Raw genomic sequence first — 461,373 nt, forward strand, 5'->3', positions numbered from 1 at the left:
TTGGCCACAACGACAGTGGCAACGGCGTTGCCGATCAGGTTGGTCAGGGCACGGGCTTCGGACATGAAGCGATCGATGCCGAGGATCAGCGCCAGGCCGGCAACCGGCAAGTGGCCCACGGCAGACAGGGTGGCAGCCAGTACAATGAAACCGCTACCGGTTACGCCCGCAGCGCCCTTGGACGACAGCAGCAACACCACCAGCAGGGTGATCTGGTGCGTGATGTCCATGTGCGTATCGGTTGCCTGGGCAATGAACACCGCGGCCATGGTCAGGTAGATGGCGGTACCGTCAAGGTTGAACGAGTAGCCAGTCGGGATCACCAGACCCACGACAGATTTTTGCGCGCCCAGACGCTCCATCTTGATCAGCATGCGTGGCAGTACCGACTCCGAAGAAGAAGTACCCAGCACGATCAGCAGTTCCTCACGGATGTAGCGGATCATTTTCAGCACGCTGAAGCCATGCAAGCGGGCGATGGAGCCCAGCACGATCAGGATGAACAGCAGGCACGTGATGTAGAAGCACGCCATCAACTGACCCAGTTGCACCAGCGAGCCGACACCGTAGGCACCGATGGTGAAGGCCATCGCACCGAAGGCACCGATTGGCGCGAGCTTCATGATCATGTTGATGATGTTGAACATCACGTGGGCGAAGCGATCGATGAAGTCCAGCAGCGGCTTGCCGTAGGCACCCAGGCGATGCAGGGCGAAACCGAAGATCACCGAGAACATCAGCACTTGCAGGATGTCACCGGTGGCGAAGGCGCCGACGATAGTGGCCGGTATCACGTTCAGCAGGAAGCCGACGACGCTTTGGTCAGCACCGGCTGCAACATAAGTGGCAATCTTGGAGGCATCGAGGGTGGCAACGTCGATGTGCATGCCATTGCCCGGCTGCACGATGTTGACCACGACCAGACCGACCAGCAGGGCGATGGTCGAAACGATCTCGAAGTACAGCAGCGCGTAACCACCGGTCTTGCCGACCGATTTCATGTCCTGCATACCAGCGATACCGCTGACAACGGTACAGAAGATGATCGGGGCGATGATCATTTTGATCAGCTTGATGAACCCGTCACCCAGTGGCTTCACGGCCACACCGAGCTGAGGGTAGAAGTGACCGAGCGCGATACCGATGACAATTGCAACGATCACCTGGAAATACAGGGATTTGTACAGTGGCTGACGAGTCGTCATTGCAAAGTTCCTCAAGGGTGCCAGGTGACAACATCCATCTGTTGCCCGCAACACCGCAATTGCGAACCCTCCTGCACTGGAGGGATTTGTTTTTTCGAGCTGCGCAACGGCAGGCATCTGCACGATGTATCGCAAGGCCCGTGCCACCTTCCGCAAAATCCCTGCAAGCCTTTTGATCTGCGGGGTTGCAGCGAATTCCCTGACACCGGACGGTTACAAGCATGTGGCGGATTTCCGCCCTTCCATTAAAAGTCGTCCTGCTATTTGGCGGATATCCGCCCTGTTCACGCCCGCGGTGCACAGCTACCATCCGTCGATCAACGGTCAGATCTGCTGCCATGCGCGAACGCACCATCGCCAGTCATTTCGCCCGCGCCGCCCTTGGGGGGGCGCGTCGGCACGGCTACGACTATTCAAGCCTGCTACAGCAACTGGGAATCAGCCCCGAGTTGCTGGACGAGCCCCGGGCACGCATCGCTCCGGAGCAATTCACCCAACTGATCCAGGCCTTATGGCTGGCGCTGGACGACGAGTACCTGGGGTTCGGGCAAGCCCCAAGCAGGCCGGGCAGCTTCGCGATGATGTGCCATGCCGTGATTCACTGCCGCAACCTGGATAAGGCACTCCATCGCGGCTTATTGTTTTATAGCCTATTCCCCGGGGCTCCGCGTTTGACCTTGAGCCGTGAAGATGAATGGGTGCGCCTGAGCCTGGACGACTCGCAACTCTGGGACCCGGATCATTTCCTCAGCGAAAGCCTGCTGGTGATCTGGCACCGTTTCGGCAGCTGGCTGATCGGCCAGCGCATTCGCCTGGAACAGGCCACGTTCAGCTACCCCCGCCCCGAACATGGCGCCGAATACGACCTGTTGTTTTCCTGTCCGCTTGAGTTTTCCAGGCCCCAGAGCAGCCTGTTGTTTCACAGCCGCTACCTGGCCATGCCGCTGTTGCAGGACGAACGCACCCTCAAGCATTTCCTTGAGCGCTCCCCCGCCGACCTGCTCTCGCGCCCCGACGATGGCGACAGCTTGAGCAGCCGCCTGCGGCGCTTGCTCAGTCGCGACAGTTCACACTGGCCCGACCTGGAAGCCGTAGCCGCCCATCTGCACATCAGCCCACAGACCTTGCGCCGGCATTTGCGGGAAGAGGGTTCGAGCTTTCAGGAATTGAAGGACCAGTTGCGCCGGGACATCGCGATTTATCATCTGAGCCGCGCGGACCTGTCGTTGCAACAGATCGCCGAGCAGTTGGGGTTTTCCGAGCCGTCGGCGTTTCACCGGGCGTTCAAGAAGTGGACGGGGCTGACGCCGGGGGCTTATCGGGCGCAGGAGAGCTAAGTTTCAGCACCCGCGTTGCGCAGTGATCACTAGCGTCCTCCCAAGCGCACTCGGAAATACCCCGTCCAGGTTTTGCGGACGCTTACTCCTGAGGCGGGATGATCAGCGACAAGCCAGGGTAAATTTTATCCGGATGCTCCAGCACCGACCTGTTCGCATTGAAGATCAGTGGGTACTTGGCAGCATCACCATAAAACTCTCTGGCAATTTTGGACAATGTATCGCCCTTTACAACCACATACATATTCAACTGACTGACCGGTGGAATCGCCAGTGTGGCCGGTGATTCGAAGTCCACATCGCCTAGCTGGTTTACCTGTTCGATGAACCGGCCAAGATTGTTGGCCGTGGTCGCGTGTATGTCATGCATCAGCACAATGGAGTTCTTTCTTTTCCTTATTTGCTCAACACCATGGGATACCCAGCCTCCCGGTTGGTAGTTGCTGTTCCAGTCCAGGGTATCCACGCTCCACAGAACCTGCCGGTACCCCAACTCGGCGACAGTGCGATCGACCATCGCATCGTGAGCGCCATAAGGCGGCCTCATGATCAGGTCCGGCTGCTGGTAGGGAGCCAGTGCCTGCTCCGTCATTTTGATTTGATCGATGATGGTGTCTTTGTCCTGGCCAACCAGCCTTAGATGATCGTAAGTGTGATTACCGATCCGGTGTCCTTCGCAGAGGATGCGCTTGATACGCTCGCCATGCCTGGCAACCAGATTGCCAACAACAAAAAACGTTGCCTTGATATCAAACTGCGCCAGAGTTTCGAGCACGGTGTCGGTCTGGATTTGCCGAGGACCGTCGTCAAACGTCAGCCAAACTTTCTTCCTTTCCATTTTTATCTCCTTTGATGGCATGGAACGCTTCAGCCCATATCCACTCATGCACCAACACAGGCTTTGCGTGTGCATGTTGTCAATGAGGCGAAGCCTATTACCTGCCACCAAGCGGCTGAACGCCAACAAAACTTTGTTGCCGGTCGTTTAACGATTGATGCCTTTAGCGGCCGTAAAAGACCGCTATCAAATACCCGTTCAAACTGCCGGAAAGTGAATCCTGAACACCGCCCCGCCCATCGGTGAATCCCCCAGGGTCAGCTTGGCGCTGTAGCTCTCGATGATGTCCTTGACCACCGCCAGGCCGATGCCCTGCCCCGGGTGCTGGCGGTCCAGGCGCTCTCCGCGCTCGAGAATCCGTGCGCGCTGATCCTGTGGTACGCCAGGGCCGTCGTCCTCGACACACAACTCGGTACCACTGAGGGTTTCACGCACGCTGATGCGTATTTCGCACAGGCACAGGCGATAGGCGTTTTCCAGCAGGTTGCCCATCATCTCCAGCAGAGCGCCCTGCTCGATCGGCACATAGCACGGATCGGGCAAGTCGAACGCGACATGCACGCGCTTGTCGCGATAGACCTTGTCCAGCGTGTCGCACAGGCTTTTCAGTACCGGTCGCAAGTGCACCTGATGGCGTACCAGGCCGCTTTTTCGCAGGCTGGCGCGCTGCAACTGGTAGCTGATCTGCTGGCTCATGCGTTCGATCTGGGCTTGCAGCACCCAGGCCTGATCGCGATCCTCGGGACGCTGGGCCATGTCTTCACTGACGCCTTGCAACACCGCCAGCGGCGTTTTCAGGCTATGGGCCAGGTCGTCGAGGGAATCGCGGTAGCGACTGCGCTGCTCACGTTCGCTGTGCAGCAAACGGTTGAGGGAACCGGTCAAGCGCAGCAATTCCCGGGGATGTTCCTCACTGAGGCTTTCGCGGGTGCCACCTTCGATCTGGTCCAGTTCCTGGCTCAAGCGCCGCAATGCCTGCAAGCCCCAGGTCAGACCAATCCACAGCAACGCCAGCAGCACCAGCAGTGCCGCGCCAAACCCCAGATAGAGATTTTCCCGCAGGCCTTCGAGGGTCAGTTCGTACTCGCGAACCGGCTGCAACGCCACGATGCTGAAGGCTGCACTTTTGCCCCCGAGCAACTTGACCTCGACGTCGTAGACGAAGAACTCCTGGCCATTGGCTTCGCGGATCCGCGCAAACTCGCTGCCACGTCCGTCGTAGCGTGGCTTGTAGTTGATGCGTTCTTCCTGGGTCGCCTTCGAACGCCAGACCAGATGCCCTTCACGGTCATAGATGTAGCCGAGCAATCGACTGTCGGTGAGGTTGAAGCGCTCGTCGGGCAGTTGCGCCGGCATCTGCAGGCTGTTGTTCTCCACCCGGGCGGCCGAGATCAGCGTGGTCACGTCGGATGCCAGGCGCTGCTCGATGGAGTCCTGCAGCGCCAGGCTGAAGGCGCCTTGCATCGCCGGCAGCAACGCCAGCATGAACAACACCGCCAACAGCGTGGCGGCGAGCATCAAGCGTATGCGCAGCGAACGGATCAAGTGCAACGCTCGTTGAACAGATAACCCAGGCCACGCACGGTGTCGATCGGCTTGAACCCGCCCGGCCCCTCCAGTTTGCGGCGCAGACGGCCGACCAGCACCTCGATCACATTCGGATCACGCTCGTCGTCGTCCGGATAGAGCTGCTCCATCAAGCGATCCTTGGGCACCACTTGCTGATGATGGCGCATCAGGTATTCGAGAATGCGGTACTCATACGCGGTCAATGCCAATGGCTGATCGTCGAGGGAAGCTTGCTTGCGGTTCAGGTCCAGCAGTAAGGGGCCAGCGACGATGGTCGACTGGGTGAAACCGCTGGAGCGCCGCAGCAAGGCATTCAGGCGGGCCTCCAGTTCTTCGAACTGAAACGGCTTGACCAGGTAATCATCGGCGCCGGCGGCCAGGCCTTCGACCTTGTCCTGCCAGTTGCCGCGCGCGGTGAGGATCAGGATCGGGAAGCTCTTGCCACTTGAGCGCAACTGGCGGATAAGGTCGAGCCCGCTCATGCCCGGCAGACCGAGGTCGATCACCGCCAGGTCAAAGTTGAACTGCGCGGTCTGGTACAGCGCTTCCTCGGCGTTGGCCACGGACTCGACCACATGGCCGCTCTCCGTCAGGCGGGTTTGCAGGTGATGACGCAGCAGCGCTTCATCTTCGACGACCAGCAATTTCATATTGCTCTCCCGGGCAAATCAACATCTCCAGAGGCGCAACGTCGCACCTCAATAGCTAACATGGCAACGCCGGATCAGTCATTCGGACTGATCCGGCGCAGGCCGTTCATGGAACGCTTGTCAGAAAGCGTAGTTGGCGGACAGGTAAGTCTGGGCGCTGCTGGTCAGGTCCAGCGAACCCTGTTTGCTGCCGCCGCGCTCACTCATCTCGGTACTCGCGTTGCTGCGCAGGTAACGGTAACCCAGTTCAACCGAGGTGTTCTGCGAAACCTGTTGCAGCACACCCACCTGGCCACCGATTGCGTAGCCGATATCGCTGTCGCGGCTGAAGCCTGGAGACTCCTGAGTCATTTTTGTCAGGCCGGCCGTGGCGCCACCGAACAGCCTGGTGGTGCCGCTTACCGGGTAGAACAGATCGTAGCTGCCCAGAAGGTTTTCCTGACGCAGCTTAATGCCGTTGTGGGTGCCCGACACATTGTCGTAAGTGGCGTAGTAGCGGCCCTTGGTATTTTGCTGGCCCAGACGAACACCCCAGGTGGTGTCCTTGCCGATTACGCCATCGGCGTTCGGGTGATTGAGGTTGTCGTTCAGGGCGTGGGATTTTTTGACCTTGTCGCTGGTCTGTCCAAGAGTAAGGCTGGCGAAGTTGTCGTCGGATGCGAAAGCTGCGGTGCTTGCGCCCAGAACCGTGAATGCCAGAAGCAGTTTTTTGAATCCAGTCATTGGGGAGTTTCCTCATGTGCCGTTTGTTTTTTGGGTACGGGGCAAGGTTACGCACCGCGCCCTGAACTCCCCCTGAACGCACTCTGAACCTGGGCTGAACCGCCCTCATCCGAATGTTTCGACACGTTTCAACAGGAGATCCGACCCTGCAAAGGACAAGTCCGGCGCCGACTACCAATTCGTCAGAAGCTTTGCACTACCCAGCCTCAAGCCAACCCGGCAAAATGCCTGATATGAATCCAACCCCCGCCCTGCCCACCTGCTGCACACCCCTCGATGACCATTGGCCGCTGCCGTTTGTGCTGCCCGATACGGTCCTGCTGAGTACTCACTTCGATAGCGCCCGACTGGCCAGCGATGACTTTCAGCGCAGCGCTGTAGAAGTGCCGGCGAGCATCCAGCGCTCGGTGGCCAAACGGCAGGCGGAGTTTCTCGCCGGGCGAGTGTGCGCCCGGGCCGCGCTACAGCGACTGGAAGGCTTGAGTTTCATTCCGGCCATCGGCGAAGACCGGGCACCGGTCTGGCCTGGTCATATCACGGGCTCGATCACCCACAGCACTGGCCGGGCCGCGGCGATCGTGGCGAACAAAAGCCATTGGCGCGGCCTGGGCATGGACCTGGAAAACCTGCTCAATGCCGAACGGGCCGAACGCCTGGCCGGGGAAATCCTCAATCCGCCGGAGCTACAGCGCATGACGGCGGGCGATCACGATCAACGGGCGTTGCTGGTCACCCTGACGTTCTCGGTCAAGGAAAGCCTGTTCAAGGCGCTGTATCCGATCGTTCAGCAACGCTTTTATTTCGAACACGCCGAAGTGCTGGAGTGGCGTGAATCGGGCGAGGTGCGGTTGCGATTGCTCACGGACTTGTCCAGCGAATGGCGCAATGGCACCGAACTGGATGCGCAGTTCGGGGTCAAGGATGGGCAGCTGTTGAGTCTGGTCAGCATCAGGGCCTGAGGTTTATTGGCGCCTGTTCGGGCCCCATCGCGAGCAAGCTCGCTCCCACACTGGATCTATGTCACGCCACAAATCCTTGTGGGAGCGAGCTTGCTCGCGATGGGGCAGCAACAGACAACACAAGGCTCAACGCTTCTCCTGATTACGCGGCCAGCTCAGGCTGAAGCACGCCCCGCCCAGGCTCTTGCTCTTGCCGATCAACGCGCGACCGTCATGCCAATGGATGATCCGTCGCACAATGGACAGGCCTAACCCATGGCCTCCAGACGCGCGGGTGCGGCTGTCGTCGAGACGCAGGAACGGCGTAAAGATCTTCTCCCACGCCGACTCCGGCACGCCCGGCCCGTCATCCTCGATATCTACCCGGCATCGCTGCTGCCCCACCTGATAGCTGATGGTCACCCGTGATTGCGCGTGGCGCATGGCATTAGTCACCAGGTTCTGGATCGCCCGATGCAAGTAGCGCGGCTCAGCCTCGACCCAGGCGTCGTCGTTGTCGGCGGCCGACAGGCATAACCCGCGTTGCACCGTGACGTCCGCGCGCAACGGCGCCAGTTCTTCGATCACCTGGTCGACCAAGGCATCCAGATCGATCCGCTGAAAGTTCAGCGCCGGCGAGCCCTGTTCCAACCGCGCGTAGGTCAGCATCTCGTCCACCAGCCGGTCGAGGTCCTCGATGTCGTGGTCCATGCCCTGGCAGTATTTTTCCAGGGCTTGCGGCGTGCTGGCCGAGCCGATCATTTCCAGGCCAAAGCGCAGGCGTGCCACCGGCGTACGCAATTCGTGGGACACCGCGCGCACCAGTTCACGCTGGATCGCCAGCAACTGCTGCAGGTGTTCGGCCATGCCGTTAAACGCCGAGGCCAGCCGCCCCACCGAATCCGCACCGCGAGCAGGTACGCGGGTTTCCAGGCTGCCCTTGGCAATGCGCGTGGCGGCGGCCTCCAGGCCACGCAAGCGTCGCTCGAGCTGGCGCACAAGCAGATAGACGATCAAACCGATCAACGTCAGGCCCAGCGCAGCGATCAGCACCAGCCACTCCGGCGGATAAGGATTCATCTGATACAGCGGGCCGATTTCCAGGACCCACGGCGTGCCGACCATGCCGGCAAACACCCGGATCGAATCGCCCCCCTTGCCCAGCGCCATCACCGTGTCACCCTCGGATACCCGGCGGCTCTGGTCTTCGTCCATGTCCGCCTGGTCAACCGTGACCAGGCGCAAGTCGAAGCCGAAGCCCTTGCTTTCCTTCAATTGCGCCAGGCGCAAGGGCTGGTCGGCGACCGGGGTGCGCACCAGCTCATCGGTCAACAGGTAGATGGTCGCCCGGGCCAGTTGCTCGCTGATCTGCTGCACCTCCCCGGTGAGCATCAACTGTTCCTTGTCGCTGACCAGCTTGTAGACCTTCGCCGCGTGCGGCCCGGTCTGCTCCACCAATGCCTGGCCGCGCAACACACGGGTGCGCTGGGTCAGGTCGAGGTCGGTCTCGGCAAAGGTTTTCAGCGCCAGCGGAATCCCCAGCAGCCGCTCCCACACCAGCAAGGCCCGGTGGCGCTCAGTCTGGTTCATCGGTTGCAGGTTGTCGGCCATCAGCGAGAACGTGCCGTGGGCCAGGCGCTCGCGGTATTGCTCGCTGCGCACCTCATTGAGCAGGTGCAACGCCAGCACACCGAGCACCGCCACCAGAATCAGCGCGGCGCACATGCCGCCATAGATACGCAGGAAGATCGAGTTCACAGGGACGGATCTACGCAAGCCTCGGGAACGAACAGATAGCCCTTGCTGCGCACGGTCTTTATCAGCCGTGGATGCTCCGGGTCATCGCCGATCTTCGGGCGGATGCGCGAGATGCGCACATCAATGGAGCGGTCCTGACCGTCATAGCCGATGCCCCGCAGCGCGGTGAAGATCTCTTCCCTTGAGAGAATGCGCCCGGCATTGGCCACCAATAGCCAGAGCAGGTCGAATTCGGCGCTGGTCAACTCGATGCCGTTGCCCTGCAACCAGGCTTCGCGCAAGGCGTTGTCGACGATCAGCGGACCGAACTGTAGACGCCGCTGTTTTTCCGGGGCGACCTCGGGCGCTTCACTACGGCGCAGCAGCGCCTGGATGCGCGCCAGCAACAGGCGCGGGCGTACCGGTTTGCAGACGTAGTCGTCAGCCCCCAGGTCCAGGCCGAGAATCTGGTCGGTATCATCAGTGCGGGCGGTGAGCATCAGGATCGGGCCGTCATAGCAGGCGCGGACCTTGCGGCAAATGCTCAGACCATCTTCACCGGGGAGCATCAGGTCGAGGATCACCAGGTCCGGTTGTTCCTTGATGATGCGATTCGCCGCGAGCGCACCATTGCCTTCGATCAATACACGCAGGCCATTGGCTTCCAGGTAATCGCGGGTCAGTTCGGCCAGTCGCTGGTCGTCCTCCACAATCAATACCTGCCAGGCTTCTTGCTCCACGGGTGACCTCTGCTTGCCAAAAACACTAATAAGGAAGGATCCGCCCGTCTTTTTGTAATGATTCGGGGGGATAAATATGTATACACGCTGGGCCGATTGTATAAACGCCACCCGTCGAGAACACAAGCGGGTAAATGCGTTCGGACAACAGGGTTTTTTGTGGTAGGGTTCGCGCCCTTAAAAATCTGACCTGGCGTTTTCACCCGTTGAAATTCGCTGAAAAAAGCTTCGATCCAGCAAGGTCGCGGCCTACACGCCGATTCCCTCTTTCACACACAATTTACGCACAGGTTTATCCACAAGCAGTATGTTGCACCCCCCCATAAAACGCATTATCTTGTACCCCGGCGCAAAAAAACCCTACATGTAGGGTTTTGACTAAAAAGCCCAACCACATTTCAGACCAGAAACTCAAGCGCTTTATTGCCTGTTTATGGTTGAACCAAGCGTGAACTTACAAGCCCAAACCGCACTGGCGGATGGCACCGTTTTTTCAGGCCAGAGCGGCCAAAACGGTACGGGTGTTGCAGTCATGACTGACACCCCCGAAAGGAATCCGGTTTCGAGCCCAGGCTCGTAGCCAAAGACTTCGGCAAGGACGGCCTCATTAGCCTTTTTCCTACTGTCCCGAAGTTGTTATGCCCGGCTCTCGCCGGTTGTAGTGCTTCAGGACGGAACGGTGGGCACCGTGATGGTGCCCAAACAAACATAGAGAATGTGGAGACACCCCCCCATGCAAACCGACACAACTCGCGAGAACCCGCAGGGCACCTTGCCGCAGGCCGCCGATTCGAATTCGGATCTGTCCGCCACCGCGCCAGGTCAGCTGCGTGTGATCAAGCGTAACGGCACTGTCGTTCCCTACACCGATGACAAGATCACCGTCGCCATCACCAAAGCGTTCCTCGCAGTTGAAGGCGGCACCGCTGCTGCCTCGTCGCGAATCCACGACACCGTTGCCCGCCTGACCGAACAGGTCACCGCGACCTTCAAGCGTCGCATGCCATCGGGCGGCACTATCCACATCGAAGAAATCCAGGACCAGGTCGAACTGGCCCTGATGCGTGCCGGCGAACAGAAAGTGGCTCGCGACTACGTGATCTACCGTGACGGTCGTTCGAAAGAACGCGCTGCCCACGCACCGGCCGAAGAAGCGGTCAACGCTCACCCGTCGATCCGCATCACCCGTGCCGACGGCAGCCTGGCGCCGCTGGACATGGGTCGCCTGAACACCATCGTCACCGAAGCGTGCGAAGGCCTGGAAGAAGTCGACGGCGACCTGATCCAGCGCGAAACCCTGAAGAACCTGTACGACGGCGTGGCCCTGAACGACGTCAACACCGCCCTGGTAATGACTGCCCGTACCCTGGTTGAACGCGAGCCGAACTACTCGTTCGTGACCGCGCGCCTGCTGATGGACACCTTGCGCGGCGAAGGCCTGGGCTTCCTCGGTGTGGCCGAGAGCGCCACTCACCACGAGATGGCCGACCTGTACGCCAAAGCGCTGCCGGCCTACATCTCCAAAGGTATCGAGTTCGAACTGCTGAACCCTGTGCTGGCCTCCTTCGACCTGGAAAAACTGGGCAAGGCGATCAACCACGAGCGCGACCAGCAATTCACCTACCTGGGCCTGCAAACCCTGTACGACCGTTACTTCATCCACAAGGATGGCGTGCGTTTCGAACTGCCGCAGATCTTCTTCATGCGCGTGGCCATGGGCCTGGCGATCGAAGAGAAGCAAAAAGAAGACCGCGCGATCGAGTTCTACAACCTGCTGTCGTCATTCGACTACATGGCTTCGACCCCGACCCTGTTCAACGCCGGTACCCTGCGTCCACAGCTGTCGAGCTGCTACCTGACCACCGTGCCGGATGACCTGTCGGGCATCTACCATGCGATCCACGACAACGCCATGCTGTCGAAATTCGCTGGCGGCCTGGGCAACGACTGGACACCGGTTCGTGCGCTGGGTTCGTACATCAAGGGCACCAACGGCAAGTCCCAGGGCGTCGTGCCGTTCCTGAAAGTCGTCAACGACACCGCCGTTGCCGTTAACCAGGGTGGCAAGCGCAAAGGCGCTGTGTGTGCCTACCTGGAAACCTGGCACATGGACATCGAAGAGTTCATCGAACTGCGCAAGAACACCGGTGATGACCGTCGTCGTACCCACGACATGAACACCGCCAACTGGATCCCTGACCTGTTCATGAAGCGTGTCTTCGACGACGGCAAGTGGACCCTGTTCTCGCCATCCGAAGTACCGGACCTGCACGACCTGACCGGTAAAGCCTTCGAAGAGCGCTACGAGTACTACGAAGCCCTCACCGAGTACCCAGGCAAGGTCAAGCTGTTCAAGACCATCCAGGCCAAAGACCTGTGGCGCAAGATGCTGTCCATGCTGTTCGAAACCGGCCACCCATGGCTGACCTTCAAGGACCCGTGCAACCTGCGCAGCCCGCAGCAGCACGTGGGCGTGGTCCACAGCTCGAACCTGTGCACCGAGATCACCTTGAACACCAACAAGGACGAGATCGCCGTTTGCAACCTGGGCTCGATCAACCTGCCAAACCACATCGTCGACGGCAAGCTGGACACCGCCAAGCTGCAACGCACCGTGAACACCGCCGTGCGCATGCTCGATAACGTGATCGACATCAACTACTACTCGGTGCCGCAAGCGAAGAACTCCAACTTCAAGCACCGTCCGGTCGGCCTGGGCATCATGGGCTTCCAGGACGCTTTGTACCTGCAGCACATCCCTTACGGTTCCGACGCTGCCGTCGAGTTCGCCGACAAGTCGATGGAAGCGGTCAGCTACTACGCGATCCAGGCTTCCTGCGACCTGGCTGACGAGCGCGGCGCCTACGAGACGTTCCAGGGTTCGCTGTGGTCCAAAGGCATCCTGCCGCTGGATTCGCAACAGATCCTGATCGAGGCCCGTGGCCAGAAGTACATCGATGTCGACCTGAACGAATCCCTGGACTGGGCACCGGTTCGCGCCCGTGTACAGAAAGGCATTCGTAACTCCAACATCATGGCCATCGCACCGACCGCGACCATCGCCAACATCACCGGCGTCTCGCAGTCGATCGAACCGACCTACCAGAACCTGTATGTGAAATCGAACCTGTCGGGCGAATTCACCGTGATCAACCCGTACCTGGTTCGCGACCTGAAAGCTCGCGGCCTGTGGGACTCGGTCATGATCAACGACCTGAAGTACTACGACGGTTCGGTGCAGCAGATCGAGCGCATCCCGCAAGAACTCAAAGAGCTCTACGCGACTGCCTTCGAAGTGGACACCAAGTGGATCGTCGACGCCGCCAGCCGTCGTCAGAAGTGGATCGACCAGGCTCAGTCGCTGAACCTGTACATCGCCGGCGCATCGGGCAAGAAGCTGGACGTGACCTACCGCATGGCTTGGTACCGTGGCCTGAAAACCACTTACTACCTCCGTGCCCTGGCCGCGACCAGCACCGAGAAGTCGACCATCAACACCGGCAAGCTGAACGCTGTTTCCAGCGGCGGCAACCACGGTGACGACTCGGTTCTGGCGGCTCCTGCAGGTCCCGCTCCAGTGCCAAAGGCTTGCGCCATCGACGAGCCGGATTGCGAAGCTTGCCAATAAGCTGAGCCCGTGAGCGCCGCAAGGCGCTTACTCGAAACCCCCGATCAGCCTCTGGCGGGTCGGGGGTTTTCTTTTGCCTCGAGGAAATGGGTGACTGATCTGACGCTTTCGTCGGAACGCCGCCCGGAGCAAGCCCGCTCCCACAGGGGACCGAGTCTTTCCAGATAAACACGATCAACTGTGGGAGCGGGCTTGCCCGCGAAGAGGCCATCACATCCAGCATAAAACCTCAGGCCACAAAAAAGCCCCTCTTTCGAGGGGCTCCTTGCACAGCTCAATCCAGCATCAAGTCATCTGAATGATGGTCTGCATGATGGTGCTCTGGGTGGAGATGGTCTTGGCGTTCGCCTGGTAGTTGCTCTGTGCCTTGATCAGGTCGACCAGTTCGTTGGTCAGGTTGACGTTGGACTCTTCCAGGGAGTTGGAAACGATCGAACCCAGGGTACCGGTCTCCGGCGCATCGTAGCCCGGAATGCCCGACGCGTAGGTTTCTTTCCAGCTGGTGCCGCCTACCGGCTGCAGGCCTTGCTCGTTGGTGAAGCTGGCCAGGGAAATCTGGCCGATCGGCTTGGTCTGGTTGTTGCTGAAGTTGGCCAGCAGCACACCACTGCCATCAATGGTCAAGTTGGTGATCTGGCCCGTGGCGTAACCGTTCTGCGCCGGAATCGAACGCGCGGTGTCGGCGTTGAACTGGGTGGTGTTGGCCATGGCGATAGTCAGACCTGCAGGATCGGCTGCGGCACCGTTGGCTGTCCAGACGCCATTGGTGACACTGCCCGGGGTCCAGTTGGTGATTTTCAGGTCACTGCTGATCACCGAAGTCGGTGGCGTGGTTGGCGGCGTCACTGGCGTGCTCACCGAGGTCAGTTTACCGGTGGAGTCGAACGACATGGTCGAAGCGATCGGATCAGTGACGGTTGGATCACTGCCATCGGGATTGCGGCCATCGATCAGGGTGTAGGTGTCCCAGGTGTTCGCGCCAGTCTTGACCATGTATTGATCCATGGTGTGCTGGTTACCCTGCGTATCGTAGATCGGAGTACTGAACGACTTGGTAAAGGTCTCGGTCTTGGACGGGTCGAACTTGTTCGCCGCAACCGTCTGGTCGATCACCGCCGAGGTGGAGTTCAGGTTGATCGTCGACGACACGGTGCTGGTGGACTTCGGCGCCAGGTTGGAGGTGTCGATCCGCAGGTCGGTCAGCACGCCATTGACGATCTTGCCGTTGGAGTCCACGCCGTAACCTTGCAGACGGGCAGTGCCGTCGCTGTTGGTGACGTAGCCTTCCTTATCGGTCTTGAACGTACCGGCACGGCTGTAGGTCAACGAACCGTTGTTGCTCAGTACGAAGAAACCGTTGCCCTGGATACCCATGTCGAGCACGTTGCCGGTGTTGCTCACGTCGCCCTGGCCGAACTGCTGGGAAACGTTAGCCAGGCGCACGCCGTTGCCGACGGTCTTGCTGCCGGTGCCCAGGCGGGTCGCCGAGTACACGTCTTCGAATTCTGCACGGGACGATTTGAAACCGGTGGTCGCGACGTTGGCGATGTTGTTGCCGGTCACGTCCAGTTGTTTGTTGGCTGCATAGAGACCGCTAAGGCCGATATTAAAAGACATCATCCACTCCTTTATGCCGTGTTAGTCGGCTCTACATACCAATGGTTTGTACTTTGGACAGGGCAATGCTGCCCAGCCCGGCCAGATTGAGCATCAACTCACCACCGGTCTGGCTGATGGTCACACTGTTGACGGTCGCCGGCAGATTAGTGATCAACGCGACGGACTTGCCATCGATGGTGGTCGTGGCACCGAAGGTGTAGGTGCCAGCGGCTACCGTCTCACCCGCATCGTTCTTGCCATCCCAGATGAAGCTGGCGTTGCCGGCTTTCTGCGAACCGAGGTCGATGGTGCGCACGGTCTTGCCGGCCGAGTCGGTGATCTTCAGGGTGGCGGACGCCACTGAAGACGGCACGACTACCGTGCCGCTGAGGCTCTTGGTGGTATCGACTACGGCCTTGTCGCCCGGAGCGATGACCGAACGGCCCACCAGCGACGACGCCTGCAGGGCCTGGGACGAGTTGTAGTTGCTGGCCAGGCCGGTCACCGTATCGTTGAGCGTGGTGATGCCTTCCAGGCTGCTGAATTGCGCCAACTGAGCGACAAACTCGCCGTTGTCCTGGGGTTCCAGCGGGTTCTGGTTTTTCAACTGCGTAACCAGCAACTGCAGGAACGCATCCTTGCCCAGGGCCTTGCTGCCCGTGGCGCTGCCGGTGGCCGACGCGAGGCCGTCAGTCGTGGTGGTGGTCTTGATCGAAGAGTTGGCCAGGATGTCGTTGAGGCTCAAACCACTGGTGGAATCGGTAACACTCATCTGAGTCGCCCCTTATCACTGACCGAGGGTCAGGACCTTCTGCATCATGGTTTTGGCGGTGTTCATCATTTCGGCGTTGGTCTGGAACGAACGGCTCGCGGAAATCATGTCGGCCATTTCCTCCACCACGTTGACGTTCGGGTAGTAGACGTAACCCTTGGCATCGGCCGCCGGATGATTCGGCTCGTAGCGCGCCTCGAGGTTGCTCTGGTCTTCAACTACACCCAGCACCTGAACACCCTGACCGGCGGCGTCCTGGCTCTGGAACAACGAATCGCTGCCGCCGCTCTGCCCGCCCTGGAACATGGTGGCGAATACCGGGTGACGCGCACGGTAGGTCTGGTCGATGCTCGACGAGACGGTCTCGGCGTTGGCAATGTTCGAAGCGACGGTGTTCAAACGCGTGGTCTGCGCACTCATGCCGCTACCGGCAATGTTGAAAACACTGGATAGAGACATGGCTTACTCTCCGCGCAGGGCTGACACCAGCCCTTTGAATTTGCTGTTGAGCAGGGTGAAGCTGGCCTGGAAACCGATCGCGTTTTCCGCGTACGCTGATTGTTCAAGCTGGGCGTCCACGGTGTTCTGGTCGATCGACGGTTGCATCGGCGTGCGATACAGCAACGACTCGTCGCCATTGCCCAGGCCCTCAGCTTCGATATGACGGTTGTTGGTCATGTTCAAGGCGAAGGTGCCGCCTTTGGTTTTCTCGTTCTGCTCGGCGAGCACTTTCGAGAAGTCCAGATCCCGAGCCTTGTAGTTCGGGGTATCGGCGTTGGTGATGTTGTTGGCCAGGACTTCGGCACGCTGGGCGCGGAAGCCCAGGGCTTGTTCGTGGATACCGAGCGCTTTATCGAAGCTGATGCTCATGTCGGGAAACCTTCGGGTGACCTGATTTTTCGTAGGATCAACTTAGCAAGCCCCATGCCAATTCAAAAAAACCCGGAAACCGGGGCTTTGCCGGCCATGGCAACGCGGCAATGCCAGAAAAGCGGCAACGGTTTTCCGCCGGATGCCGCTTTTCTGCCGCTTGTCCTACGCACACTCCCCCCTGTAGGAGCTGCCGAAGGCTGCGATCTTTTGATTTTGCTTTTCAAGATCAAGATCAAAAGATCGCAGCCTGCGACAGCTCCTACGTGATGCAAAAGCGCCGCGCATAAAAAAGGAGTCCCGGAGGACTCCCATTTTTATGCGCGGCGCTTTTGCATCACTTCGCCTGGTAAATGATCCCCGGGCTGCACTGGACCATCTGGTAATGATCCGGCAAACCGTTCAGCGCTTCGGAAGCACCGAGGAACAGGTAACCGCCCGGCTTCAACGTGCTGTGGATGCGCAACAGGATGTCCTTCTTCACCTCGGCGGAAAAGTAGATCAGTACGTTGCGGCAGAACACGATGTCGAACTTGCCGAGGCTCGCGTAGCTGTCCAGCAGGTTGAATGAACGGAACTCCACACGGCTTTTGATAGGCGCCTTGATCGCCCAGCGCCCCGGCCCTTTCGGGTCAAAATAACGCTGCAGGCGCTCGGGCGAAAGACCGCGGCCGATGGCCAGGCTATCGTACTCGCCGGTCTTGCAGTTGTTCAGCATGGTACCGGACAGGTCGGTGGCAACAATCTGCACGCCCATCCGCAACTGGCCCATGTTGACCCGCTCGAATTCGTCGATGGACATCGACAGCGAATACGGCTCCTGGCCCGACGAGCACGCCGCCGACCAGATGCGCAGGCGCTGGCCGGGACTGGCCTTGATCGCTTCGGGCAGTACCTTGTTCTTCAAGACTTCAAACGGGTAGGTGTCACGAAACCACAGGGTTTCGTTGGTGGTCATGGCGTCCACCACCTGCTCGCGCAAACCGCTGCGCGGCTGGGTCTGCATGCGCTGAACCAGTTCGCCCAAAGACTTGATGCCTTGCTGTTCCATCAGTTTGTTGAGACGGCTGGAGACCAGGTACTGCTTGTTTTCACCGAGCAAAATGCCACAGGCTTTTTCCAGGAATACCCGGAACTGTTCGAAATCCAAATTACCCGTAGACAATGATGCCGCCTCTTAAATCGTGTTGACTGCCAGGGGCACGGGCCTCTAGCTGATATCTGCTGCCTTGATCCGGTCGACTACCCGGGATGCCAGGTCATCAGGACGGAATTTGGCCAGGAAGTCATCGGCACCGACCTTCTTGACCATCGCCTGATTGAATACCCCCGACAACGAAGTATGCAGGATGATATGAAGCTTTTGCATGCGCGGGTCGTTGCGGATTTCCGCCGTCAGCGTGTACCCGTCCATCTCCGGCATCTCGATGTCGGAGATCATCATCAGGAACTCTTCTTCCGGCTTCTTGCCCTCGTCGACCAGTTTGCGCAGGTAGTCCAGCGCTTGCCGACCGTCGTTCAACGCCACCACTTCGACGCCGACCGTTTGCAGGCAACGCGTGACCTGCTTGCGCGCCACCGACGAGTCGTCGACCGTCAGCACGCGCAACGAAAGCGCCTTGTGCTGGGTTTCGACATCCACCACACCAACGGAAATCGCTTCCGGCGTCGGAGCCACTTCCGCCAGCACCTTTTCGACGTCGATGATTTCGACCAACTGATTGTCGACCCGCGTCACCGCCGTCAGGTAGTGATCGCGCCCGGTGCCCTTGGGCGGCGGATGGATCTCCTCCCAGTTCATGTTGACGATGCGCTCCACCGAACGGACCAGGAACCCCTGGGTCTTGGTGTTGTACTCCGTGATGATCACGAAGGGGTTGTTCTTGTCCTTCAACGCGCCGGAGCCGGTCGCCATCGCCAGATCAAGGATCGGAATGGTCGCCCCCCGGATGTTCGCCACGCCGCACACGACAGGACTGGATTTGGGCATCAGCGTCAGTTTGGGGCATTGCAGCACCTCCCTAACCTTGAACACGTTGATCCCGTACAGTTGCTGGCCGTCGAGACGGAACAACAACAGCTCAAGGCGATTCTGCCCCACCAGTTGCGTGCGCTGGTTTACCGAATCCATTACACCAGCCATGCCCAGACTCCTACACCAACGCCAAGTGTTGTTGCGACGCGCCTTCATCACTAAACGGCACGGCGCTTGCTTTTTTAATCGTTATGAACACAGAACCGACATTTTTTCGACGCCTGACCACACCCTACCGCAAATTGCCCGGCGTGCTGGCGGCTGTTTGCCTGTTCAACGCTGGCAGCCCTGCCCTTGCTGACGCGGTTACCTTGCCTGACATGCTTATCGGCGTCACTCAGGGCTTTCTTGAATTCACCGTAGAAGACTATCTGGCTACCAGTCAAACGGAAGGTCGCTACGAGATCCAGGTCAACCCGCTCGATCCGCGCATGCACATGCCCATGTGCGACAAGGAATTGACAGCAACGCTCGAGAGTCCCAAGCCGCTGGGACGGGTCACGGTCAAGGTTCGCTGCGAGGGTACTTCCCCCTGGACAGTGTTCGTACCCGCTCAAGTCCGCCTGTTTCGCGAGGTCGTGACCAGCGCCCGGCCACTGCGCCGCGCCGCCATTGTCGAACCTGGAGACGTGATCCTGCGCGAGCGCGATATCAGCCTCATCAGCCAGGGCTACCTGACCTCCCTCGATCAGGCGATCGGCCAGCGACTGACCCGACCAATGGTCGCCGACCAGGTAATTACCCTGGTGAACATCGAGCAGGCCGAAGTCATTCGCAAGGGCGATCAAGTGGTGATAACCGCCCGCAGCGGCACCCTCAGCGTGCGCATGCCGGGCGAAGCGCTGTCAAACGGCAGCCTGAGCGAGCAAATCCGGGTGAAAAACCTCAACTCCCAACGAGTCATCAAGGCGCAGGTCATGGCACCGGGGCAGGTGGAAGTGTCCATGTAAGGCGCTCTGTTCATCTGAATGTGGCGCTTGCCGCGGCTGTTCCCTAGACTGTGCTCCATGCAGGGCAAGCGCTGACGCGCGCAAGGTTCATTGATAAATGAGCCTAAAGTTTTCCAGGGAATGGCCGAAACCATGGCAAGCGTCCAAATTCCCAGAGGTTTTTTATCATGGTCATCGATTTCAGCCGTTTGAACAGCTCCTCGTCCCTGACGGGCAGTACACGTACCAGCGCCAGCAAGGAAAGCGCCGAAGCCGGCAAATCCGCGCCGCTGGAGTCCGCGGCCGAACAGGCCGGCACCGTCAAAAGCGGGGAATCGGTACATCTCAGCAATGAGGCTCAACAGTTGCAGAAGGTCACTGACAAGCTGCGCGATCAGCCTGCCGTCGACAACGCCCGCGTGGCCGAGTTGAAAGCAGCGATTGCCGATGGCAGCTATAAAGTCGACAGCAACCGTGTAGCCAGCAAACTGCTCAACTTCGAAGCCCAGCGCTAGGCCACCGCCGGCGCCAGGCTTTTGGACGCTTAAAACCCAAGGCCAGCCATGCACGACACTCATCTACTGCAACTGATCACCGACGACTTTGCCCCAGCGCAACACCTGCTGGAGTTACTGCAGACCGAATCCCTCGCATTGCATGGCCGCGACATGCCATTGCTCGAGAACATCCTGGCGCAGAAACAGGCGTTGATCGTTTTGCTCGAACAGCATGGCCGCAAGCGCAGTGAAATCCTCGCCAGCCTCAACCTGCCGACCAACCGCAGCGGCCTTGAGCAATTGGCCGGCCAGTCGAGCATTGGCGAGCAGTTGCTGGCGCAAAGTGACGTGCTGACCGATCTCCTGGCCCAGTGCCAGGCCATCAACGCCAACAACGGCCAGTCGATCCTCACTCAGCAGGCCGCTACAGCCACCCAGCTGAAAATCCTCACCGGCGGTGAAACCCCGGCGCTTTACGATGCCAGCGGAACATTCTCCAAGCTTGCCAAGCCACGCCCGCTCAGTCAGGCATGAAGCGGTCAACGCCCTCGCTCTATCAAGACGCGCAACATACTGGCAAACTGCTAGTCTGCCGTAGTCAAATTTTGTCTGGAGATTGATTAACCGTGTCCAATGCCTTATCCGTGGATGATGCTCCGCAGCCACCCAAGGTGCTCTCCACGCCCTTGGAAATCTCCAGCAACCTGCGCCAGCTGCTCGAAAGCCATGACCCGCTGATCATCACGTTCCATGAGCGCAGCCAGCGCTTCCAGAGCTACCTGGTGGACCTGGACCGTGACAGCAACATGATTGCCCTGGACGAAATGATTCCCCGTGATGGCGAGCGTTACCTGCTGGCGGGCGAGCCGTTCAGGGTCGAAGGCTTCCACGAAGGCGTACGCATTGCCTGGGAAAGCAACGGCCAGTTGAAAATCGACGAATCCGGTGGCAGCCGCTGCTACCGCGGCCCCCTGCCCCATGAAGTGGTGTACCACCAGCGCCGCAATGCGTTCCGCGCCGCGCTGAAGCTGGCACAGCTGGTCAACGTCAACCTGGACGGCGAAAAGCTCAAGGCGCCGATCAGCGGCAAGCTGCTGGATATTTCCGCTACCGGCTGCAAACTGCGCTTCGACGGCGACATCACCGGCAGCCTGCAACTGGGTCAGGTCTACGACCGTTTCAACGCCGACCTGCCCTTCGGCAAGATGACCGCACCGGTCGAGTTGCGTTATCTGCACTTCGAAGAAAGGATTTCCACCACCTTCGCCGGCGTTCGCTTTCACAACATGAGCGGGCTGGTGCAGCGTCAGGTCGAACGCTTTGTCTACCAGTTGCAACGCGAAGCACGCCGCTTCGACAAAGACGACATGTGATAGAGCGCCAACAAGAAAACGGGCAGTCCCTTGCGGTGACTGCCCGTTTTTTTGTGCCCCGGTATTAAGGCCTGGCTTCGGTAAAGCTTTGCTCGCGGCCGGAGTCAGGGTCTTCTGGCGGCTGATCGGATTCAGGTCCTGATTCGGCTGGCGGTTCCGGATTCACCGGATTGCACATCTGGTCCTGCACCACCTGTTCATCGACCCGCGGATCCAGCGCAGCCACCAGCGGCGAACTGGACATACTGTCCGGCATTGCCACGTGGTGCAACGGTGCATCGTCCACCTGATGCAGGTTGGTCACGGCTTTCGGCCGGATCCGCCAGACCAGCACCAACGCAAAGAACGTGAAGAATGCATACAGGCTCTGGCTGCCGAACAGCTTCATCAGCACCCCGGCTGCCAGCGGCCCGATACTGGCACCGACACCGTAGGTCACCAGCAGCATCGCCGTCAGCGACACCCGGCGATCCCCCTCGACATGGTCATTGGAGAACGCCACCGCCAGCGGGTACAGGCAGAACTGCACCAGCGAGCACAGGAAGCCGACGGCGAACAACACCTCCAGCGGCACCTTGGGCAAGATCGCCAGCGGTAACGCCGCGACCGCCAGGAACATGGCAAAACAGCGGATCAGCAAGGCCCGGTCATAACGGTCGGATAACCAGCCCAGCGGCCACTGCACCAACAGCCCGGCAAAAATGCAGCTACCCATGAACAGACCGACCTGCTCGGTGGTCAGCCCCTGTTGAGAGGCATACAACGGCGCAAGACCATAGAACGAACCGATGATCAGCCCTGCGCCCAATACCGTACTCAAGGACTGTGGCACACGCTTGATAAAGAAGCGCGGCTCCATCGGTGCCGGGTGCAAAGGTGCCGGGTGAATGCGCCGGGTCAGGGCCACGGGTACCAGGCACAGCGCGAAGCACAGGGCGACCAACATCAGCAATTCAAGCCCCAGCCCTGGGTGCATGACCAGAATCAACTGCCCCAGCACCAACCCCAGGTACGAAGCGATCATGTATCCGCTGAAGACCATGCCGCGCTGATTGGCATCGGCCTGTTCATTGAGCCAGCTCTCGATCACCATGTACTGGCACATCATGCCGAGGCCGACGATCACCCGCAAAAACAGCCAGGCCGGCAACCAGTCCACCAGGCCATGGCCGAGCACCGCCGCGCCAACGATCCCGGCACACGCCGAATAGGCCCGGATATGCCCGACCCGGGCAATCAACCGGTGACCGATCTTGCCTCCCAGCACCAGGCCGAAATAGTTGGCAGCCATCAGCGCACCGACCCACAGACTGTCGACATGGTCGGCAGCCAGGCGCAACGCCAGGTAAGTACTCAACAGGCCCGAGCCGATCAACATCATCAGCGAGGCGAAATACAGCGCTCGAAAGGATTTCCAGATTTGGCGCATCGGCGTTCCGAGCGGCTCCTTGCAGTGAGAATCGGCTATCGCTAAACGATAGCCGGATGTCGACGGGACGTCAGGCCTGGGTTGCTAAAACACGCCTTTCCCAGGGAGTAATTTCATCATGGAAACTGGTCAGTTCCAGGGTCTTCGAAGCGATGTAGCCTTCGATGAATTCCGTGCCGAACAGTTCCTTGGCCAACTGGCTACGTTTCAGACGCTCAAGCGCCGCATGCAAGGTACACGGCAACGAAAGATTATCCGGCACGTCGAACTCACCCTGGATCGGCGCGCTCGGCTCCAATGCCTTCTCGATGCCATGCAACCCCGCCGCCAGGCTTGCGGCAATCGCCAGGTACGGGTTGGCATCGGCCCCCGGCAAGCGGTTCTCGACCCGACGGGCCACCGGCAAACTGGCCGGAATGCGCAAGCCCGCCGCCCGGTTGTCGTGGGACCAGCAGGCATTATTCGGTGAGGCGTAAGGGTGGCACAAGCGCTGATAGGAGTTCACGTTCGGCGCAAACAACGCGGTGAAATCGGCCATGCACGTTTGCTGACCGGCAATGAAGTGGCGGAAAGTGGCCGTCTCCTGGCCCGCCTCGTCGCTGAACACATTACGTCCCGAATCGATCTCGACCACGCTCTGGTGGATATGCATCGAACTGCCCGGCGTATGCGCCAACGGCTTGGCCATGCACACCACGCTCAGGCCGTGCTTGAGGGCCACTTCCTTGAGCAGGTGCTTGAACAGGAACGTCTGGTCGGCCAGCAACAGCGGATCACCGTGCAGCAGATTGATCTCGAACTGGCTGACGCCCATTTCGTGCATGAAGGTATCGCGGGGCAACCCCAGGGCCGCCATGCACTCGTAGACTTCATTGAAGAACGGCCGCAAGCCGTTGTTGGAACTGACGCTGAACGCCGACTGACCGTCTTCGCGGCGACCGTCCAGCCCCAGTGGCGGTTGAAAAGCCAGGGTCGGATCGGTGTTGGGGGCGAAGACAAAAAACTCGAGCTCGGTCGCCACCACAGGTGCCAGGCCGCGAGCCGCGTAACGGGCAATCACCGCCTTGAGCTGGCCACGGGTCGACAGATTGGAGCTGGTGGTGGTGCCCAGTTCATCCGCATCGCAAATGGCCAAGGCCCGCGGTGGATGGCTCCAGGGCAAGCGGTGGATTTGTGCAGGGTCCGGGATCAACGCGAGGTCGCCATCGTCGCTGCCGTAAAACCGCGCCGGCGGATATCCGCCCATGATGCATTGCAGCAGCACACCCCGCGCCATCTGCAAACGTCGACCGTCGAGAAAACCCTCGGCGGTCATCACTTTGCCCCGTGGAACGCCATTCAAATCCGGCGTGACACATTCAACTTGATCAATGCCCGTCAATCGCTGCGCGAGTGAACTCAGGCCAACGGTCGTCATGACGCTATCCTTGTTATTGTGCGGGCCGCGAACGGCGACCGTACAAAATAGGCTCCACGTGTTCGGAATTTCAAGCAGCGTCGAAAAATATGCTGCCGGTCAGGGCAGGTAAAGGCGAAACACTCCACCGCCCAACGGCCCGCCATTGCTGATTTCTGTACGCCCACCCACGCCGTTGCGTTGATGCAGCGCGGCAATTCGCCCGGCAAAGTACAGGCCCAGCCCGGTGCTGCCGGTGCTTTGATTGATCCCCTGCACGTAATCGGCCTGACGCTCGATCATCTGCGCCGGATACCCCTCGCCATCGTCATTGATGGTCAACACCAGTTGCCCGGCATCGTCGCTGACGCTGATCAGAACGGCATGCCGTGCAAAGCGAATGGCGTTGTTGATGCAGTTGGCCAATACCGACGCGATCAACTCACGATCGAAGAAACCCAGAGGGCTCAGCGGGTCCACTTCATAGGTGGCCATGATGCCGCGGCTGGCGAACACCTCCTGATGACAGGCCAGTTGAGCTTCGATGAAGTCGTCCAGTTCATGGTAGGCCGGTTGCAATGGCATCTGGTTGACGCCGAGCTTGTACAGCCCCAACAACTGCACCAGCATGCCGTTGAGGTGGGCGAATTCGAAGTCCATCACGCCCTGCTCCGGCGCTTGCCGCGCCGACTCCGGCAATTGCCCCAGCCACTGGCTGTGAGCCTGCATCAGCATGGCCAGCGAGTTCTTCATGTCGTGCACGGTAGAGGCGATCACCGTGGAGAAATCCAGTGCCTGCTCGTTGTCATTCATTGGCCAAGCGCCTTGCTTTTCAGCTTCTGGTAACGCGGATAACGCGCGTCGGTGTCGGGCATCAGGCCGACCATTTTCAGACAGGTCCGACACTCCTCCAGCTCCGCCGAAGGAACGCTGGTATCGGTGCCATGCAGCAATGACTGCGCCATGTTCAGGGCGATACTGATGTTCTTCGGTTGCATCGCCAGGGCCTTGCGGAATACCTGCCGGGCCTCCACCAGATTGCCGGTCTTGTACACGCGCACGCCCTGACGGTTGAGTTCCGCGGCGGCGTTGCCGGAATTGAGGATGCTCGGGTCGTCGGTCTGCTTGGCGATGTCCTTCATGACCACCGGATCGTCGCCGTAGATTTCCACGCAGTTTTTCAGCATCGCGGTGCCGGCTTCGGTCTGCCCGAGCAGTTTCAGCTGCTTGGCCACCAGCAAGGCCGCTTCGGCGCTCATGAATTGCTCCATGCCGTCCAGACGCAACAAGGCTTGTTCGGTGAGCTTGTCGGCCGTCTCTGCATCGTTGAGCAACAGGCTAGTGGCCTTCATCAGGCGCGCCCGGATTTGCAGGCCCGGATCGGAGGGGTTCTCCTTGGCCACGGCACTCAATGTGGTGTTGATTTCCAGGCGGGTCCGCGTGTCCAGGCCCCGTTCGCTGCCCTTGCTGATCAACGCATGGGCCAGGCCGAGGTTGCTTTCAGCATCCTTGAACCGTGACTGCGCGCCCTGGCTCACTGCCTGGCGATAGGCCTTGGCCGCCGTGTCGAAGTCCTCGTTGGTCATCGCCAGCTTGCCGAGCAATGCCTGGCGACGCACCGCCAGCGGCGACAGGCGAATCGCCTCTTCCAGGACGCGCTGCGCACCCTTGGTATCCCCTTCGGCGACCAGTACATCCGCCATGCCGTCATACAGCGACGGCATCATCGGGAAGACTTTCAGGGCTTTTTCATAAATGCCCTTGGCCTGCCCGACCTGGCCACGCTTGAACAACAACTTGCCCAACCCGGCAAACGCCCATGGCAACGGGCGGTCGGCGATGATGCTGTCGTAGAGACGCTCCAGCGCTTCGTTCTGATTCAGGTCGCGCAGGGCATCGGCGCGAAAGCGCAGGCACAGTGGCGAATAGCGGATGTCTTGTTTGCACAGGGCGATACAGGCGTTGAGCACCTCCATCGGCTTACCGCGGTCGAGGGCCTGAAGGATCGGCTTGAGCAGGGTCTTGCGTTGCTCCAGGCGCTCCAGGCGCTGGGCCAGGCTGGAACGGTTGAACGGCTTGGTCAGGTAGGCATCGGGCTCATGCTCCAGCGCACTGAGCACCATGGCCTGGCTGGTTTCGGCGGTGACCATGACGAACACCGATTCATGGCTGATCAGCTTTTCTTCCATCAGGTCTTCGAGCACCTGCTGGCCGTTCTTCTTGCCGTCACCCAGGTGAAAGTCCTGCAAGATGAAATCGTAGGCTTTCTGCGAGCACATTTTCAGCGCCTGCTCGCCGGTATCGGCAGTGTCCACTTCCTTGACGCCCAGTTCACGCAGCATCGACCTGACCGAACTGCGGAAGTCCGAGAAATCATCGACGATCAGAAAACGCTTTTGGTGATACGACAGCATCGAAGATTTCCAGGCAATTTAAGAAGAAGAACCCAAAGGCAAATACACGGACGGACTCAGCTTCGCAGCCCCTGTTTTGGCGCGCAGATGATAGCTGGTAGCCCTTAGCCATCAACACACTTTCTCATCGCCAATCAGCATATGCATCGACCGAAAGAGACGAAGAGGCTCTTGACTGCCCATGTTATCGGCCAGCCATGGCATTCCCTTGAGAGCCTTCCCCAACGCTCAATCTGAATATGCGAAGGCGTTACTGAAAACGAGACCTCGTGCACAAAAAAAGGTGGCTAACCAGCCAGATATCGCCGACAAATTGACTAAGTCGATATTAGCGCTCCCAAGTTAACGCCACTCGTCGATTAATTGACGATCATGATGTGGATCCGACCTTGGCCACTGGCCATCTATGGCAGGCCTAATACCTTGATTTTCGAGGGTTACTCCCCGTCTCGAGAACATCGGTCAGGCCTGTCCGCACCGGGACTGGATCGAGCACTGACGGATGGGTAGGTTGGAAGCGCTCCGAGCTGACCTAGAATCAGTTGAGAGGCGGGAGGGAGCACATCATCATGTGTAAACCACTGATAATTATTCGTATTGATCTTCTCTCCCGGGCTTTGACTGCCTTCTGGAAACGTTCGCCCCACGTGCCAGTGCTGTTGATGGAAATGGTCCCGGGGTCGATGGTTGCCAATGCCTGGGAGGGCTTCATTACGGCCTCCCTGCGTTCAATTCCGTCCTTCAATCGCACCGCCCAAGTGGGCAAGTTTCTGCCTCGCAAAGTCCTGCGGGGGGAGGCCTTCACTGGTTTTTCAAGAGGGTCAGGAAGATCATGACTGACCAAAGAGAGTCAATTGGCGTGATGTTGATCGATTGTCGTCCCCTCGTACTCATGGGCCTTCACGATTTGATCAATGCCAGAAAACCCCGGATGGAAGTGACAGCGCAAGCCACCACTTATACCCAGGCGCTGGATCTTGCCGATCAGCTGCGGCCCGATGTGATTTTTTTCAGTTTCTTTCCGGATGCGCTGAATCCTCTGGATGTCGTCGCGGGACTCACCCGTAGCGCCGAAATGAAAGTGCTGCTGCTCAAGGGCCTGTATGAAGTTGTCCCCGCTGCCCAGGCGATAGAGGCTGGCGCTCGCGGCATCGTGCTGGCGGAAGACCCGACGGAATCAATTATCCAGGCCATCCTCAAGGTCCACCATAGCGACTTCGCAATGGATAGAGCTTGGGCTGGCGGCCTTTCCGGTTATGCCGCGACCGGGCAAATACCCATAAAATGCAATCTGGAGCGGGCAAAACAGGCGCGGTTGACGCTGCGCGAGAGAGAACTGATTCGCGCCATCGTGGGCGAACCGTCCGCCAAATACGTGAGCATCGCCGGGCGCCTGGGGATCAGCGAGCACACCGTGCACAACCACCTCAGCAACATCTATCAAAAGCTTAATCTCATCAACCGCATCGACTTGCTGATGTATGCGCTGAAACACGGGCTCACCAACGAAGCACCGACCGAGTCCGCCTGGGTGGAACTGGAATGAGTTTCAAGTCGATACAAAACGGTCTGCCCCCCACTTTCAGGGAGTAGACCGTCACCGTTTTGCCGTCCTTGTCGGTATCCCGGGACAGAGTGCCCCGCAATACTGATGTCGTTTTCGTAAAATCTGCCACGTCCACCCGTACCTACCCGCCGCGCTTTTCAAGCCTTGTGCTGCTCGCCAGTTCACAGCGTAGCGATCATGGGGATCTCGTATCGGAACCGCAAAAAGAATGCGAGGGTGGTTTCCTGGGCCACCCTCGCATCCGTTCACACGCGCAAAGCCTCAGGCGCTGCCAAAAAAGATGTCGGTATTCTCAACATGGGCCCCGACCACGGTGATGGTCGTTGTTTGTCCGCCAGTCTCGGCAACCGTCACGACGCTATCTGCGCCGGCGTTGTTGATCGATTGGACAACGGCGTTCGGGTCGCCGTTGAGCACCAGCTTGTCTTGCACGCCTGAACCCGTATCGAAGCCGGTGACCTGGTACAGGTTGTCATTGACTGACAGGTCGATGTTGAACGCATCCTGCTTACCGATCGTGCCCGCCAGCGAGAAGTCGAAGGATGCGTTGGTCGGGTCGTTGGCGAACAAATTGGCGGCAAACGCACTGGTCGCCGAGTCCCCATCCTTGTCCGTCAGCGTTGCGCTGAACGCCAACTGGACATCGCTGGCCAGACTCTCGCTCTGCTGAATGAACTGGATCACCGGGATCTTGACATCGCCCCGGCCCATCGTCAGCTGAACAGCGTCGATCAGTGACGTACCCTCCTTCTGGATGAGGAAGGACACCTGCCCGCCAGCCTCTGGCGTCAGGGTGTTCACCTCGACCTGGTTCGAAAACGTGCCATCGGCGTAGTAGATCCTGTAGTACAGATCTTCGGTCGCCGTGTTGTAACCCGCCACGGAGTTGTCGATGAAGACCTTCATGCCCGTCAGCAGGGTCTCTGGATTGATCACGAAACTTTCATCGGCGGCGCTGATGGCCGCCAGGTTATCGCCCTGGAAGACGTTGTTGCCGACGCCGATGCCGGACGTGCTGACGTTCATGGATGCAGGGTCGATGTACGACGGCAGGGGGTTGGTCTGTAGCGCGGCTTCGGTGGGGTCGGGGGCTCCGAGCCCGATGCCGCTCAGGATGTCCGCGGTCGAGGCCAGTGCCTTCGCGGAAAAGAACACGATCTCCTCGGATGTCGAAGGAATAGCCGGGTCATTCGTCTGAGGAATCAACAAGGTGCGCACCGAATCCGGGCCGCCGGCAGCGAGCGAGCCGTCGGCACTGCTGAGCACGATCGTCGAACTGAAGCCCTGTACCAGATCCAGTGCATAGTGGCCATCGGCATAAGCAGTCAGCGTGTAGTCGACGGTGGTATTCGCCGTTGCAGCGTTGTTGTCGAAATCACCGGTCAAGGTTCCCGCGAACTGGTACGCGCCATTGGCGTCCGGTGATGGCGTCTGCTCGGTGAGCGTGCCGGTCCCGGTCGTGGTCGTGTTGTCGGGCCTGACGAGGGTGAACTGATCATTGACCAACGAGATGTCCAGACCGGCCGCACCCAGCCCGTCGGCTCCCGTCGCCATATTCCAGAATCCGGATTGCGCCAGGACGCTACCGGTCCCGATCAGGTTGCCGAAACTGAGTGCCGGGCCGTCATCCTTGAACACCAGGTTCTGCCCGATGTTCAGGGTTGCCAGGGCGCTGTCGCCGTCTGCGTCGGTCTTGATCGCGGTCAGCGTCACCAGGTTGTCCGAGGTCAAACTCCTCGAATCATCGGGATTGCTTGGGTCGGCATGCACCACGGCGCGGGCCTGGTCGAGCGTGACGTTGCCATTGGCGGCCACGCTGACCGTGAACACCAGCAGGTTACTGAGGGCTGTACGCCCTTCGACCACGGTGCCGTTGAGCGACAGGTTCACCGCTTGGCCCGAGGCCGTGTCGATCAGCCCGGAAGCCCCGGCCACCACGCCCAGCGCGTAGGTCAGGGTGCCGGCCCCATCGGCGCCAAACGCCGAATTGAAGTTGGCGGCGAAGCTCTGGGTATCGTTGGTCGCCAGTACCGTCTCGTCCACCGTCAGCGTCGGTTCCACGCCGGTGGTGGTGATGCTCGGGCCGTCGTCCTTGAACACCAGGTTCTGCCCGATGTTCAGCGTCGCCAGGGCACTGTCGCCCTCCTTGTCGGTGATGGTCGCGGTCAGCGTTACCAGGTTGTCCGAGGTCAACGTCGTCGAATCATCCGGATTGCTTGTGTTGGCGTGCACCACGGCGCGGCTCTGGTCGAGCGTGACGCTGCCGTTGGCGGCGACGCTGACCGTGAACACCAGCAGGTTACTGAGGGCCGTACGCCCTTCGACCACCGCGCCGTTGAGCGACAGGTTCACCGCCTGGCCCGAGGCCGTGTCGATCAGCCCGGAGGCCCCGGCCACCACGCCCAGCGCGTAGGTCAGGGTACCGGCCCCGTCGGCGCCAAACGCCGAGTTGAAGTTGGCGGCGAAGCTCTGGGTATCGTTGGTCGCCAGTACCGTTTCATCCACCGTCAGCGTCGGTTCCACGCCGGTGGTGGTGATGCTCGGTCCGTCATCCTTGAACACCAGGTTCTGCCCGATGTTCAGCGTCGCCAGGGCGCTGTCGCCGTCCCCGTCGGTCTTGGTCGCGGTCAGCGTTACCAGGTTGTCCGAGGTCAGGCTCGTCGAATCATCAGGATTGCTTGTGTTGGCATGCACCACGGCGCGGCTCTGGTCGAGCGTGACGCTGCCATTGGCGGCCACGCTGACGGTGAACACCAGCAGGTTACTGAGGGCCGTACGCCCTTCGACCACCGCGCCGTTGAGCGACAGGTTCACCGCCTCGCCCGAGGCCGTGTCGATCAGCCCGGAAGCCCCGGCCACCACGCCCAGCGCATAGGTCAGGGTACCGGCCCCGTCGGCGCCAAACGCCGAGTTGAAGTTGGCGGCGAAGCTCTGGGTGGCGTCGGTCGTCAGTATCGTTTCGTCCACTGTCAGCGTCGGCTCCACACCGGTGGTGGTGATGCTCGGTCCGTCGTCCTTGAACACCAGGTTCTGCCCGATGTTCAGGGTTGCCAGGGCGCTGTCGCCGTCCCCATCGGTCTTGGTCGCCGTCAGCGTTACCAGGTTGTCCGAGGTCAAACTCCTCGAATCATCGGGATTGCTTGGGTCGGCATGCACCACGGCGCGGGCCTGGTCGAGCGTGACGTTGCCATTGGCGGCCACGCTGACCGTGAACACCAGCAGGTTACTGAGGGCTGTACGCCCTTCGACCACGGTGCCGTTGAGCGACAGGTTCACCGCCTGGCCCGAGGCCGTGTCGATCAGCCCGGAAGCCCCGGCCACCACGCCCAGCGCATAGGTCAGGGTACCGGCCCCGTCGGCGCCAAACGCCGAGTTGAAGTTGGCGGCGAAGCTCTGGGTATCGTTGGTCGCCAGTACCGTTTCGTCCACCGTCAGCGTCGGTTCCACGCCGGTGGTGGTGATGCTCGGTCCGTCGTCCTTGAACACCAGGTTCTGCCCGATGTTCAGGGTTGCCAGGGCGCTGTCGCCGTCCCCGTCGGTCTTGGTCGCGGTCAGCGTTACCAGGTTGTCCGAGGTCAAACTCCTCGAATCATCGGGATTGCTTGGGTCGGCATGCACCACGGCGCGGGCCTGGTCGAGCGTGACGTTGCCATTGGCGGCCACGCTGACCGTGAACACCAGCAGGTTACTGAGGGCTGTACGCCCTTCGACCACCGCGCCGTTGAGCGACAGGTTCACCGCCTGGCCCGAGGCCGTGTCGATCAGCCCGGAAGCCCCGGCCACCACGCCCAGCGCATAGGTCAGGGTACCGGCCCCGTCGGCGCCAAACGCCGAGTTGAAGTTGGCGGCGAAGCTCTGGGTATCGTTGGTCGCCAGTACCGTTTCGTCCACCGTCAGCGTCGGTTCCACGCCGGTGGTGGTGATGCTCGGTCCGTCATCCTTGAACACCAGGTTCTGCCCGATGTTCAGCGTCGCCAGGGCGCTGTCGCCGTCCCCGTCGGTCTTGGTCGCGGTCAGCGTTACCAGGTTGTCCGAGGTCAGGCTCGTCGAATCATCAGGATTGCTTGTGTTGGCATGCACCACGGCGCGGCTCTGGTCGAGCGTGACGCTGCCATTGGCGGCCACGCTGACGGTGAACACCAGCAGGTTACTGAGGGCCGTACGCCCTTCGACCACCGCGCCGTTGAGCGACAGGTTCACCGCCTCGCCCGAGGCCGTGTCGATCAGCCCGGAAGCCCCGGCCACCACGCCCAGCGCATAGGTCAGGGTACCGGCCCCGTCGGCGCCAAACGCCGAGTTGAAGTTGGCGGCGAAGCTCTGGGTGGCGTCGGTCGTCAGTATCGTTTCGTCCACTGTCAGCGTCGGCTCCACACCGGTGGTGGTGATGCTCGGTCCGTCGTCCTTGAACACCAGGTTCTGCCCGATGTTCAGGGTTGCCAGGGCGCTGTCGCCGTCCCCATCGGTCTTGGTCGCCGTCAGCGTTACCAGGTTGTCCGAGGTCAAACTCCTCGAATCATCGGGATTGCTTGGGTCGGCATGCACCACGGCGCGGGCCTGGTCGAGCGTGACGTTGCCATTGGCGGCCACGCTGACCGTGAACACCAGCAGGTTACTGAGGGCTGTACGCCCTTCGACCACCGCGCCGTTGAGCGACAGGTTCACCGCCTGGCCCGAGGCCGTGTCGATCAGCCCGGAAGCCCCGGCCACCACGCCCAGCGCATAGGTCAGGGTACCGGCCCCGTCGGCGCCAAACGCCGAGTTGAAGTTGGCGGCGAAGCTCTGGGTATCGTTGGTCGCCAGTACCGTTTCGTCCACCGTCAGCGTCGGCTCCACACCGGTGGTACTGATGCTCGGCCCGTCGTCGTCGAAGATGATCCTGGAGCCGATTTCGGCTGTCGAAACAGAGGCCTGGACCAGCGTGAAACCACCGATATCAAAATCGGCGTGCTCATTGCCCTTGGCATTGACGGCGGCCCCGTTCTCCACGAGTACGCGATTGTGATCCCCCGTAGTGGTGTATTCAATCTGGTAGCCGGCTTTAACGCCGGTGATGGTCGCGACCCCTGCATTAAAGCTGATGACAATGCCCGGATCATTCACCGAGCCGTTTGAGTTCTCGATCACCTGCCCGGTGCTGTTGAAGACGCGAACATTGGTGATGGACACAGACGCATCATTGCCATACCCATTGATGAAATTCACACCAGGCTCAGCAGCGGTGCTGAATGCGCTGACCCTTACCACGGCACTCTTGCCGCTTTGCAGTTGCACGACGTCGAAACTGGCCGATTTCGCATTGAAGACACCGGTAAAGTCGACGTTGGCTTCAAGATCGGCTTCGTTCTGGTCCAGGTTGGGAATGGTCACATTCTGCCTGGCACCCGTGACGAACGAGAAGCGGATGCCCTCTTGCTCCACAATCATCTGATTGTTGGTGCCGAAGGTGGTCGGCCCCCCCGCCTGGCTGGTATTGATCGTGTCACCAGTCGTTATATTGACGCCACTTGACTGGTCTGCGGGGTCCTTGCCGGTGGCGATGATGGTGGGATCGGTGATCCGCAACACACCACCGACATCGACAACGTTCGGGTTCGCCTTCGTGAACATCAGGAACAGGTTCTGACCGGAGGGCGCATTGGCCAGGCTGAACTCCAGGTCCTGGCTGGCGCCGATGAAAAGCTTATCCGCCAGATTGAGCGAGTCATCGGCATTCGTCATAACGGGATGCTTGAGCGGTTGGTATTCCACGGTCCAGATCTTGCCACCCGTGACCGGTGTTCCGGTTTCTTCAATATAGGCAGCGAACACGATCGCGCCGGTGGCGCTCCCGGCTCGGCCCACGACGATGTTGTTGTTCGTATCCGTATAGAGAAGGATGCTGGTGCCATCGAGGGTATCGAGTCCGCTGTCCTCGCCATTGAGCGGCGCGCCGGTGGTGCCGACGAAGCTGATATCGGTAATGCTTGCGCCGGGGTCAGCGGTGATGGTGAATGCATTACTGCCGGTGTTGCCAATGGCACCGGTATAGCCACTCAAGGCCGCGCCCGTGGCGGTACCGGCCCCCAGTGCGGCTAAACGGGTAGTGAAGGTCGAAGGCAGGGACGCCACCAGAATATCGTTGTCGTCAGCGTCCCCCGCGGGGGCTGGAGTGGCAGTGGCGTTCTGCAACCCCGCCGTTTCGTCCAACGTGACGTCCTCGCCGGTCGCCAGGACGCCCAAAACGCTGTCCGTAAACGAGGTTGACGCCACCGCGTCGTCACCGGTGCCGACCACGCCATCGGCGCCCGCAGCGGCGGCTGTGAGCAGAAACGTTGCGCCTGCCGAATCGTCGGGATTCACGTACCAGGACGTGGTGACGCTGCCGTTGACCTGGCCATCTAGATCGCCAGCACCGCCGTCGGTCACGGACCAGGGCTCGTGACCCGCGCCGGTGTTGGTATCGAGCACATCGTCGGATGTCCCCCACACACCATCCGCGCCGGCACCGATGGCGTGGTCCACTTCGAGCGTCACTGTGCTGCCGGCGGCGAAACCACTGGCCGTGATGATGGCCGTGCTGCCGGGTGCGTAGTCATTAAGGTTGGTGGTGACGGTCGGAATGTAGGTAAAAGTCCAGTCGTGGCTGACGGGCGAAAGATGGTCACCGGCGTTACTGGTCAGGTCATTCGTTGGCGATGAGGTTTTTTTGCGCATAGTCATGACTTTCTCCTGAGCGGGGTCCAGTCATCGAGGTCGACCTTGGACCATTTTCTGATCTATTGGTCACAACTATGAACATGCGCCGCAGGCGGCACATCGGCGGATACTCCCAGACGGGATGGGAGATTCAGACTACGTGGAAGAGGAAACGGAAAGTCGCCAAGGCAGGGTTGATGGCGTCGATAGATCCCGGGGACCTGAGATTTCGAACGTTATCTGCACGTCGTGAAAAGGAAGCGTTGGAACAGGAGGGGAGCTGAAAAATATGGTGTCCCAGGGCAGGTTCGAACTGCCAACCTTCCCCTTAGGAGGGGGATGCTCTATCCAATTGAGCTACTGAGACACAGGTTGACCGCGACGATACGCGGTGCGATGGACGGCGTGCATGTTAACGGCCGGGCTGGCTTTTGTCATGTCGTCCGTAGGCTTTTTAAGTGTAGGCAGACGCCTCGGTCGGGCGCGGACTTGTTTACCGTGCAAATTGCATCACTGCAAAAAGCCATCATTGCAAAATGCAATATGGGCGCTTTACCAAAAATAACTTAATTCATTGTTTTTAAAGAATTTAATTGCCGATAAACTCTGGCATGCGAGCTGCTTCCTTTGTTCTCACAGAACAACCGAGACCCGCCCCCCATGAAGAGCGCCCTTTCACTCTCGTATGCCATCGCACTGGCGGCTTTAGCGGGAGTTCATTTTGTTCCCGAGAGCAGCACTACGCAGGTTGCCCAACGCATGCCGCATTACCTTCAGTTGCAGAAGGCGCCACAGCTGGCTGTGACAAGCGACCAGAACGGCTTTGTCAGCCAGGAAAACATCCTGGTGCCGGCTCCGCCTGCCGAACGTTTGGTATTTTGAATGACCCTCACCAGGAGTACAGCATGTCCAGATCAGCCGCGAGTTTCTTCATCCTCGCCTTGTCGAGCGGCATTTTTCATCTGTCATTGACCCAGGACATGGTCGTCACCCTCCCCCTGATCGCCTGTGGCGTATTCAGCGCGCTGTTCGTGCTCGCATTGATCGCCGGACGCAAGATCAAGTTTGATCCGGTACTGCGCTGATCCCGACATGGCAGCCCCGCTGCCAGGGCCTGCCATCCATCCTGAATTCACCCCCTCCATGCCACTCCCCCTAGTAAATCGGCAATTTGCCACTATCCTGTAAAGACAAGGAACAGGGATCGAGTTCACTTTTTCCTGCCCGCCGGAATCCTTTCGTCGGGTAGAGAAAGCACGAAGTGATACGGCCTGGTCGAAGTTTTCAAACCAGTCCGCATTTCTGATAATTGGTGCTGGCAGAACGCCTTTATCCAGTTCAATATTTGTCACAGAATTGACGCCAAGGATCTGGCTGGTTTGAGGCATGATGCGCGCCTCTATCAATTCAGGTTGAACATTTGGTCAGAGCGCTTGTCCTACCAGACATCCTGCGGCCAATCCCGAAACCGCTCCCCTGAACTAACCGGTTAAATATATGCGCCCATTGAAACAGGCAATTTATTCCAGCCGTACGGCTGACAAGTTCGTCGTACGTCTGCCAGACGGAATGCGTGAACGCATTGCCGAGGTGGCTCGCAATCATCATCGCAGCATGAACTCCGAAATCATTGCGCGCCTTGAGCAGAGTCTTATTCAGGAAGGCGCACTGGGAGAAGAGTTGAGCATGCGCCTGGACAGCCCGGAGCTTTCCTTGCACGAACGTGAGTTGCTGCAGCGCTTCCGCCAACTCTCCCATCGACAGCAGAACGCCTTGGTTTCGCTGATCGCCCATGACGCTGAAATGGCCGCCGACGCGTCCTGATTCAGCCAGAAAGCCCAAGCCAGCCTGATCGCTGGCTTTTTTTTGCCTGAAATCCGGGCACAAAAAAACCCGCCAGACGGCGGGTTTTTTAGAGAAACGGACTTCAAAGCAGGAAGATTGTCGCCAACCCCAGGAAGATGAAGAAGCCACCGCTGTCGGTCACGGCCGTGATCATCACACTGGCCCCCATCGCCGGGTCGCGCCCCATTTTCGCCAGGGTCATCGGAATCAAGACCCCCATCAACGCCGCGAGCAACAGATTGAGCGTCATCGCCGCGGTCATCACCACACCCAATGACCAACTGCCATACAACAGGTAGGCAACCACACCGATCACTCCACCCCAGATCACGCCGTTGATCAGCGCGACCGCCAATTCCTTGCGCATCAGACGCGAGGTGTTGCCGGTGCTCACCTGGTCCAGCGCCATGGCCCGAACAATCATGGTGATGGTCTGGTTACCCGAGTTGCCGCCAATTCCCGCCACGATCGGCATCAATGCCGCAAGCGCCACGAGTTTCTCGATCGAACCTTCAAACAAACCGATGACCCGAGAAGCCACGAACGCGGTAATCAGGTTGATCGCCAGCCAGGCCCAACGGTTACGCAGGGATTTCCAGACCGACGCAAAAATGTCTTCTTCTTCACGCAAACCCGCCATGTTGAGAACTTCGCTTTCGCTCTCTTCACGGATCAGGTCGACCATTTCATCGATGGTCAGACGGCCGATCAGCTTGCCGTTCTTGTCGACCACGGGGGCGGAGATCAAGTCGTAACGCTCGAACGCCTGGGCGGCATCGTAGGCGTCTTCGTCCGGGTGGAAACTCACCGGATCGCTGGCCATCACCTCGGAAACCTGTTTGTCCGGATCGTTGACCAGCAAACGCTTGATCGGCAACACCCCCTTGAGGACGCCGTCGTAATCGACCACGAACAGTTTGTCGGTGTGACCCGGCAACTCCTTGAGACGGCGCAGATAACGCAAGACCACTTCAAGGCTGACATCCTCGCGGATGGTCACCATCTCGAAGTCCATCAGCGCACCGACCTGCTCCTCGTCGTAGGACAGAGCCGAACGCACACGCTCGCGTTGTTGCTGGTCGAGGGTCTCCATGAGCTCATGGACGACGTCTCGCGGCAGCTCGGAGGCCAGGTCAGCGAGTTCGTCGGCATCCATGTCCTTGGCGGCTGCCAGGAGCTCGTGATCGTCCATGTCGGCGATCAGCGATTCACGGACCGAATCGGATACTTCAAGGAGGATGTCGCCGTCGCGATCGGCCTTGACCAATTGCCAGAGCGTCAGACGATCGTCCAGCGGCAAGGCTTCAAGGATGTAGGCGACGTCGGCGGAGTGCAGGTCATCGAGCTTGCGTTGCAACTCGACGAGGTTCTGCCGGTGGACCAGGTTCTCGACCCGGTCATGATGCGGGCCTTCCTGGCGGTGAGTCAGGTCTTCTACAACTCGCTGGCGCTGCAGCAACTCGACCACCTGAGCCAGGCGATCCTGCAAGCTTTCCTGCGTTTTCTTTACTTCAACATCGGACATAGGCGAACTCCACTCCCAGCAGCGGGGCACGCCGGAAGGATCAATCAGTCAATTCATGATTGGTGAAACGGGGTACTGAGTAACTACTGGGTAAGTCCATGGAGGTATTCCACAAGCCCCGGCGGGGCTGACGGGCGCAATGATACACCGCCTGACGGTTTTAAACGTTAAAAAATCTCGGCTGAAACAAGCGCTTGCACAACAAACTTGAGCATCGTCCTGATCCTGGAAAATGCGACGACGCTTCCAGAAAAGAAAACACACCTCCTTTTCGAAATTGTAGTCGCTACCCTTGAAAAGGAACGTCACGGAGGACGCCGGGGAGCGTGTAGAGGCAATCATCAATCACCGGCATGAGCCAGCAAGACGTCGAAAGCGCCCTCGGCAAGCCGGACAGGATCAGCATTCGCAATTCGCCCACCAGCTATCGCTACGACAACCAGCGAGATCGCAGCACAGGTGGAGTTCGACGAGAGGGGATGCACGAAAGGAAAAGCCAAATCCCGGACGGCAAAAAGCCCGCATAAAATGCGGGCTTTTTGTTTGTATGGTGCACTCGACAGGATTCGAACCTGTGACCGCTCGGTTCGTAGCCGAGTACTCTATCCAGCTGAGCTACGAGTGCATTTGTGTTTTTATACCAGATCACAACTGGTTGAAGCCAAGTTACCTGCATTGCTGCAACTAACTCTTAAATGGTGCACTCGACAGGATTCGAACCTGTGACCGCTCGGTTCGTAGCCGAGTACTCTATCCAGCTGAGCTACGAGTGCATTTGTTGCCGCGCATTATAGGCCGTCTAATCTCTATGTCAAACACTTTTTCTAGTAATTTCAACAACTTACCGAAGAAGCCAGATTACAACGTACTACGCAAATAATGGCGGAGAACGGGGGATTCGAACCCCCGACACCCTTTTGAGGTGTACTCCCTTAGCAGGGGAGCGCCTTCGGCCACTCGGCCAGCTCTCCGCAACACGGGGCGTATATTAACCAGCTTCTTCCCCGTTTGCAAACATAAAAAACGATAAAAATTAATGGCTTGGTTCTTCGTCCTTCTCTTTCTTGATACGCAGGTAAATTTCTTCCCGGTGAACAGCCACCTCTTTGGGGGCATTAACACCGATGCGCACTTGATTTCCTTTGACGCCGAGCACGGTCACGGTGATTTCGCCATCACCGATAATCAGGCTTTCTGCGCACCGACGAGTCAGAATCAGCATACCTTTCTCCTCACGCATTACATTTCAGGGACAACAGTCTGCAAAAAAAAGGCACTCGACCCACAACCGGAGCGATCGCAGCCCTACATGCCTGAGTATTGACTAGCGCGAGCAAAAGAACAGCCTCGGGGGTCACGCCATTCAAAAAAACAAAAGGCGCGGTCAGACCGCGCCTTTTGGCAAACGCATCACTCGCCCTGGCGGGCCGGTGCGTCCAGTTCGAAAGCCGTGTGCAGAGCGCGCACAGCCAGTTCCAGATACTTCTCTTCGATCACTACGGAGACTTTGATTTCCGAAGTCGAGATCATCTGGATGTTGATGCTTTCCTTGGCCAGGGATTCGAACATGCGACTGGCCACGCCTGCGTGAGAGCGCATGCCAACGCCGACGATCGACACCTTGGCGATCTTGGTGTCGCCCACGACTTCACGGGCACCCAGCTCGCCAGCGGTCTTTTCCAGCACGGCTTGCGCCGCCTGGTAGTCGTTGCGGTGCACGGTGAAGGTGAAGTCGGTGGTGTTATCGTGCGCAACGTTCTGCACGATCATGTCGACTTCGATGTTCGCGGCACTGATCGGGCCGAGAATCTTGAAGGCAACGCCCGGGATGTCTGGCACGCCACGGATGGTCAGCTTGGCTTCATCGCGGTTGAAAGCGATACCGGAAATGATCGGCTGTTCCATGGTTTCCTCTTCATCAATAGTAATGAGGGTGCCCGGACCCTCCTTGAAGCTGTGCAGTACGCGCAGCGGAACGTTGTACTTGCCGGCGAACTCGACCGCGCGGATCTGCAACACCTTGGAGCCGAGGCTGGCCATTTCCAGCATCTCCTCGAAGGTGATCTTGTCCAGGCGCTGAGCCACGGACACCACACGCGGGTCGGTGGTGTAGACACCGTCGACGTCGGTGTAGATCTGGCATTCGTCAGCCTTCAGGGCTGCCGCCAGCGCCACGCCGGTGGTGTCGGAACCGCCACGACCCAGGGTGGTGATGTTGCCGTGCTCGTCGACGCCCTGGAAACCGGCGACAACCACCACACGACCCGCCTTCAGGTCACCGCGAATCTTCTGGTCATCAATCTGCAAGATACGCGCTTTATTGTGCGCGCTATCCGTCAGGATCCGCACCTGGTTGCCGGTGTACGACACCGCCGGCACGCCGCGCTTGATCAGCGCCATGGCCAACAGGGCAATCGTCACCTGCTCACCGGTGGAAACGATCACGTCCAGCTCGCGCGGAACCGGTTGGCCGTCGCCACTGATTTGCTTGGCCAGATCGATCAGACGGTTGGTTTCGCCGCTCATTGCAGACAGCACAACCACCAGGTCATCGCCGGCATCGCGGAATTTCTTAACCTTGTCGGCGACCTGCTCGATTCTCTCGACAGTGCCGACCGAGGTGCCTCCAAATTTCTGTACGATCAAAGCCATTTCAAAGCCGCCTCTGCCCATGAAGGGCGCCCAAATAATCACTCAAACAGCGTCGCGGCCCACCACTAGACTGTGGGCCGCAAGTACTGCCTTATAGACCCTGCTCTACAAACGGAACGGTCAGGGCCAGTGCCGCATCCAGTGCGCCAGCGTCGGTACCGCCGCCTTGCGCCATGTCTGGACGACCACCACCCTTCCCGCCCACTGCCGCAGCGGCTTGCTTCATCAAATCACCGGCTTTGAGTTGGCCAGTCAGGTCTTTGGTTACGCCTGCAACCAGAACGACCTTTTCCTCATGGACACTGCCGAGCAGGATCACTGCGCGGCCGAGTTTGTTTTTCAGTTGATCGACCAGCGCCAACAGCGCCTTGCCATCCTGACCGTCCAGACGCACGGCCAGCACTTTCACGCCCTTGATGTCCAGCGCCTGGGCCGACAGATCGTCGCCCGCGGCACTGGCAGCCTTGGCTTGCAACTGCTCGAGTTGCTTCTCCAGCAGACGGTTGCGCTCCAGCACAGCCGACAGCTTGTCGATCAGGTTGTCGCGGCTGCCCTTGACCAGGCTGGCCGCTTCCTTGAGTTGTTCTTCCGCCGCATTCAAGTAAGCCAGCGCTTGCGCACCGGTGACGGCTTCGATACGACGCACACCCGATGCCACACCGCCTTCGCTGATGATTTTCAGCAGGCCGATGTCGCCGGTACGGTTGGCGTGGATACCGCCGCACAGCTCAACGGAGAAATCGCCCATGCTCAGCACGCGCACGTTGTCGCCGTATTTCTCGCCGAACAGCGCCATGGCGCCTTTCTGCTTGGCGGTTTCGATGTCGGTTTCTTCGGTTTCAACTTCGGAGTTCTTGCGAATCTCGGCGTTGACGATGTCTTCCAGCGCTTTGAGTTGCTCAGGCTTGATGGCTTCGAAGTGACTGAAGTCAAAACGCAGGCGCTGACTGTCGACCAGCGAGCCCTTCTGCTGGACGTGATCGCCCAGCACCTGGCGCAATGCAGCGTGCAGCAAGTGAGTCGCGGAGTGGTTCAACGACGTGGCGTGACGCACCTCGGCATCAACGTGGGTCTCGACCGGCGTACCGACGATCAGGCTACCCGAATCCAGGATACCGTGGTGCAGGAATGCACCGCCGGTCTTGGTGGTGTCGCGCACGTCGAAACGCGCGCTGCCCGCCTGCAGGTAACCGCAATCACCGACCTGGCCACCGGACTCGGCGTAGAACGGCGTCTTGTCGAGAACGATCACGCCCTCATCGCCTTCGCTCAATACGTCGACCGACTGGCCATCTTTATACAGCGCAACGATTTTGGCGGAACCGCTATGAGCGATGTAACCGGTGAACTCGGTGGCCACGTCAACCTTGACCAGGCTGTTGTAGTCCATGCCGAAGGAACTGGCGGAACGGGCACGGACGCGCTGGGCCTCCATCTCACGCTCGAAACCTTCTTCGTCGATGGTCAGGCTGCGTTCGCGAGCGATGTCGCCGGTCAGGTCCATCGGGAAACCGTAGGTGTCGTAGAGTTTGAACACCACGTCGCCCGGCACCACTTCGCCTTTCAGTTCAGCCAGATCCTGCTCGAGAATCTTCAGGCCCTGCTCCAGGGTCTTGGCGAATTGCTCTTCTTCGGCCTTCAGCACGCGTTCGATGTGCGCCTGCTGGGATTTCAGCTCAGGGAACGCTTCGCCCATCTCGGCGACCAGGGCCGCAACGATCTGATAGAAGAAGCTGCCCTTGGCGCCCAGCTTGTTACCGTGACGGCAGGCGCGACGGATGATCCGGCGCAGCACGTAGCCGCGGCCTTCGTTGGACGGCAGCACGCCGTCGGCGATCAGGAAGCCGCAGGAACGGATGTGGTCAGCCACGACTTTCAGCGAAGCCTGGGCATCGTTGGTGCAACCGATGGCCTTGGCCGACGCGCTCAGCAGGCTCTGGAACAGGTCGATTTCATAGTTCGAGTGAACGTGCTGCAGCACGGCACTGATCCGCTCCAGGCCCATGCCGGTGTCGACCGACGGCGCTGGCAACGGGTGCAACACGCCATCGGCGGTGCGGTTGAACTGCATGAACACGTTGTTCCAGATTTCGATGTAACGGTCGCCGTCTTCTTCCGGCGAGCCCGGTGGGCCACCCCAGATGTCGGCGCCGTGATCGTAGAAAATCTCGGTGCAAGGACCGCACGGGCCGGTATCGCCCATGGTCCAGAAGTTGTCGGAGGCGTACGGCGCGCCCTTGTTGTCGCCGATGCGCACCATGCGCTCGGCTGGAACCCCGATTTCCTTGGTCCAGATGTCGTACGCCTCGTCATCGCTGGCGTAGACAGTGACCCAGAGCTTTTCCTTCGGCAGGTTCAGCCACTTGTCGGACGTCAGGAAGTTCCAGGCGTAGGTGATCGCGTCACGTTTGAAGTAATCACCGAAGCTGAAGTTACCCAGCATTTCGAAGAAGGTGTGGTGACGAGCGGTATAACCGACGTTTTCCAGGTCGTTGTGCTTGCCGCCGGCGCGCACGCATTTCTGGCTGCTGACGGCGCGGGTGTACGCGCGCTTTTCCTGGCCCAGGAAGCAGTCCTTGAACTGGTTCATCCCCGCGTTGGTGAACAGCAGGGTTGGGTCGTTGCCCGGAATCAAAGAGCTGGAGGCTACACGGGTGTGGCCTTGCTCTTCGAAGAAGCGAAGGAAGGCTTCACGGATTTCTGCGCTTTTCATTAGGTTCTTCCACGGAGGCTGCGGCCAAAGGCCTGTTCGAAACGTCAACAGACGAAGCGACGGCAAAGGGCCGCATTATATCGGCCCTGCGCGCGGGGTACAGCGTGTTTATACGATAGAAACGGTCAATTGGAGTGCTAACGCTATCACTTGCGCGAAAAGTCGACGAATGTCGCGACGACCTGCTCGATTTGCGCACGGCTGACGTCCATGTGCGTGACCATGCGCAGACGAGCGGCGGCACTGAGCTTGATCCCCCGCTCGGCGGCAAAGGCCTTGATCGCCTCGGCCTGGTCGCCCATCTGCACGTAAACCATGTTGGTCTGCACCGGCTCGACCTCGAACCCGGCCCCGCGCAGGCCCTCGGCCAGCAACTGCGCGTTGGCATGGTCATCGGCCAGGCGCGCTACATTGTTATCCAGCGCATACAGCCCCGCCGCCGCGAGAATCCCGGCCTGACGCATGCCGCCACCGACCATCTTGCGCAGGCGCCGGGCCTTGCCGATCAGCTCGGCCGAGCCGCACAGCACCGAACCGACAGGTGCGCCCAGGCCTTTGGACAGGCACACCGAGACGGAGTCGAAATACCGGGTGATTTCCCGGGCATCCACACCCAGTTTCACTGCCGCGTTGTACAGACGTGCGCCGTCCAGGTGCTGTTGCAGGCCATGTTCGCGTGTGAAACTGCGCGCCCGGGCCAGGTATTCCAGCGGCAGGACCTTGCCTTGCATGGTGTTTTCCAGCGCCAGCAGACGGGTACGGGCGAAATGGAAGTCGTCCGGCTTGATCGCGGCGGCAACATGCGCCAGGTCCAGCGAACCATCGGCCTGTACTTCCAGCGGCTGTGGCTGGATCGACCCCAGCACCGCCGCTCCACCCCCTTCGTACTTATAAGTGTGGGCCTGCTGGCCGACGATGTACTCGTCACCGCGCTCGCAATGGGCCATCAACCCCAACAGGTTGCTCATGGTGCCGGTCGGCACGAACAGTGCCGCGGCAAAACCCAGGCGCTGGGCCAGTTCGGCTTCCAGGTGATTGACCGTCGGATCTTCGCCATACACGTCATCGCCGGTGGCGGCTTTGGCCATCGCGTCGAGCATGCCGGCGCAAGGTTGAGTAACGGTGTCGCTGCGAAGATCGATAACGCTCATGAATCTGGCCTCGGTAAGCAGGGGAAATCCCTTTCAGTCAGGAATTACTGCGGGCATGGCGACGATTAATCAACCCTTGGGCTGGGATAATGCTCACTAATAAAGCGAAATACTCGATAGCAATCATCCAAAAGGGGCCATGCGCACACCGCAAATATGTGATAAAAACGCTGCGCAGCCAAACAATTTGGGCGGCAAAAACGTTCTCAGGGCGGGGTGCAACTCCCCACCGGCGGTAATTGCGTGCAAAGCGCATAGCCCGCGAGCGCTTGGCGACGACGCTGCTTCGGCGGTGGTTGGCGACAAGGTCAGCAGACCCGGTGTGATCCCGGGGCCGACGGTCATAGTCCGGATGAAGAGAGAACGGGATTGACAACAAAGGGCCGTCCGCCGGCATTCGTGCGAGCGCACCCTCAGATCCCCTTCGATTCATAACGCCCTGTTTTTCACACAAACAGGAGTCAGAACATGCAACCCACCGCAATCGACAGCAAAAGCAAACACCATCATGGCGAGCGCGTAGCGTTCATCCAGGCCTGCTGGCACAAGGATATTGTCGATCAGAGCCGTAAAGGCTTCGTCGCCGAAATGATTGCCCAGGGTTATCAGGAATCCGACATCGATTTCTTCGAAGTCGGCGGCGCCTTTGAAATGCCCTTGCACGCCAAGTTGCTGGCCAAGACCGGTCGTTATGCCGGCATCGTCGCCGCAGCCCTGGTGGTGGACGGCGGCATCTACCGCCACGAGTTCGTCGCCCAGTCGGTGGTCAGCGGCCTGATGCAGGTGCAACTGGAAACCGAAGTGCCGGTGTTCTCGGTGTCCCTGACCCCGCACCACTTCCATGCCGGTGAAGAGCACCAGAAGTTCTTCTTCGAACATTTCCAGCATAAAGGCCAGGAAGCGGCGAAGACCTGTGCGGATACGCTGATGAAGATCCGCACGCTACGTCGCAGTGAGCCGCGTGCGGTAGCGGTCTAACACCGCAAAACCCTGTAGGAGCTGACGAGTGCAACGAGGCTGCGATCTTTTGATCTGAAAAGAACAAGATCAAAAGATCGCAGCCTTCGGCAGCTCCTACAGGGGTTGTGTCAGGCCAGGTTTGCGTCGGTGGTTGGCACAACCAGGATGCCGGCACGCAAACCATTCTTCACCCTGGGGTTCGGGAAGATGATCCGGGCGCCCTCTTCCTCGATGATCCAGCGGGTGTTGGCGATGTCTTCCGCCAGCAGGTAACCCACTTCAAGCTCCGAAAAGTTCTCGATGTCCGCCGGCAGGTTCAGGCGGAAGCTGTCGCTGTGCTTGATGATTTCCCGTGCCACGCTGTACAGCTGCAAACCGTCCAGCGCGTCCTCAGTCAGTTCCGGTTCAGTGCCCTCAATGATCTGCTTGAGGCGCTTCTCCAGCAGCGAGACGTTGACCCCGTCGTTCTGACCGAACGGCCGCGCCTTGCCCAACTCCAGGGTGAAGGCCTCGGCCCCCAGTTTGTCGTAGGTGTAGGAGCTGAACACGATGGACGGTTTGTTCTGCAACAGCACCGCTTCCATGCCGGCAGCACGCAGGCGCGCCAGCTCCTGACGGGAATGCTGGCGGTCTTCTTTCCACGGATACAGGGCGAACTGCTCGATTTTCGAGCCACGAATCGCCGTGTGCAGGTCGTAGTGCAGGCGCTGACGGTCCGGCAGGCTGAAGAAGCTCGCTGCCAAACGCTCCAGTTCACAGGCGCGCAGGGCTTCGCAACCGCTGCTTTGTTCATGACGGCCGTTGAACAGCCGATTGACGTCCTGCTCGACGAAACGCTCGCCTTTGCGAATCGCTTCCGGGTTGCCGAACAGGAACAGAATACGTGCGCGCGGCTTCAAGTCGCCGCGGGCAATGTCGTGCAACAGGCGATCGAGCAATTCGATCGGCGCTGTTTCGTTGCCGTGGATCCCCGCCGACAGCAGCAGGTCCAGGCCATTGTCACGGGCTTCAGGTGGCCGGACTTCCAGCGCACCTTCGCTCAACCAGCGCATGCGCACGCCTTCGACAGTCAGTTGAGTCTTCTCCGCCGGTTCGCGGCCGGCGAGGGTCAGTTCAAGCAGTTTGCCGAGGGCGAGCATAGAGCGGTTTCCTTAGTGGTCGTGGTTGCAATCCGGGCCGTGAACGTGATCCTCGTCGTCGCCGAGTTCAGCCGGTTCCATCTCCAGTTGCAGACTTACCAGATTAGTCGCCAATGGGCGCAACAGCAGGTTTGCGTATTCGGCGTCGCCTTCTTCGACGTCTACGCCGATCAGCAACTGGCCACGGCCGTCCTGCTGGATCCACAGCTCTTTGCCTTGCCACAGGACCGCGACGCGGGTGCAGGAAGTCTCCAGTTGCGTGCCGTCGGTGTCTTCAAGGATCAGCTGCAGGGTATCGCTCATATCTTTACGCTCTCGTTTGAGATGAAGCAGCGCGCTGCCATAGAAGGCGGCGCGCCGTCGATCAATTGATCTGGAATGGATAAACCGCGCCCAGTTTAAGGATTTGCGTCAGTTCATCCAGTGCCGTCCGGCACTCAAGCAGCAATTGCGGGTCCGCCAGATCGTTTTCGGTCATGCGGTCGCGGTAGTGCTTCTCGACCCATTCGGTCAGTGTGCCGTACAACGGTGCCGTCATGATAACCCCTGGGTTGACGGCCGCCAGTTCGGTTTCGTTGAGTGCGACACGCAACCGCAGGCAAGCCGGGCCACCGCCGTTCTGCATGCTCTGCTTGAGATCGAAGACCTTCACTTCGCGGATCAGGCCGCCTGAGCCGGTCAAACCCTGCAGGTACTGCCAGACACGCTCGTTGCCACGGCATTCTTCCGGCACGATCAACAGCATGGAGCCGTCAGGACGCGACAGCAGTTGGCTATTGAACAGGTAGGAACGAACGGCGTCTTCCACGCTTACTGCGGAGCGCGGTACGCAGACGGACTGAAATTTCCCACCGACCTTGGCGAGTTTGCTCTGCAATTCAGCGAGCATCTTCTCGGTCTCGAGGAACGCGTCCTCGTGATAGAACAGCACTTCGCCATTACCGACCGCAATCACGTCGTTGTGGAACACGCCCTGATCGATCACCGACGGGTTCTGCTGGGCGTAGACCACGCCGTCATCGCTCAAGCCGTGCAAACGGGCAACGGCCTGGGACGCTTCGAGGGTCTGGCGCGCCGGGTACTTCTGCGGTGCCGGGTAGCGAGTATCGAACGCGCTGCGACCGAACACGAAGAATTCGACACCGGCTTCGCCGTATTCACGGCAGAAACGGGTGTGGTTGGCCGCACCTTCGTCACCGAACTGCGCCACGGCCGGCAAGGCGGCGTGGTGGGCGAAGTGTTGCTGGTCAGCGAACATCGCCCCCAGCACGCGGCTGGTGGTCGGGTGTTCGATGCTGCGGTGGTATTTGCAGTTGAGGTTGGCGGCGGTGAAATGCACGCGACCATCAGCGGTGTCGGCGCTCGGGCTGACCGTGGCGGCGTTGGCCACCCACATGCTCGAGGCCGAGCAACTGGCCACCAGCAGCGGCATCGCGTCTTTGGCGGCGCGCTCGATCACTTGAGCGTCGGTGCCGCCAAAGCCCAGGCGACGCAGTGCGGCCACATCCGGGCGCTCTTGCGGTGCCAGTACGCCTTGCTGGAAACCCATTTCCATCAGCGCTTTCATCTTTGCCAGGCCTTGCAGCGCCGCTTCCTTGGGGTTGGAAGACTGCTGGCTGTTGCTCTGGGACGCGACGTTGCCGTAGGACAGGCCGCCGTAGTTATGGGTCGGCCCCACTAGACCGTCAAAATTGACTTCATAGGATTTCATCAGCGAGGCTCCACGAGAATCTGTTGTTATAGGCTTCAGTAACTAACTGTTCAGTGCGACCGAGTCGCGGCCTTCGCGGGCAAGCCCGCTCCCACAGGTTCAGCAGTGTTCACAAATTTTGTGTTCGACGCAGTCCTTGTGGGAGCGGGCTTGCCCGCGAATGGGCGTTACGCCATTTTCACGCCAGGCGTAAGGGCCGACGGCATCACCAGGCTCGGCGTTTCCAGCGAGGCCACCGGGTACGCGCAGTAATCAGCCGCGTAGTAGGCGCTGGCGCGGTGGTTGCCCGAGGCGCCGACGCCGCCGAATGGCGCGCTGCTCGCGGCGCCGGTCAGTTGCTTGTTCCAGTTGACGATACCGGCACGGCTTTCCAGCCAGAATTGCTGGTAACGCGCTTCGGAATCCGACAGCAGGCCGGCGGCCAGACCGTAGGCGGTGTCGTTGGCTTCAGCGATCGCCGCTGCAAAATCAGCGTAGCGGATCACCTGCAACAACGGGCCGAACAGCTCTTCGTCAGGACGATCGGCAACGGCGCTCACGTCCAGGATGCCCGGGGTCAGCAAGGCCGATTGAGCCTGAGGCTGAGTCATTTCCAGCAGCGCCACGGCGCCGTTGGCCAGCAGATGTTCTTGCGCATCCATCAACGCTTTGGCCGCACCGAGGGAAACCACCGAGCCCATGAACGGCGCCGGTTGCTGATCGAAAGCACCGACCTCAATGGTCGAGCTGACCGCCACCAGGCGCGCCAGCAACGTATCACCCCAGGCACCTTGCGGCACCAGCAAGCGGCGGGCACAGGTGCAACGCTGGCCAGCGGAGATGAACGCCGACTGAATGATGGTGTACACCGCGGCATCGAGGTCAGCGACCTGATCGACCACCAGCGGGTTGTTACCGCCCATTTCCAGCGCGAGGATCTTGTCCGGACGACCGGCGAACTGCTGGTGCAGGTGATTGCCGGTGCGGCTGGAACCGGTGAAGAACAGACCGTCGATACCCGGGTTCGCCGCCAGGGCGATGCCGGTTTCGCGAGCGCCTTGCAGCAGGTTCAATACGCCTGCTGGCAGGCCAGCCTCGATCCAGCACTTGACCGTCAGCTCGGCGACTTTCGGTGTCAGTTCGCTTGGCTTGAACAGCACGCTGTTACCGGCCAGCAGTGCCGGCACGATATGGCCGTTCGGCAGGTGACCCGGGAAGTTGTAAGGACCAAACACTGCCACCACACCGTGGGGCTTGTGGCGCAGCACTGCGGTGGCGTCGCCCAGCGGGCCGCTCTTCTCGCCGGTACGTTCGCGGTAGCTCTGCACCGAGATGGCAATCTTGTTGACCATGCTGGTGACTTCGGTCGCCGCTTCCCACAGGGGTTTGCCGGTTTCTTCGCCGATGGTATGAGCCAGTTCGTCAGCGTGATTCTTCAGCGCGGCGGCAAAGGCTTCCAGCACCGAGATACGCTCTTGCAGGGTACGCCGCGCCCAGTCCGGGAACGCCTGACGCGCAGCTTGCACAGCCGACTCGACTTGACCGGCGGTGGCGCCAACGCCGGACCACAGCACCTGCTGGGTCACCGGGTTCAGCGATTCGAAGGCTTCGCCCTGGCCGGATAGCCATTCACCTGCAATGTAAAGCGACTTCATTATTTCGACTCCCGAGCAGCGGACAACGCCACGGCACGTACTTGGTCGCCAGCGTTGAGTTGAAGACGTTTGGCGGTCTGCGGATCGACCACCAGGGTACCGGCGGCCAGACGTGCCGGCGCAGCAGTGATCCGGCAGTCCTCGCGCTTGCGGTTGTGAATGATAAATGGCGTGGCATCGTCACCCGGCGTGCCGACGGCCAGCACCAGTGCCTGGCTGTCACGCACGGCGCGGATCTTGCCGGTTTCGCACTCGATCGCAGGACCTGCGTCGAAGATATCGACGTAGCCCTGGTAGCTGAAACCTTCGCTCTTGAGCATGGCCAGCGCCGGCTCGGTGTCCGGATGAACCTGACCGATCACGTTGCGCGCGTCCGGCGACAGGAAGCAGGTGTACAGCGGGAATTTCGGCATCAGTTCGGCGATGAACGCCTTGTTGCCGACACCGGTCAGGTAGTCAGCCTGGCTGAATTCCATCTTGAAGAAGTGCCGCCCCAGGCTTTCCCAGAACGGCGAACGCCCGGCCTCGTCGGAAACACCGCGCATCTCGGCAATGATCTTGTTGCCGAACAGTTGCGGGAATTCGGCGATAAACAGCATCCGCGCCTTGGACAACATGCGGCCGTTGAGGCCGGTACGATAATCGGCGTGCAGGAACAGCGAGCACAGCTCGGAGTTGCCGGTCAGGTCGTTGGCCAGGAACAGCGTCGGGATTTCGCGATAGATGTTCAGCTCTTGCGAAGCGCTGACCGTCAGACCGACCCGGAAGTTGTACCAGGGCTCACGCAGGCCGACGGCGCCGGCAATGGCGGAAATACCCACCACGCGACCGTCGTCATCTTCGAGCACGAACAGGTAGTCCGCATCGCCCCGCCCGGCTTCGCCGCGAAAGGTCTTCTCGGCCCAGCCGACCCGATGGGCCAGCCGCTCTTCGTTGGCCGGCAAGGTGGTCAGGCCGGTGCCGGTGCTGCGGGCCAGGTCGATCAGAGCGGGTAAATCGCTGCTGCGTACGGGACGAACGATCATGCTATCTCCTCAAACGGGCCGCTTGCGCCACCCGTGAAACTTCGCTGCTTTCTAAACAAGCAATCAGGCCAGGCCGCTGTTAAACCGCCACCAGGCGCACGCTGGCACCCTCGCCGACGCCCAGGGCTTCGGCCGCTTCCAGGTCCAGGGTCACCGGTTTGCCCGGCGCGTAATCGAGCTCGAGCATCACTGCGCGGTAATCCTGCAACTGGGCATTGGCCACCAGATACTGGCGACCGACACCTTTGACCGGTTCGCCGATCTTCACCGGCACCACACGGCTCTGGGCGATCGAACGGATCCCCGAGACACGGGCATGCAGGGTCGGGCCACCGTCGAAAATGTCGATGTAGTGATCGGTCTCGAAGCCTTCGCGCATCAGGATGTCGAAGGTGATCTGCGCCCGCGGGTGCACCTGGCCCATGGCTTCCTGAGCGGAGTCCGGCAGCAGTGGCACGTAGATCGGGTAATGCGGCATCAGTTCGGCGAGGAACGTACGGCTTTTCAGCCCGCACAGACGCTCGGCCTCGGCGTAGTTGAGGTCGAAGAAGTTGCGACCGATGGCATCCCAGAATGGCGAGTCGCCGTTTTCATCGCTGTAACCGACGATCTCGGTCACTACGGAATCGGCAAAACGCTCCGGATGGCTGGCCACGAACAGCAAGCGGCCACGGGAGTTGAGCTCCGACCACGGCGAACCCACCAGCTCGCGCTGCACATAGAAACTGGTCAGCAAGCTGTTGCCGGTCAGGTCATGGCACTGCGAGAGCACGTGGATCTTGTTGTGAATCTTCAGCTCGCGGGAAGCGTGCACGAAGGTTTCGTTGCGAAAGCTGTAGAACGGCTCGGAGTAACCGGCCGACGCCACGATGGCCGAGCAACCGACCAGCTTGCCGGTGGCGGAGTCTTCGAGGACGAAGAAATAGCTTTCCTCACCGTTGAAACTCACTTCGGCGGCGAACGAAGCTTCGCTTGCCGCGATCTTGTCGCTCAGGCGTTCAACGTCATCCGGCAAGGAAGTAACACCAATCGGACTGTCCGCAGCCAGACGCTGTACCTCGCCCAGATCAGCCATTTGCGCGGGGCGCATCACCAGCATGGTGTCACTCCTTTATCCAAAAATTACAGAGAAAAAAACCTGGCCTGCCTGAGAGACACTGTGGGAGCGAGCTTGCTCGCGATGGCGTCCTGTCAGGCAACGAAGATGTTGGCTGTCAGGCCCTCATCGCGAGCAAGCTCGCTCCCACATAAAAGCGGGGCCGGCATAAAAAATTGGGTTCGACGCCTGACTTGCAGGCGTCGAAGGGTCTATCAGGCTTGCGTCAGTTTTGCCGCGGCACGTTCGAAGCGGTCCAGACCGGCATCGATATCGGCGTCTTCCACCACCAGGCTCGGGGCGAAACGCACCACGTCCGGGCCGGCTTGCAGAATCATCAGGCCTTCTTGCTCAGCGGCGTTGAAAATGTCCTTGGCCTTGCCTTTCCAGGCATCGCTCAGCACACAGCCGATCAACAGGCCCAGGCCACGGACCTGGGTGAACAGGCCGTACTTCTCGCCGATCTGCTCAAGGCGGGCCTTGAACTTGTCATGCTTGGCGTTGACACCAGCCAGCACCTCAGGGGTGTTGATCACGTCGATCACGGCTTCGGCGACAGCACACGCCAGCGGGTTGCCGCCGTAAGTGGTGCCGTGGGTGCCGACGACCAGGTGCTTGGCCAGGTCTTCGGTGGTCAGCATGGCGGCGATCGGGAAACCACCGCCCAGGCTCTTGGCGCTGGTCAGGATGTCCGGGATCACACCGTAATGCTGGTAGGCGAACAGGTGGCCGGTACGGCCCATGCCGGTTTGCACTTCGTCGAACACCAGTAGCGCGTTGTGCTCGTTGCACAGTTCGCGGGCGCCTTGCAGGTAGGCCAGTTCGGCCGGCAGAACGCCACCCTCACCTTGAATAGGCTCCAGGACCACGGCGCAGGTCTTGTCGGAAACGGCAGCTTTCAACGCGGCCAGATCGTTGTACGGCACGTGGGTGATGCCGGTGATCTTCGGACCGAAGCCATCGGAGTACTTCGACTGGCCACCGACGTTCACGGTGAACAGGGTACGGCCGTGGAAGCTGTTGAGCGCGGCGATGATTTCGTACTTCTCGCTGCCATAACGGTCGAACGCGACACGACGGGCCAGCTTGAAAGCGGCCTCGTTGGCTTCGGCGCCGGAGTTGCAGAAGAAAGCGCGCTCGGCAAAGGTGGCGTCGACCAGCTTGTGTGCCAGGCGCAGGGCCGGCTCATTGGTGAACACGTTGGACACGTGCCACAGCTTGTTCGCCTGCTCGGTCAAGGCACCGACCAGCGCCGGATGGGCGTGACCCAATACGTTGACGGCAATCCCGCCGGCAAAGTCGATCAGCTCGCGGCCGGACTGGTCCCAAACGCGGGAACCGGCGCCACGCACAGGAATGAATGCGGCAGGCGCATAGTTGGGAACCATTACCTGATCGAAATCGGCGCGTTGTACCGCAGCGTGCTCAACGGACATCGGAGTCTCCTGAAGAGAAAACACTCGCCTGAAACTGGCGAGCTTGGTGAGGATTGTAAGGACAGTTTTCAGCCCGGCCTTGCCGCCAAGCGACAACTTCTTATAGCGCAAACCCCGGATTTTCCCGGGTTTACGGCAATGCGACATATAGGGTCGCAAAGGCGCAGTTTAACTGGCGGCGGACGTTTGCGGCAGGCTTGCTGCGCTGTAACGCCTGCCAATGGCCCGAGTGCGGTAAATATGTACCGCACAGCGTCCAGGTTCGCGGGTTTTCCTAGTGGCCTTTCAAAACCAACGGCCACTGCCCCCATGATTACCGAATCCACTGCCACTATTGCCTGCGACGCTTTCAGGCCGGACGCTCATTTCCAGCATCTGCAAAATGTGATCCCCCCTTGGCTGCGCCAGGCGGCGCCTCACAGACGCGAGGCGCTGCGCAACATCACTCCCACTCTGCCCGCCGGACTAAAGGCTGCATCGAAACATCACCACACGAAACTCGCCAGGCTGATCGCCCGACAGATCTCCAGCCAGAATCAGGTCGACAAGGCGCTGGCCAACCTGCAAAACCCCGCGGATTTCGCCGAGCCGCTGCTCCAGGCCGAAATCAAGCGCCGCTTCGGCCTGGATCTGAATGTGCGCGAAACGTTTTTGCGCCTCTACCTGCCTGATCACCTGCCGTGGTTACGCCTGAAGTCAGGCGCTGCGCGCACCTGGACGGTATCGCTGCTGGATGCCGCACTGCACAATTTCGAAAGTGCCGAGACCCTTGCAGATGCCTTCGAACCCGCCTCGACGTACATCACCGCGCCATCCTCCAACGGGCAATTCCTGACCTTGCCGCAGATCCTGGAAAAAATGCCTGTCACGGTCTTTACCGCCATGTGCCGGGAGCTGGACATCGGCCAGCGCTATAAAACCTATCTGGAAGACAATCTGAGTATCGGCAATCCGGTGGACTCGGCGCTGCTGCGAGGGAAAATCCGCGACAGCCAGAAATCCGCAATCACCGCTGCATTGCACCTGGCGCAGATGCAAAAAAACCTGGGCAGCGACACCCACAGCCTTATTCTCGGCCTGCTCGACAACCTGCCGCAGCACAAGCAGCCATGGCGCTGTCATGACCTGAAGATCCTCAACGCGAGCCTCACCGGCATCCTGCTGTTTGCCCCGGACCTGGAGCGCGCCCGGGAAGTGGTTCGCGTGGTGGCTTATATACCGGGCGACCCCGAACAGCCGATCAAGGAATACCCCTCGTCTGCGGCCTTCGCCGAGGAACTGGGTCGACGTCTGCTCGACCCCGCCTATCAACAGTTTTTCAGTCGCTTCATTAACCATGAGGATCGCGGTCACTTTTTCGCACAGCTGAACCAACTGCTTGTCCCGATCACCTGGCAACCGGTCCAGCCAGGCGATCCTCGTCCGACCTGGCGGCAACAGCCCAACCCGCGCGCGGACCTGAAGATCGTGGCAATGCCTGCCACAGCAGAACTGTGGACTCACCTCTACCAGAGCAAGCTCAACAAAATCCTCAACGATGCGCGGGTGATCGCGGTGTCCACTGCAACGGTCGATCAGAAAGCCCGCTGGGCGCTGTGGGATTCCTTCACGGAGATCGCCTCGGCACTGCTGAACATCGCCGCTTTCGTGGCACTGCCATTCGTGCCGTTTCTCGGCGAACTGATGCTCGGCTACATGGCCTACCAGTTGCTCGACGAAACCTTCGAAAGCGTGGTCGACTGGGCCGAGGGGCGGAGTCGCGAGGCCTTCGGGCACTTGATGGGTGTGGTGGAGTCCGCAGTGCAACTGGGGACCTTTGCCGCAGGAGGGGCGATCGCCGCCGGCGAATTTCGCTCGGTATTGCCCCGGGAGATCGTTGAATTCATCGACGGCTTCAATACGGTAAAACGGCCAAACGGCGACACCCGCTACTGGCAGCCCGACCTGACCGGCTATGAACACCCCTCGGCGTTACCCAAGGATGCAAAACCGAATGAACTGGGCCAGCACCCGTATCAGGGCAAAAACCTGCTACTCCTGGAAAACAAGCACTACGCCGTGAGCAAGGATCCACTAACCGGCGGGTACCACATCGACCACCCCTCCCGCCCTGACGCCTACAAACCAAAACTGCGACACAACGGTGCCGGTGCCTGGCAAACCGAACTCGACCAGCCGTTGAGCTGGGACCAGGCCACCGTACTGCACCGTGTCGGCCCGGACATGCAGCGATTTTCGGCCAGTACTCGCGAACGCATCCTCAGCATCAGCGGCAGCCACGAAGATGTCCTGCGCAAGATGCACGTGAATACCGGGCGGGTACCGCCGCTATTGGCCGACACACTCAAACGCTTCGGGATCGATCAGGACATACAGACCTTTATCGATCAGATCGGCAGTGACCAGCCGGAGCACTTCCTCAAGGCGGATCCGGTGACACAGCTGGAACTGCTCAATGAAAACGGTTACTGGCCGGCAAACAAAGGCCTGCGACTGATCGACAAAAAAGCGCAAACCCTTTGGCAAAGCCCGGCGCCCGATGTACCCGTGGTGCAAATCGATACCACCCGCCTCACCGACGGCGACCTGCTGAAAACCTTTCTCCAGACCCTGTCGGACAGCGAAGCCAGAACGCTGATGAGCGAAGAATTCGGCCACCCCTCCCCTGGCCTGGAAAAGCGGGTGCAGCGATTGCGCAAGATACTCGCGCGGCTTGCCGAACAGAAACGGCAAAGCCTGTTCGATCAACGTTACCGCAGACTCGAACGTGGCGCTCGCGCAGCCATACAAGTGGTCATGGATGCCGAGCCCGGATTGCCACGCAGCGTTGCACAAGCGATTGTGGACACGGCAAGCGATCAGGAACTGCAGCAGCTGAAAAACTCAATCCTTGCCCCTCGCCTGGTCGAGTTGAGCCGGGAGGCCGGATTGCAAGTACGGGTGACACGTGCCTACGAGGGGCTTGATCTGCCATCGACCGAGAACAACCTCGACACCGACCGGCTGGCCTTGCACACCCTGGAAAAACTGCCGGGCTGGACGGCAGAGCTACGACTGGAAATCCGCCAGTACGCCCATGAGGGTCCGCTGATCGACAGCCTTGGCCGTATCGACGCGCCCCTGCGTAAAGTGCTGGTGCTCGGAGAAGAGGGTTCCTATCAGCCCTTCGATCATGACGGCGAAGAACTCAGCGGCATGGGCTCGCTCTACACCTGCCTGCTACAGGCCATGCCGGACAGCGAACGGGCGGCCTTGAATCTGAATATCGGTGAAGGTGAACGGCTCAAGCAGCTGATTCGCCAGCACGCCTTGAGCCGCGATGCATTGCGCGCACTGCTGATTCAACACCCCGACCTCAAACCCACCTACGACCCAAAAGTGATGCGCTTGCTCGGTGGCGGTGACGGGTATCGTCAAATGCCACGCAACATACCCACCTTGCAAGGTCGGGCACAGACACTGTTTCCCCATCTATCCGCCGAAGAACTCGACGCCTTCATCGAACGCTTGCAACTGCATCCCGGCGGACCGCGAGCAGAGCTGAGTCGACTCATGACTCAACACACGCAACTGCTGGAGGCACTTTCATCCTGGCGCGATGAAATTCCGCTGTTTATTCCAGACACGCAAATCAGGATCACGCCCGGGCAGTTCGCTGCGCAACAGCAGGTCCGCCGTCAATTCACTATCGATCTGGCCGACTGTTGGCGCCAGCAATGGACCCTTCCCGAAACGACTCTTGAAACAGTCGACTTCAACTTCTCCCAAGCCATCATTGGCCAATTGCCAACACTGGACACCGACTTCAGCGGCGTCACAATGCTAAGGCTCGATGGTGGTAGCGCCACGCGGGGCCTGCACGAGTTTCTGCGCGGCTTTACCGGCCTACGCATCCTGAAACTGCGAGACTTCAACCTTGGCCGCTTGCCAGACACCCTTCCATCGCTGCGACTCGAAGAGCTCATTCTGAGCAATTGCTCGATCACCCTCAGCCCCGAAAGCCAGCTCGGGCTCGAGGGCCTGCATCAGTTGACCACTTTGGACTTGTACAACAACCCCTTGGGCCTGACACCCGATTTCGGCAGCATGCCGGACTTGAACTACATCGATTTATCGCAGACGGGCATCACTGAACTACCGCGCAACTTGCTGACTCGTCCGCGCCTGCGCACCGCCCTACTCAATGATAACCAGATCAAAGAGTTGCCCAGCGCACTGTTCACGCTGCAACAACGCACCCAGGAGGGTTTCGACCTGGCCAACAATCCGTTTTCCAGCGCAACCCGTGAACGCCTCAAACAGCACTTCCAACAGACCCATCAGGACTTCGGTATCTTTGCCGAGCAAGCAGATATCGACCGCACCCAGGCGCTGTACCCCATGATGGACCAGGAGGACGCCAGCAAATTCGTGTTCCTGCTCCCCGGCACACTGGACGAGGGGCGAATCGCATTGACCCGCCTGGAAGCCGAACTCACCACCCTTGAACACGACCTGTCGGCCTGGACCGGCAATATTCCAGCCGTCCACCCCCACAGCAATCAACCGTTCACTGCCCAGCAACTGCTGATCGAACATTCGACGCGGGACGCATTCAGAGAGTCCGTACTGCGCTGCTGGCGCCGGGAAACCGATCCAGTGAACCTCAACGACTCGCTGCAAGCGACTACTTATGACCTGAGCCTGAACACGTGGATTACCGGTCACCTTCCGACACTTAGCGCAGATTTCAGCCATGTTTCTCTGGTTTACCTGGAGAGCGAGAGTGGCCTGACTTCGGGTGTCACGGGGTTCCTGGAGTGCTTCCCCAAACTCAAGACCCTCGTTATCAACGACTTCAGGCTGGGCAATATCCCGGAGGCGATCTTCCGGATGAGCGATTTGAGCTCGCTCAATCTCCCTGACTGCAACATCACCCTGTCCCCGGAGTCGGTCCTGAACCTGGCCGAGATGGCCCGCCTGGAATTCATCGATTTGAGAAACAATCCCCTGGGGCTGGCTCCGGATATCAGCCAGATGACGGACCTGGCAACCCTGCAACTGGACAACTGCGGGCTCCCCGAATTACCCGCCGGGCTGATGCAACTCAAGAGCCTGGAAATCGTAGACCTGAGCGGCAACACGATCAGCCAGATACCCGCCGACCTCCTCGAAATGCCGTTGGAGGTCGCCGAAAGCATCAGCCTGCGGGGTAATGCGCTCTCTGAAGAAAGCCTGCAAATCCTGCTTGAGTACTTCAGGTTGACCAGCGTCGACTTCGGGGTTCAGGAAGTGATTGATCGGGCAGAATTGGAGATGTCGACTTCCGAGGCGTCCGAACCGGAAGACTGATCGGTATCAGGCGCGGATCAACCGCGCTCCGGCGGCACCGATGACAACTCGAACGGGCTGCTGCTGCGCCGCTGGTTGCGATCTTCCCGCGGCGTGGCACCGAAGAAATTGCGATAGGCGCTGGAGAAATGCGGCCCCGAGGAGAAGCCACAGGACAGGCCGATCTGGATGATCGACTTGCTGGTTTGCATCAACATCTGCCGGGCCTTGTTCAGGCGCAGTTCCAGGTAGTACTGGCTCGGCACACGGTTGAGGTATTGCTTGAAAATGCGCTCCAGTTGCCGACGGGACACGCACACGTGCTGGGCGATTTCGTCGGTGGTCAGCGGCTCTTCGATGTTGGCTTCCATCAGCAACACCGCCTGGGTGAGCTTCGGATGGCTGGAACCGAGGCGGTTCTGCAACGGAATACGCTGGCGTTCGCCGCCCTCACGAATGCGCTCGACCACCAGTTCCTCGGACACCGCACCGGCCAGTTCCGCACCGTGGTCGCGGGCCAGCACCGCCAGCAACAAGTCGAGCACCGACATGCCGCCGCACGCCGTCAGGCGATCGCGATCCCAGTCGAACAGGTGGCTGGTGGCAATGACCTTCGGAAAGCGCTCGGCGAAATCGTCCTGCCAGCGCCAATGCACCGCCGCGCGATAACCGTCGAGCAAACCCAGCTGTGCCAACGGGTAAACACCGGCCGACAGACCGCCGATCACGCAACCGGAACGCACCAGTTGCTTGAGCGCACTGCTGAGCGCCGGCGCCAGTGCGGTCGGTGGTTCGTCAGCGAGCAGGAACAGTTTCTGGAAGTTTTCGAGCTTGCCGGCCCACGCCTCGCCCGGCAATTGCCAGGCGCTTTCGGCCGGCGGTTCGGCCTGCAGGAACGACAACTCGTAAACCACGTCCGGATGCACACGCTGGGCAACACGCAAGGCCTCCTCAGCCAGCGCAAGCGTCAGTGCTTTAGTGCTGGGCCAAATCAGGAAACCAATTCGATGGGCAGTCATGGTGGGCAATCCGAAGCGGAGAACAGTGATGAAGGCATGGGCCAATGCTAGCCCGTAAATGAACGCAAATCTTAAAACCAGCAGAGATCAAACCTGTAGGAGCTGTCGAGTGAAACGAGGCTGCGATCTTTTGACTCGAAAAATCAAGATCAAAAGATCGCAGCCTTCGGCAGCTCCTAGCAAGGTGCACAACGGCAGCCCTGATTACTTCAGGCTACCCGAGAGAAATTGCTGCAAACGCTCGGATTGCGGGTTCACCAGCACTTCGCGCGGGTTGCCGCTTTCTTCGACCACACCTTTGTGCAGGAACACCAACTGGTTCGACACTTCACGGGCAAAGCCCATTTCGTGGGTCACCACGACCATGGTCCGGCCTTCCTGGGCCAGGGCCTGCATGACTTTCAGCACGTCGCCGACCAGCTCCGGGTCGAGGGCGGAAGTCGGTTCGTCGAACAGCATCACTTCCGGCTCCATCGCCAACGCACGGGCAATGGCCACGCGCTGCTGCTCGCCGCCGGACATGTGCCCAGGGTAAGCATCCTTGCGATGGGCCACGCCTACCTTGTTCAGGTAGTGCTCGGCCTTGTCGCGGGCCTCGGCCTTGGACATGCCCAGCACATGCACCGGCGCTTCCATGATGTTTTCCAGCGCGGTCATGTGCGACCACAGGTTGAAATGCTGGAACACCATCGACAGGCGCGAACGCATGCGTTGCAGCTGTTTCGGGTCGGCAGCCTTCAGCGCGCCGTCCTTGTTCGCCACCAGCTTGAGCTCTTCGTTGTTGAGCAGGATCTTGCCCGCGTGTGGCTGCTCCAGCAGGTTGATGCAGCGCAGGAAAGTACTTTTGCCGGAGCCACTGGAACCGATGATGCTGATCACATCGCCGGCTGCCGCTTTCAGGGACACGCCCTTGAGCACTTCGTGACTGCCATAGCGTTTATGCAGGTCTTGGACTTCAAGTTTGTACATGCTGTCGGTTCTCACAAAAACAGTCAGTCAGTGGTATTCAGTGCTTGCGCGGGGCCAGGTAGCCCAGCCAGCGGCGCTCGGCCATCTTGAACAGCTTCACCAGGATGAAGGTCAGGCACAGGTAGAACACGCCGGCCGTGATGTACGCCTCGAACGGCAGGTAGAACTGGGCGTTGACCGTGCGCGCGGCACCGGTGATGTCGATCAGGGTCACGATGGACGCCAGACTGGTGGTCTGCAGCATCATGATCACCTCGTTGCTGTACTGCGGCAGCGCACGGCGCAGGGCCGACGGCAGCAGGATGCGCTTGTACATCTTGACCCGCGACATGCCCATGGCCTTGGCCGCTTCGATCTCGCCGTTCGGCGTGGCACGCAGGCTGCCGGCGATGATTTCGGCGGTGTAGGCGCTGGTGTTGATCGCGAACGCCAGGCACGCACAGAACGTTGCGCTGGACAGCCACGGCCAGAGGAAGCTTTCACGCACCGCTTCGAACTGCGCCAGACCGTAGTAGATCAAGAACAGCTGCACCAGCATCGGCGTGCCACGGATCACATAGGTGTAGAGCCAGGCCGACATGTTGACGACCGAGTTCTTCGAGACGCGCATCAGGCCCAGCGGCAAGGCGCACAGCAAGCCGAAGAACAGCGACAGCGCGAGCAGTTTGAGGGTGGTCACCAGGCCGCCGAGGTACAGCGGCATGGCCTCCCAGATGACGTTGTAGTCGAAGATCATAGATCAGCCGCCCTTACGCCTACCGAGTAGCGCTTCTCAAGGTGACGCAATGCCAGCAACGACACACTGGTGATCACCAGGTACATCGCCGCCACTGCGAGGAAGAAGGTGAAAGGCTCGCGGGTGGCATCGGCTGCCTGCTTGGCCTTGAACATCATGTCTTGCAGACCCACCACCGAAATCAGCGCGGTAGCCTTGGTCAATACCAGCCAGTTGTTGGTGAAACCCGGAATCGCCAGACGAATCATCTGCGGCACCAACACCCGGAAGAACACCTGGAAACTGCTCATGCCGTAAGCCATGCCGGCTTCGGCCTGGCCCTTGGGGATCGCCATGAAGGCGCCACGGAAGGTTTCCGACAGGTACGCACCGAAGATGAAGCCCAAGGTGCCGATACCGGCCGCCAACGGGTTCAGGTCGATGTACTCGTCAAAGCCGAGCAGCGGTGCGACGCGGTTGAGCAGGTCCTGGCCACCGTAGAAAATCAGCAGGATCAGCACCAGGTCGGGAATACCGCGGATCACCGTGGAATACAGGTCGCCCAGCCAGGCCAGCCAGCGCACCGGCGACAGACGCAGTGCCACGCCGATCAGGCCCAGAACGATGGCCATGGCCATGGACGACAAGGCGAGCTGAAGCGTCAGCCAAGCGCCATCGAGGATGACAGCCCCGTAGCCTTTCAACATGATTCAGGTCCTCGAAAGTTGGGATGAAAAAATGGCGCAAACCTCAGAGATCCTGTTGCTTGCGCCATTTCGGACTTGTCGCTGGGACGAGTTACTTGCCGTAGATATCGAAGGCGAAGTACTTGTCCTGGATTTGCTTGTATTTGCCGTTCGCACGGATGGCCGCGATAGCATTGTTGAGTTTGTCCAGATCTTCCTTGTCACCCTTGCGAACCGCGATGCCTACGCCGTCGCCGAAGTATTTGACGTCGGTGAACGCAGGGCCGACGAAGGCGAAACCTTTACCGGCGTCGGTTTTCAGGAAACCGTCATCCAGAAGCGTAGCGTCTGCCACGGTGCCGTCGAGGCGGCCGGCGGCCACGTCGAGGTAAATCTCGTTCTGCGAACCGTAAGGCTTGATCTCGGCACCCAGCGGGGCCAGGACTTCGCGGGCGAAACGCTCGTGGATGGAACCACGCTGCACACCGATGTTCTTGCCCTTGAGCTCGGTCAGGCCTTCGCTGACCTGAGTGCCGGCTTTCATGACCAGGCGAGCCGGGGTGTTGTAGTACTTGTTGGTGAAGTCCACGGACTTCTTGCGATCTTCAGTGATCGACATGGACGACAGGATCGCGTCGATCTTGCGCACCTTGAGCGCAGGGATCAGACCGTCGAACTCTTGCTCGACCCACACGCACTTGACCTTCATTTCTTCACACAGCGCGTTGCCGATGTCGTAGTCGAAACCAACGATGCTGCCGTCCGGTGCCTTGGACGCGAACGGAGGGTAAGCCGCCTCGATACCGATTTTCAGAGGTTTTTCATCGGCGAAGGTTGGCAAGGACAGCACGGACAGTGCCAGGGCGCCAAGCAGCACGAGTTTCTTCATCTTGGGACTCCATCGGTAAAGGGCAAAAACGGCAGAGTGAGCAACAGCCCAATATGCGAGTGAGTGGAACCGGAAAGCAGTGCTGCGTCCTGGGAAGCGGGTGTTGAAATTCAACACGAGCAACGACGAGCGAGTGATCGGCATTCTAACGACAGGCCCGAGGCCGATATTTCTTCAATGCGACAACTAATTACAGAAGCACTGAGAAAGCCGTTTTAGCACGTTGACAGCCCTGCAAAATCATGCAAGAGCAAAAGATATTGAACCGATCTATATTGCAAATTGCGGGCCTATTATTGGCAAACCCTTCTAATCCGGCAAGCGCAGTGTAATGGCTTATTTTTTTCAAGGGCATTTAAGGACCGGATTTGAGTACCGACGTTTCCCAATGCCCCGTATTGGCGCGACGCGGTTACACATTCAGTAACCTGAAAGAACGCAGGTAACAGTGGGAATCGTCCTACGGCCGAAGCCGATATTTATTGGCCGATGTTTAAGTGGCACCTGACAAACCGCCATCGCGAGCAAGCTCGCTCCCACAGGTTTTGTGGTGTGGTTCAGATCGCATATACACCGCAAATCCCTGTGGGAGCGGGCCTGCCCGCGAAGAGGCCAGCCCAGGCACAAAAAAGCCCCGCCAGGCTCAACACCTGACAGGGCTTTCAGTGACTCAGAACCCGCGCTTACGCGACATTCATCGTCTTGTGGGTATCAATCAAATGCTGCACCACACTCGGATCAGCCAGGGTGGAAATATCACCCAACCCATCATATTCAGCCGTCGCAATCTTGCGCAGAATCCGGCGCATGATCTTGCCCGAACGAGTCTTCGGCAGCCCCGGCGCCCACTGAATCACATCCGGCGAAGCAATCGGACCGATCTCCTTGCGCACCCAGTTTTTCAGTTCCAGGCGCAGCTGCTCGCTCGGCTCTACACCGTTTTTAAGAGTGACATAAACATAAATGCCCTGCCCCTTGATGTCGTGCGGCACACCGACCACTGCGGCTTCGGCGACTTTCGGGTGAGCGACCATCGCGCTTTCGATCTCGGCGGTGCCCATGCGGTGGCCGGACACGTTGAGCACGTCGTCCACGCGACCGGTGATCCAGTAGTAACCGTCAGCGTCACGACGCGCACCGTCACCGGTGAAGTACATGCCACGGAAGGTCTTGAAGTAAGTGTCGACGAAGCGGTCATGGTCGCCAAACAGCGTACGTGCCTGACCTGGCCACGAATCGAGAATCACCAGGTTGCCCTCGGCCTCGCCTTCGACGATGTTGCCCAGGTTGTCCACCAGGGCCGGCACCACGCCGAAGAACGGACGCGCCGCAGAGCCTGGCTTGAGCGCGTGCGCCCCCGGTAGCGGGCTCATCATGTTGCCGCCGGTCTCGGTCTGCCACCAGGTATCGACGATCGGGCAACGGGACTTGCCGACATTCTTGTAGTACCAGTCCCAGGCTTCCGGGTTGATCGGCTCGCCCACCGAACCCAACAGGCGCAGGCTGCTGCCATCGGCGCCTTCAACAGCGGCGGTGCCCGAAGCCATCATGGCGCGGATCGCGGTCGGTGCGGTGTAGAGGATGTTGACCTTGTGCTTGTCGACGATCTTCGCCACCCGGGTGATGTCCGGGTAGTTCGGCACGCCTTCGAACAGCAGCGTGGTCGCGCCGTTGGCCAGCGGGCCGTAGACGATGTAACTGTGGCCGGTGACCCAGCCGACGTCGGCGGTGCACCAGTAGATTTCACCCGGGCGGTAGTCGAACACGCGCTCGTGGGTCATGGCTGCGTACAGCAGATAGCCGCCAGTGGTGTGCTGCACGCCCTTCGGCTTGCCGGTGGAACCCGAGGTGTAAAGGATGAACAGCGCTTCTTCGGCGCCCATCTCTTTCGGCGCGCACACGGTGCCGGCCACTTTCATCAGGTCCTCGAACCAGATGTCGCGATGCTGGTTCCACTTGATGTCGCCGCCGGTGCGCTTGCACACGATGACTTTCTGGATGCTGCTGGTTTCCGGGTTGGTCAGGGCGTCGTCGACGTTGGCCTTGAGCGGGATCTTCTTGCCGGCACGAATGCCTTCGTCGGCCGTGATCACCACTTTGGATTTGCAGTCGATGATACGACCGGCCAGGGCTTCCGGCGAGAAACCGCCGAACACCACCGAGTGAATCGCGCCGATCCGGGTACAGGCCAGCATGGCGACCACGGCTTCGGGGATCATCGGCATATAGATAGTCACCACGTCGCCGCGGTGTACGTCCTGGCCACGCAGGGCGTTGGCGAACTTGCACACTTGCTCGTGCAGTTCGCGGTAAGTGATGTTGCGGCTTTCGGCAGGGTCATCGCCTTCCCAGATGATCGCGACCTGATCACCGCGCTCGGCCAGATGACGGTCGAGGCAGTTGTAGGAAACGTTCAGGGTGCCGTCGGCGAACCATTTGATGTCGACATGGTGATCGTCGAAGGAAGTCTGCTTCACCGTGGTGAAAGGCTTGATCCAGTCGAGGCGCTTGGCTTGCTCGCGCCAGAAGCCGTCCGGGTTGACGACCGACTGCTGGTACATGGCCTTGTAGGTCGCCTCGTCGGTCAGCGTGTTAGCCAGAACCTCGGGACGAACGGGATACAGGGAAGCCGCACTCATCTTTCTTACCTCGGTGGAATAGTTGTTTTTGTATGACCCTGTTTTAGCCGGGCCGGGGCTATAGAACCATTCGACGATGGTAGTAACAAGCCCCTACAAATTGTCGTAAATAGGTCCCCAGCCTGCCAAACCGCAGACGTTTCGTCGTCCCCCAAACGAGGTAGGAGCTGCCGCAGGCTGCGATCTTTTGACCTTGCTCTTAAAAAACGGGATCAAAAGATCGCAGCCTGCGCCAGCTCCTACACAGGGCGTAATTACCCAGTTTTCGGGGATTGTTACGAAATACGTCAAAAGTGTTTATCAAATCCACGGCTATATGGACGAGGCGCGTACACCTAAAATCAGCCACGCCAACAAGGCAACCTGATTAACCCAGTTGCAGCCCCCACGAAGGCAGTTAATCAAAACCCTGATACCGAAGCTCCACGCGCAATCCCAACAAGATTGCGTGCCCCCTTTCGACCTCCAAAAGGTAAATCCGAAATGAAAGCTTTATTAGTTCTGGCCCTCAGCAGTCTGTGCGCAACCGCCATGGCAAACGAGGTCCCGGCTGATGTCGCGCAGCAACAACCGGCAATAGAGGAATACACCTACTCCACCCATCTGGACATCGCCAAAGTGATCTCCATGAGCGAAGCGCCGAACGTGTGTGAAGTTGTACCGATGAAAATGGAATACGAAGACTCTCACGGCCAACGACACATCCTGCGTTACAGCGCCATGGGCAACGGCTGCTCTAACGGCTGACCTCCTGCTTCACCCCCCAATAAGGTTCGAGCCACCCGCCGCGATCAGGCAGATGAAGCGCCGAACCTTAATGATCGATTCAATCGATTCTTTTAAGCATTTATTTGCGCTTTTTAATCGAAATAGTCGGCGTAGTATTGAATGCAACCCAAGACAAACAACACCTGCGAAACTGGAGTAACGACCATGAAAACCCAACTGATCCTCGCCCTGACCCTCTCCGTACTGGCTGCCAACACCTTCGCCGCCGATGGTTACGACCGCACCGGCTCGGCGGCTTACACCACTGAAGCCTCTGTCGCCTCCGACGGTTCTGACCACACCGGCGCTGCCCGCTTCGCCGCCGATGGTGCTGATCACGTTGGTGCAGGCAAACTGGCTTCCGATGGCGCTGACCACACCGGTGCCGCCCGCCTCGCTGCCGATGGCGCTGATCACGTCGGTGCCGCTCGCCTGAGCTGATCCGCCAGCGTGACTTCACAGCCCGACTTCGGTCGGGCTTAGTTGTGTCTGGAGCCTGAGAAAACCCCACCGAAACACAAGATGTAGTGAAAAAAGCCTTTTTTGGTTATTTCTTGAACAAAAATAATCCGGGGCAAAAAATCAGGAAAAAAAATCTTCCCTCGCCAACGCCCTTCAAAGCCCTGTAAACCCTCACTCCAACCGAAAAACGGCCCCCGTCGACCGATCCGTGAGCCATTTCGCCGCACCACAGCACGCAAAACTTCCCTATAATGCGGCCTTAAACGGGCCTGCAATATTCCCTTACAGGGACGAAAAGCCAGTCTGAAGCCCCGCACATGCGATCAACGCTTGCTGCGCCCATCAGTGGCTCTCGGAACCCCGTACAAAATTCTGTTTGATGCCTGCGTATAGCTGCCGCAAAAAACGATTCCTTTAGATCCAACGCGGCCAGTAAGGCCGTGTGAAAAACCGACCATCCAATTTCACACGGGCACACTGGCCCTCACGCAGGAGACGACACGTCATGCTGAGCTGGGACGAATTCGACAAAGAAGACACGGAAGTAGCAGTCAAGAGCGCCAACGCTGGCCACGCCACCGAAGCCAACATGGACCGTCTCGACAGCGCCGGCGGTGCCGCCGCCCTGGAAGCCCGTGCCGTGACCGCCGCTGACTCCGCCGCCGTTGCCCGCGCCAAAGCCGCCCTGGACTCCCTCGACGTCGCCGAAGGCCTCGCCGAACTCGAAGGCGCCTCCGCCCGTGTCGCCGTTGACGAAAAGCGCATGATCAACTGCCGCGCCGACCTCAACCAACTCGTACCCTTCAAGTACGACTGGGCCTGGCAGAAGTACCTGGACGGCTGCGCAAACCACTGGATGCCGCAAGAAGTCAACATGACCGCCGACATCGCCCTCTGGAAAAACCCGGAAGGCCTGACCGACGACGAGCGCCGCATCGTGATGCGCAACCTCGGCTTCTTCTCCACCGCCGACTCCCTGGTTGCCAACAACCTGGTCCTGGCCGTGTACCGCCTGATCACCAACCCGGAATGCCGCCAGTACATCCTGCGCCAGGCCTTCGAAGAGGCGATCCACACCCACGCCTACCAGTACTGCATCGAATCGCTGGCCATGGATGAAGGCGAAATCTTCAACATGTACCACGAGATCCCGTCGGTCGCGAAAAAAGCCACCTGGGGCCTGAAATACACCCGCTCGATCTCCGATCCGAAGTTCGAAACCGGCACCGTCGAAACCGACAAAGAACTGCTGCGCAACCTGATCGCCTACTACTGCGTCCTGGAAGGCATCTTCTTCTACTGCGGCTTCACTCAGATCCTCTCCATGGGCCGCCGCAACAAAATGACCGGCGTCGCCGAGCAGTTCCAATACATCCTGCGCGACGAATCCATGCACCTGAACTTCGGCATCGACGTGATCAACCAGATCAAAATCGAAAACCCGCATTTGTGGGATGCTGAAATGAAGGAAGAAGCTTCGCAGATGATTCTGCAGGGCACTCAGCTGGAGATCGAATACGCTCGTGACACCATGCCTCGTGGCGTGTTGGGCATGAACGCGGCGATGATGGAGGACTACCTCAAGTTCATCGCTAACCGTCGTTTGTCGCAGATTGGGTTGAAGGAAGAGTATCCGGGGACGACTAACCCGTTCCCTTGGATGAGCGAGATTATGGACTTGAAGAAAGAGAAGAATTTCTTTGAGACGCGGGTTATTGAGTATCAGACTGGTGGGGCTTTGAGCTGGGATTGATTTCTGGAGCTAGCCACGAATTTCCGGTCATGATCTAAATCGGCAGATTGGTAAAATCAAAAAGCCCTGACTTGTTCAGGGCTTTTTATTGGAAAAAAGCTAATTCGCCCCCTTCGACTCTTTTTTAAATGCATCTACTAAATCCCTGACGATTCAATCTACCAGCGGCAAATGCCACTGGCGGATAGAATTTCTCTTTTACTGGACAGGGGTCCAACCGGCGTAGCGACGGTAATCACCACCCGCAGTGGAAGGAATGAGAATGCAATGCAGCTGATTTTGAGCATCAAATCCAATCAGAATGTTGTCTCCTTCCTGCGCTTGGTCCATCACCGGGTTGCCCTGAAAATAGAGCCTGTGTTCTGAGCGGGTGGGATGCCTTTCTCTGGAGTCGTACCAAGTAACTCCTGCCCGATAGCTTGTGTCATCCCCACGTACAGAGAAAAAGGCTTGGAACTCTGCTCGGTCTTCACCGAACACCTTTTGTAACTCTACCACCCCATTGAATTCATGCTGGTGCGAGCGCTCGGGGTGAGCTTCCACCGCTACAAGCGTTTTGATACATGCTGGTTTAAGGACAACAGGTCTAGAAGACATTCCTTTTTCCTTCGTTAGCCGCGACCGCTATAAATTCCAGAAACCTCGCGCAGAGAACTCCTCACGGGCCTGGGCCAACACCAATATGGAGACCTGCTTGATGCTTTTCAACTCAGGCGGCCATGTATTACCTGAAGTTACTGTTAAACACCCCAATTACTGGATAAAAACACATACATTAGCGTCGAGTTCCGTTTTGCGGCAGATATTTTCGACAAAATGCAGGTAGGTGATACCCCGCGATTTTATTGGGCGTTTTAGAAGCATGAGTGCTCAGTGCCGTGTCGGCCCGAGACTCTAGTGCTCCCCTGTTTCGCTCACTAAAGATAAGCCTTGGCCTTCTTGAGATTAACGAAGGCCAAAATACAGCCAATCAGCAATTATGATCTTTCGTAAGAGCAATAAAACTCTCAAGCTCCATCAACCAACCTCTTTGTGAACCAGAATATGTCGCTTGTATTTTTTTGGGCACTACAAGCTGCAAGCCATGAGATTGCATTTCCATGGTCTGACTTTCACTGATAGCGGCTTCCATCGTAACCAAGTGCTTTTCAGCAATCCTGTGAGCCTCGCTCAAAACCTGGCGCCAACGATCCTTACACGTTGTCTTCGCCCCTAGCATAAATAACTTCTCTGCTGGAAAGTCAGAGTCGCGGTACTCAGCAAAACCCGGAAATATGAAATCAGGCCTTGAGTTATTTTCAGTTGTTAAACCTTTACCTCGTCCCTGTTGAAATCGCAAACCGTGCAATCGGAAAATTTCATCCAGATGGCCTTCAAATGCATGTCCCACCCTGGATTTCCGACGATTTTGCACGCTCAAAGAGAAACTGATGAACTCATCTACGTCATCACCCTCCTCGCCAAACCCGGTGCGAAGTCGCTGCTGAACCAAATGCCGCTCATAAATACGAAAAAGCTTTTCTTCATGCTCCATCCAGTCAAGGATGGTCTGATCGGGACAATGAAGAGGGTCGACCATTTCCTCAATAGATTTTCTCGCATAAACCGAGAATGCTGATGTCGTTGGAAAAGCTTTTCCTCCAAACAAATGAACGAGTTGTTCAAGCCAAACATCATCACCCGTTTCAATTGGACTTACTTCAATCCCCAAGTCTTCCAGCATTAACCGTAACGGTAAAAGCAACTGCACAGAGTCCAGCGTTCCTGAGGTGAAGCTTTCGCCTACGTGATCCAGACCGAACAGGAGCCGCAATTGGCTCTCAACCGTGCTACCTGCTGGTGTGAATATCATCAGCAATGAACCGTCGCGCATCTTCGCTACCAGAAGAAAATCCCCCTCTTCGAGCAACTCAGTTACTGCATTCGTATTGTAATAGAGACGAAACTCAGCGCTTCTATGAGGTTGCTTTCGTCGACAGTCATACCAAGTGACCATCCCCTCACTGATATCGGGCGCAACAGATTCATCCGTAAAATAAATTTGCTTGGCTTTGAATCGATATTCTTCGCTCTTCCCGGGAGTACCTAGGTACTGCTTAAATCCTGCAGCAGGAAGACCACCAATTTCGTGCTGATGAGAGCGGCCTGGATCTGCGTCCACAGCACTCAAATATTTGGCGGCTACACCTTCGAAGTAGTCACTAATGCGGTCAGTGAACATGCGTTTTCATCTATCTGTAAATATTCATTACCGTTTATCAGCCACTCAGTCATGAGGTCAATCAATAAAAGTGATTTTTCTCGCTTCATTGACCTTACGGCGCACTCCCAAACGACAAGAACCCTCCACCCTTGACCCAACAGGGACGTTTCATGGGATCGGTCTCTGATCTGATTTTTACCGATTTTTTCCAACCAAAAATCAGGTCGCGTCTGGGGGACTTTGAAATATCGACAGGTGTGTCCGTGCCAAAAGCAGCCGTGCACAAACACCACTGCGTTGTATTTTGGTAAGACCAGATCAGGTTTACCGGGGAGATGTTTAACGTGCAAGCGGAAGCGAAAGCCACGGGCATGCAAGGCTTTACGGATCAAAACTTCTGGTTTGGTATTTTTACCCTGAATGCCAGCCATCATTCGAGAGCGTGTTGACACATCCACAATGTCGACCAAAAAACCACCCCCATGCAATCGATAGCTACCCCCCCTTTGTATACCTCAGGAGCGAGTACTCTCAAGGTTGGAAGTGAGCTATCCGATGCATTCGAGAATGTCGATCGACGCGCCGGAGCACAAACGCTCCGGACTTACTGCTGGAGGGGTATCCCTTCACTCGGGAAGGGCAAACTCCAACTGTGGTCGCTCCGTGTCAGCAGTTTTTTCCTTTGCAGCCAAAATACGATCTTTCATCAACCGAGCCACAGCTTCAAAAACCGGAACGGCCACAGAGTTACCAAACTGACGGTACGCTTGGGTATCAGATACAGGAATCACAAATTTGCTTTCCCCCGGTTTGTCGAAACCCATCAAACGCGAGCACTCATGTGGGGTAAGCCGACGTGGACGATTCAGTTGATTCAGCTCACTGTTGAAGTCCAAGCTGTCCACAAACCCGCGGTCAACCAGGATTTCCGAACCGTCCTTGTGGTATCTAGCCGATAGCGTGCGTGCTACGTCATTTGGACGAGTCAAACCAAATCCAAAACCGTTACCTTTCGCTCGGTGCTTTGCAGCATACCGATAGAGGTAATCCCAAAGCTTCGGCGTCAAGGTGTATTTACTGTCCACTTCTTTTTTATCAAGTAAATCGCCGAAGCTCGGTCGCTGCTTGGGTATCAATTTACTGATGTCACGCAGCGTGAAACCTTGGTGAACATTCAGATCACGGCGAAAACCTACCAGCACGATTCTCTCACGATGCTGCGGCACAAAGTGCTTGGCATCGATGACCTTCGGGTCAGAGCCCTTCGGCGCATTTACATCTGCAACCTCATAATCCAATTCATCCAGCGCTTCGCAAATGATCCGGAACGTATTCCCTTTATCGTGGCTTTTCAGGTTCTTCACGTTTTCAAGCAGGAATGCGGCTGGCCGTTTCGCGGCGATAATCCGTGCAACGTCGAAAAACAGGGTGCCTTGGGTCTCGCATTCGAAACCGTGTTTGCGCCCCAAGGAGTTTTTCTTGGATACGCCTGCCAAGGAAAATGGCTGGCACGGAAAACCTGCCAACAGGACATCGTGATCAGGAATTTCGCGTCTTATGTTCTCGTAGGCATCTGCGTCACTCACTTCGGGCTTGTCTGAAAGCGTGACCGAGCGGATATCCAGATTGAAGCGGTGACGAGCCGGATCGCAGAAGTGGTTCGCCTTGTAGGTTTTAACGGCGTACTTGTTCCATTCGGATGTGAACAGGCACTCTCCTCCGATGGCTTCAAAACCTTTTCTGATCCCACCGATACCGGCGAAAAGATCGATGAAGGTGAAGGACGGTTTGTGGTTCAAGCGCTTGGGCAACAAAGCTTCCAGGCGAGTGAATTCAACATGGGAAAGCTTTGGGGAAGCCTTGCCTTTAACCCAACGATTGATGGTTTCACGGCACCACTGAGAAGGGCTGACATCGTTGAGAATTTCAGCGAGCTGCCCTTGATCGTAGATCTCCAGCAGCTTGTGAAGCAGTGCAAGATCAGTCACAGGGTGGGTATCCGGTTCATGGGTGTCCGAAGTCGTTTCGCTCAAGGATTCAAAAGATGGTGTTTCAAAAAGATTCATGAGCCCGATATTCCTCTGGGTCAAAGCTGTGACGAATGATCACCATTCTAGCCCAGTAAACCTCAAAGTAAATGAAGTTTCTTGGGATCCGTGGCATCAGGCTTAGCAACACGGATTCGGGCCAAGATAGAAATTAACGGCGACCAGATACTGGATATAAACACAGCATAATTTACTCTATGCCGTTGTCCAGATTTCGTTTTGTTTCCTGGAAGGAAGGAAAAGTCGCTGGTTGACGGTTAACCCTGATCCACCTACCCTGGCTGACGCATCAGGTTGTGCCCGCGCTTCGTGGATGCACGGCCATCACGGACGGTCGAGCGCCCCATGCTGAGCGTGCTGGATTGGCCGAAGATGTCGCTCTGCATGCTGCATTGGCAGGATGAGCCGTGGATTCGACTGCGGGATATGCCGTGTGTGTTGGCGGAGAATCCTTTCAACCAGCATGAATCCTGGTGGCGTAAGGCTTCACGGTTGATGCGCGGATTCTGAATGCTCAAATTCATCAAACGATCCGCTCCTTGAGTTTTCAAGCAGCGGATTTTTCTATGCTAATCAGCGAATCCCGAATCGCTACTCCAAAACCTCCACATAACTCGACTCCCCACCACCCTCCGCACCCGACAACCAATCCCATACACACCAGCGTCGGTCCGCCCTGCTTCATCAACCCCCACCGTGTCACGCGACCAGCCGGCCGGAATCTCACCGTCGTTGGTGATGCAGTGAAAAAGCAGCTCGATGGTATCGGGGCCGGTCACGCGGCCTACACCGGAGAGTCCGTGGGTGTTGCCGGCTACGGTGAAGCGGCGGTTGTTCAGGCGTTCGGTGATTTGGGAGTGGGGTTTTGCATGGGGGCAGTTCTTTTATTTGAAGTGTTCCATTCTGTTCTCCAATGACTTGCGTATGACTGATGAAGCATCCGTTACCCATAGGCTCACGTCAGGCTTGAGATATTGCGTTGATTTTTGGGAATCGCGGGCAGGCTTGTCCCAACACATATAGACGTCTGCGAGCAGCGAAAAAGGCAATTTGCTACTATAGTTGTCGGATTCTAAGTGGCAGATGCCACATTCGAGGGCTATCGACAACAGCCGAATTTCAGATCCGCTCGGGCTGGTCGAAGACAAAAAATCTTTAAGCAGGGGCTTTTCCCCAGCGTCTTGTGGCGAATTGAGTGGGGGATATATGAGGCATGTAAATAATCCTCCTGACGCGTCTGCGCTGATGACGTCGGCGCGTAGCTTCGGGAATTACGACCTGTCGAGTGCTCTTGCCGATCTTCTCGACAATAGCATCAAGGCGAGAGCCCACAGCATCGATATCAAATGCATCCGGAAGGATGATGGGCCCGAGGTCAGGATTCTGGACGATGGATCCGGAATGACGGAGGTCGAACTTCATCGGGCGATGAAACCCGCCAGCACCAATCCCAATGAGGAACGGGCTCCTGATGACCTCGGCCGTTTCGGGTGGGGCATGAAGTCGGCATCACTTTCACAATGCCGGCACTTGACCGTCGTCACGAGACAGAATGGCGTTCTGTCCGGGGCGTCTTGGAATCTGGATGATATCGCCGACTGGAAGATGGGAATTTTTGAGCCCGATGAGATCGAAGCTCTGGCCGATCAGCTGCTGCTTGAGCGCGACGGGACGGAGATCATCTGGCGCATGTGCGATCGCCTGTCCGAATATGGCCAAGTTGGTGGCAAGGGCTTCAATGATCTAGTCGCGCATGCCCAAAAGCAGCTGTCACTCATCTTCCATCGCTATCTGGGAGGCGAAGAAGGCCTTCGGAAACTCAGAATCAGTTTCAATGGTAGCGCGCTGAAGCCGACAGATCCTTTCCTGCGCCACCATGATGCGACGCAGGCTCAGCCGAAGGAAACGCTTAACCTCGGTGGCCAGCCTATTGAGGTGCAGGCCTTCATCCTACCGCACTATTCGAAGTTAACTGCGGGCGAGCACGATCAGCTCAGCGGTGTAGAAGGTTTCGTTCGCAATCAAGGCTTCTATGTCTATCGGCAGCACCGGCTCATCATACACGGGACCTGGTTTCGACTGGTGAGGCACGGCGAGTTGTCGCAACTTGTCCGGATCGCCGTCAACATCCCCAACTCCCTCGATGCGATATGGAAGATCACGCTCGACAAGGCAGACGCACAGCTTCCCTCGGGGCTCAAGAGCCGTTTGAAGGACATCGTCGGCGGACTCAAGAGCAGATCGGGAAAGGTATTTCAGTCCCGCGGCGGACGAATCCGCGAAGGAGCTGGAAAAACGTCGGTCTGGGCGAAATACGTGCGAAACGGTGAGGTTCGCTATTATGTCAACCGCGAACACCCGCTGATCGCCGGTATGCTAGAGGACGAGGATAGAAACAGAGGTAAAGCCTTTGCAGCAGCGCTCGCAATCATCGAGGACTGCTTCCCAATTGTAAGCATCGGCGAAGATTATTCGTCTCGCCCGGAAATGATGAATCAGGGCGTACTAGACAAGGACAGATTTCTCGACAAGCTCGACACAGCCCTCCCCTCACTGCTGCTTCACTCAGGCGGCGACATGAAAGCGCTGCGTGAACTTCTTGCATCAACCGAACCGTGGGCTAGTCAAGCCGACCTCGTCGTAAAACACCTCAAGGACAAAAGGTGGTAGTAAATGTTTGATAGCGAACTTGCGTATTTCCGCTCGACCATCACCAAGCAATATGGCGAAGACATTTCCCAAGGACAAGGATTACCCGAAGGTGTGATCACTTCAATCGTTCGCGATGGGCCGTTTAAAAACCTCGATGAGCCAGCCATCAATGCGGTTATCCGCGAACTGGAAGCGAGTTTTACGGTTACCCAGAAGCGGGGGGCGGTTATTACAAAGGGCCACCGGCCTTGGCTGGCAACAATACGGCCGGAGCTTGATTTCTATTACTGGAACCGCCTACGCAAATACTATCTCGAGACGGGTATTCTCCCATCGCCCGTGCTTGCTACCCTCGACTCCGACACGGATGAAATTCTCGACCAATGCGGCAATCCGAAAGACGAACTCTACGGCGCAGTTCGCGGCATGGTCATGGGAAATGTCCAGTCGGGCAAGACTACCAACTACTCTGCCCTGATCTGCAAGGCAGCCGACGCGGGCTACCGTGTCATTATCCTGCTCGCAGGGATCACCAACTCGCTGCGTGCCCAGACGCAGGAACGAATTGACGAGACATTTATTGGCAAGGTCTCGATGTTTGGCGCGGCTGCACAGCAGTCGCTGCCGATCCAGAGTTACGCAGCGACGCGACGAATCCCCTCCTACGGCACAACTCGGGTAGCCGATTTCTCGAGCGGCAAGGATGGAATCTATTTCGGCATCTCAGGTCATCAGGAGCCGATGATCTTCATAACCAAAAAAAACAAATCCATCCTTGAACGTCTCGCACACTGGATCGAGAAACAGGGAGAGACAGGCGGCTATGAGCTGCCACTTCTGCTGGTCGACGATGAAGCCGACAATGCGTCTATCAACACGGCCAGTGATCCCAAGCGAACTACCGCCATCAACGGCGTCATCCGACAGATTCTGTCGCGTTTTCCGCGCTCGGCATATATCGGTTATACCGCTACACCGTTTGCCAACATTTTCATCGACCCGGAAACGACGGAGGAAATGGAGACGGATGACCTTTTTCCCGGAAACTTTATCAAGGCGCTTGATCCGCCTACCAATTATGCAGGTTCACATCGAATTTTCCGCGAGGGTGGTGACTTACGCCCGAGCATGGTCAGGGTCATCGATGACTATCGAGCGCTGCTGCCGCTGAAACACAAAAGCGGAGATAATGTTACCGACATACCGGACAGTCTCCGCCACGCGATCCGTGTATTTTGTATAACGAGGGCCATAAGGGTATTCCAAGATAAGGGCAAAGCCCACTGTTCGATGATGATCAACGTCAGCCGATTCAATGCCATCCAGGACAAAATTCTCGGACTCGTTTACGAATATCTTACGGAGATCAAGGACGCGGTCTCGGTCCATGCATCGCTGCCGCTTGATCAGATCAACGATGACATCATGGATGATCTCGAAAACAGCTTCACCGTCGAGTTCGATAACACTGGGCTCAACTGGCCCGATCTGCTTAAAGTCCTCAATGAAGGTGTCCAGTCCATCGAAGTCCGCACTGTCAATATGCGGGGTGGCAAGCTCGATTATTCACTGCGCAAATCAGAAGGTCTTCATGTCATCGCCATCGGCGGGCTGGCGCTTTCACGCGGCCTAACGCTCGAAGGTCTCACGGTCTCCTATCTCCTGCGGAACGCTACTGCCAGCGACACCCTTATGCAGATGGCGCGCTGGTTCGGTTACCGACCAGGATATGAGGAATATTGCCGCCTCTATCTGCCGCAGGTGTCCTTCGACCATTACGAATTTGTAGACGAGGCGACCGAAGAATTGAGAAGCGAGATTAAACGCATGCAGGCCGCCCGCCGCACGCCGCGCGATTTCGGCCTCAAAGTCCGGCAGAGCCCGCTCGCCATCCGGGTAACTGCGGCGAACAAGATGCGGACGGCCGAGAAGCTCAAAATCGCTCAGGACTATTCCGCGCGTCACATCGAGGGTTTCGCGCTCCCAAATGATCCTGTCATCGGAAAGGCACATCGCAAGGCGGTCGAACAATTTCTCATCGCGCTCGGAAGCCCCGCTGAAATACAGAAGGGCTACATTCGCTGGGCCGCAGACGGTCGCGACGTACTCGGCCTCATGCGCGAGTTCAAGTTCGTGGATCATCCCGATCTCTCGGTGATTTCCGACACATCCCTTCTAGGGGACTATGTTCAGGACCGCGTCACCGATGAACTCGCAAAATGGGATGTGGTACTTCCCATGCGCCAGTCGGGCGACCCTATTCCATTTGCTGGCCAGAAGGTCAATCTGAGGTCTCGGGATCAAGGAACAATTCAGAAGGGCACCTATCGAGTATATGGCAGCAAGAACCGCGTCGCCGACCCCGGGGACGCGCAAATCGGCCTGTCCGACATACAGAAGGCGGCGGCGGATGCTGCATATCGGGATGAGATTTATAAGAAGGAACGCGCCGCCTGCTCTGTACGCGAACGGCCAATGATGTTGGTGCATGTCTTCAGCGCGAAGCTGCGCGACGATCGAGACGAGTGCGACGACGATCTCAAACTTGGCGATAACATCGTCACGCTGTCCTTCTGCATGCCCGAGACCGGTAAACCGGCCAAGGAGAGAACCTACCAAGTAAATGCGGTCTATCGGCAGCAACTTGAGCACTTTGCCGCAGAAGCAGACGATGACTCCGAAGCGATGATGGAGGCCCAGGATGCTGAGTGAATGGAAGGCGATCGTCGCGCCGACTGACCCAGGTTTCTACAACATTCGACTTGCTGACAGTAGCCATCCGCTCGATTTCAGGATCGGCCGCGACTTTCACGGATGTTTTGTCTTCCAGCTAGATGTCGAGTGCGCGGAGCCAGGGATGCTTGATCTGCCGAAGATGTCGGCAGTGACCTGCGAGGTCCATCCGGTGGCCTCTGGGCGTTCAAGATTAGTGCTGAGCCTGAGTGATGCGGCCAATTTCCAAAACTTCGCCCTTATGTGCAAAAGCCTCATGCTTGCGACCGACAAGCTTGCACCGACACAGTCCGGAAAGGGGCTGCTGCAAGCCATCAAGGAGGTCCACCGTTGGCAGGAGATGCTACGCCATAGGGCCGACCGCCTACTGTCAAAAGGTGAGCGAGTTGGCCTAGTCGGCGAACTGCTGTTTCTGCGAGATGTTCTTGGTGACCGCATCGGCTGGAATGCCGCCATCAAATGCTGGAGTGGCCCTGGCGGTCATGAGCAGGATTTCGTAGTCGCCGGCACCATCTTTGAGGTCAAGACGCAGGTGGTGACTGCCGACCGGCGAATCCGGATTTCTTCCGAAGATCAACTCGATCCGGTTCAGGGACGCATCCTGCTCTGCAATCAGGGTATCGCCCCGCTGCCATCCGCCGCCTCAGCGGCTCGGACTCTAAATACTCTTGTTTCGGAGATTCGGGACGCTTTTGCCGAGGCTGGCACAGGCGCGCTGGAACACTTTGAGATCGCTCTGCTGGAAGCGGGATATCAGGAACAGCCGGAATATAACGAGGAAAGCTGGGTTCTCGTTGATCGCATTTTCTATGAGGTGTCCAGTGAGTTTCCTCGTATCGAGCGCAGTGATCTCCGCCCCGGCGTAGAGATGGTTAACTACAGCATTCGCGTGAGCGACTGCGCTCCCTTCATCATCAGTCATGATGATGCCTTCGAGGGAATCGAAGTATGAGCGAGTTGCAGCAAACATTCGAAGTCCTACGAGAGGATATTCTTCTAGAAGCAGAGGCACGGGGCATCTTCCAGCAAGAGGCCTTTTTCGAGCTCTATGTTGCAGCGGCGTCAGACAACGGTGACACCATCGACTTGGAATACACCTACAGTCACAAAGAAGGTGGACGGCGGCCATACCGAATCGACGGCTACGGGCTGGATACCGATCGCGGAACGCTTTATCTCGCCGTCTGCGATTTTCGAAACGGAACGGAACTGGAACCTCTACATAGTGACCGCCTGACCTCAGCGTTCAAGCAAGCCACTGCCTTCTTCGAGAATGCCTGCTCATCGGTGTTTATCAATTCAATTGAAGAAACAAGCCCAGCGTTTGCCGCGGCCTATCCCATCTACTTAGCACGCGATCTCATCAAGAGAGTTCGCATCATCCTTTTTTCCAACGCCCGACTGGCGGCCAAACGGCCGCCACAACTGGGCGAGCAAGTAGGCGGTGTGCCGATTGTTTATAGCGTCCTTGACGCGATTCGCTATTTCGAAATCCAGAAAAGCTTTCGAATTCCAGAGTCTATCGAAGTCAATATCGCAGGTATTGCCGGAGCGCCGATTGCCTGTCTCAAGGCCTCGACAAACACCGAGGAACATCAATCCTACCTTCTTGCTATTCCTGGCCCAGTGCTTGCTGAAATCTACGGTCTATACGGGGCGCGACTGCTCGAACAGAACGTCCGGACCTATCTCCAGGCTAAGACGAAGGTGAACAAGGGTATTCTGGAAACAATCAAGAAGACGCCGGAGATGTTCTTTGCTTACAACAACGGCCTAACCGCGACCGCATCGGCGGTTACGCTCGAAACACTCGAAGACGGGCAACTAGGAATCGCAGCTATTCATAACCTTCAGATCGTGAATGGCGGCCAGACGACGGCGTCTATCCTATACGCAAAGGATGTCGCAAATTCACCGCTTGAACGTGTTCACGTGCAAATGAAACTCTCAGTAGTTCCACCTGCCCATATCGAGCAGGTCGTACCAAAAATTTCGCGGTACGCCAACACTCAGAATCGTATATCAGAGGCAGACTTCTTCTCGAGCCATCCGTTCCATCTGCAAATGGAGCGTTACTCCCGGATAATGACCGCACCGCCTCAGAACGGTGCGATGACGGGCGACAAATGGTTTTATGAGCGCGCGCGCGGGCAGTACCGTGACGGCATGGCGTACGCGTCCGTTGCAGGAAAGAGAAAATACCAGCTGGAGTATCCGAGAGATAAACTTATCGAAAAGACCGACCTTGCGAAATATGTTCTGAGTTTTGAAAGAAAACCTTACGTTGTATCCAGAGGAGCGCAAAAAGCGTTCATGGCCTTCGCTGATCAAACCGCGAAGGACTGGAAGTCCGCGCCTACCCAATTTAACGAAGTTTGGTATAGAAATGCTTGCGCGATGGGGCTGATATTTCGCTGGACCGACAAGCATGTTGCTGGTTCCGACTGGTACAAAGATGATCGCGGTTATAAATCCCAGACAGTTGCCTATACACTTTCTTGGATCGCCGAGGTGATCGATCGCCAAGGGAAGGCAAGCCTAAACTGGGGGCAAATCTGGAATACTCAATCCGTCCCGGACGAGCTTCAAGAGCTGATCGCCTCTCTTGCCCCACAGGTTGCTGCCGCTTTCAGAAATACGTCTGCAAATGTTCGGAACGTCGGCGAGTACTGCAAACTGGAACTTTGCTGGCAAAATATCAAGGCTGCAGAATTCAACGTTCCGGCCGTACCTGATCATCTGGTTCTCGACGCAAATGAGATGACGCAAGAGAAAAAGGAAGCGAAGTCGTCTGCAAGGATCGATCGGGAAATCGACTTCGACGTGCTCCTTCACATGCTCGTGCCCAAGGCCGAAATTATCCGTCGGACTGCCGAGCAGCGTAGATTTCTGTCGCCAAAGGCCGACAGGGCCCTTCAGAAGCTCGGATCAGGAAACATCAACTTGGCGAGGCCGGATAAGAATGCAGTTAAGCTGCTTGTGAAGCGAATGGCGGAGGAAGGGATGCCAGTCGAAGATATGTAGGACAGCCAAAGCTAAAGTATCCTGCCGAGCAGGAGGCAATCCGACCTTCAAGATGAAGGTGAATCGCCGTGCCCACAGACCCAACCACGCGCTTCCGCTCCAGGAGGCCCGCCATGCCTGAATCACTCATTCCCACTCTTTTCACTCGTCACAACGTCCACCTGCATGCCCTTCTTTCGGAGAATCAGGCCTGGTTCTGTGCGCATGATTTCGGGCGGCTGATGGGCAAACATCTTGATGAGTGCATGACGCGCAAGCTCTATGCGGACCAGAGGCAAATGATGCTCATTGACCACTATGGCGCGGCTAAAGAGCGTTTGATGGTGAGCGAGTCAGGTGTGCATTGTTGATTTATCACTACTGCCCTGAGAATCGATTGCTGCGAGAGTGGCTGACTCATCAGGTCGTGCCTGCGCTACGCGATGCGCGGCCGTCACGAATGGTGGAGCGCCCGACGTTGAGTTTGCTTGATTGGCCGAAGATGTCGCTCTGTATGCTGCATTGGCAGGATGAGCCGTGGATTCGATTGCGGGATATGCCGTGTGTTCTGGCGGATGATCCATTCAATCGGCGTGAATCGTGGTGGCGGAAGGCTTCACGAGTGATGCGTGGGTACTGATTGTTCACCCCTCAAAAAACTGGCTGTCCGAATTTCAGACAGCCAGTTTTTTGAGGCGAGCAGTCGTCAATCCGCAGAATTCGGTTTATCTGATGGACCTGAGTTGCAGTATTTAGAGCCGCTTCGCAGCCCAACGGGGGCAAGCCCCCTCGCCACAAGGTTGGTGGCTGGCTTGGTTGTTGTGTTGGTCTTGCGAATCGCGACCAGGCTCGCTCCCATAGGGGATCTGGGGTGGGCTTTAGAGTTTCGATACCAAAAGGGCTCAACGCCCCACCTCCCCTCCTTCATCCCCCTCCACATAATCCACCCGATAATTCGCCACATAACTATCCACAGCCGTTCCGATCGTTGGAAAAAACGCCGTCTCCCCCAACCGTGCAAACAACCCGAACCGCTTCAGCTTGTCCTTCACCGGATCCTTCATCTCCGCAATGCACAACTCGATACCCGCCGCATGCAACGTGTCGCCCAGTTCGGCCAGCATGTCGGCGGAGGTCACGTCGACGCTGGTGACCGGTTCTGCGGCGACCACCAGCCAGCGCACGGGTGTGGGCGATGCAGCCACGGCGTCCAGCACTCGATCACTGAACAGTTCGGCGTTGGCGAAAAACAAGGGCGCATCCCAGCGAAACAGGACCAGGCCGGGGATCAGGCGCGCTTCGGGGTAGCGTTTGATGTCGTGGTAGCCCTTGACCCCGTCGGCGCGGCCCAATACCGCGGAGTACGGGCGCCAGCCGTCCCAGAGGAATTCAATGACGGCAATCACGATGGCCAGGCCGATGCCCTCGATCGCGCCGAACACGGCCACGCCGACCGTGCAGACAATCGATAGCCAGCATTCCCAACGCTGGATACGGTAGATCCGGCGCAGGTCGGTGATCTCGATCAGGCCAATGGCCGAGGCGATCACGACGGCCGCCAGGGCGCTGGATGGTAGATGTTGCAGCAGGTCCGGTGCCACCACCAGCAGCAAGGCAACCGCCAGTGCGCCGACGACGCCGGTCAGTTGGGTTTTGGCGCCGGCCGCCTCGGCCACGGGGGTTCGTGACGAGCTGCTACTGATCGGGAAGCCCTGGAAAAAACCGGCTGCGAGGTTGGCGATGCCCAGGCCTACCATTTCCTGGTTCGGGTTGACGTAGGTGCGGGTCCGCGCCGCATAGACGCGGGAGAGCACGCTGGTGTCGGCGAACGAGACGAGTGCGACGGCGCAACCGCCAATCAGCACCGGGACGATGTCGGCGCGGGTGATCCAGGGGATGGCGAAACCGGGCAAGCCTTGGGGGAGCGAGCCGAGGACCGACACACCGGCGCGTGTCGCCAGGTCGAGCACACCCACGGCGACTGTCGCGCCTACCACGGCGATCAGAATGCCCGGCAATCGCGGCCATCGTTTGAGCAGCAGGATCGCCGCCAGGGTGAGCCCGCCCACCGTGAAGGTGGTCCAGTTGATCTTTCCCTCCATCACAGACGAGGCGATGGCCGCGATGTTTCTCAATGGGCCGTCGGATTCAATCGAAAAACCGAACAGCTTGGGCAACTGGCTGATCAAGACGGTCAGTGCGATGCCGTTCATGTAGCCGTAGCGGATTGGTTTGGACAGCAGCTCGGTGATGAATCCCAGCCGCGCGATACCGGCCAGGATACACACCGCTCCCGAGATGATCGCCATCATCCCCGCCAGGGCGACGGCACGCTGCGGGTCGCCGCCGGAGAGTGGAATGATCACGGCAAGGATGACGGCCACCAGGGAGGAATCCGGCCCCATCACCAGAATGCGGCTGGGGCCGAACAAGGCATAGAACAGCAGCGGAACGATGGTCGCGTAGAGGCCATAGATGCCCGGCACGCCCGAAGCCACCGCATAGGCGATACCGACGGGCACCAGCATCGTGGTCAGCACCAGGCCGGCGACGATGTCGTAACGCAACCATTCCGGTTGGTATTCCCGCAGTATGCCCAGCCCCGGTAGCCAGCGGCGCCAACCGGTCTGTTCATCGCGGCGAGCTATGCGGCCCGGTTCCGGGAGAGGGGGCGAAGCATCTGAATGGCTCATGAACCGCCCTCGTTGATGGACTGTGCAAACTCCGGGATATCGAAGTGATCTCAGTGTAGCTATTGCTTCGAATGCGCCATCACTGGAAGCTGTTCATCTAAAGGACTTGGAACCCGACATGAAATTCGACCTCGCCTACTGCCTCAGCCTCAACGACAAGTTGTCGATCTACGACGTGCGGGATCTGAATTTCGACGAGACGATGGATTTCGACTCCGCCAGGGAACACTTCCAGTGCCCCAACGATGCCTGTCGCCTGGCGTTCGATACGGCCAATGAGCTGGGCACGTTCAACGCCAAGAACGTGAATTACGTGCGCACGCCGCACTTCAAGAACCTGCCGAGTACGCGGCATGTCGAGGGCTGCCCTTATGTCAGCCTGAAGACGCCGACGTCGGGTGTGGATGAGACGGAAACGGATGACAGTCGCGAGGAAAATTTCCCGTCGGAATTGTTACTGACTCGGCGCGAATATGTGCGTAGGCCGTCCAGCCCGGTGGTGATTGCCGATGTGGTTCGGGATGAACCATTGGCGCCCAAGGCGGCTAGTCATGTCGAGCAACCGAGCAAGGAGTCGACCCCGGACAAGACCAGCGTCTTCGCCCATCCGGTGGAGTGTTTCGTGTCGAACTTCGACGACAAGGATTTGCTCAAGCGCGTGCCGCTGAAAATTGGCGAGCACACCGCGCCTTACGGGTCGTTTTTCAAGAAGATCGAATACCTGCAAGACAACAAGGGGCTGATTTACTGGGGCAAAGTCAAGGAGATCAAGGACTACACCCAGAGCTTTCGCATCGACTTCGAGAAGAAGGTCTGGTTCGAGAAAAAGCCCTACTCGGTCAATGTCTACCTGAGCAAGAAACTGATCGACAGCTACCGCAAGCGCAAGGCGTTCCTGGAGGAGATCAAGCACGCCATCGAGAGCGGGCGGGCGTTGTACTGCTTCTTTTATGGCGTAACGCCCGAGCTGAAGCAGGTGCCGAGCAAGAAAAAACCCGAGCAAACGTTCGGGGTGTTCAGCGCCAACATTGAAAACCTGGATCACTTTATTGTGCGCGAAGCGCCAGGGTTGGCGGGTAAATAAGCGCAGTGCCGTTCGTCTGTCTGAAAAGAAAAATTAAAAAATGCGTTTGATCCGGGCTCAAAACAACTGTACAAAAACACAGTATATTTTGACCAACACTCTCGAGCCCGGAGAACACCATGGCCTCTCAAGCGATGAAAATCACCCTGGAACGTATCGCCCTCTTCCAATTCACCCCGGCCCACTGCGCCCAGGCCCGAGCGATGCTGGGCTGGAGCGTGGAGGAGCTATCGCGGGAATCCCGGGTCTCGGTGGATGCCATTCAACGCTTCGAGGCGCGACAGGAGGTGCGGGATGTCACGCGCCTGGCGCTGGCCTATCGGCTTGAAGCCGAAGGGTTGGTGTTCTTCCCGGGGTTTGCGCCGGGTCGAGGGATGAATGTGAGAGGGTCGACGCCGAATCCGGTTGGGCGGGCGGATTTTGCGATGGTGGAGTGAGGGTTAACAGATGAACGAAATCGACGATGGCGATAACTGCGTTTATCAGGCACTGGGCATTCCCGATGCTGGTGATATGCGGGCCAATCTGATTGCGTTATGAAAATTGGCCTTCTGCTGGAAAGCGGCCGGCTGAGTAAGACGGATGCTGCGCAGAAGCTCGGATTATCTGTCGAAGAACTAAACGAAATACTTCGTGGGAAGTTTCGCGACCTGAGCGTGGCAAAGATCTCGGGGTTCCTTGAGCAGTTAAAGAACTCGCGTGGCTAACTGATTTAGTTGAACTCCCAAGCCGGTCCGCAGACCGGCCGGGGTCACAACTTCACGCGTTCTGCACCACTCGCTCACTCTCCCCTTCCACCGCCATCCACCACGCCCCACCACGCTGCGGATGCATCAAGTTGAACGCCTCGCCCATCTGCGGTGTGGTGATCGATACGTTGCGCTCCCAGGCCAGGGCCAGGATGCGGTCGAAGGGTTCGTACCAGGCGTGCATCGACAGGTCGAAGGTGCCGTTGTGGATCGGCAGTAGCCAGCGGCCCTTGAGGTCGAGGTGGGCTTGCAGGGATTGTTCGGGTTGCATGTGCACGTGCGGCCAGTCGACGTTGTAGGCACCGGTTTCCATCAGGGTCAGGTCGAATGGGCCGTACTGTTCGCCGATGCGTTTGAAGCCGTCGAAGTAGCCGCTGTCGCCGCTGAAGAAAAGGCGTGTGTCGCCGTCGATCATCACCCACGAGGCCCACAGGGTGCTGTTGCTGTCGAACAGGCCACGGCCGGAAAAGTGCTGCGACGGGGTGGCGATGAACTGGATGCCATCGACTTCCGTGCCTTGCCACCAATCCAGTTGGCGGACTTTGCTGGCGTCGATGCCCCACTTGATCAGGGTGTCGCCTACGCCCAATGGGGTAAGGAAGTGTTTGGTCTTGTCCGCGAGCTTGAGCACCGCCCGATAATCCAGGTGGTCATAGTGGTCGTGGGACAGGATCACCGCTTCGATCGGTGGCAATTGTTCCAGGCTGATCGGTGGCTGATGAAAACGCTTGGGACCGGCCCATTGCACGGGGGAGGCGCGCTCGGCGAAGACCGGATCGGTGATCCAGAATTTGTCGCGCAGCTTGAGCAGCACCGTGGAGTGGCCCAGACGATAGACGCTGTGGTTGGGCGCTGCGATCAGCGCGGCTTGAGTCAGCGCTTGCACCGGCACGGGTGCGCTTGGGCGGGTGTTCTGCGGTTTGTGGAACAGCGCGGTCCACAGGATGCCCATGGTTTTGCCAAAGCTTAAACGTTGAACCGGCGTGAAGTTTTGATACTGCCCTTGGGCCTGTCGGGACGCTTCAGGTGTGGAGGCGTTGTCCGCCGGGGAGTTTGAATTGGCCATGACTGAATGACTCCAGAAAAACCGCGCATCGCGCGACTTTCCGTTTTGGGACGATAAATGGCCAAGGCACGCACGCATCAGCCGGACGTTCTATTTTTGCTGGGCAGGGTTAACAAAACATTACACTGCACAGTGTAGTTTCTAGGTTGCATCAAAGTCGATGACAAGTAAACTACCGAGTGTAATTCCCACCTTCTCCCCTGCCGAAGCGTACTTATGACAGCTCCACAGCGTCTCACCGACCGAAAACGCCAAGCGATCATTCAAGCCGCGATCAACGAATTCCGTGAAAACGGTTTCGAGATCACCAGCATGGACAAGATTGCTGCCACTGCCGGTGTGTCGAAGCGCACGGTATACAACCACTTTCCCAGCAAGGAAGAGTTGTTCGCCGAGATCCTCAATCAGTTATGGATCCGGGTGACGGCAGAACAGGAAGCGACCTACAGCCCCGACCTGCCGTTGCGCGAGCAATTGCGCGGATTGCTGATGGCCAAGCTGCAAATGTTGGGCGATGACAATTTTCTCGACCTGGCGCGGGTGGCGATAGCGGCGACGATTCATTCCCCGGAGCGGGCGCAGGATATGGTGGCGCGAATGGGCGAACGCGAAGAAGGGCTGACGGTATGGATTCGTGCCGCTCAGGCCGATGGTCGCTTGAAAGCCGTGGCTCCCGAATTCGCCGCTCAACAGATCCATGGCCTGCTCAAGTCTTTTGCATTCTGGCCGCAGATTTCCATGGGGCAACCCAGCTTGTCAGCCAAGGAGCAACACACGGTGGCGGATTCCGCGCTGGACATGTTTCTGGCCTGCTATCAGTTGCAATAAATGACAAGGTCGAAGGTGGTGTTAGAAGGATTGATGACTCGGATTTGAACGGCACGATGTGTTTCAGAATGAAACCGGCGCTGAGGCTATAGTGAGCTTCAGTCCCAGCGCCAGACAGAGAGCATCATGACCACCAGCCACGAAACCGCCGCCCACGTCGATCACCTGCGTTTCCATCGCCCTCATGCCCACCTCGCACCGACCTTTGGCAATGACAAGTTTGCCTTGCGCGCCGAAGCCTTTGCACGATTCTTCGGTACACCGACCTTTCTCGGCGCACAAACGCTGATCGTGGTGATCTGGGTGTGCCTCAACCTCTCCGGTTTCACCCACTTCGATGCGTACCCGTTCATCCTGCTCAACCTGGCTTTCAGCCTGCAATCGGCCTATGCCGCGCCATTGATTCTGTTGGCCCAGACGCGTCAGGCCGCGCGAGACAAAGCCCAGTCCGATGCCGATGCGCAGCACCGCGAAGCGCTGGCGACCGCCAACAGTGAGCGGCAGGCGGAGGCCGCGAAAAACTCTGCGCAACTGCTGGAGTTGCTCGAGCAGAACACCCGTCTCACAGAGATGACCAAGACCCTCACCGAGCGCATCGAAAACCTGACAACGGAAATGCACCAGCAGTTCGTGCGCAAGGATAAGCCGAAGGCTTGAACGGTTTCACGGCAGTTTCAGCGCCCGCCCCAACTCATCGAACAAGGTAACCACCGAGCGCAAGGCGCGGCAGTCGGGACGGGTCAGCAGCCATAGCGCAGTGTCGTATCCGTGCAGCGGTTCGCTCAGCGGCTGTAAACCGTCGCCGATCAAGAAGTCCGGTAACGCCGCTACACCCAGCCCCGCCCTGACCAACTCGGTCACCGACAGCATGCTGTTGCAGCGATAGCCCGGCGTTACGCCCGGCAAGGCCTGGCGACGCCAGGTAACGGTCGGGTGATCAGGCAGGAAGTCATCCGGGGCGATCCAGGTCAATGAGGCCAGGTCAGTGCTATTGACCGTTTGCAGGTATCGCTCACTGGCACACACTCGGTAGGAAATATCCGCCAGCCGCCGTCCCACCAGATGCTCCGGTGGCGTGCGGGTCAGGCGCAGGGCGATATCGGCATCCCGACGGTTGAGGTTGGCAAAATCATTGGACGTGCTGAGTTCGAGGGTCAGCGCCGGATAGTTCGGCATGAACTGCGCCAGCGCCGGCAACAGCAAACCTTGCAGAACCGAATCGGTACAGGTCAGGCGCACGATGCCGCTGATCACTTCACCGCCCTGCTCCACACCGATGCGCGCTGCCTCCAGTGCCTGCTCAGCGCGCTCGGCCTGTTCCGCCAGGGACTGCGCCAGGGTGGTGGGCAGGTAACCGGCGCGGCTTTTTTCGAACAGTTGCTGGCCCAGCGCAGCCTCCAGCCGGCGCACCGCTCGAAACACCGTCGAGACATCCACCTTGAGCAGTTGCGCGGCCCGGGCCAGAGAGCCGCCGCGCACCAGGGCGAGGGTCAGCGCCAGGTCCGGGTAGTCCAGTCGATAGTGCGTCGCTGCATTGATCACTTGGATAAACGCCAATATTGAGTGCGTGAACGCCAATCTATAGTGGGCACCGGCAATCAACAAGTGCAGAGACCCCACATGGAAACCCGCCCGATTCGCATCGCCCTGATCGGCGACTACGAGCCGCAAGTCACCGCCCACCAGGCCATTCCCGTCGCCCTCGAAATGGCCGTCGAACACAGCGGCCTGAACGTGCAATGGCATTGGCTGGCCACCGATGAAATCAGCGCCGAGACACCGTTGCACAGATTCGACGGTTTCTGGTGCGTACCGGCCAGCCCTTACCGCAGCACGGACGGCGCATTAAAAGCGATCCGCTTTGCCCGCGAACAACGGCGACCTTTCCTCGGCACCTGCGGTGGTTTTCAACACGCGGTGCTGGAATATGCACGCAATGTACTGGGCTGGTCGGATGCCGAACACGGCGAGACAAATCCCGATGCCGCGCGAGCGCTGCTGACACCGCTGGCGTGCTCACTGGTGGAGGCCGTCGATACCATTCATTTACAGGAAGGCTCGTTGATTGCCCAAGCGTACGAAAACGCCGAGATTCGTGAAGGCTATCGCTGTCGTTATGGGATGAATCCGCAGTTCGAAGAGGAGTTGCTCAAGCGCGAACTTCACGCCGTCGGCCACGATTCTGAACACGGACTGCGGGCGGTCGAACTCGGTGATCATCCATTCTTTGTCGCGACCTTGTTCCAGCCCGAGCGGGCAGCGCTCAAGGGCGTCTTGCCGCCGTTGGTTGGCGCCTTTGTCGCAGCCTGCGCGGGGCGCTCGTGATGATCGCCGATACGCCAGCTGCGCCTTATTACGCGGTGATCTTCACCTCACTGCGTACCGAGGGTGACCAGGGTTACGCCGATGCGGCTGCACGGATGCTGGAGCTGGTCCGTGAGCAGCCGGGCTTTCTTGGAGTGGAGTCGGCGCGGGGCGAGGATGGGCTTGGGATTACGGTGTCGTACTGGGCCAGTGAAGCGGCGATTCTGGCGTGGAAGCATCATCCTGAGCATACGGCCATTCGCGAGCGTGGGCGCTCGACCTGGTATGCGCGGTGTCATACGCGGGTGTGCCGGGTAGAGCGGGCTTACGGATTCAATCAGTAACTGATTTAGAGTTCTTCAGGCCGCCATCGCGAGCAAGCTCGCTCCCACATTTTGATCCCGGTCGGTCACAACATTTGTGCGCGACAAAGATCTACTGTGGGAGCGAGCTTGCTCGCGATGGGGCCAGTACAGTCACCGCAAAAACTCACCCCCGAACCAAACTGCGAACCGCCGAAATCTCCGGCACTTCCCGCCGGCTCATGTACACCCGCAACGGCTCGGTGATGTTGATCCGGTCATCGATGTTCTGGTCCAGCAACAACTGGATCAATTCGCGTTTGAGCGTCATGGTTTGCTCAGGCCCCGCGGCCCAGACGAATTCGCTGGTCGGGATGATGCCGTCGTCCGCCACGTCCATGCCAAACGAGTCTTCGCTGAAGCGCACGATGTAGTGCCCGGTCTTGCGGTTGAGGCCGACAAAGCCTTTGAGTTGGTCGGCAGCCTGGCAGATGAGCTGGGAAGTGATGCGCATGGTAAACCCCGCAATGGTGATCATTGGTTTGCACGCAGGGCCTGCGTTTCCCTCTGTCGGGGAAATTGCAGGGCCCCAGCGTACTGCAAACGGGCGCACAAAAGCGCTGACGAAAATCAGCTTTAGACAGGTTTATGTCGGCCTGGCGATAGCGCCTGCAAAGATGAATTGTTAAAAGGGACCGCTCACTTATTGCGAAAGGATCTCGACCATGCCCGCAACCTTTACCAAAAGCGCCCTGTTACTGAGCCTGTTGCTCGGTCTCGGCCACGCACAGGCCGCCAGCGAACCTGGCCCCTCGGCACTGGCGACCCGCTTGGGCATTCCGCATCCAGCGGTGATCGCCCACCGTGGCGCGTCGTTCGATGCGCCGGAATCCACCGCCGCCGCCTACAGGACTGCCCGCGACCTGGGCGCCGACTACCTGGAGCTGGATCTGCAGCGCAGCAAGGATGGCGTGCTGTTCGCCCTGCACGACAACAATCTGCAACGCACCACCGACGTCGCCAGCAAATTCCCCGAGCGCAAGGACAGCCCCGCCAATGCGTTCACCATGGCCGAACTGAAAACCCTGGACGCGGGCAGCTGGTTCAATGCCGCGTACCCGGATCGCGCACGCCCGGCCTTCGCAGGCCTGAAGATCCTGACCCTCGATGAAATCATCGACATCGCCGAGGGCAACAGCCTGCACAAGCCCGGCCTGTACATCGAGACCAAGGAGCCCAAGCAGTTTCCCGGCATCGAACACGACCTCAAGGAAAAACTTCAGGACCGTGGCTGGCTGAGCCCGACCGCTTCGAAACTGGAAAAAAGCGAGCTGGCGGTCGGCCAGGGCAAAGGCAAGGTGATCCTGCAGACCTTCGAGAAGAGCAGCCTCGAACTGCTGCAAAAGGAGATGCCGAAGGTGCCGAAGATCCTGCTGTTGTGGGTCGGTGAAGGCAGTATCGAGCCCAAGTCAAAGGTGACATTTGCCGAGTCCGGCGAACAGGATAAAGCCGCGTACTACGCCAGACAGCAACCGAAGGACAAGGCCGAATTCCAGCAATGGGTCGACTACGCCAAGGCCCAGGGCGCCATCGGCACCGGCCCGTCCGCTGCACTGACCCAGGGTGGCGACCAGAGCTACTCGGATCTGGTGCAACCCTGGATGAACCAGTACACCCACGACCAGGGCCTGCTGGTACACGTCTACACCATCGACGATGCGGTGGACTACCGCAAAGTCATGGACGCCGGTGTCGACGGCATCTTCACCAATCGCGCCAGTGAGTTGTTGAAGTTCTATAAACGCCCGGCGGCGGCGAGTGTGGCGCAGGTGCTACAGAACAACGGGTATTGATCCACAATTGCGCAAAACCTGTGGGAGCGAGCTTGCTCGCGATAGGGCCATCAGCTTCAACATCAACGTTGACTGACACTCCGCCTTCGCGGGCAAGCCACGCTCCCACAGGAATTGATGCAAGGCATGTCGAGGGTTTTAAGGGTGGATTAAGTTACACAAGCTAACCTGATCTCACTTGAACGGATCACCCAAGGAAAGAAGCCCATGAAGACCCTGACTGCTTTGTTTGCCGCTGCAACCCTGACCCTCGCCGCCGGCCTGGCCCAGGCCGATGTGCGGGTCGATCAGATCCCGCAACTGGTCAAGGACGGCAAGATCAAGCCACTGGAAGACCTGAACAAGATCGCCCTGGATCTGCACCCGGGTGCAACGATTACCAAGACCGAACTGGACAACCACTTCAACGGTTACGAGTACGAAATCGAACTGCGTGACGCCAAGAACGTCGAGTGGGATGTGGACATCGATGCCTCCAACGGCAAGGTCCTGGAAAACAAACAGGACAAGTAATCCCGAAACAAATAAAAGCCGCGCGATGGGAACATCGCGCGGCTTTTGCGTTTTCTGAGCGTCACAAAAAAGTCATCAGCGCTTGCGATGATGCCGCTCACGTGAACCTGTAAAAACGTGACAGGCGCCTCCCCTTGCGAGTCCTCATGAACCACAGCATCGATCAAAGCCATCGCGACACGGATCTGTTCGGCCTGCTTTACGGTTTCAGCTTTCGCCCCGGTGAGGCCGGTCGGGAAATCAATTCCGCCGAGGCCTTGCAATACCTGCAACAGCCGCAAAGCGACGAGCAATTTCTCTGGCTGCACCTGAACCTCGCCCACGCCGCGTGCGAGCGCTGGATGAAAAGCCATCTGGAGTTGCCCGAGGAGTTTTTCGAAGCGCTGCACGAAGGCTCTCGCTCGACACGTATCGAGCATGTCGACTCCGCATTGCTGGCGGTGGTCAACGACGTGGTGTTCAACCTCAGCAACATGGTCTCCTCGGATGTCTCGACCCTATGGGTGTGCGCCCGCAGCCAATTGATCATCAGCGCCCGCCTGCAACCGCTGCACTCGGTGGACAAATTGCGCTCGTCGGTAAAGGCCCGGGAGTGCTTTCGCTCCCCGCTGGAGTTGCTGGTGCATTTGCTGCGCGACCAGGGTGAAGTGCTGACCCAGATCGTGCGCAAGACCAGTCAGAGCGTGGATCAGATCGAAGATGAATTGCTGTCCTCACGGCTATCGACCAACCGCGCCGAGCTGGGCGCCAATCGACGAGTGCTGGTGCGATTGCAACGGTTGCTGGCGCTGGAACCGGGTTCGTTGCTGCGCCTGCTCAACCGGCCGCCGCAATGGCTGCAAAAGGAAGACGTGAAGGAGTTGCGCAAATCCACCGAGGAGTTCGCGCTGATCATCAACGACCTCACGGCACTGGGTGAGCGGATCAAGCTGTTGCAGGAAGAGATCGCCGCCAACATCAACGAACAGACCAACCGCACGCTGTTCACCCTGACGGTGGTGACAGTGCTGGCGCTGCCGATCAATATCATCGCCGGTTTCTTCGGCATGAACGTCGGCGGCATTCCCCTGGCCGGCGACCCGGAGGGTTTCTGGATCCTGGTGGCACTGGTCGCAACCTTTACCGTGATCGCCGGGCGCTGGGCGTTTCGCAAGCAGCAGGATTATTGAACGCACCGCGGCGGGCAAAGGCATTGTGCTTTCGTTCAAAGTTGGCACTTCAGTTTGTCCGCGCGTTGCCGACTCTTAAGAGAGCCAAAGTATTCCTGGGTGAGAACCGTGAACTTATTCATCAATCAGTTGCACAAACACACTGATTTCAGAAGTGCGATCTACGCTGGCGACATCTTCCTCAACACCGAACTGAAAGCGGCAAAGGAACTCTGTGCCTTTGCCCAGGAAAGCATCACCGCCGCCTTCGATGGCGAGACCAACCACCAGGCGCTGCACACGCTGATGCCGGTGGAAGAGTTCGTGGTGCTGGTGACTCGCCTCAAGGGTCAGTTCACCAACAGCCTGCGCGCCAAGGAGCTGATCCGCAGCTTCACCGACGAAATCGGTGGCGCTGCGCAGGAATTCATTTTCGACGTACCGCGCATCCGTGTCGTGCCCAACTACGACTACCTGCACGCTGGCGTCAGCTACGCCTACAAGCCCCATCGCGATACCTGGTACGGCGGTGTCGACTGCCAGATCAATACCTGGATGCCGGTCTACACGATCCAGCCCGAGCAGACCATGATGATCAACCCGGCCTACTTCGACGTCCCGGTGAAAAACACCTCGGCGCAGTGGAGCCTGTCCGACTGGATCGACGTGCAACGCCAGCGCGCCAAGGACAACGTCAAGGAAGAGGCGCGCCAGCACCCGGTACCCACCGAAGCGATCAACAACGCCTCTGAGCTGCGCATTGCCGGCAACACCGCCGAGATGCTGGTGTTCTCGGGTTCGCACCTGCACGGCACCGTGCCCAATTACACGCAACAAACCCGCTTCAGCGTGGACTTTCGCCTGATGCACCTCGACGACCTCAAGCAGCAGCGCGGCGCGATCAACGTCGACAGCGCCTGCCCGGATGTCGGCGCCGGTTTCAAAGACTACTTCCACGTCCACGACTTTTCGAATTTCCGAGGAATCCCGCAATGACCAAGCGTCGCATCACGCCCGCCGAAGCCCAGTACAACGAAACCCGTACCAACGTCCTGAAACGGGTCGATGCCGAATACGTGGCCGACGCGCCGTTCGTCTTCGCCAACCGCATTGGCGTGACCGCCGCATTGTCGCGTATGGAACTGTTCAAGAAAGTCGCCGAAGTACCGGGCGCGATCATTGAGTGCGGCGTGTACAAGGGCAACTCGCTGATGCTCTACATGCACCTGTCGATGATTCTCGAGCCGTATGCGATCAACCGCTCGATCGTGGGTTTCGACACCTTCGAAGGCTTCCAGAGCATCGACAAGAAAGAAGACCCGGCCGACGTCAACGAGACCATGTTCGCCGACACCGACCAGTCGCTGATCCAGGACATGATCGACGCCAACGACCTGTTGCGCCCGGTCAACCGCATTCCGCGTTGCGAGCTGGTCAAGGGCGACATCGTCAAGACCGTACCGGAGTGGGTCAAGACTCGTCCGGACCTGGTCGTGGCCATGCTGATCCTCGACACCGACCTGTACGAGTCGACCAAAGTCGCGCTGGAAACCTTCCTGCCGTACATGCCCAAAGGCGCGATCGTGGTGCTCGACGAAGTCGCCTACCGCAACTTCCCGGGCGAAACCAAGGCCCTGCGTGAAGTGCTCGACCTGAACAAGATCGAACTCAAGCGCCTGCCGTTCGATTCGTGCGTGGGTTACTTCCACGTCTGATCCAAAGACCTGGAATCTGATGCACAACCTGTGGGAGCGAGCTTGCTCGCTCCCACAAGGGCAGGTCTCAGACCTCTGACCCGCCCCCTCACCGCAAAAACACGACTCAGCAAACCTCGCGAGTCACCAGCATCCGCTCCCGAACCACGTCATACGCCCAGTGGTAGACGTAGGTGTACGGCAGGAAGAACAGCAACACACCGATATCCAGCACGAACGCCTGCCACAGGCTGACATTCAGCCACCAGGCGATCAGCGGCACGCCGAGGGCGACCAGACCGCCTTCGAACAACAGCGCATGCACCACACGGACCCAGGCGTTGTGGACGATGGAAAAGCGCTTGAGCATCCGGTCGAACATACCGTTGAACACCACGTTCCAGGCCAGGGCCAGGGCAGCCATGGCGATGGTCACAGCGCCCATGTCCAACATCGGTTTGTCCATGATCCAGGCCAGCAACGGGGTACAGATCAGGATGGCCAGCAGTTCGAAGCCGATGGCCTGGAAAATACGTTCAGTAATGGATTTGTTGGCGCTCATGGCCGAACTCCCTTGGGTGACGATGATTGCCATGATCCTTCATCAAGCCGATACTTCATAACCAATAACCATCGATCAGGGCGATAGTTCATGGCATCTCACGAAGTGTTGCTGGCGTTTGTCGAAGCCGCGACCCAAGGCTCGTTTTCCGCCGCGGCGCGTAAATTGGGCCGCAGTCAATCGACCATCAGCGCGGCGGTGGCCAGCCTGGAAATCGACCTGAACCTGACCCTGTTCGACCGCAGCAGCCGCAAGCCCGGGCTGACCCCGGCCGGGCACGTCATGCTGCAACGGGCCGAAGAGATCCTGGCCGCCACCAGTCGCCTGGAAATAGCCGCCAGCCAACTGTCCCAAGGGGTGGAAGCGAAGCTGACGGTGGCGCTGTCCGATACCTATCAGTCGGACCGCTTCGAAGCCGCGCTCAGTGCCTTCGAGCAGCGTTACCCGGACCTGGAACTCGAATGCCTGATTGCCGAATGCGATGACCTGATGTCCCTGGTGCAAAGCGGTCGGGCGCAAATTGCCTTCGCCGAAATGCAGGACAGCTACCCGCCGGACCTGGTCAGTTCAACGGTGGACGAGCGCACGGAAATCGCCTTGTTCGTGTCCCCGACTCATCCGTTGGCGACGCTGGACTACGTCGACCGGGACGTACTGCAGCTGCACCGCGAACTGCGTCTGGCCACCATCATCAATCCCTATGAAAGTCGGGCGAAGGGCCGCGTCTGGTCGGCGCCGAGTTATCTGATGCTGCTGGAAATGGCCCAGGGCGGATTCGGCTGGGCGCCGTTACCCCGCTGGCTGGTCGAGCGGTTCGGGCCCGACACGCTGCGGGAACTGGTGGTGCGCGGCTGGCCGAAAATGGTGTCGGTGGATGCGTTGTGGTCGCGGCTGAATCCGCCGGGGCCGGCGGGTAGCTGGTTGTTGGGCAAGATGCTGGAATAGCGGCGCGGCCATTCGCGAGCAAGTCGGATCGCCGCACCGCCGCTCCCACAGGTTATTGTGTCGGTCATAAAATTTGTGTGCACCACTTGCCCCTGTGGGAGCGGGCTTGCTCGCGAAGAGGCCAGCAAGGACACATCAATCCAGTGCCTTGAGCCGCTCTTCGATAAACCGCCGCTCAGGCTCTTGCCGGGTCAACGCCAGCGCCCGCTCCCACGCAGCCCGCGCCTCTTGCTTGCGGCCCAGTTGCCGACAGAACTGCGCCCGCGCCGAATGCGCCAGATGGTAGTCGAGCAGTTCTCCCCGCTCCAGGATGGCGTCGACCAAGGTCAGCCCCGCCAGTGGACCATCGCGTTGCGATATCGCCGCGGCACGATTCAACTCGATCACCGGCGACGGCACCGCTCGCAGCAAGACGTCATACAGACCGACAATCTGCGGCCAATCGGTTTCCCCCGCCGTCGGGGCTTCGGCGTGTACCGCCGCGATCGCCGCTTGCAGGCAATAGGGTCCGAATCGCCCCATGGTCAGCGCCTGTTCGACCAGCGTGCAGCCTTCACTGATCAACCCGGCGTCCCACAGCGAACGGTCCTGTTCGTCCAGCACAATCAGCTCGCCGCTGACCGAAGTCCTGGCCGGGCGGCGCGACTCGTGCAGCAGCATCAACGCCAGCAAGCCCATCACCTCAGGCTCCGGCAGCAGCTCCACCAGCAACCGGCCGAGACGGATCGCTTCGCGGGTCAAATCCTCGCGGATCAGTTCGGCCCCGATGGACGCCGAGTATCCTTCGTTGAACACCAGGTAAATCACCCGCAATACGCTGTCCAGGCGCTCGGGCAGCTCAGCGAGTGTCGGCACTTGATAAGGGATTTTCGCGTCGCGGATCTTCGCCTTGGCGCGCACGATGCGCTGGGCGATGGTGGCCGGGGCCGAGAGAAAGGCCCGGGCGATTTCCTCCGTGGTCAGGTCGCAGACCTCCCGCAGCGTCAGTGGCACTTGTGCGTCGGCCGCCAGGGCCGGGTGGCAGCAAGTGAAGATCAGCCGCAGGCGATCGTCTTCCACGTCTTCATCACTCCAGTCGGCCTGTTCCAGCGCCTCCAGTTGCGCGATCAGCAAAGGCTGCGACGCAGCAAAACGCGCGCGCCGGCGCAAGGCATCAATGGCCTTGAAGCGCCCGGTGGACACCAGCCAGGCCCGCGGATTGTCCGGCACGCCGTCACGCTGCCAACGTTCGACCGCGATGAAAAACGCCTCGTGCAAGGCCTCTTCGGCGAGGTCGAAATCCCCCAGCAAGCGAATCAGGGTCGCAAGAATGCGCCGCGAGTCTTCGCGATAGACCCGCTCGACCTGCGCCTGAACCGGCAGCCCCGGCATCTTAAGGATTCAACTGCCGAACGGGGCGCACTTCGACACTGCCGACCCGGGCCGCCGGAATGTTCCCGGCGACCTGGATGGCTTCGTTGAGGTCCTTGGCATCGATCAGATAAAAACCGGCCAACTGCTCCTTGGTTTCAGCGAATGGCCCATCGGTGATCGACATCTTGCCGTTGCGCATGCGCACGGTGGTGGCGGTCTGCACCGATTGCAGCGCCTCGGCGGCGACCATCCGGCCGCTGCCCTGGATCGACTCGGCATAGGCCATGCACTCCTCGTCCTTCGGGCTTTCCGGCAGCGAATGCAGCAGGCGCTCATCGCTGTAGACCAGGCATAAATACTTCATGAACGTCTCCTGACTCGAACGGATCAACTATGGTCGTGGATCGGCCAATTGGCGCGGCGCCCCGACAAATAACATCGATCAGGGTTTCAGGTCGAACAGGACGGTGCCGCTCATCATGTCGAACGGCGCCGACCAGTGCTCATGGACGATCTGCCACAACCCGTCTTCCTGGCGATAGCACGCACTGCCGCGCATCCAGCAGGACTGGGTCTCGCCCTTGTCGTTGGTGCCGCCGCAATGGGCCAGCCAATGGGCGAAGGCGATCTCCTGGGACGCCTCGATACGGATGTCCTGGAACTCGAAAATGTGCGGGCCGGGGCACATTTTCATGCAGTCCTCCCAATGCGCGCGGTATGCCTCCTTGCCCTTGAATTGCAGGGCCTTGACCGCGTCGAAGGAGACGATGTCGTCGGCATACAGGGTCATGACTTTATCCACGTCCTTGGCCATTACGGCCTGACGATAGGTTTCGATCAGGTTCTGGATCTGGGTTTGCGAGTTCATGGTGGTTCTCCGTGGTTTTTATTGGAAGACACCCTTAGTCGTCTGGCGATCCGGCGAATCGACAGAAGAAATAAAAATAATCCATAACGCCAGACTCGCTAGAATCCGAGACTCATTTTCAGTTGGAAACAGGACACGCCAGTGACAGCCCGACTCGTGCCTTATGAAAGCCTGAACACGCTGCAGCGCCAACAGGTCGAGGCCATCGAAGTGCATCCGGAGCAAATCAAGTTCTCGGGTGACATCCACGGCGCCTTGCACACGCTGCTGTCCAGGCCCGGACCCGGCGTCAAGGGGTTCGCCCTGCTGGCCGAGGATGTGCCCGTCGCGTTCCTGCTGCTCAAGCGCCCGCCGGTGTTGCCGGCCTGGGCCGATGAACACAGCGCCACCCTGCATGCGCTGCAAGTCGATCAACGCGCCCAGGGCAAGGGCTATGGCAAGGCCTGTCTGCAGGCGCTGCCCGAGGCTGCGCGCCTGGCCTGGCCGGAAATCAGGGGACTGGAGTTGTCGGTGGATGCCGATAACGAAGCCGCCATCGCTCTGTATGCCAGGTTTGGCTTTGTCGACAGCGGCGAGGCGTACAAGGGCCGGATCGGCTATGAGCGGCGGATGGGGTTGGTGTTTTGAACACGGCCCCCACCAACACCACAAAACCACTGTGGGAGCGAGCTTGCTCGCGATAGCGGATGATCAGTCGACATCTCTGTTGAATGTTACGCCCCCATCGCGAGCAAGCTCGCTCCCACAGGGAATCTACGTCGGATCAGAGTTCGAGCACCATCTCATGCCACGCCATGCCGCCATGGTCGGACGCCGAAGGCTTGATATAGGCAAAGCCGAAACCGGCATACAACGGAATGTGCCGCTCCTTGCACATCAGGTTGATGGTGACCTTGCCCATCCCACGCATGCGCTCGATGAACTCACCCATCAGTCGCTTGGCCAAGCCTCGCCCCTGATAATCCGGGTGCACTACCACCGACATGATCACCACGTGCGGTCCGGCCGGGTCGTGACCGATCAGTTCCTTGAACGCTTCGTCCGACATTTCCACCTGGAACGCCGCACCGGAATTGATGAATCCGGCGACTACCCCGTCCACTTCCGCAACGATAAAACCCTCGGGCCAGGTCGCGATGCGGGTGGCGATCTTCTCGCGGGTCGCGGCCTCGTCACCTTCATAGGCAAGGGTTTCGATGGCAAAGCAGCGGTCCAGATCGGCGGGAGTGACGTTGCGGATGACGGTGTTCATGGCAGCTCGGAATCAGCATGGGAAAGGCTGGGGATGATAAATCAGCCGCTGTGGGACATCGAGAGACGAATCGGCCGATCCGCCTCTCGTGCAGGTGTCATGCCTTGATCGGCAGCCAGATTTCCAGCTTGCCGGTGTTGAGCTTGGGGTTGAAGTCTTCGCTGTAGCGCTCGAACTCCGGGGCCGCCAATAGCTCGTGGCCGGACTGCGGCAGCCAAGTGCCATGGATGTACTGGAAGGTTTGCGGCAGGGTGTCCAGCGATCCCTTGTGTTCAAATACCACGTACTGTTGTGGCTGAACTTCTACCCAGCGGTAGGTTTCCGGCAAGTCGTCGAGCTTGCTGATCTCGACTCCGGCGATGTAATCGAAGCCGCCCTTGCCGTCGAAATTGCAGCAGACGCCGTAGGTCACTTCGCCTTTTTGGCCCGGAATGTTCCCAATGTGGGGCTCGAGCTTTTCCCAGAGATCGGGAATGTCTTTAGTGGTCTCTTGGGTAAACCGTCCGCCAAGCCCTGCGATCAGCAGGAAGTGTCCGTGTTCAAAGCGTGGTTCCGTCACTTCGACGCGTGTTTGCTCATCCATGGCTCGACTCCTGACGCATAAAAATGGGTTCGGCTGGGAGTATAGAAGCCAAACCCGATTCGCCCAATTACAGTGCGTGCAATTGCTCGACGGCAGCGGCGCCAACAAACTCGTTGTAACCCGATAGGATCACGTAGACCGCGAAATAACAGAAGATCGCTGCCGATGCCATGTAGGAATAACGCAGCAACTTGTCCCCCAGCAACTTGCCGCCATGGCTCGCGGCAAAGCACAAGCCGGCCGACCAGAGCAGCCCGGCACAGAGGAAACCGCCGAGAAACAGTGCCGAGCTGAGCGGGCCACCGCCACCGGAGCGGGCGATCAGCGTGCCGCCCACCGCGGCGAACCAGAGAATGGCGCTGGGCGAAGACATGGCAAGAAAAATCCCGCGGAAAAATTCCTTGCGGGGGGAGTTGTTCCCGACCTCTGCCGTCTCGGCCAGCAGCGCTTCGTGGTGAATCGCCGAATAGATCATCTTCGCCGCGAAGTACACCAGCAGCGCCGAGCCACCGATCCACAACACCCAGCGCACGGTTTCGTATTGCAGCAACACGGTCATGCCGGCCAGTGCCAGTACTGCGTAGATCAGGTCGCCGACACAGGTCCCCAACCCCAGGGCAAAGCCCTGGAAATAGCCGCGCTGCATGGCCAGGGTGATCATTGCGATGTTGGCCACGCCGATATCCAGGCACAGCGAAAGGCTCAGCAAGAAGCCGCTGGTAAATTCCATCAACCCTATCCTTCGGACAAATTTGTTTACATAGAGGCTGGACAGTCTGCCACAGCTGCCCGTACATTCCGCCACAGGTCACCACTGACCTACGTCGCTCGGACGGTTCCGGGCGCTTACGTTATCCGAGGCAACAATGGCCGAACAAGGTTCGCCGCGCCGCTTTGCGCGCATAGATCGACTCCCCCCTTACGTTTTCAACATCACCGCCGAGCTGAAGATGGCCGCCCGTCGTCGTGGCGAAGACATCATCGACTTGAGCATGGGCAACCCCGACGGCGCCACGCCGCCGCACATCGTCGAAAAACTTGTGCAGGTCGCCCAGCGCGAAGACACCCATGGTTACTCCACCTCCAAGGGCATTCCGCGCCTGCGCCGGGCGATTTCCAACTGGTACAAGGACCGTTACGAGGTCGACATCGACCCGGAAAGCGAAGCCATTGTCACCATCGGTTCCAAGGAAGGCCTGGCGCACCTGATGCTGGCCACCCTCGACCAGGGCGACACCGTGCTGGTGCCGAACCCGAGCTACCCGATTCACATCTACGGTGCGGTGATTGCCGGCGCCCAGGTGCGGTCGGTGCCGCTGGTGCCAGGCGTGGATTTCTTCGCTGAACTGGAGCGGGCCATTCGCGGCTCGATCCCCAAGCCGAAGATGATGATCCTCGGCTTCCCGTCCAACCCTACCGCCCAGTGCGTGGAGCTGGACTTCTTCGAGCGGGTGATCGCCCTCGCCAAGCAGTACGACGTACTGGTGGTGCACGACCTGGCCTACGCCGACATCGTCTACGACGGCTGGAAAGCCCCGTCGATCATGCAGGTACCCGGTGCCAAGGACATTGCGGTGGAGTTTTTCACCCTGTCCAAGAGCTACAACATGGCCGGCTGGCGCATTGGCTTCATGGTCGGCAACCCGGAACTGGTCAACGCCCTGGCGCGGATCAAGAGCTACCACGACTACGGCACCTTCACCCCGCTGCAAGTGGCGGCCATCGCTGCGCTTGAAGGCGATCAGCAATGCGTGCGCGACATCGCCGAGCAGTATCGGCAGCGGCGCAACGTGCTGGTCAAGGGCCTGCATGAACTGGGCTGGATGGTGGAAAACCCGAAAGCCTCGATGTACGTCTGGGCGAAGATTCCCGAGGCTTATGCACACTTGGGTTCGCTGGAGTTCGCCAAAAAGCTGCTGGCTGAGGCCAAGGTCTGCGTCTCGCCGGGTGTTGGCTTTGGCGAGTACGGCGATGATCACGTGCGCTTTGCGCTGATCGAAAACCAGGACCGGATTCGCCAGGCCGTGCGCGGGATTCGCGGGATGTTCAGAGCGGATGGCCTAGTCACTAAGTAACACGATGACCTGTAGGAGCTGCCGCAGGCTGCGATCTTTTGATCTTGCCGTGTAGAGTCAAAAGATCGCAGCCTCGTTACACTCGGCAGCTCCTACAGGTCACCCACAAAAAAACCGCATCGCTGCGGTTTTTTTGTACCTGTCGAACCGCTTAGACGAACAGCGACAACAACAGGATAAAGCCCAGGCCAACCACGGAGAGGATGGTTTCCATCGCGGTCCAGGTCTTGAAGGTTTCGGCCACGGTCATGTTGAAGTACTGCTTGACCAGCCAGAAACCGGCGTCGTTGACGTGGGACAGGATCAGGGAGCCTGCACCGGTGGCCAGCACCAGCAGTTCACGGTTCACACCCGGGATCATCCCCACCACCGGCACCACGATGCCGGCGCCAGTGATGGTCGCCACGGTCGCCGAACCGGTGGCGATACGGATCACCGCCGCCACCAGCCAGGCCAGCAGGATCGGCGAGATCTGTGCGTTTACCGCCATGTGGCCGATCACGTCACCCACGCCACTGGTCACCAGCATCTGCTTGAAGCCGCCACCGGCACCGATGATCAGGATGATCGCGGCGGTCGGCGCGAGGCTCGCATCCAGCCATTTCATCATTTGGCTGGAACCGATGCCCTGCTTGTAGCCGAAGGTATACAGCGACAGCAGCAATGCCAGCAGCAATGCCGAAATCGGGTGACCGATCAGGTCCATGAAAGCGCGGAAGATGTTGCCATCGGGCAGCACCACGTCGGCAAACGTCTTGAGCAGCATCAGGAACACCGGCAGCAGCACGGTCACCAGCGTGATGCCGAAGCTCGGCAGTTCAGCCGAATCGGTTTCGCGCGCCAGTTGATCCACCAGCTCCTGGTTCGGATGACCGGGAATGTGCTTGGCAATGAACGTACCGAAGATCGGGCCGGCAATGATGGCGGTTGGCAACGCAACGATCAGGCCGTACAGAATGGTCTTGCCGATGTCGGCACCGAACACGCCGATGGCCAGCAACGGGCCCGGGTGCGGTGGCACCAGGCCGTGTACCGCGGACAGACCAGCCAGCAGCGGGATACCGATCTTGATGATCGACACGCCGGTGCGGCGGGCCACGATGAACACCAGCGGAATCAGCAACACGAAGCCGATTTCGAAGAACAGCGGAATGCCGACCAGGAACGCGGCGAACATCATCGCCCACTGCACCTTGTCCTTGCCGAAGGCGCGGATCAACGTCTGCGCAATCTGATCCGCACCGCCTGATTCGGCCATCATTTTGCCGAGCATCGTGCCCAGCGCGAGGATGATGCCGACAAAACCAAGCACGCCACCGAAGCCGTCCTGGAACGCCTTGATGATCGTGCCGATCGGCATGCCGGAGGTCAGCCCGAGGAAGGCTGCGGCGATGATCAGTGCGAGGAATGGGTGCAACTTGAACTTGGTGATCAGGACGATAAGCCCGATCACCGTGACCACTGCATCGAGCAGCAGGAACGTCTCGTGGGACATGCCAAACATTAGGGGTGTCTCCTGGTTGTTGTTGTTATTAAAGCGGGTTGATCAGAAGTCGTGAGGACAGCGCTGTCTTTGCAAACACAGTCATACCGCCTGCTTCAGGCCGTTCGCCTGCCACCAGGCATGAGCCTGCGCCGCCAGTTGCTCGACGCTATGGGTCGAAGCATCCAGCGCCAGGGTCAATGGCTCGCCGACGGGCGATTCGAGGGTGGCGAACTGGCTGTCGATCAGGGTCGACGGCATGAAGTGGCCTGGCCGATGGGAGACACGATCGGCGGCGACTTCGGGAGTCAACTCAAGGAACACGAAGCCCAGGCCCGGCAAGGCACTGCGCAGACGTTCGCGATAGATATGCTTGAGCGCCGAACAGGTCAGCACCGGGCGCTGGCCCTTGGCGTCGACACGGCGCAGTTCATCGCACAGGCTGTCGAGCCAGCCGGCACGGTCTTCATCGTTCAGGGGAATACCCGCGCTCATCTTTTCGATATTGGCGGCAGGGTGAAAAGAGTCGCCTTCAATGGCAGTGGCGCCGCTCAAATGGCACAGGGCCTCGCTGACGCACGTCTTGCCGCAACCGGCAACGCCCATGATGACCAGGGCGGTGATGGGATGATTCATGTAACACCTCAGCGCGCAGACAGCGCTACCTTTGCCAGTTATGACACTAGACCAAAAGCAGAAGTTGCCGACGCCTTTCTTGTCATTTTATGGGTTGCAGCAGGTTAGGTCCCGACACCAAAAAGCAAGGATCAGGCGAACCCTTGCTCACGCATTTGCAGCTGCATCGAGACAGCGCTACCTTAGTGCCTTGAATTTTGTTTGGCAAGCCGTCGATGAACACAACCAAGAACGATAAAAATACCCGCACCACTGGCCGCCCTACCCTGAACGAAGTTGCCCGACTGGCCGGCGTCAGCCCGATCACCGCCTCCCGCGCGTTGCGTGGCGTCAGCACCGTGGCCACCGAACTGGTGGAAAAGGTGCAGAAAGCGGCGCTGGAACTCAACTATGTGGTCAACCCTGCCGCCCGCGCCCTGGCCTCAGCCCAGAGCCAATCGGTGGTGGTGTTGGTGCCTTCATTATCCAATTTGCTGTTCATCGACACCCTGGAAGCCATTCATCGGGTTTTGCGCCCCAAGGGCTTCGAAGTGCTGATCGGCAACTTCCATTATTCGCGCGATGAAGAAGAAAACCTGCTGCGCAACTACATGGCCTATCAACCCCGCGGCTTGTTGCTGACGGGTTTCGACCGCACTGAAAGTTCGCGGCGGATGATCGAAGCCAGCAACATTCCGTGTGTGTACATGATGGAACTGGACAGCGCCGCCGGGCTCAATTGCGTTGGTTTTTCGCAACTGGCCGCCGGCGAAACGGCGGCCGAACACTTGCTGTCCCGCGGCCGCAAGCGCCTGGCGTACATCGGCGCGCAGCTGGACCAGCGCACCTTGCTGCGCGGCGAAGGTTTCCGCAAGGCCCTGCAAAAGGCCGGTCGGTATGACCCGGACCTGGAAGTGCTGACGCCCCGCTCCTCCTCCGTCGGCCTCGGCGGCGAGTTGTTCCTGCAACTGCTGGCCAGTCATCCGGATGTCGATGCGATCTTCTTCGGCAACGATGACCTGGCCCAGGGCGCCCTGCTTGAAGCCATGCGCTGCGGGATCAAGATCCCGGAACAAGTGGCGATCCTCGGCTTCAACGACTTGCCCATGTCCGAACACATGGTTCCGCGCCTGAGCAGCATCAACACCCCACGCGAAGCCATCGGCCGCCGCGCGGCGGAGCAGATGCTGACGCTGATGGCCGGCAACACCGTGGCCAGGCCGGTGCAGGACATGGGGTTTGAGTTGAAGGTGCGCGAGAGTACATAGTTTCCCGTCTCGCCAAGTGTAGGAGCTGCCGAAGGCTGCGATCTCTAAAAATCAAGATCAAAAGATCGCAGCCTTCGGCAGCTCCTACAATTGCATATACGCCTTTCGCGATGGAGCAGCTCAAATGGAACATACATTGAAGATTCTCGGCAAAGCCTCGTCCATCAACGTCCGAAAAGTGCTGTGGACCTGTGAGGAGCTGGGCATAACCTACGAACGCGAGGACTGGGGCAGTGGTTTTGCATCCACCCACAGCCCCGAGTTCCTGCGCTTCAATCCCAACGCACAGGTGCCGGTGATCATCGATGAGGCCGGCGTGTTGTGGGAATCCAATACCATCTGCCGCTATCTGGCCGGCAAACACCAACACCAGCACGATCTGCTGCCCGTCGAACCGGCGGCACGCGCCCGGGTTGAGCAGTGGATGGACTGGCAAGCCACCGAGCTCAATCCGTCCTGGAGCTATGCGTTCATGGCGCTGGTGCGCAAGGACCCGGAGTTCCAGGACGCCCATCGCCTGGAAGTCGGCATCCGCGGCTGGAACCAGAAAATGGGCATCCTCGAGCATCAACTCGCGACCACCAAGGCGTATGTCGCCGGGCCACGCTTTACCCTGGCCGACGTTGTCATCGGTTTGTCGGTCAACCGCTGGCTGATGACGCCGATCGACCGGCCCGACTACCCCGCCGTCGATGAGTATTTCAAACGCCTGGCGCAACACCCCGGTTTCCTGAAGCATTGCTGCAACGGCTTACCCTGAATGGCCACAGGTTGCCGCCACACACAATAAAAAAGGGTCCCTCTACCGGGACCCTCTTTCATTTGCCGCGACTAGTTCAATTGCAACGTCGAATTGAACTGACTGATCGCATCCACCACATGCCGCGAACCCTGCTGGATTTCCAGAATCACCTCCCCTGCCTCATTCGCCAATTCAACGCCGAGCCCGGTTCGACTCAGGCTCGATTGCATGCTCGACACCGCGCTGAGCGACAAATCGTGGTTCTTGCGCACCACCTCGACAATCTCCAGCGTCGCCTGACTGGTGCGTGCCGCGAGGCTGCGCACTTCATCGGCCACCACCGCAAACCCGCGCCCGTGCTCACCAGCGCGGGCCGCTTCGATTGCCGCGTTGAGCGCCAGCAGGTTGGTCTGATCGGCAATGCCGCGAATGGTCTGCACGATGGTGCCGATGATGTCGGACTGTTTGCTCACGGCGTCGATACTCAGTGCCGCCTCGTTCAAATCCCGGGAAATATCCTGGATGATCTGCACCGTCTGCTGCACCACTTCGGAACCCTTGCGCGCGCAGACGTCGTTTTGCACTGAAGTGCTGTGGGCCGATTCTGCGGCGGTTTGCAGGGTGGTCATCTGGTGGGTGATATCGCTGGCGAACTTGACCACTTTGTATAACCGCCCCTTGGCGTCGAACAACGGGTTGTAGGACGCCTCCAGGAATACCGTCTGACCCTGCTTGTTCCTGCGTTCGAAACGGTGGGAGTGATATTCGCCACGGTTAAGCGAAGCCCAGAAATTCCGGTAACCCTGGGACTCGGATTCGGCACGGTGGCAGAACAGGCTGTGATGCTGCCCCACCACTTCATTGAGCGAGTACTGCATGGTTTTCAGGAAGTTCTCGTTGGCGCTGATGACCTTGCCTTCGGGCGTGAACTCGATCACGGCCATTGAACGACCGATCGCGGCGAGCCTGCTTTCGTTTTCGTGTTCCTTGTTGATCCGTGCGGTGATGTCGGTGGCTACCTTGATCACACTTTTCACCTGCCGGTCAGGGCCCAGCACCGGCATGTAGCTGGCTTCGAGCCAGATCTCCCGGCCACTCTTGTGCAAGCGCAAAAAGGTCCCGCTCAGCGGCTCGCCCCGCGCCAGGTCACGCCACAACCTGGTGTACTCGTCGCTGCGGTAATACTGCTCCTCGCAAAAGACCCGGTGATGCTTGCCGCGCACTTCGTCGGCGCTGTAGCCCATGGCATTGCAAAAGTTTTCGTTGGCATCGATGACGGTGCCATCCGGGGTGAACTCAATCATCGCCATCGAACGACTGATCGCCGCCAACTTGGCATTGGCCTCAGTCAGCGCACAGCTGAAGCGTTCGATTTCCAGCAGGTCAGCCTTGTGATGTAGGTTGAACATGGTTGTATCACCTTCAGCGCGGTTTTTGATTGATGAAAGTTGCAGGTCTTTCACATCCACCACTACGTTCCACGGAACAGGCACACGCATCCTTCCAAAAAAGAAGGACTAGTCAGGTGATAATTGATGATCAATCGGAGGGTCCTTACAGCGACACGCTCATCAAGACATCCTTCTCTTGATAGCCCGCATGCGGGCCAGCCCTAACAGGTTCACAACAAATTCCATTTAACGGACAACTCCCTGTCACCAAGTGTTGGTGCGTTCGTTTGCGCACTCTTTCGCCAAGCCATCAACCGCCCCATCACGGCCGATATGGTTAGTTACAGCTGATCATAGACAGCAACCTTGGGCTTGCAAGGCCACTAGTCGGCCAGCATTGAGGACAAAAACGATTCAGCTGCTTGTTGGGGGTTGCCGTCCGTCGAGCATGAGAACGGCACAGGACAGCAAATTGGCGTAAGACTTGAGAACATTCGCGAGCAAGCCCGCTCCCACAGGGGTTCTTTGTTGACCACGGGATTTGTGGACACAACAGACCCAATGTGGGAGCGGGCTTGCTCGCGAAGACGGCAGCTCAAACACTGCAGAAACGTCAGAAAGCACTACAAGCTGGTACTCACCCTGGTGGCCACCTCCCCCGGCACCCAGCCCTTCCACACCTGCGGCTGCTCACGCAAAAACGCTTCGGCGACTTCACGGGGTTTCTGCCGTTTTTCACTCATCTGGCCCAGGGTCTGGTTCAACAGATCAATCGGCAGGTCGACCTTTTCGAAAAACGTCACCAGATCCGGATACTGCGCCTTGAACGGTGCCGACACGCCAATGGCCAGGCTGGCCGGCATCGAGCGCGTGCCTTTGGGGTTCGGGTTGTTGGCGTCGGCCAGGGTTTTCCAGGCTTCGGCGTCGAACGGTGGCTCGTCGAGTTTCACCAGTTTGAAGCGCCCCAGCAGCGGTGTCGGCGACCAGTAGTAGAAGAGCACTGGTTTGCCTCGGCGGATCGACGACGCTACTTCTGCGTCCAGAGCTGCACCGGAACCGGTGCGGAAGTTGACGTAGCTGGCGGTCAGGTCATAGGCCTTGAGTTTCTGGCTGTTGACGATTTCCGAAGTCCAGCCGGTCGGGCTGTTGAGGAAGCGTCCGCGGCTCGGGTCTTCAGGGTCGCGGAATACGTCTTTGTATTTCGCCAGGTCAGCAACGGACTTCAACTCCGGGGCCAACGGCTTGATGCCGCGCTCGGGATCGCCCTTGATCACGTACTCCGGCACCCACCACCCTTCGGTGGCGCCCTTGACCGTATCGCCGAGGCCAAACACCTTGCCCTCCGCCGCCGCCTTGACCCAGGCGGGGCTGCGCCCTGCCCACTCTTCACCGATGACCTGGATATCGTTTTTCGCCAGCGCCGCTTCAAGGCTGACGGTGCTGCCCGGCAGCGTGTCGGTCGGGTAGCCGTAACCTTTTTCAACGATCAGGCGCAGGATTTCGGTGATGAGGCTGCCGCTTTCCCAAGTGATGTCGCCAAAGTGGATAGGTGCCGTTTTTTCCGTGGCCGATGCGGGGTGGGACAATAGGCTCAGGGCCAGCAGCGAACTGCCGAGCAGGGTTTTGATCGATCTCATGCGGACCTCTTGTTCTGGAGGGGACGGTTCAGGGATTGGTTGGCGCTGTGCCGGTCGCACAGGGCCTGGGAGCGGCTCATGTAGTCGCTGACTGAACGCAGGGAAATGCCCAGCGCAGCGGCAATTTGCGGATAGGTCAGGCCGTCGATCCGCGACAGCAGGAAGGTCGAGCGGACTTTGCCTGGCAGCCGCTGAAGACTGCGCTCCACACGGGTCAGGGTCTGGGACAACTGAGCCAGTGCCTCCGGCGATTCGGCGTGGACCGGCTCGGCCTGTTGCAGTTGTTGAAGGTACTGGCGCTCCAGATCACCTCGACGCCAGCGCTGATAGAGCAGGCGCCGGGCGATGGTGGTGAGCAAGGCACGGGGTTCACGGATTGCCGTCAGGCTTGGGGCCTGGAGCAGTTGCACGAAGGTTTCGCCGATAATGTCTTCGACAGCGGCGGCATCGTTCAGGGACTGACGCAGTCGCGTGCAGAGCCAGTGGTAGTGGGCGCGGAACAATCCGTCCACGCACTTGCGATGAAGAATATCGGCGCCGGACATAGGGGCTCCTGGGTTAGGGGTCGCTGAATGTCCGGTGGTCCGGTGAGGCGAATCCTAGCAAGGAGCCTTATTCATTAATAATATTTAAAACTTATTTTTATATTCACTTATGGAATTAAAAATAACTCCTGACAAGCCTCTATCGCAAATCCCCATACCCCAACGTCTCAGCCTCACGCTGATAGTCGAGCACAACCTGATAGTCGCTTTCGTTGGCCGGCAGCACCTCTGGCAAACCGAGGGTTTCGGCAACCTCTGGCAGTTCGCGCAACGCCAGGTTCATCAGCTTCAGCAGCTCTTCAGCCAGTTCATCGCTGACCGTCGCGGCAGTAATGAACGGTAAGGCGGGACTGAACGCACTGCGGGCGATCACCCGCAATCCAGCCACTTCCTCTGCGGCATGGCGTGCCAGATAGGCAAAGGTAACGCTGTCGATGGCCGCCAGATCGGCAAGATCTTCGCGCAACCAGCGCAGGCTTTCTCGATGGCTGCCGCTGATTCCGACCCGGGCAAAAAAACGCCCGTCACGTTGCAGTGGCGCCAACCGGTGGCGCAGCAGGTTCATGCCGCTGTTGGAGTCCAGGCCATTGATCACGCCTCGGCTGCCGCGAAAATCCGCCAGGGTTCGCCGTGCATCATCAAGGCGCCCCAGAATCAGGCTGCAATGATTACCGCCGCTGCTGTCCGGCAGTTCATAACGAGGCCGCCCCAGCACCCGGACCTTGCCGCGCAATGCCGTCATCAGCGGATAACCGCAGGTTTGTGTCAGCAGCAAGTGCGGCGACAACCACATTTGCATCAGGGACAGGCCTTCGGTATCACGGCGGGTGCCGCCCAGATGCTCGAAGATTCGCGCCAGCCAGCGTGCGTTGGCCTGATGGATGGGGTCGGGGGCGGTGTACATCAGCAGTTCGGCAATGTGTTGGGTCATCGATATTGTCCCATGCAACGAAAATCCCCTGTGGGAGCGAGCTTGCTCGCGATGGCGTCGTGTCAGTCAACATCCATGCAATCTGTCACTCCGCTATCGCGAGCAAGCTCGCTCCCACAGTAGGTCAGTGGCGATTCAAAAAATCAGTAAAACGGATGCCTCGGGCTGTCGATGGCCTTCACTCCATGCTCACGCCACAACTGCCCATAACCCTGCACCAGGAATCCACCACTGCGCGCCAGCCATTGCTCGCGGCGGGCCCGGTAAGCGTGGGGCAAGTCGTACCAGGGCAACCCCGGCAACTCGTGATGCACCAGATGAAAATTGAGGTTGAGGAACAGCCAGCGCCACGGCCAGGCCGCTTCATTGAGCACTGTGCGTTGCTCCGGCGCGGCATGAGGTCGATGTTCATAGTAGGAACGAATCATGGCGATCGACAGCGCCGGCACACTGATCAAAAACAGGTAATGCCAAACCGGCAATACACTGAAGCTTGCGATAAACAGCAACATCAACCCGGTCATCAAGCCGTGACTCAACCACATCAGCCAGGCCTGTCGCTCGCCCGCTCTCAGGCGTTGCAGCTCTTCCCGGGCCAGCGCCAGCAAGGCCAGCGGTGCACCCAGGGCAAAGCGGCCGAGCACGGTTTTGTTCAGCCAGCACAGGCTGCGCACCAGCGGTGAACTGCCCTGCCACTGCCCGGCGCTCAGGTAACGGCTTTCCGGATCTCGACCGGGAATCGTCAGGTCCTCGTCGCGGTGATGCAGCAGATGGCTATCGCGGTACAAGGTGTACGGATACCAGACGGCAAATGGCGCGTAGCCCAGGATTTTGTTAAGGGTTGGCCAGCGCGTGGGATGGCCGTGCAGCAGTTCGTGTTGCACGGATAACCACAGCACCAGCAATGGAATCAGCAACAGCGTGCTCCACCACAAACCCAATCGATGGCTGTTCAATACGATGCCAAACCAGACGCCATACACACTGATCAACAGCAACCAGGTCGGCCATTCGGTGCGGGCGGTGAAGCGACGGCGCAGGGTTTCGATTTCTGCTTGGTGGGCGCTATCAAAGTAATGGGGCATGGCGTTGCTCAGATCGGGGACCAGTCCCCGTCTGTGCAATGACCTTGGGAAATCTTGCAGATTATTTTCAGGAGGATCGCTCCCATGTTGCATGGGAGCGATCAATCAATGCGGGATCAGTGACCGAACACGCCGACCTTCTTGGCTTTCTTGTCCGCGCGCTTTTCAATGGCGGTTTTCGCTGGTTTCTTTTTCGCCGCTTTCTTTGAATCCATACCTTTGGACATGATGCGTACTCCACTCATGGGGATGTGAGATCAGGTATACACCTATCCCGGCGCGCGCGTTCTTTTATAATCGCCCGCTTTGCACACCGACAGCCAAAGACCATGCCCGACACCCAATACGCCCTGCTCGACGAGCCGTTATGGCCATTGATGAACAAGTTCTATCGCGCTCACCAGTCATCGATGAAAGCGGTGCGCGACGCGCAGTTGTGGGTGGCCCGACGTGACCGGATTGTTGCCGTGCTGTGTTTGCGTCCGGTGTCCGGCGGGCATTGGCTGACCGGATTGCTGGTCGATCCGGCCTGTCGCGAGCAAGGGCTTGCCGCCGGGTTGATTGCGGCCGCGGTGAAGGAGTGCGAACTGCCGGTATGGCTGTTCTGCCATCCGGACTTGCGAGGGTTTTATGAGCGACGCGGGTTTACGTTCGATCCGCCGATGCCATACGCGATGGTTGAACGGTTGAGCCGCTATGCGCGCAGCAAGCCGATGATTGCGATGGGGTTGGCGCCGAAGTAACCGGGATCAAAAATGTGGGAGCGGGCTTGCTCGCGAAGGCGGTGTATCAGTCGCCAACAATGTTGACTGACCGGACCTCTTCGCGAGCAAGCCCGCTCCCACAGGGTTTTGCGGCGATTTAATCGTCCGCGCTGGGATCCAGGTCCGGGAACATCACCTCGGTGAAGCCAAACTTGCTGAAGTCGGTAATGCGCGACGGGTACAGTCGGCCGATCAGGTGATCGCACTCATGCTGCACCACCCGTGCATGAAACCCCGAGGCAAAGCGCACGATGGGTTCACCCTTGGGGTCGACGCCTTCGTAGCGAATCTGCTGATAACGCTGCACCGCGCCACGCAGGCCAGGCACGGACAGGCAGCCTTCGAAGCCCTCTTCCAGGCCCGGGCTCAGCGGTGTAATCAACGGGTTGATCAGGATCGTCTGCGGCACCGCTTCGGCATCCGGATAACGCTCGCTGTGCTCGAAGCCGAAGATCACCAGTTGCAGGTCGACGCCGATCTGCGGAGCCGCCAGGCCAACGCCCCCCACACTTTCCATGGTCTGGAACATGTCATCGATCAGTTGCCACAGCTCGGGGCTGTCGAACATTTCGACCGGTACTGGCGGGGCAATGCGCAGCAGGCGCTCATCGCCCATTTTCAGAATTTCACGAATCATGATCAGGTTTCATCAATGGTCGGTTTGTGTGAGTGATCGCGGCCCAACCCCGATACATGGTGCTTTTCCTCATGGACGGGACCATGCTCGCCAGCCACTTTTTCGCCAGGGTCCTTGCCCTCTCGCGACATGTGCTCGATCACGGCATTCATTTCCGCGCCCAGCAGCAGCACTGCGGCGGAAATGTAGAAGTACAGCAACAGCACGATGATCGCACCGATACTGCCATACATGGCGTTGTAGTTGGCGAACTCCTTGACGTACAAACCGAAGCCCAGGGACGCGATGATCCATACCACCACCGCCAGCACTGAGCCTGGGGTGATGAAGCGGAATTCCTGTTTGACGTCCGGCATGACGTAGTAGATCAACGCCACCGCGACCATCAGCAGGATCACGATCACCGGCCAGCGCGCGATGGTCCAGAGGGTGACGATGAAGTACTCAAGGCCGACCTGCGCAGCGATCCAGCTCATCACCTGTGGCCCGAGCACCATCAGTGCCGCGGCGATCAGCAGCATGCCGGCAATGCCGACGGTGTAGATGATCGACAACGGAAAGCGTTTCCACAGCGGGCGCCCTTCAACCACGTCGTAGGCGGCGTTCATCGCGCTCATCATCAGCCGCACGCCGGCGGAGGCGGTGTACAGCGCAATCACGATACCCACCGACAGCAGCCCCCCCTTGGACTGCTGAAGCTGGTCAATTACCGGGTTGACCTGCTCCAGCGCCTGGGGCGGCAATACGAGTTCCGATTGCAGGCGCAGCCAGGAGAAAAAGTCGGGCAGATGCAGGAAGCCGATCAGGGCGATCAGGAACAGAATGAACGGAAACAGCGAAAAGAGCATTTGATAGGCCAGCGCCGAGGCATAGGTCGACATCTCGTCGGCCATGAACTCGGTGACCGTGCGCATCATCACACGGTGCAGGGGCAAGCCTCTCATGTCCGGAAAAATCATTCGCGTCTCCATTCGCCGCATACGGATTGGGGTTGAAGTCGTGGCGACTCAGGGGCTGTTTTCTTTCATCAAGGTAGCCCAGTTGGCGACTTTGAAACAAATTCAGCGTGCAAGTTCAGGCTGACACAAAAACGGCCATCTGAAGATGGCCGCGTCTTCTTTTCATTTAAGACATTTCAATGCAGGAAAGTCGTTACACAAGGTTGACCGAGGGCTTTTGCGGGGAGTTTCATTTATTTCACCACGACATTTCATCGTTCAATGCAGGTTGCGCTTTATGTTTGCGGGCCAACCCCTGAGAATGCGCAACACATTCAGGCCTTGGCGCTGAAGATCCAATCCCGTAGGAACGTTATGAAACTCGATAAAAAGCAGGCCATTGCCCGCAGAAACCAGGAACTCGGCGGTGCTGTGCTTGGCGTCAACAACTGCCACTTCGCCGAACTGAACCGTAACCGCAACATCTGGTGGTTCGACCTCCCGGTGACGCGCCTTGCAATCGGTCAGTACGAGTGGATTCACCTGCTGATGCACACGCCGGCCACCGACGAACTGCTGCACCTGAAAGTGCCGACGGTGTTCCTGCGCGAGAAGCTCGAAGGCCTGGTGGTGCGCAATGAAGGCAAGCGCAAGGCGGCATTGAGCCTGGAACTGAGCGCCGACAAGGACTCCTTCCTGCAGGACATGCGCCCGGCGGGCACCAACGTCAACTTTGCACCGTTTCGCCAGTAACCCAAAAGCTAAAAGCTTCGCGAGCAAGCCCGCTCCCACATTTAACCGAGTTCCTCCAGCAAGAATGCGGTCGAATGTGGGAGCGGGCTTGCTCTGGGCGGCGTTCCGACGAAGACGGCCTGACAGGCACCAATGACTTATCAGGCATCCAAAAAAAGCCCCGCATCTGCGGGGCTTTTTGTTGATTACGCGGTGGCTTTCTTCGCGTTGATCTTCTTCAGCTCTTCATCGCGCAATTCACGACGCAGGATCTTGCCGACGTTGGTGGTCGGCAGTGCATCGCGGAACTCCACGGAGCGCGGGACCTTGTAGCCGGTGACGTTGGCGCGCATATGCTCCATCACCTGTTCCTTGGTCAGGGTAACGCCCGGCTTGGCGACGATGAAAATCTTGATCGCCTCGCCCGACTTCTCGTCCGGTACACCGATGGCCGCGCATTGCAGCACGCCCGGCAGTGTCGCCAGCACGTCTTCGAGTTCGTTCGGGTACACGTTGAAGCCGGACACCAGGATCATGTCTTTCTTGCGATCGACAATGCGCATGTAGCCATCGGTCTGGATCAGGGCGATGTCACCGGTCTTCAACCAGCCTTCGCTGTCGAGGATTTCATCCGTGGCTTCCTGGCGCTGCCAGTAACCCTTCATGACTTGCGGCCCCTTCACGCACAGCTCGCCGATTTCGCCCAGCGGCTGCTCGACACCGGCATCGTTGATGACTTTGCACAGGGTCGACGGCACTGGAATGCCAATGGTGCCGATCTGGATGTGCTGGATCGGGTTCACCGTCGCCACCGGGCTGGTTTCGGTCATGCCGTAGCCTTCGCAGATAGCGCAACCGGTCACCGCTTTCCAGCGTTCGGCCGCGGCCAGTTGCAGGGCCATACCGCCCGACAAGGTGACTTTCAGCGCGGAGAAATCCAGCTTGCGGAAGCCTTCGTTGTTGCACAGGGCCACGAAGAGCGTGTTCAGGCCGACGAAGCCGCTGAACTTCCACTTTGACAGTTCCTTGACCATCGCCGGCAGGTCGCGCGGGTTGCTGATCAGGATGTTGTGGTTGCCGATCAGCATCATCGCCATGCAATGAAAGGTGAAGGCATAGATGTGGTACAGCGGCAGTGGCGTGATCAGGATCTCGCAACCTTCATTGAGGTTGGAGCCCATCAGCGCCTTGCACTGCAGCATGTTCGCCACCAGGTTGCGGTGGGTCAGCATCGCGCCCTTGGCCACGCCGGTAGTGCCGCCGGTGTATTGCAGTACCGCGACATCGCCACTGGCCGGACTGGCTTCCGCCACTGGCTGGCCCATGCCTTTGCTGAGCACGTCGTTGAACTTGACGGCCTTGGGCAAGTGATAAGCCGGCACCATCTTCTTCACGTACTTGATGACGCTGTTGATCAGCAGACGCTTGAGCGGTGGCAACAGGTCGGCGACTTCGGTGACGATCACGTGCTTGACGCCGGTTTTCGGCACCACGGTTTCCGCCAGGTGCGCCATGTTGGCCAGGCAGACCAGGGCCTTGGCACCGGAGTCGTTGAATTGGTGTTCCATTTCCCGCGCGGTGTAGAGCGGGTTGGTGTTGACCACGATCAGCCCGGCGCGGATTGCACCGAAGACGGCTACCGGGTACTGCAACACGTTGGGCAGTTGCACGGCGATTCGATCGCCAGGCTGCAAATCGGTATGCTGTTGCAGATAAGCGGCAAACGCACCGGACAATTCGTACAGTTCACCGTAGGTGAGTGTCTTGCCCAGGTTGCTGAATGCCGGCTTGTTGGCGAAGCGTTGGCAGGATTGCTTCAACACTGCCTGAATATTCGGATACTCGTCTGGATTGATGTCGGAAGCAATCCCAGCTGGGTACTTATCCTTCCAAAAGTCTTCGATCATGGAAGCCCACTCCTCAGCAACGCGAATTCAGCACCGCATTTGATGCGATTATTATTGGTGTTTGGTCATTGGTGAATCTGGCTGATAGAAGGCCGAGAAGTCACAAAGCGCGCCGAGAGTAGCAGCTTTGCCAAGGGTCGACTAGAGCCAAAAGCGGCCTCTACGGTCACAATTGTGACTCAAGACTTGCAAGCAGTCATTTTAGAGCAAAAAACCTATAAAGCCCTGTAGCCCGCTAAAACCGGGGCTCAAAGCAAAAGATCGCAGACTTCGACAGCTCCTACAAAGAAATGCGTTCCCTGTAGGAGCTGCCGAAGGCTGCGATCTTTTGGAGCCGCGCCGGTCTCTACGACCTGCTACGCGATATCACGCAACTCCCGCCGCAAAATCTTGCCCACCGGCGTCATCGGCAGCGACTCACGCAGCACGATGTGCTTCGGGACTTTGTACGCCGTGAAGTTTTCCTTGCAGTAAGCCTTCAGCTCTTCAAGGCTGACCCCTGCTTCACGGGCCACCACGAACAACTTCACCGCCTCCCCCGACCGCTCGTCGGGCACACCGATGACCGCACAGTTGGCGACATTCGGGTGAGCCATCACCACGTCTTCGATCTCGTTCGGGTACACGTTGAAGCCCGAGACAATGATCATGTCCTTCTTGCGGTCAACGATGCGCACGAAACCGTCCGGGTCGATCACCGCAATGTCACCGGACTTGAACCAGCCCTCGGCATCCAGCACTTCGGCCGTGGCATCGGGTTTCTGCCAGTAGCCCTTCATGATCTGCGGGCCCTTGATGCACAACTCGCCGCGTTCGCCCAAAGGTTGCTCGACACCGTCATCATTGATGACTTTCAGCGTGGTGCCCGGCACTGGCAGGCCGACCGTGCCAATCCGCGACTGGTCGCCATAGGGGTTGGTGCAGGCCACCGGGGAAGTTTCGGTCAGGCCGTAACCTTCGGTGATGCGGCAACCGGTCAGTTGCTCCCAACGCTCGGCGGTGGCCTTGACCAGCGCAGTGCCACCGGAGTTGGTGAGCTTGAGGCTGGAGAAGTCCAGGGTCTTGAAGTCCGGATGATCCATCAGCGCGACGAACAGAGTGTTCAGCCCCAGCAACGCCGAGAACCGCCAGTTCTTCAGTTCCTTGATGAAGCCGGCGATGTCCCGCGGATTGGTGATCAGCACGTTGTGGTTGCCGGTCACCATCATGCACATGCAGTTCGCTGTGAAAGCATAGATGTGGTACAGCGGCAGCGGCGCGATCATCACCTCCTGGCCTTCGCGCAGCAGCGGTTGCCCGTCGCTGGCCGACTGACTGAGGCAGGCCCGTGCCTGTTGCATGTTCGCCACCAGGTTGCCGTGGGTCAGCATCGCGCCCTTGGCCAGGCCCGTGGTGCCGCCGGTGTATTGCAGCACGGCGATGTCGTCGAGGCCGACCTTCAGTGGCTTGATACCCAGGCCACGGCCCATGCGCAGCGCACTCTTGAAGGAAACGGCCTGGGGCAAGGAGTAGTCCGGGACCATCTTCTTGACTTTGCTCACCACCGTGTTGACCAGCCACCCCTTGGCGGTGGGCATCAGGTCGCCCATCTTCGCTTCGATCAGGAACTGGATATCGGTGTCGGGCAGCACTTCCTGGACTTTCTGGCCGAACATGTTCAGGTACACCAGCGCCCGGGCACCTGAATCCTTGAACTGATGACGCATTTCCCGCGCGGTGTACAGCGGGTTGGTGTTGACCACGATCAATCCGGAGCGCAAGGCTCCGAACACGGCAATCGGGTAATGCAGGACGTTGGGCATCTGCACCGCAATGCGGTCACCCGGTACCAGGTCTGTGTGGGCTTGCAGGTAGCCGGCGAAGGCTGCGCTCTGGCGTTCCAGCTCGGCGTAGGTCAGGGTCACGCCCATGTTGCTGAACGCAGGGCGGTCAGCAAACTTCTTGCAGGAACGCTCGAACACCTCGATTACCGACTTGTAGGCTCCCAGATCGATATCCAGGGGGACGCCGGCCGGGCGTTTGTCATTCCAGAAATCAGGTTGCATTGTTGTTGTCCTCTTTACCTGAATCTATCCGGGGCCACTTCTCTGTCACTTTTCAAAAAAAATGCAAAAAGCGGAGCTTCACGGACACTAGCAGTTATGACGTAGCAGGCAAATATGCCCACGGCCGTCATTGACCGTATGAATCTACTCGCCGTGGCGTAGGCTGATCAGACGCCCGGCCAAGGATGCGCTATAAACTGCAACGAGCTGTTTCAGACCAAGCAGCCTCATGCAAAGGAACCGCCATGATCCATGACACTTTCTGGCTGACCACGAGCGACCACAGCCGCCTCTTCGTCAACCAGTGGCTCCCCGACGGCAGCCTCAAGGCAATGATTCTGCTGGCCCACGGCATGGCCGAACACAGCGCTCGCTATGGTCCCCTGGCGGAAAAACTCTGTGAGCAGGGCTATGGCGTGTGTGCCCCTGACCTGCGGGGACATGGCAAAACTGCCGAAAACGGGACACTCGGACATTTCGCCGATGACGATGGCTGGTGCAAGGTCGTGAGCGACCTGGCCAGCCTCAACCAGCACATCGGCCAGCAGCACCCTGGCGTCCCGATCGTGCTGCTCGGTCACAGCATGGGCAGTTACATCGCCCAGGCCTATCTGCTGCACCACAGTGCCAGCCTGCACGGGGCAATCCTCAGCGGCTCGAACTTCCAGCCTGTGGCGCTTTATCGTGCGGCAAGGCAGATCGCCCGTCTCGAACGCCTGCGCCAGGGCCGCAAAGGACGCAGCGCCTTGATCGAATGGCTGTCGTTCGGCTCGTTCAACAACAAATTCAAACCGGCACGCACGCCGTTCGACTGGCTCAGCCGTGATCCGGCGCAGGTCGATCTGTACGTCAACGACCCGCTCTGCGGCTTTCGCTGCACCAATCAACTGTGGATCGATTTGCTCGGCGGCTTGCAGCAAATCAGCAAAGCGTCCAATCTCGCGCAGATCGACCCGGGCCTGCCGTTGCTGGTGATTGGCGGCGAATGTGATCCGGTGAGCGAAGGCAAACGTCTCAAGGATCTGGCCGACGCGTTGCGGGCGGCCGGCAGCCAGCACCTGCAACTGACCGTTTACCCGCAGGCGCGGCACGAACTGTTCAATGAGAGCAATCGCGATGAAATCATCGCCGATGTGCTGAACTGGATCGCACAGGCCTTGAGCGCTCCTCGGCCGCACCGGTCCGAATAGTTTTTTGTGGATTTTTTAATTCGTCACAGGAATTGAGACAGATGACCCAGGTTACCAACACCCCTTACGAAGCCCTCGAAGTCGGCCAGACCGCCAGTTTCAGCAAGACGGTCGAAGAGCGCGATATCCAGTTGTTCGCTGCGATGTCCGGCGACCACAACCCGGTACACCTGGATGCCGATTACGCCGCCAGCACCATGTTCAAGGAGCGCATCGCCCACGGCATGTTCAGCGGTGCGTTGATCAGCGCTGCGGTCGCCTGCGAATTGCCTGGGCCGGGGACCATCTATATCGGCCAGCAAATGAGCTTTCAGAAGCCGGTGAAGATCGGCGACACCCTGACCGTGCGCCTGGAGATCCTCGAAAAACTGCCGAAGTTTCGCGTGCGCATTGCCACTCGCGTGTTCAACCAGCGAGATGAACTGGTGGTCGATGGCGAGGCGGAGATCCTCGCGCCACGCAAGCAACAGAGCGTGACGTTGACGGAACTGCCGGCCATCAGCATCGGCTGATTGACGGGGCAAAAACAAACACTGTGGGAGCGAGCTTGCTCGCGATGAGGGCCTGACATTCAACATTGATGTTGACTGAACTGGCGCTATCGCAAGCAAGCTCGCTCCTACAGTTGTTTCAACCAGGCATTACGAACGCGCACGCGCCTGGTTACGCAGAGCCTTGACCTGATCGTGATTTCGTTGCGCGCCGTGGTACTGACGCTCAACCAGATCGCGAATGCCCACCAGGTTGTGCTTGTTGATTTTCTCCATGGCGTCCCGGTAAGCCTTCAGCGCATGGTCTTCACCGCGCTCGGCTTCATTGAGTACAGCCTCCTCGCCCTTGCCGGTGAACATCGACTTCACGTCGACCCAACGACGATGCAGGTCACCGCTGACACTGGTGGAGGTTTCCGGATCGCCACCCATCGAGCGTACGGCAGACTGCAATTCCGCGGCGGCTGTCGCACAATCGGCCGAACGCTTGATGAACAGGCTCTTGAGTTCAGGGTGCTTGATGTCTTCAGCGCAAGTCTTGAACCCGGCCTGACCGTCCTTGCTGGTTTCAATCAGGTCGTTGAGTACAGAAATCGCTTCTTTATTCATGTCGGTCATTTTCAGTTCCTCGCGGTTGATGAAAGATGCAATGAGTCGTGCACCCTGCATGCCAGTCTGGAACTGTTTACTTATTCATTATTTTTCAAACAGTTAGCCATTATCAGAAAATCTGTATCCGTTTTATTTGCATGATCTGTCATTTGGCCTGCATGCAGAATGCCTGTATTTTCCAGACTGACTGAATCAAGACGACCGATTGATGAATCCTGAAAAGCTCAAACTGCTGATCACCCGCGAAATGCCCTTTGGCAAGTACAAGGGTCGAATCATTGCCGACCTGCCCGGCCCTTACCTGAACTGGTTCGCCCGGGAAGGCTTTCCCCATGGCGAGCTGGGTGGCCTGCTGGCCCTGATGCAGGAGATCGACCACAACGGTTTGTCGGACTTGCTCGAACCGCTGCGCGCCAAACACGGCAAACCTGCCCCGCGCCACTGAACACCTACCGAGTCCCCCATGCCCGACAACACCCGCCGCGCCCGTGATGAAGCCTTCTGGCAAACCTTTGCCGACCGCTACGATGTCGAACCCGGCCCGCTCAACCTGGAGAACGGTTACTTCGCACGCATGTCGCGCACGGTGGTCGAGGAATACCAGCGCAACATCGAGCTGATCAACCGCAGCAATTCGGTGTACGTGCGCCAGCGTTTCGAACAAGGCGACAGCCTGAAGATCCGTGCGCAACTGGCCGGGTTGATTGGCGTCCCCGCCGACAGCATCGCCCTGACCCGTAACGCCTCGGAAGGTTTGCAGTCGCTGATCCGCAACTACAACCGGCTGCAGCCCGGCGATCAGGTACTGATTTGCGATCTGGAATACGACACGGTCAAAGGCGCCATGCGCTGGCTGGCGCGTAGTCGCGGCGTTGAAGTGATCGAGATCGAACACGCACACCCGGCCACCTTCGACAGCCTGCTCGATACCTATCGGCAAGCCTTCGCGCGGTATCCGCGGCTCAAGATGATGGCCCTGACCCACGTCACCCATCGCACGGGCCTGGTGATGCCGGTGCAGGCGATTGCAGCGGCTGCGAAGGAGCATGGCATCGACGTCATCCTCGACGGCGCCCATGCCCTCGGCCAGCTTGAATTCGACCTGACCGAGCTCGGTATCGCCTTCGCCGGCTTCAATCTGCACAAGTGGATCGGCGCACCGCTGACCCTGGGTTTTATCTACATAGCCCCCGAACGCCTGGCCGACATCGATCCGGACATGGGCGAGATGCATTTTCCGCCCACTGACATTCGCGCCCGTACCTCGTACAGCACCCCCAATATCCCGGCGCTGATGACTCTACCGCTGGTGCTTGAAGAACATTGGGCGATGGGGGGTGCCGCGGCCAAGGGCGCGCGGCTTAACTATCTGCGCAACCGCTGGGTCGCGGCGGCGCGGCAGTTGCCGGGTGTCGAAGTCCTGACACCGGATGATCCGCGCCTGTATTGCGGCATCACTTCGATGCGTTTTACCCGGCATGCCGACCAGCAACTCATGGTCGAGCGCCTGCTCAATGAATACAACCTGTTCACCGTGGCCCGCAGTGGCGCCGCATGCGGTCCGTGCATCCGCATTACACCGGGGCTTACCACCACCGCATCTGACATGGATGTGCTGGCCAGGGCACTGACCGAACTGGGCTGACGTCAGACGGTGTATTTGTCAAAGTCCTCGGGCCTGATCTGTGTCGACACGGCGAACGTGTCGATGCCGATGGTCATCTGCCCGAAGTAGCCGTCTTCAGCCGAATCCCGCCCCAGGGTGTGCACGCTCAAGGTCGATTTTTCACCGCCCATGGTTGTATAGATAAAGTCCTGGTCGTTGGCCAGGACCGGCACCGTTCGGCCGCTGTACGGGCGACTGCCGAGTACCGAGCGCGAGGCCACCTCAGGCAGGTAAAGCTGCCCGACCCAGGCGACATGCCGTTCTTGCAGATAGTTGTTGCCGGCCGTGATGCGCACGGCGACGTGAATGTGCAAGGCGCGGCCGGCGTAAAAACCCGGATAGATCGTGGTGAAGCGCACGATGCCCGACTTGTCGGTGAACTGCCCGCCGCGCAGGTAGGTATCGTCATCGGTGCGCGGCACGGCGCCGATGTCTCCGGTATCGACCTCGACGTCCGGGTTGATCTTGCTCCAGCCCGAATAGGCACCGCGGGCATTGCAGTGCCAGATGTCCACCAACGCATCGGGGACCGGCTCACCGGTCATGGCATCGACAATGGTCAACCGCAATACCAACGGAACGCCTTCGGCGCCTTCGCTGATGTTCCTGCGGATCAGTTTGGGGTTGCGGAAATACGGGCCGGCAATCTGCTCGGGAGACAGCAGGCAGACCGGTGCCGGGGGTGCAACTGAGGTGTTGGCGTCCATGACGTTCTCTCTTCCATAAGATGAACGCAGGCTAGCACCGGTCAATTTTCGTTATGCGGTAACTATGTATCGCTGGATGTCCTTGTCCCTGTGGGGATATGAGTCGATCCGGGCAACTTTCTTCAGGCAAAAAAAAACGGTGCACCGACCAAGCGCACCGTAAAGCCGTAGAACACACAACGAGGTGTAGGGTGAAGCGATCAGTCCAGCAGCGCCAAAGCCTCGGCGGTGCACTCCTGAATGCGGGCCCAGTCGCCGTTCTTGATCCACTCCGGATCAAGCATCCAGCTACCGCCCACGCACATGACGTTTTTCAACGCCATGTAGCTCTTGATGTTGGCAGGTCCCACGCCGCCGGTCGGGCAGAATTTCACTTCGCCGAACGGACCGCCCAAAGCCTTGATGGCCGCGACGCCGCCGCTGACTTCCGCCGGGAACAGCTTGAAGCGGCGATAACCCAGGCCGTAGCCTTCCATGATGCCCGAGGCATTGCTGATGCCTGGCAATAGTGGAATCGGGCTGGCGACGCTGGCTTCCAGCAGGTCACGGGTGATGCCCGGGGTGACGATGAATTGCGAGCCGGCCGCTTCCGCCGCCACCAGCATATGGCGATCCAGCACGGTGCCGGCACCGGTCACCAGCTCCGGACGCTGCTCGCGCAGAATCTGGATGGCCTTGAGGCCCAATTGCGAACGCAGGGTCACTTCCAGGGCTGTCAGGCCACCGGCCGCAAGGGCGTCGGCCAGCGGCAGAACGTCTTGCTCGCGGGCGATGGTGATCACCGGCAGGATCCGCGCTTTCGCACAGATGCTGTCGATCAGGGCAACTTTATCCGCCATGGAAACGGTCGGGGATGGGTTTGTCATAGCGGCTGTTCCTTGGCTCATGGGCACCAGTAAATCTCTAACGTGGGTTGCAGAAACGCGCGAATCGGCATTGCGGCGACATCATCACCGGCCAGTGCGGTACTCAGGGTGGTCAGCTTGGACTGACCGGAAATCGATAGAACCTTGTGCTTGGCCGAGGCCAGCAGCGCGCGGCTCATGGTCAGGCGCTGATGCGGCACGGTCGGCGCCAGCATCGGCCAGCAGCGACGAACGCCATCGGCCTGCAATGCCTCGGCAAGGTTCGGGCTGTTGGGGAACAGCGACGCGGTGTGGCCGTCATCGCCCATGCCGAGGATCAGCACGTCGATCACCGGCAACTCCGACAGCAAGCGGTCGGCCTGCTCGGCCGCCTGTTCCAGGTTGGCACTGGCGCTGTACAGGCTCAGGAACTGCGCCTTGGCCGCCGGGCCTTGCAACAGGTAACGCTTGATCAGACCGGCGTTGCTGTCGGCGTGCTCCACCGGTACCCAGCGCTCGTCGGCCAGGCTGATCACCACGTTCGACCAGTCCAGCGTCTGCTTGGCCAGGTGCAGGAAAAACGCCACCGGGCTGCGGCCACCGGACACCACCAGGGTCGCAGTGCCCTGGGCGTCGATCGCATCGCTCAGTTGTTTCGCCACGTTCAGTGCCAGGCTTTCAGCCAGCAGCACCGGGCTCTTGAACCCATGGGCGCTGACGCCCTGGGGCAGTTTCAAATCAGATATCGCCATACCACGACCTCCCGTCCCGCGTGATCAGAGCAATGGAGCTCATCGGCCCCCAGGACCCGGCCGCGTACGGCTTGGGCGCATCACCGGATTTTTTCCACCCGGCGATCAACTGGTCACACCACTTCCACGCGGCTTCGATTTCATCTTTACGGACAAACAGGTTCTGATTGCCGCGCATCACTTCCAGCAACAACCGCTCGTAGGCATCGGGAATCCGTGCGCTGCTCCAGGTGTCGGAAAAATTCAGCTGCAACGGACCGCTGCGCAGCTGCATGCCCTTGTCCAGGCCTTGGTCTTTGGTCATGACACGCAAGGAAATGCCTTCGTCCGGCTGCAGGCGGATAATCAGCTTGTTGCTGATTTGCAGGCGCTGCTCGGGAGCGAAGATGTAGTGCGACGGTTCCTTGAAATGGATGACGATCTGCGACAGCTTCTGCGGCATGCGCTTGCCGGTACGCAGGTAAAACGGCACGCCGGCCCAGCGCCAGTTGCGGATGTCGGCACGCAGGGCGACAAAGGTTTCGGTGTCGCTCTGGGTGTTGGAATTGGGTTCTTCCAGGTACCCCGGCACCGCTTTGCCTTCGCTGTAGCCAGCGATGTATTGGCCGCGCACCACCTGGGTGGTCAGGCCTTCCGGGCTGATCGGCGCCAGGGCCTTGAGCACTTTGACCTTCTCGTCGCGGATGCTGTCGGCGGACAGGTCGGCCGGCGGGTCCATGGCGATCAGGCAGAGCAGTTGCAGCAGGTGGTTCTGGATCATGTCCCGCAGCTGGCCGGCCTTGTCGAAGTAACCCCAGCGGCCTTCAATACCGACCTTCTCGGCCACAGTGATTTCCACGTGGGAGATGTAGTTCTGGTTCCACTGGGTTTCGAACAGACTGTTGGCGAAACGCAAGGCGATCAGGTTCTGGACGGTCTCTTTACCCAGATAGTGGTCGATGCGATAGGTGCGGTTCTCCGGGAAGAACTGTGCCACGGCGTCGTTGACCTTGCGCGAGGATTCCAGGTCCGAACCGATGGGTTTTTCCAACACCACGCGGGTGTTTTCCGCCAGGCCGACCTTGGCCAGGTTCTCGCAAATTGCGCCGTACACGGCGGCCGGGGTCGCAAAGTAGGCGATGACCCGCTGCGAACTGCCGGCGGATTCGGCCAGGGCCACATAATCATCGGGATTGAGGAAGTCGACGTGCAGGTAGCTCAGGCGCGCCAGAAAACGCTCGACCACGGCTTCGTCCAGCTCTTTGGCGCCCACATAGCGGCGCAGCTCGGAGGTGATGAACGCCAGGTGTTCCTGCTCGCTGCCCGGCTCACGGGCCAGCGCGATGATCCGCGTATCCTCGTGCAAGAGGCCTGCACCATCGAGTTGATAGAGGGCAGGAAACAGCTTGCGCAGGGCGAGATCGCCAAGAGCGCCGAACAAGGCAAAGGTGCACGGTTCAACCGTAATCGAGAGCATGATGTTTGTTCTTTTATCAAGTTAAGCTACAAATACCTTTTTTCAAGGCATCACTCAAGGGAAAATGTAGTAATAACCACAACATTTTCGCAAAATACAGATTCCGAGTGGTGGTCGGTCGGAGCCATCAGTAGGATAGGCCACCGTTACGGGCCTCACCAAAGGCCCTTTTTGCATTAGCCGCGCGCTTATCGGTGCCGGTGAATCAAGGAAACTTATATGGACCGCGTGCGAAATTTACTGGAGCAAATCCAGAATCGCCTTGAAGAGCTGAACAAGGCCGAACGCAAAGTCGCCGAGGTGATCCTGCTCAACCCGCAGCAGGCCACCCGCTTCAGCATCGCCGCCCTCGCCCAGGCCGCTTCGGTCAGCGAACCGACGGTCAACCGTTTCTGCCGTTCGTTCGGCGTCAGCGGCTACCCCGAGCTCAAACTGCAACTGGCCCAGAGCCTGGCCAGTGGCGCCGCCTATGTCAGCCGTGCGGTGGAGGCCGATGACAATCCGGAGGCCTACACCCAGAAGATCTTCGGCAGCGCCATCGCCTCCCTGGACAGCGCCTGCCAGGCACTGGACCCGAACCTGATCAGCCGTGCCGTCGACCTGCTGATCCAGGCGCGGCAAATCCACTTCTTCGGCCTCGGCGCCTCGGCCCCGGTGGCACTGGATGCGCAGCACAAGTTCTTCCGTTTCAACCTCGCCGTCACGGCCCACGCGGATGTGCTGATGCAGCGCATGATTGCCTCGGTGGCCCATACCGGCGAGTTGTTCGTGATCATTTCCTACACCGGCCGCACCCGCGAACTGGTGGAAGTGGCGCGCATCGCCCGGGAAAACGGTGCCTCGGTGCTTGGCCTGACCGCCGAGAACTCGCCACTGGCCAAGGCCAGTACCCTGAGCCTGAATATCCCGCTGCCGGAAGACACCGACATCTACATGCCGATGACGTCGCGGATCATCCAGCTGACCGTGCTCGACGTACTCGCCACGGGCATGACCTTGCGTCGCGGGGTGGATTTCCAGCCGCATTTGCGCAAGATCAAGGAGAGCTTGAACGCGAGCCGGTATCCGGTGGGTGACGAGTTTAATTAGGACGCTTCGCGCAAAAGATCGCAGCCTCGTTTCACTCGTCAGCTCCTACAGGTATACGCGCTTGTGTAGGAGCTGCCGAAGGCTGCGATCTTTTGATCTTCTTTACACCCCCCCACCCGCGCCTGCAAACTCAAATGCGCCCGCTCCCCCGGTTTCAGGCACAGGCTGTCGGTGCCTCCACTCGCCGCTTCCACACAGACAAATTCGGATATCTCGTTCCAGGTCACGCCGAGCAGCGGACGTGAACCGGGATGCCACACCACGGTGTCGGCCGTATCCCCGGTATCGATGCACAACGCCCGGTCCCAGGCATGGTCGTTCAACTGCAATTCGCCGTCGTGCTGGAACACCCGCTGGCATCCGCCGTCCACGCGCAATTCGCCTTCCTGCTGACAAACCTGCCGGCTCAACTGGTCGTAACCCTGCGCGCCTTCGAGCCCAGACAGCGCTATCTCACTGACATCGCCAATACGCCAGTAAGCATGCAAAGCCTGGCTCAACTGGCACGGCATGTCGTCCTGATGCTCGGTGCTCAGGCGCAATTCCATGCGTTCACCCAGGCGCGCGTGCAGGTCCACCTGCCAGTCGCACAGCTTCAGTTGCCAGTGCAATCGCACGCCATCGTCGTCACTGTTGCTGTCGAGCAGCTTCCAGTCGAGCAACCGCGCCCAGCCATGGGACGGCCAGGCGTTCTCGCTCGGATGCCGGCCATACCAGGGCCAACACACCGGCACGCCGCCACGAATGGCGCCGACCTGCGGCCACTTTGCCGCGCACCACAGCCAGGGTTTCTGGCCCTTGGGCTGGAAGTGCAGCAACTGCGCGCCCTGACGGCTGAACACCGCCTGACACAGCGGATGGTCGATCACCAGCACGTCGCGCGTCTGATAGCGCTCCCACGCGAACACCGGACGTTCGCGCAAGGATTTGAAGAAGCGTTGTAGCGGATGCTCAAGCATGTGCCACGGTCCTGAAATCAACTGTCACCGGGGTGCGCGGCCCGCAAAAAAAAGCGGACAGCCATGGCTGTCCGCAAATATGCGCACATGGAGAGAAGCTTATCGCAGACGCGTTAGAACACCGACTGAATTTTCAGGCCGGCCACCAGCGCGTTGTCGACTTCATCCACACCACCCGGGTGCGTGACGTATTGCAGGTTGGGACGTACGGTCAGCCAGTTGGTCACGTGGAAGCCGTAGTTGATCTCGTAGTTGTATTCGGTTTCACGAATCGGCGAGAACAGCGGATTGTCGTATTCCGAAACACCGTTGGCCACGTTGGTCAGCTCGGCGTTTTTCTTCACGTCATCGTTGACATGGATACGGGCGAAACCGATGCCCACGTCATCCTTCGGACGCGCGTCGAACGGGCCCTTGTACACGAACATCAGCGACTGGTAGTTGTCGATGAAGTTGGTGTCCTTGTCGTGGAACGTGGCGTTGGCCGCGATGTTCAGACCACGGGAAGCATCGCCATTGTGGCTGGTGAGTTGCTGCTGCGCGACGAACCAGTAGCCGTGCTTGCTATCGTGGACGCGATAAGGGTTGCCGCTGGTCGCTGCGTTCTGGCCGTTGTCGTCTTCGAGAACGTCGTCTGCCGGGGCTGTGCTTTTGTAGTAACCGACACGGTACTCGCCCGGCAGGTTGTTGACCTTCGGCGACCAGACCAGTTCGACCGGCAACACGGTGCCCTCAGTGCCACTGCCGCTGAGTTTGAAACCGTTACCGTGTTCCAGTTGCGTCGGGTTCTGGTTGTACGCACCAATCTGAGCGTAGAGCTCGTCGTTGATGTTGTACTTCACGCGGATCGCCGCCTGGCTGACCGGCCAGTTGTACCAGATGTTGGTGGCCCAGTTACCGACCTGGGATCCACAGAACGCCAGGTTCTGGAATTCGCACGGGAAGGTGTTGAAGTCTTCACCTTCACCGAAGTAACCGGCCTTGACGTCCAGCTTGTTGTCGAAGAACTGGTGCTGAATCCACAGCTGGGTCAGACGGACCATGTGGCCGCGACCATAGACTTCCTGGGAGGAACTCAAGGTGCCGGCACGTGGATCGCCAATACGGTCGTTGGAGATGTTTTCGCCGTTACGGTTGGTGAGCTGGATTTTGGCCTGGGTGTTATCCCAGCCGAACAGTTTTTCCAGGTCCAGCGCCGCGCCCAGGCCAAACTGGTCGGCATAGCGCGCGGTCTTGTCATCGTTGAACCCGCCATGCAGGTTGCCACCGACTTCACCAACGTAGTCCATCTTGATGTCGATACCCTGCTCGATCAGCTTGGTACGCTCGCCACCCCAGTCGCCCGTCATCCATTTGGAGTCTGAGCTGAACGCTTCATCGGCCATCGCATTGCCGGCCAGAACCAGTGCTGCCGCTGCTGAAACCTGGCAGATCAACCGGGCCTTGTTCTTCATCTTCATCCCTACTTCCTCGTTTTATTGTTATTAACTTTTCTTCTTTAACGCGGTTACATCAGTTGCGATGCGCGACAGGCCGCGCACCACGGATTCCCCTGTGGGAGCGGGCTTGCTCGCGAATGCGGTGTGCCCTTCAACGCAGATGTCGACTGATCCACCGCTTTCGCGAGCAAGCCCGCTCCCACATTTCTTGATCTTCAGCGGCCTTTGAACTGTGCGACGTTGGCAGCGTGTGATTCGGTTTTCGCTACGCCGGCGACCCCCAGTCGCTCACCCGTTTTCGCATCGAACAGCAGCACTTTCGCCGGATCGAATTGCAGGGTCAGGGTCTCGCCCACCGCTGGCGCCACGTCCGGTGCCAGGCGGCAGCAAACCTTGGTGTCGTTGAGGTTGACGAAGACCAGGGTGTCCGGCCCGGTCGGTTCGGTGACCTGGACTTCGGCGCGAATGGTCGGCAAGCCATTCGCTTCGCCGTTGGCCAGGATGATCTGCTCAGGGCGCATGCCGAGGATCACTTCGCGGTCCTCAAGACCGGCGTCCTGCATGCCCAGCGGCAGTTCGCAACGGGCCTGGCCGCTGTCGAGCAATGCCAGCAGACGACCGTCCTTGCGCTGCAGGCGCAGCGGGATGAAGTTCATCGGCGGCGAACCGATGAAGCTCGCCACGAACAGGTTGGCCGGGTTGTTGTAGATGTCCTTCGGCGTACCGAACTGCTGGATGATCCCGTCCTTCATCACCGCCACTTTGTCGCCCAGGGTCATGGCTTCGATCTGGTCGTGGGTCACGTAGACCGTGGTGGTTTTCAGGCGCTGGTGCATCAGTTTCATTTCGGTGCGCATCTCGACCCGCAGCTTGGCGTCGAGGTTGGACAGCGGTTCGTCGAACAGATAGATCTTCGGCCGCCGCGCCAGGGCACGGCCCATCGCCACGCGCTGTTGCTGGCCGCCGGAGAGCTGGCCGGGCTTGCGGCTGAGCAGGTGTTCGATCTGCAACAGCTTGGAAACCCGAGCGACTTCTTCGTCGATTTCGGCGATCGGCATTTTGCGGATCTTCAGGCCGAAGGCGATGTTGTCGCGCACGCTCATGGTCGGGTACAGCGCGTAGGACTGGAACACCATGGCAATGTCGCGATCCTTGGGGCTCATGCCGCTGATGTCGGCATCGTCCACCAGGATCGCGCCGCCGCTGATGGTTTCCAGGCCGGCGATGCAGTTCATCAAGGTCGACTTGCCGCAGCCCGACGGGCCGACCAGGATCAGGAACTCGCCGTCATCGATCTTCAGTTCGATGTTTTTCAGGGTGTCCGGCAAGCCGGGGCCGTAGGTCTTGTTGACGTTGCGTAATTCGAGAGTTGCCATGTTTCTACCCCTTGACCGCGCCGGACGTCAGCCCACGCAGGAAATACTTGCCAGCGAATATGTAGACCAGCAGTGTCGGCAGCCCGGCGATCATCGCGGCGGCCATATCAACGTTGTATTCCTTGGCCCCGGTGCTGGTGTTGACCAGGTTGTTCAGGGCCACGGTAATTGGCTGGGCGTCGCCACTGGCGAACACCACGCCGAACAGGAAGTCGTTCCAGATCTGGGTGAACTGCCAGATCAGGCAGACCATCACGATCGGGATCGACATCGGCAGCAGGATCTTCAGGAAGATCGTGAAGAAGCCCGCGCCATCGAGCCTTGCGGCCTTGACCAGCGCATCCGGAATGCTCACGTAGTAGTTGCGGAAGAACAGCGTGGTGAACGCCAGGCCGTAGACCACGTGCACCAGCACCAGGCCGGTGGTGGTGTTGGCCAGGCCGAACTTGCCGAGAGTGAACGAGGCCGGCAGCAGCACGGTCTGGAACGGCAGGAAGCAGCCGAACAGCAGCAGGCCGAAGAACAGCTGTGAACCACGGAAGCGCCACATCGACAGCACGTAGCCATTCATCGCACCAATAAACGTGGAAATCAGCACCGCTGGCACGGTGATCTTCACCGAGTTCCAGAAGTAGCCACCGACCACGTCCCAGGCCTTGATCCAGCCGATGCCGTCGATCACGGTCGGCCAGCTCAACAGATTGCCGGTACGGATGTCTTCCGGGGATTTGAAACTGGTCAGCAGCATCACCACCAACGGAATCAGGTACACCGCCGCTGCCAACAGCAGGGTGGCGTAGATCGCGATGCGGCTGAAGCTCAATGCTGGTTTGCCGAGTTGATTAGTCATGGCGTTTGCCTCGCAGCTCGGAGTACAGGTACGGCACGAGGATGGTCAGCACGGCACCGAGCATCAGCATGGCGCTGGCCGAACCGATGCCCATCTGGCCACGGCTGAAGGTGAAGGAATACATGAACATTGCCGGCAGGTCGGAGGAGTAACCCGGACCGCCCGCGGTCATCGCCGCGACCAGGTCGAAGCTCTTGATCGCGATGTGCGCCAGGATCATGAAGGCACTGAAGAACACCGGGCGCAGGCTCGGCAGGACGATCTTCAGGTAGATGGTCGGCAGGCTCGCACCGTCGACTTGCGCGGCACGGATGATCGATTGATCGACACCGCGCAGACCGGCAAGGAACATCGCCATGACAAACCCGGAGGCTTGCCACACGGCGGCGATCACCAGGCAGTAAACGACGCGATCCTGATCCACCAGCCAGTCGAGACGAAAGCCCTCCCAGCCCCAGTCACGCAGCATCTTGTCCAGGCCCAGGCCTGGGTTGAGCAGCCATTTCCACGCGGTACCGGTGACGATCATCGACAGCGCCATCGGGTACAGGTAGACGGTGCGGATGAAGCCTTCCTTGCGAATGCGCTGGTCCAGCAGCACCGCGAGGAACACGCCCAGCACCAGGCTGATGCCGATGAACATGCCGCCGAACAGCGCGAGGTTCTTGCTCGCGACCCACCAGCGGTCGTTGTCCATCAAGCGCATGTATTGCTGCAGGCCGACCCACTTGTAGCTCGGCATGAAGCTGGAGTTGGTGAAGGACAGAATGAACGTCCAGATGATGTAACCGTAGAAACCAACCAACACGATCAGCATGCTCGGCGCGAGTACCAACTTGGGTAGCCAGCGTTGCAGCGCATCGAACGGTGAGGCTTTGCTGAAAACCGCCACAGAGCTCATCGGGATAATCCAGGTTTAGATGTAAGGATCGGAGTGCGATCCCTTGTAGGAGCTGCCGCAGGCTGCGATCTTTTGATCTTGATTTTAAAAAACAAAATCAAAAGATCGCAGCCTGCGGCAGCTCCTACAGGGGGGATGCCAGGGAATTACTGGGCAGCTTTGACAGCCGAGGCCAGTTGGGCGCTGGCCTTGGCCGGGTCAGCATCCTTGTCGTTCATGAAGTTGGTGACCACGTCGAAGATCGCGCCTTGCACCGCCAGGGAAGTGGCCATGTTGTGCGCCATGCTCGGTTGCAGGCCGCCGGTCTTGTCGTCCGCGATGAAGTCCTTGGCCGACTTCTGGGCGCACTCGTCGAAGCCGAGCTTGTCCATTTCGTTCAGCATGTCGTTACGCACCGGGATCGAACCCTTGTTCATGCTGAAGACTTTCTGGAAATCGGTACCCAAGGCGACCTTGGCCAGGTCTTGCTGGGCAGCGATGTCGCCCTTGCGATCGGCCTTGAGCTTGAACACCGCCAGGGAGTCGATGTTGTAGGTGAAGGCTTTTTCAGTGCCCGGGAAAGCTACGCACAGGTAGTCCTTGCCCGCGACTTTCTTCGCCGCCGTCCACTCGCTTTTCGCCCAGTCGCCCATCATCTGCATGCCGGCCTTGCCGTTGATGACGTCGGCGGCGGCGATGTTCCAGTCACGACCGGCGCGGTTCGGGTCCATGTAGCCGGTGATCTTTTTCAGCTCGGCGAACGACTTGGTCATCTCCGGGCCGGACAGGGTTTTCTGGTCCAGGTCCACCAGGGCTTTCTTGTAGCCGTCAGCACCCATGACCGAGAGCACGATGTCTTCGAACACGGTGCTGTCCTGCCAAGGCTGACCGCCGTGGGCGAGCGCAATGAAGCCGGCGGCCTTGAGCTTGTCGCCGGCGGCATAGAATTCTTCGAGGGTGGTCGGGGCTTTTTCGATCCCGGCTTTCTTGAACACCTGCGGGTTGATCCACAGCCAGTTGACGCGGTGGATGTTCACCGGCACGGCGACGTAGTCACCTTCGTACTTCACGGTGTCGGAGACTTTCTTCGACAGCAGGCCATCCCAGTTTTCGGACTTGGATACTTCTTTCAACGCGTCGGTGCTGAGCAGGCCGGTGCTGCCCCACTCCTGGATGTCCGGGCCCTTGATCTGTGCAACGCCCGGCGGGTTGCCGGCTACGGCGCGACTCTTGAGTACGGTCATGGCCGTGGAACCGCCACCGCCGGCGACTGCGCCGTCCTTCCAGGTGAAGCCGTCTTTTTCGACTTGAGCCTTCAGGACATCGACCGCTGCTTTTTCACCACCGGAAGTCCACCAGTGAACGACTTCAACGGAACCTTTGGATTCGGCGGCCAGGACACTGAGGGGAAGTGCAGACAGGGAAGCGAGAGAAATGACAGTAGCGAGGCGAGAAATCGCATTCATCTAGGAGCACCTTTCTTGTTGTTATGCATGCAAGTCTGTTGCTTGCGCTGCATAGAATTCTAAACAGGGGATATCCCTTCGCAGGTAACGAAGGGATGCGCGAATGTCACCGCATGGTTACATAGAACCGCTCTGGGACAACTGCGCCAGCGCCGTAGCCATGCTTGGCGCCAACGCCAGGCGCGGAATCAGCACGGCTTGCCAGGCGTGGTAAAGGTCAGGCTTGCCGGGCCAGATATCGGCACTCGGGCGGTTCAGCGGATCGAGTTCGTGATGCCAGCTGCCGCCTTCGCGGTCGATGAAATGACTGTCAGAGAATTCCCAGAACAGTCGGTACCAGTGTTCGTATTGTTCATCGCCGGTGCGCTTGAGCAAGGCACTGGCGGCGGCGCTGGCTTCGCAATGGGTCCAGTGCAGGCGATGGCGGACCACCGCTTTGTTGTCCCAGTCCAGGGTGTAGACGATGCCCGGCGCGCCATCGACATCCCAGCCGTGGAGGCAATTGTGCTCGAACAGTTTTTGCGCATCGGTGACCAGCCAGCCCGGCGTGAGCATCCCCGCTCTCACCCGCGAAGCTTCGAGGTGCAGCAACAGCCGCGCCCACTCGAAACCATGGCCAGGCGTGGTGCCGTAAGGGCGGAAGCCGTCGGCCGGATTGTCGTGGTTGTAGTCCCGCAGTGGCTGCCAGGCGCGGTCGAAATGCTCGATCACCAGGTAATCGTTGGCGGCGGCGTGGCCATGGATCACTCGTTCGACAATCCGTTGGGCGCGGCTCAGCCAGCGGTTGTCATCGGTGACATCGGCCAGGGCGAGGAAGGCCTCGGTGGCGTGCATGTTGCTGTTGGCGCCCCGGTACGCCTCCTCTTCGCTCCAGTCGCGCCTGAAAGACTCGCGCATCGCGCCTTCTTCTTCGCACCAGAAATAAGTGTCGATGATATCGATCGAGTCATCGAGCAAGGCTTGCGCACCGGGACGCTGCGCGACCACCGCAGAACTGGCGGCCAGCGCGACGAAAGCGTGCAGATAGGCATTCTTGCCGGTATTGCCGTCGCGGTGTTCGGCAGTCGCGAACCAGCCGCCATGCAGCGCATCCCGCAATGGTCCGCGCAGGGCGGCAACACCGTGATCCACCAGCTCGGCAAAACCCGGCAAGCCCTGAATATGGGCCATGGCAAAGCTATGGGTCATGCGCGCGGTGTTCATGGTGTGGGCTTGCGCATCAGCTGGGAGACGGCCTTTTTCATCGAGGTTGCCGAAGCCTTCAGGCAGTTTCGAAGCCTTGGCAAAGGCCAGCAGGCGCAAGCCTTCGGTGGCGAGCCATTGCTGATGGGCAGGTGCATTCAGCCAACTGCTGAAGGCCGGTTGGAAGGTGTCCATGGCGTACCTTTTTTGTTGTTATGACTGAGGGGCAGCATAAACAACGGACGAAGGCGGGCTTGTAACGAAGGGGGTGGGTTATGTCACCAGGCTGTGACAATTGCATAGCAAGATCAAAAGATCGCAGCCTTCGGCAGCTCCTACAGGGATCCATGTAGGAGCTGCCGAAGGCTGCGATCTTTTGACTTTCAATCCATCGAGCGGGGTAACTGCAGGGTCACCCGCAACCCGCCCTCACGCAAATTCTGCAAGCTGACCTCACCGCCATGGCTATGGGCAATGTTGCGGGCAATCCCCAGCCCCAGGCCATAACCCTGCTGCTGCCCGGCCAGGCGGAAGTGCGGTTCGAACACCTGCTCCAGGCGCTGCTCCGGCACGCCCGGCCCCTCATCATCGACATGCAGGATGAACGCGCTTTCATCGTCATCGATGTGCAGGTGCGCGTTCTGCCCGTACTTCAACGCATTGTCGATCAGGTTGCCGATGCAACGCTTGAGCGCCAGCGGTTTGCCCGGATAGGACGCCAGCGCCCGCCCCTGCTGGGTAACGCGGCCGTTGCCGTTCGGCGCGAGATAGGGTTCCACCAGGCAATCGAGCACATGGTTGAGGTCCACCGGCTCGATGTTCTCGTGGATGTCGGTGTCTTTCACGCATTGCAGCGCGCCCTTGACCAGCAATTCGAGCTCGTCCAGGTCGCGCCCGAACTTGGCTTGCAGTGTTTCGTCCTCGAGCAATTCAACCCGCAGGCGCAAGCGGGTGATCGGCGTGCGCAGGTCGTGGGAAATGGCGCTGAACAACTGGCTGCGCTCGGTCAGGTAACGGCTGATGCGCTCGCGCATGGTGTTGAAGGCGCGCCCGACCTCGACCACTTCGCTGCCACCGCCCTCGGCCACCGGTTCCACATCGGCCCCCAGCGACAGGTCCCGCGCCGCCCGCGCCAGGCGCTTGAGCGGACGACTCTGCCAGTGCACCAGCAGGCCGATGAACAACAGCAAAAAGCTGCTGGTCAGGACAATGAACCACACCTGCTGCGCCGGCAGGCCCTGCTCTTCAAGGCTGGTGTAGGGCTCGGGCAACAGCGAGGCGATGTACAGCCATTCGCCCGGCGCCATCTGGATCTGCGTGACCAGCACCGGCGGATTCACCGGCTCCAGGGTCAGCGCGTAGTGCGCCCAGGAGCGTGGCAACTCATCAAGCTTGAGGCCGCCATTGAAGATGCGCAGGTCTTGCGGGCTGACAAAAGTCACCGAGATGTCGGTGTCCTGGCCGAGAGACTGGCGCAGCACTTCGTCCACCGCCTTGAGCACTGCCTCTTTGCGCGGAGTAATGGGTAACACTTCCATGCCCAGCGGCTTGTCGTTGAGCGTCACCACGAACCGGGTGCCGCCCATGCTGCGCAACTGGTCGAGCACCAAGGGGCGAAACGCCACCGGCAACGAACGGAAATAACTGACGCTGGCGGTCATTGAATGGGCCAGGCTGCGGGCGCTGGTGACCAGGCCCTCGAGTTGCGTGGCACGCAGTTGCGACACCCAGATCACACTCGACAGTGCCTGGGCGAACAACACCGCCAGCAGGGTCAACAGCAACATCCGCCCGAGCAGCGAACGCGGCATCGGCACCTTGTCGGCGAGCTTGCGTAAAGTCTCAGTGACCATTGCTGGCAACCACGTTGGCTGCCAGTTGGTAACCGCTGCCACGCACGGTGCGGATCAGCCGCGGCGGTTTCTCGGTGTCACGCAGGCGCTGGCGCAACCGGCTGACCGCCATGTCGACGATGCGATCCAGGGGCATCAGATCACGGCCACGGGTGGCGTTGCCGATGGTGTCGCGGTCGAGGATTTCCTGCGGGTGATCGAGAAACAACTTCAGCAGCGCAAAGTCGGCGCCCGAGAGAATCACCTCTTCGCCGTCGATGTGGAACAGCCGATGGCTGACCATGTCCAGCCGCCAGTCATCGAAGGCCAGCACTTCACCGCCACTGCGCTCCTGACCGAACTGCGCGCGGCGCAGCAACGCCTTGATCCGCGCCTGCAATTCCCGCGGGCTGAAGGGCTTGCCGAGGTAATCGTCGGCACCCAGTTCCAGGCCGATGACGCGATCGGCCTCATCGGAACTGGCGGTGAGCATGATGATCGGCACCTGCGCCTGACGCGGATGCTGGCGAATCCAGCGGCACAGGCTGAAGCCGTCTTCGTCGGGCAACATCACATCAAGGATCACCAGATCACTCGGCGCCTCGTTCAGCGCCTGGCGAAAGCCGGCACCGTCGGGCGTGGTACGGACCTGAAATCCGGCGCGGGTCAGGTAGGTATCCAGCAACTCGCGTATCTCTTGATCGTCATCGACCAACAAAATCGACTTGTTGACTGAGCTCACAGGAAGGCGTCCTTGTTGTTTGAATTGGGCGGATTATGCCTTAAGCACTGATTTTACAAACACCACAGAAACAACTGTGGGAGCGGGCTTGCTCGCGAAGGCGTCGTAACATTCAACATATTGGTTGACTGACACACTGCTTTCGCGAGCAAGCCCGCTCCCACATTTTGATCGTATTTCAGGCTGGGAGAGATTGCTCCAAAGCCACACCCGCACCCATCAATCCCGAATACGGCGCCGTCACCAGCCACACCGGAATCCCCTTGAAGTAATCGCTCATGCAACCCTTGTCGGCGAAGCAGCGGGCGAAACCGCTTTCGAGGAAGAAATCGGCAAACCGCGGAATCACCCCGCCCACGATGTACACGCCACCGCGTCCACCGGTGGTCAGCACGTTGTTGCCGGCCACGCGACCGAGCCAGCAGCAGAACTGCTCAAGCACTTCCACGGCAATCGGGTCGCCCGCCAGCCCGGCAGCAGTAATCGCTTCCGGCGTATCGAGCACAGGCGTGTGCCCGTCCACCGCACAGATCGCCCGATAGACACGGGGCAAGCCGCCACCGCTCAGGGCTGTTTCCGCACTGACATGGCCGATTTCGTTGAAGATGTGCTGCCAGAGCTGGGTTTCACGTGCACTGCTCAATGGCAGATCGACGTGACCACCCTCCCCCGGCAATGCGGCAAAACGGCCCTCGCCCAGATCGAGCAAGGTGCCGACGCCCAGGCCGGTGCCCGGGCCAATCACCACCGCCGGGCGCAACGGCTCGGGAGTGCCCGCGCAGACCACGCGGAATTCGCCGGGCTGCAAACGGGTCATGCCCAGGGCCATGGCCGAGAAGTCGTTGACCAGCAACAGCTGATACACCTGCAAGGTCTGGCAAAAGCCCTTGCGGCTCAGGCGCCAGTGATTGTTGGTGAATTTGAATTCATCACCGCTCACCGGGCCTGCCACCGACAGGCACACCGAACCGATCGCACCCGGCGCCAGCCCCAGGCCATTCAAATAGAAGCTGATCGCATCGATAGGGCTGGGGAAATCTGCCGTTGCCAGCACCTGGACCGATTCCAGTTGCTGGTTTTTCCACAACGCGAAACGTGCGTTGGTCCCACCGATGTCACCGACCAAAGCCAGTTTCAATTAAGCGTCTCCAGGGCAGAAGTGAAGGCGCTGGCGCCCTGCTCCGCCGAGCTGAAGGCCATGCGCATGAAACCGAACAGCTCGCGACCGGTGCCGATGTTGTTGCCCAACAGGCCTTTGGCCGGCGTGCGCGCTGCGAATTCTTCGGCGTCCACCATAAGCTCCAGGGTGCCTTTGACGCCATCGACGCGGATGATATCGCCCTCTTGCACCCGCGCCAAAGCGCCACCGACATAAGCTTCGGGGCTGACATGAATGGCCGCCGGGATTTTCCCCGACGCGCCGGACATGCGTCCGTCAGTCACCAGTGCCACCTTGAAGCCGCGATCCTGCAGCACACCGAGGAACGGCGTCATCTTGTGCAGCTCCGGCATGCCGTTGGAGCGCGGGCCCTGGAAGCGCATCACCGCGACAAAATCCTTCTCCAGCAAACCGGCCTTGAACGCATCGGCCAGGTCCTGCTGATCCTGGAACACCATGGCCGGCGCTTCGACGATCTGGTTTTCCACGGCCACGGCGGAGACTTTCATCACGCCACGACCGAGATTGCCTTCCATCACCCGCAAGCCACCTTCGGCCGAGAATGCACGGGCGACCGGACGCAGGATGCTTTCATCGAGGCTGTCGGTCACGCCTTCGCGCCAGACCAGTTGGCCATTGTCGAGGAACGGCTCCTGGGTGTAGCGGCTCAGGCCATGGCCCATCACGGTATTGACGTTTTCATGGAGCAACCCGGCTTCCAGCAGCTCACGGATCAGGAACGACATGCCCCCCGCGGCCTGGAAGTGGTTGATGTCGGCTTTACCGTTCGGGTAGACGTGGCTGAGGGTCGGCACGACTTCGGAGAGGTCGGCCATGTCCTGCCAGGTCAATTGAATGCCCGCTGCCATGGCGATGGCCGGCATGTGCAGGGTGTGGTTGGTCGAACCGCCGGTGGCGTGCAGCGCGACAATCGAGTTGACCAGCGAACGCTCATCGACGATTTCGCCGATCGGGATGTAGTCACCGTTCTGCTTGGTCAAACGCGTGACCTGATGCGCCGCTTCGCGGGTCAAGGCATCGCGCAACGGCGTGTTCGGGTTGACGAAGGACGCGCCCGGCAGGTGCAAGCCCATGACTTCCATCAGCAACTGGTTGGTGTTGGCGGTGCCGTAGAAGGTGCAAGTGCCGGGGCTGTGGTAGGACTTCATTTCCGATTCCAGCAACTCTTCGCGAGTTGCCTTGCCTTCGGCGTACTTCTGGCGCACGTCGGCTTTCTGCTTGTTGGAAATGCCCGAGACCATCGGCCCACCCGGCACGAAAATCATCGGCAGATGGCCAAAGCGCAGCGCGCCCATCATCAGGCCCGGCACGATCTTGTCGCAGATGCCGAGCAGCAGTGCGCCGTCGAACATGTTGTGGGACAGCGCCACGGCCGTGGACAACGCGATCACTTCGCGGCTCGGCAGGCTCAGTTCCATGCCCGGCTCGCCCTGGGTCACGCCATCGCACATGGCCGGGGTGCCACCGGCGAACTGGCCGACGGAGCCGATCTCGCGCAGAGCCTTTTTGATCATCTCCGGAAAGACTTCGTACGGCTGGTGCGCCGAGAGCATGTCGTTATATGACGAAACAATCGCAATGTTGGCGGAGTTCATCATCCGCAGGCTGTGCTTGTCGTCGCTGCCGCATCCGGCCACGCCGTGGGCGAAGTTGGCGCATTGCAGCTTGCCGCGCATCGGACCGTCGCTGGCCGCACCGCGAATCAATGCAAGGTAAGCCTCACGCGTGGCGCGGCTGCGGGCGATAAGCCGTTCGGTGACCTCAAGGACGCGGGGATGCATGTGTAGAACTCCAGGCTAACGGATGTGGCGACCTGATTGTCTATGCTGATCAAAGCCCGGTGTCGATGGGATGACAGACGGTTTTCTTGATCGGTTGGACCAGTTGATTCAGGTCACTCGTTGTAGATTGAACAAAATATTGCCATTAAAAAGGCTTGTTTTCTATTTTTTTGCGAATAATCTTGTAATTCCAACAACAAAACGACGGTAGCGCCGCACTATGACTCTTCGAATCGCAATCAATGGTTTTGGCCGCATCGGCCGTAATGTCCTGCGAGCACTCTATACCCAGGGCTACCGTCAGGATCTGCAGATCGTCGCCATCAACGACCTGGGCGACAGCGCGATCAATGCTCATCTGCTCAAGTACGACACCGTTCACGGCACGTTCGATGCCGATGTCCAGCATGACCAGGAGAGCCTGACGGTCAACGGCGACCGCATTTCGGTCAGTGCCATCCGCAACCCGGCCGACCTGCCCTGGGCCGCGGAAAAGATTGATGTAGTGTTCGAATGCACCGGTCTGTTCACCGACCGGGGCAAGGCCGCCGCGCATATTACGGCGGGCGCGCGCAAAGTGATCATCTCGGCCCCGGCCAAAGGCGCCGACGCCACCGTCGTTTACGGGGTGAACCACGACATTCTGCGCCAATCGCACCAGATCATTTCCAACGCGTCGTGCACCACCAACTGCCTGGCTCCGGTGGCCCAGGTGTTGCATCGCGAGTTGGGCATCGAAAGCGGTCTGATGACCACCATTCACGCCTACACCAACGACCAGAACCTGACCGACGTCTACCACACTGACCCGTACCGTGCCCGTTCGGCCACCCAGAACATGATCCCGAGCAAGACCGGTGCCGCCGAAGCGGTCGGCCTGGTGCTGCCGGAACTGGCAGGCAAACTGACCGGCATGGCGGTGCGCGTCCCGGTGATCAACGTGTCGCTGGTGGACCTGACCGTGCAACTGAAAAAAGAAGCCAGCGCAGAGGAAGTCAACGCGCTGCTCAAGCAAGCCAGCCAGCACTCTAAGATCCTTGGCTATAACACCCTGCCGCTGGTTTCCAGCGACTTCAACCACAACCCGCTGTCGTCGATCTTCGATGCCAACCACACCAAGTCCAGCGGCAAGCTGCTCAAGGTACTGGCCTGGTACGACAACGAATGGGGTTTCTCCAACCGCATGCTCGATAACTGCCTGGCGCTGTGCAACGCCGAGTAAGCGAAGCTTACGACTGTAGGAGCTGCCGGAGGCTGCGATCTTTTGATCTTGTTCTTAAAAAGCAAAATCAAAAGATCGCAGCCTCCGGCAGCTCCTACAGATGTGCGCAATACAAAGCATCGTGTTCATGTCCTGGAGCCCCCCATGATCGGCATCAGCTTTACGCAAAAGACCATGGCGGCGCGCAAGCGTATCGCCCTGGTCGCCCATGACCACTGCAAGGTGTTCTTGCTGGACTGGGCCGAACGGCAAAAAGACAGGCTGGCCCGGCATGATCTGGTCGCCACCGGCACCACGGGGTTGTTGTTGCAACAACGCCTCGACCTGCCGGTGCAAAGCATGATCAGCGGGCCGTTGGGCGGCGACCAACAGCTCGGCGCGCAAATCGCCGAGCAGCGGGTCGACATGCTGGTGTTTTTCTGGGACCCGTTCGAACCCCAGCCCCACGACCCGGACATCAAGGCGTTGCTGCGGGTCGCGGCGGTGTGGAACATCCCGGTGGCGTGCAACGAATGCAGCGCAGACTACCTGCTCAGCAGCCCGCTGATGGATCAGGCGCACCCCCATCGGATTCCCGATTACGCCACCTACTTGCAGGGCCGCGCATAAAGCTTCACAAATCAGGACTTGACCACTCGAGTAGATGATAAGCATTATCATCTACTCGAAATGGATCAGGTTCTCCCGTGAGTCAGTCGCGCTTCAACCACGTTTTCCTCACCCAGCGCACCTCCCTGCTGCGCACGCTGGAACGGATGGTCAACAATCACAGCACTGCTGAAGACCTCTTGCAGGAAACCTACCTGCGGGTGACCCGTGCATTGAGCGAACGGGCCATCGATCATCTTGAGCCCTTTGTCTTCCAGACGGCACGCAACCTGGCGCTGGACCATTTGCGCGCGCGGCGCATCCATTCGCGCACCATGGTCGATGACGTGCCGCAGGAGTTGGTGCACAGCATCGCCGCCCCCACCAGCAGCGCCGAAGACGCCGCCCATGCCGAACAATTGCTGGAGCGCCTGAACGTGAGCCTCGGTCAACTCAGCGCCCGCCAACAGCGAATTTTCATCCTCAGCCGCCTGCACGGGCACAGCTACCAGGAAATCGCCGAGGAGCTGAACGTGTCCCTCAGTACTGTGCAGAAAGAACTCAAACTGATCATGTCGATCTGCATCGGGGTTGCCGATCGCTTGAACGCCAACTGAGCGCCAAGGCCCTGCGCTTATCTGGACCGACTGCGCTGATCATCGGGCTTTGCTACCCTTGGTCCACTTTCTACGCTTCACTAAAAAAACAGCCGTGCACTGACACTGCCGAGGAAACACCGTGACGGACAACCACCGTTCCCCAGAGCCTTCATCGGCGCAGGACCCCGCAAGCGCGATGGACCAGGCCCTGGACTGGCTGATCGTGCTCGACAGTCCCGACGAGGAGCAGACCCGCCAATTCCATGCATGGCTTGACGCCGATCCGTTGAATGCCCAGGTGTTCGCCAAGGCCCAGGCGATCTGGGACGGCCCACAAGTGGCGCAGTGCGCGCAAAGCCTGGCTGCGCGCCCCGCGAAAGTCACTGCCATTGCCCGTCTGCGTCCGCACTGGAAACCACTGGCCACCGCCGCCGTGCTGCTGCTCGGGCTGTTCAGTTTCAGCAGTTTGCCGATGCGCCTGCAGGCCGATCACCTGACCGTGGTCGGCGAGCGCCAGCGCCTGCAATTGGAGGACGGCTCCAGGGTCCTGCTCAATACCAATTCGGCGTTTTCAAGCACCATCAACGACCAGCAACGTGTTGCCCGCCTGTATCAGGGCGAAGCGTTTTTCGAAGTGCAGGCCAATCGCGGCCAACCCCTGGAAATCGATGCCGGACCGGTCACGGCCAGCGTTCGCGATACCGCGTTTGCCGTGCGTTACCTCGACGGCGTGGCACAGGTGCGGGTACAGCGCGGCGATGTCGACTTGCGCGCCACCCGCAACGACGCCCGGGTGCGCTTGTCCGCCGGGGAAAGCATTCGCATCGGCCCCAACGGCTTCGACCGCCCGGCCAAGCTGGATGCCGCCACCGACCTGGCGTGGGTCCAGGGACGTCTGGTGTTCGAAAACTGCCCGTTGAACCAGGTGCTGGCAGAACTTCGCCGCTACTACCCGGGCTGGATCATCAACAACAACGAGCAGTTGGCCGATGTCACCGTGACGGGCAACTACCGCCTCGATCAGCCGCTGGACGTGGTTCGCTCCCTGGCCCATATCACCTCGGCCCGGCTCCAGGAATTCCCGGCGCTGGTCATCCTGAACTGAATGAGAATTATTTTTACTCGATAGCCAAACCCCGTACGTCTCGTTATAGCCAATGCAATTGATTCGCATCTAACCCTGCCAATCAGCACCTATAAAGATTCGTGCGACACGGAGCGCTATCGATGTCCCCTCGCCTTACCCGCCAAGCCCCTACACCTTCCCGCGTGCTGTCGCTGCTGACCGCCGCCATCCTGATGGCCGGTACCGCACCGCTCATGGCCGCCACCTCCACCGAGCAGTCGACCCGCAAAATGGGCGACTACGCATTCGCCATTCCCCAGCAATCACTGGTGTCGGCACTCAATGCCTTTACCGCCGTGACGGGCTGGCAAGTCGGCGTGTCGTCGGAGCTGGCGCAAGGTGTGGCCTCGCCGGGAGTACGCGGCTCGCTGTCGCCGGAGAACGCCCTGGATCGCCTGTTGGTGGGGACCAACCTGGGCTATCGCAAACTGGGCAACAACAGCATCGTCCTGGAAAAGCGCAGTGGCAGCAGTACGCTCAACCTGCAACAGGTGACCATCAGCGCCACCCGTAACGAGCAGGATGTGAACAGCGTACCGAGCACGGTCTCTGTCTACACTCGCGAAGATCTGGACCGAAACAACGTCAACACCATCAAGGAACTGGTGCGTTACGAGCCCGGTGTTTCGGTGGGTGGTTCAGGCCAACGCGCCGGCATCACGGGTTACAACATTCGCGGCATCGATGGCGACCGCGTGCTGACCCAGGTCGATGGCGTGCAGGTACCCGACGGTTTCTTCAACGGCCCCTATGCCCAGACCAACCGCAACTATGTCGATCCGGAAATCGTCAAGCGTGTGGAAATCCTCCGGGGCCCGGCGTCGGTGCTGTATGGCAGCAGCGCCATTGGCGGTGCGGTCAGCTACTACACGCTGGACCCGGACGACATCATCAAGCCAGGCAAGGATGTCGGCGCGCGCCTGAAAACCGGCTACAGCTCCGCCGACGACAGCTGGCTGACTTCCGGCACCGTCGCCGGCCGCACCGGCGAGTTCGATGGCCTTTTGCATCTGAGTCAACGCAACGGCCATGAAACAGAGTCCTATGGCGATACCGGCGGCACTGGCCTGAACCGCACGGAGGCCAACCCCCAGGACGCGCGCACCACCAGCGTGCTGGCCAAACTGGGCTGGAATTACGCCGACGACGCGCGTTTTGGCCTGACCTACGAGCATTACAAGGACGACCGCGACACCAATCAATTGAGCGCAGTGGGCGGCCCGTTCAATGCCGGACGCGGGTTCGGCTACTACAAGTCCCGTACCGGTAACGACACGATCACCCGCGAACGCTTTGGCCTGGAACACAGCTTCGGTCTGGACAGCACTCTGGCTGACAACATCAAGTGGACGCTGAACTACCAGATCGCCAAGACCGACCAGAGCACCGAAGAGATCTACGCGCCGCCGTCGCGGACCGTGCTGCGTAACCGTGATACGACTTACAAGGATCGCCAATGGGTATTCGATGCCCAGGCTGACAAGTCGTTTGCCATCGCCGATACCGATCACTTCGTCACCTATGGCACCACCATCAAGCAGGACAAAGTCACCGGCCTGCGTACCGGTACCGGCACCTGCCTGACCGTGGCCGGTGCCTGCCGTGTCATTGGCGCCCCTAGCACCAGCGACACGCTGACACCCGCCAGTGACTTCCCGGACCCGACCATCAATAGCTACGCCCTGTTCGCCCAGGATCAGATCAGCTGGGGCAACTGGACCTTCCTGCCCGGTGCACGCTACGACTACACCCAGCTCAAGCCGCATATCACCGACGAGTTCCTGGCCACCGCCGACCAGAGCGGCAACGGCACGGTGAGCGACGAGACCAAGACCTGGCATCGCCTGTCGCCGAAATTCGGCACCACCTACAGCTTCAACGATCACTACACCTGGTACGGCCAATACGCCGAAGGCTTCCGCACCCCGACCGCCAAGGCGTTGTATGGTCGTTTCGAAAACATCGCCGGCGGCTATCGGGTCGCGCCTAATCCGGACCTCGAACCGGAAAAGAGCAAAAGCTACGAAACGGGTTTGCGCGGCAACTTCGAGCAGGGCTCGTTTGATGTGGCGGTGTTCTACAACAAGTACCGCGACTTCATTAACGAGAACGCCATCACTCCGGGCTACACCGAGACCACGTTCCAGAGCAACAACATCAAGCACGCCACCATCAAGGGGGCCGAGGTCAAGGGCCGCCTGAACCTCGACGCCTTCGGCGCGCCGCAAGGCCTCTACACCCAGGGCTCGGTGGCCTATGCCTACGGTCGCAATGACGACAACGGCGAGCCGCTCAACAGCGTCAACCCGCTGACCGGTGTATTCGGCCTCGGCTACGACCAGGACACCTACGGCGGTTTGCTCAGCTGGACCCTGGTGAAGAAGAAGGATCGCGTCGACAGCACCAGCTTCAAGACCCCGGACGGCACCAGCACCCAGTTCAAGACCCCCGGTTTCGGCATTCTGGACCTGAGCGCGTTCTACAAAGTGACCGACGACGTGACCGTCAGCGGCGGCGTCTACAACCTCACCGACAAGAAATACTGGCTGTGGGATGACGTGCGCGGCTACGACAGCGTCGGCGAGGCCTCGGTGACCCAACCGGCCAACCTCGATCGCCTGACCCAGCCGGGTCGCAACTTTGCGGTCAACCTGATCTGGGATATCTGATCCGCACATCCCGCTGGGCGGTTTCATCTAGCCGCCCGGTGAGGTTTTTTTACTGTCAGGCGCCTTGCTGTTCGTCTCGTTACCAAGCGCCTCTTCTTTCTCCAAGGAATTGCCATGACTACCCAGGCCACCGAACAACGCCCCAACCTGCGCTCACAGCGTTTGAACCAGATCACCAACGAGCCGCACAGCAAGCTCGATGCCCTGGTCAAGGCCCACTCCCCGTTTGAAACCCCGGCCAATTTCGCCCGCTTCGTGGTAGCGCAGTACCTGTTCCAGTCGGAACTGGTGTCGCTGTACAACGATGCCGAACTGACCGCCATCGTCCCGGATCTGCCGGCCCGCTGCCGTGCCGATGCCGCCGGGGCCGACCTCGCGGACCTGGACACCGACGTGCCGACACCTGTGGCCGGTGCACTGAAGAACCCGACCAAGGCCGAAGCCCTGGGCTGGATCTTTGTTTCGGAAGGCTCGAAGCTCGGTGCGGCGTTCCTGATCAAGCGTGCCGTGGGCCTTGGCCTGAGCGAAACCTTCGGCGCCCGCCACCTCGGCGAACCGGCCGGTGGCCGCGCTGAAGGTTGGAAGCGCTTCGTCCAGACCCTGGACGGCCTGGCATTCAGCACCCAGGAAGAAGCCGAAGTGGAAAAAGGCGCCATCGACGCGTTCAACCGGTTTACCGTGTTGCTGGAGCAGGCTTACGCCAGCGCGCCGGAAGTCGCCTGACACACCGCTGTCCCTGTGGGAGCGGGCTTGCTCCGGGCGGCGTTCCGACGAAAGCGGAGTATCAGTCGACATGTTTTTTGAATGTCAGACCGCCTTCGCGAGCAAGTCGGATCGCCGCACCGCCGCTCCCACATTGGACGAAGCAAGTCTTCAGGATTTCGATTCGCCTCACGTGTTGCCTTGAACCCATGCCTGCCTCTTCAAAACTCTCCCGCGTCCTCTTCGGCCCGCTGGCCTATGTCAGCCTGGGCATCGGCCTGATCGCCATCGTCATACCCGGCCTGCCAACCACCGAGTTCATCCTGCTGGCCGCCTGGGCCGCGACCCGCAGTTCGCCGCGCCTGAGCGCCTGGCTGGAAAACCACCGGCTGTTCGGCCCTATCCTCCATAACTGGCGCAACGGCAAGATCATCGCGCGTCGGGCAAAAGTCAGCGCCACGGTCAGCATGCTGTTGTGTGCCGGTCTGATGCTGGTGATGCTCGATCACGGCTGGCCGATTTACCTGGCGATTGCCGGGATGGGGCTGGGCAACCTGTGGATCTGGTCACGGCCGGAATCACTGCCGCAAGTCACCTGAAGCCTCTTCAAGTCGCCCTGTAGTTGCCAACAACAGCGCACTTGAAAGTACCTACTTCCTGTTCGGATTTCTCCTACGTGTTTATCAGGTCATCCATTTCCGGGGTTGGCCGTTAAGCACTATGAAACCCCACGACGAGAAGCTGACATGAATGTAAGTGCCGCTGCATCTTTTCAAGTTCCGTATCCGCAAACATTGAAAGCGAACACGGAAAAAGCCCAGCCTGAGAAATTCGACATTTCGGTAATGGATGACAGGTTAAGGTTGACCATCGAGAAACTCCGAGCGCCTCAAGGTGTAGCTAGAAATCTCAGCAGCGAAAAACTGAATGAGGTGGATGATTTTTTGAATTCGCTCGAATCACTTAGCGGGTTCTATGACCTCCCCCCTCTGATAGAAAGCTTTAGAAATTCAATGATTAGACATCATGCATTCCAGGCAGATCTGGTGCTCAAAAGAATGGAAGGGATTTACTCCGACTTCAAAAAAGACCTGCAAAGCAAATGGTCTGGTCTGGCCCATAACGTAATGGGCTTCACCGTGGCCGAAGACGGGCAGTTGAAAGTCACTTCGCCCCCCGACACCCTGACTGCCAGGGATGAGGAAATATTGAATACCCTGTTGAACGAGGCCAAAGGCTTGCAACCCCTGACCCTCAAGCACGCCAAGGCCGTAATCGAGTTGACTCAGCTGGATAAGCCACAGTTTGAGGGCAAGGTAAAACTGGACCTGAGCAACTTCCACAAGATGATTGACTATGGATTACTGCTGAATAAAGGTGCGCTGGACTTGGAAAGTCCAGACTCCTGGCTGGATCAATTGCATAAAAAGGCCGAGAAGAATCCGATCGAGAAAAAACAGGGCCTGCACATCGAGGCCTGATCGTTCGATAAAACCCGGCAAAGCGAACATATATGTGCGCTTTGCCGGGGACCTGACAGGCTTAGTTACGCAACATATTCTGATAACATATATGTGCGAATGAAACATTCGGTACGTTGTGTCCTCCCACCCCCGACGCCTCTTTGCCTTGAATCTGGATCAACCAATGTCCCAGGTTATATTCAACTTCCCACTTATATCGATACTTGCCACTGCTGGTCCAGAAAGGCTCAGACTTCAGCTGCCCATAACACCCGCCCAACTGAACGACACCCATGGCATTACCGGTAACATCCGTTACAAGGTCGTATGGGGTCTTATCCGTCCCTTTGTCCAACTTCAAAGTGGCGGTAGCACCTTCGACCGGCTGTCCTGTCGAATCACTCAACCGGACCGACCAATTCAAGACTCGGTAGGCCTGCGTAGTCGCCCAGTAGTGCCGCAGATCACCGGTATCGCCCTGGACACGACTGTCGGTGTAGTAAGGCGCTGAGCCAAACTCGAGCTTGTAGATATCACCCGCTACGAAGGGAGCAGACGGCTTTTTCGAGATGCGAACCTGAACTTCCTCATTCGGCTTCAGGCCAGACACAGTGAAAGGTGCCCCCCAAGGAATAGCAGCCCAGCGTCCGTTGCGATTGTATTCCAACATCAATGGCCCGCCTTTCGTGTCACCCGCATGGATCAACACATCTTGGCCCCGCACAGCCACGAAGCTGTAATGTTTCACATCCGCTTCGTCAGCCAGACTTTCCTTGAGGGTGTTCAGTTTGTCCGGCAGTACCGTGGCCGCCGGGGTTATTTGGGACGCGATACCCGAAACTGCGGCCGAGTTCAGAAAAGACATCGCAGGTGCCGTCCCTGCCGCCAATAACATCCCCCAAAACAATGCTACCGAGCGAAACCCTATCCCTTTAAAACAAGTCATACACATGAAGTCCTTCTCATTATTTTCTGTCAGATGCCGGATCCGAAAACTTCCGCAATCGTTCCACCGAGGTGGCCCGCGTATTTAAGCGGTCTGCCCTTAATGAGAAGCGGTACATATGTATTTCGTGAGTTTCACTCAGGGCGGCTCGAAGCCGGAATCCTTGGCGTAACCACCCTGAACGCTCCCGCGCTTTTTTCCTCTTTTCACCCCCATTTTCGGCACATTTTCCTGCGCAAACGTTCAACCATTACCGTTCGTCGGGATGCCCCTCATGTAACCTCATCGCCACGCCGATGTGCATTGATCGGCGCTAAATGGATTTAGCGAGTGAGCCGCGACGGCCCACAGCCAACACTTCATCCATTCGCGAGCTCGCCCTATGTTCGACTCACTGTCCATCCGCCTGAAAATCGTCCTGCTGTCCGGTCTGTGCCTGCTGGGCGTAGTCGCCTTGATAGTGGGCATGAACATCTATCAGACCAATCAGAACGATGACCTGGTCAGCGATTCCAGCAGCAGGATGCTCACCGCCAGTGTGCAGGACCTGCTCCAGGCCAAGGCCGCCGAGCAAGCCGTGCGGGTGCAGAAGACCTTCGGTGAAACCCTGACGGTGGTGACCGCTCTCGCGGACCAGATCCAGGACATGCGCAACCTGGCCGCCAAGCGCGCCCTCGAACCCGGCGCCCTGCGTGAAGAGTTGAACCAGAGCCTGAAAACCGCGTTCGAGCGCAACAGCAAGGTGCTGGGGATCTGGCTGGCGTTCGAACCCAACGGCCTGGATGGCAAGGACAGCGAGTTCGTCAATGACGCCGCCCGCCAATCCAACGAGATCGGACGTTTCGCCACGTACTGGAGCCGCGCCGGGGGTGATGCCCTCAACACGATCATGGTCGAAGAGGACATGACCAAGACTACCCTGAACCTCAGCGGTACGCCGTACAACGTCTGGTACACCTGTCCGCGGGACAGCAAGCGCATCTGCCTGCTCGACCCCTATGCCGATACGGTCGGCAACAAGGAAATGTTGATGACCACCATTTCCGTACCGCTGCTGGTGGATGGCAAGTCCATCGGCGTGGTCGGTATCGACATCGCCCTCGACGCCCTGCAAGCGGCGGCGGTCGACTCCCAGCGCGACCTGTTCAACAGTGCCGGGCACATGCTGATCGTTTCCGGCACTGGCGTGCTGGCCGCCTACAGTGTCGATGCCGGCAAAGTCGGCAAGAACATCGGCGACACCCTGGGCGGCGATGGCAAGGACATCCTGCAATTGCTCGGCAATGGCGCGCCGAAGATTCTCCAGCAAGGCGAGTTGATCCGCGCGGTGTACCCGGTCAGCCCGATTGCCGACGCCAAGGCCTGGGCCGTGGTGATCGACCTGCCCCGGCAAGTGCTGCTGGCCGACTCGGTGAAGCTGCAAGCGGTACTCGACGATGCCCAGCAAAGCGGCACGCTCAAGGCGCTGTCGGTGGCAGTGATTGCCGGTCTGCTCGGGCTGTTGCTGATGTGGCTCACCGCGTCCGGCGTGACCCGCCCGATCAACAGCGTGGCCGACATGCTCAAGGCGATTGCCAGCGGCGACGGCGACCTGACCCAGCGCCTGCACTACAGCAAGAAGGACGAACTGGGCGAACTGGTGAGCTGGTTCAACCGCTTCCTCGACAAGCTGCAACCGACCATCGCGCAGATCAAGCAAAGCATCACCGATGCCCGAGGCACCGCCGACCAGTCTTCGGAAATCGCCCGCCAGACCAGTGAAGGCATGCAGGTGCAATTCCGCGAAATCGACCAGGTCGCCACCGCATCCAACGAAATGAGCGCCACCGCCCACGACGTCGCCAACAGCGCCTCGAACGCGGCCAACGCGGCGAAGGGTGCCGACCAGTCGGCCCGCGACGGCATGTCGATCATCGAACGCAGCACCCGCGACATCAATCAACTGGCCGAAGAGGTCAGCAAGGCCGTGACCGAAGTCGAAGCCCTCGCGGTCAACAGCGAGCAGATCGGTTCGGTGCTGGAGGTGATTCGCAGTATCGCCGAACAAACCAACCTGCTGGCGCTCAACGCCGCCATCGAAGCCGCCCGTGCCGGTGAAAGCGGCCGGGGATTCGCGGTGGTCGCCGATGAAGTGCGCAATCTGGCCAAGCGTACCCAGGACTCGGTGGAAGAAATTCGCCTGGTGATCGAACGCATCCAGTCCGGAACCCGCGGCGTGGTCGCCACCATGCACTCAAGCCAGACCCAAGCCCACAGCAACGCCGGACAGATCCAGCAGGCGGTCCAGGCCTTGGGCAAGATCAGCGACGCGGTCACCGTGATCAGCGACATGAACCTGCAAATCGCCAGCGCCGCCGAACAGCAAAGCGCCGTCGCCGAAGAGGTCAACCGCAATGTCTCGGCGATCCGCACCGTCACCGAAACCCTGACCGGCCAGGCCACCGAGTCGGCGCAGATCAGCAGCCAACTCAACGCCCTGACCACCCACCAGATGAAGTTGATGGATCAGTTCCGCGTTTAGGAAGCACCACCGATAAATGTGGGAGCGGGCTTGTCACCTGATTTGATCTAAGATCGGGCTCTCGCTCCGGAGGGCCCTTCGATGACTGATCTGCTCACGTCCATTCAAGCCGCACTCGGTTTGCCTCACACCCCGATTCCATTCACGTCCAGCGGCGCCCTGCCCTCGGCGTTTGCCGTCACGGATCTGGCCTGCGCCGGCATCGCTGCCGCAGGCCAGGCCGTCAGCGAACTGCTGCACCAGCAAACCGGGCACCTGCCCGACCTTGAGGTCGACCGACGCCTCGCATCATTCTGGTTCGCAACCTCGATTCGTCCGCTTGGCTGGAGCGTTCCGCCGTTGTGGGACCCAGTGGCCGGTGACTACGCCACCCGCGATGGCTGGATTCGCCTGCACACCAACGCACCCCATCACCGCGCCGCTGCCGAAAGCGTGCTCGGCCACTGTATCGACCGCGCAGCGATGGCCAGCCAAGTGGCCCGATGGACAAAAAGCGAGCTGGAGCAGGCGGTGGTCAATGCCGGTGGTTGCGCTGCCGAAATGCGCACCTGGGAACAATGGCAGGTCCATCCTCAAGGCCAGGCAGTGAATTCCGAACCCTTGGTTCTGTTCGCCAACCACCCAGGCCAGAGCCGCAAACCCTGGACTGGTTCAGTGGCTCGCCCGCTGGCCGGCATCAAGGTGCTGGACTTGACCCGAGTACTGGCAGGTCCCATCGCCAGCCGCTTTCTGGCAGGCCTGGGCGCCGATGTCTTGCGCATCGATCCGCCGACCTGGAACGAGCCCGGGGTGGTACCGGAGCTCACCTTGGGAAAACGTTGCGCGCGTCTTGATCTGAACGACAGCCCCGATCGCGCTGTATTCGAATGTCTGCTCAAGGACGCCGACATTCTGCTCCACGGCTATCGCGCCGATGCGCTGGAGCGACTTGGTCTGGGCATGGATGAACGCCGGCAACTGAACCCCGACCTGATCGATGTTTGCCTCAACGCCTATGGCTGGAGCGGCCCTTGGCAAAACCGACGGGGCTTCGATAGCCTGGTGCAGATGAGCAGTGGCATTGCCGAAGCGGGCATGCGCTGGAAGCAGGCGGACAAGCCGACGCCACTGCCGGTGCAAGCCCTCGATCACGCCACCGGGTACTTGATGGCGGCCAGTGCGATCAGGTTGTTGGCGCAGCGGTTGAACGACGGTACGGGGGGTTCGGCGCGATTGTCGTTGGCGCGTACGGCGAGGTTGTTGATCGAGGCTGGGGCCGGGTCCGATGAGCCGTTGCGGGCAGAGGATCAAAACGATCAGGGGATACAGGTTGAGCAAACACCCCGGGGACCGGCGCATCGGTTGCATGTGCCGCTTAAGATGACGGAGACACCGTTGCAATGGACTTTGCCAGCAACTGATTTGGGTTCACATCGCGCGCAGTGGTGGTGACCGTCAGATCGCCATCGCGAGCAAGCTCGCTCCCACAGGGACCGCATTTTTCCTGACGATCGCGATCAAATGTGGGAGCGAGCTTGCTCCGGGCGGCGTTCCGACGATGGCGCCAGAAACAGCAACACAAAAACCAGATCAGCTCAGTCCACCCGACTCAAGGAAGTCCACAGCACCTGCGCCGCATACCCTCGATAAGGCCGCCATCCTTCAGCCCGCAACAGCAACTGCTTCGCTGTCACCGGCCCACCCTCCAGTGCCGCCAGCGCATTGATCAGCCCCACATCACCATTGGGAAACCCGTCCATCTCTCGCAACTGACGCAAGGCAATGTATTGCGCCGTCCAGTCACCAATCCCGTGCAAGGCCAGCAACCGCGCTATGCCCCCTTCCCGGCCGGGCTCAAACAATCGCGGATCATCGAGCAATGCCTGAGCCACCCCCGACAAGGTCCGGCCTCGGCTTTTCGGCATGCCCAGCGTCGCCAGATCTGCGTCTGCCAAAACCCTGGCCTGGGGAAAAACATGGGTCACTCCCGGCAATGCTGAATTTAACGGTGTGCCGTACCGCGCTACCAGTTTGCCCGCCAACCGGATCGCCGCCACCACCGTAATCTGCTGCCCCAGTACCGCGCGGATCGCCAGTTCCAGCCCATCCCACGCTCCCGGTACGCGCAGGCCCGGGCGTTCGGCAATCAACCGCGCCATCAACGGATCAACCGCCAGGTGCCGGTGAATCGTGGACAGGTCGGCATCCAGGTCGAACATTCGCCGCACTCGCGCAACGATCTCGGGTACGGCACCAGCATCCGGAAAGTCCAGGGTCAGCTCAAGCGCATCGGATGCGGCAGGCTGGATCGAAAACGTACCGTGTACGCCATGCAAGTCGATGCTGCGCGAGTAGACACCCTCGACCACCCTTTCCAGACCCACGATCGCCCGCGCCGACAAGAACCCCAGCAACGCCGGCCAGTCATAGGGCGGCTGGTACGCCAGCAACACCCTCACAGGCTGAGCACCCCGCTGTACAACCCATAAGCCGCCAGCCCCGCCCCCCCGATGACACAGGTGAAAATGCCTTTCTCGACCACCGTGAACAGCGGCTTGCCCTGCTCGTTACGAGCCTTGGCAAACAGGATCACACCCGGCGCATACAGCAACGCCGACAGCAGCAAATACTTCAGGCCGCCGGCATACAGCAGCCACACCGCGTAGCCCAGGGCGATGCCACCGATCAGCAGGTCCTTGATCCGTTCGGCGGGTGCCTGTTGGTAGGTTTCACCCCGTGCGCACAACAACACCGCATAGGCCGCCGACCACAGGTACGGCACCAGAATCATCGAGGACGCCAGATAAATCAGGCTGGTGTAGGTGCTGGCGGAAAACAGCGTGATCAGCAGGAACAACTGGATCATCGAGTTGGTCAGCCACATCGCATTGACTGGCACACGGTTGGCGTTTTCCTTGGTCAGGAATGCCGGCATGGTCTTGTCTTTCGCCGTGGCGAACAGGATTTCGGCGCACAGCAGCGCCCAGGACAACAAGGCCCCCAACAGCGAAATTGCCAGGCCGACGCTGATCAGCAACGCCCCCCAAGGGCCGACGATATGTTCAAGCACCGCCGCCAGCGAGGGGTTCTGCAGTTTCGCCAGTTGCGGCTGGGTCATGATCCCCAGCGACAGCACGTTCACCAGCACCAGCAGCGCCAATACCCCAATGAACCCGATCACCGTCGCGCGGCCCACGTCGGAGCGTTTCTCTGCCCGGGCCGAATAGACACTGGCGCCCTCGATACCGATGAACACGAACACGGTGACCAGCATCATGTGTCGAACCTGATCCATCACACTGCCGAATTCCGGGTTGTTGCGTCCCCAGATATCGAGGGTAAAGATGTCCGCCTTGAACGCCACGGCGGCGATCACAATGAACATGATCAGCGGCACGATCTTCGCCACCGTGGTCACCTGGTTGATGAACGCCGCCTCCTTGATCCCGCGCATCACCACAAAATGCACGGTCCAGAGCAGCACCGAAGCGCAGACGATGGCGATCGGCGTGTTGCCTTCACCAAAGACCGGAACGAAATAACCGAGGGTGCTGAACAGCAGCACGAAATAGCCGACGTTACCCAGCCAGGCGCTGATCCAGTAGCCCCAGGCCGAAGAAAAGCCCATGTAGTCGCCAAACCCGGCCTTGGCATAGGCGTACACCCCGGAGTCCAGTTCCGGCTTGCGATTGGCCAGGGTCTGGAACACGAACGCAAGGGTCAGCATGCCGACGGCGGTGATTGCCCAACCGATCAGGATCGCCCCGGCATCGGCCCTGGCCGCCATGTTTTGCGGCAGGGAAAAAATCCCGCCACCGATCATCGAACCCACCACCAACGCGATCAAGGCGCTCAGGCGAAGCTTGTTCGGTGATTGCGCCATCGTTGCATCTCCATTTTTCTGAGGGGCGACAACTGCCGCGAGATCGTCACATAACGGGCGTCAATTAAACTGTTGAAGAGTAATAACGTTTATTGGATAACGCCAACATAGGTCTTTTACTTGCACAAAACGGCTATTAGAGGCACCGATATAATCATTTGTTGTATAGGTTTTTCCAATACATCAATTTTGTACAAAAAACCCGCGAGGAAAAGTTGCGATTTTTGAAAAACCAACTAGCGTCATAATTCGAAACAAATTCTAAAAGTACTTAAATAATCCACAAAAGGCTCTAGAACAAGCATTACAGACAGCCGCCCTGCAAATGATGGCACTTCGCTAAAAACTGGAAAAGCTCTCATTTTGTGATCTAAGTCAGCTGATTTGATATTCAACGGAATTAGTCTGTTGTTTCTCTTCTCCTGCATTGGAGTCATGCAATGTCTGAAGCTCCCGGAAAACTCAAACTCGGCGCGCTGGTCGCGTTAGTCGTGGGTTCGATGATTGGTGGCGGGATCTTTTCCCTGCCACAAAACATGGCCGCCAGCGCGGATGTCGGCGCCATTCTGATCGGTTGGGCGATCACTGCCGTTGGCATGCTCACCCTGGCGTTCGTGTTCCAGACCCTGGCCAATCGCAAACCCGATCTTGATGGCGGGGTCTACGCCTACGCCAAGGCCGGTTTCGGCGACTACATGGGCTTCTCGTCCGCCTGGGGGTACTGGATCAGTGCCTGGCTGGGCAACGTCGGTTACTTCGTCTTGTTGTTCAGCACGCTCGGCTATTTCTTTCCGCTATTTGGGGAGGGGAATACCCCTGCTGCCGTGATCGGTGCCTCGGTGCTGCTCTGGGCCGTGCATTTCCTCGTACTGCGAGGAATAAAGGAAGCAGCGTTCATCAACCTGGTGACCACCGTCGCCAAGATCGTGCCGCTGCTACTGTTCATGCTGATCGCCTTGTTCGCCTTCAAACTGGACATCTTCACCGCTGACATCTGGGGCCTGAAGAACCCGGACCTGGGCAGCGTGATGGACCAGGTGCGCAAGATGATGCTGGTCACCGTGTGGGTGTTCATCGGCATCGAAGGCGCGAGCATCTTTTCGGCCCGGGCGGAAAAACGCAGTGACGTGGGTAAAGCCACCGTGATCGGCTTCGTCACCGTGCTGCTGTTTTTGGTCCTGGTGAATGTGCTGTCGCTGGGGATCATGACCCAGCCGGAACTGGCCAAACTGCAGAACCCGTCAATGGCCGCCGTGCTGGAACACGTGGTCGGTCACTGGGGCGCGGTGCTGATCAGTGTCGGTTTGATCATCTCGTTGCTGGGGGCGCTGCTGTCGTGGGTGCTGTTGTGCGCGGAGATCATGTTCGCCGCCGCCAAGGACCACACCATGCCGGCGTTTTTGCGCAAGGAAAACGCCAACCACGTACCGGTCAATGCCCTGTGGCTGACCAACGCCATGGTCCAGGTTTTCCTGATCATCACGCTGTTCTCGGCCAGCACTTACCTGTCGCTGATCTACCTCGCCACCTCGATGATCCTGGTGCCGTACCTGTGGTCGGCGGCCTATGCGTTGCTGTTGGCGGTGCGTGGCGAAAGCTACGAAGGCGCGGCGGGCGAGCGGCAGAAGGATCTCATCATCGGTGCCGTGGCCCTGATCTACGCGATCTGGCTGCTGTACGCCGGCGGCACCAAATACCTGTTGCTGTCCGCCCTGCTCTACGCCCCCGGCGTGATCCTTTTTGCAAAGGCCAAGCTGGAAATCAACAAACCGGTTTTCACCAACGTCGAGAAGCTGATTTTCGCTGCGGTGGTCGTCGGCGCCGTGGTGGCGGCCTACGGCCTCTATGACGGCTTCCTGACCCTTTAACTCCTGTTTCTAGAAGCACAACCCTGTTTTGTCATCTGGAGGATCACTGTAATGACCACGGAAAAAGTTAAGTACGGCGTCCATTCCGAAGCCGGCAAACTGCGCAAAGTCATGGTTTGCTCCCCAGGCCTGGCCCATCAGCGGCTGACCCCGAACAACTGCGATGAACTGCTGTTCGACGATGTGCTGTGGGTGGCCCAGGCCAAGCGCGACCACTTCGACTTCGTTACCAAGATGCGCGAACGCAACGTCGATGTACTGGAAATGCACAACCTGCTGACCGACATCGTCGCCATTCCCGAAGCCCTGGACTGGATTCTGGAACGCAAGATCACCGCCAACTCGGTGGGCCTGGGCCTGATCAACGAAACCGCGTCGTGGCTGCGCAGCCTGGAGCCACGTCACATCGCCGAGTTCCTGATCGGCGGCGTATCGGGTGACGATTTGCCCACCAGTTTCGGCGGCAAGGCCATCGAGATGTTCCGCGACTTCCTCGGCCACTCCAGCTTCATCCTGCCGCCGCTGCCAAACACCCAGTTCACCCGCGATACCACCTGCTGGATCTACGGCGGCGTCACCCTCAACCCGATGTACTGGCCGGCGCGCCGTCAGGAAACCCTGCTGACCACCGCCATCTACAAGTTCCACCCCGAGTTCACCAACGCCGACTTCCAGATCTGGTACGGCGACCCGGACAAAGACCACGGCAACTCCACCCTTGAGGGTGGCGACGTGATGCCGATCGGCAACGGTGTGGTGTTGATCGGCATGGGCGAGCGTTCGTCGCGCCAGGCCATTGCCCAACTGGCGGTGAACCTGTTCAAAAACAAGGCGGTCGAGAAAGTGATCGTTGCCGGCCTGCCGAAATCCCGCGCGGCGATGCACCTGGACACCGTGTTCAGCTTCTGCGATCGCGACCTCGTCACGATCTTCCCGGAAGTGGTGAACCAGATTGTCGCCTTCACCCTGCGTCCCGATGAAAGCAAGGCCGGTGGCATCGACATCCGCCGAGAAGAAACCAACTTCCTCGACACCGTGGCCCAGGCCCTGAACCTCAAGGCGTTGCGCGTGGTGGAAACCGGCGGCAACAGTTTCGCCGCCGAACGCGAGCAATGGGACGACGGCAACAACGTAGTGGCCGTGGAGCCGGGCGTGGTCATCGGCTACGACCGCAATACCTACACCAACACCCTGATGCGCAAGGCCGGTGTGGAAGTGATCACCATCAGCGCCGGCGAACTCGGCCGGGGACGGGGCGGCGGCCATTGCATGACCTGCCCGATCATCCGCGACCCGATTGACTACTAACCTATTACCTTGGCCCGCGCTGCCCTCTACCCAAGGGCATGCGCAGGCCAAGGGGATAACCGACACCTTAGGAGATCCAAAATGGCGTTCAATATCCATAACCGCAATCTGCTGAGCCTGGAACACCACACTCCTCGCGAATTGCGCTACCTGCTCGACCTGTCCCGCGACCTCAAGCGTGCCAAGTACACCGGTACCGAACAGCAGCATCTCAAGGGCAACAACATCGCGCTGATCTTCGAAAAAACCTCGACCCGCACCCGCTGCGCGTTCGAAGTTGCAGCCTATGACCAGGGCGCCAACGTCACCTACATCGACCCGAACTCCTCGCAGATCGGCCACAAGGAAAGCATGAAGGACACCGCCCGCGTACTCGGGCGCATGTACGATGCTATCGAGTACCGTGGCTTCAAACAGGAAATCGTCGAGGAGCTGGCCAAGTTCGCCGGCGTACCGGTGTTCAATGGCCTGACCGACGAGTATCACCCGACACAAATGATCGCCGACGTGCTGACCATGCGCGAGCACGCCGACAAGCCGATCCACGAGATCAGCTACGTCTACCTGGGCGACGCGCGCAACAACATGGGCAACTCCCTGCTGCTGATCGGCGCCAAGCTCGGCATGGACGTGCGCATCTGCGCGCCAAAAGCCCTGTGGCCGGCGGACGACCTGGTGGCTCGCTGCAAACAGTACGCCGAAGAAAGCGGCGCGCGCATCACCCTCACCGAAGACCCGAAAGCCGCGGTCAAGGGCGTGGACTTCATCCACACCGACGTCTGGGTGTCGATGGGCGAGCCGGTCGAAGCCTGGGCCGAGCGCATCCAGCAACTGCTGCCGTATCAGGTCAACGCCGAACTGATGAAAGCCACCGGCAATCCGCGCACCAAGTTCATGCACTGCCTGCCGGCGTTCCACAACAGCGACACCAAGATCGGCAAGCAGATTGCCGAGCAGTACCCGTTCCTGAACAACGGCATCGAAGTGACCGATGACGTGTTCGAGTCGCCGGCCTGCATCGCCTTCGAGCAAGCGGAAAACCGCATGCACACCATCAAGGCGATTCTGGTGTCGACGCTGGCGGATCTATAACGGCTGATCATGTCCTCTTGATCGCTCACTGACCCGTAGGAGCTGCCGAAGGCTGCGATCTTTTGATCTTTGAAGATCAGTAGCAAGATCAAAAGATCGCAGCCTTCGGCAGCTCCTACTCTAGAAGGACTGCACCATGCGTATCGTCGTTGCTCTGGGCGGTAATGCCCTGCTCCGCCGGGGCGAACCCATGACCGCTGACAACCAGCGCGCCAACATCCGGATCGCCACCGAACAGATCGCCAAGATCCATCCCGGCAACCAATTGGTCATCGCCCACGGCAATGGCCCTCAGGTCGGCCTGCTGTCTCTGCAGGCGGCGGCCTACACCTCGGTTTCGCCCTACCCGCTGGACGTGCTCGGTGCCGAAACCGAAGGCATGATCGGCTACATCATCGAACAGGAACTGGGCAACCTGCTGGACTTCGAAGTGCCCTTCGCGACCTTGCTGACCCAGGTCGAAGTCGATGCCAATGACCCGGCCTTCAAGAACCCCACCAAACCCATCGGCCCTGTCTATACCAAGGATGAGGCCGAAGCACTGGCCGCCGAGAAAGGCTGGGCCATTGCCCCGGACGGCGACAAATACCGTCGCGTGGTCGCCAGCCCGAAACCGAAGCGCATCTTCGAAATCCGCCCGATCAAATGGCTGCTGGAAAAAAGCAGCATCGTGATCTGCGCCGGCGGTGGCGGCATTCCGACCATGTATACCTCGCCCGGCAAACTCGAGGGCGTCGAAGCGGTCATCGACAAGGACCTGTGCTCGGCGCTGCTGGCCGAACAGCTTGAAGCCGATCTGCTGGTGATCGCCACCGACGTCAACGCCGCCTTCATCGACTTTGGCAAACCCACGCAGAAAGCCATCGCCCAGGCCCACCCCGACGAAATGGAAAAACTCGGCTTCGCCGCCGGCTCCATGGGACCGAAGGTGCAGGCAGCCTGCGAATTCGCACGCCATACTGGGAAAGTCGCAGTGATCGGTTCGCTCGCGGACATCGAAGCGATCGTCCAGGGCAAGGCCGGCACGCGCATCAGTACGGCGACACCGGGCATCAGCTATCAGTAAACGAAACTGCGGGGCAGGCCTGAGGCTTGCCCTGATTCAAGATCTTTTGAAGGAGAGTCAACAATGGCAACGTTCGAGCCGGGTCACCTGCACATCGAGCGACACGCGCTGAACAAGGATGACGTCAGCTACAACATCTGCATCGACTATGAAATCGCCCAGGATCCCAAGGAAGGCAAGGGGATGCAGTTCAAGATGCACGGCAACATCCAGGGCAAGGACATGAGCGAGACGTTCTTCCTGCCCAAGGACATGGCCTACAACTTCGCCAGCAACGTCACCAAGATTGCCGAGAAGCATGGCATCCCGAAAACCCATAGCAACATCGGTTCGATCCACAAACATTACGACGCAATGTTCGAAGACGTGCGGGTGCAGTTGAACATGAAATCGGGCGACCCGGTCAAACCCGAGCACCTGGAATAACGTTTGGAAGATCAAAAGATCGCAGCCTTCGGCAGCTCCTACAGGGGAATGCGTTCGGCGTAGGAGCTGCCGAAGGCTGCGATCTTTTCAAGCCATACCCCATCGACATTTCACCTGCCCCCTCCTCCAAGGCATACTTGCCACCCTTCGCACTGCAGACCCCAAGACCGCCCCATGCGTATCCACGTCAGCTTCATCGATCGCGTCGGTATCACCCAGGAAGTCCTGGCCCTGCTCGGCGGGCGCAATCTGAACCTGGATGCGGTGGAAATGGTCCCGCCCAATGTCTATATCGACGCCCCGACCCTGAGCCCGCAAGTCCTCGAGGAACTGCGCGATGCCCTGTTCAGCGTGCGTGGCGTGCAAGCGGTGACGGTGGTCGACATCCTGCCCGGCCAGCGCCGGCACTTGCAGCTCGACGCCTTGCTGGCAGCCATGACCGACCCGGTGCTGGCACTGGACAGCGACGGCAAGGTGCTGCTGGCCAACCCGGCCCTGATCGCCCTGTACGGTCGCGAACCGGACGGTGAAAGCGTGGGCGACCTGTTTGCCGACCCGGCGTTGCTCGACGCCCTGCTCGAACACGGCTTTCGCCTGCCGCTGCGGGAAATTACCGTCAACGGCCAGACCCTGTTGCTCGACGCCACGCCGATCACCGACGCCGGCGCCCTGCTGACCCTGTACCAACCGAACCGCATCGGCGAACGCCTTTCCGCGCTGCACCATGACCACGCCGAAGGTTTCGATGCCTTGCTCGGCGAGTCCCCGGTGATCCGCACCCTCAAGGCGCGCGCCCAGCGGGTGGCGGCCCTCGATGCACCGCTGCTGATCCAGGGCGAAACCGGCACCGGCAAGGAGCTGGTGGCCCGCGCCTGCCACGCCATCAGCGCCCGGCACAGCTCCCCCTTTCTGGCGTTGAACTGCGCGGCATTGCCAGAGAACCTCGCCGAAAGTGAACTGTTTGGCTACGCCCCCGGCGCCTTCACCGGCGCACAACGGGGTGGTAAGCCGGGGCTGATGGAACTGGCCAACCAGGGCACGGTGTTTCTCGACGAGATCGGCGAGATGTCGCCGTACTTGCAGGCCAAATTGCTGCGTTTCCTCAACGACGGCAGTTTTCGCCGGGTCGGCGGCGACCGTGAGGTCAAGGTCAACGTACGGATCCTCAGCGCCACCCACCGCGACCTGGAGAAGATGGTCAGCGAAGGGCTGTTCCGCGAAGACCTGTTCTACCGCCTCAACGTCCTCAACGTCGAAGTGCCGCCCCTGCGCGAGCGCGGCCAGGACATCCTGCTGCTGGCCCGCTACTTCATGCAGCAGGCCTGTGCGCAGATCCAGCGCCCGACCTGTCGCCTGGCGCCGGGCACTTACCCGGCGCTGCTGGGCAACCGCTGGCCGGGCAACGTGCGGCAATTGCAGAACGTGATCTTCCGCGCCGCGGCGATTTGCGAAAGCAGCCTGGTGGACATCGGCGACCTCGACATCGCCGGCACCTCGGTGGCCCGCCAGGGCGACCATGACGTCGACAGCCTGGAACAGGCCATGGACGAGTTCGAGAAAACCCTGCTGGAAAAGCTCTACGCCAGCTATCCCTCGACCCGACAACTTGCGACCCGCCTGCAAACCTCCCACACGGCGATTGCCCACCGGTTGCGCAAGTACGGGATTCCCAACAAGACTTGAAGCCTTGCGTCGACAGATGGTGGGCTGTGTACACCAACCTGTGTAGGAGCTGCCGCAGGCTGCGATCTTTTGACTTTGATCTTATGGTGCCTGCGACAAGATCGCAGCCTGCGGCAGCTCCTACGGAACGGATTGTCACTTCGAAAACTTCTTCACCTGTTTAAAAACGACCTCCACCTGTACTGAAAGCGCTACAGCGGAACGATATCGCTACACCCCTCTCCGATCACGGCTGTGCAAGGCTTTGATCCACCTCGGCTTTTATCATTGACATATGCCGTATCGATTTCGCTACAACGATTGATTTTCAGCCTTTGTCGAAACCACCTAAATCATTGATCAATAACAATAAAAATAACGTTGGCCGCGTTCTTGCTATGTACTCCCACATAAACCGGGCATTGCCCAAGCATTCAATCGCGTCCACCAGACGAGTCTGGCCCCTTAGGAGTTTCCATGAGCGAGTTGCGTTTTACTGAAGATCACGAATGGCTGCGCACCGAAGCTGACGGCAGCGTCACGGTCGGCATCACCGCTTTCGCACAGAACGCCCTGGGCGACGTGGTTTTCGTTCAACTGCCTGAGCTGCAGTCCTACGACAAAGGCGCCGAAGCCGCCACCGTGGAATCGGTAAAGGCTGCCAGCGGCGTGTACATGCCGCTGGACGGCGAAGTGCTGGAAGTGAACCCGGCGCTGGACAGCAGCCCTGAACTGGTCAACGAAGATCCGCTGGGTGAAGGCTGGTTCTTCCGCTTCCAGCCAAGCGACGCCTCGGCAGTCGCCCAACTGCTGGATCAGGACGCCTACGACCGTCTTATCAAAGCCCAAGCCGAAGCCTGAGGAGCACTGACATGACCCAGATTAATCCTGCCGTTGTAAACATAAGTACCGCCAACGAATTCATCGCACGTCACATCGGCCCGCGCGCCGGTGACGAGCAAGCCATGCTCAACAGCCTCGGTTTCGACTCCCTGGAAGCCCTGAGCGCCAGCGTGATTCCCGACAGCATCAAGGGCACCAGCGTCCTCGGCCTGGAAGACGGCTTGAGCGAAGCCGATGCCCTGGCCTTGATCAAGTCCATCGCGACTAAAAACCAGTTGTTCAAGACCTTCATCGGCCAGGGTTACTACGGCACCCACACGCCGTCGCCGATCCTGCGCAACTTGCTGGAAAACCCGGCCTGGTACACCGCCTACACCCCGTATCAGCCAGAAATCTCCCAGGGCCGTCTCGAAGCGCTGCTGAACTTCCAGACCCTGATCAGCGACCTGACCGGCCTGCCGATCGCCAACGCCTCGCTGCTGGACGAAGCCACCGCCGCGGCCGAAGCCATGACCTTCTGCAAGCGCCTGAGCAAGAACAAGGGCAGCCACGCATTCTTCGCCTCCGTGCATTGCCACCCGCAAACCCTCGACGTACTGCGCACCCGTGCCGAGCCTTTGGGCATCGACGTGGTGGTTGGCGACGAGCGCGAACTGACTGACGTAACGCCATTCTTCGGCGCGCTGCTGCAATACCCGGCGAGCAACGGTGACGTGTTCGATTACCGCGAGCTGACCGAACGCTTCCACGCCGCCAACGCCCTCGTTGCCGTGGCTGCCGACCTGCTGGCCCTGACCGTGCTGACCGCACCGGGCGAATTCGGCGCCGATGTGGCTATCGGCAGCGCACAGCGCTTCGGCGTGCCACTGGGCTTCGGTGGCCCGCACGCGGCTTACTTCTCCACCAAGGACGCATTCAAGCGTGACATGCCGGGCCGACTGGTCGGTGTTTCCGTAGACCGTTTCGGCAACCCGGCCCTGCGCCTGGCCATGCAGACCCGCGAGCAACACATCCGTCGCGAGAAAGCCACGTCGAACATCTGCACCGCGCAAGTGCTGTTGGCCAACATCGCCAGCATGTACGCCGTGTACCACGGTCCGAAAGGCCTGACGCAGATCGCCAACCGCGTACATCACCTGACCGCGATCCTGGCCAAAGGCTTGAGCGCATTGGGCCTGAACGTCGAACAAGCGAGTTTCTTCGACACCCTGACCGTGAAGACCGGCGCGCAAACCACCGCCCTGCACGACAAGGCACACGCCCAGCGCATCAACCTGCGCGTGGTCGATGGCGAACGCCTGGGCCTGTCCCTGGACGAAACCACCACCCAGGCCGACGTTGAAACCCTGTGGAGCCTGCTGTCCGACGGCAAGGCCCTGCCGGACTTCGCCGCCCTCGCCGCCTCGGTCACCAGCACCATTCCGGCCGCGCTGGTGCGTCAGTCGCCGATTCTCAGCCACCCGGTGTTCAACCGCTATCACTCGGAAACCGAGCTGATGCGCTACCTGCGCAAACTGGCGGACAAGGACCTGGCGCTGGACCGCACCATGATCCCGCTGGGTTCGTGCACCATGAAACTCAACGCCGCCAGCGAAATGATCCCGGTGACCTGGGCCGAGTTCGGCGCCCTGCACCCGTTCGCCCCGGCCGAGCAAAGCGCCGGCTACCAGCAATTGACCGACGAGCTGGAAGCGATGCTTTGCGCTGCCACCGGCTACGACTCGGTATCCTTGCAACCGAACGCCGGCTCCCAGGGTGAATACGCAGGTCTGCTGGCGATCCGTGCCTACCACCAGAGCCGTGGCGAAGACCGTCGCGACATCTGCCTGATCCCGTCGTCGGCCCACGGCACCAACCCGGCCACCGCACAGATGGCCGGCATGCGTGTCGTCGTCACCGCCTGCGATGCCCGTGGCAACGTCGACATCGAAGACCTGCGCGCCAAGGCGATCGAGCACCGCGAACACCTCGCCGCACTGATGATCACCTACCCGTCCACCCACGGCGTGTTCGAAGAAGGCATCCGCGAAATCTGCGGCATCGTTCATGACAACGGCGGCCAGGTGTACATTGACGGCGCCAACATGAACGCCATGGTCGGCCTCTGCGCGCCGGGCAAGTTCGGCGGCGACGTATCGCACCTGAACCTGCACAAGACCTTCTGCATTCCACACGGCGGTGGCGGCCCGGGCGTCGGCCCGATCGGCGTGAAATCGCACCTGGCACCCTTCCTGCCAGGCCACGCCCAGATGGAGCGCAAGGAAGGCGCCGTTTGCGCGGCACCGTTCGGCAGCGCGAGCATCCTGCCGATCACCTGGATGTACATTCGTATGATGGGTGGCGCGGGCCTCAAGCGTGCTTCGCAGCTGGCGATCCTCAATGCCAACTACATCTCCCGTCGCCTCGAAGAGCACTACCCGGTTCTGTACACCGGCAGCAATGGCCTGGTGGCGCACGAGTGCATCCTCGACCTGCGTCCACTGAAAGACAGCAGCGGCATCAGCGTCGATGACGTCGCCAAGCGCCTGATCGACTTCGGCTTCCACGCACCGACCATGTCGTTCCCGGTGGCCGGCACGTTGATGATCGAACCGACCGAAAGTGAATCCAAGGAAGAACTGGACCGCTTCTGCGACGCCATGATCCGCATCCGCGAAGAAATCCGCGCAGTGGAAAACGGCACCCTGGACAAGGACGACAACCCGCTGAAAAACGCGCCGCACACCGCCAAGGAGCTGGTGGGCGAGTGGTCGCACCCGTACAGCCGTGAGCAAGCGGTGTACCCGGTTGCGTCGCTGATCGAAGGCAAGTACTGGCCGCCGGTCGGTCGCGTCGACAACGTGTTTGGCGACCGCAATCTGGTCTGCGCCTGCCCGTCGATCGAAAGCTACGCTTAAACGAATGAGGGGGCGGATTGATCCGCCCCACTCAAGAACACCGCAAACCTCCTGTAGGAGCTGCCGCAGGCTGCGATCTTTTGATCTTGATCTTGAAAAAACAGGATCAAAAGATCGCAGCCTGCGGCAGCTCCTACGCAAAGCATCTCCCGTGATACGCCTATAACAAGAAACCGGAGAACCACCATGTCGTTAAGCGTGTTCGACCTGTTCAAGATTGGCATCGGCCCCTCAAGCTCCCACACCGTCGGCCCGATGCGCGCCGCTGTGCGTTTCGCCGAAGGCCTGCGCCGTGAAGGGCTGCTGACGGCCACCACCTGCGTCAAAGTCGAGCTGTACGGCTCGCTCGGTGCCACCGGCAAAGGCCACGGCAGTGACAAGGCTGTGCTGCTGGGCCTGGAAGGCGAACACCCGGACACCGTGGATACAGAAACCGTCGCTGCGCGCCTGCAAGAGATTCGCAGCAACGGCCGCTTGAACCTGCTCGGTGAACACAGCATTGCGTTCAACGAGAAAGAACACCTGGCGATGATTCGCAAACCGTTGCCCTATCACCCCAACGGCATGATTTTTCGCGCCTTCGACGCAGCGGGCCTGCAGATCCGCAGCCGCGAGTACTACTCGGTCGGCGGCGGTTTTGTGGTCGATGAGGACGCCGCCGGCGCCGACCGCATCGTCGAAGACGCCACCCCCCTGACCTTTCCGTTCAAGAGTGCCAAGGATCTTCTCGGTCATTGCGTCAAATACGGGCTGTCGATCAGCCAGGTGATGCTGACCAACGAAAGCGCCTGGCGCCCGGAAGCGGAAACCCGCGCCGGCCTGCTGAAAATCTGGCAAGTGATGCAGGACTGCGTCGCCGCCGGATGCCGCAATGAAGGCATCCTGCCCGGCGGTTTGAAGGTCAAGCGCCGGGCCGCCGCGCTGCATCGGCAGTTGTGCAAGAACCCGGAATCGTCGTTGCGCGACCCGTTGTCGGTGCTGGACTGGGTCAACCTCTACGCCCTGGCGGTCAACGAGGAGAACGCCAACGGCGGGCGCGTCGTAACGGCGCCCACCAACGGTGCGGCGGGGATCATTCCAGCGGTATTGCACTACTACATGCGCTTTATCCCCGGCGCCAATGACGACGGCGTGGTGCGATTCCTGCTGACCGCCGCGGCCATCGGCATTCTGTATAAGGAAAACGCCTCCATCTCCGGCGCCGAAGTCGGCTGTCAGGGTGAAGTCGGCGTCGCCTGCTCGATGGCCGCCGGCGCCTTGTGCGAAGTGCTTGGCGGCACTGTGCAACAAGTGGAAAACGCCGCGGAAATCGGCATGGAACACAACCTCGGACTGACCTGCGACCCGATTGGCGGGCTGGTGCAAGTGCCTTGCATCGAGCGCAACGCCATGGGTTCGGTCAAGGCCATCAATGCCGTGCGCATGGCTCTGCGCGGCGACGGACAACACTTCGTCTCCCTCGACAAGGTCATCCGCACCATGCGCCAGACCGGCGCCGACATGAAAAGCAAATACAAGGAAACCGCCCGTGGCGGTTTGGCGGTCAACATTATCGAGTGCTGATGCGCGCTCATCTGCACCCTTCTTCAGGAGCTGAATATGTCCACCGAACAACTGTTGAAAACTCCGTTGCACGCACTGCACATTGAACTCGGCGCCCGCATGGTGCCCTTCGCCGGCTACGACATGCCCGTGCAGTACCCGCTGGGCGTGATGAAAGAACACCAGCACACCCGCGACCAGGCCGGGCTGTTCGATGTCTCGCACATGGGCCAGATCCGCCTGACCGGCGCCAATGCCGCCAAAGCCCTGGAAAGCCTGGTGCCGGTGGACATCATCAACCTGCCAGTGGGCATGCAGCGTTACGCCATGTTCACTAACGAGACCGGCGGCATCCTCGACGACCTGATGGTCGCCAACCTGGGTAACGACGAACTGTTCCTGGTGGTCAACGCCGCCTGCAAGGATCAGGACCTGGCCCACCTTCGCAAGCACATCGGCGACCAGTGCAGCATCGAGCCGCTGTTCGAAGAGCGTGCCCTGCTCGCCCTGCAAGGCCCGGCGGCAGTCACTGTACTGGCGCGTCTGGCGCCGGAAGTGGCAAAGATGACCTTCATGCAGTTCGCCCGCGTGAAACTGCTGGGCGTGGACTGCTTTGTCAGCCGTTCGGGTTACACCGGTGAAGACGGCTATGAAATTTCCGTACCCGCCGCCAACGCCGAAGCCCTGGCTCGTGCCCTGCTGGCCGAACCGGAAGTGGCCGCCATCGGCCTTGGCGCTCGTGACTCCCTGCGCCTGGAAGCCGGCCTGTGCCTGTACGGCCATGACATGAACACCGACACCACCCCGATCGAGGCAAGCCTGCTGTGGGCAATCTCCAAGCCACGTCGCGCTGATGGCGCACGGGCCGGCGGCTTCCCTGGCGCCGAAACCGTATTTGCCCAGCAACAGGCAGGCGTGAACCGCAAACGTGTAGGTCTGCTACCACAGGAACGTACACCCGTGCGTGAAGGCGCCGAGATCGTCAACGAAGCCGGCGACATCATCGGCAGCGTCTGCAGCGGTGGTTTCGGGCCGACCCTGGGTGGGCCGCTGGCCATGGGTTATGTCGACAGCGCCTACATCGCACTGGACACACCGGTCTGGGCAATCGTTCGTGGGAAAAAGGTGCCTTTGCTTGTAAGCAAAATGCCATTTGTTCCACAACGCTACTATCGTGGTTGATTGACTGTTCCTATAAGTAACGCGGTTGCGTTAACTGTGCACTAATGTGTAACGCAACCGCCATAAAACAGTGCAATGTTTGGCTCTAAGCTTCGATTATGAACTTTGCTTATAACGATCGAAAACAATTGAACGAGGTTAGAGAATAAGGCCCCACTAGTGGACTGACTTTGCCAGCAACCTGAGGAAATCCGGGGCCTTCACGGGGCTTGTTTTTTCTCCCGTAGTTGGCGTAGAGTTTGTTCACTGTGTTTGCATGGGTCGCTTGGAATCGTGACCTGGGCAGTAGCCTACAAGTTAGCTACATCCCGTTCGACGTCTTCTTACTCTCCTGCAACCAGCCCCAGTACTCTTTCATGAGAAGGAGACTGTCATTAATTTTTTGCGTCAAAGGAAATAAGAAATGTCCCAACGTCAGAGCGGTACCGTCAAGTGGTTTAACGACGAGAAAGGTTTTGGTTTTATCACTCCTGAAAGCGGTCCGGATCTGTTCGTGCATTTCCGCGCCATCCAGGGCAACGGCTTCAAAAGCCTGAAAGAAGGCCAGAAAGTGACTTTCATCGCTGTGCAGGGCCAGAAAGGCATGCAGGCTGACGAAGTACAAGCAGAAGCCTAATCTTCTGTAACGAAAAAGCCCCTGATGCTGACATCAGGGGCTTTTTTGTGCGCATAAATCCGTAAAATGGCTTCTTTTTTTGCCGAGAGCCTGCCCATGTCGAAACACCTGCTTACCCCCCAGGGCGAGTTCCCCGCCGCTGGCCTGGGTCGTCGCCTGGCAGCCATGTTCTATGATTTCCTGCTGTGCACAGCCCTGCTGATCGTCACCAGCGGCATCTACAAGATGATCCAGATGGCGATCATCGGCGAAGAAAGGATGCGCACCTTGACCGAAGCGGGCGCACTGGACGGCGATCCCCTGCTCTCCACAGTTCTTTTATTCGTACTGTTCGGCTTCTTCGCCAAATTCTGGACCTGGTCCGGTCAGACCCTGGGCATGCAGGTCTGGTGCATTCGCGTGCAGAATGCCGACGGCTCGTCCATCAGCCTTTTGCAGGCGCTGCTGCGCTTTTTGGTGTCGATTGCTTCACTGCTGTGTGTTGGCCTGGGATTCTTCTGGTCGCTGTTCGACAAGCAGAAACGCAGCTGGCATGACATCTACTCCAATACCGAACTGGTGCGGATTCCGAAGAAGACCAAATAATTTCCCGACGCAGAAACCACTGTGGGAGCGAGCTTGCTCGCGATAGCGGCATGACATTCAACAGTGATGTTAACTGACACGACCTCATCGCGAGCAGGCTCGCTCCCACAATTTTTACGACTTACCTGACAAATATCAGGCGTTACCGGCCAGCTTCATCCGTGCCGCCTGGGTGAAATCAAGCATGCGCTTGAGCGGGCGAATAGCTTGCGGAATCAGCGCCGGGTCGACAAAGATCTCGTTCGACCCTTCCTTCAACGCCCTGAGCGTGCGCTCAAGGGTGTTCATGGCCATCCACGGGCAATGTGCACAACTGCGGCACGCCGCGCCGTTACCCGCCGTAGGGGCTTCGATAAAGACCTTGTCCGGGCACAGCTGCTGCATCTTGTAGAAGATGCCGCGGTCGGTTGCGACGATCAGCGTCTTGTTCGGCAGGCTCTGTGCCGCCGCGATCAACTGACTGGTGGAGCCCACTGCGTCGGCCAGTTCGATCACCGATGTCGGCGACTCCGGGTGCACCAGAATCGCTGCATCCGGGTACAGCGCCTTCATGTCTTCAAGCTGCTTGGACTTGAACTCTTCGTGAACGATGCAGGCACCGTCCCACAGCAGCATGTCGGCACCGGTCTGGCGCTGGATGTAGGTCCCCAGGTGCTTGTCCGGGCCCCAGATGATGGTCTCGCCGTTGTCCATCAGGCTTTCGACGATTTCCAGCGCACAGCTTGAAGTCACAACCCAATCCGCTCGGGCCTTTACCGCAGCGGAAGTATTGGCGTACACCACCACTGTGCGTTCCGGGTGCTGATCGCAGAACGCGGAAAACTCGTCCACCGGGCAACCCAGGTCGAGCGAACAGGTCGCTTCGAGCGTCGGCATCAGCACGCGCTTTTCCGGGTTGAGGATCTTGGCAGTTTCACCCATGAACTTCACGCCGGCGACGACCACGGTCTTGGCCGGATGAGCGTTGCCGAAGCGGGCCATCTCCAGCGAGTCGGAGACACAGCCGCCCGTCTCTTCGGCCAGCGCCTGAATGACAGGGTCACAATAGAAGTGGGCCACCAGTACCGCGTCCTGAGCCTTGAGCTCGGCAGCGATGGCAGCACGGTAATAAGCCTCTTCATCGGCGGTCAGCGGCTTGGGCTGTTTGGCGTCGAGGTGGGCTTGAACCAAAAGGCGTTCGGAAATTTGCGTCATGTTCGCAAGACCTGCAGGCGCATTCGCGCGAAAGTCGAGTATACACCCGGCTCCGGACCCATCGGGGTACCGCCGGGAAAGTGAGTATTCATCAGGCACGGACAGCGTTGAAGCTGCGCAAGGCTACAGAATATCCGACGGATGCAAAAGGTGATTCTGACCTGCGTCATGCGCAGCAGCGCGCTGCGAAGCGGGCTTGAATCGCGGGCAAAAAAAAACCCGGAAACCCTCACTTGCGTGGGCCTTGTGATCGAACTAACGGTGCGCGAAATTCTCTAGGACAACCATGGAACAAGCACCCTGAACTTCACCATTCCGGCAGATGTGGTGTTTCGTAACACCGCATTATTGGGCATACCTGCCAACGGCTGGCGTACCGACAGCCGTCCAGTCGACAATCCTGCTGTCCTTGCCATTATCCATCAGCGAGCCATCGAGTTCTTCCCGGAACGGCTTGCGCAGAAGTACTGATACCCGTGGAACAGGTACTGCTGGATTTGAGTCTCGCGGAAAGAGCCAAATACCGCTTCGTGAGCTTGGCGCAAGACTCGGTACCTTGCGCTTTTATCGAACAGTCGACGCGCCCTCGATTTTTCCGTTTCATCCAGCACGGGTCGGACCAGTCGAACACTGACGATCCACTTCACCCAATACCAGCATGTTAATTTCTTGGACAGTACCGCCACAGCTCGCAGAGCTTCTCCACTCGTATTTATATGCTATGCATTGGGAAACCGCCTACAAAACAAACATCTATTTCCCACAAAAGCACTGATGACATACTGATTAGAACTGGTTAGCCTCTGATTGAGCAGAAAACATTAAATTTAACTAGCGCGAACTATTATTATCGGGCAAGGATGCGACATATATGTCTTCCCTTATTACCTCCCCTGATTCTGTCTACGAATCCGTCGGCGATGGTGTAGAGTCCAGCAATGCCTCATGGAGCTTCGGAGGTACGACCCCTGAGCACTTTGACTCCCATGTATCGAAATCCGTACCCAAATACAAGGATGGACACGATATCGTGCTGTCGCTCAGCGACTTTTTTGTAAAGAACGATAGCACCTGCTACGAACTTGGCAGTTCCACCGGCACCCTAACTCGGCAACTTTCACAGCGCCATTGCGCCTCGGCGAAGTGGGTGGGCATTGATGTAGAAGAAGCCATGACCCGCAAGGCAAACGAGCTTTTGAGCGCATCGCCGCAGCAAAACGTGAGTTTCATTACCGACGACATTCTGAACTTTCCCTATGAAAAAAGCGATCTGATAGTTGCGTATTATACTATCCAGTTCGTGCACCCGCGCATTCGCCAAGCCTTGTTCGATCGTATCTACGAGTCCTTGAACTGGGGTGGTGCTTTTATCATGTTTGAAAAAGTACGCGGCCCAGACGCACGCTTTCAAGACATCCTCAGCAGCCTGTATATAGATTATAAGCGGGACCAAGGTTATAACGCCGATGAAATCCTGGCGAAAACCAGAAGCTTGAAAGGTGTACTTGAGCCTTTTTCCACGGCCGGCAATATCGACATGTTATCTCGCGCCGGCTTCAAAGATATAACCAGTATTTTCAAGTATATTTGCTTTGAAGGCTTCTTCTGCATCAAGTGACCGGGATGTGATCGTGAGCACAACTATAGAACAACAGTACTTGCAACTTTTGCAGATGCCAGACACGTTTCGCGTGCAGAAAATGAGTTGTGAGTTGTGCAATTCAAAAGAACATTGGGTTTTGCTGGAAAATATCCGGGGTCCCGATAACCAAGCAGTGGCATTGCCGGTGTTAGGCTGCCAGGGTTGTGGACATATTTTCCAAAAATACCGCTTCGAGGAAGCTTTCTACAGCGCGTACTACGACAAATTCTACCGCTTAAGTTTGTTCGGCAATACGGAACCGGAGCGTGCCTTCTTTCTTGACCAGATACGCCGCGGCGAATACTTGTGTCGATACTTGCAAGATGTGCTTCCCGCCAGAGGTAAAATGCTTGATGTCGGTTGTTCCGCCGGCGGCCTGATGATTCCTTTCGCTAAACGGGGCTGGACAGTAAGAGGCAATGACCCTGACCGGGCCTACGTGGAATACGGCAAAAACATCGGCCTGGAAATCGACCTGATAGGTGCCGAACGCATGAGCCCCAGTGGTGATTACAACCTGATCATCATCAATGGTTCACTGGAACATATTCATGACGCCAATCAAGTCATGCAACTTTGCCGGCAGGCCAGTGCCGAGGACGGGTTGTTGTTGATTGAAGGTCGCGCGCTGGGTTACGGCATCGAACAAGGGTTTCTAACCCATAACCATCGCCGTTACTTGAGTGCCAGCAGCATCGAGTACTTGATGTGCCAACATGGTTGGGAACCGATACGGACCACCCATGAGCCCGTGTGCGGGCCGACTCGGCCGGGAGCGGTGTTCGTGCTAGGGCGCATCTGTGCCCAGACGGTCTCCGAACACCTCGAAAGCATCAAGGCCCAGGGTCGCAAGGCACTTCGGGAGACTTACATGCCCAGCCTGCACGCATTGCGAGCCCGCGCATGAGTGCCTCGGCCTGTGTCCTCGAAAAGTCGAGAGCCCACATCCATTCCTGCTTCAGGGATGACCTGGTCGTGACCCCGCCGCCAGCCGATTCGGTCACGTGGCGCTACAATCTCTACGACCCCCATAATGATATTGGCTTTGAACTGGGCAGGGCCGAGTACTCACTTGCTTTGCTCTTCAATGGCCAGCGATGCCTGCACGATATTGCCGACGCCGCCCTTGCGCAGCATCGAATCAAGGTCAGCCCTGAGAAGCTTGCGCAGTTCGAGCGCAAGTTGCTCAACCTGAAACTGCTGAGCAGCAAGCAAACCGCGCATAAAAAGGACCTGCGCGACCCCGCCACGGGCATCACCTACGGCCCGCTGAAAGAGCATCTGCTGATTAATCTGGTGAAAACCAACCCGCAGCCACTGCTCGATCATATTTACCGCTTGGCGCCCTGGTGCTGCCGCGCGGCATTTATCTTGCCGCTGCTGGCATTGGCCCTGGCGAGCTTCGTATACCTGGGCGCGCACTTCGGCACGTTCATGGCCGATGCTGGCGAGACCTATATCCACAGCTACCGCTGGTTGCTCTGGCACTTCCCGGTCATTTTGACTTCCATTGCCCTTCACGAACTGGGGCACGCAATGGCCTGTCGTCACTATGGGGTCAAGGTCAACGATTTCGGAATCGGCATCTACGTGTTGCTGGCCACCGGTTGGGTACGTCCGGTGCAGAAACAATGGTCGCAGCTGCCGCTGAACCAACGGGTGATCACCATTCTGGCAGGCCCTTTGATCAGCCTTCTATACGCCGGCGTGGGCATTACCCTGTGGGCGATGTTCCGTGACACCCAAGGGGTTTTACCGGCGTTTTTTGTGGTGATGGTCGTGGCTTCGCTCATTTCCCTCGCCCCGACGCTGCTACCTATCTTCAATGGCGATACTTACCTGGCGATTACCGAAGCGCTCGGGCAACCGCGCCTGCGCCAGCGTGCATTCAACTATGTAAAGCGGCATTGGCGCACCGCGCCGCTGGAAGCGGTTTCCCCTGCATTGCGCAGGCTCTACTGGAGCACATTCCTGTTGACCTGCCTGGGCTGGGTAATCGCCTGGTGTTTCACCGCAGCCACCCTAATTCGCCTTTTCAACCACCCATAAGGACAGTGTCATGACTCAATCTACAGTGACCCCAGCTATTGCCAACACAGATGAACTCACCACCGAATCCGCTAGCAGCGTCGCACCGCAAGTCCTCAACGATACGGCGTTTGAGGAGTTCGACCTCGACGATATCGAAATCATCGAAAGCAAAGTTTTCGCCTGATCGCTCCACGCTTCCTCGGCGTTACGTCGAGGGAGCCGCCTTCTTCCTCTGACTGGGCAACTACATGGCTAATTTCGTTAAGCCCGAACCGATTGGTGTGGGTATCCAGTACAACCCCGAGATTCTCGACTGGTTTCCATTTGAGGACATCGAAGTCGATGTGCTGGAAATCCTGCTCGACAACATCATGGCTCCCATGGATGGCCCGCAGATTATCAGGCCCGCGGCCCTGGCGATGATCAATCGGCTGGCTGAGAAATTCACACTGCTGGCGCATTCCAATTACGGTTGCGACTTTGGTTTCAGCCCTCTTGAAGAAACCGCCGCCGTGCAACGCCACGTGCCCCTGGCCAAGATGCTGAACAGCCCATGGGTCGCCAACCATTGCTTTTATGGCGACAACTCCTGGCTGGATATCTGGAGCAGCCCGCTGCAGTTTTCCAATGCCGAGGTGCTGCGCTGCGCCGAACGCGCGAAGACGTTGCAGGCGCATTACGGGACGCCGCTAGCCCATGAAAACGCCGCCTATTATCTGCAATGTCCGGGCGCGGAAATGCGTGAAGCCGAGTTCCTGGCCCGACTCGTGCAGCAGTCCGGTACCTTTTTGCACCTGGATTTGCACAACATCTACACCAATCACCTGAACCTGAAAAACTTCGACTTACGCGACTACCTCGACACCTTGCCATTGGACAAGGTGATCTCGGTGCATCTGGCCGGCGGCAGTTGGCACGAGGGGCTTTACCACGACTGGCATGACTCGTGTGTCCCCGAACCTGTTTGGGACCTGTACCAGGAACTCATGTCCCGCACCCAACCCTCGGGAATCATCCTGGAATACCAGGGGCAGGCTCACCACGCACTGACACGAGTGATGGACGCTAACGACGAACACATGATCGTCACCGATGTGCGGCGCGCACAGAAAATCTGGAACCACTATACAAAACCGATACAGGAGCTGATGCATGGAGGCTGAGCTGGTCTGGAAGCTATGGCGACGCCTGCTACGCGATGAAACACTGCAGAAGCAGTTGTATGAGGCTCAGGGCGCGACTCAATGGCTGCAACACTTTCCCGATGACGAGCGGGCGATTCTGCACGCCTACGCCAGTCAGTTTGAGGGGGTGAAATGGTTCATCGAAAACTATCAGTTCCGCCTGGTCAACTCCTTTATCAATGCGCTGGAAACCGGCGCCCCATTGACTTTGCGTGCACTGCTCAACATCGGACTGGATCTACCGACACTGTCCAAGGCATTCCTGCGTCAACAAGAGTGGTTCGACTTCGGGCCAAGGGTTTATGGCTATTGCGATTCGGCGCTGGGCTTTTTGCTCGAACGCCAGGAACTCGCTGACTACCCGCAGATTCGCGACCTGATGGGGCTTGAGCGCGAATGTGTGCGCCTCTACACCGGACTGATAGAAGCCAGCGACGTAGTGCCGGGATATTATCAGCGCACTGACAGTGCACGCTTTTACCAGAGCCATTATGCGCTGTCGCACTGGTTGCGTGATAAAAGCCTGCTGGGGCGTAGCAGCCCTGAGGAAACCAGCCAACACATCCTGGTGTATTTGCCCAACCCTGAGGCCCGCCACAAATTTACGCTGATAGGCCCGCGCGCGGCGCACCTCTACCGATGCCTGGAGCAACCGCAGTCACAAAACACCTTGATGCAGATGCTGAGTTCTACTGCCGCCGCGCAACCCAGCGGCGAAGACCTGGCACTGCTCGGTAAACTGCATCAACTCAACGCAATCAGGATGCCGGTCTAGAACATGGAAAGCTCACAGTACTTTTGGCTGCGATCGACCGGTTTCCCCATTCATCACTTGACGGATTTGGGCCGATTCGCTGAGCTGCCATTGTGCCGCGCCTTTGAACAAGACTTCCGCTCATTGCAAGCGCAGAAGGCAACGTTACTTGAAGAGGCCAACTCGCATTCACCCCAGGCCTGCCGAAAACTCATCCGCAAACTCAACGAGGACCAAGTCCTGCAGTCCTCCGACCTGCCGGAAGTGTTGCGCGAATCTCTGGCCGAGGCTTTGCAGCGCTGGAACGGTTTGTTGGAGCGAACTTCGGCGCGTGAAGAGGCCGCCCAGGAATACGACGCTTATCTGGAAAGCGCCCGCCAAGGGCTGATCGACTTCCTGGATGACGAAGCGGTGGCCGAGGCCTTGTTCATATCCAACCCGTCCGCGATGACACGCATACGTGAGCTGGTCAGGGACCGGCACAACAGAAACGACACCCGCAAAAAGCAGAAGCTGCGTTTGGGCTGGAGCTACGCGCAACGTTTCTGCGCCAAGAACGATACCTCGAGTTTTTTCGGACCTTTGGCCTGGGGGCGGTTCGATGCCCACCAGACCGACAATGTGCAGCTGACCCAGGGTGACATGGCGTGGATCAAGGATCGCCACACCTTCTTCGAGAATTGGGTGGTCCAGCGGTTAGTCGAACAGATCAACCAGCAATGTCCCGACACCGACCGCATGCCCTTGCAGCTCAATACCGGTTGCTACCTGCACGAACAGACCCTGTTCATGCCGATATGCAAAAGCCAGCGCCTCAACCCGCAAACCGCGCAGGTACTTCATTACATCAGCGACCAACAGTGTCGAGAGCCGACGTTTGCCGGGGTGTTGAGCGCCTGTTCGGAAGTCGCGGCCAGCACATTGCACGATCTACTGGAACATCTTGTGAGCAAACGGATCGTGCACCGAGGCTGGCAAATGTCCCCTCGTGAGCGTAATCCAATCGTGCGACTACAACACTGCCTGGCCAACGCAGGGGTATCCGAAAGGTTCAGCCAGGTCTGGCAATCGCGCCTTGAAGTACTGGAAGGTTTGCGCCGCGACTATGCCCACGGTGACCTGCTGCGCCGGACCGAATGCCTGGAGGGCTTGAACCAACTGATGGGCGAGGCAGGGGTCGACCTCAGCCGAGAAACCGGCGCCATGTATGTCGGCCGTTACCCGGTGTACGAGGATTGTTCGAGAAACATGGACATCAGCCTCGGCCAAGCCGTGCTCAGTCAAGTCAACGAGGAGCTGACGCCGCTGATGCGCATCAATCAGTGGCTGATCAAAGCCATCGCGCATCAACTCAATGAGGCTTTCATTGAGGTCTGGGAACAGCGCCATGCTGATAACCCCGGGCAGCCGGTTGATTTTCTCGACCTGATCAGCACGCTTGCTCCTCTGTTTCCGGCACTGGAAGCACGCATCATCCTTGACCTCGATCAGCGCCTGGAAACGGCCTGGACGCATCTACTGCAGGACTTCCCAGCGCATCCTGAGGTGCATCTGTGTGTGGCAGACATCGAACGCCTGATCGCCCTGTTGAACGCCGATCTGGAGGTCGCCGGCTTCGAGGTCTTTGGCAGTGACTTTCACTCTCCGGATATCCTGCTTTCCAGCGCGTCGGTGGCGGCGTTCAATCGTGGCGATTACGAAATCATCGTGGGTGAAGTGCATCCGGCAGTCCATACGCTGAGTCAGCCCGTTGCCGCGCCGTTCGGACCGTTCAATACGCAGATAAACCAACAGGTAGAGGCGATTTTCCAACGCCCTCGCCTGATACTGGCGGACTCGCCCGACAGTTATCAACGCTCGCACATAGACTGGCCATTGCAGCCCACTTACTTGCAACTGGTACTGCCTTCTGGTGGCGGTTGTGTCGCGGCGGATCAGCAGTTTGCCGCCGGTAGGGCAAAAGTACTGCGGGCGAATGGACGCCTGCAAGTGGTCGACGCCCTAGGGCAGTTCAGCGAAGACTTGCTGTGCGTGTATTCCACCCCCATGCACCGGCTGGGCTTCGCCCTGGCCGGCAGCACCGTGGCCAAACACGAACACCGACGTATCTGGTTGGGCCGTACCCTCTACAAGCGCGCTTCCTGGCTATTCACCAGAGATCGCCTGCCAGAGCCAAAGGGCTCGGTCGACGAGCTTGAACACACTCTGCAATGGCGTGCCTGGGCCGCCGATCATGGCTTGCCCCGTTATGCCTTCATCAAGATCGATACCGAACCCAAACCGCTGTTCCTCGACTTCAATAACCCGTTGTCCTTCGACGGCATCAACAACGCCCTGAAGAAGGCTGGTCACGCAAAGTTCTCGGAAATGCGACCGTGCCCCGATGAGCTTTGGCTTGAAGAAGAGCGGGGGCGCTTCTGCTGTGAAATACGCACAACTTTCTCCACATGCGAGGCACTTCCGACATGAGCAATGAGAACGTAGGCTCTTGCACCAAAGCCGATCAGGAAGCCAAACACTCGTTTTTGTACTTGTTTTTGACCATATTCATCCCCTTTGGCCTCGGGCATTTTGTGTCCTACCTGTTTCGCACGGTCAACGCCTTGATCTATGTGGATCTGGAGCGGGAACTGCACCTGCCCGCCAGCAGCCTGGGCCTGCTTACCGGTGTGTACTTTCTGACTTTCGCCGCAGCGCAGATTCCACTGGGGGTCATGCTCGACCGCTACGGCCCGCGTAGCGTGCAGGCCCCCATGCTGCTGTTCGCTGTGTTGGGCTCACTGATTTTCAGCTTCTCCCATACGGAATTGGGCCTGATCATTGGTCGCGGCCTGATCGGCCTAGGTGTTGCTGGCTCGCTGATGAGTGCGATCAAGGCGTGCGCGATCTGGCTACCTGCTGAACGCCTGCCGCTGAGTACAGCATGCCTGTTATCTGTGGGCGGCTTGGGCGCAATGGCGTCCACCACGCCGTTGCATGAACTGCTCAAGTGGATCTCATGGCGTGAAGCATTCTTGATTCTGGCGCTGCTGACTTTGTTCGTCTGCATAGTCATTCATCGGAGCGTGCCCCGCACCTACCCCCCAAACACACAACTCTCGCCGAAATGTCCAAAGCCGTAGGAACGCTTTACTCCTCCTGGATATTTTGGCGACTGGCGTTGTACTCGGTGTTTGCTCATGCGATCTACATGTCGGTGCTGTCGCTGTGGATGGGGCCGTGGCTACGCGATGTCGCCCAGTTGAACGAGTCCAACATGGCTAATATCTTGCTCTGGGCCGCCGTGGCGATGGTGGCAGGCTCGCTGGCGTTCGGCTCGACCACCGATTACCTGCGGCGCTTTGGCGTACAGCCGATCATGGTGTGCGGCGCCGGGGTTTCAATCTTCATCGCATTTCAATCACTGATGATCAGCGGACTACCCGTATCGCCGTTACTGATTGCTATGGGTTTCAGCTTTTTCGGTACCTCCACCACCATGAACTACGCGATCGTGGCTCAGTCGGTATCCCCTGAACTGGCCGGGCGGGTCAGTTCGTCGTTCAACCTGGTAGTGTTCGTGTTGGCGTTTGTCTTGCAGTGGTTGATGGGAGAAATTCTGAACCTGTGGCCAGCATCCGGGCAAGGGTATCCGGTGGAGGCTTATCAGTGGTCGCTGGGTGTGATGATTGCGTTGCAGGTACCGGGGGTGATGTTGTGGCTGAGCTTTAAACCGTGGGAATTGAAAACCGCGGCGACGCGGTAAACCAGGCAACCACTACTACCTTAACGAAAGCCCCACCCTCCAGACAGCACCCCGCTGAATTCCAGGCAAAAAAAAACCCGGAAATCCTCACTTGCGTGGGCCTTCCGGATTTTCTAAACCGCCAAAAATGGTGGGTCGTGTGGGATTCGAACCTACGACCAATTGGTTAAAAGCCAACTGCTCTACCAACTGAGCTAACGACCCGCTGTGTGGTGGCGCGTATAATACTGATTTTTAAGGACTATTCAACACCTATTTTGAAATAAATCAAAAATAAGGGGTTGGATCGCTGATTCCGGCCGCCGCAAAGCCTTCTGCACGCAGTCGGCAGCTGTCGCACTTGCCACATGCACGACCGTTATCGTCGGCCTGATAGCAGGAAACGGTCAGTCCGTAGTTCACGCCAAGCTTCACGCCGGCCTGGACGATCTGCGCCTTGCTGAGGTTTTGCAGCGGTGCCTGGATGCGGAAGCCATTGCCTTCCACGCCGGCTTTGGTTGCCAGGTTGGCCATGCGCTCGAACGACTCGATGAACTCGGGACGGCAGTCTGGGTAACCGGAGTAATCCACCGCATTGACGCCGATGAAGATGTCCCGTGCGCCGAGCACTTCTGCCCAGCCCAGGGCCAGGGACAGAAACACCGTGTTACGCGCAGGCACGTAAGTCACCGGAATGCCCTCACCCAACTCTTCCGGAATATCGATGCTGCGGTCAGTCAGCGCCGAGCCACCCATGCCGTTCAGGTTCAGGCCGATCACCTTGTGCTCGACCACACCCAAGTCCCGTGCCACACGCTCGGCGGCGTACAGTTCGGCGTGAGAGCGCTGACCGTAGTCGAAGCTCATGGTGTAGCAGCTATAGCCTTCGGCACGGGCCATGGCCACGACGGTCGCCGAATCCAGGCCACCGGACAGCAGGATGACCGCACGTTTTTCAGCAGTATTGAGTTGTTCAGTCATTTCAGCGCCCCGGCTCGTCATTCCATAGATATTTATGCAGCTGCAGTTGCAAACGCACTGGCAGGTTGTCCGCCACCACCCAATCCGCCAGATCCCGGGCATTGAGATCATGGTGACTTGGGGAGAACAGGACTTCACCGGCACGCAGGTTGAGACCGTACTGGATCAACTTGGAAACGGACCAGTCATAGTCCTCTCGCGAGCAGATGACAAACTTCACCTGATCGTTGGGCGTGAGCAGCTCAATGTTTTCATAGCGATTGCGGTGTGCTTCCTTCGAACCCGGGGTTTTCAGGTCGACAACGCGACTGACCCGGGAATCTACTGCCGAGATATCGATGGAGCCACTGGTTTCCAGTGACACTTCGTAACCGGCGTCACACAAGCGCTTGAGCAAGGGAATGGCGTTTGGCTGTGCCAGGGGCTCGCCGCCCGTGACGCAGACATAACGCGGGCGAAACCCTGCAACCTGCTCGAGGATGTCGTCGAGGGTGCGAATGGTTCCGCCGGTGAACGCGTAGGCGCTGTCGCAGTATTGGCAACGCAGGGGGCAACCGGTCAGGCGCACAAAAACAGTGGGCAGGCCGGCAGTCCGCGTTTCACCCTGCAACGAGTAGAAAACTTCGGTGATTCTCAATGTGTCTTGCATAGTCGCCACGGGCGTAACAGCTAAACAGGCTGTCCGCCTCCGTCAGGCACTTGAAGGAACCCCGGCAAAGCGCAGGCCCCTAAAAGCGTGTTTCATAAAAAGGGCGTGAATTCTAACGAAAAAACCCGCGACAAGCGCGGGTTTCTTTGAAACGGGTCAAGCAGGCTTACATTTTTTGCAGATCGCGCTGGGCCAGCTGAGCGGCGGAAGTGCCCGGATATTGGGACACCACCTGCTGCAGAATGCCTTTGACCCGGTCGGTATGACCCAGGCGACGCTCTACATCAGCAAGCTTGTACAGCGAGTCCGGCACTTTGGCGTGCTTGGGGTACAGCTGCGAAACCTTGGCAAATGCCTGACCCGCGCCTTGCAGATCGCCTTTGGCCAGGTTCACTTCGCCCAACCAGTATTGGGCGTTGCCCGCGTACTGGCTGTTCGGGTATTTGCGCAGGAAAGCGGCAAAAGCCTGGCTGGCCTTGTCGAAATCCTTGGCCTTGATCAGGTCGAAGGCAGCATCGTAATAGAGCTTTTCCTTCGCCGGATCCGCTGGCTCGCTACCCGCGGCAGGTGCTTGAGCGGCGGCTGCGCCTGCTGCCGCACCTGTTGCTGCACCAGCGGCATTCATATCACCACCGGTGGAAGAATTTTCAGGAGTCGCGGCTGGTGCAACGCCGGTTCCTATGCGCCGATCAAGATCCTGGTATCGCTCCAGGTTTTCCTGCTTCATGCGCGCTACATCATTTTGCAGAACCTCGATCGCACCTTGCTGGCGCTCGATCTGTTGCTGCATTGATTGCAGTTGGTTGAACAGCTCGCCCTGTGCCGAGACAGGGGCCGAAACCCCTCCCCCGGCATAGGCGCCGTTCGTACCGTAACCTGCAGGCGGATAACTGCTCCCGCTAGTGTTATAGCCGGAGTCATTATCGACCACAGGAACCGCAGCCCACACCGCTAGCGGCGCGAGGCTGAGAGCCAGGACAGTTACAGCACGACGGCACGTTCGCATGACGAATTACTTACGCAGTTCGACGCGACGGTTTTGAGCCCAGGACTGCTCGTCGTTGCCGGTAGCAACTGGACGCTCTTCGCCGTAGGAAACCAGTTCCAGCTGAGCTGGGGAAACACCTTGCAGTACCAGGTAGCGCTGAACGGCTTTCGCACGACGCTCGCCCAGTGCCATGTTGTACTCACGAGTACCACGTTCGTCGGTGTTGCCTTCCAGAACAACGCGAGCGCCGTTTGCTTTCAGGTCTTTGGCGTGAACGTCCAGAGCGCGCATGGCTTCTGGCTTCAGGTCCGAACTGTCGTATTCGAAGTAGAAAGTGGTGATAGCGCGCAGTGCAGCTTCTTCGCTCAGGGAGCCGTCAACTGCACCAGTGTTTGCGCCGTAACCAGCGTTTGGATCTACCGCGCCTTCACCGGCATTGTCGCCGCCTTTGGACGAGCAACCTACAGCTACAGCCATGGCCAGTGCCAGCGCAGCAAATTTACCAAACTTCAGCATTTCCATCGTGAAACTCCTAATGAACCCCAGTGTGTTAAGTACAACGTATAGCGCCGCGTCAGTTCAGGTAAGGGGACCAGGAAGGTTCTCTGACTTCGCCTTGTGCGGTAGGAAGCGGGAGCCTTACGCGTCCATTGATGGACACGAGCATCAAGACTCCCCGGCCCTGCTGGCGGGTGGCGTAGATTACCATGGTGCCGTTGGGCGCGACAGTAGGCGACTCGTCCAGAGTGCTATCAGTGAGGATTTTTACACTACCGCGCTGCAAATCCTGGGCTGCCACCTTGAAATTGGTGAAGCCATCCTGACGGTGAATCATGACAAGCGTCTTTTCATCAGCTGACAGTTTAGGGTTGGCATTGTAGTTACCGACGAAAGTCACGCGTTCGGCACCGCCACCACCGGCACTGGTCTTGTAGATCTGCGGTTTGCCGCCGCGGTCGGACGTGAAGTAGATGGTCGAGCCATCCTTGCCCCAGAACGGTTCGGTGTTGATGCCGGGACCGTTGGTAACGCGGCTGATCTGACGCGACCCCAGGTTCATCACATAGATGTCCGGGTTGCCGTCTTTGGACAGCACGAACGCCAGGCGATTGCCATCCGGCGACCAGGCTGGCGCACCGTTCAGGCCTTCGAAGTTGGTGATCTGCTCACGACGACCGGTGTCGATGTTCTGCATGAAGATGCGTGGGCGCTTCTGCTCGAAGGAGACATAAGCGATGCGCTTGCCATCCGGTGCGAAACGAGGCGACAGGATCGGCTCGCGCGACTGCAGCAGGGTCACGGCGCGAGCACCGTCATAGTCCGACCGTTGCAGGGTATAGCGAGTGTTGTTCTCGGAGAAACGCTCGGCCGTTACGTACAGCAGGCGAGTCGAGAAGGCACCCTTGATACCCGTGAGTTTTTCGAACGACTGGTCGGAGATGTAGTGCGCCATGTCGCGCAGCTGATCGACGCCGCCGGACACGCTGCCGGTCAGCACTTGCTGCTCGGTGGCCACGTTGAACAGTGCGTATTGCACCTGCAGGCGACCGCCCGCTGGCACAATGCTGCCGACCATGACGTACTGGGCACCCAGGGCCTTGAAGTCACGGAAGATGATTTCGCTGGCCTGGCTCGGCTGGCTGATCATGTTCTGCTTTGGAAGCGGCGAGTAGTAACCCGAGTTGCGCAGGTCATTACCGATTATTTCCGCCATGTCGTCCGGCAGCACGCTACCGCCCTGGAAGCCGAACGGCACGACTGCGATCGGGGTCGCCCGATCGCTGCCGCTGGTAACCAGAATGTTTTTCTCATCTGCCATCGCCATCCCTGCCATGCAGCAGATAACGACCAGCATTCCTCGAAGAAGGTTTCTCACAAGGCTAGATCCTCAGGTGTGAATGTCATCTTGAATGAACGATACGGAGCGAAATCACTCGGCTTCATTCCCTGCATTTCTGTCAAACGTCCAATATTCTTCACTGCTGCAACAGCCGATGCGTCAAACGGACCGTCGCCACTGGACTTGGAGACGCTGACCGAAGTCACCGTACCGTCCGGCAACATGCCGATTTGCAACACGACCGTCATGCCTTTGCGTGCCGAAGGTGGACGAGCCCAGCCTTCCGCTGCACGCGCACGAATCAGGTCATCGAAACTGCCGGCGACTTCGTCGCCCTGCTCATCGGCCAAGGCCTGCTGACGCTGCGGCGTATCGGAAAGCAAATCTGCCAGGGCCTGGGCCTTTTTGTCTTCGGCGGATTTACGCGCCGCATCCTGCGATTTCTTCTTCGCAGCATCGGCGGCAGCTTTCTTCTTCGCTTCCTCGGCGACTTTCTTCTTCGCCTCTTCAGCTTCAGCTTTCTTCTTGGCGTCTTCCGCGGCTTTCTTCTTCGCGTCTTCGACGATCTTTTTCTTGGCTTCTTCAGCGGCCGCTTTCTTGGCCTCTTCTTCCGCGGCTTTCTTGGCTTCTTCTTCGGCTTTCTTCTTGGCTATATCAGCCAATTGTTTCTCTTCTGCCTTCTTGGCTTCCGCGGTTTTCTTCGCATCGTCGGCTTTCTTGGCTTCGTCAGCCTTTTTCGCCTCGTCCGCTTTCTTCGCCTCGTCGGCCTTCTTGGCTTCTTCGGCCTTTTGAGCCGCCTCTTCTTTCTTTTGTTCCGCAGCCTTCACCGCTTCCTGCTCGACCTTTTTCTGTTCCATCTGCTCGACTTCGGTCTGACGCGCAGCGGATTTCTGCGCTTCACCGGCAATCTTCTGATTGGTCTGGGTGGTCGCCCGACTTTTCGATTTCAGCTGGTACAAGGTCGCCTGGACAATCGGCTTGGCAGGCGGCAGTTCCGGGGTAAAGGCAAAACTGACGAACAGCATGCCGAACACCAGCACGTGCAAGCCAATCGCCCAGACACTAGGCCAGAAGTAGCTTTCCGAGGCGGACGGCTCTCGCTGTTGCTGCATCAGGGCGCCTCGGTAATCAAGCCAACATTACCGACCCCGGCTTTCTGCAACCCGCCCATCGCGCCCATGACGGAGCCGTAATCGACGGATTTGTCGCCGCGAATGAAGACCTGGGTACGCTTGCCGCCTTCGTTGCCGACACGAATGATCTTGGTCACCGCGTCAGTCATCTGCGGCAGGGTCATGGCCCGATCCTGCTGCTTTTCGGTGTCGACTTCGCTGCCAAGGTTCCAGTAGTAGGTCTTGTCGGATTTGATGGAAATGGTCAGGACCTGGGTGTTGTTGTCCTGCGGCAAGGCTTCACTGGAAACCTTGGGCAGATCAACTTTCACGCCCTGATTGAGCATCGGAGCGGTCACCATGAAGATGACCAGCAGCACCAACATCACGTCGATGTAAGGCACCACGTTCATCTCGGCGACCGGCTTGCGCTTTTTGCGAGCTCGAGCGATTAAAGCCATTGGAAATTACCTGCTTATTCTTCGCTGGTGTGCACTTTGCGGTGCAGGATCGCCTGGAACTCGTCGGCGAAGGTGTAGTAGCGGCCCAGCAGGGTTTCGCTGCGAGCAGCAAAACGGTTGTAAGCGATAACGGCTGGAATGGCAGCGAACAGACCGATCGCGGTGGCGATCAGTGCTTCGGCGATACCCGGGGCCACAGTGGCCAGGGTCGCTTGCTGGGCGGTGGCCAGGCCACGGAAGGAGTTCATGATCCCCCAGACGGTACCGAACAGACCGATGTACGGGCTGACGGAACCAACGGTGGCCAGGAAAGGCAGGCTCTGCTCGAGCTTTTCTTCTTCGCGGGAAATGGCAACGCGCATGGCACGGGCCACACCTTCCATGACCGCTTCCGGGTCAACGCCTGACTGCTGGCGCAGACGGGAGAATTCCTTGAAACCGGCACGGAAGATTTGCTCGACACCCGAATCAGGGTCCGGATTGCTGCCGGCCTGACGGTACAGCTTGGACAGGTCGATACCCGACCAGAAGCGCTCTTCAAAGCTCTCCAGGGCACGTCGACCGGCGCGCAGCAGGTTGCTGCGCTGAAAGATCATGATCCACGAGGTCACCGATGCGGCTACCAGGATCAGCATTACCAGTTGCACCACGATACTGGCATTGCTGACCAGGCTCCACATGGAGGAATGGTCGACGACGTTAGCTTCCACGCTTTATCTCCTGCTTTGAGTGTGTACCCGCGCCGCTCACGTCGGCAAAGGCCGCTCGTAGAGCTTCGGGAATGGCCCGGGGTTTCAAACTTTCAGTGCGCACACAGGCCACCAGAAACTGCCCTTCGCAGAGCAGTGCATTATCCGTTGCCCGCCTGACCTGCTGTTTGAAGCGCAGGCTGGCACGGTTCAATTCGATTACCTCGGCGCTTACCAGCAGTTCGTCATCCAGTCGCGCCGGCGCGTGGTAGCGCGCTTCGCTGGAATGCACGACGAACAACAGGTCCTCCCCGACAAGCTGCGATTGGGCAAAGCCCAGATCTCGTAGCCGCTCGGTTCGAGCCCGTTCCATAAACTTGAGGTAATTAACGTAATACACGATGCCGCCCGCATCGGTGTCCTCGTAATAAACGCGACAACGATGTGCGAAAGGCTCAAGCCCGTTTTGCGCGCGCATACTCTAGTGCTTACTCCTCAGGTTGCCAATCCGGCATGGCAACTGTTTTTCATTGTTCTGCGGCTTTCTCGTGAAAGTACGGTCCTGGGACCCTACATTGCCCGAAAAAATCAGCACGCAATGTTAATTAATCGTCAGCGGCATTGAGAAACTCGTCTACCACGGGCATTTCGCCCAATCGTGACGGAATGTTTAAACCGAAATGCAGGTAAGCATGCCGCGTCACCACCCGCCCCCGAGGCGTACGCATGATGTAACCCTGCTGGATCAGGTAAGGCTCCAGCACGTCTTCGATGGTGTGACGCTCTTCGCTGATGGCTGCGGCCAGGCTGTCGACCCCGACCGGTCCACCGTCGAATTTCTCGATCATGGTCAGCAACAGACGCCGGTCCTGGTGATCGAAGCCACGCTCGTCGACGTCCAGCAGGTTCAGCGCCAGGTCGGCAATCGGCTTGGTGATATGCCCCTTGGCGCGAACTTCGGCGAAATCACGCACCCGGCGCAGCAGCCTATTGGCGATGCGCGGCGTGCCACGGGCACGGCGGGCGATTTCGAAGGCGCCTTCCGGGTCCAGCGGCAAACCGAGGATGCTCGCCGAACGACTGACAATCGTCGACAGGTCGGCGGTATTGTAGAACTCAAGACGCTGAACGATGCCGAAACGGTCACGCAACGGGTTGGTGAGCATCCCCGCCCGCGTCGTTGCGCCAACCAGGGTGAACGGTGGCAGGTCCAGCTTGATCGAACGCGCGGCCGGCCCCTCACCGATCATGATGTCGAGCTGGAAATCCTCCATGGCCGGGTACAGCACCTCTTCGACGATGGGCGACAGGCGATGGATTTCGTCGATAAACAGCACATCGTGAGGTTCAAGGTTGGTCAACAACGCCGCCAGGTCACCAGGGCGCTCCAGCACCGGCCCCGAGGTGCTCTTGATCGACACCCCCATTTCCTGGGCGATGATGTTGGCGAGGGTGGTCTTGCCCAGGCCGGGCGGCCCGAAGATCAGCGTGTGATCCAGGGATTCGTTACGACCGCGAGCGGCCTGAATGAACAACTCCATCTGCTCGCGAACGGTCGGCTGGCCAATGTATTCGGCCAGGCTGACCGGGCGAATGGCGCGGTCCTGGACTTCTTCGCGCTCACGCGGGCTGTGCGTGGCAGCGATCAGACGATCAGCTTCAATCACTTAGATCATTCCCTTCAAGGCGCGGCGGATCATGTCTTCACTGCTCAAATCTTTCTCCTTGATCGCAGACACCGCCTTGCTCGCTTCCTGGGGTTTGTAGCCCAGGGAAATCAAGGCGCTGACGGCGTCAGTCTCGGCAGTGTTCACCGGGGCCGGTCCATCCGGCTGGTTCGGCACCAGGGCGAACATGGCCGGTACGGTTTCCCAGGCCTTGAAGCGATCCTTGAGTTCCACCAGCAAGCGTTCGGCGGTTTTCTTGCCGACGCCCGGGACCTTGGTCAGCGCCGAAGTGTCCTGGGACTGTACGCAACGAACCAGTTCGTCGACTTCCAGGCTCGACATCAACGCCAGTGCCAGTTTCGGCCCGACGCCGTTGAGGCGGATCAATTCGCGAAAAAAGTCGCGCTCACGCTTGCCGACAAAACCATAGAGTAACTGTGCGTCTTCGCGCACGACCAAATGGGTATGCAAGGTTAGCGGCTCACCGACCGACGGCAAGCGGTAAAGGGTCGTCATGGGCACTTCAAGTTCATAGCCCAGGCCATTTACATCCAGAATCAGATGAGGAGGCTGCTTCTCAGCCAGGGTGCCGCGCAAACGTCCAATCACGTTACAAATCCTTGAGCGTTGGCCAGCTCTTGGCCAGCGACTGATAGAGCGAGGGAGCATCGCCGACAACCCAGGCGGAACGCCCTCACTCCATGAAAATGATTGCTGATGCTATCAGAGACGCAGGCGCCCGCCACGACTGCGTGCAGCTCCCAGCCCATGGGGCAGCAGACTGGAACGGGTGTGAGCGTGGCAGATGGCAATAGCCAGGGCGTCCGAGGCATCGATCTGGGGTTTGCTGGTCAATTTCAGCATGTGCATGACCATCATCTGCACTTGCTCTTTATTAGCAGCACCAGTGCCAACCACCGCTTGTTTGACCTGGGTTGCGGAGTACTCGGCAATTTCCAGGTTTTCCTCGGCGCCTGCCACAATCGCTGCGCCACGGGCCTGCCCCAGTTTCAGGGCGGAATCGGCGTTACGGGCCATGAACACCTTTTCGATCCCCATGGTCACCGGATGGTACGTCTGAATGATCTCCCGCACCCCGCGATAGACAATCTGCAGTCGCTCATGCAGCTCGCCGGCACCGGTGCGGATACAACCGGAGGCGACGTACTCACAGCCGCGACCGGTATCACGAACCACACCGTAACCGGTGATGCGCGAACCGGGGTCGATACCAAGAATTAAAGTCATAACGCCTGCAGAAAGAGATCGCGGTTAACGGAGGATAACCGTGTAGGAGCTGCCAAAGGCTGCGATCATTTAAATAAAAAGCCAAAAATCAAAAGATCGCAGGCTTCGCCAGCTCCTACAGAGGCTGGTGAAAACTGCGATCTTTATCGATGCCTCAACCGAGCTGCGCGGCCACCGACTCCGGAATTTCCGCGTTAGAGTAGACGTTTTGCACGTCGTCCAGGTCTTCGAGCATGTCGATCAGCTTGAGGACTTTCTCGGCGCCTTCCAGATCGAGTTCGGCGCTGGTGGTCGGCAACATGACGATTTCCGCGTCGTCACCTTTGAAACCCGCCGCTTCCAGTGCGTTACGCACGGAATAGAACCCGGCAAACGAGGTGAACACATCGATCGAACCGTCTTCGTTGGTCACCACGTCATCGGCGTCGGCTTCCATGGCGGCTTCCATCAGTGCGTCTTCGTCAACGCCGGCAGCGAAGGAGATCTGCCCCTTGCGCTCGAACAGATAGGCCACCGAACCATCAGTCCCCAGGTTGCCGCCACATTTGCTGAACGCGTGACGAACAGCGGCTGCAGTGCGATTACGGTTGTCGGTCATGCATTCGACCATCACCGCGACACCACCCGGACCATAACCTTCGTAGGTCAGCTCGACCATGTCGTCGGTATCGGCGGCACCGGCACCACGGGCAACTGCCCGGTCGATGATGTCGCGACTCATATTCGCGCCAAGTGCCTTGTCCAACGCCAGGCGCAGACGCGGATTGGAACCTGGATCACCGCCACCCTGGCGAGCAGCAACAGTCAGCTCACGAATCCACTTGGTGAAAATCTTGCCTTTTTTGGCATCCTGACGTTCTTTGCGGTGCTTGATGTTCGCCCACTTGGAATGACCTGCCATAACTCGCTCCGAATTCTCTTTGAAACATTGCCCGCTACGCCGCATTGCGCCGGCCGGCAAACAAAAATCTTGAACAGCTCTATCTATACAGAAAGGGCGCATCCACAGATGCGCCCTTCAGGTCAGCCTTACTCGGCCTTAGGCGTTTCGCGCAGACGAATATGCAATTCGCGCAATGCCTTGGCATCCACCTGGCCCGGTGCCTGAGTCATGACATCTGCCGCGCTCTGGGTTTTCGGGAAGGCGATCACTTCACGGATCGACTGGGCGCCGGTCATCAGCATCACCAGACGGTCCAGACCGAAGGCCAGGCCACCGTGCGGCGGCGCGCCGTACTTCAGGGCGTCGAGCAGGAAGCCGAATTTCTCCTCCTGCTCCGCTTCGTTGATGCCCAGCAGGCGGAAGACCGCTTGTTGCATTTCTTTGCGATGGATACGAATCGAACCGCCACCCAGCTCGGTGCCGTTCAACACCATGTCGTAGGCACGGGACAAAGCGCCCGCCGGGTTGGCTTCCAGCTCCGCCGGGGAGCACTTCGGCGCGGTGAACGGGTGGTGCAAGGCGCTGAAGCTGCCGTCGTCGTTCTCTTCGAACATCGGGAAGTCAACGACCCACATCGGAGCCCATTCGCAGGTCAGCAGGCTCAGGTCGTGGCCGAGCTTGATGCGCAATGCGCCCAACGCTTCGCTGACGATCTTGGCCTTGTCGGCGCCGAAGAACACGATATCGCCATCAACTGCACCAACACGATCCAGGATCACGTTGAGGTTGGCTTCAGGGATGTTCTTCACGATCGGCGATTGCAGACCGTCAACGCCATTGGCGCGCTCGTTGACCTTGATGTACGCCAGGCCCTTGGCACCGTAGATGCCGACAAACTTGGTGTAGTCGTCGATCTGCTTGCGCGGCATGCTCGCGCCGCCAGGCACGCGCAGGGCGGCGATGCGGCATTTCGGGTCGTTGGCCGGGCCGCTGAACACCTTGAAGTCGACTTCCTTGAGCTGATCGGCAACGTCCACCAGTTCCAGCGGGTTACGCAGGTCTGGCTTGTCGGAACCGTAGCGGCGCATGGCTTCTTCGAAGGTCATGTGCGGGAACTCGCCGAACTCCAGGCCCAGCACTTCCTTGAACAGGTTGCGGATCATTTGCTCGGTCAGGCCCATGATCTCTTTTTCATCGAGGAAGCTGGTCTCGATGTCGATCTGGGTGAATTCCGGCTGGCGGTCGGCCCGCAGGTCTTCGTCACGGAAGCACTTGGCGATCTGGTAGTAACGGTCGAAGCCGGCCACCATCAGCAGCTGTTTGAACAGCTGTGGCGATTGCGGCAAGGCAAAGAATGAACCTGCGTGAGTACGGCTCGGCACCAGGTAGTCGCGCGCGCCTTCCGGGGTGGCACGGGTCAGGATCGGCGTCTCGACGTCGAGGAAGCCGTTCTCGTCCGAGGAAGCGGCGGATGCTGGTGGTCATGCGTGAACGCAGACGCAGCTTCTCGGCCATTTCCGGGCGACGCAGGTCGAGGAAGCGATAGCGCAGGCGGGTTTCTTCACCGACGTCGGAGAACTCGTTCAGCGGGAACGGCGGGGTTTCCGATTCGTTCAGCACTTCCAGCTCGTAACCCAGGACTTCGATCATGCCCGACGCCATGTTGGCGTTGGTCGCCCCGGCCGGACGCAGGCGAACCTTGCCGGTGATCTTCACGACGTACTCGCTGCGCACGCGATCGGCAGCAGCGAAGGTTTCAGCGCGATCCGGATCGAACACGACCTGGGCCAGACCATCACGATCACGGATATCGAGGAAAATCACCCCACCGTGGTCACGGCGACGGTGAACCCATCCGCAAAGGGTAATTTCCTGGCCGTCCAGGCTTTCGTTCAGTTGGCCGCAATAATGGCTGCGCATCATGGTCGTGGTTTCACTTCTCGTAATTCGAAATTCGGTTGGAGGCCTTGGGCACATCCACTATGGGATGATGCAAGAACCCACGCGTGTCGTTCAACTCAGGTCACAACTCAGGGGCCGGGCCTTAGTCAGCTTTGTCGCCGCCGGCCAGGTTCTTCTTGGAACCGGTCTTGAAATCGGTTTCGTACCAACCCGTGCCGCTGAGGCGGAAGCCCGGCATGGACAGCAACTTTTTAAGCTCTGGCGCCTGACAGACAGGGCAGTCGACCAGCGGTGCATCGCTGATCTTTTGAATGGCTTCCAACTGATGACCACAGGAAGCACATTGATAATCGTACATCGGCATGGAGGTTGTCTCGGCGATCAGATTGCTACCGCACACGCAGGGTTTTGCGGCAAAGAGCGGGATTATATCCATTAAATGCGGCCTGTGCAGCCGTAAGACTGCACGGACCGACACTCTGCTGTTTTCGCCGTCCAGACTAGGCCATGGCGATGCCCCCCCTTCCTTCAGACTGTGTACGACGCAGACAACCCGCACCAATCCACTGAAGTTCCTTACCCCGCCATGACGTAAGTGAACTTCGCGATCCACATGAGACAACAGGTTATTGACCGAGCAACCATTGACCCGGGCCATCGCCCCCAAAATATCCCAATAAACCTGCTCGAGCCGCAAACAGGTGGCGAAGCCATTCAATCGTACGGAGCGGGAGAAGGGCTGGGCCAGCCCCATATCGAACTCGCGAACAAACGGATCAACCCTTACATCCTTGTGCGAACCGTATCGCCCCTCTTCTTGCCTTTCATAAACCATAACGCTGACACTCCTTTGCCATCTGGTTTCTTTAAAGCGCAACTGTGTGTCGACTTATAAAAACTCAGGTGCAAAGGTATTTTCCAGCCGACTTTATGACCCTCGACGTAGGATAAGCCAACAACTTTTGGCAGACCCTGGAGAGCGTCCTACTCCAGACATTTTCCCACGCAACGAAGCGATGCGCCCTTCAGAAACACCCCATGGAATGGTCCAGCAAAGAAGATCGCGGAGCATCCACGCCGCTTTTCATGCACCGGCATCCGCGAGGTCAGCAAGTCGGTCGCAGGAAGGTACCGCTACCCCGTAACTTGGGGCAACCTGCGTCAATTCGCCCCGAAAAGAGCCGCCGGACGCCCTGATTTGAGTAGCCTGCGGCTTTGCTGTTAAATAGACAGTGTGTCGCCAGTGCCTATTTTTTCCGGGCACGGCGCATAGGCTGATACCGGGTACGTGTCCAACGCCTCTTTATTATCTTGAAGCGAACCGTGCGCCATCAGCTCTTCCTTGTGAGCTGTCTTAACGTGAGTTAATCAAAATGTTGAAAATCGTCCATCTGTTGATAGGCGCAGCGGCCTTGCTGCTGTCCTTCATCCCTAGCCTGCAATCCGAAGCCTTACCTTACCTGCAACAACCCGACGCACTGTACCTGGCCTTTTTCGGCCTGCTCAACCTTACGCTTGCACCAGTCATCCCTTACTGGAACAAAGGCCCGCGTCACCAACTGCAAAACCTGGTCAGCGCCCTGCTGGTGCTGAGCGTGGTCCTGCAAACCCTGACGCTGATCGCACCGATGCCCGTCATCGCCGGTCAACCCGCCGTACTGTTCAGCCTGGTCGCAACCCTGATCGCCGTTGCCCTGCACCTCGGCATCAGCTTTTACAAGTCGTCACCAGCCGCTGCCTCGCCAAGCTACGACATGAGCAACCGTGATACCGGCACCGTCAAGTGGTTCAACACATCCAAAGGCTTCGGCTTCATCTCCCGCGACTCCGGCGACGATATCTTCGTCCACTTCCGGGCCATTCGCGGTGAAGGCCACCGTGTCCTGGTCGAAGGCCAGCGCGTGGAGTTCTCCGTCATGAATCGTGACAAAGGCCTGCAAGCCGAAGATGTGATCGCCGCACTGCCGCGCCGCTGACTCAAGGCTAAAAAAACCGCGCACAGCCGAGCTGTCCGCGGTTTTTTCATGCCTGTGACTTGCTTAATAGTGCGGCGGAGGCGCTTCTTCTTCAAATGACTCGAACTGCCCGACCATTTCCTCCTGTCGCTTGAGCAGCGCGGCCATTTGCAACTGCAGGCGCTCCACCACCCGCTGCTGCGCCACCAGCACATCGTTCAACGCCTGGATGGTGTCATCCTGAAACGCCAGACGGCTTTCAAGCTCGGTAACGCGTTCTTCCAGGCTCATGATTCAGCCCTCCAGAAACGTAAAATCATCGGTCAAAATCAAGCGCAAACGCTCGCGAATCGCGGCGATCTGCTCCGAACCGTAAGGTTTTGCCGGATGTTTACCCCAAACCGGCGCCGGCCAGGCGGCATCTTCGCGCTTGCGCACGATTACATGCATGTGCAACTGACTGACGACATTGCCCAGCGCCGCCACATTCAACTTGTCCGCATCGAACGCGTCCTTGAGTCCTTGCGACAGCGCAGTGGTTTCCTGCCAAAGCTGTTGCTGGTCTGCGACATCCAACTGAAATATCTCGCTGATAGCCTCACGACGAGGTACCAGGATGAACCAGGGATAGTTCGAATCGTTGGACAGCAACAACCGGCAGAGCGGAAAGTCCCCGATCGGTAACGTGTCTTGTTGAAGTCGTGGATCTAAAGCGAACACTGCGCGTTCTCCCGCCGGGTCATCATTTTTCAGCTTAGCGCCCATCCAGAGGGACAGCGCACCAAGCGACCGGACGGCAGCATACCTGCGAACGACGCAGGCTTCACGGCGAACCTTACGCAGAAGTCACGAGCGCCAACGAAAGGCTGAGAACCCGCCCTCGGATGAGACACTTTTCGCTGCTGCGCACCATTACAGAACTGACAAGCCGGAAAAAATACCGAAATGACTGATTTACAAGGAGGAGTTCGTTCCAGACAAGCGGTCAACCTGGATGAACTCAGCACGACACAAATTTTTTTGCACCAAAACCGCACAGTGGGTCTACGCTGAACGCTTCGACATCCGCCATTTACTCACTGGCGGGGTGATCCGGTAACATTTTTGGTTGTCATGCAGCGGACCAGAAGGGTGCAACATGATGCCAGACAAGGCGTCAAGCCCAAACTAAACGCGCTTGAACCCCCCGGCTTTATGAGGTTTTTACAGCGTCAGACACTCAACTGGAAAAAAGCTGCAACAAAACCCGATTTTGTGCACACTTGTTGCATTCATACCCAACATGGCCTGAGTGGCACCCGCTGGAAGCGGAGGCCCTCAGGCAAAAAAAACAGTGGCAAGGTAGCCCGATGGAGATTCAAACGTTTCACCAGGACTCTTTTTACCGACGCCAAGGCTCGGAAAACAGCATAAAAGTTGTCAGCCCGGTTGCGTCGGAGCTGGAAATTTGCGACATCTACCACGCTGTTTGCGACAGGGTCGTAAAGAAGGCGAAAGGTTAGATGCGCAAGTATCGCCAACATTGTCGGCGTGATATAAGTTTGCGCCGACACAAAAAGAAAGAGCCGCCCAGATAATAAAACAGGTGGGACGGCAGTACTCTTCTAAAACCAAAGGAGCAAATCACGATGCGCGTGATGAAGTGGAGCATGATCGCACTGGCAGTTGCAGCAGCAGCCAGTACCCAATTGGCTACGGCCGCCCCTTTCGTAAGTGACCAGGCTGAAGCCAAGGGCATTGTTGAAGACAGTTCCTTGAACTTGCTGGTTCGCAACTACTACTTCAACCGTGATAACAAAGATGGCGCTCGCGACCAGAAAGACTGGACCCAAGGTATCTGGGGCAATTTCAGCTCCGGTTATACCCAGGGCCTGATCGGTGTAGGCGTTGACGCATTCGGTTACCTGGCAGTCAAACTGGATGGCGGCGACGGCACTTCCGGCTCAGGCAACATGAGCCGTAGCGACACCGTTAATGCCAACGGTTCTCGCGACGTTAACGACAGCCAGGGTAAAGCCGGCGGCGCCGTTAAAGTCCGCATCTCCAAAACCGAGCTGAAATTCGGCGAAATGCAGCCAAGCACTGCGCCAGTGTTCGCTGTTGGCGGTTCCCGTATCCTTCCTCAAACTGCTACTGGCTTCCAACTGCAGAGCAGCGAAGTCAAAGACCTTGACCTCGAAGCCGGTCACTTCTACTCGGCGTCCAGCCAGGACAAAAACGCTAGTGACGGCGGCCTGTTTGCAACCTACGCTGGCGTAGAAGCCAACAGCATCGACTACTTCGGTGGTAAATACGGCATCACCGACAACCTGTCGGCATCGCTGTATGGCGCCAAGCTGGAAGACATCTGGAACCAGTACTACGCCAACCTGAACTACACCATTCCGCTGGGTGGCGATGAGTCGCTGAACCTGGACGGTAACATCTACAACACCAAAGATACCGGTGACGCCAAAGCGGGCGAGATCAGCAACACCGCTTACTCCCTGGCAGCCGCTTTCTCGTTCATGAAAGCACACACCATCACCCTGGCCTTCCAGAAGGTTAACGGTGACACTCCGTTCGACTACATCGGCGTGGGCAAGAACAACCGCGGCGGCGACTCGATCTTCCTCGCCAACTCCATCCAGTACTCTGACTTCAACGCCCCTGGCGAGAAGTCTGCCCAGGTTCGTTACGACCTGAAAATGGCTGAGTACGGCGTTCCAGGTCTGAGCTTCATGACCCGTTACGTTAAAGGTTGGGACATCGACGGCACCAAAACTCCTGTAGGCAGCCCTTACGCTGGCCTGTACGGCGAAGACGGCAAGCACAACGAAACCAACTTCGAAGCCAAGTACGTTGTTCAGACTGGCCCGGCAAAAGACCTGTCCTTCCGTATTCGTCAAGCATGGCACTTCGCTAACGCTGACGAAGGTGAAGGCGACGTGAAAGAGTTCCGTTTCATCGTCGACTACCCGCTGTCGGTTTTGTAATCGCATCCAGTTAGTTTGCGGTAACAAAAAAAGGCCCATCTTCGGATGGGCCTTTTTTGTTGTCTATGCAAACTGTTCAATTATTGAACAATCGCTATCCATGCCTGACCGAAAAGTCAGCCGTGTATGGCAAGACCGGTCACTGCACCGCAGATTCCTGAACCACACGAATAACCCGCTGTGGAAATGGAATATCGATACCGGCCTCTCGCAGACGATCCCGGGATAGTTCGTTGAACATGAACATCACGTCCCAGTAATCGGCAGTCTTTACCCAGACACGAAGCGAAAGTGTGATCGCACTGTCACCCAGGGTAGAAACAACGGCCTGTGGTTCCGGATCTGCCAATACTCGCGGGTCCTTGGCCAATTCCAGCAAAACTTCACGGGCTTTCTGCAGGTCCGCTTCATAATCAACGCCTACATCAAACACGACCTTGCGGGTCGGCTGACGGTTTGTGTTGGTGATGATGCCATTCGACAGATTGCCGTTAGGTACGATGATGGTCTTGTTGTCACCAGTACGCAGCACGGTATGGAAAATCTGGATGCTGTCGACAGTACCGGCGATACCCTGAGCCTCGATCCAGTCACCGATGCGAAACGGACGGAACAGCAAAATCAGCACGCCACCGGCGAAGTTCGCCAGGCTGCCCTGCAAGGCCAGGCCAATGGCCAGGCCTGCCGCACCAATCGCTGCCACAAACGAAGTGGTTTCCACACCGATCATCGAGGCCACGCTGACGATCAGCAGAATCTTGAGAATGATATTCGCCAGGCTGCTGATAAAGCCTTGCAGCGCCAGATCGGCATTACGCAATGCAATCAGGCCGCCGAGCTTTTTCGTGACCTTGTTGATCAACCACCAGCCGATGGCCAGGGTGATAACCGCCAGCAGTACACGGCTGCCGTACTCCATGATCATCGGGATCCAGGTTTGGGATACCTTGACCAGATTGTCTACCTCGGCATTTAAGTCCATCTACACTCTCCTGTTTTCCGGCTACCCGGCATGCGTAAAAAAAGCGGCAGAAAGACCGAACCGCGACGGGCTCAATCGTTTCTGCCGCTGCTTGGCCTCCGACGTCGCAAACGCCAAGAGGTTCCCGCTTCGAGGCTCAGTCGCGGAAGTTGTTGAACTGCAGCGGCATACCGAATTCCTTGGCCCGCAGCGCTGCAATGGCTTCTTGCAGGTCATCACGCTTTTTGCCGGTGATGCGAACCTGCTCACCCTGAATGGCCGCCTGAACCTTGAGCTTGGCGTCTTTGACATGAGCGACGATTTTCTTCGCCAGCTCCTTGTCAATGCCTTCCTTGAGGACGGCTTCCTGCTTCATCAGCTTGCCCGACGCGAACGCGTCCTTGACTTCAAGGCACTGCACGTCGATTTTGCGCTTGACCAGCGCCAGCTTGAGGATCTCAATCATCGCTTCGAGCTGAAAATCCGCTTCGGCGGTCAGGTTGACGGTCAGGTCTTTTTCCTTGAACTCGAAGCTGCCTTTGCCTTTCAGGTCATAACGACGATCGAGTTCCTTGACGGCGTTCTCGACCGCGTTGGTGACTTCGTGTTTGTCCAGTTCGGATACCACGTCGAACGACGGCATGTAATCTCTCCAAAATTAAAGGCGCACTGATGGAGCACGCCTGGCTTGCGGTTAAAATCCGCGCTGATTATAACGGGTCTTTCCCATCATTCACTGCGAGCTGCCGATGCACGCCTTAAACAGAGCAAAAAGCTGATGTCCACCACCTGGCATGTACTGGGCGCCGGCAGCCTCGGCACTTTATGGGCGACACGCCTGACACGGGCTGGAATGCCGGTCCGGCTGATCCTGCGGGACACCACGAGACTGCAGGCCTATGAGGTGGCCGGTGGATTGACACTGGTGGAACACGGCGAGGCGCAACACTATGCCGTGCCCGCAGAGACAGCCGACAACCCCCAACCGATCCACCGCCTGCTGGTGGCGTGTAAAGCCTACGATACCGAAAGTGCGGTGGCTCGATTGGCGCCACGCCTGGCCCCAGGCGCCGAACTGATCCTGCTGCAAAATGGCCTGGGCAGCCAGGACGCGGTCGCCGCCCAGGTTCCCCAGGCACGCTGCATCTATGCCTCGAGCACCGAAGGCGCCTTCCGCGATGGTGATTGGCGCGTGGTGTTTGCCGGACATGGCTTCACCTGGCTGGGGGATGCGAGCCATCCGGTGGCACCGATCTGGCTCGATGACCTGAGCGCTGCCGGCATCCCCCACGAGTGGAGCACCGAGATCCTGACCCGGCTGTGGCGCAAACTCGCCCTCAACTGTGCGATCAATCCGCTGACGGTGCTACACGATTGCCGTAATGGCGGCTTGCAGCAACATCAATGTGAGGTCGCCACCCTGTGCGGTGAACTGGTGGAGTTGCTCGAGCGTTGTGGTCAGCCGGCAGCGGCCGAAAACCTGCAGCAGGAAGTCGAACGGGTGATTCACGCCACCGCCGCCAACTACTCCTCGATGCATCAGGACGTCACGAGCCAGCGCCGCACGGAAATCAGCTACCTGCTCGGTTATGCCTGCAAAGTGGCCGGGCGCCATCAACTGAACCTGCCTCACCTCAATCAACTTGAGGCAAGGTTGATCGCTCGCCTGCAACGCCTTGGATTGCCCAGCGACTGAGCAGCGGCTACGCTGGCCACTTGTTCCTTGTCTGCGATGAATCCGATGCCATTGCGCCAGCGCCTTGAAAACCTGCCCGTCGGCCAGAAACTGCTGGCCGCCCTGCTGGTACTGATGGTCACCGTCCTGCTGGTTGCCAACCTGACCTTTATCAGCGCCGCCTACTACATCTCCCAGGAAAGCATGGCGCCCCAGGCCCTGCAGACCATCGGCCGGCTGGTATCCAACCCGAGCCTGGCCTCCGAAGCCCTGGCGTCCCCCCAAAGCGCCGAGCGCCTGCTGAATGAACTCAACAGCTATTCGCCCTTGCGCGCGGCAGCCCTGTATGACGGAAAGGGTGAGCGACTGGCGCAATTGCAGCATGGCGACAACCTGGAGCTACCGAAGCGTTTCCGGCATATCGAAGACTGGCAGGCCACCGAGTTTCGTACCAACCAAGTCATCCCCCTGCCCCGCACTGGCGCGGCACCAGGACACCTGCTGTTGGTAGCTTCGAGCGAACTGCCAGTGGCGTTCTACACCGGGACCCTGACGGCCAGCCTGGGGATTCTGATCTTCAGCGTATTGCTGTGGCTGATCATTGCCCGCCAGATCAAGCGCCTGATTACCCGGCCGATCCACCAGCTCGAAGAGTTGTCCCGGCAGGTCACCCGCGAAGAGAACTACGCACTGCGTGCTTCGCGCGGAAACCACGATGAAATCGGCAGCCTCGCCGAAGCGTTCAACACCATGCTCTCGCGGATCGAGGCCAGGGAGCAGCAACTCAAGCGGGCCAGGGACGACTCCCAGGCAGCCTATGACCAGGCCCAGGGTCTGGCGGAAGAAACCCGCCATACCAACCGCAAACTGGAGCTCGAAGTCCAGGTGCGCAGCAAGATCGAGAAAAAGCTCACCGGTTTCCAGAACTACCTCAACAGCATCATCGACTCCATGCCATCGGCGCTGATCGCCCTCGACGAACAACTCTACGTGACGCAATGGAACCAGGAGGCCAGCGCCCTGTCCGGCACGCGCCTCGATGAAGCCCTGAACCAGCCTATCTTCCTCGCCTTCGAACCGCTCAAGCCGTTCCTGCCGCAACTCAAGCAAACGGTCGAGCAGCATACGGTGGCCAAGATCGAGCGTGTCACCTGGCTCAAGGATGACGAGCCCCGCCACTACGCCCTGACTTTCTATCCGTTGATGGGCGGTGCCGGGCGTGGCGTGGTGATCCGGATCGACGACATCACCCAGCGCCTGTCCCTGGAAGAGATGATGGTGCAGTCGGAGAAAATGCTGTCGGTGGGTGGCCTGGCCGCCGGCATGGCCCACGAGATCAACAACCCGCTGGGCGCAATCCTGCACAACGTGCAAAACATTCGCCGACGCCTGTCGTCCGATTTGCCGAAGAACCTCGAAGTGGCCGAACAGGCCGGCATCGAACTGGCGACGGTCAACCAGTACCTGAAAATCCGCGAAGTGCCACAGTTACTCGACGGCATCCAGCAGGCCGGTGCCCGGGCGGCGAAAATCGTCACCCACATGCTCAGCTTCAGCCGTCGCAGCACCCGCCAGATGGCCCCTTGCGATCTGCCTGCCCTGATCGACCAGGCGGTGGAGATCGCCGGTAACGACTTCGACCTGGCGATCGGCTTCGACTTCAAGGGCCAGGCCATCATTCGCCAGTTCGATCCGGCCCTGGGACCGGTCCCCGGCACCGCCAACGAACTGGAGCAAGTGCTGCTCAACCTGTTGAAGAATGCTGCACAAGCCATCCATCAGCGCGAAGACGACAGCGAACCGGGGCGGATCATCCTACGCACCAGACTGAATCCGCCATGGGCGGAAATCCAGGTCGAGGACAACGGGATCGGCATGAGCGAAAACGTGCGCAAACGGACCTTCGAGCCGTTCTTCACCACCAAGGAAATCGGCCAGGGCACCGGGCTTGGCCTGTCGGTGTCGTACTTCATCATCACCAATAACCACAAGGGGCAGATGGAAGTGCAATCGACTCTTGGCCAAGGCACCTGCTTCACCTTGCGCCTGCCCCTGGCGAGTACCCCACCTGTCTCGCAAGAACTCAATCTGCTATCGAGGTAACCATGGGCTTTCGTTTGTCGAAGATTTACACCCGCACTGGCGACAAAGGCGAGACCGGGCTGGGCGACGGTCGTCGCGTACCCAAGGATCACCCGCGGATCGAGGCCATTGGCGAAGTCGATACGCTGAACAGTCAGGTGGGCGTGTTGCTGGCCGGGCTGGCGGCGCAAACGGGTGAGTTTCCAGGCTTGAACGAAGTGATCGAGGTATTGGCCCCCTGCCAGCATCGGTTATTTGATCTGGGTGGCGAACTGGCGATGCCGGTGTACCAGGCGTTGAATGCAGCAGAAATCGAACGACTGGAAGCGGCGATCGATGTGTGGAATGAAGAGTTGGGGCCCCTGGAAAACTTCATCTTGCCCGGTGGCTCGACGCTGATTGCCCAGGCTCATGTCTGCCGTAGCCTGGCGCGCAGCGCAGAGCGGCGCTGTCAGCAGCTCAATGCGATTGAGCCGTTGGCCGGAGTTGGCCTGGCGTACATCAATCGGTTGTCGGATTTGTTGTTTGTGATGGCGCGGCTGATTGCCAAGCGTCAGGGAGTGGCGGAGATTCTTTGGCAGCCTGCGGCGAAACCTGAGGTTTAGCCGGCGCCTGCCAAGCCCTCATCGCGAGCAAGCTCGCTCCCACAGGTTTTGTGATCGCCGCAAATCCACTGTGGGAGCGAGCTTGCTCGCGATGAGGCCATTTGCATCACTCGGAATCAGGCCAAAACGCCCGTATTCCCGCCACACCCTGCGCACCCGTCGCCCAGGCTTTCTCGACCTCAGCCGGGCCAACCCCACCAAGCAGGAACACCGGCTTGCTGAAGCCCTCGATCAAGCTCGACGCCTGCTCCCAACCCAACGGCTCGGCGCCAGGGTGAGTCTGGGTCGGCTGTACCGGCGACAGGGTCACGAAGTCCACCCCCATCTGCTCGGCCAGCGCCAGCTCTTCAGCGTTATGGCACGACGCCGCCAGCCAGCGCGATGCCGGTAGCGGTCGGCCAGCCGCTGCGTATTTGCGCAGCTGCGCCGAGGTAATGTGCCAACCGGCGGACGGGAAGTCGCCCAGCCATTCGAACGGCCCCTTGATCATCAATTGCGCCTTGCCGGCACACAGCCCCACCGCATCCACGGCCAGGTCCCGGTATTTCGGGTCGTAACCGTTCGGTGCGCGCAACTGGATCAGCTTGATGCCGCCAGCAATGGCCTTCTGGATGCCGCGCAGCAACGCCGGGGTTTCCAGGTCTTCCGGGGTAATCAGGTACTGAGCGGGCAATTTCGCGGCCGCGACGATCGGCTGATTGGCCGCCGGAAACTCGTAATCCGACAGATCCCGGGGCGACACCCAGGCCAGCGGTTGGCCTTCGGCGCCGTGGGGCTCGCCGGTAAACGCCGAGACTTCCCAGACATCCAGCAACACCTGCTTGTCCGGGTAATCGTGCCGGACCTGAATGAGCGGGCGCGCCGCGCCGACCACGATGCCCAGTTCCTCATGAAGTTCGCGGGCCAGTGCGGTTTCGACCGACTCGTCGGCCTCGACCTTGCCCCCGGGAAATTCCCACAAGCCACCCTGGTGCTGTGAATCCGCACGACGGGCGATCAGAATTTGGCCACTGCCATCACGGATGACGGCGGCGGCGACATGGACTCGTTTCACCTTTACGACTCCTCCAGTCCGGCCTTCTGCCAGGCCTTGAACGCTGGCCATTGGTAGAGGGTTTCAACATAGGCTTCGTCAGCCGCGGACAGTTTCACCCGATAGGTGCGCAGGCGCACGGCGATGGGTGCAAAAAACGCGTCGGCCAACGTGATGCGGCCAAACAGGTACGGACCGCTCTCGGTCGCAGCGGCACGACACTCGGCCCACAACGCAGACATGCGTTCGATGTCCGCCTGGACATCGGCCGGGACCGGCGATAGCGCTGCGTCATGGCTCAGGTCGAACGGCATGTTGCCGCGCATGGCGAAAAAGCCACTGTGCATCTGCGCGCACGCCGAACGCGCCTGGGCACGGGCGGCAATGTCTTTGGGCCACAGGTTCGCGTCGGGAAATTGTTCTGCCAGGTATTCGGCAATCGCCAGGGAGTCGGCGATGGTGCCGTGTCCGGTTTTCAGCAGCGGGACTTTACAGGTTGGCGAATGCTTGAGCAGACGCTCACGGGTGTCCGGCTGGTTCAGCTTGATCAGTTCTTCGGTGTAGGAAGCGCCAGTCAGATCGAGGGCCAGGGCGCCACGCAGGGACCAGGAGGAATGCAGTTTGTCGCCGATGATCAGGTGCAGGCTCATGTTCGGGGTGCCTTCTCGTCAGGGTAACAAGCCAGAATATCTAGCGTCTGGTCGTCAGCCTTCGCGAGCAAGCCCGCTCCCACAGTTGATCGGGCAGTACGCACACTTTGTGTTCACTGAAGATCTCTTGTGGGAGCGGGCTCGCTCGCGAATGGGACGACTCGGTCTTGAACCGTGTATTAAGTACGGTACTCGGCGTTGATCTTCACGTATTCGTGGGACAGGTCGGTGGTCCAGATGGTTTCGCTGCAATCGCCACGACCCAACTCGATACGGATGGTGATTTCTTCCTGCTGCATCACCGCCGCGCCCTGGGCTTCGGTGTAGGTCGCCGCGCGCGCGCCACGGCTGGCGATGCACACGTCGCCGAGGAACACGTCGATCTTGCTCACGTCCAGGTTCGGCACTCCGGCACGGCCTACAGCCGCCAGGATACGGCCCCAGTTCGGGTCGGAAGCGAACAACGCGGTCTTGATCAGCGGCGAATGAGCCACGGTGTAACCGACGTCCAGGCACTCCTGGTGATTGCCGCCGCCGTTGACTTCAACAGTGACGAACTTGGTCGCGCCTTCACCGTCGCGAACGATGGCCTGGGCCACGTCCATGCACACTTCGAACACCGCTTGCTTGAGCTTGGCGAACAGTTCGCCTTCGGCACGGGTGATTTCCGGCAGTGCCGCCTGACCGGTGGCAATCAGCATGCAGCAGTCGTTGGTCGAGGTATCGCCATCGATGGTGATACGGTTGAACGACTTGTTGGCGCCATCGAGCATCAGGTTTTGCAGCACATCGCGGGAGACTTTGGCGTCGGTGGCGATGTAGCCGAGCATGGTCGCCATGTTCGGGCGAATCATGCCGGCGCCTTTGCTGATGCCGGTTACGGTGATGGTCACGCCGTCGTGCTGGAACTGACGACTGGCACCTTTTGGCAGGGTGTCGGTGGTCATGATGCCGGTGGCGGCAGCTTCCCAGTTATGGATCGACAGGTCGTCGAGGGCCGCTTGCAGCGCGCCTTCGATTTTCTCGACCGGCAACGGCTCGCCGATCACACCGGTGGAATACGGCAGCACCTGGCTGGCATCGACACCGGTCAGTTCGGCCAGCTTGGCGCAAGTGCGCTCGGCGGCGGCCAGGCCTGGCTCGCCGGTACCGGCGTTGGCATTGCCGGTGTTGGTCAGCAGGTAACGCACAGGGCCTTGCACGCGTTGCTTGGCCAGGATCACCGGCGCGGCGCAAAAGGCGTTCAGGGTGAACACGCCAGCAACCGTGGAGCCTTCAACACAGCGCATGACCACAACATCCTTGCGCCCCGGGCGCTTGATGCCGGCCGAGGCGATACCGAGTTCAAAACCGGCAACCGGGTGCAACGTTGGCAAAGGACCAAGACCAACAGCCATGAATGCGCTCCTTTATAAATGATGTCAGCACCGTTTCAGCAGAACGGTGGTTCGAATGGTAAAACGCCGCGACGGCAGAAGCCGGTCGCGGCGCGGGTATTTCAGCGTTTGAAACGGGTTTTACTGGATCTGCCCGTGGCAATGCTTGAACTTCTTGCCCGAACCGCAGTAGCACAACTCGTTGCGACCCAGTTTCTGCTCGTTGCGAACCGGTGCGGCCGCGAGGGCAACATCGACCTCTTCGCCCAACACTTCCGGCTGTTCAAGGCCTGGCGCCTCTTCATGCAGGAACTGCATGCGAGCGGCCAATGCCTCGGCTTCCTGACGCAGACGCTGCTCTTCTTCGATCGGGTCTTCGCGGCGAACCTGAACGTGGGACAGCACACGGATCGAATCGCGCTTGATCGAATCCAGCAATTCGGAGAACAGGGTAAACGACTCGCGCTTGTATTCCTGCTTCGGGTTCTTCTGGGCATAACCACGCAAGTGGATACCGTGACGCAGGTGATCCATGGTCGACAGGTGGTCTTTCCACAGGTCGTCCAGCACGCGCAGAACGATTTGCTTCTCGAAGCTGCGCAGCGCTTCGGCGCCCGCCTGGTCTTCTTTCTCGTTGTACGCCGCGATCAGTTCCTGCATCAGTTTCTCGCGCAGGGTTTCTTCGTACAGGTGATCGTCTTCGTCGAGCCATTGCTGGATCGGCAGCGTGACACCGAAATCGCTCTGCAATGCAGCTTCCAGACCAGCCACGTCCCACTGTTCAGGCAACGACTGCGGAGGAATGTGCGCACTGACGGTGGCGTCGAGCACGTCCTGACGGAAGTCAGCGATGGTCTCACCGATGTTGTCGGCGGCCAGCAACGTGTTACGCATGTGATAGATCACTTTACGCTGTTCGTTGTTGACGTCGTCGAACTCGAGCAGCTGCTTGCGAATGTCGAAGTTGCGGCCTTCAACCTTGCGCTGGGCCTTTTCGATGGCGTTGGTCACCATGCGGTGCTCGATCGCTTCGCCAGGCTGCATGCCCAGGGCCTTCATGAAGTTCTTCACCCGGTCAGAGGCGAAGATGCGCATCAGGCTGTCTTCCAGCGACAGGTAGAAACGGCTGGAACCGGCGTCACCCTGACGACCGGCACGACCACGCAGCTGGTTGTCGATACGGCGCGATTCGTGACGCTCAGAGGCAATCACCTGCAAACCGCCCGATTCGAGCACTTGCTGGTGACGCTTCTGCCAGTCGGCCTTGATCTGGGCAATCTGCTCAGGGGTCGGGTTTTCCAGGGAAGCCACTTCCACTTCCCAGTTACCGCCCAACAGGATGTCGGTACCACGACCGGCCATGTTGGTGGCGATGGTCAGTGCGCCCGGACGACCGGCCTGGGCAATGATCTCGGCTTCCTTTTCGTGGAACTTGGCGTTCAGGACCTTGTGTTCGATGCCTTCCTTCACGAGCAGGCTGGACATGTGCTCGGAGGTTTCGATGGTGGCGGTACCGACCAGAACCGGACGGCCCGCGGCCATGCTTTCCTTGATGTCGGCAACGATTGCCGCGTATTTCTCGTCGGCGGTCAGGAACACCAGGTCGTTGTAGTCTTTACGGGCCAGCGGCTTGTTCGGTGGAATCACCATGACCTGCAGGCCATAGATCTGGTGGAACTCGAACGCTTCGGTGTCGGCCGTGCCGGTCATGCCGGACAGCTTGTTGTACAGACGGAAGTAGTTCTGGAAGGTGGTCGACGCCAGTGTCTGGCTTTCGGCCTGGATGTTCAGGTTTTCCTTGGCTTCGATGGCCTGGTGCAGGCCTTCGGACAAGCGGCGGCCCGGCATGGTCCGGCCGGTGTGCTCGTCGACCAGTACGACCTGACCGTCCTGCACGATGTATTCGACGTTGCGATGGAACAGCTTGTGCGCGCGCAGGCCGGCGTAGACGTGAGTCAGCAGGCTCAGGTTGTGCGCCGAGTACAGGCTCTCGCCTTCAGCCAGCAGGCCGATGCGGGTCAGCGTTTCTTCGACGTACTGGTGACCGGCTTCGTTGAGTTCGACCTGACGGGTCTTCTCGTCGACGGTGTAGTGACCGGCCTGGGTGACCTCGCCTTCGACTTCTTCAACGTGCAGCTTGAGCTGCGGGATCAGCTTGTTGACCTCGATGTACAGCTTGGAGCTGTCTTCGGCCTGACCGGAGATGATCAGCGGCGTACGGGCTTCGTCGATGAGGATGGAGTCGACTTCGTCGATCACGGCAAAATTGAGTTCGCGCTGGAATTTTTCTTCCATGCTGAACGCCATGTTGTCGCGCAGGTAATCGAAACCGAATTCGTTGTTGGTGCCGTAGGTGATGTCGGCGGCGTAGGCAGCGCGCTTCTCTTCCGGCGGCTGGAATGGCGTGACAACGCCGACCGTCAGGCCGAGGAATTCATACAGCGGGCGCATCCAGTTGGCGTCACGGCGGGCCAGGTAGTCGTTCACCGTCACAACGTGCACGCCGTTGCCGGACAGCGCGTTGAGGTAAACGCCCAGTGTTGCCACCAGGGTCTTGCCTTCACCGGTACGCATTTCCGCGATCATGCCTTCATGCAAGGTCATGCCGCCGATCAGCTGGACATCGAAGTGGCGCATGCCCATGACACGCTTGCCGGCTTCGCGGGCGACCGCAAAGGCTTCTGGCAGCAGATTGTCGAGGGATTCCCCTTTGGCGATGCGGGCCTTGAACTCGCTTGTCTTGGCACGCAATTGATCGTCCGAAAGGGCCACCATTTGCTCTTCGAAGGCATTGACGAGTTGCACCGTCTTGAGCATGCGCTTGACTTCACGCTCGTTCTTGCTTCCAAAAAGTTTCTTTAACAAAGGCGCAAACATATCGGCAGGATCTTCCACACTAAAGGGATGGAGGGCGGCCCCGTGAGTCGCCCGTGCAGCCCTCATGGCCGCATGCGAACGAGCATTCTACCCGGAAACGATGGAGAGGAAAGTGGCGATATTCCACGATGCTGGCACAGCGCTTTGACGGGGCTCACTTAAAATAAGGGCGTTTTGCTCAACTTCAAGCCGTTCAAGACAGAAGTTAGTTGTTGATTTAATGGGTAAAGCGCCCACAAAAGCAATGGGCGGGTGCATCCGGCGCTTTCTGCTACCATGGCGCCTCTGTTACTTCAGGTGTCTGATCATGGCATTTCGCCCACTTACGGCCAAAGTACCTGCCGTTCTACTACGCGAAGCCAAGCCGCTGAAGGCCATTCTCGGCCACGCTCAACGCCTGGGTCACCTGCAACGCTTGCTCGAAAGCCAATTGCAACCCGCCGCTCGCGAGCATTGCCACGTGGCTTCCTGGCGCGAAGGCAGTTTGTTGCTGATTGTCACCGACGGTCATTGGGCAACCCGCCTGCGCTACCAGCAGAAGCGCCTGCAACGGCAACTGCAAATGTTCGACGAGTTTGCCAATCTGACCCGGATCCTGTTCAAAGTTCAACCGCCGACCGTTCAGCAAGGTGCGACCGGGCATACCATGGACTTGTCCAACGACGCGGCAGCGACCATTCAGGCCACGGCCGACGGGATCAGCGACCCGAATCTGCGGGCAGCGCTGGAGCGGTTGGCGGCGCATGCCAAAACCAAAGGTTAAAGACAAGATCAAAAGATCGCAGCCTCCGGCAGCTCCTACATTTAAATTTGCGAGCAACCCGTAGGAGCTGCCGAAGGCTGCGATCCTTTGCTTTCAGCGGCGTTTTTTGCTGCCCAGCAACGAGCCCATCAAGCCGCGCACCAACTGTCGGCCAATCTGGTTCGCCGCCTGTTGCATCGCCGATTTCAGCGCCTTCCCAGCCGCTGTGCCGAGGAACTCTCCGGCCTGTTCGGTGAAACTCGGTTCCTGTTTGCCCTGCTCCGCTTCGGGCTCAGGTGCCAGTCCCTTGCGTCCCACCAGCACCTCATAGGCTGATTCGCGATCGATCGGTTGGTCATAACGCCCTTTGAACGGTGAGCCTGCGATCAACATCGTGCGCTCGGTTTCAGTCAAAGGCCCGATCCTCGATTGCGGTGGAGCCACCAACACGCGCTGGACCATTTCCGGCGTGCCCTTTTCCTGCAGGGTGCCGACCAGCGCCTCACCGATCCCGAGCTCGGTCAGCACCGACAACGCGTCGAACGCAGGATTCGGCCGGAATCCTTCGGCCACCGCGCGCAGGGACTTCTGCTCCTTGGCCGTGAACGCACGCAGACCGTGCTGGACGCGCAAACCCAACTGCGCCAGCACATCATCCGGCAGGTCACCCGGCGACTGGGTGACGAAATACACGCCCACGCCTTTCGAACGAATCAGCCTTACAACCTGTTCCAGACGATCACGCAATGCCTGGGGCGTACCGTTGAACAACAAGTGAGCTTCGTCGAAGAACAATGCCAGCAAGGGTTTTTCGGCATCGCCACGCTCCGGCAGTTGCTCGAACAGTTCGGCCAACAGCCACAGCAGGAACGTCGCATAGACTTTCGGCGCCTCATGCACCAGGCGGCTGGCGTCCAGCAAATGAATGCGCCCACGGCCATCCGCCGTGGGTTGCAGGATGTCTTCGAGTTGCAGCGCCGGCTCGCCGAACAGGGCTTCGGCGCCCTGTTGCTCCAGGGTCGCCAGACGTCGCAGCAATGCCTGGCTGGAGCCGGTGGTCATCAATGCCGCATCGTCGCCCAGCAACTGGGGGTTGTCCCGCAGGTGATTGAGCAACGCCTTCAGGTCCTTGAGATCGAGCAACAACAGGCCTTCGCGGTCCGCCACCTTGAACGCGGCGTAGAGTGCCGATTGCTGACTGTCGGTCAACTCCAGCAGGCTGCCCAGCAGCAGCGGCCCCATTTCACTCAAGGTTGTGCGTAAAGGATGACCGGACTGACCGTGTATGTCCCACAACGTCACCGGATAAGCCTGAGGCTTGTGGTTGAGCCAGGGCATCCCGGCAATCCGCTCAGCGATCTTGCCCTGGGGGTTGCCGGCGGCGCCAAGGCCGCACAGGTCACCCTTGATGTCGGCGGCGAACACCGCTACGCCGGCATTGCTGAAGGCTTCGGCCATTCGTTGCAAAGTGACGGTCTTGCCGGTGCCGGTCGCGCCCGCGATCAATCCGTGGCGGTTCGCCAGGCGCATGGCCTGGGCAATCGGCTGCCCTTCGAGATCTGCGCCGATAACGAGTTGCAATGAGTCAGGCATTTGGTCACCCATGATTAATCTTTGGTCCTGCACGGCCGATAGAGATAACGACAAAGCAGTCAGACACGATCTGGTCGGAAATTTCCCTAAGGAGAGTCGGAAAATTCACTTGCTTTCAACCTTGCCCGTCGTGCGTCCCTTTATAAAAGCACGCGCTGGACATTAAGACCTTAGCGGAACCCCAAGCCATGAACAAAAATCTGCGTTTCAGCCATAAAATCCTGCTTGCCGCCGCCCTCATTGTGATTGCCGCCTTCGCCTCATTCACGCTGTACAACGACTATTTGCAGCGCAATGCCATTCGCGAAAACCTGGAAAATTATCTGCAGGAAATGGGCGCGGTAACCGCCAACAATATCCAGACTTGGTTGAACGGGCGCAGCCTGTTGATTGAAAACCTGTCACAAACTGTTGCGCTCAACCCCGATGCCGACAACGTTTCCAGCCTGCTTGTACAAAAAGCCGTGACCTCGACCTTCATGGGTGCCTACCTAGGCAACAAGGATGGCTCGTTCATCATTCGCCCGGACAGCAAGATGCCCGATGGCTATGATCCACGTGCACGCCCTTGGTACAAAAGCGCGCAAGGCAGCAGCGGTTCGGCATTGACCGAGCCTTATATTGATCTGGCTTCCGGCCAACTGGTGATCTCCATTGTCGACAGCGTCATCAAGGACGGCCAGAACATCGGCGTGGTCGGTGGTGACCTGAGTCTGCAAGTGATCGCCGACAGCCTTGGCACGCTGGATTTCGACGGCATGGGCTATGCCTTCCTGGTCAGCTCCGATGGCAAGATCCTGGTACATCCCGACAAAGCGCTGGCGATGAAGGCGCTCAAGGATGTCTACCCGCAAGACACGCCGGCTATCAGCAGCGCAATGAGCGAAATCCAGGTCGATGGCAAAACCCGCATCGTGACCTTCACCCCGATCAAAGGCTTGTCATCGGTCAACTGGTACATCGGTGTGTCGGTCGACAAAGAAAAAGCCTACTCGATGCTCAGCGAATTCCGCGCCTCGGCTGTGGTTGCGACCATTATTGCCGTGGCCATCATCATCGCCCTGCTCGGCATGCTGATTCGCATCCTGATCCAGCCGCTGCACGTCATGACCCGTGCCATGGCCGACATCGCCGACGGCGAAGGCGACCTGACCAAGCGCCTGACCATCCAGAACAATGACGAATTCGGCACACTCGGCACCGCGTTCAACCGTTTCGTCGAGCGCATTCACGGCTCGATCCGCGAAGTGTCCTCAGCCACCGGGCAAGTCAACGAAGTGGCATTGCGCGTAGTGGCCGCTTCCAACTCGTCGATGTTCAACTCCGACCAGCAAGCCTCGCGCACCAGCAGCGTCGCGGCCGCGATCAACCAGCTCGGTGCCGCAGCCCAGGAAATTGCCCGTAACGCCGCTCAGGCTTCGAGCCAGGCCAGCGATGCCCGCAACCTGGCCGAAGACGGCCAGCAAGTGGTGGACCGCAGCATCGCGGCGATGAATCAACTGTCGAGCATGCTCAGTGCATCGAGCTCCAACATCGAATCGCTGAACAGCAAAACGGTGAACATCGGGCAGATTCTCGAAGTGATCACCAGCATTTCCCAGCAAACCAATTTGCTGGCACTCAACGCCGCCATTGAAGCCGCCCGCGCCGGTGAAGCCGGTCGTGGATTTGCCGTGGTGGCGGACGAAGTGCGCAACCTGGCACATCGCACACAGGAATCGGCACAACAGGTGCAAACCATGATCGAGGAGTTGCAGGTCGGCGCCCGGGAATCGGTCAGCACCATGAGCGACAGCCAGCGCCACAGTCAGGACAGCGTGGAAATCGCCAACCTCGCGGGCGAACGCCTGAACAGCGTGACGCTGCGTATCGGTGAAATCGACGGCATGAACCAGTCGGTGGCTACCGCGACGGAGGAACAGACCGCCGTGGTGGAGTCGATCAACGTCGACATCACCGAGATCAACACACTGAACCAGGAAGGCGTGGAGAACCTGCAATCGACATTGCGCGCGTGCTCGGACCTTGAGCAGCAGGCGGCACGGTTGAAGCAGTTGGTAGGCAGTTTCCGTATCTGATGCAGCAACCCCATGTGGCGAGGGAGCTTGTCGGGACGGTGCGGCGATCCGACAAGCTCCCTCGCCACAACAGCCTTCATCCAGCGCCTTGCAACAAACCCCGACCGAACATCTATCCTTCATATAGGTCAACCAAAGGAGTAACAGGACCGGAGGATCGTTCATCGTGCATATCGCGGACATCACCATGTTCTACGCCCCCGCCAGTGGAGGCGTGCGCACTTATCTGGATGCAAAGCACCGTCGCCTGGGCATCAAGCCAGGCATTCGCCACAGTTTGCTGATCCCCGGATCGTCCTTGGGCGAGCAGGATGGCATCTTCACGGTTCCCGCCCCTGCCCTGCCCTTCGGCAAGGGTTATCGCTTTCCTCTGCGTCTGGCGCCTTGGCGCAATGTGCTGCAAGACTTGCAACCCGATCTGATCGAAGTCGGCGACCCCTATCTCACCGCATGGGCGGCGCTGGATGCGCGGCGCCAACTCGATGTGCCGGTCATCGGCTTCTATCACTCGGACCTGCCGCTGCTGGTCAGCAACCGCATGGGAAGCTGGGTGACCAACAACGTCGAGGCCTATGTCAGCAAGCTCTATGGCAACTTCGACCGGGTCCTGGCGCCCAGCCGGGTCATGGCCGACAAGCTCACCGGGCTTGGGGTCAGGAATGTCTTCGTGCAGCCGCTCGGCGTCGACCTGCAAACCTTCAATCCCGATGCCAGAGACCCCGGGCTGCGGGCCGAGCTGGGCCTGGACGAAAACACCCGCCTCTTGATCTTCGCCGGGCGCGGGTCCAAGGAAAAAAACCTGCCGGTGCTACTCGACTGCATGAAACGCCTGGGCCGACGCTATCACCTGCTGCTGGTTGGCTCGTCGATGCCCACGGCCGTGCCGTCCAACGTGACGGTGATCGACGAGTTCTGCCCGGCGGCGCAGGTGGCCCGCCTGATGGCCAGCGCCGACGCATTGCTCCACGCCGGTGATCAGGAAACCTTCGGCCTGGTCATTCTGGAGGCCATGGCCAGCGGCATTCCAGTGGTAGCCGTGGCGGCCGGGGCCTTCGAGGAAATCGTCACCGAGGACTGCGGCCTGCTCTGTGCGCCGAACAATCCCGCCGCGATGGCCACCGCCGTTCGAGAACTGTTCGGCTCGGGCAGCGTAACCCTGGGCCGGCAAGCGCGATTGCATGTCGAACGGCATTACGCCTGGGATACGGTGGTCAACAGCCTGCTGCGCCACTACCACGCCGTGCTCGGCAGCCAATGGCCGCAGGCAGCCAATGGTTGAGTCCATGAACTGTCCCGCTTTACTGCTGGTACTGCACGACGTGGCACCGCCCACCTGGGCCGATTACCAGTCGTTCGTCGAAACCGTCGACGCCTTGGGTGACGTGCCGATCACCTGGCTGGTGGTCCCGGATTTGCACAAACACAACAATCTGGACGCCCATCCGCAATTTTGTCGCCAGCTCAGTGCCGGGGTCGCCCGGGGCGACGAACTGGCACTGCATGGCTATTTCCATTGTGACGACGGGCCGATGACCATCAATCCCCGCGACTGGTTCATGCGTCGGGTCTACACCCACGAAGGCGAGTTTTACCGTTTGTCGCAGGAAGACGCCCTCGCCCGGTTGCGTTCGGGTATCGATATGTTCCACCGCCATGACTGGCCGCTCGAGGGGGTCGTCGCCCCGGCCTGGCTGATGAGCCAGGGCACTCGCCAGGCGTTGCGCCAATTGCCGTTGAGTTACACCAGCGACTCGCAACATTTATACCGGCTACCGGATTTCATCGCGATAGAGGCGCCGGGGCTGGTCTGGAGCGCGCGCAGCGCCTTGCGCCGGGGTGTTTCGAAGCTCGTCAGCGACTGGCGAGAACAGCGTTGGCAGCACGCCCCGGTGATTCGCCTGGGCCTGCACCCGGTGGACATGCGCCATGAGTTCTCACGCCGATACTGGCTACAAACCCTGGAGCACCTGCTCGACATCGGAAGAGTTCCGATGACCAAGGCCCGCTGGCTGGCGCTGCAAAACGACCGAATGGGCCTTGCCGCATGAGTCGCGCACTGCTGTTGTTCGTCGGTTTGCTCGCGGCAGTGCTGATTCCATTATTGTTGGGCGGCAGCGAAACCTGGTCTCGGCTGAGCGCATTTCCGCTGCCGTGGTTGCTGATCATGTTCGGCATGATCCTGCTGTGCTGGGGAGTGAACACTCTGCGTTTGCGCCTGTTGCTGGGGGATCAGTGCGACAAGGTCGGCCGACTCAGGAGCCTCGGCGTGGTGATGGCCGCCGAATTCGCCTACTGCGCCACGCCCGGCGGCAGTGGCGGACCTCTGACGATCATGGCCTTACTGGCGCGTCGCGGCGTGCGTCCCGCCAGGGGCAGTGCAGTGTTTGCCATGGATCAACTGAGCGACTTGCTGTTTTTCCTCTGTGCCCTGAGCGGGATTCTGATTTACGCCCTGTTCCAGCACCTCAGCCAGCGCATGGAATGGATGCTGATGGTCAGCACCGTTTCGCTGTTCGGCGGCCTGATCAGTTGCGTCATGGTGGCCCGCTATCACCGCTTATTGATTCGCCTGAGTGGCCGTTGGCTCGCCCGACTCAATGTCAAGGCGGCCACGCGAATGCGCTGGGCGCGCAAACTCCTGCAGTTTCTGGCGGCGTTTACCGACACGTTGAAGTTGCCCGTGCAGACCTTGATCAAGGTATTCGCCCTGACCTGCATGCACTGGGTCCTGCGCTACAGCGTGCTGTACCTGGCGCTACGAGGGCTCGGCGCGGACTTGCAGTGGGCCTGGAGTTTTCTGGTCCAGATGCTTGCCCTGAGCGCCGGTCAATTCAGCCTGCTGCCGGGGGGAGCCGGGGCGGCCGAACTGACGTCCGCTGCACTGCTGGCGCCCATGGTCGGGAAATCCACGGCAGCCGCGGCGATTCTGATTTGGCGGGCGGTGACCTATTACTTCTATTTACTGGTCGGTGGGCCGGTATTTTTGCTGATGCTGGGTCGGCCACTGCTGATGAAGTTGATGAAACTCAGGCAGGCTTAGGTTTGTCCTCGGGCTCTTGCTGCATCTGCTCCCACAGCTGCGCGGCGTCAGGAAACTCCGTACCGGTTTCAGGCCCCATGTCATCCGGGTCGTAGCGGCTCAGGCAACCCTCGCCCAGCGTGGCGGGAGCCTTGGAGGTGGCTTTGTCCAGTGGATCGGCCATGGTCATGTCCTCGGTGCAGAAACGGCGAAGGGCCTGAAGCGATTGAACGCCCAGGCCCTTCGAGTTTCAACTGTGACGTACGTCTGTCAGAAGACGACAGTCTTGTTGCCGTGCACCAGTACCCGGTCTTCCAGGTGATAACGCAAGCCACGGGCCAGCACCATTTTCTCGACATCACGGCCGAAACGCACCATGTCTTCGATGCTGTCGCTGTGGCTGACGCGTACCACGTCCTGCTCGATGATCGGGCCGGCATCCAGCTCTTCGGTCACATAGTGGCAGGTCGCGCCGATCAGCTTCACGCCACGCAGGGAGGCCTGGTGGTACGGCTTGGCACCAACGAACGACGGCAGGAAGCTGTGGTGAATGTTGATGACCTTGTGCGCGTATTCGCTGCACAACTCGGGCGGCAGGATCTGCATGTAGCGGGCAAGCACCACCACTTCGGCGTCGTGCTGCTTGACCAGGCGCGAAACCTCGGCGAAGGCTGGCTGCTTGTCCTGCGGATTGACCGGGACGTGGTAGTACGGAATACCGTGCCACTCCACCATGCTGCGCAAGTCATCATGGTTGGAAATCACACAGGAAATTTCGCAGTCCAGCTCATCGCTGTGCCAGCGGTGCAGCAAGTCGGCCAGACAGTGCGACTCGCGGCTGGCCATCAGGACCACGCGCTTCTTTTGCTCGGTATCGGTGATGCGCCAGTCCATCGAGAACTCTTCGGCGATCGGGGCAAAGGCTTCACGAAACGCTTCGATACCAAATGGCAGGGAGTCGGCACGGATTTCGTGACGCATGAAGAACCAGCCACTGAGATTGTCCGAGTGATGGCTCGCTTCAGTGATCCAGCCGTTGTGTGATGCCAGAAAGTTACTGACTTTGGCAACGATGCCAACACGGTCCGGGCAAGAAATCACCAGACGAAAAGTGCGCATGAGGGGGAAACTCCAGAACTTCGCAAAGGCCGCCATTCTAGCGATTGCGCAGCAAAACTGCAGTATTGTTGACGTTTCGCCCTGCCGGAAGGTCAGTGCGCCAGGGCGGACACCCGCAGTGCCTGCTTGCACAGATGCTCTTGCGTCGCCGAGCAATTGTTAATTTATGTATATCTGACAGACCGGGACCACACTAAAAACTGCATTACCAATGCGAGCCAAAACCCCGGCAATTAAATTAAATAAACTTGCCTTAAATGTTTACTTGATGAAACACGGTGACTATTATTGCCGCACTGTCACCTGCCATCCAGCGTACAACATAAGGTAGTCACCATGTCCTTGATCAACGAATATCGCGCCACCGAAGAAGCTATCAAAGAGCTGCAAGCCCGTTTGAAGAACCTGTCCCAAGACGACAAACTGCAAACCGAGCTGGAATTCGAAGGCAAACTGCGCACCCTGATGGGCGAATACTCCAAGTCCCTGCGTGACATCATCGCGCTGCTGGATCCAGAATCCAAAACCAAGGCACCACGCGGCGGTGCAGTGAAAACTACTGGCACCAAGCGTGCTCGCAAAGTTAAACAATACAAAAACCCGCACAACGGTGAAGTCATCGAAACCAAAGGTGGCAACCACAAGACTCTGAAAGAGTGGAAAGCCAAGTGGGGCGGTGACGTGGTGGAAGGCTGGGCTACCCTGCTGGGCTAAGCCTCAGAGCTTGTCGCAGATGGATCCGTGACAAAAAATAACGCCAGCAAATGCTGGCGTTTTTTATGCGCGGTGTTTAAGCCCCGGCATGTTCGATTTCAAAGACTCAAACGCTTGCGCAGTCCCTGGACATAATCCTGCCACTCACCGAGCACCCCCTGCTGAAACGCAGTAGCACTAACGCTCAATTGGGCCGCGGCGTCCACAAAACTATCAAGGGTATTTGGCGCACCCCATTCTGGGTCTGACAAACGTTTCTGACAGAATATTCGCCAGCGTTCTTGCTCTTCGGAATTCAACGTGTCGGGAAAGTTGCGTGCGCGATATCGAAACAGCAATTCAGGCAAACGTTCGTCATCGAAAGGCCACTGCTCTTGTGCCAATTGCATCGGGTCAACGGTCCTGACTTGTTCACACAATCGTCGATCCCGATCACCGATAAATCCATCATATAACTGTTGCTCCGGATCCTGGCTCTGGGAAAAATCTTCGCGCGCATAAATCGCCAGGATTTTATCCTGCCAAACTTTCCGGGCGTCATTGAGCTGCGACACCCTCTGCTGATACAGCGCCATATCCAATCCCAGACGCTGCTGATCTTCCTGGCGAAGTACCGACAACGGAGCCACTACCGGGCACTTGTTGATGTGAATCAGCTTCAATGGCACCGGCAACTCGCCCTCGGCCAGCTCGTCGCGGCGGGTATACAAGCGCTGGCGCAAACTTTCGGCATCCAGGTCGAGCAGGCCCTGGGGATCGAGGTGCAGATCACAGACAATCAGGGCGTTCTTGTTGCGCGGGTGCCAGGCCAGCGGCAACACCACACCCACATAGCTGCGCGCGGCCGAAAAACGTCCGGAAACATGTACCAAAGGTTGCAGCAGGCGTATCTGGTCCATGACTTTCTGTTTGCTGCGCAGTTGAAACAGCCAGTCGTACAACTTCGGTTGTTTTTCCCGTATCAGGCGCGCCAGGGCGATTGTCGCGCGAACATCCGACAGCGCTTCGTGGGCATTGCCATGATCGATGCCATTGGCAGCGGTCAGGCGCTCGAGCTTGAGCGTGACCCGCCCCTCGTCATCGGTCGGCCAGACCAGGCCATCGGGGCGCAGGGCATAAGCGGCGCGCACCACATCGATCAGGTCCCAACGACTGTTACCGCCCTGCCACTCCCGAGCATAGGGGTCGAAAAAGTTTCGGTACAGGCTGTAGCGGGTCATCTCGTCATCGAAACGCAGGGTGTTATACCCCGCGCCACAGGTACCGGGCGCCGAGAGCTGGGCATGCACACGGGTCATGAAATCGGCTTCGCTCAAGCCTTGCGCCTGCAGTTGCCCGGGGGTGATCCCCGTGATCGTGCAGGCAGCCGGATGCGGCAGGATGTCATCACTGGGCTGGCAGTAAAGATTGACCGGCTCATCGATTTCATTGAGATCGAAGTCAGTGCGCAAGCCGGCCATTTGCAACGGACGGTCGCAACGGGGGTTGATGCCAGTGGTTTCGTAGTCGTACCAGAAGATGGAGGTCACGGGCGATTCCTGAACTGAAGATCGGCAAAGTCTAGGCGTTCACCTCCCGCCCCGGCCAGTAGTCTTGTCATTCAAACACCTTGCGCGGCTCACCATGCAATACATAGTTATGTCGTTTCCTCCCGCCCCCGCCCCTCGAATAGGCTGCTAGCATCGAATGGATACACTATCCCGAATAAGGCCACATCGTCAGGTTGCCCATGCTCGAGACAACAGCACAGCCACGGAATGCGCCGCTGTCACCGCCACTGGATACGCGGTACCAGGTCGAAACGCCGGAAGGCATCGATCTGCCACTGCGGCCGGCCGGGTTGATGGTCCGTGCGCTGGCATTCTCCATCGATCTTGGTTTGCGCGGCCTGGTCCTGGGCGTGCTGTTCATTGTGCTGGCGATGCTCGGCAAACTGGGGGCCGGGCTCGGCTCGATCCTGCTGTTCGTGGTGAGTTGGTGGTACATGGTGCTGTTCGAGGTGCTGAACCACGGCCGCTCGCCGGGCAAACAATGGATGGGCTTGCGGGTGGTGCACGACGATGGCACCCCGGTCGGCTGGTCGGCGTCGCTGCTGCGCAACCTGTTGCGCGTTGTCGACCTGCTGCCATTCGGTTACTTCCTCGGGGCCGTCAGTTGCCTGCAACACCCCCACTTCAAGCGCCTCGGCGATATCGCCGCCGGGACCCTGGTGATCTACCGCGAACGACCGCACACCCGCCCCCAGCTCCCCGAAGCCCAGTCGCGTCGCCCGGCCTTTGTCCTGACACTCACCGAACAACGGGCCATTCTCGGGTTTGCCGAGCGCCAGGGTGAACTCTCCGCAGCCCGGGTCAAAGAACTGGCTTCGATTCTCGCCCAACCCTTGAAAGTCCAGCCCCCACAGGCGGTGACCGAGCTCAACGGCATCGCCCGCGGCTTGTTGGGGCCGACATGAAGCAAAGCCTTTTTGAAAGCCGGCACAAGGCCGAATGGGAGCATTTCGCCCACCTGCTCGAGCAGTTGGAACGGGACGGCAAAAGCACCGACGCCGGCAGTTTCCCGAAGGACTACCGACGTCTCTGCCAACACCTGGCACTGGCACGGGAGCGTGGCTACAGCAGTTTTCTGATCGACTCCCTGCAGCAACAAGTGCTGCGCGGACACCAACAGCTTTACCGTCATCGCAGCCGTTTGGGGGCCAATGTGCTGGCGTTCATCATGGCTGACTTTCCGCGACTGGTGCGCGAACAATGGCGTTTTGTCCTCGCCGCCAGCCTGATGTTCTTTGGCAGCCTGGCCGGCTTCGCGCTGTTGGTGTACCTGTACCCCGAGCTGGTCTACAACCTGATCCCCGCCGCGCAGGTCAGCGAGATGCAAAGCATGTACGACCCCGTTGCCGGTCACCTCGGGCGCACGGCGGGGCGAGCCGCCAGTGAGGACTGGGCGATGTTCGGCTACTACATCATGCACAACATCGGCATTGCCTTTCAGACCTTCGCCAGCGGTTTGCTGTTTGGTTTGGGCAGTGTGTTTTTCCTGATTTACAACGGCCTGATGATCGGGGCGGTGGCCGGGCATCTGACCTACGTCGGCTATGGGCAAACCTTCTGGTCATTCGTGATCGGCCATGGCGCCTTCGAACTCAGCGCCATCGCCCTGGCCGGTGCCGCCGGTCTGAAGCTGGGCTGGGCCTTGGTCGCCCCCGGGCGCCTGCCACGCGCCGAGGCCTTGCAATTGGCAGCGGGCAAGAGCGTGCTGCTGATCTGCGGGGCCATGCTATTTCTGTTGATCGCGGCCTTTATCGAAGCCTATTGGTCGTCGAAGACCGGCCCTTCGCACCAGACCAAGTACCTGGTCGGCGCGGCGCTCTGGCTGCTGGTGGTGGCTTATCTCGTGTTCGCCGGACGTCACCGCCATGCGCCTGAGTGACGCCACGGTGGTGATTCGCCCACGTTCGAACTGGGAAGCCATGGATCTTGGGGTGCTCCTGAGCCAACGCCATCGACGCCTGTTAATGACCAGTTGGGCCCTGGTTACTTTGCCGGTTTTCGCGCTGCTCAGTTGGGGGCTCTGGGATTCGCCCTCTCTAGCGGTGTTCATTTTCTGGTGGCTGAAGCCGGCGTTCGAACGCCTGCCCTTGTACATCCTGTCCAAAGCCATGTTCGGTGAAACGCCTACGCTCAAGCAGGCCCTGCACCAATGGCCACGCCTGCTCAAACCGCAATTGCTGGCCAGCCTGACCTGGCGACGCCTGAGCTTGCCCCGCAGTTTCCTGATGCCGGTGATGCAACTCGAAGGACTGGATGGGCAGCAACGGCAACAGCGGATACAGGTGCTGTTGCAGCGAGACGCCGGCGCCGCACGCTGGCTGACAATCATCGGCGCGCACCTGGAAGGCACGTTGTGGACCGGCTTGATGGTGTTGTTCTATCTATTGCTGCCACAACAGGTCGCGCTCGACTGGAGCTGGCAGTCGCTGATCTCGGCGGCCACCCAGGACTGGCGCTGGCTGGAACACCTGACCAACGCCTTTTATGCGCTGGTGCTGGTGGTCTGGGAACCGATCTATGTCGCCTGCGGTTTCAGCCTGTACCTCAACCGACGCACCGTGCTGGAGGCCTGGGATATCGAACTGGTGTTCCGTCGAATGCGCCAGCGTCTGGTCGGTGCAAGCGCTGTCCTGTTGATGGCCGTGATTGTGCTGATGCCGACCACCCACACCGCATGGGCCACGGAGCCGGCCCTCTCACCCGACAGCCCGCGCCTGCTGGATCAGCCCCTGACCAGCCAGGCCTCCAGGGACAGCATCAAGGCGATCCTCGAACAGCCGCCCTTCAAGAACCGGGAGTCGGTCACGCGCTACCGCTTTGGCGAAGAGCAATCGAGTGCTGGCGCCACGGACGATGGCAAGACACCGAAATGGTTGAAGACCCTGCTGAAGCTGTTCGAGGGACGAGGCTTCGGGGCATTGGCGACCCTGATTGAAATCGTGCTGTGGGGCATCGTCATTGGGGCCGTCGGCCTGTTGATCTGGCGCTATCGCGACTGGTTACAGGCCTTCGTCAGCCGCCGACCGATCCCCGTCAACAAAGCCACGGGACCGTTACCGCCGCAGGCGTTCGGCCTGGACCTCAAGCCCGAGTCCCTGCCCAGCGACATCGCCGCCCACGCCGAAAGTCTTTGGCAGACTCATCCACGCGAAGCGCTTGGTTTGCTTTATCGCGCCCTGCTCAGCCGTCTGCTGCACGACTTCAACATCGCGCTCAAGTCCGCCGACACCGAAGGCCAGGTGCTTCGGCGTGTCGAACTACTGCAACAACCGGCCTTGCTGGCCTACAGCCAAAACCTGACCGGGCACTGGCAAAACATGGCCTACGGGCATCGCCTGCCGCCCGCTCAGGTGCAGCAGGAACTGTGTAATGGCTGGCGTGTTCTGTTCGGCCCGGAGACTGCCCGTTGAGCCGGCGCTGGGGCTCGATAGCCGGTGCGTTGGTTGCCGTGTTGCTGGCTGCACTGAGCGTTTATCTGTACCTCAAGGCTACCCCCTACCAGACCGAAATCGACCACGGCCCCTCCCCCGAAGCCAATGCCAACCCTTATCTGGCGGCAGAGTTGTTCCTGCGCAAACAAGGCCTGAGCGTCGACCACGCCAATGGCCTCGACATCCTGCCCAGCCTCGACCCTCGCCAACACAGCCTGCTGTTGCTCGGGGAACGCGGCAACATGAGTCCACGGCAGATCGACCAGTTGATGAACTGGACCCGGGCCGGCGGGCGCCTTCTGTTCGTCGCCGAGTCGCTGTGGGATGAAAAGCTCGGCCACAGCAATGACCTGCTGCTCGACAAGGTGCAACTGCACCAGTCCCTGAGCAAAGACCTCAAGGCCCCACCGCCGGGTGTCGGTGATGATCCGTACCCGCCACTGACCAAGCTCTACCTGGAAGACGAAGACGCCCCGGCCTATGCCGGTTTCGATACCGCGTTCCATCTCGAAGACCCGAAAAACCTCGCCCTGGCCTGGGCCAACAGCGCCAGGGCCACCCACATGATGCAACTCGACCACGGGCTCGGTTCGATCATCGTGGTCACCGATGCCGACCTGTGGAAAACCCCGGCCATCGACCGGTACGATAACGCCTGGCTGCTCTGGTACCTGACCGCCGACACCCGCGTGACACTAATATTCAACACCGATCACGACAGCCTGCTGACCTTGCTGCTGCGTTATTTCCCCCAGGCGCTTGTCGCGCTGTTCGCCTTGATCGGCCTGGGTTTCTGGCACTTTGGCGTGCGTCAGGGTCCATTGCTGGAACCGGCGCCGAAAGCGCGCCGACAACTGCAGGAACACCTGCGCGCCAGTGCCGACTTCCTGTTGCGCCGCAACGGTCAGGCCGGCCTGCTGCAAGCCTTGCAGCAAGACATCCTGCGGCGTGTGCGGCGTCGCCACCCCGGTTTTGAACAGCTCGGTGTTGCCGAACAATGGCTGGTGCTCGCGCGCCTGACCGGCCAACCCACACGCGCCATCAGCCAGGCCATGAGCCCGCGGCCGAAACAACGGCTTTCCAGCGTTGAATTCAGCCGTCAGGTCGCCCACCTGCAAACCTTGAGGAGCGCCCTATGATCTGGCACCTAACAAGCGTTAGATTCCCATTGTATTAGAAGACAGCCCCTTACGAGCTCATAGCCTGAGATGTTGTTTATCGTCAACGCCATGGACGATGAGAACTTCGCCTCAGCGGTCAAGGCTACGGGGCGCAAGAGACTGATCATCGCCGGGGTCACCAATGACGTATGCACGGTCTATCCGGCGCTGAGCCTGGTGCGCGATGGATATGAAGTACAGGTGGTTGCTGATGGCGGCGGTTCCCCTAGCGTAATGGCGGATGATATCGCCCTGCGAAGTTATGGCGATTTAGTCGTGGTCCGTGAGAAATCAGTGCTCGCCATTAATCTATCGTGAACATACTCCTCAAATTGTTCGGCTGGCAGTGGCGGGGAAAACAGGAAGCCCTGGTAGGTCTGGCAGCCATGCTTGACCAGAAAGGTGCGCTGAGCTTCTGTCTCCACACCTTCTGCAATCACCGAAAGCCCCAATATCTGGCTCAGGCTCACAATCGCGCAGGCGATGGCGGCGTCGTTGGGATCAACCAACACATCTCTGATGAAGGACTGGTCGATCTTGAGTTGATCCAGCGGAAGGCTCTTCAGGTATGACAGTGACGAGTAGCCGGTTCCGAAATCATCCAGCGAAAGGCCTATGCCAATCTCTTTCAACTCGATCATTTTGGCGACAGTACCTTCCATATCCTCTATCAGCAGGCCTTCGGTCAGTTCCAGTTTCAATTTCTTCGGATCGGCCCCCGTGTATCTCAGTACTTGCAGTACCTCCTCGACGAAGTCCGGATGGTGAAACTGGCGGGCGCTGACATTCACAGCCATACCCAGTCGGGCGGTTTCCGAATGCTTTGCCCAGGCAACCAGCTGAGTGCAGGCTGCCTGCAGCGCCCAACGGCCTAACGGCAGAATCAACCCCGTTTCCTCTGCCAATGGAATGAACTCGCCTGGAAACACGACTCCGCGCTCAGGATTCTGCCATCTCATCAGTGCCTCTGCGCCTATGATACGGCCCTCACTATTCACCTGCGGCTGGTAATAAAGAAGGAATTCGTTGTCCCGCAAGCCTTGGCGCAAGTCTACTTCCAGTCTGGCCCGTGCCGTGGCAACCGCCTGCATTTCCGGATCGAAGAAGCGCATGGTATTGCGGCCCGCCGCCTTGGCGCGATACATCGCCAGGTCAGCGCGCTTCATAATATCGTCCACGGTGCTCAGCTGCCCCTGGAACAGCGCAATGCCGAGGCTGGGGGTGCTGTGGTGCTCATATCCATCCAACTGGTAGGAAATGTTCAGAGAGTTGAGAATCTTTTCGCCAATAGCCTTGGCCTGGATAGCTGCTTCTGGAGGACTCTCATTAAGGCCACCCAGCAGGACGACGAATTCGTCTCCGCCCAGGCGAGCCACGGTGTCGCTCTCGCGTATGCAGCCGCAAAGGCGCAGAGCAACTTGCTGCAGCAACATGTCGCCTCTGTCATGCCCCAGCGTGTCGTTCAGTGCCTTGAAGTTATCCAGGTCAATGAGAATTATCGCGCTCGTATACAGGCTACGGGAGCTGCCCGCCAGCAGATGCTGTAACCGGTCCAACATGAGCCGCCTGTTGGCCAGCCCGGTCAACTGATCGTAGAAAGCCAAACGCTGGACCTCTTGCTCAGCGGTCTTACGGTGGGTGATGTCAGTATTGATCGAGAGAACGGATTGCGGCTGGCCATCATCGTCTCGCACCAGGGTTCGATGACTTTCGAGCGTGATGGTGCAACCATCCCGGCGTCGAAGTGTAACTTCGTCCGCCCAGTCACCCGTATCTATCAGGTTGTTAGTGGCCGCATTGAAAGCGGCGCTACCCTGGTAGATCAACTCCTGTGCCGATTTGCCGAGTGCCTCTTCCTTTGACAGACCGTAGAGACGCTCGGCACTTTTGTTCCAGTACAGGATGCGATTATCCATCCCGTGAACGACAATGGCGTCCTGGGCCTTGTCCAGCAGCGATGCTTGCTGGCGGGCCTGCTTCTCGCTTTCGCGCAGCACTGCCAGATAACCTTCCCTTTCGGCTGCTTGCGACTCCATTTCGCGCCTGATCTTGCCCCCGTAGATAACGGCCGCACTGACCATCAGTAGCACGAACACCATGATCGCGTATTCGACCCGGCGCAGTTCTTCGACCGACTCAAGCTCCTCCTCCAGGAGCTTGCTTTGAATCAGGCCAACGCGATCCCGCACAGTACTGAGTGAGGCGAGCAACAGGGCAAACTTCCTGTCCATCGTTGCCATGCGTTTGCCGGCATTATCCGACTGCCCCTCCCTGAAGTAGGAAAAGATCAGCAAGGCCTCGTTCACCATTTCGACCATCGCGGCATCAACTGCACCCACCTCATCCTTCAATGCAAGGGAAAAGGCTTGTATATCTGCACTGTGTTCAGCCTCATTGGCGATCCGTACTTCCAACTGTTTTTTGGCCACTGCCAAATGCTCGTTGAAGGCGCGCAAGGCTTCATTCATGTTCCGCGATTCGGCTTCAACATTATGTGTATCGAACACATTATTGCCCGGCGCATTGACTGTGGAAGCCAGGCTGCCCAGCGTTGAATAGCTCGACAGCTGTTGGACCCACGACTGGTTTGCCTTGATGGAGCGGTGATAGGTATCGACGATCAGGTGATTCAATAGCACGCTCAGCACAACAACCAGCACGTCGAATCCAGCAAGAAAAAAGTACATGCGGTGCCATTTGGTCGAGCGTGGCTTATTCGAACTGGTGGGTATGGCTTGCTTTGCGGCGCTTTTATTCCTGAAAAAATCCATTTCACAATCTCCAAACATAATCCTTCTAAATTGACCAATAGAAGCGGTATTCGGAAACCAATTAACCTTTTGTGCCGACACCTGAACCTGAGAACACACCGCACGTAGCATTAGCCAAATTTTTTTCTGTTCTGGATTCACGCTGGTTTTCGTGAGCGAAGCTCCCGAGACAAGCAATAGCTACCGAAGCTATACGTCTTGAGTGTCATGCCAACCAGCTATTCGACACTAAGCAATGCATTTGGCGATGCTAATTTCATGGTGAGATTTTTTACTCTCGGAAGCAGTCTCTTAACATTTCGGCGAGAAAACGAAATCAGCTTCATTTGTTGTGTTTGACATCATCGTTTCAGGTAACGATTCTCCTCGCTCTCTATTGTAGAACTGAACGTCGGCAATCACTTTTGCCAGATGTTCTGTTCCTTTCAATTTCCTCAGCCTCGTTCTGCGCCTCTGGCGAGCGTGCAGACCAAGGCCTGCATGTCTGGGGTGAGCATATCCCCATTTTCGCAGTGCCCAGCCGCACCGTAGCGCAAGTCGATTCGATCCTGAGTGATCCCGACAGATCTAGTCCAAACCCTGCGCCTGCAGGTGTAGGGTTTGCTCCATGTCTTCCCGAGTGTAGTTGCGGATTTGCGCCCCTGAACTGGATGCTTCACGCAGAATAGTCGGGTGACATAGGGCACGTTGCGGGTCATTTCCGCGCAGCCTGCCGGACTGCCTGATCAGTTTCGACAGCAGACCAAGCATAGCCATTAATTTGCCATTACTCTGTTCGCCGACTGCTCCAGGTCGGTAGCAGCCCTTGATGGTCGGCAGCTTTCGGCCCAGGCTGTGTAAAAACGCAGACACTGTTTTGAAGTCTGCGTCGCTACGTAAATCTGCCAATGATTGGTGTATCAGCGGACCTGAAATTTGCGTAGAAACGCTATTTTCGTTCTGGTTCTGACTTTCAAACCTGCTCTAAACCGTTTTTACACAACCTCGGCCGATTCTTGCCTGTCACGAGGGGCAGAAAACGAACGTTATCTGCTGATCATGGCGACAAAACACCCTTATCAAATCCCCTGCAAGCAGGTGGTCAAATCAGCGCCAATTACACAACGAAAGCTTGACCAGAAACTGGATTTTCTTCGTTTACATAATCGACTCTGAAATCGCGTGGCCTCAGACCGTCATAGACTAACCTCCAACTCTGACGAACGCTCAAATGAGGGAGTTGCCATAGGATTGCAACGAGGCAGATTGGCAGTCACTCACTCATTCCACGCAAAAAAACCGTGAAAAAAGTTAGATTAGGTAAGTGACTGATTTATGGAAGATAAAACGCATATAACTGTTAACAAGGCTCCGGAAGTAATGAGTCAATCGATCGAGCCCGACGCACCGAGCCATGCCGCTCAACAGCGCCAGCGTGCCGGCCATCTGGCCCAGGCCGTACGCAAGGAACTGCAAAAAGCGGTGATTGGCCAGGACAGCGTGATCGACGACGTCCTGACCGCGCTGATCGCCGGTGGCCACGTGTTGCTCGAAGGCGTACCGGGCTTGGGCAAGACCCTGTTGGTGCGCGCCCTCGCCCGCTGCTTCGGCGGTGAGTTCGCGCGAATCCAGTTCACCCCGGACCTGATGCCCAGCGACGTCACCGGGCATGCCGTGTATGACCTGCAGACCGAGCAATTCAAACTGCGCAAGGGGCCATTGTTCACCAACCTGCTACTGGCGGACGAGATCAACCGTGCCCCGGCGAAAACCCAGGCCGCGCTGCTCGAAGCCATGCAGGAGCGGCAAGTCACCCTCGAAGGCCAGCCATTGCCGATTGCGCAACCGTTCATGGTGCTCGCCACGCAAAACCCGATCGAACAGGAAGGCACTTACCCCTTGCCGGAAGCTGAACTGGACCGCTTCATGCTCAAAGTGCGCATGGACTACCCAGATGCCGGGCAAGAGCTGGACATGGTGCGTCAGGTCTGCCGCTCGACCCGGGCCGATATGCTTGATGTCCAGCCGATGCGCACGTTACTCCAGGCCAGGGATGTACTGGCCCTGCAACGCATCGCCAGCGACCTGGCCCTGGATGACCAGGTGCTCGATTACGCCGTGCGCCTGGCCCGCTCCACCCGCAATTGGCCCGGTTTGACCCTCGGCGCCGGCCCACGCGCATCCATCGCGCTGGTGCGATGTGCCCGGGCCCGAGCGCTGTTGCGCGGCGGTGAGTTCGTGATTCCGGATGACATCAAGGGCTGTGCCCTGGCCGTGCTGCGCCATCGGGTGCGCATCGCGCCGGAGCTGGACATCGAGGGCCTGGATGTCGATCAGGTGCTCCAGCAGATGCTCGACCAAGTGCCGGCGCCGCGCCTGTGAAACCCTCGCGCCTGATGCTCGCCTGGCTATTGATCCTGCTGGCTTGCACCATTGTGTCGGGCGCTTTGCGGGCATTGCAGTTCGCGGTTCCGGCGAATCTCATGGCGATCAACTGGGGGTTGCTCCTGGCGCTGCTGGCCCTGGCCATCCTCGATGCCATTCGCCTCAAGCGCTTGCCTTCGCCCCGGCTGAAACGCCAGATACCCGGCAGCCTGGCCCTGGGTCGATGGGGCGAGGTGCAACTGACGGTCGAACACGACTTTACGCAACCGCTGAAGGTACAAGTCTTCGATCATGTGCCACCTGGCCTGAGCTTCGAACACCTGCCGCTGACGGTCGAGCTGCAACCCGGCCAGCACAGCCTGGCCGGCTATCGCCTGCGCCCGCTCAAGCGCGGTCACTTCAGCTTCGAACGCTGCGAAGTCGGCCTGCCAAGTCCCTTGGGGCTCTGGTCGGACAGACGCTTGCTCGAACTGCCCGACGCCACCCGCGTCTATCCCGATTTCGCCCGCTTGTATGGAGGGCAATTGCTGGCGGTGGACAACTGGCTCAGCCAGCTTGGCGTCCGCCAGAAACAACGGCGGGGCCTGGGCCTGGAATTCCATCAATTGCGCGAGTTTCGCGAGGGTGACAGCCTGCGCCAGATCGACTGGAAAGCCACCGCCCGCCAGCGCACGCCGATTGCCCGGGAGTATCAGGACGAACGCGATCAGCAGATCATTTTCATGCTCGACTGCGGCCGGCACATGCGCAGCCAGGATGATGAGCTGTCGCACTTCGATCACGCCCTCAACGCCTGTCTGTTGCTTAGCTACGTGGCGCTACGTCAGGGCGACGCGGTGGGCCTGAGTACCTTTGCCAGCGAACAGCCGCGCTACCTCGCGCCGGTAAAAGGCACCAGTCATCTCAACACCCTGCTCAACACCGTCTATGACTTGAGCAGCAGCCAACGCAGCGCCGACTATCAAGCCGCGGCCACGCAACTGCTGGCACGGCAAAAACGCCGGGCACTGGTGGTGCTGGTGACCAATCTGCGCGAAGAGGACGACGATGAACTGCTTCCGGCCGTCCACCGCCTGAGCCGGCAGCATCAGGTGCTGGTCGCGAGCCTGCGCGAAGACGTGCTCGATACCCTGCGTCAGTCATCGGTGCAGACCTTGTCCGAAGCGCTGGCCTATTGCGGGACCGTGGACTACCTCAATGCACGCGCCGAACTCCATGAGCGCTTGAACGCTCATGGAGTGTTGGTGATGGATGCGCGGCCCGGTGAGTTGGGGGCAGAGCTGGTGACTCGGTACCTGGGCTGGAAAAGAACCGGACTCTGAGCCTGAGCAATCACTCACAGCCGAGTTCCCATTGATCTCAGGCCGAAGCCGGCAACGGCAGAAAACTGAAGTACTGCTTCAACGCCTCCACCAATTGCCCATATTCCGGTGGCGCCCGTTGCAGGCTGAACCCGGCGTCGTAATGTTGGGGGGTCGCGTCTTCGTGGCACCACAGGCAACAGGCCTGCAGGTCGATGATTCGCTGGCCACCTTCGCTGGCGGGAATTTTCAGGCGCAGGTTGAAGTCCGCGCCGATCATCATCGGCAACTGGCTGATCAGCATCAGCCCGTCTTCGGAGACATTGCCCAGGTAGCCGATGGGTTTGCCGGTGATGCCGTTGAACACTTTGAGGAAGTACGGCAGTTGATGCCGCTCGATTCGGCGGTCAGTGAACATGTGCAATTTCGCTATGCAAGGCTCTTAAGCAGAGCCGCACTACTGCTTCGGAACGGGTATGCATGAGTCTTTGCCCGCTCTCCCCGCTTCCGGTGCGCCAGTCCTTGTAGCGCAGAGTCCTGCTTGTGCCGGTCACAGGTGTTGCCCCGGTTCAGAGGACAAGGCTCTAAAACCGGTTCATTGGACTATAGCTCAGCACCGCCGGTGAGCCAGCGACTGGAGGGTTATCGCCATCAGAACTGCGTAGGTTTAACAGCCGCTGCACTGCGCATCGGGTAGTGACCCAGGCTCTGCAGGGTTTCGATGCGGGCACGGGCGCGGTAGGCATATTCGCTCTGAGGATAGGACGCCATGATGAACTGATAGGTTTGAACCGCATCGATGTACATCTTCTGCCGCTCCAGGCACAGGCCGCGCATCAACGATACTTCCGGCCACACATAAGGCCGCGCGCGGCTGTCGCGTTCGACCTTGGACAACTCGAGCATCACTTGCTCGCAATTGCCCCGGTCGTAGGCGCTGTAGGCATTGTTCAAATGATGGTTCATCGACCAACGGGTGCATCCCGTGACGCTGAGGGCGCTGATGGCAAGGGCGGCAATGAGAACGAAACGCATGGGGAAATCTCCTGTCTTGAACGCTGTATCGACCCATGGCCGGAAATCTTCAGGCTGCCGGGACGCAAAGTTGCAGGGTTCAATAAAGAAAGAAATAAGTAGTGCAAACGAACAATGACTACAACTTCGGAGCATAGTAGCCTCACTCAGCGCTTGAACTCAGGAGTCTTTGCATGTCCGTCCGTCGTACCAAAATCGTCGCCACCCTAGGCCCGGCCAGTAACTCGCCGGAAGTTCTCGAACAGCTGATTCTGGCTGGCCTGGACGTCGCCCGCCTGAACTTCTCCCACGGCACTCCCGACGAGCACAAGGCTCGCGCGAAGCTGGTGCGTGACCTCGCTGCCAAGCACGGCCGCTTCGTCGCCCTGCTGGGTGACCTGCAAGGCCCGAAAATCCGTATCGCCAAATTCGCCAACAAGAAGATCGAGCTGAAGATCGGTGATCAATTCACCTTCTCCACCAGCCATCCTCTGACCGAAGGCAACCAGCAAGTGGTCGGCATCGACTACCCGGACCTGGTCAAGGACTGCGGCGTGGGCGATGAGCTGCTGCTCGACGACGGTCGCGTGGTAATGCGCGTCGATACCGCCACGGCCACCGAACTGCACTGCACCGTGACCATCGGCGGCCCGCTGTCCGATCACAAAGGCATCAACCGTCGCGGTGGCGGCCTGACCGCTCCGGCCCTGACCGAAAAAGACAAGGCCGACATCAAGCTCGCCGCGGAAATGGAAGTCGACTACCTCGCGGTCTCCTTCCCCCGTGACGCCGCCGATATGGAATACGCCCGTCAACTGCGCGACGAAGCCGGCGGCACTGCCTGGCTGGTGGCGAAGATCGAACGCGCCGAAGCCGTGGCCGACGACGAAACCCTCGACGGCCTGATCAAGGCCTCCGACGCGGTGATGGTTGCCCGTGGTGACCTGGGCGTGGAAATCGGCGACGCCGAGCTGGTGGGCATCCAGAAGAAGATCATTCTGCACGCACGCCGCCACAACAAGGCAGTGATCGTCGCGACCCAGATGATGGAGTCGATGATCCAGAACCCGATGCCGACCCGCGCCGAAGTGTCCGACGTAGCCAACGCCGTGCTCGACTACACCGACGCCGTGATGCTCTCGGCTGAAAGTGCTGCTGGCCTGTACCCGCTGGAAGCCGTTCAGGCCATGGCGCGTATCTGCGTCGGCGCCGAAAAGCACCCGACCAGCAAGACCTCCAGCCACCGCATCGGCAAAGAGTTCGAGCGCTGCGACGAGAGCATTGCCCTGGCGACCATGTACACCGCCAACCACTTCCCGGGCGTGAAGGCGATCATCGCCCTGACCGAAAGTGGCTACACCCCGCTGATCATGTCGCGCATCCGCTCCTCGGTGCCGATCTACGCGTTCACCCCACACCGCGAAGCCCAGGCTCGCGCGGCAATGTTCCGTGGCGTGTACACCATCCCGTTCGACCCGGCTTCGCTGGCGCCGAACGAAGTCAGCCAGAAGGCTATCGACGAGCTGGTCAAGCGCGGCGTAGTACAGAAAGGCGACTGGGTCATCCTGACCAAAGGCGACAGCTACCACACCACCGGCGGCACCAACGGCATGAAGATCCTGCACGTTGGCGACCCGATGGTCTGAGTGACCGGTTGCTCGAAAAACAAAAGCCCCGCCATGTGAATGGCGGGGCTTTTTGCTTTCTGATCCGATCGTTGTGTTGTCCAGGCCGGCCTCATCGCGAGCAAGCTCGCTCCCACAGGGTTTTGTGTTGGTCACATGATTTGTGAACAACCCCGGTCAATGTGGGAGCGGGCTTGCCCGCGAAGAGGCCGGTACAGTCAGCGAAAAATCAATGCCGCTTGATGAACCCCGTCAACGCCGCCAACGCCTCCGGCGACCGCAGCCGCTGGGTAAACAGCGCCCCCTCCTCCTCAATCACCTTGCGCAACAGCTCCCGGTCCGGCGCCTTCATCAATTGCTTGCTGATGCGCACCGCTTCCGGCGGCAGCGACTCGAAGCGCAGGGCCATCTCCCGCGCCTTGGCCAGGGTCTCTTCGCCACTGCCCAGCGCCTCGCAGGCAATGCCCCACGCAGCCGCCTGTTCACCACTGAAACTTTCACCCAGCAGCAATAACTCCGCCGCCTTGGCCTGCCCAAGCAGACGCGGCAGGATCAGGCTGGAGCCGAACTCCGGGCATAGGCCAAGGTTGACGAACGGCATGCGCAGGCGTGCGTCACGGCTCACGTAGACCAGATCACAATGCAGCAACATCGTCGTGCCAATGCCCACCGCCGCTCCGGCCACGGCGGCGATCACCGGTTTGCGGCATTCGAGCAGATTGTGCATGAACCGGAATACCGGGCTGTCGAGTCCATTCGGCGGTTGCTGGATGAAATCGGCGATATCGTTGCCGGCGGTGAAGCATTCGGCAGAGCCGGTGATCAGCACGGCGTTGATCCCGGGGTCGCTGTCAGCCTGTTGCAACGCCTCGGCCAAGTGACTGTACATGGCGCGGGTCAGGGCGTTTTTCTTGTCCGGGCGATTCAGGCGCAGGGTCAACAGGCCGCGTTCGCGTTCAACTTGGATGGCATCGGTCATGGCAGGTCTCGCGTCTGAAAAGTCAGCGCTCAACCACGGGGCAGGAACACATCGGCCAGCAGTTGATTGCGCGGCAATCCCGCCAGGTACAGGCGCCGGGCAAAGGCGTCGACACTGTCGGGGGCTCCGCAGAGTAAGGCCAGGGTTTGCCGGGAAACAAGGCGCAGTTGCGCCAAAGCCGCAGGCAACTCGGCCGGGGTCCACAGTTCGACACTCAGGTTCGGACGGCTGGCGGCCATGGCTTGCAGGGGTTTGGCCAGGTAGTGTTCATCGGCATCATGGGCCAGGTGGATGACGCGGATAGTGCCCTGGTGATTCTGACGCAGCGCTTCGCGCAAGACACCAAACAATGGCCCCAACCCGGTGCCGGCCGCCATCAACCACAACGGCCTGGTGTGCCAGTCAGGGTCGTAATGCAAGGCACCGCCGCGCAGTTCACCGAGACGGATCGGATCGCCGATGCGCAATTGCCTGGCGGCATCGCTGAATTCCCCGGGTTTGCGGCAATCGAGATGAAACTCCAGAAAACGATCTTCCTGCGGCAGGCTGGCCAGAGAATACGGCCGCGCCACACTGCCCGCCCACAACACCAGGTGTTGACCGGCGCTGTAGCGCAATGGTCGCTGGGGGATTACCCGCAAGCGCAGCACCGTGGTACTCAGCCAATCGATCGCCGCGACTTCGGCCGGATGACCATCGGTTTGCGGATCGAAGGCGTGCACCTGCAAGTCCTCGACCACCTGGCACTGGCACGCCAGTCGCCAGCCCTGTTCACGCTGCCGGGCACTCAGGGCATCGGGGCGGCTGTCGCTCGGCAGCCCCCGCACACACTGCACCAGGCACGCATGGCAACTGCCGGCGCGGCAACTGTAAGGCACTGGCACGTCGTTCTGGTTCAGCGCGTCGAGCAGATTGCTGCCCGCCGCCACCGACCATTGGCGCTCGCCAACCCGCAGCTCAGGCATCGACGTTCTCCCACGCTGCCGCGCACCGGTTGCGGCCATCACGCTTGGCACGATAAAGCGCCTGATCGGCCCGTTGCAGAGCGTCATCGAGGTCGTCGCCCAATTCCAGCAGGGTCATGCCGGCGGACAGGCTGAGGCTGCGTACATTCAGACCAATCAGCTCGACATCGGTGAACGCGATGCGCAGCCGTTCGCAGCACGAAGTCAGACTGTCGGCATCGCAATCGGGCAGCAGCACCACGAACTCTTCACCACCGTAGCGGGCCAGAACATCGCCGTCGCGCAGGCACGCGCTGGCAACCCCGGCAAAGGCTTGCAGCACCTGATCGCCGGCGGCATGGCCGTGCAGATCGTTGATGCGTTTGAAATGGTCGAGGTCGATCAGCGCCAGGCCATGCATGACACCCGTGTCCATGGCGTTCAATTCGCGGGAAGCCAGGCGCAGGAAATGCCGGCGATTGAACAGACCCGTGAGTTCATCAGTGGCCACCAGGTCTTCGAGCTGGCGCATCATCCCGCGCAACGTGTCCTGGTGCGCCTGCAAGGCAAAACGCCGCTGGCGCATTCGCTGTCGCGAAGCCTGGACATAGCGGGCATACAGCACCAGCCACACCAGCACGATGAACAGCACACAGACCTGCAACAACGCCATGGCCGGGTCGGGCAGCTGTAAGTGGTAACCCTCCCACAGCGTGATTGCACTGAAACTGAAAAACACCAGCAGCGCGCATCGTACTAAAGACCGGCGTGACAGATGGAACAGGCCGAACAGCAGGATCAGCACGTAAAACACCAGGAACGCACCCCGGGCTTCGTCCAGATGGGCAATCAGCCAGGTTTGCCAGCCCAGCCCCAGCAACACTTGCACCTCGGTCAGGCTGGGGTCGGCGAAGCGCAGATTGCAGCCGCTGTAGAACACCGCGAACAGGATGGCCTGGTTGATCACCACCAGTGCGCTGCCGATGGCGACACTGGAAAGCGGTGCATCGTAGTGACCGGTAAAGAATGCCAGCCACAGCAACAGCAATGCCAGGGCATAGGTGCCGGCCGCGAGGGCGAAACGTTTGAGCAACAGGCGCTGGATGGCGTTATGGGTCAATCGTTGACTCACCAGATGAAAGGAGACTGACAGAGCGTCCTACTCTACAGACCGCATGTCACTTTAGTTGCGTGACCGATAAATGACCATTCAATTTTCGGGATGGGCAAGGTCGTCTCGCTTGCAGGAGCTTATGCGACCAACGATTGACTGCCGGCGCGTGTGCCGGCCTTTGATGCGCGGTATACTGCCGCGCCTTTTTAGCGTCGCGCCAGCTTGCCCGGCGTGCCTTGAAAGGTGCTTGCAACCGACCGATGCACCCAAGCTGCAAGCACCTTATTGAATGTTCCCGTCTTTTAGAGGAGCGCGACTCATGACCGTGATCAAGCAAGACGACCTGATTCAGAGCGTTGCCGACGCCCTGCAGTTCATTTCCTACTACCACCCCGTGGATTTCATCCAGGCGATGCACGAGGCTTACCTGCGCGAAGAATCGCCAGCGGCCCGCGACTCGATGGCACAGATCCTGATCAACTCGCGCATGTGCGCCACCGGCCATCGTCCGATCTGCCAGGACACCGGCATCGTGACCGTATTTGTCCGCGTGGGCATGGACGTGCGTTGGGATGGCGCCACCATGAGCCTGGACGACATGATCAACGAGGGCGTACGTCGCGCCTACAACCTGCCGGAAAACGTCCTGCGCGCTTCGATCCTCGCCGACCCGGCAGGCGCTCGCAAGAACACCAAGGACAATACCCCGGCAGTCATCCACTACTCCATCGTTCCGGGTAACACCGTGGAAGTGGACGTGGCGGCCAAGGGCGGCGGTTCCGAGAACAAGTCGAAGATGGCCATGCTCAACCCGTCCGACTCGATCGTCGACTGGGTGCTGAAAACCGTCCCGGAAATGGGCGCCGGCTGGTGCCCACCGGGCATGCTCGGCATCGGCATCGGCGGCACCGCCGAGAAAGCCGCAGTGATGGCCAAGGAAGTGTTGATGGAATCCATCGACATTCACGAGCTCAAAGCCCGTGGCCCGCAGAACCGCATTGAAGAAATGCGCCTGGAGCTGTTCGAGAAGGTCAACCAACTGGGCATCGGCGCCCAGGGCCTCGGTGGCCTGACCACCGTGCTTGACGTGAAGATCATGGACTACCCGACCCACGCCGCTTCGCTGCCGGTGTGCATGATCCCGAACTGCGCCGCCACCCGTCACACGCACTTCGTGCTCGACGGTTCCGGCCCGGTTGCCCAGGAAGCGCCACCTTTGGACGCCTACCCGGAAATCGTCTGGGAAGCCGGTCCGTCGGCCCGTCGCGTCAACCTCGACACCCTGACCCCGGAAGACGTGCAGAGCTGGAAGCCGGGCGAAACCGTCCTGCTCAACGGCAAGATGCTCACCGGTCGCGACGCGGCGCACAAGCGCATGGTCGAGATGCTGAACAAGGGCGAAACCCTGCCGGTCGATCTGAAAGGTCGCTTCATCTATTACGTCGGCCCGGTTGATCCGGTGCGCGAAGAAGTGGTTGGCCCGGCGGGCCCGACTACCGCCACGCGGATGGACAAGTTCACCCGTCAGATCCTTGAGCAGACAGGCCTGCTGGGCATGATCGGCAAATCCGAGCGCGGCCCTACCGCGATCGAAGCGATCAAGGACCACAAAGCCGTTTATCTGATGGCTGTAGGTGGCGCGGCTTACCTGGTGGCGCAAGCGATCAAGAAATCCCGCGTGGTCGCTTTCGCCGAACTGGGCATGGAAGCGATCTACGAGTTCGACGTCAAAGACATGCCTGTGACCGTTGCGGTCGACAGCAAGGGCGAGTCGGTACACATCACCGGTCCTGCCATCTGGCAGAAAAAGATCAGTGAAAGCCTGGCGGTGGAAGTGCAGTAAGCGCTGAACCGTTGATTAAAAAAGAGCCGCGCTGTCAGTACGACAGCGCGGCTTTTTTATACGTACAAATCCAACTTTCAACGACAGTGGTTCCAGACTCTATCCGTTCACGGAGACCAGGAGGTCGCAGGTCTGGACGGTCAAACCGTAAACGCTTTATCGACTGCCCATTCGGAATCTCCCCCAGTGACCGTGCCGATCTGCCTTGCAGTAATGAGGTGATTTCCTGAGCTCCACGCCGTCGGGGCAGAAACCCGCCAACTTCCATCGGATTGAACCGTCGTAGATAATAAGACGCCGCCGCTCCCGCCCGTATTCCAGATCTCAAGCCTGGCGCCTTGGAGCCCCCCGTACCACTAATAGTGGGTTTTCCGTCAGCAGAAACAGTTACATCGGTAATCAATGGCGTGAACAGGACAGCAAAAAGAACCGGGCTCGCCCATTCGGATACCACATCATTCAGTTTCTGTATGGCGGTTAGCCTGAACGGATCGCCCATCCACAATGGCTCCGCAAGCACGGTCTTCCAGGAACCATCGGACTGTACTGTCGCGGTTCCGAATAGAACGGTACCGACACCCTCTTCACAAAGTAAGATCGTTGCACCCGCCACACCGTTGGTTCCTTGTATTTCTGGTTGTGGCACCCGCACGGTTCCGGGATGGGCAATTACCGGCGTAGGGGGTATGACCTGGCCAATTTTAAAGTTACGACTCTTAGCCCAATGGCTGTATAGAACGTTTTGATACTGGATCTTGAAATATATCTGCTCTTCTACCGGCAACTCATCGGGCACCACAAACGCTATAAAACCAATTCCTACGCCACCGCTGTATCTTTTAATTTTTTGATTATTGCTCGCTCTAAAGAAGTCCAGATTCCATTTGGTGTGCGTGGGTGATGGTACGATTGCATGAACGTTAAATCGACGACTAACAGTTCCCGCTGTGGGAGCCGTGATTATGGGACTGGGCAGTACCTCCCACTTTGGTTCAATTTTTCTCCGCGTCCGGGATTCAGTATCTTTTTTCATGATCTCAACTCTCCTGCGCCCGGCACGCTCGCTGGCGCTTGTGTCACTATATTCATCTTGATCCGCACGAGGTGACTACCTGTAAAAAGTGACAGTTCCGACGAATGGACATTCATAAGAATTTTTGAGAACGCCTGGATTTCGTTGAGAAAACTCGAAAATGAAATAGTACAAATGCGCAAAACAAACATGAGTTCCTGATAGCTCAGGGTATCGACTTGAATGTATGAGATGAGCACTGGTGCAAGATGATCCGCATGCTATCTTGCGCCTGTCTTTTTTCCGATCTCTGTTCGATGCTCCCGACCTCCCGAACCCTGCGCCTGGCGCTCTACACCTTATTGATCATCGCCGGTGCCGCCATCGCCGCCACCCTGGCGATGCGCCACACCGTGCGCCAGTCAATGGTCGAGGACGCGGCTCGCGCCAATCAGCAACTGGCGCTGTATGCCACGTCCCTGCATACCCTGATCGAACGTTACCGCGCCCTGCCTTCGGTGCTGGCGCTGGACCCGCAATTGCGCGACGCCCTCAAAGGCCCGGTGAGCCCCGAGCAACAGGATGCGCTGAACCGCAAACTGGAAAAGATCAACGGCGCCGCCGAATCCTCGACCCTGGAACTGCTCGATCGCACCGGTCTGGCCGTAGCCGCGAGCAATTGGCGTTTGCCCAGCAGTTATGTCGGCCACAACTACGGTTTCCGTCCCTATTTCAACCAGACCCGTACCCAGGGTACCGGTCGCTTTTATGCCGTGGGGGTGACCAGCGGCATTCCCGGCTACTTCCTCTCCAGCGCGGTCAGCGATGACGACGGTCAGTTCCTCGGTGCCATGGTGGTGAAACTGGAGTTCCCCGAACTGGAACGCGAGTGGCGTCAGGGCAGCGACACCTTGCTGGTCAGCGACGCACGTGGAATCATCTTCATCGCCAACCAGCCGGGCTGGCGCTATCGCCTGCTCAAGCCGCTGAGCGACAGCGACCACGCCGAACTCAAGACCACCCGCCAGTACGACAAGCAGCCGCTGACGCCACTTGAGTTTCAATCGTTGCGGCGCTTCGATGACAACAGCGACCTGGCTCGGGTCGATGGCCCGGACGGCAAGGCCGATTACCTGTGGGAATCCCTGCCGCTAAGCACCGAAGGCTGGACGCTGCACCTGCTGCGGCGTCCGCAAGTTGCCTTCGAAGACAGCCGCAACGCCGCCCTCGCCGCGGCCGGGCTATGGCTGACCCTGGTGTTCCTGCTGCTGTTTCTCAATCAACGCTGGCGCCTGGCCAAACTGCGTCAACGCAGTCGCGAAGAACTCGAGCAGCTTGTAGAAGAGCGTACCCGCGACCTGCGCACCGCTCAGGAAGGCCTGGTGCAATCGGCCAAACTCGCCGCGCTGGGGCAAATGTCCGCCGCCCTGGCCCATGAGATCAACCAACCGCTCACCGCCCAGCGCATGCAACTGGCGACCTTGCGCCTGTTGCTCGACCACGGTCGAGTCGATGACGCCTACAAGGCGCTCAAGCCAGTGGATGAAATGCTCACCCGCATGGCGGCCCTCACCGGCCATCTGAAAACCTTCGCCCGCAAAAGCCCCGGCGGTTTGCGCGAACGCCTGGACCTGGCGGCGGTGGTGGATCAGTCGCTGCAACTGCTCGACACCCGGTTGCGCGACGAACAGGTCAGCACCGTGCTGCACCTGACCCGCCCGGCCTGGGTGCGTGGCGATGCGATTCGCCTGGAACAGGTGCTGATCAACCTGCTGCGCAATGCCCTCGATGCGATGCAGGATAAACCCTGCAAACGCCTGGAAATCCGCCTCGAAGCCGACGAACAATTGTGGCGCCTGAGCGTGATCGACAACGGTGGCGGTATCGCCGAAGAGAACCTGCCCAAGGTCTTCGATCCGTTCTTCACCACCAAGCCGGTGGGCGATGGCCTGGGGATCGGGCTGGCCGTGTCCTTTGCCATCGTTCATGAATCCGGCGGGCGCCTGACTGCCGACAATCATGACAAAGGCGCCGTGTTTACCATGACTTTGCCCATCGACCTGGAGGTGCATGAACCATGCTGAACTCAGTGATCGTGGTCGACGACGAAAGCAGCATTCGCAGTGCCGTCGAGCAATGGTTGAGCCTGTCGGGTTTCGAGGTGCAGTTGTTCAGCCGCGCCGACGAGTGCCTGGCGCAGTTGCCCAGGCATTTTGCCGGGGTGATTCTCAGCGACGTGCGCATGCCCGGCATGACCGGCCTGGAACTGTTGGCCGAGGTGCAACGCCGGGATGCCGATTTGCCGGTGATCCTGCTGACCGGCCACGGCGATGTACCGATGGCCGTCGAGGCCATGCGCGACGGTGCCTACGATTTCCTCGAAAAACCTTTCAGCCCGCAAACCCTGCTCGGCAGCCTGCGCCGCGCCCTCGACAAGCGCCGGCTGGTGCTGGAGAACCGCGCGCTGCACGAGCAGGCGGACAACCGTGCCAAACTGGATGCCACGCTGCTTGGCGTGTCCCGGGGCTTGCAGACCCTGCGACGGCAAGTTCTGGACCTGGCAGCATTGCCGGTCAACGTGCTGATTCGCGGCGAAACCGGTAGCGGCAAGGAACTGGTCGCGCGTTGCCTGCACGACTTCGGGCCGCGGGCCGACAAGCCCTTTGTCGCGCTCAACTGCGCGGCCATTCCCGAGCAATTGTTCGAGGCCGAGCTGTTCGGTCACGAGAGCGGCGCGTTTACCGGTGCGTCCGGCAAGCGCATCGGCAAGCTCGAGTACGCCGACGGCGGCACGCTGTTTCTCGATGAAATCGAAAGCATGCCCCTGGCCCAGCAGGTGAAACTGCTGCGGGTGTTACAGGAGCAGAAGCTTGAACGGCTGGGCTCGAACCAGAGCATCCGCGTGGATTTGCGCATCATTGCCGCGACCAAGCCGGACCTGCTCGACGAAGCGCGGGCCGGACGTTTCCGCGAAGACCTGGCCTATCGTTTGAACGTCGCGGAACTACGTCTGCCGCCCTTGCGCGAACGCCGTGAAGACATACCCCTGCTGTTTGAATCCTTTGCACAAAACGCCGCCGAACGCCTGGGACGCAAGTTTCCACCGTTGAGCGGTGCCCAGTTGAGTCACTTGCTGAGCCACGACTGGCCGGGCAACGTGCGCGAACTGGCGAACGTCGCCGAGCGTCAGGTATTGGGGCTCGGTGAGCCGGAGCCCTTGGGCATCGAGCCCGGCCAGTCACTGGCGGCGCAACAGGAAGCGTTCGAAGCGCAATGCCTGCGTGCGGCATTGACCCGGCACAAGGGCGATGTGAAAGCGGTGCTCGAAGAACTGCAACTGCCGCGCCGGACCTTCAATGAAAAGATGCAGCGGCATGGTCTGACCCGGGAGATGTTTTTAAGCGAGTAGCCCTCAAAATCAAAAGATCGCAGCCTTCGGCAGCTCCTACCGATGAACGCGATGTCCCTGTAGGAGCTGCCGAAGGCTGCGATCTTTTCAGCGGATTTCCGCTCACGCAAACATCCTCATAGGCGGATTTCCGCTCAGCCAAACATCCTGCCCCCTCTAAACCGGCCCTCTCCCCGTTGGCACAGCTCCTGCTATAGCCCTGGCAGGCTGCGTTTATTCGCGCTCCACAAAAACAATTAAATGAAGGATCCTTCAATGGATAACTCCAACGCCCTGCCCCTTGGGTCGGCTGCCACGCCGGCTAAAGAAAGAACCACCGCCAGTCGCATCAAATCGATTTTCAGCGGTTCTGTCGGCAACATGGTCGAGTGGTACGACTGGTACGTCTACGCCGCCTTCTCCCTGTACTTCGCCAAGACCTTCTTCCCCAAAGGCGACACCACCGCACAACTGCTCAACACCGCCGCGATCTTCGCCGTGGGCTTCCTGATGCGTCCGATCGGTGGCTGGCTGATGGGTCTGTATGCCGACAAGGTCGGGCGCAAAAAGGCCCTGATGGCCTCGGTGTACCTGATGTGCTTCGGCTCGCTGCTGATCGCCCTGAGCCCGAGTTATGAAGTCATCGGCATCGGCGCACCGATCCTGCTGGTGTTCGCGCGCTTGCTGCAAGGCCTGTCGGTGGGTGGCGAATACGGCACCTCCGCCACTTACCTCAGCGAGATGGCAACCAAGGAGCGTCGCGGTTTCTACTCCAGCTTCCAGTACGTGACCCTGATCTCCGGCCAGCTCATCGCTTTGGCGGTGCTGATTGTCCTGCAGAACTTCCTGACCACCGAGGAGCTCTACGCCTGGGGCTGGCGCATCCCGTTCGCCATCGGCGCGCTGTGTGCCGTGGTTGCGCTGTACCTGCGTCGCGGCATGGAAGAGACCGAGTCCTTCACCAAGAAAGAAAAAGCCAAGGAAAGCGCGATGCGCACCTTGATGCGCCACCCGAAGGAACTGATGACCGTGGTTGGCCTGACCATGGGCGGTACGCTGGCGTTCTACACCTACACCACCTACATGCAGAAATACCTGGTGAATACCGTCGGCATGAGCATTTCCGACTCCACCACCATTTCCGCCGCCACGTTGTTCCTGTTCATGTGCCTGCAACCGATCATCGGCGGGCTGTCGGATAAAATCGGTCGCCGGCCGATCCTGATTGCCTTCGGCATTCTGGGCACGCTGTTCACCGTACCGATCCTGACCACCCTGCACACCATTACGACCTGGTGGGGCGCGTTCTTCCTGATCATGGCGGCGCTGATCATCGTCAGCGGCTACACCTCGATCAACGCGGTGGTGAAAGCCGAACTGTTCCCAACCGAAATCCGCGCCCTGGGCGTCGGCCTGCCGTACGCACTGACCGTCTCGATTTTCGGCGGCACCGCTGAATACATCGCGCTGTGGTTCAAGAGCATCGGCATGGAGACGGGTTACTACTGGTACGTTACCGCGTGCATTGCCGTGTCGTTGTTGGTGTACGTCACCATGAAAGACACCCGCAAGCATTCGCGGATCGTCACTGACTGACAGATAGATCGAAGCTGGCAGTACTGGCCTCTTCGCGAGCAAGCCCGCTCCCACATTCGACCGCGTTCCTTCTGGAACAACCCGGTTAAATGTGGGAGCGGGCTTGCTCGCGAATGGAGCCGACTCGACATCAAGTCAGTTCGGCCGGAGCCCGGATTGGCGTTGCGGCAGTGAAAATGGGTAAGGGCTTCATGAAAAACCTGTCACCCAGGTAAAAGAGCCGATTAATCACGCGTTAATGCTCGCCGCCCAACCTTTAACGGCCTGATCGATTCATTGCGATGTGCTCACTCAGTCCTTGAAAGCGAAAAAGCCTGACGGCCTTAACATCCAATTAATCGATCAGTAGCAGGATTTAATTGCGAAATTTAATCGATTTATCTGGCGTCTTGGCTTTTTTCCACTAAACGCCAACGAGACGGGAGTCACCACCATGAAAACCAAACTGATCCTTGCCCTGGCCCTTTCCGTACTGGCCGCCAACACGTTCGCCGCCGATGGCTACGACAAAACCGGCTCGGCCTCTTTCGGCTCCGATGCCAGCGCTGCCATCGAACGCAGCCACTCGGGCACCTATGCCTCGGACGGTTTCGATAAAACCGGCACCGCGGACACTGTCGCTGCCGACGGTTTCGACAAAACCGGTAGCGCTGAAGCTATCGGCTGAATGTGGAGGGAAACTCACGGCCCGGCTTCGGCCGGGCTTGGTCGTTTTTGGGGGCCACAAAGTCTGGTAATCACATAAAACCTGTGGGAGCGAGCTTGCTCGCGATGACTGACATTCAGTCGACATCCATGCTGAATGTCAGTCCGCAATCGCGAGCAAGCTCGCTCCCACAGGGTTGCGCATGACTGGAAATCAGCGTCTGGCCCTAGCACTATGGTCGATCTTCAAATGCTGCCTTCTGGAAATCCCATGCCCGACGACATCCACTTCTACGAACCCGCCAACGGCCACGGCCTACCCCACGATCCGTTCAACGCCATCGTCGGCCCGCGCCCCATCGGCTGGATCTCTTCACAGGACGCCGAGGGCCGCTTGAACCTGGCGCCCTACAGCTTCTTCAACGCCTTCAACTACATCCCGCCGATCATTGGTTTTTCCAGCGTCGGGCGCAAAGACAGCCTGAACAACATCGAACAGACCGGCGAGTTCGCCTGGAACCTGGCCACCCGGCCGCTGGCCGAGCAGATGAACCAGAGCTGCGCCATGGTCGGGCCTGAGGTCAACGAATTCGAACTGGCCGGGCTGACGACCGCTGCCTCGAAGGTCATTCAGGTGCCGCGGGTGGCAGAGAGCCCGGTGTCCTTCGAGTGCAAGGTCACGCAGATCATCCAGTTGCAACGGGCGGACGGCAACGTGGTGCCGAGCTGGCTGATCCTCGGCGAAGTGGTCGCCGTGCATATCGCCAAATGGCTGTTGAAGGATGGGGTATACGACACCGCCGCGGCAGAACCGATTCTGCGCGGCGGCGGGCCGGCGGATTATTTCCAGCTGGGGCCTGAGGCGTTGTTCAAGATGTACCGCCCGGGGCGGTGAGAATCACCAGAGCAGGTCGGTGTTTTCCTTGACGTCCTTGAGGCGGGTCAGCTCCTTGGCGGCCGCATCATCGGCCTCGTGAGCGGTCTTGAAGATCTGGCCTTCCAACACTTTGTGAAAACGCGGGGCGCCGGCACCACCCAGCGCTTTGACGGCGATAGCGGCGTGGTAACCACCCTCGCCCGGTACTACAGCGGAAACAGCTTCGAAGTGATCAAAGGCTTTACGTGCCATGTCGCGCATCCTGGCTGATTGAGAATGCCGTCATTAAACCCTCAACCGGCCAGTTTGTGTACCGCCACTTCGGACTGTCCCAGAGCCTGCGCCGCCGAGACATCCTTGAAGGTGTGGAAGTCCAGGCTGTTGACCACCAGCTCCTGCACCAACTCGGCAAAAATCTCCATCGCCGGCGTGTTGAAGTACGCGGTCATAGCCTGTTGATTGCTCCAGAAACCGGACACCAGCCACAACTGCGGATCGCATTGCGAATGCTGCAAGGAAAAGCTCAGGCAGCCTGGCGCTGCACGGGACGGTTCGATCAGGGCGCTGAGGCGCACACCGAGTTCCGCCGAACGCCCGGCGCGCGCTCGAACGAAGGCCATATGACTGACGGGGATTTGCGTGGACATGTTCAACCCTCCCGGGGAGTCGCGTGGCAGCCAGGGGACGGGCTGCGACAGGATCAAAGGTTAAGGGTCGCGACGCCTTTCTCGTTAGTCGATTCCTGCCGGTGCGTTGCACAATCCTGCGAAACTGCATGACAAGCCTGTAACAAGCTGTAAAACACTGTCACGGTTCTGCCATACGAGCTTTGTGTAGGAGCTGCCGAAGGCTGCGATCTTTTGACTTTCACTTTCAAAATCAAAAGATCGCAGCCTTCGGCAGCTCCTACGGGGTTATCGGCGTTAGTTCAAGCGCGCCTGTGCGTTGGCCGTGCTTGGGTACGAAACCAACCCCAGGCAGAATCAGGCAAGCATCCGGCAGGATGTGTCTACCGCTGCCGCTTGCACAAACTTATGCTCTGCACCACTCCCTCCATGCCTTGCCGAGGATGCCTCGCATGTCGTCGCTCGATCACTTTCAAGCCCCGCTGGACACCGACATGGAAAAGCAGCGCGCGGAACTGGCGGCCATCATCCGCCGCAACACCGCCGAAGATGGCAGTTATGCCACGGCCATCGGCTCGCTGTTCATGTCCCGCCACAGCCAGTCCCACGAGTTCGCCCCGGTTCTGGCGCAACCGGCGCTGTGCATCATGGCCCAGGGGCGCAAGGAAGTTCAGTTGGCCAACGAGTACTTCAACTACGACCCATTGAACTACCTGGTGGTCTCGGTCTCGATGCCGCTCAGTGGACGGGTGGTGGATGTCTCGCCTGAGGAACCGATCCTGGCCCTGCGCCTGGACATCGACCCGACGGAAATCACCGCACTGATCGCCGACGCCGGCCCCCTCGGCGTGCCCACCCGGCCGGCCGGGCGCGGGCTGTATGTCGAAAAACTCGACACCGCGATGCTTGATGCGGTGCTGCGTCTGGCACGGTTGCTGGACACGCCGAAAGACATCGCCATGCTGGCGCCGCTGATTCGCCGGGAGATCCTCTATCGACTGTTACGCAGCAAACAGGGACATAGGCTGTACGAAATCGCCATCGCCAACAGTCAGAGCCATCGCATCAGCCAGGCGATCAAATGGCTCAACGGCAATTTCGAACAGCCGTTGCGCATTGATGATCTGGCCAAGGAAGTGAACCTGAGCGTGTCGACGCTGCATCATCGTTTCAAGGCGATGACGGCGATGAGCCCGTTGCAGTATCAGAAGCAGCTGCGCCTGCAGGAAGCACGGCGGCTGATGCTGGCCGAAGGGCTGGAGGCTTCGGCGGCAGGGTATCGGGTCGGGTATGAAAGCCCTTCGCAGTTCAGCCGGGAGTACAGCCGATTGTTCGGGGCTCCGCCGTTAAGGGATCTGGCGCGGTTGCGGTTATCGGTTTGAGCTTGTTTCTTTGCAAGCAGTGCCGGCCTCATCGCGAGCAAGCTCGCTCCCACATTGGATCTCCTGCGAACACAATACTTGTGAACACTTCAGATCTACTGTGGGAGCGAGCTTGCTCGCGATGAGGCCAGCACAAACAGCATCAAATCCGGATCAAGCCCCAAGTACCCGGCAAGCCTCCACCGGCAAGGTCACCGACACCGGATGCCCAACGCTCAAGCCAAAGCCCTGGCACGGCGTGCTCAGCGCGGTAAAGGACACCCCTGAACACTCCACCGTGGTCTCGATAGTCGCGCCAATATCGCGCACGAAGGTCACTTTGCCCAGCAGGCGGTTGCCCGCCGTCGCTTGTGGCGCTGACAGTTGCAAGTCTTCCGGGCGAATCAGCATCTTCACCTTTTCACCGACCACGATGCTGCTGCAGATCGGTACTTGCAGCGCATCGCCGCCCGGCAGGCTGACCTTGCCGTTACCCAGCGCCGTGGCCGGGAAAATGTTGCCCGAGCCGATGAAGTCCGCGACGAACTCGTTGGCCGGGTGCCGGTAGATCTCGATCGGCGTACCCACCTGCTGCACCTTGTGTTCACCCAATACGACCACGATATCGGCCATGGTCATGGCTTCACGCTGGTCGTGGGTCACCATGATGGTGGTGATGTTCAGGCGTTGTTGCAGTTGACGGATTTCCACCTGCATCGACTCGCGCAGCTTGGCGTCCAGCGCTGACAGCGGTTCGTCGAGCAGGAGGATTTTCGGGTGTGAGGCAATCGCCCGGGCAATCGCCACGCGCTGGCGTTGGCCGCCGGACAGCTTGGCCACCGGGCGATTGATCATCTGCTGCAGCTGGATCAGTTCCAGCAATTCCACCACCCGCGCCTGTTGGTCAGCCTTGCTGACTCCACGCAGTTTCAGCGGATAGGCGATGTTCTCCCCGACTGTCATGTGCGGGAACAGCGCCAGGGACTGGAACACCATGCCGAAGTTGCGCAGGTGCGCCGGGGTGTTGCCGATGTCTTCGCCATCCAGGCGGATCTCGCCGCCGGTCAGGGTTTCAAGGCCGGCGATCATGCGCAGCAAGGTGGTTTTGCCACAACCCGAAGGGCCGAGGAAACACACCAGTTTGCCCTCGGGCAAATGCAGGTTCACATCCGTTACCGCGCAGGCCGAGCCGTAATGTTTCTCGACGTTTTCCAGAATCAGACCAGACATGTGAATCACCTCAAGAAATCAGAACGAAACGCCACCTTCACCAACCAGCTTCTCCAGCGCCCAGATCAGGACGAAGTCGATCAGCACGATCAGCACGGCAAACGAAAATACGGTTGGGTCGAGCGAAGACACGGTGCGGCTGTACATCCAGATCGGCACGGTCATGACGTCGATGGTGTAGAGGAAGTAGGTCACGGTGAATTCGTTGAACGAGACGATGAACGCCAGCAGCATGCCCGCCAGGATCCCCGACTTCATCAACGGCACCACCACATCGACAATCGCCCGCAGCGGTGAAGCGCCGAGCATTTGCGCGGCCTCTTCGACTTCGCTGCCGATGGAAAGCATCGCCGCCGTGCAGTTCTTCACCACGAACGGCAACGCGAGGATCACGTGGGCAATCACCAGGCGCGAGGTGGTCATGTGGAACGGCAGGCTGTCGAACACCAGCAGCAACGCCAGGCCCAGCACCACCATCGGGAACACCAGCGGCAACGACATCAGTTGCAGCGCCACGGCCTTGCCACGGAACTCGCAACGGGTCAGCGCGTAGGCCGCCGGCACCGCGATGATCGTGGCGAAAACCATGGTCAGGCACGACACCAGCAGGCTGGTGCTCATGGCCTGGCCGAGGCTCAGGACGTCACTGGCGTCCGGCGACACGAAGGTGTGCCAGGCGGCCTTGTACCATTGCAGGCTGTAGCTGCTCGGCGGGAAATCGAGGTTCGACGCACCGCTGAACGACATCACGATCATGGTCAGAATCGGCAACACCGCCAACAGCAGGATGAAGCCCGAGAGGATGCCGGCAAACTTGCCGGTATCACCCGGCAACAACTGGCGCTTCTTGATCAGGGTACTCATTGCGAAGCCTCCAGCATGCGGCGACGGCGGCCAGTGATGTATTCGGACAGGGTCATGATCGCGAGGGTGGTGACGATCAGCACCACACCGGCAGCGGATGCGGCGGGCCAGTTCATCAGCGGGGCGATCTGGTCATGCACCATCACCGCCAGCATCGGCACGCGCCGGCCGCCGAGCAGCAAGGGCACCACGAAACTGCTGGCGTTGTAGGCGAACACCAGGGTCGCGCCGGTAATGATCCCCGGCAGGCTCATCGGCAACACCACTTGGCGGAACACTTGGAAGCGACTGGCGCCAAGGGTGGCGGCAGCTTCTTCGTAACTGCGGGCGACGCCGCGCATGGCGCTGGCAATCGGCAACACGGCCAGCGGGAAGGCGGTTTGCACCAGGCCCATCAACACGCCGTTCTGGTTGTACAACAGCATGATCGGGCGCTTGATCAGGCCCAGGCCCATCAGTGCCTGGTTGAGCATGCCGCCAGGGCCGAGGATCACCAGCCAGCCGTAGCTTTGCAGCAACAGGTTGACCAGCAAGGGCAGCAACACCGCCGCCAGGAAGATCCGCCGCACGAACGGTGAGGTCAGGCGCGACATGGTGTAGGCCACCGGGATCGCCAGGATCACTGCGATCACCGCGCTGATCAGCGCCAGGCGCAGGGTCAGCATCAGCGACTTGAGGTAATAGGGTTCCAGCAACTGGGCGTAACTGGCCAGGCTGAACCCGGACCATTCCGCGCCCTTGGTGCCCACGCTCATGCGCAGTACCAGCAGGCTCGCGGCAATCAGCACGCCGAGAAACAGCATCGACGGCGAGAGGAAAAGCCAGGCGCGCGTCGTTGGCGAAACACCCCGAGCGGCGCGCACGGGGGCGGCACTCACCGGATGAGTCAGAGGTTGGTGTTCCATAGCAAAGGGTCTCGTCAATGGAAAATCAGAAATATCAGCCTGTACGGCCCCCCTGTAGGAGCTGCCGCAGGCTGCGATCTTTTGATCTTTTTCAGAGCTACCGAAGAGCAGGATCTAAAGATCGCAGCCTTCGGCAGCTCCTACGGATCAGGAAGAAAAGATTTCCGTGTAACGACGAATCCATTGGTCATGCACAGTCGCCAGGAAGGCGTTGTCGTGCATGATCGCTTTCTCGGCAATCTGCTCCGGCGTGAGGATGTACGGGCTCTTGCGTGCTTCGGCGGAGATGATCGCCTTGGCGTTGACCGGGCCGTTGTAGATGTCTTCAGCCATCTTGCCCTGCACCAGCGGGTCCAGGGAGTGGTTGATGAAGGCGTAGGCCATGTCGGTATCGCCCGGACGGTTCTTCGGCATCACCGACAGCATCAGGTCGGTGTAGAAACCTTCCTTCATGCCGAACGTGGCGCCCAGGCCGTAGTTCGGGTCGCGGATCTGTTTCGGGAAGAAGGCCGGTGCGTACAGGCCACCCATGTCCAGGGAACCGGTGCGGAACAGTTCGGCGATCTGGTTCGGGTTTTCGCCCAGGGTCACCACACGATCTTTCAGCTCGGCGAGTTTCTTGAAGCCAGGCTCGATGTTGTGTTCGTCACCACCGGCCAGTTTGGCGGCGATGATGATCAGGTCCATGGCCTCGGTCCAGTTCGGCGGCGGCAGGAAGATGTTTGGCGCCGCGTCGGCATCCCATAGGGAGGCGTAGCTGGTCGGGGCTTCTTTCTGGGTGCGGGTGCTGTAGACCAGGCTGTTGCACCACAGCAGGTAACCGATACCGTGGCCATTGGCGCCGGTGCGGTATTTCTCCGGTACATCGACAAGATTTGGAATGCGGTTGAGGTCGGGTTTTTCCAGCAGGTTGGCGGCGGCCAGACCTTCGGCGCCGACGCCTGCCAGGGTGATGATGTCGTACTGCGGACGATCACCGCCGGCCTTGAGCTTGGCGACCATTTCCGAGGTACTGCCGGTGCGGTCGGCGATGACCTTGCAGCCGTACTTGTCTTCAAACGTCGCGGCGATGTTGCGCAGTGCGGCCAGGCCGGTGTCGTCGGACCAGGTCAGCAAACGCAGGGTCTTGCCGGCAAAACGTGTGTCGCTGGCATTGGCCTTGATGAACGGCATGCTCATGGCTGCCGCTGCAACCGAGGCTACGCCTACGGTCTTGATAAATTGACGTCTGTTCAGATCATGCTCGCCCATTACGGACTCCCTTTGTTTTTGTAGGTATAAGGCAGGTCGAAACTGTTGCATCCGCGCGACCGGACCAGCGTTAGCCCTCGTATTTTCGGGGGCTTGGCTGAGCCAGCGAGTTCATCCTGAGGTCGTGTAAAACACCTGACTATCGATAAAAACTCATTGAAGCCATGACGCCAGCGCATGCCTCAACGCGAGGCATGCACTCACCTTTTTCGTGCCTTCAGACGGCCCGGATCACGTGTTTGATTTCCTGGAAAGCCTGCAAGCCCCACGGCCCCAATTCACGGCCGATGCTGCTCTGTTTGTAGCCACCCCAGGCGGTCTGCGGGAGGATCACCTGCGGCGCATTGATCCACACAAGCCCCGCCTGCAAAGCGTTGGCGACACGGTCAGCGGTCTGTGCATTGCGTGTCACCACACTGGCGACCAGGCCAAACTGGCTGTCGTTGGCCAGGGCAATCGCCTCGGCTTCAGAGGCGAAACGGCGTACGCAGATCACCGGACCAAAAATCTCTTCATTCCACAGCGCACTGCCCTGGGGCACGTCGGTAAACACCGTCGGCTGCAAAAAATATCCGCGCGGCAGGTCTGCCGGGCGATTGCCACCGCAAACCAGTTTGGCACCGGCACTCAAACCGCGATCGATGTGACCGAGCACGCGCTGGTATTGCGCCTGATTGACCAGCGCGCCCATTTCCACGTCCGGGTCGAACGGGTCGGCCACGCGAATGGCTTCGGCACGGGTCTTCACTCGGCTCAGGAATTCATCGGCCAGTTCATCGGCGACCAGCACGCGGCTGGTGGCGGAGCACATCTGCCCGGCGTTGAAGAAACCACCGCCACAGGCCACTTCCACCGCCAGGTCGAGATCGGCATCGGCCAGTACCAGCAGCGAGGATTTTCCGCCCAGTTCCAGGCTCACGCCCTTGACGGTTTCCGCCGCCCGCTGCATGACCTGCACGCCGACCGCATTGCTGCCGGTGAAGGAAATTTTCGCGATGCGCGAGTCAGCCGACAGGGGCGCGCCAACCGCAAGACCGGTGCCGCACACCAGGTTGAACACGCCTGCCGGCAACCCGGCTTGCGCGATGATCGCCGCCAGTTCCAGCTCCGGCAGCGGCGTCACTTCCGAAGGCTTGAGCACCACGCAGCAGCCGGCGGCCAGGGCCGGGGCGAGTTTCCACGCGGTGGTGACCATCGGGAAATTCCACGGCACGATCAGGCCGACCACACCGCACGGCTCGCGGCGCAAACGTGCGCTGAAGTCGTCGGTCGGCAGTTCTATCGCGCTGTCTTGTTTGGCATCCAGCCCTTCGGCGAGACCGGCGTAATACTCGAAAGTGGCGATCACGTCATCGACATCAATCGCGGCTTCGAACTGCGGCTTGCCGTTGTTGCTCGACTGCAAGTGCATCAGCTTTTCACGATTGGCCTGCACCCCCACGGCGATTTTGCGCAGGATCGCGCCGCGCTCGGCGCCCGTGGTTTTCGACCAGTCGGCGAACGCCTGGGTCGCCGCGCTCACCGCGTGGTCAACGGCGCGCTCATCGCCGCCATTGACGGTGGTCAACAGGGCTTCGGTCGCCGGGTTGATCACCCGCAGGTGTTCGTTGCCGGCCGACCATTGGCCGTTGATGTACAGGCCATCCAGGGTCGTAGGGAAAGTCATTTCGACACCGCCTGCATCCACTGGGCCTGGTCGATTTCAATCAGGGTCGGACCCTGGCGATCGGTAGCCACACGCAATGCGCCACGCAGTTGCTCGACACTGCTGACCGCTTCGGCGGCGCAACCCAATGCCTTGGCCACACCGATGAAGTCCGGGGTGTAGATGTCCACGCCCACCGGCTCGATGGCACGGTTGACCATGTACTTCTTGATCTCTTCGTAGCCCTGGTTATTCCACAGCAGCACGATCACCGGGGTGCGCGCTTCAACGGCGCTGGCCAGTTCCGGCAGGGTGAACTGCAGGCCACCGTCGCCGATCAGGCACACCACCGGAGGCCGCGCACCACCTTCGACGCTGCCACCCAGCCAGGCGCCAATCGCTGCCGGCAGGGCGTAGCCGAGGGTGCCGTAACCGGTGGACGAGTTGAACCAGCGACGCGGACGCTCCGGGTTGAACGTCAGGTTGCCGGTGTATACCGGTTGGGTCGAATCGCCGACGAACACCGCGTCCGGCAATTCCTGCAGAACGGTTTCGAGGAAGCGGGTCTGGGCGAGGGTCGGTGCATCCCAGGTCGCGGCCAGGTCTTCACGCAGACGGGCGGCACGTACCTGGCCCCAATCGTTGCGGCGCTCGGCCAGGGATTTGTGCGACAGGGCGCTGAGCAAAGCCTGGGCGGCGTTGCGCGAGTCGGCCACCAGTGCCACGTGCGGCGGGTAGTTGCGTACGGTCTGGTCCGGGTCGATATCGACGCGCAGCAACTTGCCAGGAATTTCGAAGCCACCGGCGAAGGTCACGTCGTAGTCGGTTTCGGCCAGTTCGGTGCCGATGGCCAGTACCACGTCGGCCTCGGCAACCAGTGCACGGGTGGCGACCAGGCTCTGGGTCGAGCCGATCAGCAGCGGGTGGCCGGAGGCGAGCATGCCCTTGGCATTGATGGTCAAGGCGACTGGCGCGTCCAGCAATTCTGCCAGCTCAGTCAACTCGACGGCCGCGTCGATGGCGCCGCCACCGGCGAGGATCAGCGGACGCTTGGCACCGGCCAGCAATTCAGTCATGCGCGACACGGCGCTCGGCGAAGCGCCAGCGCGGTCGATATTGACCGGCAGGCTGCTGAGCAAGTCGTCGGCTTCTTCAACCAGGACATCCAGCGGAATTTCAATGTGCACCGGACGCGGACGACCCGCCTGGAACAGCGCGAAGGCGCGGGCCAACACACCCGGCAGCTCGGAAGCCGACATCAGGGTGTGGGAGAACGCCGCGACACCGGCACACAGTGCGCCCTGGTTCGGCAACTCATGCAGCTTGCCGCGACCGCCGCCCAACTGGCTGCGCGATTGCACGCTGGAGATCACCAGCATCGGGATCGAATCGGCATAGGCCTGGCCCATGGCGGTGGTGATGTTGGTCATGCCAGGGCCGGTGATGATGAAGCACACACCCGGTTTGCCGCTGGTACGGGCGTAGCCGTCGGCCATGAAGCCGGCGCCCTGCTCATGACGCGGCGTGACGTGGTTGATGCTCGAACGGGCCAGCCCGCGATACAGCTCCACGGTATGCACCCCCGGAATGCCGAACACCTGCTCGACCCCGTAGTTTTCGAGTAACTTGACCAATACTTCGCCGCACGTCGCCATGTCTTTGCCCTTTTTGTTCGTTTGAGACGCCGGGCGTGCGCTGTGTTTATGATGGATTCGCAGGCCCGGGAATGGCCTCATTGGAACGGGCGACAGGTAGCCGCAACAATGGATAAAAAGTCATACTAGCCATGTCCTCACGTCATACCTTGGATCCCAATGAAACGACTGCCTCCCCTGCCGGCGCTGCACACTTTTCTGATTACCGCGCAGTGCTGCAATTTCACCCGGGCCGCCGAACAGCTGCATATCACCCAGGGCGCGGTGAGTCGGCAGATCGCCGGGCTGGAAGATCATCTGGGTTATGAGCTGTTCATCCGCCTGGCCCGAGGCCTTGCCCTGACAGCCGAGGGACGGGAATGGCTGCCACGGGTGCAGCAGATTTTCGGCCTGATCGACGAGGCCGTTGAACAGATCGGCGAGAAGCGCGAAACCCTGCAGCTCAAGGCACCGACCTGCGTCATGCGCTGGTTGCTGCCGCGTCTGTTGCAATGGCAAAGGGAACGCCCGGACGTGCCGGTGGAACTGACCACCACGGTCAAGCACGGGGTGGATTTTCATCGCGAGCAATTCGATGCAGCGGTGATGTACGGCGCACCGCCGGACGATTCATTGATGTCGCAAAAACTCTTCGACGAACAACTCACGCCGGTGTGTTCCAGACCGATGCTCGAAGGCCCCATGCCCCTGCAGAGCCCGGCCGATCTGCAACAGCACCTGCTGCTGCACCCGACCCGAGACGAGCGGGACTGGAAGGCCTGGTTGAAAGCGGCGAATGTGCATTTGACCAATGTCGGCAAGGGCCAGCATTTCGAAACACTGGACCTGGCGATGTCGATGGCGTCCCAGGGAACGGGGGTGGCGATTGGCGACTGGTCGCTGATCGGCGATGACCTGAACGCCGGGCGGCTGGTCATGCCATTCGACTTGAAGGTAACGACAGGACTGGCGTATTACCTGGTATTCCCCGAAAAACCCGGGCCTTCGCCGAAGTTGCGTGAATTGATGGGCTGGTTGGTGGAGCAGGCGCAGTCGCGTTGAACCACGGTATCTGTAGGAGCTGCCGCAGGCTGCGATCTTTTGACTTTGATTTTCAAGATCAAAAGATCGCAGCCTGCGGCAGCTCCTACATGGATTGCGGTGTTAGTACCCGACTGTAAACCGCTGCCGTGAATGCTTCGGCGCTTCCACTTCGTCGAGCATTGCAATCGCGTAGTCGGCAAAGCTAATCCAACTGCGCCCTTCGCTGCTCACCAGCAAGTCATCCTGACCGAGGCGGAATTTCCCCGTGCGCTCGCCCTCGACAAATTCTGCCGATGGCGACAGGAAGGTCCAGTCCAGATCCCGTTCTTCACGCAAGCTGGCGAGGAATTCGGCACCCGCGCCGGCCTCTGCCTTGTAGGCCTCTGGGAAACCTTCGCTATCGATCACTCGAGTGCCATCGGGCAATAGCAGTGAACCCGCCCCGCCCACCACCAGCAGGCGTTTAACCCCGGATTTTTTCACCGGACCAACGACTGCGTCGGCAGGTAGCGTGGCGAAATGCGCCGCGCTGATAACCACGTCATGGCCCGCAATCGCAGCTTGCAACGCAGCGGCATCAAGGGCATCGACGGCCTTGCCGGCCACACCGTCACGCGGGTCGATTTTCGATGTATCGCGGGCAATGGCGGTAACGCTGTGACCGCGGCGCAGGGCTTCTTCCAGCAGTTGGCTACCGGCACGACCGGTGGCACCGATGATTGCGATTTTGCTCATGACGTTCTCCAGTGGGTTGAGCTTCTAGGATTTCAGTTGAGGCGGGTTACCACTTCATCTCGCCCTTGGCGACCTTGGCGCTCAGCTCCAGGGAGCTTTCATCTTCCAGGGTCGGGAAGCGCTTTTTCATCGCCGCGATCAGCGCGGCGGAATCCTTGGCCTTGGCGGTTTCCTCGTCGAAGGCCTTGATGTATGCGGCGGTGAACTGCACGGCGGCCAGGGAGCGATCGCTCTCGCCAAGGTAATGACCCGGCACCACGGTCTGCGGTTTCAGGGTTTCAATGGAGTGCAGCGTAGCCAACCAATCGGCATGGGACTGTGGCGTTTGCGTGTCCGCCATCCACACGTGGATGTTTTGCGCCACCACGACACCACCGACCACGGCCTTGAGCGACGGAATCCACACAAAGCTGCGATCCGGCTGCGGGCCCTCAAGACCAAGCACCTGCAACTTCTGCCCTTCAAGGATCAGGCTGTCACCCTTGAGCACGTCCGGCACGATGGTTTTGGCCGGCACGTCCGCACCCATTTTCGGGCCCCAGAACGCCAGTTTGCCGTCGACGGTTCGCTTGATGTGGTCGACGGTCGGCTGCGAGGCGAGGACCTTCGCCTTGGGGAACGCAGCCGTCAGGGTATCGAGGCCGAAGTAGTAATCCGGATCACCGTGGCTGATGTAGATGGTGGTCAGTTGCTTGCCGCTGGCGCGGATTTTTTCCACCACCTGCTCGGCCTGGGATTTGCCGAATTGCGCATCCACCAGGATCGCTTCTTTCTCGCCACTGACCAGCACCGAGGTCACCGGGAAGATCGCTTTATCACCGGGGTTGTAGACATCCAGCGTCAAGGTCGAGGCGGCTGCATGGGCGGCGAAACCGAGGGCGACGCCTGCCAGCAAAATGCGCTTTAAAGTGGTGAAACCGATCATCTGTTGCTCCGTTGTCCGAATGCCTTGCTTGGCGATGGAACAGAGCTTAGTTGCCTGACTCAGTACAAAAAATGCGATGCTTGAACATAGTTTGTTTCTGAAAGCGGGCAAATCATGGATCGTCTTCAAGCAATGCGCGTGTTCGTCACGGTGGTCGACCTCGGCAGCCAGTCGGCCGCCGCCGATCATCTGGAGCTGTCACGGCCGGTGGTGTCGCGGTATCTGGCGGAACTGGAAGACTGGGTCGGCGCGCGCCTGATGCATCGCACCACACGCAAGTTGAGCCTGACCGCTGCCGGCACCGAGATCCTGCCCCGCTGTCGGCAGATGCTCGACTTGTCCTCCGACATGCAAGCCGCCGTCAGCGAACCGGATGACGCACCGCGCGGCCTGCTGCGGATCAGCGTCAGCACCTCCTTCGGCCAGGCACAACTGGCCGATGCCATGGCTGCGTATGTCCGGCGCTACCCCGGCGTCAGCATCGACATGCAGATGCTCGACCGCACCGTGAACCTGGTGGATGAGCGCATCGATCTGGCGATCCGCACCAGCAACGACCTGGACCCGAACCTGATCGCCCGCCGCCTGACGGTTTGCCGCTCGGTGATCTGCGCGTCCCCCGCTTACCTGCGTGAGCACCCGGTGCCGCAACGGGTCGAGGACCTGAGCCTGCACAACTGCCTGACCCACTCCTACTTCGGCAAAAGCCTGTGGCATTTCGAGCAGGACGGCGAGCAGGTTTCTGTACCGGTGCAGGGCAACATCAGCGCCAACGAGGCCAGCACGCTGCTGCGCGCAACGATCGCCGGTGCCGGGGTGGCGATGCTGCCCACCTACCAGGCCGGCGTGCACATCCACAGCGGCGAATTGATTCGCCTGCTGCCGGCGGCGGAACCCCGGCAAATGAATGTGTATGCGGTGTATGCCTCGCGCAAGCACATGCCGACGGCGTTGCGCAGCTTGCTGGATTTTCTGGTGCTTAGATTTCCGGAAGAACCGGAGTGGGATATCGGGTTGTAACACCGCCCCCCTGTAGGAGTTGCCGAAGGCTGCGATCTTTTGATCTTGCTTCTTAAAATCAAAGTCAAAAGATCGCAGCCTTCGGCAGCTCCTACACAACTCACTGGCGCTGACCTATGCTCAAAGTAATACCGAAAGGTATTCGTTCAGAGGTCAACGCCATGAACATCAAAACAAGAAGATACCTCGCGATTTTCATCACCTGCGCGGTCACGCTCGGGCTGTATGGCGCTGCGGCCTGGCGCGTCGAGCAACTGCGCAACCTGCCCCGTGAAGCGGCGAGTTGCAACTTCGAACGCTGCATCCCCCACAACGCCACCCTCAACGCCCTCCGATAACGAAGGGGTCAGGCTTCGTTGTCCTGATCGGCCTTCAGGCGGTCGCGGAACGCCTTGGGCGAAATCCCCACACGACGCCGGAACAGGCGCGTGAAGTTGGTCGGATCGGAAAACCCCAACACGTCGGACATTTCATAAATGGTCATGCTGGTGTAGGTCAGCAAACGCTTGGCCTCCAGCAATTGACGTTCGTGCATGATCTGCAACGCCGGTTGCCCCGCCAGCTCACGACAGGTGCCGTTGAGGTGGGATACGGAAATCCCCAGCCGATGGGCCAGGTCCTCGACCTTGACGTGCTGGCGATAGGTCTCTTCCACCAGCTGAATAAAGCCGTTGAGGTATTCCCGGGCCCGCTGCGGTCGCGCCATGGCGGTGCGGCGCTGGATCACCTGGCGGCTGACCCACACCACGATCACACTGACCAGCGAATGCATGAGCATTTCCCGCGCCGGTTGATGGCTGGTGTATTCGTTCTGCAAGGCGCTGAACAGGCTGTTGAGGTACTCGGCGTCCTTGCCTGCCGGGTAGCTTTCGGACTGGGCCAGGGCATTGACCGATTGCCCCAACTGTATCTGCAGGTGGGCGATCAGCGGCGCGGCCAGGGTCACGACAAACCCTTCCACATCCTCGGAAAAGCGAAAGCCGTGCACTGACAGCGGTGGCAGGATCTGGATTGCCGGTTCCACCAGTTGCGTTCGCTTGCCTTCGATTTCAAGCTCGGCCTGACCTTTGAACACGAAGAGCAACTGGCACAAATCAGCGTGGCGGTGAGGTTTGATTTCCCAATGATGTTCGCGACTGCGTTTGGAAATGGTTTCACAGTGCAGCAAGTCCGGGGTCGGCCAATCCAGGCTTTCACCGTAGAGCTTGAACACCGGAATCGAAGGCAGGTCAGGCTTGTTCATCACTTCAATCCAGGCCTCGGAGTAGATGGCGGGCGATAATCGCACCGATTGGCAGAATGTACAGCTATCGGCTCAGTTTTCACCTTCAATTGACAGACCCGCAAGGGAAAAATGCAAGCACTCGATCCATAAAAATCATTCACCGGCCCTGGTCGCGTGAAGCTTGCGAGTCATAAAAACAATGAAAACGCTGAAAACCCAAGTCGCCATCATCGGCGCCGGCCCTTCTGGCCTGTTGCTCGGCCAATTGCTGCACAACGCCGGCATCGACACCCTCGTTCTAGAACGCCAGACCCCGGACTACGTGCTCGGCCGAATCCGCGCCGGCGTGCTTGAACAAGGCATGGTAGAGCTGTTGCGTCAGGCCGGCGTGAGTCAGCGCATGGACGCCGAGGGACTGGTCCATGGCGGCTTCGAACTGGCCCTCGGCGGACGCCAGGTCCACATCGATCTGCACGCCCTGACGGGGGGCAAGAGCGTGATGATCTATGGCCAGACCGAAGTCACCCGCGACCTGATGGCCGCTCGTCGGGAGGCTGGCGCGCAGACGATTTATCAAGCCGACAACGTTGTTCCCCACGGCATGAAAACCGACGAAGCGTTTGTCACTTTTGAGAAGGACGGCGAACGGTATCGTCTCGATTGCGACTACATCGCCGGTTGCGACGGCTTCCATGGAGTGGCGCGGCAATCGATTCCCGCCGACAGCCTGAAAGTCTTCGAACGGATCTATCCGTTCGGCTGGCTCGGGATCCTGGCCGACACCCCGCCAGTCCACGAAGAGCTGGTCTACGCCCGCCATGAGCGCGGTTTCGCGCTGTGCAGCATGCGCTCGCCGACACGCACCCGTTATTACCTGCAAGTGCCCACCAGCGATCATGTCGACAGCTGGTCGGATCAACGCTTCTGGGACGAACTCAAGTCGCGACTGCCACAACAGTTGGCGGACAAGCTGGTAACGGGCCCGTCCATCGAAAAAAGCATCGCGCCACTGCGCAGCTTCGTCGTCGAACCCATGCAGTACGGGCGCATGTTCCTGGTCGGAGACGCCGCGCACATCGTCCCGCCCACTGGCGCCAAGGGCCTGAACCTGGCGGCCAGTGACGTCAGTACGCTGTTCAACATCCTGGTCAAGGTATACCGCGAAGATCGCCTCGATCTGCTGGAGAAGTACTCGGAAATCTGCCTGCGCCGGGTGTGGAAGGCCGAACGGTTTTCCTGGTGGATGACCTCGATGCTGCACCGTTTCGACGATCACGATGCCTTTAGCCAGCGCATTGCCGAGTCGGAGCTGGAGTATTTTGTCGGCTCTGAAGCGGGTCGAAAAACCATTGCAGAAAACTACGTCGGGCTTCCTTACGAGGCTATCGAATAGCTTCCTACCGACTTACACTGGCGAGCATCCCCGCTCGCCTAGCTACTTGCGGGTCAATCACTGCCCGCAGGTTTTCCCGTGACCAATCTCCACCAGCCTGAAACGCCCAAACCCGCTATCCGCAGCGTGCTGATCGCCCTGATGCTGGCGATCTTCCTCGGCGCGCTGGACCAGACCATCGTCGCCGTTTCGATGCCGGCCATTTCCGCGCAATTCAAGGACGTCAGCCTGCTGGCCTGGGTGATTTCCGGCTACATGGTGGCCATGACCGTGGCGGTGCCGATCTACGGCAAACTGGGCGACCTGTACGGGCGGCGCAAACTGATGCTGTTCGGCATGGGCCTGTTCACCCTGGCATCGGTGTTCTGCGGCATGGCCCAGAGCATGGAGCAACTGGTGCTGGCCCGGATCCTCCAGGGCATCGGGGCCGGCGGGATGATCTCGGTGAGCCAGGCGATCATCGGTGACATCGTGCCACCACGGGAGCGCGGTCGTTACCAGGGCTATTTCAGCAGCATGTATGCCGTGGCCAGCGTGGCCGGCCCGGTGCTTGGCGGCTATATGACCGAATACCTGTCCTGGCGCTGGGTGTTCCTGATCAACCTGCCGCTGGGCCTGGGTGCCTGGCTGGTGGCCCATCGCACGCTGATGGGGCTGCCGATTCCGCAACGCAAACCGATCATCGATTACCTGGGCACTGTGCTGATGATCATCGGGCTGACCGCCTTGTTGCTGGGCATCACCCAGGTCGGCCAGGGCCACTCGTGGCGCAGTGCCGAAGTATTGGCGCTGCTGGCCTGTGCGGTGCTGGTGCTGGGGCTGTTCGTCGTCCACGAGCGACGGGCACGGGAGCCGTTGCTGCCCATGCATCTGTTCGCCAACCGCAACGCGATCCTGTGCTGGTGCACGATTTTCTTCACCAGCTTCCAGGCCATCTCACTGATCGTATTGATGCCGCTGCGCTTCCAGAGCGTCACCGGCGCCGGTGCCGACAGCGCCGCCCTGCACCTGCTGCCCCTGGCCATGGGCTTGCCGATCGGCGCGTATTTCGCCGGCCGCCGCACCTCGGTGACCGGGCGCTACAAACCGATGATCCTTGCCGGCGCGGCGCTGATGCCTGTCTCGATTATCGGCATGGCGTTCAGCCCGCCCCAGGCATTCGTCGTGAGCAGCCTGTTCATGCTGCTCTGCGGGATTGCCTCCGGCATGCAGTTCCCGACGTCATTGGTCGGCACGCAGAACTCGGTGGACCAACGGGACATCGGCGTCGCCACCAGCACCACCAATCTGTTCCGTTCGCTGGGTGGTGCCGTGGGTGTGGCATTGATGTCGGCGCTGCTGTTGGCGTTGTTGCAGGACTCGAGTTTCGCGCACCTGGCCGGCTCGTCGCTGATTGCCGAAGGTCATTCGGGGAATGTGTTGCTGGACGGTTTGAATGCCGCGCCAGGTGATGCGCAGAACGCCTTGCGTGCCGAGTTGTTGCTGACGTTCCGGCACTTGTTGACGGTCAGTGCGGCCGTTTCACTGCTGGGGCTGGCGGCGGCGATTGCCATGCCGAACATGTTGTTGCGCGGGCGGGAGGATAAGGTTCGGTAAGCAGACCGAGTCGCTTGTATTCGCGAGCAAGCCCGCTCCCACATTAGACCGAGTCGCTCATGAGTACGCGGTCAACTGTGGGAGCGAGCTTGCTCGCGATAGCGATTTTTCAGACACCACCTATCAAGGGCTGTAATACCCGACCGCCACCAGAAAATGCCCGACTTTCTTCAGGTAGGCATGTTTGTTCTCGACCTTGCCGGTCACCGGGTTTTTCCAGCGGTATTCGTATTCGCCATCATCCTGCTGGGCCATCAACGCCAGAATCGGCTCGCCCACCGGTTTGCCTTCCGGGTCCAGGACCTTGCTGAAGTCGGTATTGATCAGCCGCAGGTTGGTGCCGTGGGCCACGTAACGCTGGGTGTCCAGGTCGACGACAAATACATACAGGTCATCCTGCAGGTAGCCGCCCTTGAGGGAGTTGATCGCCGTCAGGGTGCCCTTTTCGTCCTTGGTCAGATCGGTTGCCGCTTTGTTCAGCAAGGCCATGGCCTGTTCGGCGGAGGCCCTGGGCAGGTAATAACCGACCGCCAGAATCCGCTGGCCAATGCGCTGGTAGTAGACATGCTTGCGCTCGACCTTGCCATCATTCCAGTTCTGCCAGCGATATTCCGCCTGCTGAATGCCATTGCCTTCCGGCACTTTCAGGGCGTCCTTGAAGGTTTTCTGCAAGTCCGGCCCGAGCACTTCCGACACGTCCCGGCCAATCAGCGCCGACGACGGCCCGCCACTGGCAAGCATCACACCCTTGGTGTCGAGCACGAAGACATAACGGTCCTTGTCGACAAACTCACCCTGGCGGCTGAACGCCGCAAGGGCCTTGTCGCCATTCTGGTGGTAGTAGGCCAGGGCTTTTTCCAGCAGGGCTATGGCCGCCTTGCTGTCGTCCTTTTCCGTCCCGGCGGCTTGCACCTGGCCCAGGCACAACAAAAACATGCCGCACAGCAAGGTGAACCTATGCAGAAACCCCATTGCGCATCCCTCGTTCCTGGTGGTGTTTCAAGAGCGTAGACGGCAATGGGGGATGCATGGATATCAGGAACCTCCTGAAGCAGTCGATTACTGCCGGGCGCGCAGTTGCTGCTGAAGGTTCTGGATCTGCGCCTGAAGGGTATTGATATTGCGGGTGACCTGGCTGCGGAAGGCATCGAACTCGGCCGTGTTGGTCGAACCCTGCGCGACCGCCGGACGGTTGTCCTGCACGCTCTTGACCACGATCATGTCTTGTTCGAGACGCTCGATGGCCGCGCTCGGATTGCCTTGTTTCTTCAGTGCGGCAATATCGGCGCCCAGGCTTTTGAGCTGTGCATCGAATTTTTCCGAATCCGACGGGGCACTTTTCAGGGCGGCCAATTCAGTGCTCAAGGCTTTGACCTGGGCCTGCAACTGCGTATTGGCCGTCTGATGTTCGGTGTCCTGGGCAGTCAATTGCGCCAGGCGTTTGTCCAGTTCGGTGGTTTGCGCGGTCATTTGTGCCAGTCGCTTGTCCAGGTCCGAGGCCTGGCCGGCAACACCTTGCTGCTGGGCGCTCTGGTCCTGGAGCTTGCTTTCCAACTGGCGGATTTGCAGCTTCAAAGCCTCGCTGTCAGTGTTGACGCTGGTCTGGCTGGCGACAACCTTTCCGGAAATATCCTGCAGGCGCCCCGCCGCTTCCTCACTGATTCGCGCGAAGCTTTCCTGGGTCGCCACCAGCTGCTGCTCCATCAGGGAGATCTGCTGAAAGCTCCACCAGGCCAGGCCCGCGAACGCAAAGAACAACGCCCCGACCAACGCCCACAAGGCACCGGTACTCGCCGCCTTGACCTTCACCACTGGCGCCGTGCGCGAGTGCACGACCGTGCGGGCGGTCGGCGCAAAGTCGTCATCGAGAACGTCTGCACGCAGGCTCGGTACATCATCGAAGTCGTCGTTGGCATCGTTTCGCATAGACATTGAATCAACCTTAGTGAATCACATAATGGCTTTATGCCGCACAGTATAAACCCCACAGCCGCAACCATTGACCCCCAAGCCCGAATCCGGTTCAGTCAGGGGTCATGGTTCGAGGGTCAGCGAACAGCCTGGGCCTTCCACCAGCCACAGAATTCATCGAGCGCCGTCCAGAGGCTGACCTTGGGATCGTAATCCAGATAATGCCGGGCGCGGCTGATGTCCAGGGTGAAATTTTTGTTCATGACCTGCATGCCCAGACGCGACAGCGTCGGTTCGGGACGCCCCGGCCACAACTTGCACACACCCTCGTTGAGCGCCGCCACGCTGTAGGCCAGGCCGTAGGAACGGTAACGGGTGACCTGTGGGACTTCCATGTTGCGCATGACGTAATTGACCACGTCCCACAGAGGGATCGGCGTGCCGTTACTGATGTTGTAGGCCTTGCCCAGCGCAGAACCACTGGCCAGCAAACTGCCGAGCAACGCCTCGTTGAGGTTTTGCACGCTGGTGAAGTCAACTTTGTTCAGACCGTTGCCGATGATTGCCAGGCGTCCCTTGCGCTGCATGTTCAACAAGCGCGGGAAGATGCTCATGTCGCCGGCCCCCGTGACGAAACGCGGGCGCAGGGCCAGGGTTTCGAGACCGAACTCCTGGGCACCGAAGACTTTTTGCTCGGCCAGGTACTTGGTGGCGGCGTAAGGGTGTTTGAAGCGCTTGGGCACCTGTTCTTCGGTCAGGCCCAGGTGATCGCGACCATCGAAGTAGATCGACGGCGACGACAAATGCACCAGCCGCCGAACTCGCTGCTTCAGGCAAGCTTCGACCACGTTCTCGGTGACCTGGACGTTGCCCTGATGGAAGTCCTGATAACGGCCCCACAATCCAACAGCGCCGGCGCAATGCACCACGGCCTCGACGTCCGAACACAGCTCGCGCGCCAGTTCCGGGTCGCTCAAGTCACCCGGGATGAACTCCGCTCCCCGGCGTACCAGATGCTCCACGCTCTCGGCCCGGCGACCGTTGACCCGCACGTCCAGGCCCTGCTCCAGGGCAAAACGCGCAAAGCGCCCGCCGATGAAGCCGCTTGCGCCGGTAACCAGAATCTTCATGAATTGCTCCGAATATTTCGTTTTGCGTATTACGTGAGGTCTTGACGCTGCGCGTCAGTCCAACGGCACCAGCCATTGCTTCGATGCGCTGACCAATTGATCGGTGAGCAGCCCCAGCAACTGGCCGCCATTACGCCAATGATGCCAGTACAGCGGCACATCGATCGGCTTATCTGGCAGCAGCTCCTGCAATACCCCCCTTTCAAGTTGCTCGCGCACCTGCAGTTCCGGAACCAGCCCCCAGCCCAGCCCGGCTTCCGTCAGACGAATGAAACCTTCGGAGGACGGGCACAAATGGTGTTCGAATCCACCCTCGACACCGAGGGACGCAAGGTAGCGATGCTGCAGGAAATCGTCCGGGCCAAATACCAGCGCCGGGGTTCGGGCCAACTGATCGGCGCGTACCCCCTGCGGAAAATGCCGGGCAATGAAGGCGGGGCTGGCCAGCGCACGGTAACGCATGGCCCCCAGCAACACGCTGCGCGCACCTGCCACCGGACGCTCACTGGCGCAGACGCAGGCTGCCACTTCACCGGCACGCATGCGCTTGAGGCCGACGGTCTGGTCTTCGACCACCAGATCCATCAACAGATGTTGCTCGGCGCAAAACTCGCCCACCGCCTGCGCCCACCATGTGGCCAGGCTGTCGGCGTTCAGGGCGATCCGCAGGCGTTCCGGCAGGCCCTCTTCATCCAGCGCCGGCACCAGGCTTTGCAGATCCCGTTCAAGCAAACGCACCTGCTGCACGTGGTTGAGCAACCGCCGGCCGATTTCCGTCGGCGTTGGCGGTGTGGCCCGCACCAGCACCGGCTGGCCAACCCGCGCCTCCAGCAGCTTGATGCGTTGGGAAATCGCCGATTGCGACAAGCCCAGCACTTGGGCCGCCCGCTCAAAACCGGCCTGTTCGACCACAGCGGCCAAGGCAGAAAGCAATTTATAGTCGAACATCAGTTTTCCTAATGAGCGATCAGCAAGATTGGTTTTTCTTATACAGCTTTCACAAGGACAATGACCAGCAAGAACTCTTGAACAAGGATCACCCATATGGCTGGCGAAACTTCATTGGCAACGCTGCTGCGCAGCATGAGCCCGCAACTCAACGCCGGCGAATACGTGTTCTGCACCCTGCGAGACGGCAAGTTGCCCAGGGATCTGGAGATTGTCGGCAGCTTCCGTGAACAGGAAGGCCTGACCGTGATTCTCGAACGTTCCCACGCCGTAAAAGCCGGATTCAGCTTCGACTACATCGCAGCCTGGATCACCTTGAACGTACATTCGGCCCTCGAAGCGGTCGGCCTGACCGCCGCGTTCGCCACGGCACTGGGCAAGGCCGGAATCAGTTGCAACGTGATTGCCGGCTACTACCACGACCATTTGTTTGTCGGCCATGCCGACGCCGACCGCGCCCTGCAAGTGCTGCGGGATCTGGCAGCCAACGCGGAGTAAAAAATCATGTGGCAAAGTTATGTGAACGGGCTGCTCGTGGCCTTCGGCCTGATCATGGCGATCGGCACCCAGAATGCGTTTGTCCTGGCGCAAAGCCTGCGACGTGAACATCACCTGCCGGTGGCGGCGCTCTGCGTGGCCTGCGACGCCCTGTTGGTGGCCGCCGGGGTATTCGGCCTGGCGACCGTACTGGCGCAGAACCCGACGCTGTTGGCCATCGCCCGCTGGGGCGGTGCAGCATTCTTGTTGTGGTATGGCAGCCAGGCGCTGCGCCGGGCCTTCTCGAAGCAGAGCCTTGAGCAGGGCGAAGGCCAGACCGTACGCTCGCTGCGGGCGGTGATGCTCAGCGCGCTGGCGGTGACCTTGCTCAACCCGCACGTCTATCTGGATACCGTTTTGCTGATCGGCTCCCTGGGCGCCCAACAAACCGAGCCCGGCGCTTATGTCGTAGGCGCGGCCAGTGCCTCGCTATTGTGGTTTTTCACCCTGGCCCTCGGTGCGGCATGGCTGGCACCGTGGCTCGCCCGGCCCAGCACCTGGCGAATTCTCGATCTGTTGGTGGCGGTGATGATGTTTGCCGTAGCGCTGCAACTGATCGCGGCCATCTGATCGGCGGAACCTCTATTCCACACAGTTGTTGCGTGGTTATGCCGCCCCCCCGGTGCTATGATCCGACTCCCTGCGCCGCAAAGAGTACAAACTCCCCGGCGCTTGTCTGGCCGCCCGTGATCGGCCTTGCGCTCACCGCAACTGACCTGACTAGGAGAATCATCATGGCTTTCGAATTGCCGCCACTGCCGTACGCACACGATGCCCTGCAGCCGCACATCTCCAAGGAAACCCTGGAGTTCCACCACGACAAGCACCACAACACCTACGTCGTGAACCTGAACAACCTGGTGCCAGGCACCGAGTTCGAAGGCAAGACCCTGGAAGAAATCGTCAAGACTTCCTCGGGCGGTATCTTCAACAACGCCGCTCAGGTCTGGAACCACACTTTCTACTGGAACTGCCTGGCGCCAAACGCTGGCGGTCAACCAACCGGCGCTCTGGCTGAAGCCATCAACGCGGCCTTCGGTTCGTTCGACAAGTTCAAGGAAGAGTTCAGCAAGACTTCCATCGGCACCTTCGGTTCCGGTTGGGGCTGGCTGGTGAAGAAGGCTGACGGTTCCCTGGCCCTGGCCAGCACCATCGGCGCCGGCAACCCGCTGACCAACGGCGACACCCCGCTGCTGACCTGCGACGTCTGGGAGCACGCTTACTACATCGACTACCGCAACCTGCGTCCGAAGTACGTCGAAGCGTTCTGGAACCTGGTCAACTGGAAGTTCGTGGCCGAGCAGTTCGAAGGCAAAACCTTCACCGCTTAAGCTCGACGCCAGTCAAAAGAACCCGGCTTTTTAGCCGGGTTTTTTATTGCCCGGGATTTTCAGCGTTCGGCAGGGCCCCTTCGCGAGCAGGCTCGCGATGAACGATGACGCGGTCAACCTGACTGAATACCTATCCCTGCGGATCGACGTTATCCAACGCACGATTCACCGCCAGTTCCGCCAGCATGATGATCTGCGCAATGGCCAACGCCGTGTTGCGCTGAGGGCCGGTCAGGAAGGTGGCGAAATCACTCGCCATGACGTTGGCCGAAGCCAATGACTCACAAGCGTGGGCCAGCAGGGATTCGGTATCCATGTCCGGGACGATCATGAACATGGTGTTGGGGGTGTAGGGTTTGGCTGTATTTAAGGGCGGATCGGGGATTAACTTATCCACTGAAATATTCCTATGCGGTGGGTGCCACCCATTGCCGTTCTCACACGGCAAAGAGGTGGCAGCTATGTGCGAGGTGAGAAAACCGGTCATAGGCACCCGGCCAGACAAAAGTCTGCCCGCACACAGCCGCCATAACGCATTTACAGACAGCGGATAAGCTGGCGGCAATTATGCGGATACTGGCACTGGATGACTATGACTTGCCGGGTTCTCACACCCGATCGCTGAGTTTTCAGCGACAGTCAGAGGCTATTGAGTCCGCTTCCGACGGGCAACCTGAAAACTGCGTGGGAAACTTCTGGCGCTTTCCTACACCGCACTAACTCGCAAAAACGTAACGCGGAGCCAGCTCCCACAGGGATTGGGGACATCTGCAAAAACCAGGTCGGCCATCAGGCCGCCTTCGCGGGCAAGTCGGATCGCCGCACCGCCGCTCCCACAGAAGAGCAAAAGCAGAGCAGCCCACACCGCGCCGCTTTTTCACCACTCATCAGGCCGAGCGTTAGCTCGCCTGCAGCTCTTGATCTTGATCCACCCGCCCCCTCGGCAGGCTGAGTGGAGGTGTTCATCCGGGGATGGGCGCGCAGCGCCGTTCGACGCAGTCGAACACATCGCATGTAGGTGCCAGCGAAGCCAACCGGAGGGCGATGCCCCCGGATGAATGCCGCAGCGAAGGAACCCCGAGCCTAAGCGAGGGGCCGTACGTAAGGGGCGAGACCTTTGGTTCCTTTGGGCTGGGCCGGCACTCCGGCGTTTGCCAAAGGGACTCGCCGTAAGGGCGAAACCATAAGCCGCCGTTACCGAAGAAATGGATATGTACTCCGTTAAAACTCCAAAACAACCTACAGAATCCAAGGCGTTTTCCGACGATGAAACAAGCCGTCCAGCCCTTGCTCCCCCGCCGCGGACGACTAACATCAAATAGAAGGAAAAAATCTCCACCCCGCCCCTCAAGTTGAAGGACTCGACAACCGACACAGTGCTAATAGGCTAACTCGCCAGTACAACTGCAAATCGGCCAAGCTGCAGGCAAAATCCCCCAAGGATGATTGTCCCTTTGACTGCCATCACGGGATTGCCAATACTCATGGCAACTTGATGCTACCCGCACGGAACAAGGAATAACCCTTTGAAGCTGGAACTCAAGAACAGCTTGTCGGTGAAGTTGCTCCGGGTCGTGCTCCTGTCGGCATTGATCGTCGGCGTGGTCTTGAGCTGCGCGCAGATTGTGTTCGATGCCTATAAAACACGCCAGGCCGTCGCCAGCGATGCCGAACGGATCCTCGACATGTTTCGCGATCCCTCGACCCAGGCCGTCTACAGCCTGGACCGGGAAATGGGCATGCAGGTGATCGAAGGCCTGTTTCAGGACGAAGCCGTGCGCAAGGCCTCCATCGGTCATCCCAACGAAGCCATGCTCGCGCAAAAAACCCGCGAATTGCAGCACTCCAACAGTCGCTGGCTCACCGACCTGATTCTTGGCAAGGAACGCACCTTCACCACCCAACTGGTCGGCCGCGGGCCCTACAGCGAGTATTACGGCGACCTGAGCATCACCCTCGATACCGCCAACTACGGCCAAGGGTTCATTGTCAGCTCGGTGATCATATTCATCTCCGGCGTCCTGCGCGCACTCGCCATGGGGTTGGTGTTGTACCTGGTCTACCACTGGCTGCTGACCAAGCCGCTGTCGCGGATCATCGAGCACCTCACGGAAATCAATCCGGATCGTCCCAGCGAACACAAGATTCCGCAGCTCAAGGGGCACGAGAACAACGAACTGGGCATCTGGATCAACACCGCCAACCAGTTGCTCGAGTCCATCGAACGCAATACCCATCTGCGCCACGAAGCGGAAAACAGCCTGGTGCGCATGTCCCAGTACGATTTCCTGACGGGGCTGCCGAACCGGCAGCAATTGCAGCAGCAACTGGACAAGATCCTCGTCGACGCCGGCAAATTGCAACGCCGGGTCGCCGTGTTGTGTGTCGGCCTCGATGACTTCAAGGGCATCAACGAGCAATTCAGCTACCAGACAGGCGACCAATTGCTGCTGGCCCTGGCCGATCGCCTGCGCGGTCATAGTGGTCGCCTGGGCGCCCTCGCCCGCCTCGGTGGCGACCAGTTCGCCCTGGTCCAGGCCGACATCGAGCAGCCCTACGAAGCCGCCGAGCTGGCGCAAAGCATTCTAGATGACCTGGAAGCGGCGTTTGCCCTCGACCATCAGGAAATCCGCCTGCGCGCCACCATCGGCATCACCCTGTTCCCCGAGGACGGTGACAGCACCGAGAAACTGCTGCAAAAGGCCGAGCAGACCATGACGCTGGCCAAGACCCGTTCGCGCAACCGCTATCAGTTCTATATCGCCAGCGTCGACACCGAAATGCGTCGTCGCCGCGAGCTGGAAAAAGACCTGCGCGATGCGTTGATCCGCAATCAGTTCTACCTCGTCTACCAGCCGCAGATCAGCTACCGCGACAACCGCGTGGTGGGCGTCGAAGCACTGATTCGCTGGCAACATCCCGAGCACGGTCTGGTGCCGCCGGATCTGTTCATCCCACTGGCCGAACAGAACGGCACCATCATTGCCATCGGCGAATGGGTGCTGGACCAGGCCTGCAAACAACTGCGCGAGTGGCATGACCAGGGCTTCTCCGACCTGCGCATGGCGGTAAACCTGTCTACGGTTCAATTGCACCACGCCGAACTGCCACGGGTGGTCAACAACCTGCTGCAGATGTACCGCCTGCCACCGCGCAGCCTGGAACTGGAAGTCACCGAAACCGGCCTGATGGAAGACATCAGCACCGCGGCCCAGCACTTGCTCAGCCTGCGCCGCTCTGGCGCGCTGATCGCCATCGACGACTTCGGAACCGGCTATTCGTCCTTGAGCTATCTCAAGAGCCTGCCTCTGGACAAGATCAAGATCGACAAGAGCTTCGTCCAGGACCTGCTCGATGACGACGACGATGCGACCATCGTTCGCGCCATCATCCAGTTGGGCAAGAGCCTGGGCATGCAGGTGATTGCCGAAGGCGTGGAAACCGCCGAGCAAGAGGCCTATATCATTTCCGAAGGCTGCCACGAAGGTCAGGGCTATCACTACAGCAAGCCTTTGCCGGCACGGGAACTGGGCGTTTACCTCAAGCAGGCCCAACGCAGTAATGCGGCCATCCTCTGAATCGTCAAAAACCGCACGGCGACCCTCGCTCGCTCGGGCGATCCTTTGATTTGCAGCAAACCACCCGCTGAATAAGAAATATTTACAGGTACAACCCTTTACAGATAATGCGAAAGATTTGCATTATGTCGCAGTTTTGCGTGTGCATAGCACGACTCCACCCCTATCGAAGCAGGATGTTCGCCATGATTCGTATGCCTCTGGCTACCGCCAGTCTGTTGGCCATCGCTATTTCCCTCGCCGGTTGCGGCGAAGGTAAAGACCAAGAAAAAGCTGCCGCGCCAGCTGCCAGCACTGCGGCTGCCCCGGCTGCTCCAGCCGCTGCGCCTGCTGCTGCCGGTAAAGTCGACGAAGCTGCCGCCAAGGCCGTTGTCGCCCATTACGCCGACATCGTTTTCGCCGTTTACAGCGATGCCGAATCCACCGCGAAGACCCTGCAAACCGCCGTAGACGCTTTCCTCGCCAAGCCGAACGCCGACACCCTGAAAGCCGCCAAGGCTGCCTGGGTTGCCGCTCGCGTGCCTTACCTGCAGAGCGAAGTGTTCCGCTTCGGCAACACCATCGTTGACGACTGGGAAGGTCAACTGAACGCCTGGCCGCTGGACGAAGGCCTGATCGACTACGTCGACAAATCCTACGAACACGCTCTGGGCAACCCGGGTGCCACTGCCAACATCATCGCCAACACTGAAGTGCAGATCGGCGAAGACAAGGTCGATGTCAAAGACATCACCCCGGCAAAACTCGCCAGCCTGAACGAGCTGGGCGGTTCCGAGGCCAACGTCGCCACCGGCTACCACGCCATCGAATTCCTGCTCTGGGGCCAGGACCTGAACGGCACCGGCCCTGGCGCCGGCAACCGTCCGGCTTCGGACTACCTGGAAGGCAAAGGCGCTACCGGCGGTCACAACGATCGTCGTCGTGCCTACCTGAAGTCCGTGACTCAGTTGCTGGTCAGCGACCTGGAAGAAATGGTCGGTAACTGGAAGCCGAACGTGGCCGACAACTACCGCGCCACCCTGGAAGCGGAACCGGCTGAAACCGGCCTGCGTAAAATGCTGTTCGGCATGGGCAGTCTGTCCCTGGGTGAACTGGCGGGCGAGCGCATGAAGGTTTCCCTGGAAGCCAACTCCCCGGAAGACGAACAGGATTGCTTCAGCGACAACACCCACAACTCGCACTTCTACGATGCCAAGGGCATTCGTAACGTGTACCTGGGTGAATACACTCGCGTCGACGGCACCAAAATGACCGGCGCCAGCCTGTCGTCCCTGGTGGCCAAGGCCGATCCGGCTGCCGACACCGCGCTCAAAGACGACCTGGCCGCCACCGAAGCCAAGCTTCAGGTCATGGTCGACCACGCCAACAAGGGTGAGCACTACGACCAGTTGATCGCTGCCGGCAACACCGCGGGCAACCAGATCGTCCGTGACGCCATCGCGTCCCTGGTCAAGCAGACCGGTTCGATCGAAGCCGCCGCTGGCAAACTGGGCATCAACGACCTGAACCCGGACAACGCTGATCACGAATTCTGATCAATGCTGGCTGAGTGAATAAGGCGACCTTCGGGTCGCCTTTTTCATACCTGCCCTACACCGTCCATTGTGGGTAAGCCAAATTACCTGTCCCACATCAAGCAAACGATAATTCCTCTTATTCAAATTCCCATCCCCTGTTAGACTTTGCGCCCTTGTTTTGCTCGTCTTGCAGGATGTCTGATGCCCTCGCTGCCTCTTCGCTTGTCCGCACTGTTTCTGGCCCTGGGCCTGAGTGCCTGCGATGACGCCCCGAAATTCACCCAGGCCGAACCCGGTGAAGCCCGCTCCGGCGGCAATGCAACGGTGCGCAAGACCGATCAGAACGCGTTTTCCATGCCTTCGGCGAATCTGCCGCCGTCTCGGCGCGTGGACTTCAGTGTCGGCAACAGCTTCTTCCGCAGCCCCTGGGTAATCGCCCCGTCGACGACGACCGCTCGCGATGGCCTCGGTCCACTGTTCAACACCAATGCCTGCCAGGGCTGCCACATCAAGGACGGCCGCGGCCATCCGCCGACTCCCGACGATGTGAACGCCGTGTCGATGCTGGTACGGCTGTCGATTCCCGACGCCCCGGCGTATGCCGGGGTCATCGAACAGCTCGGCGTGGTGCCGGAGCCCGTCTACGGCGGCCAGTTCCAGGACATGTCCGTCCCCGGCGTGGCCCCCGAAGGCAAAGTGCGGGTCGATTACACCGCCGTGCCGGTTCGCTTCAAGGACGGCACTGAAGTCGAGTTGCGCAAACCGAGCCTGAACATCACCCAACTGGGCTACGGCCCGATGCACCCCGACACCCGCTTCTCGGCCCGCGTGGCACCACCGATGATTGGCCTGGGCCTGCTCGAAGCGATCCCCGACGAGGCAATCCTGGCCAACGCCGAGGCACAGGCCAAGGCGAACAAAGGCATCAGCGGACAACCGAACCGGGTCTGGGATGACGCCCAGCAGAAGACCGTCCTGGGGCGATTTGGCTGGAAAGCCGGACAACCGAACCTCAATCAGCAGAATGTCCACGCGTTTTCCGGTGATATGGGGCTCACGACCAGCCTCAGACCCATTGATGACTGCACGGACGCGCAAACAGCCTGCAAACAGGCCCCCAATGGCAACGGCCCCAATGGCGAGCCGGAAGTCAGCGACAACATCCTGCGCCTGGTGCTGTTCTACAGCCGAAACCTCGCCGTACCGGCGCGCCGCGACGTCAACGCGCCAGAAGTGCTGGCCGGCAAGACTTTGTTCTATCAGGCCGGTTGCCAGTCCTGTCACACACCGAAATACACCACCGCCGCCAACGCCGCCGAACCTGAACTGGCCAATCAAGTGATTCGCCCGTACAGCGATCTGCTGTTGCATGACATGGGCGACGGCCTGGCCGACAACCGTACCGAGTTCCAGGCCAGCGGCCGCCAATGGCGTACCCCGCCGTTGTGGGGCATCGGCCTGACACAGACGGTCAGCGGCCACACCCAGTTCCTGCACGACGGCCGCGCCCGCAACCTGCTCGAAGCCGTGCTCTGGCATGGCGGCGAGGCAACAGCGGCGCAGCAACAGGTTTTGTCTTTCAATGCCGAGCAACGCGCTGCGTTGCTGGCGTTCCTGAATTCCCTTTAACACGCATTCCACCCGCGGGAGCCCGACATGTTCCGTCCCAAACTGTTGTTCACCAGCCTTGCCGCCCTCGCCCTGGGCGCCTGCTCGCCACAAGACCCGCAAGCGGTCACGTCGGCGGCCATCGCCAAGTCGGTGATCCTGCCGACCTACACACGCTGGGTTGAAGCCGACCGTCAATTGGCGGTCAGCGCCCTCGCCTACTGCGAAGGCAAGGAAACCCTGGAAACCGCCCGTGCCGATTTCCTGCATGCGCAAAAAGCCTGGGCCGAGTTGCAACCGCTGCTGATCGGGCCATTGGCCGAAGGCAACCGTTCGTGGCAGGTGCAGTTCTGGCCAGACAAGAAAAACCTGGTCGGCCGTCAGGTCGAGCAACTGATCACCGCCCAGCCGCAAATCGATGCCGCCGCCCTGGCCAAGTCCAGCGTTGTGGTACAGGGGCTCTCGGCCTACGAATACATTCTGTTCGACAGCAAGCCTGACGTGGCCAACGCCGAGCAGAAGAGCAAATACTGCCCGCTGCTGATCGCCATCGGCGAACGCCAGAAGCAATTGGCCGAGGAGATTCTGCAATCCTGGAACAACACCGACGGCATGCTCGCGCAAATGAGCAAATTCCCGAACCAGCGTTACGCGGACTCCCACGAAGCGATCGCCGATCTGCTGCGCGTGCAAGTCACCGCCATCGACACCCTGAAGAAAAAGCTCGGCACGCCGATGGGCCGCCAGAGCAAGGGTGTGCCGCAACCGTTCCAGGCCGACGCATGGCGCAGCCAGGCATCCCTGACCAGTCTCGAAGCCAGCCTCGCGGCGGCCAAAACGGTCTGGGAGGGTGTGGACAACAAAGGCCTGCGCGGCCTGTTGCCGAGCGAGCAGAAACCGTTGGCCGACAAGATCGACGCAGCCTATGCCGCCTCGCTGAAACTGTTTGCCGGCAACCAGCGCTCGCTGACCGACATGCTCAATGACGAGGCCGGCCGCCAACAACTCAACGAGCTGTATGACAGCCTCAACGTCGTCCATCGCCTGCACGAGGCCGATCTGGCCAAGGCATTGGGCATCCAGCTGGGCTTCAACGCCAACGACGGTGACTGATGAGGGCCGGTTCCATGCTGCGACGCCAGGTTCTGACATTAGGTAGTTTGCTGCTCGGAGCAGTGACGCTGGGCGGCTGGAAGCTGTTCAAGCAAAAGGACAAGAGTCCGCTGTTGCTTTCGGCACGGGACGATACCGACGGCCAGCATTACGCCGTCGGTTATCGGCTCGATGGCACCCAGGTGTTTGCCACCCGGGTCGGCCAGCGTTGCCACGACATCATCAACCACCCGACATTGCCGATTGCACTGTTCGTCGCTCGCCGTCCAGGCACCGAGAGCTACCTGGTCGACCTGCGCGACGGCGCGCTCCTGCAAACCGTGGTGTCACAGCCGAACCGGCACTTCTACGGGCACGCGGTCATTCACCACAGCGGCGACTGGCTGTACGCCACCGAAAACGACACCACCGATCCGGGTCGCGGCCTGCTCGGCGTGTATAAGTTCGAAGGCGAGCGGCTGGTGCACAGCGGTGAGATTTCCACCCACGGCCTCGGTCCGCACCAGGTGTCGTGGATGCCCGATGGCGAAACCCTGGTGGTGGCCAACGGCGGGATTCGCACCGAGGCCGAAAGCCGGGTGGAGATGAACCTCAACGCCATGGAACCGAGCCTGGTCCTGATGCACCGCGACGGCGCCCTGCTGAGCAAGGAAACCCTCGCCCAGCAGATGAACAGCGTGCGCCATCTGGCCGTCGCCAGCGACGGTACCATCGTCGCCAGCCAGCAGTTCATGGGCGCGGCCCACGAGTCGTCGGAATTGCTGGCGATCAAGCGTCCCGGCCAGCCTTTCATCGCGTTCCCGGTGCCCGAGCACCAGTTGCAGGCCATGGGGCACTACACCGCCAGCGTCGCGGTACACAGCGACTTGCGCCTGGTGGCGTTGACCGCCCCGCGGGGCAACCGCTTTTTCATCTGGGACCTGGACAGTGCTGAAGTACGCCTGGACGCGCCACTGCCCGATTGCGCCGGGGTCGGCGCCGTGGCCGATGGTTTTGTCGTGACCTCGGGCCAGGGGCGCTGCCGCTACTACGACTGCCGCCAGACAAACCTCGTCGCAAAACCACTGGAGCTGCCCGCAGGGCTCTGGGACAACCATCTGCACCTGATGGCCTGAATCATTGAAAAAATCGCCGCCTTGGGCCGCGCCTGTATCGGGATGACGTTCACCCCGCAGGCGCGACCCGAGGCGACGAATCTTTTCAGGCTTTCACCCCTCTAATACCTCGCAACCTGTAAAAACGGCAGTTGGATTACCCTCTACACTCCCGGTAATGTGCCCCACTGTCTCGCCTGATTTTCTCCAAGGAACTGGAATATGCTGCGTCGCCGCATGCTGATCATGTTGGGTGTTGTTCTACTGATTGTGCTGGTCCTGGCTGCGTACAAAGCCTTCTCGATCTACACGATGGTTCAAGGCTTCTCTGCACCCAGACCGGCTATCAGCGTTGCCGTGGCCACCGCCACCGAGCGCCCATGGCAAGCCCGACTGCCTACCGTCGGCACGCTCAAGGCATTGCAGGGCGTGGACCTGAGCCTGGAGACCGATGGCACCGTTATCGATGTCCAGTTCGAGTCAGGGCAGAAGGTCAAGGCCGGTCAACCCATCGTCCGGCTCGACAGCGCCGTGGAAAGCGCCCTGCTCGAAACCGCCCTGGCCGACCTCGGGCTCGCCCAGCTGGACTACAACCGTGGCAGCCAGCTGGTGGGCAGCCAGGCGATTTCCAAAGGCGAGTTCGACCGACTCTCGGCGGTCCTGAAAAAGAGCAGGGCCACGGTTAATCAGCTCAAGGCGGCGCTCGAGAAAAAACGCATCATCGCGCCGTTCAGCGGCACCATCGGCATTCGTCAGGTGGACGTCGGCGACTATGTGGCCAGCGGCACCATGATTGCCACCCTGCAAGACCTCAGTAGCCTGTATGTCGACTTTTTCGTGCCCGAGCAGTCGGTGCCGAAGATTGCGCTCGGCCAGCCGGTGCAGGTCATTGTCGCGGCGTATCCGACCCTGGAGTACCCCGGCACCATCAGTGCAATCAACCCTAAAGTCGAGAACAGCACCCGTAACGTGCAGGTCCGCGCCACTCTGGCCAACCCTGACGGCAAGTTGATGCCAGGCATGTTCGCCAACCTCCAGGTACTCCTGCCCGACCCGCAGCCGCGCATCGTGGTGCCGGAAAGCGCAATTACTTACACGCTCTACGGCAACTCCGTGTATGTGGCCGTGCCCAAGGAGGCTGAGGATGGCAGCCTGGTTAAGGACGACAAGGGCCAACCGGTGCTGATCGCCGAACGGCGTTTTGTCGAGACCGGCGAACGCCGTGATGGGCAAGTGATGATCACCAAAGGCGTGCAGAGCGGCGAGAAAGTAGTGACCGCCGGCCAGCTCAAGCTGGATAACGGCTCACGCGTTGCCATCAGCGACGACAAGACCCTCACCGGGCAGAACAGCCCGCGACGCGCGGACTGATCAAGGAATTCCCATGGCTTTTACCGACCCGTTCATCCGCCGTCCGGTACTCGCTACCGTGGTCAGCCTGTTGATCGTGCTGCTGGGCTTCCAGGCCTGGAGCAAGCTGCCGCTACGCCAATACCCGCAGATGGAAAACGCCCTGATCACGGTGACCACCGCCTACCCCGGGGCCAACGCCGAGACCATCCAGGGCTACATCACCCAACCGATGCAGCAAAGCCTGGCCAGCGCCGAGGGCATCGACTACATGACCTCGGTCAGTCGCCAGAACTTCTCGGTGATCTCGATCTACGCGCGCGTCGGCGCCAACAGCGACCGTCTGTTTACCGAACTGCTGGCCAAGGCCAACGAGGTCAAGAACCAGCTGCCCCAGGACGCTGAAGACCCGGTACTGAGTAAAGAGTCTGCCGATGCGTCAGTGCTGATGTACATCAGCTACTTCAGCAAGGAGTTGAGCAACCCGCAGATTACCGATTACCTGTCACGGGTGATCCAGCCCAAGCTGGCGACCTTGCCCGGCATGGCCGAAGCCGAGATCCTCGGTAACCAGGTGTTTGCCATGCGCCTGTGGCTGGACCCGATGAAGCTGGCGGGTTTCGGCCTCAGTGCCAGCGATGTGACCAACGCGGTGCGCCAGTACAACTTCCTCTCGGCCGCCGGCGAGGTGAAGGGCGAATACGTGGTCACCAGCATCAATGCCAATACCGAACTCAAGTCCGCCGAAGCCTTCGGGACGATTCCACTCAAGGTCGATGGCGACAGCCGTGTGCTGCTGCGGGATGTGGCGCGCGTGGAAATGGGTGCGGAAAACTACGACTCCATCAGCTCGTTCGGTGGCACCCCTTCGGTGTACATCGGCATCAAGGCGACGCCCGGCGCTAACCCTCTGGAAGTGATCAAGGAAGTGCGCAAGATCATGCCGGACCTGGAGGCCCAGCTACCGCCGAACCTGAAGGGTGAAATCGCCTACGACGCCACCCTGTTCATCCAGGCCTCGATCGACGAAGTGGTGAAGACCCTGTTCGAAGCGGTACTGATCGTGATCGTGGTGGTGTTCCTGTTCCTTGGCGCCCTGCGCTCGGTGGTGATCCCGGTGGTGACCATCCCGCTGTCGATGATCGGCGTGATGTTCTTCATGCAGATGATGGGGTACTCGATCAACCTGCTCACCCTGCTGGCGATGGTATTGGCCATCGGTTTGGTGGTAGATGACGCCATCGTGGTGGTGGAAAACATTCACCGTCACATCGAGGAAGGCAAGACACCGCTCGAGGCTGCCGTTGAAGGCGCCCGGGAAATCGCCATGCCGGTGGTTTCGATGACCATCACCCTGGCGGCGGTGTATGCACCGATCGGTTTCCTGACCGGCCTGACCGGGGCGCTGTTCAAGGAGTTCGCCCTGACCCTGGCCGGCGCGGTGGTGATTTCCGGTATCGTCGCCCTGACCCTGTCGCCGATGATGTGTGCGTTTCTGCTGCGTCACGACGAGAACCCCAGCGGCCTGGCCCATCGCCTGGACATGATTTTCGAAAGCCTCAAGCGCCGCTACCAGAGCCTGCTTCACGGCACCCTCAACACCCGGCCTGTGGTGCTGGTGTTTGCCGTAATCGTGTTGTGCCTGATTCCGGTCCTTCTCAAATTCACCAAATCGGAACTGGCACCGGATGAGGACCAGGGCATCATTTTCATGATTGCCAACGCCCCGCAGCCGACCAACCTCGACTACCTGAACACCTACACCGACGAGTTCGTCTCGATTTTCAAGGCGTTTCCCGAGTACTACTCGTCGTTCCAGATCAACGGTTTCAGCGGCGTGCAATCGGGCATCGGCGGTTTCCTGCTCAAGCCATGGGACGATCGCAGTCGCACGCAAATGGCGATCCTGCCCGAGGTGCAGGCCAAACTGGAAAAGATCCCGGGGCTGCAGATTTTCGGCTTCAACCTGCCGTCACTGCCGGGCACCGGCGAAGGCTTGCCGTTCCAGTTCGTCATCAACTCCTCCAACGATTACGAATTGCTGCTGCAAGTGGTCGACCGGGTAAAAAAACGCGCGAAGGAGTCCGGCAAGTTTGCGTTTGTCCACGTTGACCTGGCCTTCGACAAACCGGAAGTGGTGGTGGATATCGACCGCGCCAAGGCTGCGCAGATGGGGGTTTCCATGCAGGATCTGGGGGGAACCCTGGCGACCCTGCTCGGCGAAGGCGAGATCAACCGATTCACCATTGAGGGTCGCAGCTACAAGGTCATTGCCCAGGTCGAGCGGCCGTTCCGTGACAATCCGGACTGGCTGAACAATTACTACGTGAAGAACACCAAGGGTGAACTGTTGGCGTTGTCGACCCTGATCACCGTCAGCGACCGCGCTCGACCGAGACAGCTGAACCAGTTCCAGCAACTCAACTCGGCCATCCTGTCCGGCGTACCGCTGGTGAGCATGGGGGAAGCCATCGACCTGGTGCGCCAGATCGCCCGGGAAGAGGCACCCGCCGGCTTTGCCTTCGACTACGCTGGCGCATCGAGGCAGTACGTACAGGAGGGCAGCGCCCTGTGGGTTACCTTTGCCCTGGCACTGGCGATCATTTTCCTGGTGCTGGCGGCCCAGTTCGAAAGTTTCCGCGACCCGCTGGTGATCCTGGTCACCGTGCCACTGTCTATCTGCGGCGCATTGATTCCGCTGTTCCTGGGTTGGTCGAGCATGAATATCTATACCCAGGTAGGGCTGGTGACCTTGATCGGGCTGATCAGCAAGCACGGCATCCTGATCGTCGAGTTCGCCAACCAGCTACGCAAGGACAAGGGCCTGACAGCGCGCGAAGCGGTAGAGGAAGCGGCAGCCATCCGGTTGCGTCCGGTCCTGATGACCACCGCGGCGATGGTGTTCGGCATGGTGCCATTGATCATCGCGAGCGGTGCTGGCGCGGTCAGCCGGTTCGACATCGGCACGGTCATCGCGACGGGCATGTCGATCGGCACGTTGTTCACACTGTTTGTGTTGCCCTGCGTCTACACCTTGGTGGCCAAACCCGATAAGCGCTGAAACAGATGTATCTGCAGGCTCGCTCCCACATTGATTCCTGTTGTATTGAAAATCAGGGCAATAAAAAAAAGGCCTCGCATAGCGAGGCCTTTCATTTTGGCTTCAATCGGTTCAACTCTGCGGCCTCAATCCCTGAGAGAGTCCGAACATGAACAGCAACAAGTCATGATCGGGTCGAGTGGCCACGGATGCCTTGGCAACCCGTGGCAACGGACAATGTTCTTCTGCGCTTATCGAGCTGAGAACCTGGGGGCGTGGTTGCTCCCAGGTTGCCATCGCGATCGATGCAACTGCCAAGGCTCCTACCAGAAACAAACCTCGTGCAATTTCGAGTTTCATCGCTATAAACCCTTGATAGCGCTGCCAAACGCCGTCTCATAAAAGTAGATGAGCTTTTTCCAGTCTGCGTCGCTGAACGACGAATGGCGACGCAATTGCTTGATGTCATGGACTGCTGCGCGATAGGCCGTTAAACGCTTGCGGCACTTCTCCAGATCGATCAGGGCAACTTCGACCCTGGCCATCTCGTCCTCACCGGTCACACGAACGAATACGTGCTTGTCGTAAAGGCAACCATGCTGCCAGCGGCCCTTGTGCATGCGGGCCAGGTTTTCAGCCAGGTCCTTGAGCACTCGTTCGTTTATAACTTCACCATGACGCTCGCGACCGCCACCGGCGTACCAGCGATCAATTTCCACGAAGCCGTCCAGCGACTTGGTGACCAGCAAGGCACGCCATTTGTGTACGGGATCGCGCTGTGCGCCACAGAAAACGATTTCCGGAACCCGTACGCCAAGCTCGGTCACACCGATGAGCGCAGCATGCTCGCGCAGTACCGTAGGCCGCCCGAAAGGGTGCTGCAAGCTACGATGGATATGCCCGGTCTGGCGCTTGACGTAGAGCAGTTGACCATCACTGCCCATCAGGCGTTGAACACCGCTTTCCCCGCCGCGACGGACATTGGGTTCTTCTACCCATTCACCGCGCTGATTCCAGAAATGATCGAAGCGGTCCTGGGGAACGACTTCCGTTTCTGCTGCACACTGCACTGCCATCCTGTTACCTCTTGCGTAATACGTAAACTCGCCACATGGCATAGAGCGGCAAAAAGTCCAGTTGTTCCTGGATCCGGAAACCCGCCTGCTCAAATTCCTTCTCTACGGTAGCGGCCGGTAACACAAACCGGTTTTGGTAACCTTCCTGCCCACGGGTTTTCTCCGAACGCTTGCGTTTCCAGGCCTTGAAGTTGCCATCGACCCACAGCGAAAGGATCACGCTGTCACGGGAAACCCGCTCGAATTCACGCAAAATAGCCATGCGATGCCCGGCTTCACCGATGTGGTGGAGCAAGCGCATGCAAAAGATGCTGTCGACGGCGTTGTCCGGCAAGGCGATGTCGAATGCGGATGTGTGCAAGGGTTGTACCCGTTTCACCACATCGGCAGGTTGCGCCTGGGTTGCGATCTTGAGCATGGACTGCGAGTTATCGGCGCCGATGATCACACGGTTGGATTTTTCCGCCAACAAGGGCCAGAACCGCCCTGCACCACAAGGCAAATCGAGGACCAGACCAGGCTCGCCAACCAGGGCCAGCGCCTTGCGCGCCAGTTGTTCGTCACGCCAGTGGGACAATCGACGGCCGAGACCTTCCTGGTGTTTGCGCAAATAGCGTTGCGCGTGTTGATCGTCGTACTTTTCCGAGAAATCGAGCTTGATCGGGCCGTCCATCATCAGGTCTCCTGAACTTCTGATAGCAGCTACCTTAGATTTTGTAGTGTCAGTGACTGGTCATCCATTTGTGAAAATATCGTTATGGGAAACCCTGAAGTATTACAGGGTTTTACGGAAATGACAGGGTTTGCTGGACGCCTGACTTAACAGATCAAGTTCGGGACAGCTCCACCTGAAAACGGCAGCCACTGGGCTCCATGGTTGTCAGGCTGACGTTCCAACCCTGGTTTTCACAGATCCGCTGCACTAGTGAAAGCCCCAGGCCCAAGCCTTCCCCGCGTTTTTCAGTGCCCCGAACGAAGGGTTCGAACATCGCCTCGCGTTTTTCCTCGGGAATGCCCACACCGCTGTCTTCGACCAGAAATCCGGTGCCCGTCAGGCTAAGGCGAATGAAGCCCCGCTCGGTATAGTGCAAGGCGTTGCGCAGCAAGTTACCCATCACCGCGTGCAGGAGCGTCGCATTGTAGCCATTGGCCTCGGGGTTGCCCGGTTCGAAGATCAGCTTCAACCCTTTGCTTTCAATGGGCTCGCGCCACAGACCGACCAGGCCCTCGGCTACCTGGCCCAGGGACTGCTGCGGCGACATGCTGGCGTCTTCGCGCTGGGCACGGGCGAGCATCAGAAAGGTTTGCACCAGCTCACGCATTTCTTCACAGGCCCGGGCAATGCGCTCGACCTGGGCGCGACCGCGCTGATCGAGCCCCGGGTTTTCCAGCAACAACTCGCAGGAACTGGCCAGGATCATCAGGGGCGTACGCAATTCGTGGCTGACGTCGCTGGTGAACAGCCGCTCGCGGGTCAGGGCCTGACGCAAGCGCCCGAGGGTGGCATCGAACGCCACGGCCAGTTCGCCCACTTCGTCGGCGGCATAATCCGGAGCCAAGGGAGGAGCCAAACCCAGCAGTTGATCGCGATGGCGTACCTGGCGGGCCAGCCGCACCACCGGCGCCATGACCTTGCGCGCCAGCACCCAGCCAAGAAACACCGCCAGTGCCAGGCTTAGCACGAATCCCACCAGTACCACGGCAAACAGCACCCGTTCACGCTCTTCGAAGTCGCTCTGGTCCTGCAACAGCACGTAACGTCGGCCGTCGACGATTTCGACCATGGCGTGGTACGACAGGTTTTCACGGAACACTTCGTGGAAACCCGGCTCCAGGTGCCGCAAATCCTTGGGCAACCTGAAATCGCCTGGCCCGTTGCTGAAGTAGAACAATTGGTCCGGTTCGGGACGATGACTCCAGTCCGTGACATTGTCCATCAGCAGCAGGCGCTGTAAATCGCCACCCAGACCGGCCGAAATCAGTTTTTCTTCCACCAGGTGTACGGTCGCCACGATGCCCATGGCAAAGGCGCCCGCCACCAGTGCGCTCATCAGCGCAAAGGCAATGATGATGCGTTGGGCAAGGCTCTGCTTAAACTCCATCACGGCCCTCGGCCAGGCGATACCCCACACCGTGCACGGTTTGCAGCAATGGCTTGGCGAACGGCTTGTCGATCACCTGGCGCAGTTGGTGGACATGACTGCGCAGGCTGTCGCTGTCCGGGCAGTCGTCGCCCCAGAGCGCTTCTTCAAGAATTTCACGACGCAACACATGAGGGCTTTTCTGCATCAACACGGCCAGCAACTTCAGCCCGACCGGGTTGAGTTTCAGCAACCGGCCTTCGCGAGTGACTTCCAGGGTGTCGAGGTCGTAGCTCAGGTCGCCGACCTGCAAGGTCCGCCGCCCGCCGCCCTGGGTTCGGCGCATGACCGCCTCGATACGCGCTGCCAGTTCCGACAGGGCGAACGGTTTGATCAGGTAGTCATCGGCACCCGACTTGAAGCCTTGCAGACGGTCATCCAGCTGATCGCGGGCAGTGAGCATGATCACCGGTGTTTCGCGGCGGGCATCCTCGCGCAGGCGCTTGCACAGGGTGTAGCCATCGATGCCGGGCAGCATGATATCGAGTACGATCAAATCGTAGTGCTCGGTGGCCGCCAGATGCAGGCCCGACAGACCATCCTGAGCGCAATCCACGGTATAGCCTTTGAGCCCCAGGTAATCGGCCAGGTTGGCCAGGATATCGCGGTTGTCTTCAACCAATAGAATTCGCATGGGAATCTCTCCGTCCACAGTAACGGCCGTCGTGGCCCGCGCAGCTTAAGGCGAAGTTCAGCTCACGGCTAGGACTGAGTGAAGCGCAAAAGCGTGGAAATTGACCGACTACAGCCTTAACAAGTTTTTCACCCGCGATTCACACACTGGCGACAGAATCGGGTTCAAACTCCGCGCGGCTGCGCATTTGAGAACATTTCACTGATCAAGGAACTAGCATGGTTTCGACCCTTGCCCGCCCTACCCCTCGTCCGCTCAATTTCCGGGTGTGCCTTGGAGTCCCCGCCGTAGCAGCGATCATTCTGGTATTGCTCGAATTGACCAGTCTGGACATGGACCTGGCCAAACTGTTTTACGACCCGGTAGCCGGGCAATTCATTGGCCGCCACAGTTACTTTCTCGAGGACATCCTCCACGATCGCGCCAAGCAACTGGTCATCGCCTTCTCGGTGTTTGCCATCTTCGGCTACATCGCGTCGTTCTTCATGGCCAGGCTCAAACCGTTCAAGCGGGAACTGGGTTGCCTGGTGCTGTCCTTGGGCCTGGCGACTTCGTTTGTCACGCCCATGAAAGCGGTGACCGCGGTGCAATGCCCATGGAGCCTCGAGCAATTCGGCGGTCACGAGACCTACAGCGAACTGTTGAGCCCTCGCCCGCACACCGAAAAACCGGGGCGTTGCTGGCCCGGCGGCCATGCGGCCACCGGCTTCACCCTGTTTGCCCTGTTTTTCGTACTGCGTGACCGTCGCCCGCGCATGGCTCGCGCAGCGTTTGTCTTCGCCTTCGCCCTCGGCTCGGTGTTCTCCATCGGGCGAATGATGCAGGGCGCACACTTCTTCTCGCACAACGTGTGGACGGCGGTGTTCTGCTGGCTGATCTGTTTGGGGTCGTATTACTACGTTCTGTACCGACCGGCGTTGAAGGCTGAACGCGGGACCACCGCAGAACCTGTCGGCGCCTGATCTGACGTCATCGCGGGCAAGCCACGCTCCCACAGGATTTATGCAGTTCCTTGTGGGAGCGGGCTTGCTCGCGAAAGCGGAATGTCATTCAGCATCTATGTCGACTGACACACTGCCTTCGCGAGCAAGCCCGCTCCCACAATGGATCGATGTGAACATTGAAATCCGGGCAATAAAAAAACCCCGCCGGCTTTCGCAGGCGGGGTTTTTTCGTACAGGGGTAAGGCTGGCTTACATCATGCCGCCCATGCCGCCCATACCACCCATGTCTGGCATACCGCCACCAGCACCGCCGTCTTTCTTCGGTGCATCAGCAACAGCAGCTTCGGTGGTCAGGATCAGACCGCCGATCGACGATGCAGCTTGCAGAGCCGAACGGGTAACCTTGGTTGGGTCCAGGATGCCCATTTCGATCATGTCGCCGTATTCGCCAGTCGCAGCGTTGTAACCGAAGTTACCTTTGCCGTTCTTGACTTCGTTGACCACAACGCTTGGCTCGTCACCGCTGTTGGCAGCGATCTGACGCAGCGGTGCTTCAACGGCACGGCGCAGAACAGCGATACCTACGTCCTGATCAGCGTTGTCGCCTTTCAGATCGTTCAGGGTTTGCAGAGCGCGGATCAGCGCAACGCCACCGCCAGGTACCACGCCTTCTTCAACGGCTGCACGGGTAGCGTGCAGGGCGTCTTCAACGCGGGCTTTCTTCTCTTTCATTTCGACTTCGGAACCAGCGCCAACCTTGATCACTGCAACGCCGCCGGACAGCTTGGCCAGACGCTCTTGCAGTTTTTCACGGTCGTAGTCCGAGGAGGTTTCGGCAACCTGGGCACGGATCTGAGCAATGCGGGACTCGATGTCGCCTGCTACGCCAGCACCGTCAACGATGATGGTGTTTTCCTTGGAGATGGTCACGCGCTTGGCGCTGCCCAGGTTTTCCAGGGTGGCTGCTTCCAGGCTCAGGCCGATCTCTTCGGAGATAACGGTACCGCCGGTCAGAACGGCGATGTCCTGCAGCATGGCCTTGCGGCGGTCGCCGAAGCCTGGAGCCTTGACGGCTGCGACTTTAACAATGCCACGCATGTTGTTCACGACCAGAGTCGCCAGGGCTTCGCCTTCAACGTCTTCGGAAACGATCAGCAGTGGACGACCGGCTTTGGCAACGGCTTCCAGCACTGGCAGCATTTCGCGGATGTTCGAGATCTTTTTGTCGACCAGCAGAACCAGCGGGTTGTCCAGCTCGGCAACCATGGTTTCCGGCTTGTTGACGAAGTACGGGGACAGGTAGCCACGGTCGAACTGCATGCCTTCTACAACCGACAGTTCGTTTTCCAGGCCAGTGCCTTCTTCAACGGTGATCACGCCTTCTTTACCGACTTTTTCCATGGCTTCGGCAATGATGTCGCCGATGGAGTTGTCGGAGTTGGCCGAGATGGTGCCAACCTGAGCGATTGCCTTGGTGTCAGCGCATGGCTTGGACAGGTTTTTCAGCTCTTTGACGATGGCGATGGTCGCCTTGTCGATGCCGCGCTTCAGATCCATCGGGTTCATGCCGGCAGCGACGGCTTTCAGGCCTTCGTTGACGATCGACTGAGCCAGAACGGTAGCGGTGGTAGTACCGTCACCAGCGTCATCGTTCGCACGGGAGGCAACGTCTTTGACCAGCTGCGCGCCCATGTTTTCGAAACGGTCTTCGAGTTCGATTTCTTTGGCGACGGAAACGCCGTCCTTGGTGATGGTCGGAGCGCCGAAGCTCTTCTCGATGATCACGTTACGGCCTTTCGGGCCCAGGGTCGCTTTTACCGCGTCAGCCAGGACGTTGACGCCTTTGAGCATTTTCTTGCGGGCGGAATCGCCAAACAGAACTTCTTTAGCAGCCATGATCGATATTCCTTAAATACTTTGAAGTAGCGGGAAAATGAGCGGGTAATCAGCCTTCGATAACAGCGAGGATTTCGTTCTCGCTCATTACCAGCAGGTCTTCGCCGTCGATTTTCACAGTGTTGCTGCCGGAGTAAGGACCGAACACAACCTTGTCGCCCACTTTCACGGACAGTGCACGCACTTCACCGCTTTCCAGTGCTTTGCCTGGGCCTACAGCGAGGATTTCGCCGCTGTTGGCTTTTTCAGCAGCCGAACCTGGCAGGACGATACCGCCAGCGGTTTTCTTTTCTTCTTCGCTGCGACGGATGACGACGCGGTCATGCAGAGGACGAAGCTTCATTGTCGATCTCTCCTAATTGTGGTTTTCATCGGCCGGTGTAGTCCCGGCGGGTTTAACAAAGTCCGGCGGCGCCGGGTGCGGTTCGTCAAGCGAACCGCGGAAGTCTGTCTGGCGTGATCGCCAGAAACCTTGCGGTGACCGTTACATAAGGGCGCATAAGCTTATTACAAGGGCGGAGTTCGAAAAATTTTCTGTTCGCTGCCCCGCAAACGGACACGGCACCCGCAGGTGCCGTGTCGATGTGCGTATTACTTGGTATCGCGGTGTTCGAACTCGCCTTCGATCACGTTGGGCTCACGGCCCAGCGGTTCGCGAGGCACCGGGCCGCCACGGGCCTGGAGATCGTCGGCGAACGCTCGCTGACGCAGCGCCTGCTCTTCGGCGCGCTGGCGCATTTTATTGGCCAGCAGGCGACGGCTGAACGGCAACAGCATGAACAGGCCGATCACATCGCTGATGAAACCCGGAAGAATCAGCAGGCCACCGGCCAATGCCAGCATCAGGCCTTCGAGCATGGTCTGGGCCGGCAGTTCGCCGCGGCTCAGGCTTTCACGGGCACGCAGTGCCGTGGCCAGGCCAGCTATACGCAGCACAAACACGCCGAACATCGAGCCGAGAATGATCAGCAGCAGGGCCGGGAAAAACCCGATGGACCCTGCCACCTTGACGAATACGAACAGCTCCAACACCGGGAACAGCAGAAAGAGCAACAAAAAAGGGCGCATCAAATGGTTCCTCAACGCAAGAATGCCTTGCCAGTTCACCTTAGATGACGTCGCCGTTTCGTGAATTCAAGCGTCGGCCACTTCATTTTTCGGCCAATGATCGGCGTGGGCCAGAGAAACCAAGGCTTCGCGAACTTGTGTCGGCGTATTACAAGACGCTTGAAACGGCAACCAGTACAGACTTTGACCGATACGCAGGTGCATGCCTTCGGTATCGATACCGACCATTTGCGCCGGCACGTTTTTCGGCAGCCCGGCCAGATCGACGTAATGGGCGATGGCCTTGGCGTGATCGGCGTTCATGTGCTCGACCATGCTCACTTCGGCCTTGCCGGCGAACGGGTTGGCCAGGGTCAGCTCGTTGACCCAATGAATCGCGCCAAAACCGCCGATGTATCGGTGGCGTACAGGCTCGAGCACCCAGAAATCGAAATCGTGGGCCTTGTGATAACCCTGCGACTCCGGGAAGTAGCGGTAGTAACGCTCGGAAGCAGCCTCGATGGCGGCTTCGTCTTCGAGTTGATGCGCCTCGGCCAGGTAAGTCAGTCGACCAACGGCCTGGACATCTTCGGCGCCACGTTCGCCGACAAAGAGCGAGCATTTCCGATCTTTTTGCAGGTTATGCGTGTGCTGGGCGATACGGCTGATCAGGATCAGCGGCCGGCCCTGCTCGTCCAGGCAGTAAGGAACCACGGAGCCAAACGGAAAACCGGGCATCGATTTGGAGTGCGTCGAGAGCACCCCACGGTATTCCTTGAGGAGCAATTCTCGTGCATGCTTAGCCGCTTCAACGCTCAATTTATGACTCCTTAAATAGAATCCGTCAGAAAAACGGACGAGCTGCTGGTGAAAGTCCCAGCACGCCATCGGGGCAGTTCTCATGTGCAGCCGGGCCACGTCAGGCGCAGATCGAGAGGCTCTCTACAAGGAAAACACTCAGACCTGCTACCGGGGCATGCGAATGCAACTCACTGACAAAGTAATCATTATCACTGGCGGTTGCCAGGGTTTAGGCCGCTCCATGGCCGAGTATTTCGCAGGCCTGGGCGCGAAACTCGCGCTGGTGGACCTGAACCAGGAAAAACTCGACGACGCGGTCGCGGCCTGCAAGGCCCAGGGTGTCGAGGCCCGCGCCTACCTGTGCAACGTGGCCAACGAAGAGCAAGTGACCCACATGGTTGCCCGGGTCGCTGAAGACTTTGGCGCGATCCATGGCTTGATCAACAACGCCGGGATCCTGCGCGACGGCCTGTTGCTCAAGGTCAAGGATGGCGAAATGACCAAGATGAGCCTGGCCCAGTGGCAGGCCGTCATCGACGTCAACCTGACCGGCGTGTTTCTGTGCACCCGTGAAGTCGCGGCGAAAATGGTCGAGCTGAACAACAGCGGCGCGATCATCAATATCTCGTCGATTTCCCGCGCCGGCAACGTCGGTCAGACCAACTACTCCGCCGCCAAGGCCGGTGTCGCTGCGGCAACCGTGACCTGGGCCAAGGAACTGGCACGCTACGGAATTCGCGTCGCCGGCATTGCACCGGGCTTCATCGAAACCGAAATGACCCTGGGCATGAAGCCTGAAGCGCTGGAGAAGATGACTGCCGGGATCCCGCTCAAACGCATGGGCAAGCCTGAAGAAATCGCCCATTCGGCGGCTTACATCTTCGAGAACGACTATTACACCGGTCGGATCCTGGAGATGGATGGTGGGTTGCGGATCTAAAGCAAGATCAAAAGATCGCAGCCTGCGGCAGCTCCTACATGGGACTGATATTCACCCCGTAGGAGCTGCCGCAGGCTGCGATCTTTCAACAGGCGACCGGAATCAATCGTCGCTGATGCTGATATTCGGCATCGCCGGCGTCAAAGCCTCCTGCAACACGATCCGCGCCCCCACATGGCGGGCCAGTTCCTGGTAAACCATCGCAATCTGGCTGTCAGGCTCGGCGATCACCGTTGGCTTGCCGCCATCGGCCTGCTCGCGGATGACCATCGACAGCGGCAGCGAAGCCAGCAACTCGACGCCATACTGGTTGGCCAGTTTCACACCTCCGCCCTCACCGAACAGATGCTCGGCATGTCCGCAGTTGGAGCAGATGTGCACGGCCATGTTCTCCACCACGCCCAGCACCGGAATGTTGACCTTGCGGAACATTTCCACACCCTTGCGCGCGTCCAGCAATGCCAGGTCCTGCGGGGTGGTCACGATGACCGCGCCGGCCACCGGCACTTTCTGCGCCAGGGTCAGTTGGATGTCACCGGTGCCAGGCGGCATGTCGATGACCAGGTAATCCAGGTCCCCCCACGCGGTCTGGGTCACCAGTTGCAGCAAGGCGCCGGAGACCATCGGCCCGCGCCAGACCATCGGCGTGTTGTCATCGGTGAGGAAGGCCATGGACATCACTTCGACGCCATGGGACTTGAGCGGCACGAACCACTTCTGGTCCTTCACTTCAGGGCGGGTGCGCTCGGGGATGCCGAACATGATGCCCTGGCTCGGGCCGTAGATGTCTGCATCGAGAATCCCGACCTTGGCGCCTTCGCGGGCCAGGGCCAGGGCCAGGTTGGCCGCCGTGGTGGATTTACCCACGCCGCCCTTGCCGGACGCCACGGCCACCACGTTTTTTACGTTCGCCAGGCCCGGAATCTGCGCCTGAGCCTTGTGCGCAGCGATCACACTGGTGATTTCAACCTTGGCACTGGCCACGCCATCCAGACCCTGAATGGCCATTTCCAGCATCTGCGCCCAGCCACTCTTGAACAGCCCGGCGGCATAACCCAGTTCAAGCTGAACGCTGACGCGCTCGCCCTGGATCTCGATGTTGCGCACGCACCCGGCGCTGACCGGGTCCTGGTTCAGGTAAGGGTCGGTGTATTGGCGAAGGACGGCTTCCACCGCTGCGCGATTGACGGCGCTCATGGGCAACTCCGAAAACAGGACTGGAAAGATGATGGGTATCGTACCTGTTCTAAGCGTTCGGCGGGATGTTGAACCTTCACCTGTTACTCATCCAATGAAACAGGCTCACAGGGTGAAAAATATGCGCCGGCGCTTTATAGTGGCCGACCTCCGTTTCATCAAGTAGCCGAGCCCCATGTCCGAGCCACGCAAGATCCTCGTCACCAGCGCCCTGCCCTATGCCAATGGTTCGATCCACCTTGGCCATATGCTGGAATACATCCAGACCGATATGTGGGTGCGCTTCCAGAAGCACCGCGGCAATCAATGCATTTATGTCTGTGCTGACGACGCCCACGGATCGGCGATCATGCTGCGCGCGGAAAAGGAAGGCATCACCCCGGAACAGCTGATCGCCAACGTCCAGGCTGAACACAGCGCCGACTTTGCCGATTTCCTGGTGGACTTCGACAACTTCCACTCCACTCACGCCGAAGAAAACCGTGAGCTGTCGAGCCAGATCTACCTGAAGCTGCGTGACGCCGGGCATATCGCCACGCGTTCGATCACCCAGTACTTCGACCCGGAAAAGAAAATGTTCCTGGCCGACCGCTTCATCAAGGGCACCTGCCCGAAATGCGGCACCGAAGACCAGTACGGCGACAACTGCGAAAAATGCGGCGCGACCTACGCACCCACCGACCTGAAGGATCCGAAGTCGGCGATCTCCGGCGCCACCCCGGTGCTCAAGGATTCCCAGCACTTCTTCTTCAAGCTGCCAGACTTCCAGCAAATGCTGCAAACCTGGACCCGCAGCGGCACCCTGCAGGATGCCGTGGCCAACAAGATCGCCGAATGGCTGGATGCCGGCCTGCAACAGTGGGACATCTCCCGCGATGCGCCGTACTTCGGTTTTGAAATCCCCGACGAGCCGGGCAAATACTTCTACGTGTGGCTGGATGCGCCGATCGGTTACATGGCCAGCTTCAAGAACCTGTGCAACCGCACGCCGGAGCTGGACTTCGACGCGTTCTGGGGCAAGGACTCCACCGCCGAGCTGTACCACTTCATCGGCAAGGACATCGTCAACTTCCACGCCCTGTTCTGGCCAGCCATGCTCGAAGGCGCGGGCTACCGCAAGCCAACCGGGATCAACGTGCACGGCTACCTGACCGTCAACGGCCAGAAGATGTCCAAGTCCCGCGGCACTTTCATCAAGGCCCGGACCTACCTGGACCACCTGTCGCCGGAATATCTGCGCTATTACTATGCGGCCAAGCTGGGCCGTGGCGTCGACGACCTGGACCTGAACCTCGAAGACTTCGTGCAGAAGGTCAACTCCGACCTCGTGGGCAAGGTTGTCAACATCGCCAGCCGTTGTGCCGGCTTCATCAACAAGGGCAATGCCGGCGTGATGGTCGACACCAACGCCGCGCCCGAGCTGTCCGAAGCCTTCCTGGCCGCCGCGCCAGGCATCGCCGACGCCTATGAAGCCCGCGACTTCGCCCGCGCCATGCGCGAGATCATGGGCCTGGCCGACCGCGCCAACGCCTGGATCGCCGACAAGGCGCCGTGGTCGCTGAACAAACAGGAAGGCAAACAGGATGAAGTCCAGGCCATCTGCGCCACCGGCGTCAACCTGTTCCGTCAACTGGTGATCTTCCTCAAGCCAGTGCTGCCGCTGCTGGCCGCTGATGCCGAGGCGTTCCTCAACGTCGCGCCGCTGACCTGGAACGACCACGCGACCTTGCTCGGCAATCACCAGCTGAACGAGTTCAAGCCGTTGATGACCCGTATCGACCCGGTCAAGGTGCAAGCCATGACCGACGCCTCGAAAGAAGACCTGACTGCCAGCCAGACCGACACCGGCGAAGCCGCGCCTGCCGGCAACGGCGAGTTGGCCAAGGATCCGCTGTCGCCGGAAATCGAATTCGACACCTTTGCCGCCGTCGACCTGCGTGTCGCTCTGATCGTCAAGGCCGAACACGTGGAAGGTGCAGACAAGCTGCTGCGCCTGACCCTGGACATCGGTGACGAGCAACGCAACGTGTTCTCCGGGATCAAGAGTGCTTATCCGGACCCGTCCAAGCTCGATGGTCGACTGACCATGATGATTGCCAACCTCAAGCCACGGAAAATGAAGTTCGGTATCTCCGAAGGCATGGTGATGGCGGCCGGCCCTGGCGGTGAAGAGATCTACCTGCTCAGCCCTGACAGCGGCGCCAAGCCGGGCCAGCGCATCAAGTAAGGTCTGCGGCAAATCGATCCCACAGTCGTGCCTGGCGCGGCTGTGGGATTTTCATGTCTGGCCCATACTGTCTCTCAGGTCTGGCTTCATCTTGTAGGAGCTGCCGCAGGCTGCGATCTTGGCTTCTTTAAGAGCAAAGTCAAAAGATCGCAGCCTGCGGCAGCTCCTACAGAGTTATCCAGCATCGGATATGGACGATCATGACCGAAATCCTGCTTACGCTTATCAGCGCCGCCCTGATCAACAACATCGTGTTGCACTGGCCGTTGGCCGTCGATCCGCTGCTGGCCGGCCAGCGCCGTCAGGTCCATGCCCTGGGCATTGCGACGACCTGCCTGATGCTGGTCGTGGGCATGCTCGGCTATGCGTTCTTTCAATGGCTGCTGGTGCCACTGCAATTGACGTCGCTGCGTCTGTTTGTGTTTCTGCCATTGAGCGTGCTGCTGATCAGCCCGTTGCTGAAGTTGTTGGCCCGGGTGTTTTCGACATTGCCGTTCGAAGGCCTCTGGCCGTTACTGCTGGGCAATGCCGGCGTGCTCGGCGTGGCCTTGCTCAACGCTCAGCAAGACAAGGGTTTCTTTCACGCCACAGCCTTGAGCCTCGGTGCAGGGCTGGGCTTCTGGCTGGTGTTGAGCCTGTTCACTGATTTGCGTGAACGCACGGCCGACAACGATGTTCCCCTGCCCTTTCGCGGCTTGCCGATCGACCTGATCGGTGCCGGCCTGATCGCAGTGGCTTTTCTCGGATTCAGTGGACTGATCAAAACATGAGTCTGATTCAAATCATCGACGCTCTCTTGCCGCAAACCCAGTGCGGCAAGTGCGGCCACCCCGGGTGCAAACCGTACGCCGAAGGCATCGCCAATGGCGAGCCGATCAACAAGTGTCCGCCAGGCGGCAACGAAACCATCGCGGCCCTGGCCGATTTGCTGAAGGTGCCGGTGCTGGAGCTGGATGTCAGCCGTGGCTCGGCCCCGGCGCAGATCGCCTATATCCGCGAGGCCGAGTGCATTGGTTGCACCAAGTGCATCCAGGCCTGCCCGGTCGATGCCATCGTCGGCGCGGCCAAACTGATGCACACGGTGATCATCGATGAGTGCACCGGTTGTGACCTCTGCGTGGCACCGTGCCCGGTGGACTGCATCGAAATGCGCCCGTTGCTGCCGAACACGGTACTGCCCGTTGTCGGGGGCCTGGCCCTCACACCGCAGGCGCGGCAGGCCCGCACTATCAAGCGCGACCACGCACGGCGCCGCTTCGAACAACGCAATGCTCGCCTGCTGCGTGAGGAACAACAGAAAGTCGCCGAGCGCCAGGCAAGGCAGCGAGCCGCGCAACCTGCCGAGACGACAGCCGACCCGGTGCAGGCGGCCCTCGAACGCGTCCGCGCACAGAAAACCGCCAATGCCGATGGCGAACTGAAAAAGGCCAGGATCGATGTTGCGATGAGTCGGGCGCAGTTGCACAAATCGCTGAAGGCCTTTGGGCACCCGCCAACCTTCGAACAGCAATCGCAGTTGATTGCCCTGCAACAGCAGTTCGAAGCCGCCGAGAAAAACCTCGCGCACCTGGAAAGTGTCGCCCCATCGGCCCCTGCACCGACGGTCGCAGCTGTGTCGTCAAATGATGCCGATCTGAAACGGGCCAAGATCCAGTTGGCCATGCGCCGCGCCGAACTCAAGAAGGCTCAGGCCAACGAGGCACCGGCGGAGCAAATCGAAGCCCTGGAGCGCGCACTCGGTGAAGCCGAACGCCTGGTAGACGCCCATGCCAGCCCTTGACGTGGTGGATGATCGCCTGCAACAGGCGATGAAACTGGTGCTGTTGGCCACGCTGCCGGGAATGCTGGCGGCGTTCTGGCTGTATGGCTGGGGCATGTTGATCAATCTGGTTCTGGCGGCCACTGCCGCGTTGGCCGTCGAGGCCGCTGTCATGCATTTGCGCCAGCGACCGCCGGGGCCAACCTTGAGTGACGGTAGCGCGCTGGTCAGTGCCGCACTGCTGGCTCTGGCGCTGCCACCTTACTGCCCATGGTGGCTGACCCTCAGTGCAGCCGCTTTTGCGATGGTATTCGGCAAGCACTTGTATGGCGGCGTCGGCTTGAATCCCTTCAACCCGGCGATGCTCGGTTTGGCGCTGGTTCTGGTGACCTTTCCCTACCCAATGACCCTTTGGCCATCGCCCCATGGCATGGATCTACCGAGCGGCTTGCAGCACGTGTTCGGCATCGGCCAAATGCCGGATGCGTGGGTGCAGGCCACCGCACTGGACAGTCTGCGGATCAACAAAAGCCTGACCATTGATGAACTGTTTGCCGGCAACCCGGCATTCGGCCACTTTGGCGGCCGGGGGGTGGAATGGGTGAACCTGGCCTTTGTGGCGGGTGGAATGTTTCTCCTGCAACGAAAGGTGATCAGTTGGCATGCACCGGTTGGCATGCTGGCCAGCCTGTTCATCATCAGCCTGCTGTGCTGGAACGGTTCGGGCTCCGACTCCCATGGCTCGCCATTGTTTCACCTGCTGAGTGGCGCGACCATGCTGGGGGCGTTCTTTATCATCACCGAACCGGTGTCCGGCCCCAGAAGCCCTGGCGCGAAATTGCTGTTCGGCGTCGGCGTCGGGCTCCTGACTTATCTGATTCGTACCTGGGGTGGTTATCCGGACGGCATCGCCTTCGCGGTGCTGTTGATGAACCTGTGCGTGCCGGCGCTGGAGCGGTTCGTAGCAGCCAGGCAACAGCCGGAGGCGCCATGAACCGGACATCAAGCATCGCACTTGTGGTGCTTTTGGCCGCATTGGGCCTCGGCATGACCTACTTCGTGCAACTCGGCAGCGCGCCGCGCATTGCAGCCGAACAGCGCCTGATCGACAGCGGTCATCTGCTGGACCTGATCGCGCCGGACAGCTACGACAATCAACCACTCGAACACCCCATAACGATTGAAGCAACCCCACTGACCAACAGCACCTTGCTCGGTGGTTATCTGGCGACCCGGGGCGATCAACCCGTCGCGGTGTTGCTGCGCAGTCAAACCCTTGGCTACGCCGGTGCCATCGACCTGTTGATCGCTGTCGACGCCAACGGCAGGTTGCTGGGCGTCAAAACCCTCAAACAGTTGGAAACACCAGGGCTGGGGGCAAAGATCGCCGACTGGCCCAATGCCTGGCTCCGGGTTTTTTCCGGCAAGTCTCGAACAGAACCCGGTGACAGCGGCTGGGCGCTGAAAAAGGATCAAGGGCAGTTCGATCAGATCGCAGGCGCGACCATCACCTCAAGAGCGGTGATCAATGCCATCCACGATGCCTTGCGCTACTTCGATGAACACCGGCAACAACTGCTCGGAATCCCTGCCCATGGATAGCTCCTCGACTCTGCGTAACGCCTTGATGCTGACACCGCTGATCGGCGCCACCCACTCGCTGATGGCCGCACTTGGCCTATGCCTGATGTTCATGGTGGTGACCGAGTTGTTCAGCCTGGCCATGGGCGTCCTGCGATCCCGACTGGTCCCGGCGACCTGCTTGCTGGCCAGCATCCTGTTGGCGGCCACGCTCACCAGTTGCGCGGAACTCATGGCACAAGTCTGGTCGCTGCAATGGCAGCAGCATCTGGGGTTTTACGGCGCCCTGATCGCCTTGCAATGCGTCGTACTGGAACACACCGGGTTCTTTCAGAACGGTTGGCGCCAACGCCGGCGACTCAATGCCCTGTTTGCCACGTTGATGATCGCGTTGGGCCTGCTGCGCGAACTCATCGGCAACGGAGCACTTGGAAACCCTCTATCGTGGCTGTCCGGCGCAACACAAACTGACTGGCAAGGCTGGGTACTGATGGCTGACGATGGCCTGCGCCTGGCCACCCTGGTCCCTGGCGGGTTCATCCTGCTCGGGCTGCTGATCGCCGCCTGGCAGGCCTGGCGCCCCACGCCCACACACTGATTGCCTTCGAGGAAACGTACTACCCATGAATGCCGCAAAACGTCTGGAAATCTTCCGCAGACTGCACGAGGACAACCCGGAACCAAAGACCGAGCTGGCCTATTCCTCACCCTTCGAATTGCTGATCGCCGTGATTCTCTCGGCGCAGTCGACCGATGTGGGCGTCAACAAGGCCACGGCCAGGCTGTTCCCGGTCGCCAATACCCCGGCAGCGATCCATGCCCTGGGTGTCGAAGGGCTCTCGGAGTACATCAAGACCATCGGGCTGTACAACAGCAAAGCGAAAAACGTGATCGAAACCTGCCGCTTGCTGGTCGAGCGTCACGCCGGTGAAGTGCCACAAACCCGCGAAGAGCTGGAGGCACTGCCCGGCGTCGGCCGCAAGACCGCCAATGTGGTACTCAATACGGCATTCCGTCAGCTGACCATGGCCGTCGACACGCATATTTTCAGGGTCAGCAACCGGACGGGTATTGCTCCCGGCAAGAATGTGGTGGAAGTCGAGAAAAAACTGATGAAATTCGTGCCCAGGGAGTACCTGCTCGACTCCCATCACTGGCTGATTCTTCACGGCCGCTATGTCTGCCTGGCCCGCAAGCCCCGATGCGGAAGCTGCCGGATCGAGGACTTGTGCGAATACAAGCACAAAACCTCCGACGATTGAGGCGCTATTAGGTTTATTGAATTGTCGATTGAAAAAATCTTTTTTACCCGCCGGGAGATTGTCGATATAAGGAGCGCCAAAGGCCTTCTTAGCCTGGAGCAACTAAATGAGTACTGGCAAAGAGCAATTGGACGTAGAAGACGATTTCACCACCGCCGAAACCGATGACGCCGAGCCGGTGGTTGAAGTGGCGAAAACTAATCTGAGCAAACGCCGCACCATCGACAACCTGCTGGAGGAGCGCCGACTGCAAAAGCAATTGGCCGATTACGATTTTGATTTATGACACCTGAAAGCCTCCCGAAACGGAGGCTTTTTTTCTAAGTGCCATACCCCGGTAGGCGCCCCTTGTCGCGCAATTATGTCATCACACCAGACCATTGCGTTGTGCCAGTTCGATCAGATCGACCAGAGACCGCGCATTGAGCTTGAGCAACAGGCGGGTCTTGTAAGTACTGACTGTTTTATTGCTGAGAAACATTCCATCGGCAATCTCTTTATTGGTCTTTCCTCGGGCCAACTGTTGCAGGACCATCATTTCCCGCCCCGACAACCGATCAACCATATCGGCCTCACTGGCATTCCCCAAACTGCAACGCACGGTATGCAAGGCTTGATTAGGAAAGTAACTGTAACCTGACAACACGGCCTTTATTGCACTGAGCAACTCCGTGAGGTCTTGTTGCTTGCAGACGTAACCGGCTGCACCGGACTGCATGCAACGCATCGAAAAATGTCCCGGTGCCTGGGAAGTCAAGATCAGCACTTTCATCGGCATTGAGGCCGAAGACAAACGCGCGATGACTTCCAATCCGTCCAGCTTCGGAATCCCGATATCCAGAATGACAATGTCCGGCATAAGTTCACGGGCTAGTTGCAGTGCGTCCACACCATTATCGGTTTCTGCAATAACTTCGTAGCCATGACGCTCCATTAGCATACGTACCGCAAGACGAATGACGGGGTGATCATCCACGATCAGCACTTTATTCATGGGCAAGTCCAATTTTCGCTGTTCGAATTTTTAGAGCCCGCACAATAGCCTAGTCGTTTCACCCATGGCATGTCGCCCCTCCCGGCCACCCACACCAAGAGACATACCCTACAAACAACACGGATTTCTCCTACAAAAATCCCTCGAACGGAATGAATTGAAAACTGTATCAGCGTCAGTGTGTCGCACTTTCCAGCAGCCACCCCTGTCGATTTACGACCAAAATTTTCCGAGTACCAGCTTGATCGGCCGCGCCCTGAAAAACACTAGCCTCTACCTCTCCGTCAAAACGTAACTGATATTTACGTATTCAACACTCACACCGGAAATATCACACACCCAGCATCCATTTACTCTTACAGCAAATAATATTTTTTGAGCAATCATTAAAACATGCCAAAAATTCAAGAACCCTAAGAGCAATACAACAAACAAATAATAACCCGCCAAAAACCAGCAGACACTAAAAAACATTACAATAACCACCACATCAAACCAACCTCATAAACCACTCGAGAACAGACAATCCGACATGAGTACAAAACATGATAAACAAACGAGTCACCAACCCAATGACAATTATCGCGATATTCGCAGCGCTATCTGAAACTTCGGCAGCCGTCTCTCTACCCTTCCTTGATCAGGAGGAAAGAGAACTCTACGTCTGGTTCCTGATCAGCTTTCCGTTCTATTTAATTTTACTTTTTTTCGCGACACTCAACTTCAACTATAAATCACTTTATGCGCCTTCCGATTTTGAAAAGGGCAAGCACTTCATGAAGGTCATGGATGATGTTGGGCGTTCGGAAAAGAAAGCCTCCGCAAAGCCATCTGAAAACCCCGCACTGGAGACGTCAACGAATGACTGCCAGTCAACCCGAACGCCCTGTGGCGCACAGGACCCGCCAACCGGGATCGGTCTGCAAACCACCGTATCCGTCCAGCATCACCTTCAGCTGCCGGAACAGGTAAAAGACCTCTACATCGTCGATGTACGCTGGATGAACAGAGAGGTCGAGTTTGGAGCGCTGCTGGAAAAAATCCAGAGGCCACGGGAAAAGGCGGCGTATGTGATTGTGTTTGTCACTTGTGCCGTTTCGGAGAAATTACTGAAAGCCGGTGCGCATGAACATTCAAGGCAGGCCAGCAAGCGCAGTGACGCCTTTTATGTGACCTACAATCCAGACTCGCACAGGCTGTCGGTCATTGATCAGGCCGAGCAACCGGCGAACAACAACGTTTAGTACAGGTCAGGCCATTGAGCAGGAGAAAAACAGGAAATCATCATCGGATACGAAAACACCCGACAACGCAGTAACTGGCGTCACACCCCGTTTTCAGGTACCTGACCTCGTCGAGGACGAGGCCAGGTAACCATCACGATTTCAAAGGTCTCAGAACAGCTTCCGGCCTTTGTTCGCCGCAATGCGCATGCGCAGGGCGTTGAGCTTGATGAAGCCCGCTGCATCCGCCTGGTTGTACGCGCCGCCATCTTCTTCGAAGGTCGCGATATTGGCGTCGAACAGCGAGTCGTCGGACTTGCGGCCAGTGACGATCACATTACCCTTGTACAGCTTCAGGCGCACAACGCCGTTCACGTTGACCTGGGACGCATCGATCATCTGTTGCAGCATCAGACGCTCAGGGCTCCACCAGTAGCCGGTGTAGATCAGGCTGGCGTACTTGGGCATCAGCTCGTCTTTGAGGTGAGCCACTTCGCGGTCCAGGGTGATCGATTCGATCGCACGGTGGGCACGCAGCATGATGGTACCGCCAGGGGTTTCGTAGCAGCCACGGGACTTCATGCCCACGTAGCGGTTCTCGACGATGTCGAGACGGCCGATACCGTGCTCACCACCGATACGGTTCAGGGTCGCCAGCACGGTGGCCGGAGTCATTTCGACGCCGTCCAGCGCGACGATGTCGCCGTTGCGGTAGGTCAGTTCCAGGTACTGCGGCTTGTCTGGAGCGTTTTCCGGAGAAACGGTCCAACGCCACATGTCTTCTTCGTGCTCGGTCCAGGTGTCTTCCAGCACGCCGCCCTCATAGGAGATGTGCAGCAGGTTGGCATCCATGGAGTAAGGGGACTTCTTCTTGCCGTGGCGCTCGATCGGGATCGCGTGCTTATCGGCATAGTCCATCAGCTTTTCACGGGACAGCAGGTCCCATTCGCGCCACGGAGCGATCACTTTCACACCTGGCTTCAAGGCGTACGCACCGAGTTCGAAACGAACCTGGTCGTTACCCTTGCCGGTGGCGCCATGGGAAATGGCGTCTGCACCGGTTTCGTTGGCGATTTCGATCAGGCGCTTGGCGATCAGCGGACGAGCGATGGAAGTACCCAGCAGGTACTCGCCTTCGTAAACGGTGTTGGCGCGGAACATCGGGAAAACGAAATCGCGCACGAACTCTTCGCGCAAGTCGTCGATGTAGATCTCTTTGACGCCCATGGCCTGAGCCTTGGCGCGTGCAGGTTCGACCTCTTCGCCCTGCCCCAGGTCAGCGGTGAAGGTCACCACTTCACAGTTATAAGTATCCTGCAGCCACTTGAGGATCACCGAAGTGTCCAGGCCGCCGGAATACGCCAGAACGACCTTGTTTACGTCCGCCATGCCATCACTCCACGGGGTTCTACGGAAAGCCGGGAAGTCTACCGCTCATGCAGAATAATTTACAGTGGCGCGACAGCTTATGACGACGAAGCGACAGATTATGTCGAGAGGGCGACGATGACCAAAGAGTCAGGAAGTTGCCGATGTGGCCGCTTTCGTCGCTTGCGGGGCGACTTGTTCCACGGGTGCTCCGCGCTCCAGGCGTACCGCTACTCGACGGTTCTTCGCACGGTTGATGTTGTTGGTGTTAGGCGCCACCGGATAACGCTCGCCATGGAAACGCAGGGTGATTTGCGACTCCTGGATGCCGTTGGCCTTGAAGAACTCCATCACTGCCAGGGCTCGGCGCCGCGACAGGTCGCGATTGGTCAGGCGGTTGCCGCTGTTGTCGGAGTGCCCGTCGAGTTCAATATGATAGACCGTCGGATCGGCCTTCATGTACTCCAGCATCACCTGCAGTTTGGCTTTTGCGGCGCTGTCGAGTTCGATTCCGCCGCCGGGGAAGCCGATTTCGGATTGCTTCACCTGTTCGAAATTCTGTGGCAACAGTTTCGCCACACAACCCTGGTAGTCGGCAAACGCTTGGGTGAACCTGACCGGTAACAAGCGTACTTCCGACACCCGCCCATCCCCCGAAGAATGTCGAACCACCGGGCTGCGACCGTCCATCAGGCCACTGATCAGACGCCCGGCCTGAACCTGTGAGCTGTTGAACAATATGTTGCCACTGCCGATTCTCACCGTGCCCAGGTTGATATCGTCACGGCCCGGCTGCCACGGCGCGGCAGCGGCCAGCAAGGTCGCCGAACCACCGCCGATCATCGGGTTGTAGGCTTTCAGACGAAACGTCGCCTGCTCGCCGGCACGACGCACGAACTCGCCAGAGCCGAAGTCGGTAACCGGCTGAGTCAGGCGGCATTCGAACTTGTCGCCTTCGACCGTCCACTCAATGTTCTCCAGACGTGTCTGGAAAGTGAGCGCCATCGCCGGAAGGCTGGCAAACACACTGAGCAAGGCTAAATAACGCTGGCGCACGGGAGGCTCCACTGGTTTCTACAACAAAAAGACCGACACACACATGTTTACGGCATACCTGTTGGATATCGGAAGCTTCCTGCAAAACTTGATAGCGAGTGCCTGCAAGAGTCTTTTCCGGTAGCATTCCCTTGAGTTTGACCCGCCTGGAATCCCCTCATGTCCGACCGCCTGACCCTGCTGCGTCCCGACGACTGGCATATTCATCTTCGCGATGGTGCCGTGTTGACCAATACCGTCGCGGATGTCGCGCGCACCTTTGGCCGCGCCATCATCATGCCCAACCTGGTTCCACCGGTGCGCAATGCGGCCGAAGCCGACGGCTATCGCCAGCGGATTCTCGCTGCCCGCCCGGCCGGCAGCCTGTTCGAGCCACTGATGGTCCTGTACCTGACCGACCGCACCCAGCCCGAAGAAATTCGCGAGGCCAAGGCCAGCGGATTCATTCACGCCGCCAAGTTGTACCCGGCCGGCGCGACCACCAACTCGGATTCTGGCGTCACCAGCATCGACAAGATCTTCCCTGCACTTGAGGCCATGGCCGAAGTCGGGATGCCGCTGTTGATCCACGGTGAGGTCACCCGGGGCGATGTCGACGTGTTCGACCGCGAAAAAATCTTCATCGACGAGCACATGCGTCGCGTGGTCGAGCGTTTCCCGGCCCTCAAAGTGGTCTTCGAACACATCACCACCGCCGATGCCGTGCAGTTCGTCAACTCGGCTTCGGCCAACGTGGGCGCGACCATTACCGCGCATCACCTGTTGTACAACCGCAACCACATGCTAGTGGGCGGGATCCGGCCGCACTTCTATTGCCTGCCGATCCTCAAGCGCAATACCCACCAGGAAGCCCTGCTCGACGCGGCCACCAGCGGCAGCGAGAAGTTCTTCCTCGGCACCGACTCGGCCCCCCACGCCCAGCACGCCAAGGAAGCGGCCTGCGGTTGCGCCGGTTGCTACACCGCCTATGCGGCCATCGAGATGTATGCCGAAGCCTTCGAACAGCGCAATGCGCTGGACAAGCTCGAGGCCTTTGCCAGCCTCAATGGCCCTCGGTTCTATGGCCTGCCGGCCAACACCGATCGCATCACCCTGGTCCGCGAAGAGTGGACCGCCCCGACCAGCCTGCCATTTGGCGAGCTGACCGTTATCCCGCTGCGCGCCGGTGAAAAACTGCGCTGGCGCCTGCTGGAGGAACACGCGTGAGTGAAGACCATTTCGACGACGAACTGGAAGGCAATGGCGGCGGAGGCGGCCCGCGTCATCCAATGGCGGCCAGGTTCCGTGGTTACCTGCCGGTAGTCGTCGACGTAGAAACCGGTGGCTTCAATTCGGCTACCGACGCCCTGCTGGAGATCGCCGCGACCACCATCGCCATGGATGAAAAGGGTTTTGTTTACCCCGATCACACCTACTTCTTCCGTGTCGAGCCGTTCGAAGGCGCGAACATCGAAGCGGCGGCCCTGGAGTTCACCGGGATCAAGCTCGATCACCCGCTACGCATGGCCGTGAGTGAAGAGTCTGCCCTGAACGATATCTTCCGCGGCGTGCGCAAGGCCCTCAAGGCCAATGGCTGCAAACGGGCGATCCTGGTCGGGCATAACAGCAGCTTCGACCTGGGCTTCCTCAATGCGGCGGTTGCGCGGCTGGACATGAAGCGCAATCCATTCCATCCGTTCTCCAGTTTCGATACCGCAACGCTCGCCGGCCTCGCTTACGGCCAGACCGTGCTGGCCAAGGCTTGCCAGGCAGCAGACATCGACTTCGACGGTCGCGAGGCTCACTCGGCTCGCTATGACACCGAGAAGACGGCAGAGCTGTTCTGCGGCATCGTCAATCGCTGGAAACAGATGGGTGGCTGGGAAGACTTCGACGATTGATGTGTTGCAGGAGCGAGCTTGCTCGCTCCTGCACAGTCCCGGCGTTATCCCGCCCATAAAAAAAACCGGCCTCGATGGCCGGTTTTTTTGTACCTGCTTTTTATAGCTGGAGCGTGCGCCTTACAGAGCGGCAGCGTGCTCGGTCAGGTAAGCGGCAACGCCTTCTGGCGAAGCGTTCATGCCTTTGTCGCCTTTTTTCCAGTTGGCAGGGCAGACTTCGCCGTTCGCTTCGTGGAATTGCAGAGCGTCGACCAGACGGATCAACTCATCCATGTTACGGCCCAGCGGCAAGTCATTGACGATCTGCGAACGGACAACGCCTTTGCCGTCGATCAGGAACGCGCCACGGAAAGCCACGCCGTCGTCGGACTCAACGTCGTAGGCCTTGGCGATTTCGTGCTTCAGATCGGCAGCCATGGTGTAGCGAACTTCGCCGATGCCACCATTGTTGACCGGGGTGTTGCGCCATGCGTTGTGGGTGAAGTGCGAGTCGATCGAAACAGCGATCACTTCAACGTTGCGGGCCTTGAAGTCAGACATGCGGTTGTCCAGAGCGATCAGCTCGGACGGGCAAACGAAGGTGAAGTCCAGTGGGTAGAAGAACACCAGGCCGTATTTGCCTTTGATCGCCGAGGACAGGGTGAAGCTGTCAACGATCTCGCCATTGCCGAGTACGGCCGGTACGGTGAAGTCAGGGGCTTGTTTGCCTACGAGTACGCTCATTGGATATCTCCTGGTGTAATAACGTGAGAAACAGGTTTCGCATCAGCCTGCCACCCTGAGGCGACAGCCCTGTGACACGATCCCCGGTCGCAAAAGACCGGCCATCATACACCGCGTGTTTGAGCTGGCTTAGCTGTTTTTCCCCGTACGATGAAATCGCCGACGGTTTTGTTTCACCGATTTGCCAGGTAGACCGTTCGTCAGCCATACCCTTTTATGACGAAAAGTGCCCTGAAACCACTTTGACAATCATTCTCGTTAACATTAAGATCCATCGCAATTGAGTCACAATCAGCGACGGTCCTTCCCTATGTATGTTTGCCTCTGCACTGGTGTCACCGACGGTCAAATCCGCGATGCGATCTATGAAGGATGCTGCAGCTACAAGGAAGTCCGTGTGGCCACCGGCGTTGCCAGCCAGTGCGGCAAATGTGCCTGCCTCGCCAAGGAAGTGGTCCGCGAGACCCTGACCAAGCTGCAAACGGCCCAGGCTGCGATTCCTTTTCCAGCAGAATTTACAGCAGCTTGAATATCGAATTTCAAAGAACCGGACATATGTCCGGTTTTTTTATGCCTCAAAATCAACTAGTTATGCCCTAGACGCGGAACACAAACATTCTTATTCCGATTAATTTTCATTTAAGTTTCAATAACTTAGGTTTGACACTATTAAATACCCGGCTCAAACTCAGCTCTATTGACAGCTAATACAGGGCAGGACCCCATCATGAAAGGCGACGTTACAGTCATCCAGCATCTCAACAAGATCCTTGCCAATGAGCTGGTCGCGATCAATCAATACTTCCTGCATGCGCGCATGTATGAAGATTGGGGCCTGAACAAGCTCGGCAAGCACGAGTACCACGAATCCATCGACGAGATGAAGCACGCGGACAAGCTGATCAAGCGCATCCTGTTCCTTGAAGGCCTGCCGAACGTCCAGGACCTGGGCAAGCTGCACATCGGCGAGCACACCAAGGAAATGCTGGAGTGCGACCTGCGTATCGAGAAAACCGGCCATGCCGATCTCAAAGCGGCTATCGCTCATTGCGAAAAAGTTGGCGACTTTGGTAGCCGTGAGCTGCTTGAAGATATCCTCGAGTCCGAAGAAGAACATATCGACTGGCTGGAAACCCAATTGGGCCTGATCGATAAAGTGGGTCTTGAGAACTACCTGCAATCGCAGATGGGCGAAGAGTAGGAGCTGCCGCAGGCTGCGATCCTGGCGATTACAGCGGCAACTATGCAGTAACTTTTCGAACTTGATAAAAAGCCCCGCACTCTTTCGAGTAGCGGGGCTTTTTATTGCTGGAGATCAAAAGATCGCAGCCTGCGGCAGCTCCTACGGGGGAGCCAAGGAAATCAGGCTTCGGTCTTTGGAGCAGCAGCCTTGGCGGCGGCGTCCTTGATCAGGCTCTGCAGCGAACCGTCAGCAGCCATTTCAGTCATGATGTCGCTGCCGCCGACCAGCTCACCGCCGACCCACAGTTGCGGGAAGGTTGGCCAGTTGGCGTATTTAGGCAGGTTGGCGCGGATTTCCGGGTTCTGCAGGATGTCCACGTACGCAAACTTTTCGCCACATGCCATCACGGCCTGCGCGGCTTTCGCGGAGAAGCCGCACTGCGGGGCATTCGGCGAGCCTTTCATGTAAAGCAGAATGGTGTTGTTGGCAATCTGCTCTTTAATCGTTTCGATGATATCCATGGAGCACCTCGACTGAACTTTCCGACTCATGGGTCGGCACGGTGGCGCATTGTAACGGAAAGCCGAGCGCCCTGCTCGGTCTCTCCGTCTGACTGATTCAAGCCGCCGCCACGGTCACCGGCACACCATTGAGTGCAGCATTTCCCGACAACTCGTCAAGCTGGCAGTCGTCGGTCAGATCGTTGGCGCTCGATCCCGGCTGGCTGCTGGCAATCGTCATTTGCACGCCCGGCCGCGCGTGTCCCCAGCCGTGAGGCAGGCTGACCACACCTTTCATCATTTCCAGACTGCCAAGCACTTCGACTTCGATCACGCCCACCCGCGAGCTGACCCGAACACGCTGTCCGTCGCTGAGCCCGCGACTGGCCAGGTCGTCCGGATGCATCAGCAACTGGTGACGTGGCTTGCCTTTCACCAACCGATGATAGTTATGCATCCATGAGTTGTTGCTGCGTACATGCCGGCGGCCAATCATCAACAACTCGTCGGCAGCCGGCGCCTGTAAGGCCGCGAAGCGCGCAAGGTCAGCGAGAATCGCGGCCGGTGCGGCCTGGATGCGTTGATTGGCAGTCTTCAGGCGGGGCGTCAGGTTAGGCTTGAGCGCGCCCAGATCGACGCCATGGGGATGATCGAACAAGGTCGCCAGCGATAGCTTGTGCTCTGAGTTGTCACCGTACATTCCCATGCGCAGGCCACGATCGATCATTTGCGCCGGGGCAATGGTGGGCTTCAATTCTTTGCCGGTCCTGGCGGCAAATGCCTTGGCCAGGCCGACGAAAATCTCCCAGTCGTGCAAGGCACCTTCGGGCTTGGCGAGGATGGCGCGGTTGAAACGGCTGACGTTGCGCACCGCGAACAGGTTGAACGTGGTGTCGTAATGATCGTTTTCCAGCGCCGATGTGGACGGCAGGATCAGGTCGGCGTAACGCGTGGTTTCATTGATGTACAGGTCGATACTGACCATGAACTCCAGCCCGTCCAGCGCCTGCTCAAGCTTTCGGCCATTGGGTGTGGACAGTACCGGATTGCCTGCCACGGTGATCAACGCGCGGACTTGCCCTTCCCCTTCGGTGAGCATCTCCTCGGCCAACGCCGAGACAGGTAGTTCTCCGGCGTACTCCGGACGCCCGGAGACCCGGCTCTGCCACAGATTGAAATGCCCGCCCGAAGTCGTCGCCACCAGGTCCACTGCTGGCTCCGTACACAGGGCACCACCCACGCGGTCGAGATTGCCGGTGACCAGGTTGATCAACTGCACCACCCAGTGGCACAGCGTACCGAAGGCTTGGGTCGAAACGCCCATGCGGCCATAGCAGACAGCACTGGGCGCCGCGGCAAAGTCCCGCGCCAACTGGCGGATCTGTTCGGCCGGCACGGCGCACAACGGGCTCATGGCCTCGGCGGTGAACGGCGCGACGGCCTCCCGCACGTCCTCAAGGCCGTCCACCGGCAGATGGCTGTCGCGGGTCAGACCTTCAGCGAACAAGGTATTGAGCAGGCCGAACAACAGCGCGGCATCCCCCCCCGGGCGCACGAACAAGTGCTGGTCGGCAATCGCCGCCGTCTCACTACGACGCGGATCGACTACCACCACTTTGCCGCCACGGGCCTGTATCGCCTTCAAGCGCTTTTCCACATCCGGCACGGTCATGATGCTGCCATTCGAAGCCAGCGGGTTGCCGCCCAGTATCAGCATGAAATCGGTGTGATCGATGTCCGGGATCGGCAACAGCAAACCGTGGCCGTACATCAAATGACTGGTCAGGTGATGGGGCAATTGATCGACCGAGGTGGCGGAAAACCGGTTGCGGGTTTTCAGCGGGCCAAGGAAGTAATTGCTGTGGGTCATCAGCCCGTAATTGTGCACGCTCGGGTTGCCCTGATAGACCGCCACGGCATTTTGCCCGTGATGCTCCTGAATGGCGGCGAGACGATCGGCGACCAGATTGAATGCCGCTTCCCACTCGATGGGCTGCCATTCATTACCCACTCGCTGCATCGGTTGACGCAGGCGATCCGGATCGCTCTGTATGTCTTGCAACGCCACGGCCTTGGGGCAGATGTGCCCACGGCTGAACGTATCCTGGGGGTCGCCCTTGATCGAAGTGATCTGGACGTTACCGCCTTCGACCTCGGTGGTTTCGATGGTCAGGCCACAGATGGCTTCGCACAAATGGCAAGCACGGTGATGGAGAGTCTTGGTCATGGCCAGTCTCTGTCTTGTTTTGGGCGGGCAACGTTGGCCGCGGAAACAAAACTATGGCGCCAGAGCCGCCGCCACGCCAGCGACGTTCATCTTGTGAATCGAGGGTTATCAGGCCAGCCGATGGCCGTCCGGGTTCAGTTCGAAGGCAGCCTGGGCGGCGCTTGCAACTGGATTTCCTGAAGGGTTTCAATCGGCCCGTGAGGGCCATGCACTCCGGTCAGCTCGCCGATCAGGCGCCAGTGCTCGTCGAGCCCGGCGCTGATGAATGACAGGTCAGAAACCGACTGTCAGCGCACCATTGCCGCCCAGCCTGATTGCCAAGCCCCGAGGGGCCGGTGTACAAATGAACCGCTGCTATCAGGAAACAGGCTTCAAATGCGCTACCTCGGTAAACCCGTAGCACCTCTGAAACTCCCTAAAAACTGTAGCCCTATTGGTAAGACGCGACATTTAATTATAAGATCGCGCCTCCCCCTATTTCGTCGCCCCGTGCGGCTTACGCCGCAGGTCTCGCCCGTTGTTCCGTTAAACAAGGCTTTGAGCATCTGCGGTTTGTAGCAAAAGGTAGTCAATGATGAGCGCAAGGCACTTTCTCTCCCTGATGGATTGCACGCCCGAAGAGCTGGTCAGCGTGATCCGTCGAGGCGTTGAGCTCAAGGACCTGCGTAACCGCGGCGTACTGTTCGAGCCTCTGAAAAACCGCGTGCTCGGGATGATTTTCGAGAAATCCTCGACCCGCACCCGGATCTCCTTCGAAGCCGGCATGATCCAGCTCGGTGGCCAGGCGATCTTCCTGTCACCCCGTGACACCCAACTGGGCCGTGGCGAGCCGATCGGCGACGCCGCCATTGTCATGTCGAGCATGCTTGATGCGGTGATGATCCGTACGTTTTCCCACAGCACCCTGACCGAATTCGCCGCCAATTCGCGCGTCCCGCTGATCAATGGCCTGTCCGATGACCTGCACCCGTGCCAGTTGCTGGCAGACATGCAGACCTTCCTCGAACACCGCGGCTCCATCCAGGGCAAGACCGTGGCCTGGATCGGCGACGGCAACAACATGTGCAACAGCTATATAGAAGCGGCGATCCAGTTCGACTTCCAGTTGCGCGTTGCCTGTCCGGAAGGCTACGAGCCCAACCCGGTGTTCCTGGCCAAGGCCGGCGATCGGGTCACCATCGTTCGCGATCCGAAGGAAGCCGTGCGTGGTGCGCACCTTGTGAGCACCGACGTCTGGACCTCCATGGGCCAGGAAGAGGAAACCGCCAAGCGCCTGCAACTGTTCGCACCGTATCAGGTCAACCGCGCCCTACTCGATCTGGCCGCTGAGGACGTGCTGTTCATGCACTGCCTGCCGGCGCACCGTGGCGAGGAAATCAGTGTCGACCTGCTCGACGACCCGCGCTCCGTGGCCTGGGATCAAGCCGAAAACCGTCTACATGCGCAAAAGGCCTTGCTCGAATTCCTCGTTCCGCCTTCGTACCATCACGCATGAGCCAGCCATTACTGCTTAACCTGCGCAACCTCGCCTGCGGCTATCAAGACCAGCGCGTGGTGCAGAACCTCAACCTGCACCTGAACGCAGGCGACATCGGTTGCCTGCTGGGCTCTTCTGGCTGCGGCAAGACCACCACCCTGCGGGCGATTGCCGGTTTCGAACCCGTTCACGAAGGCGAAATCCAGCTGGCTGGCGAAACCATCTCCAGCGCCGGTTTCACCCTCGCGCCGGAGAAACGTCGTATCGGCATGGTGTTCCAGGACTACGCGCTGTTTCCGCATTTGAGCGTGGCCGACAACATCGCCTTCGGCATTCGCAAGCATCCGCAAAAGGATCGCGTGACCGAAGAACTGCTGGAACTGGTCAACCTGAAGAACCTCGGCAAGCGTTTCCCCCACGAGCTTTCCGGTGGTCAGCAGCAACGTGTCGCCCTGGCCCGCGCCCTGGCGCCAGAACCGCAACTGCTGCTGCTCGACGAACCGTTCTCCAACCTTGATGGCGAATTGCGCCGCAAGCTCAGCCATGAAGTACGCGACATCCTCAAGGCCCGTGGCACCAGCGCGATTCTGGTGACTCACGACCAGGAAGAAGCCTTCGCGGTCAGCGACCACGTTGGCGTGTTCAAGGAAGGTCGCCTGGAACAGTGGGATACGCCCTACAACCTGTATCACGAACCCCTGACACCCTTTGTCGCGAGTTTCATCGGCCAGGGCTATTTCATTCGCGGTCAGTTGAGCAGCCCCGAGTCGGTGCAAACCGAGCTGGGTGAGTTGCGCGGCAATCGGGCCTACACCTGGCCGGTAGGCGGCGCCGTGGACGTGCTGCTGCGCCCGGACGATATCGTCTATGCGCCGGACAGCGCACTGAAGGCGCGAATTTCCGGCAAGACGTTCCTGGGTGCATCGACCCTGTATCGATTGCAACTGCCGACTGGCGCACAGCTGGAATCGATCTTCCCGAGCCATGTCGATCGTCAGGTTGGAGCGCAAGTGGGTATTCGTGTCGCGGCTGAACACCTGGTGCTGTTCCAGGCTTCCGGCAGCACGGCGGCGCAGATTCCGGTGGCTGAATCCGGTGTCCGCCGCTACAGCACCGCCAACTGATACACACGAAACAATTGTGGGAGCGGGCTTGCTCGCGAAGGCGGTGTGTCAGCCAATGATGATGTTGACTGACAGTCCGCATTCGCGAGCAAGCCCGCTCCCACACTGGATTTGCGTTAACCCAGCATCAGCGTTCCGCTTGCTACGAGTGTCGCATGCCCGCCGATCTTCACCCGATCGCCTTCCAGTTGGCAGAACAACGCCCCACCCCGCGCCGAACGCTGAAAAGCCGTCAGGCTCGATTTACCCAAACGCTTTGACCAGTACGGAATCAGAAGGCAATGGGTCGATCCGGTGACCGGATCTTCGTTGATGCCGATTGCCGGCGCGAAATAACGGGACACGAAATCGTGCTGCTCGCCCCGCGCCGTCACGATGGCGCCCAGCCATGGCAGTTTCGCCAGGGCCACCATGTCCGGCTTGCAGTCGAGCACGGCTTGCTCGGACTCCAGCACCACGAATAGCTCATTCGAAGCCAGTACCTCGAGAGCTTTCACGCCCAGTGCACGCTCGATGTCCGGGATTACGTTCACCGGCGACGCAGTGATCGCCGGGAAATCCAGCCACAGGCGCCCACCTTCACGGGTCACGCTCAACGGGCCGGACTTGCAGGTGAAGTCCAGTCGCTCGACGGGCTCTTTATAGATCTCGAACAGCACATGGGCGCTAGCCAGCGTCGCGTGACCGCACAATGGCACCTCGGTGGTCGGCGTAAACCAACGGATGTGCCAGCCCTGCCCTTCACGCACGACAAACGCCGTCTCGGCGAGGTTGTGCTCAGCGGCAATCTTTTGCATCAGCTCATCGGCGAGCCAGGTATCGAGCCGATAGACCATTGCCGGATTGCCGCTGAATGACTGATTGCTGAACGCGTCGACCTGATGAAACTCAAGCTGCATAACCTTCTCCCTTTGTCAGACCGTCGAGCATGCCGCGCCGGCCCAACTGGCACCAGTGACAGAGCAGGCTGATTTTCACCATACAGAGCTGCACCCGCTTAGAGGCTCACGCACGGCCGATATCGGCAAACTTCGCCTGGGTGTGTTCGGCCAGCACTGCCGGTGCCAGCTCGACTTCCAGCCCACGTCGACCCGCACTGACAAAAATGCTGGCGAAGGGCTGGGCCGAATTATCAATGAAGGTACGCAAACGCTTTTTCTGCCCCAGCGGACTGATCCCGCCCAACAGATATCCAGTGGAGCGCTGCGCCGCTGCAGGGTCGGCCATTTCGACCTTTTTCACGCCCGCGGCGTGGGCCAGTCCTTTCAAGTCCAGGCTGCCGACAACCGGCACCACGGCCACCAGCAACTCGCCCTTTTCACTGGCCGCCAGCAAGGTCTTGAACACCTGAGCCGGATCGAGCCCGAGTTTTTCCGCCGCTTCCAATCCGTAGGAGGCGGCCTTCGGGTCATGTTCGTAACTGTGTACGCGATGTTCGGCCCGAACCTTTTTCAACAAATCCAATGCGGGGGTCATGACAGCTCCAGACTGGGCGACAGTAGAAAAATACTGCGCCCGATTCTAGGACATTGATCATTAAAAGGCTCTACGGCGGCGTATCCATAACGCCATTGCCTGGCCATCCCATTCCTCAACAACCCGTTCATTCATACAGCGAATAGTTTTTTTGTGACCGACGGTTCACTTTCGACCTTTGACAGCAGCGTTTCTTGTCTATATTTTTTCGTTTATGAAACTGTACGAAACGTCCTACCGCTGCACCCAGCAGTAAACCGCGACCAGGATGGGGATCCTGCCTCGGCGAAAAACGCGCTCCGACCATGATGGATAAAAGCGCCAGACAACAAAAAAAGAGGTTTCAATGACAATTGCTTTACAACAACCGTCGCTCTCGAGCCAATGCATGGCCGAGTTCCTGGGTACGGCGCTGCTAATTTTTTTGGTACAGGTTGTGTTGCCGCGCTCAAGGTCGCGGGTGCCAGTTTTGGCTTGTGGGAAATCAGCATTATCTGGGGCGTCGGCGTCAGCATGGCGATCTACCTTACCGCCGGAGTTTCCGGTGCTCATCTGAACCCCGCCGTCAGCATTGCCCTGAGCATTTTCGCGGACTTCGAAAAACGTAAATTGCCTTTCTACATACTTGCCCAGGTGGCGGGCGCCTTCTGTGGAGCGTTGTTGGTCTACACCCTCTACAGCAATCTATTTTTCGAATTCGAACAAACTCACCACATGGTTCGCGGCACTCAAGCCAGCCTTGAATTGGCCTCCGTGTTCTCCACCTTTCCGAATCCTGTGCTGACCACCGCCCAGGCACTTCTGGTCGAGGTGATCATCACGGCCATCCTGATGGGCGTGATCATGTCCCTGACCGATGACAATAATGGCCTGCCCAAAGGCCCGTTGGCACCGCTGCTGATCGGCCTGCTGATTGCGGTGATCGGCAGTTCGATGGGACCGCTGACCGGTTTTGCCATGAACCCTGCGCGGGACTTCGGTCCGAAACTGATGACTTTCTTCGCTGGCTGGGGTGAAATTTCCTTCACCGGCGGACGCGATATCCCGTATTTCCTGATTCCTGTTTTTGCACCGATTGTCGGTGCCTGCCTCGGTGCCGCCGCCTATCGCGGGTTGATTGCCCGCCATCTGCCCAGCGCCGTACCTGCTACAAAGGATGCAACAGCTGCCATTGACGGCAAACCCAGAACTTCTTGATTCCGTTGGCGCGTGCCACTGCCCTTTGATCGCGCGCCAGACCTCACTCCCTTATTTCGTCCAAGGCAATCGACATGACCGACACACAGAATAAGAACTACATCATTGCCCTCGATCAGGGTACGACCAGCTCCCGCGCAATCATTTTCGATCGCGACGCGAACGTGGTCTGCACCGCCCAACGGGAGTTCGCGCAGCATTACCCGCAAGCCGGTTGGGTCGAACACGATCCGATGGAAATCTTCGCCACCCAAAGCGCCGTGATGGTCGAGGCCCTGGCGCAAGCCGGCCTGCACCACGACCAGGTGGCAGCCATCGGCATCACCAACCAGCGCGAAACCACCGTGGTCTGGGACAAGAACACCGGCCGCCCGATCTACAACGCGATCGTCTGGCAGTGCCGCCGCAGCACCGAGATCTGCCAGCAACTCAAGCGCGATGGCCACGAGCAATACATCAGCGATACCACCGGCCTGGTCACCGACCCATATTTCTCCGGTACCAAGCTCAAGTGGATCCTCGACAACGTCGAAGGCAGCCGCGAACGCGCGCGCAACGGTGAGCTGCTATTCGGCACGGTCGACAGCTGGCTGATCTGGAAGTTTACCGGCGGCAAGGTGCATGTCACCGACTACACCAACGCTTCGCGCACCATGCTCTTCAACATCCACACCCTGGAGTGGGACGCGAAGATGCTGGAAGTGCTGGATATTCCGCGCGAAATGCTTCCGGAAGTTAAATCGTCCTCGGAAATTTATGGCCGCACCAAAAGCGGAATCGCCATCGGCGGCATCGCTGGCGACCAGCAAGCCGCCCTGTTCGGCCAGATGTGCGTCGAGCCAGGCCAGGCGAAAAACACCTACGGCACTGGCTGCTTCCTGTTGATGAACACCGGCGACAAAGCGGTGAAATCCCGACACGGCATGCTCACCACCATCGCTTGCGGCCCACGTGGCGAAGTCGCTTACGCGCTCGAAGGCGCAGTGTTCAACGGCGGTTCTACCGTGCAGTGGCTGCGTGACGAACTGAAAATCATCAACGACGCCCACGACACCGAATACTTCGCCAACAAGGTCAAGGACAGCAACGGCGTGTACCTGGTGCCGGCCTTTACCGGTCTTGGCGCTCCCTACTGGGACCCGTACGCCCGTGGAGCACTGTTCGGCCTGACCCGCGGCGTACGCGTGGATCACATCATTCGTGCCGCGCTGGAGTCGATTGCCTACCAGACCCGCGACGTGCTCGACGCCATGCAGCAGGACTCCGGCGAACGCCTCAAGGCCCTGCGCGTGGATGGCGGCGCTGTGGCCAACAACTTCCTCATGCAGTTCCAGGCCGACATCCTCGGCACGCAGGTCGAGCGTCCGCAAATGCGTGAAACCACGGCACTGGGCGCGGCTTACCTGGCAGGCCTGGCCTGTGGCTTCTGGGGTAGCCTGGAAGAGTTGCGCGGCAAGGCCGTGATCGAGCGCAAGTTCGAGCCGACGCTGGATGAAACGGCGAAGGAAAAACTCTACGCAGGATGGAAAAAAGCGGTCAGCCGCACCCGAAATTGGGCGGCTGAAGACGAGGCTGAATAAGCGAACTCCAGTTCCCGTATCTGTATGTAACTGGTAGGGAGGGGATTCCTGCGGCATCATGGGCAAATTTTGCACGGCAGCCCAAAGGACGCCCCATGAATCTGCCTCCCCGTCAGCAGCAAATCCTCGAACTGGTCCGCGAACGCGGCTATGTCAGCATCGAGGAAATGGCCACTCTGTTCGTAGTAACCCCGCAGACCATTCGCCGCGACATCAATCAGCTCGCGGAAGCCAATTTGTTGCGTCGCTACCACGGCGGCGCGGCTTACGACTCCAGCGTTGAAAACACCGCCTACGCCATGCGCGCCGATCAGATGCGCGACGAGAAACAGCGTATCGGCGAAGCCATTGCCACACAGATTCCCGACCATGCCTCGTTGTTCATCAACATCGGCACGACCACCGAGTCCATTGCCCGGGCACTGCTCAACCACAGCCACCTGAAAATCATCACCAACAACCTGCACGTCGCCTCCATGCTCAGTGCCAAGGACGACTTCGACGTACTGCTGACCGGTGGCAATGTACGGCGTGACGGCGGCGTGGTCGGTCAGGCCAGTGTCGACTTCATCAACCAGTTCAAGGTCGACTTCGCCCTGGTCGGCATCAGCGGCATCGATGAAGACGGCAGCCTGCTGGACTTCGACTATCAGGAAGTGCGGGTATCCCAGGCGATCATCGCCAATGCCCGGCAAGTGATCCTCGCGGCCGACTCCAGCAAGTTCGGGCGCAACGCCATGATTCGCTTGGGGCCGATCAGCCTGGTTGATTGCCTGGTCACCGATCAGCAGCCTTCCCCGGCGCTGGCGCAGTTGTTGAACCAGCACAAGGTTCGGCTGGAAGTCGTTTAACCCCTTCCCAGTCTTAAAAGATCGCCCCGCGCTCGGGCGATCTTTTGCTTTTATGTTCGTAAATTTTCCTTTAACCGCCCTTCGATGAGTATTTTCAATCGAAGCTGACTGGCTGTGCGCGTCTTTATGGGCTAGTATTTTCGCAAATGAACATTAATGTTCGAATTCAAATACAGAACATCAAAGAATTCCGAGGCCGTGCCGATGCCCACTTCCACCTTGCCTACGCCCCCTCTCGCCGAGGTCTACGATATCGCCGTCATCGGTGGCGGGATCAATGGCGTGGGGATCGCAGCGGATGCCGCCGGTCGCGGTCTTTCGGTGTTCCTTTGTGAAAAGGATGACCTGGCCAGCCATACCTCGTCGGCCAGCAGCAAGCTGATCCACGGCGGCCTGCGCTACCTCGAACATTACGAATTCCGCCTGGTGCGCGAAGCCCTGGCCGAACGTGAAGTGCTGTTGGCGAAGGCTCCGCACATCGTCAAGCAAATGCGTTTCGTGTTGCCGCACCGCCCGCACCTGCGCCCTGCCTGGATGATTCGTGCCGGTCTGTTCCTCTATGACAACCTGGGCAAGCGCGAGCAACTGCAAGGTTCGAAAAGCCTGAAGTTCGGCCCCGACAGCGCGCTCAAAAGCGAGATCACCAAGGGCTTCGAATACTCAGATTGCTGGGTCGATGACGCGCGCCTGGTGGTGTTGAACGCCATGGCCGCCAGGGAAAAAGGCGCCCACGTTCATACCCAGACCCGCTGCGTCAGCGCACGCCGCACCAAGGGTCTGTGGCACCTGCACCTGGAACGCGCCGACGGCAGCCTGTTTTCGATCCGCGCCAAGGCACTGGTGAACGCGGCCGGGCCATGGGTCGCCAGGTTCATTCGTGATGACTTGAAGATGGAGTCGCCATACGGCATCCGCCTGATCCAGGGCAGCCACCTGATCGTGCCGAAACTGTACGAAGGCGAACACGCGCACATCCTGCAAAACGAAGATCAGCGCATCGTGTTCACCATTCCGTACCTGAATCACTTCACCCTGATCGGCACCACCGACCGCGAATACACCGGCGATCCGGCGAAAGTGGCAATTACCGACGGCGAAACCGATTACCTGTTGAACGTAGTCAACGCCCATTTCAAAAAGCAAATTAGCCGCGACGACATTCTGCACAGCTATTCAGGTGTGCGTCCGCTGTGCAACGACGAGTCCGACAACCCGTCGGCCGTGACCCGCGATTACACCCTGGCGCTGTCTGGCACTGGCGAAGAGGCTCCGTTGCTGTCGGTGTTCGGCGGCAAGCTCACCACCTATCGCAAACTGGCCGAGTCGGCACTGGCGCAACTGGCACCCTACTTCAAGCACATCAAGCCAAGCTGGACCGCCAGCGCCACGCTGCCGGGCGGTGAAGACATGACCACCCCGCAAGCCTTGAGCTCGCGTATCCGCGACAAATTCGACTGGGTACCGAGCGAGATCGCGCGCCGCTGGGCCACCACCTACGGCAGCCGTACCTGGCGCATGCTCGAAGGCGTACAGGACCTCGGCGATATGGGCGAGCACATCGGCGGCGGTCTCTACACCCGCGAAGTCGACTATCTGTGCAGCGAAGAATGGGCCACCAGCGCCCACGACATCCTCTGGCGTCGCAGCAAGCTCGGCTTGTTCACGACGACGGCCGAACAGGAAAAGCTCAAGGGCTACCTGAGCCAGGTCGAAAAGAATCGCAGCAAGATCGAAGCGGCCTGATCGGTCACCGGCATAAACAAAAGCCCCTGAATCTCGCGATTCAGGGGCTTTTTCGTATCGATGGATTTCAGTCGCGCAAATCCGATTCATGAATCGGCTGCTCACGGTGAGTCGCCCGCTGATACTGCGCCGGCCATACAGCCTTGTGCCCGCCCAGATCGTCATCCGCGTGCAGCGCCCAGTACGGATCGCGCAACAACTCACGAGCGAGGAAGATGATGTCCGCCTGACAGGTGCGCAGGATGTGCTCGGCCTGGGCCGGCTCGGTGATCATGCCGACCGTACCGGTGGCCATGCCCGACTCCTTGCGCACCCGCTCGGCGAAGCGGGTCTGGTAACCCGGCCCTGTGGGAATCTCCGCATTCACCGCCGTCCCGCCCGACGAGACGTCGATCAGGTCGACCCCCAGGGCCTTGAGGCGTCGTGCCAGCTCCACGGTTTCATCGGGGTTCCAGCCGTCTTCCACCCAGTCGGTGGCCGATACCCGGACAAACACCGGCAACTCTTCAGGCCACACCGCACGCACCGCTTCGGTGACTTGCAGCACCAGCCGAATGCGATTTTCGAACGAACCGCCATATTGATCGCGACGCTGATTGCTCAACGGTGACAGGAACTGATGCAGCAGGTAACCATGGGCCGCATGCACTTCGACCACCTTGAAACCGGCCGTCAGTGAGCGCTTTGCCGCATCGACAAAGGCCTGGATGACCTTGGCGATCTCGCCGTCATCGAGTTGCCTGGGTTGGGTGTGCTGTGGATCGAATGCAATCGGTGAAGGGCCGACCGGCACCCAGCCGCCTTCATCGGGCTTGACGCTGCCATGCTTGCCGAGCCACGGCCGGTAGGTGCTTGCCTTACGCCCGGCATGAGCCAGCTGAATGCCGGCAACGGCGCCCTGGGCGGTGATAAAGCGGGTGATACGTTGCAGGGGTTCGATCTGTTCGTCATTCCAAAGACCGAGGTCCTCGGCCGTGATACGCCCGTCGGCGGTGACCGCCGTGGCTTCGGTAAACACCAGCCCGGCCCCGCCGACAGCGCGGCTGCCGAGGTGGACCAGATGCCAGTCATTGGCCAGGCCATCGGCGCTGGAGTACTGGCACATCGGCGATACCGCGATGCGGTTGGGCAGGGTCAATTGGCGAAGGGTAAAGGGTTCAAGCAGCAGACTCATGGGGCACCTCTCGAATCAGTGGGCAGGCTCCAGGTTCTGTTTGAATAGTCGACGAGTGACAGGAAAAAGGTACAACACCCGCCCCCGCGGGCAAAAAATTCGACAAGACGTCACAAGGCCAAAATCAAGCAGTGCTTAGAGCCTAGTCGACATCGGAGATCAGTGGAGGGTTCAAGAAAAGATCGCAGCCTTCGGCAGCTCCTACAGGTGTACGTCATGCCTTTGTAGGAGCTGCCGAAGGCTGCGATCTTTTGATCTTTAACGCACTATCGCGGTTCGATGTGGGCAATCATCAATTGAACCGTCTCGTTGCCACGAAACTCGTTGAGGTCGAGCTTGTAGGCCAGTTCCACCCACTTGATGGTCGGATTCGGCCAGATGTCGCGGTCGATCCCGAAGGCAATGCCGTCGAGTTTCACCGAACCACACTCACTTTTGAGCACGACTTTAAGGTGCCGCTCGCCAACGACACGCTGCTCGACCAACTGGAATACCCCATGAAACAACGGCTCCGGGAAGTGCTGACCCCAAGGGCCGGCATGCCGCAGGGCACGTGCCAGTTCCAGGTGGAACTCTTCCACCGCCAGGGTGCCGTCCGACAACAGACGGCCCGTCAGGTCTTCTTCGCGCAGTTGCCGGCGCACTTCAGCGTCGAAGGCTTCGGCGAACAAGGGGAAATTCGCTTCCGGCAGCGTCAGGCCGGCCGCCATCGCGTGCCCACCGTATTTGGTGATCAGATTCGGATGCTGCGCCGCCACCACGCTCAAGGCGTCGCGGATGTGAAAGCCCTGGACCGAACGCCCCGAGCCCTTGAGCGAACCATCCCCGGCATCGGCAAAGGCGATGGTCGGGCGGAAATAGCGCTCTTTCATCCGTGACGCGAGGATACCGATGACCCCCTGGTGCCACTCGGGATCGAACAGGCACAAGCCGAACGGCATCGACTCCACCGGCAGATCCTTGAGCTGTGCCAGCGCTTCGCGCTGCATGCCTTGCTCGATGGATTTGCGATCCTGGTTCATGCCGTCCAGTTGCGCCGCCATCTCACGGGCCAGACCGGCGTCTTCGGTCAGCAGGCACTCGATGCCCAGGCTCATATCGTCAAGGCGCCCTGCAGCGTTCAGGCGTGGCCCGACAATGAAACCCAGGTCAGTGGAGGTGATGCGCGCATGATCGCGCTTGGCCACTTCCAGGATCGCCTTGATCCCCGGCCGGGCACGTCCGGCGCGAATCCGTTCCAGGCCCTGATGCACCAGAATCCGGTTGTTGGCATCCAGCGGCACCACATCGGCCACGCTGCCCAGAGCCACCAGGTCGAGCAGTTCGCCGATATTCGGCTGCGGCGTGCTTGTGTACCAGCCCAGCTCGCGCAGCCGCGCGCGCAGGGCCATCAGCACGTAGAAAATCACCCCGACGCCGGCCAGCGCCTTGCTCGGAAACTCGCAACCGGGCTGGTTCGGATTGACGATGGCATCGGCCAGCGGCAGTTCGTCACCGGGCAAGTGGTGATCGGTGACGAGCACCTTGAGCCCGGCCTTTTTCGCCGCTGCCACGCCTTCGACGCTGGAGATGCCGTTGTCGACGGTAATCAGTAAATGCGGCTGACGCTCGAGCGCCACCGCGACGATTTCCGGCGTCAGGCCGTAGCCGTAGTCGAATCGGTTGGGCACCAGGTAATCGACATGTGCCGCACCCAGCAAACGCAGGCCCAGCGTGCCCACGGTACTGGCCGTCGCGCCGTCGGCATCGAAGTCGCCGACGATCAGGATGCGCTGACGCTGCTCAAGTGCCGTGACCAGCAAATCCACCGCCGCATCGATGCCCTTGAGTTGCTGGAACGGAATCAACCGCGCCAGGCTCTTGTCCAGTTCCGCCTCGGACAGCACGCCCCGAGCCGCGTACAGGCGGGTCAACAGCGGCGGAATATCACCGAGGAATGGCAGGGTATCGGGCAGCTGGCGAGGTTCGATGCGCATGGGGTGAAAGATGCTTCTCTTCAATACGTAGGATAAGACCGGGTGACGCGGTGCAGCAGCGAAAAATCAGCCGCGCTCACCGGCCAGCCACTGCAGCTGGACTTCGTGCTGACCACGGTCGTCGGTGACGAAAATCGTTCCTTCGCTGATCATCACGTCCCACTTGATGACGCGGGGCATGTCTTTGGCCAGGGTTTCCAGGACTTCCTGAGGCACGGCAGCGATGTTGACGTTCTTCAGGTTTTTCACCGCCGGCACCACTTTGCCCTCCCACACACGCAGGCTGCCATAGGCCAGCAGGCTGGTACGCTCAGTGCGGCGCGAGCACCAGGTCAGGCGCTCGGCATCCGGCTGGCCGACTTCGATCCAGTGCAGGACGCGGTCATCCAGGCTTTTTTCCCACAAGGCCGGTTCATCCACTTCTGACAGACCACGGCCAAAAGACAGCTGCTCGTTGTACCAGAGGGCGTAGGCCAGCAGGCGCACGGTCATGCGCTCTTCGGTTTCCGAAGGATGACGGGCGATGGTCTGCTTCACGCTCTCATAGACGCTGCGGTCGAGGTCGGTGAGGTTCAGTTCAAACTTGTAGGTCGTGGACGGCTGGGCCATGAACGGGCTTCTTGATACGAGGAAAGGCGGCAAGTCTAACCGATGCAACGGGCAATCCACGAATTGAACACCATCAAGCTGGAGCGTCGGACAGTCGGCTATGCTAAAACGCTCTATTCGCCCAACCTTTGCCCCACAGGATCCAGCATGCCGTTCACCGCCAAACCGCTTTCCGGTCTGAAAGTCATCGAATTGGGCACATTGATTGCCGGCCCGTTTGCCTCGCGCATTTGCGCTGAATTCGGTGCCGACGTGATCAAGATCGAATCCCCGGACGGCGGTGATCCATTGCGCAAATGGCGCAAGTTGTATGAAGGTACTTCGTTGTGGTGGTTCGTCCAGGCTCGCAACAAAAAGTCCCTGACCCTCAATCTCAAGCATCCCGATGGTCAGGCGATCCTGAAACAGCTGCTGGGTGAGGCAGACATCCTGATCGAAAACTTTCGCCCCGGCGTCCTGGAAAAACTCGGCCTGGGCTGGGACGTCCTGCACGCCCTGAACCCGAAGCTGGTCATGGTGCGGCTGTCGGGTTTCGGCCAGACCGGCCCGATGAAGGATCAGCCCGGCTTTGGCGCTGTCGGTGAATCCATGGGGGGGCTGCGCTACATCACCGGCTTCGAAGACCGCCCACCGGTGCGCACCGGCATTTCCATCGGCGACTCGATTGCCGCGCTCTGGGGCGTGATCGGCGCGTTGATGGCCCTGCGTCATCGTGAAGTCAACGGCGGCCAGGGGCAAGTGGTGGACGTGGCGCTGTACGAAGCCATCTTCGCGATGATGGAAAGCATGGTCCCGGAGTTCGACGTGTTCGGCTTCATCCGCGAACGCACGGGCAATATCATGCCCGGCATCACTCCGTCCTCGATCCACACCAGTGCCGATGGCAAGCACGTGCAGATAGGCGCCAATGGCGACGCGATTTTCAAACGCTTCATGCTGATCATTGGCCGCGAAGACCTGGCCAACGACACCCAGCTTGCCAGCAACGATGGCCGCGATGCCCGACGCGACGAGATTTATGGCGTCATCGATCGCTGGGTCAATTCGCTGCCGCTCGACACGGTGCTGGCGCAGCTCAATCAGGCCGAAGTGCCGGCCAGCCGGATCTTCAGCGCCGAAGACATGTTCAATGACCCTCAGTACCTGGCACGGGAAATGTTCCTGCAAGCCAAGCTGCCGGACGGCAAAGACTTCAAGATGCCGGGCATTGTGCCGAAACTCTCAGAGACACCCGGGGAATGTGAATGGGTCGGGCCACAACTGGGTGAGCACAACGCACAGGTACTCCAGGAACTTGGCTATGACGCGACGCAGATCGCACAATTGCGCAAAGACGGAGCCATCTGAACTGAGGCGCCTGCCTGCATGGGACATTGGACCCTGCCCGTCACGCGGCGGGTGGCTGCTGTGCGTGCTGGCGATTTCGCTTCTGCTCCTTGAACCGGTCCCCTCAGCCCTGGCGCAAACCAGGGAAACCCTGATCTGGCTCAAGCGCGACCTGCCGCCACTGACGATCTTCGAGGGGCCGAAAAAAGGCCAGGGCGTAATCGATCAACTGCTTCCACTGTTGATTGCCAGCATGCCGCAATACCAGCACAGCGTGATGAGGGTCAATCGCGCACGCGGATTGCAAATGCTCCACGAGCCGTCCCTCGTCTGCGATGCGGCGCTGAACTGGAGCAAGGAACGGGAACAGTGGATCGCCTTTTCCATCCCGGTCTTCCGTGCCATGAGTAATGGCCTGGCCGTGCGGCGCGTCGACCAGAAAGCGCTGGCCCCTTTTATCAAGGACGGCGAAGTGGACCTGGCAGCACTGCTCGCCAGCGGCAGCGAAAAACTGGGGATCATTGCCGAGCGCAATTACGGCGAATACCTCGACGCACTGCTCAAGCAAGCGCCGGCCGACGCGCTGACCGCTCATTACGGTAACGACGCCTTGGGCAGCCTGCTGCAGATGCAGCGCCTGGGACGCTTGCGCCTGCTGTTGGGTTATCGCCCGGAAATTCGCTACCAGGCCTCTCTGCAAGGCATTGCCGAGGATGAATTGCAGTTCTATCCGATCCGTGGCGCGGGCAAATACCTGTCCGGTTACATCGGTTGCACCGACACGCCAAAGGGCCGGCAGGCCATTGTCGAGATCAACCAGGTGCTGCGCACCCTTCCCCGTGAACGCCTTGACGAGGCCTACGCCGCCTGGCTGGATCCGGAGAGTCGCAACGATTACCTGAAAGATACCAAGGCGTTTTTCGACGACCTGGCATCCCCCTGACAAATCCCGGGCAAAAGAAACCCCGAGAAGTGGGGAGACGACTCGGGGTTAAACGTGGTCTGTTTGGAGACCAGTAGCAGCAAGCTACAAGCACCGGAGCACAATGCTTGATCCTGCTGTTACAAAGTCTGACTGACCTGGGCGCGGGAAGGTTCCCGCAAATAACCTTTCAGTTGCGACTGGCCAGCAGCTTGTCCTGCGCCGCATTACGCAATGCCGCAATGACACAAGGCTCAAGACGTCCTTCAGCAATCAGCACGTCGCGATGCAAACCGTCGACCACATCCGTCAGCAAGCGTTTGTCATTCAACTGGGCCTGATTGAACTCGCGCTCGACAACGGTGGCGCCCATAGCATTCTTCAGGGTCACCCGGCATTCGCCACGAATGCCTGACGGGGTCAACGTAACCTGATACGGGCTCAGCGCCTCACCGAGCAACAGACTGATACTTTCCATCCCGATCACCACTCAATAGTCCGAAAACAACGTGCCTGGGGCATGCCTACAACAAATGACCGCTGGCCCGAGAAGAAAGTTCTGGATACTGACCGCAGGCGAACCTGCAACCCAGTCAAGTGAGCATGCACGGCGAACATGACAGAGAAAAAACGCCATCATCACGCCTGTCGGGTGCGCCGGGCGATGTCGGCCCATCCCCCCAGCAATCCCCGTAGCTGGCCATCGGCCGTGTAAAACGGCACCGTCCACTGGTAGATATCCCTGACTCCGTCCTTGAACATCAATTGACGCTCGAAAAAGCGCGTCCTGCGTGAACTCAATTGCGCCATGTACTCGGCATGCAGCAGTTCCGCGGTTTGCCTGGGCATGGCGTCGACCTCAATCAACTGCCGCCCCTGCATCCGGTCAAAACGCGTCGACAAGGCGTCCTCATAACTTTTGTTGCACATGATCAAGCACCCTTGCAGATCACGGACAAACATCGGGTCAGGCATGGCATCCATCAGGGCATGCTGGAAAGCGAGTTGATCGCGCAGATTGCTTTGGGCCTCGACCCGTTGCCTGACCACCACCGCCAACCGTCGGTTCCAGAGCAGGGACAACAGACCGAACAGGCCGACCACCAACACGCCCCAGCAAACCCACTGGTCAATCCGCTGCCAGAGGTCAGGCGCCTGTGGCACGGTAGCGCCGCCGAACCACTTCAGGCGAAGGCCGCGCAACTCCTGTTCAGAAAACGCCTCAAGCGCCTTATTGAGGATACTCAACAGCTGCGGCTGGCCTTTGCGCAACGTCAGATAATCCGCATCCCATTTACCCGGTACCACAGCCCCGACCTGCAACCGCCCCGACGGAAAAAGCCGGGCGCCGATTTCGTTCTCGATGGTGACGTAGGCTTCATCGCTTTCAACCCATGCACGGGCTTCGGCGTGGGTTTTAACCGAACGCAATTCGATGGCTGGATAATCGCGACGGATCACCGCTTCCAGTGCATGCCGGGTCGGCAGCACCAGTACCCGCTTCGCCATATCCTCCAGCGTTTGCACCGGCGGTGCCCCGGCCCGCCCGACAAAGACCCATCCTGCACCGCCGAATGCATGGCTGAAATCGAGAAACGCATTGCGTTCGTCATTCATCGCCAGCGTCGTACTCAAATCCGCAGCGCCGTTTTCCAGATGGGCCAGCATCTGGTCGGTGGAGAAAGACTCCTGGTAAACGAACTGCAACCCCGTCATCTCACTGATGCGCTTGAGCAGGTCACTGTTCAAGCCCGTCCATTGGCCTTGTTCATCCTTGAACAGGTACAACGGGTATTCCAGTGCCGTGACCACGACCCGTGGATGGCTGGCCATCCACTGCAACTCCTGGTCATCCAGCACGACCATTGAGCGTGCGACAGGCTTTCCACGCTCCTGAATCGACGCAGGGTTCGCCCCGCCCCATTCGGCGATTCCCAGCATGCCGAATAAAATCAGCCAGCGCGCGACTGGCTTGAACACACTTGTAAACAGCATTCCCACGTCCTTGGTGATCCATTCGCCTGTCCCTTCGCGGCGATAACACGACAAGTGTGCATGCAGAAATGAAAAAGCCCGTCAGGAGACGGGCTTCAAAATGTAACAGCGCTGACCGGTTACAGGGGCTTGCCACGGTTGCCATGCTTGCTGACAAAGGCCTGCACGGCCTTCAGGTCATTTGGCAATACGGTGCAACGTTCGTCTCGCTCAAACAAATCAGAAAGATGTACTGGCAGTTCAAGAGCTTTTCCTACACCGGCTTTTTCCACCGCGTCCGGGAATTTGACCGGGTGGGCGGTGCCCAGGATCACCATTGGAATGTCCAGGCTGCGACGGCATTCCCGCGCAGCTTTCACGCCAATGGCAGTGTGCGGATCCAGCACTTCGCCAGTCTGCTCGTAGACTTCGGCGATGGTTTCGCAGGTTTGCGCGTCATCCACGGCCAGCGAGTCGAACAACTTGCGGGCTTCGGTCCAGCGTTCTTGCTCGACGCTGAAACCGCCGCCCTGCTTGAACGAATCCATCAGCCCGGCGATGGCCGCGCCGTTGCGACCGTGCAGGTCGAACAGCAGGCGTTCGAAGTTCGACGACACCATGATATCCATGGATGGCGACAGCGTGGCGTGCAGGGTTTCCTTGACGTACTGGTTGCCGCTCATGAAGCGGTGCAGGATGTCGTTGCGGTTGGTGGCGACGATCAACTGGTTGATCGGCAGGCCCATGTTGCGCGCCAGGTAACCGGCGAAGATGTCGCCGAAGTTGCCGGTCGGCACCGAGAACGACACCGAACGCGCCGGGCCGCCCAGTTGCAGCGCTGCGTGGAAGTAGTAAACGATCTGGGCCATGATCCGCGCCCAGTTGATCGAGTTCACCGCGACCAGGCGAGTGCCCTTGAGGAAGCCCTGGTCGGCGAAGCTCGCCTTGACCATTTCCTGGCAATCATCGAAGTTACCTTCGATGGCGATGTTGTGGATGTTCTCACCGAAGATGGTGGTCATCTGCCGACGCTGCACTTCGGACACCCGGTTGTGCGGGTGCAGGATGAAGATGTCGACGTTTTCGCAGTGCTTGCAGCCTTCGATGGCGGCCGAACCGGTGTCACCGGAGGTTGCACCGACGATCACCACGCGCTCGCCGCGCTTTTCCAGCACGTAGTCGAGCAGGCGACCCAGCAGTTGCAGGGCGAAGTCCTTGAACGCCAGGGTCGGGCCGTGGAACAGCTCCAGCACCCATTCGTTGCCGTTCAGCTGACGCAGCGGCGCAACAGCGCTGTGGGCGAACACGCCGTAGGTTTCTTCAAGAATCTTTTTGAAATCGGCGTCCGGAATGCTGCCGGTGACGAACGGGCGCATGACGCGAAAAGCCAGCTCGTGATATGGCAGGCCGGCCCAGGAGGCGATTTCTTCCTGGGTGAAACGTGGCAGGTTTTCCGGGACGTACAGACCGCCGTCGGTGGCAAGGCCTGCCAGCAGGACGTCTTCGAAATTCAGGGCCGGTGCCTGGCCGCGGGTACTGATGTAACGCATGACTGACTCCAATGGACAGTGTTCGTAGTGCCGGGCCCGCAAGCGAGCCCGGTCAACGATATCGGCTTAGTTCAGGTGCTCGACACGGATCCGTACAACCGGACCGACCACACCCGCCAAAGCTTCCAGAGCAGCGATGGCATCGTTGATGTGCTGTTCCAGCACGCGGTGGGTCAGCAGGATCATCGGCACCAGGCCGTCGTGCTCCTCGGCTTCCTTCTGCATGATCGACTCGATGTTGATGCCGCGCTCCGAGAGGATGCTCGCGACCTGAGCCAATACGCCCGGATGGTCCTTGGCCTGGATACGCAGGTAGTAGGCGCTTTCGCAGGCTTCGATCGGCAGGATCGGGTGAGCCGACAGCGAGTCCGGCTGGAACGCCAGGTGCGGCACGCGGTTCTCCGGGTCGGAGGTCATGGCGCGGACCACGTCCACCAGGTCGGCGATCACCGACGAAGCAGTCGGCTCCATGCCGGCGCCAGCGCCGTAGAACAGGGTCGAACCGGCAGCATCGCCGTTGACCATCACCGCGTTCATCACGCCGTTGACGTTGGCGATCAGGCGATCGGCCGGGATCAGCGTCGGGTGCACGCGCAGTTCGATACCGGCCGCGGTGCTGCGCGCCACGCCCAGGTGCTTGATGCGGTAACCCAGCGCTTCGGCGTAGTTCACGTCGGCGGTGGTCAGCTTGGTGATGCCTTCGGTGTAGGCCTTGTCGAATTGCAGCGGAATACCGAACGCAATCGAAGCCAGGATCGTCAACTTGTGAGCCGCGTCGATACCCTCGACGTCGAAGGTCGGATCGGCTTCGGCGTAACCCAGGGCCTGGGCTTCGGCCAATACGTCTTCGAAGGTGCGACCCTTCTCGCGCATTTCCGTGAGGATGAAGTTGCCCGTGCCGTTGATGATGCCGGCCACCCAGTTGATGCGGTTGGCGGACAGGCCTTCGCGGATCGCCTTGATCACCGGGATGCCACCGGCCACCGCCGCTTCGAACGCAACGATCACGCCCTTCTCGCGGGCCTTGGCGAAAATTTCATTACCGTGAACGGCGATAAGCGCCTTGTTCGCGGTGACCACATGCTTGCCATTCTCGATGGCCTTGAGTACCAGCTCGCGGGCAACGGTGTAGCCGCCCATCAGCTCTATAACGATGTCGATCTCAGGGTTCGTGGCCACTTCGAAGACATCGTTGGTAATCGCAATACCGGTCGTTTGGAACTGAGGCTTTGGCGTGCGCATGGCAATTTGTGCCACTTCGATCCCACGCCCGGCACGACGAGCAATTTCCTCGGCGTTGCGCTGAAGTACGTTGAAGGTACCGCCACCGACGGTTCCTAACCCACAGATGCCTACTTTGACCGGTTTCACTGTGAACTCCCCATAAAACGGCCGACTCGAGGCCGGCCGTGAAAACAACCGCATGCTCGCGGCTCTCTATTGATGGCCCGGCGAATGTCGCTGCCGGACCATGATCGTCAAGGCTCGCCGTGACGATGCGAATTTACTTCGCGCCCAGCGCCAGTTTGGCGACTTGTGGCGCAGGCTGGTAGCCCGGAATGACCTGACCGTCGGCCAAAACGATGGCCGGTGTGCCATTCACGCCGATCGACTGGCCGAGTGCGAACTGTTTGGAAACCGGGTTATCGCACTTGGCGGCCTTGATTTCCTTTCCGTCGACCATTTTGTCCATGGCCGCTTTCTTGTCTTTCGAGCACCACACCGCTTGCAGTTGCTCGTCACCCGGCGAGCCCAGGCCCTGGCGCGGGAACGCGACGTAACGCACTTCGATGCCGCGCTTGTTCAGCTCAGGCACTTCGGCGTGCAGCTTGTGGCAGTACGGGCAGGTGGTGTCGGTGAATACGGTGATGTGCGACTTGGTTTCGCCAATGGCCGGGTAGACAACGGTTTCGGCAACCGGAATGTTGTTGATCAGTTTGGAGATGCCCAGGCGCTCGGTCTTCTCGGTCAGGTTGACCGGCTTGCCGTCCTTGAGATCGAACAGGTAGCCCTGGACCACGTACTGGCCGTCGGCGCTGGCGTACAGCACACGGCTGCCCTTGAGCTTGACTTCGTACAGGCCTGGCAACGGGCTGGCGGTGATGGTCTCTACCGGCACTTCGAGCTGGAGGTTTTCCAGGCTTTTACGAATGGCTTTGTCGGCCGCGTCATCGGCGACGGCAAAGGTGCTGACCAACGCAATGGCTGCGGCGGCGAAAATCTGGGTCAGACGCATGAGAACTCCTGAAGGCGAACATATGGGACGATCAGAACGCCCGTGCCGAAACACCGGGTCATAACCGCCCATCGTGCAAACCGGCCCAGCCTATCACATAAGGTCCGCAGGGCCGAATGCACCTGATGCAAGACATTTGTGGCTGCACAATCCCACAGGTTTTTCGGTCAACCCCGGGGGTGATGCCTGGCATGCAGATCCTGCAAACGCGCTCGGGCAACATGGGTGTAGATCTGCGTCGTCGATAAATCGCTGTGCCCCAGCAGCATCTGCACCACCCGCAGGTCTGCGCCGTGGTTGAGCAGGTGCGTGGCGAAGGCATGGCGCAAGGTGTGTGGCGACAGCGACTTGCCGATCCCCGCCACCTTGGCCTGGTGCTTGATCCGGTGCCAGAAGGTCTGGCGGGTCATCTGCTCGCCACGCTGGCTCGGGAACAACACATCGCTGGGACGCCCGCCAAGCAGTTCGCTGCGGGCATCACGCATATAGCGCTCGACCCAGACAATCGCCTCCTCGCCCATCGGCACCAGCCGCTCCTTGCTGCCCTTGCCCATCACTCGCAACACGCCTTGACGCAAATTGACTTGCTCCAGGGTGAGGCTGATCAGCTCGGTCACCCGCAAACCACAGGCATACAGCACTTCAAGCATGGCCCGGTCGCGCTGGCCGATGGCCTCGCTCAAATCGGGCGCCTTCAGCAAGGCTTCCACATCCGCCTCGGACAAGGACTTTGGCAGCGGCCTGCCGAGTTGCGGCATATCAACGCGCAATGTCGGATCGACCGAGATCATCTTTTCCCGCAGCAGGTAACGATAAAAGCCACGCACCCCCGAGAGAAAGCGCGCAGTGGAACGAGGCTTGTAGTTTTGCTCCAGACGCCAGGCCAGGTGGTCGAGTATCAACTCGCGCCCGGCATTGACCAGCTCCAGCCCTTTGTCCTGCAGCCAGCCGTTGAACAGCGCCAGGTCACTGCGATAGGCATCGCGGGTGTTATCGGAAAGGCCTTTCTCCAGCCACAGGGCATCGAGGAATTGGTCTATCAGCGGGTGATCGATGGCAGGCATGGGCACTCGAATCACGCAACCTTGAGGCCGCGCGCAAAATTAAAATTGGACATGGAAACGGCCGCTAGTCTTTCATAGGCCGCCATTTCAAGGAACAGGGAGCAGCAATGAGCGAGCAGCAGATTTTATTGGCATTTGGCGGGATAGGCGCGGCGGCGCTGCTTTGCCAATGGCTGGCCTGGCGCTTGAAACTGCCGGCGATTCTTTTTCTGCTGTTGGCCGGCATCCTGGCCGGCCCCGTGCTGCACTTGCTCGACCCGCAGGAAATGTTCGGCCCACTGTTGATGCCGCTGGTGTCCCTGGCGGTGGCGCTGATCCTGTTCGAGGGCAGCCTGACCCTGCATCTGTCCGAATGGCGCGAAATCGGCAGCGTTGTCCATCGGCTGGTCACCATTGGCGCCCTCTCTACCTGGGTGGTCATTGCTGTCGCCACTCACTGGCTGCTGGATTTCGACTGGATGCTGGCCATCCTGTTCGGCAGCCTGACCCTGGTGACCGGGCCGACCGTGATCGTACCGATGCTGCGCGTCGTGCGCCCGAAAGCGTCGATTGCCAACATCCTGCGCTGGGAAGGCATTGCCATCGACCCCATCGGTGCCCTGCTGGCGGTGGTCGTCTATAGCTTCATCATCGCCAGCTCCAAAGGTAACGGTCTCGAGGAAAGCCTGCTGACCTTCGGCGGCGTGATTTTGTGCGGCAGCCTGTTCGGTGTTTTGGGTGGCTGGTTGCTCGGTACACTGATTCGCCGCCAGTGGCTGCCGGAATACCTGCACAACCTGGCAGCGCTCGCGGCAGTCCTGGGTATTTTCATTGGCTCCAATGAAGTCACCAACGAATCCGGGTTGCTGGCCGTGACCTTGATGGGCATGTGGCTGGCTAACATGAAAGGCGTGGACGTGCGGCACATCCTGCACTTCAAGGAGAACCTCAGCGTACTGCTGATCTCCGGCCTGTTCATTCTGCTGGCGGCCCGGCTGGACCTGAACGCCATGATCGGCCTCGGGCCTCTGGTGCTGATTTTGCTGCTGGTCATTCAGTTCATCGCCCGACCATTGAATGTGCTACTGAGCACGGCGGGCTCCAGCCTGGGTTGGCGCGAGCGAGCGTTGCTGGCGTGGATTGCCCCAAGGGGCATCGTGGCAGCGGCAGTGTCGGCGATCTTCGCCATTCGCCTGCATGAGGCAGGTCACCAGGGAGCATTGCTGCTGGTGCCGCTCACCTTTGCGGTGATCATCGGCACGGTGGTGTTGCAAAGCGCGACGGCACGACCGCTGGCTCGCCTGCTAAAGGTGGCGGAACCGGCACCGAGCGGCTTCCTGATCATCGGCGCCAACGGACCTGCGCGCACGCTGGGCAAGGCCCTGCAACAATTGGGCAGTCGCGTACTGCTGACGGATTCGAGCTGGGAAAACATTCGCGCAGCGCGGATGGAAGGCTTGCCGACCTATTTTGGCAACCCGGCGTCGCAACATGCCGATGCGCACCTGGACCTGGTCGGCCTCGGGCATTTGCTGGCGTTGTCGCCCTCCGGCGAGATGAACACCCTGGCGCTGATGCGCTTTCGTCATGAGCTGGGCCATCAGCGCATGTTCGGCCTGGCCAGCGGCCAGGAAAACCGCCGCACCGACAAGCACCGCACCAGCCTGGAACATCGCGGCAATCAACTGGGCAGCGAAGCGCTGACCTACGCCAAGCTCGCCAGTCAACTGAGCCAGGGCGCCGAGTTGTACAGCACAACGTTGACGGATGGTTTCAGCTGGGACAATTACCGCGCGCTGCATGGTGAGCGTGCGACCCTGCTGTTCGTGCGCGACGACAGCGGTTGGGTGCACGTGGTAACACCGGACAGTGTATTGAAGCCCGCCGCAGGGTGGACGCTACTGGCATTGATCCAGCCTGAAAACCACTAGGGCCAAAAAGATCGCAGCCTTCGGCAGCTCCTACAGGGTGAATATCGTAGGAGCTGCCGAAAGCTGCGATCCTTTCAGACGGACACCAAATCGCAGGCAACAAAAAAGCAGCCCGCAGGCTGCTTTTTTTTGCATCGGAAGCTGGACTTAAGCCAGTTTTTCCTTGATGCGAGCTGCTTTACCCGACAGGTCACGCAGGTAGTACAGCTTGGCTTTACGTACGTCACCGCGACGCTTGACAGCCATGCTGTCGATTTGCGGGGAGTAAGTCTGGAAAGTACGCTCTACGCCAACACCGTTGGAGATTTTACGAACGGTGAATGCACTGTTTACGCCGCGGTTACGCTTGGCGATAACAACACCTTCGAACGCTTGCAGACGCGAACGGTCGCCTTCCTTCACTTTCACCTGAACGACAATGGTGTCGCCCGGGGCAAAGGTAGGGATCTCTTTGGTCATCTGCTCTGCTTCGAGTGCAAGGATGATTTTGTTAGTCATGCTGTGCTCCTAAGGTAAATCGTCGGATCTACCATCGATACGTTGTTAACTATCGTCCCGCTCGCGGATGTATTCCTCGAGCAGCTTCTTCTCTTCTCCAGAAAGCGAGCGGCTTTCCAGAAGATCGGCGCGTCGTTCAAAGGTCCGACCAAGGGACTGCTGTAAACGCCAACGCCGGATGTGCGCGTGATTGCCACTTAGCAATACGTCGGGAACACGCTGATCCGCATACACCTCCGGTCGGGTGTAGTGCGGGCAATCCAGCAAACCATCCGTAAAGGAATCTTCCTCGGCGGAGTCCGCATGCCCTAAAGCTCCAGGCAGCAGTCGTGTAACCGCATCGATCAGGACCATCGCCGGCAGCTCGCCGCCAGACAGTACATAGTCGCCAATCGACCACTCTTCATCGACATGAGCATCAATAAAACGCTCGTCAATGCCTTCATAGCGGCCGGCAATCAGGATCAATGCATCCAGATTCGCCAACTCGCGTACCGCCGACTGAGTCAGTTGACGGCCTTGGGGGGACAGGTAAATTACCTTCGCCGCCTCCCCGGCTGCTGCCTTGGCCTGAACCAGAGCATCTTCCAGGGGCTTGATCTTCATCACCATGCCCGGACCACCGCCAAACGGGCGATCGTCCACAGTGTGATGTCGATCCGTCGTGTAGTCTCGCGGATTCCAACAGGTGAGCTGCAAGAGCCCCTGTTTCACCGCCCGACTGGTGATGCCGTACTCGCTGATGGCGGAAAACATCTCGGGAAACAGACTGATCACTTCTACGCGCAAGTTAGCCACGCTTAGAAATCCGCGTCCCAATCCACCTTCATCTCGCCCGCTGCCAGGTCGACGGCCAACACGCATTGCTCCGTATAGGGCAACAGGCGTTCGCGATCATCCAGGCTGCCAGCGCAAGGCTTGACCACCATGACATCGTTCGAGCCGGTCTCCAGCAGGTGATCGATTTTCCCGAACAGTTGTCCGAGGGTGTCGATGACCTTGAGACCTTCCAGCTGGTACCAGTAGTACTCGCCGTCGGTGAGTTCAGGGAACAGGTTGCGCGGCACGCAGATCTCATAACCGGCCAGAAGACGAGCTTCTTCGCGATCATCAAGACCCTTGAGCTTTGCGACCAGGAACTTGTCGTTCCCGCGTCCGCTGGCCAGCTCTACCTGCTTTACATTACCGTCACGCTTGAGCGTCCAGGTCTTGTATTCCAGCAGGTTTTTGATCGGATCAGTAAAGGAGTACACCTTTACTTCGCCGCGAACGCCGTGAACAGAATAAATCTTGCCGATAACGATCAAATCATCAGCAATGGCTGGCGTCGCGTTCATATTGCTCAGGCCGCAGCCTTAGCAGATTCCTTCAACAACTGAGCAACGCGCTCAGAAGGTTGTGCACCAACGCTCAGCCAGTAGGCTACGCGCTCTTGGTTCACGGACAGACGAACTTCCTGACCACGGGCAACAGGGTTGAAGTAGCCAACCTGTTCCTTGTGCGAACCGTCGCGCGGGTTGCGGCTGTCGGTTACGGTCAAGTGGTAAAACGGGCGCTTTTTGGAGCCGCCAAGGGCAAGACGGATTGTTAGCATGTGAACATCGTTCCTGTAGTCGGTGCTGCAAATCTAAAGGCACAGCGGGCATAGGTGCCCGAAAGGCCGCATATTCTAAGGAATATCCGGACTTTTGCAAATGACTTTTTCCGGCGGTCTATCGGCCGCCATGCAGATTTGCTATAGAGCCGTCGTTGAAAACGGCCGGTCAGCTCCCGCCAAGTGCGGGTTTGCTGGAGATCCCGCTTCCTTGCGGGTCTGCGCCGGTGCGATGACCGGCGCGGATTCTTTACATCTTTGGCATGCCGCCGCCGGGCAACATTCCGCCCATGCCGCGCATCATCTTGGCCATTCCGCCTTTTGCAGAGAACTTCTTCATCATCTTCTGCATCTGCTTGTGCTGCTTGATCAAGCGGCCGATGTCCTGCACTTGGGTGCCGGACCCCATGGCGATCCGGCGCTTGCGCGAACCGCTGATCATCTCAGGGTCGCGGCGCTCGGCCGGGGTCATGGAGTTGATGATGGCTTCCATCTGTTTGAATTGTTTCTCTGCCGCGCCCTGGGCATTGCCCATTTGAGCCAGGTTCACGCCACCCATGTTCGGCAGCTTGTCCATGAGCCCGCCGAGGCCGCCCATGTTCTTCATCTGTTGCAACTGATCGCGGAAGTCTTCGAGATCGAAGCCCTTGCCCTTCTTTAATTTCTTTGCAAGCTTGTCGGCCTTGTCCTTGTCGAGGGTCGCTTCCGCCTGCTCGATGAGGCTGAGCACGTCGCCCATGCCGAGGATGCGCGAGGCGATACGCTCAGGGTGGAACGGATCGAGCGCTTCGCTCTTCTCGCCCATACCGATGAACTTGATCGGCTTGCCGGTGATGGCGCGCACCGACAGGGCGGCACCGCCACGGGCGTCGCCGTCGACCTTGGTCAGGATCACACCGGTCAGCGGCAATGCATCGCCGAAGGCCTTGGCCGTGTTGGCGGCGTCCTGGCCGGTCATGGCGTCGACCACGAACAGGGTTTCGACCGGGTTGATCGCCGCATGCAGGGCCTTGATCTCGCCCATCATCTCTTCATCGATGTGCAGGCGACCGGCGGTATCGACGATGACCACGTCGATGAATTTGAGTTTCGCTTCTTTAATAGCCGCTTGCGCGATCTCGACCGGCTTCTGGCTCAGGTCGGACGGGAAGAAGGTAACGCCGACTTCACCGGCGAGCATTTCCAGCTGCTTGATCGCCGCTGGACGATAAACGTCCGCGGACACAACCATGACCGACTTCTTCTTGCGCTCTTTAAGGAAGCGCGCGAGCTTGCCGGCGGTGGTGGTCTTACCCGCGCCCTGCAAACCGGCCATGAGGATGACGGCGGGCGGAACGGCGCTCAGGTTCAAATCTTCGTTGGCCGCGCCCATCAGGCTTTCGAGTTCGGCCTGGACGATCTTCACGAAGGCCTGGCCCGGCGTCAGGCTGCGAGATACCTCGGTGCCTACGGCGCGTTCCTTGACCGAATTGACGAAGTCCTTGACCACCGGCAGGGCGACGTCGGCTTCGAGCAACGCCATGCGCACTTCACGCAGGGTGTCTTTGATGTTGTCTTCGGTCAGCTTGGCCTTGCCGGTGACATGGCGCAGCGTCTGCGAGAGACGGTCGGTTAAGTTTTCAAACATTGCGCGATCCTTTCAGGCCCTGTGTAGACCGGGATAATGGCGGCCCGGACCGGACTAAACGTGTGCTCGGCGAGCCTGCGGCGTGGGCAGGTCGCGGATTATAGCGAAGACTGTGGCCGGCGGACACCTCGCTGTCAGGTTGCGCGGTCTTTCGTGCGGCGGGGGTTCTATGCCAAACTCAGCGACTTTCGGGCTTGCCTAACAGGATTTATGCTCCCCTTGTCACCCAGCTTGCTAACTACCCTCGCCGCCGCCTGCTTGTATGCCGCTGCGACCATTTACCAGGGCACTCGCCTGGCGTCCGGCGCCAAGGTCAACAAACGCCTGCTGGTCATGCTCGGCGTGCTCGCCGTATTGGCCCACAGCGTCAGCCTGCTCACCCACCTGCTGACCCCGACCGGCCTGGCCCTGGACTTCTTCAGTGCCGCCGGCCTCATTGCCGTGGCGGTCATCGCGCTGACCCTGCTGGCCTGCTCGCGGATTCCGGTGGAGAACCTGCTGGTCCTGCTGCTCCCGCTTGGAGCCCTGACCGTGATGCTGGCGCATTTTGCCCCTGCCGGCACGGTACAGGTCATCGATGAGGAGCCGGGCATCCTCGCCCACATCCTGCTTTCGATCCTGGCCTACGGCATGTTCACCATCGCGGTGTTCCAGTCCTTGCTGCTGCTGATCCAGGACCACCAGCTCAAGCACAAGCACCCCTCCGGGCTGATCAAGAACTTCCCGCCGCTGCAAACCATGGAAAGCCTGCTGTTCGGCTTCCTCTGGGCCGGCTGGACGCTGTTGTCGCTGTCGCTGATTTCCGGATGGTTGTTCGTCGAGAATCTGTTCGCCCAGCATCTGGTGCACAAAACCCTGCTGGCCTGCCTGGCCTGGATCGTTTTCAGCGTACTGCTGTGGGGACGCAATCGCCTCGGCTGGCGCGGGCACAAAGCCATTCGCTGGACCCTGGCCGGTTTTTGCCTGCTGATGCTGGCGTATTTCGGCAGCAAGCTGGTTCGTGAATACATCCTGCATATCTGACGGGCGGCATTAATGGACGACTTGCCCATAGGGCCGATGCTCGCGGTAGTGACCCTGCTGGTTTTATGGTCGGGGCTGTTTACCGCCATCGAAGCGGCGCATCAGCATTTGCTGGCCCAGCGCACCGCAACGCGCTCCAGCGACAAACCGGTGGCGAAACTCAACTTCCCCCTGGCCAGCCTGATTTTTTGCAACACCCTGTGCCGCGCACTCGTGGTGGTCATCAGCACCTTGCTGGCCATTTTCACTTGGGCGGAGAACGGTCCGTGGGTCGCCTGCCTCGGGGCGGGCACCATGTTGCTGGTGTTTTCCGACTACTTGCCACGCGCCCTGGCCGCTCGCTATCCGGATGCGATCCTGGCCCAGGGCAACAACCTGCTGCGGCTACCGCTGAAAATCATCTATCCCGCGGCATGGCTGCTCAATAGCATCAGCCATTTGCTGACGCGGCCATTCGCCCGTAAAGCCAAAGTGGTGCAACAGAGTGAGGACGAAACGCTGACGGAACGGCATGCGCCCTCCGAAACCGTCAGCCGCCCTCACCCGCTGCCAGGCATCCACGCGCTGGACAACATCACCGTCAATGACATCCTGGTACCGCGCAGTGACGTGGACGGCATCAATCTCGATGACTCCATCGAAGAAATCATCGAACAGTTGCGCCACAACAGGCGTACTCGCCTGCCGGTGTTCCACAGCGATATCAACCAGGTCGAAGCCGTCCTCAACACCCGGCACATCCTTCACTTGCTGCCCGATGCCAGCCTGACCAGGGAAGCGTTGCTGGCGGCCAGCCACGAACCGTACTTCGTGCCGGAAAGCACCCCGCTGCAGCTGCAACTGCTCAACTTCCACAAGCAGCAGCGGCGCCTGGGCATGGTGGTCGACGAATACGGCGAAGTGCTGGGCATCGTCACCCTGGAAGACATTCTCGAAGAAATCGTCGGCGAGTTCGAAAGCCAGCAGAGCCTGGACAATCCGCACATTCATCCGCAAGCCGACGGACGCCTGGTGATCGACGGTGCCGCGTCCATTCGCGAACTGAACAAGAGCCTCGGCTGGCACCTGCCCAGCGATGGCCCGAAAACCCTGAATGGCCTGGTTACCGAGGCCCTGGAAACCATTCCCGAAAGCGCGGTGTGCCTGAAGATCGGCCGGTATCGCCTGGAAATTCTCGAGACCGAAGACAACCGGGTCACGCGGGTGCTGATCTGGCAGACCAGCTCGATGCCGGTTGTTATCTAACTGCCAGGCAAATCTTTCGTGGCCACTCAAGCCACTTGTTCGATCGTTAGCCACCTTTCTATAATCGAAGCGCTTACCCAAGCCTCGCCGGCCCCCGTGCTTACCCCGCACTTCGCAGCTTCCGGCCCGTCCATCAGCAAAGCCCGCAACAGACCGCCGACTGTTCCTACCTTGAACAGCGACCGTGCCTCCACCCACATCCCTGGGTTCTCGACCATAATAATTCGCTCCACTGGAGCACATGACAGTCAGGGATAACCGCATGACGACCAGCACGACTTACAGCGCCTCCACACCTGCACAACCGACGAACTCCGCCACCCGCGTGGCCACCGCGAGCTTCATCGGTACCGCCATCGAGTTCTACGACTTCTACGTCTATGCCACCGCCGCCGCGCTGGTGATCGGCCCGGTGTTCTTTCCGCAGACATCCGGCACCGCCCAGATGCTTTCGGCGTTTCTCACGTTCGGCATCGCCTTCCTTGCGCGCCCCTTGGGTTCTGCCCTGTTCGGCCACTTCGGCGACCGTATCGGCCGCAAGTCGACCCTGGTCGCCTCGCTGCTGCTGATGGGCGTGTGCACCACGTTGATCGGCGTGCTGCCGGGATACGACAGCATTGGCGCCTGGGCACCGATCCTGCTTTGCGTCCTGCGCTTCGGCCAAGGCCTTGGGTTGGGCGGTGAATGGGGTGGCGCGGCATTGCTGGCCACGGAGAATGCGCCGAAAGGCAAGCGCGCGTGGTTCGGCATGTTCCCGCAACTGGGTCCATCCATCGGCTTTCTGGCGGCCAACGGCCTGTTCCTGACCTTGGCCGTGGTGCTGGACGATGAACAGTTCCGCTCATGGGGCTGGCGTATTCCCTTCCTGCTCAGCGCCGCACTGGTGATGGTCGGCCTGTATGTGCGCCTCAAGCTGCATGAGACCCCGGTATTCGCCAACGCCGTGGCACGCCAGGAACGAGTGAAGATCCCGCTGTTCGAGCTGTTCGGCCAATACTGGATGCCCGTATTGCTGGGTGCCGGCGCGATGGTGGTGTGCTATGCGCTGTTTTACATCTCCACCGTGTTTTCCCTGAGTTACGGCGTGGCAACGCTCGGCTACAGCCGCGAAACCTTCCTCGGCCTGCTGTGCTTCGCGGTGCTGTTCATGGCTGCCGCCACCCCGCTGTCGGCCTGGGCCAGCGACCGTTACGGGCGCAAACCGGTGCTGATCATCGGCGGAGTGCTGGCGATCCTGTCCGGCTTCCTCATGGAGCCGCTGCTGACCCAAGGCTCGACCTGGGGTGTGGCGCTGTTCCTGTGCATCGAACTGTTTCTGATGGGCGTGACGTTTGCACCGATGGGTGCGCTGCTGCCGGAGCTGTTCCCCACCCACGTGCGCTACACCGGCGCCTCAGCGGCCTACAACCTGGGCGGTATCGTCGGCGCGTCCGCAGCACCGTTCTTCGCCCAGAAACTGGTGGCGATGGGCGGGTTGAGTTACGTCGGCGGTTACGTGTCCGGGGCGGCGGTGCTGAGTTTGATTGCAGTGCTGTGCCTGAAGGAAACGCGGCATAACGATTTGAATCGCATCGACTGATAGACCGCCATCGCGGGCAAGCCACGCTCCCACAGGGTTACTGTCGTACTACATTTTTGTGATCGACACCGACACTGTGGGAGCGTGGCTTGCCCGCGATGGCGTCATTGCAGACACCCCGCCCGAAAAACCACAACTTTCCCCCACCCATTGTCACCTCGCTCTACGCGCATTGGCTCATCCCCGCTATACTTCCCGGCTTTTCCTGAATAAATGCCAATAGGGTCCCGCCGCGCATGGATAAGACCTACCAGCCGCACGCCATTGAAACTTCCTGGTACAACACCTGGGAGTCAGAGAATTACTTCGCCCCGCAAGGCGCGGGCGAGTCCTACACCATCATGATCCCGCCGCCGAACGTCACCGGCAGCCTGCACATGGGTCACGGCTTCAACAACGCGATCATGGACGCCCTGATCCGTTTCCGCCGCATGCAGGGTCGCAACACCCTGTGGCAGCCGGGTACCGACCACGCCGGTATCGCCACGCAGATGCTGGTAGAGCGTCAGCTCGAAGCCAAGGGCCAGAGCCGCCACGACCTGGGCCGCGAGAAATTCCTCGAGAAAGTCTGGGAGTGGAAGGATGAGTCCGGTGGCAACATCAGCCGTCAGATCCGTCGCCTCGGTTCGTCCGTAGATTGGAGCCGCGAGCGCTTCACCATGGACGACGGCCTCTCGGAAGCCGTTAAAGAAGCTTTCGTACGCCTGCACGAAGACGGCCTGATCTACCGCGGCAAGCGCCTGGTCAACTGGGACACCAAGCTGCACACGGCGATTTCCGACCTCGAAGTAGAGAACCACGACGAGAAAGGTTTCCTGTGGAACCTGAAATACCCACTGGCTGACGGCGCCAAGACCGCTGAAGGCAACGATTTCCTGATCGTCGCGACCACTCGCCCGGAAACCATGCTCGGCGACTCCGCCGTGGCCGTTAACCCGAACGATGAACGCTACAAAGCCCTGATCGGCAAATTTGTCGAGCTGCCACTGGTTGGCCGCCGCATCCCGATCATCGCCGACGATTACTGCGACCCTGAATTCGGCACCGGTTGCGTGAAAATCACCCCGGCCCACGACTTCAACGACTACGAAGTCGGCAAGCGTCACAACCTGCCGCTGCTGAACATCTTCGACAAGAACGCCGCCGTTCTTCCAGCGTGCCAGGTGTTCAATCTCGACGGCACGCTGAACGAAACCATCGACGGCAAGATCCCGGCCGAATACGCCGGTCTCGACCGCTTCGAAGCGCGCAAGCAGATCGTGGCCGCGTTCGACGCTGCCGGCCTGCTGGTCAGCGTTGACGATCACGCCCTGAAAGTACCGAAAGGCGACCGCTCCGGCACCGTCATCGAGCCTTGGCTGACCGACCAGTGGTACGTGTCCACCAAGCCTTTGGCCGAGCCTGCGATTGCCGCCGTTGAAGACGGCCGTATCCAGTTCGTGCCGAAACAGTACGAAAACATGTACTTCTCGTGGATGCGCGACATCCAGGACTGGTGCATCAGCCGTCAGCTGTGGTGGGGCCACCGGATTCCGGCCTGGTACGACGAGTCGGGCAAGGTCTACGTCGGTCGCGACGAAGCCGAAGTGCGGGCCAAGCACAACCTCGGCCCAGACGTTGCGCTGCAACAGGACAACGACGTTCTCGACACCTGGTTCAGCTCGGGCCTGTGGACGTTCTCCACCCTCGGCTGGCCGGAAAAAACCGAGTTCCTGAAAAAATTCCACTCCACCGACGTCCTGGTGACTGGCTTCGACATCATTTTCTTCTGGGTTGCCCGGATGATCATGCTCACCATGCATTTGGTGAAAAACGAAGACGGCACGCCGCAGGTTCCGTTCAAGACCGTGTACGTGCACGGCCTGGTGCGTGACGGCCAGGGCCAGAAGATGTCCAAGTCCAAGGGCAACGTCCTGGACCCGCTGGACATCATCGACGGCATCGAGCTCGAAGCCCTGGTGCAGAAACGCACCTCCGGCATGATGCAGCCGAAACTGGCGAAGAAGATCGAGAAGCAGACCCGCGACGAGTTCGCCGAAGGCATCGCCAGCTACGGCACCGACGCCCTGCGCTTCACCTTCTGCTCGCTGGCGTCCACCGGTCGCGACATCAAGTTCGACATGGGCCGCGTCGAAGGCTATCGCAACTTCTGCAACAAGATCTGGAACGCGGCGCGCTACGTGCTGGACAAGGGCGAAGACTGCGGCCAGAACGGCGAAGCCTATGAACTGTCCCTGGCTGACCGCTGGATCATTTCGCAGCTGCAACGCACCGAAGCCGAAGTGACCCGTCAACTCGACCAGTTCCGTTTCGACCTGGCCGCACAAGCCTTGTACGAGTTCATCTGGAACCAGTATTGCGACTGGTACCTGGAACTGTCCAAGCCTGTGCTGTGGGACGAAAACGCCCCCGTCGAACGCCAGCGCGGCACCCGTCGCACCCTGGTTCGCGTACTGGAAGTGGCGTTGCGCCTGGCGCACCCGTTCATGCCGTTCATCACCGAAGAAATCTGGCAGCGCATCGCGCCGCTGGCTGGCATCGATGGCAAGACGATCATGCTGCAACCTTGGCCAGTGGCCAATGAAACCCGCATCGATCAAGCCGCCGAAGACGACATCGAATGGCTCAAAGGCCTGATGCTCGGCACCCGCAACATCCGTGGCGAAATGAACATCGGCCCGGGCAAGCCGCTGCCGCTGTTCCTGAAGAACGTCAGCGCCGAAGACCAGCGTCGCCTGACCGAGAACGAAGCCCTGCTGAAGAAGCTGGCGCGCCTCGAATCGATCACCGTGCTGGCTGCTGGCGAAGAAGCACCGCTGTCCGCCACTGCGCTGGTCGGCGAGATGGAAGTGCTGGTGCCAATGGCCGGCCTGATCGACAAAGGTGCGGAACTGGCGCGTCTGGACAAGGAAATCCAGCGTCTGCAAGGTGAAGTGCAACGAGTCGGCGGCAAGCTGTCCAACGCCGGTTTCGTTGACAAGGCACCAGCCGAAGTCATCGAGAAAGAACGCGCCAAACTGGCCGAGGCCGAACAGGCCCTGGGCAAGCTGGCCGAGCAACATGCGCGGATTGCCAGTTTGTAACGGCAAGTCGCAATGAAGAAGGGAGACCCAAGTGGTCTCCCTTTTTTATCCAAAAACACAACAAATCCCCTGTAGGAGCTGCCGCAGGCTGCGATCTTTTGACTTTGCTTAAAAAACAGGATCAAAAGATCGCAGCCTGCGGCAGCTCCTACGGGTTCGGCGCATTCGCCATCAATGTGGGACAATGCCCGCCACTTTTAGCCATACCCGAATCGACCACCGCCATGACCGCCCCCCGCTCCCCCAAGCCTGCGCGAAAAAAGCCTGCCCCAAAGACCCCGGCCACGGCCGTCGCCCCGAAGGAAAAGGCCAGTCTGCACCCGCGCAATCGCCATCAGGGCCGCTACGACTTTCCGACGCTGATCAAAAGCGCCCCGGAACTGAAGAAATTCGTGATCATCAATCCGTACGGCAAGGAAAGCATCGACTTCGCCAGCCCGGAAGCCGTGCGGGTGTTCAACCGGGCGCTGCTCAAGTCGTTCTATGGCATCGCTCACTGGGACATTCCGGCCGACTACCTGTGCCCACCGGTGCCAGGCCGTGCCGACTACGTGCACTTCCTCGCCGACCTGCTGGCCAGTGGCAATGACGGTGTGATCCCCCGTGGCGCCGCCGTGAAGGTGCTGGATATCGGCATGGGCGCAAACTGCGTGTATCCGCTGATCGGTTACAGCGACTATCGCTGGCAGTTCCTCGGTTCCGATATCGATGCGACCGCCATCGCCGCGGCGAAGGCCATCGTTCAATCCAATGGCCTGAACAAAGCGATCCAGGTACGCCAGCAGAGCAACCCCAAGCAGATCCTCACAGGCTTGCTGGAGAGCACAGAGCGCTTCGACCTGACCATGTGCAACCCGCCATTCCACGCCTCGCTGGACGAGGCCACGCGGGGCAGTACGCGCAAATGGCGCGCCCTGGGCAAAGCCGATCCGAAACGCAAGCTGCCGGTGTTGAACTTTGGCGGCCAGTCGGCCGAGTTGTGGTGCGAAGGCGGAGAAGTACGCTTCGTGACCCAACTGGTCAGCGAAAGCGTGCAGGTAGCCCAGCAGGTGTTGTGGTTCAGTACATTGGTGTCAAAGGCGTCCAACCTGCCGGCGATCCAGACCGCCCTGAAAAAGGCCGGTGCCCTGGAAAGCCAGGTAGTGGAAATGTCCCAGGGGCAGAAGCAGAGCCGCTTCGTCGCCTGGACCTTCCAGACCAAAGCGCAGCAACAGGCCTGGCGCCAGGCACGATGGAGCAACGCTCAAGCGTAGTGAGCGCTTTATCGCGCCCACAAAAAAACCGTGCCCGGATCGCTCCGGTGCACGGTTTTTTCTTAACAAGTCTTACTTGTTAACAGCGTCGGTCAGGCCTTTGGCCACAACCAGCTTGATCACTTTCTTGGCAGCGATTTCGATGGCAGCGCCAGTCGAAGGGTTACGGCCAGTACGGGCAGGGCGCTCAGTCACTTTCAGTTTGCCGATACCTGGCAGAGTGATTTCGCCGCCGTTTTCCAGCTGATCGGCAACGATTTGGCCCAGTTGGTCCAGAGCGTTACGCGCGGTGGTTTTCGGCGCGTCGATAGCTTCAGCGATGTCGGCGATCAGTTGGTCTTTAGTAAGAGCCATTTAGTGTTCCTTCCCTATCAAATTCATATGGATTGCACAGTGCAATGTCAGCCATCGAGCCCGATCTTTTGGATCTGGCACCCTCGGCCAAATAACCTCGGGATCGGGGTTATAGATACCGAAATCAGGGTTTGGTTCGACCTGACAAATGCTGACTGCACGCTTAACGCAGTGACTTCGCGCAAGACCGGGCAAAGCTAGCACACAGACGTGGAAATATCCGCCTCTAGCTACCCATTTGGTCAGCTTTATTGCGCTAAAACAGGAAAAAACTGCATAAGCGCCGTCGGTCACCCGTCAATTGCCCTTCGCACCGCGCCAAAACCAGTGGTTGCGGTACACTGAGCGCTTTTTCGGGGGAGCACGCCCTCCTCTCTTCACTCAGCCGAGAAGCCCATGCCGATCCGTCATTGCATCGTCCACCTGATCGACAAAAAACCCGACGGCACACCTGCAGTTCTCCACGCCCGTGACTCTGAACTGGCTGAGTCCGCGGCCATCGAGAACATGCTCGCCGACCTCAACGAAAGCTATAACGCCAAACAGGGTAAAGCCTGGGGCCTGTTCCATCCGGAATCCGGTGCGTTCCCGTTCAGCGGCTGGCTGAAGGAGTACCTCGAGGGCAGCCAGGATTTCACTGCGTTCAGCCGCGTGGCGGTCGAACATCTGCAAAAGCTGATGGAAGAATCGAACCTGTCGGTCGGCGGCCATGTGCTGTTCGCCCACTATCAGCAAGGCATGACCGACTACCTGGCCATCGCCCTGCTGCACCACAGCGAAGGCGTGGCCGTGACCGACGAACTGGACGTCACGCCGTCCCGTCACCTGGACCTTGGCCAGTTGCACCTGGCGGCGCGGATCAACGTTTCCGAGTGGCAGAACAACAAACAATCCAAGCAATACATTTCGTTCATCAAAGGCAAGAACGGGAAAAAGGTTTCGGAGTATTTCCGCGATTTCATTGGCTGCCAGGAAGGCGTCGACGGTCCGGGTGAAACCCGTACCCTGCTCAAGGCCTTCAGTGATTTCGTTGAAAGCGAAGACCTGCCGGAAGACGACGCCCGCGAGAAGACCAAGACCCTGGTGGATTACGCCAGCAGCCAGGCCAAGCTCGGTGAGCCAATGGGTCTGGAAGAATTGTCCGGACTGATCGACGAAGAACGCCCGAAGGCCTTCTACGATCACATCCGCAACAAGGATTACGGCCTCTCGCCGGAAATCCCGGCCGATAAACGCACCCTGAACCAGTTCCGCCGATTCACCGGCCGCGCCGAAGGCTTGTCGATCAGTTTCGAAGCGCACCTGCTGGGCTCGAAGATCGAGTACGACGAAGAAGCCGGCACGCTGATCATCAAGGGCCTGCCCACTTCACTCACCGATCAGCTGAAGCGTCGCAACTGATGCTCGGCGGCGTACTGAAGAAATTCCTGCTGATCCTGCTGGTGGTCGTGGCCTATCAGAACTGGGGCAAGATCGAGCGGGTGTTCAATCCATCGCAAGTGGTGCCGGCGCAGACTCAGGCCAAGGCCAACGTCGTGCTCTACGCCACCGAGTGGTGTGGCTACTGCAAGCTGACCCGGCGCTTCCTCGATCAGAAAGGCATTGCGTACAAGGAGTTCGATATCGAGAAGGATACAGTCGCGCGCGCGGACTATCAGGCACTGGGCGGTGGCGGCATTCCGATCATCGATGTGAACGGGACGCTGATTCGCGGGTATGACCCGGATGCGATTCTGGCGGTGTTGAAGTAACCCCAGCAGATTTGCACGACAGCTGTGGCGAGGGAGCTTGCTCCCGCTGGACTGCGCAGCAGTCCCTCTTCAAGGGGCCGCTTCGCGACCCGACGGGAGCAAGCTCCCTCACCACAGCTGTATGTCGGTTTCAGCAGGCTTCGATCCGGAAGCCAAACCGCGGGAAGTGCACATGCACCACACCGCCACGCTCGTCCTCTCGCCGTACAATCAGCTCCTCGCGGCCGGCAAACAACAACTCCCCCGCCACCGGATCAACGCCGTAGTCCGTGGCTGCGATCACTACCTGCTGCCCCGCCGTGAATCCATTGGGATCGACAAACTGCTGATCTGGCAAAGCCGCTGGCGTGGACGTGCGCGCCACTGCCAGAGCCTCTTCGGAACTCATCTCGCTGGATGCACCATGACCGAAGCCCAATACCCGCGCATGCCATGCATTGACTGCCGGATAAGCTTCGACCAACGGAGCCGTCACCGGCGTGGCCTTGAGAAACCAGAGGCAATGAGCCAGGGCAAAGTCGGCAATCGACGGCTCGCCAAACAGGTAGTCACCCTCCTCGCGCTGCAACTGTTGCTCCAGGCGCGACATGATCGTTGGCCACTGATGCTTCGCCTGTTCGGTAGACAATTTTGTAGCGCTGCCACCACTGAACAAACCGGCCCGGTCGGCCAGAAACGCCTTGATCGCTTCCTGCGGTAAATTGCCGAAACGCACGGCAATCGATTCCGGCTGGAACACCAGGCTGACCGCATGCTGGAACACCACCGAATCAACCCAGGCGGCAAACGACGCGGTGATCATTTCCTGACCTTCCGGGAACAACGCCGGCAAGGCCTTTTCCTGATCAAGTCGCCGGGCAATCAATGCCGTGTCGCAATAGATATCGGCACCGACCTGCAGCACTGGTGTCTTGCGGTAGCCACCGGTCAATGCCGTGAGATCCGGCTTGGGCATCACTGGCGAGATCTTCACCGAGCGCCAGGACAAGCCCTTGAAGCCCAGCAGCAGGCGGGCCTTTTCGGCAAAGGGGGACGTCGGGTAATGATGCAGAATCAACTCGGACATGCTCGGCTCCGCCGCAAGAATCAGGAGTCCGCAGCTTAGCGCGCAATCACCTGGCAGCCTACAGATCTGCCTGATGGGAACTGATCAGTCAGAGTGATAAGCCAGGGGCGGCGTTCGCCACCAGGCATTCCTTGGCGCTCTTCTTGAGTTTTTTGATCAGCCGCTCCTGACGCAACGCATCGCTTTTGTCGCGACAGCGTTCGGTGTAGACCAGGGCCATGGCCGGGCTGGAAAGAAAGAATCGCGCGCCCTTGCCGCTTTGATGCTTGGCAAAGCGACGCACGGGATCATCGCTGATCCCACAATAGAGCGAACCGTTGGCAGCGCGAACGAGGTAGACGAACCAGGATTTGCTCGCGGGGGTGTCGGCGTCGACAGGGCTTTCGCTGAGGGTGGTCACGTAACGATCAGGGCTTGAAAGGAAACAAGCCGCGATCTTATCAGCGACTGGCCTGGAATGCCTTCAACCCCTTCAGGGCCTGTGATCGAACGGCGTTGCGAACAAGTGGCGTCCAGCCCAGCAGCAGGCCTTTGAAACCCAGGGCCTGACGCGACCATGTCCACAGGTCGAAACTGTCGTGATGCTCGCAGATCTTGCCATCGCGAAAGACAAAGCGTGCCTGGATGTCATTGACCACGGTATTGCCGGTCTGGCTGAACAGATAGGTCGCGACCCAATGGGCGCTACCGGTACGATCATCGGCACGGACATGATCGAAGGTCAGGGAGAAATCCTTGGCGCGGGTGGTGAGCATGCACCACATATCGCCGGCATCACGACCACGAAGCTCGCCGAACGCCGGGTCACTGAACACCACGTCATCGGTGTAGCAGGCAGCCATGGCTTCGCCATCGAGACGCTGGAAGGCCTGGTAGAAGCGGGTGATCAAGGCGCTGTGGACTTCACTCATGGGCAGACTCCCTGTTGTGCAATGGGTATCGAACGATTTCCTGCACGATAGTCTGCAAACGGGTCGAACACTATCGGCATTCGCAAGACGAATACCGACAGTGTGCGGGAATCAGACCTTTTCGCTTTCGACCTGCACATACAACGCACGCCCGGCCCCCAGGCCGGCGAGAATCGCACCAAGGCCGATGACACCGAAGATCCAGCCCACGGCCGTCCAGCCGCCGGTCCAGTCATGCACGATGCCGACCGCGAACGGCCCCATGGACGCCAGGGTGTAACCGAAGCCCTGGGCCATGCTCGACAGGTTCGCCGCAACATGGGAGTCCCGCGAGCGCAACACGATAAGGGTCAATGCCAGGCTGAACGTAGCGCCCTGCCCCAACCCCAGCACAATCGCCCAGCCCCACAGACCTTCAATCGGAGCGTACAGGCAACCGAACAGTCCGCCGAGGGTCAGGGCCATCACGATCACAATCGCCAGGCGCTGATCCTTGCCCCGTGTCGCCAGCCATGGCGCGGCGAGGGAGCTGACCAGTTGAACGATCACCGAACCCGAGAGCACCAGTCCGGCCTGGGTCGGGGTCAGGCCACGGCCGATCAGGATCGACGGCAACCAGCCGAACACGATGTAGGCCAGGGACGATTGCAAGCCCATGTACAGGGTCACCTGCCATGCCAGCGGATCGCGCAGTAATCCCCGAACCCGGTAGGCCACGTTATGTGCGCCGTGTTTCTGGCCGACTTGCGGCAACCAGAACAGCGCGGCCGCCAATGCCGGAATGACCCAGAAGCCGAGGCCCATCGCCCAGCTCTTGTCAAAGTGTTCACTCAACGGCACGGTCGCACCCGCCGCCATTGCCGCCCCCAGACACAGGGCCATGGTGTAGACACCGGTCATGGTCCCGGCCTGCTTCGGGAAATCGCGCTTGACGATGCCCGGCAGCAACACGCCGATCACGCCGATGCTGGCACCGGCCAGCACACTGCCGGCAAACAGGCCGATTTCACCGAACGAACTGCGCAGGATGATCCCGCCCGCCAGGGCCAGGAGAATACCCAGCACCACTCGCTCCGCACCAAATCGCCGCGCCAGCACAGGTGCCAACGGCGCAAACAGGCCCAGGCAAAGCACCGGCAACGTGGTCAGCAATCCAGCCTGAGAAGCTGTCAGACCGAGGGACTTCGACACCTCGCTGAGCATCGGCGCCATGCTCGACAGCGCCGGGCGCAGGTTCAGCGCCACCAGTATCAGGCCCAACAGCAACAGCCAGGGCCGACGCAGAACCGGGTGGGTGTGCTGGACCTGTTCGTCATCGGCCTCGGCATCGATCAGCAGTTCTTCCAACTCGGCCGAACGTTTGGGGGCTGTGGATAACTCACTGCGGTGCATGGACTTCTCGGTTTCAAGGTTCATTGATCAACTGCCTCGACAGGGCCTTGGCCCGTTCCGGGTCGCGTTGTTCGACGGCATCGAGCAACGCGATGTGCAGGTCGAACACTTCCTGACGGCGCGGGACGATGCTCAGGGTCTGGCGCAATTGGGCGCCGACGATGCTGGAGAAATAGCGATACAACTCGCTGAGGGTCGGGTTGTGCGCGGCGTCCACCAGACGGCGGTGGAACACCAGGTCGCAGGCGATGTAGGTGTCGAGATCGCCGTGATAGTGGCTACCGCTGACACCCAGGGCCTCGTGCAATGCCACCAGATCTTCGTCGGTACGGCGCATCGCTGCCAGGCCAATGGCCTCGACTTCGAGGATGTGCCGGGTTTCCCGTGCCTGTTCAAGGGAACAACGGGACAGCGCCTTCAAGGTATCGAGCGGATCGACCACCGCCCGCAGGTAACTGCCGTCACCCTGACGGACTTCGATCAACCCGGAAAATGCCAACACGCGCATGGCTTCGCGCACGGTGTTGCGGCTGATGCCCAGCTCAGCGGACAACTCAGGCTCGGTGGGCAAGCGCTGGCCCACGACCCAGGTGCCCTGGTTGATACGCAGGCGCAACTGATCCAAGGCCTGATCGACCAGGGATCGTTTCACCAATGGAGAGATTTCTGACATGGAATTCGCCCTCTCATCCAATCATAGGATGAATTTTCTGACATGGTAGTCAGCTTCGCCCAATCAGGCAAGGCACCCTCTTTCGCGTATCACCCTGATACCGGAAGACTCCTTAAGACAGAAGGTGAAATTCCTGACGCCTGAAAGTGATTTCCCACCCAGGCCACATGAAAGAGCTGACATCCGAAATTGAGACAGGCCATCAGACTTTCGGACTTTTAATGCGGGCACTTTCGCTCGAATGTCTGAAGGGAATGGGAACAACCGATGGAAGAAGTCATTTTCGGCAAGAAGCACAGCCGACGTTTTTTACTGGAAAAGGATCGGCAACTGCTCGTTGTACGCAGCCAGGCCGGGAGCAGGCTTGACGAAACGTTACACTGCGAAAAAGCTCGACAGGCATTGGCCGACAGTGAGTTGGTACTGCACATCGAGGACGCCGACGTTCAGCTATTCAAACTGCCGGACAATGCCGATGTTCGCCAATGCAAGGCGTTGCTGCGCGAGTTGCCAGACGTACGTTTCGCCGGCAGCGCTCTGGTCGATCCTCATACCCGGGAACCTGTTTTCTACACCGAAAACATTTTCCTGAAATTCGTCGATCGACTCACTGCGACAGAGTGCCTGGTTATCCTCGATGAATTGGGTCTGACCATCAAACAGCAGGTTCCCTACGCGGCCAATGCCTTTTTCGTATATCACGCACATTGTCGCGGCACTGAAGTCTGCTCATTCACACTTCAATTGCTCGAACGTCAGGACGTCGACTACTGCCACCCGGAAATACTGCGTCCGGGCCAACGCCGGACGATCCATGACAACCAATGGCACCTGAAAAAAACCACCGTCACCTATCAGGTTCAGGTCGATGCCAGCGCCAATGTCGAGGCAGCCCATGCCTTGACCCAGGGTGAAGGCATCGTGATCGCGATCATCGACGATGCCTTTGATATCGATCACCCCGAGTTCGCCGGAACCGGCAAAATCATCGGAGCAAAAAACTTTGACCGCCTGAACGCCCCTCAAGGCCCACGGCCTAAAACCCCCCTTGAGCGCCACGGTACGGCAGTCGCCGGTGTTGCATGCGCCAATGGTGAAGCCGGCGCCAGCGGCGTGGCACCTCGAGCCAGTCTCATGCCGTTGAAACTGACCAAACCACTAGGCGCCCGAGCCGAAGCAGACGCGTTTTTCTGGGCTGCGGACCAAGGGGCCGATGTCATTTCCTGCAGTTGGGGGCCATCGGAAGGACATTGGGCTGACCCTACCGACGCCAGGCACTCTCAGGAGTTTGCGCTGGCCGCGAGCACCCGCCTGGCCATAGAGTACGCCGCGACAAAAGGCCGCCAGGGCAAAGGCTGCGTCATTTTTTTTGGTGCCGGCAACGGCAACGAGAGCGTGGACAACGATGGCTATGCCAGCCATCCCATGGTCATTGCCGTGGGTGCCTGCAATGATCAAAATCGTCGCAGCGGCTACAGTGACTACGGCAAAGCATTGTGGTGTTGCTTCCCCAGCGGGGACCAGCAACACCCCGATCCAAAGTTCAAACCCGCCACTTCAGTCCCGCAGACCCGAGGCATTCGAACCACGGATCTGAGCGGCCGGTTTGCCGACCCGATCAATGCGGCCTACACCGAACTGTTCAGCGGCACTTCCAGCGCCTGCCCCGGAGCCGCGGGCGTGGCAGCACTGGTACTGGGGGTCAACCCGGCACTGGACCGCGAACAGGTTCGACAGCTGCTCGCCGATTGCTGCAACAAAATCAGCCACGCCGACGACGGCCCCCTTGGTCAATACGATCAAAACGGCCACAGTCATTACTACGGTCATGGTCGCCTCAATGCCCTGCGGGCAGTGCAGCTGGCACTGGAACGCGGCAAAGCCGCAGACTGACCCGCACTCATAAAAAAAGCCCCACCGAACAATCGGCGGGGCTCATTGAGACAGTCACTGACCGATCAATGCAGGATCTGGCTCAGGAACAGCTTGGTGCGTTCATTCTGCGGGTTGTCGAAGAAGTCGTTCGGCGCAGCCTGTTCGACGATTTCTCCCTTGTCCATGAAGATCACGCGGTTGGCCACGGTGCGGGCGAAGCCCATTTCGTGGGTCACGCAGAGCATGGTCATGCCGTCTTCGGCCAGGCCGATCATGGTGTCCAGTACCTCTTTCACCATCTCCGGGTCGAGTGCCGAGGTCGGTTCGTCGAACAGCATGATCTTCGGCTTCATGCACAGCGCACGGGCAATCGCCACACGCTGTTGCTGACCGCCAGACAACTGCCCCGGGTACTTGTGCGCCTGCTCCGGAATGCGTACGCGTTCCAGGTAGTGCATGGCGATTTCCTCGGCCTTGCGCTTGGGCATCTTGCGCACCCACATCGGCGCCAGGGTGCAGTTCTGCAGGATGGTCAGGTGCGGGAACAGGTTGAAGTGCTGGAACACCATGCCGACTTCACGACGGATCGCTTCGATCTGCTTGAGGTCGTTGGTCAGCTCCACGCCATCGACCACGATGCGGCCCTGCTGATGCTCTTCCAGACGGTTGAGGCAGCGGATGGTGGTGGATTTGCCGGAACCTGACGGGCCGCACAGGACGATACGCTCGCCCTGCTTGACGTTGAGGTTGATGTCCTTGAGTACGTGAAACTGACCGTACCACTTGTTCACGCCCTGCATCTGAATAATGCCTTCAGGGCTCACAGGCTGTTTGATTGCTTCGCTCATCACAAAACTTCCTAAATTAGGTAGCGACTTAGCGCTTGTGGCCAGTGTCGAGCTTGCGTTCCAGATGCATGGAATAGCGCGACATACCAAAACAGAAAATCCAGAACACCAGGGCGGCGAACACATAGCCTTCGGTGGCCATGCCCAGCCATTTCGGGTCGGCGGCGGCTTGCTTGACGCTGTTGAGCAGGTCGAACAGGCCGATGATGATCACCAGGCTCGTGTCCTTGAACAGCGCAATGAAGGTGTTGACGATGCCGGGGATCACCAGCTTCAGGGCTTGCGGCAGAATCACCAGGCCCATGCTGCGCCAGTAACCCAGGCCCATCGCCGCCGCCGCTTCGTACTGACCTTTTGGAATCGCTTGCAGGCCACCGCGCACCACCTCGGCCACGTAGGCCGACTGGAACAGGATCACGCCGATCAGCGCCCGCAGCAGCTTGTCGAAGTTCATGCCTTCAGGCAGGAACAACGGCAGCATCACCGAGGACATGAACAGCACCGTGATCAACGGCACGCCGCGCCAGAATTCGATGAAGGTCACGCAGACCACGCGAATCGCCGGCATGTTCGAACGACGGCCCAGCGCCAGGACGATGCCCAGTGGCAACGCACCGGCGATACCGACGGTGGCGATCACCAGGGTCAGCATCAGGCCGCCCCACTGGCTGGTCGCCACGGCATCCAGTCCCAATACGCCGCCATGCAGCAGGCACCAGGCAATGATCGGGTACAGCACCAGGAAGCTCAGCCCGTACACCGCCTTATGGTGAAAGCGCGAGATGAACAACGGCGCCACGCCGACAATCGCCAGCCACACCGTCAGGTCCACGCGCCAACGCAGTACCGGCGGGTAGTAGCCGTACATGAACTGGCCGAAACGCTGCTGGATGAACACCCAGCAGGCGCCCTCCTTGGTGCAGTCGGCCTGGCTGGTGCCGACCCAGTTGGCGTCAAGGATCGCCCACTGCAGGATCGGCGGTACCACCAGGTAGATGAGGTAGAACGCGAACAGGGTCAGCAGGGTGTTGAGCCAGCTGGAGAACATGTTCTCGCGCATCCACGCCACCGCACCGATGCTGCGGTTCGGTGGCGGCATGTCAGGTTTGAAAGTATGAGTACTCATGCGCTTTTCCTTACCGCTCGATCAGCGCAATGCGCTTGTTGTACCAGTTCATCAGCAGGGAAATGCTGATACTGATCGCCAGGTACACGCTCATGGTGATGGCAATCACCTCGATCGCCTGGCCGGTCTGGTTGAGCACGGTCCCGGCAAACAGCGAGACCATTTCCGGATAACCGATACCGGCCGCCAGCGAGGAGTTCTTCGCCAGGTTCAGGTATTGGCTGGTCAGCGGCGGGATGATCACGCGCAGGGCCTGCGGAATGATCACCTTGCGCAGGGTCGGACCGTTGCGCAGGCCGAGGGAATGCGCCGCTTCGGTCTGGCCATGGCTGACCGACTTGATGCCCGAACGCACGATCTCGGCGATGAACGCTGCGGTGTACACCGTCAGGGCCAGGGTCAGCGCCAGCAGTTCCGGGATCAACACCCAGCCACCGACGAAGTTGAAGCCTTGCAGTTTCGGCATTTCCCAGTGCACCGGTGCGCCGAAAATCAGCGCGCACAGCGCAGGAATGACCAGGAACATCGCCAGACCGACCCAGAACTTGTGGAACGGCACCCCGGTGGCTTCGAAGCGCTTGGTCGCCCAGCGGCTCATCAGCACGATGGCGACGATGGCGACTACAACGCTGATCACAAACGGCCAGAAACCATCCGCCATCAACGCCGCCGGCATGTTCAGGCCGCGGCTGCTGACAAAGAAGGTGTCGCCGAAGTTATGACTGTTGCGCGGCCCCGGCATGGTCAGGAACACCGCGAAGTACCAGAACAGGATCTGCAGCAGCGGCGGAATGTTGCGGAAGACTTCCACGTACACCGTCGCCACCTTGGCGATGATCCAGTTCTTCGACAGTCGCGCCACACCCACGATGAAACCCAGGATCGTCGCCAGGATCACACCGATGAAGGTCACCAGCAAGGTGTTGAGCAGGCCGATGACAAACACCCGGGCGTATGTGTCCGCTTCGGTGTAGTCGATCAGGTGTTGAGCGATGCCGAAACCGGCACTGCGCTCCAGAAAGTCGAACCCGGAGGTAATGCCCCGGTGTTGCAGGTTGGTTTGCGTGTTATCGAACAGAAACCAGCCCAGCGAGACCACCGCGATAATCGTGATGATCTGGAATACCCAAGCACGCACGCGTGGATCGCTGAGGCTGAGCCTCTGCTTTGGCGCGCCGATTGAATTTTGCATGAAGTGCCCCGCAAATAATGGAACAGAACATCACCCGGTGGTTGGCCCACCGGGTGATAGAACCATCAGCGCACTGGTGGTGCGTATTGAATGCCGCCAGCGTTCCACAGAGCGTTCAGCCCGCGGTCGATTTCCAGCGGAGTACTCTTGCCGAGGTTTTTCTCGAACACTTCGCCGTAGTTGCCGACTTGCTTGACGATCTGCACGACCCAGTCTTTCTTCACTTTCAGGTCTTTGCCGTATTCACCGTCGGTACCCAGCAGACGGGCAACGTCAGGGTTCTTGGTGCCCTTGGCTTCGGCTTCGACGTTCTTCGAAGTGATGCCGGCTTCTTCAGCGTTGAGCATGGCGTAGCCAGTCCAGCGCACGATCGCCAGCCACTCGTCGTCGCCATTACGCACGACCGGGCCCAGAGGCTCCTTGGAAATGGTTTCCGGCAGAACCACGTAGTCTTTCGGCGAAGCCAGCTTGCTGCGCTGGGCGAACAGCTGGGATTTGTCGGAGGTCAGTACGTCGCAACGACCGGATTCCAGCGACTTGGCGCTTTCGTCGGAGGTGTCGAAGGTGATCGGGGTGTATTTCAGGCCGTTGCCGCGGAAGTAGTCGGAAACGTTCAGTTCGGTGGTGGTACCGGCCTGGATGCAGATGGTTGCACCGTCCAGTTCCTTGGCGCTCTTGACGCCCAGCTTGTTGTTTACCAGGAAGCCGATGCCGTCGTAGTAGGTAATGAAGCCCGGGAATTTCAGGCCCATGCCCGCGTCGCGGGAGCTGGTCATGGTGGTGTTGCGCGACAGAATGTCGATTTCGCCGGACTGCAACGCGGTGAAGCGCTCCTTGGCGTTCAACTGGCTGAACTTGACCTTGGTCGCGTCGCCGAAGACAGCCGCCGCTACTGCACGGCAGTAGTCAGCATCGATACCGACGATCTTGCCGGTGGAATCCGGAACCGAGAAGCCTGGCAAGCCATCGCTGACGCCACACTGCACGAAACCTTTCTTCATCACTGCATCCAGGGTTGCGCCCGCCTGGGCAAACCCGCTGACACCGAGTACTGCGGCTGCAGTCACGATAGCCAGGGTGGATTTCAACATCTTCATTCAAACCTCCAGTTTTGCTCTTGTTGTGTCGGAGCGTGAGTCCTGTCGCACCCTTTTGAGGCGTAGTCGACCCGTGTTGGCTTGTTTTGGGGTCAACCGACGTAAGACGTTAGCTATGAGTCTAGTAGGAGAAAATCCACGTCATGGAAAACTCACTCTCACCAGTCGGCCGAACGGGCTGTAGCCCTTTCACGTTCGCGAAGCCCCGTAGCGGCCATTGGCGAACATCCATCACCGGATTCATTGCTATCCCACAGTCGGCAGTACACTGATAGTGTTACCGCCGGGCGCGAGATGGGTTGCACCGTTTCCCCATAGCAAAGCCCGTACCACACCGCTCGCCGAAGCGGTTCAGCTGCAGGTCAATAGCAAAACTTGTACGCTTGCGACACTTTATTAACGGATCAACCTGACGCGCACTTTGATCACGCACTTATATGTACGCGCACGCACAACATTGGAGCAGACATGACCGAGCCCTTGATTCTTCAGCCCGTAAAGCCCGCAGACGCCTGCGTTATATGGCTGCACGGCCTGGGCGCCGATCGCTACGACTTCCTGCCGGTGGCCGAAGCGCTGCAGGAAACCTTGCTGAGTACCCGCTTCGTTCTCCCGCAGGCACCGCATCGCCCTGTCACTATCAACGGCGGCTACGAGATGCCGAGTTGGTACGACATCCTGGCCATGAGCCCGGCGCGCGCGATCAACCGCGAGCAGCTGAAAGAGTCGGCGAACCGTGTCATTGAATTGATAGAAGTGCAGCGAGCCAGCGGAATAGACGCCTCGCGGATCTTCCTGGCAGGTTTTTCCCAGGGCGGCGCCGTGGTTTTACACACCGCATTTCTGAAATGGCAGGGTCCGTTGGGTGGCGTCGTTGCCCTTTCTACTTATGCACCGACCTTCAGCGACGAACTGCAACTGTCCGCCAGCCAGCAGCGGATTCCGGTGCTGTCGATGCACGGCCAGTACGACGATGTGGTGCAAAACTCGATGGGGCGCAGCGCCTACGAGCATTTGAAGCTGCGTGGTGTCACCGTGACATGGCAGGAATACCCAATGGGTCACGAAGTGTTACCCGAAGAAATTCGCGACATCGGTGTCTGGCTCGCCGAGCGCTTGCGTTAAGCATTTGTGTTTAAAAGCACCCTTTGATCCATCCCACTACGCCGCGCCCGATTCTTGCATTACACTGCCCGGCGTACATTCCTTAATCAATTGATGAGATGACCGTGCTCAAAGCACTCAAGAAAATGTTCGGTAAAAGCGAGACTGAGCAACTCGCGCCAGTTCCCAGCCCTGCGTCTCACGCTCCCGGCCACCGCACCGACGGTAATCAGTCTGAACGAGCCACCGCCACGGCGGCACCCAAGCATGAGCCGAAGACCGCAATGGCTGACCTGCCTGCGGCGATAACAGCCCCGGAACAGCCGCTCAGCGAAACGCCAAAACCCGCCAGACCGCGCCGCGAACCCAAGCCAAAGGCACCGGTCATCCCATGGAAACTCGAAGACTTCGTCGTCGAGCCCCAGGAAGGCAAGACCCGCTTCCACGATTTCAAACTCGCCCCGGAACTGATGCACGCCATCCAGGACCTGGGCTTCCCGTATTGCACGCCGATCCAGGCACAGGTACTGGGCTTCACCCTCGCGGGCAAAGACGCCATCGGCCGCGCCCAGACCGGTACCGGCAAGACCGCTGCGTTCCTGGTCTCGATCATCACCCAGTTGCTGCAAACCCCGCCGCCGAAAGAGCGCTACATGGGTGAGCCACGGGCACTGATCATCGCACCGACCCGCGAACTGGTGGTGCAGATCGCCAAGGACGCCGCCGACCTGACCAAGTACACCGGCCTCAACGTCATGACGTTCGTCGGTGGCATGGACTTCGACAAACAGCTCAAGCACCTCGAGGCCCGCCACTGCGACATCCTCGTGGCCACGCCGGGCCGCCTGCTGGACTTCAACCAGCGCGGCGACGTGCACCTGGACATGGTCGAAGTGATGGTGCTGGACGAAGCCGACCGCATGCTCGACATGGGCTTTATCCCGCAAGTGCGCCAGATCATTCGCCAGACGCCGCCGAAGTCCGAGCGTCAGACGCTGCTGTTCTCCGCGACCTTCACCGAAGACGTGATGAACCTGGCCAAGCAATGGACCACCGACCCGTCGATCGTCGAGATCGAGTCGCAGAACGTGGCCAACGAAAACGTCGAGCAGCACATCTACGCGGTGGCCGGTGCCGACAAATACAAACTGCTCTACAACCTGGTCAACGACAACGGTTGGGAGCGGGTGATCGTCTTCGCCAACCGCAAGGATGAAGTACGACGCATCGAAGAACGCCTGGTGCGTGACGGTATCAACGCCGCGCAACTGTCCGGCGACGTGCCGCAGCACAAGCGCATCAAGACCCTCGAAGGCTTCCGCGAAGGCAAGATTCGCGTACTGGTCGCCACCGACGTGGCCGGTCGCGGCATCCATATCGACGGCATCAGCCACGTGATCAACTTCACCCTGCCGGAAGTGCCGGACGACTACGTGCACCGCATCGGTCGTACCGGCCGCGCCGGTGCCGACGGTGTGTCCATCAGCTTTGCCGGTGAAGACGACTCCTACCAGCTACCGTCCATCGAGGAAAAGCTGGGGCGCAAGATCAGCTGTGAAACGCCACCGACGCATCTGTTGCGGGCCGTTGAACGCAAGCGCCCGCATTAAGGGACGCTGAAAAGACAAGCGCAGCCGGAAACGGACTGCGCTTTTTTTTCGTCCGGCTTTTTTTCAACAGGTGCTTGCTGTAGATATCTAAAAGTCCATAATAGACAAATTAGTTTACTCTCAGCTCCGGAGCCGACCATGTCCAGCACGCCCCAAGTGATCCCCCAAGCCCAGGCTCGCGAGCTACTGGCGCAGGTCGATGTGCCACAGATCCTGCGCAAACTGTTCCGCGACCTGGCCGCCGGGCAAGCCGTACAACCGGCGCAGCAACTGGTGGAATTTCCACAGGGCGCCGGCGACTTCATTAACTACTTGGGTGTGCTTGCCGGAGAAGGCGTATACGGGATCAAGACGTCGCCGTACATCGTCCGTGAGCAGGGGCCGCTGGTGACGGCGTGGACGTTGTTGATGTCGATGCAGACCGGCCAGCCGCTGCTGCTGTGCGATGCCGGCGAACTGACCACCGCGCGCACCGCGGCGACCACCGCCGTCGCGGTCGATGCCCTCGCACCACTCACAGCCAATCGCCTTGCCATTATTGGCAGCGGCAAAGTGGCCCAGGCGCACCTGCATTACGTGAAAGGCCTGCGCGACTGGCAGAGCATCAGCCTGTACTCGCCGAGCGTGAGCGAAGACGCCGAAACCGTGCGCCGGCTGAAAAACATCGAGCCACGCCTGAACATCGTCGACAGTCGCGAAGCTGCCGTTCAGGACGCCGACGTGATCATGCTCTGCACCTCGTCCGCCGGTCCGGTGATCGATCCGTCGAGCTTGCGCAAACCGGCGTTGATCACCTCCATCAGCACCAATGCGCCGCGCGCCCATGAAGTGCCGCCGCAAAGCCTCAACGACATGCAGGTGTTCTGCGACTATCGCCTGACCACCCCGGGCTCGGCCGGCGAAATGCTGATCGCCGCCGAACGGCACGACTGGGACAAGGGCGCGATTGTCGGCGACCTGCCCGACCTGCTCAGCGGAAAAGTCCTGCGCCCTGATTACGATCGCCATGTGTTTTTCCGCTCCATCGGCCTGGGCCTGGAAGACATTGCGCTGGCCAATGCGATCTATCGCCTCACGCACTGACACCAAATTCATCCTGTAGGAGCTGCCGAAGGCTGCGATCTTTTGACTTTGCTTTTGAAAAGATCGCAGCCTCGTTTCACTCGTCAGCTCCTACAAGAGATCACCATAAATCCGGCATTTACGCCCCAACAGGAGACGTTCATGAGCCAGGCAGATTTCATCATCATCGGCGGCGGGATTGCCGGTGCTTCCACGGGTTTCTGGCTTTCGCAGCACGGCCGCGTGATCGTGCTCGAGCGCGAATCCCATCCGGCCTATCACTCCACCGGCCGCTCGGCGGCGCTGTATACCGCCGCCTACGGCACCCCGCAAGTGCGGGCATTGACCCTGGCCAGCCGGGACTTTTTCGACAACCCGCCCAGTGGTTTCTGCGAACACCCGCTGCTGACCCCGCGCGGCGAAATGACCGTGGACTTGACCGGTGACCCGGACGAGCTGAACAGGCAATACCAGAGCGCAAAAACCACGGTGCCGGAGATGCAGTTGCTCGACGCCGACGCGGCCTGCGCGCTGGTGCCGATCCTGCGCCGGGAAAAGGTCCACGGCGCCATCTACGACCCGACCGCCAGCGACATCGACACCGATGCCCTGCACCAGGGCTATTTGCGCGGCATCCGCCGCAACCAGGGCGAAGTGCACACCGACAGCGAAGTCGTCAGCCTGAGCCGTGACAGCCAGGGTACATGGCACGTCCAGACCGGCAGCCAGACCTTCAGCGCACCGGTCATCATCAACGCCGCCGGCGCCTGGGCCGACAAGGTCGGCGAACTGGCTGGCGCCAATCCCCTGGGCCTGCAACCCAAACGCCGGGCCGCGTTCATCTTCGCCGGTCCCGAAGGCGTGGACATCCACCATTGGCCGATGCTGGTCAGCCTCGACGAATCCTTCTACATGAAACCCGATGCCGGGATGTTCCTCGGTTCACCGGCCAACGCCGACCCGGTGGAACCCCACGATGTGCAGCCCGAAGAGCTGGACATTGCCATGGGCATCTACCAGATCGAAGAAGCCACGACCCTGACCATTCGCCGCCCGACCCGCACCTGGGCCGGCCTGCGCAGCTTCGTCAGCGACGGCGACTTGCTGTCCGGCTTCGATCCACAGGTACCGGGGCTGTTCTGGGTCGCGGCACAAGGCGGTTATGGCATCCAGACCTCACCGGCCATGGGCCAGGCCAGCGCGGCACTGGTGCGCGGTGCCGCGTTGCCCGAGTCGCTCGGCCATTTCGGGCTGAATGCCGAAATGCTCTCCCCTGCCCGCCTCGGCGGATCCTGATCCTCAGGTGACGTGCCCACACGATTACGGCACACTTTCAGCGCCCCTTTGATGGGGCGCTGACGCTGCCTGGAGTTCCACTGTATGAACGCTCCCGAAAAAGACTCGGCCCTGGACGACACATCCCTGGATAACTTCCACGCGATTGCCGACGCCATCGCCACGTTGTTTTTCCCCCACGCCGAAGTGGTGCTGCACGACTTGCGCACGCAAAAGGTCGACTACATCGCCAACAACCTGTCCAAGCGGGAAATCGGCGACGACTCGGCGCTGGAAGACATGCTCAGCGACGATGTCAGCGAACGAAACATCGGGCCGTACGAAAAGCTCAACTGGGATGGTCAGAAGATTCGCAGCCTCAGCACGGTGCTTCGGGACAGTGAAGGTCGTCCACAGGCGGTGCTGTGCATCAACCTGAATATTTCGTTGTTCGAAAATGCCAAGGCCGCCCTGGACCTGTTCCTGTCGCCGACCAAGCTGATCCCGCAACCGGATGCGCTGTTTCGCGATGACTGGCAGGAGCGGATCAACACCTTCCTCCACGCCTGGCTGCGCGAGCGGCAGTTGAGCCTGAATCTGCTGACTCGCGACCACAAGCGCGAACTGGTGCTGGCATTGCACGCCGAAGGCGCGTTCAAGGGCAAAAGCGCCTCGAACTACGTGGCCAATGTGCTGAACATGGGCCGGGCGACGGTGTACAAGCATTTGAAGGAATTGAAGGGCTGAAAATCAAAAGATCGCCGCCTGCGGCAGCTCCTACAGTGAAACGCATTCCCCTGTAGGAGCTGCCGCAGGCTGCGATCTTTTTGATCAATCGCCGTAAATGTCGGACTTGAAATACTTGTCCGAAATCTTCTGGTACTCACCACTGGCACGAATGCCATCAATGGCCGTGTTCAGCTCGCTGACCAGTTCGGTATTGCCCTTGCGCACGGCAATCCCGGCACCTTCGCCCACATATTTCGGATCTTTCAGCTCCGGCCCGGCAAAGGCGTAACCCTTGCCGCGCGGCATCGACAGGAAGTCATTGAGTGGAATGGTGTCGGCAAAAATCGCATCGAGGCGACCGGCTGCCAGGTCCATGTAGATTTCTTCGTTGTTGCTGTAGCGCTTGACGTTGATGCCCTTTGGCTCGAACACCTCGGTGGCGTAACGGTCGGTCGTGGTGGCGCGCTGCACGCCGACGGTCTTACCCTTGAGGCTGGCGTACTGGTCATCCACCACCGCGCCATCCTTCATCACCAGGCGCGACGAAGTGAAATAGTACTTGTGGGTGAAGTCCACCGACTTCTTGCGGTCTTCATTGATGGTCATGGACGACAGCGCCATGTCGATTTTCTTCACCTTCAGGGAAGGAATCAGACCGTCGAACTCGCCTTCGACCCACACACACTTGACCTTCATCTGCGCGCACAGGGCATTACCGATGTCATAGTCGAAACCGACGATTTCGCCTTTGTCGGTTTTCGAGGCGAACGGTGGATACGCCGCTTCGATACCGATGCGCAAGGTTTTCTCGGCGGCGAACACAGAGCTGCACGCCAACAGGCTCAGGGCCAGACCGGTGATGAGGGGGAACTTCTTCATGTTCGTTTTCTCGCGGTTGTTGTTGGTTTGGCAAGACAGAAGAAAAAGCTGAAACGGGTGGAAACCTTTTTTGTACTTATAATTCCATACTGGACTTTTATGTATAAATCGTCAATGAGGCAAATGCAGCCCGTTCCGGCCGATGGTCGGGTGGTGGTTCTGCAAGGTATTGGGTGAGCCAGATGGCCCCTTCGTCGGAACGCCGCCCGGACCAAGCCCGCTCCCACAGGGTTCTGTGTCGTACACAAAATTTGTGTTCAACCAGATCCACTGTGGGAGCGAGCTTGCTCGCGAAGGCTGACTTGAGAACGCCGCAGGATTTACTGCTTCCAGCGATCCGCCGCCGCATGATCACTGTCACGCCCCTCGACCCAACGCGGCCCGTCACTGGTGATTTCTTTCTTCCAGAACGGCGCACGGGTTTTCAGGTAGTCCATGACAAAGGCGCAGGCGTCGAATGCCGCCTGACGATGGGCGCTGGCCGCGCCAACGAAGACAATCGGCTCGCCCGGCTCCAGGGCGCCGATGCGGTGCAGCACTTCCAGCTTGAGCAACGGCCAGCGCTGCTCGGCCTCGATGGCGATCTTTCCGAGGGCCTTTTCAGTCATGCCCGGATAGTGTTCGAGGAACATCCCGGCCACATCGAGGCCGTCATTGAAGTCGCGTACGTAGCCGACAAAACTCACCACCGCACCCACGCCGACATTGGCATCGTGCATGGCATTGACTTCGGCACCCGGGTCGAACGCGGTGGACTGTACGCGAATCGCCATGGCTCAGCCTCCGGTCACAGTCGGAAAGAACGCCACTTCATCGCCCTCACTGACCGGCTCGTCGAGCTGGCACAGGTCTTCGTTGCGGGCGCACATCAGGTTTTGCTCGCTCAACACCTCGGCACCATCACGTTGGGCCAACAGCGCGCGGACGTCGTCGACGGTGGCGAAGTTGCCTTCCACTTTCACCGAGTCCACACCCAACGCTTCACGATAACGGGCGAAAAACTTCACGGTAACGTTCATGACTGCTCCGCCTGGAAATGGCCGCTCTTGCCGCCGACCTTCTCCAGCAGACGCACGCTTTCGATGGTCATGCCCCGGTCCACGGCCTTGCACATGTCGTAGATCGTCAGCGCGGCGACGCTGGCGGCGGTCAGGGCCTCCATTTCAACGCCGGTCTGCCCGGACAGCTTGCAGCGCGCCACTATACGCACCGAATCGTCGCCTTCGGCACTGAGCTCGACCTTGACGCCGGTGAGCATCAGCGGATGGCACAGGGGAATCAGATCACTGGTTTTCTTCGCCGCCTGAATGCCGGCAATGCGCGCCACAGCAAACACATCACCCTTGGGGTGGCCGCCGCTGACGATCATCTGCAGGGTTTCGGGCAGCATGCGCACCAGCGCTTGAGCGGTCGCCTCACGGAACGTCACGGCTTTTTCAGTGACGTCGACCATGTTGGCGCGACCTTGGGAATCGAGATGAGTCAGCACGGGATTACTCCTGATCAGGAGCGTCGATTGTAAACCTGCGGGTCAATTTTTCGCACGCACGATTATCCGATCACCACAATCCCACCGTAGGAGCTGCCGAAGGCTGCGATCTTTTGATCTTCGCCTTGAAAATCAAAAGATCGCAGCCTTCGGCAGCTCCTACAGGGGATTTGCGTCAGGCACAAAAAACCGGGCGGTTGTAGGGCCGCCCGGTTTCGATGAAGCGATTACAAATGCGATTCGGCGTATTCGGCCAGGATCGAGCGTGGTACCCCTTGCAGGGTGATGTGCACCCCGTTCGGGAAGTCCTTGAAGCGTTCAGTGAGATAGGTCAGCCCGGAGCTGGTCGCGGACAGGTATGGGGTGTCGATCTGCGCCAGGTTGCCCAGGCACACCACTTTGGAACCGGCGCCGGCACGGGTGATGATGGTTTTCATCTGGTGCGGCGTGAGGTTCTGGCATTCGTCGATCAGGATCAGGCTCTGCTGGAAGCTGCGGCCCCGGATGTAGTTGAGGGATTTGAACTGCAACGGCACTTTGCTGAGGATGTAGTCAACGCTGCCATGGGTGCTTTCGTCATCCATGTGCAAGGCTTCGAGGTTGTCGGTGATGGCGCCCAGCCACGGCTCCATTTTTTCCGCTTCGGTGCCGGGCAGGAAACCGATTTCCTGGTCCAGGCCCTGCACGCTGCGGGTGGCGATGATGCGGCGATAACGTTTGCTGACCATGGTCTGCTCGATCGCAGCGGCCAGCGCCAGGATGGTTTTACCCGAGCCCGCGGCACCCGACAGGTTGACCAGGTGGATGTCCGGATCGAGCAAGGCGTACAGCGCCAGGCTCTGATAGATATCACGCGGCTTTAGGCCCCAGGCTTCCTGGTGCAGCAGCGGTTCCTGGTGCAGGTCGAGGATCAGCAAGCGGTCTTCTTCAATCTCCTTGATCCAGCCGACAAAGCCCTGTTCATCAATGATGAACTCGTTGATGTGCACCGCCGGCAGGTTGTCGATCAATTGCACCTGATGCCAGGTGCGGCCGTGGTCCTGACGGGTTTCGACCTTGCTCACGCGGTCCCAGAAAGAGCCGGTCATGTTGTGGTAGCCGTTGGGCAGCAAGGACACGTCGTCGACCAGTTGGTCGGTGCTGTAGTCCTCGGCCGCGATCCCGCAGGCGCGTGCCTTGAGGCGCATGTTGATGTCTTTGGTGACCAGCACCACGGGCTTCTTCGGGTCGCGCGCGTGCAGGTCGATCAGCTGGTTGATGATTTTGTTGTCGTTCAGATGCTCGGGCAGAATCAGGTTCGGCTCGGCATGCTTGCTCATCAGAATTGACAGCAAACCCTTGGGTCCGCTTTTGCCACGCTGGATCGGCACACCCTGCTCGACATCCTCGGGTGAGGCATCGCCCAGAGTCTTGTCGATCAGGCGGATGGCCTGGCGGCATTCGGCGGCTACGCTGTGATGCCCGCTCTTGAGCTTGTCGAGCTCTTCAAGCACGGTCATCGGGATCGCGACGTGGTGTTCTTCGAAGTTAAGCAGCGCGTTTGGATCGTGAATCAATACGTTGGTATCGAGTACATAAAGGATTGGCTGGTTGGAAGAAGAGCTACGTCCGTGATCATCCATACTCGGTCACCTTTGTGGGAGCCATTCGACGCAATACCTTGACGGTGCTGCGCCTCGAAGTGACTGCCGAATACACCTGCGGGGACTCAAGTGTTCTGCATACATGCGGGGTCTTGGAAGACGCCACCTGTGTTGCAGGTTTCGGCGGTCTGTCTTCGTAATACTCCAAAACGTGTGACAGAAAAAAGTACTTTGACGCTTTTTTGAAGTTTATTTTGCAGATTGACCAATAGCACTTGGCGGACTGCCATCACCCGTTTAAAGTCGGAAGTCCACCTGCAACGAATCCCCTTCCAAAATCGGCAAAAACCCAATGTTTACGGGGTTTTGTCGTTTTCAGCGAAACGCATCCTGGCAATCCTCCCAGCCGATCCCGACAGGCGCCGTTTGTGTGACCAGCCACGGCAATGCCGTTTTCACTGCATCCTGTTTCACATTGAAATTGATCACCCCGTGCCGCCACAGCAGCATCAGGGTCAGCACCCGTTGCGCACTCGGGTTGCCCTTGAGTTTGCCGGCACCGTCCTGGGCGTCGATGTCCCACAGCGCTACCTGCAGACCCTGAGTCTTGAAGAAGCCTTCAGCATCGGAGCGGCGCTGGCCATCGGGCGGACGGAACAGGGGCACGTAGTTCTCCGGCAGCTTGCTCTTGACCAGTTCGGCGCTGCGGCGCACCGAGTCCTGCCAGTCCTGCCAGTGGCTGTGGGAACGGAACTCCCAGCCTTGTACGCCGATGCATTGGCTCGAGTAGGTCTCTTGCAGGTTGCTCACCGAAGCGTCGGCCAAACGCGCCTGGATGTCCTTGCCGAGGACGAAGAATGTCCCGCTCAGGTTCGACTTGCGCAGGTACTCGGCGACCCAGGCGGTGTTATCCGGCGCGGCGTTGGCGGCGCTGTCGAAGGTCAGCAGAAACAGCCGGTCATGCATCCCGTCGCCACTGCGCTCATAGTCGCCAAAATGATCGACTTCGCTGCTGCTCTGCGGAAACAGCGCGGCCTTGCGCAACTGTTCGTCCAGGTATTGGGTATGGAACACGCGGCTCGGCTCGGCCCACTTGATGTAGTAGCTGTCTGCGCCGACCTGGAACCTGGCAGCCTGCTCGCGCAAGGTGGGCATGTCTTCGACCAGGAAACAGAAGGAGGCATCCTGGTCGCAGCTCTGCTGGGCGAAGTTGTAGTTGGCCAGCAGCCGTTGCCACATGCGCTGGCGAACCCGGTTGACCGACTCCAGATTGATCGTGCGCAGGCCCAGGCGCTGGGCCAGGCCGGGTTCATCCAGCGCCTCGCTGGCCAACAGGACGCTGGAAAACATGAGGATCTCGGCTCTGGACGCCACGTCGAACAGCGTCGGATTACCGAGTTTTTCCGGCCAGGTGCTGCGATCGAGCGTCGCCACATCACCCGGTGCCGCGACGGCGCCAAAGCTCAGTAGCCAGATCGAGATGAGAAAAGCGATACGCAATGGGATGTCTCCATAACAAAACCCGCGCGGCACTATATCCCGGGAAGATCAAAAGATCGCAGCCTACGGCAGCTCCTACGCGATCCGATTCCATTTTTGAGCCAACCCGGTCCCGTAGGAGTTGTCGAGCGAAGCGAGGCTGCGATCTTGTCCCATGACACCACCGATCACCTATCACGCTCATAGCTGGAGTCAACACCGACAACCCCCTAGAATCGCCGCCACGATTAAAGGAGACGACTTCATGCTGATGGTGATTTCACCCGCCAAGACCCTCGACTATGAAACACCGCCGGCGACCCAGCGCTTCACCCAGCCGCAGTACCTGGACCACTCCCAGGAATTGATCCTGCAATTGCGCGAGCTGACACCCGCGCAAATCAGCGAGTTGATGCACGTCTCCGACAAGATAGGCGGGCTCAACGCCGCGCGTTTCGGCAGCTGGACGCCCGCGTTCACCCCGGAAAACGCCAAGCAGGCGTTGCTGGCCTTCAAGGGCGATGTGTACACCGGCATGAATGCGCAAACCCTCAGCGAAGCCGATTTCGACTACGCCCAAAAACACCTGCGCATGCTCTCGGGCCTCTATGGCCTGCTGCGCCCGCTGGACCTGATGCAACCCTATCGCCTGGAAATGGGCACCGGGCTGGCCAACGCCAGAGGCAAGGATCTGTATGCCTTCTGGGGCTCGCGCATCAGCGAATGGCTGAACGAAGCCCTGGTCGATCAGGGCGATGACGTGCTGCTCAACCTGGCGTCCAACGAGTACTTCTCGGCGGTCAAGCGCAACGCCTTGAACGCGCGCATCATCAATACCGAATTCAAGGACCTGAAGAACGGCCAGTACAAGATCATCAGCTTCTACGCGAAAAAGGCCCGCGGCCTGATGAGCCGCTTCGTCATCGAAGAACGCATCAATGACCCGGCCACCCTCAAGCAATTCGACGTTCAAGGCTATCGCTACAGCGCCGAACAGTCCAAGCCGGACAATCTGGTGTTTCTGCGCGATCACGCACCAGAGTGATGCATCCGGTCGGCGCACGACCTTCACACCCGCTCGTGCGCCGACCCTCGACTCACTTCAGCCTTCCCCGCCTTTTCGCCATTTTCATGACGCCAGAAAAACACCACCCGATTTTCTAACTTTAGTTTCACTCGACTTCAATCATTTTTTTGCGTAGTGGCACTGACTTTTTTTAACAGTGGTGGCACAAAAATATCCCAGCCAATGAACCGCCTATATATAAAGGGCGAAACGGCAAGTGCTATCAATTTGAGAGCAGTGCCATCTTTCACAATATTTCAAGAAATTTCAGATTTCGCGATGAGCGGACTGGAACTATGTCCAAACGCGCCGCTCATACCACCGGTAACGATTCTCGCCGAGCGTGTACGAGATAACTTACGCAGATAAGCGATTCATGTTGCGAAGTTGAAACACTAACTTGCGCTGACTAATCACTGATTTGGACAACAGCAATCGGACAGGAGATAACGCGGTATGACTATCCCCTACAAGGCCACGACAGCGCCCCATATAAACGTGCTCACCCGAGCACCCAACCGCTTGATCCACGGGCTTTCGGCCTGACATCAAGCGTACAAGGCCGTTGCACCCGCATCCTTCCGACAGGAGGATCGGCTGCATAACAGGGCAAATCATAACAACAAGGCCTAGTTGCGCACACTTTGAGTGCACTTATTTAGACACTCGTAACTTATATGCCAGCACAGGGCATTGTCGTGCCTGTAAGGCACACTTGCGAGTGCACTAAAACACGCTGAACACCATTAACTCCGGCCATCTAATGGCTTGATGTATACAGGCTTGATAACAGAGAGGTAATTGCGATGCGCATCAGCATTTTTGGTTTGGGTTACGTCGGCGCAGTATGTGCCGGTTGCCTGTCTGCACGGGGCCATGACGTCGTTGGCGTCGATGTGGCCAAAGACAAGATCGATATGATCAATGCCGGCAAATCGCCGATCGTTGAACCGGGCCTGGGTGAACTTCTGGCCCAAGGCATCCAGACAGGTCGTCTGCGTGGCACCACCAACTTCGCCGAGGCGATTCGCGACACCGACCTGTCGATGATCTGCGTGGGCACGCCGAGCAAGAAGAACGGCGACCTGGAACTGAACTACATCGAGGCCGTATGCCGCGAAATCGGTTTTGTCCTGCGCGACAAGACCACCCGCCACACCATCGTCGTGCGCAGCACCGTGCTGCCGGGCACCGTGGCCAACGTGGTCATCCCGATTCTCGAAGACTGCTCCGGCAAGAAGGCCGGTGTTGATTTCGGCGTGGCCGTGAACCCTGAGTTCCTGCGCGAAAGCACCGCCATCGCCGACTACGACCAGCCGCCAATGACCGTCATCGGCGAATTCGACAAGGCGTCCGGCGACGTCCTGCAATCGCTGTACGAAGAGCTCGACGCACCGATCATCCGCAAGGACATCGCGGTCGCCGAGATGATCAAGTACACCTGCAACGTGTGGCACGCCACCAAGGTCACCTTCGCCAACGAAATCGGCAACATCGCCAAGGCGGTCGGCGTCGACGGTCGCGAAGTGATGGACGTGGTCTGCCAGGACAAGACCCTCAACCTGTCCCAGTACTACATGCGCCCAGGTTTCGCCTTCGGCGGCTCGTGCCTGCCAAAAGACGTGCGTGCCCTGACCTACCGCGCCGGTTCTCTGGACGTGGAAGCGCCGTTGCTCAACTCGCTGATGCGCAGCAACGAATCCCAGGTGCAGAACGCTTTCGACATCGTTTCCAGCCACGACAAACGCAAAGTCGCCCTGCTGGGTCTGAGCTTCAAGGCCGGCACCGACGACCTGCGCGAAAGCCCGCTGGTCGACCTGGCGGAAATGCTGATCGGCAAGGGCTACGACCTGAGCATCTACGACAGCAACGTCGAGTACGCCCGCGTTCACGGTGCGAACAAGGACTACATCGAGTCGAAGATCCCTCACGTCTCGTCCTTGCTCAACTCCGACTTCGACGCGGTGATCAACAACTCCGACGTGATCATCCTCGGCAACCGTGACGAGAAATTCCGCGCCCTGGTGCAGGACGTTCCACACGGCAAGCAGGTGATCGACCTGGTGGGCTTCATGTCCAAGGCCACCAGCACCAATAGCCGGGCCGAAGGCATCTGCTGGTAACGCGGTATCTGTAGGAGCTGCCGCAGGCTGCGATCTTTTGGCGCCGGCGTGATTGCTGAAGATCAAAAGATCGCAGGCTTCGCCAGCTCCTACAGGGATTCTGGCGTCATCCAGAGCGGGTGCCGCCAGTTTTCACAGGCCTGCCTTAACCCCATCGGGCCACCCCAAAGGCTCGCCCGAGATCGAGACGGATGCAGATTATGCACAGGCTAAAGCACGGCCTACTCCAGGCCGCCGGTTGGCTGTTCTACCTGAGTTTACTGATGGGTCTCGCCATGGCGTTGCCCGTGTCCACGTTCGACTCCGAGTCGAAGGACTTCATTTTCCTGATTGGCGCCGTGGGTATCTGGCGCTACTCGATGGGTGCCACTCACTTTGTGCGCGGCATGATTTTTCTGTACATCGTCTACCCGTACCTGCGGCGCAAAGTGCGCAAGCTGGGCAAAGCGGCTGACCCGTCCCACGTGTTCCTGATGGTCACCAGTTTCCGCATCGATGCCCTGACCACCGCGCAGGTCTACAGCTCGGTGATCCGCGAAGCCATCGACTGCGGCCTGCCGACCACCGTGGTCTGCTCCATCGTGGAAATGTCCGATGAGCTGCTGGTCAAAAGCCTGTGGAACCGGATGAACCCGCCGTCCCGGGTCAAGCTCGACTTCGTGCGCATTCCCGGCACCGGCAAACGCGATGGCCTGGCCTACGGCTTCCGCGCCATCTCCCGGCACCTGCCGGATGATCGCGCCGTGGTCGCTGTCATCGATGGTGACACCGTGCTGGCCGAAGGCGTGGTGCTCAAGACCGTGCCGTGGTTCCAGCTGTTCGGCAACGTCGGTGGCCTGACCACCAACGAATTCTGCGAAGTGCGCGGCGGCTACATCATGAGCGAATGGCACAAGCTGCGTTTCGCCCAGCGCCACATCAACATGTGCTCGATGGCCTTGTCCAAGCGCGTGCTGACCATGACCGGCCGCATGTCGGTGTTCCGCGCCACCGTGGTCACCAACCCGGACTTCATCGCCGACGTGGAAAGCGACTCGCTGCAACACTGGCGCCTGGGCCGCTTCAAGTTCCTTACCGGCGATGACAAGTCGAGCTGGTTCAGCCTGATGCGCCTGGGCTACGACACGTTCTACGTGCCCGACGCGGCGATCAACACCGTTGAACACCCGCCGGAAAAGAGCTTCATCAAGGCCAGCCGCAAACTGATGTTCCGCTGGTACGGCAACAACCTGCGGCAGAACTCCCGTGCCCTGGGCCTGGGGGTCAAACGCCTTGGCGTGTTCACTTCGGTGGTGCTGTTCGACCAGCGCGTGTCGATGTGGACCTCGCTGCTGGGCCTGACCGTGGCGTTGATCGCCAGCTTCAAGTACGGCACCGCGTTCATCCTGGTGTACCTGCTGTGGATCGGCATCACCCGGTTCATCCTGACCTTGTTGCTGTCGTGCTCCGGACACCGGATCGGCCCGGCCTACCCGGCAATTCTCTATTACAACCAGATAGTCGGCGCGCTGGTGAAGATCTACGTGTTCTTCCGCCTCGACCAACAGTCCTGGACTCGCCAACCCACTTCCCTGACCCGTGATCTCGCCAGCTTTCAACGTTGGTTCAACACCTGGTCGTCTCGGACCATGACCTTCTCTGCCGGCAGCATTTTTGTCGCCGTGCTGCTGTTGATGGTCTGACCGAACTCGCCTGAATTAACTAGGAAAACGCCCCCTATGAATACCGCCGTCAACGCCAACGTAGTGCACGAATCCGAAGCCCAGCGCCAACACGCCCGAGTGAAAATCCCGGCCAAGTTGCGTTTCTTCGGCCCTGACCGGACGCCGGTCGAAGCCCGGGTGATCGACCTGTCCGCCGGTGGCCTGGCATTCAACGCCGGTCAGTTGCCGCTGAAGGTGGGTGACGTGTACAAGGCCCGCCTGCAATTCGTCATCGACAACCTCGGCCTGGCCATGGACGTCGAGTTGCAGGTCCGCTCCTTCGACCGCGAGACCGGACGCGCCGGCTGCCAGTTCCAGAACCTGGAACCACGGGACATCTCGACCCTGCGCCACCTGATCACTTCGCACCTGGCGGGCGACATCGTCAGCGTAGGTGAAATGCTGGCGACCCTGCAGCGCGACAACTTCACCAAGGCACGCAAGACGAAGGACGGCGGCCACGGCATGTCCGCGTTCGGCCGCCTGAAAGCCGTGACCTTCAGCCTGGGGATCTTCGTTGTCGGCGTGGCTGCATTCGGCTTTGTCTTCAAGTCGGTGTACGGCATGTACTTCGTCAGCCATGCCCAGGCCGGCCTGGTCAGCGTGCCGGGCGTGAACATCACCATGCCCCGCGACGGCACCGTGCAGAGTCTGGTGAAAGCCGACGGCGTGGCCGCCAAGGGCGCACCGCTGGCAACCTTCAGCACCAGCATGCTCGACGTGCTCAAGGGCCATCTGGACGAAGACCAACTGCAACCGGCCAAGGTTGAAGAACTGTTCGGCAAGCAGATGACCGGCACCCTGACCTCGCCTTGCGACTGCACCGTGGCCCAGCAAATGGTCGCCAACGGTCAGTACGCCAGCAAGGGCGACGTGATCTTCCAACTGGTCCCGCGGGGCGGCGAAGCCAATGTTGAAGCGCGCTTCTCCTATCGCCAGTTCGGCGACGTGCGCCCGGGTACTTCGGTGCGCTTCCAGATCGCCGGCGAGGACAAGAGCCGCACCGGCAAGATCGTCAGCAGCACCAGCCTGAAAAGCGCCGATCTGTCTTCGGACATCCGCGTGCTGATCCAGCCGGACGAAACCCTGGACAGCTCCCTCGCCGGCCGCCCGGTGGAAGTGAACAGCGACCGTGGCCCGAACCTGAACTGGCTGATCGACAAAGCCATGGCTGTCGGTCTTTAAGTCGAGGACATGCCTGTGACTACTCCAACCCTCAACACGCCGCCGACCCTGTGGGAGCGAGCTTGCTCGCGATGGGATCGACGCGGTCTGTCTGATGCACCGAGTCGCCTGCTTCGCGAGCAAGCCCGCTCCCACATGGGCTCTCTGTGTGCCGTTGCATTGGCGGTGAGCCTCGCCGGTTGCGCCGGCCTGCCCGACCAGCGCCTGGCCAACGAAGCGCTAAAGCGCGGTGACACCACCACTGCCGCGGCGAACTACCGGCAACTGGCAGACCTGGGCTACAGCGAAGCCCAGGTCGGCCTGGCCGATATCCAGGTCGACAGCCGTGACCCGGCGCAGATGAAACAGGCCGAGGCGACTTACCGCGCCGCAGCCAGCGTTTCGCCGCGCGCCCAGGCACGCCTCGGTCGTCTGCTGGTGGCCAAGCCCGGTTCCACCGAAGCGGAACAACACGAAGCCGAAACCCTGTTGAAAAAAGCCGCTGCGGCAGGCGAAGGCAATACGCTGATCCCGTTGGCGATGCTGTACCTGCAATACCCGCACAGCTTTCCCAACGTGAACGCCCAGCAGCAGATCAGCCAATGGCGTGCCGAGAACAAACCGGAAGCGGGTCTGGCGCAAGTGCTGCTCTATCGCACCCAGGGTACCTACGACCAGCATCTGGATGACGTGGAAAAAATCTGCAAGGCCGCGCTCAACATCAGCGATATCTGCTACGTCGAACTGGCCACGGTCTATCAGAAACAGGCCAAGCCAGAGCAACAGGCCGAGCTGATCAAGCAGATGCAAGCGGCTCATGCCCAAGGCACCGTTTCGGCGCAGCGCGTCGACAGCGTCGCCCGCGTGCTCGCCGATGCCTCCCTGGGCAAGACCGACGAGAAAACCGCGCAGTCGCTGCTCGAACCGATCGCACCGGGCTACCCGGCATCGTGGGTCACCCTCGCGCAATTGCTCTACGACTTCCCGGAACTGGGCGACGTCGACCAGATGATGAAGTACCTGGAAAACGGTCGCGCCGCCGACCAGCCTCGCGCCGAACTGTTGCTGGGCAAGCTCTACTTCGAAGGCAAACTGGTGCCGGCCGACGCCAAGGTCGCCGAAGCGCATTTCCAGAAAGCCGTCGGCCGTGAAGTCGCTGCCGATTACTACCTCGGCCAGATCTATCGCCGTGGCTACCTGGGCAAGGTCTACCCGCAGAAGGCTCTCGACCATCTGTTGACCGCTGCGCGCAACGGCCAGAACAGCGCCGACTTCGCCATTGCCCAACTGTTTTCCCAAGGCAAGGGCACCAAGCCTGATCCGCTGAACGCCTACGTCTTCAGCCAACTGGCCCTGGCCCAGAACACTCCGCAAGCCACCGAGCTTGCGCAAACAATCCAAACGCAATTGCCGCCCGACCGGTTGGCCGAAGCCCAACGCCTGTTGAAACAAGAACAGGCCGTGCGCGGTGCCCTGAGCCCGAACACGCCGGAAATGCATGCCCTGCAAGAAGAAGATGGCGAGGAATCCCAATGAAGTTGAATCCATTCATGAAGGCCGGTATTGGCCTGACATTCGCGCTGATCTGGTCTTGCCCGACGCTTGCTGCGATGACTGAAGAAACCAAGAACTTCGGCCTGGACGTGAAAATCACCGGCCAGTCCGAAGATGACCGCGACCTCGGCACCGCTCCCGGCGGCGACGTCAATGGCGTCGGCCTCGACCTGCGTCCGTGGGTCTACGGCGAAAGCGGCGCGTGGAGCGCCTACGCCATGGGTCAGGCGGTGACGTCCACTGACATCATCGAGACCGACACCCTGCAACAATCCGATGGCGCCGAGAACACCGACAACGGTGATCGCGAGACCAAGAAAAACTACCTGGCCATGCGTGAGTTCTGGGTCGGCTACAGCGGCTTCACGCCCTACCCCGGCGAGATCCTGAAGTTCGGTCGCCAGCGCCTGCGCAATGACGACGGCCAATGGCGCGACACCAACATCGAAGCCCTGAACTGGACCTTCGACACGACCCTGCTGCGCGCCAACGTCGGTATCGCCGAACGCTTCAGCGAGTACCGCACCGACCTCAAGGAATTGTCGCCACAAGACAAGGATCGCCTGCACGCCTACGCCGATGCCGCGTACCAGTGGACACCGGGAAACTGGGTCGGCATTCGCGGTCATCACACCCATGACAACGGCAAGCTCGATTACCCGGAGCCGGGTGTACCGACCGATTCGCTGGACAAGAAACAGAACGGTGACATCAGCTGGCTCGGCCTGACCGCCGACAGCGACGCCTACAACTGGCGCAACACCAACACCGTCAATTACTGGGGCAGCATCACCGGCATGAGCGGCGACATCGACAAGGTCAACCCGCTGAACGCCGACGGCACGCCGCCAACTGAAGCCAAGCGCGGTGAAGACCTCAACGGCTGGGCCACCGATGTCGGCGTGCGTTTGCGCCTCGATCCGCAATGGCAAGTCGGTGCCGCCTATGCCCGCGCCAGCGCCGACTACGAACAGAACGGTCTGGAAAGTAACCGCTCGAACTACACCGGCACCCGCTCGCGCGTGCACCGTTTCGGCGAGGCCTTCCGTGGCGAAATGAACAACATGCAGAGCGCCACCCTGTTCGGTTCGTGGATGCTCAACGACGAATACGACGCCAGCCTGATCTACCACAAGTTCTGGCGTGTCGACGGCAACAAGCCGGTCGGCAGCAATGGCATCAACGCCGTCGAGAACAACACCGACGATGTGACCGGCGCGATCCTCTCCAGTACTTCGCTGCCACTGAACGATGGCGAGAAAGACCTCGGTCAGGAAATGGATCTGGTGGTCACCAAGTACTTCAAGCAAGGCTTGTTGCCGGCGTCGATGAGTCAGGCGATCGATGAGCCTTCGGCCCTGGTGCGCTTCCGTGGCGGCGTGTTCAAGCCAGGCGATGCGTACGGCAAGGAAGTCGATTCGTACATGCACCGCGCGTTCATCGACGTGATCTGGCGCTTCTGATGCAAACCGCGAAGGGAGTCTCCCAGATGAATCATCCAGCCCGAAAAGGCTCGATCAGCCTGTTGGCCGGCGCGATGCTGCTGGCCAGTGCGACTGGCTTCGCCAATGTGGCGCCGGCCAATGTGGAACCGGCCAAGCCGGTAACCACGGCCAAGGAACTGCAACAGGCCAAGACCTACACCGTCAGCAGCGCACCGACCGCGCCGCTGGAACTGGCCAAGCCGAAACTGCCGGACGTTTCCGGCTACACAGCCGAAGCCATCGCCGCGAAGATCATGCGCAGCAAACCGGGCAAGATCAGCCTGCGCCGGATGATGCAGGAAGACGCCCTGAAGGACTTCATCGGTGGCGACAACAAGATGGCCGAGTGGGTGGTGCGTCAGCACGGCATTCCCCAGGCGATCTTCGTCGACGATGGCTACATGAACCTCAAGGACCTGGCGAAAAAGGTCCCCAAGCAGTACTTCAGTGAAACCTCGCCGGGTGTGTACCTGGCGAAGTTGCCGATCGTGGTCGGTCGTCACGGCATCCTGGAAATCGACAAGCAGACCCAGGAACTGCGCCTGTCCCAGGAGGCCGGTGCGTTCCTGGTCAACGACGGCCAGTTGTTCGTGCGCGACACCAAAATCACCGGCTGGCGCGAGAAGGACAACGGCCCGGCGACGTTCACTTCGCCGAAGGAGTTCCGTCCGTTCCTGCTGTCCTGGGGTGGTACCGAGACCTACATCGCCAACAGCAAGATCGCCAGTTTCGGCTATGCCAACAGTAAGTCCTACGGCGTGAGTATTTCCCAGTACACGCCGAACATGGCCAAGGTGCTCAAGCGCCCTGAGCCGACCGGCTGGATCGTCGGCTCCGAGTTCTCGGACATGTGGTACGGCTTCTACTGCTATGAGACTCGCGACTTCGTGGTCAAGGGCAACACCTACAAAGACAACATCGTCTACGGCATCGATCCGCACGACCGTTCCCACGGTCTGATCATTGCCGACAACACGGTGTACGGAACCAAGAAGAAGCACGGGATCATTATTTCCCGTGAGGTCAACGACAGCTTCATCTTCAACAATCGCAGCTATGACAACAAGCTGTCGGGCCTGGTGATCGACCGTAACAGCGTCAACAACCTGATTGCCCACAATGAGATCTACCAGAACCACACCGACGGCATCACCCTCTACGAGAGTGCCGACAACCTGCTGTGGGGCAACAAAGTCGTCAGCAACCGCCGCCACGGCATCCGCATTCGTAACAGCGTGAACATTCGCCTGTACGAAAACGTCTCCATGGCCAACGGCCTGACCGGTGTCTACGGGCACATCAAGGACCTGAGCAACACCGACCGTGACATCAAGCTCGACCCGTTCGACGCCCAGGTGTCGCTGATCGTGGTCGGCGGTGAGCTGGCGGCAAACGGCAGCGGACCGTTGTCCATCGACTCGCCGCTGAGTGTCGAGTTGTATCGCGTGTCCATGCTCGCACCGACCAAATCCAGCGGCATCAGCTTCACCGGCATTCTTGGCGAGCGCCAGGATGAAATTCTCGACCTGCTGGTGCGCCAGCAGAAAGCCGTGCTGATCGACCCCGTCGAACGCCAGACCGAAATGCGGGACTGAGGATAATCTTATGCACCCACACTTGATCAAACTACTCAGCCTGTCGGCCCTGACCGCCGGCATTCTCGCGGCCAGCGGCGGCGCGCGTGCCGATGAAGTCCAGGCTCCAAAATTCACTGCCGAACCGTGCTGCAGCCTGTGCCCGGCCGCCCACGACCCGAAGAACTACACCACCCGTTATCAGCAGAACTTCACCACGCTGGTGCAGGCCCAGGGTGACTGGCTGTTCCGTACGCAAGAAGACTTGCGCACCGAGTTCGACACCACGCCCGCCGGCTACAAACGCATGAAACAACTGCACGATGCGTTCAAGAGCAAAGGCGTGGAACTGGTTGTCGTGTACCAGCCGACCCGTGGCCTGGTGAACCGCAACAAGCTCAACCCGGCGGAGAAGGCCAGCTTCGACTTCGACAAGGCGCTGAGAAACTACAAGTCCATGCTCGGTCGTTTCGCGCAGATGGGCTACGTCGTTCCGGACCTGTCGCCGCTGACCAACGAGTCGTTGCCCGACACCCTGCCCGCCCACGATTTCTACTTCCGTGGCGACCAGCACTGGACCCCGTACGGCGCCCAGCGCACGGCGAAAATCGTCGCCGAGAAGGTCAAGCAATTGCCTGAGTTCGCCGACATTCCCAAGCGCGAATTCGAGACCAAAAAATCGGGTCGCATGGGCAAGACCGGAACATTGCACAACATGGCCGGTCAACTCTGTGGCACCAGCTACGCGATCCAGTACATGGATCAGTTCACCACCGAGCCGAAGGGCGAAGCGGGCGATGGCGATCTGTTCGGCGATTCCGGCAATCCGCAAATCACCCTCGTGGGTACCTCCCACAGCGGCAAGAACTACAACTTCGCCGGTTTCCTCGAAGAGGCCATCGGCGCCGACATCCTCAACGTAGCGTTCCCCGGCGGCGGCCTGGAAGGTTCGATGCTGCAGTATCTGGGCAGCGACGAGTTCCAGAAGAACCCGCCGAAGATTCTCATCTGGGAATTCTCGCCGCTGTACCGCCTCGACCAGGAAACCATCTACCGCCAGATGATGGCGCTGCTGGACAACGGTTGCGAAGGCAAGGATGCACAGATGTCCGGCAGCGCCACGCTCAAGCCGGGCAAAAACGAGTTGATGGTCAACAGCAAGAACATGGACCTGCGCAACGGTAGCCACCAGGTCGACATTCGCTTCGCCGACACGTCGGTGAAAACCCTGCAAGCCACCCTCTGGTACATGAACGGTCGCCACGAGGACATCAAGATCGACAAACCGGAAACCTCCGACACCGACGGGCGTTTCGCCTTCGAGTTGCGCACGGACGAAGACTGGGCCTCGCAGAACCTGCTGGCCGTTGAAGTCCAGGGCCCGGAACAAGCGGGTGCCGCGCCACAGAAAGTCGAAGCGAAAATCTGCAAACGCAACGTATTCCCGGGCGCCGAACAGCGCACTGCTTCGGTCGGGCAATGAGGTCTGCTATGCGCTATCCGAAATTTTCAACTCTGTTGGCACCGACGCTCTTGAGCCTGGCGATGTTCGCCGGGGCCACGCAAGCGGCTGCGCCACTGCGTCCACCCCAGGGCTATTTGGCGCCTGTGGATAAATTCAAGACGGGCGACAAGAGCGAAGGCTGCGATGCGGTGCCGACGCCGTACACCGGCTCGTTGCAATTTCGCAGCAAGTACGAAGGTTCGGACAAGGCCCGCGCGACCCTGAACGAGCAGTCGGAAAAAGCCTTCCGCGAAAGCACCGCCGACATCACCAAGATCGAGCGCGGCATCAGCAAGCACGTGATGCAGTTCATGCGTGACGGTCGCCCGGAACAGCTTGACTGCATGCTGAACTGGCTGACGACCTGGGCCCAGGCCGATGCCTTGATGTCCAAGGACTTCAACCACACCGGCAAGTCGATGCGCAAATGGGCGCTGGGCAGCATGGCTTCGGCATACATCCGCCTGAAGTTTTCCGACTCCCGCCCGCTGGCCACCCATCAACAGCAAGCGCAGTTGATCGAAGCCTGGTTCAGCAAGATGGCCGACCAGGTGGTCAGCGACTGGGACAACCTGCCGCTCGACCAGACCAACAACCACTCGTACTGGGCCGCCTGGTCGGTGATGGCCACCTCCGTCGCCACCAACCGTCGCGACCTGTTCGACTGGGCAGTGAAGGAATACAAGGTCGGCGCCAACCAGGTCGACGCCGACGGCTACCTGCCCAACGAACTCAAGCGTCAGCAACGGGCCCTGGCTTACCACAACTACGCCCTGCCGCCGCTGGCGATGATCGCCAGTTTCGCTCAGGTCAACGGTGTGGACTTGCGTCAGGAAAACAATGGCGCACTCAAACGCCTGGGTGACCGGGTGCTGTCCGGGGTGAAAGACCCGGATGAGTTCGAGGAAAAGAACGGCAAGGAACAGGACATGACCGACCTGAAGGTCGACTCGAAATTTGCCTGGCTCGAACCGTTCTGTTCGCTCTACACCTGCTCGCCCGAGGTGCTGGCGAAGAAGCACAAGATGCAACCGTTCAAGTCCTTCCGCCTCGGCGGTGACCTGACCAAGGTCTACGACCCGGCCAATGAAAAGGGCAGCAAGGGTTCCTAGACCAGACACAACCCCCTGTAGGAGCTGCCGAAGGCTGCGATCTTTTGATCCTGTTTTTAAAAAATCGCAGCCTTCGGCAGCTCCTACAGGGTCAGTGTCGAAAGTAGGTTTTGTGAGTTAGCCCCCCGGATTTCCGTGGGGGGTTTGGGGGGGCCGTTGGCCCTTGACTGTTGGTTCAAACAAGGAGAGACCGGGATGGTTTTTTCATCCAACGTGTTCCTGTTTTTGTTCTTGCCGATCTTCCTCGGCTTGTACTATCTGAGCGGGCAACGCTATCGCAATTTGCTGCTGCTGATTGCCAGTTACGTGTTCTACGCCTGGTGGCGTGTGGACTTCCTCGCGCTGTTCGCCGGCGTCACCCTGTGGAACTACTGGATCGGCCTGAAAGTCGGGGCCGCCGGGGTCAGGACCAAACCGGCGCAGCGCTGGTTGCTGCTCGGCGTGGCCGTCGACCTGTGCATCCTCGGCTACTTCAAGTACGCCAACTTCGGCGTCGACAGCATCAACGCAATGATGACGTCGGTAGGCCTTGAGCCCTTCATCCTGACTCACGTGCTGCTGCCGATCGGGATCTCGTTCTATGTCTTCGAGTCCATCAGCTACATCATCGACGTCTACCGTGGCGACACCCCGGCGACCCGCAACCTGATCGACTTCGCGGCGTTCGTGGCGATTTTCCCGCACCTGATTGCCGGCCCCGTGTTGCGTTTCCGCGACCTGGCCGACCAGTTCAACAACCGCACCCACACCCTCGACAAGTTCTCCGAGGGCTGCACGCGGTTCATGCAGGGTTTCATCAAGAAAGTCTTCATCGCCGACACCCTGGCGGTGGTGGCCGACCACTGCTTCGCCCTGCAAAACCCGACCACGGGCGATGCCTGGCTCGGCGCGCTGGCGTACACCGCGCAGCTGTATTTCGACTTCTCCGGTTACAGCGACATGGCCATCGGCCTTGGCCTGATGATGGGTTTCCGTTTCATGGAGAACTTCAAGCAGCCGTATGTCAGCCAGTCGATCACCGAGTTCTGGCGCCGCTGGCACATCAGCCTGTCGACCTGGCTGCGTGACTATCTGTACATCACCCTCGGCGGTAACCGCAAAGGCACGCTGATGACCTATCGCAACCTGTTCCTGACCATGCTGCTCGGTGGTCTGTGGCACGGCGCGAACATCACCTACATCGTCTGGGGTGCATGGCACGGCATGTGGCTGGCGATCGAGAAAGCCATCGGCCTGAACACCTCGCCACGCAGCTTCAACCCGATCCGCTGGGCACTGACCTTCCTGCTGGTGGTGATGGGCTGGGTGATCTTCCGCGCGGAAAACCTGCACGTCGCCGGACGCATGTACGGCGCGATGTTCAGCTTCGGCGACTGGTCGCTGTCGGAACTCAACCAGGCCAGTCTCACCGGCCTGCAAGTGGCAACCCTGATCGTGGCCTACGTGACCCTGGCGTTCTTCGGCCTGCGGGATTTCTACACCAATCAGCCTCCGGTCAAGACCAAGCCTGCCGTGAACGTCGACACCGACGGCCCGGCCGCTGCGACACCGGGAACGATCAAGGCCGTGCCAGGGGATAACCCGGCGAGCATCCATCAGCCTGGCTACACCGTCGGCGTCGAAGCCCAGGTGCAACCGGCCTACTGGACCGCTGACTGGTCGCGCTATGTGATGCGTGCACTGGTGCTGCTGCTGTTCATCGCCTCGATTCTCAAACTCTCGGCGCAAAGCTTCTCGCCGTTCCTTTACTTCCAGTTCTGAGGGATCTGACCATGACCCGCTCATTACGCATCTTCTACATCGCGCTGTTCCTGGTGACCCTGCTGGTGCTCGGTCTGTGGTCGGTGCGCAGCTTCTTCGGCTTCAGTACCAACGCCGATGCGACGGTGCTCAACGGTCGCTGGACCAAGGCCGTGGAAACGCACTACGACGACGAGTTCCCGATCAAGCGCCTGGGCACCAACCTCTGGGCCGCGCTGGATTTCAAACTGTTCAACGAAGGTCGTCCGGGCGTGGTGCTCGGTCGCGACCAGTGGTTGTACAGCGATGAAGAATTCCACCCGGTGGTCAACGAAGAGCTGAACCTGCAAGGCAACTACGCGCTGGTCGAAGGCGTGCGCCAGACCTTGAAGGAAAAAGGCGTGCAACTGGTGATGGCCGTGGTTCCGGCCAAGGTTCGCCTGTACCCGGAACACCTCGGTGAGGTGAAACCGGCGAGCATCCACGCCAACCTCTACAAGGACTTCCACCAGCGCCTGGCCGCCGACCGGATTCCGGCCCCTGACCTGCTCGGCCCGCTGCAACAGGCCAAGCAGGATGGCCAGCAAGTGTTCCTGCGCACCGACACCCACTGGACGCCGCAAGGTGCCGAGATCGCCGCCAACCGTCTGGCCGGGACCATTGCCGACAAATACCCGCTGAGCGGCGAGCCGCAGCGCTTCGTCACCGAACCTGCCGAGACCGTCACCCACAAGGGCGACCTGCGTCTGTTCCTGCCACTGGACCCGCTGTTCGAAAACCTGATGCCTAAACAGGAGCAATTGCAGAAGCGCAATACGGTCGCGGCTGAAGATCAATCCGCCGGTGACGACGCGCTGTTCGCCAACACCGAAGTGCCGGTGGCCCTGATCGGCACCAGCTACAGCGCCAACCCCAATTGGAACTTCGTCGGTGCGCTCAAGCAAGCGCTGAACAGCGACGTAGTCAATTACGCCGAAGACGGCCATGGCCCGATTCTGCCGATGCTCAGCTACCTCAAGAGCGACGCCTTCAAGAACAGCCCGCCACAGGTGCTGATCTGGGAGTTCCCTGAACGATATCTGCCTGTGAACAACGAAATCGGCGACGCCGACCCGCAGTGGGTCGCAGAGCTTAAACAAGCCGGCGCCCGCCAACAAAACGTAGCCATCAACAACAAATCCGAGACGCCCGACCGGGCGCAAAACTGAAAGAGAGGTACACCATGACTTTCACTACAACTCCTCGTCGTCTCGCCAAACGCCTTGCCCTGGTTGCCGGCCTCAGCGTGCTGTCGGTACAGGCTTTCGCCGGTGGCGACGCCGCCCTGTACGGCCCGACCGCACCGAAAGGCTCGACCTTCGTGCGTATCTACAACGCCAGCAACGCCGAAGTCAGCGCCACCGTCGGCAACACCAACCTGAGCGATGTCGCGCCACTGTCGAGCAGTGACTTCAGCTTCATGCCGGGCGGCGACTACAGCGCCAAGGTCGGTAGCCAGAACCTGCCGGTGAAACTGGCCGGCGACCACTATTACACCCTGGTCAACAACGCCAGCGGCGCACCGCAACTGATCGAAGAGCCGCCGTTCAAGAACAAGCAGAAGTCCCTGGTACGCGTGCAAAACCTCAGCGACAAGGCACTGACCCTGAAGACCGCCGATGGCAAGACCGACGTAGTCCCGAACGTTGCGCCCAAGGGTCGCGGCGAACGTGAAATCAACCCGGTCAAGGTCAGCCTGGCCTTGTACGACGGCACCACCAAGGTCGGCGACGTGAAACCGGTCGCCCTGGAACGCGGTGAAGCCGCGGTGCTGTACGTCACCGGCAGCGGCAGCAGCCTGTCGCCGGTCTGGGTAAAACGCCCGGTGTCGACGCGCTAAAGAACTTTCCGCAGAGGTAACGTCGATCTCTGTAGGAGCTGCCGCAGGCTGCGATCTTTTGATTCTCGGCGTCATTGAATGCGCCAAAAGATCGCAGCCTTCGGCAGCTCCTACACAGGCAGCGCAACCCCTGCGACACGGAACAAAAACAAGAGTGAAACGACAGAACGCAGTAGCTCTAACCAATCGATATTCAAGGAGTAACAACATGATTCCGGTGATCTTGTCAGGTGGTAGTGGCTCACGTCTTTGGCCGCTTTCCCGTAAACAATTCCCTAAGCAGTTCCTGGCCCTGACCGGCGAACACACCCTGTTCCAGCAAACCCTGGAACGCCTGGTGTTCGAAGGCATGGACACGCCAATCGTGGTCTGCAACAAGGACCACCGCTTCATCGTCAACGAGCAATTAGCGGCGCGCAAACTGGAAACCCAACGCATCCTGATGGAACCGTTCGGTCGCAACACCGCGCCGGCCGTGGCCCTGACTGCGATGATGCTGGTCAGCGAAGGTCGCGACGAGCTGATGCTGGTACTGCCGGCCGACCACGTGCTGGAAGACCAGAAAGCCCTGCAACGCGCCCTGGCCCTGGCCACCGTCGCCGCCGAAAACGGTGAAATGGTGCTGTTCGGCGTGCCGGCCACCAAGCCGGAAACCGGTTATGGCTACATCAAGTCGACCAACGACTCGCTGCTGCCTGAAGGCGTCAGCCGTGTCTCGCACTTCGTCGAAAAACCCGACGTGAAGCGCGCTACCGAGTTCGTCCAGTCCGGCGGTTACTTCTGGAACAGCGGCATGTTCCTGTTCCGCGCCAGCCGCTTCCTCGAAGAGCTGAAGAAGCACGATCCGGACATCTACGACACCTGCCTGCTGACCCTGGAGCGCAGCCATCAGGATGCCGACACCATCACCTTCGACGAAGCCACCTTCGCCTGCTGCCCGGACAATTCCATCGACTACTCGGTGATGGAAAAAACCCAACGCGCCTGCGTCGTGCCGCTGACCGCGGGCTGGAGCGATGTCGGCTGCTGGTCGTCGCTGTGGGAGGTCAATAAAAAGGACGCCAACGGCAACGTCACCAAAGGCGACGTGGTGATCCAGGACAGCAAAAACTGCATGATCCACGGCAACGGCAAGCTGGTGTCGGTGATCGGCCTGGAAAACATCGTCGTGGTCGAAACCAAGGACGCCATGATGATCGCCCACAAGGACAAGGTCCAAGGCGTGAAGCAGATGGTCAACACCCTCAACGAACAGGGCCGCAGCGAAACCCAGAACCACTGCGAAGTCTATCGTCCGTGGGGCTCCTACGACTCGGTGGATATGGGCGGGCGCTTCCAGGTCAAGCACATCTCGGTCAAGCCGGGCGCGTGCCTGTCGCTGCAGATGCACCACCACCGCGCCGAGCACTGGATCGTGGTCAGCGGCACCGCCGAGGTGACCTGTGACGAGAACGTGTTCCTGCTGACCGAGAACCAGTCGACCTACATTCCGATCGCGTCGGTGCATCGCCTGCGTAACCCGGGGAAGATTCCGTTGGAGATCATCGAAGTTCAATCGGGTAGCTACCTGGGCGAAGACGATATCGAGCGGTTTGAAGATATCTACGGGCGCTCGACGCCGGTTGAGCGTGGCGTGTCGGTGAAAACCATCGCGCAGTAACGTTCAGTAAAACAAGAAGCCCTCGTCCAGCCTGCTGCGTTCCCTATCCGCAGCAGGCTGGGCGGGGGCTTTTTTTTTGCACTGGGTTTTTGTAGTGCCTCGACTGGCCTCTTCGCGAGCAAGCTCGCTCCCACAGGGTATTGGGTCGACCGCAGATTTTGTGCTCGACTCGGTCCACTGTGGGAGCGAGCTTGCTCGCGATGGCGCCAGTCAGCACACCACCGAATCGCCCATCGCCAACCCCACCTGCGCTTAGGTAGGATGACCCTCTCTATTCCCGAGATTTCACGTCATGTTCATCGGCGTCCTGCTGGTCATCACCTGGCTGATCCTGTTGCTGCGCTATCCGGCCAAGGCCTTGCCCGTATCCATGGCCGCCGCCGCGGGGCTGGGTATCGTCGCCACCTGGGTCATCTGGATGGACCACCACGAGCTCAAGCAGCTGCAACGCCTGGAGTTGCGCATCAGTTACGCGCCACAACAATGTCCCGCCGACCGCCCATTGCAATTGACCCTGAACAACGGCAATGACGTGCCGCTGACTGAGTTGCGCTGGCGGGTCGCGGCTTATGCACCGGGCGATACGGTGAACCTGGCCGACAATCAATACACCGCCCCGCGCTATCGCGGCCCCGGCGAATTGCAGGCCGGTGGTAACTGGGAAGACTGTTTGCCGCTGCCGCCACTGCGTCCTGGCTACCGTCCGGAAACCCTGGAGTTTCGCGCCGAGCGATTGCAGGGTAGTTTTTCCGACTGACCCCTCCTCCATTTTTTGCACAAGGAATGCGCCATGCCCGTTGCGTTGATTACCGGTTGTTCCAGCGGCATTGGCCGCGCCCTTGCCGATGCGTTCAAGGTCGCCGGCTATGAAGTCTGGGCCAGTGCGCGCAAGGCCGAAGATGTCGCCATGCTGAGCGCTGCCGGATTTACCGCCGTGCAACTTGACGTAAATGACGGTGTTGCCCTTGAGCAGTTGAGCGAGCGCATCAACCAGGAGCGCGGCGGTCTCGACGTGCTGATCAACAACGCAGGTTATGGCGCCATGGGGCCGCTGCTCGATGGCGGCGTGCCGGCCATGCAGCGCCAGTTCGAAACCAATGTGTTCGCTGTCGTTGGCGTCACCCGCGCGATGTTTCCCGTGCTGCGCCGGACCAAAGGTTTGGTCGTGAATATCGGCAGCGTTTCGGGTGTGTTGGTCACGCCATTCGCCGGCGCCTACTGCGCCTCGAAAGCCGCCGTGCATGCCTTGAGCGATGCCTTGCGCATGGAACTGGCGCCATTTGGCGTGCGGGTGATGGAGGTTCAGCCCGGCGCCATCGCTTCGAGTTTTGCAAAGAATGCCGGACACGAAGCCGAGCAGTTGATCAGCGAGCAATCGCCGTGGTTTCCGCTGCGCGAAGGCATTCGTGCACGGGCCAAGGCTTCTCAGGACAACCCGACTCCGGCCAGTGAATTTGCGGCCGGATTGCTCAAGGCGGTGCAGCAGGCCAAACCGCCACGGCTGATCCGCCTGGGTAATGGCAGCCGCGCGTTGCCGTTGCTTGCCGGATTGTTGCCGAAGGGGTTGCTGGAATCGGGATTGATGAAGCGGTTCGGGTTGCGTGGGCAACTCTGAGACCGAGTCGACGCCTTCGCGAGCAAGCCCGCTCCCACATTTGAAATGCGTTCCCCTGTGGGAGCGGGCTTGCCCGCGAAGGCGCCAGAACAGACTCCACAGAACTCAAGGAATCAAACATGACCGACTACACCGAATACTTCGACGAAGTGATCCAGGCGCACGTTGCCATCGAACAATGGCTGGCCGAAGAACGCGACGCATCCGAACTCGAAAAATTGCTGACACGGTTTTCACCGCAGTTCTCCATGGTCTCTCCGCTCGGCCGGGTGCTGGATTTTGACGCGCTGAACGAATTGTTCACCCTGGCGGGCGGCAAGAAGCTCGGGTTCCGCATCGAGCTCAGCGAGTTACGCGGTATTGCGCTGTACGACGGCGGCGCAACCGTGAGTTACCGCGAGCAACAGACCGATGCGACCGGCCTGCACTCGGATCGTCGCTCGACCGTGGTGTTCGAGAAGCAAGCCGATGGCCGGGTGATCTGGCGGCATCTGCATGAGACGTTTTGCCAGGAGTGAAATGTGGACCGAGTCGCCTGCTTCGCGAGCAGGCGACTCGGTCTATCGGTTATGCCCCCTCACCTTGCTTGACCACCACCGTACAAGTAATCCCCGCCGCCAACAGCACCCCTTCCGGCACTTCATCGATGTGAATCCGCACCGGCACCCGCTGTGCCAAACGCACCCAGTTAAACGTCGGGTTCACATCGGCAATCAGCTCTCGGCTCTGCGGATTATCGCGGTCGTAGATGCCGCGTGAAATGCTTTCCACATGGCCCTTGAGCACCTCGCCGCTCATCAGTTGCATGTCGGCCTTATCACCCACGCGCACATGGGGCAGCTTGGTTTCTTCGAAGAAGCCGTAGACCCAGAACGAGTTCATGTCGACCACGGCCATTTTCGCCTCGCCGATGCGCGCGTAGTCGCCACGATGCACATTGAGGTTGGTGACGTAGCCGTCCACCGCCGCACGCACTTGCGTACGCTTGAGGTTGAGTTCGGCGGCTTCCAGTTGCGCCTGGGCCTGCTGGTAATCGGCCAGGGCCGAGTCGGCGAGGTTACTGGCGTCGTCGCGGTTTTCCCGGGAGATCACCAGATTGTCCATGTCGGCACGACGATGGGCGTTGACCTTGCGCATCTCCCAGGTCGCCTTGCGCGATGCCACCAGACTCTGTGCCTGTTTCACCGCGAGACGGTAGTGCTCGGGGTCGATCTGCATCAGCAAATCACCCTTCTTCACCAGCTGGTTGTCGCGCACCGGCACGTCCACCACTTCGCCGGTGACGTCGGCGGCGACGTTGATGATATCGGCGCGCACGCGGCCGTCACGGGTCCATGGCGTGTTCATGTAGTGCTCCCACAAGGAGCGGCCGACCCACAGCGCGAGGGCCAGCACCAGCAAGGTCGCGAACAGGCTGAAAAACTTTTTCATCGGGGCATTCTTCAGAGATAGAGAGTCAGTGATAGAGAGTCAACGGTAGACAGTCAGCGCCAACGCGCCGAACAGACAGGTAAACAGGCTCAGGCGCAGCAACGCCGGATGCCAGAAAAAACGGTACAGGTCGAACCCGGACAGGAACCGGTCCAGCGCCCAGGCAAGCGCCGCCGCGATGAAAAACATCAGGGTCATGGTCGGCATGTACACGCCGTGGAAGGCGATTTCACGAGGCATGTGCAAGTCCTTGGGAATGACTGTTTGCGAACGTAGCAAGCGGTGATTGCGGATCGAGCAGCGAGGTACGGATGAAGTGCAGGTAGCTCTTCACCCGGCGCAGCGCCGAGGTATCGAAGTGCGGGGCGAAGGGTTCGTCGGTGGACTGCACACGGCTGATCGCGTGATCGACGGCGACCAGCGCGCGCTCCAGGTTGCTGCCGTTCGGTTGCAGGAACAGCCGCACCAGCGCACGCCCCATCACCCGGATCGCCTGGCGCCACGGCTGGGATTCGGCATAGGCCGGATGCACCGGCAGAATCGCCTGCTCCTTGCGCAACTCGATGATCGCGTGGCCGACTTCCAGCACCACGAACATCCAGCGCAGCAAGTCCCGCTGCACTTGCGGCTGACCCGCTGCGAAGCCGTAGGCCTGGTGCACCAGATCGCGGGTACGGCTTTCGAAACTCGACGCCAGCCCCTTGAGCTTGCCGCTGATCGCGTACACCACCTGAGCACGCAGGTCCTGTTCCAGGCGACGCCACAGCCATCGGCTGTTGGGCGGCAGAATGATTGCCCCGGCCGCTGCGCACACCAGCATGCCCAGCACCATGGCGATGTAGTCGTTGATGAAGGTGTAGGGGTTATAGACCGTGAGGTTGTCCGGCACCGAACCGGTACTGAAAAAGATCAGCAAGCCCAGGCCGACGCCCACGTATTGCGGCCGCGAGGTCAGGAACGAGCCGAGTACGATCACCGGTGCGAGCATCACGCACAGCAATGGAAATCCGTCGATCCACGGGAAAATGAAAAACATCTCGACGAAGCCGATCAACGCCCCGAGCAACGTCCCGCACGCCATCTGAAAGGCCATGCGTTTCGGGTTCGGGGTGGCGGCGGACAGGCCCACGGTCGCGGCAGCAATCAGGGTCATGGTCGCGCCGCTCGGCCAGGCGGTTGCCACCCAATAGCTGCCCAATACCACCAGGATAAACGCTGCGCGTATCCCCGATGCTGCCGCTGCCATCCAGTTGGTTTGCGGGGTGAACGGCTCGTCCCAGCGCTCCCGTTCGTGACTGTGATCGGCCAGGGAGGCGTGTGTCTGCGCATAACTGTGCAGGTCGTCGACGAAGCGATAGAGCAGTTCGTACGCCGTGTGGAAGTCCAGCAGCTCGTCGTCGCTCGGTTCGCTCTCCTGAAAGATCGCCCGCAGGCTGCGCACCCGCGCCGGCAACCCTGCCTTGTAGGCACTCAGCACCGTGACCAGGCGCGCCGCATCGGCGCTGGTCAGGGCACGGCCACTGAAGCCGTCGAGCAGTTCGGCGAGGTCTTGCAAGCCCGGTTTTATCGCCGCCACGGCATGATCCGTATTGTTGCTGCGCAAACGTTCGAGCAACTGATGCAGGGCATTGAAGCGCGTGGTGATGCCCATGAACTCACTGTTCAGGCGGCTGAGTCGTCCATTGCGCCGACGCATGTGCGGGTCTTCGAACACGGTGACGCTGCGCAGCCCTTCCAGTCCGACTGCCTCGGCAATGAAGCGCACATTGCCAGCCTCGAACGCCTCGCGCTGACTGCGGCCACGCAAGCCGTCGGTGACGAACAGGGCAAACACGCCGAAGCGCTGATACAGGGCATTGCGCATGGCGGCGCTGGCGGTTTGCGGCAGGATGGCTGCACTGATCAGTGTCGAACAGAGAATGCCCAACGAGATTTCCAGCACCCGCCAGACCGCGGCCATGAACGCGCCGTCCGGGTGGGCAAGTGCGGGCAAGCCGACCATCGCGGCGGTGTATCCGGCGAGTACGAAACCGTAGGCGCGGAAGTTGCGGCAGCGGGCGGCGCCGGCCGTGCAGATACCGACCCAGATCGCCAGCGAACCGAGGAACAGCTCGGTGTTCTGCGCAAACAGGGCGATCAGCGCGACCATCACCGTCGACCCGGCCAGGGTGCCGAGAAAACGATAGAAACTCTTGGCGAACACCTGGCCGCTTTGCGGTTGCATGACGATGAACACGGTGATCATCGCCGTGCGCGGTTGCGGCAACTCCAGGCGCATGGCCAGCCACAGCGTCAGGAATGCCGCGAACAGCACCTTGAAGATGTAGACCCAGGTCACGCCGTCGCTGCGTGCCCAGTCGAAGAAACCCCGACGCCATTCCAGGGAGTACAGCCAGCGCAGAGGTGCGGGCAAGGGAGTCATCAAATGCTGCTCAGTTAGAAAAGACTTGGGATGAGGGCAATCCTGTGGCGAGCGAGCTTGCTCGCGCTGGGCTGCGTAGCGGCCCCAAAATTCCGGCACCCCGTGAACATTTTGTGAGTGCTGCGCACTCAAGCGGGAGCAAGCTCCCTCGCCACAAAAGCGGGTGTGCCTGAAACAATCTGGTCACCTCAAAAGGCTCGGGGTTTTCGGCGCCTGGGTCTGTTCGGCGTTCGGTACGTCATAACCGGCACCGAGACCACCGCCCAGCGCCGTCACCAATTGCGCATGGGCACTCAAACGCGCCGCCTGAACCTGCTGCTGCACTTGCTGCTGCTTGAACAGCAGGGTCTGGGCATTGAGCACGTTGAGGTAGTCGGTCAGGCCGCGCTGGTAGGCAATCATCGCGATGTCGTAGGTCTTCTGCGCAGTGGCCACCGACTCGGCGGCGAAAGCCTGTTGCTTGTCCATGGACTCGCGACGGATCAACTGGTCGGAGATGTTTTTCAACGCGTTGACCAGGGTCTGGTTGTACTTGGCCACGGCGATGTCATAACCCGCCGAGGCTTCGCCCAACTCCGAGCGCAAGCGTCCGCCATCGAAGATCGGCAAGGAAATCGCCGGACCCACGCTGTAGTTGAGTTTCTTGCCGGTCAGGAACTCCAGCGCCCCGCCGCCGGTGGCCATGTAGCCGAGGCTGCCGACCAGATCGACGTTCGGGTAGAAGCCGGCATGGGCGACATCGATGCCCCGCGCCTGCGCCGCCACTTGCCAGCGGCTGGCGACGACGTCCGGCCGTTGGCCGAGCAATTGCGCCGGCAGCGACGATGGCAGTTTCAGCGGTGCACCCAGCGACAGCGTTGGCCGCTGCAACTGCGCGCCCTCCCCCGGCCCCTTGCCGGCGAGAGCGGCGAGCTGGTTGCGGCTCAAGGCGATTTCTTCGTCGAGGGCGTCGATCTGGCGATGGGTTTCCGGCAGCGGCGTCTCGGCCTGGCTGACCTCGAAATGAGTGCCGATCCCCCCGTCCAGGCGTTTTTGCGCCAACTCAAGGATCTGCTGTTGCTGCTTCAAGGTCGCTTCGACGATATCCCGCCGGGCGTAATGCAACGACAACTCGATGTAGACCCGTACGATGTTGTCCTGCAATTCGAGCTGGGCCTGGCGCGCTTCGGCGACGCTCATGTGCGCCATGTCCACGGCGCGCTCGGTGGCATTGCTTTCACGGCCCCAAAGGTCGAGGGCATAGCTGAAACCCAGCGCCGCGTTATTGTCCCAGGTGGTGCTGTTGGCCAGCTCGCCGGGACCATAGAACTGGTCGGTAGGCCAGTTGTGACGCTTGAGGGTGGACTCGCCATTGATCTGCAGCGACTCGGCCGCTTCGGCCACGCCGGCCATGGACTTGGCCTGACGCACCCGGGCGGCGGCCATGGCCAGGGTCGGGCTGCCTTGCAGGGCAAGATCGATCCAGCGATTCAGTTGCAGGTCGCCATAGGCTTGCCACCATTGCGCGGTGGGCCAGTGCGCATCCTGCGCGGCACTCTGGATCGCTTCGTCGGTAGCCAGTAAATTGGCCTCCAGCGCCTTGCCCTGCGGGGCAATACCTCCGGTTCCGATGCAGCCGCTGATTGCCAGGGTTAAAGCCAAAACACTGAGCGGCTGAAGCGCTCTGCTGATGCGACGCGGCACTGCTGCGATTTCCTGAGGTGGGGAGTTTTGCGAATTGCGCAATTCTATGGGGCGGCCTGAATGGCGATAAGCTGGGATTCCTGTGAATCTTTGTTACCGTTAACGAGATAATCCGCAAGTCGATCTTTAGTCGCCTGTAAACAAACAGAAACTTCGTGTCACAATTTGTCATTCGACGAGAGAGCCCCCCATGGACACTTTGCAAAACATGCGCGCCTTCAGTTACGTGGCCGAAGCCGGCAGCTTCACCGCCGCCGCCGCGCAACTGGACACCACCACCGCCAACGTCTCGCGCGCGGTCTCCAACCTGGAAGCCCACCTGCAAACCCGCCTGCTCAATCGAACGACCCGACGCATTGCCCTGACCGAAGCCGGCAAGCGCTACCTGTTGCGCTGCGAACAGATCCTGGCCTACGTCGAAGAAGCCGAAGCCGAGGCCAGCGACGCCCACGCGCGCCCGGCCGGGCAACTGAAAGTGCACACCATGACCGGCATCGGCCAGCACTTCGTGATCGACGCCATCGCCCGCTACCGCAAGACCCACCCGGACGTGACCTTCGACCTGACCATGGCCAACCGCGTGCCGGACCTGCTCGACGAGGGCTACGACGTGTCCATCGTCCTCGCCAGCGAACTGCCGGATTCGGGTTTCGTCTCCCAGCGCCTGGGCATCACCTACAGCATCGTTTGCGCCTCACCGGCCTACGTCAAAACCAACGGCTGCGCACAAAAACCCAGCGACCTGCTCAACCACGCCTGCCTGCGCCTGGTCAGCCCGGTGATTCCGCTGGAGAAATGGGCCTTCGACGGTCCTGATGGCCAGGAAATGGTCACCATCAACAGTTCACCCTTCCTGGTGAACTCCGCCGACGCGATGAAAACCGCGATCATCAGCGGCATGGGCGTTGGCGTCCTGCCGCTGTACGCCGCGATAGAAGGCCTGCGCAACGGCACGCTGGTGCGCGTGATGCCCAACTACCGCTCCCAGGAACTTAACCTTTATGCCATCTACCCGTCGCGCCAGTACCTGGATGCGAAGATCAAGACCTGGGTCGAGTATTTGCGTGGATCGCTGCCTGAATTGCTGGCGGCGCATCAGGCGGAATTGGCGGCGTATGAATTGAGCGGGAGCCTGGGTGGGGTTCGGGTGGCGAATTGATCCATCGGTTCAAAGCAAGATTGATCCCTTGTGGGAGCAGGCTCGCTCCCACAGTTTGAGTTGTGTACATCCTTGACGGGCTGCTCGGCTGACAGGCCGCCATCGCAGGCAAGCCAGCTCCCACAAAGATTGGGGACATCTGCAAAAACCAGGTCGGCTGGCCGGCCGCTATCGCGAGCAAGTCGGATCGCCGCACCGTCGCTCCCACAGAAGAGCAAAAGCAGGTCGGCGTACACAGACGCTCTTCACCACTCAACAGGCCGAGCGTTAGCTCGCCTGCAGCTCTTGATCTTGATCCACCCGCCCCCTCGGGAGGCTGAGCGGAGGTGTTCATCCGGGGATTGGCGCGCAGCGCCGTTCGACGCAGTCGAACTCATTGCATGTAGGTCGAAGCGAAGCCGACCGGAGGGCAATGCCCCCGGATGAATACCGCAGCGAAGGAACCCCGAGCCTCAGCGAGGGGCCGTACGTAAGGGGCGAGACCTTTGGTTCCTTTGGGGCGTTTGCCAAAGGGACTCGCCGTAAGGGCGAAACCATAGGTGGCCGTTACCGAAGAAACGGATATGTACACGGTCACCCACAACATGGTCGGCCCAAAGGCCGCCAAGACCTAACCAAACCGCAAACTGACAGCGCCGTCAGTTAGCCGTCACCCTCCTGACCAGCAAACAGGTTTATAAAGGAAACTACCTTACCCACCTACCGACCACCCAGCCCCGGCGCCCCACTCGCATGCGAATCCAGAAAAACCCCGCCCTGCTCGTCGCCCTTCTGATCGTCCTGGCAGCGCTGGGCCTGTGGTACGCCACCAAACCGGCCAAGGCCAAACTCGCCACCCCCACCGCCATCCCCGTGCGCGTGGTCGCCGTCGCCGAAAAAGACGTGCCGCGCTACGTCAGCGGCATCGGCTCGGTGCTGTCCCTGCACAGCGTCGTGGTCCGCCCGCAAATCGACGGCATTCTCACCAAAATCATGGTCAAGGAAGGCCAACTGGTGAAAAAAGGTGACCTGCTGGCCACCATCGACGACCGGTCGATCCGCGCCAGCCTCGACCAGGCCCGGGCACAACTGGGCGAAAGCCAGGCGCAACTGCAAGTGGCGCTGGTCAACCTCAAGCGCTACAAGCTGTTGAGTGTCGACGACGGCGTGTCCAAGCAGACCTACGACCAGCAACAGGCCCTGGTCAACCAGCTCAAGGCCACCGCCCAAGGCAACCAGGCTTCGATTGACTCCGCCGAGGTACAGCTTTCCTACACACAAATTCGCTCCCCGGTCAGCGGTCGTGTCGGCATTCGTACCGTCGACGAAGGCAACTTCCTGCGCATGACCGACACCCAAGGCCTGTTCACAGTGACCCAGATCGACCCGATCGCTGTGGAATTCTCCCTGCCGCAGCAAATGCTGCCGACCTTGCAGGGTCTGATCAACGACCCACGGCACGCCCGGGTCAAGGCCTACATCGGTGCCGACACCGACGGCGAAACCGGCAACCTGCTCGGCGAAGGTCACCTGACCCTGATCGACAACCAGATCAACGCCAACACCGGCACCATCCGCGCCAAGGCCGAATTCGACAATGACGCACAGAAGCTCTGGCCGGGCCTGCTGGTGACGGTAAAGATTCAGACAGCCCTGGATAAAGATGCGCTGGTGGTGCCGCCGACAGTCGTACAACGCGGCCTCGACCAGCACTTTGTGTACCGGGTCAATGGGGACAAGGTCGAAGCCGTGCAGGTGCAGATGGTCTATCAAGGCAGCGGCCAGGACATCATCAAGGGCGTGAAGCCGGGTGATGTACTGGTCAGCGATGGTCAGTCGCGGCTCAAGCCCGGCGCTACTGTGCAAGTACTGACCGAGCCGCCTCAAGTGGTGCGATCGGAGGCCGCGCAATGAAGGGCCATGGTTCGATTTCAGCCTGGTGCATCGACCACCCGGTGGCCACGGTCCTGCTGACGTTCGCCCTGGTGCTGCTGGGTGTCATCGCGTTTCCGCGCCTGCCGGTAGCGCCGTTGCCGGAGGCAGAATTCCCGACCATCCAGGTGGCCGCGCAACTGCCCGGCGCCAGCCCGGAAACCATGGCTTCCTCGGTGGCCACGCCCCTTGAAGTGCAATTCAGTGCCATTCCCGGCGTAACCCAGATGACCTCAAGCAGTGCACTGGGTTCGACCAACCTGACCCTGCAATTCACCCTCGACAAGAGCATCGACACCGCGGCCCAGGAAGTGCAGGCGGCGATCAACACCGCCGCGGGCAAACTGCCCAAGGACATGCCGAACCTGCCGACCTGGCGCAAGGTCAACCCGGCCGACAGCCCGGTGCTGATCCTCAGCGTCAACTCCTCGCTGATGCCTGGCCCTGAGCTCAGCGACCTGACGGAAACCTTGTTGTCCCGTCAGCTCAGTCAGGTCGACGGTGTAGGCCAGGTCGTCATCACCGGTCAGCAGCGTCCGGCGATTCGTGTCCAGGTGTCCGCCGACAAACTCGCCGCCATCGGCCTGACCCTCGCGGACATTCGCCTGGCGATCCAGCAGACCAGCCTCAATCTGGCCAAGGGTGCGCTGTACGGCGAATCGAGCATTTCAACCCTGTCGACCAACGACCAGTTGTTCCACCCCGACGAATACAGCCAGTTGATCGTTTCCTACAAGGATGGTGCACCGGTTCACCTCAAGGATGTCGCGAAAGTCGTCAACGGCTCGGAAGATGCTTACGTTCAGGCGTGGGCGGGTTCGCAACCGGGTGTGAACCTGGTGATCTTCCGCCAGCCAGGCGCCAACATCGTCGAGACAGTGGATCGCATTCAGGCCGCGTTGCCGGCACTGCAGGCGATGTTGCCCGCCTCGGTGCAGGTCAAGGTGTTGATCGACCGCACCCAGACCATCCGCGCTTCGCTGCGCGAGGTGGAAATCACCTTGATGATCGCCGTGATGCTGGTGGTGGCGGTGATGGCGCTGTTCCTGCGCCAACTGTCGGCCACGCTGATCGTGTCGGCAGTGCTCGGTGTGTCGCTGATCGCCAGCTTTGCGCTGATGTACGTCATGGGCTTCAGCCTGAACAACCTCACGCTGGTGGCGATCGTGGTCGCCGTGGGCTTTGTGGTGGACGATGCGATCGTGGTGGTGGAAAACATCCACCGACATCTCGAGGCCGGCGACGGCATGCGCGAGGCGGCGATCAAGGGTGCCGGCGAGATCGGATTTACCGTGGTGTCGATCAGTTTCTCGCTGGTCGCAGCGTTCATTCCGCTGCTGTTCATGGGCGGTGTGGTCGGCCGACTGTTCAAGGAGTTCGCCCTGACCGCCACCTCTACCATTTTGATTTCGGTGGTGGTTTCGCTGACATTGGCGCCAACGCTGGCAGCGCTGTTCATGCGGGCACCGGTGCATCACGCTCATAGCAAACCGGGCTTTGGTGAACGTCTGCTGGCGTGGTACGAAAAAGGTCTGCGCCATGCCCTCGCCCACCAGAAAATGATGATCGGCGTGTTCACTTTGTCGCTGGCGCTGGCCGTTGCCGGCTACATCTTCATTCCCAAAGGTTTCTTCCCGATCCAGGACACCGGTTTCGTCCTTGGCACCACTGAAGCCGCCGCCGATATTTCCTACGGCGACATGGTGAAAAAACACCTGGCGATGGCCGAAATCGTTGCCGCCGACCCCGCTGTCGAAACCTTCTCGCACTCAGTCGGCGTCTCGGGCAGCAACCAGACCATTGCCAACGGCCGCTTCTGGATCACCCTGAAAAAACGCGGGGATCGCGACGTCTCGGCCAGCGAATTCATCGACCGGATTCGCCCACAACTGATGAAAGTCCCGGGCATCGTCCTGTACCTGCGTGCAGGGCAAGACATCAACCTCAGCTCCGGCCCCAGCCGCGCCCAGTACCAATACGTGCTCAAGAGCAACGACGGTGCGACCCTCAGCACCTGGACCCAGCGCCTGACGGAAAAACTGCGCGCCAACCCGGCGTTCCGCGACATTTCCAACGACCTGCAACTGGGCGGCAGCATCACCCACATCAGCATCGACCGCAGCGCCGCGGCACGTTTCGGCCTCACCGCCAGCGACGTCGACGAAGCCCTGTACGATGCCTTCGGTCAGCGCCAGGTCAATGAATTCCAGACCCAGATCAATCAGTACAACGTGATTCTGGAACTGGACACCAAACAGCGCGGCAAGGCCGAAAGCCTCAACTACTTCTACCTGCGCTCGCCCCTGAGCGGGGAAATGGTGCCGCTGTCGGCCCTGGCCAGGTTCGATGCGCCGACCATCGGCCCGCTGTCCATCGCCCATGACGGGATGTTCCCGGCGGCCAACCTGTCGTTCAACCTGGCCCCCGGCGTGGCGTTGGGCGATGCGGTGATCATGCTCAACCAGGCCAAGGCCGACATCGGCATGCCGACCGCCATCAGCGGTAATTTCCAGGGCGCGGCCCAGGCGTTCCAGAGTTCGCTGGCCAGCCAGCCATGGCTGATCCTGGCGGCGCTGTTGGCGGTGTACATCATTCTCGGTGTGCTCTACGAGAGCTTCGTGCACCCGCTGACGATCATTTCGACCTTGCCTTCGGCGGGCCTCGGCGCGGTGATCATGCTGTGGATCTGCGGCCAGGACTTTTCGATCATGGCGCTGATCGGGCTGGTGTTGCTGATCGGTATCGTGAAAAAGAATGGCATCCTGATGATCGACTTTGCCCTCGAAGCGCAGCGCAATGGCGGGCTGTCGCCTGAGGAAGCGATTTTCAAGGCCTGCATCACGCGGTTCCGGCCGATCATCATGACCACCCTCGCCGCCCTGCTCGGCGCCCTGCCGCTGATGCTCGGCTATGGCACCGGTGCCGAGTTGCGCCAGCCCCTGGGGATCGCGGTGGTCGGCGGCTTGCTGGTGAGCCAGGCGCTGACGCTGTTCACCACGCCGGTCATATACTTGTGGCTTGAGCGGCTATTCCATCGACCTGAACCTGCGCCAGAACCGGTGCTGGCGACCACAGACTGAGGCGGGTCATGCGCGTTCTGATTATCGAAGACGAAGAAAAAACCGCGGACTATCTGCATCGCGGCCTGACGGAACAGGGTTTCACTGTGGATCTGGCCCGCGATGGCGTGGAAGGCCTGCACCTGGCGCTGGAGAGTGACTACGCGGTGATCGTCCTCGACGTGATGCTGCCGGGCCTCGACGGCTTCGGTGTGTTGCGCGCCCTACGTGCGCGCAAGCAAACCCCGGTGATCATGCTCACCGCCCGCGAGCGTGTGGAAGATCGCATCAAGGGCCTGCGCGAAGGCGCCGATGACTATCTGGGCAAACCGTTTTCCTTCCTGGAACTGGTGGCGCGCCTGCAAGCACTGACCCGCCGCAGCGGCGGCCATGAACCGGTGCAGGTGAGCATCGCCGACCTGTGGATAGATTTAATCAGCCGCAAGGCCACCCGCGCCGGTACACGCCTGGACCTGACCGCCAAGGAGTTCTCGCTGCTCAGCGTACTGGCCCGGCGCCAGGGTGAAATCCTCTCGAAAACCGCCATTGCCGAAATGGTCTGGGACATCAATTTCGACAGCGACGCCAACGTCGTCGAAGTCGCGATCAAACGCCTGCGGGCCAAGCTCGACGGGCCGTTCGAAGAGAAACTGCTGCACACCATTCGCGGCATGGGTTATGTGCTGGAGAGCCGTGGTGTCCAGTAACAGCATTGCCCTGCGCCTGAGCGGGATGTTCACGCTGGTGGCGCTGCTGGTGTTCCTGCTGATCGGCTGGGCGCTGTACCAGCAGGTCGACAAAGGCCTGGGCCTGCTGCCAGAAGCCGAGTTGGACGCACGCTACAGCGTGCTCGAATCCACGGTCGGCCGTTACGGCACGCCCGAGCACTGGGTGAAGATCAACAACAAGCTCAACCTGCTGAGCGAAGAAGACAAGCGCATCAGTTTCTGGATCATCAGTGGCGATCCACGCTACGAATACGGCAACCTGACCCCGCAGATCCGCGCCTTTGCCCAAGGGCCGCTGGGCACGCGCGACATGCATCTGCCGGACCACCCGTATCCGCTGAAAGTGCTGGTCAGCGAGTTCCCGGCCAAGGATCAGCGCCCGCCGCTGCGCTTTATGATCGCCATCGACACCGAAACGTTTTTCCATACCCAGCATCACCTGCTGGTCGCGCTGATCAGCCTGGCGATTGTCGGCGTGCTGCTGGCCTCGGCACTGGGTTATTGGGTGGCGCGGATCGGGCTCAAGCCGCTGATCAAACTGTCCCAGGAAGCCCAGCGCCTGGCTCCGCCGTTGCGCTCGGGACGCTTGCGATTGTCACCGTTACCGCCGGAACTCGATCAATTCGTCAGCTCGTTCAACTCGACCCTGGAACGGGTCGAGCAGGCCTACTCGCGCCTTGAATCGTTCAATGCCGACGTCGCCCACGAACTGCGCTCGCCACTGACCAACCTGATCGGCCAGACCCAGGTCGCGTTGACCCGCGGACGCTCCGCCGAGCATTACTTCGAAGTGCTGCAATCGAACCTCGAAGAGCTGGAGCGACTGCGTTCGATCATCAACGACATGCTGTTCCTGGCCAGCGCCGATCAGGGCAGCAAGGCGACCAAACTCACCTCGACCTCGCTGGCCGATGAGGTGGCCACGACCCTGGAATATCTGGATTTCATTCTCGAGGACGCTCAGGTTCAGGTCGAGGTCAGTGGTGACGCGCAGGTGCGGATCGAGATCGCCCATCTGCGCCGGGCATTGATCAACTTGTTGAATAATGCCGTACAGCACACCGCGCCCGGGCAGGTGATCCAGGTGCGGATCGAAGCCCAGGAGCATCAAGTCAGCATCGGCATCGCCAACCCCGGCTCGCCGATTGCCAGTGAACACCTGCCTCGCCTGTTCGAGCGTTTCTACCGGGTCGATGCCTCACGCAGCAACAGCGGCCACAATCACGGCTTGGGGCTGGCCATCGTCAAGGCGATTGCGCTGATGCATGGCGGCGATGTGTTCGTGCGCAGCGATCATGGGATGAATACCTTCGGTATCCATCTCCCGGTCTGACATACCTGCGATCTTTGCTTTTGCTGTAACAGTCCTTTCATGAATCCGCTCTTTTTCCCCTCGTCTCATATCCTTATCTTTGCCCGCACCAAACAGCACTTGCCAAGCAAGAAGGTTTCCAAGATGTCCAACAGTATGGGTATTGCCAGCGCTTTCGTTTTGTCCTCTTTGTTCCTGTCGCCATTGGCGATGGCGGAAGAATCGCAGACTTTCGTCGCGCATAACGCCGCACGTGCCGCGACGTTCGAAGAGCATCGGATCGAGATGACGGCCAAGGCTGCGCAAGACTCCCAAGTCCCGCAGGCATCCAGCATCCAGGCCAAGCCGCTGGTCGAGAAAGACAGCTGACCGGCACCGATCACTACCGTTTTCAACGACACTTTTGATCGGCTCTTCCCTTTGAAAAGTTGTCTCCAAAGCCGCTGTTGTCAGCGGCTTTTTTTATAGTGGCGACTCAGCCTTAATTACAATTTCTGCAACGAAAGTCACTGACGCCCGCGTCAACGGTCAATCGTTCGAGCAACAGGAAGGATTCACTCGGCTGCTACGTTTATGCAACTACGCTTAGAGCGTCCCTTTAGCAGACGTCAGCCCTATGACCGCAAGCCGCACCGCACATTTTCAAGGCCCGACCGGGCGACCCGAAATCATGGTGATCCTGGGCAGCACCCTGACAGTCATCTCGATCCTGTGCATCGTCACTTTCCTGCTGATCCGCGAACACGCCAACGCCCAGCAGACCGCCACCCGCAGCGCGACCACCATTGCGCAACTGATCGATGCCGACGTCCTGCGTACGGTCGAGCTCTATGACTTGACCTTGCAGGGCCTGATTGCCGCCGCCCAACGGGACGACCTTAAACAGGTTGCACCGCAGATCCGTCATCTGGTGTTGTTCGACCGCTCCACCACCACACGCTACAAGGGTGACATCCTGCTGCTGGACAAGCACGGCGACGTGCTCGCCGACTCATCATTGATCGAACCGAAACCGGGCAACTTCGCTGACCGCGATTACTTCCTGGCCCATGCCTTCAATCGCGACACCGGCATGTTTATCAGCCGGCCGTTCAAGCCACGGTGCGACTGCGATGACAGCGACGAATGGCGCATCAGTTTCAGCCGGCGCATTTCATCGCCCACGGGTGAATTCCTGGGGGTCGCGGTGGCGTCGATGCGCATGAGCTATTTCGATCAGCTGTTCAGCAGCCTCGACATCGGCAACGGCAGTACGCTGGGCATCATCAACGACGACGGGATCCTCCTGGCACAGAAACCGTACCGGGAACCCAACACCATCGGTAAAAGCCTCTCCAGCCGCCCCAACGTCGCACGCATGCTGCGCGAGCGCAGTGGCACCTTTGAAAGCGTGTCGAGTGTCGACCATCAACGGCGCCTGTACACCTTTACCCGGGTCGGCAATCTGCCGCTGACCGTCATCGTGGCCCTTTCCATCGACGAAGTGTTCGCTGCCTGGAACCGCACGGCCTACGCGATCAGCGGTGCAACAGGGGTTTTGTGCATCGGCCTGTTGTGGCTGACCTGGCTACTCTGCCGCGAGCTGCGACGGCGCCAAAATGCCGAGCAGGAATTGGCGCAACTGGCGGCCACCGATGCCTTGACGGGCGTGGCCAACCGTCGATCCCTTGACCAGACCCTGCGCCATGAATGGTTTCGCGCGCAGCGCAGCGGCAAGCCGTTGTCGTTGCTGATGATCGATGCCGATCACTTCAAGGCCTTCAATGACCGGCACGGGCATCAGGCCGGCGACGAAGCCTTGCGGGCGTTGGCCGAGGTCATCCGCGCCAATGTCCATCGCCCGGCGGATCTGGTGGCTCGTTATGGTGGCGAGGAGTTTTCAGTAGTCCTGGCTGAAACTGGCAGTGAAGGCGCGAAGCAAATCGCCGAACACATCCGCGAAGCGGTGCAGAAACTGCCACTAGTAGACCCTGGTGAGCCGCCGATGAGCGTGAGTATCGGTATTGCCACCTGGACGGCGGCCAGTGATATCAACCTGGAGCAATTGCTGTTCAGCGCGGACAAGGCGCTGTATCAGGCCAAGGAAGGGGGGCGTAACCGGGTTGTTTGTGCCAGTTGAATTCTATGCTGAATCGACTGGCCTCTTCGCGGGTAAGCCCGCACAGAGAAACGCGGTCAACTGTGGGAACGGGCTTGCTCGCGAAGAGGCCTTCACTGCCACCATGGAAATCAGGGCATAAAAAAAGGCCACCCGAAGGCAGCCTTTAAAAAACTAGAGAGGTTTTTTGCTTACACCGCCGCAACCGGGCGCATGTAAGAGATTGGTGCGGTGCTGGCGTCTTCGAACGTCACGACTTCCCAGGCATCTGTCTGCTCAATCAACTTGCGCAGCAGCTGGTTGTTCAGTGCGTGGCCGGACTTGAAGCCCTTGAACTCACCAATCAGGCTATTGCCCAGCAGGTACAGGTCGCCAATTGCATCGAGGATCTTGTGCTTCACGAATTCGTCTTCATAGCGAAGGCCGTCTTCGTTCAGTACGCCATCGGCGTCGACCACGATTGCGTTTTCAACGCTGCCGCCGAGTGCGAGGTTGTGCTTGCGCAGGTACTCGATGTCACTCATGAAACCGAAAGTACGGGCGCGGCTGACTTCTTTTACGAACGAAGTGCTGGAAAAATCCACGCTTGCACTTTGGGTGCGGTCCCGGAAAACCGGGTGATCGAAATCGATCTCGAAGCTCACCTTGAACCCTTCGAAAGGGACGAAAGTGGCGCGCTTGTCGCCGTCTTCCACTGTCACTTCACGCAGGATGCGGATGAATTTCTTGGCGGCGTCCTGTTCTTCCAGGCCTGCCGATTGAATCAGGAATACGAAAGGTCCAGCGCTGCCATCCATGATCGGGACTTCGGACGCGGAGAGCTCGACGTAGGCGTTATCGATGCCCAGGCCAGCCATGGCCGAGAGCAAGTGCTCTACCGTGTCCACTTTGACGTCGCCATTGATCAGCGTGGTCGACATAGTGGTTTCACCGACGTTTTCCGCGCGGGCAGGAATCTGCACCACGGGGTCGAGGTCAGCGCGACAAAACACAATGCCAGTGTCGACAGGCGCAGGCTTGAGGGTCAGGTAGACCTTCTCCCCGGAGTGCAGGCCTACACCTGTGGCACGGATAATATTTTTCAGTGTGCGTTGTTTAATCATGGCTTGGGCCGCTTCAGCGCAAATTGCGAACTGGTATCAACAAAGGCTGGCGATGATAGCAGACCGAGCCTTTGCTGAACACCAATCACCTTCATAGCCCTGATACATTCCATCAATCGGCCTGACGACGCAGGAAAGCCGGGATGTCCAGGTAGTCCAGGTCATCTTGCGGATTCATCTTCGCGGCAGTCGCAGCACCGGCCTGGGCCTGGTTGCGCATGACGGTCGGACGGTCCAGGTCACGGTAGTTCACCGCTGGAGCTTCCTGACGAACAGGGGCCTGTTGTTGTGGCTGTGCAGCCATCGAAGTGTGAACGGTGTTGTCGATGACCTTCACAGGCTTCTCGATTTTAGCGCCCAGACCTGTGGCAACGACAGTCACGTGCAACTCGTCACGCATGTCCGGATCGATAACGGTACCGACCTTGACCATCGCGTGCTCGGAAGCGAAGGCTTCGATGATGCTACCCACGTCGGAGTACTCGCCCAGGGACAGATCCGGACCGGCGGTAATGTTTACCAGGATGCCGCGAGCGCCTTGCAGGTTCACGTCTTCCAGCAGCGGGTTGCGAATGGCCGCTTCGGTGGCCTCGCGTGCACGGTTCGGACCGCTGGCGCAGCCAGTGCCCATCATTGCCATGCCCATTTCGCTCATCACGGTACGCACGTCGGCGAAGTCGACGTTGATCATGCCCGGACGCTTGATGATGTCGGAGATACCGCGAACGGCACCGGCCAGCACATCGTCGGCCTTGGCGAAAGCCGACAGCAGGCTTGCGTCTTTACCGAGGATGGTCAGCAGCTTCTCGTTGGGAATGGTGATCAACGAGTCGACGCTTTCAGACAGCAGACGGATGCCTTCGTCGGCGATCTGCATGCGCTTGCGGCCTTCGAACGGGAACGGACGGGTCACCACCGCAACGGTGAGGATCCCCATTTCCTTGGCCACTTCGGCGATGATCGGCGCAGCACCGGTACCGGTACCACCGCCCATGCCGGTTGTGATGAACACCATATTGGTGCCCTGCAGGACTTCGGCAATGCGCTCACGGTCTTCAAGAGCGGCCTGACGACCTACTTCAGGGTTGGCGCCGGCTCCCAGGCCTTTGGTCACGCCGGTACCCAGTTGCAGGATGGTCCGCGCGCCGATGGATTTCAGCGCCTGGGCATCAGTGTTGGCGCAGATGAACTCAACGCCTTCAATGTTGCTCTTGACCATGTGGTTGACAGCGTTGCCGCCGCCACCGCCGACACCGATAACTTTGATTACCGGGCTTGCGGGGATGTTGTCTACGAGTTCGAACATTTTCCCTCTCCTTTCAATTCTCTAGTTTTTTCGCCTACTGCGTGCTTCGGTGTAACGGTATTGCGGTAAATCTTCAGAAATTGCCCTGGACCCACTTCTTCAGGCGGTCCAGCAGCGGAGCCTGTGGCTCTTCATTGCTGTAGCTGTCGCGGCTGCCGATGCCCGAGAACGAGATGCCGTCGGACTGCTTCTGCAGGCCGTACATCAACAGGCCGACGCCCGTGGAATAGATCGGGTTGCGCACTACGTCATCCAGACCTTTCACGCCATGCGGCACGCCCAGGCGCACCGGCATGTGGAAGATTTCCTCGGCCAGTTCGGTAGCGCCTTCCATCTTCGCCGTACCGCCGGTCAGCACGATGCCGGCCGGGATCAGGTCTTCGTAGCCGCTGCGGCGCAGTTCGGCCTGGATCAGCGTGAACAGTTCGTCGTAGCGCGGCTCGACCACTTCGGCCAGGGCCTGGCGGGACAGTTCGCGCGGTGGACGGTCGCCAACGCTTGGCACCTTGATGGTTTCACCGGCACCGGCCAGCTTGGCCAGGGCGCAGGCGTAGCGGATCTTGATTTCTTCGGCGTACTGGGTCGGAGTGCGCAACGCCATGGCGATGTCGTTGGTCACCTGGTCGCCGGCAATAGGGATCACTGCGGTGTGACGGATCGCGCCTTCGGTGAAGATCGCGATGTCGGTGGTGCCGCCACCGATGTCCACCAGGCACACGCCCAGCTCTTTCTCGTCATCGGTCAGTACCGAATAGGCCGAAGCCAGCTGTTCGAGAATGATGTCGTCGATTTCCAGGCCGCAGCGGCGCACGCATTTTTCAATGTTCTGCGCGGCGTTGACGGCGCAGGTGACCACGTGGACCTTGGCTTCCAGACGTACGCCGGACATGCCCAGAGGCTCGCGAACGCCTTCCTGGTTATCGATCACGTAATCCTGCGGCAGGGTGTGCAGCACGCGCTGGTCAGCCGGGATCGCCACGGCCTGGGCAGCGTCGAGCACGCGCTCAAGGTCGGCCGAGCTGACTTCGCGATCACGAATCGCCACGATGCCGTGGGAGTTCAGGCTGCGGATGTGATTGCCGGCCACGCCGACGAACGCCGAGTGGATGCGGCAACCAGCCATCAGCTGCGCTTCTTCGATGGCGCGCTGGATCGATTGCACGGTGGACTCGATGTTCACCACCACGCCTTTTTTCAGGCCACGGGACGGATGGGTACCGATCCCGACGATTTCCAGCGTGCCGTCGTCCGCGACCTCGCCCACCAGCGCCACCACCTTGGAGGTGCCGATATCGAGACCGACGATCATTTTGCCGCTTTGCACGTTTGCCATGGGTCCTGCCTCTTCTTAATTCTTCGCGACAGCGGGTTGGGCTGCCGTGGGCGCTACAGGTTCCCGCCAGCCAACAGCGAGGCCGTTGGCGTAGCGCAGATCGATGCGCGCAATGTTCGTAATCTGTTCTTTAAGCGTCTTGTCATAGATGGCGATGAAACGGCGCATCTTTTCCACCTGGTTGCCGCGTCCCAGCAGCAGTTCGATCCCGGGACCCGCGCTGCCGGGGCCGGTGGTCAGGAACCAGCTGCCGCGATCACGCAGTTCCAGGCGTGCAATCGAGAAGCCCAGCGGCCTGAGCATCTGGCTCAGCACCTGGTATTGCTGCATTACCTGCTGCTGGGCCCGCAGTGGGCCGAACAGCTGTGGCAGGTGTTCATAGTTCGCCAACTCGCGCGGCGTGAAGGCCTGGCCCTGGTTGTTCAACAGCGACTCGTCGCCCCAACGGGCCACCGGCAGTTGTTCTTCCAGGCGGATCACCACTTGATCCGGCCATACCCTGCGCACTTCGGCGTGGGCAATCCATGGCATCGTTTCAAGTTCGGTGCGCATGCTCGCCAGGTCGATGGTGAAGAAGCTCGACGCCACGTAAGGGGCGATCCGTTGCTGCACCGCTTGCTGGCTGATGTAACTCAAGTCGCCCTGCACGTTGACCTTGGTGATCGGTCGGTCGGCATACGGCAACAGCCGTGTCGCGCCTTCGTAAGTACCGAACCCCAGGGCCACCAGCAGTACCGGCCAGAACAACGCTTTGAGAAAACCGAAGTTGGCTTTCGGCAGGCGCGCGGACATCGGCTCTTTGGCCACCATTCGGCTGGCACCCCGCGGTACCGGCTTGCGGCCGGTCGGTACGGTGGGCTGATGTCTGAGCTGAGCGCCTTGCATGGCCTTAACCTCTCATTGACTCTTGGTTACCGGCAGTCTTGCCGACAACGCTCTCGGCCAGAATGGCCAGGACCAGTTGCTGGAAATCCAGACCGGCGGCACGGGCCGCCATCGGCACCAGGCTGTGATCGGTCATGCCCGGTGCGGTGTTGACTTCCAGGAACCAGAACTGCCCGTCGGCGTCCTGCATCACGTCTGCCCTGCCCCAACCGGCGATACCCAGCGCTTCACAGGCTTTCGCCGTGAGGTCCATGAGTTCCTTTTCCTTGGCACTGTCCAGACCGCACGGAATGCGGTACTGGGTATCGTTGGCGATGTATTTGGCGTCGTAGTCGTAGAAGCTGTGCGTCGTGCCCAGGGCAATCGGTGGCAACACCTGGTCACGCAGGGTGGCGATGGTGAACTCCGGACCGTGAATCCATTGCTCGACCAACACTTGCGAATCGTAGGTACTGGCCGCTTTCCATGCGTCGATCAATTCGGACGCGGAACTCACTTTGGCCATCCCGATACTTGAACCTTCATGGGCCGGTTTGACGATCAAAGGGAAGCCCAGTTCCGTCGCCGCCGAAATACAATCGGCCTCGCTGCAAAGGACTGCGTGACGAGGGGTCGGAATGCCCAGGCTGTGCCAAACCTGCTTGGTGCGCAGCTTGTCCATGGCCAGGGCCGACGCCAGGATGCCGCTACCGGTGTACGGAATGCCCAGGCATTCGAGCAGGCCCTGCATGCTGCCGTCTTCACCGCCACGACCGTGGAGGATGATGAAGGCGCGGTCGATCTTTTCGCTCTGCAGACGCTGCAGCAGGTCATCGCCCACGTCGAGGCCGAACGCGTCCACACCGGCGGTTTGCAGTGCGTCCAGAACAGCGTTGCCGGATTTCAGGGACACTTCGCGCTCGGCGCTCTTGCCGCCGAACAGCACAGCGACGCGGCCGAAGTCTTTCGGCGCGATCGTGGAGACCAGGTTGGCGTAGGCAGCACTCATTTCAACTTCCCCTTCTCCGGCGCGGCAACGGCACCGGCGAACAACTCACTTTTCAACAGTTTTGGTGCGAGACCGCCGATATCGCCGGCGCCCTGGCACAGCAGGATGTCGCCGGCACGCAACAGTGGCTTGACCACTGGCGCGAGGTCGACACCACGCTCGATGTAGATCGGGTCAAGCTGGCCACGCTGACGGATGCTGTTGCACAGCTTGCGGCTGTCGGCCCCCGGAATCGGCTCTTCGCCGGCCGGATAGACTTCCATCAGCAGCAGGACGTTGGCGTCGGCCAGTACATTGACGAAATCGTCGTACAAGTCACGGGTGCGGCTGTAACGGTGCGGCTGGTAGACCATCACCAGGCGGCGCTCCGGCCAGCCACCGCGTACGGCCTTGATCACGGCCGCGACTTCCGTCGGGTGGTGACCGTAGTCATCGACCAGCATCACATTGCCGCCCTCCACCGGCAGTTCGCCGTAGACCTGGAAGCGGCGGCCGACACCCTGGAACCCGGACAGGCCCTGGACGATGGCTTCATCGCTGACGCCTTCGTCGGTGGCGATGCAGATGGTCGCCAGTGCGTTCAATACGTTGTGGTTGCCCGGCATGTTGACCGAAACATCCAGCGGCTCGCGGTCAGGGCGCAGCACGGTGAAGAAGGTCTGCATGCCTTGCTGGCGCACGTTGATGGCGCGCACGTCACAGTCTTCGCCGAAACCATAGGTGACCGTCGGGCGTTTGACCTGCGGGAGGATTTCACGCACCACCGGATCGTCCAGGCACACCACCGCCAGACCATAGAACGGCAGGTTGTGGAGGAATTCGACGAAGGTTTTCTTCAGTTTGTTGAAGTCACCGTCGTAGGTCGCCATGTGGTCGGCGTCGATGTTGGTGACCACGGCCACCAGCGGCTGCAGGTGCAGGAAGCTGGCGTCGCTTTCGTCGGCTTCGGCAATCAGGTAGCGGCTGGTGCCGAGCTGGGCATTGGTGCCCGCGGCGTTCAGGCGTCCACCGATCACGAATGTCGGGTCCAGGCCACCGGCGGCGAACACCGAAGCGATCAGGCTGGTGGTGGTGGTTTTACCGTGGGTACCGGCCACGGCGATGCCGTGGCGATAACGCATCAGTTCGGCCAGCATTTCCGCACGCGGCACCACCGGGATACGGCGTTCCAGCGCGGTAGCGACTTCCGGGTTGGAGGTGTTCACGGCGCTCGACACCACCAGCACGTCAGCGGCCGCGGCGTTCTCGGCGCGGTGGCCGATGAAGATCTGCGCACCGAAGGACTCCAGACGCTCGGTCACCGGCGATGCCTTCAGGTCAGAGCCGGACACGGCATAACCCAGGTTCAGCAGCACCTCGGCAATCCCGCACATGCCCACACCGCCGATACCGACGAAGTGGATGCGGCGGATGCGGCGCATTTCCGGTTGCGGCATGGCTTTCTGACTCTCAACCATGGGCCACCTCCAGGCAGCTATCGACCACGTTACGGGTGGCATCGGGTTTGGCCAGGCGGCGTGCCGCGGCGGCCATTTCGTTGAGTCGTTGTGGTTGCATCAGGACCTCTGTCAGGCGAGCGGCAAGATCCGCTGCGCCGGTCGTTCTTTGTGGCATCAGGAAGGCTGCGCCTTCACGGGCCAAATATTCGGCGTTGCGGGTCTGGTGATCGTCGATGGCGTGAGGCAAAGGCACCAGCATCGAGGGCAGACCGGCGGCGGCCAGTTCACTGATGGTCAGCGCGCCTGCGCGACATACCACCAGGTCGGCCCAGCTGTAGGCTTGGGCCATGTCTTTGATGAAGGGCTGCACCTGCGCCTCGACGCCAGCCGCGCGATAGCGCTCTGCAGTCACTTCATCGTGGTTTTTGCCGGCCTGATGGAACACTTCCGGACGCAAGTCGACAGCGACTTGCGACAGGGCTTCAGGCAGCAATTTGTTCAACGGTTCTGCGCCCAGGCTTCCGCCCAGGATCAGCAAACGCGCCTTGCGACCGGCCAGGGCAGGTCGCGATGTTTCGAGGAACAGCTCGGTGCGCACCGGATTACCGGTGGTCCGGCGGCTGTCCGACAGGGTAAAGGTGTCGGGGAACGCTTCACAGACTCGGGCGGCCAACGGCACCAGCAACCGATTGGCGGTACCGGCCACGGCGTTCTGTTCGTGAACGATCACCGGCACACCGGCCAGTTTTGCCGCGACGCCGCCAGGACCGGTCACAAAGCCACCAAAACCCACGACACAGACCGGTTGCAGACGGCGAATGATCGCCCGCGCCTGCCAGACTGATTTGAGCAACATGAACGGTGCCTTGAGCAGGGACAATTTGCCCTTGCCCCGCAGACCGCTGGCATTGATCCGATGCAGTTCGATACCGGCCGCCGGCACCAGATCGTTCTCGATCCCACGCGGGGTGCCGAGCCAGTGCACGGTATAGCCGCGCGCCTGGAATTCGCGGGCACAGGCCAGCGCCGGGAACACGTGGCCACCGGTGCCGCCAGCCATGATCATGACGTTAGCGCCCATGGTTCGGCTCCTCGGCGAAGTCGCTCTCATGGAACTCCATCTCTTCACTGCCCAAGTGGGTTCGACTTTCCCACTCGATGCGCAGCAACAAGCCGAGACAGGCACAGCAGATCACCAACGAACTACCGCCATAACTGAGGAATGGCAGGGTCAGACCCTTGGTCGGCAGCAGACCGACATTCACGCCGATGTTGATCAGGAACTGGCCGATCCACAGGAACGACAGGCCGTATGCCACATAAGCTGCAAAAAACTGCTTGGCCTTTTCAGCCCACAAACCGATGTACATGCCACGAATACACACGAAGACGAACAGTGCCACGGTGCACAACGACCCCACTGCACCCAGCTCTTCGGCCAGGACCGAGAACACGAAGTCAGTGTGGGCTTCGGGCAGGTAGAACTGCTTCTGCACGCTGTTGCCCAGGCCGACGCCCAGCCATTCGCCGCGACCGAAAGCGATCAAGGCCTGGGACAGCTGATAGCCGGCGCCGAACTGGTCGGCCCACGGGTCGGCAAAGTTGGTCAGGCGCGCCATTCGATAGGGCTGCATTTGAATCAACAGCACCACCGCGCCGACGGCCAGGACCACCATCAGGGAAAAACGGAACAGCCCGACCCCGCCGAGGAACAGCATCGCCGCCGCAGCACCCATCATCACGACGGTGGCACCGAAGTCCGGTTCCATCAGCAGCAGGCCCGCCATCGGCAGCAGCACGATGAACGGCTTGAAGAAGCCCATCCAGCTTTCGCGCACTTCTTTCTGGCGACGCACCAGATAACCGGCGAGGTAGATCACCACGAACACCTTGGCGATCTCGGAAGGCTGGACGTTGAAGAAACTGAAGCCGATCCAGCGCATCGAGCCGTTAACCTCACGGCCGATCCCCGGAATGATCACCATCACCAGCAAGCCGAACGCCCCCAGCAGCATCAGCCAGCCCAGGCGTTGCCAGGTGGCAATCGGGATCATCATGGTGACGATGCAGGCACCCAGGCCCAACACCACGTAAATAAGGTGGCGGATCATGTAGTACAGGGCGCTGCCCGACTGTACGGCCGCCACTTCGGTCGATGCCGAGGCGATCATGATCAGCCCCAGGCCGAGCAGCGTCAGGCAACCGGCGAGCATCGGGAAGTCGAGGTCGATACCGCGCCCGGTGATGAGCGGCGATGGATACGGCTTGATGATGCCTTTGAGGCTCATGCCAGATCCTCCACGGCTTGGACGAACTGGTGGCCACGGTCTTCGTAGTTCTTGAACATGTCGAAACTGGCGCAGGCTGGCGACAGCAACACCACATCGCCCGGCTGGGCTGCGGCGCGGCATTGCTCGATAGCTTCGATCAGGGTGCCGGCGCGGATCAGCGGTACGGCATCGCCGATGGCTTCGCCGATCTTGTCGGAGTCACGGCCCATCAGGACCACGGCACGGCAGTTGGCCGCCACCGGATCGCGCAGATCCTTGAACTCGGCACCCTTGCCGTCGCCACCGGCGATCAGCACGACCTTGCCGTCAATGTCCGCGCCCAGGCCTTCGATGGCCGCCAGCGCGGCACCGACGTTGGTGGCCTTGGAATCGTTGTAGTAGCCCACGCCGTCGAGGTCACGGACCCACTGGCAGCGGTGCTCGAGACCGGCGAAGGTGCGCAGGGCCGAGAGCATGGCGTCGAACGGCAGGCCGACCGCATGACCCAGGGCCAGGGCGGCAAGGGCGTTGGACTGGTTGTGGGCGCCGCGAATCTTCAATTCGCGCACCGGCATCAGGTTCTGGAATTCGAAGGCCAGGTATTTCTCGCCCTCTTCTTCACGGATGCCGAAGGCTTTGAAATCGGGTTTGCTCAGGCCGAAGGTCCAGCACGGCTGGCCCTCGCCCATCAACGGACGACTCAAAGCGTCCTGGCGATTGACCACGAACTGCCCGGCACCCCGGAAGATCCGGTGCTTGGCCAGGTGGTAGGCCGGCAGACCGCTGTAACGGTCCATGTGGTCTTCGCTGACGTTGAGCACGGTCGCCACTTCGGCGTTGAGCTGATCGGTGGTTTCCAGCTGGAAACTCGACAGCTCCATCACGTACAACTCGATGTCGTCGCTAAGCAAATCCAACGCCGGGATACCGAGATTGCCACCGACGGCAACACGTTTGCCGGCCGCAGCCGCCATCTCGCCGACCAGCGTGGTGACGGTGCTTTTCGCGTTGGAACCGCTGATGGCCACGATCGGCGCCTTCGCGTTACGCGCGAACAGCTCGATGTCGCCGGACAACTTCACGCCACGGGCGGCGGCAGCCTGCAGGGCCGGGGTCGCCAGCGCCAGGCCGGGGCTCACGTAGAGCTCGTCGGCACGGCACAGGAATTCGACGTCCAGCTCGCCACAACGCACTTCCACGTGGGGATAGTCACGCTTGAGCGTGGCCAGTTCCGGTGGATTTTCCCGCGTATCGGCCACGGCAAACGCCACGCCCTGGTTCGCCAGGAAGCGAACCAGGGACATGCCGCTCTTGCCGAGGCCGACAACGATGCGGAAGTGGTCAGAAGCGATCAGAGACACGTGTTTCTACCTCAGCTTCAGGGTGGCAAGGCCGACCAGCACGAGAATCACGGTGATGATCCAGAAACGGACGATCACGCGCGGCTCGGGCCAACCCTTGAGTTCAAAGTGGTGGTGAATGGGCGCCATGCGGAATACGCGGCGACCGGTCAGTTTAAAAGAGGCGACCTGAATGACGACTGACAGCGTTTCCATCACGAACACACCGCCCATGATGAAGAGGACGATTTCCTGACGGACGATCACCGCGATGGTGCCCAGGGCCGCGCCCAGCGCCAGTGCGCCGACGTCACCCATGAAGACTTGTGCCGGATAGGTGTTGAACCAGAGGAAGCCCAGGCCCGCTCCGATCAGTGCGCCACAGAACACGATCAACTCACCGGCGCCCGGTACGTAAGGAATCAGCAGGTATTCGGCGAATTTCACGTTACCCGACAGGTAGCAGAAAATGCCCAGGCCACCACCGACCATCACGGTCGGCATGATCGCCAGGCCGTCGAGGCCGTCGGTCAGGTTGACCGCGTTGCTCGAACCGACGATCACAAAGTAGGTCAGCACGATGAAACCGGCGCCCAGCGGAATGCTGTAGTCCTTGAGCATCGGCAGGATCAGGGTGGTTTCCACTGGCGTGGCGGCAGTCATATAAAGGAAGACCGCTGCCCCCAGACCGAACACCGATTGCCAGAAATATTTCCAGCGGCTCGGCAAGCCACGGGAGTTCTTCTCGATGACCTTGCGGTAGTCGTCGACCCAGCCGATGGCGCCGAACAGCAGGGTCACCAGCAACACGACCCAGACATAGCGGTTGCTCAGGTCAGCCCACAGCAGGGTGCTGACACCGATGGACGACAGAATCAGCGCACCGCCCATGGTCGGTGTACCCGACTTGGACAGGTGCGACTGCGGGCCGTCGTTGCGAACGGATTGACCGATCTGACGGTTCTGCAACGTGCGGATCATCCATGGGCCATAGCACAGCGACAAGACCAGCGCGGTCAGTACACCGAGAATCCCGCGCAGGGTCAGGTACTGGAAGACCGCGAAGCCTTTGTAGAACTGTTGCAGATACTCCGCTAGCAGCAGCAGCATTAATGTTTCTCCAGACTGGACCCGCACAAGGCGGCAACGACGTTTTCCATCGCAGCGCTGCGCGACCCCTTGATCAAAATGGTGGTGTTTGTATCTTGCTCGGCGCCCAGGGCCTTGATCAGTTCAGCCTGCGTGCTGAAGTGAAAAGCCTGTGGACCGAATGCGTTCACGGCGTGAGCCATCATTGGCCCAACGGCGTACAGCGCAGAAACCTTGCCACGGGCGTACTCGCCCACGTCGCGGTGCCCCTGCTCCGCCCATTCGCCCAACTCGCCGATATCCCCGAGCACCAGGACGGTGCGACCGGAAAAGCCGGCCAGTATATCAACGGCAGCGCACATGGAGGTGGGGTTGGCGTTATAAGTGTCATCGATCACGCGCATGCCATTGCTGGCCAGTTGCGCGACGGTGCGGCCCTTGACCGGTTGCACCGCACCAAGGCCGGTGGCGATACCGAACAGCGACACGCCCAAGGCATGAGCAGCAGCGGCGGCAGCCATGGCATTGGCGACGTTATGGGTGCCAAGCAGGTTCAGTTGCACGCGCTCCACACCTTCAGGGCTGTGCAGGTTGAATGCCGGGCAGCCACGAGCATCGGTGGCCAGGTCACTGGCATGGAAATCGGCGCTGGAGTTGCTCAACGCAAACGTCAGCACTTTGCGGTCGCCGGCGCGGGCCTTCCAGATCCCGAATGCCTTGTCGTCGAGATTGAGAACGGCGACGCCATCGGCATCCAGCCCTTCGATAATCTCGCCCTTGGCTTCGACGATTTTTTCCGGACCGCCGAACTCGCCGACGTGGGCGGTCCCGGCATTGTTGAGAATGGCCACGTGCGGCCTGGTCAGGCCGACGGTGTAGGCAATTTCGCCCAGGCGCGAAGCACCCAACTCGATCACGGCAGCGGTGTGCTCCGGCGCCAGTTCGAGCAAGGTAAGCGGTACGCCGAGGTCGTTGTTCAGGTTGCCACGCGTGGCCAGCACCGCGCCGCGCGTGCGCAGGATGCTCGCAAGCATCTCCTTGACCGTGGTCTTGCCGCTGGAACCGGTGACGGCCGCGACCGGATGGGTGTAGGCGGCGCGATTCAGCGCACCCAATTGACCCAACGCCTGGCGGGTGTCGCTGACCAGCAACTGCGGCAGCGTGCTGTCGGCCACTTCACGTTCGACCAGCGCAGCCACGGCGCCCTTGGCGGCGACATCATTGAGATAGTCATGACCGTCAAAACGCGGACCGGTCAGGGCAATAAACAGTTGGCCCGGCTTGATCGCGCGGCTGTCGATGCTGACGCCGTCGAAGCTGGCATCGGCGGACACCAGGCGAGCATTCAGCGCAGCGGTCAGTTCACTCAGCTTCAAGGCCTTAAGCATGGGCCACCTCCCACGCGGTCAAGGCGTGATCGGCCTCGACCAGATCGGAAAAGGCATGACGCTCGCCGTTGATTTCCTGATAGTCCTCGTGACCTTTACCGGCCAGGACAATCACGTCATCCGCCGAGGCACTGGCGATCAGCCGGGCAATCGCCTGACCACGACCGGCAACGAACTCCACTTTATCCGCAGCCGTGAAACCGGCGCGGATGTCATCGAAAATCACCGATGGATCTTCAGTGCGCGGATTGTCATCGGTCACCAGCACGCCATCGGCCAGGCGCTCAACCACTTCGGCCATCAACGGACGCTTGCCGCGATCGCGGTCGCCGCCACAGCCGAACAGGCACAGCAACCGGCCCTTGGCGTGTGGACGCAGGGCCAGCAATACTTTTTCCAGGGCATCCGGAGTGTGGGCGTAATCGACCACCACCAGCGGCTGCGAGCCACCGCCCAGACGCTGCATGCGACCGGCAGGGCCTTCAAGCTTCGGCAGGACCGTGAGGATTTCGTCCAGGGCGTAATCCAGACCGAGCAACGCGCCGACCGCGGCCAGGACATTGCTCAGGTTGAAGCGACCGAGCAAGGTGCTGCGCAAGTGGTGCTCGCCCTGTGGCGTGACCAGCGTGGCGCGCACGCCTTCGTCGTCGAATTGCGCCTGACGGCAATACAGGTAGGCACTGGAATCTTCCAGGCTGTAGGTGATCACCCGCGACTCGCGCTTGTCGGCGGCCAGTTGCCGGCCGAACTTGTCGTCGAGGTTGACCACGCGGCATTTCAAGTCATTCCAGTCAAATAGCCGGGCCTTGGCTTCGCCATAAGCCTGCATGGTGCCGTGATAATCCAGGTGATCGCGAGACAAGTTGGTCATCACAGCCACATCGAACGCCAGTGCAGTCACACGGCCCTGGTCCAGGCCATGGGAAGAAACCTCCATCGCCACGGCTTTGGCGCCGGCCTTTTTCAGGTCCGCCAGGGTCGCTTGCACAGCAATCGGGTTTGGCGTGGTGTGCAGGCCGCTTTCCAGCGCGCCGTAGAAACCCGAACCGAGCGTGCCGACCAGACCGCAGTGCTGACCGAGCAGATCCAGCGCCTGGGCAACCAATTGCGTCACGCTGGTCTTGCCGTTGGTGCCGGTCACGCCCACCAGGTTCAGGTGATGGCTCGGCTCGCCATAAAAGCGCCCGGCGATGTCCGACAGCTGAGCCGCCAGACCTTTGACCGGAATCAGTGGCACTTCAGTGATCGGCAGGACCGTGGCGCCTTCTACTTCATAGGCCACCGCGGCTGCACCGCGCTGCAAGGCGTCGGCAATATGCGCGCGCCCATCGAACTTCCCGCCTGGCACGGCGAGGAACAGATCGCCCGCGCGCACATTGCGGCTGTCCAGGGCGAGTTCGCGAATCAGCAAATCGTGGCCGGCATGAGGGAAAATCTTGTTCAGGCTCAGAGACATCAGCCGCGCCCTCCATTGGCTTTCAGCGGAACGACCGGTGTTGCGTTCGCTTGTTGAGTTGGTGGCAGGTTGTCCGGCGTGATGTTCATCAGGCGCAGGGTGCCCGACATCACGCGACTGAACACCGGCGCGGAAACCAGGCCACCGAAGTAACCGGCCTTGGTCGGCTCGTCGATTACGACCACTATGGCGTAACGCGGATCGCTCATCGGGCCGAAGCCGGCGAACAGCGAACGGTAGGAGTTCTCGGCGTAACCCTTGGTGCCGACCGAGGTTTTGCGCGCAGTACCCGACTTGCCGCCCACGTGATACGCCGGTACCTGCGCACGGAACACACCGCGCGGGGCTTCGATCACTTGTTGCAGCATGCCTTGCATGGTTTTCGCGACCGCCTCCGGCAACACCTGGGTGGTTTGCGGCGCCTTGTCGGTCTTGATCAGGGTCAGCGGTGCGAGGCGACCATTGTTGGCCAGGGCCGAGAAGGCATGGACCAGCTGGATCGCTGTCACGGAAACACCGTAGCCATAGGACAGCGTCGCGGTCTCGGCCTTACGCCACTCGCGGTAGTTCGGCAGGTTGCCGACACGCTCGCCCGGGAAGCCCAGGCCGGTGTCCTGGCCGAGCCCGACTTTCTGCGCCAGACGGAAAATGGTTTCGCCGCCGATATCGAACGCGACCTTGCTCATGCCGACGTTACTGGAATTGATCAGAATGCCGGTCAGGTCGAGCACCGGGCCTTCGGTCTTGGATACGTCCTTGATGGTGTACTTGCCAATCTGCAGGGAGCCCGGATACACCTCGACGGTGTCGCTCGGCTTCCAGCGGCCGGTTTCGATGGCAGCGCTCATCGAGATCGCTTTCATGGTCGAGCCTGGCTCGAACACGTCGATCATGGCGCGGTTACGCATCATCGCCGGCTGCAGGTTGCGGCGATTGTTCGGGTTGTAGGTCGGCTGGTTGACCATCGCGAGAATCTCGCCGGTCTTCACGTCCATGATCACCAGGCTGCCGGCCTTGGCGCCGTTCTCGATGATCGCGTTACGCAACTCGCGGTTGGCCAGGTATTGCAGGCGCAGGTCAATGGACAACGCCAAGGGCTTTCCGGCCTTGGCGTTTTTGGTGACCTGGACATCCTTGATCAACCGGCCGCGCCGGTCCTTGATGACTTGTCGTTTACCCGGCACCCCGGCCAGCCATTCGTCATAGGCCAGTTCGATACCTTCCTTTCCATGGTCATCGATGTCGGTAAAGCCGACCATATGCGCGGTCACTTCACCGGCCGGATAGAAACGGCGGAACTCTTCGATGCCATAGACGCCTGGCACTTTCAGATCGAGCACGGCCTGGCCCTGCTCAGGCGTCAGCCCGCGCACCAGGTAAATGAATTCTTTATTGGCTTGCGCTTCAAGGCGCTCGGCCAAGGCTTTAGGGTCTTGCCCCAGCGCAGCGGCCAATGCTGGCCACTTCTCTTTGGCCGTTTGCATCTCCTTGGCATTGGCCCAAAGGGTGGTGACAGGAGTACTCACGGCCAATGGCTCGCCGTTACGGTCGGTGATCAGACCACGGTGAGCCGGAATCGGAATATGACGAACACTGCGGGCATCGCCCTGACCTTTAAGGAAGGCGCGGTCGACCACTTGCAAATCGATGATGCGCCAGGCAATCGCGGCCACCATTATCCCTAGCAAACCCAGCACCACGCGGAACCGCCAAGGAAAGAGTGCACCTTCGAGTTTCATCATGGCGCCACCATCTTCACGTCAGCGGCACCGGGGATGTGCATTTTCAATTGTTCGGTGGCCAGCACTTCGATACGGCTGTGGGCGGTCCAGGTGCTCTGCTCCAGAATCAACCGGCCCCACTCCGCCTGCGCCTTGTCGCGCACGCTCAGTTCGTTGTACAGCGAATTCAATAGCTGACGGTTCCAGTGCGCGCTGTAGGACACGCCGATGGCCGACACGAGCACGCCGACAAACAGCAGCAGCATGAAGAAGCTTCCGCCGGGCAATGGCTTGGCGAAAAGCCTGCTCACCGCAGCTTCTCCGCCACACGCATGACAGCGCTACGGGAACGTGGGTTGGCTTTGAGTTCGGCGTCGGAGGCCGTCTGCGCTTTGCCATGGACTTTGATTTTCGGTTCGAAGGCGACATGCCGAACCGGCAGGTTGCGCGGCAGGTTGTCGGCTTCGCCTTTGACCAGCTTGCGCATGAACAGTTTGACGATACGGTCTTCAAGGGAGTGGAAGCTGATCACCACCAGGCGACCACCCACTTCCAGGCATTCCAGAGCGGCTTCGAGGCCGGTTTCCAGATCACCCAGTTCGTTGTTGACGTGAATACGCAATCCCTGGAACGCGCGGGTTGCAGGGTTCTTGCCCTTTTCCCACGCCGGGTTGGCGACCTTCAGGACTTCTGCCAGGTCACCGGTACGCTCGAATGGCCTGATGTCGCGGCGCTCGGCCACGGCACGGGCCATGCGACCGGAGAAACGCTCTTCGCCGTATTCCTTGAACACCCGGGCGATTTCCTCCACGGGCGCGGTGTTGACGAATTCGGCGGCGCTGATGCCACGGGACGGATCCATGCGCATGTCCAGCGGGCCGTCATTGAGGAAGCTGAAGCCGCGCTCAGGATCATCGAGCTGTGGCGAAGACACCCCCAGATCCAGCAGCACGCCGCTGACCTTGCCGGCCAGACCGCGTTCGGCGACTTCCGAACCGAGCTCGGCAAAGCTGCGCTGCACAACGACAAAGCGGCCGTCTTCGGCCGCTAGCGCTTGCCCGGTGGCAATCGCTTGTGGATCCTTATCGAATCCGAGCAACCGACCATCGGGTCCGAGCTGGCTGAGGATCAACCGGCTGTGTCCGCCGCGCCCGAACGTACCGTCCAGATAGCAGCCATCAGGACGTACGGCGAGAGCCTCGACGGCTTCGTCAAGCAGTACGGTGATGTGGTTAAAGCCGCTATCAATAGTCACAGGATCAAATCACGCAGTTCATCAGGCATCGCGCCCGGTTGTTGAATGGCAGCCAGGTCAGCGGCAGAAACCGCGTTCCAGGCATCCTCGTCCCACAATTGGAACTTGTTCAGTTGGCCTACCAACATCGCGCGCTTATCCAACTTGGCATATTCACGAAGACGCGGTGGAACCAGAAAACGACCACTGCCATCGAGCTCGAGGTCGACGGCATTACCAATCAGTAAACGTTGCAGGCGACGGTTCTCTTCGCGAAGCGAAGGCAATGCGCGCAGTTTGGTTTCAATAATTTCCCACTCATCGAGGGGGTAAACACACAAACAAGGATCAACGGCATCAATTGTCACGATCAATTGACCGGAGCTACGCGAATCGAGCTCGTCACGGTACCGGCTCGGCATAGCGAGACGGCCCTTTGCATCGAGACTGATAGCGTTGGCTCCGCGAAACACGTCAGCGTTTCTCCAAATTCTAGCGTTTTGAGTTCAAAAAACCCACTTCATGCCACTTTCCGCCACTTGCGCACACTATAGGAATGCGCCCACCACACCGTCAAGGCGCGGAGTAAAGGAAAACCCTTACAGAACTGAGATTTAGGAGCATTAACGGAGAGGTAACGAGAATCCGGCAGATGAAACTGACCAATAACTTGAATCAGCACAGAAGGCTGCGTTCGAAAGTTAAAGTAATTTATTAAGAGTAAGATTTTTTTGGTATTACAAAAGAGGTTCTGCGGATGATTGTGTAAGGAGGGAAATTGCTATCACTTGCCCCCCTGCCTGATGATTCAAGCAGAGGAAAGAAAAAGGTGGAGAGTCGATCTGTAAGCCGGGTTCTGTCTTGAACAGTCATTCGTCTACGATGGCCATCACTGGACATCTTTAGCAACCTACCCGGTCCCAGCGCGGGCCACGCCTTGGGACCCTATTTGGTCTTGCTCCAAGTGGGGTTTACCTAGCCACGAACTGTTGCCAGACGTGCGGTGCGCTCTTACCGCACCTTTTCACCCTTACCGGCGCCGAAGCGCTTAGGCGGTTATTTTCTGTGGCACTTTCCGTAGGCTCACGCCTCCCAGGCATTACCTGGCACTTCGCCCTATGGAGCCCGGACTTTCCTCCCCCCCTAATTTTCATAGAGGGCAGCGACTGTCCGATCGACTCTCCGCCGCGAAGGTTACCGGCAGAGCGCCTGAAGAACAAGCACCAAGCGCCATAGAGCACGCCTGTGCGTCGGGTTTTACTCGCCCTTCTGCTGATCCAGCGCGATCTGGTACAGCACATTCTTTCGCTCGCCGGTGATTTGCGCCGCCAAAGCCGCCGCACGCTTGAGCGGCATTTCTTCGAGCAACAGGTTGAGGATGCGCATCGCCTCGCTGCTGACGGTGCCTTCCTCCTCGGGCGCGGACCAGCCCGCCACCAGCACCACGCACTCGCCACGCTGCTGATTGCTGTCCGACTCGACAAACTCGCGCAGCTCAGCCAACGGCAGCCCCTTGAGAGTCTCAAACGTCTTGGTCAGCTCACGGGCAAGCAGCGCCGGGCGCTCGGGACCGAACACCAACTCCATGTCCTGAAGGCATTCCAGGATGCGATGCGGGGCCTCATAGAAGATCAATGTACGAGGCTCTTCCTTTACCTGCTCGAGACGCGCACGCCGCCCCACCGCCTTGGCCGGCAGAAAACCTTCGAAAATGAATCGGTCGGAAGGCAGCCCGGCCGCCGACAACGCCGCAATCAATGCGCAAGCACCCGGAACCGGCACCACACTGATGCCCGCCGCCCTGGCCTGCCGTACCAGGTGATAACCCGGATCGGAAATCAGCGGCGTCCCGGCATCCGAGATCAACGCCACGCTGTCACCGGCAAGCAGGCGCGTGATAAAGCGGCTACCTTCATCACGCTCGTTGTGCTCATGGCAGGCCGCCAATGGCGTCGAGATGCCGAAATGTTGCATCAAGCGCTGGGAGTGACGAGTGTCTTCCGCGGCAATCAAGGCCACTTCGCGCAGAATCTTCAGCGCCCGCGCACTGATGTCATCCAGGTTGCCGATGGGCGTCGCCACCACATAAAGCGAGCCAGCAGCGGAATTCAAAGCACCTGGAGCAGTCAAAGCGCACACCTCATGATCGGTAAAAGTCGCCATTGTAGCGCGTAGCGAGACTCTCGAACCCGTAAGCAAACAAGGTATCGGTGACCGTTTGTGCGCTGGCGCAACATTTACACCAGCTAAATTGATCGATTCACGCCAGTAACATCGCGCCCCGGCCAGTGCTTGGGTACAATTCCACGCTAATTTGATCGAGTATCAGGAACGCTTACATGATCGCTTGCCTGCGGCTGTTATCTGCCCTCTGCCTCGCTGCCTTGCTGGCGGCTTGCGCCAGCTCGCCCTCGTCCAGCCTTGGCGAACTACCACGGACACCGGATGCCAGTATCGAGCAACTGCTTGAGAAGGCCTCCCAAAGCAAATCACCGGAAGATGCTGCCTTGCTGCGCTTGAGCGCTGCCGACCTGGCCTATCGCCAGGGCAATGCCGGCCAGTCCGCGCAAATCCTGCAACAGGTTCCTGTCGAACAGCTCAAGCCGGCCCCACAGGTTTTCGCCAACACCCTGGCGGCTGAACTGGCCATGACCCGCAATCAGCCCAAGGCCGCGCTGGCCGCCTTGAGCCATCCGAGCCTGCAGTACTTGAGCGAACTGCCCGACGAACAACAGGTCCGCACCGGCACCGTTCACGCCCGCGCCCTTGAAGCCGATGGCCAGACCCTCGCCGCCGCTCGCCAGCGCATTTTCATCGCCCCGATGCTCGAAGGTGAAGCCGCAAGCAAAAACCATGAAGCCATCTGGACCCTGATCGCTTCGCTACCGACCGATCAGTTGCAGCCAAACACCACCGACGATCTCGGCGGCTGGATGGCCTTGGCACTGGCCGTGAAATCCGCCGGCACCCTGGAGCAGCAACAGGCCGCCATCGACAACTGGCGCGCGCAGAATCCGAAGCACCCGGCAGCCAAACAATTGCCGCAGCCACTGACCCAACTCAAGGAGCTGGCCAGCCAGCCCCTGAACAAGATTGCCCTGCTGCTGCCTCAGGACGGCCAACTGGCCTCGGTTGGCAAAGCGCTGCGCGACGGTTTCATGGCCGCTCACTACCAGGCCCAGCAGGCCGGGCAGAAACCACCCGCCATCGAGTTCTATGACAGCTCGCGCCTGACGTCCATGGACGAGTTCTACCGCAAGGCCCAGGCCGATGGCGTGCAACTGGTCGTCGGCCCGCTGGAGAAGCCGCTGGTCAAACAGCTGAGCACTCGTCCGCAGTTACCGATCACCACCCTGGCGCTCAATTACAGCGAGGGCGATCAAGGCCCGGCGCAGTTGTTCCAGTTCGGTCTTGCCGCTGAAGACGAAGCCCGCGAAGTGTCGCGCCGCGCTCGCGCCGACGGCCTGCATCGCGCAGCCATCATGGTGCCAAAAGGTGAATGGGGCGACCGCGTGCTCAAGGCGTTCAGCCAGGATTGGCAAGCCAATGGCGGCACCATCGTCGCCACCGAACGCGTCGACCAGCCGGTCCAGTTGGCCCAGCAGATTGCCGACATGTTCCAGCTGCGTCAGAGCGAAGGTCGCGCCAAGAGCCTGCAAAGCACCGTTGGCTCGCAAGTGGCCGCCCAGCCATCGCGCCGCCAGGACATCGAGTTCATTTTCCTCGCCGCAACGCCGCAACAGGCCCAGCAGATCAAACCGACCCTGAACTTCCAGTACGCAGGTGATGTTCCGGTCTACGCCACCTCCCACGTGTTCAGCGCCAGCGGTGACGTCAACCAGTACAACGACATGAATGGCATTCGCTTCTGCGAGACGCCATGGTTGCTGGACGCCAACGATCCACTGCGCCGCCAGGTCACTGCCCAGTGGCCACAAGCCGCCGGCAGCCTGGGGCGCCTGTATGCCATGGGTGTGGACGCCTATCGCCTGGCACCACGCCTGGGCCAGCTCAAGTCACTGCCGGACAGCCGCATCGACGGTGAGTCGGGCAGCCTTGGCATGTCTCAGAGCCAGCGGGTCGTGCGCCAGTTGCCATGGGCCGAGTTCGTCAATGGCCAGGTTCAGCGCCTGCCGGACACCGCTCGCTGATGCCCGACAGGTCACGCCAGCAAAGCGGCAAGGATGCCGAGCGCCATGCGCTCGAGCATCTTCAACAACAGGGTCTGCGCCTGCTGGCGCAGAACTGGTTGTGTAAACGCGGCGAGCTTGATCTGGTCATGCTAGATGGCGATACAGTAGTATTCGTTGAAGTCCGCTACAGAAAAAACACTCAATGGGGTGGCGCGCTCGATAGCATCGATGAGCGCAAACGGCAAAAACTGATTTTCGCCGCGCAATATTTTCTTCAGCGCGAGCCGCGCTGGGCCAATTCCCCTTGCCGCTTCGACGTGATTGCCATCGACAGCAACCTCGATCAGTTGAATTGGCTACAGAATGCCTTCGACGGCTGATCGCCGGCATTGCGAACCGGACACTATCACCCAACATTTTTGCTCTTTGCTTTGCGGGCTGCACATTCACGTGCCGAACAGCCGCGCTACTTAAGGTCACACAGATGGACATGCAATCGCGAATTCGCCAGCTTTTTCAGGCCAGTATCGACACCAAGCAACAGGCGATGGAAGTACTTGCACCGCACATCGAGCAAGCCAGCCAGGTCATGGTCAACGCCCTGCTCAACGAAGGCAAAATGCTTTCCTGCGGCAACGGCGGCTCTGCCGGCGATGCCCAGCACTTCTCGTCCGAACTGCTCAATCGCTTTGAGCGCGAACGCCCGAGCCTGCCGGCCATCGCCCTGACGACCGACAGTTCGACGATCACCTCGATCGCCAACGACTACAGCTACAACGAAATCTTCTCCAAGCAGATCCGTGCACTCGGCCAACCGGGCGATGTGTTGCTGGCTATCTCCACCAGCGGCAACTCGGCCAACATAATTCAAGCGATCCAGGCCGCACATGATCGCGAAATGATTGTCGTAGCATTGACGGGGCGTGATGGCGGCGGCATGGCGTCGCTCCTGTTGCCCGAGGACGTCGAGATTCGCGTGCCGGCCAACGTCACCGCTCGTATTCAAGAAGTCCACCTGCTGGCGATCCACTGCCTTTGCGACTTGATCGACAGCCAATTGTTCGGGAGTGAAGAATGACCCCTAATCGCCTTGGCCTACTGGCCTTGACCCTGTGCCTCGGCATCAGCGGCTGCACCTCGGTGGTGACTGCCAGCCGCGAAGCACCGATTGAAGATGACCGTGGCACTCGCACATTGGGCAGCAAGATCGACGATTCCCTGATCGACACCAAGGTTGGTGTGAACGTCGCCAAGGCCGACCCGGCCCTGGATAAGGATTCGCACATCGTCGTCACCAGCTTCAACGGTGTCGTGCTGCTCGCCGGGCAAACGCCACGCGCGGACCTCAAGGCCAAGGCCGAACAGGCCGCCGCCGCCGTCCAGCGCGTGAAACAGGTACACAACGAACTGCAAGTCCTGCCACCGTCCTCGTTGCTGGCACGCCAGAACGACATCTGGCTGACCACCAAGATCAAGACCCAGATGCTCGCCGATGCGAACATCCCCGGCTCGCGCATCAAGGTTGTCACTGAAAACGGCATCGTCTACTTGCTGGGCCTGCTGACCAAGCAGGAAGCTGCGCAGGCGACCAACCTGGTACAAGGCGTATCCGGCGTGCAGAAGATTGTGAAGCTGTTCGAGTACATCGACTGACCTGCAATCCCACGCATAAAAAAGGCGATCCATCTGGATCGCCTTTTTTATTACTTCACCACTTTCAGACTGGGGCGACCGCTTGGACGCGGCGGCTCACTGTCGGGTGGCGGTAGATCGTCATCCGGTTCGATCTCGTCGTCCTCGCCCATGGGCGACTCCAGATCGAACACCATGCCCTGGCCATTCTCCCGGGCGTAGATGCCCAGGATCGAAGCAATCGGCACGTACAAGGTGTGCGGTACGCCACCAAAGCGCCCTTCGAAACTGACCGCTTCGTTATCCATGTGCAAATGACGCACGGCTTGTGGCGATACGTTCAGGACGATCTGTCCGTCACTGGCAAACCCCTGAGGCACCTGCACCGACGGGTACTCGGAATTGACCAGCATGTGCGGGGTGCAATCGTTGTCCACAATCCACTCATAGAGCGCACGGACCAGATAAGGTCGACTGGAGTTCATAACGGCTCCTTAAGCCTTAGCGCATGTCGCGTTCGACACCAGACAGACTCGCCTGGAAAGCCTCACGCGCAAACTGGCGCTCCATATAATCAAGCAGCGGCTTGGCCGGCCGCGGCAGTTCTATACCCAGAATCGGCAATCGCCAGAGTATTGGCAATAGGCAGCAATCCACCAGACTTTGTTCCTCACTGAGGAAAAACGGTTTGTCGGCAAACAGTGGCGACACACCCGTCAGGCTTTCGCGCAACTCTTTTCGAGCCACGGCACGGGCCGCTTCCTTGGTCCGCGAATCCAGAATCAGGTCCACCAGACCACACCAGTCGCGCTGAATGCGGTGTATCAGCAGGCGACTGTTGGCACGCGCCACGGGATAAACCGGCAGTAGCGGCGGATGCGGGTAACGCTCATCCAGGTATTCCATCACCACAGTCGACTCCCACAACGCCAGGTCACGATCGACCAGTGTGGGCAGACTGCCATAAGGGTTCACCTCAATCAGTTTAGGCGGCTGGCGACCAGCCTCCACGTAAATGATCTCGGCGCTGACACCCTTCTCTGCCAGTACGATGCGCACTCGGTGGGAATAGTGGTCGGCGGGGTCGGAGTAACAGGCCAACCGATTGGTCACGCCCATGGCGATCCTCCTCGCTTGTAGAAATTATCGAAAGCTCAAAAACGAGCGCGCCCAGAGGGCGCCTCCCGTAACGACTGGATCACCAGTTTCGCTACATCTTCAGAGGCGCCCTTGGGCGCGCGCGATTAACAGCAATAGCTTGAAGCTTTATCAGTGCACGTCTTTCCAGTATTCGCGCTTGAGCAGGTAAGCGAAGACGAAGAAGAACGCCAGGTACAACAATACGTATGTACCGATGCGCTGATGTTGCAGCTTAACCGGGTTAGCCGAGTAAGCCAGGAAGGTTACCAGATTCTTGACCTTCTCATCGAACTGCTCTGCAGTCAGGGCACCGCTTTTCGGCACGATGGTCAACTGATCGCACGCTTCATGAGTCAGCGCCGTACCGGTCAGAGGATCATATTGCTTCTTGCCGCCCTCGACGATCTGAACCTGTTTGCAGCCAACCACCTGGCGACCTTGCAGGCCGGCCAGGACGTTAGGCATGCCCACGTTCGGGAAGACCTTGTTGTTCACGCCCCATGGACGCGCAGGGTCTTCGTAGAACGACCTCAGGTAACCGTAGAGCCAGTCGGTGCCGCGAACACGGGCAACCAGGGTCAGGTCCGGCGGCGCTGCGCCAAACCAGGCCTTGGCGTCCGCCGGCTGCATGCCGATGCTCATGTGGTCGCCGATCTTGGCGCCAGTGAACACCAGCTTCTCGAGCATCAACTCGTGGGGAATGCCCAGGTCGTCGGCAACACGCTCATAGCGTTGGAACTTGGCACTGTGGCAACCCATGCAGTAGTTGGCGAACGTACGCGCGCCGTCCTGCATGGCCGCTTTATCGGAAACGTCGATATCGACCTTTTCCAGCTCGGGGCCACCGTGCTCAGCCGCGAAAGCAAACACTGGCAGCGCAGCAAGCATCAATACAGCAAATAGTTTTTTCATCAGCCAGTCACCCTTTCCGGAACCGGTTTGGTCTTCTCGAGCCTGGTGTAGAACGGCATCAGAATGAAGTAGGCGAAGTACAGGAAGGTGCATACCTGCGACAACAGCGTACGCTCAGGGGTTGGGGCCAATACGCCCAGCACGCCCAGGATCACGAACGAGATGCAGAACACCCAGAGCCAGATCTTGCTCAGCCAGCCCTTGTAGCGCATCGACTTGACCGGGCTACGATCCAGCCATGGCAGGACGAACAGCACAGCGATGGCCGCACCCATGGCGATCACACCCAGGAGCTTGTCCGGAATCGCACGCAAGATGGCGTAGAACGGGGTGAAGTACCAGACCGGAGCGATGTGCTCTGGGGTCTTGAAGGCGTTCGCCACTTCAAAGTTCGGCTTTTCAAGGAAGTAGCCGCCCATTTCCGGGAAGAAGAACACGATCGAGCAGAAGATGAACAGGAACACCACCACACCGACGATATCTTTCACGGTGTAGTACGGGTGGAAGGCAATGCCGTCCAGCGGTATGCCGTTTTCGTCCTTGTGCTTCTTGATGTCGACGCCGTCCGGGTTGTTCGAACCGACTTCGTGCAACGCCAGGATGTGCAGCACCACCAGACCCAGGATAACGATTGGCAGGGCAACCACGTGCAGGGCGAAGAAGCGGTTCAGGGTAATACCGGAAATCAGGTAGTCACCACGAATCCACTGGGTCAGGTCGTTGCCGATGACCGGGATCGCACCGAACAGCGAGATGATCACCTGGGCACCCCAGTAGGACATCTGGCCCCACGGCAGCAGGTAGCCCATGAAGGCTTCGGCCATCAGCGCCAGGTAGATCAGCATGCCGAAGACCCACACCAGCTCACGAGGCTTCTGGTACGAACCGTAGAGCAGGCCACGGAACATGTGCAGATAGACCACGATGAAGAACGCCGAAGCGCCGGTGGAGTGCAACAGACGCAGGATCGAGCCGTACTCGACGTCACGCATGATGTATTCGACGGAGGCGAACGCCTCTTCCGCCGACGGGTTGTAGCTCATGGTCAGCCAGACACCGGTGACGATCTGGTTGACCAGAACGAGCAGCGCCAGGGAGCCAAAGAAGTAGAAGAAGTTGAAGTTCTTCGGTGCGTAATACTTGCTGAGATGGTCTTCCCACATTTTGGTGGCGGGAAAGCGCGCATCAACCCAATCCATGAACTTGCTCATCACGCTTTCTCCGTATCGACGCCAATGATAATAATTTCATCGGTCTCATAGGAATGCGGGGGAACTGGCAGGTTCAAAGGCGCAGGCTGCGACTTGTAGACGCGACCAGCCAGATCGTAGTGGGAGCCGTGGCAAGGGCAGAAATAGCCGCCTACCCAGTCTTTACCCAGATCCGCAGGTGCCACTTCGGGACGGAAGGTCGGCGAGCAACCCAGGTGCGTGCAGATACCGATCAGCAGCAGGACCTCGGGTTTGATCGAACGGGTTTCCGGATCAACGTAAGTCGGTTGCGTCGAGTTCTTGGAGGTCGGGTCAGCGAGCTGGCCCTCGATCTTCTTCAGATTCCCCAGGATTTCCTGTGTACGGCGGACGATGAACACCGGCTGGCCGCGCCACTCAGCAATCATCTGCTGGCCTGGCTCGATCTTGCTGACATTCACTTTCACCGGTGCACCTGCGGCTTTCGCCTTGGCACTGGGAAACCATGACCCCACGAACGGGACCGCAGCCCCCACCGCTCCTGCAGCACCCACCACGGATGTGGCTGCTACCAAGAAGCGACGCCGGCCTGCATTCACGCCGTCATTGCTCATTCAGTCCTCTCCCATCAGCTTTGTGGCCTGTTAAATCAGGCGTCTACTAAGTAAAACTATGTACTTATAAAAATTTTGCCGAATGGTAATGAAAAGCCCCAATTCTGACAAGGTAATTACCGGAACCCATCACCCCCAAGCCTTGTAGTATAGGGCGTCTGCGGATGTGGCAAGTTGTCACAGCGCAATTCTTTGATAAATCGCAGACATAAAAAAACGCCCAGCTCCGTGAGGAAACTGGGCGTTCTTTTTTGAACGTGAAAGCGAATTAACGCTTCGAGTACTGCGGACGCTTACGCGCTTTACGCAGACCGACTTTCTTACGCTCAACTTCACGAGCATCGCGGGTTACGAAGCCGGCTTTACGCAGGGCGCTGCGCAGAGTCTCGTCGTAGTCCATCAGAGCACGAGTGATACCGTGGCGGATTGCGCCAGCCTGACCACTCACACCACCGCCGATCACGGTGACGTAGATGTCGAACTTCTCGACAGTCTCAGTCAGCTCCAGCGGCTGACGAACTACCATGCGGGCAGTTTCGCGGCCGAAGAAGTTATCCAGCGAACGGTTGTTGATGGAGATGTTACCAGTACCCGGACGCAGGAAAACGCGTGCGGTTGCGGTCTTGCGACGGCCAGTGCCGTAATTTTGAGTCGCCGACATAATGTACTATTCCGTTAAAACTTCAGTTCTTGGGGCTGCTGAGCAGTATGTGGGTGTGCAGCGCCCGCATAGACTTTCAGCTTACGGTACATGTCGCGACCCAGTGGGTTTTTAGGCAGCATGCCTTTAACCGCGGTCTCGATCACGCGCTCAGGGGCCTTGGCGATCAGCTTTTCAAAGTTGATCGACTTGATGCCGCCCGGGAAACCGGAGTGGGAGTAGTACATTTTGTCAGTGGTTTTAGCACCGGTAACACGGATCTGCTCAGCGTTGATTACGACGATGTAGTCGCCGGTGTCAACGTGAGGAGTGTACTCAGGCTTGTGCTTGCCACGCAGACGGCTCGCGATTTCGGTGGCCAGACGACCCAGGGTCTGACCAGCAGCGTCGACGACAAACCAGTCGCGCTTTACTGTTTCTGGTTTAGCAGTAAAAGTTTTCATTCTTTATAGCCTCAGGGGCCGCCCTGTAAATTAGACGGCGGATCTTACTGAATAGTGCGTACTTTGACAAGTCAAAGGCAGCCGGATACAGACGCTTTCGGGGGCTCGGGTCGGCGCGTCCGTTCAACGGCAAGATTCTTCGGCGGCGGCGCATCACTTCCACTGCAGAAAGAGGTGCGCAATTATGCAGATTGCGAAAAATAATTCAACCTGCTTTTATGATTGTTTTGCCCAAGGAGCACCCGATGGACTATCGCCAGCTAGGCCGAACCAATCTGAACGTGAGTGCCCTCTGCCTCGGAACCATGACCTGGGGCGAGCAAAACAGCGAGGCAGAGGCCTTCGCCCAGATTGAGCGGGCCAAGCGTGCCGGGATCAACTTCATCGACACCGCCGAGATGTACCCGGTGCCACCCAAGGCCGAAACCTACGCCACCACCGAACGCTACATCGGCAACTACTTCAAAAGCCGCGGCGACCGCGGCGACTGGATCCTGGCCAGCAAGATCGCCGGCCCCGGCAACACCATCGACTACATTCGCGATAAAAACCTGCGCCACAACCGCCAGCACATCACCGAAGCGGTGGATGCCAGCCTCCAGCGCCTGCAGACTGACTACATCGACCTGTACCAACTGCACTGGCCGGAACGCAGCACCAACTTTTTCGGACAACTGGGCTACAAGCACAAGATCGAAGCCAACCTGACCCCACTGGAGGACACCCTCGAAGCGCTGGACGAGCAGGTCCGCGCCGGCAAGATCCGCCACATCGGCCTGTCCAACGAGACACCATGGGGCACCATGCGCTTCCTGGCCCTGGCCGAAGCCCGAGGCTGGCCGCGTGCGGTGTCGATCCAGAACCCGTACAACCTGCTCAACCGCAGCTTTGAAGTCGGCCTGGCGGAAATCGCCATCCGCGAACAGTGCGGGCTGCTGGCCTATTCACCGCTGGCGTTCGGCTTCCTGTCAGGCAAGTACGAAGGTGGCGCCCGCCCACCAAAAGGTCGCCTGAGCCTCTACAGCCGCTTCAGCCGCTATTTCAATCCGCAGTCGGAAGCCGCCTGCAGCCGTTACGTGGCCCTGGCTCGCGAGCACGGCCTGGACCCGGCGCAAATGGCCCTGGCGTTCGTCACGCAGCAGCCGTTCGTGACCAGCAACATCATTGGCGCGACGACGATGGAGCAACTGGAGAGCAACATCGGCAGTTTCGACTTGAAGCTGTCGGAGGAAGTGCTGGAAGGGATCGAGGCGATTCACAAGGATCATCCGAATCCGGCTCCATAATTTGTCATGACCACGAAAAGATCGCAGCCTTCGGCAGCTCCTACAGGGTGTACGCCAATTCTGTGTAGGAGCTGCCGGAGGCTGCGATCTTTTCAACCATCAGCGCCAATCAAAGCGACCGCGCAATAATCTCCTTCATGATTTCATTGGTGCCGGCATAGATCCGCTGCACCCGCGCATCCGCCCATGCCCGGGCAATCGGGTACTCCCACATGAACCCGTAGCCACCGTGCAACTGCACACACTCGTCGAGCACCTTGCACTGCAGGTCGGTGCCCCAGTACTTGGCCATCGCCGCCGTCGGCACGTCGAGTTTTCCTTGCAGGTGCAGTTCCAGGCAGCGGTCGACAAAGACGCGGCCGATCTGGATTTCCGTGGCCATCTCCGCCAGCTTGAACCGGGTATTCTGGAAATCCGCGATCGACTTGCCGAACGCCTTGCGCTCGCGGGTGTAGTCCAACGTCCATTGCAGCGCCGCTTCGGCTGAAGCCAGCCCGCCAATGGCCACGGTAAGGCGCTCCTGGGGCAATTCCTGCATCAGGTAGGCAAAGCCCATCCCGGCCTGGCCCAGCAGGTTTTCCTTGGGTACACGCACGTCCTGAAAGAACAGCTCCGAGGTGTCCTGGGCTTTCATCCCGACTTTTTCCAGGCGCTTTCCCTTGTCGAAGCCCGGCGTATTGGCTTCCACCAGAAACAGACTGGTGCCCTTCGCGCCCGCCTTCGGATCGGTCTTGGCGACGACGATCACCAGATCGGCCAGGTAGCCATTGGTGATAAAGGTCTTGGAGCCGTTGATCACGTACTCATCGCCATCGAGCACGGCCGTGGTTTTCACCCCTTGCAGATCGGAACCGGCGCCCGGTTCGGTCATGGCGATCGCGGTAACCATCTCGCCGGACACCAGTTTCGGCAGGTATTTATGCTTCAGCGCCTCACTGCCGTAATGCAGGATGTAGGGCGCCACGATGTCCGAGTGCAGGGAAAAACCGATGCCGGTCAGGCCCAGTCGCCCCACTTCTTCGATCACCACCGCACTGTAGAGAAAGTCCGCTCCCAGGCCGCCGTACTCTTCCGGCAAGTGCGAGCAAAGCATCCCCGCCTCCCCCGCCTTGTTCCACAGTTTGCGGTCGATATAGCCCTGTTTTTCCCATTGCCCATGGAACGGCACCGCCTCTTTTTCGAGGAACGTCCGCACGCTGTCGCGGAAAAGCTCGTGCTCGGAACTGAACAGGGTTCTGGGGATCATGCGGCACCTTTTCTTTGTTTTTAGAATGAGTTGACCTTCAGAGACTAAGCCTCGCTTCCGATACAGGACACTGGACACATCCGACAAAAAATAAGACGATCCAGCCGTCTGGTGACCACTTCCCCCTATAAAAATAAAGTTGAATTATGTCTAACCAAGCCTCCACGCCCCTGCGGCGCGTCAGCATCCTGGCCATCGACCGGGTTTTCGCTTCCACCCTCATGCAAGCCAAGGATTTCTTCCACCTCGCCAGCCTGCGCTACGGCAAACAGCTGGGCCAGGGCCTGACACCGGCGTTCGAAACCCGTCTGGTCAGCCCCGACGGCAAACCGGTCAACACTTTCAGTGATGTGATGATTCCGGTGGACGGCGGGCTGGAAAACGCCGACATCATCGTTCTTCCGGCGTTCTGGGATGATTTCGACAGCCTCTGCAAGCGTTACCCGCAAGTCCTGCCCTGGCTGCGCCAACAACATGCGCGCGGTGCCGTACTGTGCGGCGAAGCCACCGGTGTTTTCTGGCTGGCCGAAGCCGGGTTGCTCAATGGCAAGGAAGCGACCACCTACTGGCGGTTCTTCAATGCCTTCGCCGAACGTTTTCCCCAGGTCCAGCTCAATCAGGACAAGCACCTGACCGACGCCGACAACCTGTACTGCGCCGGCGGCACCACCTCGGCCTGCGATTTGTACATTTACCTGATCGAGCGCTTCTGCGGCGCCAACGTGTCCCAGGCCGTGGCCCGGGACATCCTCTACGAAGTGCAGCGCAGTTATTCACCGGGACGGATTGGATTCGGCGGGCAGAAGCTGCACCAGGACGTGATCATCCTGCAGATCCAGCACTGGCTCGAAGATCACTTCGCCGACAAGTTCCGTTTCGAGGACGTCGCCCGCGAACACGGCATGAGCATCCGCAACTTCATGCGCCGCTTCCAGACCGCCACCGGCGACAAGCCACTGCATTACCTGCAGCGCCTGCGCATCGAAACCGCCAAGGGCTTGCTGTCCGGCAGCCGCAAGAGCATCAAGACCATCAGCTATGAAGTCGGCTATGACGATGCGAGCTTCTTCGCCCGGTTGTTCCGCCAGCACACGGAGTTGTCGCCGAATCAGTATCGGCAGCAGTTTCAGCAGGCTGCGTAGGCCTCAGGCCTAAAAAAATCCCATGTAGGAGCGAGCCTGCTCGCGATGACTTTGGCACATCCAGCATTAATGTGACTGACTCACCGCCTTCGCGAGCAGGCTCGCGCCTACAGGGATTTACAGCACAAAAAAGGCCTGCAATCGCAGGCCTTTTTTATTTTCCGAATCGTCCTACGGCTTGTGCGCCCGGGCCAGGAATTCGTGGGATTGCATTTCCAGCAGTCGGCTCAAGGTACGCTGGAACTCGAAGTTCAGGCGACCACCTGTGTACAGGTCTTTAAGCTCGACTTCGGCGGAGATGATCAGCTTCACGTTACGGTCGTAGAATTCGTCGACCATGTTGATGAAGCGTCGGGCGATGTCGTCGGTGGTAACGCTCATTTGCTCGACATCGCTGAGCAGCACGGCGTGGAAGATCTTGCCCAACTCGATGTAGTCGTTCTGGCTGCGCGGACCATCGCACAGTTCACGAAAGTTGAACCAGGCCACGTCATCGCAGGTGCGCACGGCACGAATTTCACGGTTCTCGATCATCAGCACATCATTTTCGACCGCCGCCGTGCATTCCGGCGTCAGCGCACGGAAGCTCTTGCGCAGGCTTTCGTTGGCGGCTTCATCGAGTGGATAGTGGAACAGTTCGGCTTGTTCGAGGTGACGCAGACGATAGTCGACGCCGCTGTCGACGTTGACGATCTCGGTATTCTGCTTGATCAGCGCGATGGCCGGCAGGAAGCGCGCGCGTTGCAGGCCGTCCTTGTAGAGGCCGTCCGGCACGATGTTCGACGTCGCGACCAGGGTCACGCCGTTCTTGAACAGTTCTTCCATCAGGGTGCCAAGGATCATGGCGTCGGTGATGTCGGAAACGAAAAATTCATCGAAGCAGATGACCCGGGCTTCGGTGGCAAAACGCTTGGCGATGATGGTCAGCGGGTTTTTCTCACCGCCCAGGGTTTTCATCTCTTCGTGCACGCGCTTCATGAAGCGGTGGAAGTGCGTACGGGTCTTTTCCTTGAAGGGCAGCGCTTCAAAGAAGGTATCCACCAGGTAAGTCTTGCCGCGACCTACGCCGCCCCAGAAATACAGGCCCTTGACCGGGGTCTGATCCTTCTTGCCAAACAACTTGCCCAGCAGGCCCGGCTTGTTTTGCTCGGCCGCGACCAGGTCGTCGTACAGGCGCTGCAAATGACGCACGGCAGTTTCCTGTGCGGCGTCATGGAAGAATTCCGGGCGTTTCAGATCAGCTTGATATCGTTCTAGGGGCGTCATAATTCGTTAGCAAGGCAACAAAAACGGGCCGACACTGTAGCGACGGCCCCGAGGAATGGCAATCGGCCCTTGGTCGGGCCGAACCGTTGTTTATTCCTGAACAGGCGTCAGGGCGATGCGCAAAGCCTCGACGGCAGCGTCACGGGCGGCGCTGTCGGCAAACGCCGGGCTGACGGCAACGCACTCGCCTTCCAGCCAGACGCTGAAGCTCAGGTCTTCACTGCGCACGTCCAGATCCTGGCCCGACTGCAGTTGCTTGGTCACCTGCCCCGCGGTTTTACCGTCGGCGAAGTTGCGCGACAGCAGCAGTTGTTCGCCATCGGCCGCCAGCAGACGGAAGCGGAAACTGCCGTCGTCTTCACGGAAGCTGACAAAACGTGCAGCCTTCACGGCTTTCTTCTTGGTGGTCGCCGCCACTTGGGTCTGGGCAACGAACGAGCGCAGGCCCACCGCCTCACGCAGTTCGTTGAGGAATGGCGTCGCCACCGCACGGGCTTTTTTCGCGCCGTGTTGCAGGATGTCTTCCAGATCCGCCGGGCGCTCGATCAGCTGGTTATAACGCTCGCGGGATTCGCCCAGTTCGTTGTCGAGCAACTGGAACAGACGATTCTTCGCCTCGCCCCAACCCAGGCCCTGCGACAGTTCGCTACGGAACTCGTCGGCCTGCGCCGCAGTGGCGAACGCCTGGAACAAGGTGAACAGGTGCGAATTGTCCGGATCCTTGGCTTCGCCCGGCGCGCGGGAGTCGGTGACGATCCGCGAAATCGCGTCCTTCATCTCTTTGGGGCTGGAGAACAGCGGGATGGTGTTGTCGTAGCTCTTCGACATCTTGCGGCCATCCAGGCCCGGCAACGTGGCGACGCTCTCTTCGATCAACGCCTCGGGCATGGTGAAGAACTCCTTGCCCTGGCCAAACAGGTGGTTGAAGCGCTGGCCGATGTCCCGCGCCATTTCCACGTGCTGGATCTGGTCACGACCGACCGGCACCTTGTGCGCGTTGAACATCAGGATGTCCGCGGCCATCAGCACCGGGTAGCTGTACAGGCCCATGGTGATGCCGGCGTCCGGGTCTTCACCGGTCTCGACGTTCTTGTCCACCGAAGCCTTGTAGGCGTGGGCGCGATTGAGCAGGCCCTTGGCGGCAACGCAGGTCAGCAGCCAGGTCAGTTCGGGGATTTCCGGGATGTCGGACTGGCGATAGAAGGTCACGCGGTCCACATCCAGGCCACCGGCCAGCCAGGTCGCGGCGATTTCCAGTCGCGAGCGCTGGATGCGCAGCGGGTCATCGCACTTGATCAGGGCGTGGTAGTCGGCCAGGAAGTAGAACGAATCGGCATTGCTGTCACGGCTGGCGACGATCGCCGGGCGGATGGCGCCGGCGTAGTTGCCCAGGTGCGGCGTGCCGGTGGTGGTGATGCCGGTGAGGATACGGGTACGAGTCGTCATGGGTAATCGCTTGTCAGACTGCAATCAATTCGAGAGACGCGGCAGGATCAGATCCTTGAGATCGGTCAGCTTGCCATGAAAAAAGTGTCCGCATTCTGCCACTTTCAGCAGCTCATGGGGGCGTTCGAGCTTGTCGGACCATTCGTAAACCAACTGCGGATCGATCACTTCGTCGGTTTCCGGCTGGATCAGGGTCAGTTCGCCCTGTTGCGGCAGCTGATCCTGATCGCCGAGGCGCATGACCGCCGGCGCGACCATGAACAGGTGCTTGAGCTGTTCGCCCTTCGCTTCCAGACGTCCACCGAGACTTGCTGCAACAAATCCGCCGAAGGAGAAACCGAACAGGGTCAGTGGCAACTCCGGGTGTTTGGCCCTGAACCAATCAGCCACAGCCTGGGCATCATCGACTTCGCCGGTGCCCATGTCGTGGGTGCCTTCGCTGGCGCCGACACCACGGTAGTTGAAACGCAGGGTGATCAAACCGGCATCACGCGCAGTGCGCTGCAGGGTCGAGACTACTTTGTTGAGCATTGTGCCGCCCTGCACCGGGTTCGGATGGCAGATCAGTGCCAGGCCGCGAGGCTGCTCGTTGTCCAGGTACAGTGCTTCCAGTTGACCCACCGGGCCATCAATCACTACAGGGGTTTCACGCATAAGCAAGGAAGGAACTCCGTGACCTCGGATCAGGTCGACTCGTCTAGCAAATTGTCTGTGGCTGTCTATTGCGAGTGAATCGCGGTATACAGCGCAGGTTCGAGCCGTTAACGTAAAGCAAAGCCGTTTATAGAGGAAGGACTCGTGGAACACTCGCTCTTAGTTTGGTTGTTACCGACTCTTGCCCTGGTTGTGGGTGTCGCCATTGGGTTCCTGATCGCTCGCGTTGCACCGAACGCCGCGCCCAGCCGCACGCAGCGTCAGCTGGACGATATTCAGGAACGTTTCGACAGTTATCAGAACGAGGTGGTGACCCACTTCAACAGCACCGCGACACTGGTCAAGAAACTGACTCAGAGCTATCAGGAAGTGCAGGACCATCTCGCCGAGGGCGCCAACCGCCTGGCCCTGGACGAACAGACCCGCCAACGCCTGCTGGCCTCCCTGCACGCCGATGCGACGCAGGCACCCCGTGAGCGCCTGACGCCACCGCGCGATCAGGAGCCGCCGCGCGACTACGCACCGAAAGCCCCGAACTCGCCGGGCATGCTTGATGAGCATTATGGCCTGAAGAAGTAAGCAGGTTTCGCGCGATACAAAAAGCCCCCGGACGTGATTGCCCGGGGGCTTTTTTGTTTTTGACGACTCAATTGAGGCAGGTAGGAGCTGTCGAGTGCAACGAGGCTGCGATCCTTTGATTCTAAGAAGCAAGATCAAAAGATCGCAGCCTGCGGCAGCTCCTACAGGTGACCGTTATGGCGGGGGTTAGCCAAGCACCTCACTGGCCACCTGATCAATCGCATCCTTGGTGATACCAACAATCAGCTCCGCTTCAGCCTCCGTCAGTACCAGCGGCGGGGCAAAGCCGAGAATATCGCCATGGGGCATCGCCCGGGCGATCATGCCGCGTTCCAGGCAGGCCGCCGAGACTTTCGGGCCGACCTTCAGTGCCGCATCGAACGGTGTGCGTTGTTCGCGATCAGCCATGAACTCAACCGCTGCGAGCATCCCGTCGCCGCGCACCTCGCCCACCAGTGGATGCCCTTCCAGGGTTTCACGCAGCCGACGATTGAGATAGCCGCCGACCTTCTCGGCATTGGCCGTGAGGTTTTCCCGCTCCAGGATATCGAGGTTGGCCAGCGCCGCAGCAGCACAGATCGGGTGTCCGGAATAAGTCCAGCCATGGCCCATGGCACCTTGGGATTCGGAGGCCTTTTCGATGACATCCCAAACCTTTTCGCCGACGATCACTGCCGACAATGGTGCATAGGCACTGGTCAGGCCTTTGGCGGTGGTAATCAGGTCCGGGCGCATGCCGTAGCGTTGGCTGCCCATCTTCGAGCCGAGGCGACCAAAAGCGCAGACCACTTCGTCGGCGATCAGCAACACATCGTATTTATTCAGCACGGCTTGAATCGCAGCCCAGTAACCCGCTGGCGGCACGATGATGCCGCCCGTCCCCATCAACGGCTCGCCAATAAACGCCGCCACGGTGTCGGGGCCTTCGGCGAGGATCATTTTCTCCAACTCGTCGGCGCAGTAGCGCACGAACGCGGCCTCATCCATGCCGGTCGGCGCCTTGCGGTACCAGTGGGGGCACACAGTGTGCTTGATGCCTTCGGCCGGCAGGTCGAAATGTTGATGGAAACTTGGCAGGCCGGTCAGGCTACCGGTCATGATGCCCGAGCCGTGATAACCGCGATCGCGGGAGATGATTTTCTTTTTCTGTGGACGACCCAGTACGTTGTTGTAGTAGCGAACCAGTTTGATCTGGGTTTCGTTGGCGTCGGAGCCTGAGAGGCCGTAGTAGACCTTCTTCATGCCTTGCGGCGCCCAGTCGATTATGCGGCTCGATAGCTCGATGATCGCTTCGGTCGAATGCCCCATGTAGGTATGGTAATAAGCCAGTTCCTTGGCCTGCTTATAGATGGCATCGGCGACTTCGGTGCGTCCATAGCCGATGTTCACGCAGTACAGGCCAGCGAAGGCGTCGATGAATTCGCGGCCTTCGTGGTCGCGAATGCGGATGCCCGATGCGCCCTTGATGATGCGCCCCTTGAGTGCCCCGCTGGCGTGGTCATGGGCATGGGTCGAAGGGTGCATGAAATGCGCACGGTCTTGCTCGAACAGGGTATCGAATTCTTGGCTCATGGTAGATCTCCTCAGAACTGGCCTTGATGGTGCAGGCAGAAGTATTTGGTTTCGACAAAGGCTTCGAAGCCCTCGGTGCCGCCTTCACGGCCCAGCCCCGAGGCCTTCATGCCACCGAACGGGATCGGATGGCCGGTGAACTTGACGCCGTTGACCGCGACCATCGCGTGGTCGAGACGACGAATCAGCGGGTAGATCAGGTCCAGGCGATTGGAACAAATGTAGGTGGCCAGACCGTATTCGGTGTCGTTGGCCATTTCGACGGCATGATCGAGGCTGTCGAACGGCATCACCCCGGCAATCGGCGCGAAGTTCTCTTCGCGGTAGATGCGCATTTGCGGCGTGACGTCGGCCAGCACCGTCGGCTGATAGAACAGACCGCCGAGCGCATGGGCTTCGCCCCCCACCAGTCGTTGCGCCCCTTGTTGCAAGGCATCGGCCACACGCTCGGCGGTGACATCGAAGGCGGCCTGATGCATCAACGGGCCGATATCGACGTTCTGCTCACGATCGCCCAGCATTGCCGGGCCGACCCGCAGTTCACGCACCGCCGAAGCAAAACCCTTGAGAAATTCCGGGTAGATCGAACGGTCGACCATGATGCGGTTGGCCGCGCAGCAATCCTGGCCGGAGGTCTGAAACTTGGCGGCGACCGCGACCTTTACCGCCAGCCCGAGATCGGCATCGGCGCAGACAATGAACGGTGCGTTGCCACCCAGTTCCAGCGAGACCTTCTTCACATCCGCAGCCGCCGCTTGCAGCACCAACTTACCCACGCGGGTCGAGCCGGTGAAACTCACCGAGCGCACGCGACTGTCCTGCACCAGGGTTTGCATGGCCATTTGCGGCTCGCCCAGCACCACGTTGAACACGCCGGCCGGGAAACCCGCTTCCTCCGCCAGTTGCGCCAGGGCAAACGCCGAGTACGGTGTTTCATGGGCGGGCTTGATCACCACGGTACAACCGGCCGCCAAGGCGGCCGCCGCTTTGCGGGTGATCATGGCCGAGGGGAAATTCCACGGGGTCAGCAGCGCACAGACACCCACCGGTTCCTTGAGCGTGCCCAGGTGCGCACCGGGTATGTGGCTGGGAATGTTCTGCCCGTAAAGGCGCCGCGCCTCCTCGGCGAACCAGGGAATGAAGCTGGCCGCATAGGCGATTTCACCGCGGGACTCGGCCAGGGACTTGCCCTGCTCCAGGCTGAGAATCCTCGCCAGGTCTTCCTGATGCTCAAGAATCAGTGCCGCCCAGCGTCGCAGAATCAACCCGCGTGCCTCCAGGCTTTGTTCGCGCCAGCCGGTAAACGCGCGGTGGGCGGCATCGATGGCCGCGACAATTTGCGGCTGATCGAGCATCGGCACATGGCCGATGAGTTTTTGATCGGCCGGGTTATGCACGGCGATACTGTGACCGCTGTCGCTGTGGACCCAATGGCCATCAACGTAGCAAAGTGCCTTGAACAGCAGTGGATGTTTGTAGGTCATGGCGTTCACTCCAATCCGTGTGCGTGGAACCATGCTAGGGCAGCAAGACCTCGGGGATTTGGCGTTTGAACGGGGTGCGGCAGGTGGTTTTTTCTGATTGAGCGGGGGTAAATCGGGGATTTTTGCGGTGTGAATACTGCTCACGATGGTGGGACATCAGTCAGTGCAGGGTTGAATGCAAGGATGCTATCGCGAGCAGGCTCGCTCCCACAGGGAATAGCGGTGTTTTCAAAGCTCCTGCGCCACTTCAGCGGGCAAGGCGCCGCCGGTCTTGATGGTCTTGGTGACGATGTAGGTGAAGTAGCGTTCGATGCCCAGGTCGTCGAGCAACAACTGGTCGATGAAGCGCTGGTAATGGTCAATGTCCGGTGCCTGGATCATCGCCATGTAATCGACGCCACCACCGGTGGCGTAACAGAAAGCCACTTCGGCAGCCTCGTTCATGCGCTGTTCGAAACGCCGCATGTCCTGCGCGGTGTGTCGGGCCAAGGTGATTTCCACCAGCACCTGTTGGCTTTTGAACACCGCGTTCCAGTCGATCTGTGCCCGGTAGCCCTTGATCAAGCCCAGGCTTTCGAGTTTGCGCACCCGCTCCCACGCAGGTGTTACCGACAGGTTGATCGCCTCGGCCAGGCTCGATTTGGTGATACGCCCGTCTTCAGCGAGGATTCTCAGGATTTTCAGGTCATAGCGATCGAGTTTGTGCATGGGTGACGATCTCGTGAATATTTAGGAGACCCTGTGGGAGCGGACTTGCTCGCTCCCACAGGGATTGATGTCAGGTCAACACATCCGCGATCACTGCCACAGTGTCACCACACCGCACCAGTCCCGGAAAATGCCGCGCCGCCAGCAGACCGCTGCGAGCCGCACGGTATTCCATCGGGGCAACGCCGCTGCGGGTGACATCGTAGACACGGGCAATCACTTCACCTTGCTCCACGCTGTCCCCCAGATCACGGCACATTTCCAGCAGACCGTCGTGCTCGCTGGCGATGAAGCAATCGCCGTCGGGCATGTCGAGCATGATCGACGGTGCGAGCCGCACCTCACCGCCAAGGATCCCGGCATGCACCAGCAGATTGCGCACCCCACGCTCGGCAATCGCCACGCTGCGCGCCGTGGAAGAGCCACCGCCGCCCAGTTCGGTGGTGACGAAGACTTTGCCCTGGCGTTCAGCGGCGGTGTCGTACATCGCCCCGGCGTCGAGTTCCAGCATGCGCATGCTGTACGGCGCATTGAAGGCACGCATCCCGGCCTCGCATTGCGCCTGCTGCTGTTTATCCGGCAGCACATGACAAGCAGCGAACGGCAGGAAATCCAGGGTGCGACCGCCGGAGTGAATATCCAGCACGATGTCGGCCAATGGCAGCAAGGTACCCGTGAAGTAATCGGCGATTTTCTCAGTCACCGTGCCGTCCGGTTTGCCGGGAAAACTGCGATTGAGATTGCCCTTGTCGATCGGAGACGTGCGCCGTCCGGCATGGAACGCCGGGGTGTTCATGAACGGTACGATGATTACCCGCCCACTGACCTCGTCGGCGCTCAGCCCCTGGGCCAGTTTGCTCAGCGCTACCGGCCCTTCGTATTCGTCGCCATGGTTGCCACCGGTGAGCAGCGCGGTCGGCCCCTCACCGCGTTGAATCACCGTAAGCGGAATCATCACCGCCCCCCAGGCCGAGTCGTCCCGGGAATACGGCAGTTTGAGAAAACCGTGCTGCACGCCTTCACGGGTGAAATCCACCGTGGCGCTGATCGGGTTGTCCGGCAATTCGCTCATGGTTCAATCCTTCACGAACAGTTGGCGTGGCACGTTGCACAGGGTTTCGACGCCGGTTTCGGTGATCAGAATGCTCTCGGTGATCTCCAGCCCCCAATCGTCCATCCACAGGCCCGGCATGAAGTGGAAGGTCATGCCCGGTTGCAACACGCTGGTGTCGCCGGGACGCAGGCTCATGGTGCGCTCGCCCCAATCCGGTGGATAACTGATGCCGATCGGGTAGCCGCAACGGCTGTCCTTGTGGATGCCGAATTTCTCCAGCACCTTGAAGAACGCCACCGCGATGTCGCCGGTGGTGTTGCCCGGTTTGGCCGCTTCAAGCCCGGCGGCGATGCCTTCGACCACGGCTTTTTCACCGTCGAGAAAATGCTGCGGCGGCTTGCCCAGGTAAATGGTGCGCGACAACGGGCAGTGGTAACGCTTGTAGCAACCGGCGATTTCAAAGAAGGTGCCGGCGCCCTTTTCGAACGGCGTATCGTCCCAGGTCAGGTGCGGCGCGCTGGCATCGGCACCGGTCGGCAACAGAGGCACGATGGCCGGGTAATCACCGCCATGACCGTCGGCGCCGAGGATGCCGCTGCTATAGATCTCGGCCACCAACTCATTCTTGCGCATGCCCGGTTCGATCCGTTCGAGGATGCGCCCGTGCATCTTTTCGACGATGCGCGCGGCGATGCGCATGTAGGCGATTTCCTGCGGCGACTTGATCGCCCGCTGCCAGTTCACCAGGCCGACCGCGTCCACCAGAGTGGCGTTCGGCAGGTTGTTTTTCAGCGACAGGTAAGCGGCGGCGCTGAAGTAATAGTTGTCCATTTCCACGCCGATGATCAGCGCGTCCCAACCGCGGGCGCTGATGACTTCCCGCGACAGGTAATCCATCGGGTGCCGCTCCCGGGACTGCACGTAGATGTCCGGATAACCGACGATATTTTCCTGCTGCATGAACACCGTGCGCCTGGCGCCGTTGGCATCCTGCCCGCGACCGAACCACACGGGCTCGCCGTCGAGCGCCAGCAGCACGCATTGATGGACGTAAAACGACCAACCGTCATAGCCGGTCAGCCAGGCCATGTTCGACGGATCGGTGACCAGCAACAGCTCGATGCCCTGCGTCTGCATGGCCGCTCGAACCTTGGCCAGACGTTGGGCATATTCCCCCCGTTCGAACGGGAGATTGACGACTATCTGAGACATGCACCTGCCCTCTGATAAATGACACGCGGATGAAAAAACCGGTTAACTGCCGAACTGAAACCCCTTGCCTGCCGAACGCGCGCGCTCGAATGCCAGGTTGGCCATGGCCGTGTCCTGGGCACCGGTGCCGGTGAGGTCGCACAGGGTGATTTGCTTTTCATCTGTGCGACCGGGACGCTGCCCGGCCAGCACCTGCCCCAACTCTGCGAAGTCGGTCTCATCGCTGACGACGCCAGCTACAAGGGCGTGATGCAATTCGCCGAGGATGCGGGTCTGGCTCAAGCGATCCGCCACGTAGCAATGGACCTGTGCCAGCGCACTGGGGGCAATTTCGTTTTTGTGCTCGGCATCCGAACCCATGGCCGTGATGTGCAGGCCGGGCTGCAAATGCCGCGCGTCAATCAACGGCTCACGGCTCGGCGTGCAGGTGATGGCGATGTCCACGCCATCCATGGCCTCGTCGATACTTGCGCACGGCCTGACCGCCAGCCCGCTGTCACGCGCCAGCTCGACACTGAAGGCTTCGGCTTTGGCGCAGTCCCGGGCCCAAACCCGTACGCTGTCGATCTGCCGTACCAGCCGCAAGGCCTGAAGTTGCAACGCCGCCTGCTCGCCGGCGCCGATCAGCGCCACACTGCGGCTGTCGACCCGCGACAATGCTCGCGCGGCCACCGCACCGGCCGCGGCCGTGCGCACGGCCGTCAGGTAGCCGTTATCCAGCAGCAAGGCATCGAGCAAACCGGTGCGTGCCGACAGCAGCATCATCATGCCGTTGAGGCTTGGCAGGCCCAGTTTCGGGTTGTCGAAAAATCCCGGGCTGACCTTGATCGCGAAGCGCTCCAATCCGGGCAGATACGCCGTCTTCACGTCCACTTCGCCATTATGCTCGGGGATGTCCAGACGCAGGATCGGCGGCATGGCCACGGCGGCGGTGGCCAGCAGCACAAAGGCTTGCTCGATGGCTTCGATACTCGGCAGATCAAGGGCCACGCAGGCTCGCAGATCCGCTTCGCTCAACAGGGTGATTTCACTCATCAACGCGGCACTCCAGTCTGATTTTTGATTGAGCTCACGCATCCGCACCAGCCAGCACACGCAGATGCTGATCGACGTCGACATTGCGACCGCTGACCACCACCACGATCGGTCCACGCGGTTCGATCAAGCCATCAAGCAAAGCGCCAATCCCCACCGCCGCCGCGCCTTCGAGCACCAGGCGCTCTTCGCGATAGGCATGGCGCAAGGCATGGGCAATGGAGGCTTCGCTGAGCAGATGCAGGTGGTCACAGGTGTCGCGGGTCATGTTGAAGGTGTAACGGTTATCCAGGCCGATGCCGCCGCCGAGGGAATCGGCGAGGGTCGGCAGCTCTTCGACTTCCACTGGACGTCCGGCGGCCAGGCTGGCATGCATGGCCGCACCGCGCTGCATGCTGATGCCATGAGTGACGATCTGCGCATTGGCGCTTTTGAGTGCCAGCGCCACGCCGGCAAACAGACCGCCGCCGGACAACGGCACCAGCACTTGGGCGACATCCGGCAGTTGTTCAAGGATCTCCAGCCCCAGCGTGCCCTGCCCGGCGATGATCGCCGGATGATCGAACGGCGGCAGCAGCATCGCGCCATGTTCATAGGCAATCCGCTCGGCCTCACGCTGGGCATCATCCTGGGACTGGCCGACGATGCGGACTTCGGCGCCAAGATCGCGAATGGCCTGCACCTTGTTGCCCGGCACCAGATGCGACAGGCAAATCGTCGCCTTCACGCCTTGCCGGGACGCGGCATGGGCCAGCGCCCGCCCATGATTGCCGGTCGACGCGGCGACGACGCCACACGCCTTTTGCTCGGCATTGAGTTGTGCCACGGCATTGCTCGCGCCGCGCAACTTGAAGCTGCCGGTGATTTGCTGGGATTCGAGCTTGAGGTAAACCGGTACGCCCAATTGCCGGGACAGGCTGGGCGAATGCTCCATGGGCGTGCACCGGACCAGCGATTGAATACGTTGGCGGGCGAGGTAGATATCGTTTAGCAGCAGCACTGACATGACCGCGTCCCAAGTGAGGTGTTGGGCGCAGTCTAAAAGGGCTGGATTGTCGCAATGAATGTACTAGGGCAATTTAATCGACTAACTTTCTGGCACCGATCGCCCGCTCAAAAATCATGGATCTGCGGGTACTGACCGAAGATTTCACGCATGCCCATCAGCGCATCGCGCATTTCCTCGTCGCTGCATTCGGCACCGACACACACCCGGACTGCCCGGGGCCTGGGCGTGCCACGCACCGTAAACGGGTCGGGCGAAGTGACCGCAATGTGCTTGTGGCGCAGCGCCCGCACCAGGCTGTCGACTTCCCAATGAGGGGGAATGCCGATCCAGGCATTCAATGCATAGGGATGCTGGCCGAGCAGGTACTCGTCCAGGTACTCGCTGACCATCGCCTGCCGACCGGACAAGAGTCTGCGTTGCAAATCCACCAGGGTGTCGGCGCGCCCATCGCGAATCCAGCGCGTGGCAATCTCCGCGACCATGGGCGTTGCCATCCAACTGTTGACCCGCAAAATACTTTCGGTACGCAACGCCAGCCGCTTTGGCATCACCAGATATCCGACGCGCAAACCGGTGAGCACCGATTTGGTCATGCTGGTGCAATAGAACGACAATTCCGGCAAATAGTGGCTGATCGGCGGCGCCCGGCGCTCGTCCAGCAGAGGGCCGTACACATCGTCTTCGATAATGTGCACGCCAAAACGCCTGGCGATCTCGGCAATTTCCCGTCGACGGCTGTCCGGCATCAGGCTGGTGGTCGGGTTGTTCAGGTTTGGCGTACAGACCAGCGCGGTGATGCGCTCGTTGCTGCACATGTCCTCGAAATGCTCGGGGTCGATGCCATGCCGGTCCATCTCCAGACCCTTGAGGGTAAACCCGAGCACCTGGGAATTACCGATGACGCCGTGGTCGGTCAACCCTTCGCAAAGCACCACATCATCCGGGCCGGCAAGGGATGCCAAGGCCAGAAAAATGGCGTGGGCAGCACCGTTGGTGATCAGGATGTCGTCGCGCTCGACCCGCAGGCCTTGCCGCGCGATCCAGTGCATCGCCGCCTCACGGTGCGACTCGAAACCGGCAATCGGGCGAAACGCATGAATCCAGGGCTGATCCTCTTCGGTGCTGAGTTCGCGACAGGTTTCGCGCCAGAACTGGTCATGCTCACGGGTGTGCATGATCCGTGTGATGGAAAAATCCACCAGCGCCCGTTCGGGGCTGTCGAGAATATAAGTGGCTACCCGATCGCTCATTCTTCGCGAGACAAAACTGCCGCGCCCGACCTCGCACCGCACCAGGCCCTGGCGCTCGAGCTCCTTGTAGGCATTGGTGACGGTTTGCACACTGATGCCCATGGCATCGGCGACATTACGTTGCGGTGGCAACCGCTGATCATTGGCCAGCACACCCTGCTCGATATCGTCGGCAATCGCCTGGACCAGGATCTTGTATTTCGACTCGCCGCTGCGGGCGATTTCCAGTGCTGCCTTCCACTTGTCCATCGGCGCCGAACCCACGTGTTTGCCAGTGCCGACAGCATCCCGCGAGAATCCATGCAAAGCAATTGTCCTAGTGCAATGCAATCCTGCGCAGTGCTTTTGTATGCTCGGTACAAGGTCGATGCCCAGGCTGCTGAACCAGCCACCAACAACAATCAATCGATCTGTACCGGAACTGTCTCCCCGCGCTTCGGCTCAACAGGTGGACCAGCCCTCGTACGCTTTGCTCTTGTCACACTGCCTCCTACCACAGAGCCGTCAAAGACGGGTCCACAAGAAACAGGAGATTTTATCGATGAGCAATTCCATTTCCCGCACTCCCCATGTCTTGCGCCACCTGTTCGTCGCTTGCGCGATATTCGGCCTGGCCACCAGCGCCTACGCCACAACGCTGGAAACCATCACCAAGAACAGCAGCATCCGCATCGGTTATGCGAACGAAACCCCGTTCGCCTTCACTGAAACCGACGGCAGGGTCACCGGTGAATCACCGGAAATCGCCAAGGTCATCTTCGAAAAAATGGGCATCAAGCAAGTCGACGGTGTGCTGACCGAATGGGGCTCGTTGATCCCCGGCCTGCGCGCCGGACGTTTCGACGTGATTGCCGCGGGCATGTACATCACCCCCGAGCGCTGCAAGCAGGTCATCTTCACCGACCCGCAGTACCAGTTGCCCGACGCACTCCTGACCGCCAAAGGCAATCCGAAGAATCTGCACAGCTATGAAGACATCGCCAAAAACCCGGATGTGAAACTGGCGATCATGGCCGGCACGGTCAACCTGAAATACGCGCGGGATTCTGGCGTGAAGGATGCGCAGATCCTCCAGGTACCGGACACCACCGCGCAGTTGCAAGCCGTGCGCGCCGGGCGTGCCGATGCGGCCGTCGGCACCCAGCTGACCATGAAAGGCCTGGCCAGCAAAGGTGGTGACAAGGTCGAAGCGGTCACCGAGTTCAAGGATGACCCTTCGCACACCGGTTATGGCGCCCTCGCCTTCCGCCCGGAAGACAAAGACCTGCGTGACGCCGTCAATGCCGAACTGAAAAAGTGGCTGGGCTCCGAAGAACATCTCAAGACGGTTGCCCCTTTCGGCTTCGACAAATCCAACGTGACAAGCAAAACGGCTGCCGAGCTCTGCGCTCAATAGTCGAAACGGGCATGGCGCCCTGGCGCGATGCCTATTTCCCTGCTGACTCCGGATGTTGAACCACGCAGGTGTGAACAATGGGTGAATTACTTCCGCTTTTGATACAAGGCGCCTGGGTGACGCTCCAGGTGACCTTCTTCGGCTCGCTGCTGGCGATCGTCGCCGCCATTCTGGCAGCACTCGGGCGCATGTCGCCGTGGCGAGCGGTGAGTTGGTTTTCCGTCGCCTACATTGAAGTGTTCCGCGGCACGTCGTTGCTGGTGCAATTGTTCTGGCTGTTTTTCGTCTTGCCGCTGCCACCGTTCAATCTCGAACTGAGCCCCTACAGCGTGGCCATTGTCGGCCTCGGCTTGCACATCGGTGCTTACGGCGCGGAGGTGATGCGTGGTGCGATCAGCTCCGTTGCCAAAGGGCAGTACGAAGCGGCGACTGCATTGAACTTCAGCGGCTACAAGCGCTTTCGGCGAATCATTTTGCCCCAGGCGTTGCTGGCGGCCATTCCACCGGGCACCAACCTGTTGATCGAATTGCTGAAAAATACTTCGCTGGTCTCGCTGATCACCCTGTCGGACCTCAGCTTCCGGGCCCGGCAACTGGATCAGGCCACTTTCCAGACCCTGGAAATATTCAGCCTGGCGCTGGTGATGTACTTCGTTCTGGCTCAAGCGATCAACCTCGGCATGCGCAGCGTTGAGCGACGCTTGGCTCGCGGCCGGATGCGTGGAGGTCTGTCATGACCCTGTTCGACTGGACATATGCCTGGCAGATCCTGCCCGATTTGCTCCGGGCATCGCTGAACACCGTGGGCATTACCCTGCTCGGTTTCCTGATCGCCATTGTGCTGGGATTGTTTCTGGCCATCGGCCGACGCAGTCGCCTGCTCTGGTTATCGTGGCCGACCGCCGGGGTGATCGAATTCATTCGCAGCACGCCGCTGCTGATCCAGGTGTATTTCCTCTACTACGTGCTGCCCAATTACGGCGTGAGCATGACGGCCATGCAGGTGGGGGTGATCGGCATCGGCGTGCATTATGCCTGCTACATCGCCGAGGTTTACCGCGGTGGCCTCGACGCCGTGCCACGGGCGCAGTGGGAGGCCGTTACGGCGCTGAACATCGCGCCGTACAGCGCCTACCGCAACATCATCCTGCCCCAGGCCCTGCGGCCGATCCTGCCGCCACTGGGCAACTACCTGGTGGCCATGCTCAAGGACACGCCGGTGCTGTCGGCCATCACCGTGGTCGAGATCATGCAGCAAGCCAAGAACATTGGTTCCGAGAACTTCCGTTATCTGGAGCCGATCACCATGGTCGGTCTGTTTTTCCTCGCCCTGAGCATCGCCTTGGCTTATCTGGTACGGCGCCTTGAACTGCGTCTGGAGCTACGCTAATGACTTCTCCCATCTCGACCTCCAACGACCTTTCCCGGTGCGGCAACCTGACATCGCTGCGTCCGCAAGAGGCCCATGCCATGCCTGAATCGAAACCGCTCAAGCCGATTGTCAGCTTTCAGGACGTCACCAAGAGCTACGGCAACTTCACCGTGCTCGACCACTTGAACCTGGATGTCACTCCAGGCGAAAAAGTCGCGATCATCGGCCCCAGCGGCTCGGGGAAATCCACGCTACTGAGAGTGTTGATGACGCTTGAGGGCATTGATGACGGACTGATCCGCATCGAGGATGATTTGTTGACGCACATGCCCAATCGCAACGGCGTGCTGGTGCCTGCCAACGACAGGCATATCCGTCGCGTTCGCGGCAAGATCGGCATGGTGTTCCAGAGCTTCAACCTGTTTCCGCACATGACGGCCTTGCAAAACGTCATTGAGGCGCCAGTGCAAGTGCTGGGCATGAAGCCGGCCGAAGCACGCGAACGAGCAGCGGACCTTTTGGAACTGGTGGGTCTGGGCAGCAAGCTGGGGCATTACCCTTCGCAGCTGTCCGGTGGGCAGCAACAACGGGTTGCCATTGCCCGGGCGTTGGCCATGCGCCCCAAAGTCATGCTCTTTGACGAAGTGACCTCTGCGCTTGATCCGGAACTGTGCGGCGAAGTGCTCAACGTCATCCGCAAGCTCGGCGCCGAACACAACCTGACCATGCTGATGGTCACGCACCAGATGGGGTTTGCCCGGGAGTTCGCCGATCGTGTGTGTTTTTTCTACAAGGGTCAGATTCACGAGCAGGGCACACCGGCGCAGATTTTCGAACATCCACAGCAGGAGCGGACCTGCGCGTTTCTCAGCGCAGTGAAAGAAGCCAACTAAAAAACAATGTGGGAGCGGCACCGCCGCTCCCACAGTTTTGTTTTGCGGTGTTATGGGTATTGCTGAACGGTACCCTGCTGTTGCTGACCACCATACTGCTGGCCTGGAATCGCCTTGAGGTTGACCTCTACACGGCGGTTCTGTGCACGGCCATTGACGTCAGCGTTGCTCGCAACCGGACTATCCGGGCCGGCGCCGCGAGCGCTCAGGTTGGCACCGCTGACACCTTGCGAGGTCAGGTAGGTTGCCACGCTCTGGGCACGACGCTGGGACAGGTCCATGTTGTGCTGGCGGCTGCCGGTGCTGTCGGTATAGCCGACGATCTCGATCTGGTTCTGGTTGAACTCTTTCAGTGAGCCCGCCAGATTGTTCAGCGGCTGATAGAAACCTGGAGCAATGTTCGCCGAATCGGTTGCGAACGTGATGTTGCCCGGCATGATCAGCTTGATCTGGTCGCCCTGGCGCTGCACTTCAACACCGGTGTTGGCCATACTGGCGCGCAGCTTTTTCTCTTGCTGATCGGCGTAGTAGCCGTAGCCGGCGGCGGAAGCACCAACCACCGCAGCACCGATCAGTGCACCCTTGCCACGGTTATCGTGGTTGATCGCAGCACCGGCCAGCGCGCCGGCCAGAGCACCGAGGCCACCGTATTTCGCAGTCTTGCTCATGCCTTCGGAGCCGCTATCCGTCTGGCCCTGAGCCTGGCCCTGACCGCCGTATGGGTTAGGCGATGCACAACCGGACAAAACGGCCACAGCCGTAGCGAGAATAATCAAACGACGCGTGGTGAACATGTAAAGCTCCTACTTTTTTTGCATTCTGTGGTGCAACGGACCAAGGCATCAGCCTTTGCGGGCGTTGGATCACTTCCTGGAATAAAAATTCCGCTCGTTACAAATCAGGCCCGTACAAACGGGTTTTCGCGCATTTCATCGCCCAGACGGGTATCCGGACCATGCCCGGCCACCACTATCGCCTCCTCGTCGAGGGTGTACAAACGCTGCTTGATCGAACGCACGATGGTGGCCTGGTCGCCGCCCCACAAATCCGTGCGCCCTACCCCACGCTTGAACAACGTATCACCGGCAATCAGCAGCTTGGCCTCGGAAAACCAGAAGCTCATGGAGCCCGGCGTATGACCTGGCGTGTGCAGCGCCACGCCACAACCGCAGGCCAGTTCTTCATCATCGGCCAGCCAGCGATCCGGGGACGGCACCGGGGTATAAGGAACGCCGAACATCTGGCACTGCATTTCCAGGTTGTCCCACAGAAACTGGTCTTCCTTGTGCAGATGCAGGGTCGCGCCGGTTTTCTCCTTGAGTTGGCCGGAAGCCAGGAAATGATCGAGGTGCGCATGGGTGTGAATGATGCTGACCACTTTCAGCCCCAGGGCATCGAGACGCGCCAGGATCAGTTCATGATTGCCACCCGGATCGACGACGATGGCCTTTTTCGTTACCGGATCGCCGATGATCGTGCAGTTGCACTGCAAAGGCCCGACGGGGAAGGTTTCGCGGATGAGGGTGGGCTGCTGGGACATCGTGGCCTGCTCGATTAACGGGGACGAGCGATTTTCGCACAATTGAGCAGCGAACCAATGGCTGCGATGGGTAACGTGAAAAATCCTTAACCCAACACCCCCAATTCCTTGGCCCGTGCCACCGCCTGTGTACGCCGCTCGACCCCGAGCTTGCTGTTGATATGGCTGGCGTGGGTCTTGACCGTGTGCAGTGAGATAAACAGCTGATCGCTGATTTCCTGGTTTGAACAGCCCTGGGCGATCAATCGCAGGACTGCCATTTCCCGGGTGCTGAGCTGTTCCGCGGCCACGCAGGACTCCAGTCCGGGACGGGCAGCCAATGCCGGCAGTTTCTCACTGAGGCTCAGGGATACGGGGGTTTGTGGACAGTTTTGAAGCTGCCCACGCAGCCAGTCCGGGTGCTCGGCCAACAAGCCCTCAAAGGGTTGCAGCCCTCCTCCGCCAGCAGCGTCCAGCGCCTGGGCCAGCGCCCTGCGTGCTTCCGGTTCCCGGCCGCTGCCCAGCAACAACGCCACTTTCTGGGTGAGCGCCATGGCACTGAGCATCTGACGACCGCTTTGCTGGCCATG

Annotated in this window: 403 protein-coding genes, 5 tRNA genes, 1 other RNA gene, 14 pseudogenes and 1 riboswitch (2 of these 424 cut by a window edge); of the genes and pseudogenes, 191 read left to right on the plus strand and 232 right to left on the minus strand. The window is 59.6% G+C overall.

Translation table 11 applies throughout. The features are described from left to right. A protein-coding gene (locus AB4O40_RS10520) for a dicarboxylate/amino acid:cation symporter (protein ID WP_056728032.1) crosses the window boundary here: on the minus strand, positions 1-1,205 show its 5' portion. 130 nt of this gene lie to the left of the window's left edge; 1,205 of the gene's 1,335 nt are visible here — the first part of the coding sequence; its start codon is at positions 1,203-1,205; the stop codon falls past the left edge of the window. A gap of 338 nt (positions 1,206-1,543) precedes the next feature. Here AB4O40_RS10520 and AB4O40_RS10525 point away from each other — a divergent pair, with 338 nt between their 5' ends. Beyond that, on the plus strand, positions 1,544-2,542 hold the full coding sequence (locus AB4O40_RS10525; protein WP_056728033.1) for an AraC family transcriptional regulator: 999 nt from the start codon (positions 1,544-1,546) through the stop codon (positions 2,540-2,542). Positions 2,543-2,624: 82 nt separating this feature from the next. Here the strand turns inward: AB4O40_RS10525 and AB4O40_RS10530 are convergent, their stop codons facing one another. From AB4O40_RS10530 to AB4O40_RS10545, 4 genes are all read right to left on the minus strand, one after another. Then, positions 2,625-3,380 (minus strand): polysaccharide deacetylase family protein, encoded by a 756-nt coding sequence (locus AB4O40_RS10530; protein WP_056728035.1) that lies wholly within the window; start codon positions 3,378-3,380, stop codon positions 2,625-2,627. 198 nt (positions 3,381-3,578) lie between these two features. Beyond that, entirely contained in the window at positions 3,579-4,925 is a 1,347-nt protein-coding gene (locus AB4O40_RS10535; RefSeq protein WP_056728037.1) for an ATP-binding protein, read from the minus strand. After that, the gene (locus AB4O40_RS10540) at positions 4,922-5,599 is read right to left on the minus strand and encodes a response regulator transcription factor (protein ID WP_056728039.1); all 678 of its coding nucleotides are present in this window, start codon (positions 5,597-5,599) and stop codon (positions 4,922-4,924) included. The genes AB4O40_RS10535 and AB4O40_RS10540 overlap by 4 nt, the downstream gene beginning before the upstream one ends. A gap of 120 nt (positions 5,600-5,719) precedes the next feature. Next, on the minus strand, positions 5,720-6,322 hold the full coding sequence (locus tag AB4O40_RS10545) for a hypothetical protein (protein ID WP_056728041.1): 603 nt from the start codon (positions 6,320-6,322) through the stop codon (positions 5,720-5,722). Between the two features lie 233 nt (positions 6,323-6,555). Between AB4O40_RS10545 and AB4O40_RS10550 the strand changes: the two genes are divergently transcribed. Continuing rightward, positions 6,556-7,281 (plus strand): 4'-phosphopantetheinyl transferase family protein, encoded by a 726-nt coding sequence (locus AB4O40_RS10550; RefSeq protein ID WP_223541043.1) that lies wholly within the window; start codon positions 6,556-6,558, stop codon positions 7,279-7,281. 126 nt (positions 7,282-7,407) lie between these two features. Here the strand turns inward: AB4O40_RS10550 and AB4O40_RS10555 are convergent, their stop codons facing one another. After that, on the minus strand, positions 7,408-9,018 hold the full coding sequence (locus AB4O40_RS10555) for an ATP-binding protein (protein ID WP_056728045.1): 1,611 nt from the start codon (positions 9,016-9,018) through the stop codon (positions 7,408-7,410). Continuing rightward, positions 9,015-9,737, minus strand: a complete 723-nt coding sequence (locus tag AB4O40_RS10560) for a winged helix-turn-helix domain-containing protein (RefSeq protein WP_460054645.1) — start codon at positions 9,735-9,737, stop codon at positions 9,015-9,017. Before AB4O40_RS10560 ends, AB4O40_RS10555 begins: the two co-directional genes overlap by 4 nt. Positions 9,738-10,470: 733 nt before the next feature. Here AB4O40_RS10560 and AB4O40_RS10565 point away from each other — a divergent pair. Further along, positions 10,471-13,365, plus strand: coding sequence for a ribonucleoside-diphosphate reductase subunit alpha (locus AB4O40_RS10565; protein WP_056728050.1), 2,895 nt, complete (start codon positions 10,471-10,473; stop codon positions 13,363-13,365). A 285-nt stretch (positions 13,366-13,650) separates the two neighbouring features. On the opposite strand, the gene flgE is transcribed toward AB4O40_RS10565, so the two are convergent. From flgE to AB4O40_RS10595, 6 genes are all read right to left on the minus strand, one after another. Then, a complete protein-coding gene (flgE, locus tag AB4O40_RS10570; protein ID WP_317850363.1) occupies positions 13,651-14,982 on the minus strand; it encodes a flagellar hook protein FlgE in 1,332 nt (443 codons plus the stop codon). 31 nt (positions 14,983-15,013) lie between these two features. Further along, positions 15,014-15,736, minus strand: coding sequence for a flagellar hook assembly protein FlgD (gene flgD, locus AB4O40_RS10575; protein WP_056728055.1), 723 nt, complete (start codon positions 15,734-15,736; stop codon positions 15,014-15,016). 15 nt (positions 15,737-15,751) lie between these two features. Beyond that, on the minus strand, positions 15,752-16,195 hold the full coding sequence (flgC, locus tag AB4O40_RS10580; RefSeq protein WP_007980123.1) for a flagellar basal body rod protein FlgC: 444 nt from the start codon (positions 16,193-16,195) through the stop codon (positions 15,752-15,754). A gap of 3 nt (positions 16,196-16,198) precedes the next feature. Further along, a complete protein-coding gene (gene flgB, locus AB4O40_RS10585) occupies positions 16,199-16,606 on the minus strand; it encodes a flagellar basal body rod protein FlgB (RefSeq protein ID WP_056728058.1) in 408 nt (135 codons plus the stop codon). A gap of 337 nt (positions 16,607-16,943) precedes the next feature. Continuing rightward, the gene (cheR, locus tag AB4O40_RS10590; protein ID WP_007980127.1) at positions 16,944-17,771 is read right to left on the minus strand and encodes a protein-glutamate O-methyltransferase CheR; all 828 of its coding nucleotides are present in this window, start codon (positions 17,769-17,771) and stop codon (positions 16,944-16,946) included. Positions 17,772-17,816: 45 nt separating this feature from the next. Next, complete coding sequence (locus AB4O40_RS10595; protein ID WP_007980130.1) at positions 17,817-18,749, minus strand: chemotaxis protein CheV; 933 nt, start codon at positions 18,747-18,749, stop codon at positions 17,817-17,819. Positions 18,750-18,832: 83 nt separating this feature from the next. Between AB4O40_RS10595 and flgA the strand changes: the two genes are divergently transcribed. The 4 genes from flgA to AB4O40_RS10615 all read left to right on the plus strand — a co-directional run bounded on the left by flgA (position 18,833) and on the right by AB4O40_RS10615 (position 21,440). Continuing rightward, positions 18,833-19,591 carry a flagellar basal body P-ring formation chaperone FlgA gene (gene flgA, locus AB4O40_RS10600; protein ID WP_056728063.1) on the plus strand — a complete coding sequence of 253 codons (759 nt, stop codon included), beginning with the start codon at positions 18,833-18,835 and terminating at the stop codon, positions 19,589-19,591. 167 nt (positions 19,592-19,758) lie between these two features. Next, positions 19,759-20,085 carry a flagellar biosynthesis anti-sigma factor FlgM gene (gene flgM, locus AB4O40_RS10605; protein ID WP_056728065.1) on the plus strand — a complete coding sequence of 109 codons (327 nt, stop codon included), beginning with the start codon at positions 19,759-19,761 and terminating at the stop codon, positions 20,083-20,085. Positions 20,086-20,133: 48 nt separating this feature from the next. Then, positions 20,134-20,601, plus strand: coding sequence for a flagella synthesis protein FlgN (locus tag AB4O40_RS10610; RefSeq protein WP_056728067.1), 468 nt, complete (start codon positions 20,134-20,136; stop codon positions 20,599-20,601). A gap of 92 nt (positions 20,602-20,693) precedes the next feature. Then, positions 20,694-21,440 (plus strand): flagellar brake protein, encoded by a 747-nt coding sequence (locus AB4O40_RS10615; protein ID WP_056728070.1) that lies wholly within the window; start codon positions 20,694-20,696, stop codon positions 21,438-21,440. Positions 21,441-21,504: 64 nt separating this feature from the next. On the opposite strand, the gene AB4O40_RS10620 is transcribed toward AB4O40_RS10615, so the two are convergent. The 4 genes from AB4O40_RS10620 to AB4O40_RS10635 form a co-directional block, all read right to left on the minus strand. Then, on the minus strand, positions 21,505-22,869 hold the full coding sequence (locus AB4O40_RS10620) for an MFS transporter (RefSeq protein ID WP_056728072.1): 1,365 nt from the start codon (positions 22,867-22,869) through the stop codon (positions 21,505-21,507). A gap of 70 nt (positions 22,870-22,939) precedes the next feature. Next, positions 22,940-24,184 carry a glutamine synthetase family protein gene (locus AB4O40_RS10625; protein ID WP_177336496.1) on the minus strand — a complete coding sequence of 415 codons (1,245 nt, stop codon included), beginning with the start codon at positions 24,182-24,184 and terminating at the stop codon, positions 22,940-22,942. Positions 24,185-24,385: 201 nt separating this feature from the next. Continuing rightward, the gene (locus AB4O40_RS10630) at positions 24,386-25,078 is read right to left on the minus strand and encodes a sensor histidine kinase (protein ID WP_056728076.1); all 693 of its coding nucleotides are present in this window, start codon (positions 25,076-25,078) and stop codon (positions 24,386-24,388) included. Then, positions 25,075-26,679 (minus strand): tetratricopeptide repeat-containing response regulator, encoded by a 1,605-nt coding sequence (locus AB4O40_RS10635; RefSeq protein ID WP_056728077.1) that lies wholly within the window; start codon positions 26,677-26,679, stop codon positions 25,075-25,077. The genes AB4O40_RS10630 and AB4O40_RS10635 overlap by 4 nt, the downstream gene beginning before the upstream one ends. A gap of 832 nt (positions 26,680-27,511) precedes the next feature. Between AB4O40_RS10635 and AB4O40_RS10640 the strand changes: the two genes are divergently transcribed. Beyond that, complete coding sequence (locus tag AB4O40_RS10640; RefSeq protein WP_056728079.1) at positions 27,512-28,225, plus strand: response regulator transcription factor; 714 nt, start codon at positions 27,512-27,514, stop codon at positions 28,223-28,225. Positions 28,226-28,507: 282 nt separating this feature from the next. On the opposite strand, the gene AB4O40_RS10645 is transcribed toward AB4O40_RS10640, so the two are convergent. Then, positions 28,508-34,945: a DUF5801 repeats-in-toxin domain-containing protein gene (locus tag AB4O40_RS10645; RefSeq protein ID WP_460054637.1), complete on the minus strand. Its 6,438-nt coding sequence runs from the start codon at positions 34,943-34,945 to the stop codon at positions 28,508-28,510. Positions 34,946-35,211: 266 nt separating this feature from the next. Further along, positions 35,212-35,288, minus strand: a tRNA-Arg gene (locus AB4O40_RS10650). A 293-nt stretch (positions 35,289-35,581) separates the two neighbouring features. Here AB4O40_RS10650 and AB4O40_RS10655 point away from each other — a divergent pair. The 3 genes from AB4O40_RS10655 (at position 35,582) to AB4O40_RS10665 (ending at position 36,745) form a co-directional block, all read left to right on the plus strand. Beyond that, positions 35,582-35,803, plus strand: coding sequence for a hypothetical protein (locus AB4O40_RS10655; RefSeq protein ID WP_056724160.1), 222 nt, complete (start codon positions 35,582-35,584; stop codon positions 35,801-35,803). Between the two features lie 23 nt (positions 35,804-35,826). Next, complete coding sequence (locus tag AB4O40_RS10660; RefSeq protein WP_056724158.1) at positions 35,827-36,006, plus strand: PA3371 family protein; 180 nt, start codon at positions 35,827-35,829, stop codon at positions 36,004-36,006. 412 nt (positions 36,007-36,418) lie between these two features. Further along, positions 36,419-36,745: an Arc family DNA-binding protein gene (locus tag AB4O40_RS10665; protein WP_003178899.1), complete on the plus strand. Its 327-nt coding sequence runs from the start codon at positions 36,419-36,421 to the stop codon at positions 36,743-36,745. Positions 36,746-36,848: 103 nt separating this feature from the next. Here AB4O40_RS10665 and mgtE read toward each other — a convergent pair whose 3' ends face one another. Beyond that, positions 36,849-38,291 carry a magnesium transporter gene (gene mgtE, locus AB4O40_RS10670; protein WP_056724156.1) on the minus strand — a complete coding sequence of 481 codons (1,443 nt, stop codon included), beginning with the start codon at positions 38,289-38,291 and terminating at the stop codon, positions 36,849-36,851. A gap of 335 nt (positions 38,292-38,626) precedes the next feature. On the opposite strand from mgtE, the pseudogene AB4O40_RS10675 reads away from it, so the two are divergent. Continuing rightward, positions 38,627-38,813: pseudogene (locus tag AB4O40_RS10675) on the plus strand (cell envelope protein SmpA); the annotation flags it as partial. 26 nt (positions 38,814-38,839) lie between these two features. On the opposite strand, the gene AB4O40_RS10680 reads toward AB4O40_RS10675, so the two are convergent. The 7 genes from AB4O40_RS10680 to ltaE form a co-directional block, all read right to left on the minus strand. Continuing rightward, positions 38,840-38,916, minus strand: a tRNA-Arg gene (locus AB4O40_RS10680). Positions 38,917-38,987: 71 nt separating this feature from the next. After that, a tRNA-Arg gene (locus AB4O40_RS10685) sits at positions 38,988-39,064 on the minus strand. A gap of 107 nt (positions 39,065-39,171) precedes the next feature. Beyond that, positions 39,172-39,262 (minus strand) — tRNA-Ser (locus tag AB4O40_RS10690). A 62-nt stretch (positions 39,263-39,324) separates the two neighbouring features. Continuing rightward, positions 39,325-39,513: a carbon storage regulator CsrA gene (csrA, locus tag AB4O40_RS10695; RefSeq protein ID WP_002554426.1), complete on the minus strand. Its 189-nt coding sequence runs from the start codon at positions 39,511-39,513 to the stop codon at positions 39,325-39,327. Between the two features lie 188 nt (positions 39,514-39,701). Then, on the minus strand, positions 39,702-40,943 hold the full coding sequence (locus AB4O40_RS10700) for an aspartate kinase (RefSeq protein WP_007971040.1): 1,242 nt from the start codon (positions 40,941-40,943) through the stop codon (positions 39,702-39,704). Between the two features lie 91 nt (positions 40,944-41,034). Then, a complete protein-coding gene (alaS, locus tag AB4O40_RS10705; protein WP_460054631.1) occupies positions 41,035-43,656 on the minus strand; it encodes an alanine--tRNA ligase in 2,622 nt (873 codons plus the stop codon). Positions 43,657-43,802: 146 nt separating this feature from the next. Beyond that, the gene (gene ltaE / locus AB4O40_RS10710; protein ID WP_056724153.1) at positions 43,803-44,807 is read right to left on the minus strand and encodes a low-specificity L-threonine aldolase; all 1,005 of its coding nucleotides are present in this window, start codon (positions 44,805-44,807) and stop codon (positions 43,803-43,805) included. 198 nt (positions 44,808-45,005) lie between these two features. After that, positions 45,006-45,176: riboswitch (FMN riboswitch) on the plus strand. Positions 45,177-45,275: 99 nt separating this feature from the next. On the opposite strand from ltaE, the gene AB4O40_RS10715 reads away from it, so the two are divergent. Continuing rightward, positions 45,276-45,785, plus strand: a complete 510-nt coding sequence (locus AB4O40_RS10715) for a 6,7-dimethyl-8-ribityllumazine synthase (protein ID WP_056724151.1) — start codon at positions 45,276-45,278, stop codon at positions 45,783-45,785. Positions 45,786-45,895: 110 nt separating this feature from the next. Here the strand turns inward: AB4O40_RS10715 and astE are convergent, their stop codons facing one another. The 7 genes from astE to AB4O40_RS10750 all read right to left on the minus strand — a co-directional run bounded on the left by astE (position 45,896) and on the right by AB4O40_RS10750 (position 53,808). Then, positions 45,896-46,906: a succinylglutamate desuccinylase gene (gene astE, locus AB4O40_RS10720; protein ID WP_056724150.1), complete on the minus strand. Its 1,011-nt coding sequence runs from the start codon at positions 46,904-46,906 to the stop codon at positions 45,896-45,898. Positions 46,907-46,918: 12 nt separating this feature from the next. After that, on the minus strand, positions 46,919-47,209 hold the full coding sequence (locus tag AB4O40_RS10725; protein WP_046042326.1) for a hypothetical protein: 291 nt from the start codon (positions 47,207-47,209) through the stop codon (positions 46,919-46,921). A gap of 61 nt (positions 47,210-47,270) precedes the next feature. After that, on the minus strand, positions 47,271-48,617 hold the full coding sequence (astB, locus tag AB4O40_RS10730) for an N-succinylarginine dihydrolase (protein WP_056724148.1): 1,347 nt from the start codon (positions 48,615-48,617) through the stop codon (positions 47,271-47,273). Positions 48,618-48,784: 167 nt separating this feature from the next. Further along, positions 48,785-50,254, minus strand: a complete 1,470-nt coding sequence (gene astD / locus AB4O40_RS10735; protein WP_460058132.1) for a succinylglutamate-semialdehyde dehydrogenase — start codon at positions 50,252-50,254, stop codon at positions 48,785-48,787. Further along, complete coding sequence (gene astA, locus AB4O40_RS10740; RefSeq protein WP_056724145.1) at positions 50,251-51,276, minus strand: arginine N-succinyltransferase; 1,026 nt, start codon at positions 51,274-51,276, stop codon at positions 50,251-50,253. The genes astD and astA overlap by 4 nt, the downstream gene beginning before the upstream one ends. 79 nt (positions 51,277-51,355) lie before the next feature. Continuing rightward, a complete protein-coding gene (aruF, locus tag AB4O40_RS10745; protein ID WP_046042322.1) occupies positions 51,356-52,375 on the minus strand; it encodes an arginine/ornithine succinyltransferase subunit alpha in 1,020 nt (339 codons plus the stop codon). A gap of 212 nt (positions 52,376-52,587) precedes the next feature. Then, positions 52,588-53,808, minus strand: a complete 1,221-nt coding sequence (locus tag AB4O40_RS10750; protein ID WP_056724143.1) for an aspartate aminotransferase family protein — start codon at positions 53,806-53,808, stop codon at positions 52,588-52,590. Positions 53,809-54,117: 309 nt separating this feature from the next. Here AB4O40_RS10750 and AB4O40_RS10755 point away from each other — a divergent pair, with 309 nt between their 5' ends. Further along, positions 54,118-59,139, plus strand: coding sequence for a dermonecrotic toxin domain-containing protein (locus AB4O40_RS10755; protein WP_460054618.1), 5,022 nt, complete (start codon positions 54,118-54,120; stop codon positions 59,137-59,139). A gap of 17 nt (positions 59,140-59,156) precedes the next feature. Here AB4O40_RS10755 and argR read toward each other — a convergent pair whose 3' ends face one another. The 6 genes from argR to acs all read right to left on the minus strand — a co-directional run bounded on the left by argR (position 59,157) and on the right by acs (position 66,035). Then, positions 59,157-60,137 (minus strand): transcriptional regulator ArgR, encoded by a 981-nt coding sequence (argR, locus tag AB4O40_RS10760; RefSeq protein ID WP_056724139.1) that lies wholly within the window; start codon positions 60,135-60,137, stop codon positions 59,157-59,159. A gap of 204 nt (positions 60,138-60,341) precedes the next feature. Then, complete coding sequence (locus AB4O40_RS10765) at positions 60,342-61,106, minus strand: ABC transporter ATP-binding protein (RefSeq protein WP_056724137.1); 765 nt, start codon at positions 61,104-61,106, stop codon at positions 60,342-60,344. Between the two features lie 37 nt (positions 61,107-61,143). Next, positions 61,144-61,842 carry an ABC transporter permease gene (locus AB4O40_RS10770; RefSeq protein ID WP_056724135.1) on the minus strand — a complete coding sequence of 233 codons (699 nt, stop codon included), beginning with the start codon at positions 61,840-61,842 and terminating at the stop codon, positions 61,144-61,146. Further along, a complete protein-coding gene (locus tag AB4O40_RS10775) occupies positions 61,839-62,528 on the minus strand; it encodes an ABC transporter permease (protein WP_015096506.1) in 690 nt (229 codons plus the stop codon). The genes AB4O40_RS10770 and AB4O40_RS10775 overlap by 4 nt, the downstream gene beginning before the upstream one ends. Positions 62,529-62,619: 91 nt before the next feature. Then, a complete protein-coding gene (locus AB4O40_RS10780) occupies positions 62,620-63,396 on the minus strand; it encodes an ABC transporter substrate-binding protein (protein ID WP_056724133.1) in 777 nt (258 codons plus the stop codon). 683 nt (positions 63,397-64,079) lie between these two features. Next, complete coding sequence (gene acs / locus AB4O40_RS10785; RefSeq protein WP_223541276.1) at positions 64,080-66,035, minus strand: acetate--CoA ligase; 1,956 nt, start codon at positions 66,033-66,035, stop codon at positions 64,080-64,082. A 483-nt stretch (positions 66,036-66,518) separates the two neighbouring features. On the opposite strand from acs, the gene AB4O40_RS10790 reads away from it, so the two are divergent. From AB4O40_RS10790 to AB4O40_RS10800, 3 genes are all read left to right on the plus strand, one after another. Continuing rightward, positions 66,519-66,782, plus strand: a complete 264-nt coding sequence (locus AB4O40_RS10790; RefSeq protein WP_056725860.1) for a DUF2790 domain-containing protein — start codon at positions 66,519-66,521, stop codon at positions 66,780-66,782. A gap of 186 nt (positions 66,783-66,968) precedes the next feature. Then, complete coding sequence (locus AB4O40_RS10795; RefSeq protein WP_460054606.1) at positions 66,969-67,244, plus strand: hypothetical protein; 276 nt, start codon at positions 66,969-66,971, stop codon at positions 67,242-67,244. A gap of 526 nt (positions 67,245-67,770) precedes the next feature. Continuing rightward, positions 67,771-69,018 carry a ribonucleotide-diphosphate reductase subunit beta gene (locus AB4O40_RS10800; RefSeq protein WP_007978181.1) on the plus strand — a complete coding sequence of 416 codons (1,248 nt, stop codon included), beginning with the start codon at positions 67,771-67,773 and terminating at the stop codon, positions 69,016-69,018. Between the two features lie 198 nt (positions 69,019-69,216). On the opposite strand, the gene AB4O40_RS10805 is transcribed toward AB4O40_RS10800, so the two are convergent. The 4 genes from AB4O40_RS10805 to dcm form a co-directional block, all read right to left on the minus strand. Continuing rightward, the gene (locus AB4O40_RS10805; RefSeq protein ID WP_460054603.1) at positions 69,217-69,615 is read right to left on the minus strand and encodes a hypothetical protein; all 399 of its coding nucleotides are present in this window, start codon (positions 69,613-69,615) and stop codon (positions 69,217-69,219) included. Between the two features lie 373 nt (positions 69,616-69,988). Further along, the gene (locus tag AB4O40_RS10810; protein WP_460054600.1) at positions 69,989-71,239 is read right to left on the minus strand and encodes a type II restriction endonuclease; all 1,251 of its coding nucleotides are present in this window, start codon (positions 71,237-71,239) and stop codon (positions 69,989-69,991) included. Continuing rightward, entirely contained in the window at positions 71,200-71,655 is a 456-nt protein-coding gene (locus AB4O40_RS10815) for a very short patch repair endonuclease (protein WP_460054597.1), read from the minus strand. The genes AB4O40_RS10810 and AB4O40_RS10815 overlap by 40 nt, the downstream gene beginning before the upstream one ends. A gap of 192 nt (positions 71,656-71,847) precedes the next feature. Then, positions 71,848-73,287, minus strand: a complete 1,440-nt coding sequence (gene dcm, locus AB4O40_RS10820; protein WP_460054595.1) for a DNA (cytosine-5-)-methyltransferase — start codon at positions 73,285-73,287, stop codon at positions 71,848-71,850. 260 nt (positions 73,288-73,547) lie between these two features. On the opposite strand from dcm, the pseudogene AB4O40_RS10825 reads away from it, so the two are divergent. Then, positions 73,548-73,779 (plus strand): annotated as a pseudogene (locus tag AB4O40_RS10825) (BRO-N domain-containing protein); the annotation flags it as partial. Positions 73,780-73,860: 81 nt separating this feature from the next. On the opposite strand, the pseudogene AB4O40_RS10830 reads toward AB4O40_RS10825, so the two are convergent. After that, positions 73,861-74,120, minus strand: a pseudogene (locus tag AB4O40_RS10830) (hypothetical protein). 394 nt (positions 74,121-74,514) lie between these two features. Between AB4O40_RS10830 and AB4O40_RS10835 the strand changes: the two are divergent. The 5 genes and pseudogenes from AB4O40_RS10835 to AB4O40_RS10855 all read left to right on the plus strand — a co-directional run bounded on the left by AB4O40_RS10835 (position 74,515) and on the right by AB4O40_RS10855 (position 82,297). After that, positions 74,515-75,939 (plus strand): ATP-binding protein, encoded by a 1,425-nt coding sequence (locus AB4O40_RS10835; protein WP_460054592.1) that lies wholly within the window; start codon positions 74,515-74,517, stop codon positions 75,937-75,939. 3 nt (positions 75,940-75,942) lie between these two features. Continuing rightward, positions 75,943-78,633 (plus strand): Z1 domain-containing protein, encoded by a 2,691-nt coding sequence (locus AB4O40_RS10840; RefSeq protein WP_460054590.1) that lies wholly within the window; start codon positions 75,943-75,945, stop codon positions 78,631-78,633. Next, positions 78,623-79,606: a PD-(D/E)XK motif protein gene (locus AB4O40_RS10845; RefSeq protein ID WP_460054587.1), complete on the plus strand. Its 984-nt coding sequence runs from the start codon at positions 78,623-78,625 to the stop codon at positions 79,604-79,606. The genes AB4O40_RS10840 and AB4O40_RS10845 overlap by 11 nt, the downstream gene beginning before the upstream one ends. Beyond that, entirely contained in the window at positions 79,603-81,678 is a 2,076-nt protein-coding gene (locus AB4O40_RS10850; RefSeq protein WP_460054585.1) for an AIPR family protein, read from the plus strand. The genes AB4O40_RS10845 and AB4O40_RS10850 overlap by 4 nt, the downstream gene beginning before the upstream one ends. 113 nt (positions 81,679-81,791) lie before the next feature. Then, positions 81,792-82,297 (plus strand): annotated as a pseudogene (locus AB4O40_RS10855) (BRO-N domain-containing protein). Positions 82,298-82,559: 262 nt separating this feature from the next. Here AB4O40_RS10855 and AB4O40_RS10860 read toward each other — a convergent pair. Further along, complete coding sequence (locus AB4O40_RS10860) at positions 82,560-84,350, minus strand: SulP family inorganic anion transporter (RefSeq protein WP_460054582.1); 1,791 nt, start codon at positions 84,348-84,350, stop codon at positions 82,560-82,562. A gap of 118 nt (positions 84,351-84,468) precedes the next feature. On the opposite strand from AB4O40_RS10860, the gene AB4O40_RS10865 reads away from it, so the two are divergent. From AB4O40_RS10865 to AB4O40_RS10875, 3 genes are all read left to right on the plus strand, one after another. After that, on the plus strand, positions 84,469-85,434 hold the full coding sequence (locus AB4O40_RS10865) for a hypothetical protein (protein ID WP_460054580.1): 966 nt from the start codon (positions 84,469-84,471) through the stop codon (positions 85,432-85,434). Between the two features lie 119 nt (positions 85,435-85,553). After that, positions 85,554-85,871 carry a helix-turn-helix domain-containing protein gene (locus AB4O40_RS10870; RefSeq protein ID WP_056725875.1) on the plus strand — a complete coding sequence of 106 codons (318 nt, stop codon included), beginning with the start codon at positions 85,554-85,556 and terminating at the stop codon, positions 85,869-85,871. Positions 85,872-85,970: 99 nt separating this feature from the next. Continuing rightward, complete coding sequence (locus AB4O40_RS10875) at positions 85,971-86,141, plus strand: hypothetical protein (protein WP_460054577.1); 171 nt, start codon at positions 85,971-85,973, stop codon at positions 86,139-86,141. 52 nt (positions 86,142-86,193) lie between these two features. On the opposite strand, the gene AB4O40_RS10880 is transcribed toward AB4O40_RS10875, so the two are convergent. Beyond that, positions 86,194-87,249: an MBL fold metallo-hydrolase gene (locus AB4O40_RS10880; protein WP_460054575.1), complete on the minus strand. Its 1,056-nt coding sequence runs from the start codon at positions 87,247-87,249 to the stop codon at positions 86,194-86,196. 216 nt (positions 87,250-87,465) lie between these two features. Here AB4O40_RS10880 and AB4O40_RS10885 point away from each other — a divergent pair, with 216 nt between their 5' ends. Then, positions 87,466-88,077 carry a TetR/AcrR family transcriptional regulator gene (locus tag AB4O40_RS10885; protein WP_056725879.1) on the plus strand — a complete coding sequence of 204 codons (612 nt, stop codon included), beginning with the start codon at positions 87,466-87,468 and terminating at the stop codon, positions 88,075-88,077. Positions 88,078-88,203: 126 nt separating this feature from the next. Beyond that, complete coding sequence (locus AB4O40_RS10890; protein WP_409078362.1) at positions 88,204-88,734, plus strand: DUF1003 domain-containing protein; 531 nt, start codon at positions 88,204-88,206, stop codon at positions 88,732-88,734. A 6-nt stretch (positions 88,735-88,740) separates the two neighbouring features. On the opposite strand, the gene AB4O40_RS10895 is transcribed toward AB4O40_RS10890, so the two are convergent. Further along, the gene (locus AB4O40_RS10895) at positions 88,741-89,682 is read right to left on the minus strand and encodes a LysR family transcriptional regulator (protein WP_460058130.1); all 942 of its coding nucleotides are present in this window, start codon (positions 89,680-89,682) and stop codon (positions 88,741-88,743) included. A 15-nt stretch (positions 89,683-89,697) separates the two neighbouring features. On the opposite strand from AB4O40_RS10895, the gene AB4O40_RS10900 reads away from it, so the two are divergent. Together AB4O40_RS10900 and AB4O40_RS10905 are read left to right on the plus strand one after the other, a co-directional pair. Next, positions 89,698-90,402, plus strand: a complete 705-nt coding sequence (locus AB4O40_RS10900) for a CTP synthase C-terminal region-related (seleno)protein (protein WP_460054572.1) — start codon at positions 89,698-89,700, stop codon at positions 90,400-90,402. Further along, positions 90,402-90,725, plus strand: a complete 324-nt coding sequence (locus tag AB4O40_RS10905; protein ID WP_460058127.1) for an antibiotic biosynthesis monooxygenase family protein — start codon at positions 90,402-90,404, stop codon at positions 90,723-90,725. The genes AB4O40_RS10900 and AB4O40_RS10905 overlap by 1 nt, the downstream gene beginning before the upstream one ends. A 145-nt stretch (positions 90,726-90,870) precedes the next feature. On the opposite strand, the gene AB4O40_RS10910 is transcribed toward AB4O40_RS10905, so the two are convergent. Continuing rightward, the gene (locus AB4O40_RS10910; protein ID WP_223541263.1) at positions 90,871-91,197 is read right to left on the minus strand and encodes a DUF2025 family protein; all 327 of its coding nucleotides are present in this window, start codon (positions 91,195-91,197) and stop codon (positions 90,871-90,873) included. Between the two features lie 211 nt (positions 91,198-91,408). On the opposite strand from AB4O40_RS10910, the gene AB4O40_RS10915 reads away from it, so the two are divergent. The 5 genes from AB4O40_RS10915 (at position 91,409) to AB4O40_RS10935 (ending at position 95,912) form a co-directional block, all read left to right on the plus strand. Next, a complete protein-coding gene (locus AB4O40_RS10915; protein ID WP_056725888.1) occupies positions 91,409-92,536 on the plus strand; it encodes a glycerophosphodiester phosphodiesterase in 1,128 nt (375 codons plus the stop codon). Between the two features lie 207 nt (positions 92,537-92,743). Continuing rightward, on the plus strand, positions 92,744-93,049 hold the full coding sequence (locus AB4O40_RS10920) for a PepSY domain-containing protein (RefSeq protein ID WP_460054569.1): 306 nt from the start codon (positions 92,744-92,746) through the stop codon (positions 93,047-93,049). A 146-nt stretch (positions 93,050-93,195) separates the two neighbouring features. After that, positions 93,196-94,218 carry a transporter gene (locus AB4O40_RS10925; protein ID WP_409078365.1) on the plus strand — a complete coding sequence of 341 codons (1,023 nt, stop codon included), beginning with the start codon at positions 93,196-93,198 and terminating at the stop codon, positions 94,216-94,218. Positions 94,219-94,326: 108 nt separating this feature from the next. Then, positions 94,327-95,193 carry a hypothetical protein gene (locus AB4O40_RS10930; RefSeq protein ID WP_056725895.1) on the plus strand — a complete coding sequence of 289 codons (867 nt, stop codon included), beginning with the start codon at positions 94,327-94,329 and terminating at the stop codon, positions 95,191-95,193. Next, positions 95,190-95,912, plus strand: coding sequence for a TylF/MycF/NovP-related O-methyltransferase (locus tag AB4O40_RS10935; RefSeq protein ID WP_056725897.1), 723 nt, complete (start codon positions 95,190-95,192; stop codon positions 95,910-95,912). The genes AB4O40_RS10930 and AB4O40_RS10935 overlap by 4 nt, the downstream gene beginning before the upstream one ends. Positions 95,913-96,018: 106 nt before the next feature. On the opposite strand, the gene AB4O40_RS10940 is transcribed toward AB4O40_RS10935, so the two are convergent. Next, positions 96,019-96,453: a multidrug/biocide efflux PACE transporter gene (locus AB4O40_RS10940; protein ID WP_056726323.1), complete on the minus strand. Its 435-nt coding sequence runs from the start codon at positions 96,451-96,453 to the stop codon at positions 96,019-96,021. Positions 96,454-96,543: 90 nt separating this feature from the next. Here AB4O40_RS10940 and AB4O40_RS10945 point away from each other — a divergent pair, with 90 nt between their 5' ends. Next, positions 96,544-97,398 carry a LysR family transcriptional regulator gene (locus AB4O40_RS10945; protein ID WP_056725899.1) on the plus strand — a complete coding sequence of 285 codons (855 nt, stop codon included), beginning with the start codon at positions 96,544-96,546 and terminating at the stop codon, positions 97,396-97,398. 135 nt (positions 97,399-97,533) lie between these two features. Here AB4O40_RS10945 and AB4O40_RS10950 read toward each other — a convergent pair whose 3' ends face one another. The 3 genes from AB4O40_RS10950 to AB4O40_RS10960 form a co-directional block, all read right to left on the minus strand. Beyond that, positions 97,534-98,769, minus strand: a complete 1,236-nt coding sequence (locus tag AB4O40_RS10950) for an RNA polymerase sigma factor (RefSeq protein WP_056725902.1) — start codon at positions 98,767-98,769, stop codon at positions 97,534-97,536. Position 98,770: 1 nt separating this feature from the next. Next, the gene (locus AB4O40_RS10955) at positions 98,771-99,115 is read right to left on the minus strand and encodes a YciI family protein (RefSeq protein WP_056725904.1); all 345 of its coding nucleotides are present in this window, start codon (positions 99,113-99,115) and stop codon (positions 98,771-98,773) included. Positions 99,116-99,193: 78 nt separating this feature from the next. Next, a complete protein-coding gene (locus AB4O40_RS10960; protein ID WP_056725906.1) occupies positions 99,194-99,619 on the minus strand; it encodes a YybH family protein in 426 nt (141 codons plus the stop codon). Positions 99,620-99,760: 141 nt separating this feature from the next. On the opposite strand from AB4O40_RS10960, the gene AB4O40_RS10965 reads away from it, so the two are divergent. After that, on the plus strand, positions 99,761-100,246 hold the full coding sequence (locus tag AB4O40_RS10965; RefSeq protein ID WP_056725909.1) for a GNAT family N-acetyltransferase: 486 nt from the start codon (positions 99,761-99,763) through the stop codon (positions 100,244-100,246). A 136-nt stretch (positions 100,247-100,382) separates the two neighbouring features. Here AB4O40_RS10965 and AB4O40_RS10970 read toward each other — a convergent pair whose 3' ends face one another. From AB4O40_RS10970 to AB4O40_RS10980, 3 genes are all read right to left on the minus strand, one after another. Next, positions 100,383-100,871, minus strand: a complete 489-nt coding sequence (locus tag AB4O40_RS10970) for a GNAT family N-acetyltransferase (protein ID WP_223541258.1) — start codon at positions 100,869-100,871, stop codon at positions 100,383-100,385. Between the two features lie 97 nt (positions 100,872-100,968). Then, entirely contained in the window at positions 100,969-101,454 is a 486-nt protein-coding gene (locus tag AB4O40_RS10975; RefSeq protein ID WP_056725912.1) for a GyrI-like domain-containing protein, read from the minus strand. Between the two features lie 67 nt (positions 101,455-101,521). Further along, positions 101,522-102,184, minus strand: coding sequence for a LysE family translocator (locus AB4O40_RS10980; RefSeq protein WP_460054562.1), 663 nt, complete (start codon positions 102,182-102,184; stop codon positions 101,522-101,524). Positions 102,185-102,320: 136 nt separating this feature from the next. Here AB4O40_RS10980 and alaC point away from each other — a divergent pair, with 136 nt between their 5' ends. Continuing rightward, complete coding sequence (gene alaC, locus AB4O40_RS10985) at positions 102,321-103,529, plus strand: alanine transaminase (RefSeq protein WP_056725916.1); 1,209 nt, start codon at positions 102,321-102,323, stop codon at positions 103,527-103,529. 151 nt (positions 103,530-103,680) lie between these two features. On the opposite strand, the gene AB4O40_RS10990 is transcribed toward alaC, so the two are convergent. Both AB4O40_RS10990 and AB4O40_RS10995 read right to left on the minus strand, forming a co-directional pair. Next, positions 103,681-105,033: a GntP family permease gene (locus AB4O40_RS10990; RefSeq protein WP_007974485.1), complete on the minus strand. Its 1,353-nt coding sequence runs from the start codon at positions 105,031-105,033 to the stop codon at positions 103,681-103,683. Positions 105,034-105,114: 81 nt separating this feature from the next. Continuing rightward, positions 105,115-105,648: a gluconokinase gene (locus AB4O40_RS10995; protein WP_414913169.1), complete on the minus strand. Its 534-nt coding sequence runs from the start codon at positions 105,646-105,648 to the stop codon at positions 105,115-105,117. 215 nt (positions 105,649-105,863) lie between these two features. On the opposite strand from AB4O40_RS10995, the gene gntR reads away from it, so the two are divergent. Together gntR and AB4O40_RS11005 are read left to right on the plus strand one after the other, a co-directional pair. Next, positions 105,864-106,895 (plus strand): HTH-type transcriptional regulator GntR, encoded by a 1,032-nt coding sequence (gntR, locus tag AB4O40_RS11000; protein WP_460054559.1) that lies wholly within the window; start codon positions 105,864-105,866, stop codon positions 106,893-106,895. Between the two features lie 124 nt (positions 106,896-107,019). Further along, positions 107,020-107,655 carry a glutathione S-transferase family protein gene (locus AB4O40_RS11005; RefSeq protein ID WP_409078369.1) on the plus strand — a complete coding sequence of 212 codons (636 nt, stop codon included), beginning with the start codon at positions 107,020-107,022 and terminating at the stop codon, positions 107,653-107,655. A gap of 71 nt (positions 107,656-107,726) precedes the next feature. On the opposite strand, the gene AB4O40_RS11010 is transcribed toward AB4O40_RS11005, so the two are convergent. From AB4O40_RS11010 to AB4O40_RS11035, 6 genes and pseudogenes are all read right to left on the minus strand, one after another. Continuing rightward, entirely contained in the window at positions 107,727-108,266 is a 540-nt protein-coding gene (locus tag AB4O40_RS11010; RefSeq protein ID WP_227698141.1) for a methyl-accepting chemotaxis protein, read from the minus strand. A gap of 57 nt (positions 108,267-108,323) precedes the next feature. Continuing rightward, positions 108,324-109,136, minus strand: a pseudogene (locus AB4O40_RS11015) (PAS domain-containing protein); the annotation flags it as partial. A 515-nt stretch (positions 109,137-109,651) separates the two neighbouring features. Further along, positions 109,652-110,665, minus strand: coding sequence for an ABC transporter substrate-binding protein (locus tag AB4O40_RS11020; RefSeq protein WP_056725924.1), 1,014 nt, complete (start codon positions 110,663-110,665; stop codon positions 109,652-109,654). Then, positions 110,662-111,210, minus strand: a complete 549-nt coding sequence (locus AB4O40_RS11025) for a sigma-70 family RNA polymerase sigma factor (RefSeq protein ID WP_460054556.1) — start codon at positions 111,208-111,210, stop codon at positions 110,662-110,664. Before AB4O40_RS11025 ends, AB4O40_RS11020 begins: the two co-directional genes overlap by 4 nt. Positions 111,211-111,349: 139 nt before the next feature. Next, entirely contained in the window at positions 111,350-112,141 is a 792-nt protein-coding gene (locus AB4O40_RS11030; RefSeq protein WP_460054553.1) for a phosphate/phosphite/phosphonate ABC transporter substrate-binding protein, read from the minus strand. 143 nt (positions 112,142-112,284) lie between these two features. Next, a complete protein-coding gene (locus tag AB4O40_RS11035; RefSeq protein WP_056725930.1) occupies positions 112,285-113,226 on the minus strand; it encodes a fatty acid desaturase in 942 nt (313 codons plus the stop codon). A gap of 329 nt (positions 113,227-113,555) precedes the next feature. On the opposite strand from AB4O40_RS11035, the gene AB4O40_RS11040 reads away from it, so the two are divergent. Beyond that, the gene (locus tag AB4O40_RS11040; RefSeq protein WP_409078372.1) at positions 113,556-113,969 is read left to right on the plus strand and encodes a GNAT family N-acetyltransferase; all 414 of its coding nucleotides are present in this window, start codon (positions 113,556-113,558) and stop codon (positions 113,967-113,969) included. 118 nt (positions 113,970-114,087) lie between these two features. On the opposite strand, the gene def is transcribed toward AB4O40_RS11040, so the two are convergent. Together def and AB4O40_RS11050 are read right to left on the minus strand one after the other, a co-directional pair. Continuing rightward, the gene (gene def / locus AB4O40_RS11045; RefSeq protein ID WP_056725933.1) at positions 114,088-114,627 is read right to left on the minus strand and encodes a peptide deformylase; all 540 of its coding nucleotides are present in this window, start codon (positions 114,625-114,627) and stop codon (positions 114,088-114,090) included. Positions 114,628-114,629: 2 nt separating this feature from the next. Beyond that, a complete protein-coding gene (locus AB4O40_RS11050; protein WP_056725935.1) occupies positions 114,630-115,586 on the minus strand; it encodes a YihY/virulence factor BrkB family protein in 957 nt (318 codons plus the stop codon). A 354-nt stretch (positions 115,587-115,940) separates the two neighbouring features. Here AB4O40_RS11050 and AB4O40_RS11055 point away from each other — a divergent pair, with 354 nt between their 5' ends. Continuing rightward, positions 115,941-116,318 (plus strand): hypothetical protein, encoded by a 378-nt coding sequence (locus AB4O40_RS11055; protein ID WP_008054262.1) that lies wholly within the window; start codon positions 115,941-115,943, stop codon positions 116,316-116,318. Positions 116,319-116,503: 185 nt separating this feature from the next. Here the strand turns inward: AB4O40_RS11055 and fadD1 are convergent, their stop codons facing one another. Both fadD1 and fadD2 read right to left on the minus strand, forming a co-directional pair. Further along, positions 116,504-118,204: a long-chain-fatty-acid--CoA ligase FadD1 gene (gene fadD1 / locus AB4O40_RS11060; RefSeq protein WP_056725937.1), complete on the minus strand. Its 1,701-nt coding sequence runs from the start codon at positions 118,202-118,204 to the stop codon at positions 116,504-116,506. Positions 118,205-118,560: 356 nt separating this feature from the next. Further along, entirely contained in the window at positions 118,561-120,249 is a 1,689-nt protein-coding gene (fadD2, locus tag AB4O40_RS11065) for a long-chain-fatty-acid--CoA ligase FadD2 (RefSeq protein WP_056725939.1), read from the minus strand. Between the two features lie 245 nt (positions 120,250-120,494). Between fadD2 and AB4O40_RS11070 the strand changes: the two genes are divergently transcribed. Continuing rightward, complete coding sequence (locus tag AB4O40_RS11070) at positions 120,495-121,439, plus strand: alpha/beta hydrolase (protein ID WP_056725941.1); 945 nt, start codon at positions 120,495-120,497, stop codon at positions 121,437-121,439. Positions 121,440-121,480: 41 nt separating this feature from the next. Continuing rightward, entirely contained in the window at positions 121,481-121,951 is a 471-nt protein-coding gene (locus AB4O40_RS11075) for a MaoC family dehydratase (protein WP_056725943.1), read from the plus strand. A gap of 129 nt (positions 121,952-122,080) precedes the next feature. On the opposite strand, the gene AB4O40_RS11080 is transcribed toward AB4O40_RS11075, so the two are convergent. Next, positions 122,081-122,548, minus strand: coding sequence for a ferritin-like domain-containing protein (locus AB4O40_RS11080; RefSeq protein ID WP_056726325.1), 468 nt, complete (start codon positions 122,546-122,548; stop codon positions 122,081-122,083). 202 nt (positions 122,549-122,750) lie between these two features. On the opposite strand from AB4O40_RS11080, the gene AB4O40_RS11085 reads away from it, so the two are divergent. Next, positions 122,751-122,987 (plus strand): DUF3820 family protein, encoded by a 237-nt coding sequence (locus AB4O40_RS11085; protein WP_460054545.1) that lies wholly within the window; start codon positions 122,751-122,753, stop codon positions 122,985-122,987. A gap of 18 nt (positions 122,988-123,005) precedes the next feature. Beyond that, positions 123,006-124,187, plus strand: a complete 1,182-nt coding sequence (locus tag AB4O40_RS11090) for an aminotransferase class V-fold PLP-dependent enzyme (protein ID WP_460054543.1) — start codon at positions 123,006-123,008, stop codon at positions 124,185-124,187. Positions 124,188-124,189: 2 nt separating this feature from the next. Here the strand turns inward: AB4O40_RS11090 and AB4O40_RS11095 are convergent, their stop codons facing one another. The 4 genes from AB4O40_RS11095 to zwf all read right to left on the minus strand — a co-directional run bounded on the left by AB4O40_RS11095 (position 124,190) and on the right by zwf (position 127,968). Continuing rightward, entirely contained in the window at positions 124,190-124,915 is a 726-nt protein-coding gene (locus AB4O40_RS11095; protein ID WP_056725946.1) for an intradiol ring-cleavage dioxygenase, read from the minus strand. 200 nt (positions 124,916-125,115) lie between these two features. Further along, on the minus strand, positions 125,116-125,781 hold the full coding sequence (locus tag AB4O40_RS11100) for a bifunctional 4-hydroxy-2-oxoglutarate aldolase/2-dehydro-3-deoxy-phosphogluconate aldolase (protein ID WP_056725947.1): 666 nt from the start codon (positions 125,779-125,781) through the stop codon (positions 125,116-125,118). A 17-nt stretch (positions 125,782-125,798) separates the two neighbouring features. Next, the gene (gene pgl, locus AB4O40_RS11105) at positions 125,799-126,512 is read right to left on the minus strand and encodes a 6-phosphogluconolactonase (protein ID WP_056725949.1); all 714 of its coding nucleotides are present in this window, start codon (positions 126,510-126,512) and stop codon (positions 125,799-125,801) included. Further along, the gene (gene zwf, locus AB4O40_RS11110; RefSeq protein ID WP_056725950.1) at positions 126,499-127,968 is read right to left on the minus strand and encodes a glucose-6-phosphate dehydrogenase; all 1,470 of its coding nucleotides are present in this window, start codon (positions 127,966-127,968) and stop codon (positions 126,499-126,501) included. Before zwf ends, pgl begins: the two co-directional genes overlap by 14 nt. A 228-nt stretch (positions 127,969-128,196) precedes the next feature. Here zwf and AB4O40_RS11115 point away from each other — a divergent pair, with 228 nt between their 5' ends. Next, a complete protein-coding gene (locus AB4O40_RS11115) occupies positions 128,197-129,057 on the plus strand; it encodes a MurR/RpiR family transcriptional regulator (RefSeq protein WP_170948639.1) in 861 nt (286 codons plus the stop codon). Between the two features lie 38 nt (positions 129,058-129,095). Here the strand turns inward: AB4O40_RS11115 and AB4O40_RS11120 are convergent, their stop codons facing one another. From AB4O40_RS11120 to edd, 11 genes are all read right to left on the minus strand, one after another. Then, positions 129,096-130,016 carry a D-hexose-6-phosphate mutarotase gene (locus AB4O40_RS11120; protein WP_223541251.1) on the minus strand — a complete coding sequence of 307 codons (921 nt, stop codon included), beginning with the start codon at positions 130,014-130,016 and terminating at the stop codon, positions 129,096-129,098. 113 nt (positions 130,017-130,129) lie between these two features. Continuing rightward, on the minus strand, positions 130,130-131,476 hold the full coding sequence (locus AB4O40_RS11125; RefSeq protein WP_223541250.1) for a carbohydrate porin: 1,347 nt from the start codon (positions 131,474-131,476) through the stop codon (positions 130,130-130,132). A gap of 194 nt (positions 131,477-131,670) precedes the next feature. After that, entirely contained in the window at positions 131,671-132,831 is a 1,161-nt protein-coding gene (locus AB4O40_RS11130) for an ABC transporter ATP-binding protein (protein ID WP_056725954.1), read from the minus strand. Between the two features lie 4 nt (positions 132,832-132,835). Next, positions 132,836-133,681, minus strand: coding sequence for a carbohydrate ABC transporter permease (locus AB4O40_RS11135; RefSeq protein ID WP_007995997.1), 846 nt, complete (start codon positions 133,679-133,681; stop codon positions 132,836-132,838). After that, complete coding sequence (locus AB4O40_RS11140) at positions 133,674-134,582, minus strand: carbohydrate ABC transporter permease (RefSeq protein ID WP_008032969.1); 909 nt, start codon at positions 134,580-134,582, stop codon at positions 133,674-133,676. Before AB4O40_RS11140 ends, AB4O40_RS11135 begins: the two co-directional genes overlap by 8 nt. Positions 134,583-134,728: 146 nt before the next feature. Continuing rightward, positions 134,729-136,027 (minus strand): ABC transporter substrate-binding protein, encoded by a 1,299-nt coding sequence (locus AB4O40_RS11145; protein WP_056725956.1) that lies wholly within the window; start codon positions 136,025-136,027, stop codon positions 134,729-134,731. Positions 136,028-136,144: 117 nt separating this feature from the next. Continuing rightward, positions 136,145-137,404, minus strand: a complete 1,260-nt coding sequence (locus AB4O40_RS11150; protein ID WP_056725959.1) for a D-mannose isomerase — start codon at positions 137,402-137,404, stop codon at positions 136,145-136,147. Positions 137,405-137,592: 188 nt separating this feature from the next. Beyond that, positions 137,593-139,020, minus strand: coding sequence for an ATP-binding protein (locus tag AB4O40_RS11155; protein WP_201783892.1), 1,428 nt, complete (start codon positions 139,018-139,020; stop codon positions 137,593-137,595). Positions 139,021-139,051: 31 nt separating this feature from the next. After that, complete coding sequence (locus AB4O40_RS11160; protein WP_056725962.1) at positions 139,052-139,783, minus strand: response regulator; 732 nt, start codon at positions 139,781-139,783, stop codon at positions 139,052-139,054. A 178-nt stretch (positions 139,784-139,961) separates the two neighbouring features. After that, entirely contained in the window at positions 139,962-140,921 is a 960-nt protein-coding gene (locus AB4O40_RS11165) for a glucokinase (RefSeq protein ID WP_460054535.1), read from the minus strand. Beyond that, the gene (gene edd / locus AB4O40_RS11170) at positions 140,918-142,744 is read right to left on the minus strand and encodes a phosphogluconate dehydratase (protein WP_056725966.1); all 1,827 of its coding nucleotides are present in this window, start codon (positions 142,742-142,744) and stop codon (positions 140,918-140,920) included. The genes AB4O40_RS11165 and edd overlap by 4 nt, the downstream gene beginning before the upstream one ends. A gap of 220 nt (positions 142,745-142,964) precedes the next feature. Between edd and gap the strand changes: the two genes are divergently transcribed. The 8 genes from gap to AB4O40_RS11210 all read left to right on the plus strand — a co-directional run bounded on the left by gap (position 142,965) and on the right by AB4O40_RS11210 (position 151,131). Continuing rightward, positions 142,965-143,966, plus strand: a complete 1,002-nt coding sequence (gene gap, locus AB4O40_RS11175; RefSeq protein WP_460054532.1) for a type I glyceraldehyde-3-phosphate dehydrogenase — start codon at positions 142,965-142,967, stop codon at positions 143,964-143,966. 144 nt (positions 143,967-144,110) lie between these two features. After that, on the plus strand, positions 144,111-144,575 hold the full coding sequence (locus AB4O40_RS11180) for a methylglyoxal synthase (RefSeq protein WP_056725971.1): 465 nt from the start codon (positions 144,111-144,113) through the stop codon (positions 144,573-144,575). A gap of 77 nt (positions 144,576-144,652) precedes the next feature. Further along, entirely contained in the window at positions 144,653-145,171 is a 519-nt protein-coding gene (locus AB4O40_RS11185) for an RNA polymerase sigma factor (protein WP_056725973.1), read from the plus strand. A gap of 121 nt (positions 145,172-145,292) precedes the next feature. Next, entirely contained in the window at positions 145,293-146,258 is a 966-nt protein-coding gene (locus tag AB4O40_RS11190) for a FecR family protein (RefSeq protein ID WP_223541249.1), read from the plus strand. Positions 146,259-146,380: 122 nt separating this feature from the next. Continuing rightward, on the plus strand, positions 146,381-148,948 hold the full coding sequence (locus tag AB4O40_RS11195; protein ID WP_223541248.1) for a TonB-dependent receptor: 2,568 nt from the start codon (positions 146,381-146,383) through the stop codon (positions 148,946-148,948). Positions 148,949-149,062: 114 nt separating this feature from the next. Next, positions 149,063-149,671 (plus strand): biliverdin-producing heme oxygenase, encoded by a 609-nt coding sequence (locus tag AB4O40_RS11200; RefSeq protein ID WP_460054526.1) that lies wholly within the window; start codon positions 149,063-149,065, stop codon positions 149,669-149,671. Positions 149,672-149,859: 188 nt separating this feature from the next. Further along, positions 149,860-150,249, plus strand: coding sequence for a YbaN family protein (locus AB4O40_RS11205; protein ID WP_460054523.1), 390 nt, complete (start codon positions 149,860-149,862; stop codon positions 150,247-150,249). Between the two features lie 147 nt (positions 150,250-150,396). Next, entirely contained in the window at positions 150,397-151,131 is a 735-nt protein-coding gene (locus AB4O40_RS11210) for a hypothetical protein (RefSeq protein WP_156385799.1), read from the plus strand. Between the two features lie 61 nt (positions 151,132-151,192). Here the strand turns inward: AB4O40_RS11210 and AB4O40_RS11215 are convergent, their stop codons facing one another. Beyond that, the gene (locus AB4O40_RS11215; RefSeq protein ID WP_156385801.1) at positions 151,193-152,059 is read right to left on the minus strand and encodes a hypothetical protein; all 867 of its coding nucleotides are present in this window, start codon (positions 152,057-152,059) and stop codon (positions 151,193-151,195) included. A 646-nt stretch (positions 152,060-152,705) separates the two neighbouring features. Here AB4O40_RS11215 and AB4O40_RS11220 point away from each other — a divergent pair. The 3 genes and pseudogenes from AB4O40_RS11220 to AB4O40_RS11230 form a co-directional block, all read left to right on the plus strand. Further along, positions 152,706-153,674 (plus strand): annotated as a pseudogene (locus AB4O40_RS11220) (methyl-accepting chemotaxis protein); the annotation flags it as partial. A 375-nt stretch (positions 153,675-154,049) separates the two neighbouring features. After that, a pseudogene (locus AB4O40_RS11225) lies at positions 154,050-154,580 on the plus strand (methyl-accepting chemotaxis protein); the annotation flags it as partial. A gap of 81 nt (positions 154,581-154,661) precedes the next feature. After that, positions 154,662-156,011: a CoA transferase gene (locus tag AB4O40_RS11230; RefSeq protein WP_460160149.1), complete on the plus strand. Its 1,350-nt coding sequence runs from the start codon at positions 154,662-154,664 to the stop codon at positions 156,009-156,011. Positions 156,012-156,154: 143 nt separating this feature from the next. On the opposite strand, the gene AB4O40_RS11235 is transcribed toward AB4O40_RS11230, so the two are convergent. Together AB4O40_RS11235 and arcD (AB4O40_RS11240) are read right to left on the minus strand one after the other, a co-directional pair. Continuing rightward, on the minus strand, positions 156,155-157,018 hold the full coding sequence (locus AB4O40_RS11235) for a DNA-3-methyladenine glycosylase family protein (RefSeq protein WP_460054514.1): 864 nt from the start codon (positions 157,016-157,018) through the stop codon (positions 156,155-156,157). Then, positions 157,015-158,442, minus strand: coding sequence for an arginine-ornithine antiporter (gene arcD / locus AB4O40_RS11240; RefSeq protein ID WP_056725995.1), 1,428 nt, complete (start codon positions 158,440-158,442; stop codon positions 157,015-157,017). Before arcD (AB4O40_RS11240) ends, AB4O40_RS11235 begins: the two co-directional genes overlap by 4 nt. Before the next feature lie 440 nt (positions 158,443-158,882). Between arcD (AB4O40_RS11240) and arcD (AB4O40_RS11245) the strand changes: the two genes are divergently transcribed. From arcD (AB4O40_RS11245) to AB4O40_RS11300, 12 genes are all read left to right on the plus strand, one after another. Next, entirely contained in the window at positions 158,883-160,310 is a 1,428-nt protein-coding gene (gene arcD / locus AB4O40_RS11245; protein ID WP_056725997.1) for an arginine-ornithine antiporter, read from the plus strand. Between the two features lie 51 nt (positions 160,311-160,361). Beyond that, positions 160,362-161,618 (plus strand): arginine deiminase, encoded by a 1,257-nt coding sequence (gene arcA, locus AB4O40_RS11250; RefSeq protein WP_056725998.1) that lies wholly within the window; start codon positions 160,362-160,364, stop codon positions 161,616-161,618. 81 nt (positions 161,619-161,699) lie between these two features. Beyond that, the gene (locus AB4O40_RS11255; RefSeq protein ID WP_056726000.1) at positions 161,700-162,710 is read left to right on the plus strand and encodes an ornithine carbamoyltransferase; all 1,011 of its coding nucleotides are present in this window, start codon (positions 161,700-161,702) and stop codon (positions 162,708-162,710) included. Between the two features lie 136 nt (positions 162,711-162,846). Beyond that, positions 162,847-163,776 (plus strand): carbamate kinase, encoded by a 930-nt coding sequence (gene arcC, locus AB4O40_RS11260; protein WP_046042230.1) that lies wholly within the window; start codon positions 162,847-162,849, stop codon positions 163,774-163,776. A 63-nt stretch (positions 163,777-163,839) separates the two neighbouring features. After that, on the plus strand, positions 163,840-164,202 hold the full coding sequence (locus tag AB4O40_RS11265; RefSeq protein WP_056726002.1) for a DUF5064 family protein: 363 nt from the start codon (positions 163,840-163,842) through the stop codon (positions 164,200-164,202). 174 nt (positions 164,203-164,376) lie between these two features. Continuing rightward, positions 164,377-165,885, plus strand: a complete 1,509-nt coding sequence (locus AB4O40_RS11270) for a sigma-54-dependent transcriptional regulator (RefSeq protein WP_056726005.1) — start codon at positions 164,377-164,379, stop codon at positions 165,883-165,885. 456 nt (positions 165,886-166,341) lie between these two features. Next, positions 166,342-166,725, plus strand: coding sequence for a glycine cleavage system protein GcvH (gcvH, locus tag AB4O40_RS11275; protein ID WP_008047373.1), 384 nt, complete (start codon positions 166,342-166,344; stop codon positions 166,723-166,725). 11 nt (positions 166,726-166,736) lie between these two features. Further along, positions 166,737-169,604, plus strand: coding sequence for an aminomethyl-transferring glycine dehydrogenase (gene gcvP / locus AB4O40_RS11280; protein ID WP_056726007.1), 2,868 nt, complete (start codon positions 166,737-166,739; stop codon positions 169,602-169,604). Positions 169,605-169,790: 186 nt separating this feature from the next. Then, positions 169,791-171,167, plus strand: a complete 1,377-nt coding sequence (locus tag AB4O40_RS11285) for an L-serine ammonia-lyase (protein ID WP_056726010.1) — start codon at positions 169,791-169,793, stop codon at positions 171,165-171,167. A gap of 36 nt (positions 171,168-171,203) precedes the next feature. After that, the gene (gene gcvT, locus AB4O40_RS11290) at positions 171,204-172,328 is read left to right on the plus strand and encodes a glycine cleavage system aminomethyltransferase GcvT (RefSeq protein ID WP_460054506.1); all 1,125 of its coding nucleotides are present in this window, start codon (positions 171,204-171,206) and stop codon (positions 172,326-172,328) included. A 403-nt stretch (positions 172,329-172,731) separates the two neighbouring features. Then, complete coding sequence (locus AB4O40_RS11295) at positions 172,732-172,944, plus strand: cold-shock protein (RefSeq protein ID WP_007977299.1); 213 nt, start codon at positions 172,732-172,734, stop codon at positions 172,942-172,944. Positions 172,945-173,040: 96 nt separating this feature from the next. Beyond that, positions 173,041-173,529 (plus strand): RDD family protein, encoded by a 489-nt coding sequence (locus AB4O40_RS11300; RefSeq protein ID WP_056726015.1) that lies wholly within the window; start codon positions 173,041-173,043, stop codon positions 173,527-173,529. Between the two features lie 135 nt (positions 173,530-173,664). Here AB4O40_RS11300 and nadA read toward each other — a convergent pair whose 3' ends face one another. Then, complete coding sequence (nadA, locus tag AB4O40_RS11305; protein ID WP_056726017.1) at positions 173,665-174,723, minus strand: quinolinate synthase NadA; 1,059 nt, start codon at positions 174,721-174,723, stop codon at positions 173,665-173,667. A gap of 871 nt (positions 174,724-175,594) precedes the next feature. Here nadA and AB4O40_RS11310 point away from each other — a divergent pair. From AB4O40_RS11310 to AB4O40_RS11345, 8 genes and pseudogenes are all read left to right on the plus strand, one after another. Continuing rightward, positions 175,595-176,341, plus strand: a complete 747-nt coding sequence (locus tag AB4O40_RS11310; protein ID WP_056726018.1) for a methyltransferase domain-containing protein — start codon at positions 175,595-175,597, stop codon at positions 176,339-176,341. A 13-nt stretch (positions 176,342-176,354) separates the two neighbouring features. Continuing rightward, positions 176,355-177,272 (plus strand): class I SAM-dependent methyltransferase, encoded by a 918-nt coding sequence (locus AB4O40_RS11315; RefSeq protein WP_223541133.1) that lies wholly within the window; start codon positions 176,355-176,357, stop codon positions 177,270-177,272. Between the two features lie 68 nt (positions 177,273-177,340). Next, a complete protein-coding gene (locus AB4O40_RS11320; RefSeq protein WP_082562991.1) occupies positions 177,341-178,414 on the plus strand; it encodes a M50 family metallopeptidase in 1,074 nt (357 codons plus the stop codon). A gap of 10 nt (positions 178,415-178,424) precedes the next feature. Further along, the gene (gene tglA / locus AB4O40_RS11325) at positions 178,425-178,580 is read left to right on the plus strand and encodes a 3-thiaglutamate biosynthesis pearlin carrier peptide TglA (RefSeq protein ID WP_156385803.1); all 156 of its coding nucleotides are present in this window, start codon (positions 178,425-178,427) and stop codon (positions 178,578-178,580) included. Positions 178,581-178,644: 64 nt separating this feature from the next. After that, complete coding sequence (locus AB4O40_RS11330; RefSeq protein ID WP_223541134.1) at positions 178,645-179,559, plus strand: MbnB/TglH/ChrH family RiPP precursor modification enzyme; 915 nt, start codon at positions 178,645-178,647, stop codon at positions 179,557-179,559. Next, complete coding sequence (locus AB4O40_RS11335) at positions 179,549-180,355, plus strand: hypothetical protein (RefSeq protein ID WP_056726024.1); 807 nt, start codon at positions 179,549-179,551, stop codon at positions 180,353-180,355. The genes AB4O40_RS11330 and AB4O40_RS11335 overlap by 11 nt, the downstream gene beginning before the upstream one ends. Before the next feature lie 123 nt (positions 180,356-180,478). Continuing rightward, a complete protein-coding gene (locus tag AB4O40_RS11340; RefSeq protein ID WP_236709750.1) occupies positions 180,479-182,803 on the plus strand; it encodes a lantibiotic dehydratase in 2,325 nt (774 codons plus the stop codon). Beyond that, a pseudogene (locus tag AB4O40_RS11345) lies at positions 182,800-184,079 on the plus strand (MFS transporter). The gene AB4O40_RS11340 and the pseudogene AB4O40_RS11345 overlap by 4 nt, the downstream one beginning before the upstream one ends. Before the next feature lie 128 nt (positions 184,080-184,207). On the opposite strand, the gene AB4O40_RS11350 reads toward AB4O40_RS11345, so the two are convergent. From AB4O40_RS11350 to AB4O40_RS11430, 17 genes and pseudogenes are all read right to left on the minus strand, one after another. Continuing rightward, positions 184,208-184,283, minus strand: a tRNA-Lys gene (locus tag AB4O40_RS11350). A 63-nt stretch (positions 184,284-184,346) separates the two neighbouring features. Continuing rightward, a complete protein-coding gene (gene queC / locus AB4O40_RS11355; protein ID WP_056726031.1) occupies positions 184,347-185,039 on the minus strand; it encodes a 7-cyano-7-deazaguanine synthase QueC in 693 nt (230 codons plus the stop codon). Position 185,040: 1 nt separating this feature from the next. Continuing rightward, positions 185,041-185,688 carry a 7-carboxy-7-deazaguanine synthase QueE gene (gene queE / locus AB4O40_RS11360; protein WP_150754451.1) on the minus strand — a complete coding sequence of 216 codons (648 nt, stop codon included), beginning with the start codon at positions 185,686-185,688 and terminating at the stop codon, positions 185,041-185,043. 166 nt (positions 185,689-185,854) lie between these two features. Beyond that, positions 185,855-186,694, minus strand: a complete 840-nt coding sequence (gene ybgF, locus AB4O40_RS11365; protein ID WP_056726035.1) for a tol-pal system protein YbgF — start codon at positions 186,692-186,694, stop codon at positions 185,855-185,857. 6 nt (positions 186,695-186,700) lie between these two features. Then, complete coding sequence (gene pal, locus AB4O40_RS11370; RefSeq protein ID WP_003178634.1) at positions 186,701-187,198, minus strand: peptidoglycan-associated lipoprotein Pal; 498 nt, start codon at positions 187,196-187,198, stop codon at positions 186,701-186,703. Positions 187,199-187,250: 52 nt separating this feature from the next. Further along, positions 187,251-188,531, minus strand: coding sequence for a Tol-Pal system beta propeller repeat protein TolB (gene tolB / locus AB4O40_RS11375; protein ID WP_167362903.1), 1,281 nt, complete (start codon positions 188,529-188,531; stop codon positions 187,251-187,253). A gap of 17 nt (positions 188,532-188,548) precedes the next feature. Continuing rightward, entirely contained in the window at positions 188,549-189,628 is a 1,080-nt protein-coding gene (gene tolA, locus AB4O40_RS11380) for a cell envelope integrity protein TolA (protein WP_056726036.1), read from the minus strand. After that, the gene (gene tolR, locus AB4O40_RS11385) at positions 189,628-190,080 is read right to left on the minus strand and encodes a protein TolR (protein ID WP_162135951.1); all 453 of its coding nucleotides are present in this window, start codon (positions 190,078-190,080) and stop codon (positions 189,628-189,630) included. Before tolR ends, tolA begins: the two co-directional genes overlap by 1 nt. 23 nt (positions 190,081-190,103) lie before the next feature. Next, positions 190,104-190,799 carry a protein TolQ gene (gene tolQ / locus AB4O40_RS11390; protein ID WP_007897030.1) on the minus strand — a complete coding sequence of 232 codons (696 nt, stop codon included), beginning with the start codon at positions 190,797-190,799 and terminating at the stop codon, positions 190,104-190,106. Beyond that, positions 190,789-191,256, minus strand: a complete 468-nt coding sequence (gene ybgC / locus AB4O40_RS11395; RefSeq protein WP_056726038.1) for a tol-pal system-associated acyl-CoA thioesterase — start codon at positions 191,254-191,256, stop codon at positions 190,789-190,791. The genes tolQ and ybgC overlap by 11 nt, the downstream gene beginning before the upstream one ends. Positions 191,257-191,383: 127 nt before the next feature. Next, a complete protein-coding gene (ruvB, locus tag AB4O40_RS11400) occupies positions 191,384-192,445 on the minus strand; it encodes a Holliday junction branch migration DNA helicase RuvB (RefSeq protein WP_056726040.1) in 1,062 nt (353 codons plus the stop codon). Continuing rightward, positions 192,446-193,054: a Holliday junction branch migration protein RuvA gene (ruvA, locus tag AB4O40_RS11405; RefSeq protein ID WP_008052450.1), complete on the minus strand. Its 609-nt coding sequence runs from the start codon at positions 193,052-193,054 to the stop codon at positions 192,446-192,448. It abuts the gene before it with no gap. Between the two features lie 114 nt (positions 193,055-193,168). Then, positions 193,169-193,693 (minus strand): crossover junction endodeoxyribonuclease RuvC, encoded by a 525-nt coding sequence (ruvC, locus tag AB4O40_RS11410; RefSeq protein ID WP_046042207.1) that lies wholly within the window; start codon positions 193,691-193,693, stop codon positions 193,169-193,171. 154 nt (positions 193,694-193,847) lie between these two features. Further along, positions 193,848-194,594 carry a YebC/PmpR family DNA-binding transcriptional regulator gene (locus AB4O40_RS11415; protein WP_056726044.1) on the minus strand — a complete coding sequence of 249 codons (747 nt, stop codon included), beginning with the start codon at positions 194,592-194,594 and terminating at the stop codon, positions 193,848-193,850. Between the two features lie 128 nt (positions 194,595-194,722). Next, positions 194,723-196,499 (minus strand): annotated as a pseudogene (aspS, locus tag AB4O40_RS11420) (aspartate--tRNA ligase). A 121-nt stretch (positions 196,500-196,620) separates the two neighbouring features. Continuing rightward, on the minus strand, positions 196,621-196,842 hold the full coding sequence (locus tag AB4O40_RS11425; RefSeq protein ID WP_056726046.1) for an FmdB family zinc ribbon protein: 222 nt from the start codon (positions 196,840-196,842) through the stop codon (positions 196,621-196,623). A 153-nt stretch (positions 196,843-196,995) separates the two neighbouring features. Continuing rightward, positions 196,996-197,313 (minus strand): annotated as a pseudogene (locus AB4O40_RS11430) (ribbon-helix-helix domain-containing protein); the annotation flags it as partial. 538 nt (positions 197,314-197,851) lie between these two features. On the opposite strand from AB4O40_RS11430, the gene AB4O40_RS11435 reads away from it, so the two are divergent. Continuing rightward, on the plus strand, positions 197,852-198,454 hold the full coding sequence (locus tag AB4O40_RS11435) for a cold-shock protein (protein WP_056726050.1): 603 nt from the start codon (positions 197,852-197,854) through the stop codon (positions 198,452-198,454). Between the two features lie 63 nt (positions 198,455-198,517). On the opposite strand, the gene AB4O40_RS11440 is transcribed toward AB4O40_RS11435, so the two are convergent. Next, positions 198,518-198,724 carry a SlyX family protein gene (locus AB4O40_RS11440; RefSeq protein ID WP_008052459.1) on the minus strand — a complete coding sequence of 69 codons (207 nt, stop codon included), beginning with the start codon at positions 198,722-198,724 and terminating at the stop codon, positions 198,518-198,520. Positions 198,725-198,727: 3 nt separating this feature from the next. Beyond that, entirely contained in the window at positions 198,728-199,153 is a 426-nt protein-coding gene (locus AB4O40_RS11445; protein ID WP_056726053.1) for an HIT domain-containing protein, read from the minus strand. Between the two features lie 908 nt (positions 199,154-200,061). Here AB4O40_RS11445 and AB4O40_RS11450 point away from each other — a divergent pair. After that, complete coding sequence (locus tag AB4O40_RS11450; protein WP_460054485.1) at positions 200,062-201,408, plus strand: OprD family porin; 1,347 nt, start codon at positions 200,062-200,064, stop codon at positions 201,406-201,408. A 139-nt stretch (positions 201,409-201,547) separates the two neighbouring features. Here AB4O40_RS11450 and AB4O40_RS11455 read toward each other — a convergent pair whose 3' ends face one another. Both AB4O40_RS11455 and AB4O40_RS11460 read right to left on the minus strand, forming a co-directional pair. Next, positions 201,548-202,390, minus strand: coding sequence for a mechanosensitive ion channel family protein (locus AB4O40_RS11455; protein WP_056726058.1), 843 nt, complete (start codon positions 202,388-202,390; stop codon positions 201,548-201,550). A 136-nt stretch (positions 202,391-202,526) separates the two neighbouring features. Beyond that, entirely contained in the window at positions 202,527-203,012 is a 486-nt protein-coding gene (locus AB4O40_RS11460) for a YajQ family cyclic di-GMP-binding protein (RefSeq protein WP_053155306.1), read from the minus strand. A 135-nt stretch (positions 203,013-203,147) separates the two neighbouring features. On the opposite strand from AB4O40_RS11460, the gene AB4O40_RS11465 reads away from it, so the two are divergent. The 3 genes from AB4O40_RS11465 to AB4O40_RS11475 are packed head-to-tail and all read left to right on the plus strand — an operon-like array spanning position 203,148 to position 206,731. Next, positions 203,148-204,065: a putative 2-dehydropantoate 2-reductase gene (locus AB4O40_RS11465; RefSeq protein WP_056726060.1), complete on the plus strand. Its 918-nt coding sequence runs from the start codon at positions 203,148-203,150 to the stop codon at positions 204,063-204,065. Positions 204,066-204,110: 45 nt separating this feature from the next. Beyond that, positions 204,111-206,147 (plus strand): sensor histidine kinase, encoded by a 2,037-nt coding sequence (locus tag AB4O40_RS11470; protein ID WP_056726062.1) that lies wholly within the window; start codon positions 204,111-204,113, stop codon positions 206,145-206,147. A 2-nt stretch (positions 206,148-206,149) separates the two neighbouring features. Beyond that, complete coding sequence (locus tag AB4O40_RS11475; RefSeq protein ID WP_056726064.1) at positions 206,150-206,731, plus strand: cob(I)yrinic acid a,c-diamide adenosyltransferase; 582 nt, start codon at positions 206,150-206,152, stop codon at positions 206,729-206,731. Positions 206,732-206,837: 106 nt separating this feature from the next. Here the strand turns inward: AB4O40_RS11475 and AB4O40_RS11480 are convergent, their stop codons facing one another. From AB4O40_RS11480 to secA, 4 genes are all read right to left on the minus strand, one after another. Continuing rightward, positions 206,838-207,785, minus strand: a complete 948-nt coding sequence (locus tag AB4O40_RS11480; protein WP_056726066.1) for a Nudix family hydrolase — start codon at positions 207,783-207,785, stop codon at positions 206,838-206,840. Between the two features lie 2 nt (positions 207,786-207,787). After that, positions 207,788-208,414 (minus strand): glutathione S-transferase family protein, encoded by a 627-nt coding sequence (locus tag AB4O40_RS11485; protein ID WP_223541140.1) that lies wholly within the window; start codon positions 208,412-208,414, stop codon positions 207,788-207,790. A 179-nt stretch (positions 208,415-208,593) separates the two neighbouring features. Next, positions 208,594-209,811, minus strand: coding sequence for a bifunctional glutamate N-acetyltransferase/amino-acid acetyltransferase ArgJ (argJ, locus tag AB4O40_RS11490; RefSeq protein WP_056726069.1), 1,218 nt, complete (start codon positions 209,809-209,811; stop codon positions 208,594-208,596). 120 nt (positions 209,812-209,931) lie between these two features. Then, a complete protein-coding gene (secA, locus tag AB4O40_RS11495) occupies positions 209,932-212,667 on the minus strand; it encodes a preprotein translocase subunit SecA (protein ID WP_056726070.1) in 2,736 nt (911 codons plus the stop codon). A 307-nt stretch (positions 212,668-212,974) separates the two neighbouring features. Here secA and AB4O40_RS11500 point away from each other — a divergent pair, with 307 nt between their 5' ends. Continuing rightward, positions 212,975-213,430, plus strand: a complete 456-nt coding sequence (locus AB4O40_RS11500; protein WP_056726071.1) for a DUF721 domain-containing protein — start codon at positions 212,975-212,977, stop codon at positions 213,428-213,430. 93 nt (positions 213,431-213,523) lie between these two features. Here AB4O40_RS11500 and AB4O40_RS11505 read toward each other — a convergent pair whose 3' ends face one another. Continuing rightward, positions 213,524-215,002, minus strand: coding sequence for a helicase HerA-like domain-containing protein (locus AB4O40_RS11505; protein ID WP_056726327.1), 1,479 nt, complete (start codon positions 215,000-215,002; stop codon positions 213,524-213,526). 332 nt (positions 215,003-215,334) lie between these two features. Between AB4O40_RS11505 and AB4O40_RS11510 the strand changes: the two are divergent. The 5 genes and pseudogenes from AB4O40_RS11510 to AB4O40_RS11530 form a co-directional block, all read left to right on the plus strand. Continuing rightward, positions 215,335-216,174 (plus strand): annotated as a pseudogene (locus AB4O40_RS11510) (HAMP domain-containing protein); the annotation flags it as partial. Between the two features lie 141 nt (positions 216,175-216,315). Beyond that, positions 216,316-217,080 (plus strand): methyl-accepting chemotaxis protein, encoded by a 765-nt coding sequence (locus AB4O40_RS11515; protein WP_442965745.1) that lies wholly within the window; start codon positions 216,316-216,318, stop codon positions 217,078-217,080. A 166-nt stretch (positions 217,081-217,246) separates the two neighbouring features. Further along, positions 217,247-218,359 carry a glycosyltransferase family 4 protein gene (locus tag AB4O40_RS11520; protein ID WP_056726073.1) on the plus strand — a complete coding sequence of 371 codons (1,113 nt, stop codon included), beginning with the start codon at positions 217,247-217,249 and terminating at the stop codon, positions 218,357-218,359. Further along, complete coding sequence (locus AB4O40_RS11525) at positions 218,352-219,128, plus strand: DUF2334 domain-containing protein (protein WP_460054477.1); 777 nt, start codon at positions 218,352-218,354, stop codon at positions 219,126-219,128. The genes AB4O40_RS11520 and AB4O40_RS11525 overlap by 8 nt, the downstream gene beginning before the upstream one ends. After that, positions 219,125-220,120, plus strand: a complete 996-nt coding sequence (locus AB4O40_RS11530) for a lysylphosphatidylglycerol synthase transmembrane domain-containing protein (RefSeq protein WP_056726075.1) — start codon at positions 219,125-219,127, stop codon at positions 220,118-220,120. The genes AB4O40_RS11525 and AB4O40_RS11530 overlap by 4 nt, the downstream gene beginning before the upstream one ends. On the opposite strand, the gene AB4O40_RS11535 is transcribed toward AB4O40_RS11530, so the two are convergent. Beyond that, entirely contained in the window at positions 220,107-220,283 is a 177-nt protein-coding gene (locus AB4O40_RS11535) for a hypothetical protein (RefSeq protein WP_177336478.1), read from the minus strand. The two genes, AB4O40_RS11530 and AB4O40_RS11535, sit on opposite strands and share 14 nt — an antisense overlap. Positions 220,284-220,369: 86 nt before the next feature. Further along, the gene (purU, locus tag AB4O40_RS11540) at positions 220,370-221,218 is read right to left on the minus strand and encodes a formyltetrahydrofolate deformylase (RefSeq protein WP_007993692.1); all 849 of its coding nucleotides are present in this window, start codon (positions 221,216-221,218) and stop codon (positions 220,370-220,372) included. Positions 221,219-221,554: 336 nt separating this feature from the next. On the opposite strand from purU, the gene mvaT reads away from it, so the two are divergent. Then, the gene (gene mvaT / locus AB4O40_RS11545) at positions 221,555-221,932 is read left to right on the plus strand and encodes a histone-like nucleoid-structuring protein MvaT (protein ID WP_007933316.1); all 378 of its coding nucleotides are present in this window, start codon (positions 221,555-221,557) and stop codon (positions 221,930-221,932) included. 98 nt (positions 221,933-222,030) lie between these two features. On the opposite strand, the gene sbcB is transcribed toward mvaT, so the two are convergent. After that, positions 222,031-223,461 carry an exodeoxyribonuclease I gene (gene sbcB / locus AB4O40_RS11550; protein ID WP_056726076.1) on the minus strand — a complete coding sequence of 477 codons (1,431 nt, stop codon included), beginning with the start codon at positions 223,459-223,461 and terminating at the stop codon, positions 222,031-222,033. 200 nt (positions 223,462-223,661) lie between these two features. On the opposite strand from sbcB, the gene AB4O40_RS11555 reads away from it, so the two are divergent. The 5 genes and pseudogenes from AB4O40_RS11555 to AB4O40_RS11575 all read left to right on the plus strand — a co-directional run. Beyond that, entirely contained in the window at positions 223,662-224,387 is a 726-nt protein-coding gene (locus AB4O40_RS11555) for an RDD family protein (protein ID WP_056726077.1), read from the plus strand. Further along, positions 224,384-225,361 (plus strand): stage II sporulation protein M, encoded by a 978-nt coding sequence (locus tag AB4O40_RS11560; protein WP_460054473.1) that lies wholly within the window; start codon positions 224,384-224,386, stop codon positions 225,359-225,361. Before AB4O40_RS11555 ends, AB4O40_RS11560 begins: the two co-directional genes overlap by 4 nt. Further along, entirely contained in the window at positions 225,348-226,892 is a 1,545-nt protein-coding gene (locus AB4O40_RS11565) for a DUF4129 domain-containing protein (protein ID WP_409078384.1), read from the plus strand. Before AB4O40_RS11560 ends, AB4O40_RS11565 begins: the two co-directional genes overlap by 14 nt. Beyond that, on the plus strand, positions 226,889-228,052 hold the full coding sequence (locus tag AB4O40_RS11570) for a DUF4350 domain-containing protein (RefSeq protein WP_223541145.1): 1,164 nt from the start codon (positions 226,889-226,891) through the stop codon (positions 228,050-228,052). The genes AB4O40_RS11565 and AB4O40_RS11570 overlap by 4 nt, the downstream gene beginning before the upstream one ends. 72 nt (positions 228,053-228,124) lie before the next feature. Further along, a pseudogene (locus AB4O40_RS11575) lies at positions 228,125-228,331 on the plus strand (isochorismatase family protein); the annotation flags it as partial. A gap of 2 nt (positions 228,332-228,333) precedes the next feature. On the opposite strand, the gene AB4O40_RS11580 reads toward AB4O40_RS11575, so the two are convergent. Continuing rightward, positions 228,334-230,844, minus strand: coding sequence for a putative bifunctional diguanylate cyclase/phosphodiesterase (locus AB4O40_RS11580; protein ID WP_223541156.1), 2,511 nt, complete (start codon positions 230,842-230,844; stop codon positions 228,334-228,336). Between the two features lie 1,359 nt (positions 230,845-232,203). Here AB4O40_RS11580 and AB4O40_RS11585 point away from each other — a divergent pair. After that, the gene (locus AB4O40_RS11585; RefSeq protein ID WP_460054467.1) at positions 232,204-233,205 is read left to right on the plus strand and encodes an AAA family ATPase; all 1,002 of its coding nucleotides are present in this window, start codon (positions 232,204-232,206) and stop codon (positions 233,203-233,205) included. After that, complete coding sequence (locus AB4O40_RS11590; RefSeq protein WP_056726082.1) at positions 233,202-234,530, plus strand: DUF58 domain-containing protein; 1,329 nt, start codon at positions 233,202-233,204, stop codon at positions 234,528-234,530. The genes AB4O40_RS11585 and AB4O40_RS11590 overlap by 4 nt, the downstream gene beginning before the upstream one ends. Positions 234,531-234,567: 37 nt before the next feature. Here the strand turns inward: AB4O40_RS11590 and AB4O40_RS11595 are convergent, their stop codons facing one another. Both AB4O40_RS11595 and AB4O40_RS11600 read right to left on the minus strand, forming a co-directional pair. Further along, entirely contained in the window at positions 234,568-234,927 is a 360-nt protein-coding gene (locus AB4O40_RS11595) for a PilZ domain-containing protein (RefSeq protein WP_056726083.1), read from the minus strand. 233 nt (positions 234,928-235,160) lie between these two features. Further along, positions 235,161-235,544 carry a tetratricopeptide repeat protein gene (locus AB4O40_RS11600; protein ID WP_056726084.1) on the minus strand — a complete coding sequence of 128 codons (384 nt, stop codon included), beginning with the start codon at positions 235,542-235,544 and terminating at the stop codon, positions 235,161-235,163. Between the two features lie 173 nt (positions 235,545-235,717). Between AB4O40_RS11600 and pyk the strand changes: the two genes are divergently transcribed. Next, positions 235,718-237,169 (plus strand): pyruvate kinase, encoded by a 1,452-nt coding sequence (pyk, locus tag AB4O40_RS11605; RefSeq protein WP_056726085.1) that lies wholly within the window; start codon positions 235,718-235,720, stop codon positions 237,167-237,169. Between the two features lie 208 nt (positions 237,170-237,377). Here the strand turns inward: pyk and AB4O40_RS11610 are convergent, their stop codons facing one another. From AB4O40_RS11610 to AB4O40_RS11620, 3 genes are read right to left on the minus strand one after another with little or no spacing between them, the layout of a single operon-like run. Then, entirely contained in the window at positions 237,378-238,127 is a 750-nt protein-coding gene (locus AB4O40_RS11610) for an enoyl-CoA hydratase-related protein (RefSeq protein ID WP_056726086.1), read from the minus strand. Between the two features lie 29 nt (positions 238,128-238,156). Next, entirely contained in the window at positions 238,157-239,092 is a 936-nt protein-coding gene (locus AB4O40_RS11615; protein ID WP_056726087.1) for an iron-sulfur-binding ferredoxin reductase, read from the minus strand. Further along, positions 239,085-240,191 (minus strand): GGDEF domain-containing protein, encoded by a 1,107-nt coding sequence (locus AB4O40_RS11620; RefSeq protein ID WP_460054460.1) that lies wholly within the window; start codon positions 240,189-240,191, stop codon positions 239,085-239,087. The genes AB4O40_RS11615 and AB4O40_RS11620 overlap by 8 nt, the downstream gene beginning before the upstream one ends. A gap of 313 nt (positions 240,192-240,504) precedes the next feature. Between AB4O40_RS11620 and AB4O40_RS11625 the strand changes: the two genes are divergently transcribed. Continuing rightward, positions 240,505-242,028, plus strand: coding sequence for a fumarate hydratase (locus AB4O40_RS11625; RefSeq protein ID WP_056726089.1), 1,524 nt, complete (start codon positions 240,505-240,507; stop codon positions 242,026-242,028). A 34-nt stretch (positions 242,029-242,062) separates the two neighbouring features. On the opposite strand, the gene AB4O40_RS11630 is transcribed toward AB4O40_RS11625, so the two are convergent. Further along, the gene (locus tag AB4O40_RS11630; protein ID WP_460160150.1) at positions 242,063-243,061 is read right to left on the minus strand and encodes a hypothetical protein; all 999 of its coding nucleotides are present in this window, start codon (positions 243,059-243,061) and stop codon (positions 242,063-242,065) included. Positions 243,062-243,357: 296 nt separating this feature from the next. On the opposite strand from AB4O40_RS11630, the gene AB4O40_RS11635 reads away from it, so the two are divergent. From AB4O40_RS11635 to AB4O40_RS11655, 5 genes are all read left to right on the plus strand, one after another. After that, entirely contained in the window at positions 243,358-245,124 is a 1,767-nt protein-coding gene (locus tag AB4O40_RS11635) for a sensor histidine kinase (protein WP_414914632.1), read from the plus strand. Continuing rightward, positions 245,118-246,449, plus strand: coding sequence for a sigma-54-dependent transcriptional regulator (locus AB4O40_RS11640; protein ID WP_056726092.1), 1,332 nt, complete (start codon positions 245,118-245,120; stop codon positions 246,447-246,449). Before AB4O40_RS11635 ends, AB4O40_RS11640 begins: the two co-directional genes overlap by 7 nt. A 255-nt stretch (positions 246,450-246,704) precedes the next feature. Next, on the plus strand, positions 246,705-248,024 hold the full coding sequence (locus AB4O40_RS11645; RefSeq protein ID WP_056726093.1) for an MFS transporter: 1,320 nt from the start codon (positions 246,705-246,707) through the stop codon (positions 248,022-248,024). A 433-nt stretch (positions 248,025-248,457) separates the two neighbouring features. After that, entirely contained in the window at positions 248,458-248,691 is a 234-nt protein-coding gene (locus AB4O40_RS11650) for a hypothetical protein (RefSeq protein WP_460054454.1), read from the plus strand. A 249-nt stretch (positions 248,692-248,940) separates the two neighbouring features. Further along, on the plus strand, positions 248,941-249,564 hold the full coding sequence (locus AB4O40_RS11655; protein WP_223541147.1) for a flavin reductase family protein: 624 nt from the start codon (positions 248,941-248,943) through the stop codon (positions 249,562-249,564). A gap of 3 nt (positions 249,565-249,567) precedes the next feature. On the opposite strand, the gene AB4O40_RS11660 is transcribed toward AB4O40_RS11655, so the two are convergent. Together AB4O40_RS11660 and AB4O40_RS11665 are read right to left on the minus strand one after the other, a co-directional pair. Next, positions 249,568-249,798 (minus strand): hypothetical protein, encoded by a 231-nt coding sequence (locus AB4O40_RS11660; protein ID WP_223532182.1) that lies wholly within the window; start codon positions 249,796-249,798, stop codon positions 249,568-249,570. Between the two features lie 41 nt (positions 249,799-249,839). Next, the gene (locus AB4O40_RS11665) at positions 249,840-250,193 is read right to left on the minus strand and encodes a putative quinol monooxygenase (protein ID WP_056726097.1); all 354 of its coding nucleotides are present in this window, start codon (positions 250,191-250,193) and stop codon (positions 249,840-249,842) included. Positions 250,194-250,624: 431 nt separating this feature from the next. Here AB4O40_RS11665 and AB4O40_RS11670 point away from each other — a divergent pair, with 431 nt between their 5' ends. Next, positions 250,625-251,554, plus strand: coding sequence for an AraC family transcriptional regulator (locus AB4O40_RS11670; RefSeq protein WP_056726098.1), 930 nt, complete (start codon positions 250,625-250,627; stop codon positions 251,552-251,554). A 153-nt stretch (positions 251,555-251,707) separates the two neighbouring features. On the opposite strand, the gene AB4O40_RS11675 is transcribed toward AB4O40_RS11670, so the two are convergent. The 6 genes from AB4O40_RS11675 to AB4O40_RS11700 form a co-directional block, all read right to left on the minus strand. Continuing rightward, positions 251,708-252,763, minus strand: a complete 1,056-nt coding sequence (locus AB4O40_RS11675) for an ABC transporter ATP-binding protein (protein WP_008052508.1) — start codon at positions 252,761-252,763, stop codon at positions 251,708-251,710. 18 nt (positions 252,764-252,781) lie between these two features. After that, complete coding sequence (locus AB4O40_RS11680) at positions 252,782-253,627, minus strand: ABC transporter permease (protein WP_223541148.1); 846 nt, start codon at positions 253,625-253,627, stop codon at positions 252,782-252,784. Then, entirely contained in the window at positions 253,624-254,532 is a 909-nt protein-coding gene (locus AB4O40_RS11685) for an ABC transporter permease (RefSeq protein WP_223541149.1), read from the minus strand. The genes AB4O40_RS11680 and AB4O40_RS11685 overlap by 4 nt, the downstream gene beginning before the upstream one ends. 147 nt (positions 254,533-254,679) lie before the next feature. Next, the gene (locus AB4O40_RS11690) at positions 254,680-255,783 is read right to left on the minus strand and encodes an extracellular solute-binding protein (RefSeq protein WP_007978499.1); all 1,104 of its coding nucleotides are present in this window, start codon (positions 255,781-255,783) and stop codon (positions 254,680-254,682) included. A gap of 217 nt (positions 255,784-256,000) precedes the next feature. Next, positions 256,001-257,449 (minus strand): aldehyde dehydrogenase family protein, encoded by a 1,449-nt coding sequence (locus AB4O40_RS11695; RefSeq protein ID WP_460054447.1) that lies wholly within the window; start codon positions 257,447-257,449, stop codon positions 256,001-256,003. Beyond that, complete coding sequence (locus AB4O40_RS11700; protein ID WP_460054444.1) at positions 257,446-259,083, minus strand: 5-guanidino-2-oxopentanoate decarboxylase; 1,638 nt, start codon at positions 259,081-259,083, stop codon at positions 257,446-257,448. The genes AB4O40_RS11695 and AB4O40_RS11700 overlap by 4 nt, the downstream gene beginning before the upstream one ends. 159 nt (positions 259,084-259,242) lie before the next feature. On the opposite strand from AB4O40_RS11700, the gene AB4O40_RS11705 reads away from it, so the two are divergent. Beyond that, complete coding sequence (locus AB4O40_RS11705) at positions 259,243-260,124, plus strand: LysR substrate-binding domain-containing protein (protein ID WP_056726103.1); 882 nt, start codon at positions 259,243-259,245, stop codon at positions 260,122-260,124. Positions 260,125-260,226: 102 nt separating this feature from the next. On the opposite strand, the gene AB4O40_RS11710 is transcribed toward AB4O40_RS11705, so the two are convergent. Together AB4O40_RS11710 and AB4O40_RS11715 are read right to left on the minus strand one after the other, a co-directional pair. Beyond that, complete coding sequence (locus tag AB4O40_RS11710; protein WP_056726104.1) at positions 260,227-260,841, minus strand: NAD(P)-dependent oxidoreductase; 615 nt, start codon at positions 260,839-260,841, stop codon at positions 260,227-260,229. A gap of 46 nt (positions 260,842-260,887) precedes the next feature. After that, on the minus strand, positions 260,888-261,766 hold the full coding sequence (locus AB4O40_RS11715; protein WP_460054441.1) for an MBL fold metallo-hydrolase: 879 nt from the start codon (positions 261,764-261,766) through the stop codon (positions 260,888-260,890). 114 nt (positions 261,767-261,880) lie between these two features. On the opposite strand from AB4O40_RS11715, the gene AB4O40_RS11720 reads away from it, so the two are divergent. Next, a complete protein-coding gene (locus AB4O40_RS11720) occupies positions 261,881-262,786 on the plus strand; it encodes a LysR family transcriptional regulator (RefSeq protein WP_201783890.1) in 906 nt (301 codons plus the stop codon). A gap of 161 nt (positions 262,787-262,947) precedes the next feature. Beyond that, entirely contained in the window at positions 262,948-263,124 is a 177-nt protein-coding gene (locus tag AB4O40_RS11725) for a hypothetical protein (RefSeq protein WP_020799474.1), read from the plus strand. A gap of 8 nt (positions 263,125-263,132) precedes the next feature. Here the strand turns inward: AB4O40_RS11725 and AB4O40_RS11730 are convergent, their stop codons facing one another. Continuing rightward, positions 263,133-264,029 carry a helix-turn-helix domain-containing protein gene (locus AB4O40_RS11730; RefSeq protein WP_056726108.1) on the minus strand — a complete coding sequence of 299 codons (897 nt, stop codon included), beginning with the start codon at positions 264,027-264,029 and terminating at the stop codon, positions 263,133-263,135. Between the two features lie 181 nt (positions 264,030-264,210). Here AB4O40_RS11730 and pobA point away from each other — a divergent pair, with 181 nt between their 5' ends. Together pobA and AB4O40_RS11740 are read left to right on the plus strand one after the other, a co-directional pair. Further along, complete coding sequence (gene pobA / locus AB4O40_RS11735; protein ID WP_460054437.1) at positions 264,211-265,404, plus strand: 4-hydroxybenzoate 3-monooxygenase; 1,194 nt, start codon at positions 264,211-264,213, stop codon at positions 265,402-265,404. A 78-nt stretch (positions 265,405-265,482) separates the two neighbouring features. Next, positions 265,483-267,000, plus strand: a complete 1,518-nt coding sequence (locus tag AB4O40_RS11740) for an MDR family MFS transporter (RefSeq protein WP_056726110.1) — start codon at positions 265,483-265,485, stop codon at positions 266,998-267,000. A gap of 123 nt (positions 267,001-267,123) precedes the next feature. On the opposite strand, the gene AB4O40_RS11745 is transcribed toward AB4O40_RS11740, so the two are convergent. From AB4O40_RS11745 to AB4O40_RS11760, 4 genes are all read right to left on the minus strand, one after another. Next, positions 267,124-267,972, minus strand: a complete 849-nt coding sequence (locus AB4O40_RS11745) for a cache domain-containing protein (protein WP_460054434.1) — start codon at positions 267,970-267,972, stop codon at positions 267,124-267,126. Between the two features lie 87 nt (positions 267,973-268,059). Beyond that, positions 268,060-268,932 (minus strand): hypothetical protein, encoded by an 873-nt coding sequence (locus tag AB4O40_RS11750; protein WP_056726112.1) that lies wholly within the window; start codon positions 268,930-268,932, stop codon positions 268,060-268,062. Positions 268,933-269,048: 116 nt separating this feature from the next. Further along, positions 269,049-270,041: an NAD-dependent epimerase/dehydratase family protein gene (locus AB4O40_RS11755; RefSeq protein WP_056726113.1), complete on the minus strand. Its 993-nt coding sequence runs from the start codon at positions 270,039-270,041 to the stop codon at positions 269,049-269,051. A gap of 54 nt (positions 270,042-270,095) precedes the next feature. Continuing rightward, complete coding sequence (locus AB4O40_RS11760) at positions 270,096-270,989, minus strand: LysR family transcriptional regulator ArgP (protein ID WP_056726114.1); 894 nt, start codon at positions 270,987-270,989, stop codon at positions 270,096-270,098. Positions 270,990-271,085: 96 nt separating this feature from the next. On the opposite strand from AB4O40_RS11760, the gene AB4O40_RS11765 reads away from it, so the two are divergent. The 3 genes from AB4O40_RS11765 (at position 271,086) to AB4O40_RS11775 (ending at position 272,857) form a co-directional block, all read left to right on the plus strand. Continuing rightward, a complete protein-coding gene (locus AB4O40_RS11765) occupies positions 271,086-271,487 on the plus strand; it encodes an ACT domain-containing protein (RefSeq protein WP_056726115.1) in 402 nt (133 codons plus the stop codon). A gap of 6 nt (positions 271,488-271,493) precedes the next feature. After that, positions 271,494-272,096, plus strand: a complete 603-nt coding sequence (locus AB4O40_RS11770) for a LysE/ArgO family amino acid transporter (RefSeq protein ID WP_056726116.1) — start codon at positions 271,494-271,496, stop codon at positions 272,094-272,096. A 164-nt stretch (positions 272,097-272,260) separates the two neighbouring features. Next, the gene (locus AB4O40_RS11775) at positions 272,261-272,857 is read left to right on the plus strand and encodes a superoxide dismutase (RefSeq protein WP_008022038.1); all 597 of its coding nucleotides are present in this window, start codon (positions 272,261-272,263) and stop codon (positions 272,855-272,857) included. Positions 272,858-272,987: 130 nt separating this feature from the next. Here the strand turns inward: AB4O40_RS11775 and AB4O40_RS11780 are convergent, their stop codons facing one another. Beyond that, positions 272,988-273,254: a DUF6124 family protein gene (locus AB4O40_RS11780; protein WP_056726117.1), complete on the minus strand. Its 267-nt coding sequence runs from the start codon at positions 273,252-273,254 to the stop codon at positions 272,988-272,990. A 1,129-nt stretch (positions 273,255-274,383) separates the two neighbouring features. Here AB4O40_RS11780 and AB4O40_RS11785 point away from each other — a divergent pair. From AB4O40_RS11785 to AB4O40_RS11815, 7 genes are all read left to right on the plus strand, one after another. Further along, positions 274,384-276,435 carry a putative bifunctional diguanylate cyclase/phosphodiesterase gene (locus AB4O40_RS11785; protein ID WP_056726118.1) on the plus strand — a complete coding sequence of 684 codons (2,052 nt, stop codon included), beginning with the start codon at positions 274,384-274,386 and terminating at the stop codon, positions 276,433-276,435. Between the two features lie 185 nt (positions 276,436-276,620). Further along, a complete protein-coding gene (locus AB4O40_RS11790) occupies positions 276,621-277,970 on the plus strand; it encodes an imelysin family protein (RefSeq protein WP_056726119.1) in 1,350 nt (449 codons plus the stop codon). Between the two features lie 183 nt (positions 277,971-278,153). After that, a complete protein-coding gene (locus tag AB4O40_RS11795) occupies positions 278,154-279,581 on the plus strand; it encodes a di-heme oxidoreductase family protein (RefSeq protein WP_460054427.1) in 1,428 nt (475 codons plus the stop codon). Positions 279,582-279,608: 27 nt separating this feature from the next. Continuing rightward, the gene (locus tag AB4O40_RS11800; protein WP_056726121.1) at positions 279,609-280,673 is read left to right on the plus strand and encodes an imelysin family protein; all 1,065 of its coding nucleotides are present in this window, start codon (positions 279,609-279,611) and stop codon (positions 280,671-280,673) included. Positions 280,674-280,687: 14 nt separating this feature from the next. Beyond that, positions 280,688-281,788 (plus strand): DUF1513 domain-containing protein, encoded by a 1,101-nt coding sequence (locus tag AB4O40_RS11805; RefSeq protein WP_056726329.1) that lies wholly within the window; start codon positions 280,688-280,690, stop codon positions 281,786-281,788. A 201-nt stretch (positions 281,789-281,989) separates the two neighbouring features. Next, complete coding sequence (locus AB4O40_RS11810; protein ID WP_460054424.1) at positions 281,990-283,138, plus strand: efflux RND transporter periplasmic adaptor subunit; 1,149 nt, start codon at positions 281,990-281,992, stop codon at positions 283,136-283,138. A gap of 13 nt (positions 283,139-283,151) precedes the next feature. Beyond that, positions 283,152-286,178: a multidrug efflux RND transporter permease subunit gene (locus AB4O40_RS11815; protein WP_409078392.1), complete on the plus strand. Its 3,027-nt coding sequence runs from the start codon at positions 283,152-283,154 to the stop codon at positions 286,176-286,178. Between the two features lie 111 nt (positions 286,179-286,289). Here AB4O40_RS11815 and AB4O40_RS11820 read toward each other — a convergent pair whose 3' ends face one another. From AB4O40_RS11820 to colR, 5 genes are all read right to left on the minus strand, one after another. Further along, complete coding sequence (locus tag AB4O40_RS11820; RefSeq protein ID WP_015096670.1) at positions 286,290-286,517, minus strand: hypothetical protein; 228 nt, start codon at positions 286,515-286,517, stop codon at positions 286,290-286,292. A gap of 2 nt (positions 286,518-286,519) precedes the next feature. Beyond that, positions 286,520-287,233, minus strand: a complete 714-nt coding sequence (locus AB4O40_RS11825) for a lipopolysaccharide kinase InaA family protein (RefSeq protein ID WP_056726124.1) — start codon at positions 287,231-287,233, stop codon at positions 286,520-286,522. A gap of 4 nt (positions 287,234-287,237) precedes the next feature. Next, positions 287,238-287,906 carry a class I SAM-dependent methyltransferase gene (locus AB4O40_RS11830; protein WP_056726125.1) on the minus strand — a complete coding sequence of 223 codons (669 nt, stop codon included), beginning with the start codon at positions 287,904-287,906 and terminating at the stop codon, positions 287,238-287,240. A 154-nt stretch (positions 287,907-288,060) separates the two neighbouring features. Next, entirely contained in the window at positions 288,061-289,335 is a 1,275-nt protein-coding gene (locus AB4O40_RS11835; protein WP_223541154.1) for a sensor histidine kinase, read from the minus strand. Beyond that, on the minus strand, positions 289,325-290,008 hold the full coding sequence (colR, locus tag AB4O40_RS11840; protein ID WP_007985839.1) for a two-component system response regulator ColR: 684 nt from the start codon (positions 290,006-290,008) through the stop codon (positions 289,325-289,327). The genes AB4O40_RS11835 and colR overlap by 11 nt, the downstream gene beginning before the upstream one ends. 218 nt (positions 290,009-290,226) lie before the next feature. On the opposite strand from colR, the gene AB4O40_RS11845 reads away from it, so the two are divergent. Further along, positions 290,227-290,970 carry a phosphatase PAP2 family protein gene (locus tag AB4O40_RS11845; protein ID WP_056726127.1) on the plus strand — a complete coding sequence of 248 codons (744 nt, stop codon included), beginning with the start codon at positions 290,227-290,229 and terminating at the stop codon, positions 290,968-290,970. 231 nt (positions 290,971-291,201) lie between these two features. Here AB4O40_RS11845 and groL read toward each other — a convergent pair whose 3' ends face one another. The 4 genes from groL to AB4O40_RS11865 all read right to left on the minus strand — a co-directional run bounded on the left by groL (position 291,202) and on the right by AB4O40_RS11865 (position 294,714). After that, on the minus strand, positions 291,202-292,848 hold the full coding sequence (gene groL / locus AB4O40_RS11850; RefSeq protein WP_008053540.1) for a chaperonin GroEL: 1,647 nt from the start codon (positions 292,846-292,848) through the stop codon (positions 291,202-291,204). A 49-nt stretch (positions 292,849-292,897) separates the two neighbouring features. After that, on the minus strand, positions 292,898-293,191 hold the full coding sequence (locus AB4O40_RS11855; RefSeq protein WP_056726128.1) for a co-chaperone GroES: 294 nt from the start codon (positions 293,189-293,191) through the stop codon (positions 292,898-292,900). Between the two features lie 248 nt (positions 293,192-293,439). After that, positions 293,440-293,916 (minus strand): FxsA family protein, encoded by a 477-nt coding sequence (locus AB4O40_RS11860; RefSeq protein ID WP_056726129.1) that lies wholly within the window; start codon positions 293,914-293,916, stop codon positions 293,440-293,442. Between the two features lie 66 nt (positions 293,917-293,982). Beyond that, positions 293,983-294,714 (minus strand): HugZ family pyridoxamine 5'-phosphate oxidase, encoded by a 732-nt coding sequence (locus tag AB4O40_RS11865; protein WP_056726130.1) that lies wholly within the window; start codon positions 294,712-294,714, stop codon positions 293,983-293,985. Positions 294,715-294,877: 163 nt separating this feature from the next. On the opposite strand from AB4O40_RS11865, the gene AB4O40_RS11870 reads away from it, so the two are divergent. Next, positions 294,878-295,636, plus strand: coding sequence for an SDR family oxidoreductase (locus AB4O40_RS11870; RefSeq protein ID WP_223541833.1), 759 nt, complete (start codon positions 294,878-294,880; stop codon positions 295,634-295,636). 102 nt (positions 295,637-295,738) lie between these two features. Here AB4O40_RS11870 and apbC read toward each other — a convergent pair whose 3' ends face one another. Then, complete coding sequence (gene apbC / locus AB4O40_RS11875; RefSeq protein WP_223541834.1) at positions 295,739-296,833, minus strand: iron-sulfur cluster carrier protein ApbC; 1,095 nt, start codon at positions 296,831-296,833, stop codon at positions 295,739-295,741. Positions 296,834-297,008: 175 nt separating this feature from the next. On the opposite strand from apbC, the gene metG reads away from it, so the two are divergent. The 8 genes and pseudogenes from metG to AB4O40_RS11915 all read left to right on the plus strand — a co-directional run bounded on the left by metG (position 297,009) and on the right by AB4O40_RS11915 (position 303,948). Next, positions 297,009-299,060 carry a methionine--tRNA ligase gene (gene metG / locus AB4O40_RS11880; protein ID WP_409078393.1) on the plus strand — a complete coding sequence of 684 codons (2,052 nt, stop codon included), beginning with the start codon at positions 297,009-297,011 and terminating at the stop codon, positions 299,058-299,060. A gap of 200 nt (positions 299,061-299,260) precedes the next feature. Beyond that, positions 299,261-299,830, plus strand: a complete 570-nt coding sequence (locus AB4O40_RS11885) for an electron transport complex protein RnfA (RefSeq protein WP_056726134.1) — start codon at positions 299,261-299,263, stop codon at positions 299,828-299,830. A gap of 17 nt (positions 299,831-299,847) precedes the next feature. Continuing rightward, positions 299,848-300,219 (plus strand): annotated as a pseudogene (gene rsxB / locus AB4O40_RS11890) (electron transport complex subunit RsxB); the annotation flags it as partial. A 607-nt stretch (positions 300,220-300,826) separates the two neighbouring features. Further along, the gene (locus AB4O40_RS11895; RefSeq protein ID WP_056726136.1) at positions 300,827-301,813 is read left to right on the plus strand and encodes an RnfABCDGE type electron transport complex subunit D; all 987 of its coding nucleotides are present in this window, start codon (positions 300,827-300,829) and stop codon (positions 301,811-301,813) included. After that, a complete protein-coding gene (locus AB4O40_RS11900; protein WP_056726137.1) occupies positions 301,810-302,421 on the plus strand; it encodes an RnfABCDGE type electron transport complex subunit G in 612 nt (203 codons plus the stop codon). Before AB4O40_RS11895 ends, AB4O40_RS11900 begins: the two co-directional genes overlap by 4 nt. Beyond that, complete coding sequence (locus tag AB4O40_RS11905; protein WP_056726138.1) at positions 302,414-302,998, plus strand: Rnf-Nqr domain containing protein; 585 nt, start codon at positions 302,414-302,416, stop codon at positions 302,996-302,998. Before AB4O40_RS11900 ends, AB4O40_RS11905 begins: the two co-directional genes overlap by 8 nt. A 25-nt stretch (positions 302,999-303,023) precedes the next feature. Beyond that, complete coding sequence (gene nth / locus AB4O40_RS11910; RefSeq protein WP_008053529.1) at positions 303,024-303,662, plus strand: endonuclease III; 639 nt, start codon at positions 303,024-303,026, stop codon at positions 303,660-303,662. Between the two features lie 106 nt (positions 303,663-303,768). Beyond that, on the plus strand, positions 303,769-303,948 hold the full coding sequence (locus AB4O40_RS11915) for a PA3496 family putative envelope integrity protein (RefSeq protein WP_007972325.1): 180 nt from the start codon (positions 303,769-303,771) through the stop codon (positions 303,946-303,948). 81 nt (positions 303,949-304,029) lie between these two features. On the opposite strand, the gene AB4O40_RS11920 is transcribed toward AB4O40_RS11915, so the two are convergent. Then, a complete protein-coding gene (locus AB4O40_RS11920; protein WP_056726139.1) occupies positions 304,030-304,656 on the minus strand; it encodes a response regulator transcription factor in 627 nt (208 codons plus the stop codon). A gap of 545 nt (positions 304,657-305,201) precedes the next feature. Between AB4O40_RS11920 and AB4O40_RS11925 the strand changes: the two genes are divergently transcribed. Continuing rightward, positions 305,202-305,900 (plus strand): hypothetical protein, encoded by a 699-nt coding sequence (locus AB4O40_RS11925; protein WP_056726140.1) that lies wholly within the window; start codon positions 305,202-305,204, stop codon positions 305,898-305,900. Positions 305,901-306,050: 150 nt separating this feature from the next. Here AB4O40_RS11925 and AB4O40_RS11930 read toward each other — a convergent pair whose 3' ends face one another. Beyond that, complete coding sequence (locus tag AB4O40_RS11930) at positions 306,051-307,268, minus strand: argininosuccinate synthase (RefSeq protein WP_007985864.1); 1,218 nt, start codon at positions 307,266-307,268, stop codon at positions 306,051-306,053. Positions 307,269-307,397: 129 nt separating this feature from the next. Continuing rightward, positions 307,398-308,303 carry a flagellar protein MotY gene (locus tag AB4O40_RS11935; protein ID WP_056726141.1) on the minus strand — a complete coding sequence of 302 codons (906 nt, stop codon included), beginning with the start codon at positions 308,301-308,303 and terminating at the stop codon, positions 307,398-307,400. Positions 308,304-308,462: 159 nt separating this feature from the next. Here AB4O40_RS11935 and pyrC point away from each other — a divergent pair, with 159 nt between their 5' ends. Next, the gene (gene pyrC / locus AB4O40_RS11940; protein ID WP_056726142.1) at positions 308,463-309,509 is read left to right on the plus strand and encodes a dihydroorotase; all 1,047 of its coding nucleotides are present in this window, start codon (positions 308,463-308,465) and stop codon (positions 309,507-309,509) included. Continuing rightward, on the plus strand, positions 309,506-310,183 hold the full coding sequence (rnt, locus tag AB4O40_RS11945) for a ribonuclease T (protein ID WP_046043606.1): 678 nt from the start codon (positions 309,506-309,508) through the stop codon (positions 310,181-310,183). Before pyrC ends, rnt begins: the two co-directional genes overlap by 4 nt. A gap of 120 nt (positions 310,184-310,303) precedes the next feature. Here rnt and AB4O40_RS11950 read toward each other — a convergent pair whose 3' ends face one another. Then, positions 310,304-310,906 carry a peroxiredoxin gene (locus AB4O40_RS11950; RefSeq protein ID WP_414918972.1) on the minus strand — a complete coding sequence of 201 codons (603 nt, stop codon included), beginning with the start codon at positions 310,904-310,906 and terminating at the stop codon, positions 310,304-310,306. Between the two features lie 310 nt (positions 310,907-311,216). On the opposite strand from AB4O40_RS11950, the gene AB4O40_RS11955 reads away from it, so the two are divergent. Together AB4O40_RS11955 and bfr are read left to right on the plus strand one after the other, a co-directional pair. Further along, a complete protein-coding gene (locus tag AB4O40_RS11955) occupies positions 311,217-311,435 on the plus strand; it encodes a bacterioferritin-associated ferredoxin (protein WP_008053520.1) in 219 nt (72 codons plus the stop codon). Between the two features lie 198 nt (positions 311,436-311,633). Beyond that, positions 311,634-312,107 carry a bacterioferritin gene (gene bfr, locus AB4O40_RS11960; protein ID WP_056726144.1) on the plus strand — a complete coding sequence of 158 codons (474 nt, stop codon included), beginning with the start codon at positions 311,634-311,636 and terminating at the stop codon, positions 312,105-312,107. 161 nt (positions 312,108-312,268) lie between these two features. On the opposite strand, the gene grxD is transcribed toward bfr, so the two are convergent. Continuing rightward, positions 312,269-312,610, minus strand: a complete 342-nt coding sequence (gene grxD / locus AB4O40_RS11965; protein ID WP_046042012.1) for a Grx4 family monothiol glutaredoxin — start codon at positions 312,608-312,610, stop codon at positions 312,269-312,271. Between the two features lie 97 nt (positions 312,611-312,707). Further along, positions 312,708-314,816: a molybdopterin oxidoreductase family protein gene (locus tag AB4O40_RS11970; protein ID WP_460054407.1), complete on the minus strand. Its 2,109-nt coding sequence runs from the start codon at positions 314,814-314,816 to the stop codon at positions 312,708-312,710. Positions 314,817-315,390: 574 nt separating this feature from the next. Here AB4O40_RS11970 and argF point away from each other — a divergent pair. Next, complete coding sequence (gene argF / locus AB4O40_RS11975; RefSeq protein ID WP_032829900.1) at positions 315,391-316,311, plus strand: ornithine carbamoyltransferase; 921 nt, start codon at positions 315,391-315,393, stop codon at positions 316,309-316,311. After that, on the plus strand, positions 316,308-317,417 hold the full coding sequence (locus tag AB4O40_RS11980; RefSeq protein WP_056726146.1) for an ABC transporter ATP-binding protein: 1,110 nt from the start codon (positions 316,308-316,310) through the stop codon (positions 317,415-317,417). The genes argF and AB4O40_RS11980 overlap by 4 nt, the downstream gene beginning before the upstream one ends. Before the next feature lie 116 nt (positions 317,418-317,533). Here AB4O40_RS11980 and AB4O40_RS11985 read toward each other — a convergent pair whose 3' ends face one another. Continuing rightward, on the minus strand, positions 317,534-318,316 hold the full coding sequence (locus AB4O40_RS11985; RefSeq protein WP_056726147.1) for a PhzF family phenazine biosynthesis protein: 783 nt from the start codon (positions 318,314-318,316) through the stop codon (positions 317,534-317,536). A gap of 106 nt (positions 318,317-318,422) precedes the next feature. Further along, positions 318,423-318,893 (minus strand): Cys-tRNA(Pro) deacylase, encoded by a 471-nt coding sequence (gene ybaK / locus AB4O40_RS11990; RefSeq protein WP_007971306.1) that lies wholly within the window; start codon positions 318,891-318,893, stop codon positions 318,423-318,425. A gap of 346 nt (positions 318,894-319,239) precedes the next feature. Between ybaK and AB4O40_RS11995 the strand changes: the two are divergent. The 4 genes and pseudogenes from AB4O40_RS11995 (at position 319,240) to glpD (ending at position 324,264) form a co-directional block, all read left to right on the plus strand. Continuing rightward, positions 319,240-320,090, plus strand: a pseudogene (locus AB4O40_RS11995) (MIP/aquaporin family protein). A gap of 74 nt (positions 320,091-320,164) precedes the next feature. Further along, on the plus strand, positions 320,165-321,670 hold the full coding sequence (gene glpK / locus AB4O40_RS12000; protein ID WP_223541842.1) for a glycerol kinase GlpK: 1,506 nt from the start codon (positions 320,165-320,167) through the stop codon (positions 321,668-321,670). A 95-nt stretch (positions 321,671-321,765) separates the two neighbouring features. After that, entirely contained in the window at positions 321,766-322,521 is a 756-nt protein-coding gene (locus AB4O40_RS12005) for a DeoR/GlpR family transcriptional regulator (protein ID WP_056726150.1), read from the plus strand. A gap of 204 nt (positions 322,522-322,725) precedes the next feature. Then, positions 322,726-324,264: a glycerol-3-phosphate dehydrogenase gene (gene glpD, locus AB4O40_RS12010; protein ID WP_056726330.1), complete on the plus strand. Its 1,539-nt coding sequence runs from the start codon at positions 322,726-322,728 to the stop codon at positions 324,262-324,264. Positions 324,265-324,331: 67 nt separating this feature from the next. Here the strand turns inward: glpD and AB4O40_RS12015 are convergent, their stop codons facing one another. The 3 genes from AB4O40_RS12015 to AB4O40_RS12025 all read right to left on the minus strand — a co-directional run bounded on the left by AB4O40_RS12015 (position 324,332) and on the right by AB4O40_RS12025 (position 328,023). Next, positions 324,332-325,438: an NADH:flavin oxidoreductase/NADH oxidase gene (locus AB4O40_RS12015; protein ID WP_056726151.1), complete on the minus strand. Its 1,107-nt coding sequence runs from the start codon at positions 325,436-325,438 to the stop codon at positions 324,332-324,334. A 266-nt stretch (positions 325,439-325,704) separates the two neighbouring features. Continuing rightward, the gene (recJ, locus tag AB4O40_RS12020) at positions 325,705-327,414 is read right to left on the minus strand and encodes a single-stranded-DNA-specific exonuclease RecJ (RefSeq protein ID WP_460054398.1); all 1,710 of its coding nucleotides are present in this window, start codon (positions 327,412-327,414) and stop codon (positions 325,705-325,707) included. 66 nt (positions 327,415-327,480) lie between these two features. Next, positions 327,481-328,023: a YaeQ family protein gene (locus tag AB4O40_RS12025; RefSeq protein WP_007971297.1), complete on the minus strand. Its 543-nt coding sequence runs from the start codon at positions 328,021-328,023 to the stop codon at positions 327,481-327,483. A gap of 147 nt (positions 328,024-328,170) precedes the next feature. Here AB4O40_RS12025 and AB4O40_RS12030 point away from each other — a divergent pair, with 147 nt between their 5' ends. Together AB4O40_RS12030 and AB4O40_RS12035 are read left to right on the plus strand one after the other, a co-directional pair. Further along, a complete protein-coding gene (locus tag AB4O40_RS12030) occupies positions 328,171-329,370 on the plus strand; it encodes a CaiB/BaiF CoA transferase family protein (protein ID WP_056726153.1) in 1,200 nt (399 codons plus the stop codon). Next, positions 329,324-330,292: a TIGR02285 family protein gene (locus AB4O40_RS12035; protein ID WP_056726154.1), complete on the plus strand. Its 969-nt coding sequence runs from the start codon at positions 329,324-329,326 to the stop codon at positions 330,290-330,292. Before AB4O40_RS12030 ends, AB4O40_RS12035 begins: the two co-directional genes overlap by 47 nt. 169 nt (positions 330,293-330,461) lie before the next feature. Here AB4O40_RS12035 and AB4O40_RS12040 read toward each other — a convergent pair whose 3' ends face one another. From AB4O40_RS12040 to xerD, 6 genes are all read right to left on the minus strand, one after another. Beyond that, entirely contained in the window at positions 330,462-330,749 is a 288-nt protein-coding gene (locus AB4O40_RS12040; protein WP_056726155.1) for a DUF3509 domain-containing protein, read from the minus strand. A 161-nt stretch (positions 330,750-330,910) separates the two neighbouring features. Beyond that, positions 330,911-332,266 (minus strand): transporter substrate-binding domain-containing protein, encoded by a 1,356-nt coding sequence (locus tag AB4O40_RS12045; RefSeq protein WP_056726156.1) that lies wholly within the window; start codon positions 332,264-332,266, stop codon positions 330,911-330,913. A 119-nt stretch (positions 332,267-332,385) separates the two neighbouring features. Further along, positions 332,386-333,795, minus strand: a complete 1,410-nt coding sequence (thrC, locus tag AB4O40_RS12050; protein WP_056726157.1) for a threonine synthase — start codon at positions 333,793-333,795, stop codon at positions 332,386-332,388. Positions 333,796-333,861: 66 nt separating this feature from the next. Next, positions 333,862-335,166, minus strand: a complete 1,305-nt coding sequence (locus AB4O40_RS12055) for a homoserine dehydrogenase (RefSeq protein ID WP_007998527.1) — start codon at positions 335,164-335,166, stop codon at positions 333,862-333,864. A gap of 133 nt (positions 335,167-335,299) precedes the next feature. Next, positions 335,300-336,031, minus strand: coding sequence for a bifunctional protein-disulfide isomerase/oxidoreductase DsbC (dsbC, locus tag AB4O40_RS12060; protein ID WP_056726158.1), 732 nt, complete (start codon positions 336,029-336,031; stop codon positions 335,300-335,302). A 167-nt stretch (positions 336,032-336,198) separates the two neighbouring features. Continuing rightward, the gene (xerD, locus tag AB4O40_RS12065; RefSeq protein ID WP_056726159.1) at positions 336,199-337,095 is read right to left on the minus strand and encodes a site-specific tyrosine recombinase XerD; all 897 of its coding nucleotides are present in this window, start codon (positions 337,093-337,095) and stop codon (positions 336,199-336,201) included. 107 nt (positions 337,096-337,202) lie between these two features. Here xerD and AB4O40_RS12070 point away from each other — a divergent pair, with 107 nt between their 5' ends. Continuing rightward, positions 337,203-339,005, plus strand: a complete 1,803-nt coding sequence (locus AB4O40_RS12070) for a cation:proton antiporter (RefSeq protein WP_460054387.1) — start codon at positions 337,203-337,205, stop codon at positions 339,003-339,005. Between the two features lie 147 nt (positions 339,006-339,152). Here the strand turns inward: AB4O40_RS12070 and rplS are convergent, their stop codons facing one another. From rplS to ffh, 5 genes are all read right to left on the minus strand, one after another. Next, a complete protein-coding gene (gene rplS, locus AB4O40_RS12075; RefSeq protein WP_003175895.1) occupies positions 339,153-339,503 on the minus strand; it encodes a 50S ribosomal protein L19 in 351 nt (116 codons plus the stop codon). 45 nt (positions 339,504-339,548) lie between these two features. Continuing rightward, the gene (trmD, locus tag AB4O40_RS12080; protein ID WP_230427586.1) at positions 339,549-340,259 is read right to left on the minus strand and encodes a tRNA (guanosine(37)-N1)-methyltransferase TrmD; all 711 of its coding nucleotides are present in this window, start codon (positions 340,257-340,259) and stop codon (positions 339,549-339,551) included. A 44-nt stretch (positions 340,260-340,303) separates the two neighbouring features. Next, positions 340,304-340,840, minus strand: a complete 537-nt coding sequence (gene rimM, locus AB4O40_RS12085) for a ribosome maturation factor RimM (RefSeq protein WP_460054383.1) — start codon at positions 340,838-340,840, stop codon at positions 340,304-340,306. A gap of 5 nt (positions 340,841-340,845) precedes the next feature. Then, complete coding sequence (gene rpsP, locus AB4O40_RS12090) at positions 340,846-341,097, minus strand: 30S ribosomal protein S16 (protein WP_007972721.1); 252 nt, start codon at positions 341,095-341,097, stop codon at positions 340,846-340,848. A 250-nt stretch (positions 341,098-341,347) separates the two neighbouring features. Continuing rightward, positions 341,348-342,724 carry a signal recognition particle protein gene (gene ffh / locus AB4O40_RS12095; RefSeq protein ID WP_056726162.1) on the minus strand — a complete coding sequence of 459 codons (1,377 nt, stop codon included), beginning with the start codon at positions 342,722-342,724 and terminating at the stop codon, positions 341,348-341,350. Between the two features lie 210 nt (positions 342,725-342,934). Here ffh and AB4O40_RS12100 point away from each other — a divergent pair, with 210 nt between their 5' ends. The 5 genes from AB4O40_RS12100 (at position 342,935) to rlmF (ending at position 350,907) form a co-directional block, all read left to right on the plus strand. Then, a complete protein-coding gene (locus AB4O40_RS12100; protein WP_460054379.1) occupies positions 342,935-343,747 on the plus strand; it encodes a cytochrome C assembly family protein in 813 nt (270 codons plus the stop codon). 12 nt (positions 343,748-343,759) lie between these two features. Further along, a complete protein-coding gene (locus AB4O40_RS12105) occupies positions 343,760-344,992 on the plus strand; it encodes a transporter associated domain-containing protein (protein ID WP_056726164.1) in 1,233 nt (410 codons plus the stop codon). Positions 344,993-345,254: 262 nt separating this feature from the next. Then, entirely contained in the window at positions 345,255-346,571 is a 1,317-nt protein-coding gene (locus AB4O40_RS12110; RefSeq protein ID WP_460054376.1) for an MFS transporter, read from the plus strand. Positions 346,572-346,807: 236 nt separating this feature from the next. Further along, the gene (locus tag AB4O40_RS12115) at positions 346,808-349,654 is read left to right on the plus strand and encodes a valine--tRNA ligase (RefSeq protein WP_056726167.1); all 2,847 of its coding nucleotides are present in this window, start codon (positions 346,808-346,810) and stop codon (positions 349,652-349,654) included. Between the two features lie 224 nt (positions 349,655-349,878). Further along, a complete protein-coding gene (gene rlmF / locus AB4O40_RS12120) occupies positions 349,879-350,907 on the plus strand; it encodes a 23S rRNA (adenine(1618)-N(6))-methyltransferase RlmF (protein WP_056726168.1) in 1,029 nt (342 codons plus the stop codon). A 72-nt stretch (positions 350,908-350,979) separates the two neighbouring features. Here rlmF and AB4O40_RS12125 read toward each other — a convergent pair whose 3' ends face one another. Next, positions 350,980-351,261 (minus strand): HU family DNA-binding protein, encoded by a 282-nt coding sequence (locus tag AB4O40_RS12125; protein ID WP_007905514.1) that lies wholly within the window; start codon positions 351,259-351,261, stop codon positions 350,980-350,982. Between the two features lie 396 nt (positions 351,262-351,657). Between AB4O40_RS12125 and yejK the strand changes: the two genes are divergently transcribed. Beyond that, on the plus strand, positions 351,658-352,662 hold the full coding sequence (gene yejK, locus AB4O40_RS12130) for a nucleoid-associated protein YejK (protein ID WP_007972706.1): 1,005 nt from the start codon (positions 351,658-351,660) through the stop codon (positions 352,660-352,662). Beyond that, a complete protein-coding gene (locus AB4O40_RS12135; RefSeq protein ID WP_056726169.1) occupies positions 352,662-353,012 on the plus strand; it encodes a glutaredoxin family protein in 351 nt (116 codons plus the stop codon). Before yejK ends, AB4O40_RS12135 begins: the two co-directional genes overlap by 1 nt. Positions 353,013-353,142: 130 nt before the next feature. Here AB4O40_RS12135 and AB4O40_RS12140 read toward each other — a convergent pair whose 3' ends face one another. From AB4O40_RS12140 to AB4O40_RS12160, 5 genes are all read right to left on the minus strand, one after another. Continuing rightward, a complete protein-coding gene (locus tag AB4O40_RS12140; protein WP_056726170.1) occupies positions 353,143-354,078 on the minus strand; it encodes a glutathione S-transferase family protein in 936 nt (311 codons plus the stop codon). Between the two features lie 88 nt (positions 354,079-354,166). Continuing rightward, entirely contained in the window at positions 354,167-354,478 is a 312-nt protein-coding gene (locus tag AB4O40_RS12145) for a GIY-YIG nuclease family protein (RefSeq protein ID WP_056726171.1), read from the minus strand. A 40-nt stretch (positions 354,479-354,518) separates the two neighbouring features. Then, positions 354,519-354,989 (minus strand): nuclear transport factor 2 family protein, encoded by a 471-nt coding sequence (locus AB4O40_RS12150; protein ID WP_056726172.1) that lies wholly within the window; start codon positions 354,987-354,989, stop codon positions 354,519-354,521. Positions 354,990-355,100: 111 nt separating this feature from the next. After that, positions 355,101-356,405, minus strand: a complete 1,305-nt coding sequence (locus tag AB4O40_RS12155; protein WP_056726173.1) for a CynX/NimT family MFS transporter — start codon at positions 356,403-356,405, stop codon at positions 355,101-355,103. Beyond that, positions 356,395-357,054: a FadR/GntR family transcriptional regulator gene (locus AB4O40_RS12160; RefSeq protein WP_056726174.1), complete on the minus strand. Its 660-nt coding sequence runs from the start codon at positions 357,052-357,054 to the stop codon at positions 356,395-356,397. The genes AB4O40_RS12155 and AB4O40_RS12160 overlap by 11 nt, the downstream gene beginning before the upstream one ends. A gap of 267 nt (positions 357,055-357,321) precedes the next feature. Here AB4O40_RS12160 and AB4O40_RS12165 point away from each other — a divergent pair, with 267 nt between their 5' ends. Next, a complete protein-coding gene (locus AB4O40_RS12165) occupies positions 357,322-358,947 on the plus strand; it encodes a S8 family peptidase (protein ID WP_056726175.1) in 1,626 nt (541 codons plus the stop codon). Positions 358,948-359,012: 65 nt separating this feature from the next. On the opposite strand, the gene AB4O40_RS12170 is transcribed toward AB4O40_RS12165, so the two are convergent. The 4 genes from AB4O40_RS12170 to AB4O40_RS12185 all read right to left on the minus strand — a co-directional run bounded on the left by AB4O40_RS12170 (position 359,013) and on the right by AB4O40_RS12185 (position 363,192). Then, the gene (locus AB4O40_RS12170) at positions 359,013-359,777 is read right to left on the minus strand and encodes an amino acid ABC transporter ATP-binding protein (protein WP_008053474.1); all 765 of its coding nucleotides are present in this window, start codon (positions 359,775-359,777) and stop codon (positions 359,013-359,015) included. 28 nt (positions 359,778-359,805) lie between these two features. Next, a complete protein-coding gene (locus AB4O40_RS12175; protein WP_056726176.1) occupies positions 359,806-360,903 on the minus strand; it encodes an amino acid ABC transporter permease in 1,098 nt (365 codons plus the stop codon). Between the two features lie 10 nt (positions 360,904-360,913). Beyond that, entirely contained in the window at positions 360,914-362,095 is a 1,182-nt protein-coding gene (locus tag AB4O40_RS12180; protein ID WP_056726177.1) for an amino acid ABC transporter permease, read from the minus strand. A gap of 65 nt (positions 362,096-362,160) precedes the next feature. After that, the gene (locus AB4O40_RS12185; protein ID WP_007972676.1) at positions 362,161-363,192 is read right to left on the minus strand and encodes an amino acid ABC transporter substrate-binding protein; all 1,032 of its coding nucleotides are present in this window, start codon (positions 363,190-363,192) and stop codon (positions 362,161-362,163) included. Between the two features lie 468 nt (positions 363,193-363,660). Here AB4O40_RS12185 and AB4O40_RS12190 point away from each other — a divergent pair, with 468 nt between their 5' ends. The 5 genes from AB4O40_RS12190 (at position 363,661) to AB4O40_RS12210 (ending at position 368,990) form a co-directional block, all read left to right on the plus strand. Then, complete coding sequence (locus tag AB4O40_RS12190; RefSeq protein WP_414914592.1) at positions 363,661-364,317, plus strand: alpha/beta hydrolase; 657 nt, start codon at positions 363,661-363,663, stop codon at positions 364,315-364,317. A 98-nt stretch (positions 364,318-364,415) separates the two neighbouring features. Then, the gene (gene rhlB / locus AB4O40_RS12195; protein WP_056726179.1) at positions 364,416-365,906 is read left to right on the plus strand and encodes an ATP-dependent RNA helicase RhlB; all 1,491 of its coding nucleotides are present in this window, start codon (positions 364,416-364,418) and stop codon (positions 365,904-365,906) included. Positions 365,907-366,044: 138 nt separating this feature from the next. Continuing rightward, on the plus strand, positions 366,045-366,989 hold the full coding sequence (locus tag AB4O40_RS12200; protein WP_409078405.1) for an ornithine cyclodeaminase family protein: 945 nt from the start codon (positions 366,045-366,047) through the stop codon (positions 366,987-366,989). Between the two features lie 141 nt (positions 366,990-367,130). Further along, on the plus strand, positions 367,131-368,264 hold the full coding sequence (locus AB4O40_RS12205; protein ID WP_460054364.1) for an NAD(P)/FAD-dependent oxidoreductase: 1,134 nt from the start codon (positions 367,131-367,133) through the stop codon (positions 368,262-368,264). An 84-nt stretch (positions 368,265-368,348) separates the two neighbouring features. After that, a complete protein-coding gene (locus AB4O40_RS12210; RefSeq protein ID WP_056726182.1) occupies positions 368,349-368,990 on the plus strand; it encodes a helix-turn-helix transcriptional regulator in 642 nt (213 codons plus the stop codon). Between the two features lie 84 nt (positions 368,991-369,074). Here AB4O40_RS12210 and AB4O40_RS12215 read toward each other — a convergent pair whose 3' ends face one another. The 6 genes from AB4O40_RS12215 to AB4O40_RS12240 all read right to left on the minus strand — a co-directional run bounded on the left by AB4O40_RS12215 (position 369,075) and on the right by AB4O40_RS12240 (position 374,423). Then, positions 369,075-369,851: an ABC transporter substrate-binding protein gene (locus tag AB4O40_RS12215; protein WP_056726183.1), complete on the minus strand. Its 777-nt coding sequence runs from the start codon at positions 369,849-369,851 to the stop codon at positions 369,075-369,077. A gap of 320 nt (positions 369,852-370,171) precedes the next feature. Next, complete coding sequence (gene moaE / locus AB4O40_RS12220; protein ID WP_046041968.1) at positions 370,172-370,624, minus strand: molybdopterin synthase catalytic subunit MoaE; 453 nt, start codon at positions 370,622-370,624, stop codon at positions 370,172-370,174. Positions 370,625-370,627: 3 nt separating this feature from the next. Then, positions 370,628-370,870, minus strand: a complete 243-nt coding sequence (gene moaD / locus AB4O40_RS12225; RefSeq protein WP_095965504.1) for a molybdopterin converting factor subunit 1 — start codon at positions 370,868-370,870, stop codon at positions 370,628-370,630. Continuing rightward, positions 370,867-371,340: a cyclic pyranopterin monophosphate synthase MoaC gene (gene moaC / locus AB4O40_RS12230; RefSeq protein ID WP_056726185.1), complete on the minus strand. Its 474-nt coding sequence runs from the start codon at positions 371,338-371,340 to the stop codon at positions 370,867-370,869. The genes moaD and moaC overlap by 4 nt, the downstream gene beginning before the upstream one ends. Before the next feature lie 227 nt (positions 371,341-371,567). After that, a complete protein-coding gene (locus AB4O40_RS12235; RefSeq protein ID WP_008050144.1) occupies positions 371,568-372,962 on the minus strand; it encodes a PhoH family protein in 1,395 nt (464 codons plus the stop codon). 336 nt (positions 372,963-373,298) lie between these two features. Continuing rightward, positions 373,299-374,423, minus strand: coding sequence for a polysaccharide deacetylase family protein (locus tag AB4O40_RS12240; RefSeq protein ID WP_056726187.1), 1,125 nt, complete (start codon positions 374,421-374,423; stop codon positions 373,299-373,301). A 244-nt stretch (positions 374,424-374,667) separates the two neighbouring features. Between AB4O40_RS12240 and yaaA the strand changes: the two genes are divergently transcribed. From yaaA to AB4O40_RS12320, 16 genes are all read left to right on the plus strand, one after another. Next, positions 374,668-375,447, plus strand: a complete 780-nt coding sequence (gene yaaA / locus AB4O40_RS12245; RefSeq protein ID WP_460160151.1) for a peroxide stress protein YaaA — start codon at positions 374,668-374,670, stop codon at positions 375,445-375,447. Between the two features lie 827 nt (positions 375,448-376,274). Then, positions 376,275-377,591, plus strand: coding sequence for a nucleotide sugar dehydrogenase (locus tag AB4O40_RS12250; RefSeq protein ID WP_046041959.1), 1,317 nt, complete (start codon positions 376,275-376,277; stop codon positions 377,589-377,591). Between the two features lie 200 nt (positions 377,592-377,791). Then, positions 377,792-379,273 carry a mannuronan synthase gene (gene alg8 / locus AB4O40_RS12255; RefSeq protein ID WP_409078410.1) on the plus strand — a complete coding sequence of 494 codons (1,482 nt, stop codon included), beginning with the start codon at positions 377,792-377,794 and terminating at the stop codon, positions 379,271-379,273. 36 nt (positions 379,274-379,309) lie between these two features. Next, a complete protein-coding gene (locus AB4O40_RS12260) occupies positions 379,310-380,479 on the plus strand; it encodes an alginate biosynthesis protein Alg44 (RefSeq protein ID WP_056726190.1) in 1,170 nt (389 codons plus the stop codon). A 15-nt stretch (positions 380,480-380,494) separates the two neighbouring features. Continuing rightward, complete coding sequence (gene algK / locus AB4O40_RS12265) at positions 380,495-381,994, plus strand: alginate biosynthesis TPR repeat lipoprotein AlgK (protein WP_460054356.1); 1,500 nt, start codon at positions 380,495-380,497, stop codon at positions 381,992-381,994. Continuing rightward, on the plus strand, positions 381,991-383,475 hold the full coding sequence (locus AB4O40_RS12270) for an alginate export family protein (RefSeq protein WP_056726192.1): 1,485 nt from the start codon (positions 381,991-381,993) through the stop codon (positions 383,473-383,475). The genes algK and AB4O40_RS12270 overlap by 4 nt, the downstream gene beginning before the upstream one ends. Positions 383,476-383,501: 26 nt before the next feature. After that, positions 383,502-385,091 carry a mannuronan 5-epimerase AlgG gene (gene algG, locus AB4O40_RS12275; protein ID WP_056726193.1) on the plus strand — a complete coding sequence of 530 codons (1,590 nt, stop codon included), beginning with the start codon at positions 383,502-383,504 and terminating at the stop codon, positions 385,089-385,091. A gap of 10 nt (positions 385,092-385,101) precedes the next feature. After that, complete coding sequence (locus AB4O40_RS12280; protein ID WP_056726194.1) at positions 385,102-386,553, plus strand: alginate O-acetyltransferase; 1,452 nt, start codon at positions 385,102-385,104, stop codon at positions 386,551-386,553. An 8-nt stretch (positions 386,554-386,561) separates the two neighbouring features. Continuing rightward, a complete protein-coding gene (locus tag AB4O40_RS12285; RefSeq protein ID WP_056726195.1) occupies positions 386,562-387,686 on the plus strand; it encodes a mannuronate-specific alginate lyase in 1,125 nt (374 codons plus the stop codon). A gap of 195 nt (positions 387,687-387,881) precedes the next feature. Continuing rightward, a complete protein-coding gene (locus tag AB4O40_RS12290; RefSeq protein ID WP_056726196.1) occupies positions 387,882-389,447 on the plus strand; it encodes an MBOAT family O-acyltransferase in 1,566 nt (521 codons plus the stop codon). Between the two features lie 11 nt (positions 389,448-389,458). Further along, entirely contained in the window at positions 389,459-390,634 is a 1,176-nt protein-coding gene (locus tag AB4O40_RS12295; protein ID WP_460160152.1) for an alginate O-acetyltransferase, read from the plus strand. A 14-nt stretch (positions 390,635-390,648) separates the two neighbouring features. After that, on the plus strand, positions 390,649-391,305 hold the full coding sequence (locus tag AB4O40_RS12300) for an alginate O-acetyltransferase AlgF (RefSeq protein WP_056726198.1): 657 nt from the start codon (positions 390,649-390,651) through the stop codon (positions 391,303-391,305). A gap of 208 nt (positions 391,306-391,513) precedes the next feature. Continuing rightward, positions 391,514-392,965, plus strand: a complete 1,452-nt coding sequence (locus AB4O40_RS12305) for a mannose-1-phosphate guanylyltransferase/mannose-6-phosphate isomerase (RefSeq protein ID WP_056726199.1) — start codon at positions 391,514-391,516, stop codon at positions 392,963-392,965. A 292-nt stretch (positions 392,966-393,257) separates the two neighbouring features. Then, positions 393,258-393,722 carry a hypothetical protein gene (locus AB4O40_RS12310; RefSeq protein ID WP_056726200.1) on the plus strand — a complete coding sequence of 155 codons (465 nt, stop codon included), beginning with the start codon at positions 393,258-393,260 and terminating at the stop codon, positions 393,720-393,722. A 33-nt stretch (positions 393,723-393,755) separates the two neighbouring features. Beyond that, positions 393,756-394,580 (plus strand): SDR family oxidoreductase, encoded by an 825-nt coding sequence (locus AB4O40_RS12315; protein WP_056726201.1) that lies wholly within the window; start codon positions 393,756-393,758, stop codon positions 394,578-394,580. Positions 394,581-394,699: 119 nt separating this feature from the next. Beyond that, positions 394,700-395,098 (plus strand): DUF4440 domain-containing protein, encoded by a 399-nt coding sequence (locus AB4O40_RS12320; protein WP_056726202.1) that lies wholly within the window; start codon positions 394,700-394,702, stop codon positions 395,096-395,098. Positions 395,099-395,147: 49 nt separating this feature from the next. On the opposite strand, the gene AB4O40_RS12325 is transcribed toward AB4O40_RS12320, so the two are convergent. The 4 genes from AB4O40_RS12325 to AB4O40_RS12340 all read right to left on the minus strand — a co-directional run bounded on the left by AB4O40_RS12325 (position 395,148) and on the right by AB4O40_RS12340 (position 400,116). After that, complete coding sequence (locus AB4O40_RS12325; protein WP_056726203.1) at positions 395,148-396,011, minus strand: efflux RND transporter periplasmic adaptor subunit; 864 nt, start codon at positions 396,009-396,011, stop codon at positions 395,148-395,150. Between the two features lie 39 nt (positions 396,012-396,050). Beyond that, a complete protein-coding gene (locus AB4O40_RS12330; RefSeq protein WP_007896379.1) occupies positions 396,051-396,251 on the minus strand; it encodes a DUF1656 domain-containing protein in 201 nt (66 codons plus the stop codon). Next, positions 396,241-398,433 carry an FUSC family protein gene (locus AB4O40_RS12335; RefSeq protein ID WP_460054347.1) on the minus strand — a complete coding sequence of 731 codons (2,193 nt, stop codon included), beginning with the start codon at positions 398,431-398,433 and terminating at the stop codon, positions 396,241-396,243. The genes AB4O40_RS12330 and AB4O40_RS12335 overlap by 11 nt, the downstream gene beginning before the upstream one ends. Before the next feature lie 183 nt (positions 398,434-398,616). After that, positions 398,617-400,116: an efflux transporter outer membrane subunit gene (locus AB4O40_RS12340; RefSeq protein ID WP_460054344.1), complete on the minus strand. Its 1,500-nt coding sequence runs from the start codon at positions 400,114-400,116 to the stop codon at positions 398,617-398,619. A gap of 190 nt (positions 400,117-400,306) precedes the next feature. Between AB4O40_RS12340 and AB4O40_RS12345 the strand changes: the two genes are divergently transcribed. The 7 genes from AB4O40_RS12345 (at position 400,307) to AB4O40_RS12375 (ending at position 410,404) form a co-directional block, all read left to right on the plus strand. Next, the gene (locus AB4O40_RS12345; protein WP_056726206.1) at positions 400,307-401,275 is read left to right on the plus strand and encodes a LysR family transcriptional regulator; all 969 of its coding nucleotides are present in this window, start codon (positions 400,307-400,309) and stop codon (positions 401,273-401,275) included. A gap of 732 nt (positions 401,276-402,007) precedes the next feature. Continuing rightward, positions 402,008-403,168, plus strand: a complete 1,161-nt coding sequence (locus tag AB4O40_RS12350; protein ID WP_056726210.1) for an efflux RND transporter periplasmic adaptor subunit — start codon at positions 402,008-402,010, stop codon at positions 403,166-403,168. Then, positions 403,165-406,266: a multidrug efflux RND transporter permease subunit gene (locus tag AB4O40_RS12355; protein WP_056726211.1), complete on the plus strand. Its 3,102-nt coding sequence runs from the start codon at positions 403,165-403,167 to the stop codon at positions 406,264-406,266. Before AB4O40_RS12350 ends, AB4O40_RS12355 begins: the two co-directional genes overlap by 4 nt. A gap of 8 nt (positions 406,267-406,274) precedes the next feature. Further along, entirely contained in the window at positions 406,275-406,952 is a 678-nt protein-coding gene (locus AB4O40_RS12360; RefSeq protein ID WP_056726212.1) for a heavy metal response regulator transcription factor, read from the plus strand. Then, positions 406,942-408,306 (plus strand): heavy metal sensor histidine kinase, encoded by a 1,365-nt coding sequence (locus tag AB4O40_RS12365; protein WP_056726213.1) that lies wholly within the window; start codon positions 406,942-406,944, stop codon positions 408,304-408,306. Before AB4O40_RS12360 ends, AB4O40_RS12365 begins: the two co-directional genes overlap by 11 nt. 123 nt (positions 408,307-408,429) lie before the next feature. Beyond that, the gene (locus AB4O40_RS12370) at positions 408,430-408,654 is read left to right on the plus strand and encodes a hypothetical protein (protein ID WP_056726214.1); all 225 of its coding nucleotides are present in this window, start codon (positions 408,430-408,432) and stop codon (positions 408,652-408,654) included. A 247-nt stretch (positions 408,655-408,901) separates the two neighbouring features. Then, positions 408,902-410,404 carry a sensor domain-containing diguanylate cyclase gene (locus AB4O40_RS12375; protein WP_460160153.1) on the plus strand — a complete coding sequence of 501 codons (1,503 nt, stop codon included), beginning with the start codon at positions 408,902-408,904 and terminating at the stop codon, positions 410,402-410,404. A gap of 170 nt (positions 410,405-410,574) precedes the next feature. On the opposite strand, the gene lpxC is transcribed toward AB4O40_RS12375, so the two are convergent. From lpxC to rsmI, 18 genes are all read right to left on the minus strand, one after another. Continuing rightward, positions 410,575-411,486, minus strand: coding sequence for a UDP-3-O-acyl-N-acetylglucosamine deacetylase (gene lpxC / locus AB4O40_RS12380; protein ID WP_007916984.1), 912 nt, complete (start codon positions 411,484-411,486; stop codon positions 410,575-410,577). Positions 411,487-411,598: 112 nt separating this feature from the next. Continuing rightward, positions 411,599-412,792, minus strand: coding sequence for a cell division protein FtsZ (gene ftsZ, locus AB4O40_RS12385; protein WP_046041931.1), 1,194 nt, complete (start codon positions 412,790-412,792; stop codon positions 411,599-411,601). 73 nt (positions 412,793-412,865) lie between these two features. Beyond that, positions 412,866-414,125 (minus strand): cell division protein FtsA, encoded by a 1,260-nt coding sequence (gene ftsA, locus AB4O40_RS12390; RefSeq protein WP_007972611.1) that lies wholly within the window; start codon positions 414,123-414,125, stop codon positions 412,866-412,868. A 15-nt stretch (positions 414,126-414,140) separates the two neighbouring features. After that, positions 414,141-415,010 carry a cell division protein FtsQ/DivIB gene (locus tag AB4O40_RS12395; protein ID WP_056726216.1) on the minus strand — a complete coding sequence of 290 codons (870 nt, stop codon included), beginning with the start codon at positions 415,008-415,010 and terminating at the stop codon, positions 414,141-414,143. Positions 415,011-415,014: 4 nt separating this feature from the next. Then, the gene (locus tag AB4O40_RS12400; protein WP_056726217.1) at positions 415,015-415,998 is read right to left on the minus strand and encodes a D-alanine--D-alanine ligase; all 984 of its coding nucleotides are present in this window, start codon (positions 415,996-415,998) and stop codon (positions 415,015-415,017) included. Then, positions 415,995-417,455, minus strand: coding sequence for a UDP-N-acetylmuramate--L-alanine ligase (gene murC / locus AB4O40_RS12405; protein ID WP_056726218.1), 1,461 nt, complete (start codon positions 417,453-417,455; stop codon positions 415,995-415,997). The genes AB4O40_RS12400 and murC overlap by 4 nt, the downstream gene beginning before the upstream one ends. Further along, positions 417,448-418,518: an undecaprenyldiphospho-muramoylpentapeptide beta-N-acetylglucosaminyltransferase gene (gene murG, locus AB4O40_RS12410; RefSeq protein ID WP_223540972.1), complete on the minus strand. Its 1,071-nt coding sequence runs from the start codon at positions 418,516-418,518 to the stop codon at positions 417,448-417,450. The genes murC and murG overlap by 8 nt, the downstream gene beginning before the upstream one ends. Beyond that, positions 418,508-419,725 (minus strand): putative lipid II flippase FtsW, encoded by a 1,218-nt coding sequence (gene ftsW, locus AB4O40_RS12415; protein ID WP_056726220.1) that lies wholly within the window; start codon positions 419,723-419,725, stop codon positions 418,508-418,510. Before ftsW ends, murG begins: the two co-directional genes overlap by 11 nt. Further along, the gene (gene murD, locus AB4O40_RS12420; protein WP_460054336.1) at positions 419,722-421,068 is read right to left on the minus strand and encodes a UDP-N-acetylmuramoyl-L-alanine--D-glutamate ligase; all 1,347 of its coding nucleotides are present in this window, start codon (positions 421,066-421,068) and stop codon (positions 419,722-419,724) included. Before murD ends, ftsW begins: the two co-directional genes overlap by 4 nt. 6 nt (positions 421,069-421,074) lie before the next feature. Continuing rightward, entirely contained in the window at positions 421,075-422,157 is a 1,083-nt protein-coding gene (mraY, locus tag AB4O40_RS12425) for a phospho-N-acetylmuramoyl-pentapeptide-transferase (RefSeq protein ID WP_008045924.1), read from the minus strand. Beyond that, a complete protein-coding gene (locus tag AB4O40_RS12430; RefSeq protein ID WP_056726222.1) occupies positions 422,157-423,524 on the minus strand; it encodes a UDP-N-acetylmuramoyl-tripeptide--D-alanyl-D-alanine ligase in 1,368 nt (455 codons plus the stop codon). Before AB4O40_RS12430 ends, mraY begins: the two co-directional genes overlap by 1 nt. Further along, entirely contained in the window at positions 423,517-424,980 is a 1,464-nt protein-coding gene (locus AB4O40_RS12435) for a UDP-N-acetylmuramoyl-L-alanyl-D-glutamate--2,6-diaminopimelate ligase (RefSeq protein WP_460054332.1), read from the minus strand. The genes AB4O40_RS12430 and AB4O40_RS12435 overlap by 8 nt, the downstream gene beginning before the upstream one ends. After that, on the minus strand, positions 424,980-426,719 hold the full coding sequence (locus tag AB4O40_RS12440; protein WP_173900782.1) for a peptidoglycan D,D-transpeptidase FtsI family protein: 1,740 nt from the start codon (positions 426,717-426,719) through the stop codon (positions 424,980-424,982). Before AB4O40_RS12440 ends, AB4O40_RS12435 begins: the two co-directional genes overlap by 1 nt. Then, positions 426,719-427,012: a cell division protein FtsL gene (gene ftsL / locus AB4O40_RS12445; protein ID WP_056726225.1), complete on the minus strand. Its 294-nt coding sequence runs from the start codon at positions 427,010-427,012 to the stop codon at positions 426,719-426,721. Before ftsL ends, AB4O40_RS12440 begins: the two co-directional genes overlap by 1 nt. Continuing rightward, positions 427,009-427,956 carry a 16S rRNA (cytosine(1402)-N(4))-methyltransferase RsmH gene (gene rsmH / locus AB4O40_RS12450; RefSeq protein WP_056726226.1) on the minus strand — a complete coding sequence of 316 codons (948 nt, stop codon included), beginning with the start codon at positions 427,954-427,956 and terminating at the stop codon, positions 427,009-427,011. Before rsmH ends, ftsL begins: the two co-directional genes overlap by 4 nt. After that, positions 427,953-428,408, minus strand: coding sequence for a division/cell wall cluster transcriptional repressor MraZ (gene mraZ / locus AB4O40_RS12455; RefSeq protein ID WP_007917012.1), 456 nt, complete (start codon positions 428,406-428,408; stop codon positions 427,953-427,955). Before mraZ ends, rsmH begins: the two co-directional genes overlap by 4 nt. A gap of 356 nt (positions 428,409-428,764) precedes the next feature. After that, positions 428,765-429,117: RNase P RNA component class A (gene rnpB, locus AB4O40_RS12460), an RNA gene on the minus strand. A 75-nt stretch (positions 429,118-429,192) separates the two neighbouring features. Further along, complete coding sequence (rsmI, locus tag AB4O40_RS12465; RefSeq protein WP_177336479.1) at positions 429,193-430,098, minus strand: 16S rRNA (cytidine(1402)-2'-O)-methyltransferase; 906 nt, start codon at positions 430,096-430,098, stop codon at positions 429,193-429,195. 176 nt (positions 430,099-430,274) lie between these two features. Between rsmI and AB4O40_RS12470 the strand changes: the two genes are divergently transcribed. From AB4O40_RS12470 to AB4O40_RS12485, 4 genes are all read left to right on the plus strand, one after another. Continuing rightward, on the plus strand, positions 430,275-432,086 hold the full coding sequence (locus tag AB4O40_RS12470; protein ID WP_056726228.1) for a penicillin-binding protein activator: 1,812 nt from the start codon (positions 430,275-430,277) through the stop codon (positions 432,084-432,086). Continuing rightward, positions 432,086-432,448 carry a YraN family protein gene (locus AB4O40_RS12475; protein WP_008045939.1) on the plus strand — a complete coding sequence of 121 codons (363 nt, stop codon included), beginning with the start codon at positions 432,086-432,088 and terminating at the stop codon, positions 432,446-432,448. Before AB4O40_RS12470 ends, AB4O40_RS12475 begins: the two co-directional genes overlap by 1 nt. Positions 432,449-432,552: 104 nt before the next feature. Further along, entirely contained in the window at positions 432,553-433,146 is a 594-nt protein-coding gene (locus tag AB4O40_RS12480) for a phosphoheptose isomerase (RefSeq protein WP_007972584.1), read from the plus strand. Further along, entirely contained in the window at positions 433,143-433,721 is a 579-nt protein-coding gene (locus AB4O40_RS12485) for a BON domain-containing protein (RefSeq protein ID WP_056726229.1), read from the plus strand. Before AB4O40_RS12480 ends, AB4O40_RS12485 begins: the two co-directional genes overlap by 4 nt. Positions 433,722-433,771: 50 nt before the next feature. On the opposite strand, the gene AB4O40_RS12490 is transcribed toward AB4O40_RS12485, so the two are convergent. The 7 genes from AB4O40_RS12490 to rplM all read right to left on the minus strand — a co-directional run bounded on the left by AB4O40_RS12490 (position 433,772) and on the right by rplM (position 438,660). Next, entirely contained in the window at positions 433,772-434,185 is a 414-nt protein-coding gene (locus tag AB4O40_RS12490; protein WP_007998247.1) for a ClpXP protease specificity-enhancing factor, read from the minus strand. Between the two features lie 16 nt (positions 434,186-434,201). Further along, positions 434,202-434,819, minus strand: coding sequence for a glutathione S-transferase N-terminal domain-containing protein (locus AB4O40_RS12495; RefSeq protein WP_007972581.1), 618 nt, complete (start codon positions 434,817-434,819; stop codon positions 434,202-434,204). 150 nt (positions 434,820-434,969) lie between these two features. Further along, entirely contained in the window at positions 434,970-435,752 is a 783-nt protein-coding gene (locus AB4O40_RS12500; protein ID WP_056726230.1) for a cytochrome c1, read from the minus strand. Then, positions 435,752-436,963: a cytochrome b gene (locus AB4O40_RS12505; protein ID WP_008045954.1), complete on the minus strand. Its 1,212-nt coding sequence runs from the start codon at positions 436,961-436,963 to the stop codon at positions 435,752-435,754. Before AB4O40_RS12505 ends, AB4O40_RS12500 begins: the two co-directional genes overlap by 1 nt. Further along, positions 436,963-437,556: a ubiquinol-cytochrome c reductase iron-sulfur subunit gene (petA, locus tag AB4O40_RS12510; protein ID WP_046041913.1), complete on the minus strand. Its 594-nt coding sequence runs from the start codon at positions 437,554-437,556 to the stop codon at positions 436,963-436,965. Before petA ends, AB4O40_RS12505 begins: the two co-directional genes overlap by 1 nt. Positions 437,557-437,824: 268 nt before the next feature. Then, positions 437,825-438,217 carry a 30S ribosomal protein S9 gene (gene rpsI / locus AB4O40_RS12515; RefSeq protein WP_003228056.1) on the minus strand — a complete coding sequence of 131 codons (393 nt, stop codon included), beginning with the start codon at positions 438,215-438,217 and terminating at the stop codon, positions 437,825-437,827. Between the two features lie 14 nt (positions 438,218-438,231). After that, the gene (gene rplM, locus AB4O40_RS12520) at positions 438,232-438,660 is read right to left on the minus strand and encodes a 50S ribosomal protein L13 (RefSeq protein WP_007917032.1); all 429 of its coding nucleotides are present in this window, start codon (positions 438,658-438,660) and stop codon (positions 438,232-438,234) included. A gap of 245 nt (positions 438,661-438,905) precedes the next feature. On the opposite strand from rplM, the gene AB4O40_RS12525 reads away from it, so the two are divergent. Beyond that, complete coding sequence (locus tag AB4O40_RS12525; protein WP_056726231.1) at positions 438,906-439,946, plus strand: NADP(H)-dependent aldo-keto reductase; 1,041 nt, start codon at positions 438,906-438,908, stop codon at positions 439,944-439,946. Between the two features lie 109 nt (positions 439,947-440,055). On the opposite strand, the gene AB4O40_RS12530 is transcribed toward AB4O40_RS12525, so the two are convergent. After that, entirely contained in the window at positions 440,056-441,192 is a 1,137-nt protein-coding gene (locus AB4O40_RS12530; protein ID WP_046041911.1) for an acyl-CoA dehydrogenase family protein, read from the minus strand. A gap of 221 nt (positions 441,193-441,413) precedes the next feature. Between AB4O40_RS12530 and AB4O40_RS12535 the strand changes: the two genes are divergently transcribed. Beyond that, the gene (locus tag AB4O40_RS12535; RefSeq protein ID WP_177336483.1) at positions 441,414-442,334 is read left to right on the plus strand and encodes a GlxA family transcriptional regulator; all 921 of its coding nucleotides are present in this window, start codon (positions 441,414-441,416) and stop codon (positions 442,332-442,334) included. 171 nt (positions 442,335-442,505) lie between these two features. On the opposite strand, the gene zapE is transcribed toward AB4O40_RS12535, so the two are convergent. From zapE to AB4O40_RS12550, 3 genes are all read right to left on the minus strand, one after another. Then, the gene (gene zapE / locus AB4O40_RS12540) at positions 442,506-443,600 is read right to left on the minus strand and encodes a cell division protein ZapE (RefSeq protein ID WP_056726236.1); all 1,095 of its coding nucleotides are present in this window, start codon (positions 443,598-443,600) and stop codon (positions 442,506-442,508) included. A 90-nt stretch (positions 443,601-443,690) separates the two neighbouring features. After that, positions 443,691-445,046, minus strand: coding sequence for a tryptophan--tRNA ligase (locus tag AB4O40_RS12545; RefSeq protein ID WP_460054320.1), 1,356 nt, complete (start codon positions 445,044-445,046; stop codon positions 443,691-443,693). Between the two features lie 24 nt (positions 445,047-445,070). After that, positions 445,071-445,700, minus strand: coding sequence for an alpha/beta hydrolase (locus AB4O40_RS12550; protein WP_414914563.1), 630 nt, complete (start codon positions 445,698-445,700; stop codon positions 445,071-445,073). Between the two features lie 144 nt (positions 445,701-445,844). Between AB4O40_RS12550 and AB4O40_RS12555 the strand changes: the two genes are divergently transcribed. Next, positions 445,845-446,279, plus strand: a complete 435-nt coding sequence (locus AB4O40_RS12555; protein ID WP_056726239.1) for a Z-ring associated ZapG family protein — start codon at positions 445,845-445,847, stop codon at positions 446,277-446,279. Between the two features lie 186 nt (positions 446,280-446,465). On the opposite strand, the gene AB4O40_RS12560 is transcribed toward AB4O40_RS12555, so the two are convergent. The 8 genes from AB4O40_RS12560 to ehuR all read right to left on the minus strand — a co-directional run bounded on the left by AB4O40_RS12560 (position 446,466) and on the right by ehuR (position 455,852). Further along, on the minus strand, positions 446,466-447,851 hold the full coding sequence (locus AB4O40_RS12560) for an aspartate aminotransferase family protein (protein WP_414914562.1): 1,386 nt from the start codon (positions 447,849-447,851) through the stop codon (positions 446,466-446,468). An 11-nt stretch (positions 447,852-447,862) separates the two neighbouring features. Continuing rightward, positions 447,863-449,335, minus strand: a complete 1,473-nt coding sequence (locus tag AB4O40_RS12565; RefSeq protein ID WP_460054316.1) for an NAD-dependent succinate-semialdehyde dehydrogenase — start codon at positions 449,333-449,335, stop codon at positions 447,863-447,865. 228 nt (positions 449,336-449,563) lie between these two features. After that, positions 449,564-450,043: an Lrp/AsnC family transcriptional regulator gene (locus AB4O40_RS12570; RefSeq protein ID WP_095059942.1), complete on the minus strand. Its 480-nt coding sequence runs from the start codon at positions 450,041-450,043 to the stop codon at positions 449,564-449,566. Positions 450,044-450,113: 70 nt separating this feature from the next. Beyond that, a complete protein-coding gene (doeB, locus tag AB4O40_RS12575) occupies positions 450,114-451,115 on the minus strand; it encodes a N(2)-acetyl-L-2,4-diaminobutanoate deacetylase DoeB (protein ID WP_414914560.1) in 1,002 nt (333 codons plus the stop codon). Positions 451,116-451,118: 3 nt separating this feature from the next. Further along, positions 451,119-452,309: an ectoine hydrolase DoeA gene (gene doeA, locus AB4O40_RS12580; protein WP_414914559.1), complete on the minus strand. Its 1,191-nt coding sequence runs from the start codon at positions 452,307-452,309 to the stop codon at positions 451,119-451,121. Positions 452,310-452,351: 42 nt separating this feature from the next. Further along, positions 452,352-453,344 carry an ectoine utilization protein EutC gene (gene eutC, locus AB4O40_RS12585; protein ID WP_460054311.1) on the minus strand — a complete coding sequence of 331 codons (993 nt, stop codon included), beginning with the start codon at positions 453,342-453,344 and terminating at the stop codon, positions 452,352-452,354. A gap of 34 nt (positions 453,345-453,378) precedes the next feature. Further along, positions 453,379-454,350 (minus strand): hydroxyectoine utilization dehydratase EutB, encoded by a 972-nt coding sequence (gene eutB, locus AB4O40_RS12590; protein WP_414914557.1) that lies wholly within the window; start codon positions 454,348-454,350, stop codon positions 453,379-453,381. Positions 454,351-454,457: 107 nt separating this feature from the next. Beyond that, on the minus strand, positions 454,458-455,852 hold the full coding sequence (gene ehuR, locus AB4O40_RS12595) for a MocR-like ectoine utilization transcription factor EhuR (protein WP_414914556.1): 1,395 nt from the start codon (positions 455,850-455,852) through the stop codon (positions 454,458-454,460). A 292-nt stretch (positions 455,853-456,144) separates the two neighbouring features. Between ehuR and ehuB the strand changes: the two genes are divergently transcribed. From ehuB to ehuA, 4 genes are all read left to right on the plus strand, one after another. Next, positions 456,145-456,999: an ectoine/hydroxyectoine ABC transporter substrate-binding protein EhuB gene (gene ehuB / locus AB4O40_RS12600; RefSeq protein WP_460054307.1), complete on the plus strand. Its 855-nt coding sequence runs from the start codon at positions 456,145-456,147 to the stop codon at positions 456,997-456,999. Between the two features lie 77 nt (positions 457,000-457,076). Next, positions 457,077-457,736: an ectoine/hydroxyectoine ABC transporter permease subunit EhuC gene (gene ehuC / locus AB4O40_RS12605; protein ID WP_414914554.1), complete on the plus strand. Its 660-nt coding sequence runs from the start codon at positions 457,077-457,079 to the stop codon at positions 457,734-457,736. Beyond that, positions 457,733-458,389, plus strand: coding sequence for an ectoine/hydroxyectoine ABC transporter permease subunit EhuD (ehuD, locus tag AB4O40_RS12610; RefSeq protein WP_414914553.1), 657 nt, complete (start codon positions 457,733-457,735; stop codon positions 458,387-458,389). Before ehuC ends, ehuD begins: the two co-directional genes overlap by 4 nt. A gap of 80 nt (positions 458,390-458,469) precedes the next feature. Then, positions 458,470-459,264 (plus strand): ectoine/hydroxyectoine ABC transporter ATP-binding protein EhuA, encoded by a 795-nt coding sequence (ehuA, locus tag AB4O40_RS12615; RefSeq protein ID WP_414914653.1) that lies wholly within the window; start codon positions 458,470-458,472, stop codon positions 459,262-459,264. Between the two features lie 50 nt (positions 459,265-459,314). Here the strand turns inward: ehuA and AB4O40_RS12620 are convergent, their stop codons facing one another. The 3 genes from AB4O40_RS12620 to AB4O40_RS12630 all read right to left on the minus strand — a co-directional run. After that, positions 459,315-460,058 carry an OmpA family protein gene (locus tag AB4O40_RS12620; protein ID WP_414914552.1) on the minus strand — a complete coding sequence of 248 codons (744 nt, stop codon included), beginning with the start codon at positions 460,056-460,058 and terminating at the stop codon, positions 459,315-459,317. Between the two features lie 104 nt (positions 460,059-460,162). After that, complete coding sequence (locus AB4O40_RS12625; RefSeq protein ID WP_056726241.1) at positions 460,163-460,804, minus strand: MBL fold metallo-hydrolase; 642 nt, start codon at positions 460,802-460,804, stop codon at positions 460,163-460,165. A gap of 86 nt (positions 460,805-460,890) precedes the next feature. Further along, positions 460,891-461,373: the end of a LuxR C-terminal-related transcriptional regulator gene (locus tag AB4O40_RS12630; protein ID WP_460054303.1), read on the minus strand. Its footprint extends 2,256 nt past the window's final position; 483 of the gene's 2,739 nt are visible here — the last part of the coding sequence; its start codon lies off the right edge, out of view; the stop codon is at positions 460,891-460,893.

Source organism: Pseudomonas sp. S2_F07 (genome assembly GCF_054668325.1).

Excerpts from the sequence above, each read along its gene's own strand:
- AB4O40_RS11860 (WP_056726129.1), bottom strand. The coding sequence starts at position 293,916 with ATGCGCCCTTTTTTGTTGCTCTTTCTGCTGTTCCCGGTGTTGGAGCTG.
- AB4O40_RS12395 (WP_056726216.1), bottom strand. The coding sequence starts at position 415,010 with ATGCAAGGCGCTCAGCTCAGACATCAGCCCACCGTACCGACCGGCCGC.
- AB4O40_RS11335 (WP_056726024.1), top strand. The coding sequence starts at position 179,549 with ATGGAGGCTGAGCTGGTCTGGAAGCTATGGCGACGCCTGCTACGCGAT.
- tglA (WP_156385803.1), top strand. The coding sequence starts at position 178,425 with ATGACTCAATCTACAGTGACCCCAGCTATTGCCAACACAGATGAACTC.
- AB4O40_RS11565 (WP_409078384.1), top strand. The coding sequence starts at position 225,348 with ATGCGCCTGAGTGACGCCACGGTGGTGATTCGCCCACGTTCGAACTGG.
- AB4O40_RS10865 (WP_460054580.1), top strand. The coding sequence starts at position 84,469 with ATGAAATTCGACCTCGCCTACTGCCTCAGCCTCAACGACAAGTTGTCG.
- AB4O40_RS12030 (WP_056726153.1), top strand. The coding sequence starts at position 328,171 with ATGCCGTTCACCGCCAAACCGCTTTCCGGTCTGAAAGTCATCGAATTG.
- AB4O40_RS12155 (WP_056726173.1), bottom strand. The coding sequence starts at position 356,405 with ATGAACCTTGAAACCGAGAAGTCCATGCACCGCAGTGAGTTATCCACA.
- AB4O40_RS11615 (WP_056726087.1), bottom strand. The coding sequence starts at position 239,092 with ATGCCTGAGCTGCGGGTTGGCGAGCGCCAATGGTCGGTGGCGGCGGGC.
- AB4O40_RS11270 (WP_056726005.1), top strand. The coding sequence starts at position 164,377 with ATGCGTATCCACGTCAGCTTCATCGATCGCGTCGGTATCACCCAGGAA.
- AB4O40_RS11450 (WP_460054485.1), top strand. The coding sequence starts at position 200,062 with ATGCGCGTGATGAAGTGGAGCATGATCGCACTGGCAGTTGCAGCAGCA.
- AB4O40_RS10860 (WP_460054582.1), bottom strand. The coding sequence starts at position 84,350 with ATGAGCCATTCAGATGCTTCGCCCCCTCTCCCGGAACCGGGCCGCATA.
- AB4O40_RS12165 (WP_056726175.1), top strand. The coding sequence starts at position 357,322 with ATGGAAGAAGTCATTTTCGGCAAGAAGCACAGCCGACGTTTTTTACTG.
- AB4O40_RS11730 (WP_056726108.1), bottom strand. The coding sequence starts at position 264,029 with ATGAACAAGCCTGACCTGCCTTCGATTCCGGTGTTCAAGCTCTACGGT.
- AB4O40_RS11080 (WP_056726325.1), bottom strand. The coding sequence starts at position 122,548 with ATGACCGACATGAATAAAGAAGCGATTTCTGTACTCAACGACCTGATT.
- AB4O40_RS10845 (WP_460054587.1), top strand. The coding sequence starts at position 78,623 with ATGCTGAGTGAATGGAAGGCGATCGTCGCGCCGACTGACCCAGGTTTC.
- trmD (WP_230427586.1), bottom strand. The coding sequence starts at position 340,259 with ATGTTTTCCGCCATCAGCGAGTACGGCATCACCAGTCGGGCGGTGAAA.
- AB4O40_RS10630 (WP_056728076.1), bottom strand. The coding sequence starts at position 25,078 with ATGAATGACAACGAGCAGGCACTGGATTTCTCCACGGTGATCGCCTCT.
- AB4O40_RS11050 (WP_056725935.1), bottom strand. The coding sequence starts at position 115,586 with ATGATTTTTCCGGACATGAGAGGCTTGCCCCTGCACCGTGTGATGATG.
- doeA (WP_414914559.1), bottom strand. The coding sequence starts at position 452,309 with ATGTCTCAGATAGTCGTCAATCTCCCGTTCGAACGGGGGGAATATGCC.
- AB4O40_RS12205 (WP_460054364.1), top strand. The coding sequence starts at position 367,131 with ATGAGCCAGGCAGATTTCATCATCATCGGCGGCGGGATTGCCGGTGCT.
- pgl (WP_056725949.1), bottom strand. The coding sequence starts at position 126,512 with ATGGCGATATCTGATTTGAAACTGCCCCAGGGCGTCAGCGCCCATGGG.
- AB4O40_RS11200 (WP_460054526.1), top strand. The coding sequence starts at position 149,063 with ATGACTACCCAGGCCACCGAACAACGCCCCAACCTGCGCTCACAGCGT.
- AB4O40_RS11835 (WP_223541154.1), bottom strand. The coding sequence starts at position 289,335 with ATGGAGTTTAAGCAGAGCCTTGCCCAACGCATCATCATTGCCTTTGCG.
- AB4O40_RS12215 (WP_056726183.1), bottom strand. The coding sequence starts at position 369,851 with ATGAAGAAGTTCCCCCTCATCACCGGTCTGGCCCTGAGCCTGTTGGCG.
- AB4O40_RS11455 (WP_056726058.1), bottom strand. The coding sequence starts at position 202,390 with ATGGACTTAAATGCCGAGGTAGACAATCTGGTCAAGGTATCCCAAACC.
- AB4O40_RS12280 (WP_056726194.1), top strand. The coding sequence starts at position 385,102 with ATGCACCCACACTTGATCAAACTACTCAGCCTGTCGGCCCTGACCGCC.
- AB4O40_RS10790 (WP_056725860.1), top strand. The coding sequence starts at position 66,519 with ATGAAAGCTTTATTAGTTCTGGCCCTCAGCAGTCTGTGCGCAACCGCC.
- ehuR (WP_414914556.1), bottom strand. The coding sequence starts at position 455,852 with ATGGACAAGTGGAAGGCAGCACTGGAAATCGCCCGCAGCGGCGAGTCG.
- AB4O40_RS10880 (WP_460054575.1), bottom strand. The coding sequence starts at position 87,249 with ATGGCCAATTCAAACTCCCCGGCGGACAACGCCTCCACACCTGAAGCG.
- AB4O40_RS12330 (WP_007896379.1), bottom strand. The coding sequence starts at position 396,251 with ATGCCTCGTGAAATCGCCTTCCACGGCGTGTACATGCCGACCATGACC.
- AB4O40_RS12570 (WP_095059942.1), bottom strand. The coding sequence starts at position 450,043 with ATGCACAAACTCGATCGCTATGACCTGAAAATCCTGAGAATCCTCGCT.
- rhlB (WP_056726179.1), top strand. The coding sequence starts at position 364,416 with ATGACCGTGCTCAAAGCACTCAAGAAAATGTTCGGTAAAAGCGAGACT.
- recJ (WP_460054398.1), bottom strand. The coding sequence starts at position 327,414 with ATGCGCATCGAACCTCGCCAGCTGCCCGATACCCTGCCATTCCTCGGT.
- AB4O40_RS12170 (WP_008053474.1), bottom strand. The coding sequence starts at position 359,777 with ATGAGCGAAGCAATCAAACAGCCTGTGAGCCCTGAAGGCATTATTCAG.
- eutB (WP_414914557.1), bottom strand. The coding sequence starts at position 454,350 with ATGTCAGTGCTGCTGCTAAACGATATCTACCTCGCCCGCCAACGTATT.
- AB4O40_RS12505 (WP_008045954.1), bottom strand. The coding sequence starts at position 436,963 with ATGAGCAAGTTCATGGATTGGGTTGATGCGCGCTTTCCCGCCACCAAA.
- AB4O40_RS11760 (WP_056726114.1), bottom strand. The coding sequence starts at position 270,989 with ATGTTCGACTATAAATTGCTTTCTGCCTTGGCCGCTGTGGTCGAACAG.
- acs (WP_223541276.1), bottom strand. The coding sequence starts at position 66,035 with ATGAGTGCGGCTTCCCTGTATCCCGTTCGTCCCGAGGTTCTGGCTAAC.
- AB4O40_RS12210 (WP_056726182.1), top strand. The coding sequence starts at position 368,349 with ATGAACGCTCCCGAAAAAGACTCGGCCCTGGACGACACATCCCTGGAT.
- AB4O40_RS11680 (WP_223541148.1), bottom strand. The coding sequence starts at position 253,627 with ATGAGTACCCTGATCAAGAAGCGCCAGTTGTTGCCGGGTGATACCGGC.
- AB4O40_RS11040 (WP_409078372.1), top strand. The coding sequence starts at position 113,556 with ATGCCCGACACCCAATACGCCCTGCTCGACGAGCCGTTATGGCCATTG.
- AB4O40_RS12035 (WP_056726154.1), top strand. The coding sequence starts at position 329,324 with ATGACGCGACGCAGATCGCACAATTGCGCAAAGACGGAGCCATCTGAA.
- AB4O40_RS11925 (WP_056726140.1), top strand. The coding sequence starts at position 305,202 with ATGATAAACAAACGAGTCACCAACCCAATGACAATTATCGCGATATTC.
- AB4O40_RS12040 (WP_056726155.1), bottom strand. The coding sequence starts at position 330,749 with ATGGAAAGTATCAGTCTGTTGCTCGGTGAGGCGCTGAGCCCGTATCAG.
- AB4O40_RS10980 (WP_460054562.1), bottom strand. The coding sequence starts at position 102,184 with ATGGAATTTACCAGCGGCTTCTTGCTGAGCCTTTCGCTGTGCCTGGAT.
- AB4O40_RS11820 (WP_015096670.1), bottom strand. The coding sequence starts at position 286,517 with ATGAAACTCGAAATTGCACGAGGTTTGTTTCTGGTAGGAGCCTTGGCA.
- AB4O40_RS11695 (WP_460054447.1), bottom strand. The coding sequence starts at position 257,449 with ATGACTTTCCCTACGACCCTGGATGGCCTGTACATCAACGGCCAATGG.
- AB4O40_RS10755 (WP_460054618.1), top strand. The coding sequence starts at position 54,118 with ATGATTACCGAATCCACTGCCACTATTGCCTGCGACGCTTTCAGGCCG.
- AB4O40_RS11900 (WP_056726137.1), top strand. The coding sequence starts at position 301,810 with ATGAACCGGACATCAAGCATCGCACTTGTGGTGCTTTTGGCCGCATTG.
- AB4O40_RS11100 (WP_056725947.1), bottom strand. The coding sequence starts at position 125,781 with ATGACAAACCCATCCCCGACCGTTTCCATGGCGGATAAAGTTGCCCTG.
- AB4O40_RS12160 (WP_056726174.1), bottom strand. The coding sequence starts at position 357,054 with ATGTCAGAAATCTCTCCATTGGTGAAACGATCCCTGGTCGATCAGGCC.
- ybaK (WP_007971306.1), bottom strand. The coding sequence starts at position 318,893 with ATGACCCCCGCATTGGATTTGTTGAAAAAGGTTCGGGCCGAACATCGC.
- dsbC (WP_056726158.1), bottom strand. The coding sequence starts at position 336,031 with ATGCGTCTGACCCAGATTTTCGCCGCCGCAGCCATTGCGTTGGTCAGC.
- AB4O40_RS12015 (WP_056726151.1), bottom strand. The coding sequence starts at position 325,438 with ATGAGTCTGCTGCTTGAACCCTTTACCCTTCGCCAATTGACCCTGCCC.
- flgB (WP_056728058.1), bottom strand. The coding sequence starts at position 16,606 with ATGAGCATCAGCTTCGATAAAGCGCTCGGTATCCACGAACAAGCCCTG.
- AB4O40_RS11030 (WP_460054553.1), bottom strand. The coding sequence starts at position 112,141 with ATGACCCAACACATTGCCGAACTGCTGATGTACACCGCCCCCGACCCC.
- AB4O40_RS11715 (WP_460054441.1), bottom strand. The coding sequence starts at position 261,766 with ATGATCGGTTTCACCACTTTAAAGCGCATTTTGCTGGCAGGCGTCGCC.
- AB4O40_RS11505 (WP_056726327.1), bottom strand. The coding sequence starts at position 215,002 with ATGCCTGACTCATTGCAACTCGTTATCGGCGCAGATCTCGAAGGGCAG.
- ruvC (WP_046042207.1), bottom strand. The coding sequence starts at position 193,693 with ATGACTTTAATTCTTGGTATCGACCCCGGTTCGCGCATCACCGGTTAC.
- AB4O40_RS10610 (WP_056728067.1), top strand. The coding sequence starts at position 20,134 with ATGCACGACACTCATCTACTGCAACTGATCACCGACGACTTTGCCCCA.
- astE (WP_056724150.1), bottom strand. The coding sequence starts at position 46,906 with ATGCTCGCCCTCGGCAAACTGCTTGAACTGACCCTCGCCGGCCGCGAA.
- AB4O40_RS12270 (WP_056726192.1), top strand. The coding sequence starts at position 381,991 with ATGAAGTTGAATCCATTCATGAAGGCCGGTATTGGCCTGACATTCGCG.
- AB4O40_RS10775 (WP_015096506.1), bottom strand. The coding sequence starts at position 62,528 with ATGTTGAAAGGCTACGGGGCTGTCATCCTCGATGGCGCTTGGCTGACG.
- alg8 (WP_409078410.1), top strand. The coding sequence starts at position 377,792 with ATGCACAGGCTAAAGCACGGCCTACTCCAGGCCGCCGGTTGGCTGTTC.
- colR (WP_007985839.1), bottom strand. The coding sequence starts at position 290,008 with ATGCGAATTCTATTGGTTGAAGACAACCGCGATATCCTGGCCAACCTG.
- AB4O40_RS12150 (WP_056726172.1), bottom strand. The coding sequence starts at position 354,989 with ATGAGTGAAGTCCACAGCGCCTTGATCACCCGCTTCTACCAGGCCTTC.
- AB4O40_RS11610 (WP_056726086.1), bottom strand. The coding sequence starts at position 238,127 with ATGACCGATGCCATCCAAGTTGAACGCGAACGCGGCCTGTTGACCCTG.
- murC (WP_056726218.1), bottom strand. The coding sequence starts at position 417,455 with ATGGTTGAGAGTCAGAAAGCCATGCCGCAACCGGAAATGCGCCGCATC.
- AB4O40_RS11095 (WP_056725946.1), bottom strand. The coding sequence starts at position 124,915 with ATGGACGCCAACACCTCAGTTGCACCCCCGGCACCGGTCTGCCTGCTG.
- queE (WP_150754451.1), bottom strand. The coding sequence starts at position 185,688 with ATGCAAGACACATTGAGAATCACCGAAGTTTTCTACTCGTTGCAGGGT.
- AB4O40_RS11655 (WP_223541147.1), top strand. The coding sequence starts at position 248,941 with ATGCCCGACGACATCCACTTCTACGAACCCGCCAACGGCCACGGCCTA.
- ehuA (WP_414914653.1), top strand. The coding sequence starts at position 458,470 with ATGCCTGAATCGAAACCGCTCAAGCCGATTGTCAGCTTTCAGGACGTC.
- AB4O40_RS10795 (WP_460054606.1), top strand. The coding sequence starts at position 66,969 with ATGAAAACCCAACTGATCCTCGCCCTGACCCTCTCCGTACTGGCTGCC.
- AB4O40_RS10945 (WP_056725899.1), top strand. The coding sequence starts at position 96,544 with ATGGCATCTCACGAAGTGTTGCTGGCGTTTGTCGAAGCCGCGACCCAA.
- AB4O40_RS12310 (WP_056726200.1), top strand. The coding sequence starts at position 393,258 with ATGTTCATCGGCGTCCTGCTGGTCATCACCTGGCTGATCCTGTTGCTG.
- mvaT (WP_007933316.1), top strand. The coding sequence starts at position 221,555 with ATGTCCTTGATCAACGAATATCGCGCCACCGAAGAAGCTATCAAAGAG.
- ehuB (WP_460054307.1), top strand. The coding sequence starts at position 456,145 with ATGAGCAATTCCATTTCCCGCACTCCCCATGTCTTGCGCCACCTGTTC.
- ftsW (WP_056726220.1), bottom strand. The coding sequence starts at position 419,725 with ATGAGCCTCAAAGGCATCATCAAGCCGTATCCATCGCCGCTCATCACC.
- murG (WP_223540972.1), bottom strand. The coding sequence starts at position 418,518 with ATGGGCGCTAACGTCATGATCATGGCTGGCGGCACCGGTGGCCACGTG.
- AB4O40_RS11415 (WP_056726044.1), bottom strand. The coding sequence starts at position 194,594 with ATGGCAGGTCATTCCAAGTGGGCGAACATCAAGCACCGCAAAGAACGT.
- tolA (WP_056726036.1), bottom strand. The coding sequence starts at position 189,628 with ATGCAGCAACAGCGAGAGCCGTCCGCCTCGGAAAGCTACTTCTGGCCT.
- AB4O40_RS11770 (WP_056726116.1), top strand. The coding sequence starts at position 271,494 with ATGTGGCAAAGTTATGTGAACGGGCTGCTCGTGGCCTTCGGCCTGATC.
- AB4O40_RS11700 (WP_460054444.1), bottom strand. The coding sequence starts at position 259,083 with ATGGCGACGTGCGGCGAAGTATTGGTCAAGTTACTCGAAAACTACGGG.
- groL (WP_008053540.1), bottom strand. The coding sequence starts at position 292,848 with ATGGCTGCTAAAGAAGTTCTGTTTGGCGATTCCGCCCGCAAGAAAATG.
- rpsP (WP_007972721.1), bottom strand. The coding sequence starts at position 341,097 with ATGCTAACAATCCGTCTTGCCCTTGGCGGCTCCAAAAAGCGCCCGTTT.
- rpsI (WP_003228056.1), bottom strand. The coding sequence starts at position 438,217 with ATGTCGGCGACTCAAAATTACGGCACTGGCCGTCGCAAGACCGCAACC.
- rsmI (WP_177336479.1), bottom strand. The coding sequence starts at position 430,098 with ATGGCGACTTTTACCGATCATGAGGTGTGCGCTTTGACTGCTCCAGGT.
- AB4O40_RS10935 (WP_056725897.1), top strand. The coding sequence starts at position 95,190 with ATGACCAAGCGTCGCATCACGCCCGCCGAAGCCCAGTACAACGAAACC.
- AB4O40_RS12300 (WP_056726198.1), top strand. The coding sequence starts at position 390,649 with ATGACTTTCACTACAACTCCTCGTCGTCTCGCCAAACGCCTTGCCCTG.
- AB4O40_RS10950 (WP_056725902.1), bottom strand. The coding sequence starts at position 98,769 with ATGCCGGGGCTGCCGGTTCAGGCGCAGGTCGAGCGGGTCTATCGCGAA.
- AB4O40_RS11775 (WP_008022038.1), top strand. The coding sequence starts at position 272,261 with ATGGCTTTCGAATTGCCGCCACTGCCGTACGCACACGATGCCCTGCAG.
- AB4O40_RS11130 (WP_056725954.1), bottom strand. The coding sequence starts at position 132,831 with ATGGCAACTCTCGAATTACGCAACGTCAACAAGACCTACGGCCCCGGC.
- AB4O40_RS10655 (WP_056724160.1), top strand. The coding sequence starts at position 35,582 with ATGAAGAGCGCCCTTTCACTCTCGTATGCCATCGCACTGGCGGCTTTA.
- AB4O40_RS11625 (WP_056726089.1), top strand. The coding sequence starts at position 240,505 with ATGACCGTGATCAAGCAAGACGACCTGATTCAGAGCGTTGCCGACGCC.
- AB4O40_RS12125 (WP_007905514.1), bottom strand. The coding sequence starts at position 351,261 with ATGGCTCTTACTAAAGACCAACTGATCGCCGACATCGCTGAAGCTATC.
- AB4O40_RS11710 (WP_056726104.1), bottom strand. The coding sequence starts at position 260,841 with ATGAGCAAAATCGCAATCATCGGTGCCACCGGTCGTGCCGGTAGCCAA.
- AB4O40_RS12565 (WP_460054316.1), bottom strand. The coding sequence starts at position 449,335 with ATGACCTACAAACATCCACTGCTGTTCAAGGCACTTTGCTACGTTGAT.
- AB4O40_RS11475 (WP_056726064.1), top strand. The coding sequence starts at position 206,150 with ATGGGCTTTCGTTTGTCGAAGATTTACACCCGCACTGGCGACAAAGGC.
- AB4O40_RS11085 (WP_460054545.1), top strand. The coding sequence starts at position 122,751 with ATGAATCCTGAAAAGCTCAAACTGCTGATCACCCGCGAAATGCCCTTT.
- AB4O40_RS12345 (WP_056726206.1), top strand. The coding sequence starts at position 400,307 with ATGGACACTTTGCAAAACATGCGCGCCTTCAGTTACGTGGCCGAAGCC.
- AB4O40_RS10870 (WP_056725875.1), top strand. The coding sequence starts at position 85,554 with ATGGCCTCTCAAGCGATGAAAATCACCCTGGAACGTATCGCCCTCTTC.
- argJ (WP_056726069.1), bottom strand. The coding sequence starts at position 209,811 with ATGGCTGTTGGTCTTGGTCCTTTGCCAACGTTGCACCCGGTTGCCGGT.
- AB4O40_RS11810 (WP_460054424.1), top strand. The coding sequence starts at position 281,990 with ATGCTGCGTCGCCGCATGCTGATCATGTTGGGTGTTGTTCTACTGATT.
- glpD (WP_056726330.1), top strand. The coding sequence starts at position 322,726 with ATGCCCACTTCCACCTTGCCTACGCCCCCTCTCGCCGAGGTCTACGAT.
- AB4O40_RS11750 (WP_056726112.1), bottom strand. The coding sequence starts at position 268,932 with ATGTCTATGCGAAACGATGCCAACGACGACTTCGATGATGTACCGAGC.
- AB4O40_RS11630 (WP_460160150.1), bottom strand. The coding sequence starts at position 243,061 with ATGAAAAAAGATACTGAATCCCGGACGCGGAGAAAAATTGAACCAAAG.
- aruF (WP_046042322.1), bottom strand. The coding sequence starts at position 52,375 with ATGCTGGTGATGCGCCCCGCGCAAATGGCTGATCTGGGCGAGGTACAG.
- rplM (WP_007917032.1), bottom strand. The coding sequence starts at position 438,660 with ATGAAAACTTTTACTGCTAAACCAGAAACAGTAAAGCGCGACTGGTTT.
- AB4O40_RS11855 (WP_056726128.1), bottom strand. The coding sequence starts at position 293,191 with ATGAAGCTTCGTCCTCTGCATGACCGCGTCGTCATCCGTCGCAGCGAA.
- AB4O40_RS11755 (WP_056726113.1), bottom strand. The coding sequence starts at position 270,041 with ATGAAGATTCTGGTTACCGGCGCAAGCGGCTTCATCGGCGGGCGCTTT.
- AB4O40_RS12480 (WP_007972584.1), top strand. The coding sequence starts at position 432,553 with ATGGACATGCAATCGCGAATTCGCCAGCTTTTTCAGGCCAGTATCGAC.
- AB4O40_RS11140 (WP_008032969.1), bottom strand. The coding sequence starts at position 134,582 with ATGAGCTCTGTGGCGGTTTTCAGCAAAGCCTCACCGTTCGATGCGCTG.
- moaE (WP_046041968.1), bottom strand. The coding sequence starts at position 370,624 with ATGGCGATTCGCGTACAGTCCACCGCGTTCGACCCGGGTGCCGAAGTC.
- AB4O40_RS12295 (WP_460160152.1), top strand. The coding sequence starts at position 389,459 with ATGACCCGCTCATTACGCATCTTCTACATCGCGCTGTTCCTGGTGACC.
- AB4O40_RS10595 (WP_007980130.1), bottom strand. The coding sequence starts at position 18,749 with ATGGCTGGTGTAATGGATTCGGTAAACCAGCGCACGCAACTGGTGGGG.
- AB4O40_RS10660 (WP_056724158.1), top strand. The coding sequence starts at position 35,827 with ATGTCCAGATCAGCCGCGAGTTTCTTCATCCTCGCCTTGTCGAGCGGC.
- AB4O40_RS12335 (WP_460054347.1), bottom strand. The coding sequence starts at position 398,433 with ATGACTCCCTTGCCCGCACCTCTGCGCTGGCTGTACTCCCTGGAATGG.
- AB4O40_RS11330 (WP_223541134.1), top strand. The coding sequence starts at position 178,645 with ATGGCTAATTTCGTTAAGCCCGAACCGATTGGTGTGGGTATCCAGTAC.
- AB4O40_RS12100 (WP_460054379.1), top strand. The coding sequence starts at position 342,935 with ATGCTCCCCTTGTCACCCAGCTTGCTAACTACCCTCGCCGCCGCCTGC.
- alaC (WP_056725916.1), top strand. The coding sequence starts at position 102,321 with ATGGCCGAACAAGGTTCGCCGCGCCGCTTTGCGCGCATAGATCGACTC.
- AB4O40_RS12140 (WP_056726170.1), bottom strand. The coding sequence starts at position 354,078 with ATGTCCGAGTTGATTCTGCATCATTACCCGACGTCCCCCTTTGCCGAA.
- AB4O40_RS11025 (WP_460054556.1), bottom strand. The coding sequence starts at position 111,210 with ATGTCCGGCGCCGATATTCTTCATCGCAAGTGCGTGGACGGATTGTTC.
- pyrC (WP_056726142.1), top strand. The coding sequence starts at position 308,463 with ATGTCCGACCGCCTGACCCTGCTGCGTCCCGACGACTGGCATATTCAT.
- AB4O40_RS11075 (WP_056725943.1), top strand. The coding sequence starts at position 121,481 with ATGACCCAGGTTACCAACACCCCTTACGAAGCCCTCGAAGTCGGCCAG.
- AB4O40_RS10640 (WP_056728079.1), top strand. The coding sequence starts at position 27,512 with ATGACTGACCAAAGAGAGTCAATTGGCGTGATGTTGATCGATTGTCGT.
- AB4O40_RS10910 (WP_223541263.1), bottom strand. The coding sequence starts at position 91,197 with ATGCGCATCACTTCCCAGCTCATCTGCCAGGCTGCCGACCAACTCAAA.
- AB4O40_RS11720 (WP_201783890.1), top strand. The coding sequence starts at position 261,881 with ATGGATCGTCTTCAAGCAATGCGCGTGTTCGTCACGGTGGTCGACCTC.
- AB4O40_RS12305 (WP_056726199.1), top strand. The coding sequence starts at position 391,514 with ATGATTCCGGTGATCTTGTCAGGTGGTAGTGGCTCACGTCTTTGGCCG.
- rlmF (WP_056726168.1), top strand. The coding sequence starts at position 349,879 with ATGACCGCCCCCCGCTCCCCCAAGCCTGCGCGAAAAAAGCCTGCCCCA.
- flgE (WP_317850363.1), bottom strand. The coding sequence starts at position 14,982 with ATGTCTTTTAATATCGGCCTTAGCGGTCTCTATGCAGCCAACAAACAA.
- flgA (WP_056728063.1), top strand. The coding sequence starts at position 18,833 with ATGAACACAGAACCGACATTTTTTCGACGCCTGACCACACCCTACCGC.
- AB4O40_RS11595 (WP_056726083.1), bottom strand. The coding sequence starts at position 234,927 with ATGTTCACTGACCGCCGAATCGAGCGGCATCAACTGCCGTACTTCCTC.
- AB4O40_RS11885 (WP_056726134.1), top strand. The coding sequence starts at position 299,261 with ATGACCGAAATCCTGCTTACGCTTATCAGCGCCGCCCTGATCAACAAC.
- AB4O40_RS12430 (WP_056726222.1), bottom strand. The coding sequence starts at position 423,524 with ATGCTTAAGGCCTTGAAGCTGAGTGAACTGACCGCTGCGCTGAATGCT.
- AB4O40_RS11310 (WP_056726018.1), top strand. The coding sequence starts at position 175,595 with ATGTCTTCCCTTATTACCTCCCCTGATTCTGTCTACGAATCCGTCGGC.
- yaaA (WP_460160151.1), top strand. The coding sequence starts at position 374,668 with ATGCTGATGGTGATTTCACCCGCCAAGACCCTCGACTATGAAACACCG.
- AB4O40_RS10715 (WP_056724151.1), top strand. The coding sequence starts at position 45,276 with ATGCAACCCACCGCAATCGACAGCAAAAGCAAACACCATCATGGCGAG.
- AB4O40_RS10970 (WP_223541258.1), bottom strand. The coding sequence starts at position 100,871 with ATGAACACCGTCATCCGCAACGTCACTCCCGCCGATCTGGACCGCTGC.
- AB4O40_RS12475 (WP_008045939.1), top strand. The coding sequence starts at position 432,086 with ATGCCCGACAGGTCACGCCAGCAAAGCGGCAAGGATGCCGAGCGCCAT.
- yejK (WP_007972706.1), top strand. The coding sequence starts at position 351,658 with ATGCCGATCCGTCATTGCATCGTCCACCTGATCGACAAAAAACCCGAC.
- AB4O40_RS10620 (WP_056728072.1), bottom strand. The coding sequence starts at position 22,869 with ATGCGCCAAATCTGGAAATCCTTTCGAGCGCTGTATTTCGCCTCGCTG.
- AB4O40_RS11930 (WP_007985864.1), bottom strand. The coding sequence starts at position 307,268 with ATGGCGGACGTAAACAAGGTCGTTCTGGCGTATTCCGGCGGCCTGGAC.
- AB4O40_RS11150 (WP_056725959.1), bottom strand. The coding sequence starts at position 137,404 with ATGGACACCTTCCAACCGGCCTTCAGCAGTTGGCTGAATGCACCTGCC.
- AB4O40_RS11920 (WP_056726139.1), bottom strand. The coding sequence starts at position 304,656 with ATGAATAAAGTGCTGATCGTGGATGATCACCCCGTCATTCGTCTTGCG.
- AB4O40_RS12545 (WP_460054320.1), bottom strand. The coding sequence starts at position 445,046 with ATGACGACTCGTACCCGTATCCTCACCGGCATCACCACCACCGGCACG.
- AB4O40_RS11205 (WP_460054523.1), top strand. The coding sequence starts at position 149,860 with ATGCCTGCCTCTTCAAAACTCTCCCGCGTCCTCTTCGGCCCGCTGGCC.
- AB4O40_RS12185 (WP_007972676.1), bottom strand. The coding sequence starts at position 363,192 with ATGAAGATGTTGAAATCCACCCTGGCTATCGTGACTGCAGCCGCAGTA.
- AB4O40_RS12315 (WP_056726201.1), top strand. The coding sequence starts at position 393,756 with ATGCCCGTTGCGTTGATTACCGGTTGTTCCAGCGGCATTGGCCGCGCC.
- AB4O40_RS11125 (WP_223541250.1), bottom strand. The coding sequence starts at position 131,476 with ATGAAGATGAAGAACAAGGCCCGGTTGATCTGCCAGGTTTCAGCAGCG.
- AB4O40_RS10955 (WP_056725904.1), bottom strand. The coding sequence starts at position 99,115 with ATGAAGTATTTATGCCTGGTCTACAGCGATGAGCGCCTGCTGCATTCG.
- AB4O40_RS11005 (WP_409078369.1), top strand. The coding sequence starts at position 107,020 with ATGGAACATACATTGAAGATTCTCGGCAAAGCCTCGTCCATCAACGTC.
- zapE (WP_056726236.1), bottom strand. The coding sequence starts at position 443,600 with ATGACGCCCCTAGAACGATATCAAGCTGATCTGAAACGCCCGGAATTC.
- AB4O40_RS10900 (WP_460054572.1), top strand. The coding sequence starts at position 89,698 with ATGGAAACCCGCCCGATTCGCATCGCCCTGATCGGCGACTACGAGCCG.
- nth (WP_008053529.1), top strand. The coding sequence starts at position 303,024 with ATGAATGCCGCAAAACGTCTGGAAATCTTCCGCAGACTGCACGAGGAC.
- AB4O40_RS11135 (WP_007995997.1), bottom strand. The coding sequence starts at position 133,681 with ATGACTAATCAACTCGGCAAACCAGCATTGAGCTTCAGCCGCATCGCG.
- AB4O40_RS12530 (WP_046041911.1), bottom strand. The coding sequence starts at position 441,192 with ATGATCCCCAGAACCCTGTTCAGTTCCGAGCACGAGCTTTTCCGCGAC.
- AB4O40_RS10920 (WP_460054569.1), top strand. The coding sequence starts at position 92,744 with ATGAAGACCCTGACTGCTTTGTTTGCCGCTGCAACCCTGACCCTCGCC.
- AB4O40_RS11215 (WP_156385801.1), bottom strand. The coding sequence starts at position 152,059 with ATGACTTGTTTTAAAGGGATAGGGTTTCGCTCGGTAGCATTGTTTTGG.
- arcD (WP_056725995.1), bottom strand. The coding sequence starts at position 158,442 with ATGGCGCAATCACCGAACAAGCTTCGCCTGAGCGCCTTGATCGCGTTG.
- AB4O40_RS11440 (WP_008052459.1), bottom strand. The coding sequence starts at position 198,724 with ATGAGCCTGGAAGAACGCGTTACCGAGCTTGAAAGCCGTCTGGCGTTT.
- AB4O40_RS12375 (WP_460160153.1), top strand. The coding sequence starts at position 408,902 with ATGACCGCAAGCCGCACCGCACATTTTCAAGGCCCGACCGGGCGACCC.
- AB4O40_RS12485 (WP_056726229.1), top strand. The coding sequence starts at position 433,143 with ATGACCCCTAATCGCCTTGGCCTACTGGCCTTGACCCTGTGCCTCGGC.
- AB4O40_RS10540 (WP_056728039.1), bottom strand. The coding sequence starts at position 5,599 with ATGAAATTGCTGGTCGTCGAAGATGAAGCGCTGCTGCGTCATCACCTG.
- fadD1 (WP_056725937.1), bottom strand. The coding sequence starts at position 118,204 with ATGATCGAAGACTTTTGGAAGGATAAGTACCCAGCTGGGATTGCTTCC.
- AB4O40_RS11070 (WP_056725941.1), top strand. The coding sequence starts at position 120,495 with ATGATCCATGACACTTTCTGGCTGACCACGAGCGACCACAGCCGCCTC.
- AB4O40_RS12500 (WP_056726230.1), bottom strand. The coding sequence starts at position 435,752 with ATGAAAAAACTATTTGCTGTATTGATGCTTGCTGCGCTGCCAGTGTTT.
- AB4O40_RS11795 (WP_460054427.1), top strand. The coding sequence starts at position 278,154 with ATGCCCTCGCTGCCTCTTCGCTTGTCCGCACTGTTTCTGGCCCTGGGC.
- AB4O40_RS11120 (WP_223541251.1), bottom strand. The coding sequence starts at position 130,016 with ATGCTTGAGCATCCGCTACAACGCTTCTTCAAATCCTTGCGCGAACGT.
- AB4O40_RS11255 (WP_056726000.1), top strand. The coding sequence starts at position 161,700 with ATGGCGTTCAATATCCATAACCGCAATCTGCTGAGCCTGGAACACCAC.
- AB4O40_RS10525 (WP_056728033.1), top strand. The coding sequence starts at position 1,544 with ATGCGCGAACGCACCATCGCCAGTCATTTCGCCCGCGCCGCCCTTGGG.
- AB4O40_RS12110 (WP_460054376.1), top strand. The coding sequence starts at position 345,255 with ATGACGACCAGCACGACTTACAGCGCCTCCACACCTGCACAACCGACG.
- AB4O40_RS11470 (WP_056726062.1), top strand. The coding sequence starts at position 204,111 with ATGCCATTGCGCCAGCGCCTTGAAAACCTGCCCGTCGGCCAGAAACTG.
- AB4O40_RS12105 (WP_056726164.1), top strand. The coding sequence starts at position 343,760 with ATGGACGACTTGCCCATAGGGCCGATGCTCGCGGTAGTGACCCTGCTG.
- AB4O40_RS10530 (WP_056728035.1), bottom strand. The coding sequence starts at position 3,380 with ATGGAAAGGAAGAAAGTTTGGCTGACGTTTGACGACGGTCCTCGGCAA.
- AB4O40_RS11725 (WP_020799474.1), top strand. The coding sequence starts at position 262,948 with ATGAACATCAAAACAAGAAGATACCTCGCGATTTTCATCACCTGCGCG.
- bfr (WP_056726144.1), top strand. The coding sequence starts at position 311,634 with ATGAAAGGCGACGTTACAGTCATCCAGCATCTCAACAAGATCCTTGCC.
- AB4O40_RS12535 (WP_177336483.1), top strand. The coding sequence starts at position 441,414 with ATGCAAGCCAAGGATTTCTTCCACCTCGCCAGCCTGCGCTACGGCAAA.
- AB4O40_RS10765 (WP_056724137.1), bottom strand. The coding sequence starts at position 61,106 with ATGTACAAACTTGAAGTCCAAGACCTGCATAAACGCTATGGCAGTCAC.
- mraY (WP_008045924.1), bottom strand. The coding sequence starts at position 422,157 with ATGCTGCTGCTGCTAGCGGAGTATCTGCAACAGTTCTACAAAGGCTTC.
- AB4O40_RS11195 (WP_223541248.1), top strand. The coding sequence starts at position 146,381 with ATGTCCCCTCGCCTTACCCGCCAAGCCCCTACACCTTCCCGCGTGCTG.
- mgtE (WP_056724156.1), bottom strand. The coding sequence starts at position 38,291 with ATGTCCGATGTTGAAGTAAAGAAAACGCAGGAAAGCTTGCAGGATCGC.
- AB4O40_RS11665 (WP_056726097.1), bottom strand. The coding sequence starts at position 250,193 with ATGTCCACGCAAATCCCCGTCAGTCATATGGCCTTCGTTCGAGCGCGC.
- AB4O40_RS10975 (WP_056725912.1), bottom strand. The coding sequence starts at position 101,454 with ATGGATGAGCAAACACGCGTCGAAGTGACGGAACCACGCTTTGAACAC.
- AB4O40_RS10875 (WP_460054577.1), top strand. The coding sequence starts at position 85,971 with ATGAAAATTGGCCTTCTGCTGGAAAGCGGCCGGCTGAGTAAGACGGAT.
- AB4O40_RS12045 (WP_056726156.1), bottom strand. The coding sequence starts at position 332,266 with ATGCTGTTTACAAGTGTGTTCAAGCCAGTCGCGCGCTGGCTGATTTTA.
- AB4O40_RS11295 (WP_007977299.1), top strand. The coding sequence starts at position 172,732 with ATGTCCCAACGTCAGAGCGGTACCGTCAAGTGGTTTAACGACGAGAAA.
- gcvH (WP_008047373.1), top strand. The coding sequence starts at position 166,342 with ATGAGCGAGTTGCGTTTTACTGAAGATCACGAATGGCTGCGCACCGAA.
- AB4O40_RS12320 (WP_056726202.1), top strand. The coding sequence starts at position 394,700 with ATGACCGACTACACCGAATACTTCGACGAAGTGATCCAGGCGCACGTT.
- ftsZ (WP_046041931.1), bottom strand. The coding sequence starts at position 412,792 with ATGTTCGAACTCGTAGACAACATCCCCGCAAGCCCGGTAATCAAAGTT.
- AB4O40_RS11525 (WP_460054477.1), top strand. The coding sequence starts at position 218,352 with ATGGTTGAGTCCATGAACTGTCCCGCTTTACTGCTGGTACTGCACGAC.
- arcA (WP_056725998.1), top strand. The coding sequence starts at position 160,362 with ATGACCACGGAAAAAGTTAAGTACGGCGTCCATTCCGAAGCCGGCAAA.
- AB4O40_RS12005 (WP_056726150.1), top strand. The coding sequence starts at position 321,766 with ATGAATCTGCCTCCCCGTCAGCAGCAAATCCTCGAACTGGTCCGCGAA.
- ybgC (WP_056726038.1), bottom strand. The coding sequence starts at position 191,256 with ATGCGCGCGCAAAACGGGCTTGAGCCTTTCGCACATCGTTGTCGCGTT.
- AB4O40_RS10995 (WP_414913169.1), bottom strand. The coding sequence starts at position 105,648 with ATGAATCATCCCATCACCGCCCTGGTCATCATGGGCGTTGCCGGTTGC.
- AB4O40_RS11300 (WP_056726015.1), top strand. The coding sequence starts at position 173,041 with ATGTCGAAACACCTGCTTACCCCCCAGGGCGAGTTCCCCGCCGCTGGC.
- ehuD (WP_414914553.1), top strand. The coding sequence starts at position 457,733 with ATGACCCTGTTCGACTGGACATATGCCTGGCAGATCCTGCCCGATTTG.
- AB4O40_RS11830 (WP_056726125.1), bottom strand. The coding sequence starts at position 287,906 with ATGGACGGCCCGATCAAGCTCGATTTCTCGGAAAAGTACGACGATCAA.
- AB4O40_RS10725 (WP_046042326.1), bottom strand. The coding sequence starts at position 47,209 with ATGAGCGATACCCTGCAGCTGATCCTTGAAGACACCGACGGCACGCAA.
- AB4O40_RS11090 (WP_460054543.1), top strand. The coding sequence starts at position 123,006 with ATGCCCGACAACACCCGCCGCGCCCGTGATGAAGCCTTCTGGCAAACC.
- AB4O40_RS12355 (WP_056726211.1), top strand. The coding sequence starts at position 403,165 with ATGAAGGGCCATGGTTCGATTTCAGCCTGGTGCATCGACCACCCGGTG.
- metG (WP_409078393.1), top strand. The coding sequence starts at position 297,009 with ATGTCCGAGCCACGCAAGATCCTCGTCACCAGCGCCCTGCCCTATGCC.
- AB4O40_RS12250 (WP_046041959.1), top strand. The coding sequence starts at position 376,275 with ATGCGCATCAGCATTTTTGGTTTGGGTTACGTCGGCGCAGTATGTGCC.
- AB4O40_RS12620 (WP_414914552.1), bottom strand. The coding sequence starts at position 460,058 with ATGTTCACCACGCGTCGTTTGATTATTCTCGCTACGGCTGTGGCCGTT.
- AB4O40_RS12180 (WP_056726177.1), bottom strand. The coding sequence starts at position 362,095 with ATGCAAAATTCAATCGGCGCGCCAAAGCAGAGGCTCAGCCTCAGCGAT.
- AB4O40_RS11530 (WP_056726075.1), top strand. The coding sequence starts at position 219,125 with ATGAGTCGCGCACTGCTGTTGTTCGTCGGTTTGCTCGCGGCAGTGCTG.
- AB4O40_RS10700 (WP_007971040.1), bottom strand. The coding sequence starts at position 40,943 with ATGGCTTTGATCGTACAGAAATTTGGAGGCACCTCGGTCGGCACTGTC.
- csrA (WP_002554426.1), bottom strand. The coding sequence starts at position 39,513 with ATGCTGATTCTGACTCGTCGGTGCGCAGAAAGCCTGATTATCGGTGAT.
- AB4O40_RS10850 (WP_460054585.1), top strand. The coding sequence starts at position 79,603 with ATGAGCGAGTTGCAGCAAACATTCGAAGTCCTACGAGAGGATATTCTT.
- AB4O40_RS12400 (WP_056726217.1), bottom strand. The coding sequence starts at position 415,998 with ATGAGTGCTGCCTACGCCAACCTGGTCTCCACGATCGCGCCGAAAGAC.
- AB4O40_RS10545 (WP_056728041.1), bottom strand. The coding sequence starts at position 6,322 with ATGACTGGATTCAAAAAACTGCTTCTGGCATTCACGGTTCTGGGCGCA.
- AB4O40_RS11685 (WP_223541149.1), bottom strand. The coding sequence starts at position 254,532 with ATGGAACACCAACCTCTGACTCATCCGGTGAGTGCCGCCCCCGTGCGC.
- lpxC (WP_007916984.1), bottom strand. The coding sequence starts at position 411,486 with ATGATTAAACAACGCACACTGAAAAATATTATCCGTGCCACAGGTGTA.
- nadA (WP_056726017.1), bottom strand. The coding sequence starts at position 174,723 with ATGACGCAAATTTCCGAACGCCTTTTGGTTCAAGCCCACCTCGACGCC.
- AB4O40_RS10665 (WP_003178899.1), top strand. The coding sequence starts at position 36,419 with ATGCGCCCATTGAAACAGGCAATTTATTCCAGCCGTACGGCTGACAAG.
- petA (WP_046041913.1), bottom strand. The coding sequence starts at position 437,556 with ATGAGCAATGACGGCGTGAATGCAGGCCGGCGTCGCTTCTTGGTAGCA.
- rplS (WP_003175895.1), bottom strand. The coding sequence starts at position 339,503 with ATGACTAACAAAATCATCCTTGCACTCGAAGCAGAGCAGATGACCAAA.
- secA (WP_056726070.1), bottom strand. The coding sequence starts at position 212,667 with ATGTTTGCGCCTTTGTTAAAGAAACTTTTTGGAAGCAAGAACGAGCGT.
- AB4O40_RS10750 (WP_056724143.1), bottom strand. The coding sequence starts at position 53,808 with ATGTCCGTTGAGCACGCTGCGGTACAACGCGCCGATTTCGATCAGGTA.
- AB4O40_RS11955 (WP_008053520.1), top strand. The coding sequence starts at position 311,217 with ATGTATGTTTGCCTCTGCACTGGTGTCACCGACGGTCAAATCCGCGAT.
- AB4O40_RS12325 (WP_056726203.1), bottom strand. The coding sequence starts at position 396,011 with ATGAAAAAGTTTTTCAGCCTGTTCGCGACCTTGCTGGTGCTGGCCCTC.
- AB4O40_RS11485 (WP_223541140.1), bottom strand. The coding sequence starts at position 208,414 with ATGAGCCTGCACCTGATCATCGGCGACAAACTGCATTCCTCCTGGTCC.
- AB4O40_RS12200 (WP_409078405.1), top strand. The coding sequence starts at position 366,045 with ATGTCCAGCACGCCCCAAGTGATCCCCCAAGCCCAGGCTCGCGAGCTA.
- AB4O40_RS11585 (WP_460054467.1), top strand. The coding sequence starts at position 232,204 with ATGAGTCAATCGATCGAGCCCGACGCACCGAGCCATGCCGCTCAACAG.
- xerD (WP_056726159.1), bottom strand. The coding sequence starts at position 337,095 with ATGCCTGCCATCGATCACCCGCTGATAGACCAATTCCTCGATGCCCTG.
- dcm (WP_460054595.1), bottom strand. The coding sequence starts at position 73,287 with ATGAATCTTTTTGAAACACCATCTTTTGAATCCTTGAGCGAAACGACT.
- AB4O40_RS10925 (WP_409078365.1), top strand. The coding sequence starts at position 93,196 with ATGAACCACAGCATCGATCAAAGCCATCGCGACACGGATCTGTTCGGC.
- AB4O40_RS10800 (WP_007978181.1), top strand. The coding sequence starts at position 67,771 with ATGCTGAGCTGGGACGAATTCGACAAAGAAGACACGGAAGTAGCAGTC.
- AB4O40_RS12370 (WP_056726214.1), top strand. The coding sequence starts at position 408,430 with ATGTCCAACAGTATGGGTATTGCCAGCGCTTTCGTTTTGTCCTCTTTG.
- AB4O40_RS11435 (WP_056726050.1), top strand. The coding sequence starts at position 197,852 with ATGTTGAAAATCGTCCATCTGTTGATAGGCGCAGCGGCCTTGCTGCTG.
- AB4O40_RS12625 (WP_056726241.1), bottom strand. The coding sequence starts at position 460,804 with ATGTCCCAGCAGCCCACCCTCATCCGCGAAACCTTCCCCGTCGGGCCT.
- purU (WP_007993692.1), bottom strand. The coding sequence starts at position 221,218 with ATGCGCACTTTTCGTCTGGTGATTTCTTGCCCGGACCGTGTTGGCATC.
- gntR (WP_460054559.1), top strand. The coding sequence starts at position 105,864 with ATGAACACAACCAAGAACGATAAAAATACCCGCACCACTGGCCGCCCT.
- alaS (WP_460054631.1), bottom strand. The coding sequence starts at position 43,656 with ATGAAAAGCGCAGAAATCCGTGAAGCCTTCCTTCGCTTCTTCGAAGAG.
- AB4O40_RS11690 (WP_007978499.1), bottom strand. The coding sequence starts at position 255,783 with ATGGGCGAGCATGATCTGAACAGACGTCAATTTATCAAGACCGTAGGC.
- AB4O40_RS11915 (WP_007972325.1), top strand. The coding sequence starts at position 303,769 with ATGAGTACTGGCAAAGAGCAATTGGACGTAGAAGACGATTTCACCACC.
- AB4O40_RS10940 (WP_056726323.1), bottom strand. The coding sequence starts at position 96,453 with ATGAGCGCCAACAAATCCATTACTGAACGTATTTTCCAGGCCATCGGC.
- edd (WP_056725966.1), bottom strand. The coding sequence starts at position 142,744 with ATGCATCCCCGCGTCCTTGAGGTCACCGAACGGCTTATCGCCCGCAGC.
- AB4O40_RS10565 (WP_056728050.1), top strand. The coding sequence starts at position 10,471 with ATGCAAACCGACACAACTCGCGAGAACCCGCAGGGCACCTTGCCGCAG.
- AB4O40_RS11805 (WP_056726329.1), top strand. The coding sequence starts at position 280,688 with ATGCTGCGACGCCAGGTTCTGACATTAGGTAGTTTGCTGCTCGGAGCA.
- tolB (WP_167362903.1), bottom strand. The coding sequence starts at position 188,531 with ATGCTGGTCGTTATCTGCTGCATGGCAGGGATGGCGATGGCAGATGAG.
- AB4O40_RS10810 (WP_460054600.1), bottom strand. The coding sequence starts at position 71,239 with ATGTTCACTGACCGCATTAGTGACTACTTCGAAGGTGTAGCCGCCAAA.
- pyk (WP_056726085.1), top strand. The coding sequence starts at position 235,718 with ATGTCCGTCCGTCGTACCAAAATCGTCGCCACCCTAGGCCCGGCCAGT.
- AB4O40_RS11670 (WP_056726098.1), top strand. The coding sequence starts at position 250,625 with ATGTCGTCGCTCGATCACTTTCAAGCCCCGCTGGACACCGACATGGAA.
- AB4O40_RS11515 (WP_442965745.1), top strand. The coding sequence starts at position 216,316 with ATGTTCAACTCCGACCAGCAAGCCTCGCGCACCAGCAGCGTCGCGGCC.
- pobA (WP_460054437.1), top strand. The coding sequence starts at position 264,211 with ATGAAAACGCTGAAAACCCAAGTCGCCATCATCGGCGCCGGCCCTTCT.
- AB4O40_RS11425 (WP_056726046.1), bottom strand. The coding sequence starts at position 196,842 with ATGCCGATGTACGATTATCAATGTGCTTCCTGTGGTCATCAGTTGGAA.
- astA (WP_056724145.1), bottom strand. The coding sequence starts at position 51,276 with ATGATCGTTCGTCCCGTACGCAGCAGCGATTTACCCGCTCTGATCGAC.
- AB4O40_RS11895 (WP_056726136.1), top strand. The coding sequence starts at position 300,827 with ATGCCAGCCCTTGACGTGGTGGATGATCGCCTGCAACAGGCGATGAAA.
- AB4O40_RS10550 (WP_223541043.1), top strand. The coding sequence starts at position 6,556 with ATGAATCCAACCCCCGCCCTGCCCACCTGCTGCACACCCCTCGATGAC.
- AB4O40_RS11765 (WP_056726115.1), top strand. The coding sequence starts at position 271,086 with ATGGCTGGCGAAACTTCATTGGCAACGCTGCTGCGCAGCATGAGCCCG.
- AB4O40_RS11950 (WP_414918972.1), bottom strand. The coding sequence starts at position 310,906 with ATGAGCGTACTCGTAGGCAAACAAGCCCCTGACTTCACCGTACCGGCC.
- AB4O40_RS12495 (WP_007972581.1), bottom strand. The coding sequence starts at position 434,819 with ATGGGCGTGACCAATCGGTTGGCCTGTTACTCCGACCCCGCCGACCAC.
- doeB (WP_414914560.1), bottom strand. The coding sequence starts at position 451,115 with ATGAGCGAATTGCCGGACAACCCGATCAGCGCCACGGTGGATTTCACC.
- gcvT (WP_460054506.1), top strand. The coding sequence starts at position 171,204 with ATGTCCACCGAACAACTGTTGAAAACTCCGTTGCACGCACTGCACATT.
- AB4O40_RS11905 (WP_056726138.1), top strand. The coding sequence starts at position 302,414 with ATGGATAGCTCCTCGACTCTGCGTAACGCCTTGATGCTGACACCGCTG.
- AB4O40_RS12285 (WP_056726195.1), top strand. The coding sequence starts at position 386,562 with ATGCGCTATCCGAAATTTTCAACTCTGTTGGCACCGACGCTCTTGAGC.
- flgM (WP_056728065.1), top strand. The coding sequence starts at position 19,759 with ATGGTCATCGATTTCAGCCGTTTGAACAGCTCCTCGTCCCTGACGGGC.
- AB4O40_RS11580 (WP_223541156.1), bottom strand. The coding sequence starts at position 230,844 with ATGGATTTTTTCAGGAATAAAAGCGCCGCAAAGCAAGCCATACCCACC.
- AB4O40_RS12190 (WP_414914592.1), top strand. The coding sequence starts at position 363,661 with ATGACCGAGCCCTTGATTCTTCAGCCCGTAAAGCCCGCAGACGCCTGC.
- thrC (WP_056726157.1), bottom strand. The coding sequence starts at position 333,795 with ATGCGTTACATCAGTACCCGCGGCCAGGCACCGGCCCTGAATTTCGAA.
- astB (WP_056724148.1), bottom strand. The coding sequence starts at position 48,617 with ATGAAATCCTATGAAGTCAATTTTGACGGTCTAGTGGGGCCGACCCAT.
- AB4O40_RS12490 (WP_007998247.1), bottom strand. The coding sequence starts at position 434,185 with ATGAACTCCAGTCGACCTTATCTGGTCCGTGCGCTCTATGAGTGGATT.
- AB4O40_RS11230 (WP_460160149.1), top strand. The coding sequence starts at position 154,662 with ATGACTGATCTGCTCACGTCCATTCAAGCCGCACTCGGTTTGCCTCAC.
- ltaE (WP_056724153.1), bottom strand. The coding sequence starts at position 44,807 with ATGAGCGTTATCGATCTTCGCAGCGACACCGTTACTCAACCTTGCGCC.
- AB4O40_RS12175 (WP_056726176.1), bottom strand. The coding sequence starts at position 360,903 with ATGAGTACTCATACTTTCAAACCTGACATGCCGCCACCGAACCGCAGC.
- rimM (WP_460054383.1), bottom strand. The coding sequence starts at position 340,840 with ATGAACGCGACGCCAGCCATTGCTGATGATTTGATCGTTATCGGCAAG.
- arcD (WP_056725997.1), top strand. The coding sequence starts at position 158,883 with ATGTCTGAAGCTCCCGGAAAACTCAAACTCGGCGCGCTGGTCGCGTTA.
- AB4O40_RS10770 (WP_056724135.1), bottom strand. The coding sequence starts at position 61,842 with ATGATCTTCGACTACAACGTCATCTGGGAGGCCATGCCGCTGTACCTC.
- AB4O40_RS12235 (WP_008050144.1), bottom strand. The coding sequence starts at position 372,962 with ATGGATGATCACGGACGTAGCTCTTCTTCCAACCAGCCAATCCTTTAT.
- AB4O40_RS12470 (WP_056726228.1), top strand. The coding sequence starts at position 430,275 with ATGATCGCTTGCCTGCGGCTGTTATCTGCCCTCTGCCTCGCTGCCTTG.
- AB4O40_RS10990 (WP_007974485.1), bottom strand. The coding sequence starts at position 105,033 with ATGTTTGGCATGTCCCACGAGACGTTCCTGCTGCTCGATGCAGTGGTC.
- AB4O40_RS11870 (WP_223541833.1), top strand. The coding sequence starts at position 294,878 with ATGCAACTCACTGACAAAGTAATCATTATCACTGGCGGTTGCCAGGGT.
- AB4O40_RS11555 (WP_056726077.1), top strand. The coding sequence starts at position 223,662 with ATGCTCGAGACAACAGCACAGCCACGGAATGCGCCGCTGTCACCGCCA.
- ffh (WP_056726162.1), bottom strand. The coding sequence starts at position 342,724 with ATGTTTGAAAACTTAACCGACCGTCTCTCGCAGACGCTGCGCCATGTC.
- AB4O40_RS11535 (WP_177336478.1), bottom strand. The coding sequence starts at position 220,283 with ATGGCCGATCCACTGGACAAAGCCACCTCCAAGGCTCCCGCCACGCTG.
- AB4O40_RS11825 (WP_056726124.1), bottom strand. The coding sequence starts at position 287,233 with ATGGCAGTGCAGTGTGCAGCAGAAACGGAAGTCGTTCCCCAGGACCGC.
- argF (WP_032829900.1), top strand. The coding sequence starts at position 315,391 with ATGAGCGCAAGGCACTTTCTCTCCCTGATGGATTGCACGCCCGAAGAG.
- AB4O40_RS10645 (WP_460054637.1), bottom strand. The coding sequence starts at position 34,945 with ATGACTATGCGCAAAAAAACCTCATCGCCAACGAATGACCTGACCAGT.
- AB4O40_RS12440 (WP_173900782.1), bottom strand. The coding sequence starts at position 426,719 with ATGAAACTCGAAGGTGCACTCTTTCCTTGGCGGTTCCGCGTGGTGCTG.
- AB4O40_RS12525 (WP_056726231.1), top strand. The coding sequence starts at position 438,906 with ATGGACTATCGCCAGCTAGGCCGAACCAATCTGAACGTGAGTGCCCTC.
- queC (WP_056726031.1), bottom strand. The coding sequence starts at position 185,039 with ATGACTGAACAACTCAATACTGCTGAAAAACGTGCGGTCATCCTGCTG.
- ybgF (WP_056726035.1), bottom strand. The coding sequence starts at position 186,694 with ATGCGAACGTGCCGTCGTGCTGTAACTGTCCTGGCTCTCAGCCTCGCG.
- gcvP (WP_056726007.1), top strand. The coding sequence starts at position 166,737 with ATGACCCAGATTAATCCTGCCGTTGTAAACATAAGTACCGCCAACGAA.
- AB4O40_RS11460 (WP_053155306.1), bottom strand. The coding sequence starts at position 203,012 with ATGCCGTCGTTCGACGTGGTATCCGAACTGGACAAACACGAAGTCACC.
- AB4O40_RS11560 (WP_460054473.1), top strand. The coding sequence starts at position 224,384 with ATGAAGCAAAGCCTTTTTGAAAGCCGGCACAAGGCCGAATGGGAGCAT.
- AB4O40_RS11180 (WP_056725971.1), top strand. The coding sequence starts at position 144,111 with ATGATCGGCATCAGCTTTACGCAAAAGACCATGGCGGCGCGCAAGCGT.
- argR (WP_056724139.1), bottom strand. The coding sequence starts at position 60,137 with ATGACTGCCCATCGAATTGGTTTCCTGATTTGGCCCAGCACTAAAGCA.
- AB4O40_RS11705 (WP_056726103.1), top strand. The coding sequence starts at position 259,243 with ATGAAACGACTGCCTCCCCTGCCGGCGCTGCACACTTTTCTGATTACC.
- eutC (WP_460054311.1), bottom strand. The coding sequence starts at position 453,344 with ATGAGTGAAATCACCCTGTTGAGCGAAGCGGATCTGCGAGCCTGCGTG.
- AB4O40_RS10915 (WP_056725888.1), top strand. The coding sequence starts at position 91,409 with ATGCCCGCAACCTTTACCAAAAGCGCCCTGTTACTGAGCCTGTTGCTC.
- ehuC (WP_414914554.1), top strand. The coding sequence starts at position 457,077 with ATGGGTGAATTACTTCCGCTTTTGATACAAGGCGCCTGGGTGACGCTC.
- AB4O40_RS12070 (WP_460054387.1), top strand. The coding sequence starts at position 337,203 with ATGAGCGAGCAGCAGATTTTATTGGCATTTGGCGGGATAGGCGCGGCG.
- AB4O40_RS11650 (WP_460054454.1), top strand. The coding sequence starts at position 248,458 with ATGAAAACCAAACTGATCCTTGCCCTGGCCCTTTCCGTACTGGCCGCC.
- zwf (WP_056725950.1), bottom strand. The coding sequence starts at position 127,968 with ATGCTCTCGATTACGGTTGAACCGTGCACCTTTGCCTTGTTCGGCGCT.
- AB4O40_RS11035 (WP_056725930.1), bottom strand. The coding sequence starts at position 113,226 with ATGCCCCATTACTTTGATAGCGCCCACCAAGCAGAAATCGAAACCCTG.
- AB4O40_RS11815 (WP_409078392.1), top strand. The coding sequence starts at position 283,152 with ATGGCTTTTACCGACCCGTTCATCCGCCGTCCGGTACTCGCTACCGTG.
- flgD (WP_056728055.1), bottom strand. The coding sequence starts at position 15,736 with ATGAGTGTTACCGATTCCACCAGTGGTTTGAGCCTCAACGACATCCTG.
- AB4O40_RS12435 (WP_460054332.1), bottom strand. The coding sequence starts at position 424,980 with ATGTCTCTGAGCCTGAACAAGATTTTCCCTCATGCCGGCCACGATTTG.
- AB4O40_RS10780 (WP_056724133.1), bottom strand. The coding sequence starts at position 63,396 with ATGAAGAAACTCGTGCTGCTTGGCGCCCTGGCACTGTCCGTGCTGTCC.
- AB4O40_RS11145 (WP_056725956.1), bottom strand. The coding sequence starts at position 136,027 with ATGAATGCGATTTCTCGCCTCGCTACTGTCATTTCTCTCGCTTCCCTG.
- AB4O40_RS12360 (WP_056726212.1), top strand. The coding sequence starts at position 406,275 with ATGCGCGTTCTGATTATCGAAGACGAAGAAAAAACCGCGGACTATCTG.
- AB4O40_RS11635 (WP_414914632.1), top strand. The coding sequence starts at position 243,358 with ATGCTCCCGACCTCCCGAACCCTGCGCCTGGCGCTCTACACCTTATTG.
- gap (WP_460054532.1), top strand. The coding sequence starts at position 142,965 with ATGACTCTTCGAATCGCAATCAATGGTTTTGGCCGCATCGGCCGTAAT.
- AB4O40_RS12550 (WP_414914563.1), bottom strand. The coding sequence starts at position 445,700 with ATGCGTGAAACCCCTGTAGTGATTGATGGCCCGGTGGGTCAACTGGAA.
- AB4O40_RS11600 (WP_056726084.1), bottom strand. The coding sequence starts at position 235,544 with ATGCGTTTCGTTCTCATTGCCGCCCTTGCCATCAGCGCCCTCAGCGTC.
- AB4O40_RS11020 (WP_056725924.1), bottom strand. The coding sequence starts at position 110,665 with ATGAGATCGATCAAAACCCTGCTCGGCAGTTCGCTGCTGGCCCTGAGC.
- AB4O40_RS11055 (WP_008054262.1), top strand. The coding sequence starts at position 115,941 with ATGAAACTCGATAAAAAGCAGGCCATTGCCCGCAGAAACCAGGAACTC.
- apbC (WP_223541834.1), bottom strand. The coding sequence starts at position 296,833 with ATGAGCGCCGTCAATCGCGCAGCGGTGGAAGCCGTCCTTCGCCAATAC.
- pal (WP_003178634.1), bottom strand. The coding sequence starts at position 187,198 with ATGGAAATGCTGAAGTTTGGTAAATTTGCTGCGCTGGCACTGGCCATG.
- AB4O40_RS11970 (WP_460054407.1), bottom strand. The coding sequence starts at position 314,816 with ATGACCAAGACTCTCCATCACCGTGCTTGCCATTTGTGCGAAGCCATC.
- AB4O40_RS11010 (WP_227698141.1), bottom strand. The coding sequence starts at position 108,266 with ATGACCACCCTGCAAACCGCCGCAGAATCGGCCCACAGCACTTCAGTG.
- AB4O40_RS11800 (WP_056726121.1), top strand. The coding sequence starts at position 279,609 with ATGTTCCGTCCCAAACTGTTGTTCACCAGCCTTGCCGCCCTCGCCCTG.
- AB4O40_RS11645 (WP_056726093.1), top strand. The coding sequence starts at position 246,705 with ATGGATAACTCCAACGCCCTGCCCCTTGGGTCGGCTGCCACGCCGGCT.
- AB4O40_RS10960 (WP_056725906.1), bottom strand. The coding sequence starts at position 99,619 with ATGAACTCGCAAACCCAGATCCAGAACCTGATCGAAACCTATCGTCAG.
- AB4O40_RS12025 (WP_007971297.1), bottom strand. The coding sequence starts at position 328,023 with ATGGCCCAGCCGTCCACGACCTACAAGTTTGAACTGAACCTCACCGAC.
- AB4O40_RS10905 (WP_460058127.1), top strand. The coding sequence starts at position 90,402 with ATGATCGCCGATACGCCAGCTGCGCCTTATTACGCGGTGATCTTCACC.
- AB4O40_RS12135 (WP_056726169.1), top strand. The coding sequence starts at position 352,662 with ATGCTCGGCGGCGTACTGAAGAAATTCCTGCTGATCCTGCTGGTGGTC.
- AB4O40_RS10835 (WP_460054592.1), top strand. The coding sequence starts at position 74,515 with ATGACGTCGGCGCGTAGCTTCGGGAATTACGACCTGTCGAGTGCTCTT.
- AB4O40_RS11985 (WP_056726147.1), bottom strand. The coding sequence starts at position 318,316 with ATGCAGCTTGAGTTTCATCAGGTCGACGCGTTCAGCAATCAGTCATTC.
- AB4O40_RS10635 (WP_056728077.1), bottom strand. The coding sequence starts at position 26,679 with ATGCTGTCGTATCACCAAAAGCGTTTTCTGATCGTCGATGATTTCTCG.
- AB4O40_RS10840 (WP_460054590.1), top strand. The coding sequence starts at position 75,943 with ATGTTTGATAGCGAACTTGCGTATTTCCGCTCGACCATCACCAAGCAA.
- AB4O40_RS10815 (WP_460054597.1), bottom strand. The coding sequence starts at position 71,655 with ATGATGGCTGGCATTCAGGGTAAAAATACCAAACCAGAAGTTTTGATC.
- AB4O40_RS10625 (WP_177336496.1), bottom strand. The coding sequence starts at position 24,184 with ATGACCGCCGAGGGTTTTCTCGACGGTCGACGTTTGCAGATGGCGCGG.
- AB4O40_RS12115 (WP_056726167.1), top strand. The coding sequence starts at position 346,808 with ATGGATAAGACCTACCAGCCGCACGCCATTGAAACTTCCTGGTACAAC.
- AB4O40_RS11980 (WP_056726146.1), top strand. The coding sequence starts at position 316,308 with ATGAGCCAGCCATTACTGCTTAACCTGCGCAACCTCGCCTGCGGCTAT.
- AB4O40_RS10890 (WP_409078362.1), top strand. The coding sequence starts at position 88,204 with ATGACCACCAGCCACGAAACCGCCGCCCACGTCGATCACCTGCGTTTC.
- AB4O40_RS11265 (WP_056726002.1), top strand. The coding sequence starts at position 163,840 with ATGGCAACGTTCGAGCCGGGTCACCTGCACATCGAGCGACACGCGCTG.
- flgC (WP_007980123.1), bottom strand. The coding sequence starts at position 16,195 with ATGTCTCTATCCAGTGTTTTCAACATTGCCGGTAGCGGCATGAGTGCG.
- AB4O40_RS11500 (WP_056726071.1), top strand. The coding sequence starts at position 212,975 with ATGGCATTTCGCCCACTTACGGCCAAAGTACCTGCCGTTCTACTACGC.
- algG (WP_056726193.1), top strand. The coding sequence starts at position 383,502 with ATGAATCATCCAGCCCGAAAAGGCTCGATCAGCCTGTTGGCCGGCGCG.
- AB4O40_RS11210 (WP_156385799.1), top strand. The coding sequence starts at position 150,397 with ATGAATGTAAGTGCCGCTGCATCTTTTCAAGTTCCGTATCCGCAAACA.
- AB4O40_RS11790 (WP_056726119.1), top strand. The coding sequence starts at position 276,621 with ATGATTCGTATGCCTCTGGCTACCGCCAGTCTGTTGGCCATCGCTATT.
- AB4O40_RS11845 (WP_056726127.1), top strand. The coding sequence starts at position 290,227 with ATGGTTTCGACCCTTGCCCGCCCTACCCCTCGTCCGCTCAATTTCCGG.
- AB4O40_RS11745 (WP_460054434.1), bottom strand. The coding sequence starts at position 267,972 with ATGGGGTTTCTGCATAGGTTCACCTTGCTGTGCGGCATGTTTTTGTTG.
- AB4O40_RS10885 (WP_056725879.1), top strand. The coding sequence starts at position 87,466 with ATGACAGCTCCACAGCGTCTCACCGACCGAAAACGCCAAGCGATCATT.
- glpK (WP_223541842.1), top strand. The coding sequence starts at position 320,165 with ATGACCGACACACAGAATAAGAACTACATCATTGCCCTCGATCAGGGT.
- fadD2 (WP_056725939.1), bottom strand. The coding sequence starts at position 120,249 with ATGCAACCTGATTTCTGGAATGACAAACGCCCGGCCGGCGTCCCCCTG.
- AB4O40_RS11640 (WP_056726092.1), top strand. The coding sequence starts at position 245,118 with ATGCTGAACTCAGTGATCGTGGTCGACGACGAAAGCAGCATTCGCAGT.
- AB4O40_RS11675 (WP_008052508.1), bottom strand. The coding sequence starts at position 252,763 with ATGTCTGGTCTGATTCTGGAAAACGTCGAGAAACATTACGGCTCGGCC.
- ftsA (WP_007972611.1), bottom strand. The coding sequence starts at position 414,125 with ATGGCAAACGTGCAAAGCGGCAAAATGATCGTCGGTCTCGATATCGGC.
- AB4O40_RS12260 (WP_056726190.1), top strand. The coding sequence starts at position 379,310 with ATGAATACCGCCGTCAACGCCAACGTAGTGCACGAATCCGAAGCCCAG.
- AB4O40_RS12560 (WP_414914562.1), bottom strand. The coding sequence starts at position 447,851 with ATGAGCCAAGAATTCGATACCCTGTTCGAGCAAGACCGTGCGCATTTC.
- AB4O40_RS10805 (WP_460054603.1), bottom strand. The coding sequence starts at position 69,615 with ATGTCTTCTAGACCTGTTGTCCTTAAACCAGCATGTATCAAAACGCTT.
- AB4O40_RS11660 (WP_223532182.1), bottom strand. The coding sequence starts at position 249,798 with ATGGCACGTAAAGCCTTTGATCACTTCGAAGCTGTTTCCGCTGTAGTA.
- arcC (WP_046042230.1), top strand. The coding sequence starts at position 162,847 with ATGCGTATCGTCGTTGCTCTGGGCGGTAATGCCCTGCTCCGCCGGGGC.
- AB4O40_RS12290 (WP_056726196.1), top strand. The coding sequence starts at position 387,882 with ATGGTTTTTTCATCCAACGTGTTCCTGTTTTTGTTCTTGCCGATCTTC.
- moaD (WP_095965504.1), bottom strand. The coding sequence starts at position 370,870 with ATGAACGTTACCGTGAAGTTTTTCGCCCGTTATCGTGAAGCGTTGGGT.
- AB4O40_RS12350 (WP_056726210.1), top strand. The coding sequence starts at position 402,008 with ATGCGAATCCAGAAAAACCCCGCCCTGCTCGTCGCCCTTCTGATCGTC.
- def (WP_056725933.1), bottom strand. The coding sequence starts at position 114,627 with ATGATTCGTGAAATTCTGAAAATGGGCGATGAGCGCCTGCTGCGCATT.
- AB4O40_RS11155 (WP_201783892.1), bottom strand. The coding sequence starts at position 139,020 with ATGCCGCGTTCGCTGCTCGGGCGGATGTTGCTGTTGACCCTGCTGGCG.
- AB4O40_RS11285 (WP_056726010.1), top strand. The coding sequence starts at position 169,791 with ATGTCGTTAAGCGTGTTCGACCTGTTCAAGATTGGCATCGGCCCCTCA.
- grxD (WP_046042012.1), bottom strand. The coding sequence starts at position 312,610 with ATGGATATCATCGAAACGATTAAAGAGCAGATTGCCAACAACACCATT.
- AB4O40_RS11465 (WP_056726060.1), top strand. The coding sequence starts at position 203,148 with ATGTCCACCACCTGGCATGTACTGGGCGCCGGCAGCCTCGGCACTTTA.